Raw genomic sequence first — 461,373 nt, 5'->3', positions numbered from 1 at the left:
TGGAGTGCAGCCCCTCGATAGCTGACGATGTCAAGAGCATCTTCCAATGAGAGCACACCCGAAATGGCTGCAGCCGTATATTCACCGATGCTGTGTCCCGCCATTGCTTTCGGCTTAATTCCCCAGTGGATCAGCATTTTTGCAAGTGAATATTCGATACAGAACAGCAGAGGCTGCGTATATTCAGTTTGGTTAATCAGTTTTGCATCATGCTGATTATTGTCAGAGAAAAGCACCGTACGCGGATCTGTGTCCATATGATTTTTTAATATGTCAAAACAGGCATCGAGCTCTTCTTTAAAAATGGGTACAGTATCGTAAAGCCCTTTAGCCATATCAACATACTGCGCCCCCTGTCCCGGAAAAAGAAAAACAACGGGCCGGCTTGCAGATTGAGAGCTGCCGGTTTTAACAGACTCATAGTCATTTTCATGAATAGCCTGAAGAAGCTCAGGCACATCCGCTGCCACAATCGCTTTTTTATAAGGAAACGAATGACGCCCTACTTTGAGGGTATATGCCGCGGCTGCCAAATTGGCATGCGGATTTTTCACAAAATAGTTTGACAGCCGGTCTGTCATGTTGTTTAAAGCGGCCGGTGTTTTGGCTGACAGCAATAAGAGTTCAGCGTCATGTCTATCCGCTGCTTTTTGCTGTGCCGGCGCTTCCTCTAATATGACATGGGCATTTGTTCCCCCAATGCCAAATGAGCTAACACCCGCTCTGCGCGGGAACTCATTTTCTTCCCAAGGGGTGAGTTTCGTATTGACGACAAATGGTGATTGCTCAAAATCGATTTTGGCGTTTGGCTTTTCGAAATTCAGAGTCGGCGGAATCACTTTATGCTTTAAGCTTAGAACTGCTTTCATAAATCCAGCCACACCAGACGCATCATTTAAATGACCGATGTTGGATTTGACAGAACCAATTCTGCAGTAGCCGCGACGGTCCGTTTGGTAAGCTTGTTTTAATGCTTCAATTTCTATCGGATCACCAAGTGTCGTCCCTGTGCCGTGAGCCTCGACATAGGTAATGGTTTCAGGCTCCACCTCGGCCATGTGCAAGGCTGTTTTGATAGCTGTTACCTGGCCTTTGGTGCTCGGCGCTGTATATCCAACCTTTCTGCTGCCGTCATTATTGATCGCAGTACCTTTTATTACAGCATAAATATGATCTCCGTCTGCTTCAGCATCTTCAAGCGTTTTCAAAATGACCGCTCCTGCCCCGTCTCCAAATACTGTGCCTGCCGCCTCATCATCAAAGACGCGGCAATGCCCGTCTGGAGAATGGATCATACCTTCTTGGTAGAGATACCCGGATTTTTGCGGGAGGCGGATAGAGACTCCGCCTGCAACCGCCATATGGCAGTCCCCATTTAACAAAGCCTGAGCAGCAAGGTGAATAGAAACCATCGAGGTTGAGCAAGCAGTCTGCACCATCATGCTCGGCCCTTTCAGGTTAAGCTTATAAGAAATAAGTGTTGCCATGTAATCTCTCATATTCAAAACAGCTGTTTCCAGCGTCTTTGAGTCTTCTCCAGACTTTGCCCCCTGAAGAGCCCTCAGCACCCATTCTGCATTGAGGCCCGCTCCGGTATAAAGGCCGATCTGCCCTTTGTAAGTGAAAGGATCGTAGCCAGCATCTTCCAAGGCGGTCCACACGCATTCATGAAAGATACGGAACTGCGGATCCATCATGGCAGCTTCCTTCGGCGTATAATCAAAGAAGCCGGCATCAAACAGATCTACATCCTCCACAATTCCTTTTGCTTTGACAAATCGCGGATCATTCAGCAGCTCTTCATTAACGCCCTCTTCTCTCAGCTCCTCATCAGTGAAAAAAGAAATCGTCTCTTTCGCATTTTTTAAATTGCTCCAAAACTCCTGCATGTTTTTTGCTCCCGGAAATCGGCCTGCCATACCGATTACCGCAATTTCAGCTCCATGATTCGCATAATGAGAATTACTCATTCTATTCGCCGCCTCTCAATCTTTTATCTCGCTGATTGCGTATCCGCGTTTTTCTTCGTCCCTTGGATACAGCTGCCATTTCTTCTTTCTCCTCTTCACTTTCCTCTTGATCAGGACCGATAAATTGCGCTAAAGCAGCTACAGACGGGTATGTGAATAAAGTCACCACAGCCTCGTTGGTTCCCAATTCTTTATTTAAACGGTTTGTCACTTGTACAATGTCTAAAGAGCTGGCTCCCAAATCAAAAAAGTTATCATGTATGCCGACTTGCTCCAGACCCATGAAATCTTGCCAAATGCCGCATATGACCTGTTCTGTTTTGTTGCGGGGAGCGACATATGGATTATTCAATTCAGGTCGGGTGTGTAAGGCGCCCGTCTTTTTCTCCTCTTTCGCTATGCTATCGGCATTCATGGATATCCATTGCTTCATTCTGTATCCCAAATCACCTGTTGAAACTAATAAATGGCGATTGTTGATATCTGACAGCACATATTGAAAAAGAGCTGCTCCTTCTTCAGGCAAAATGGCAAGTTCAGCAATAGATTCTCCGATAGTAGATTCAAGCTGGCCCCAGAAGTTCCATGCATCCCAGTTCACGCAAACCCAAGGAGTCTTGCTGCGCTGATTCACCCTCGCCGCAAAAGCATCCATATAAATATTCGCTGCAGAGTAAGCTGAGAAACCGAGACCTCCAAGCAAAGCACTAATCGATGAAAATAAGAAACAAAAATCTATAGTTTCGTTTTCTAATAGAGATTCAAGCACTTTCAATCCTCTAACTTTAGACTGGAACTGGTCTTCTCCGCCTTCAATCGTTGCAGGTATATCTGTTATCGCCCTGAAAGACGAACTTCCCGGAAGCCCTGCAGCGTGAAAGACGCCGTTCAGCTGGCCAAACTCAGTATGAACCTTTCTCATAACAGCCTGCATATCCGACAGGCTTCCCGCATCTGCCTGAAGAGCTGTCACCTTTGCACCTAACCGTTCCAATTCTTTTATTTTCAGGATTTTCGCGGTAATCGGATCATCTTCCTCATGTTTCTCGCACCAGCTTTCCCACTGGCTGCGCTGCGGAAGTTCACTTCTTCCTGTCAGAATTAGACGGACGTTTCCTTCTTGTGCAAGCAGCTTTGATAACACAAATCCGATTCCGCCAAGCCCTCCCGTAATAAGATAAACACCTTTCGGGCGGATCATATTCGGCAAGCCGGTCGCTTTATTTAACTGAACAGGCTGATACATCTGCACCCATCGGCGGCGGTTTCGGTATGCAATAATTTGATCTTCACCCGCAGTATCAGTTTCCGTCAGAATTTGGTCAATCAACTCCTCTTCTTTCCATGTCAATGTATCCGGTAAAGGAGGAATGTCGATGTTCCAGCATTTCAAATGGTTATATTCCTGCGGGATGACTTTCAACGGCCCCAAAATCGTCGATTTTTCAGCATTGATTTGTTCTTCTCCAGTCACCTCATGAATCCCGCTTGTCAGCACAAACATGTTACATTCGTTCATTTGTTTTTGAATAGATGCCGCCTGTGCAGTAAAAATCAAACTGTAATAGCCGTTTTCACTGTATGTGCTGAAAGTTTTGAAGGATTCCCCTTGCTCCGAAACGCTCCACAGATGCATCATACAGTTTGGAAGTAGCCCGTCTGAAGCAAGTGAAGAAAATAAACGCTCATAATGTGTCCCATCAGCTGGATTGATGACATACAATCCGCTGTTTATTTTTTTGAATTGCCGGTCTCTCGTGACAATTACGGTCTCATATCCTTGGCGGCGTATCGATTGCACCAGCCGATCTCCAAAGGCTGTTCCTTCATGGAAAACCAGTGTTTTTCCGCTTTCAGCTGGCTGCTCTTTCTTTCGGCTGTCAGCGGACTTGATCTTTCTATCCCATGACGGCAAATAGAACCATTGATCCATCGGTTTCTTTTTATTCCATTCATCAACTGCGGTGAAAGCAGCCGCATTGTCAGCGGCTTCTATCCAATAGCGTTTTCTCTCAAAAGGATAAGGCGGAAGCGATATCAGACGCTTAGGCTTATCACCGCCATACTGCCTCCAGTCAATTTCACATCCGCAGACCCAAAGCTGGCCTAATTTCTTTAAGAAGTAGGAATGATCATGCGCTGGTTCTTGAACATGTCTGACGAGATTGACGATGTCATGCTGGCTAGATCTCTTCTTGTGCCTTCTGGCAAATGTGCTTAATGTGCTGCCCGGTCCGACTTCTATTAACAGAACGTTATCGTCACTCAAAATCTGTTCTAATCCTTCATGGAAGCGGACTGTGCCTCTTAAGTGCTGAGACCAATAAGCCGGGTCTGCTGCTTGTTCCGGAGTTATCCATGTTCCCGTTACATTCGAAACAAATGGAATCCGAGGGGTGTTCATATCCTGTTGCTTTACAATCGCGGCAAATTCCTCAAGAATGGGTTCCATCATATAAGAATGAAAAGCGTGAGAAGTATGCAGCTGGCGGCCGGCAACGCCCTTTTCTTCAAGGAGAACCGCAAACGTCTCAATGTCTTCGTTTTTTCCGGATACTACGCATAAGTCATGAGCATTGACAGCCGCAAGTGACAGACTGTTCGTAAGCAGAGGCTGCAGCTCTTCCTCTGATAGCTGAACACTCATCATTGCTCCAGATTCCAGCTGCTGCATCAGCCTTCCCCGCTCCATTACGAGCGTTAAAGCCGTGTCTAATGCGAACACGCCGGACAGGCATGCAGCAGTGTATTCACCAATGCTGTGTCCAATCATATAATCCGGTGAGATGCCTGCACTTTGCAGCAGCTTTGCGAGCGCGTATTCAAAGATGAATAGCAGCGGCTGCACAACAGCGGTCTCCGTCAGCTTCGCCCCATCATTTGAATCTGGGAAGACGATCGCCTTCAAATCAATTTGATGTGACTTCTGTGCGAAAGCAAAACAGCGGTCCGCTTCTTTCTGAAATACAGGTTCAGCTTCATATAAATCTTTCATCATATCAATATACTGAGAGCCTTGCCCGGAGAACATAAAGGCAGCCGGGCGCCTGCTGTGTCTTTGATAGGCTGTGAGCTCTGCACCGCTTTCCCATTCCGTTGATTTTGACAGCACGACCGCTTTTCGGTATGAAAATTGTTTTCTGCCAACTTGCAGGGTGTATGCCACATCCTCTAACGGAACGTTTGGATGCGTTCGAAGAAATTCCTTCAATCGATTTGTCATCTGCTCCAATGCTGTGTCTGTTTTTGCTGACAGAACTAGCAAATGCCGCTGGCTCTCGGAAGCTTCTCTGCCTGACTCCGGCTCTTCTTCCAGTACAATGTGCGCATTTGTGCCGCCAATTCCAAAGGAGCTGACACCCGCCCGCCTTGGATCAGCGGATTCCTTCCAGTATGCCGTCTCGGTATTTACATAAAATGGCGTCCGGTCAAAATGAATATGCGGATTAGGTGTCGTGTAGTTCAAGCTTGGCAAAATTGTTTTATGTTTTAGCGATAAAACGGCCTTAAAGAGTCCGGCAATCCCAGCAGCGCTGTTTAAATGTCCGACATTGCTTTTCACTGACCCGATTGGAATTGACATTGGCCTGTCACTTTTAAAAACCTGGCTCAGGGCTTCCATTTCGATTGGATCACCCATTTTTGTACCGGTTCCGTGAGCTTCGATATACCCTACTGTGTTCGGGTCAATCCCTGCATTCTCGTATGCATTCTTTAACACTTCGGCCTGGCCTTCTACGCTCGGGGCGGTAAAACCGACTTTTCGGCTTCCGTCATTATTCATTCCGATCCCTTTTATGACCGCATAAATGGTGTGCCCTTCTTTAACGGCGTCCTCATATCTTTTTAAAACGACAATCCCCGCGCCATCGCCAAAAACTGTACCGCCTGCATCCTCATCAAAAGGACGGCAATGCCCATCAGGTGATTGAATCATGCCATCCTGATAAACATAGCCTGACCGCAAAGGGGTGCTGACAGTTACGCCTCCCGCAAGCGCCGCGTCACATGCTCCGTTCTGCAGTGCTTGACATGCCGCTCCAATATTGACTAAAGAAGTGGAGCAGGCTGTTTGCATTGTGATGCTCGGCCCATGCAGGTTTAATTTATAAGCAAGCTGGGTACTAAAAAATTCTCTGTCATTTAGCAGCATGGAGCTAAACTGTTCAGTCCCATCCAGTTTCCCTGCGAAACGTGTAATCCATTCGAGGTTCGGACTTGTCCCAGTGTAGACGCCGATTTTCCCTGTTGTCCGCTCAGGGTTGCAGCCCGCATCTTCTAAGGCCTCCCAGGCACATTCATGTAAAAGCCTGAATTGCGGATCCATCAATTCTGCTTCTCTAGAGGAATATTGGAAAAAATCCGCATCAAACATATCAGAGTCCTCGATGATCCCCTTCGCTTTTACATAATCGGGGTGCTGCAAGAGCTGATCATCAATGCCTGACGCTTTTAATTCTTCATCCGTAAAGAAGCTGATAGATTCTTTGCCGTTTACGAGATTATTCCAAAACTCATCCAAATTGCCGGCTCCCGGAAAACGCCCTGCCATACCGATAATCGCGATATCAGATCCCTGACCGTTCGGACGGCTTTGCGACACCTTTTGATGCTGCGTCATTTCTGGCTGCCCGGCCTTCGTTTGAACCTGTTGATGAAGATGCTTCGCCAGGCTGCGAACTGCGGCAAATTGATAAAGCAGAACTGGTTCCACCTTCCATTTCAGATGATCTGTTAATTTTGCCGCTAATTGAGAGATATCAAGCGACGTAGCCCCCAGCTCAAAAAACGGCGCATCATCGTTAAGCTCTTTGAATCCAAAATGCTTTATGACAATTTCTCTGATTGTCTTTTCAATAGCAGATAACGGCATTGCACGGTACGGTTCTGCCGGCTTGCGAGGCTCATCTTCTTCAAGTTCAGCCAGTGCTAAGCCGTCAGGCAACGGGAAATGCTGCTTTGTAAAAGGGTAAGTCGGCAGAGCTAACCTTTTATTATGCTGAGGTTCATGCAGGACGCTGAAATCAACCCCAGACCCGAGACTCCACAACGCTCCGTATATATGTAACTTTAAAACGTCTGTGTGTCCTTGTGTGCCGAGATCACCTGTCATGCCAATTGATTGACGCTCTGTAAACACTGAGGCCCCCTGAGTCAAACGCAGGTCTATGCAAACAGCAGGTTCCTCCCGCAAACAAGACGAGATGTGTTCAAAAAACCGTATCGGCTTGCAGATTTGGCCGGCCCAATAACTGGCATCCGCTGCTTCGTCATCTGTTATCACTTTTCCAGTGACAGATGAAACGACTGGAATGTCTGGTGACTTCATGTCCAGCGTGCCAAGGAAGTGCATGAATTCTTCCGCAGCGTCGACCAGCAGATCCGATTGATACGCAATATCCCCATCAAGTAACTCAGCAGCTATCCCTTCTTGTTCAAGCCGCGCCTTCAGCCGATACACATCCTCTGGCAAACCGGAGACAGCACAATACCACTCATCAATCAGCGCAAGGGACAATGATTTTTCTAAGTATTGAACGATATCCGGTTCTGACAGGCTGACACCGAGCATTTTACCTGCCGGAGACATGTTGATTAACTCTCCGCGTTTATATGCGGCTGCGGCCCCTTCTTCAAAGGAAAACATCCCTGCCGCACATGCCGCCGTAAACTCCCCGAATCCCCGCCCGATAAAGCGGTCTGGTGTTATGCCGATGTGCTGTAAGAAACGGACTGCGGCGTATTCCATGATGAACGACAACGCATGGACCAATCCTAGATTTTCCTCTTCCTGGTACGTTTCTGGAGCAGAAATACATGCTTTAAAGAAGCTGAGTACATCCTGCTGAAAAGCATTTTGCACCTTTTCAAGGCAAGCATCGACTTCTTTTTTGAACAGGTTTTCCGTGCGGTACAGCTGCGCATATCGGCCAAAGCCCTCTTGAACGTCTCCCGCAAATACAAACATGGTGCTGCTTGGAACAACCGCCGATTCGGTGATTTGTTTTTTATGCCGATGTTCAGAAAGCTGATCAAGAAGATCCTTCCGATGTGAAGCAACAAAGGAGATTCTGTACTGGAATTGCTTTCTGCCAAGCTGTAACGTACGGGCTATGGCTGGCAGCGGCGCTTCCGGGTTCCGGCGAAGAAAATCAGCCAATTGATCCATTGAACGGGTAAGCTCCTGTCTTGTTCTCGCAGAAAGAACAACGAGCTCAGGACCGCCGGCTGGCATTTCGTCAGTAAGAGATGGAGGCTCTTCAAGGACAACGTGAGCATTAGCACCGCCGATTCCAAAGGCGCTCACGCCGGCTCTTCTCGGCCCTTGCAGAGATTCCCATTCAGTCAGCTCTGTATTGACAAAAAACGGCGTGTTCTCAAACTTAATGCGCGGGTTCGATTTTTGATAGTGAAAAGCGGGCGGCAGCATTTTATGATGGAGCATCATAACGGTTTTTATAAATCCCGCTACCCCGGAGGCGGCGTCCAGGTGCCCGATATTCGCTTTGACAGAACCAATTCGGCAATATGCTTTTTTATCTGTATTGAAAGCACGGGTCAGCGCCTCAATTTCAATCGGATCTCCGACAGGCGTTCCTGTCCCGTGGGCCTCAACATAACCAATGCTTTCCGGTTCCGTTTCCGCCATCTCCATAGCTGTGGCAATGACATTCGCCTGGCCTTCAGCACTTGGAGCCGTATACCCAGCCTTATTGTTTCCATCATTATTAATTGCAGAGCCCTTGATGACCGCATAAATCACATCACCCTCAGCTTGTGCGTCTTTCAATCGCTTTAACGCCACCACTCCGGCTCCTTCACCAAAAATGGTTCCGTTCGCCTTTTCGTCAAATGGGCGGCAATGACCATCTGCTGAATAGATCATTCCTTCCTGATAAAGGTACCCAGATATATGCGGCAGGCTCAGGGTAACACCTCCGGCTAATGCAAGGTCACATTCTCCTCCAATCAAGCCCTGACACGCCATATGTATCGCGACAAGAGAAGTCGAGCAAGCGGTTTGAACTGATACACTCGGCCCTTTCAAATTAAGTTTATAAGCGATTCGTGACGCAAACGACGAATCATTTAAATGCATGATTTGAAAAGCGTCTTCATTCTTATGAAGAGAAGACATATGACGGCCCATCCAGGACAAATTGCTGGAAGCACCAGCATACAGCCCGATCAGCCCGTTAAATCGTTCAGCGTCACAGCCCGCATGCTCAAGCGCTTCCCAGGTACATTCATGCATGAGTCTGATTTGCGGATCCATCAAGGCAGCTTCTCTCGGTGAATAGCCGAAAAACTCCGCGTCGAAGTCAGAAACCTCATCGATGATCGGTTTTGCTTTTACATATGCCTCTTGACGAAGCAGCGTCTCATCTACCCCGGCGTCTTTTAATTCTTCATCGGTAAATTGAGTGACAGATTCTATTCCTTTTGAAATGTTGCTCCAATACTCATCAATATTTGCCGCGCCTGGAAACTTGCCCGCCATACCGACTACCGCTATTTCCAGTCCTGTTTCTGTCCATTGTTTCTCGTCAGCCATGGAAATCAGCCTCCCATCTATTTTCGTCTCATTCGCTGTTTTCGCCGGTTTTTCCCTTCATTTATGGCTTTTTGGCGATCTGGCTCTATTCCTTTTATGTGTAAGTCATCACCGCTTTGCTGTGCTTTGACGGCTTGGGTTAATGCTGCAACCGTCGGGTGGGCATACATCATCACAACCGGGATATCCACGCCAAGCTCTTTTTTGATTCTCCCGCTCACCTGAAGCAGATCAAGTGAAGAGGCTCCTAATTCAAAGAAATTCATATTTACATCTGTCTCAGAATGAAAATAATCTTTGAAAATATTCATTAACCTTTCTTCAAGTGTGTCCAAGCGGTCTTTTGTCAGCACATGCGCTGCGATTTGTCTATCCTCTTTCACATAGCTGTCTTTCATTCGTTTGTTTACATCCTGCAGCGAAATCAGGACTTGCGGGTAGCGCAGCTGCAAAGCTCTCATAAACGCTTTCGCTCCTTGAGCCGGCAGGATTCCTTGGTGTTGCTCCTCTTTGTCCGCTATCTTCGAAAGAATGGCTGCCGTTTCTGATTCATATGCCATCCCTACTTGTTCCCAACGGTCCCAGTTAACCGTCACCATGTTTTCACCTTCTTTTCGGCATGCATGAGCATAACTGTCCAAGAATGCGTTTGATGCAGCGTAGCCGACTTGGCCCCCCGCTCCTAAAAAAGAAACTAGAGAGGAACAAATGAAGAAGAAGTCCGGCTGTTTGTTTCTAAGCGCTTTTCTTAACAGAGCGGTTCCTGTTATTTTGGCCTTAGCCATATGCCTCTCATCGTCTGGTGTCCTTGCGTGAATCACTTTGCCATCAGGAATGCCCGCTGCATGAATAACGCCATGAATGGCTTGTCCGAAACGAGATTCTGCCGTTTGCAAGGCTTTTTGAAGCTCTGTTTCGTCTGAAATATCCGCCTGTAATACCAGCACCTCAGCTCCAGCCTTCTCGAGTTCTTCCACAGCTTTGAGTTTTTTGGCAGTATCGTCATTTGCTCTCAGTTTATCGGGCAGTCCTGTCCGGCTTAGCAGCACAATCTTTGCTTGAACTGTTTCAGCTAAATGAGATGCAAGAGATAATCCGATCCCGCCAAGGCCGCCTGTAATGATATAAACTCCTTTATGCCTGAGATTGCCGGCCATATCAATCTCATCTTGCTTGCCCGGCTGCTTCGCCTGCCGAATCCATCTGCTGTTTCCCCGATAAGCCACAATAGGCTGATCATCCTCTTTTTTAAGTTCATAAGAAATCATTTCAGGCCAGCTTGATTGACCGTGGTCCAGACAAAGATCAACAGCTTTACAGCTGATCTGCTTATACTCTTGCGGAATGGTCAAACAGACTCCGGTCAGCGCAGCCTGATGAGGCTGAAGATCCTCCATTCCCGTCACATCGTGAGCTTGATTGGTCACTACGGTCATGCTGAATCTTTTGTTGCTCTCTGTTCCAAGTAAACGGACAAGATCAAGGAGAGGAAGATAACCGGCTATTGTGTGCTCTGCAATATCTCCATCACGACAATCACAGTCTTGCAGCCACATCCAGATGATTTCATCGGGGATAAACCCCCTTGCATTCAGTTCATCCAGCAGCTTCCGAAAGTGGGCCGTATCACGATGGTTTACCGTAAACGTGTTTCTGTCTTTTTCCGTAAAGTGATCACCCGGCTGGACAGACACGGCTTCCGCTTGCTGTTTTAGGAGATATTGGCTGACATCACTGTTTTCTTCAAAGACAAGTATCCTCTTTCCTTGATGAGTGAATGTCTCATTGACTGGTTCCATTCGTTCCCAGAACGGAACGGAAAACCACTTATCAAAAGGAAGCTGTTTTTCACTTGAAGCAACGTTTAATTTCAATTCGTTTTTGATCTTTTCTTCCATCCCGCCCTGAGATGTTTGCGGATCGGGAAATACTTGATGCTCAAAAGGATAAGTCGGAAGCGGGACCCTTTCGTATGAGCCCCCCTGGCGAAAGTGCTCCCAGTTCATGTTTACACCATGCGTCCAAAGCCTGCCGATGCGGTTTAACAGATAGACACGATCAGACGATACTTCCTTTGGATGCCTGATCATGTTTACCGCAGCATGTTGCTCCGTCATAAAACCCTCATGTTTTCTCACAAACTGCGTCAACGTATTCCCTGGTCCGATCTCAACAAATACAACATTGTCCATTTGTAAAAGTGTGTTCAGCCCTGAATGAAAATCAACCTTTTCCATGATTTGCGAAGCCCAGTATTTCGGATCTGTGGCCTGCTCTGCTTGTATCCAATCGCCTGTCACATTTGAAATAAACGGAAGGCCAGGTACTTGGAATTCCATATCTTGCAGAATATCAGCAAAACGAGATACCGCCGGCTTCATCATGCTTGAATGAAACGCATGGGACGTTTTTAAGTGCTGAATTGCCACTCCTTTTGACTGAAGGCTCGCGGCAAAAGCATTGATTGGCTCCATAAGGCCTGATACAACCGATAAATCAGAGCTGTTTGAAGCCGACAGCTCAACCCCCTCTGTCAATTCCATTTCTGTCTCTCTCCTAGACAGTCTGACGCTCAACATTTCTCCCTCCGGCATTTCCTGCATCAACTGGCCTCTCATCGCAACCATATGAAGCACGTCTTCCAATGAACAAATGCCTGACAGACATGCTGCCGTTAATTCCCCTATGCTGTGGCCAATCATGTATTGCGGTCTTAAACCTTTTTTGCTCAAGAAGGACGCCAGCGCATATTCAAAAGAAAATAAAATAGGCTGCGTATATGAAGTTTCATGGATAAGCTGTTCGGCTTCTTTGCTTTCTGCTTCATTAGCCGGAAACATGATGCTTCTAATATTGAGTCCTTCCTCAGCTTTCAGAATGGTAAAACAGCGCTCCAGCTCCTCCTGGAATACGGGCTCCATTTCATACAGTTGTTTCCCCATATTGACGTATTGAGAGCCTTGCCCGGAAAACATAAAGACAACTGCCGGCTTCTCCAGCGCTATTGAGGAATTTTCCATATCGCTTGTAATCCCTAAAGGACCCGCCGTAAATGCCTGACGATACTGAAAATGCCTGCGGCCCTCTTGCAGTGTATATGAAACGTCTTGGAGCGGTACCTCTTCATTCTCTTTTATAAATTGCTTGACCTGATCCGCGGCCTTCATTGCAGCTTTTTCAGATCGGGCAGAAATAAGCATAAGGCAGTCTTCATGATCCTCTTGATGACGTCTTTCCTTCATCGGAGGCTCCTCCATGACAACATGAACATTCGTGCCGCCGATCCCAAAGGAACTGACGCCCGCTCGAAACATCCGGTCAGATGCTGTCCATTGTTTTGCTGATGTGCTGACATAAAAAGGACTGTTTTCAAAATCAATTTTAGGATTGGGCTTTTTGTAATGAAGGCTTGGCGGCAGGGTTCTCGCTTTGAGACTCAGCGCCGTTTTAATAAACCCCGCAATTCCCGCGGCGGAATCCAAATGACCGATATTTGTTTTAACAGAGCCGATCGCGCAGAATTGCTTCTTTTCTGTTTGAAACGCTTGTTTAAGTGCCTCTATTTCAACTGGATCTCCTAACGAGGTGCCCGTGCCATGCGCTTCAACATAAGAAATACTTTCGGACTCTATACGGCTGATGTTCAGTGCTTTTCTAATGACATCTGCCTGCCCTTCGATACTTGGCGCGGTGTAACCGACTTTACGGCTGCCGTCATTGTTATATGCTGATCCTTTAATGACAGCGTAAATATGATCTTGATCCTTCAGCGCCTGCTTTAAAGTTTTCAGCACTACAATACCGCAGCCTTCTCCCCCGACTGTCCCTTTTGCTTCCGCATCAAATGCGCGGCAGCGGCCGTCCGGCGACATAATCATCCCTTCTTGATACATATAGCCCTTTTTATGGGGACAAGTCACCGTTACTCCTCCGGCGAGCGCCATTTTGCAGTCGCCGGTAAGCAAAGCTCTGGATGCGAGATGCACAGCGGTCAGAGAAGATGAACAGGCTGTATCCACTGCGATACTCGGCCCTTTCAAATTCAATTTGTAAGAAATTTGTGTATTCATAAAATCCTTGTCCGTCAACTGAACAGCAGCAAACTGCTCAGAAGAACTGCTGCTTCTCAGCAGCATTGAACTTGCCTGCCAGTACAAATTCGCAGACGCAGCGCCGAATAAGCCGATAGGCTGTGAATAGGTTTCGGGATTGTAGCCGGCGTTTTCAAGGGATTCCCACGCGACTTCATGAAACATGCGCACTTGCGGGTCCATTACCTCAGCTTCGCGCTGTGAGTAGCCGAAAAACGCTGCGTCAAAGTGGTCATGCCGGTCTACTTTTCCTTTGGCCCTGACATAATGCTTATGATCGAGCTGTTCTTTAGGCACACCGGCTTCCATAAGCTCTTCTTTTGAGAAAAATGTAATGGATTCCGTGCCCGTTTTGATATTCTCCCAAAACTCTTCAATATTTTTGGCACCGGGGAAACGGCAAGCCATTCCGATAACCGCTATTTCTAAGCCTGTTGTTTTACTCATCAGAAATCCCGCCTAACAGTTGTGCGACATTTTCTAAATCTTCCGCTGCCTCTTCAACACTCTCAGCATTTGCCTGAGAACCCTCAGACTCCGTCTGCCGGCTGAGCTGGGCTGCTATTGCCGATACGGATGTATATTGAAACAGCTGAACAACAGACAGCTCTTGTCCAAACTGCTCTTTCAATTTGTTCGATAATTCTACGATGTGAAATGAGTTTCCGCCGATATCAAAAAAGTTATCTTCCATGCTGATATCAGATCCAGGTATATTCAAAATGGCAGCAAAAATGGAAACCAGTTTTTTCTCAGTTTCATTGTGCGGTTTTATGACCTGCTCGTTAGATTCAGGCTCTTCCATAGGATCTGGGAGCGCCTTGAGATCAAGCTTTCCTGACAGGTTCATTGGAAATGAGTCCACGCGAATGAATCGTCTCGGAATCATATAACCCGGCAGCTTTTCTGCTAAAAGCCCTCTCATTTTTCGAGTTTTCAGTTTTTGATCGGAAATGAGATACGCCACAAGAAACTGATCATCTGATTCCTTTTGAACTGGAATAATCACCGCGTCATGAATGATTTGTCCCGACTCCCGGTAATCAAGCAAGGCTTTTCTAATCTCATCAAGCTCTACTCTGAATCCTCTTATTTTTACTTGATCATCATACCTGCCAAAAAATTCGATTAAGCCGTCAGAACGCCATCTCGCCAAGTCGCCGGTATGATAAAGCTTGCCGGCAGGAATATGCTGCGGTTCTGTAAATTTTTCTGCCGTCAGCTCTGGCTGACAGATATATCCTCTTGCCACCCCGTCTCCGGCAATGCACAGTTCTCCGTATACGCCAATGGGCACAGGCTGTCCGCAATGATCCAAAATATAAATCTGTTCATTCGGCATCGGCCTGCCGATCGGTACGACGGCTTCATTCCAAGACTCTGGTATGGTAAAAGCCGCTGACTGTACAGTACATTCCGTCGGACCGTAATTATTTGTCATTATCGGCTTATTAGCCCGAAACGTTTGTAAATATTGCTGAACCAATTGGGGCGGCAGAATTTCGCCGCCAGCCATTATTAACTTCAATTTGTCAACGTGATGCGGCTCTTTCTCAGCGGCTTTGATCATTAGGCGCAAATGAGAGGGTGTCGCATCTGAAATATGAATGCGGTTCTCCTCATAAAAAGACCACAGCTGCTTTCCATCCATCCTTGCATGATCCGGTGCAATATATAAGGTGTGTCCAAGAAGCACTGCCGGAAATATCGTTTGCACGGATGCGTCAAAAATATGTGAAGCAAGCATGCCGATGCGGAGATGCTCTTGTGAAAATGGCTGAAAATGAAGGCTGTCTATGCCATATACTAAATTGACGACTTGACGATGCTCCACCATCACGCCTTTCGGTTTTCCCGTTGTCCCTGATGTATACAGCACATAAGCGAGATTTTCAGGAAACGGCAGAAGCCCATGCTCCGCCGCCCCTTCAAATTTCATCATTTCCTCTATAAATAAGCTTTTTTGATTCTCAGCAGAAATGTCATGATCCTCGTTCGTGATCACAAACCGCGAACCGCTGTTTTTCAGCATATAATCCATCCGTTCGGACGGCATATTTACATCTATCGGCAAATAAGGACATCCTGCTTTCAATATGCCTAATATGCCAATAACCATTTCTGCCGAGCGATGAACCATCAGCCCCACAGGCTCCTCATGACGAACACCTTCTTTTATCAAAAAAGCAGCAACCCTGTTCGACAATTCATCAGCCTCACCGTATGTGAAGCTGACATCTTCATACACGATTGCAGGCTGATTAGGTTTGAGAACTGCCTGTTCTTTGAAGAGATCGACAATCGATTTTTCTTTCGGATAAGGCTGATTTGTGTGATTAAATGTCGTAATGATTCTTTCTCTCTCCTCATGAGAAAGTAACTGCAGCTCAGAGACCAGAGTCTCAGGCGCCGACAAAGCCCGGTCCGCCAGCATGCAAAAATGGCCGGCTATCCGTTCAGCAGTATCGAATGTGTAATGTTTCAAATTCCAGCTCAACTTTCCAGTCAATGTCCCTTCATCACGCTGAATGGAAATAAGCATATTCGTGTCCAGCGCTTTCAAAGACGACGGCTGCTGAAGATCATTCACAGCAAGGGAAATGCCGAAGCGGGGCTCCCCTTTTTTATGCAAAGGATGAAGCTCGTCCAATAGTATTTTCACAGGATAATTTTGATGGGCATACACTTCTTGAAAAGCTTGTTTCACATGCTCTAGACAGTCTCTGAAACTCATAGAAGAATTGATTTTCACCAGCAGCGGAAGAAGATCATTGATCACCGGCTGTGTTCCCCGCTGTCTTAACACAGGGGCCGACGCCATGATATTCGTCCTTCCGCTGTACCTGTGCAGCAATGTGACTGCCGCAGTCATAAAAATGATAAACATACGCAAATCTGAAGCTCCGGATGCCTTTAAGATGGCCTTTTCCAGCTGAGCCGGGAATGAAAAAGTTATTGAAGCTTCTTCATCGTTTTGATCAAGAAGCTGTGAATCATAAGGAAAACGGCAGTCCGACGGGATTTGAGATAATAGAGAAGTCCAATATTGCCGCTCCTTCACTTTTTCAAGAGCTGCGGTTTTCAATTGAAAGACATCGGTTTGGTTCATTGTTATTCACCTATTTCTGCTAGATTTTCAGATCGTCTAGTTCCAGCAACGATACCTTTTCTAAATCATTGATGCCTGAAGTCAGGTCAATATCCTTGAGAGCGGTTTGCTTACAATCAATCACGGCTAACAGCACCATTTTAATCCCTTTCGCAACGCTTTCAATCGTTTCTCTTGTAAACAGCTCAGTGCTGTATTCAATGACAGAAGATAAACCGTTTTCGTCTTCTGAAGCGATCCAAAGCAAATCAAACCGGGAAACCGCTGTTTCATATTCATAGTCGGTTAGTGTGATCCCGTCTACCTCTAAAGCAGGCTGGCTTAGATTCTGCAGAGCAAAAACGGTATCAAAAATATGATTTCTATTTAACGTCCTATCTAACTTCAAATCTTGAACCATATGTTCATACTGATAATCTTGATGATCAAAGTCATCAATCACCAGCTGCTTGACATGGTGCAGAAATTGAGTAAACGTCATCTCTTTTTTCGGATAAAACCGAAGCGGAAGCATATTAACGAATATACCGATGATCCGCTGCAGTTCCTCCTGTCTTCTCCCTGCGACCGGAACGCCGACTACAATGTCGGACTGTCCAGTGAGCTTGTGCAGCAGGATTTGATAGATTGATAAAAGTCCCATAAAAAGCGTGGCATCTTCATCGGCCATAATGGATTTAAACGCCTCAAGCTCTTTTTTGCTTATATAAAAACGATAGTGGGCGCCGGCAAAGCTTTTGACATCGGGTCTCTGGTAATCAGCCGGCAGCCGAAGCTCACGAAAGTCGTCAAGCCGTTTCAACCAATATGTTTTCACCTCATTCAGGTCATCAGACTGAAGCATCTGATTCTGCCATTCTGAGAAATCCTTATATTGCAGTTCAAGCGGTGCAAGCTCTTTGCCGTCATACAGATCCATAAACTCGCTGACCAAGATATCCTGAGATAAACCGTCAGAAATAATATGATGCATATCGAGCATCAGAATATACTCGTTTTCAGAGTTCTTAATAACACCAGCTCTCATCAAAGGAGCCTGATCAAGCTGGAACGGCTTTAAAAAGCTGCTGATGACTTCTTGTTCTTTTTGGTTTTGCCCTTCCTGGCCTGCTACATTTGATAGATCAAAAAAGTCGGCATGAAATTCCGCATGCTCAGCTATGCACTGCATAGGAACACCGTCTATTGCTTTAAAGGATGTTCTTAAACTCTCGTGACGATTAATCAATTGCCGGAACACATTCTCAAGCCTTTGCATATCAAGCTTTCCTGCAATCCGGCCGGCAGTGAACTCATTGTAGCCAGTGCTCGTTTGATCTAACAGCTGAACAAGATAAAGCCGTTTTTGCGCTGAGGACAACGGATAATAATCCCGTTTTTTAGCTTTTTCTATCTTTCTGTAAATCTTCTTGTCGGCTTGGCTGATAAATTCGGCCATCTGCCTGATCGTCGGAATGTTAAAGAAATCCGGCAGCGCAATTTCCACATTGAATGCTTGATGAATAATGGAAATGAAAGTAATCGCCTTTAACGAATCCCCGCCCATCTCAAAGAAATCATCGTCTATGCCAATTTGATCAATCTTGAAAAATGACTGCCAATGAACAAGGAGTTCTTTCTCCATATCAGTTACTGGTTCAACATATTCAGCGGTAAGTTCTGGCCGCCCGTACAGCGAAACGTCCTCTTGCTCTTCACCGTTAGGCTGCTGCAGACGATTCACATATTTTTGTATCCTCTCCTGCAGATCCGTGGCAGACACTACAATCTGATCCATATGATCAAATGTGAAAATTTTCTCGAAAACCTCTCTGCCCTCATGCGCACGAATCAGGGTATTTTCTAAATCCCCTCCGACTGGAATATCCGGTTTTTTGCCGTCCTCAAATTCCCAGCCGTCTAAATTTAGGGCTGTCCACTGAACAGGATGCTGCGCATTATGTTTATATACAAAGGCATCAACAAACTGGTTAACCGCAGTATAGGCGGTAAATCCAAGTCCTCCCAATATCGGAGACAAGGACGAAATCAAAAAGCAGAAATCAAGCGGTCGATCGGCCAACACTTTTTCTAATACCGCAACGCCCGTCATTTTTGCTAGAAAGTGAGCATTCGTAAAACTTTTATCCGTTTGTTCCATCATCCTGAATGATTGTTCGCCTGTTATTCCAGCTGCATAAATTACACCATGAATGGAGCCGTACTTACGTTCAGCCACATGAACCAGTTCAGACATATCCGCTTCACAGCTTGCATCCGCAGCAACAGCAGTGACTTCTGCGCCTGTTTTTTCTATCTCATATATTGATTTTATTTTTTTAACGGTTGGATCATCCTCAGCATGCGTGCTGATTAAGGACTCCCATTCACTCCGCGGCGGTAGGCCGGAACGGCTTGTCAGAATAAGTTTTCCTTTTGTTTTCTCAGCAATGGTTTTTGCAGCATGTAAACCGATGAAGCCCAGCCCGCCAATCAGAATATATACGCCTCCGGGACGAAGGTGCCCCTGCGATGATTCTGCAGGCACGGCTTTGTGAATAAAATTCCTGGTGTACCTTTTATTACTTCTGTAAACCGTTAAGAGATTGCCTGATTCGGTCATCAGCTCTGATCTGATGAGTCCCAGCAGCTTGTCTTCTTTCCAGGAATCTTCTTTCTGCCTGTCTATATCAATCACTCGATAGCGAAGAAACGGTGTTTCCTGAGATATGACCATACTCGGCCCCAGATGTACGGCTTTCTCTGGATACAGCATGTCTTCTCCGCCAAGCTGATACGTAAGGGACGATAACACAAAGATCGAGATTTCCTGCTTTGTTTCTTTCTTTTTCAATGCTTGCCCTAAGTAAAGCAAAGAGTAATAGGATTCGTTTTGCATCTGCTCAATCCACTCGGCAGCAGCGGTTTCATCTTTCTCTGCCAGCCCCCAGAGGTGCAAAATCCGGCTGTACTGAATCTTTTCCTTCTCCAACACTTCAAAAAGACGGCAGTAATCTTCCGCAGAGTCTGGGCGGAGTGTGTACACTCCTTTTTCAACCTGCTGAAAGTTATGCCCTTTTTTAACGATGACACAAGAAGCACAGGTGGATTGCAGCCCCTGAATAAGCTTATGGGAAAAATTGCTATCCTCCATGAAGACAAGCAAACGTTGTTCCGTCGCTTCAATCCCGCGGGAAATCGGCAGGATTTCTTTTTCCCATTGCGGCAAATAAAACCACTCCTGAAGCGGAAGCTTTCCTCCTGAATGTTTTTTGCCTTTTCCGCTGGCAGTATGTTTCCGTTTGTGCCAGAAGGATTCCTTTTCAAAAGGATATTGCGGCATAGTAATCTTTTCAGGATGTCTGCCCTCGTGCAGCCCGCGCCAATCAATGTCCGCGCCATACATCCACAGCGTGCCAATTCTGCTGAGTAAAAATTGGACATCTGACATACTCTGTCTGCTGTGTTTCAGCACATTGCAAGCATGCTGGCGCAGCTCATCGTTAATCGATCTCTTCACCAGCACACTTAAATCTTGTCCCGGGCCGATTTCGATAAAAATAGCATCTTCCTGCTTCGTTAACACGCCAATACCCTCGGCAAAGCGAACAGTCTCAGTCATGTGCCGCTTCCAATAGTCATAGTCCGCAGCCTCTTCATCCGCTATCCAGTCTCCCGTTAAATTCGAAAAGAAAGGAACATCCGGTTTTTGATAAGAAATGCGCTTAGCCGTATTTCCAAATCGTTCAGCGGCGGAAGCCATGACGTGCGAGTGAGCAGCAATTGAACCTTTTACTCTCATACAAAGCACTTTTTTGGCTTTTAACTGTTCTTCAAATGCGGAAATGTCAGACTCAAGCCCCGACACAATGCAAGAAGCGTCATTAACAACAGCCAACGAAATGCAATCAGGGAGAATCGCTTTCAGTTCTTCCTCTGGCATTGGCACGCTTAGCATGATGCCTGACGGCGCTTCGTGCATCGCTTGTCCACGTAAGCTGATTAGCTTGATGGCATCACTTAGCGTAAACACTCCCGATACCGCAGCAGCCGTTAATTCGCCGAAGCTGTAGCCGATCATAGCCCATGGCCGCAGCCCCCACTTCATCAGCAAAAGTGACAGCGCATATTCCAGCATAAAAATAGCCGGCTGGGCATATTTCGTCTCTTGAAGCTTTATCGCGGCAGCGTCTTCATCCTGCTGGTCAGGGTATAGAATATCCTCTAGCCTCTCACCGGTCGCTTCATAAAATTCTTGAAAACAGTGATCCATCGTCTCTTTGAAAAACGGCTCCTCCGTGTACAAATCCCTGCCCATGTTCACATATTGACTGCCTTGGCCCGAGAACATGAAGATCAATTTTTTCTCCTTTTTTTCCTGAATCCGGGACATTCGGCTGAGTCCTCTGTCCTTCTTCTCGGAAAGCAGGCGGATGACATCCTGTCTGTCCTTTGCCACAAACATTTGCCTATAATCAAAGTGCTGTCTTCCAGCCTGCAGCGTATAAGCGGCGTCTGCTGCATTAAGCTCTGAGTTCCTTTCCATATGTTCGAGCAAAAGGTCTTTCGTTTTTTCTAAAGCATTCATCGTTTTTGCTGAAAGAGGAAACAGCTGATACGAACGCGAATGTTTCTCACGGTCACTGACAGGCGCTTCCTCCAGAATCACATGGGCATTGGTGCCGCCCATACCGAATGAGCTCACGCCTGCTCGTCTTGGGGTATTTGTTCTCTTCCACACTCGGAGCTTGTCATTCACTAGGAAAGGACTGTTTTGAAAATCAATATTCGGATTCGCTTCTTTAAAATGAAGACTAGGCACAAGTTGTTGATGCTGCAGAGAGAGAACTGTTTTAATGAGACCCGCCGCTCCGGCAGCAGCATCAAGGTGTCCGATATTCGTTTTTACGGAGCCAATCCGGCAAAACGCGGTCTTATTTGTTTGAAACGCTTTAGTTAAGGCTTCAATTTCAATTGGATCTCCGAGAGCTGTGCCTGTCCCGTGGGTTTCCACATAGCTGATGGTTTCCGGTTCAATCCCCGCGTCGGCAATCGCATCTCTTATAACCTCTGTCTGGCCTTCCACACTCGGCGCATTGAAGCCTACCTTTTGGTCACCATCATTGTTAACCGCAGATCCTTTTACAACCGCATAGATCCTATCGCCGTCAGCCAAAGCGCGGCTCAACGATTTCACTGCGACAAATCCGACACCATCGCCTCCTACAGTGCCTTTCGCGTCTTTATCAAAGGCTCGGCAATGGCCGTCTGGCGATTTCACCATATTCTCTTGATAGATGTAGCCTGACTTAACCGGATGGAGAATGGACACACCGCCTGCGAGAGCCATATCAGATTCTCCATTCAGCACTGATTTGCAAGCCAAATGCAGCGCGACCAAGGAGGTTGAACAAGCTGTCTGCAGGGTAATGGCTGGACCTTTTAAATTAAGTTTATGAGCAACCCGCGTGCTGATCGTATAGGTATCATTTAAAGAGCCGATTTCAAACAGCTCTGACATCCTGCCGTCTAATGAGTCAGCGAAATGCTGGAGCCATTGAAAATTTGAGGTTGTTCCTGTAAACAAACCGATTTTCCCTTCATATTCAGCAGAAACACACCCTGCATCCTCCAGCGTTTTCCATACATATTCATGAAGAAGACGGATTTGCGGGTCCATGACCTCCGCCTGTCCAGGTGAATAGCCGAAGAAGGAGGCGTCAAATAAATCGGGACCGTCGATGATTCCTTTCGCCCTTACATAATCAGTTCTCGTAAATGTTTGTTCATCAATGCCTGCCGCAAACAGCTCTTCATCAGTGAAAAAAGAGATGGATTCCTTGCCATTTTGCAGGTTATGCCAAAATTCATCTATGTTTTTAGCTCCAGGGAAACGCCCGGCCATCCCGATGATGGCGATGCTGTCATCTAAAGGATCCTTCCGCTTTGATATGAATGGTGTTTTCTTTTTTGATTGCTTTTCCTCATGACCTGATAAGAATTCTGCAAGCATCTGAACTGTTGGACGGCGGAACATCTCAACCATCGGAATACTTTTTCCCGTTACCTTAGAAAGCTGCTGATTGACTTGGATCAAATGCAGGGAAGTGCCGCCGATTTCAAAAAATTTATCCTGAACATCGATGCTGTCTTGACCAAGTACACGTTTCCAAATCTCCAGCACCATCTTTTCTGTTTCAGAAGCGGGTGCTGCCGCAAGTGCCTTTCGTTTTGTCTCTGCAGCAAGCTCCGGCAGTGCTTTTTTATCCAGTTTTCCATTGGCCGTCAGCGGCATCTCATCCATCACAATAAATCGGGATGGAAGCATATATTCCGGCAAATGACGACGCAAGTATTCACGCAGCTGCTTTTCATCAATCGTCTCATCAGTGAAAAGATAAGCAGCCAGGCACGGTGTCTGGGACGCGTCCTTTTTCACGACAGCGGCCGCCCCTTTTATACGTCCGTACCGGCAGAGCCAGTGTTCAATCTCCCCGCTCTCAATCCGATAGCCCCTAAGTTTGATTTGGTCATCGTTTCTGCCTAAAAACTGAATGGTTCCATCCGGTAAAAAGCGGGCTGCGTCCCCTGTTTTATACATTTTTTCTCCGGGTTTAAAAGGATGCGCCACAAATCGCTCTGCCGTCAGTTCCCTCCGGCCTAAGTAGCCTTCTGCTACTCCTTTTCCGGCAATATATAGTTCTCCCGCTGCTCCTTGTGGCAGCAGATTCATATGTGAATCAAGAATGTATATATCAGTATGTGCTGCAGGCCGGCCGATCGGCACATACAGATCTTTATCCCTTTCAGATGAGTAGCGGTGAATCATGCAGCCGACTACCGTTTCCGTCGGGCCGTATTCGTTAAAAATTTCAATTTCCCCATCGAAGTTCTCTTCAATTTTCGCCGCAAGAGAGGTTTCTAATTGCTCTCCCCCCAGTATCAGGCACTTCATCACACTGTCACGAAACGGCGTCCCGGAAATGAAATGAAGATGGGACGGCGTTAACTTCATAACGTGGGCTCGATTATCTTTCAGAATTTGTTCCACAAGAAGCTGCTTGTTTTTATCCTGGTACACAATAATTGCGTTTCCGGTTATAAGCGGGGTAAAGATAGAAGTTACTGTTAAATCAAAAGATAGAGACGTATAAAGGGCAAAATCTCTTTTATCACCCCTTACATATTGCTCGGCGGCCCAGGAAATATAATTTTCAAGACCAAGATGCTTAACAAGCACCCCTTTTGGCCTGCCTGTTGTTCCAGAGGTATATATGCAATACGCAATATCCTGCGGACCGTAATGTTTCACCAGATTGCTGTCGTTTCCTTGATAAAGGCTCTGATCGGTAATATCTATTTTCACACCATCGTATGAGTAAACCAGCCCCTCAATATCCTCTGTCAGCAGCAGGTTTATCCCGCTGTCCTGAAGAAGATATTCAATTCTTTCCGCAGGATAATCGGGATCAACCGGAACATAAGCACCACCCGCTTTTAATACAGCGAGACAAGCGATCACCATTTCAATTGAATGTTCTGTTAAAATACCGACTCTTTGTGCAGGTTTGACTCCCTGACTTTCTAAAAAGCGGGCGAGCTGATTCACTTTTTTATTTAATTGATCATAGGTCAGGGATTCCGAGCGAAACTCCACAGCAAGAGCGTCCGGCGTCTTTTCTGTCTGCCGTTCAAACAAATCAATGACAGTTTGATGTTCGTTGCCGGTCAAACCTTTATAATTGCAAAACTCTTCAAGCTGATAATGCACCTCATCTTCGGAAAGCATATTCAAGGGGTGCACAGATCTGTCTGCCGGATTCTCAATCACTTCCGATAACAGGTTGAGAAAATGATCCCCCAGCTGCTTCACTTGAAGAGCAGACATGACACCAGGATTGTATATAAATGAAAAATGGATATGTTCATCAAAAGCTTGTACACTCAATGTCAAATCAAACTCAGTTTGCTCAAACATGTCATATTTTTCGATTGAAAGAGGAAGACTGTTTGACTTAAGCATCTGATCAAGCGGATAATTTTCAATCACGACAATCGTGTCAAATAATGACTGCTCAGCTGTCAGCCCCGCATATGTTTTTAAATCAGACAGCGGTGTATGTTCATATTCACTTCTTTTGGCAATCTGCTCATGTGCAAGCTGAATCACATCTAAAGGCGTGGATTGAGGCGCAAAGCGAAGACGAAGCGGAATGGTATTAATAAACAGCCCCGTCATTTGTTCTATTCCCGGTACATCGGCGCTTCTTCCTGACACGGTTGTCCCGAATACCACTTCTTCTTGATCAGAATATTTTTTTAGCAGCAGACCCCAGACACTATATAGAATTGAAGCAAGCGTAACTTGACGTTCAGAAGCGAGTGAGCGCAGAGCTTTCCCTTCTGAAACCGGAAGCTGTATTTCATGTTTAGAAAAAATAGCATTTCGCTTCCCTGGTCTTTCTGTATTCGGCAGCAATTGCACAGGCTCCCAGTCTTTCAATAACCCTTTCCAAAATGACGCCTGGCTGTCTTTTGTTTTACGCTGCTGTTCCTGCTGCCATTTCACAAATGCTTGATATGACGGTTTTTGAGAAATAACAGGTGTTTGACCCATGGATAACGCTTGATATGACTCCATCCACTCTTTGAGGACAATCCCCATGCTCCAGCCGTCCATCAGGATATGATGAAAGCTGATCATCATCCAGATCCCGTTTTCTTCTATTTGATAAAGTGTGACACGAAAAGGTACTTCTTGAAGCTGAAACGGCTCTTTCCGATCACGCGTTGCAAGCTCCTCCTTCAGCTTTTCCTGAGAAATGCCTTTCTCGAACGAGATGCTCTGATAACGGATATCTATTTTATGATGCTTTAATATAACTTGAATGGGCTTAGCTGTTTCCTTCCACCTAAACACCGTCCGCAGCATTTCATTTTGCCGAACCGTTTGCTGCCATGCTTTTTCAAAAAGATCGCGGGCTGGTTCGCTCTCCAGTTTTATCAGCATTTGTTCAAAATAAGCATTACCTTCCGGCTCCATTAAATGATGAAAAAGCAGACCTTCCTGAATGGTTGTCAGTCCGAGAATGTTGGCTATGTTATTTTTATCTATTTTATTCATTTGCTCACTCACAGAATCCTCTCCATCCTCTGCCTATATATGTTTGACAAAATATCGTCTCAATCCATAATTCGCTATAACTTGCTGCTGAATTTGAGATGTTCCTTCAATGATCTCCAATACTTTGGCTTCTCTGTACAGGCGGGCAGCTGAATGATCTCTGCTGAAGCCGCTTCCTCCATGGATCTGTACATTTGAATTGGTAATTTCAACAGCAACCTTTGAAGTGAAATATTTCGCGATAGACGTTTCCGTCACGGCCTCTGGATCTTGTTTCATCCGCATTTCGCCGGCTTTCATACATAAGGCGCGGGCTGCATGCAGCTGTGTTACAGCATCACCGATCATTCCTTTAATCATTTGATGTTTGTAGAGCTTCTCTCCGAATTGGCTTCTCTTCCGTGAGTATGTTACTAAAGAATCGACGGCTTCCTGTGCAATCGCCAATCCGGCCCACGCTACACTGTATCTGCCATGATCCAAAGCCAAATTAACGATGTAATTAAAACCGCCCCCGATTGGCCCTAGTATCTGGTCATCAGAAACCTCAACGCTGTCAAACTCTATTTCCGCAAGATAAGAAGCTCTATTGGCCATCATGCCTTCCATTTTTTTTACCGTTACGCCGCTCTGGCGGCTGTCTACAATAAAGGCTGTAACCACTTCTCCATCACGGGCTATAACCAGAAAAAAGTCAGCAATGGCGCCAAAGGAAATCCATTTTTTTCTGCCGTTGATGACATAGCAGCTTCCGTTTTTTGTATATGTTGTTTCAATGTGGTTTGCGTCTGAACCAATGTTTGGTTCAGACAATGCAAACGCTCCGATTTTCTCTCCTTTTCCGATGGGGACAAGCCATTCTTCTTTTTGGCGCTCTGTACCGTACCGCAGCAGAGATTCACCGACTAACGAATTCACAGTCAAAAGGGTTCGAATATTACAGCACGCTTTACCTGCTTGTTCAGTAAACAAACCGTACTCGACAGGGTTCAATCCCAATCCGTGATAGACCTCCGGAATACCCGCAGCAAAATAAGATTTGCTCCCTAACTCTTTTATTAATTCTGCCGGGATGCATTCCTTCTCATCAAACTCGCCTGCAAAAGGTCTGATTTTTTCGTCACAGTAACCCCGGAAATCTTGAATGATGTCGGCTTTCTTCTCAGCTGTTTTCATTAGCAAGCGCTCCGTTCTGTTTCTTTTCAATTAGGCTGACGATTCGGTTTACTGTGCTGAAGTTAGCAATATCTAAATCTTCGTTATCAAGCTGAAACCCAAAGTTTTGCTCAAGAAATGTTACAAGCTTCATCGCAAATAAAGAATTCACAAATCCCATTTCAAAAATGTGATCATCATTGGTTAATTCGATTTCATCGTCAAAGACCACCAAATTTTGTTCAATATATTCTCTAATTTGTTCATGAAGATTCATCTATTTGCTCTCCCCGCTATTTAGATTAATTGCTGCTTCCCGCAACAGGTGATTGGCTGAATTCCGTTTTGACCTCGACATACGCAGGATACGGCTGGATACGGCTCAAGTCATTTTCAAATAAGATGAAGCCGTCCGGGCCCTTCGTATGTACTTTGAAATTGGCAAATTTATATGTGATATACATGACTCTGTTCCGATCTGTTTGTTTAAAATCAGCGAACAGTTTTTTCCCTTTTTGTTTCGCTTCATTTAAAATGGCTGTCAGTAAAATCGTACCGACACCGCGGGACATAACCCGACATGACATTAAAAGAAGATTAATATGCCATTCATCTCCCTTTTCTTCTATTAAAGAGAGTCCGATCTTTCCATAAGAGCCGTACTTGTCCTCAAGCTCGCAGACCAGCAGCATATGAGAATCTGACTCTCGGAAATAATTTAATTCCTGATAATCATATGTTTTTCCGCTTGCATTCAGCTGGTTTGTACGCACCGTAAGCTCTTCTGCCCGCTGCAAATCGCTTTCTTGCGCATGGCTGATCGTAAACTTCATATTCAGAGTGGCAAGAAATTGTTCGGACGGTCCTTCAAACTGCTCTTCGTCCTCTTTTCTGCGGTCATCCTCCAGATACATCTGCCGGCGTCTTTTGGCATCCTCCGTTACGAATGCAGGCTTCAGTAAAGGATCGACGATTAGATCCTTATACCGAACGGCATCCCAGCACGAAATCTCCGGATGGGCATTTTTCACTTCTTCCCTTTCAAACGCTTGGTCGTCAATAAAGAGAAGCGTATCCTTATGGATATTGAGGTTTTTGCTAATTTTTTCTAAAGAAACCGATTTGGCATTCCAGCTGATTTCCGGATATAAAAAGAAATGGTCTATTCCAAATTCCTTTAATTTTTCCATAACAGCAGCTTCGTCATTTCTGCTTGCGACAGACAGCAATATGCCGCGTTCATCAAGCTCAGTCAAAATTTCTATGATATTGTCCTTCAGCTTTACATCATCAGATTCAAGCAGAATACCATCCCATAGCGTATGATCTAAATCCCAGACAACACACTTAACTCCCTTTTTCAATGGTCTGCTCCTCCTTTAACTGTATTGAAAGAATCCTTGTCCTGACTTTCTCCCTAACTTTCCTGCGTCTACCATTTTCACGAGCAGCGGACATGGCCTGAACTTTGAATCTTTGTAGCTTTCATATAGAACCAGCAAGGAGTTAAGGATCGTATCAAGACCAATTAAATCCGCAGTCGCGAGAGGACCCATTTTATGCCCGAACCCGCCGCGGAAGATTTTATCCACATTGGCTGGTGTCGCCACTTGATCTTGAACCGTCCAAATGCTTTCATTAATGGTCAGCATTAACACACGATTTGACACAAAGCCAGGCAAATCATGAACAACGACAGGATTTTTGTCGGAAGATTTCAAAAACTCGACGGTTGCATCGACAGTCTCGTCAGAAGTGGCATCGCCCCGAATCACCTCTACAAGTTCTTTCAGAGGAACAGGATTCATAAAATGTGCTCCAATTACCTTTTCCGGACGATGCATCAGTGAACCGACCTTCGTAATTGAGATACAGCTTGTATTTACAAGGTAGATGGTATGCTCTTGGCAGATATCCTTTAATTGTAAATATACTTGTCTTTTTATCTCCCAATCTTCTGTTACGTTTTCAATGATGATATCAGCCGGCTCCACATTGTGCGGCTCAGTCGTGAATTGAATGTTATCAAGCACATCTTCCAGTGACATGCTGAATTTTTCTTTACGCATCAGTTGAACAAGCCTGAATGTCTTTTTAATATTTTCCTCTGCGGCTTTCAGTTTTTCATCACTGATATCCAGCAAAATCACTTGATACCCATTCGCAGATAAATCAAGAGCCATATCGGCCCCCATGACGCCCCCTCCGATAACACCGGCAGTTCTGAAATCCATTTCACACCACTCCTGTCTGATTCAAAATATGATTGATTTTAGCTGTCACTTCTTCTGTCTTCTGATTAATGAAAAAATGATCTCCTTCAAATTCGTAAAATCTGCATGTCTGATCGGTGTACTGATTCCAATCGGATAAATCAAACAGCACTGACGGCAGATCACGTTTTCCATAAAAAACCGAAATATCGCAGGATAAAGGAGCAACAGCTGTATTCCTGTATGTTTCCAGCAACTCAAAGTCAGCTCTTAATATAGGAAGGAAAAAGTCAAGCACCTGCTCATTTTTGCTGAATTCTTCCGGTACACCCCCCATCTCAATAATCGCTTGTTTTAAAGCGGAATTTGAAAGCTGATGAAGCACTTTCTTTTCCGGGATATGAGGCGGGAAACGCCCGGAAAAGAACATATGGATCGGCTGTTTATTTTCCATGGTTAATTTCTTTTGCAATTCGTATGCAAGCAGCGATCCCATGCTGTGTCCAAAAATGGCATAATCCGAATCACTCAAATGGGATTTTGCTTGCGCAAAAAGATCTTCCGTCACGGATCCTGCATGATTCAGCAATGGCTCAGACATTCTCGTTCCATGTCCCGGAAGCTCTAAGGCCACCAGTTCAACTGACGCATCAAGAAACCTTTTCCACCCGCTGAAGATGGTGCTCGAACCCCCGGCATACGGCAGACAGAATAATTTGATCACTTGACCCTCTCCTCTTTACCAATATCCTTCAGGCATTCAATATAGGCTGCTTCAAGCTCCAGCACTTTTTTCAGTGAATCTTTGATCCGGTCTTCATAACCTGAAGAAGATCCTCCCGAAAAATAAAGCTTAGCCGCAAGATGCCGCGCTGCTTCTAACTCATCAATAATGTCAGACGTCACAGCGGCAAGCTGTTCAAACGCCGGGAGAAATGCGAGGCGGTATTGCTCTGTTTTTTTCACATTTAAAATTCCATTAAATGAATGAAGGAGCTTTTCGCTGTCTCTTATGCTGTGAAATTGCTCAGTAAACCGGCTGAAGGACGCCAAACCGGATAACATCCGATCTACATGCTCGGTGATGTTATGAACAAAGAAGGCAGCCGCATCCTTGAAAATGCTTTGCCCTGAGCGATCCCTGTCCGGATCATAAGAAAAGGAGGCATAAGAATGAAAAGCGGCAGGAGGCTGAAAATAACTGTGAAAGCCTTGATAGGCTTTGGCCAAATGATGATATGAAATATTTCTGGCTTCATATGACAAGTTATCGGGATAACGGTTTTCAATGGCAAGAACAGTCTGATCTACGTCATGAAAGCCATAAATCAGTATGCTGTTCCGGCTATGCTTAGACATATATTCCTGTCTATAAGGCTGCGCATATGTATCCAACCAAATGATGACAGGTTTATTTTTAAGAACATCCCGTTTCACATCATCTATGAGACTGCTGCTCACCGATTGCTTATCCGCGCTTATTCCCTGCTGATTCATGACATACTCAGGATCATAAACTTCAGTCCGATCAATCATTGGATAACCGTCTTCATCCAATTGATACGAATATATGTCATTTAAAAGATAAGGATAGATTTCTTGCTGAAACGAGCGAACCACTGAAAAATAACAGTTAAAAAAACAGCTGCGATAAAATAGGTCGTTAAACGGCTGAATACCAGGGATGGATGTTTCACATTTCATGTGTCTCACTCCTTCTTGCGGCACGGTGATTGAAAAAACAAGCGGTTAAACCGAATATACAGGAGGCAAGGAGCAGCATATAATAAACCGCCGCCAAATAAAGAAGAGAACCGGGTCCCCAAATAAATATCATGCTCCAAGGCAAGCCATTAAAGGCGAAGATTGAAATGAGCTTAGGCGCCACTATTCCGGCTGCCAGCAAAATCCCCCAAAGCAGCGCCTTTCTTCTTGTTCGCTGCTGAACGGGAACATTTTTCGCTTTAACGCTTTTTAGAAAAATAAAAATTCTCCACAGCAGAACAATAAGCAATAAACTGAATAAAACCAGCATGGCAGCCGCAGCTTTATCAATGACCTGGAACGGATCAGTGACAGAACCGTCCTGTTTTTGATTTGGATCGGCAATCACTTGTAAAACAGAACGAGCGATTTTCTCAGGGTAAGCGCTGTTCATATTGGCCAAAACCCCTACAGCCGCTTTATCGTCAGGACTGATGATAATAAACGAAGAAAAGTTAGGGTTGGAGCCGGCATGGAACATTTCTTTGACTCTTCCCTTTTTTTCAAAAATTGACCATCCCGCACCATAATACACACCCGGCTCTTCGGTTTTTACGCTTTTATCAGGCAGGTGGCTCTGCTCAATCAAGCGGCCTATATCACCGTCGCTGTGATTCAGCTGAAATCGAAGCCATTTGGATACATCCTCTGCGTTCGTGATAATATATCCGGCAGGCGTGTTCCCCCTATACTCAGGCGCTTTATAGGCTCTGGCCTTTAAAAATCCGATTTTAAAACCTGATGATACATCGCCGGCATGACCAGCGTGTCGCCCAGCATACGTGTTTGACATATCTAACTGCTTAAAAACGTGCTCAGCCATATATTGCTCGTAAGGCTGGCCTGATGCCTGTTCAATGATATATCCCAGCACATCATAATTGATTGTGGCATATTCAAATGTGCTTCCCGGCTTATGACTAAGTTCAACTCCCTTTAATCCTTTCGCCGTTTTCTCCAAGGCATCTTCCTTTGAATCAACTTTGATATCCGCTATCGATAAAAAAGGAATTCCGCTTGTATGATGCAGCAGCTGATGAATAGTGATATCTGTTTTCTTTCCGTTGTAAACTGTATAAAATCCGCTGATATACCGGCTGACAGGGTCATTTAGATTGATTGCCCCCGAACGTACAAGCTTAAGCACACCCAGTGCAGTAAACGCTTTAGAGGTTGAGCCCATCTCAAACAATGTCGAGGCGGTTACAGGGCGGCTATGCCTTTCGCCGGCATAACCAAACCCCCTTTCGTATACCACATCATTTCCTTTTACCACTGTCACTGAGATCCCCGGTATTCCGCTTTCTTTCATCTGCTTTTCGATCAGAGCGTCAATGCGCTTATCAACTGGCGTCTGAGCGCTTGCCTGTCCGCCACCCCAGATTTGAATTGACAGGATACAAAGACATAAAATCAGCCATACGTTTCTCATCATTTGAACAAGGAATCCAATTCTTCAATAGATAATGAGGCAGTTTCGAAATCTGATGGCGTATATTCAACAGACTCTTGTTTACAGCAATGTTCAGTCAGCTCCTTCAACTGTACAAAAAATTCATCTAAAAGCTGTTCCATATCCTCTGTCTGATAAAGATCACTGCAAATTACATCCAACGTTAGCTGTCCGTCATAGATTCCCGCTGTCAAATCAAGACTGACTGTCAGATCATTTTCAGGTGATGACTCGGCGCCTGAATTCAAATAAGTCATGCGGTATTCTGATTTGTCAGCTAAAAAACGGTCAACTTCTCCCAGATAATTAAAGCGTAGCTCAGGCTTCCTGTGATCCGGTATTCGTTTACTCAAATAGGTGAGAGAGCCGTAGCCAATACCCTTATTGGGGATATTCCGCAGGTTTTCTTTCACTGAACGGATTTGCGCCGGCAGATCAGCCTCTGCCTGAAACACGGCGGGATACATTGCTGTAAACCACCCAAACGTTCTTGAAAAATCTAAGTCTTCCTTTAATGGCTCTCTTCCGTGACCTTCCAATTCCAAAGAAATAACCTCTTTGCCTGTGCAATGATGGCAAGCCCGGATTAACGCAGTGATAAGCAAATCATTTGTTTGGGTTTGATACGCCTCATTTGCTTCACTGAGCAGTTTTTGAGTCATCTGGCTGCTCAAAGACCGTTTCAGTTTTATGCTATTTTCAACTTTGGAATTTTCCGGACAAATCCCATAGAGCGGCTCAATCTTTTTCACTTTTTCATTCCAATAGCTGCATTCTTCTTCCGCCTCACGCGAATAAGCGTATTCATGGATCGAATTTGAAAATTCCTGATAAGAATGTGTCTTTAAAGGCAGTCTCTTTTCTTCCTTCCTATCTATTGAATGTAAAAGAGCAAGAAAATCATCAATCAGGATTTGCCATGATACACCGTCCGCGATCAGGTGATGGGCTGTAAATAACAAATGCGTTTTTTCGTTTGCTTTGATTACACCGGTTTTAAAAAGCACTCCATTGTATAAGTCCGTGCTTTCTCTCATTTCCTGCCCGATCACCGCTATTTGTTTGGTTTGCTCTTCCTCGGAAACATTAGACAGATCCCAGTATTCGATATAAGGTTCGATATTTGTATTGTGATAGACCAAGGCATTCGTTTCTTTTTCTACATTCATTCGCAAGCTGTCGTGATGATTGATTAAAAGAGACAGAACCGCCTTTACATCTTCAAGGTGAACCTCTTTTTCAGCAGTTAGCATAACCGATTGATGCCAGAAATGAGCGCACTTTAAATCCAAAGACCAGAACCATTGGGTAATCGGTGTGCCCATCACTCTGCCTTCTGCTTGTTGTTGAGAAATTGCAGGCGATTGTTTGCTAGTCACAGCACTGACAAGTTCTCTAAATACGGGATAAGTCATAATATCCTGCGTCTTGATAAAAAGACCTTTTTCTTTCATTTTCGAAACGAATTGAATGGCTTTGATAGAATCTCCGCCAAGCTGATAAAAATGATCCCCTGGGCAAATGTCAGTGCCGAGAATCTCCTTCGCGGTTTCCAAAAGAACCGCCTCTGCAACCTTCTGCTCTTCATTTAACAATCCGTAATTTGTCTGTTCTTGATACAGTAAAGGATCAGGAAGCGCTTCCTTGTTTGTTTTTCCATTTTGCGTAAGCGGAATTCGATCCATCTTGATAAAGTAGGCCGGCACCATAAAAACGGGCACTTTGCCAGAAAGCTTTTTCCTAAGCTCCAGCACTGGCGTAGGTGCAGAGCTCACTACATATGCCGCCAATTGCTTTCTGCCCTGTGAATCACCAAAATCAATGACAACCGCTTCTTCTATTTCCTCGAGAGAAAGCAGGGCTAATTCAATTTCTCCCAGTTCTATACGGTAGCCTTTCAATTTGATTTGATGGTCTTTACGCCCTGCATATTCAAGCAATCCATTATTCGTTCTTTTCGCCAGATCGCCTGTCTTATACATTTTTCTGCCCTTCATGAAAGGGTTATCCAGAAAACGCTCGGTTTGCAAATCCGGACGCTTCCAATATCCTCTGGCGACATTATCGCCTGATATATACATTTCACCTTGAGTTCCCGGCAATACCGGCTGCAGCTGTTCATCTAATAAATAAATTTCTGTATTCTGCAGCGGAACCCCAATTGGAACCGAAGCTTGCTGATCCTGTTCTCGGTCATATTTGTGGATCATACACCCAACGGTCGCTTCTGTCGGCCCGTATTCATTAAAGATTTCGATGCGGTGATCTGATGCTTCTGTTATTTGACGTGCTAAAGAAACAGACAGCTGCTCTCCGCCAACGATCATTCTTTTTATAGAGGAATCTTTTAAGTTTACGTCTTTCAGCAACGCTAAATGCGCTGGTGTCAGCTTGATGACAGCTGTTTTCATTTCTTTTACGATTTGATGCAGTATAAATTCCGGGATATCTTCTTGTCTGTAAATGACAATCTTATTTCCTGTCACTAATGGGGTGTAAATGGATGTAACGGTTAAATCAAAAGCTATGGATGAGTACAGCGCAAAGCTGTCCTCTTGGGAAGAAGTATAATTCTGAGAGGCTGATGTAATGTAGTTCACAAGGCTTTGATGTTCGATCATCACGCCTTTCGGCTGCCCTGTTGATCCAGAAGTGTAAATCATATATGCGATGTCGGAAGGATCGTTCCTGATGTCTAACTGTCCCGTATCTAAATCATTAAACATGGTGCAGTCAATACTGATTTGTTTTACGTGCCTTGGCAAACGGCAGTCTATTTTAAAAAGAGGGTCTGTAATAAAAAACGCCGCTTCACTATTTTCTAAAATATACTTGATTCGTTCCGCGGGATACTCGGGGTCGATCGGCACATAAGCACCGCCTGCTTTTAAAATGCCCAGTAAAACAGCAATCAACTCCGGTGAGTGTTTCATGCTCACGGCAACAAAATCACCGCGGCTTATTCCTTTATGTATAAGGCAGCGAGCAATTTGGTTGGAGCGCTCATCCAGTTCTTGATAAGAAACATGTCTCTCGCCATCCTCTATCGCTGTGCGAAACGGATGCTGCAAGGCCGTTGCTTGAATTAATTGATTGATTGTCTGCTCTTTCGGATAGTCGGCCTGCGTCTGATTCCACTTAAATATCTCGTCCCTTTTTTCTTGTTCAGTTAATATAGACAAATGTCTGAATTGAATGTCTGGATCCTCGATAAGCAATAAAATCAGGCGGAGTAAACGGTCTTTCAATTGCTGAATTTCCGCTTCGCTGTAATCCGCAACCTTGTAGTCGAACTGTAATTCTATTGCTCCGCCTTCGTCCCATTCTTTAACTGCAATTTGAAGGGAATAAGGCTGTGATCCGTTATATAATTCATCATATTCGACATGGCATCCATCTATATCAGAAGCAAGATCGGTGTTGTATGAATTGATATACATTTGGAAGAGCTGATCGTATCCCTGTTTTGCCAGCTGTAATTCCTTTATCAGTTCGTCATAGGGGTACCGTTGGTGGAGAAAGTATTTCAGGTAGTCTGAATTGACTTCTTTTAAAAAGTCTGAGAAACGTTGGTCCAGGTCTGTTTTCTTTCTGAACGGCATCGTACTGACAGTCATCCCCGCCGTGCTTTTTTCCTTCTTTCCAGACCTGTTTAGTACCGGCGTGCCGATAATGAAATCATTCTCTCCCGTTGCTTTGCTTAAATACCAAAACAGCGATGCGGTAAACAATGCGTTTAACGAAGCGCCTTGCTTTTGAATAAATTCATAAACAGCAGCAGAATGTTCTTGGTCAAGTTTAAATCGTTTGCGTTTTCCAGCAATGTTCGCTGAACTTTTTGACAAGAAGCTGTCCGGCAAATGAGAAAATTCCTCTTTCCAAAATGCGGCATCTTTTTGATATCGTGGCGAAGAAAGGTATTTTTTCTCTTTTTCTATGAGAACCGAATAGTGGTCACCGCCTTCTTCAGGCAGTTTTCCATTTGCCAGAAGCATGTACAGATCCTTAATCTTATCAATGATGATTTTCATAGACCAGCCGTCAGCAACAATATGATGGCATTTGATTAAATACCCGCAGGTTGCTTCATCTGTTTGGAAAACATAAAATTGAACAAGCGCGCCATCATATAAAGAGAAAGGTATTTTAAATTCCCGTTCGGCCCAATCTAGCATTCTTTCATATGGATGGTCTGTTGAAGTAAAATCGGCTGATGGCACACGGGCCTGCGCTTTTTCGTCTATGTATTGAAGAACTGATCCTTCCTGCTTCATGAGCCGTATTCTGAGGGACTCTGTCTGTCTGATGCAATGCTGAATGGCTTTTTTTAACGTCTCAAGATGAAGCTTTCCATTGATTTGGATAAGGCCGCCAATATGATTAATAGCTGTTTCTGGGTATAAATTTTCGATATTTAATATCCTTTTTTGATGATGAGAAAGAGGAAATAAATTCAAGTTACCATTCAACATATCCACCTCTTTACAAGTAGTATTTTACATCACCAATTTAAACACACAACAAATATTTTGTAAATATTTATAAAACATTGTCTATATTTGTTCATTTTTTAGTTTTAAAGATAAAAGCGCTGAAACGGTAAAAATAATAAAATTCAAGAAAAATACATATTGAACACCCAGCCAATCTGTAAGGCTGCTCATAATTAAGATCGATGCGCCGTATACAAATGTACTTATTGTATGCTGAGCCGACAGTATTTTCGGAAGCAAAGTTTCGTTTATGCTCTCCTGTACATAAGTTCTGATCGCAATTCCCCGGAGCTGAAATGAAGGTCCTAAAATAAAGACAAAAAGCAGCGATGCCAACGCATACTTGTTAAGCGCAAGGCATAGTGTGCAAGCGCCGATGGCAAGTGATGTCCATAAAATCATCGAGAACAGTTTTCCATTCATTATTTTTGAAAGTTTCCAAACGATTAAACCGCCTGTAATGGTGCCGGCGAAATAGCTTGCGTTAATAAACCCCCACCATGTTTCGTTTTGATGCAGCACTTCATCGACATAAACAAGGATAATGGCTCCTGTCCAAATACTTCTGCCGAACATGGATAAAAGCTCAAGAACAGTCAGCATTCTGATAACAGGCATTTGATAAATTGCTTTCCATCCAGAGGAAATTTTATCCATAAAGGACTCATTTTCTTCCTTTTCGGCATCTCCTTTTCCCGCATCCTTGACAAAAAATAAAGATACTGTAGAGGTGCCATAAAGCGCAAAAGTCAACAATAGAAGCAGTTGCGGCCCGAGCCATTTGATCAAAATACCGCCGAGCAGCCATCCGAGCAGGAGCACGATTTGATCAGAGGTCAGCACCAGGCTGTTTGCTTTCAACAACATGGATTTTGGAACAAAACGGGGAATCATTGAATTTCTGACCGGAATAGTTCCACCATCTAACAGCGACATTAAAAATACAATAAAGAAAAAAATAAAAATAGATTTAAAATCTATCATAAATATGAGAAGCAACAAAGATAACAGAATGGTTTGCGTTAACTGTAAAAAAATCAAAATGTGCTTTAATCTGTATTTATGAATAAAAACCGGTATAAATACTGCGCTTAATGACTGACCCACGAACTGCATCATGGCTACCAGCGAAGCCAAAAAGGCCGAGTCTGTGACTTGATACGTAAACAGGGTCAGTACCAGCACGTATAAAGAATCTCCTAAATTAGCAATTGACTGGCCCGCCCATATGAAATAAAAGGATTTATTTTTCATAATTTCAACCCTTTTCTATTTTTAGAACATCATAACATAAATAAATACCCTCTCCAATGCTACTTAACCTTCAAAAAAACGCAAAAAAACCCCTGCGCCGCAGCGGCACAAGGGGTCATCCAATATCAGTCATAAATGTGAACAGTCGGCTCTTTATCTCCGGCATTGCGGATAATGACCGCTTCCTGTCCGTCTGAGGATGTGATATTGACTTCGACATCGACTGAGCTCTTGGAGTAGTAGTCCATCACTTCACCCGTTAAGAACTGGGTAAACGCGACAACTTCGCTTTTTCCGTAGAATTGCATTGGAATGTCGATCTTCATTTTCGTCATTTCATTATTTTCATACAGCGCTGTACCGACAACGCCTGTGTAGTTCGGGAAATATTCTTCAATTGAGTTTTTGAACCGCTTAAAGACCTCGGTGTCATCCGGGTATTTTTCTGCTGTCGTTGTATCTGCCGGATAAAATACATATTTTTCATTTATGTCATCCCAATTTGAGATATCAGTGGAGCCTGCTTTGACTTCCGTTTTGGCGATGAAGTTCCCCGGCACAATCGATGTTTTTGACGCCTGCTTGTAGAGCGCGACGGTGATCGGCACATTCTTCAGGTTATCTTTTTTACGGAGGCGGTTAATGACCTCTTGTGCGATTTTTTCTCCCTGCTCGCGAAGCGTGCTGTCCTTAATCTCCACTTCTTTCTGAGGGTCGCCTGTTTTTTCACGATAGTAATATACGGAGTTTAATGCCAGTCCGATCATCACGCCGCCAAGCTGAATGGAATTCTTGTCTTTTCTGACTAAATAATCGTGCTCCAGCATAGATGCTAAATAAACCGGGCTGCTTTCGTTCTTTTCTTCTGTTGAACCGGAGCTCGGAAGTGCTGGGTTCAAGCCTTCATTTTTGAAGTTTTTATCTTCTTTTTGGGCTTTTTTCAGATCAGAGCCTGTTTTTTTCCGTGCCAGCCAGCTTAATACTGTATCTTCATCTAAATATTGCCCTTCTTGGAACAGATAATCGTCAGTCGAGAAAGAATCTTGGGCAAGACGCATCAGCCCTGTTTCAAACTCATCGATGTCAAGTCTTGTATTCAGCTGTTCAGTTGTTAAGCCGCGCGCTTTTCCTGCCTTAAAGGGCAGCACCATTTTGTAATAGGAGTCAGAGATATTATATTTCGGGACAATCGCTTTTTCTGACGATTTCGCCGTCTTTTGCGTGATCTCTTCCTCCTTATCCCCCCCAAAACCTGACGAGCAGGCAGACAGCATTAACACTGCCGCCGTTGCCGCCATTGCCAACGTCTTTTTCAATAGAAAACACTCCTCTTATTTCTTTAGCTCTCCCATTAACTGTTCTTCATTCCACACTTCAATGTTCAGCTCTTGTGCTTTTGTCAGTTTGCTTCCCGCCGCTTCGCCGGCGATGACCAAGTCTGTGTTTTTGCTGACGCTTCCAGTCAGCTTTCCGCCGAGCGCTTCGATTTGCGCTTTGGCATCGTTTCTTGACAGTTCTTCCAGCTTTCCTGTCAGAACAATTGTTTTACCGGCAAAGTAAGAATCGCTGTCCTCTGCTTTTACTTTTTTCGGGCCTTTGTATAGTGTATTTACACCCAACTCCTGAAGTTCATTCAAGAGATCAAGCATTTCTTCTTTATGAAAATAAGTGATGACCGCGTCAGCCATTTTTTCACCGATTTCATCAATCGCGAGAAGCTCCTCTTCTGAAGCTTTTTTCAGGTTCTCCAAGCTTTCAAAATGCATGGCAAGCGTCTTTGCGGCCTTTGAACCGATAAAGCGGATGCCGAGTCCGAACAGCAGGCGCTCTAACGAATTTTCTTTTGATTTTTGGATGGAGCTGATCAGGTTTTCAGTAGATTTTTCTCCCATACGCTCGAGCTGGATGACCTGTTCCTTCGTCAGCTTATATAAATCCGCCACATTGCGGACAAGGTTCTCCTCAAACAGCTGTGTGATGACTCGTTCGCCAAGTCCGTCAATGTTCATGGCATTGCGGGAAACGAAATGGATCAGCCCTTCCCGGATTTGCGCCGGACATTCAGGGTTAATGCAGCGAAGCGCCACTTCTCCTTCGATGCGGACGAGTTCGCTCCCGCATTCAGGGCATTCCGTGGGCATGCTGAATTCCTTTTCTTCTCCTGTGCGCTGTTCAACGAGGACGTTCACGACTTCAGGAATGATATCGCCCGCTTTTTTGATGACGACCTTATCCAAGATCCGAATGTCCTTCTCTTTAATTAAATCTTCGTTATGAAGGGATGCTCTTGAGACCGTTGTGCCGGCAACTTTTACCGGCTCAAGAATCGCGGTCGGCGTAATCACACCCGTTCTGCCGACATTTAATTCGATATCGAGAAGCTTTGTCACGACCTCTTCTGCAGGAAATTTATACGCGATGGCCCAACGCGGGCTTTTCGCCGTAAAACCAAGCTCCTCCTGCTGATCAAGGGAATCAAGTTTAATCACGATACCGTCAATTTCATACGGGAGGTCAGCGCGTTTAGCCTGAAACTCATCGATCAGTGCAATAACTTCTTCTATGCTGTCGCATTTTTTTCGTTCCTGGTTTGTTTTAAATCCGATTTCGTCGAGAAAATCAAGCCCCTGGCTTTGCGTCTCCACACCCATCTCGTCAAGCTCCGCTATACTGTAGACGAAGATATCGAGGTTTCGTTTCGCTGCAATTTTCGGATCGAGCTGTCTGAGTGATCCCGCGGCGGCATTTCGCGGATTGGCGAACGGTTCTTCTTCGTTTTTGATCCGTTCCTCATTGAGCGCTTCAAACGAACGCTTCGGCATATACGCCTCGCCGCGCACTTCGATCGACAGATCACGTTTCATTTTGAGCGGAATATTGCGGATCGTCTTCAGATTCTCCGTAATATCCTCTCCCGTCGTTCCGTCACCTCTTGTGGCTCCTCTGACAAAATAGCCGTCTTCATAACGGAGAGAAACAGCAAGACCGTCTATTTTCAGCTCCACATTATACGCCACATCGTCGCCGACGGCCTGGCGCACCCGGCGGTCGAAATCACGAAGATCATCGGCATTAAAGGCGTTGCCCAGACTGAGCATCGGCGTGCCGTGTGTGACTTTCTGAAACGCTTCAAGCACGGCTCCGCCGACACGCTGCGTAGGAGAGTCAGGTGTTCTGAGGTCTGGATGCTCCTCCTCGATCGCAATCAGCTCCTGCATCAATCTGTCGTATTCAGCATCAGGGACGCTCGGTTCATCTAAGGTGTAATATTCATAGCTATACTTGTTGATGGTGCGGCGCAGTTCGTCTGCCCGCTGCTTCGCTGTTTCTTTGTCCATCTGCTTCTTCCTTTCCTCTTCAATTACTGCTTTTCAATAGGAGCAAATGCTGCTAACAGGCGTTTCACGCCGACTGGGCTTGGGAAGGCAATATCGAGCTCCGTCCCTTCTCCTTCGCCTTTCACGCTGACGACAGTTCCTGTTCCCCATTTTTTATGGCCGGCCTTATCTCCCACTGCCCAGTTTAAAGTGTCGCCGCCTGTTTTGCTGGCGTAGGATACCGGACGTGAAACAGGGCCGCGTCTCGGCTGCATTTTTCTCGCAGACGGCGCTCTCGTTTCTTTTTTCTCATTTAGGTTTTCCAATAAATCATCCGGTATTTCAGCAATAAAGCGAGATTCCGGGTTCATATTTGTTCGGCCAAACAAGGTGCGCATTTTGGCATTGGTCAGATAAAGCTCCTGCTCCGCCCTTGTAATCCCAACGTAAGCAAGGCGGCGTTCTTCTTCCATTTCCGCTTCCTCCATTAATGAACGGCTATGCGGGAAGACGCCTTCTTCAAGCCCCATCAAGAAAACAACCGGGAACTCCAGCCCTTTTGCGGCGTGCAGTGTCATCAGGGTAATTGCATCCTTGCCGCCTGACTCTTCCTCTTTCTGATCGAGCTGATCGATATCTGCAATCAGCGCCAAATCTGTCAGAAACGCAACAAGTGTCTTATCTTCACTTTTCTGTTCAAAGTTTTTCGTAACAGACAGGAACTCGTCGATGTTTTCTAAACGGCTTTGAGCTTCGATTGATTTTTCAGCCTTCAGCATTTCTCTGTATTCCGTCTTATCAAGAATTTCTTCTGTCAGCTCTGTGATGGATAAGTAGTCCTGCATATTGGTCAGGTTTTCAATCATCTGCCTGAAGCTGTCGAGCGCGTTGGCTGCCTTGGCGCTGACGCCGATAAAATCAACCTGCTGAATCGCTTGGAAAAATGACAAGCCGTTCATCGCCGCATATGAAGCGATTTTTTCAAGTGACGTCGCGCCGACTCCGCGTTTCGGCACATTGACAATGCGCGTGAAACTGATATCGTCATCCGGATTGGATACGAGGCGCAGGTACGCGAGAATGTCTTTAATTTCTTTTCTGTCATAGAACTTTGTGCCGCCGACAATGTTATAGTTCAAGCCTGCTTTGAGAAGCGTTTCCTCAATCACACGGGACTGTGCGTTTGTCCGGTACAAAATGGCGATATCCGAAAGCTTCCGCTTGCCTGAGCTGTGAAGCTGATGGATTTTACCGGCCACAAACTGCCCTTCGCCGAACTCATTATCTCCGCGGTAATAAGAAATTTTGATGCCTTCATCGTTTTCCGTCCACAAATTTTTCGGTTTGCGGTTTGAGTTGTTTTTGATGACCTCGTTAGCTGCGCGCAAAATCCGTTTCGTTGAACGGTAATTTTGTTCAAGCAAAATCACACTGGCGTTCGGATAATCTTTTTCAAAAGAAAGGATGTTGGCGATATCCGCGCCGCGCCATCTGTAGATCGACTGATCAGAGTCCCCGACCACGCAAAGGTTCTGGAAACGCTCTGCAAGCTGCTTAACGAGCATGTATTGTGCTCTGTTCGTATCTTGATACTCATCGACGTGGATATACTGGAATTTGCGCTGATAAAATTCAAGCACTTCCGGCACACGGTCAAACAGTTTAATCGTTATCATAATTAAATCATCGAAATCGAGCGACTGGTTTTTCAAAAGCTTCTTCTGATAATCAGCATATACATCGCTGACCACCTGATCGTAGTAGCCGCCGGCAACTTTAGAGAATTCTTCCGGTTCGGTCAATTCGTTTTTCGCACTGCTGATCGTGCCGAGGATGCTTCTTGGGTCAAACTTCTTCGGATCTAGATTGCGCTCCTTCAAAATCCCCTTGATGACTGAAAGCTGGTCTGCCGTATCAAGGATGGAGAAATTGCGGTTAATCCCGATCCGGTCTATATCTCTGCGCAAGATCCGCACGCACATGCTGTGGAATGTTGAAATCCAGATATCGTCCGCGCCCGGTCCGAGAATGCTTTCCACACGTTCTTTCATTTCGCGTGCTGCTTTATTTGTAAATGTGATCGCCAGAATGTTCCATGGCGCCACATGTTTTTCCGCCATTAAATAAGCGATTCTGTGTGTCAGGACACGCGTTTTTCCGCTTCCCGCACCCGCCATCAGCAAGAGTGGCCCGTCCGTTGTTTTGACAGCTTCCTGCTGAACGGGGTTTAATCCGCTTAGTAATTGATTGCTAATATAATTCAAAATTTGTTCACCCGCCTATACAAAACATATGTTCTATCATAAACCAAATCCGTACAATTTACTACTCGCCTTTCACAGCCGCTACTGTTTTCAAAGCCTGGTCAAAATCTTCGTACACCGCATTGCCAACAACAACCACGTCCGCATGCTCAGCATACTGCTTTGCCGTTTCCGCATCCTTGATGCCGCCGCCGTAAAACAAGGTGGACGTTTCCAATACAGCCTTCGTTTTCTTCACGGCTTCTATGTCTCCAAGCACGCCGCTATATTCCAAATAAAAAATGGGAAGATGCAGTAGCTCAGACACGCGCGCATAGGCAACAATATCGTCAATAGTCAGATCGGCATTCGCTTCAGTCAATGCTGCGGCTTTGCAATCCGGATTAGCGATGCAGTAGCCTTCCGCCACGATTTCTTCCATAGACATCAGTTCTCCGTATTCCTTCATGGCTTTCTGGTGCATTCCGACAATCCAGTCCGCGTTTTTGCTGTTTAATACACTCGGAATAAAATATAAATCAAAGCCGGGAACGATTGCTTCAATCGCTGACACCTCAAGGACGCACGGCACCAAAAACCGTCTCACCTTAGACATCATCCGCAGGACATTGTCCTCTGTCACACCATCGCTTCCCCCGATAATGACCGCATCCGTTCCTGATTCACAAAGAATCTCCAGCTGTTCGTCAGGCAAATCTTTATTTGGATCGAGTTTAAAGACATGCTTCCACTCTGTTACATCGTACACGTCATACGTTCCTCCATTCGTTTGTTACCATTTAAACATTATAACAAATTCACATAGCGCGGAAAAACGGAAAAAGCCGTTAATCTCGTTATTCACTGAAAAAGGTGTTTTGATTCTTTTTTCATAAAAAAGAGAGCTCCAGAAAGCCTTCAATAGTTCAAGCTCTAGGCAAAAGATTCCTTTCTGTTATTGTTTGGAAAGTGCTCAACTGTGGAAATGGATACATAAAAAGGGAGGCTGACACATGGAATCCATCATTATTGCACTCATCGCGTTTATTATTGGGATTATCGCCATCCCCATCGTTTTGTTTGTATGGATCTACATAAAGGATGAAAAACAGGAGGAGCATTCGATTCTCCGTAACTATCCCGTCATCGGAAGGTTTCGATATATCCTTGAAAAAATCGGGCCGGAGCTCAGGCAGTATTTATACAGCAATGACAATGAGGAGCAGCCCTTTTCCCGAAAGGAATATGAACAAACCGTCATCTCGGGCAAATATAAAAGCAGAATGATGGGCTTTGGATCTGTAAGAGATTTTGATAAACCTGGTTTTTATATTCGTAACGCCCTTTTCCCTAAACTAAAAGAGGAAATGCATGTAAACCAAACGCCTAAGATTGAAACCCAAATCTATCAACTCGATGCTGACAATCTGTTCAAACGGAAGGAACACGCCGAACACGTGAAGGCCGATCCGTATTTTCTCCACCCTGATGATGTGCAGGTGATCGGCGAGCATACATGCGGGAAGCCTTTTTATGTGAAGGGATTAGTCGGCCAGTCTGCCATGAGCTACGGTTCCCTTGGAGAACGGGCGATTACGTCGCTCTCAAAAGGGCTTCATCAGGCAGGCGGCACTTGGATGAATACCGGTGAAGGCGGTTTATCTGAGTATCACTTAAAAGGCGGTGCCGATATCATTTGCCAAATCGGGCCCGGTCTTTTTGGCGTACGCAAAAGAAACGGAGAATTTTCATGGGAGGAGTTTAAAAGAAAAAGCAGGCTTGACCAAATTAAAGCGTTTGAACTAAAGCTGGCGCAAGGAGCGAAAACCCGCGGCGGCCATGTGGATGGCGCCAAGGTATCAGAAGAAGTGGCAGACATCCGGAATGTAGAACCCGGGAAATCCATTGACAGCCCGAACCGCTTTCATGAATTTTCAAGCGCTCCCGAAATGCTCGACTTTATCGAGAAACTTAGAGATGTCGGACAGAAGCCAGTCGGAATCAAACTTGTCGCAGGCCATCCTGACGAGTTGCACGAGCTTTTCGCCTATATGCAGAAAAGCGGACAGCATCCGGATTTTATCACGATCGACGGGAGCGAAGGCGGTACCGGCGCTTCCTTTTATGAGCTCGCTGACACTGTCGGCCTTCCGATTATGACAGCACTGCCTATTGTTGATACGCTGCTTAGACAGTACGGCTTGCGCAACCATCTGAAAATCTTTGCTTCAGGAAAGCTCCTGACTCCTGACAAAATTGCAGTCGCTTTAGCTCTCGGCGCTGACTTTGTCAACATTGCACGGGGCATGATGTTTTCGGTCGGCTGCATCCGCGCTCTCGTGTGCCACACCAACACTTGTCCAGCAGGTGTAGCGACAACAGATCCAAAACTGCAAAAAGCACTGAGTGTTGAGGAAAAACAGCATCGTGTTTGCAACTATGTCATTTCACTGCGTGAGGGATTGTTTAACCTCGCAGCCGCAGCCGGGATCAATTCGCCGGTCTACTTTTCCAAGGAGCATGTTGTCTATCGAAAAGAGGACGGCAGCATCGTCGACATCGACAAACTGATCCACCAATTTGTTTCATAAAGAAACCGCCCTTGCCGAACGGCAGGGCGGTTTTTTGTTATTTTGAAGAAGACTCTGTTTCAGTTTCCTTCACACGGTCAAGCGCCATTTCATATGCGTCATTTCCGTAATTTAAGCAGCGTTTCACACGGGAAATCGTAGCTGTGGAAGCGCCTGTTTCTGTTTCAATCTTATGATACGTGTTACCTTCGCGAAGCATGCGCGCTACTTCAAGGCGCTGAGCCAGCGATTGAATTTCGTTAATTGTGCAAAGATCATCGAAGAACCGGTAACATTCCTCCAGGTCTTTCAGCGATAAGATCGAGTTAAATAACTGGTCCAGCTCTTTGCCGCGTAATTTATCGATTTGCATCGTTACACACCTTCTCCTTTACTAATGGAAGCCGCATCGAGATCAGGCACGATATTAATCCAAGTCTTTCCTGGAACAAACGGAAGCCATTTGCCGTCTTTTACCGGCACAATTCTACCGTCTACTTGTTTCCAGTCTGTTTCAATAACGTTTCCGTGCTGAAACAACAGACCTTTCCCCCCTGATTCCAGGTCGATGTCCCGCCTTCCATCTTGATCAATAGTATGATGGCTGGCTTCAACAATGAAAATATTTTGCATTGCAACCGACTTTCCGGTTTCCCGGTCTGTCGTTATGACACCATCAGAGCTTCTTGTATAAGATTCAGCTTTTTTATCATAGTTATATTCGACAAGATTTGTAACGTTCTTTGTTCCATAATCTACCCGAACATTGTAAGATTCATTTGCAGGTTTTGCTTCTGATGTTTGAAACAGCAGCGGATCTGTTTCCCGCTTCAGCTCATATCCCTTTTGTTCCGCCGCCTTTTTTATGTAATCATAAGACGTGTAGGAATTGTGGGGCGGTTTGCTGAAATCAGCTCTCCAAAATAAGCTTCCGTCAAAATCCAATCCGTTAATATAATCGGCAGCTCCAGATTCCAGCTGCTCTTTGGCGCCAGGACTCCAGCCGTGATGGACAAATATGCTGTCAAAGCCATTGCTGAGAGTGACGAAATATTCCCGCGCGCTCCGCACAGGTCCGACAGTTTCAGGCATCTGGCTTTGAAAAACGGCCAGAAATCTTGTAATTTGCCCTTCGGCTAGCGCTTCTATGACAATGTCGGCTTTAGACAGCCCTGACTGCGGCCTCGCCTTCGGGTGATTGTTCACCACAACAGCAACAGGCCGGCGTTCAGTCACCTTCTGTTCAGTCTCCAGTCCCGTCAAAGGAGCTTTCAGCTTCTTTTCAGCATCCGGGACAGCTTCCTTCTGCTGACAGGATACCAGCAGAAAAAATACGAAACACAGTATGCAAACTGACATCCATTTTTTCATGTGTCGGCTCCCCGCTCTTTTATATTTTAACGCATTATCGATGGAAAGAGTACAGTTTTTTTCATGACGTCGAAGATTCCTCTCGGCGTAATGCGTATATACGGAAGGTGCGTACTTTGCAAAAAGAGCAGCGTATAGACGGGATCACAAAACTCGTAGCCTCTTTCAGTCAAAAGATCTCTCAGCTTTTGTTCCTTCTCAAGCACATCTTCATACGCTTCCGAAGAGGCACAGCCGCACAGCGCAAGCGGAATTTCATGCAGAATGTTCCCGTTTTCCGCAAGGACGATTCCTCCCCCGATCTCTTTCATGCGGGCGAAAGCGAGCAGCATATCCGCTTTATTTTTTCCGATCGCGACAATATCGCCTGTCGTCGTAAAGGAGCTCACAAATCCCTGCACGCTTGAGGCAAAGCCTTTTATCATCGTATTGACACGCCATTTCCCATGTCTGTCAAGCATCGTCAAATAACTTTCATCATGGTCAAACGAGAGCTGTTCCATCGAATTGTCGATCTCAATCATATACGGCTCCATAATGACCGCATTCCGCATTTTCACGCCCATCGGCATGGAAAACTGCAAATCATCCATCGTCATATTATATGAAAGCTCAAGCGGGACAAGACCGCCTTTGCTCCAGCCCGTCTTTGTAAACGCCTTCAAATCATGGCCGTCTTCACGAAGGATGATTCCTTTTGACAGAACGGTCACGGGATTCGGGTTTAACGGATCTTCAAGTATATTCAGCGATGCCAATCTTCCCGGTCCGACCACTCCTAAATAATCATCCATTTGGTAATACTTTGCGATATTAAATGATGCCATATTGTAGGCATCGATTGCCGGAACTCCTTCTTCTAACGCGACCCGGATCAGCTCGTTTGTCATGCCGCCTTTATAGAAATTCGGCGTCGCGCCGTCTGTCGTGTAAAAGAAATGGTCATAATAGCGGAAACCCTTCTCATGCAACTCCTGCAAGATTTTTCTTACATCAGGACGAATGGAAGAATTTCGGAGGGAAACATAGTAGCCCAGTTCCAGCCTTCTCATCACTTCATCACCTGTCATCGCTTCATGATCACAATCCGCTCCGAACAGTTTCATCTTTGTAAGCGTTTTATCTGAAGCGCCGGGAAAATGCCCTTCAATGCGTTTCCGCTGCTTCTTTGTAGCTTGCATGCAGTGAAGCATTAAATCATCACCATCTACCAAACGAGGCCATCCGGTCATTTCTCCGCCTTGAATCACATCCGGATGTTCAATCCACTGTTTTCTGACGTCAAACGGAAGTACGTGATCCTCGTTCAGAACCTCGGTCTGAAGGTCATAGCGTGACCACCAAAAGTATTGAACAGGCTGCTTTTTGAGTTCATTTAAAATGGTAAGCGCTTTCTTTTTTCCGCTTTGTAAAAGCAAAAACAAGTTATCATTCACAAATGTCGTTGTTCCGTATTGAGACACATATTCCGCCAGCGTTTGGGGATTATATATTTGAAAAGGATGTGCGTGCGGTTCGATATACCCTGGCACAATGTATTTTCCTTCACAATCAATCGTATGAATTTCTTCGGCTCTATTCGGAAGTTCATGACCCACATAAACAATGCGGTCCTGATAAATCCAAATGTTTTTTTTCAGCCATTGTTTTACATATGGATTTAAGACGAGAGCATTCCGTAAAAGGAGCGTTGGAAGCAGCTTTGAGTCTACAACATCAACCTGTGCCCTGATGTCTTTGTTTTTCCAGTTAAAGGTGCGTTCGGACATTCACATACTCTCCTTTACATGTATTAGACTCATGTTATCACATCCTTCCTCATCACGCACGGTAAAAACGTTACAAATTTTTGAAGGTTCAATTAAAAAACTTTTTTAAGTAAGAAGGAGCGGATTTACATGAAGCCAAACATCAATCTCATCAATGCCGTCTTCAGAATCGCCTGCGGACTGACGATTATGTCAGCCGCCAGCGCAAAGTTTACGAAAAAGCCTTGGTGCAGAATGCACCTCTTTTACATCTTTATGGGGGCCTTGAAAGCAGGTTCGGGAATTTTGCGCTTCTGCCCTGTGACCTACATGTTTCAAAACGGCGCTTCCGGGAATAACGAACAGGAGCATCAAAACAGATAAACAAAAAAGCTTGATCACAAAACGTGATCAAGCTTTTTCTCATGACATTTCTTTGTCTTCATATAGAGATACCCTGCAGCTGCCAGTGCTGCCGGATAAAGAAGTGCCCAGCCGCTGAATGAGTAAATCACTGCGCACGCCGCAAACGACCCGAGCGCCATCCACCAGCCTGAATCTCTCCAGCTCAGCAGTTTCAGCGCTGCCGCCATTGTACATATGTAAGAGGCGATGAATGCCGCACTCGGTCCTTTTAACAGAGTTGTCAAATCGATTTGAAACAAGCCATATGCCCCAAGCACTAAGCCAAACACTGCAGCAAGCGCTGTTAATACACGGATAGGCGTATGTTTTGTCTCACTAAGTTTCCCGAAATATAAGGGGATGTGTCCCTCTCTCGCCAATGCGTATACCATTCTGGAAAAACCCGCAATATTGGCATGAATGGTGGCGAATGTAATAAACAGTGCTAAACATACCGTTACATATACTCCGCTTTCCCCGGCTCCTTTTGATATGAGCATGGCAAGCGATGCGATTTCTCCATTCTCTCCATATGAATGAGTCCCCACCGTCACAAATGACAGCATGATATACAGCCCTGCCACGCAAGCCGCTCCCAAGAACAAGCTGATTGGAACATCTTTTTCAGGACGATGAAATTCCTCAGCCAGTGGGGTAATCATTTCCCAGCCCACAAAAGAGAAAAAAATCATAACTGAAACAGATCCCGCGGCAGACCAGCCATGCGAAAGAAACGGTTTGAATTCTGCTGCTTTAACGTGAGGCAATGACACGGCAACAGAAGTGACAAGCAGAAATACGATGATACAAATGACGAGTGTACTAATGTTCGCAGATAATTGAATGCCTCTCATATGAAGCAAAATGGAGACAGCCAGCATACAGCATGCAATCAAAGTAATCTGCCAATCCGAAGCTTCTGTGACATAACTGACGTAATGCGCGCCAGTCAAAGCGATGACGGGAACGCCGATTGGAACGGATCCTAACATGATCCAGCCTAAAACCGCTCCAGCTTTTTTCTGAAAAGCCAGCTGCACGTAAGCCGTAATTCCTCCCGCGCTGGGCGCTATTTTCACAAGCCGGGCCAGTGTGCCGACTAGAAGAAAAGATAAGAAAGACATGAACACCCAAACAAATAAAGAAACGGGACCGGCTGCGTCAGCGGTGACAGACGGCAGTATTAATATCCCGCAGCCTAAAACGGCCCCAATCGTTAATGCCGTCCCTTGTATCCAAGTGATCGAACGCTGCAATTCAGGCAACATGATGCCTCCTCTCCGTTGATGGCTTTATTATAGGAAAAATAAGACGGCATCCATATGCTACAATTAAGTTAAATCAACAGCATCACCTTATGATAAAAGGAATTTTCACAAATTCGCTTAAACATGTAAAGGAGCCGGACAAATGGACGATACAGACCTTCAGATTCTCTCACATTTGCAGCGAAATGGCCGATTAACGATGGTTGAACTGGGAAAGCTTGTCGGACTCAGCTCGCCAAGCGCGGCGGAACGTGTCAGGAAGTTGGAAGACAAAGGAGTGATTACTGGCTACAGCGCGAATATCTGTTACGAAAAACTAAACAAGCATGTTACGGCTTTTATCCTGATGGAGCCAAAAAGCTGCAAACACTACGCCGCCTTTGCAGCAGCGCACCCGGATGTGGCAGAAAACCACCGCATTACAGGGATGTACAGCTATGTGACAAAAGTGGTGACAGAATCGGTACATACACTCGAAGATTTTATTGACGCTTCGATGGCCCACGGAAAACCGACCACGCTGGTTGTACTTTCTTCTTCTGCTCAGCACCCGGCTTTTGTATAACAAAAAACCGCAGCTCAATCTGCGGGTTTTCTTCACTTTATTTTTGTGCAGCCTTTAAAGCGCGTGCCCCAATGTCTTTTCTGAAAAAGAGTCCAGGCTTGATGATCTCATCAACAGCTTTGTACACTCGGTCTCTCGCCGCTTCAAACGTTTCATCAAAAGCTGTCACATTGGCGACGCGGCCGCCATTTGTGACGAACTCTCCGCGCTTTGCTTTCGTTCCGGCATGGAAGACCACAACCTGGTCAATTTCCGCTGCAAGGCTGCCGATCGGCGTGCCTTTTGCATAGCTTTCCGGGTATCCTTCTGAAGCAAGCACCACACTTACCGCCGCGGTATCCTTCCATCTTAAGTCGACTTCCTTATCATCCAAAAGATCAAGAAGCACCTGTACCAGATCAGATTCCATGCGCGGAAGCACGACCTGTGTTTCCGGATCGCCAAAGCGGGCATTAAATTCGATGACCTTCGAGCCGTTTTCAGTGAGCATTAATCCCGCGTACAAAACGCCAGTGAAGGAACGCCCTTCTTGTACCATTGCTTTTGCGGCGGGCTTGACGATTGTTTCTACAGCATGGCGGACGGTTTCTTCCGAAATTTGCGGAACTGGAGAGTAAGCGCCCATTCCGCCCGTATTTGGGCCTTTGTCTCCGTCAAACGCCCGCTTGTGATCCTGTGCAATTACCATTGGATACACCTTTTCTCCTTTGACGAATGCCATAAGAGAAAACTCTTCGCCGGAAAGGAATTCTTCAATGACAACAGACGCGCTCGCATCACCGAATTTTTCATCCTCTAGAAAATCATGCAGACATGCAATCGCTTCTTCCTCTGTCATAGCAACTGTAACGCCTTTTCCAGCCGCAAGTCCATCTGCTTTTATGACAATCGGAGCGCCTTTTTCCTGCACATATGCCTTTGCCTCTTCAAAGGATGTAAACGTGTTGTATTCTGCTGTCGGAATATCGTATTTCTTCATTAAATCCTTAGCGAACTGTTTGCTTCCTTCGATGATGGCAGCGGCTTTTGACGGACCGAACACACGCAGACCTGCTTTTTCGAATTCATCCACCAGACCTTCAATTAAAGGAACCTCAGGGCCGACGATGGTCAGGCCGATCTGATTTTCTTTTGCAAACGAGACAAGCCCGGCATGGTCGCTTTCCTCAATGTTTACAAGCTGTGCGGAAGCTGCCATGCCGTCATTTCCAGGAGCGGCAAATACCGTATCAACGAGGCTGCTTTGCTTCACCTTCCATGCCAGTGTATGTTCTCTTCCGCCTTTACCGATAATGAATACATTCACGTCGTTTTCATCCCCTTAATGTTTGAAGTGTCTAATGCCGGTGAATACCATGGCAATGCCGTACTCATCCGCTTTTTTGATGGAATCCTCATCACGTACAGATCCCCCCGGCTGAATAATAGCCGTAACGCCCGCTTTTGCCGCTTCTTCGACAGTATCCGGCATTGGGAAAAATGCATCAGATCCGAGCGCGCTGCCTTTCGCTTTTTCACCTGCTTGCTCGATGGCAATTTTCGCTGAGCCGACGCGGTTCATTTGGCCTGCTCCAACACCGACTGTCATGTTGTCCTTCGCGAGAACGATCGCATTTGATTTCACATGCTTTACGACTTTCCAAGCAAGCTTCAAATCTTCCCACTCTTGCTCGTTCGGCTCTCTTTTTGTCGGAATGCTGATCTCAGCATTATCGAAGCCGTGCATATCTAAATCTTGAATCAACAGTCCGCCTTGAACCGATGTCAGCTGTTTTTCTTTTTGAACGGCAGTTGTCACATCAAGCGTCAGCAGACGAAGATTTTTCTTCGCAGTCAAGATGTCAAGTGCTTCTTGGCTGAATGAAGGCGCGATGATGATTTCTAAGAAAATGTTGTGAAGCGCTTCGGCAGTTGCCTTGTCCACTTCACGATTCAGCGCGATAATGCCGCCGAAGATAGATGTTTTATCCGCTTCAAACGCTCTGTCAAACGCTTCTGCAATCGTTTTCCCTGTTCCTACGCCGCATGGATTCATATGCTTCACGGCAACCGCAGCCGGCTCAGTGAATTCACGAACGATTTGAACTGCTGCATCCGCGTCTTTAATGTTGTTGTAAGAAAGCTCTTTTCCGTGAAGCTGTTCTGCTTGCGCAATGGAGCCTTTGACAGGAAGTGCTGTTTGATAGAATGTTGCTTCCTGATGCGGGTTTTCCCCGTAGCGAAGCGATTGTTTTTTCTCAAATGTCACAGTGAATTGTTCCGGTTCTTTTTCACCGACAACGTTTGTCAAATAGTCAGCAATCAGTGCATCATATGCCGCAGTATGACGGAATACTTTTGCCGCCAGCTCGCGTTTTTTCTGAAGGGATACGCCGCCTTCTTCTTTGATTTGATTCAGCACTGGGCTGTAATCCGCCGGATCAACGATAACCGTCACATCCTGATGGTTTTTTGATGCCGCACGCAGCATGCCTGGTCCGCCGATGTCGATATTTTCAATCGCTTCTTCATATGTGACATCTTCTTTAGAAATCGTCTCTTTAAATGGATAGAGGTTGACGACAACGAGGTCAATCGGCTGAATCCCGTGTTCATTGATCTGCGCCATATGCTCTTCATTGCCGCGAACCGCCAGAAGGCCGCCGTGAATATTCGGATGAAGTGTTTTGAGCCGCCCGTCCATAATTTCAGGAAAACCTGTCACTTCAGAAATTCCGATGACATTCACACCGTTTTCTTGAAGAAGCTTTTTCGTTCCGCCTGTTGAAATCACGTCAACTCCAAGCTCTGTTAGTTCTTTTACAAAAGGAACGAGATTTGTTTTATCTGAAACACTGATTAATGCACGTTTAATGGTCATGCCTTTTCACCTCTGTTATTTAATCCTAATAGCTGTTTAATCACACTCGGATACCATTTATGCTCAAGCTTGTGAATCCGCTGTTCAATTGTTTCCAATGTATCATGTTCGTCAATTTCGATTGCCTTTTGAGCGATGATCGGGCCTGTATCCATTCCTTCATCGACATAATGCACGGTGATTCCGGCAACCTTCACACCCGCGCGGTACGCCTGTCCAACTGCGTCGATCCCAGGGAACGCAGGAAGAAGTGACGGGTGAATGTTAATGATTTTTCCTCCGTATGCCTGTAGCAGGGTATCACCGATCAGCCTCATATAACCGGCAAGAACAATCAATTCAACGTCATGAAGATGTAGTTGTTCGATAATGGCCCGTTCAAATGCGGCCTTGTTTTCGTAAGACTTCGGCTCAAATGCAAAGGATGGAATACGGAATGTTTCCGCCCGTTCGATGACTTTCGCCTCCGGTTTGTCGCAAACGAGGAGCGATACGGACGCATCCCACTTCTCTTCTTTCAAACGCGTGACGATGGCTTCGAAGTTTGAACCGTTTCCGGATGCAAATACCGCAAACTTTTTCATGAAAGTGCTGCACCGCCGAATGTGACGCCTTCGCCTTGTTTCACACGTCCGATCAAATAGGCTTTTTCGCCTTGGCTTTCAAGCGTTCCGATCACATCTGTCAGATGCTCTTCTTTGACTGCCAAAACAAATCCGATCCCCATATTAAAGACGTTGAACATGTCTTCTTCCTTCAGCTTGCCGTATTCTTGCAGGAAAGAGAATATCGGCGGGATTGGCCATGATCCGTGATCGATTTCCGCACTTAAGCCTTCCGGAAGCATGCGCGGGATATTTTCGATGAATCCTCCGCCTGTCACGTGTGCCATGCCGTCGACTTTTCCGCTTTTCACCGCGGCAAGCACCGGCTTCACATAAATTCTTGTCGGTTCAAGCAACTCCTCGCCAAGCGGGCGGTCAAACGGTTCGTATGTGGTATCAAGATCCAGCTCCGCATCATCCAGAAGCACTTTTCTCACAAGGGAAAATCCGTTGCTGTGAAGGCCGCTGGAGCTCAAGCCGATCAATAGATGACCTTCTTTGATGTTTTCTCCAGTCACGATTTCGTCCTTTTCCGCCACTCCGACAGAGAAACCGGCAATATCGTATTCATCAGCTGTATATAGTCCCGGCATCTCAGCCGTTTCGCCGCCGACTAAGGCTGAACCTGACTGCTCACATCCGTTCGCTACGCCTTGTACGATCTGCTCAATTTTCATAGGGTCCGCTTTGCCGACCGCTAAATAATCGAGGAAAAACAACGGCTCTGCGCCTTGTGCCAGCACATCATTGACACACATCGCAACAGCGTCAACGCCAATCGTGTCATGCTTATCCATGGAAAAAGCGAGCTTTAATTTTGTGCCGACACCGTCCGTTCCCGAAATTAAAACAGGTTTTTGATAAGAAAGCTCAGACAGGTCAAACATGCCGCCAAAACCGCCAAGGCTTCCCATAACGCCAAGCCGTTTTGTGCGCTCCACATGTTTTTTCATTCGTTTTACAGCTTCATATCCGGCTTCGATGTCAACTCCTGCGTTTTTATATGCTTCAGACATCCTATTCACTCCTTTAAGGCGCTTTTCAATATATCTCCCCGAACGAGGGCAGAAAGAGAAAGGCAGCTGAACTGCGCTGCCTTATGTCATTTTCAAGTTTTATTTGGTTAATACTGCTTCTTTTACATGAGGAAGCACTGTATCCTGGTAAATTTCAGTCGGATATTTTCCTGTAAAGCAAGCGAGACACTGTCCGCAATTAGAGTCATCGTATTTTCTGCCGATGCCTTTCAGCAGCCCTTCCACACTCAAAAATGAGAGGGTGTCGGCCCCGATTTCCTGACGGATTTCTTCAACAGAATGGGAAGACGCGATCAGTTCCTCATGTGTGGAAGTATCAATGCCGTAAAAGCAAGGATGAGCGATCGGCGGTGAACTGATTTTCACATGCACCTCTGTTGCTCCCGCTTCTCTGAGCATCGTGACAATCCGGCGGCTTGTTGTTCCGCGCACGATAGAGTCATCAACCATCACGACGCGTTTGCCTTCCACGACCCCGCGCACCGCTGATAGCTTCATTCTGACGCCTTGCTCGCGCAAAGCCTGGGACGGCTGAATAAACGTTCTGCCGACATAGCGGTTTTTGATTAAACCCAGCTCGTACGGGATGCCTGTTGCTTCTGCATACCCGATCGCCGCAGAAATACTGGAATCCGGAACCCCTGTTACGACATCAGCTTCAACTGTGGATTCCTGAGCCAGCATTTTCCCAAGGTTTTTTCGCGCACTGTGCACGTTAATGCCGTCAATGTTGCTGTCTGGTCTTGAGAAATAAATGTACTCCATGCTGCAAATGGAACGGTTGATATTCATGGAAAAACGCTCTGATTTCATGCCTTCATCATTGATGATCAGCATTTCGCCCGGTTCTACCTCACGAAGGTACGTTGCACCGACGACATCAAATGCGCATGTTTCTGATGCAACAACATAAGCGTCGCCCATCATGCCGATTGACAGCGGTCTGAGCCCGTTCGGGTCAAGCGCGACAATCATTTCTGTTTCGGTCATGATCAGGAATGCGTATGCACCTTTCAGCATGGAAAGCGAGTTTTTAATTTGATCCTTCAGCGTGAAGTGGCCGCTTCTTTTGATCAGGTGAGCCAATACCTCTGTATCCGAGGAGGTTTGAAAAATGCTTCCTTGATTTTCGAGCTGCTGCTTCAGCTGAGTGGCGTTGACAAGGTTTCCGTTATGAGCAAGCGCCAGACTGCCGTTGTTTTGGGAACGGAAGAGGAGCGGCTGAACATTTTCGTATCCGCCGCCTCCAGCCGTTGCGTACCGAACATGCCCGATTGCGCCTTTTCCCTTCACTTTGCTGAGCTCACCGTTTTGAAATACTTCAGTGATCAGCCCTTGGCCTTTGTGTGCCGTCAGTTTTTCACCGTCAGTTGCTACAATTCCCGCGCCCTCCTGACCTCTGTGCTGGAGGCTGTGAAGGCCGTAATACGTGATTTGCGGGGCTTCTTCATGTCCCCAAATCCCAAATACGCCGCACTCTTCATTTAAGCCTTTGATTTCAGCAAGCATGGGATAGCTCCTTTCCATGCGCGCTCAAGTTCTTTCGTTTGCGCATGAATCAATTGTTGTCCGTCTTGGTTTTGAATCGCCAGAAGACCATCAGCTGTTACCTCACCGATATGAACTGCATCTTTCACAGCAGCTTCAAACGCTGCTTGATGTTCTTTTTTCACTGAAACAACGAAGCGGGATTGAGATTCAGAGAATAATAACGCTGCTTCTCCTTCAACAGTCACGTTCGCGCCTAGGTTTTCCGTCGTCATGACACTTTCTGCGATCGCTACGCCTAAGCCGCCTTCAGACACATCATGCGCTGATTGAACAAAGCCTTTTTTAATCGCTTCCAGCAATGCTCTTTGGCGTGACAGTTCTACATCAAGATCGATTTGCGGGGCTTTTCCGTAAATGCTGCCTTCTGTCATTTTTTGCAGCTCGCTTCCGGCAAACTCAGGTTTTGTTTCGCCAATCACGTAGACGAGATCTCCCGCTTGTTTGAAATGCTGTGTTGTAATGTGTGCTGTATCTTCAATTAAGCCGACCATGCCAATAACAGGTGTCGGGTAGATCGCCGTGCCGTTTGATTCGTTATAAAGTGATACGTTTCCGCCAATAACCGGTGTGCTGAGAACATTGCACGCCTCGCTGATGCCATCAGCCGCTTTTTCGATCTGCCAGAAGATTTCCGGTTTCTCCGGGTTTCCAAAGTTAAGGTTATCTGTGACGGCAAGCGGTTCTGCACCTGAGCAAATGATGTTGCGCGCCGCTTCAGCGACAGCAATTTTTCCGCCGACTTCAGGATCAAGATAGAGATAACGCGCGTTACAGTCTGTCGTCATCGCCAGCGCCTTTTTCGTTCCGCGGATTCTGAGAACACCTGCGTCAGACCCAGGAGCGACAACTGTATTTGTCCGCACCATGTAGTCATACTGATCGTAAACCCACTCTTTGCTTGCGATCGTCGGCTGCTGGAGGAGGGCCTTCAGCGTTTCATTCGCATCTTTAATTTGAGGAGCCGGAACGTCTGTCTCTAAAAACTCGCGGTAGTATGCAGGTTCTTGAGATGGCTTGTGGTAAACCGGAGCTTCCTCTGCCAAAGCATCAACAGGCAGCTCACATACAACCTCGCCTTTGTGTGTCAGGCGAAGCATTTTATCATCTGTTACACGTCCGACAGAAACCGCTTCAAGTTCGTACTTGTCAAAAATATCGATGATTTCCTGCTCACGTCCGCGCTCGATGACCAAAAGCATCCGTTCCTGTGATTCAGAAAGCATCATTTCATATGCAGTCATGCCTGTTTCACGCTGAGGAATCAGGTCAAGATTCATCTCAATACCAGAGCCGGCTTTACTTGCCATTTCGGCACTTGAGCTTGTTAAACCAGCAGCTCCCATATCCTGAATGCCGACTAACGCATCACATTGGATGACTTCCAGACACGCTTCAAGCAAAAGCTTCTCCATAAACGGATCGCCGACTTGAACAGCAGAGCGCTTTTCTTCAGATGAATCAGACATTTCTTCAGAAGCAAACGTAGCGCCATGAATTCCGTCACGCCCTGTTTTTGCTCCTACGTACATTACTGTATTGCCGATACCTTTCGCCTGGCCTTTTTTGATGTCTTCATGGTTGATTAAACCGACGCACATTGCGTTGACGAGCGGATTTCCTTCATAGCTGCTGTCAAACTGCACTTCTCCGCCGACTGTCGGGATGCCGATACAGTTGCCGTATCCGGCGATACCCGCTACTACTTCTTCAAACAAGTACTTCACGCGCGGTGAAGTCAGTTCACCAAATCGAAGAGAGTTCAATACAGCGATTGGACGGGCACCCATTGAGAATACGTCACGGATAATGCCGCCGACGCCAGTCGCAGCGCCTTGGTAAGGTTCGAGAGCTGATGGGTGGTTATGTGATTCAATCTTGAACACAACCGCTTGGTTGTCACCGATATCAACGATTCCGGCGCCTTCCCCCGGACCTTGCAGCACACGCTCGCCGCTTGTCGGGAATTTACGCAGTATCGGCTTTGAGTTTTTGTAGCTGCAATGCTCTGACCACATGACAGAAAAAATTCCGATTTCTGTGTAGTTCGGCAATCTGCCAAGAATGGATTCAATCAATGCAAACTCATCATCACTGACACCCATTTGCTGATACATTTTCTCTTCTTTTATTTGTTCTTTACTTGGTTCAAGCAGTAGTGACATGAGTTTCCCTCCAATTTTTCACGATAGACTGAAACAATTTAAGACCGTCGGCGCTTCCAAGCAGTTCATCGACCGCGCGCTCAGGGTGAGGCATCATGCCTAATACGTTACCTTTCTCATTCACGACACCGGCAATGTCGCTGACACTTCCGTTAATATTGGAGCCGTATGTGAAAGCAATTTGATTGTTTTCTTTCAATGAAGCAAGCGTTTCGTCATCACAGTAGAAATTTCCTTCACCATGGGCAACAGGGATTGTAATCGATTGGCCCTTTTCGTAGGAAGATGTGAATAATGTTTCGTCGTTCTGTACAATTAATTCAACCGGACGGCAAATGAACTTCAAATCTTTGTTGCGTCTCATTGCACCTGGCAGAAGGCCAAGCTCCTGTAAAATCTGGAATCCATTGCAGACGCCGAGAACAGGTTTTCCTTCAGCCGCTGCTTGTTTGACAGCTGGCATAATATTCGCAAATCGGGCGATAGCGCCGCATCTCAAGTAATCGCCGTAAGAAAATCCTCCCGGAATTAACACGCCGTCGAAGCCGTCAAGGCTTGTTTCCTCATGCCAGACGTATTCTACTTCATGGCCGAGTTCATCCTTTACAGCATGATACATATCGATATCACAGTTGGAGCCGGGTAACACAATCACCGCAAATTTCACTGTGCGACTACCTCCTCAACCTCGTATCTGTAATCTTCAATCACTGTATTAGCAAGAAGTTTTTCGCACATTTCTTTCACTAGGACGTCTAGATCACGGTCAGATTTTTCAATGGTAAGCTCCATGTATTTTCCGATGCGCACATCTTGAACTTCATTGTAAGTCATACTGTGCAAGGCATGCTGGACAGCGCTCCCTTGTGGATCTAGTACACTTTCTTTTAAGCTGACATAAACTTTTACTTTATACATGATGAATGCCTCCCAGTCTTTTGAAAATCTCTTCGTATGCGTCGGTTAAGCTTCCAAGATTTCGTCTGAATAAATCTTTGTCCAGCTTTTCGTTCGTGTCTTTATCCCACAAGCGGCAGGTGTCAGGTGAAATTTCATCCGCCAACAGCACTTGCCCGTCTGCATCTAAACCAAATTCAAGCTTGAAATCTATTAATCTCACATGACAATCGTCAAAAATGGTTTGAAGCTCTTCATTCACTGTTTTTGTAATGGACTTAATGGTTTTTACTTGCTCAGGAGTTGCCGCTTTCAAGAGCCAAATATGATCTTCTGTGATGAGCGGATCACCCAGCGCGTCATCCTTGTAGTAAAATTCGATAATCGGCTGTTCAAGCTTTGTGCCTTCTGGAATGCCAAGACGTTTGGACATGCTTCCTGCCACAACATTTCTGACTACAACTTCAAGCGGTACAATCGTTACCTTTTTAATGAGCTGCTCTGTTTCCGAAATGCGCTCAATAAAGTGATTGTTAATCCCTTTACTATGAAGATGTTTGAAAATTAAGCTTGAAATCTCGTTATTTAAGCGCCCTTTTCCGCTGATTTCTGCTTTTTTCTCGCCGTTAAAGGCAGTGGCGGAGTCTTTATACACGACATACAGCGTGTTTTCGTCATCGGTTTTGTAGATCTTTTTTGCTTTTCCTTCGTATAAAAGTTCATTCTTCACAATATTCACGGAAGGCCTCCTAACCCGAATGTTGGGAATTTTCAAACTGCGGCGGCATAGAAGAAGCCGCCTAAAAGCTTCTTCTATGCCAAACCTAAACGTTCAAAGATCAGATCAACATTTTTAAGATGATAGTTGTAATCAAAGCAGTCAGCAATTTTTTCCGGAGAAAGACGGGACGTGATTTTCTCTTCCGCCTCCACAAGCTCACGGAAAGGCACTTGTTTTTCCCACGCTTCCATTGCTTTCGGCTGTACTGTATCATAGGCTTCTTCGCGAGTCAGACCTGTGTCAATCAGAGCAAGCAGCACGCGCTGAGAGTAAATAAGGCCGAGTGTGCGGTCCATGTTGCGCTTCATGTTTTCCGGGAAGACCGTTAAGTTTTTCACGATGTTAGAGAAGCGGTTCAGCATGTAGTTCAGCGCAATTGTCGCATCCGGAAGAATAATCCGTTCTGCTGATGAATGAGAAATATCGCGCTCATGCCATAATGGAACATTTTCGTAAGCCGTCATCATGTAGCCGCGGATGACGCGCGCCATGCCTGTCATGTTTTCAGAGCCGATTGGGTTGCGTTTGTGCGGCATCGCAGATGATCCCTTTTGCCCTTTCGCGAAAAATTCCTCAACTTCGCGTGTTTCACTCTTTTGCAGTCCGCGGATTTCCACTGCGAACTTTTCGATGCTTGTCGCGATTAAAGCAAGTGTCGCCATATAGTCAGCATGGCGGTCACGCTGAAGGGTTTGAGTTGAAATCGGTGCTGCTTTCAATCCGAGCTTCTCACATACATATTGCTCAACAAATGGGTCAATGTTCGCATATGTGCCGACAGCGCCGGAAATCTTCCCAACCTCGATGCCTTCTTTCGCTTGTTTGAAACGCTCAAGATTCCGTTTCATTTCCTCATGCCAAAGCGCAAGTTTTAAGCCGAATGTTGTAGGCTCAGCGTGTACGCCGTGTGTGCGCCCCATCATGACTGTGTATTTATGTTCTTTCGCTTTTTCTTTTATAATGTCAACAAATCTCTCAAGGTCCTTGAGCAGAATATCGTTTGCCTGTTTTAATAAGTAAGAAAGAGCAGTATCAACAACGTCCGTTGACGTTAAGCCGTAGTGCACCCATTTTCTTTCTTCACCGAGTGATTCGGAAACGGCGCGTGTAAACGCGACAACGTCATGGCGCGTGTCCTGTTCGATTTCTAAAATACGGTTGATGTCAAATGACGCGTTCGCGCGCATGACCTTTACGTCTTCTTTCGGAATGACGCCAAGCTCCGCCCACGCTTCACATGCAAGAATCTCAACCTCCAGCCATGCTTGAAATCTGTTTTCATCCGTCCAAATCGCGGACATTTCAGGTCTTGAATAACGTTCGATCATTCTGCTTGTCCTCCGTCTCTATTCATCCATTTATTTGTGATCTCCTGAATCCAATGGTCTTCAGGCTGCTTCATAAATGTAATATGCCCCATTTTGCGGCCTTTTTTGATTTCATGTTTTCCGTATATAAATAGCTTTGCTTCTTTTAAAAGCTCCGGCTCTTCCTCAACAAGCTTCACTTCATCGCCTAGAAGATTCACCATCATGCCCGGCTTCAGCAAATCTGTTTTCCCGAGAGGAAGACCGCATACGGCTCTGATATGCTGTTCAAACTGGCTCGTTTCGCAAAGGTCCAGTGTATAATGCCCTGAATTGTGCGGTCTTGGCGCCAGTTCATTGACCAAAAGCACTCCGTCTTCTGTCAGGAACATCTCAACAGCAAGCGGTCCGACAAGGTTAAGCTCGTCTGCAAGTTTAACGGCCAAATCAGCAGCCTTCTTCTGAATCCCTTCCTCCACCCGTGCAGGCACGATGCTTTGGAAGAGAATATTGTTGTGGTGAATGTTTTCAGCTGCCGGAAATGTTGCAATTTCGCCGTTTACCGATCTGACGACGATGACCGACAGTTCCATTTTAAAGGAAACCCAGCTTTCGAGAATGCAAGTTCCGTGCTCTAAAAGAGCGGAAGCCTGCTCAATTTGCGCCTCTTCTTTCATCACAAATTGGCCTTTGCCGTCGTACCCGCCTCGGCATGTTTTAAGAACTGCTGGAAGCCCAAGCTTCTGTACTGCCTGTTTCAGTTCATCCTTTGTGTTGACGATGCTGTACGGCGCGACTTCACAGCCTGCGGCTTGAATTGCTTTTTTCTCTGTTTCACGGTTTTGGGTAATGAGCAGCAGCTCACTTCCTTGCGGGAGATACGCATGACCTTTTAGCCAATGCAGCGCATCATAGTCGATGTTTTCAAACTCATACGTGATGATGTCGCTGACTTCAGCCAATTTTCGAATCGCTTCACGGTCATTGTAATGAGCGGTAATTTCAATATCCGCAACCTGCCCGCACGGCGAATCTTTCACCGGATCAACGACCGCGACTTTATACCCCATTTGTTTGGCGGACACAGCCATCATTTTCCCAAGCTGGCCGCCGCCAATAATGCCGATGACAGCTCCCGGATAGATGATTTGTTTAGACAAGCTGATCACTGCTTTCTAACACCGTCTGTTTTGTATTTTCTCTTCTCTCATCCAGTTTACGGGCAAGATCTTCGTCAAAAGCTGACAAAATTTGCGCCGCTAACAGGCCTGCGTTCACAGCGCCCGCTTTACCGATGGCTGTTGTCGCAACAGGCACGCCTCCAGGCATTTGGACGATAGAAAGAAGTGAATCCAGTCCGTTCAGCGCCTTAGACTGAACCGGAACTCCGATGACCGGCAGTGTTGTTTTCGCCGCCGTCATCCCCGGCAGATGCGCCGCTCCTCCGGCACCGGCGATAATCACCTTGATGCCTCTTTCTCTGGCAGTTTCAGCGTATTCAAACATCAAATCAGGCGTCCGGTGAGCGGAAACGACCTTTTTTTCGTACGGAACATTGAGTTCGTCAAGTATGTCGCATGCGTTTTTCATTGTCTCCCAATCGGAAGTGCTTCCCATGATGATTCCTACTAGCGGCTGCATTCTGTCCCCACCTTCTAATGCTTTTGTTTTCAGAAAATAAAAAATACCCGCTCTGCATTGCACTTATGAGGAAGCAATACAAACCGGGCATGGTACATGTATCGTCAGTCGTTCGCTTCTGCGATATATCCATGTCAGTTTTATCGATCACTTTCCTGCATAGTCCGGCAATTTACGGTTGCCGGGTAGAAACTTATGGGCCATATTCCCAAGATTATATGAGGTCGTGTTTTGATTTCATGTTTATCTTAACAACGGACATGGATAATGTCAACGATATTATCGAACGATACAAAAATTCATTCTACTAATGTTCGTGTTTTAGATCAATTTCCCTTCAAATACGATTTTTTTCCCGCACGGAACGATCTGAATTGACCCATTTTCCTTTTTCTCCATAAAAATAGGCTCCTCCATTCGCCGCACTGGCAGATATCCTTCTTCTTTCATTTGCTGAAGCACTGCATCAATCGTTTGCTGCTCTGTCACTTCAAACTTTTTCTTCTTCGGCTTTGCCATTATTCTTTAATTCTCCTCTTCTTCACCGCTTTGACCCAGAAGCCGCCATGGATTGTTTTTGGTTCATACGCAATAATAAAAGCTTTTGAATCAAGTGTTTTTATCGTATCATACAGCTGGAGTTCATATCTTCTCGGCGTCAGAATCTGAAGGGCTGTGCGGTCACCTTCAAGCCCGCCAACCACCCAGTTTGTTACGCCGTAGCCTTTTTCACGGAGCTGCCTCGGAAGATCAAGATCGAGCTCCTTTGTAATCACATTGACCATAATATAGCCAAGTGCCAATTTTTCTTCTATTTTCATGCCGACAATCACGCCAAGACCGTAACCGATCGCGTATGCAATTACATTTTGAATCTGGTCTAAGTTATCGAGCACCAGGCTCAGTCCTGTCACATAAACCAGTATTTCAATCGTGCTTATGCCGGCCGCTAAATAACGCTGCCCTTTCAGCGTTAAAATCATTCTTATCGTAAAAAATGACACATAGACAATATTAATAATAAGAATTATGAGAACCATGGCTAACCCATTTGATAAGATGGTTTGCATCATTTTATTTCATCCCCCCACTCTTCAGCTTGCATAAAGCATTCATATTCTACTAGAGAAATGAGTCGTTTACAATGAGCTGAGGCCGTAAGCCTAAGGAAAATATTTCGACACGCTTTATGAGTTTGAACAGTAGTAGTTTACCCTCTTTCTCACCATTTCAAAATCAAAACAAAAAAGCCTGCTTTTCAGCAGACTCACCTCTTCTCATATATTGTCAGATCTCTTTTTTCAATTTCAGAAGGGACTTGTATTCTTTTTCAAGCTCACTCAGCGTATAATCAGACAGCTGTTCCCCTCTTCCCTGATAAAATTCCGAGAGCAGTAATTTGGTTTTTAAAAATTGCTTCTTTTGATTAATCGCTCGGCGAAGTAAATCAGCCATGTCCATCATCCTCCTTAAACATAAAGGTTTGTGCGCTGGACTTTTACAGCATTTTCCCCATCATACATGGATTAATCCTACAAATCAACTATGTTTTTTAGATATATTTGTAAAAAATGTGACATAAAAAAACCGGCTATGAACAGCCGGTTTTTTCATTAAAGCGGAATCAGCGACGCCGTGAAATACTCAGAAATCAACGGCCAAGTCACCGCCGTAAACAGCAGTGCTACCGCAACCACAGCAAATACACAATAGATATAGTCAATCGGTGCATCCTGTGCCGCCTGATACAGACGCTGCACATACAGCGCCGTCATAAAAAAGATCGAAAACAAGATCAGCACTGTAAACAGAACTGTCAGGATCGGGATATTTACGATCGCAAAGATCAGCCAAAGAATTGAAACAGCAATCACCGGTACAAGCAATGATCCCAAACCGGCAGCTGCTTCCCTGAACGACACCTTCTGCTTCATCATATAGCGGGAGACGGCCCATACCGCTAAGACCATTACCGCGAAAAAGAGAAGCAAATACACAAGAACAACTAAAAATCCGTCATAAAAAGCGTGATGGCGTTCTCCAAACCCGAGCGGGCGATTCCAGCTCGCCTTTAACTGAAACCAGTTCCCGATTGAAAAAATCATACTGAATATAAGCATTGAAATCAAACCATACTTATAATGAGAAAAACCATCCGCCACGACGGTTTTCGCCGGTGATTTTAAAATCGAGAACGCAAAACCGCAATATCTGTTGATAGCTGCCCAAACAGACGCAAGCTTGTCTTTAGCAGTTGTTACACCGCGTTCCTTGTGCGGTTTCTGCTTTTGTTTTTGCTTCTGCTTGCTTTGCCGGCTCGCCTTTCTGGACATTCTCGATAGCGGTTCTTCATCTGCATCTATTCTTTCACTCTGGTTAACTTCTTCTTCAAACGTTTCTTTTCTATCTTCCGTCATGTCAGCAACTCCTATCAAAAAAATACGGCGGAATACCATTCAGCAAGAAAATAAAACACTTATATAAGGTACCGAAGCCTTCCTGAACAGTCAAGTCATTTCCATTTAAGTAAAGCATGGCGGCACATCTACATGACGGTATATCGTATGAAATGGTTTTACCTTTTGCAACAAAAAAACCAGCCACCTCAGCAGCTGGTTTTCATTCCTTATTTTAAAAAGATAAAGTACAGGATAAATACGACAAACAGTCCGTACATGATCGGATGAACCTCTTTGGCTTTTCCTTTGCACACCATTGTAATCGGATAGAAAATAAATCCAATGGCAATCCCGGTCGCAATGCTGTACGTTAACGGCATCATGATCATGGTAAGGAAAGCGGGAACGGCTACCTCGAACTTATCCCAAGCAATTTTGCCAAGCGGCGCCACCATCAGTGCACCAACAATGATCAGTGCCGGCGCTGTTACGTTTGATGTAACGACTGATAGGAGCGGTGAGAAAAACGTAGCCAGTAAAAAGAGAATACCTGTTACAATTGCCGCAAATCCTGAACGGGCACCCGCAGCGACACCTGAGCTTGATTCCACGTAAGAAGTTGTTGTAGACGTACCAAGCACAGCACCGATCACAATAGAAGATGAATCAGCTAAAAGCGCACGGCCCGCACGCGGCAATTTGTTTTCTTTCATTAAACCAGCTTGAGTTGCCACAGCAACAAGTGTACCCGCTGTATCAAAAAATCCGACAAACAAGAAAGTTAAAATGACAATCAGCATTTGTACGGAGAATATATCCGGCAGGTGAATCCATGCTTGTCCGAAAGTCGGCGCAAGGCTCGGCACACTGCCGATGATTTGAGATGGAACTGGAACCAACCCGAAAATCATGCCGGCAACCGCTGTTAACAGCATTCCGATAAACACGCCCGCGTTAACGCGAAGCACCATTAAAATAACCGTTACAATCACACCGAAAATCGTTAACAGCACAGGACCGCTGTGAATGTTCCCGATGGTGACGAGTGTAGAAGGGTTTGCAGTAATAATTCCTGAACCTTGTAATCCAACGAATGTAATAAACAGGCCGATACCCGCACCGACTGCCAATTTCAGCTCAGGTGGAATGGCGTTGATGATTTTTTCACGAAAACCTGTTAAAGAAAGAGCAACGAAAATAAGTCCTGAAATAAAGACACCAGACAAAGCTGCCTGCCATGAAATGCCCATCCCAAGGACGACAGAAAACGCAAAAAACGCGTTCAGCCCCATACCGGGCGCAATGGCGATCGGATACCTCGCGATCAACCCCATTAAAATACAGCCTGCTGCTGACGCCAAAGCTGTCGCCGTAAAGACCGCACCCTGATCAATTCTCAGCGCCTCCGGAAAATCTTTTACGCTCTCCAAAGCAAGTGTAATCGGATTGACGAACAGAATATATGCCATAGATAAAAAAGTCGTTAATCCGCCAATGATTTCATTGCGATAGCTGGTGCCCAGCTCATCAAACTGAAAAAACTTTTTCAAGCTATTTGACTCCCTTCACTCTTTGCTATTTATTCTGTCCTGAAAACGCCAAATAAAAAACGCCCCAATACAATTTGGGACGCTTGACTACAGACGGATTTCAATTCGAATAAATAAACGTGTTTTATTTATATCAAACGAAAGAAATGTTTACGTAGTCAAGCCATTTACGGTAGCTTGGTAGAGACTTGCGAGCCATATCCCCGCGATTATACGAATTCATCTTATTTGATTTCTGTGTCTATTGTACCAACTTCAATTTGAAATGACAATATAAAAAACGAACAATAGTCAGATGAAATTCGATTTTGTTCGTAATAAACAGAAAAAACCATCTTCTTGGCAAAATCGTCAAAAAGATGGTTTCCGTTAATTGATTATTATTCCCACTCAATCGTCGCAGGCGGCTTACTTGTAATATCGTACACCACGCGGTTAATGTGCTTCACTTCGTTGACGATACGTGTAGAAATGACTTCAAGCACATCCCACGGGATACGCGCCCAGTCAGATGTCATGCCGTCGATTGATGTAACGGCGCGAATTCCGATTGTGTAATCATATGTTCTTGCGTCACCCATAACACCAACGCTGCGGATGTCAGGAAGAACAGTGAAGTATTGCCAGATATCACGCTCTAACCCGTGATTTGCGACTTCTTCACGCAAAATCGCATCTGATTCACGAACGATTTCCAGTTTTTCTTCTGTTACTTCACCAAGAACGCGGATTCCGAGGCCCGGTCCTGGGAAAGGCTGGCGCCATACGATTTCATCCGGAATGCCGAGCTCTGTGCCAAGCGCGCGCACTTCGTCTTTGAAGAGCGTATTTAACGGCTCGATCAGTTCAAACTGCATGTCTTCAGGAAGCCCGCCGACATTGTGGTGAGATTTGATCGTTTGCGCCGTTGCAGTACCGCTCTCGATGATATCTGTGTAAAGCGTTCCTTGTGCAAGGTAGTCGATGCCTTTGAGCTTGTCCGCTTCATCATCGAACACGTAAATGAATTCATTACCAATGATTTTGCGTTTTTGCTCAGGATCAGAAACACCTTTTAGTTTATTTAAGAATCTGTCTTTAGCGTCTACTTTAATCACATTCATGTTAAAGCCTTCGCTGAATGTTTTCATAACACCCTCAGCCTCGCCTTTACGGAGAAGACCATGGTCTACAAAGATACAAGTCAGCTGGTCGCCGATCGCTTTATGAATCAAAACAGCAACAACAGAGGAATCAACGCCGCCGCTTAGCGCGCAAAGAACCTGTTTGTCCCCGACCGTTTCACGGATTTTTTGCATTTCGATTTCGATAAAGTTTTCCATTGACCATTTGCCTTCACAATCGCAAACGCCGAATACAAAGTTTTTCAGAAGATCATTGCCGTATTCAGAGTGGCGCACTTCCGGGTGGAACTGAACGCCGTACCATTTTTTGTCGGCTTTGCTCATCGCTGAATTCGGGCAGTGATGGCTTGTCGCGTCAACAGTGAAGCCTTCAGGAACTTCTACAACCAAATCGCCATGGCTCATCCAAACCACTTGTTCGTTCGGAAGATCTTTGAACAAATCAGGTGTGCCTTCGATGTGGATGTTTGCTTTTCCGTATTCACGCTGGCTTGCCGCTTCAACTTTACCTCCAAGGTAATGAGTCATCAGCTGCATGCCGTAGCAAATTCCCAAAACAGGAATATCGAGCTCAAAGATTTTCTCGTCACAGCGGAAAGAGTTTTCATCATACACACTGTTTGGACCGCCGGATAAAATAATTCCTTTTGGATTCATTTCTTTAATTTCTTCAGCCGTCAATGTATGGGGATGCAGCTCGCTGTATACACCGAATTCACGGATACGGCGTGTAATCAGCTGGTTATACTGACTGCCGAAATCAAGGACAAGAATCATTTCATTCACTAACTTTGTCATGGTTGTCACCTAATCTCCTCTAAGTTTTTTGACACAGAAAAAAACGAGGACAGATATGAAGCTCGCTCCGCCCTCTTTGGCAAGGCCGTTTTGCCGGAGTCAGGCAACTCGCTCCCAGACTCCGATAATATTCACTAATTCTAACAACACGTTGATAAGTGGTCAAGACCATCTTCTTTTAATTAAATTTTCCCATAACTCTCTGGATTCATTCCAAAGCGCGGCCGAATCTTCATTTCTGTAAAGGGCCCGTTCATAGCATAATGTCAGCTTTGACATGTCTTCTGAGTCGTATTTTCCATCGATTCGTTTTGCATAATCACGAAGCGTTTCACTGTCTCGTTTCGGCATTCCTCTTCTCTTCAGCTGTTTCAGCAGCGCGCCGTACGCCTCAAAAAACACGTACTGATCACTGCGCCGCTTCAATCTTCTCGCAATGAAAACAGGAATCCATAACGAACGGAAAACATACAGCAATACTGCTGCCAACAGGAGGACTACAAGAAGTGCGGGCGCTACATACCATCCTGCACCCGCGTTTGCATGTGAAGCGGACGGCTTTTCAGAACCAGCTGGCTCCCGTTTTTCCTTTTGTGTTTCCTCTTTTTTCGGCTGTTTTTTCTCTTCTTTCTGCTCCTCTTTTGTTTTCTCCGGCGAGCTGCTGCTCTCGCTGCCGGAACCCTTTGTGTCAGAAGAAGTAAACTCAGCCGGATTTGTAAACCCTTTAGTCGGCTCAAATGTGACCCAGCCCTGTTCCGGGAAATACACCTCTACCCAGGAATGGGCGTTGTTATTTGTCACTTCGTAGATGCTGCCGTTTTTGTTTCCTGCATCTTTATATTCGCCGGACGTATACCCCTTTACCCAGCGGGCCGGAATGCCGGCCGAACGCAGGAGCACCACCATAGCGGAAGAAAAGTTGTCACAGTAGCCCATCTTTGTTTCAAACAGAAATTGATCGACGTAATCCTCATCATTCTTAGGGATGGACACGTTTTCGGTTTCATATGTGAACTCATTTGATCCTAAGTATTCCTCAACCGCTTTCACCTTATCAAACATATTATCGTGATCCTGGGTCAGCTTGATCGCAAGGTTTCTCACCCGCTCAGGCAGTGAATCCGGCAGCTGCATATAGCGGTCGCTGAATGTGTATTCCTCACTGTTGTTTCTCACTTTTACCTTTCTCAGCTCATCCAGCTTGTAGACCGGGGAATTGTACGCTACTGTATAGCTCCCCATATTTCTGATCTCACCGGCTTGTTCACTGATCGGGGAAATTTGTTCCGTGTTCCCGTTCATTTCAAGTGAGACAGCCCGCTTTGGCTGAATGGTTTCTGCACCGATCGGATACATCACATGGTTATACCCGTAGTGTTCGTCGACTTTTACACGGACGGTGTTGCGCTCTGTCTTAACCTTATGGTCAAACCACAGATTTTCAACTTTTCCTCCGCTAAGCTGATATGACATGCCTGTGTCTGTTTCAATCCAGCCTTTTCCTGTATACGTATCCTTCGTTTCCACACGGAAATACGTACGCTCTTTTCCCTGCCATGTAAAAACAGGTGTATCATCCTGCTGGAACGGTCCGCCGAGTGATTCATCATGGTTCCCGTATCCGATTTTGCTTTCTCCAGCCGTCACATGATCTTGATTCGTGATTTTTTTGAGAAAAGGTACCGGATCAGGCCAAGCCGGCTCTGATTTCGGAGCTGCAAGTCCGAATCCCACAGCAGCCAAAATCAATACAGATAAAGGAAGAAACCATTTCAGGACAGATGTTTTTGGCAGTGTGATTCTTTCCATCAGCTTGATGCGATCTAAGTATAAAAGGCCCAGCATAAAGAAGCCGATCAGCACGATACGGATGACGGCAAAAGTGGCATCATATGGCGTAAAGGTATCAAGAATCGTAATGTACGCTACTGTCATCATAAAGAAAAACAAAATTCTTCTCTGATAAATCACCCAATAATGAAGGAGATAGACCAGCAGCCACAGCAACACAAAAAACAACAGGGTCCGAAATGAAGGGATCATGTCATTCCATTGCCCTGATTGAATCAACGTGATATTCAAATAGACATCCTGTAAAAAAGAGCTGATCCAGCTCAAATCAAATATAGAACCTTGATAAAACAGAATGTGTATCGAGATCAACGTAAATAAAACGCAAAAAGGAACGGTGACAAACCACCTCATCCGGAAAAAAGTCAGCAGAAACGTCAAGCCGATAAAGACGCTAAAAAAGCCCGTATGTTTCGTATCTGTAAAACTGTCAAGCGGTCTGAGCCACTCCCACAGCAATAAAAACGCCAGAAAATAAAATATCAGCAAGCTCAAACGGCTTCCCTTCTGATCATCGTGCGGCATGTGCACCCGTCACCTCTCTTTCTAAACAACACGCGAAACTCGTCCGTCCCTCATGACCTGAACTCTGATTTGACGTTTCTTCATCCGTTCAATCATGACATTTTCAGCTTGAGAAAGCTCAGCATCTTTCTCTTTTGCCAGTATCACTGTAACCCGTCCGCCCCCGGTTTCTGCGATGTTCAGCAAATCTTCCGTGAACTGCCCCGTGACGATCACTTTGTCAGCCTGGCGAACAGATGGCTTCCCCATCTCCTCCCGTACATATCGGCTTACCGGGTCTGCCGCATCACAATGAGCAACGGCTAAATGCCGTAGCATGTGCTTGAAATGATGCTCCCCCTCCTGAATAGGAAAAATCGTTTTTTCCTTTCCGACTGAGGCCAAGCCTGCCGCCGTGCCATTTTTTAAAACAGAATGAAGAATCGAAGCTGTTACAGAAACGACCTCTTCAAATGCTTCAGAGGAAGAACGATCCATCAGAAGAAACAGGTTTTTGCTTCGAGACGGTTCAAACTCCTTCGTCATCAGCTGGCTCCGCCGTGCAGAAGTCTTCCAGTCTAATGCAGCAAACCGGTCTCCCGGCTGATAATTTCGCACACTTGCTACGACAGCGGAATGGTGCTGATGAACCGGAGAAGAACCGCTTACACCGTCTTCCTGATGCCTCTCATTCACCTGATAAGAAAGACGCTGAAAGGATGGATAAACAAACAGGGTGTCTTCCAGCTCATAAAAAGCTGTTTTTTCAATCAAACCGAGGACATCCCCAGTTCGCACCCTGACAGCATGAAAATGATGCTCCCCACGCGGTACCCGAGCTAATTCATACGACATTGTCATACTCCGTTTAAACCAAGGAAAAACAAGCCGTTTAGCCACTGCTTCGTCTCGGTTCAATGACTCGACTCCTTCTGGAAGGCAATCTTCAATTACCATATACACCAGGGGAAACGGCAGCTTCCTTCTCAGCGTAACCGACACGCCCAGCCTGTCCCCGGCATGCAATTGTGTTTTGGCCATTTGCCGTGAAGCCTGAATAGAGCGGAGCGGATACAACGCCAGCAGCCCGGCATACACGACAAAAGGGAGAAACGCGTAAAACAAAAACCAGCTGACAAAGCCGCCCTGAAACATCGCGTAAGAAAAAACAGCAGCCGTCAATAACGTTAGTCCAATGAGCTTCCACCCATATACGAACCATTGCAATTTCTTCTTCATCAGCGGATCGACGACCTTTGAACCGGCACCTTCGCAGCTGACATGATCTCCCGTACGATCGTTTCTGCCTCGATCCCTTCAAACTTCGCCTCAGGCTGCAGCAGCATCCGGTGCGAAAGCGTAAAAGGAGCTAAATATTGAATATCATCCGGAATGACATAGTCGCGATGATGCAGCAGCGCGTATGCTTGGGCCGCTTTCATAAGAGCAATTGATCCGCGCGGACTCACGCCTAATTGAACAGAGGCATGCTGTCTCGTTTTCTGTACGATTTCAACAATATATTCCTTTATGCTGTCATCAGCACGAACATTTTGCACTTCCCGCTGCAAACGGATGAAGTCTTCTTTTGTAATGACCGGCTCAAGCGTCTCAATCGGATGGCTGTTTTCTTGAAGAGATAACACATCCAGCTCCTCACGAAAGGTCGGATAACCCATGCGAAGTTTGAATAAAAAACGGTCAAGCTGGGCTTCCGGCAAAGGGTAGGTCCCTTCATATTCGACCGGGTTTTGGGTTGCCATCACAAAAAACGGAGCGGCAAGCGTCATCGTATGGCCATCTACCGTTACGCTTCCCTCTTCCATCGCTTCAAGCAAAGCCGACTGTGTCTTCGGAGAGGTCCGGTTGATTTCATCGGCGAGTACGATATTTCCCATAATCGGGCCGGGACGGTATTCAAATTCCATTGTTTTCGCATTATAGATGGATACACCTGTTACATCAGATGGCAGCAAATCCGGAGTGAATTGGATTCTTTTGAAATCGGCGCCGATTGACTTTGCCAGTGCGCGGACCATCATCGTTTTTCCAACTCCGGGTACATCCTCAAGCAGCACATGCCCTTTGGCAAGAATGGCTGCTAAGCTGAGTATGGCGATGTCTCGTTTTCCAACCATTACTCTATTAATATGTTCAACTGCTTTCCCCAGCAAAGGATGCAGGTCTTCTTGGTATGCCATTCTTTTCCTCCTAGTCATCTACAAAATTCTTCATATTGTAACCTAACTTTACCACAAAAAGCGATCTGTATAAAAAAACGATTCTATCAAATTGTTTCCAATAAAACTGGACAAATCACATAAAAAAGCTTCCTGTCACAGGAAGCTCAATTACTTATGTTCTAAAGGCTCCATATGAACATGCGAATAATCAATCGCATGCTCCTCCTTCATTCTCCGCTCAATTTCATTGGCAATATCGTGGCTTTCCGTAATATTTAAATCAGCGGATACTTCAACCACCACATCAACGTAGACCGTACTGCCCAAGTATCTCGCTTTAATGTCTTTTAAACGGCTCACACCGGAAATCTTTTCGATCGTCTGTTTATAAGCTGACATGTCCTTTACGTCGAAGCCATCTGTCAAAGAGTGAGATGATTCTTTAAAAATATCCCATGCCGTTTTGCAAATGAGAAGACCGATCACAAACGCAGTGACCGTATCGATCCAAGCAAGGTGGAATTGCGCAGCCACAATGCCGATAAACGTGCCGATACTGACAAATGCATCTGATTTATTATCAGCAGCCGCGGCAAGGAGCGCTTGGCTCTTTACCTTTTTGGCCAGTCTTCTATTGTACTGATAGACTACAAGCATCAGGGCTGCCCCGCCCGCTGCCGTCCAAGCTGCAATCATATCCGGCGTCTCTTGTTTAGCAGAAAAAATAGATTCTCCGGCGCTGAACAGCACCTGCAGTCCGACAACCATCATAATAAAAGATGCGATAAGTGATGCAATCGTTTCTGCTCGAAAGTGGCCGTATGGATGATCTTCGTCAGGAGGCTTTTGAGAGATGCGCAGGCCGATCAGCACAGCAACAGAAGCAATAATGTCAGTTGTGTTATTTAACCCGTCTGCCGTAAGCGCTTCTGAGTGAAAGAAATAACCGATGATCAGCTTAATCGCGGACAGAACAAGATACGCCGCTATACTGACCAGCGCCCCGGCTTCTCCTTTTTTCAGTTCATCATATCTTTCCATACAAAACCTCCTCTCCGCTCGCGTTTTCCTATTATTATGATACAAAGCTGAACCGCAGTGGGTCTACAGAAACATGATTCACTCGCCACAGGAAAATAGTGATGATAGAACACTTTTTCTCTAATCCAATTTATTTTCTTCTTTGAAAACCACTTCAAATCCAATGACACCAACACATCTCGCGAACTGCCGTATATTAAAAATAATAACAACCTACAAAATGAATAATGACAGAAACATTTTTTCTTTTTTTCAAGTATATCTGCGGAAAACACCGTAAACAAAACCCTACAAATTTGAAATAAACTGTTATATTTTCTTACACGAATTTTCGACAAACTGTATATTTATGATAGAGTTTCAATTATCATAATATTCAGTAATGAATTCATTCTTAAAGGAGGCAACTTATGAACCAAGCTCAATCAGGATTAAAAAAAGAATTAAAGACCCGCCATATGACAATGATTTCAATCGCTGGCGTGATTGGAGCCGGCCTATTTGTAGGCAGCGGTTCAGTGATTCACTCGACCGGTCCCGGTGCCATTGTTTCCTACGCGTTAGCCGGATTATTGGTAATCTTTATCATGAGAATGCTCGGTGAGATGTCTGCCGTAAACCCGACGAGCGGATCGTTTTCTCAATACGCTCACGATGCCATCGGACCGTGGGCAGGATTTACAATCGGCTGGCTGTATTGGTTTTTCTGGGTGATTGTCATTGCAATCGAAGCCATTGCCGGTGCTGGCATTATTCAATACTGGTTCCATGATATTCCGCTATGGCTGACAAGTTTGATCTTGACGATCGTGCTCACCCTGACAAACGTCTACTCCGTTAAGTCTTTTGGTGAGTTCGAATATTGGTTCTCCCTCATTAAAGTTATTACCATCATCGCGTTTCTAATCGTTGGATTTGCCTTTATTTTTGGCTTTGCGCCAGGCAGTGAGCCAGTCGGTTTATCCAATATTACAGGCAAAGGCGGATTTTTCCCCGAAGGCATCAGCTCCGTATTGCTCGGCATTGTCGTTGTCATCTTCTCTTTTATGGGAACAGAAATCGTTGCCATTGCAGCGGGAGAAACATCCAACCCGATCGAATCCGTAACGAAAGCGACCCGATCCGTTGTATGGCGCATCATCGTCTTTTACGTTGGCTCCATCGCCGTTGTTGTGGCGCTTTTGCCTTGGAATTCAGCCAATATTTTAGAAAGCCCTTTCGTCGCTGTACTTGGGCATATTGGAGTGCCGGCAGCCGCGCAGATTATGAACTTTATCGTCCTCACAGCTGTACTCTCTTGCCTGAATTCAGGTTTGTACACCACATCCAGAATGCTGTATTCACTTGCAGAAAGAAACGAAGCGCCGCGCCGTTTTATGAAATTGAGCAAAAAAGGCGTTCCCGTACAAGCCATTGTCGCCGGAACATTTTTCTCTTATATTGCGGTCGTAATGAACTACTTTTCACCGGACAAGGTCTTTTTATTCTTAGTCAATTCATCAGGCGCAATTGCTTTACTCGTCTATCTTGTCATCGCTGTTTCCCAACTGAGAATGCGAAAAAAACTCGAAAAAACAAACCCAGAAGCATTGAAGATCAAGATGTGGCTCTTCCCTTTCCTAACCTACTTGACCATTATCGCCATCTGTGGAATTTTAGTATCTATGGCGTTTATTCATTCCATGAGAGACGAGCTGCTGCTGACAGGCGTTATCACGGGAATCGTTCTGATTTCTTATCTTGTGTTCAGAAAACGCAAGGTCAGCGAGAAAGCGGTAGCCGAGCCTGTCACACAGCAGCAGCCCGACATCCTGCCATAATGCTGATCAACTCCTAAACGGTCTGCCGTTTAGGAGTTTGTTATTTTCTTCTTCGAGCAGGCGGCGGCCCACAGATTTTTTTGTAACCATCACGTCCTTATTGTCATTAACTATAGTACCAATTTGGAAAAATTAGATAAGGACGATGAAAATGACACTTGAAAAATTTGCGGATGCCCTCCCAATCCCAGATACACTAAAGCCGGTGCAGCAAACAAAAGAAAAGACATACTACGAAGTCACCATGGAAGAATGTACTCATCAGCTTCACCGCGATCTCCCTCCAACCCGTTTGTGGGGTTACAACGGCTTATTTCCCGGACCTACCATTGAAGTCAATAGAAATGAAAACGTTTATGTGAAATGGATGAATAACCTTCCTTCCACACATTTTCTTCCGATTGATCACACCATTCATCACAGTGAAAGCCAGCATGAAGAACCAGAAGTAAAAACCGTTGTTCATTTGCACGGAGGCGTCACGCCAGATGATAGTGACGGGTATCCGGAGGCTTGGTTTTCCAAAGGCTTTGAACAAACAGGCCCTTATTTTAAACGAGAGGTTTATCATTATCCGAATCAGCAGCGCGGTGCTATTTTGTGGTATCACGATCACGCCATGGCGCTCACCAGGCTGAATGTCTATGCCGGACTCGTCGGCGCCTATATCATTCACGATCCAAAGGAAAAACGCTTAAAGCTGCCTTCAGGCGAATACGACGTGCCGCTTCTTATTACAGACCGCACGATCAACGAGGACGGTTCTTTGTTTTATCCAAGCGGACCGGAAAACCCTTCACCGTCACTGCCTAACCCCTCAATCGTTCCGGCTTTTTGCGGAGAAACCATACTCGTTAACGGGAAGGTATGGCCATACTTGGAGGTCGAACCTAGGAAATACCGTTTCCGCGTCATCAACGCCTCCAATACAAGAACCTATAACCTGTCTCTTGATAATGGCGGGGAAATTATTCAGATTGGTTCAGACGGAGGGCTCCTGCCGCGCTCTGTTAAACTGAACTCTTTCAGTCTTGCGCCCGCTGAACGTTACGATATCATTATTGACTTCACAACCTATGAAGGACAATCGATTATTTTGGCAAACAGCGCAGGCTGCGGCGGTGATGTCAATCCTGAAACAGATGCGAATATCATGCAATTCAGAGTCACAAAACCATTAGCACAAAAGGACGAAAGCAGAAAGCCGAAGTACCTTGCCTCATACCCTTCCGTGCAGAATGAAAGAATACAGAACATCAGAACACTGAAACTGGCAGGCACCCAGGACGAATACGGCAGACCCGTCCTTCTTCTCAATAACAAACGCTGGCACGATCCTGTCACAGAAGCACCAAAAGCCGGAACAACTGAAATATGGTCCATTATCAACCCGACGCGCGGAACACATCCGATCCACCTGCATCTGGTCTCCTTCCGTGTGTTAGACCGGCGTCCGTTTGATATCGCGCGTTATCAAGAAAGAGGGGAATTGGCCTACACCGGTCCGGCTGTTCCGCCGCCGCCAAGTGAAAAGGGCTGGAAAGACACCATTCAAGCGCATGCAGGTGAAGTCCTGAGAATCGCGGCGACATTCGGGCCGTACAGCGGACGATACGTATGGCACTGCCATATTCTTGAGCATGAAGACTATGACATGATGAGACCGATGGATATAACAGATCCCCATAAATAACCCGACAAACTTGCCTCCCGCAGGCAAGTTTTTTTATACGAAACTTTTGTCCCCATTTTTCGTATAACATAAAAACAGCAAAAAGGAGCTGCTTTTTATGCTGACAAACGACCTAAATGAAAAAACAAAACACTACATTTCCATTTATGCCGAATTAAAATCAAAATTAAAATGGAAAGTTGCACACGATCAGATATTAATGCTCATATCTTCTGCATATATTGTGAATAAAAGAGAGTTTGATTTTCAGCGCTTTTATGATTTGAGCAGCTATATCAAATCAAACATCGGCAGCTTCTCAACACTCAATTCACACCACCGCTTTACTGTTGCTTCCATTCTGGACATTCATTTTCAGCATGAGGCAAAACAAACGTTTCTGACTTTCATCGATGTCTACAATGAAATGGTGAGGCTTGGATATAAGCGGGATATGTTCACGTACCTTTCCGCTCTGATCTTGCTCACCAGCAAATCTGAAACGTCAAACCAAAGAGAACAGATGAACATGGGGCTATCTGTTTATCAGCAGATGAAGAAAAACCATTATTTCCTCACTTCAACTCAGAATGTTCCGCTTGCCGTATTGCTTGGCGAAAACGAAAACGGTTTGCAGGCGCTAAACAAGGCGGAAACATGCTATCAGCTGCTGGCAGCCAGCGGGTTTAAAAAAGGACATTACTTACACCAGGTCAGCCATATTCTGGCCTTGCAAAGTGAAAAAGACCCTGAAACGCTCGTTTCCCATTGCAAACATATATGTCAATCCATCACTGAATCTTCCAAAAGGCCAAAGGATTATCATTATCCGGATCTTGCCCTTCTCACATTTCTGGAAGAGCCAGATATCAAAACCGTTTTGGGCATCACTCACGAATTAAACCAAGAAAAAGCATTTAAATGGAAAAAGGAAATGAATTTCAAAATTGCTGTCAGCCTATATCTCAGTGAGCATATGGAGAAACATCTGCTGATGGAATCAGGACTATATACCGCAATCGAAACGGTCATTCAGGCCCAGCAGGCAGCCGCGACAGCTGCTATCATCAGCTCTACAGCAGCCAGTCATTCTCATGACGGAAACTAAAGAGGAGGGAAAACATGCCATACATCACATTAGGAGATCAGACACGCCTATACTATGAAACGCACGGAAGCGGTACACCGATCCTATTTATACACGGCGTGCTGATGAGCGGACAATTTTTCCACAAACAATTTTCAGCACTTTCTGCCAATTATCAGTGTATTCGTCTCGACCTTAGAGGGCACGGCGAATCCGACAAAGTGCTTCACGGACATACCATTTCCCAATATGCCCGTGACGTAAGGGAATTTCTAAAAGTAATGGAACTCGATCATGCCGTTCTTGCCGGCTGGTCAATGGGCGCTTTCGTCGTATGGGATTATCTCAATCAATTTGGGAATGATAATATACAAGCCGCTGTGATCATCGATCAATCCGCTTCCGACTATCAATGGGAGGGCTGGGAACACGGTCCGTTTGATTTTGACGGTTTAAAAACAGCGATGCACGCCATTCAGACTGAACCGCTGCCATTTTACGAAAGCTTCATCCACAATATGTTCGCAGAACCGCCTGCTAAGACAGAAACAGAATGGATGCTGGCAGAAATCCTCAAACAGCCGGCTGCGATTTCAAGTACGATTTTATTTAACCAAACGGCTGCTGATTACCGCGGCACCCTTCAAAACATCAATGTGCCGACATTGCTGTGCTTCGGGGAAGACCGCAAATTTTTCTCGACAGCTGCTGGGGAGCACTTACGCAGCAATATTCCAAACTCGACGCTCGTCACCTTTTCTAAAAGCAGCCATTGCCCGTTTTTAGAAGAGCCCGACGCTTTTAACAGTACACTCATCTCCTTTTTAGATGGTCTGATTGGAAAACCATAAAGAAAAAGGAATTAGGAGATTGAGGAAAAGTATGAGACAATAAGAAATGTGCAGTAAAATACATGAGGGAAGAAGTGACTTTATGTCTTACTATAACAAACGTAATCAAGAACCGCTGCCTAAAGAAGATGTGAGTACATGGGAATGCACAAAAGAAGACTGCAACGGCTGGACCAGAAAAAACTTTGCCAGCAGTGACTCGCCATCATGCCCTTTGTGCGGAAGCAAAATGATCGACGGCATCCGTTCATTAGTGAATCTCCAAAACAACAGTCAAACGAAAACAAGTTAGCTCCTCCCTATAACAAATGAAGTCTCTGCAAGCAAACAATCCCCGAACGAGACGCAAATTCTATATCCAGAATAAAAGCCTCTCATTGCAAGAGTCCGTATATTAGAAAGAAGCCCAAACTGTAAATGTTTAGGGCTTTTTGTCTATCCGCTTGGTATTATATGGATTTCAAAAAGGGAGTGATAACGTGATCACAAATCAGCAGCAAAAAGACCTGAAAAAAAGAGCTAGGTTCAAAAAGCTGAACCTTGCAATCAACTCCTATGTTGAACTTCTGTTTTTGTCGATGCCTCTGATCCATCTCTTTAAATGGCTCGGATCATTAGCCCTTCACCTCGTCCAGTAATAAAACCACTCAGCCCATGCCGAGTGGTTTTTATTAGTTGATGACAGAAAAGCTGTTGATAATGCCGTTCGGATTTTCCCATACTTTTTTAAACTTCTTATTTTCAAGGTTATAGGAATAAATCGTCCGCACCTTGGCTTCACGCCCTGTTTCATCCTTCAGTTTTTTAGCCCCTTCGGCTTCGGCGAGAAAATAAATGTTCTTCCCATCCTTAGAGAACTGCGGCTGTGCGTCAATTAACAGCTTGAATGATTTTTGATTTGAAATGATGGTTTCATATTTTTTCGTATCCGCATTCAGCATCTGAATAGAAGCGGTTTGCTCCGTGCCTTTTTGTGTATATGATGTGAACAAAATCCGTTTATCATCATCAGAAACAGCAATATCGCTGATAAACTGGTCAAGGCTCTTCAGCTCATCAAATTTGTTTTGACGGCCTGCCGCAAAATGAATCGTAGTCGGTTTAGGATCGATTCCCTTTTCGTTCGCTTCATCTGTTTTCTTGTAATCTTCTTCTACAGAATAATGCAGTAAGGCAAATGAATCTGTTTTTTTGTTATAAAAGAAGCTGCTGACGCTGTCATCCTGATTATTAGCGGCAGGATAAAGGTTTTTGTACTTCTTCGTTTTCAGATCAAAAGCTGCAATCCGGAAATTGCTTTCATCCGCTTTTCCTAAGCGGAAAAAGATGGTTGAACCGTCCTTTGACAAAAACAAACTGTCCGCACTCTCAGCACCTTTATAAAGGATCGTCTTTTTATTAGACTTTAGATCCAGCTTAAAAAGCCTCATTTCATTTTGTTCATTATTGCCCGTATAATAGAGCACCTGCTGCTTTTGATCCAAAGCAAATGCTGGATAGCTGGTCAGCTTCTCCTCATGGATCACCTTATCATTTTCATAATACTTCGTCTGCAGATCGGTATTCGTAATCGAAACAAGCAGCTTATCACCGCTTTCCGTATTTACCGAAACATCAGCAGCGCTCTCATGACCTTTATCCTTTGCAACATAAAACGCAACACCAGCCGCAGCGGCTGCAATCACGACAGTTAACAGTAACATCATTCTTTTTTTCATCTTTTATCTCCACCAATAGAAAAAGCAAGAATGTGACTTCTTGCTTTACAGATTATATATGTAAATTAATAGCTGTAATGTCCCGCTACTTTTCCTTTGCTTAATGGGTATCCAAGCGCTTTAAACGCTTTAGGGCTTACATCCAGAACTGCGTTAGGCATTCTGCCAACATCATTTTTGTAAACCGTAATTACCTTTTTAGGCTTCGCTTTTGCATAAGCTCTGATTTTTGTCCCGTTTTTAGGAACATCAAATCCGATCTTGGTCGCACAATCCCAATGTCCAAGTTTTTTACCTGAAGAGCCTTTTTTTCCGACTCCATTATACCAAGTAATATTTCCGTTCACATGTTTCGCACTGGCATCTGATGAAAAACTGAAAGCTCCCAAAGTACTTCCTACTAAGATAAAAGCGGCTAAAATGACTTTCTTCAACATTTCGTCCCCCTGTTTGTTAACTTCTAGGAAAAATTATACACGATGAACCAGGGATTTTTCATTTCAATAACCTTACAGTAATGTTACAAAGTCAGAAAAGTTACCTTTGCTAAAATAAACCATGGAAGATTATCCTATTATAATTACAGTGTTAGCGTTATAATTGTTGATAGAGTAGTTAACGCATTCAATATGAACGAACCATTACCGTATTGTTCAAACCAAATTCATAGTTGTGTATACAACTCATACTCTCTCATAATAAAGAAAAAAGAGTGTGCGAGACTCTTTTTTCTTCAAAGTTTCTTTTTTCAAAAAAACGTAGATTATATTATATAAAAATTTCATTTCTTTTTTGGTTTTAAAAATGGCGATTTTGTGAACAGTTCATATTGATCAGTGCGGAATTACTCATATCAAAAGATGTAGGAGTGGTAATCCATGAAGGCAGCAAGATGGCATAACCAAAAGGATATCCGTATTGAAAATATTGAAGAGCCAAAAACGGAGCCGGGAAAAGTAAAGATCAAAGTCAAATGGTGCGGCATCTGCGGCAGTGATTTACACGAGTATCTGGGCGGACCGATCTTTATTCCGGTTGACAAACCGCATCCATTAACGAATGAAACAGCACCTGTCACAATGGGCCATGAATTCTCCGGTGAAGTTGTTGAAGTCGGAGAAGGCGTTGAAAATTATAAAGTTGGAGACCGCGTCGTAGTCGAACCGATTTTTGCAACACACGGCCACCAGGGCGCCTACAACCTTGATGAGCAAATGGGATTCCTCGGCTTAGCCGGCGGAGGCGGCGGTTTCTCTGAATACGTCTCTGTCGATGAAGAGCTGTTGTTCAAACTTCCTGATGAATTATCATACGAACAAGGTGCGCTCGTTGAGCCTTCTGCGGTCGCTTTATACGCTGTCCGCTCAAGCAAACTCAAAGCCGGTGACAAAGCAGCTGTATTCGGCTGCGGACCGATCGGACTTCTTGTGATTGAAGCGCTGAAGGCTGCTGGCGCGACTGATATTTACGCTGTAGAGCTTTCGCCTGAACGCCAGCAAAAAGCTGAAGAGCTTGGAGCGATCATCGTTGATCCGTCCAAAACAGACGATGTAGTAGCCGAGATTGCAGAACGTACAGGAGGCGGTGTTGACGTAGCATTCGAAGTCACTGGCGTTCCAGTTGTGTTACGACAAGCCATCCAATCTACTGCAATTGCCGGTGAAACAGTCATCGTCAGCATTTGGGAAAAAGGCGCTGAAATCCACCCGAACGACATCGTAATCAAAGAACGTACAGTCAAAGGAATTATCGGGTACCGCGATATCTTCCCGGCTGTATTGTCATTAATGAAAGAAGGCTATTTCTCAGCTGACAAACTCGTAACGAAAAAAATCGTATTAGACGATTTGATCGAGGAAGGCTTTGGGGCACTTATTAAAGAGAAAAACCAAGTCAAAATCCTTGTCAGACCTAACTAATTTGAAACCGAAAAGAATCCGCGCGCGTATGCGGATTCTTTTTTTATCTTATCCAATCACTTCAGCGCTGGAATCTTTCTTCGCCCCGCCGCGATCATAAGCGCGGAAGTTTTCCTCCAGCTGTTCAAGCGAAAGTCCTTTCGTTTCCGGTAAAAACTTCTTCACAAACAGCACAGAGCAAATTCCTAATACAACGAAGATAAAGAACGTTGTGGACAGCCCAATGGCGGCCAGCAGTATCGGGAAAGTGAAACTGACTGCAAAATTCACCATCCACAGACAGAAAACCGTGACGCCCATTCCCAGACCGCGAAGGCGAAGCGGGAAAATCTCAGAAAGCATTAACCATGTCACTGGTGAAATCGCGCCCTGCTGAAAAGCAAGGAATGTAACCGTTAATGACAGGACCACATATGGAAGTGCCGGTGATCCTTCAAACACTAGTGAAAATATCCCGATCATCAATAATGCCGTTGTCGTACCGACCAAGCCTGTCATCAGCATCGGCCGGCGGCCTACTTTACCAAGAAGCCAGATTCCAACGAACGTTGCCAATACCGAGATCACGCCATTGGCGATATTTCCGATTAAAGCGGCTTCCGTTTGAAAACCAGAATCTCTTAAAATTTCAGTTCCATAATACATAATCGAGTTTACACCTGTAATTTGCTGTACTATTGCAATCCCTAACCCAATGAACACAATGCGGCGAACCCATGGGACCGACAGATCTTTAAACGTCGCTTTTTCAAGCTGATCTTCTTTTTTGAAAGCGAATTCAATTTCTTGCAGCTCAGATGCCGCCCGCTTTTCATCCCTGATTTTTTTCAATACACGCAAAGCATCTTCTTTTCTACCTTTAGAAACGAGCCAGCGAGGACTCTCAGGCATTCTGATCATGCCGAAAAACAGGAATACGGCTGGAAGCGACGCAATGACCAGCATATATCTCCACACATGGGAGTTGTCCCCCATTGTTGTACCAAGGATTGCATTAAAAACAAAGGCCAAAAGCTGTCCTGATACAATCATCAATTCATTCTGCGTCACCATCCGCCCCCTGCTTTCCACAGGGGACATCTCTGCTAAATAAGCAGGAACCGTGACTGATGCACCCCCGACCGCGATTCCGAGCACAAAACGGGAGAGAATCATGATCGTTACATTTGGAGCAAACGTACATCCAATTGTTGAAATAAAAAATATAACAGCGAGGAACAAAATATTTTTGCGGCGGCCATTAAAATCAGACATTCTACCGCCAAACACAGCACCGAGCGCGGCTCCAAAAAGAAGCGAACTGGTGACAAGCCCCTCTGTGAAGGCATTGAGGTTAAGCTGATCTGGCTCTCCCATATACGGCAAAGCTCCATTGAGCACTCCGGTATCATAACCGAAGAGAAGACCGCCGAAAGTCGAGACTAAAATAATAGTACGTAAAAATGACATTTGATTGCCTTGTTTATTCATACTGTTTCCCCCAGTCTTTTTCAAAATCGATTAATACGTATTTCAAAAACTTATTCTAGGGCTGCCTTCCTCACAATTCGTAAGCAGGCTTCAGAAAAAATTCATCATGTTTTTCTCCAATGGCCTCATAACCTTCCCTTCTTCTTAGCATGTCAGTTCACTTGGAAGCGATTTCATTTTTCACTGAAAGAACAGTGGGTATTTCTTTGTGCACACACTTGATGTTTTGTTACTTTATAGTCACTTCATAGTTCTATCATAGTAATATTATAGTGACATTTTAGTTATATCTGATATTATCATAATTATTAAAACGCTTTCAGTCAATATAAATTTCTGAAAATTTTTTACTCAATAAAAGGAAAATCACCAAATCAAGGGGAAAATGAACTTTTTTCTTTATAATATTGTGTAAAACAAGTCAAAATCTCTGTGAGTTTCTGTTCATCTGCTAATATAATTAAAATGAGTAAGTGTTGGGTAACTTCTCCTGATTTTCTTCTCTAGCAATGATCTCTTATCAAACATTCAATCAATTGTTTCAGACTCAAGATAAAAGGTAATAAAAGAAAATAAAATGGCTGGCTCAGGGGAGGCAACAAAGTTGAATGAGGTTTATGTCATTGCAGGTCTTATTTTGTTGACAGCGGGGATGATTGATTTTTTATGGACCACATTATGGTTAGAGAGCGGTGCAGGCCCCATCACAAGATGTCTGTCTGCATGGCTATGGAAAGGCTGCCGCAAAATCAGCGGAGACCACGCAAAGGTTCTAAGTATGGCAGGCCCTCTGCTGTTATGCCTGACGCTAGTGATATGGATCATTTTATTTTGGGGCGGGTGGTTTTTGATTTTCTCAAGTGACCCCCATTCACTCGTGGAAACTCAATCTAAAGAACCGGCATCCTGGTCAGATCGAATTTATTTTTCCGGTTATGTCATGTTTACATTAGGAAATGGCGACCTCGCACCGAACGGAGACCTATGGAAGCTTGTCACGGTTATTGAAACGGCTCAAGGCCTGCTTACCATCACATTCTCTGTCACATATTTGATTTCCGTCTTGAGTGCTGTTAATCAAAAGCGCTCATTTGCCCAAAGTGTATTGAATCTGGGGCGTGATGGAACAGAAATTGTCCAGAATGCATGGAACGGCAAAGATTTTCACGAGATTGATTTTCTTCTTATCGCTATCTCATCAGAGCTGGGAAAGCTGACCGCTCAGCATAACGCCTTCCCTATCCTTCATTTTTACCATAGCACGCAGCGCCATGAATCATCCATTATAGCTGTCACTGTATTGGATGAGGCATTAACCATTTTGAAATACGGCATTCCTGAACAATATCAGCCGAATCAGCTTCACATCAAAGAAACGCGCTCAAGTATCAAAAACTACTTGGATACCGTTCATACTGCCTATATCCATCCAGCTGAACAAGCGCCGCCGGAACCAGACATCTCAAAACTTCAACAATCAGGCATACCGGCTTTATCCAAGCAAACATTTCAAACTGCCGTCAATTCTTTAAAGGAACGACGTCAATTGCTGCTGGGAATTGTCCAAGCGGGTGCCAGAAAATGGCCTGTTCAGGAACAGACAATAGACAACGCGTAAAAAAGTCCCGAGTGTCTGATCACTCCGGACTTTTCACTGCATGATGTTTATACAAGCTTCTGGCCGCAATTCGGGCAAAAATTGGCTTCACCGGTTTTTGTTCCGCAGTTCGGACAGAAATTCGGTTTGCTTCCGTTGCCAGATGACTGTGAACCTGATGGCTGTACCTGCTGATTTTGATTCATTTGATTCATCATCTGATTGGCCATATTCATTCCCATCATCATTCCAGCCATATCAGAAGCCGCTCCGCCTCCGTTCATCTTTCCGGATGCCATTCCATCCGTCATTGATATTTGCTGGTATTTGTTTACATCCCCAACCATACCGTAGGAAGCGTTCTTCGTAATCATATCTTGAACTTCTTGAGGGTAGTTAAAGCTCATGATTTGAAAACCGGTAATCGTCATTCCGTCGCTGATTAATTGCATATCTAAGTCGTCTTGAATCCCCTTCGCAATGTCAAATGCGTTGGCTTGGAGATTAAACATATCTTTCCCTTCTCTTGTGATCCACTTCATAAGAAGCTGATCCAGAATAGAAGTGATCCGGATTTTAATATCCTCTACAAAGTATTGATCCTTCACGCCAGCGATTTTATCAATCAGGCTGATATAGTCCTGCACCTTGAAATGAAATGTGCCGTTTGCGCGAATTGGCATCCCGCCAGGCATTCCCGCTGCCGGAATATTGATCGCCTGCTTTGTTCCCCATCTTACGGTAAATTCCTTCGTATTGACAAACAGCACCTCGGCGCGCATGCCGCTGTTAAACCCAAACTTAAAGCCCTTCAACGTTGAAAGGAATGGAATAATTTCTGATTCAATATCATAATCGCCATCATCTTGAAAAATCCCTTCAACTCGCCCATTGTTCAAGAAGACAGCATCCTGTCCGGGACGAATGATTAAACGACTTCCTTTTTTGATTTCACGATTGTTCCATTTATAAAAAATCATATCATCTCTAAATTCTTCCCACTCTACTACATTTGCTAATTGGTTTCTGAAAAACGACATCATAACTCTTCCTTTCTCTACTTTTTTCCACTAGAAACTGCCGCGGCTTCCACTGTATGACGTGCCGCCTTTCGTAACACCGCCATCGCCGCCGCTGTCTTTATCATTTGATGGTTTTCTTTCTCTAGTTACAGTCGTTCTGATATAAGTGTCGTATTGATCAATCACATCAGACGTACGATGATCCATATATGTATTCCCATTAACCGTTACTTTGCCGCCCGCATGATAAAGCATGATTGAAACCGCGATTCCCCCGACTGCGATGGCAGCTACCAGCTGAAACCACCATTTAAAGAACACGCTGTCGGGATTGACTCCCGGTTTTATGCCCATATCTTTATAAGAAAGCTGAATATAGGTCTTAAAAGCTTTGAAATAATCTTCATTTGATAAATCAGATGAAATCGTATTTCTGATGCTGTTTAGCCTGCTGTTGTCCAAATACTGTTCAGCTTTTTTGAAGCCTGCGATAAACACTTCTCTGTTTGTCATATCAATGGTCAGAATGGCTGTACTGCCTTTTCCGTAACGATCATAAAAATCGCCGGTATAGTCTGCAATATCTTCACCGTTTGTGCTTTTTGTCGTAACTATAATGAAATCAGTCTCCCTCTTGGCACCCCGCTCTGCCGAGAGAGATTCAAGTTTTTCGATTTCTGCTTTTGATAATAGATGGGCATGGTCATATACATGCTGCTGTGATTCAGAAGCTCTTGCCGCTTCGACTCCCAGTACCGGCATTACCATGAAGACAGCCAGAATAACAAGCATCGCTTTCCCAAAAAATCCGCGCATCAAAATCCGCCTCCCATCATCAATGAGACGAGCTTCAATGCAAGAAATGTGCCGCCTGCTATACCGCTGAACCATGCCGCCACTTTTCCTGAACTGATCGGCGGCTTCCCGACAACCTTTCCTGTTTGCCCGTTCATCGCAAAGATATGCTCTGCTCTTTCATAATCGTAACTGACCATCCAAACGGGAAGCAAAACATAAAAGCTGTTCACGTTTTTCGTGTGAATATGTTTGTCCCTCACATTGACTGACGTATATCCGGAAAAAGTAGAATGTATGTATGAATCTATATAACTGCTGATTTTCTCTTTTGCCCTCGGAAAAAGCTCCTCATCGGTATAATTGTACTTTTCCGCAATATAACCGGCCAAATATGCCGTTTGAAAGTCTTTCAGCTCTTCGTATGAATAAGGCTCCAATTTGTCCATTAATTCGTCTTTCATTTTTTCAGAGGCATCGACAGGGATTTTCAAATAATCGAGATTGATATCACGAAATGCTTCAAAGTGCTCTGTTTCTGTACAAATATAATCCCCTTCTTCATACTGATGGACTCTGGTACAGTTCGCTCTCACCTGTACTTCACTATTTAAATCAAACATCCAAAACGGGATATACATTCCGGTGATGCTTTTAATACGATCAGCCGACATGAATCCTCTTGGTGTCAGAAGGCCTTTTTTGCACCACTTTCGAAATGCCTGTTCCGCTTCTTGTTTACTGATTGTAAATGGAATGACCTTCGCCGGTGCCAAATGTCCTGATAAACGATCGGCAAGTATAGCCGCACCTCCGCAAAAGCTGCAAGTCGTCGCTGTCGTTTCAGCTTCCGTGATCAAAACGGCGCCACAGTTTTCACATTGATATTCTTTTGCCTCATCTTCGGAAAACCGCGCCGCAATGTTTTCTTTCGGAAGGCTTTCAATATTGTCCTGTCTTCCGCAGCTGCCGCAGGATAACGAGCCGGATTCACTGTCAAATGCCATATCACTGCCGCAGTTCGGACACTTATAAGATATTATCATTACCGTTCCCTCTCACATCTTATGATAAAAATGGTGCCGCAGCCGAAAGCTGCGGCCTCCTATGTATTATTTATCCAGCATCATTTTCGCTTTTAACGCAGCAAGTTCATCATCAACCTGACTTGAACCCGCAGTATCATATTTAGCAGTCAGATCAGCAATATCATCCTGCGGAGCGCTGTTCAATTCAGCCATCGCATTTGCCTGATCAAGCGCCTTATTTACTTTGTCCTCCATTCGGCCGAATGCAGACATTGATTGGCTTGTACTCGATACAGAAGCGCCCAGCTTGTTCATTCTTTCTTGCGTTTTCGCTACTGCCCACTTCGCCTTGATCATATTTTTGCGTGCTTCCAGCTCTCCAATGTCAGAAACCAGTTTGTCATGCATCTTTCTCATTTGTGCGGCATTGGTTACAGCAATTTGATTCGCCGTCTGCAGTTCAGAAAGCTTTGATTCCAAAGAAGTTTTTCTTTCAAGGAATTGTCTCGCATCGCCCTCATTCCCCGCTTGCAGTGCTTTCATTGCATAGCTTTCCATCTTTTCCATATCTGCCTGACACTCGCGTAATGCTCTTTTGGCCCTCTGCTCCTCAGCCATAACAGCTGCTGTTTCTGCCTTAACCTTAGCCAAGTCGCTATTCATGTTTCTTAAATACTGATCTACCATTTTCTCTGGATTTTCAGCCTTATCCAATAAAGCATTAATATTCGCGGACATAATATCTTTGAATCTTCCAATTATACTCATCATATCGTTCCTCCTAGAAGCTATTTCGTTAACCCCCTTATTACATATACTATTTATTATCGTTAAAAGTTTCATTTTTTAATAAAAAATGACATTTAAACAGAAAAATACATAACTTTTTACCCGCAAAATAAAAAATAATATAAAAAGGATGCCTCCCAAAAGTCCAAAGACTTTCAAGAAACATCCTCGATGTTTACAAAGAAACTTCAATCTCTTTTATGCTGGGCAGTGCATCAATCGCTCCAATTTTAGTGCACACAAGAGCTCCCACCTTATTGGCAAATGACACAATCTCACGCAGCTTCGCAAAATCAGCATCTACAGATTGAATGTGACCCGTGTTTGCCAATTGATATAAAGCCGCGCCGACGAAAGCATCTCCAGCTCCTGTTGAGTCAATTGATGTAACCGGAATGCTTGGAATGATTTCACGGTCTTTTCCATTGGAAAGAAGCGTTCCGCTTTTCCCAAGTGTCACAGCGACAATTTTTGCTCCGGTCTCATGAAGGATCGCAACGCCCTTTTCATGATTCTTCACACCGCTGATAATCTCAAGCTCCTCGTCACTGACTTTCACAAAATCGCTTACAGCAATTGCTCTTTTTGCGACACTTACAAACTCTGAGACCCTTCCCTTCCATAAATCTTCACGATAGTTAGGGTCAAATGAAATAAACTGTCCATTGTCTTTTGCAATCGACATGAGCCGTAAATAGGCTGAGCAAAACGGATCTGATAACAGGGCCGTTGCAGAGCCGAAATGAAGGATTTTCGCTTCGTTAAGTTTTTCCTGATCAATATCCTCCAGCGTAAACAACGCATCCGCGCCTCTATTAAAAACAAAATCGCGCTCCCCATTTTGCTTTAATGAAACAAAAGCAAGCGTTGTAGGCGCTTTCTCATCCATGACCAGCATAGAAGTATCGACGTGTACAGCGTCTAGAGTTTGCTTCAGAAAATACCCAAACGGATCCTTGCCTACTTTTCCGCTGAAAGCAGCATGTCCGCCCAGCTTCGCAATGGCGGCTGATACATTCGCCGGTGCACCGCCGGCACTTTTTAAGAAATTGCGTCCTTCCATTAAATCAACATCCACATCGGTACAAAAGAAATCGATCAACAATTCTCCAATACAAACTACAGAATGACTACGCATATTATCACACTCATTTATAAAGTCTAGATTACAGTCTCAGTATATAACTTTCTGCTATAAATACAACCGTTTATATCGAATATTAAAAATTTTACATATATTTATCTCGCAGACCTCTGCTCCAGCTCAGAGTTGATGTACTTATATCTTTTTTCAGTTAAAGGATAGAAGGCGATGAGAATAATAGAAATCAAAATGAATAATCCTGGGATTAAGGCATTCATATTTCTAATCGCATTCAATGACGTAACTGTCTGATCTGCATTCGCGACATACCCGGCTATTCCTAGATAAATGGCTGAAAATGACCCGGCTAACGCAACACCCAGCTTATTAATAAAGCTCATACTGGAAATGACCACACCATCAGCGCGAACTCCTGTTTTCCATTCTGCAAAATCGACACAATCAGCAACCATTCCCCAAGCAAGCGTATTTAAAGGCGTTGTGAAAAATCCTGAAGCGAAAAGCCAAATGAATATGAGTGTAATCGAAGAATACGGTGTAAAATGCAGGCCGGCATAAGAAATAAGCGATAGAGCTGCCGTGATGATCATGACTTGTTTTCTGCCCCACTTCTCAGAAAAGAAAGGAATAAACAGATTGCTGATCAGAGCTGCCCCGAAAAATAAAACGGTTCCCATAAACACGAATTCTTTATGGTTTACGTTATACGTAAAATAGTACACCATCGTGCTGAGCTTAATATTAAATCCGATCGCAAAAGCCAAAAATGATGAAATTAACACAAGCAAGGGTTTGTTTCGAAACAAAACGGATAACGTCTTTTTGATCCCTTGTTTTTTTCTCTTTTTAGGCTGAATCCGCTCCCGCACAGTAAAGAAACTAAATAGATTCAAAGCAATGCTGACCGCCGCATAAATGAGCGCTGTCATCTGAAATCCAAACGCCTGATTCTCTCCTCCGATAGCAGTTGCAAGCGGTGTCGCACAGGAAATGGATAATAGAATTCCGATATACACCAAAATCATCCGGGTTGTGGTCAGAACCGTTCGTTCCTCCACAGAATTCGTCATCCGCCCCGTTAAGCTGTTCACCGGGATCGTTTGCATACTAAAGGACATCCCAAGCAGAATATAGGTGATGTACGCATATATCATATTCCCCGTCTCACCGAAATGAGGCGTCGTGAAACATAAGAACGTAAATAACGCAAAAGGAAATGCCACCCACAAGAGATATGGCCTTGCCTTTCCCCATCGTGTGTTCGTTTTGTCTAAAATCAATCCCATAATCGGGTCAAAAATTGCATCCAGCACCCGCACAACAAGAAACAAAGTTGCGATCACCGCAGGCTGAATGCCGCCGACATCTGTATAGAAGAATAATAGGTATGCGTTTACAAACTGAAAGATAATATTATACGACATATCACCGAAACCATATCCGATTCGTTCAAACCAGGACAGACCGTGATGCTTCGCCTGCATTGCCGTTACTTTTTCTGTTTCAATCATCATTTTCCACCCCAAGAATCCGTTTTCATTTCCAGTAAACAAGAGGGAGAATACAAAGATCCTCCCTGTTCCTCAGCGATTTGGATACACCATTACTTTTAAACATTCATTCTTAAATTGAAGCGCCCGCTCCATCGCTTCATGCGTCTGCTCCAGCGAATATTGGTCCGTTACAAGATGCTTCGTGTCTACAATGCCTGAAGCGAGAAATTCGATTCCCTTTGGATACGTATTGGCATAACGAAAGATCCCGTAAATATCAATCTCATTGTCTGCAATAAACGGCACATTGAGCGGAATCTCGTTCTGTGAAGGCAAACCGACAATCGCCAGTTTTCCGCCCCGGCGCACAGAAGCCAGTGCGGATTGCAATGCCTTTGGATTTCCCGCTGTTTCCCAAGCAACATCTACGCCTCTACCATTCGTGATCGTTTTAATCTCTTCAAGCGCGTCCTGTTCACGGATATTAATGACATGAGTCGCTCCCATTTTTTTCGCAGCCTCTAACCTCAGCGGCTCTAAATCGGTCACAATAATTGTGCCTGCCCCAAACGCTTTAGCTGCCGCAACAGCCATTAACCCCACAGGGCCCATTCCCATAATCGCAATCGTTGATCCAGGCTGAAGCTTCGTTCTCGCCGCTGCATGAATGCCAACAGAAAACGGTTCAATCAAAGCCGCATCTTCATAGGAAAGTGAGTCTGGGATCAAAAAAACGAAGTCCTGACGCATTTTAATATATTGGACAAACGCGCCGTCTACCGGCGGTGTAGCCAAAAACTGTACATCCGGGCAAAGATTATAGCGCCCTTCTTTGCACGCCTCACAGCGTCCGCACGTAACACCTGGCTCTACAGCAACGCGGTCTCCCACTTTAAATTGATCGACGGATGATCCGACAGCGGCAATTTCACCCGCACATTCATGGCCAAGGATAAATGGTTTTTCTACTACATAATTGCCGATTCTGCCATTTGTGTAGTAATGCAGATCCGATCCGCAAATTCCGACAGCCATCACCTTAATCAACACTTCATCATGATTGATGTCAGGCACAGGCAATGTTTCAATTTTGATCTCTCTTGTGTTGTGCATAACAGCCGCTTTCATGTTCTGAGGTACTGTGTGAGTCATTTGGCAAAATTCCTTTCTTTAGAAAATAAAATGTAAGTGCATACATTTTTGTTTTCTCTGTTACTGCCCCCATTTTATCTGCTTTTCAAGACGTTCAACAGCCTTTCCTGCTGTATAAAAGGACAGCGGCACTGTACTTTTATTTTTTCATATACAAAAAACGCTGGATTGATAAAATAGTACTAATAGGAGGTGCAGGCTTATGGCTGAACTTGAAAACCGAAAACAATTTGCACAACTGCTGGCACCTGCCGTCAAATCGCTAAAACTTCATCCTGATTACAAAGTCAGAAGGAAAAAGAATGAAAAAACAGGACATTCTTATATAGATAAAATCGCACTCCAGCTGGGGGTCTCCTCTAACACGATCAAAAGCTGGATCGGACAAATGGGTGCAAACTATATTCCCGGAAGAATTGATGATGGAAAACTGTTCGGGATGATCTGGATCATTCTCGAAAAAACCGACTTCGATATCGAGTGGTTGACCGATCTACTGGAAACCACCACCATCCCTGTTATCAAACCTGCATTGCCTGTCTGGGCGGCGTCTTGTTTGCAAAAAGCGAAGACGCTGAGAAAAGACGGGTCATTCGGGGCGCCGAGTGATAACGATATTAAAAAAGCGGTAAAGCGGCTGTTTCATGATATCCCCGGCCAAGAAACGAATGCGCTTTCAGAACATCCAATCATGCATAACTTACCATCACGCTGGTCCGGAAACTTTATCGGACGCAGCTTTGATATGGAAGCAATACGGCAATGGATGCTTTCTCCGTCACCAGTCTGTTTAATCACTGGCTGGGCTGGTATGGGTAAAACCACAATCGCTCTTGAAGGTGCCTATTCCTGTGTCGGCAATTCTTCAGATTGGCCGGCATTCAACAGCATCATCTGGGTCAGCGCCGATTGGAAAGGTTTAAGCTTTAGCGATTTTTTAAATACGATTGCCTACCAGCTCGGACGCGCTGAACAAATCGATAAATCAATCAATGAAAAACGATTCGTCGTCCGCAATGCGTTAGCCAATTACACAAGACAAAAACCGGTCCTGCTGATCGTTGACAGCATTGATACCGCAGAACGTGACATTCACGAATTTATCACCAGCCTTCCGCAAGGCGTAAAAGTTCTCCTTACAGCGCGGGAAAACGTAAAGCAAACCTATCGAGAAAGCTTCGGAGAAATGTCGGCCATCCAGCTGAGCGGCCTTGACCAAACAGATGCCCTTGAATTTTTTCAGCAAGAAGTGCACCGCTGCTTACAAACATGCAACCTTCCACATAAACGGGAAAAGCTGGAGCAGCTGTTCCAGCTATCGTCTGAACTGAAGAACGAATTCATTTCAGCAACGGCCGGAAACCCGAAAGCCATGGCACTCAGCATCGCCTATATGTCAGACGATGACATACCCGCTCAGCAGCTGATTCATGAGCTTGGAAAAGCAGGCTACACACTGCTGGAATTGTTTGAGTTCCTCTTTGGCCGCACATGGGACAGATGCAACGAAGATACGCGAAAGCTATGGCAAGCACTTTGCTTTTTCAGCAAGCCGCCGGATGAAAAAAGCCTGGCGGCAGCGGCCGGATTAGACGCCCGCCGTTTTCATTACGCTATCGAACAAATGCGGTCATATGCCCTGATTCAGCCGGAACGAAGCGAGGGAAGGACACAATACTTAGCGCATCAAACGGTTGTCACTTACGGAGAACAGCACTTATCTGAACATCACGAATATGAAAAAGAAGCCCGCAGCCGCTGGGCTCACTATTATATTGATTATGCCGAAACCCATTTAAAACGGGAACAGCCCAACTCTATCTATTGGAGCTACCTTCTGGGACGGAATTTAGATCAAATGAAAAAAGAATGGCCAAACATCTTAAAGGTCATCCAATGGACAAGTGAAACCGGACAAAAAGAAACCCTAATCGAACTCATCACCCGCATCAGCCATTTTCTAAGCAGAATCAACCTGCCCCTGCGAACCGAATACGGACGCAAAGCCGCCGATGCCGCCCACCAATTAGGCCAACACACACGAGAAGCATTCTTCCGAATCGACACAGCAGGCTGGGCACTGATGGAAGTCAATGATTTAGATGGGGCGCTTCAGCAAATTGAGGCCGGACTGAAGATTCTGGAACTATCAGACGCAGAAGATCTCGATGCCCACGATTTAAAAGTATGGGGACACGCACTGCAAGCAAGGCTGTTTTTAAAAGCCGGGCAACAGGAAAAAGCAGAAGTAATTTTAAACGAAATCGAAGATCAACCGATTTCTCCAACGATTCAACACAGGGTTCTACTGGTACGCGGAGACCTAAGCTTTGCGAGAGGCCTTGATGAAGAAGCCATTCAACTATACGAAGCGGCAAATGAGATCAGCTCCACGTACGGCGGCGAAAAAACGATAGAAGCCTATTTCAATTTGGGTGTTGCTTATGTGAAGTGTGATCAGTTTGAGAAAGCAGAAGAAGCCTTTGAGCAAATGCTCTATGACAAACACAACGCGAATCAGGTTGAGCTGATTTATTATTATTATGGGATGGCGCAGCTGTTGTATCGTAAAGGAGAGAAAACGAAAGCGATGGAATCTAATCAAAAGGCGATTCGTTTGATTGATTCTTGGGAGCCTGCAATTGGGATTCGGGGTGAGGTGGAAGAACTGACAATGGTGATTAAAGAAAAGTACTCAAAGTAGTTCTGTCAGCAATCTCACTCAGTTTCTTTACTATAAATAGGAAAGGCCAACTGAAGTTGCAGTTGGCCTTTCGTTTCTTATTAAGGTCTACAAATGTACTAAACCAGTTTTTCCCGTATGTATTCTTTCTCGTATAAAGGAAAGCGTATCATTTGCCAGTTTTTTGCGACAAAGAACAATACCAGAATGACCACAATTGTAAACATATCTTGTGGGTTTCCCCCAACTTTCCCATAAATAATCTGCATTTTTTAAGTCAATATATTGATCGTGTTTAGCAGAAATCAGCAGCATGTTATCTTTATTAACTTTAGGCAAGGCTTGACTGGGATCTGTGATATTCCAATATTTTATTAAATCTTCATAGGTCACACCATTTTGTTCTAATTCTTCTCTTATGTATTTACCTGGGATCGTGTTCCATATCGAATAAGAAAGGCGATTGGCATAAAAGATTGATACCATTACATCAATTTGAGATTCTAGGGTAGCAATTAGATTAGTAACCCATCCCCCTAAGCTTACTCCCACTATGATAACAGGTCCTTTTTTATTTGCTTTTATCCAGTGAATTAACGCACGTAAATCTACAATGGCCTGTCTTGTCGACTCAATTGTACGATCAATATTTGCACTAATCATCAATTCGCCACTATACAGGGAATTTTCCGGTTCTCTTTCAAAATGGTATGGAAGAGAATAATAATACATGTTCCAGCCTAAATCGTTCATTATACGATTATGAAATATTTTTTTGATCCTATTGTACGAATCCATGCGCCAACCGTGTACAAAGATGACATTGGGTTAATCTATATCATTTTTATTTAAAAAAACCTCCCCTTTTAAAGTATCATTAACAAGATTCCCAGTTTGAATTAAGGATTCATAACTAAATGTTCCAACCCTATAACTTTTTTTAGATTTATTCAAATAAATTGAAACATCAGCTATATTTGCACTGTAAAATTCCTCTCTATCATCTATATCGACTGTAAAAGCAGCAGAAAAATGTTTATCTTTGCTTCTTTTTCTGTGTAAATCATATAAAGCAAAGCGATCTATCATTTTTGAGAAATGCACTATTAAGTCCTCCTTGATAATCATAAAAAATAATATCAGAAGTTGATAATTGGGTTGTCTGTCTCCATAGAGTTGGGACGGATTTCATCAAGAATCTAACTCCATCAACAGTGAATTTTTGGGGATCGGAAATCATTATTCTGTTGCTTTAACATAAAAGACTAGTTTCTAATTGCAAGGAAAACATTATCTTTTAGTAGCTAAAAAAAAGCAGCACAAATAGACATTTTAACAGGATTTCTCTTTGACAGTACTTTCCTAGGGGAGACCGTCTAAGAGTGTTGGTGGCACTATTATTTAGATAACTAGGTCTTTTTTGTCGTATGAGAGTATACCAATATGGTCTCCTGTCTGCAATAGAGAGAGAAGTAACAAAGGTTTGGACGAATAATTTTTAAACCCTATTTACGGAGTTATTAGATAAGCTCTACAAAGAGTAATGAACGGATAAAGTAAACTAAGAATAAATAAAAAGGAAAGACTGATTTATCATGGGATATTCATTTAAATTTAAAAGAGACCCTTTAGGATACTTAAGAATAGTTCTTCCAACAGAACTAGAATACTTTTCCGATTTCATTGAAAATATTGTTTCAGTAGAGGAAGCTGATGAATATTTAAATATTGTTCAAGAAGTATTGGATCGTTCTTCTCAAGAATATGAGATTCAATTAAACACCATCATTGCATATATAAAAAAAGATAAAACTGTCGTAGAACACCTTTATACAGAAAGTGAAAACGATAAAAATTCCTTGGAAACAGTAAAATTTAAAGAACTTATGCTTATCTGGAGAGACAAGATCCTACAAAGGTATAAGAGTGATGATTGAAACCTTTGTAGGTCCCTTGATTTCAAGGGACCTTTTTATTACTTCAATATCGCTTCAATTTTTGCTTTTGTTTTCGGTCCATAAATGCCATGTAAGCCCGCACATACTACACAGGTTTATTTACACTTCACAAAAGACAGAAAAAAAGAAGCCTCTCACAAGTTCAGTGAACTCGTAAGAAGCCTCGAAAATTTATAAATGGCATCAAAAGGGCATCAAAAATGACGTCTGTTGCCGACAAACCCTTGTAAATCAAGGGTTTTTTGTAGGTTTTACATCATGCAGCCTGTAAGTTGAAAGAGTGTAATTTCGTTAACATGAGGTGCAAAAGTGCGGTAAACCAACGTTTTGGATGTTACTGGCTGTAACATCTTTAACGGCGATTTACCGGTTTTTCATTGAAGTTCGGTTCGTTGAGAAGACGTTAGCAAATTGTTAACATTCTTTAGATCAAATGTCGCCGGGTAAAAGAAGTTTTGTACTTTTAGAGTTATTCATTATCTATGGTGGTTACATACCCCTTCTACAATAAAAAGAACAGCAGGATTTGACTCGAATAAGATAAGTCTATCTACTGTTTTTTCCTAAAAATTGTCCAAAGTTAATTTAACTAGGTAGCTTCTCTAGTAGGTTTTGGGCGCTGTATCTTATGTCAGCACATCCTTCTAGAATGCTTCTTGCAATCTTCCTTACCTCCATGTCTTCCAAGTTCAAGCATAGGTTAAAGGAAATTTGCGCGAAGATATCATAATTTGTCCAGCCTCCGTACCCTGTTGCTTCCGAATAATTATATGAAATAGATTGTAGAATCTTGGTTTGGTAACCACTTTCAAAACTCAAAACAAGTTTCCAGAACGTTGACAACCTATGTTCAACTATAAACTTGCTGATTCTATCCATCTCTGTTAGACCAATAATAAAATCATGTACCTGAGCATCATAATAATTATTCAGAATTTTGCTAATCGTGTTCTGTTTGCTTTCTGCCTGATCTTGATTCTTCAGAATACTTTCTACTTCATTAAGAATATATTGAGCTGTGTCATATCGCAGGTCTTTATTTCGAGAAATGCAACGCTCAACAACAGTCTTAAAAATATGATTAGAATCAGAAGCATTATGTGTAAAAACATAATCAATTATCTTACCTATGGAATAGACATCACTTTTTTGATCTAATTTCGTAAAGTCGGACATAGAAAGAGGATCAACAAACAGATGATTATTTTTCTCTGTGGCCGAAGATTTCATACTCCGCTCAATAGACAGATCCTTACTTAATCCGAAATCTGCAATCACAAAATCATTACCTATCTTTAGAATATTCCCCAAGTGCAGGTCTCTGTGAATAATCGACTTTTCATGTGCAAATGCCATCCCCGTTAGGATATCCATAATAATTTTTAGTCTCTCTTCAAAAGTCAATTCCATTTCGTCTTCCAAATGCTTATAAAGATTCTTTTCGCATTGTTCCATAAGATAGGTGTGAGTTTCAGGATTAAAATCAGACACATTTAAAATTGCCGGACATCCCTGCAGCTTCTGCATATTTTCAAACTCATACTGCATACGTTTTTTTAGCTTCTCATCGTTTTGAAATATAGATATTAATTCTTTTCTTAGAACCCCTTCCCTAACGCGAACAATATTACAATATGATCCCGAATCAAGGATGTCATCTGGCATTACAGTTAAATACCCAATATCAGGATTATTAATCTTTACGTTCTCCCTCTTTAGAACTCTGGTGACCATTTCAATCATATGGTTACTTTGTTCCTTATTTACTGTGGAATGCTTTAGGATGTTTAGAATATTCTCTAGCACCTGCAGATGTTTACCAGATGGAATATTACCATACTGCTCCAAGAGGTACTTGTCATCTACAAATCCAAAACTGCCATTGTGATCAAAGAAGTCACCTATATCCAAATAATCAACACATAAGACTGAATTATCAAAATGCCAATCCAGAATTAAACCGTAATAGCTCCAATTTGTATCTGTCGTCTTACCGTCCCATAAATGCTTGTCAAAATAGTTTAGTATTTTTATATAATTTTGTTTGGATAGCATATCTTCAACTGCCCTTTCATTATTTTGAAACCCCATCGTTCATTTTCGAAAATCCTAGGATTATTACTTACCCATACAAATGTACCTGCTTATTTCTAAATCGAGTTGGTAGTCGAAACAATGTTTTTTGTAGTAATATTCTGACCTATCTATGTGATCCCAGTCTACTAATGAAATCCATGGATTTCGAGTCAGACACTTTTACCCCATCTTTGGAAATGACCGTTACTTTATGAACATTTTCAGCACGTCGAGTATTACCAATATTCGTTGTGCCACATTATGGTCTGGCAGTTGAACACAGAAGTAAATTAGTTCTCCCGAGTCATCATTAGTTACCTAGCTTCAACAACTGTATATCTTTATTGTTATTTTTTGGCTTTATGCTACTCAACACCTTTTGCTCGACCTCGGGTGTCCAGTAGATTTTGAGTTTATTTCTCGCACGGGTAATAGCTGTGTAGAAGATATTATGTGTTATAATTTCATCAATCTCATCTGTTATGACGATTTTAACAGAGTTGTACTCCAAGCCTTGTGCCTTGTGCATGGATACGGCATATGCAACTTGGAATGGAACAACTGATTTTGAAGAGCCGTCATCATCTTCATCAGTACTTTTAAGTTTGTTGACACAAAAACGTATAACAGAGTGACCGCATTCTAAATTATCCAATAACTCAAAATCTTGACCGAAGGCATCTACACCGTTTATAACCATTTCAAGTTCGATATCAAACTGTATGCGTTCTGTGGGCTTTTCAATATCAAGAATTTCTATCCCTACTATCTGTCCCTTCATGTTGTTATAAATTAGGGGCGCAAAACGGTCGGATTCATTGAATAAAATTGGATCGTTGACCTTATATTGTTGAATTCCCCACGACACCGGAGCGTTTGGATTGCTTTCTTGTAAAAAACGATTAATGTTATTTATTCCGTACAGCCCGTCATAATTAAGACAAAGAATTATTTCGTTTGCTTCAGCAGGGGCAAAAATTGAAACGTCTAACGTGTTGGAATAACCTTGCCGTGTAATAAGTTCAAGAATGGTATCATCCATCTTACGCACTCTATCCCATAATGAAAGCAATCCTTGGTTATTGCTCCGGTAAGGCTTTTTTAATTCAAACACTGAGGTTTCTGGAACAAACATACGAGCAACGTTAAACCAGTTGCCAAATCGGATAGATGCTATTTGATATGAGTCGCCTACCATAACCAAAAGCTTGTATGTAGCTTTGATAAGAATATCTCTCATATCACGATTGTTCACCGTACTACACTCATCTATTATTAGCACGTCATAATCAGTAATGATGCTCTTCCTTTTTAGAAATTTTGTAATCGTTGAAAATGTGCAATCTGAAGCTGTTACTCGTCGTTTCAAATTATCTACAGCGGGATTGGTCTGTGCTAAAAACAGTTTTTTCTTATCAGCAAAGAAATGTGCTAAGTGGTTTATGAGCGTAGACTTTCCCGTGCCGGCCGAGCCGTACATTAAAGCCACCCGTGAGCTTTCAAACATTTGGGTTAAAGCCTCTTTTTTCTCGTCGCAGTCAACACCATGATTAGGTTCGCTCAACCACGCCTTTACCGAGTTTGAATAGTTCTGAACTCCGCTTTTTGCCAGATCCTCAAGTTGGTTAATAATGAAACGGGTATCGTTTTTATAACCATTAATAAAGATGTGACCAGCTTCAATCACTAATTTGCTGTTTTCTAAATGCCCTTGCCATAAATTGGAGTTATAGATTTTTACGAGTGCTGCTATATCATCGAACCCAACGATATCCTTTACGGGTGTAAAAAGTTGTCCCTTAATTTCGGTGTTATTCCTAACCAGTCGTGCAAGTATTTCGTGTTGTCGTTCTGCAGTATCAATGCAAGCGAACAAATCACCCAGTCTGGGGTTATGTCCTATCGGCGAGGTATTAAAGGGCATACTGTCGAACGGGATACAGCCGTTTTTCACATAAAGCCCGGACAAATTATTGTTTGGAAGGCTTTGTTGCTGGTTTTTAATTACTTTGTTATTCATATGGTAAAGTAAATACCGCAGGAGATTGCTGCCCACGGCATTTTCTCTCATTATTGTTCGGCAAAGCTCTAAATCATTGAAGAACACAACCGTTTTGGCTCGTTGTGTCGCTTGCTGCTTAATCTCTTGAAATTCCGCATCGGGGAAATCAACGAGTTCTGTCAGATTAAATCCTGTTGACGTTAAAAATAGTGAGATGCCCAGTTGTTCGGCATATCCGGTCTTAACTGCCGCTCCTCTAATCAAACTTGTAAAATTCCTAAACTCACAATCTCGTATTGCGACTTCCCAACCTATAATAACGATAATAGGCATAGTCTTGCCGAGGATTTCAATACTGTCGCGAGCTAAAGTAAACTTGACAGCATAGTTTTCGGTTATTTCCAAACTAGTAAAGGCGATAACCCTGTTAAACTTACTCGCATAATCATTGGCAGGTGTAAAAGTTATCTCATAGTAAATCCTCTGACCCACAAAGAATGGCTTAATCTTTTGAATATAGTATTTTTCGGATTTTCCAACGCCCTGCAAATTATAGCTTTTTATCTTAGTAGCAATCTTCTCATAATACTCCTGCATGTTTGAATCCATGTTCAGCGGAAACTTGTCAAGGTTGTTAAGAACGTTAAGGGAAAAACTGTCATGCAAGAGGTTTTTGATCCTCAAAAGATATTCATAATATTTTAACATTAGACGCTCTGAGTTTTCCTCGTCAAGCGTATAGTGTGATGCTACGATTTGCAAATAATCATGAAACCGTCTCAGCACTTTTAAATTGCCCCGTGTTTTAACAAAGTCAATTGCCTTGCAGATATTATCATAGTTGTTTTCTATATCTTGACCGTTGGCGTAGAACTTCAGCATTATATGCTCAACAAAGTTACGTAATTGAGACAGGATATCCTGCGAAACTACTCCTCTTGTCGAAGTAGCAAGGCTGTCTATGTGACGGCAAACAACTTTGTTTATAGTTAGAATCTGTGTGTCTATTCGTAATTGTGTTACATTAGACATTTTGCACCTCCAATAAAGTCACTGCTATAAAAAGAATCTAGAGATAATTTTACAAATTTACTCTGTTATTTACTTTTTAATAAACATACTTCGACAAAAATTGTTAAAATCCTCCAAAAATAGAATGTGCTCTTTTTATGGACAGACTTGCACATTCACATGTTTAAAGCACGAAAAAGTTTATCTCCATGTTTCACAACAAATGAAAAAAAAAGCTTCCGAATAATTAAAACTAATAAGAAGCTTCTTTTATTTTTCATTATGCTAGCATTTTGTTAAAAAGTCACTTCAAACCCGTAGGCTTTGAGTGTGTAATACAAGAGGTGTAAAAAGTGCGATAAATCAACGTCTTGGATATTGTTGTCTGTAACATCTTTAATGGGGATCTACCGTTTTTTATGTGATTGCGTTAGCATAATGTTAACATTTTATTAACGGTCCTCTTTTATATAACTTATTGATCTTCTTCAAAAGTTTTAATTTTATCTCTAAGTTCATTTATATTAATAGATAACATTTTAGCTATCTCATCTGCCTCAAATCCTTTGAGATAAAGGGCTACAGCACTAGCTGTATTATTTAAAATATTTATAAGAACTTCCTCAAGGCCTGTTTTAGTCTTATTACTTTTATGCATAACACACCTACATTTATATGTTAAGATTAAATTTACCTGTTAATTTATTTATAGTTGTAACCCGATACCAATACACAAAACATATTTGTAAATTCCGGATATTTTTCATAGTATTCATCGTTTGTTAATAAGTTGAATATTCTAGTAACATCTTCTACATTTTTAGAAATATCAAACCGATGTAGATTTTTCTTCAGACTTTCTATTTTCCATACAAACTCTCCATAAGTCGTTTCACCTATATCATCCTTAATTGATTCTAAGAATTTCAATGCCTTTTAAAAGTTCCCACTTTTAAGATATGCCATAGAAAGCTTGTCTGCAATCCATAAATTCCCTTTATTATGAACCCACACCTTCTCCAAAATATACACACGCTTTATTGGAGGCAGAGAACTTAGCAGAGTTAATACTGGGGGTTGTGTACCTATTTTATTATCTTTAAAATAGATGACCAACAAATCTTCAAATATATTCAAAGCATGCTCAATAGCGCGCTTAATTTCATAGGAAGTAACACTTTGACCATAATGGGCCCCTTTATATCCAATGTTTTTTATTTTAAAAAATTTATGAGAAATACTTTTGTCTACATGCTTCTTAATCAAATTAACCTTTTCATCCAGTGTATTTTTTTCCATTCTCCTTCTGTAATGTTAGCCAACTTCAAAACCTTATTTTTAAGTGATTGATAACACCTTCTAAATATCGAAGTAGGCAATTTGCTTGCACTACTTCTCGTAATTCTGGGTTTAATAAAATCTCTATACTCATAATAATTCAGATGGAATTAGTGGTGGAATAGTAGTTTTTAAAACACTAGTATCTTGACTCAAAGCACACCAACTTTCTTTACTGAAATGACGACCATAGTTTATAAAAATAATAGTTTACTTTTTAAAACGTAGAGATATGTTACATGATATTTTTGTGATAGATTCACCTGTAATAGTGGAGCGCATAGCTCGCAGCGATGGGTAAGAGGTTTGTTACTTTATCACATTTAACTTCTTCAAGGCATTAAAGAACATCAACGGGTGGACCAATTTTCTTTTCTTGGTTGGCTATCTCACATTTTATTGAAATTTCGAGTTTTCTCCCTGTCTAGGTTCCCCAAATAACAGGGTTTGAGTTTTTACCCACTTTCTCGAAAATTTCTTATATTAGGGTAAAATTAACTGGTCTTACTTACTGGATTTAAATAAGTTTCTGTAATTTTTATAAATCTCTGTTATTGAAACCAACTGAAGCAAAAAAGCTCTTGTAAATCGTAAATACAGACATATTTTTTATTATATTAAAGCTTTGCCGTTTCTCCAATCTCCCCTTACATAAGAAGCAAATTCATCTTTAATTTCTAAATCTTGCCCATCAACGTGATCAACTATCAATATTTGCGGAATAATACCAGTATCTTCACCAATGGAATTAATTTCTTCAAATATAGTTTTGTACATTTGATTAACTGCTTTTAAATCAGAGTCCGATAATTCATTCCTATCATTCTTTTCAAATGCCCCTTGTGGAAAATATACTTGGCTAGGTTGATCAAAAAACATTGTTAACGGCATCGGCGATTGCTCTTGCGTAGCGAAATATCTTAAAAAGCTTAGAAAAAGGGCGATATGGCACGACACCCAGTTTGCTCCACTTCCCATTTCGTACAGATGAATTTTATCATTTTTTTGCAGCTGATAAACGTCGAAAGTTTCATCCATAAGTCCAAAGTTTAAATTTAACGGGCGATATTCTTCTTCAAAATCTAAAGTAAGTGATAAACGATTCATATTATACGAAAGGAATGTCTGCGCTTTTGCCTTCTTATTATCTAAATCAAACCCATTTATCTTAACTTCCAATTGAGAAATTTTTGTTTTTAAATCTGCTATATCCTCATCTACACTGTCCAACAAACCTGAATTGGCCATCTCTGAATATAATACAATTCTGGCTTTCGCGTAATTAACCTTTTCTCTTTTTGAAACAAGCTCTTTTGAATTGATAAATTTACGTTCAATATTTTTAATCTGCTGCCATACATCTTTTATTCTATTTTCTATTACTCCATGTGCATCTTTAAGCTTTCGAATATCCTCTGAAAAATCATTTGTAAACTTCCTAGTAATCTCTAACTCCTTATCAAGCCATACATAAGCTTCTATCAGTGTAGCGTCATCCTCAGAGATTTCTTCACATATACCTCCACATAAAGGACAAGAATATTCTTTTTCGAAGTTTCCAGAAATACTAGTCTGATCTTTCAATTCCTGTAACATACCAGTAAAGTTATTTCCATTTTGATTTACATCATCTAAATTATCAATTCTAAGCAACACATCTCTCTCTTGATCCCTTAATCCATCTAATTCATTATTAAGCTGACGATATCTTTCAGCGATTCCATTCTCATTGAAAAGCTGCGTTTCATCAAATTCAGGTAAATTCGAAGCAAGTTTAAGCATTTTTTGTATTGTAATATTTGAATTAAATGGAACATCTAGCAAAGCGTAATAATCTTTCAATAGAGGTTCTAAATTCTCTTTAATATATGTTGAACTTTTTTCATTTGCCTTTTGAGTCTTTTGTTTTTTCTTCAATTGAGCCTTCAAATTATTTAGCCGGATTAAATCACTGTAATATTGTTGTCCAATCATTCCTGCAAAAACAGGAAATTGCTCTATAATATCTTTTCTTTTATAATAATCAGAGAATCTGTAAAACAATGCGAATTTACTTGCCATCAAATTCTGATGTTGAAAAAGATATGATACCATATTTCTTAGAGAAGCTTTTTTTCCTTGCTTTTCACTATCAGTAACAATATTTGTTACATATAATCCCAATGCAGATTCAATCTCATATTGTGCATCCTTTACGGATAATATTGGCTTATCCTCAAAGTATTCTAGTGTTATATTATCTATTGGAAAATCTGGGGATTCTTTTAAAACATACATTTTCCCGCCACTTTCCCAATTATATCTAGCAACTACATATGTATTTTGGTTTATTAGCATGGGCATGACATAAAGATATGAAAAATCCGTTATTTTCCCTTTTGGTATGGTCGATCTTGAACTGCATAAACAATAATCTATTATTTCAACTAGAGCACTTTTACCAGTTTTAGATTCTCCCGTTACAATATTGACTCCCGGTTGCAACGGAACCCTACGCAATTCTCCTGATTTATTAAACATCATAATAGCCTTTAAATAGCTTTTCATTCTCTATCCACCCCCAAGAAATAATTCAAATGATCTTCATTAGTCTTAGCAAAAACAACGCCTAAATAATGTGCAGCCTTAATCCACTCTCTTGCAGAACTATCAAAATCCAAATATTTTATTGGCTCTATAAGTATTATTTTTTTTTCATTTATTACTATCTTCTTTTTTGAGTACAAAATCACTAACGCCTTTTTCGAAAAAGGTTTTAGCTCATTGAATCGACTTAAATATCCTGCAAGCTTCACTTTTCCTGAAACCTTAGTATCATTATTCAATTTTTCTGGTTTATTGAATAAAGTTTCCATTTTACTAGTACTTTTTGCTGAAGCTAACTTTTTTCTCGATTCAGAATGTAATAGAATAGGTAACGCCATAAATACCAATCTCATCTCACAAGGCTTATTGTATCCTGATAAAAAGCCTTGCAAGAGAACGCTATAAAAATGAGAATTCATTGATAATGCTTGTATACTTTCAATACTCATCCTTCTTCACCTACATCCCAGCTAAACTTTTTATCGTCAACAATAGTATGAATAATTCCTCTTTGAAAATAGCCCTGATTTCTAACTATTGATCCAAAATCCTTTACATCCCATCTCATAACCTCTGTATACATCAGTTTTGAAATCTTAATCTCTATATTCCTATTCATCCCTTCGGTTTCAATAACTTTACTTTCTTTTACATATTTTAATTGTCTTTTTAACTCATTTTTATATAGTGGCAAACTTTTGAGATATAAAAAATCATCTTTAAAATATTTCATAACTGTCATTTCAGCTTTCCAATAATCAGAAACCGCATCTGGAATTTGTTTATCATATTCAATTTTTCGAATGGCCTCTACAAATTCCTTATTTAGTAATGATTCTGCAGTTTGTTCAGGAATATTTACCTCTGCAAAGTCACTCGGTAACGGTTGTTCATTTGGACTTGAGTAAGCAGGCGATTCTTGCTGTAATATTTTATCAAATTCCTCTCTAGTGACCTCCCAACGGTGCGGTGGGTCTTTAACTATAGAAACAATTCGTCCAAGTAATGCCCCAATATAATTATCACGATTGTTTTCCGGAATATGTCCTATGTAGGAACTAAATTCTTTTGAAATACCTGAAATTTGATTTTGAGAGGATTCTATAGTGAATCTTGATAATATATCTAATAACTTAATCTCATCATAAATTTCTTCCGCAAAAATCTTATTGTAATACTTTCTAAAAGTTTCTTCTCTCTTTTTATTTAATTGTCCAATCGATTGCAGAACTGTGATTTTATCATTAGATTCTTTAGTGTTCCAATTATAAAAAAGAGAATCAGAAGATATTGTGGCGGTAGTGTGTAAAACCAGACTGGAAAATGTTGTAATTCTATTATGTTCTATATACCAATTAGATAAGGTTTTCCAAAAATCCACATCTCTATCAGAAAGGTTTCTTTCTCCAAAATGATGCTTTACCTCTCTCTGAAACGATTTCTTTGATATCGCCGCAACAAGACTAACATCACCATTTACCTCAATTTGCAGTTTATCCCCATTTTTCATTTTAAAGCAATCACGTAAAGCAATATAATATTGAAAAATGTCTCCAACCTTTACCAGAGTTGCATCATTTATAGATCTATTCATAATATCACCACACAATAATATATTTTGATAATTATAACATATTTATCTTTATAATGTCGTGAATTTTTCCTAGTGGACCCCTGAACTTAAGAGTATTTTCAAGTTTACCCCCTGTTTTTTTACAGGATAATTCACCTTTGATAATTGTATGTTTTCTACATTTGTCTTTCTACTCGTTTCGGTACTTCATCCTAATTCTCACCAATTATAAAGATATTCTCCGGAAGATTAAATCGTTCTATGTTTGCTTAAAATATAAATGTTAGTGCAGTCTGTATGTCAGAAAAAAAGAAGTGCCTTTTTACGCTTCTTTTTTTATAAGGTAATCAACTTTTTGATTTAAGATTTACTGTATAAAACTACTGAACCCCAAGGTTCTCATAATTCCGAAAAATAAAGGACGTCCTATATAGATTTTTGAATAGTATGAATAATAATGAGAGGTTATTCGTTTATTTAATTTTACTCTAAGTTAATTGCGCTCAAGTGGAAAGATCTTGATTTTGTGGATCACCCCATCAGCATCATGAAAACGTGTTACAATCCAAGCAACAATGCGCTGAAATATCAACCGGGTACTCCATAGACAAGAAAAACACGAAGGAAAAACATTGTAGAAGTAGATGTCATCTATGCTTTGAAGGAGCATAAAAAGGTTCAAGATGAGGTCATCGAGCTGTTAGGAGATGCTTACTATACCATAATTTTATTTTCGCTAAGATGCAACAGTAAGACGGATATCCCATAATGATTAAAAATGTGCGAGAGACCGAATGAAAAGGCTGCTAAAATAGCCGACCTAAATGAAGATTTGACTCAGCACAGTTTAAGACAAACCCATACATCACTTCTTGCCGAAACCCGTGTGTCACTTGAACAAATCATGGACCGTCTTGGTCATACCGATGACCAATCTACGAAAAATGTTTATCTACACGTTACCCAAGAAATGAAAAAAGAAGCCTCTCAAAAGTTTGGTGAACTCATGAGAAGCCTCCGTTAGTTTCTGCAATATTAGCAAACCATTCTCATCTTACTACAAAACCCAGTCATATCAAGGGGTTTTCGAGGGTGTTTACATCATGCCGCCCATACCGCCCATGCCGCCCATATCAGGCATTCCTGCGCCGCCAGCGTTTTCTTCTGGCTTGTCAGCGACAACGGCTTCTGTTGTTAAGAACATTGCAGCTACAGACGCAGCGTTTTGAAGAGCTGAGCGTGTAACTTTCGTTGGGTCAACGATACCTTTTTCGATCATGTTTACCCATTCGCCAGTTGCAGCGTTGAAGCCTACGCCGATTTCTTCGTTTTTGAGGCGTTCAACGATGACAGATCCTTCAAGACCAGCGTTGTGTGCGATTTGACGGATTGGCTCTTCAAGCGCGCGAAGCACGATGTTGATACCTGTTTGAGCATCGCCTTCAGCTTCAACTGCAGCGACTTTGTTATATACGTTGACAAGTGCTGTACCACCGCCGGATACGATGCCCTCTTCAACAGCTGCGCGAGTTGAGTTAAGGGCGTCTTCGATGCGAAGTTTACGCTCTTTCAGCTCAGTTTCAGTCGCAGCGCCGACTTTGATGACAGCTACGCCGCCAGCAAGTTTCGCAAGACGCTCTTGTAATTTTTCTCTGTCGAATTCAGAAGTTGTTTCTTCCACTTGAGCGCGGATTTGAGTCACGCGGGCAGAAATTTTGTCTGTTTCGCCAGCGCCTTCAACGATTGTTGTGTTTTCTTTTGTAACGACAACTTTAGAAGCGCGTCCCAATTGTGTGATTTGAGTAGATTTCAGGTCAAGGCCAAGATCCTCTGTGATGACTTCTCCGCCAGTAAGGACAGCGATGTCTTCAAGCATTGCTTTACGGCGGTCACCAAAGCCAGGAGCTTTAACAGCCACTGCGTTGAATGTGCCGCGAAGTTTGTTCACAACAAGTGTTGCAAGTGCTTCGCCTTCAACGTCTTCTGCGATCAGAAGCAATGGTTTGCCTTGCTGAACAACCTGCTCAAGCACAGGAAGGATTTCTTGAATGTTTGTGATTTTTTTGTCTGTGATTAAGATGTAAGGATTGTCAAGAACCGCTTCCATCTTATCTGAGTCAGTTACCATGTAAGGAGACGCATATCCGCGGTCGAATTGCATACCTTCCACAACTTCAAGCTCAGTTGTGAAGCCTTTAGACTCTTCGATTGTGATAACGCCGTCGTTTCCTACGCGCTCCATTGCTTCAGCGATAAGGCTTCCGACTTCCTCATCAGCAGCAGAGATCGCAGCAACCTGAGCGATAGACTCTTTGCCTTCGATCGGCTTAGAAATTTCTTTTAAGTTTTCGATCGCAACCGCTACAGCTTTTTCCATACCTTTACGCACGCCTACAGGGTTAGCGCCTGCTGTTACGTTTTTAAGGCCTTCACGGATCATTGCTTGCGCAAGAACTGTCGCAGTTGTTGTACCGTCACCGGCAACGTCGTTTGTTTTGCTGGCTACTTCAGCAACAAGCTTCGCACCCATGTTTTCAAACGCGTCTTCGAGTTCGATTTCTTTAGCGATTGTTACACCGTCATTTGTGATTAACGGAGAACCGAATTTTTTCTCTAGAACCACGTTGCGTCCTTTTGGTCCTAAAGTTACTTTTACAGCATCAGCAAGTGCATCGACACCGCGAAGCATTGCGCGGCGAGCTTCTTCACTAAACTTAATTTCTTTTGCCATGTTTACAAGACCTCCTCAAATGTTTTAAGTATTGTTTATTTAAGAATTAGCCGATAACAGCTAAAATGTCGCTTTCACGTAAGATTAAGTATTCAGTACCTTCGTATTTCACTTCAGTACCTGCGTATTTTGAGAAGATAATGCGGTCGCCCTCTTTTACTTCTAAAGCAACGCGCTCTCCGCTTTCTAACACGCGACCTGAACCAGCTGCCACGATTTTGCCTTCTTGCGGTTTTTCTTTTGCAGAATCCGGCAACACAATTCCGCTGGCAGTTTTTTCTTCAGATTCTACGAGTTCAATGACAACGCGATCACCTAATGGCTTTAACAATGTAATAACCTCCTCAATAGTATGAATATGTAATTTTAGCACTCGACACTAAAGAGTGCTAACACAATTCTTATAATAAAGAATCTCCCTTCCAATTTCAAGTGATAAGATAAAAATTTTTTCACGCTTACATGATTCTTTTCAGCTCCCTTTTCCCTTAGCTTTTTCACCCCCGTTCCGATTATGTTACAATAGCTGTAGATGAACGAAACCCATTTAACAAAGGAGTACATACCATTTGAGAAAACAGTATTGGTTTATTATTTTGACATATATCATCATGCAGTTTTCCGCATTAATCGGGATTCCCTTGTTATTTAAATTCGGTTATGCCGGAGGACAGCCTACAAATGAGAATATGCTGCACGCACAAGGATTATGGTCCGTTATCAGCTTTATCGCCTGTCTCGTTGTCGTTCTGCTCATTCTGAGAACTGTTCCGAAAACAACGCTGCGAAACGGCCGGAAAGACTCCGTCGGACTTTCTATCCTTTGGGCGATAGCCGGTTTTTTCATTGCCCTCTTCTCGCAAGGATTAGCAGGCTCTATTGAATATTATGTATTTGGCATCGGAAGAGAATCAGAAAATACACAAGCTATTCTGGATGTCATTCAGGCGGTCCCGCTCATGATTATGGTTTCTTCTGTCGTCGGGCCTATATTAGAAGAAATCATCTTCAGAAAAATCATTTTCGGCACACTGTACGAAAAAACGAATTTCTTCTTTGCCGGACTGATCAGCTCGGTTATTTTCGGTATTGTTCACGCTGATTTAAAGCATCTTCTTCTTTATACAGCAATGGGCTTTACCTTTGCCTTCTTGTATGCGAGAACAAAACGGATATGGGTGCCGATATTCGCCCATGTCATGATGAATACATTTGTCGTCATCATGCAGCTTGAGCCTGTTCAGAAGTACCTTGAACAGCAGAGCACACAAATGCAATTGATTATTGGAGGATTATTTTTATGAGAAACCCGGTAGTTTGGGGAATGATCTATTTTGCCGTAGGGTGCATCTTTACTTATCTTGCCGCAAGCTCGCCAGGCAGCATGTGGTCATTTTACTCCATCCTGCTGATGGTGTTCGCCGCTTACAACATCAGCATTTCTTTTAAGATGTTCGCCTTTTCATTTAAAATCAAAAAGAACCAGAAATAAAGAAAATCCATTTCTCTCATGAGAAATGGATTTTTTATGATTGCCCGGAAGACACGTCCTGATCGGCAGCACTGCTTTTCTGCGCTTTCCGATAGGCGGCCTTCGATATAAGTATACTGATTTCATATAAAATCAACAGCGGAACAGTGACCATCATATGAGACAAAAGCTCAGGCGGAGTAATCAGGGCAGCGATTACCAGCAGTGTAAAATACGCATACTTTCTGATTTTCGCTAAGAACATCGGTGTCACAATTCCAAGCCTGGTCAAAAACATGAGGATGACTGGCATTTGGAACAACAGTCCAAACGGAATCGTCAGCTGCAGAAGAAAATGAAAATACTCATTAATTCCAATTACCTGATTGACATTCAAGTCCTGAGAGATCCGCTTCATAAAATCAACAACAAAAGGAAATAAAATATAATATGAAAAAGATAAGCCCGCTAAAAAAAGCAATATAGAGATCGGAATGTAGCTGAGCGTTACTTTGCGCTCTTTCTCATAGAGACCTGGGCTCACAAAAGCCCAAATCTGATAAAGAATAATCGGTGAGGTCAGGACAATCCCGATGATAAACGCAAACTGCATAAACACGAAAAGCGGGTCTGTCAGATTAAACGCATTAAGCGTAAGCTCCTTCGCTTCATCCGTTTTTTGCAGATAAACAATCATAGGCTTCGCTAAAAAAAATCCTGCGATAAAGAAAACGACAAATGCCAGCGCCACAACCAGCAATCGTTTTCGAAGCTCAGCAATATGCTCCAGCAGCGACATTTGATTCACTTTCATTCGTGTCATCCTAACTTACTGATCTTCTTTCTTTTTTTCCTCGTCATCACTCGTTAATCCTTTAGTAGCATTTTTGAATTCACGAAGTGTGTCTCCCGCAGCTTTCCCCAACTCAGGCAGCTTTTTGGGACCGAAGATGATCAGAGCAACGATTGCGATAACAGCAAGGCTTCCAGGACCGATCGGCATATGTGGGCTCCTCCTTTCCCTCTATTCGATTTCCTCTAAAACTGAATAATGCTTCAAGAAATAAACCAGTGACTGAAGCTCTACAGCTAAATCTATATGATGAATTCGAATGTGTTCCGGCACATTCAAACGGGCCGGCGTAAAATTAAGAATTCCCTTGATTCCTAACGCGACCAATCTGTCTGTAATGGATTGAGCGGCAACTGCTGGCACTGTAAGAATGGCAACTGATTCATTTTTTACGTGTTGTTCTAGGTCATCAAGGTTATAGACAGGCACGCCGCCTACCTCAGTTCCTATTTTACTCTCATTTATATCAAAAGCCATAGAAATTTTTGTGTTATTATTTTTTGTGAAATTATAGTGAAGAAATGCCGTTCCCAAGTTCCCGACACCAATCAAGATAACGTCTGTCATCTCATCCTGATCAAGCGTTTTTCGGAAAAATGACAGTAAATAATCGACATTATATCCATATCCTTTTTTGCCAAGAGCTCCAAAATAGGAAAAATCCCTGCGAATCGTGGCAGAATCAACCTTTACGGCATCACTGAGTTCAGCGGATGAGACACGCTGTTTTCCTGACGCATGCAGATTCTTTAAAAAGCGATAGTAAAGCGGCAGCCGTTTTGCCGTCGCCTGCGGAATTTTTGATTGATCCTTATTCATTTTTGGTCCTCCAAATTATACTCGGATAGTTCTCTTTTAAAGTCACCGTTTTTCCCGCCTGTCTTCTCCAGCAAGAAAGTAGGGCCGATGACCATCCCCTTATCAAGGGCCTTGCACATATCGTAAACGGTAAGAGCACACACCGATGCAGAAGTGAGCGCTTCCATTTCCACACCTGTACTCCCTTTCGTTTTGACCTGTGCTTTTATATGAAGTATAACTTCTGCTTCTTTTATTTTCCAGTCAAACGATATATCTACCCCGCTCAGTGAAAGCGGATGGCACATCGGAATGATATTCGACGTTTGCTTTGCGGCCATAATGCCTGCAACCTGCGCAACAGCCAGTACATCTCCTTTGCCGATATCATGACTTTGTATTTTCTCGTACACTTCATTCTTCATGTGTACGCTTGAAACGGCCGCCGCAGTACGGACAGACGAAGATTTTTCGCTGATGTCTACCATCTGGGCTCTGCCCTGTTCATTAAAATGAGAAAATCCATTCATATTAAAACTCTCCTTAAACAGATCATACACTATTTTCTTCTCTATGTCTTATTCGGCCAATGTATTGTTTGCTGACTTCTGGTTCATAAGCTACACTTAACTTATTATAGCAGAGGTGAAATAATATGATGATCTTACAAGTTAATCAGCTGTCCAAATCATTTGGTGCTGATACTATTTTAAACAATATAAAGCTGGAAGTCAGAAATCGTGATCGCATCGCCATTGTTGGAAGAAATGGCGCGGGAAAATCCACGCTGCTTAAAATTATCGCAGGCCAGCTTTCGTATGAAAAGGGCGAAGTTATTAAACCGAAAGATATTACAATGGGATATCTTGCCCAGCATACGGGCTTGGATTCTAAGCTTACCATAAAAGAAGAGCTGCTGACTGTTTTTGACCACTTAAAAGAAATGGAAAAGGAAATGCGGGCTATCGAAGAAAAAATGGCGGCAGCTGATCCCGGTGAATTGGAAAGCATCATGAAAACCTATGACCGGCTTCAGCAGGAATTCAAAGATAAAGGCGGCTATCAATATGAAGCGGATGTCAGATCTGTGCTTCACGGACTCGGCTTCAGCCATTTTGACGATTCAACACAGGTGCAAAGCCTCAGCGGGGGGCAGAAAACAAGGCTTGCCCTTGGTAAGCTTCTGTTAACACAGCCTGATTTGCTCATTCTCGATGAGCCGACAAACCATCTCGATATTGATACGCTAACCTGGCTTGAACATTATTTGCAAGGCTATTCAGGCGCCATTCTCATCGTTTCGCATGACCGCTACTTTTTGGACAAAGTAGTAAACCAAGTATACGAGGTATCAAGAGCTGAAAGCAAAAAATATCACGGCAACTACAGCGCTTATCTCGACCAAAAAGCCGCGCAGTATGAAAAAGATCTTAAAGTGTATGAAAAGCAGCAGGATGAAATCGCAAAGCTTCAAGACTTCGTAGACCGAAATCTTGCGAGAGCTTCTACCACAAAAAGAGCGCAAAGCCGCCGAAAGCAGCTGGAGCGAATGGAAATCATGTCAAAACCGCTCGGCGATGAAAAATCCGCAAACTTTCATTTTGATATTACAAAACAGAGCGGAAATGAAGTCCTGCGCGTTCAGGATCTCACAATCAGCTATGAAAACCAGCCGCCGCTTTTAACAGAAGTGTCGTTCATGCTCACAAGAGGAGAAAGCGCCGCTCTTGTCGGCCCTAACGGAATCGGTAAATCGACTTTACTGAAAACATTAATGGACACCCTAAAGCCAGATCAAGGAACAATCTCATACGGCTCGAATGTCAGTGTCGGCTACTATGATCAGGAGCAGGCTGAACTGACTTCCTCTAAACGCGTCCTTGATGAGCTGTGGGATGAGTACCCTGGTCTTCCGGAGAAAGAAATCCGAACTTGTCTCGGCAATTTCTTATTCTCCGGAGATGATGTACTGAAACCCGTCCATTCACTGAGCGGGGGTGAGAAAGCAAGATTGGCCCTTGCTAAGCTGATGCTTCAAAAAGCTAATTTTCTCATCCTTGATGAACCGACGAACCATCTGGACTTAGACAGCAAAGAAGTTCTTGAAAACGCGCTGATTGATTATCCAGGCACACTGTTATTTGTCTCTCATGACAGATATTTTATTAACAGAATCGCCACAAGAGTATTGGAGCTTTCTTCAAATCATATAGAAGAGTATCTGGGAGATTACGATTATTATACGGAGAAAAAAACAGAGCAGCTTGAATTGGAGAAAATGAATCAGCAAGAGGAAATAGAAAAAACGCCTGCTGCGGTAAAGTCTGACTCCAAACGTTCTTACGAGGAAGAAAAAGAATGGAAAAAGAAAGAGCGCCAACGGCTCCGCCGGATTGAAGAAATTGAAACCACTGTTCAAACTATTGAAGAAAACATTAGTCATAACGATGAATTGCTATGTGATCCGGAAGTCTATCAAGACCATGAAAAGGTACAAGCCATCCATGCAGACAACGAGAAACTCAATCAGGAGCTGGAAACTCTTTTGTCTGAATGGGAAGAACTATCCACAGAAGAAGATTAAAAAAGTCAAGCACCTCTTTTTAGAGGTGCTTTTTTATCCACAGAAAATAACCTTATAAACAAACAAAGTAAACGCTTTATACACATTATCCACAAAATATTCTGAATTTATCCACTTTATTAACAGTGTCTTCAGCCCTTTATCCATCGATATCTTCATAATTACTAACAGATATGTGGATAAATTTAGAATTACCTGTTAATAACAGATAAAAAGCCTCACTCCGTTAGGTCGTGAGACTTTGATAAGAAGTCAATTCAAGGCCAGGCTGGCCATTCATATCATATGCACCGCGAATTCCCTTCTCAAAAGCAATTGTACCAGCTGCAGCGATCATCGCAGCATTATCTGTACATAATGCTAACGGAGGAATGACAAGCGTAATCCCCTCATGCTGGGCAAATTCCTTTTCTAATGCAGCTCTGAGGCCTCTATTTGCAGCTACTCCTCCAGCTAAAAGGACTTGTTTGACACCATATTCCTTTGCCGCACGCGCCGTTTTTGTTACCAAGACATCTATTACACTATTTTGGAAACTGGCAGACAAATCTTCCGGAGCAATCTCCTGTCCTTTTTGAGACGCATTATGAAGCGTATTAATCACCGCAGACTTCAACCCGCTGAAACTGAAATTGTAGGAGCCTTCTTCAAGCCAAGCGCGAGGAAGCGGAATATTGTCATTCCCTTTTTCAGCAAGCTTGTCAATTTGCGGCCCACCCGGATATGGCAGTCCCATCGTTCGAGCCACTTTGTCGTAAGCTTCTCCTGCTGCATCATCGAGAGTTTCCCCAATGACTTCAAATGATCCGTGTTCCTTCATATAAACCAATTCTGTATGGCCTCCTGAAACAACCAATGCCAGTGCTGGAAACACGATGTCTTCCACAAGGCGGTTCGCGTATATATGACCGGCTATATGATGGACGCCTACTAACGGAATGTTATGCGCAAAGCTCAATGCTTTAGCAGCGTTCACTCCGATAAGAAGCGCTCCCACCAGTCCTGGACCTTCAGTTACTGCAATCGCATCAATATCACTATACGTCATGCCAGCTTTACGAAAAGCCTCTTCTATGACCAAAGTGATTTGCTCAACATGATGTCTTGATGCAATTTCCGGAACAACGCCTCCGAAGCGCTTATGGCTTTCAATTTGAGAGGCCACTACGTTCGAAATGATTTCTTTCCCGTTTTTTACGATAGCTGCCGCTGTCTCATCACAGCTTGTTTCAATTCCTAATACGTAAATCTCTTTTTGCTCACTCATTTATCGTCACCCACATAATTAACGCATCTTCCCCGTTATCAGTATAATAGTTCTTTCTTATTCCGCCGGGCTGCATCCCGAACTTTCTATATAAGCCTTGAGCAGGATGATTAGAAACCCTCACTTCAAGCGAAAGCCGCCTTGCGTCTTTTTCTTTGCACAGTTCAACCGCTGAACGAAAAAGTGCTTCTCCTAAAGACTGGCCGCGATACTCCGGTTTTATTGCTATATTTGTAATTTGAGCGTCGTCCATCACAATCCAAATCCCGCAATACCCAGCAACATGGCCATCCTTTTCAATCACGAGATAATGAGCATACGGATTTTCCAGCAGCTCATGATAAAACGACTCCTTTGTCCAAGGAGACGTAAAGGAGGATGTTTCAATTTCGTATACGTGATCAATATCATCAAGCCGCATGTTTCTGACCGCTGCTTTTGTTTTCATCCTATCACCCTACTTTTGACTTTCAATCCATTTCGCTTCAGCTTCTGCCAGCCGTAAGTAATCAGGGACAAGTCCGTGAACATCAGCTGCTTCCTTTTCCGCCCCTAGATAAGCCAATTCTGAAGGGCGTGGGTTATGCTGAGCAGCAGCTCCAATGAACCCTTTTGTCCCAAGCACATCCCCTATCATCTGCTTGTGAATAGAAGTATCGTGACCTAAAAACAAAACAGGGCGATCCTTTTCTTTTAGCATCTTCAGCCATTCGGCCAGCATCACATTTTGATCAGGAACAACTTGCTCCAAAAGCCCGTTTTTATATTCATAAAGACCTGTATACACCTGTCCACGTCTTGCATCAAAGATAGGACTGATCAGACCGTCGAAATGCCGGCCATTTGCCGCAAGCGCCTCAAGGCTTGATACAGCAGAAATCGGAATGTGTAAAGACCAGGCAAGCGTTTTGGCGAGCGTCACACCTATTCTTACTCCTGTGTATGAACCAGGGCCTTTTGCAACAACAATTTTAGAAAGGTCCTGCGGTGTCATATCACATTCTTTCAGCAATGAATGAACAGCAGGCATCGCTCTAACAGAGTGGTTCTTTTTCAAATATGTAATGTATTCTGCTATGACGGTGTCTTCTCGAAGCAGCGCAATGCCTAACGTGTAATTTGAAGTATCAATTGCTAATATTGTCATGTCCACTTATCTCCTCACAAAGCATTTCATACCGATTTCCAACGGCAGTAAAGGTAATTTCACGCTCATCATCACCAGCTCTTTTGATGACAATTTGCAATCGCTCCTGCGGAAGCTGCTCTTCAATTAAATGTGCCCATTCCACGAGACAGACACCTTGTCCGTGAAAATATTCATCAAGTCCCAAATCTTCACTTTCGTCTTCCATTCTGTACACATCCATATGATAAAGAGGAAGTGTGCCATCGTGATATTCTTTTATAATTGTAAAAGTCGGACTGTTTACAACACGTGTAATGCCAAGTCCTTCTGCAAAGCCTTTTGTAAAAGTCGTTTTTCCGGCTCCTAAATCACCCTCTACTGTTAGGACGTCTCCCGGTTTAGCAAACGATGCCGTCAGCTTAGCAATTGCTTTTGTTTCTTCAGGATTTACAGTTCTCCACTTTAATTGCTTCACATGAGTCACCCGTCTTATTTAAAATGATTATATCCTTTTTTCTCTAAGGTCATTGTTGTTTTTTCTGTTTTTAGGATCACGTTGGATTTTGTTCTTTCCCTGACATGGCCAATCTTTGTAATGGGTAGTTGCCGTGTTTTGCACTCCTGCTTCAACACTTCCCATTCCTCCTTTGTAACCGTCCCTGTCAGCTCAAAATCCTCACCGCCAAACAAAGCCCATTCTTTCCAGTTAGGATGAAGCTTAGGCAAATCAGAATGGACTGGAAGCATGCTTTCATCAATTTCAATTGAAACACAGCTGGCTTCTGCAAGTTCATTCAGTTCACTAGCTAATCCGTCACTGATATCATTCAAAGCTGCCCGCTTCAACCCCGAGCATAATCTGCCGACGCTTACTCTTGGCTGAGGCCGTTTATGCTTGTTGATAAAGTAACCCGCTTCAACACTTGAGTTTTGAGGATTGGTTTCTTCAAGCAATAAAGACAATCCTGCTGCAGAAGAACCAACTTCCCCGGTTACAAACACAATATCATTCGGTCTTGCCAAGCTGCGCAAACAGGCCCGTCCCTTTTCCACTTCACCGATCACAGTGACCGTTACAACTAATTTGTCAGAGGTAGAGACTGTGTCGCCGCCAATCAGATCCATATGATATAGTTTCGCCAGTTCATTCATTCCTTCATACATTGCCTTGATTTCAGATTCCGTCCATTTTGAAGGGACCGCAAGTGATACCAAATAAAATTTAGGAATGCCTCCCATCGCGGCAATATCACTTATATTAACGGCTAACGCCTTATACCCGATATCTTCAGGTGAGGAATAGTGTAATTTAAAGTGCACATCTTCTACCATAGTATCAACACAAACAATTTCCTGAACGCCGTGTTTCGCAGTGTAGAGTGCTGCATCATCACCTATTCCTACATCAACGGAAGAATGGTGAATGGTCCGCGGAGTAATGCTATGTATCAAATCAAATTCATCCATGAACCAAAACCTCCTTTCAACCTGCTTATGCCTATATGGCTCTTCCTAGTGTATCGAATTTTGCTGGAATATCCAAGATATTGCCGATATAAAGAAAGCTTGGCTATGACACCAAGCAGAAGATACAGTAAAAGAAAACACAAAAAAAAACGAAAACATGATCGTTTCGTTTACAATAATGGCGGTCCGGACGGGACTCGAACCCGCGACCTCCTGCGTGACAGGCAGGCATTCTAACCAACTGAACTACCGGACCATATTTGTATAAAATGATTTTGGCTGCACCCTTGGGGCACTTCTTATATCATTTATATATTTGGTTGCGGGGGCAGGATTTGAACCTGCGACCTTCGGGTTATGAGCCCGACGAGCTACCGAACTGCTCCACCCCGCGATGATAATAATTTAAGATTAAAGCTTGGCGGCGTCCTACTCTCACAGGGGGAAACCCCCGACTACCATCGGCGCTGAAGAGCTTAACTTCCGTGTTCGGTATGGGAACGGGTGTGACCTCTTCGCTATCGCCACCAAACAAATTGAGAGTGTTCTCTCAAAACTAGATAACAGATGTGACATCATTCAAAATGTGGGTTAAGTCCTCGATCGATTAGTATCTGTCAGCTCCATGTGTCGCCACACTTCCACCTCAGACCTATCAACCTGATCATCTTTCAGGGATCTTACTTCCTTGCGGAATGGGAAATCTCATCTTGAGGGGGGCTTCATGCTTAGATGCTTTCAGCACTTATCCCGTCCGCACATAGCTACCCAGCGATGCCCTTGGCAGAACAACTGGTACACCAGCGGTGCGTCCATCCCGGTCCTCTCGTACTAAGGACAGCTCCTCTCAAATTTCCTGCGCCCGCGACGGATAGGGACCGAACTGTCTCACGACGTTCTGAACCCAGCTCGCGTACCGCTTTAATGGGCGAACAGCCCAACCCTTGGGACCGACTACAGCCCCAGGATGCGATGAGCCGACATCGAGGTGCCAAACCTCCCCGTCGATGTGGACTCTTGGGGGAGATAAGCCTGTTATCCCCGGGGTAGCTTTTATCCGTTGAGCGATGGCCCTTCCATGCGGAACCACCGGATCACTAAGCCCGACTTTCGTCCCTGCTCGACTTGTAGGTCTCGCAGTCAAGCTCCCTTGTGCCTTTACACTCTGCGAATGATTTCCAACCATTCTGAGGGAACCTTTGGGCGCCTCCGTTACCTTTTAGGAGGCGACCGCCCCAGTCAAACTGCCCACCTGACACTGTCTCCCCGCCCGATAAGGGCGGCGGGTTAGAAGGTCAATACAGCCAGGGTAGTATCCCACCGATGCCTCCACCGAAGCTAGCGCTCCGGTTTCCAAGGCTCCTACCTATCCTGTACAAGCTGTACCAACATTCAATATCAGGCTGCAGTAAAGCTCCACGGGGTCTTTCCGTCCTGTCGCGGGTAACCTGCATCTTCACAGGTACTATAATTTCACCGAGTCTCTCGTTGAGACAGTGCCCAGATCGTTGCGCCTTTCGTGCGGGTCGGAACTTACCCGACAAGGAATTTCGCTACCTTAGGACCGTTATAGTTACGGCCGCCGTTTACTGGGGCTTCAATTCGCACCTTCGCTTACGCTAAGCGCTCCTCTTAACCTTCCAGCACCGGGCAGGCGTCAGCCCCTATACTTCGCCTTACGGCTTCGCAGAGACCTGTGTTTTTGCTAAACAGTCGCCTGGGCCTATTCACTGCGGCTCTCTCGGGCTTGCACCCTAACAGAGCACCCCTTCTCCCGAAGTTACGGGGTCATTTTGCCGAGTTCCTTAACGAGAGTTCTCTCGATCACCTTAGGATTCTCTCCTCGCCTACCTGTGTCGGTTTGCGGTACGGGCACCTCTCACCTCGCTAGAGGCTTTTCTTGGCAGTGTGGAATCAGGAACTTCGCTACTACATTTCGCTCGCCATCACAGCTCAGCCTTATGGGAAACGGATTTGCCTATTTCCCAGCCTAACTGCTTGGACGCGGATATCCAATACCGCGCTTACCCTATCCTCCTGCGTCCCCCCATTGCTCAAATGGTGAGGAGGTGGTACAGGAATATCAACCTGTTGTCCATCGCCTACGCCTTTCGGCCTCGGCTTAGGTCCCGACTAACCCTGAGCGGACGAGCCTTCCTCAGGAAACCTTAGGCATTCGGTGGAGGGGATTCTCACCCCTCTTTCGCTACTCATACCGGCATTCTCACTTCTAAGCGCTCCACCAGTCCTTCCGGTCTGGCTTCACAGCCCTTAGAACGCTCTCCTACCACTGTTCGAAGAACAGTCCGCAGCTTCGGTGATACGTTTAGCCCCGGTACATTTTCGGCGCAGAGTCACTCGACCAGTGAGCTATTACGCACTCTTTAAATGGTGGCTGCTTCTAAGCCAACATCCTGGTTGTCTAAGCAACTCCACATCCTTTTCCACTTAACGTATACTTTGGGACCTTAGCTGGCGGTCTGGGCTGTTTCCCTTTCGACTACGGATCTTATCACTCGCAGTCTGACTCCCAAGGATAAGTCATTGGCATTCGGAGTTTGACTGAATTCGGTAACCCGGTAGGGGCCCCTAGTCCAATCAGTGCTCTACCTCCAAGACTCTTACCTTGAGGCTAGCCCTAAAGCTATTTCGGAGAGAACCAGCTATCTCCAGGTTCGATTGGCATTTCACCCCTACCCACACCTCATCCCCGCACTTTTCAACGTGCGTGGGTTCGGGCCTCCATTCAGTGTTACCTGAACTTCACCCTGGACATGGGTAGATCACCTGGTTTCGGGTCTACGACCACGTACTCATGCGCCCTATTCAGACTCGCTTTCGCTGCGGCTCCGCATCTTCTGCTTAACCTTGCACGGGATCGTAACTCGCCGGTTCATTCTACAAAAGGCACGCCATCACCCGTTAACGGGCTCTGACTACTTGTAGGCACACGGTTTCAGGATCTCTTTCACTCCCCTTCCGGGGTGCTTTTCACCTTTCCCTCACGGTACTGGTTCACTATCGGTCACTAGGGAGTATTTAGCCTTGGGAGATGGTCCTCCCGGATTCCGACGGAATTTCACGTGTTCCGCCGTACTCAGGATCCACTCAGGAGAGAACGAAGTTTTGACTACAGGGCTGTTACCTCCTATGGCGGGCCTTTCCAGACCTCTTCATCTACCTCGTTCTTTTGTAACTCCGTGCAGAGTGTCCTACAACCCCAAGAGGCAAGCCTCTTGGTTTGGGCTAATCCCGTTTCGCTCGCCGCTACTCAGGGAATCGCATTTGCTTTCTCTTCCTCCGGGTACTTAGATGTTTCAGTTCCCCGGGTCTGCCTTCTCATATCCTATGAATTCAGATATGGATACCACTCCATTACGAGTGGTGGGTTTCCCCATTCGGAAATCTCCGGATCAAAGCTTGCTTACAGCTCCCCGAAGCATATCGGTGTTCGTCCCGTCCTTCATCGGCTCCTAGTGCCAAGGCATCCACCGTGCGCCCTTTCTAACTTAACCGTTAAAAAGAATCACTATGTGATATCTTGTATTACTAATTGAATGTGATGTCTACTGTTATCTAGTTTTCAAAGAACACGTTTCGAAGGAATGATCCTTCAAAACTAAACAAGACAGGGAACGTTCTGTTTATAAGACCCAAGGTCTTATATTCCGTAAATATCCTTAGAAAGGAGGTGATCCAGCCGCACCTTCCGATACGGCTACCTTGTTACGACTTCACCCCAATCATCTGTCCCACCTTCGGCGGCTGGCTCCTAAAAGGTTACCTCACCGACTTCGGGTGTTACAAACTCTCGTGGTGTGACGGGCGGTGTGTACAAGGCCCGGGAACGTATTCACCGCGGCATGCTGATCCGCGATTACTAGCGATTCCAGCTTCACGCAGTCGAGTTGCAGACTGCGATCCGAACTGAGAACAGATTTGTGGGATTGGCTTAACCTCGCGGTTTCGCTGCCCTTTGTTCTGTCCATTGTAGCACGTGTGTAGCCCAGGTCATAAGGGGCATGATGATTTGACGTCATCCCCACCTTCCTCCGGTTTGTCACCGGCAGTCACCTTAGAGTGCCCAACTGAATGCTGGCAACTAAGATCAAGGGTTGCGCTCGTTGCGGGACTTAACCCAACATCTCACGACACGAGCTGACGACAACCATGCACCACCTGTCACTCTGCCCCCGAAGGGGACGTCCTATCTCTAGGATTGTCAGAGGATGTCAAGACCTGGTAAGGTTCTTCGCGTTGCTTCGAATTAAACCACATGCTCCACCGCTTGTGCGGGCCCCCGTCAATTCCTTTGAGTTTCAGTCTTGCGACCGTACTCCCCAGGCGGAGTGCTTAATGCGTTAGCTGCAGCACTAAGGGGCGGAAACCCCCTAACACTTAGCACTCATCGTTTACGGCGTGGACTACCAGGGTATCTAATCCTGTTCGCTCCCCACGCTTTCGCTCCTCAGCGTCAGTTACAGACCAGAGAGTCGCCTTCGCCACTGGTGTTCCTCCACATCTCTACGCATTTCACCGCTACACGTGGAATTCCACTCTCCTCTTCTGCACTCAAGTTCCCCAGTTTCCAATGACCCTCCCCGGTTGAGCCGGGGGCTTTCACATCAGACTTAAGAAACCGCCTGCGAGCCCTTTACGCCCAATAATTCCGGACAACGCTTGCCACCTACGTATTACCGCGGCTGCTGGCACGTAGTTAGCCGTGGCTTTCTGGTTAGGTACCGTCAAGGTACCGCCCTATTCGAACGGTACTTGTTCTTCCCTAACAACAGAGCTTTACGATCCGAAAACCTTCATCACTCACGCGGCGTTGCTCCGTCAGACTTTCGTCCATTGCGGAAGATTCCCTACTGCTGCCTCCCGTAGGAGTCTGGGCCGTGTCTCAGTCCCAGTGTGGCCGATCACCCTCTCAGGTCGGCTACGCATCGTTGCCTTGGTGAGCCATTACCTCACCAACTAGCTAATGCGCCGCGGGTCCATCTGTAAGTGGTAGCCGAAGCCACCTTTTATGTTTGAACCATGCGGTTCAAACAAGCATCCGGTATTAGCCCCGGTTTCCCGGAGTTATCCCAGTCTTACAGGCAGGTTACCCACGTGTTACTCACCCGTCCGCCGCTAACATCAGGGAGCAAGCTCCCGTCTGTCCGCTCGACTTGCATGTATTAGGCACGCCGCCAGCGTTCGTCCTGAGCCAGGATCAAACTCTCCGATAAAGTAGTTTGACTGACTACGCACATCGCTGTGCGATTTTATAAAAATGAATTAACAGGTACGTTTTGTCTTGTTTAGTTTTCAAAGATCATTCTAATAATGGAGCGGGTGATGAGAATCGAACTCACGACATCAGCTTGGAAGGCTGAGGTTTTACCACTAAACTACACCCGCGTGGTATCTTATAATGGCGCGCCCGAGAGGAGTCGAACCCCTAACCTTTTGATCCGTAGTCAAACGCTCTATCCAATTGAGCTACGGGCGCTTATCAAGCGACTTAACTATCATACTATCATTTGAAGTTAAAGTCAAGAAGTTTTTAAAATGTTTTTTGAAGAGCAAATCTTTTTTTCAATTCGACTTTTCTTATTATACACGTTTTTAAAAACTTGTAAACACCTTAGAAAAACTTTTTTGTTTTCCGTTTTGTTTCGTGCTGTTCATCAGCGACGTTTAATAATATACCATGTGTATTTCATTCGGTCAATACTTTTTCTATATTTTTTTATTTTATTCTTTCACGCTTTATCATGTATAGACTTTATCTCCTTTTACAAAGGATATAAGAAACCAATCACTAGAAAAGAAACGAGGCGTGTTATGTATTACTACAAAGAAGAGCTGATAAATATCATTAAGCCAGATAAGTCAGACCCGGCAGCAGCTAAGGTCCTTCAGGAAATATTGGGCGGTCATTACGGAGAAATGCGTACGATGATGCAGTTTTTTTTCCAAAGCTCCAATTTCAGAGGAAAACAAAAACAGTACCGCGATCTGCTCCGTGGCATTTTTTTAGAGGAGATTGCCCACGTTGAACTGGTTCAAAACACAATTAATGCTCTATTAGATGAATCAGGCGGAGAAGGAGTCGGCAGTCAAGGTGCAGATCAGGCACCACTTGATGAAGCGATTAAACATGCTAACCCTCATCATTATATAATTGGGGCGCAAAGTTCCTTACCTGTTGATGCAGGAGGCAATCCGTGGAATGGGTCATGGGTGTATAACCATGGAAACTTAATTACCGACCTATTGGATAACTTGCTTCTTGAATCAACAGGCGTGCTGCAAAAAACAAGAATTTATGAAATGAGCTCGAATCAGACGTTTCGGGAAACTCTTGCTTTTCTGATTGTACGCGACAATGCTCACCAGAATGCGTTTGCGAAAGCGCTCGAGACATTGGGCGTTGAGTGGGCGAAGCTCTTACCTGTGCCGAATTACGACATTAATAAATACCCTGAGTGCAGAAAGTATGTTGAATTAGGATACCACAATGCGCAGTTTAACTTCAGATTGGATGAGACAAGAATTGGCGAAATCTATCAAGGAACATCCCCGAGCAGAAATGGCGGAGAGTTACAAGTAATAGAGCCTCCGGCAGGGTTCCCTGTTCCAGTGCTTCCGGAAATGCCAAATGAACACAGTCCTGGATTAGGCGATATGAATGCCTGATCAGGTATGAAGGTGCTCAAGAAACTTCTTGAGCACCTTCTGCTTCGTATTCATTCAACGATAGGTGTTAAAGAATCACCATTCCATATCTCTCCCTTATTGAGTGTCCAGCTGTCGTTATATAAAGCTGATGCACCCTTGTTTGCAGCTGGGCTCCACTCGTCATTCCAAGCCAGAAAGTAAATGGTTTTAGGATATTTTTGTTTTATTGCATTGACCAACAGGCTGTAATCGAAGCTGCCGTTTGCATTTTGCGGGCCAACTTCTGTAAAGGCAAATGGTTTGTTAAGCGCTATTAGCTGATCGTATCCGTTAATCGAATAGGCATCTTGAAAATATGCATCTAATCCGACAATATCAACGTAAGACGCCCCGGGGTAAAAATCGGTTTTAAAATCTCGATTGGCGTCGGGAGAATAAACCCATAGCAAATGATCAAGTCCTCTTATGTCGGTCATATAATGATAGATTTTTTTGTAGAGCTGTTTATATAGAGAGATTCTTTCATTATCCTTTTGATTATATGATGTAAGTCCCCACCAAAACCATTCACCGTTCATTTCATGCAACGGCCTGAACAGTACAGGCACACCTTGGTTCTCCAGTTCTTGAAGTCCGTCAGCAATTTTGCTGAGCATGGCATTCAGCCGTTTCCCTTCCGCTGTTGATGCATCTAATATGTTTTCATATTGATCGTTTGTGATCTGTGTTTTAAAATGCCCTGACTGAAAAGCCGGATTCGCCAAATGCAAACTGATTTGCGGGATTCCTCCGCTTTTCCAATACGAGAGTAAATCGCTATTGCAGCTTACATCAATTGAATCTTCAATGTTTACTGTTTCAAGCCACCCTCTGGCATAATCACAGCCGTAAATAGCAGGTGATTGTCCCGCGGCACTTTGGATTCTTTCAGCTTCGGTCATAGAGAATGTGTCATGACTGTAGCCTCCAAACGCTCCGGAAAGGACCCTGTTTTCTGTTCGATTCGGCAGATGAGCAAGCCAATTCATCACTGCTTGTGTTGTCTGCTGTGCATTAGGATTTACAGGCGACACAGTATGGGCTTCCATTGGTTTTGCTAAAATACAAGACGCAAGTAAAAATAAAATGAGCAAAGAGATCGTAGGTTTCTTAAACAAATGCAATTCCCCCATTCATTAAGGATGAGATATTATCAACTCACATGTTCCTTCTATTGAAAACTCGCCAAATTGGGCAGGCAAAATAAAGTGTGAGCCTGCATTGCACTCATACTGAATACCATTATTTACGATTCGTCCTGATCCGCTCAGAACACTCCCCAGCAAATAAGTTTGATGAGAAGGAAAAACAGCTCGACCGCTAATTTTCCATTTGTACACTGAGAAATAATCCGATTGTACATAAGCAGTGATCACCACGTTATTATTTTCTTTCACTTCCGGTGTATGCACTTTATCGATATGCGGTATCGTTAAGACTTCGGTGGCCTTTTCTATATGAAGAGTTCTTTTTTTGCCCTGGTCATCACAGCGGTCATAATCGTATACGCGATACGTTGTATCAGAGTTTTGCTGGATTTCAAGGACAAAGGTTCCCTCACATATAGCATGAAGCGTACCGCTTGGGACATAAAAGAAATCTCCGGGCTTGATTTTGATGCGTCTCAGCAGCCCATTCCAATCCCCGCTTTCTATTTGTTGTTTGAACTCTTCCTTTGTGCTTGCGTGATGGCCCAAAATCAGTTCGGCGTCATCTTTGCAATCAATAATATACCAGCACTCCGTTTTTCCGAGATCACCGTTTTCATGCAGTATCGCATAATCATCATCAGGATGTACTTGCACGGAGAGATCCATAGTGGCGTCCAGCAGCTTTACCAGCAGCGGAAACACCTCTCCATCTGGAAAACCGAAAACCTCCGGATGATCCTGCCATACTTGATTTAGTGTCTTTCCTGCCATCGGCCCGTTTTTAACAACCGACGAGCCATGGGCATGTGCAGAAACGGCCCAGCATTCACCTGTTCTAACTGAGGGTATTGCGTAGCCGAAAACGTCACGAAGCTTTGTTCCTCCCCATATTCTTTCTTTAAAGACAGGCTCCAAAAATAAAGGGTGCCTCATGACCGCACCTCCCCCGATGCTGATTCTGCTTGAAAGGCCTGATTCGCTAAAACAAGCGTGCCGATAATTCCAGCGTTACCGCCTAAACGTGGAGATACAATATAATCGCATATACTTTCTGATAATTCAGAAAAATCAAAGTAGCTGTTCATGATTTTAGGAACATATTGATAAATATAAGGAAACACTTGTTTCTGCTTCATGACGCCGCCGCCAAGAATGATTTTTTTAGGTGCAAGGATCAAAATATACTGAGCCAGCGCTTGGGCAATATAGTACCCTTCCAGTTCCCAAACTTGATTGATATCAGATAAATCAGCAGCTTTTTTTCCCCAGCGCGCTTCTATGGCGGGACCGGAAGCCAAGCCTTCAAAGCAGTCCTTATGATATGGGCACTTCCCTTGGTATTCATCCTCCGGGTGCCTGCGAATATAAATATGGCCCATCTCTGGATGTGACAGCCCCTGAAGAAGCCGGCCCTCTACAATAGCACCTGCGCCAATGCCAGTTCCAATCGTCATATACAGGCAGCTGTCTATATCCTTCGCTTCACCGAAAAGGAATTCACCCAGCGCCGCAGCGTTGACATCTGTATTAAATCCGATTGGAATTTTCATTTCATTTTTAACGGTCTGCAAAAAGGGATAGTGTCTCCAGCCTGTTTTCGGCGTGGCTGTAATGGTTCCGTAGGTTTTACTGGTTTTATCGTTATCAACGGGACCAAAGGAGCCGATGCCGATGGCCTGTAATGAGAATTGGCGAAAATATTGAATGACTTTCTCTATCGTTTCATCCGGCATCGTTGTGGGGATCTCTAGTCGGTCAATGATCGTTCCATCCTCTTTACCGACGGCACAAACAAATTTTGTGCCGCCTGCTTCAATACCGCCAAGCATACAGATGGCCTCCTTATTATCTCTGCGATCAGCGCCGTATGTTTACCGAAGTGACGACAAACTTGTCATGCCGATGACGTGAAAAGGAATATTCAAATGGAATGCCATTATCTAAGAAGCCCACATGTTCGACTTCAAGAATTGGATCATCCTGTTTGCAGCCCAGATGCTCCTGGTCAATATGATCAGATTTACATGCCCTGATTTTTCGATGCGATCCGGCTATTTTCAGCTGCAGCTCGTTTGTGATGTGGTTGTAGACCGAATCATGAAGGACATCATCATTAATGCCCGGTATTAAATGAGTCGGCATATATGTTTTTTCCAATACATAGGGCTCTCCCTCTACAATCCGCAGCCGTACAACATAATAAACCGGTGTTTTCTGATCAATGGACAAATGAGCAGCTACGTCTTCTGTGGGAAATTGCACTTCAAACTGAATGATCTTGCTTTTGATTTCCTTATCTTTCAGCAAGTTGGTCAATCCGAGGATTTCATTACTCACGACATGGACATGGTCATCTTGTATCGCTGATTGAATAATAAACGTGCCGTGACCCCGTTTTCTGAACAGCAGCCCTTCGGCAACCAAATTATCCAAGGCTCTTTTCATCGTCATGCGGCTTGAGTTGAACTCTTTTGCAAGAGATACTTCATCGGGAATGGGCTGATCGATTGGATATACGTTATTTTTAATTCTATTTCTCATTTCATTTGCAATGATTTCGTATTTATTCATTGGTATCCTCCGGCAGCTGTTAGAGTTTAATATCACATAAGCTTTTACGGATATCATAAGTTCTTTTCCCTATTTCATCAATGTTGCGGCTGGTTGTAATCTCTATTCATCATGATGATTGCCGGAAGATCAGTATCCTTCGAAAATCTAAAAACCGTTTTGCTCAGCTACCTTTTTGAACCATTTTCCGCTCTTTTTGACGGTCCTTTCCCCGTCTTTCTCGAGATTGACTGATACAAACCCGTATCGGTTTTTATAGGCATTTGTCCAAGACCAGTTGTCCATAAACGTCCATAAGTGATAGCCTTTTACGTTCGATCCTTCCTGGATGGCACGGTGAATCCATTTGAGGTGCTCTTTTATAAACTCGATCCGGTACTCATCTTGAATAATGCCTTGTTCATCCCTGAAGCGTTCCTCGCCTTCGACTCCCATGCCGTTTTCCGAAATAAAGCACTCGATGTTCCCGTAGTTTTCTTTTAAATTGATCAAAATATCATAAACGCCTTTTTCGTAAATCTCCCAGCCGCGATGCGGATTCATTTTGCGGCCCGGCATGACGTAAGGATCAAAATACCTGTCCGGCAAAAAAGGAGCGTCAGGATTCGGAAGATGTTCTTTTGCTTTTACACGTCTCGGCTGATAATAATTCACACCCAACAGATCGACCGTATTGTGTTTGATGACTTTAAGATCTTCTTTCTTATAATCAGGCATAAAGCCTTCGCTCTTCAAAATCTCAACCAGCTCTTTTGGGAATTCCCCTTTAACAGAAGGGTCTAAAAAGGATCTGTTAAAAAATGCATCTGCTATTTCCCCGGCCTTCACATCCGCCGGATGACTGCTTCTCGGGTATGAAGGCGTCAAATTTAAGATGATGCCGATTTTTCCGTCCTGCTTCATCTCCCTATATGCCTGAATGGCACGGGCACTTGATAGCATTGTGTGAAACCCGACCTGGACAGCCTCTTTAAAGTCGACTTTGTTTGGATAATGAAAATCATATAAGTATCCGCCTTCTACGGGGACGATCGGTTCATTATGCGTAAACCATTTTTTCACCCGGCCGCCAAACAAACGGAAACACGTACTTGCATAGTTTTCATAAGCGTCAACCGTTTCTCTGTTGACCCAGCCGCCGGTTTTTTGAAGTTCCATCGGCATATCAAAATGAAACAAATTGACAAAAGGCTCAATTCCGTTAGCGATCAACTCATCAATGACGCTACTATAAAAATCTGCAGCTTTCGTATTGATCTCTCCTGTTCCGTCCGGTATTAAGCGCGACCAGGAAATCGACATCCTGAACGAGTTGTGGCCAAGCTCCTTCATCAGCCTGATATCTTCTTTATAGTTGTCGTAAAATTGAGATGTGGCAGCGGGCCCAACATGATCGAAAAAACGATGCGGTTCTTTTTCAAACCAGTAATCCCATATATTCTGCCCTTTTCCGTCTCTATCGGCGGCACCCTCCGTTTGTGTTGCTGAGGCAGATGATCCCCACCAAAAATCTTTCGGAAAACGATATTGTTCTGTTTGTGTCAAGGTCTCTCTCCCCTTATGTCACATTTTGATATTGTTATCATTTTGCTGAGCAGCTGTTTCCTTAACAGCCTGTTCTTTTTCCTTTGCCAGATTTAATTTATCCATCGCTTTCAGGAACGGAAACCATATCACGAAGACAATCAGCAAATTGACAAGCTGCATGACGCCACCCATGATCGAGTTCGTTGCCATGATGCCATTAATGAATAATGGAACCGTCCACGGTACCGTAACACCAGTCGGAGGCGGAACGAGCCCGGCTGACATGGCCAGATAGGTGACGAGCGTAACAACCATCGGCGCCAATACCCAAGGCACAATAATGATCGGGTTCATGACAATCGGAAGCCCGAAGATAATCGGTTCATTTACGTTAAAAATACCGGGAGCGAGGCCAAGTTTAGAAACTTGCTTCATCTGCCTGCTTTTCATGAATATGAGAATGGTAAACACAATCGCAAGCGTCATCCCGGTTCCGCCCATCCCTACTGTATAAATCTCCATAAACGGTTTTGAAATAATATGCGGGATTTCTTTTCCCGCCGTGTAAGCAGAAAGGTTTTCTACCTGCAGGGTATTCCAAATCGGGTCCATCACGGAGTTGATAATAATCTGTCCGTGCAGTCCGAAAAACCAAAGGATTTGAATGAAAAATACGGCAATCAGCGTCGGGATGATACCGCTTCCAAGTCCGACAAGCGGAGCCTGAATCGCATGGTAAATGACGTCATGCATATTTGTTTTAAAAAGCTGAGTCACCAGAACGTTAATCAGCAAAAACACGGTCAATGTTATAAAAGCCGGAATAAGTGCGGCAAATGATTTTGCTACAGCGGGCGGAACACCGGCGGGCATTTTGATCGTCAGGTTTTTTTGAACAATTCTTCTGTAGATTTCACCAGCAAGAAATGCCGTAATCATGCCAAGAAACATCCCTTTTGCACCGAGACGGTCGACCGGGATAACCCCTGTAATGGCATCTCCTGTTTCCGGCTGAACGATAAATGGCGTTAAGAGCAAAAAGGAAACTAAAGCGATTGCGCCGCCAAATACAGCTTCGACCTGATAGCTTTTTGACAGGTAATAGCCTATCCCGAAGACAACAAAGACAGACATAATGCCCATAGTCGCCGTGGAGGCAATGCCGAATTGAGACTGAAACGATGTCAGCATTGAGGCATTCATGATTTTGTTTAAAAATGGCAGGTTCGTTAACACCACAAAAATGGACCCGAATATCGTAAGCGGGAAAGCCAGCATAAATGCATCACGCAGCACTTGCAAATAGCGGTTGTTGTTTAACCTCCCTGCAATTGGAACAAGGAATTGGCTGATTTTTTCGAACACCCTATCCACCCCGATTGTTTATAGATTCTTTGTTTTAAAGAGATCAAGCAGTTCTTTCACTAATTCCTTCATGGTCAATGTTGACATCAGGTGATCCTCCGCATGCATAAGCAGCAAGGAGAAAGCCGCCTCTTGCCCGCCGGATTCTTTCTGTATCATTTGAAAGTGAATGTCATGGGCCGCGGATAAATCCTGCTCAGCTTTGGCAATGAGGGCATCCGCCTTCTCCATGTTCCCTTCTTTGTAGGTGCGCAGTGATTGTATGAGGCAGCTGCGGGCATTGCCGCTGTGAAGGATAAGCTGAAAACTGATTTGTTCGTCTGTTAAATCCGTGATTTTCATCTGTTCCATTATTGATTCTCCATTAATGACAATGCCTGCTCATACGCTTTTTTGCCATCTGCCATTCCGTAGGCCATCATGTCAATGACTTCAACCTGAATATTGTATTGATCCGCCTCTTTTTGCAGTTCGCTTTTCAGAAAGCTCATTTGTGGGCCGATCAAAACAGCATCCGCTTCTTTCATGTCTTCTTTCGCCTTATCTTGGCCGACTGCCCAAATCTCCGCTTCCTCTCCAATGGATTGTGCGTATTCCTTCATTTTTGTCACCAATAAGCTTGTGGACATTCCTGAACTGCACGCAAGTAATATTTTTTTCAACTGCTATCCCCCCTTATGGTTAAAACGCTTACAATTGTTATTATAGTCATTTATATTTAAATGTCTATACTTTTAAAAAATAAATATAATCATATACTCGTCCGGTTCACCGCTTTGTAAAATTTTCTATGGAAGATTCATTCATAATGTGGTACACTCATCACGGAAACGAATCAATTAAATAGCTATTATCACTTGTATAACCTCAATAATATGGTTTGAGGGTGTCTACCAGGAACCGTAAAATCCTGATTACAAAATTTGTTTATGACATTTTTTGTAATCAGGATTTTTTTATTTGTCAAAACATTTAAGTAAAGGAGTTTGTTATGAATTTTAAAGTTTTCCTGCTTGCAGCTTCTACGATTGCAGTCGGATTGGTTGAATTAATTGTGGGAGGGATTCTTCCTCAGATCGCAAATGATTTAGACATTTCCATTGTCTCAGCCGGGCAGCTGATCAGTGTGTTTGCGCTGGGATATGCAGTGTCAGGGCCGCTGCTTTTGGCATTGACTGCGAAGATTGAGCGGAAGCGTTTATATTTAATTGCCTTATTTGTTTTCTTCCTTAGCAATCTTGTGGCCTATTTCAGCCCTAATTTTGCAACGCTGATGGTATCAAGGGTATTGGCTGCGATGAGTACAGGGCTGATTGTTGTACTTTCTTTAACGATTGCCCCAAAAATTGTAGCGCCTGAATACAGAGCGCGCGCCATTGGAATTATTTTTATGGGATTCAGCTCCGCTATCGCATTAGGCGTGCCGCTCGGCATCTTAATCAGCGATTCCTTCGGATGGCGCATTTTGTTCCTTGGCATCGGCCTGTTGGCGCTGGTTTCCATGCTGATTATTTCAATCTTCTTTGAAAGAATACCCGCGGAGAAAATGATTCCTTTCCGGGATCAGCTCAAGACGATTGGCAATCTGAAAATCGCGAGTTCACACCTCGTCACGATGTTTACATTAGCGGGTCACTACACGCTATACGCTTACTTTGCACCGTTTTTAGAAGAGACTCTTCACCTGAGCTCTTTCTGGGTCAGCGTTTGTTATTTCCTTTTCGGGATATCTGCTGTGTGCGGAGGTCCTTTCGGCGGTGCGCTTTCTGACCGGCTTGGTTCCTTTAAGAGCATATTGCTGGTGACCGGTTCCTTTGCCATCATTATGTTCTTACTGCCGCTGTCAACATCGTCTATGATTTTCTTTTTGCCTGTCATGGTAATTTGGGGACTTCTGAGCTGGAGCCTCGCCCCCGCTCAGCAAAGCTATTTAATTGAAATCGCACCAGATTCGTCTGACATTCAGCAAAGCTTTAACACGTCTGCCCTCCAAGTCGGAATTGCTCTTGGCTCAGCCATTGGCGGTATTGTTCTGGATCAAACGGGAACTGTTGTCTCAACGGCATGGTGCGGCGGATCGATTGTCATTATCGCTGTCCTGTTTGCCTTAATTTCGTTAACAAGACCTGTTCAGACAGCAAAAAAATCCTCCTTGTAAAAGGAGGATTTTTTATTATTTCGCTGCAAGCTCGTCTTCGGTCACCCATTTGTGGTTTTTCACTTTTTCACCGCTTGTTGTCGATGTATAGTCAACCATGTATACGGTTGTTTTTTCTGCTGAGTCGATCTCGGCTGTTGCTCCCTTCATGCCTTTCATATGTGAAGCCTCTAAAATCACCTGATCTCCGGGATTTAACGTTTTATCTCCGGCATCTTTGATCTCTTCTTGGATCACCCATTTGTGATGATCCACGCGCTGTCCTCCATTTGTCGGAGTGTAAGAGACAACATACGCCGTTGTGTCATAGGCTCCTGTCACTGTAGCTTCGGCACCTTTCATGCCTTTCATATGAGATGCATTGATGACCACTTGGCTGCCTACTTTATATTTCGGATGTTTAGATTCCTGTAATCCCTCTGGTACATCAGCTGATCCGGAATGCTCCATTTCTTCATGTGATGATGAATCTGAATGATTTTCATGAGTGTTTTCTTTCGTGCTATTGTTATTGCCGCAAGCTGATAAAACAAAAATAAGAGATAACATCAGAATTCCCAGTGCTTTTTTAGAGACTTTCATGTTCATTCTCCTTTGCTTCATTTTTTTCTGTGATTTTTGCCCGCAGACCATGAAACCGCATATCCGCAAGCAAACATGCTCTCTCGATAATACTATACCCCCGAACGGTATGTAAATACGCTGATATTCTCATAAAACGTTCCCGCAGTTTGTCCTATTCCCTTTGATTTGCTTAGTCAAACTTGAAAAAAGCCGCTGTTACACGGCAATTAGTGATGCAACACTTTTATATACACACCTTTTTTTGCTTTTTGATAAGCGGCCTCTCCCATTTTTCTGACGTTTTCAGATACAGCAGAGGCTTTGACCCATTCGTCATGATGAAAAATGGATGGATCGATGAGCCGCATTTTCTTCTTTTGATGGAAATCGTACTGGAAGTTGTCTTCTTTTACTTGGATACGGGGATGAATATGTTTAAGCAAGCTCAGTACTTCTTCATTTTTTGATGCGTGCAGGATGTTCAGCACCTCTTGATCCGTTTTCAGCAGATCCCCTGGGGATATGACTTTATGCCGCAGCGCGGCCTTCAACGTTCGCGCTAAATATTCATATCCATATACATTCACGGGATTCAAAAAGAAATCTATCACTTCCTTGTAATACACCGCGACAAACCATTCGGCGGCTTCAATACTTTCCGGAAACATCCTTCCATTTCTCACAATAAGATGATCCAAAAAAGTTTGTGCTTCGTGCAAACTAATGTGCCCATATCGGTACATATCCCGCAGCGTATAGTCTGTCCGATCGGCACAGAGCTCCGGTGCGGGCTGTTCCAGCAATGTCCATCTCGTATCGTCTGATAAAAGTTCTTCGGCATCATAACCGTGTTTTCTGAGAATACCCGGGATCTCAGAGTGAACAATGACTTGTTGAAAGATGTTTTCATGGTAGTCTTCCGCCTCATTTTCAAAGACAACATCAATTACATGGGAAAAAGCCGTGTGTGACACATCGTGGAGCAGGCCTGCAATCTGCTCTTCTACGGTTCCTCCGAGCTTTTTAATAAGGAGCATCACGCCGATGGAGTGCTCATACCGGGTCACATTCCACTTTTGATTGACTAAAAAGCTTGCTCCGCCTTGGTAGATTCCTTTTAATCTTTGCACCGGCGCGCTCTTGATAAGCTCTTCCAGCAACCCGTCTACATGGTGCTGCCCATAAATGACATCGTTGATTTTCATGCCGTCACCTCAATATCTATTTTCTTATTGTTATTTATTGTATATATTGATATTACATATTTTCTAGTAAGGGGGGTTAAGATGAAGATCGTCTCAAGCAGTGAGTTGTCGAAACATTTGATGACCGATTTTTTTGCCAAGCATTGGGGTTCACCCGAGATGGTGATTTCCAGCGGCATTTTTCGATGTGATGAATTAGATGGCTATGCCGCTGTAGATGGGAGTGGCGAAATCATCGGTTATATTACTTACGTGATACATGGAAAAGATTGTGAAATCATTTCATTAGATAGTATCATTGAAAAGAAAGGAGTCGGCACAGCTTTACTGCATCAGGTTGAAGAGACGGCTAAACATGCACATTGTCATCAAATAAAGCTTATCACAACGAATGATAATGTACATGCGATGGCGTTTTATCAAAAGAGAGGCTATCAATTCGCCGCATTGTTTCCGAACGCAGTTGAAAAAGCGAGGCGCCTCAAGCCAGAGATTCCCGAGAAAGCTGATAATGGCATTTTGATTCGGGATGAAATTCTTTTTTCAAAAGTAATTGATTAAACAAATAGGAGTTTTTTATGTCCAGTTCTTTTAAATACCCTCTCATTTTCACAGCAACTTTATTATTGGCTTTCTGCTTGATCTTCTTTTCCTATCAGCTGATTCATCATGTGCGATTGGAGTATCCAAATTGGCAGGGAGAAAGCAAAGATCAGAATTGGGAAGCTGTTTTTACAAAAAATGAAGATGCTCTGAATGAATACAGCGGCAATCTATATTGGATCGGTGATACGGCTGAAGCAGACATCACTTATGTGGAATCACTGATTGTAAAAAAAGATGATGAGGTTTTGCTGAGTTCTGATACAGAAATCCCCATGCGTGATTATTCCGGCGGCACTTCTCGTGATGGGAGCGCAAAAGAAAAGTCCGTTTCTTTTTTAGAGCGGTTGGATGAACATGAGCTTAAAGGCCATGATATTACGATTGAGGTAAAATGGAAGCAAGGTGATCATTATGCTGCAAGTCATTTTACCCTTAATGAAAAGACCTTGTTTGATTAAAAGCAGGGATTCTCCCATAGAGATCCCTGCATGCCGCTTACAAATTGTCCGGTAAATGGTATAGATACTTCTTTAAGGCGTCTGTAAGACACTTTAGACTTGTATAGATCAGCGGCTTACCTTGTTCACCCATTCTCCCGTTGACTGAAATGCCAGTCTCTCTTTCTCAATTGTAAATGGTGTATTGCCCCCTCCTAATTCCCGCACGATTTTCGCTTTGTCTATTTCTGTTCGAGATGAATGAAAAGTTCAGCTGCCTTCTCTTTTATCACTGGATGAGATTAGCCCCCTCGCTTTTCTGCAATTATTCGTCATCCTCTTATTCTTGTAAATCCAATCTTTAAAATCGATTAATACTAGCTTAACACTTTAAAAATATAATGGGTTTGTCATTGAGATTCATCTATTTTTAGGAGGTTATCCAGTTGAAAAAATTCCCGAAGAAATTACTGCCTATCGCGGTTCTATCATCTATTGCGTTCAGCAGCTTAGCCAGCGGCAGTGTGCCTGAAGCCAGCGCCCAGGAAAAGAAAAAGGGGAATCAAAACGAAATTAAAAATGTTATCGTTCTGATTGGTGATGGTATGGGTGTGTCCTATACGTCTGCACATCGCTATTTAAAAGATAATAAAAAGACAAAGTTTGTAGAGCCTACCGCCTTTGATCAATACCTTGTCGGCCAGCAAACGACTTACCCTGAAGATCCAGAACAAAATGTAACAGATTCTGCATCTGCAGCAACGGCTATGTCAGCCGGGATCAAAACATATAACAATGCAATTGCCGTGGATAACGATGGTTCAGAAGCCAAAACGGTACTTGAAGCAGCGAAAGAGAAAGGAAAATCAACAGGGCTTGTGGCCACTTCAGAAATTACACACGCCACTCCGGCCTCTTTCGGTTCACACGATCACAGCCGAAAAAATATGAACTCGATTGCCGATGATTATTATGATGAAATGGTCAACGGCAAGCACAAAATTGATGTGCTGCTTGGCGGAGGAAAAAGCAATTTTGACCGGAAAGACCGCAATTTGATTAAAGAATTCAAAAAAGCGGGATACAGCTATGTGGATAACCGCAAGGACATGCTGAACAATAAAGACAGCCAAGTTCTCGGCCTATTCGCTGACGGCGGCCTGCCTAAAAAGATTGACCGTACGAAGGATATCCCTTCATTAAAAGATATGACAAACACAGCGATTAAAAAATTAAACAAGGATAAAGACGGGTTCTTTCTCATGGTGGAAGGCAGCCAGATTGACTGGGCGGGCCATGACAATGATATCGTCGGCGCCATGAGTGAAATGGAAGACTTCGAACAAGCTTATAAGGCGGCTATTGATTTCGCCAAAAAGGACAAGCATACATTGGTTGTCGCAACGGCTGACCACTCAACCGGCGGATACTCCATCGGTGCGGACGGCATCTACAACTGGTTCAGTGAACCAATTAAAGCCGCAAAGCGCACACCTGACTTTATGGCAGAAAAAATCGCTGACGGCGCGGATGTTGAAAAAACATTAAAAACGTATATTGACCAAAAGAAATTGGCTTTAACTGAATCAGAAATTCAATCTGTTGAAAAAGCCGCAAAATCGAAAGAAGTGCTTGAAATCGATAATGCGATCGAGGAGATTTTCAATAAACGCTCTCACACTGGATGGACGACAGGCGGACATACTGGTGAAGATGTTCCCGTCTATGCGTACGGACCGTCTAGTGAGACATTTGCCGGCCAAATCGATAACACAGAAATCGCCAAAAATGTCTTTAAGGCTTTACAATACAACATTAAGATTAACGATAAGTAAAAGAATACAAGGTGTCCCGTTGCTTGTATGAAGTAACGGGATCTCTTTTTAATGGAGGAATCATCATGAAAAGAATTCTTTCAATTTTTGTTTTTGCCATCGTGCTTGCGGGCTGCTCATCGAACGCCAATACAGAAAAACAAAGTGCGACCGGCGAGCAAGCGGTAAAAGCCACACCGCAAAGCACATCATCTCTAAAAGACAGTATTGATGAGTATCAGCCTAATTCCCAAGTAACCGATGACCGGTCATTGCTGAAGGTTGGCCAAACGTTTTCTGATGACAAGGGAAAAGCTGTTTTAAAGGATATCAAGCAAGTGAATCAAACCTATAAGATTGGCGATGTGGAGTTAACAGTAAAAGAAATGAAGCTGATCCATCTGCGTCCGGATTACAGCATGATTGATTATTTTCATGTGTTAACACATGATGAAGAGTTTGATTTCGTTAAGGTCTTCGTTGACATCAAGAACACCTCTTCAAAGAAAGTAAACGTTGCGCCGATTGCCTTGATGAAAACAAATACAGGGGAAACCTTTGATTGGAACAAAGACATTTATCTTGAAGAGTTAAATGGTGAGTTGGAAGGAGGAGCCGAAAAATCCGGAAATCTTGGCTTTATTGTGAATGCATCAAGCGGCCATGCACACGATGAAGATGCTGATGATAAGAAGAAAAAAACAGAGATCAAGTGGATCGAAATCACAACAAGTGACGTCTTTGACCACAACCATAAGAAAATCAGTGATGCTCAAAAGATCAAAATCAAGTTTTAAAATGAAGAACTCCCGTACCAGGTACGGGAGTTCTTTTGCTTACTTGGTTTTTTGTTGAATCAATTCGTCAATCCGCTCCATCACTTCATCCATGTTCATAGACTCTTGGAAGCTTTGATTGATTTTTTTAATGCCTTCCGTATATTGATCATGATGTAAAACCGCCTCTACGCCCTGTTTTAATTTTTGTACATCGAACTTCATCTTTCGAAATGACATAGCCTGCATGGAGTTCAGAAAGGCGCTGCGCCACCATCGGCTGATCCTTGTCATGAGGCATTACAACCAGAGGCACATTGAAATGAATGCCTTCATTTACGCTGTTCATTCCGCCATGTGTAATGAAAACATCAGCATGCTCCAGCACTTCCAGCTGAGGGACATATGGGGCGATGATAAAGTTTTCCGGCGCCCGCTTTAATTTGGCCAGGTCCGCTTTTTCTCCGGCTGCGATGACAACTTTTCCGTTAAAGCCAGAAAATGCATCAATACAAAGGTTGAAAAATTCCTCCGTATTGTCGAGAACAGTCCCCATTGAAATGTAAATGACCTTTTCATCTTTTAACTGTTCAATCGGGAAATCTGATTTTTCCGCTCTCTTTGGAAAGCTGGGACCGATAAACAGACATTCATCCCCGAAACGATCGCTTTCAGGCTGAAAATAACGGCTCGTATACACTACATTCAATTCCCCTTTATTGTTCATGAATTGAACCAGGTTTTTCGGGGCAACACCGTACATTTCTTTCATTTTTGCCAAAAGGTCTTCGCATTCTTGATCCAATTCAAGCGGCGCTCCAGACTCAGGGTGCAGGGGCAGGATTTTCAGATGCTCTTCGCCAAACAGGAAGGACGCTGATGAAGCGACCCCTGGAATATCTAAGTAATCCCTCACCAATTCCCCCGCGCCGAATTTATCATAATACACAAAATCAAATTGAATGCTCTTAGATAAGTCTTTGACTATATGTAAAATGTCCAGTGAGGTTTTGATATGGATCTTCAGGAAATCAAGAATGCCATTGGGCGAAGCGATATGGATAGGTGTTGTCCGCAGCAGATCCCGGTGAAGATGGACAGTCGCTCCCGCCGCTTCTAATCGTTTTTTATATTTTTCAGTGGAAATATAATGGACGTCATATCCCTTATCGGAAAACGCTTTTGTAATGCCTAAGGTAGGATTCACATGACCTTCCGCAGGAAAATTCAAAATCAATATTGACTTCATCTAGACAACTCCCTCTCACATCGTATTCTGAATCTTTGTTTGATCAGACTACTACTAATCGTAAAATGGGAACGTAACCCATGCAAGGGACTAATGAATGAACAATTCTGCTGCTTTGGACTAAAATCTAAAAAAAGACACCCAGCTTTGGTGTCTCTTTTTATACCTTTCTGATCGTAAAAAATTTCCGCAGAAGCCATGGGCCTGGCGTAAAACCCAAGGTTAACTGCCAAGCGCCTATGGCCTGCAATCCGTACTCGCGGACGATCAGCATCTTCTGGCTCATGCTCCTGACATCTTCGAACCATACCTCATGTGTCCGTCCCTGCTGATCTCTGTATCGGAAAAAAGGTGATTGATATTCGGCTGAATATTGTATCGGGGCTTGGTACCGCATCGCTGTTTCGATTGCGTTTTGATTTGAAATGGCTGAAGCAACTGTGCCTGGCTGGTACGGGATGATCCAGTCGTACCCGTAGAGCGGGACTCCGATGATCATTTTTCTGCTTGGCACCTGCGCAATCGCAAACTCAATGGTTCTCCTGATCTCAGTAATTGGCGCTACAGGACCCGGCTCACTTCCGGCATGATGCCAATCATAAGCCATGATAAACATATAATTGACAACTGCTCCTATCCCTCCATAATCGTAGCCTCTCAGCCATGGGATATTATCGCTTGTTTTTGCCGGAACAGCGATCGTCAGTACATACCCTCCCGCCTGAAGACGATCTCTCAGCTGACGTAAAAACCCAGTAAAAAGATCACGATCCGCGGCGCTCACCTGTTCAAAATCGATTGTCACACCTCCATATCCCCTTGTGGAGACTAAGTAATAAATATTGTTGACCAGATTGGTTCTTGCTGTCGGATTGTTCAGGACTTGGTGAACAAGTTCCGTACTGAAGCCTTCTGATGTAAGGTTTGTTATGGTGGCAAGCGGCGTCACTCGTCTTTGCCATGTTGTCTCAATAGCCGCCGCATCATTCAATTGGTTTGCAATGTCGCCGTTAGGTGCAATATGGTATTCGAAAATCGAAATCGAAGACGAGTATGGCGCATAATCGTTGATTAATTCCCGGTCGAGGTCAGGGTTTCGGAGCACGTAAAAACTTAACGTACCCGCAATGTAATTTGAGATAGAAGGAATCGTTATTTTTGCTCCCGCTTGTAAAGCATTTGGGTTGATGCCCGGGTTTGCGGCCTGCAATCGCTCTAGGGGAACAAACGCTTTTGCCGCAATGGCGGTCAGCGTGTCTCCCGGCTGAACTGTATATACATAAAGAGGGATTAGCAGAGCCTGCCCCGGCACTATATTCGTTTCGTCTAACCCATTCACACCCCGGATTTGATCAACAGAAGCACCGTAACTTCTGCCTATGGAAAACAAAGAATCACCAGGCCGGACGATATGAATAAACATGTTTAACCCCCATTATTCGTTAATAAATCCATCATAAAATGTTATTAACGGGAGCCCTTTTATATGTTTGTGAAAACAAAAAAACCAAGGAGCAGCTCCCCTTGGTACTGTATCACGCAAATCAATTCTCTTTTCCTTCTTCAAGCACTCTTTTCAAATGCTCACAGTCATGATTGAAATGAGCCATCACATACTGTTTGGCTGCTTCTTTGTTTTTCTTTTTCACTTCTTCAAATATTTTGCGGTGCTCACTCAGTATCGTTTCTGCACGGTGGTCGCCAGTATAATTAAGGATTCTGCAAAAGTGAATCAGATCATTTACATGCTCAAGCAAATTTTTCAAATGCCGGTTATGGCTAAAATCGACAAGCAGCTCATGAAATTTTTGGTTTAAACTGATAATTCTCGTATCTTCCGTTCCGTTGTGAATGGCTTTTTCTGTTTCTTCAAGCTGTTTTTCAAGTATGGCAAGCTCTTCCTCATTCGCTTCGTCTATGACTAACTCGACTGCCAGCTGCTCCAGCGGAATTCTGATTTTATAAATCTCATCTACATCTTTTGCCGTTAACGACGTGATCGAAAATCCATTTCGGTCATCTGCTTTTAACAACCCGTCTTTCTCAAGCAGCCGCATGGCTTCTCTTATCGGAGAGCGGCTGACGCCAAAGCTTTTCGCCAGCTGTGTTTCGTTTATCCGTTCCCCCGGCTTAAAAGTCCCGTTGAAGATCATTTTTTTCAGCTGGTTATAAAATTGCAGGTAGTAAGGAGTCGGTTTGTCTAATTTAAAATCGTCCATATATAATACCTCTTTTGAATATATTCAGGGGCTTTTCTTCATCAAAATCATATAACAGATGGTAATGGGAAGCAACAAACTGCCTTGTCAGATTTCAGAATATGAGGTACGATATGTTTGCTGAACGACGGTCGACGGACTACTGGCAACTATTTTACACCGCCAATAGGACACCATACCTCCGCCAGAATAGCGCACTTATTTTATTAGATCTTTTCAATGGAGGAAAAAATATGCTCATCATTTTTGTTATGTTTCTTCTCGGAATTATTTTAGGCTTTATTGGTGCCGGGGGAGCAGGCTTTGTCATTGCCCTTTTAACTCTTCTATTTCATGTTCCGATTCATACGGCTTTAGGTACTTCCCTCGCCGGGATGGCTTTCACCAGCTTATCAGGGGCGTACAGCCACTATCGTGAAGGGAACATTCAAATGAAAATCGGCTTAACAGTCGGATGCTTTGCTGCGGTCGGCTCATTTTTCGGCGCAAAGCTGACATCTTTCATTCCGGCTGATTTGCTTCATTACTTGACGGCTGGGATGTTATTTTTATCAGCGATTCTCATTTTAATCAGATTGTTTCTTTTAAAAGAGAAGGCACAAGTGAATCAAAGCACTCTTTCAACGTATACGAGAGCGGTCATCTTAGGAATTGTAGCAGGCGTTCTTTCCGGCACATTCGGCATCGGGTCGGCACCTTTTATTCAAATCGGTTTAATGATTATGCTGAACCTGTCCATCCGCCATTCTGTGGGAACGACGATGCTTGTGATCATCCCTCTCGCTGTAGGAGGAGGCATCGGATATATCACAGAAGGATTTGTCGATTATATATTGCTGGTCAAAGTTCTGGTCGGCACAATGTGCGGTGCCTATGCAGGCGCGAAATTCACCAACCTCATGCCAAAGGTGGTCTTAAAATCGGCCATCTTCTTGACTCCTGCGATTGCGGGCCTGCTGTTGTTATTCTAAATAAAACAAAAAACCTGACGTCATGTCAGGTTTTTTATGAGTTTTGCTCCGCTCGTTCTTTCGTTAATCCAAAAAACGCCAGTGAGCCGATGACTGCTGTCACAAACATGATCGCTCCCATCGGAATGGCTGTCGTCTCGTTAATGCCTACAAGCGGCGACACGATCGAACCGAGGAGCAGCGGAAGCATGCCGAGCAGCGCACTTGCACTTCCGGCACGGTGCCCCTGCTTCTCCATGGCCAACGTAAACGTGCTGGTCAAAACCATGCCGATCGTAATCATGTAAATGAAAATGGATATGACTAATGTGGCAAGAGGGCCGTGAATTAAGGTCATGGTCAACAGCACAGCAGTCGCAATCATAGCCGTAATGACTGCGATGCGAAGCAGGCTTTTTTCATGAATGATTCCGCCAAAGCGCCCAATAATAAAACTTCCCGATATAATTGCCAGGCCGTTAATGCCGAAAAGAATACTAAACACCTGCGGAGACACCCCGTAGATATCCTGGTATACAAATGGTGTACCGGATACATAAGCAAAGCTTCCACCATGAATAAATCCGACAGTTAACGCGTACCCCATAAAGGACCGATCCTTCAGCAGGCTGCCCATCGTTTTTACAGACGTTCCAATTGAGCTTGGAATCCGCTTTTCCGGCGGCAGCGTTTCTTTTAAACGAAAAGCAATCAAAAGAACAAGTAAAAATCCAATGATCATTAATACGTGAAAAATCGTATGCCACGTTGCAAATGGCAAAAGCAAAATGGCACCGCCTGTCATAGGTGCAACCATTGGCGCAACCGCGGTAATGACCATTAACAGCGAGAAAAATTTAGAAAGCTCTCTGCCGGTAAACACATCGCGGACGATGGCGCGAGACAGCACAAGCCCCGCGGAAGCGGTAAACCCCTGTAAAAAACGCGCAGCCACTAGTGTTGTAATATTGGGCGACAGCGCACAAAACAGAGAAGATAATGCAAATAAAAAAATACAGATTAATAGCGGTTTCCGTCTTCCCTGCGCGTCACTGACCGGCCCGACAATCAGCTGGCCGATCGTAAGCCCGACCAGACAGGCTGTTAAACTTAACTGTACAAGTGAAGCACTTGCTGATAAGTCACTCGCGATTTCAGGAAAACTCGGCAAATACATATCTATATTAAGCGGGCCCAATATAGCAAGCATACCGAGCAGAAACGCCAATGCCAAGCGTTCTTTTCCAGTTGGATTGTGCAGCATGTTATCAAACCTTCCCTTCAACCTAGTCCCTTATGTAAAATCGATATCAACTCCAACGATGGATTGAAGCTGTAAAACATTTGTATATTGTATCATAACTTTCAGCCTGTGAAAGCAGCTTGAGCACGGGCTCCAGCAAAGTGACATTTCGAACTACTATAAAGGGGATAATGCGGGGAATCATCACGTGACCAGCCGCTACATGATCTGAAGAAACGCCCAGCTTTTTTCTGCTGATGTATGATCCCGAGCCGCAAGGATGAAAACAACCTCCCAGCTAAATACGTTGGGAGGTTTTTCAAATGTGCAAATGACTTGCAAGTTGGAATCAATCGTTGTATATTAATTGACGTGTCAATCATTGATATATCAATTAATAGTTTTGACAAGAAGGAAGGGATGGGTTTTGGCGTCATTTTGTTCAGAGGAAGCCGAGATTTTATATCAGCTGCAAGGCGTGAACAAGGTGATTGGCGTGAAGTTCGAGGCATGCACGGGCATCAGCCAATCTCGTTTGGAATTGCTGACATTGCTTTATCATGCAGATGAGATCAGTCAAAGCGACCTTCAAAAGAAAGTAAATATTGATAGCGCCGCCGTCACTAGACACTTAAAACAACTGGAAGCCAAAGGCATGGTCTCAAGACGGCGCAAGCCTGAAGACAACCGCATCACCCTTGTTCGGTTAACAGACCAAGGTAGAGAGCGCATCGAGTCTTCAAAGAAAGAAAAGGAGCGTTTCATGAAGGAAATGCTCGCAAATGTAAATGCAGACGAGCGCCGCCTGCTCATTGATGTGCTGGCGCGCATGCGGAACAACATAGACAATATCAAAGCATAAGAGGAGTGTATCAACATGATCAAAACAAACGATTTTATGGAGATTATGAAAGGCCGCCGTTCTATTCGCAACTATGATCCGACAGTGAAAATCACCAAGGAAGAAATGTCAGAAATCTTAGAAGAAGCAACAACTGCTCCATCTTCTGTCAACGCACAGCCATGGCGTTTTCTTGTCATTGACAGCCCTGAAGGAAAAGAAAAACTCGCACCGCTTGCAAGCTTTAACCAAACTCAAGTCACAACATCATCTGCCGTCATCGCTGTATTTGCAGATATGAACAATGCAGACTACTTAGAAGAAATCTATTCAAAAGCCGTGGAACTCGGTTACATGCCGCAGGAAGTCAAAGACAGACAAATCGCCGCGCTAACCGCTCATTTTGAAAAGCTGCCGGCACAGGTAAACCGCGAAACGATCCTGATTGACGGAGGTCTTGTTTCAATGCAGCTGATGCTGACTGCACGTGCGCACGGTTATGATACAAATCCGATCGGCGGATACGATAAAGAAAACATCGCGGAGACGTTCGGATTAGATAAAGAACGTTATGTACCGGTCATGCTTCTTTCTATCGGAAAAGCAGCAGACGAAGGCTATGCTTCCTACCGTCTGCCGATTGATACAATTGCAGAATGGAAATAAAACAAAGAGCCCAGATCTATTTTCTGGGCTCTTTTTGAATCTTAAATAAATCCGCCGTTCACACGAATCGTCTGGCCTGTGATCCACTGTGATTTTTCACTTACCAAGAACTCAATGACATTTGCAATATCTTCGGGTTCGCCAATTCGGCCGAGTGCAATGGTCTTTTTCAAGCCTTCGATTTGCTGTTCGGTTTTGCCAACAGTAAACAGCTCAGTATTTACAGGCCCCGGCGCAACCGCGTTAATGGTGATTTGCTTCTCTGCGAATTCTTTTGCAAGCTGGCGGGTGAATTGCTCAACCGCTCCCTTTGTTCCTGCGTATACGCTGTACGTCGAAAACATTTGCCCGACGACGGATGTAGAGAAGTTGATGATTCTCCCCTTTTCCTCCATGTATTTCATTGCTTGCTGGCAGGCGAAAAATGTTCCTTTTACATTGAGATTAAACTGCTTGTCGAAATCTTCCTCTGTTACTTCTTCGATTGGCTGATAAATATTGATACCCGCATTGTTGATCAGAATATCTACTTTTCCAAATGCCTCGATGGTTTTTGTAAATAACGACTCTGCGCCGGCTACCTTGCTGAGATCGGCTTGGATATCTACAGCTTCTCCGCCCTTTTTCTTGATGCCTTCCACAACCTCTTCCGCTTTTTCCGGGCTGCTTGAAAAATTGACTGCCACTTTAATGCCGAGATCAGCCAGCTGTTCGGCAATCGCACGGCCGATTCCTCTTGAAGCTCCCGTTACAATCGCTGTTTTACCATTTACCTGTTCCATGTATGCCACCCTCCGATTGATTACGATTTTTCCGTAAAAGCCAAAAAACCATTTTCAAGTAATGACCAAACATTTTCAAATTCCTCTTCTATCGTATCTCGTTCCCACTCGTACGCATGAGCGGGATGATGAAAACGTTCTGTCGCGAAAAAAATGCCCCGCGCCAGCTCCTCATGATCCTTAGTTTTTGTGTCACAGTCATTCAAAAGGACACTCAACTGCTTGACCATATGAACAATGCTTTTGTTGACCATCTCCGAGCATTCACCCGTCACTTTCGTATACATGGCAAATAATTCTTCATCTTCTAAAGCATAATACCGCTTAAGATCAAACAATTTCTTGATATACGCTTTTACATGCGCAGCGCCTTTTAGAGAAGAATCTTCATATACAGCGGTAAGAGGCACGATGATCTTTTCATTCAGCCACATTTCAGTCGCCGCTTCCAAAATCTCTTTTTTGCTTTTGAAATGGCGATAGATCGTTCCATGGCTTACCTGTAATGCTTTCGCTACATCTGTAATCGAAGTTTTCGCGACACCAAAACGCCTTAATGTTTCTTCTGTCGCTGCCAGTATTTGTTTTTTGGTTAATACGTCACCTTCTGAAGATCTGTTCATAGTACTGTGGCTTTTCAGGGCCGCATACAACACCTCCCTGAAGACATCTTAGCAAAATCACAAACAAATGACAAATATCCATTCCTGTCATTCGTCACAAAAAAAAAGAGTGATGTACTATGCATCACTCTTCTCTCTATTATTCTTTGATTTTCTTTCTTCCAAACGGCCACCAGTTGCCTTCGCCAAAGGTCATGATGATTGCCGGAATGAAGAGCGGGAGAATGACAAGGCCGTAAAGCAACAGCCCGATAATGATGACACTTGCCACCTGCATCAGCGTATTGACGCCTGAAGGCATCATCGCCGCGAACGTTCCGGCCAAAATAATGGCCGCCGTAATAATGACGGATCCCATTTTGCTCATTGATCTGACAACACCTTGCGCAATGCCAAGGTGCACCTCTTCCTTAAATCGGTCCAACAAGAAGATCGAATAATCCACGCCTAACGCGATCAAAATAACAAAGCTGAAGAACGGTACCGCCCAGCTGACGCCGGCGTTTCCTAAGCCGTTTACAAAAATTAATTCCGTTATGGATATCGAGGTGTAATACGTCAGCAGCAGTGACGCGATCATATAAATCGGCATGATCATTGATCGGAACAAAATCGTTAACACAATAAACAGGCCAATAATCATGATCACCATTGTTCTGGAGAAGTCCGTTGTGGAAAGCTCTTTTAAGTCAGCATTCACACTCGTGACCCCGCCGTATACGATCTGTGCATCCTCGAGAGGAGTGCCGTCCACTTCGTTTGCTACAGCTTTTTTGATTTGGTTTATTGTTGTAATGGCTTGTTCTGAATAAGGATTAGAGTCCAAGACGACGCTTAATTGCACGCCTTTGCCGTCTTCAAAGGAATATTGGTCGATTGACTTCTTAAAGTCTTTATCCTTCATTACTTGATCAGGAATGAATATCCCTGTATCCCTTACGGTTGAGCTTTTGCTCATATCCTCTAACATATCACTGGAAGCTGTAATGCCGTCAGAGATTTTCGTCAGGCCATCATTTGCACTCTTCACACCCCCGGCAAGCTTCTTCAGGCTTTCGGTCAGTGTTCCAGCTTGTGCCTGCTGGCCTGAGAGCTGCTGGTTCGCTTGTTCAAGTCCGGTTTGAATCTGTCCAAGCTGTCCGCTGATTGCCGTAAGCTGCTGCACGGTCTGTGCAGTATTGCCGGATTGGGAAATCTGTTTGCTCACGAGCTGCAGTTGCTGATTGATTTTGCCCAATCCGTCTGCCGCATCGCCCAGTGAACCGCCGGCGCTGCTATTTGAGGCTGAGACGGTTTGACCCGTCATTTGATTCAACCCGTTTTCGATATCCGTTAAACCGCTTTGGACATCGGCGATTCCTTTTACCGTCTTATCCAGCCCGTCTGAAACTGAGCCTAGCTGTTTATCAATATATAAATCTTTGATTTTTTCACCAGTCGGCTGCGTGATGGTCATGACAGAGTCAACATGCTCGACTTTCTCAATCGCTTTGCTGATATTTCCGAGATAAGGGATTGTATCAGCTGTTGTGAGATCTTTGTCTCCTTTTACGACAACATTGATCGGGAACGCTTTCCCTTCACCGAATCCATCCTTGATGGCCTCGAGAGCTTTTACTGATTTATAATCGCTGCTGATTTCCGCAGTCGAATCGAATGAAATCTGGTCATCATAGGTCAAAATGAACGGAAGCGTGATAATCACCGTGATGACAATAAACAGAAACGGACGCACAACGGAATGTCTGCCGAGAAACGCCCATAATTTGTTGTCACTGTGCGACAGCACTTTCTTAGAAGGCCAAAATAATTTTTCGCCCAGCGTCACCATAAATAATGGCAGCAGTGTATAGAGAATGATCATTAATATCCCTACACCGACTGCTACCCCTACTGCGGATTGGAAAATCGCAAACTTCGCAAATCCTAAGGCGGAAAATCCGATCAATACCGCAAATCCACTAATAAATAAGGTTTTTCCCCCCGTACGGTAAGCGATAAGCGCCGCTTCTTTTTTGTCATGCCCGTTCGCTAACTCTTCACGGAATCGGGTAAGAAGCAGAATGCAGTAATCTGTTCCGATACCGAACAGGATGGCAACTAAGAAGGTTTGCGTAAACGTCGAGATAGGAAAATCAACATTGTACACAAGGATGCCCAATATGGATTGACTGATCAGATAAGAGAAACCGACAACTACAATCGGAATAAAAGGCGTCACAACAGATCGGAACACGATCAGCAGTAAACCGATGATCAAGCAGACTGTGATCACTTCCGTTTTCTTGAGCCCTTCTTCTGAGCTGTGAGCGAAATCCTGATTAATGAGAGAGGCTCCCGTAATATATGCAGTCAAATCATTAGGAACGATTTTATAAATATCATCCGCGATTTTTTCCGCTTTTTTATCAGAACCTGTAATCGTGACAGGAATGAGAACGGTTTTTTTGTCTTTTGAAATCAATTGGTCTTTGACTTCTTTGTCTGCTGTTAGAGGAGACGTTATTTCTTCTACACCGTCGATCTTTTTGACTTTATCAATCATTGTCCGGAGCTGATCCTCTGTTTCTTTCTTCAAAGCGTGATCTAATGTAAAGACTATACTGATCGAATTATTGTCTTCGCCCGCTTGTTTTAAAATGGCATTTGCTCTTTCTGAAACAGCATCTGCAGGAAGCTGGGCCTGCCCCTTTTGATTGGCCAGCTCCGTTAAGTTCGGAGAAAACAAACCCAAAACGACGGTAAGTGCTAATATAACCGCTGCAATTGCCCACTTGAATTTGATGATTGCCCTCATTCTGCAGAATCTCCTCCTTTAAATTTGCTTTTTAGAATGGTGAATATCTCTATGATGGAATTTAAGTGTTTCTCATCTATATCATCGATCAGCTCTTTGAGAGCATTAAAAATGGCTGAATCTAATTCTTCCAGTATGGTTTCACCGCTGGATGTGATGTTAATAAGCTTAGAGCGCTTATCACTTTTCGCCGGACAGGCATCCCATTCAACCAATCCCTTATCGAGCAGCTTTTTCAGCCTGTTTGAAATCGCGCTTTTATGTACATTTTGATACATGGCTAGGCTGCCGGGAGAGGTTGGGCCCTTGACTTTTAAAATCTTTAACAGGTCTGCCTGCTCCCTTGAGATATTCTTGAAGACATCCTGATTGATTTCATGATGCACAAACTCTGTCCCTTCAAGTAATACTTCCACGAACAGGTTTATCGCCTGACATAGCTTTTGTTCATTCAACAACTGCCCCTCCTCACTATAGTTTACCCCTCTAAACTTTATGATCAATGTCAATTAGTTTATTCCCCTAAACTATGTCTGTCAACAAATTTTATTCACGAACACCTTACCAGGAACGCTTGTTCGTGTATAATAGACGTTATAAACGCGAAAGGGGAAAATTAACATGTCAGATTTTTCATTAAAATTGTATGAATATAACGTCTGGGCCAATCAGCAAATCTTCAACCGATTAAAAGAGCTTCCACAAGAGGTGTACCGCCAAGAAATCCAAAGCGTGTTTCCGTCGATATCCCATGTGCTGTCTCATGTTTATCTTTCTGATCTCGGCTGGATTGAAGTGTTTTCCGGCCAAAGCATGACTGATGCTTTGGCATTAGCTGAACAACTTAAAGAACAGACAGAGGCAAAAGAAATGGAGGAAATGGAAGACCTGTTTCTGACATTATCCGAGCGCTATACATTATTTTTACAGCAAAAAGAGCAGCTCAATAAGCCCCTCCAGATTATAAATCCCTCAGGCGGAATCATGAAAACGACTGTTTCTGAGCTGGTTCCCCACGTTGTCAATCACGGGACATACCACCGCGGCAATATCACAGCAATGCTGCGGCAGACAGGATACGCATCCGCTCCGACAGATTATGGGCTATACCTGTACATGAAAAAAACTGAAATGGCATAAAAGAAAGCGGCTCCCTAAATTGAGCCGCTTTTTTTATGATGCATCGTTCAAAACCATAAAAATTTCTTTTCATATTTCCTGTATAGTAAAAAAGATAGAAATTTTAGTGTTATAATAATCATTAAAAATATATTGCTGACCCAATAAACAATTTTCAATGGAGGAACACACAAAGTGACAGACGATATGACGAAAGACAATATAAATCAGCAAAAATTGGAGAGAGGCTTGAAAAACAGGCACATCCAGCTCATCGCCATCGGCGGGGCCATTGGAACGGGCTTATTTCTCGGCTCAGGAAAATCCATTCATTTTGCCGGACCGTCGATTCTATTTGCTTACATGATCACAGGCATCATTTGCTTTTTGATTATGAGATCTCTGGGTGAACTGCTGTTATCGAATTTGAACTATCACTCTTTTGTTGATTTTGTACAAGACTATTTAGGCGATATGGCAGCCTTTATCACCGGCTGGACCTATTGGTTCTGCTGGATCTCGATTGCAATGGCTGATCTGACAGCCGTCGGACTTTACACTCAATATTGGCTTCCGGGTGTGCCGCAATGGGTGCCCGGCTTAATCGCTCTGATTATTTTACTGATTATGAACTTGGCAACCGTCAAGCTCTTTGGAGAATTAGAATTTTGGTTTGCTTTAATTAAAGTCATTGCCATTTTGGCGCTGATCGTCATTGGCCTTGTGATGATCTTTAAAGGTTTTTCCACAAGCTCAGGCGTCTCCAGTTTCACAAATCTCTGGAGCCACGGAGGTATGTTCCCGAATGGCATGCACGGGTTTATCCTCTCGTTCCAGATGGTTGTATTTGCCTTTGTCGGCATTGAGCTGGTCGGACTGACAGCCGGTGAAACAGAAAACCCTGAAAAAGTAATCCCTAAAGCGATCAACAATATCCCTGTCCGGGTCCTGCTTTTCTATATCGGTGCTCTTCTCGTGATTATGAGCATCTATCCTTGGGATGTCATTAATCCTAGCGAGAGCCCATTCGTACAGGTATTTGTCGCGGTCGGTATCGTCGGGGCAGCAAGCATTATCAACTTTGTGGTGCTGACATCCGCTGCCTCAGCATGCAACAGCGCTGTATTCAGTACAAGCCGTATGGTCTATTCCCTTGCGAAAGATAACAATGCGCCTGAATCAATGGCGAAACTGACTCCGCGTAAAGTACCTAGAAATGCGTTGTTCTTTTCAGCTATCGTGATTTTAATCGGTGTTACGTTAAACTACATCATGCCAGAAGGCGTATTCACCCTGATCACAAGCATTTCAACCGTCTGCTTTATTTATATTTGGGGGATTACGGTCATCTGCCATATGAAATACCGGAAAACAAGACCTGAATTAGCGAAAACAAACAAATTTAAGCTTCCGCTTTACCCGTTTACCAATTACCTGATTCTTGCGTTCCTGGCGTTTATCCTGGTTGTGCTGGCATTGGCTGAGGATACTCGTGTTTCCTTATTTGTCACGCCGGTTTGGTTTATTTTGCTGATTGTGATTTATAAAGTGAGAAAAGCGAAGCATCAATAAGATTCGCAGCTCCTGCCTCAGAAATGAGAGCAGGAGCTTTTTTGATGAAAATAAATGACAAATGACCTTTGCTTTTGAATTTGAAGTTATGCTATAGTGTGTGTAATCAAAACAAGAAGGGATGATGGGTGGACAATGATTAACTAATCTTATTTTTGCCGTTTGAAATCAATATTTCAAATCAGAAAAAATAGGATTAGTCTGCCCATTTTCTATATATACGACATTGCTATTTATAAATAAATAGCTTATTTGATCATGCAACGGTGCGGCTAATCCTTCCAATACATTTTGGGAGGATTTTTTTATTCTCCCTTTAAAGCGAGGGATATGGATGAAAGAGATCGTAACATTAACAAATGTCAGCTATGAAGTGAGGGATCTGACTGTTTTTAAAAACATAAATGCCAGTGTTCAGCAAGGAGATATCATTGGGATTATTGGAAAAAATGGTGCTGGGAAGTCTACGCTGCTGCACCTCATTCACAATGACTTAGCTCCTGCACAAGGACAAATCCTTCAGCAGGATGTAAAAATGACGTTGGTTAAGCAGGAAACCGCGTCGTATTCCTTTGCGGATCTGACGCCTGCCGAAAAGAAGTTACTGGAGAAATGGCGTGTGCCCGTCAGGGATTTCCAACAGTTAAGCGGCGGTGAAAAACTGAAAGCACGGCTGGCGAAAGGACTATCAGAGGATGCAGATCTTTTACTGTTAGATGAACCGACAAACCACCTTGATGAAGAAAGCTTGCAATTTCTCATTCAACAGCTGAAAAGTTATAGAGGCACTGTAATTCTTGTTTCTCACGATCGTTATTTTTTAGACGAAGCCGCAACAAAAATATGGTCGCTCGAAGCTCAAACCCTGATTGAATTCAAAGGAAATTACTCTGGGTATATGAAGTTCCGGGAAAAGAAAAGACTCGCCCAGCAGCGTGAATATGATAAGCAGCAAAAAATGGTTGAACGGATTGAAGCACAAATGAATGAGCTTGCTTCATGGTCGGAAAAAGCCCACGCCCAATCGACGAAAAAGGAAGGGTTTAAAGAATATCACCGGGTAAAAGCGAAGCGTACGGATGCCCAGATTAAATCCAAGCGGAAGCGGCTTGAACAAGAGCTGGAGAAAGCAAAGGCCGAACCCGTTGAGCCGGAATATACTGTCCGCTTTTCAATTGATACAACCAAAAAAACAGGAAAACGTTTTTTAGAAGTTAAGCATGTAACGAAGGTTTTTGGCGAAAGGATCCTCTTTAAAGACGCACATTTTACAATTCAGCACGGCGAAAAGGTAGCGATCATAGGACCCAATGGCAGCGGAAAAACAACATTATTGAAAATCATTCTGGGACAGGAAACGGCTGAGGGAAGCGTATGGGTATCGCCGTCTGCAAATATCGGCTATTTAACGCAAGAGGTGTTTGATTTGCCTTTAGAACAAACACCGGAAGAGTTATTTGATCATGAAACATACAAAGCAAGAGGACACGTTCAAAGTCTGATGAGGCACTTAGGTTTTACAGCTTCGCAATGGACTGAGCCGATCAAGCATATGAGTATGGGTGAACGTGTAAAGGTCAAGCTGATGGCATATATGCTAGAGGAAAAAGACGTGCTGATTTTAGATGAGCCGACAAACCATCTCGACCTGCCGTCACGCGAACAGCTGGAGGAAACACTGTCACACTACAGCGGCACATTGCTGGCGGTTTCACATGACCGATACTTTCTCGAAAAAACAACAAACAGTAAACTCGTCATCTCAGACAATGGCATCGAAAAGCAATTGAGTGGCGTTCCATCAGAAAGAAATGACCGGGAGGAGCTTCGTTTAAAGCTTGAGACAGAAAGACAAGAAGTGCTGGGCAAGCTCAGTTTTATGACGCCAAATGATAAAGGGTACAAGGAGCTTGATCACGCGTTCAATGAGCTTACGAAACGAATGAAAGAGCTGGATCAATAGCGTGTAGGGGATACCAAGGGCTGTTCGCCCTTGGTATTTTTCAAGCTTTCGCCTTCAGCCCTCGCCAAAAAATATCGAAGGAAATCTCTAAAGACCGCTCAAATGATTGTTTATTCTCGTAAACCAGCTGAATGTTCAGCCCGTCAAAAAGAGTGATGAAGGCTATCGCACACTTCTCGGGCGGACAGGTGATGCCCGATTCTTTAAAAACAAGTGCAACCCGGCTTTTCAAAGCATGCAGAAACATCAGGTACTGGGCTGAAATAAAATCACTTACTTCAGCAGGAGCCTTAAACGACATCGCCTGCAAAAAGGCTACATTGGGCATAGCATGAAAGCGCATCTGTGTTTCTTTTAAAAAATCATATATAAGATTCTTGGCTGGCATATGCTTTCGTGATTCAAAAAAATCATTGATAAACGCTACTTCTTCTTCAACAATCTCGGGGTACACTTCCATCAGCAGATCCTTTTTTGACGAGAAATGGTAGGACAGAGATTGTTTCCGAATTCCTAATTCTTTTGCAATATGCGCCATTTTGACTCCCTCGTAGCCAAGTTCATTAAATTGGCGAACGGCTGTGCGTTTTATATTCTCACGGGTCACTGTTCTGCCCTCCCCAAATTATTACATCCGTTTTCTCTTGGAACAGATAAATAAAATATATAATAAAAGAAACAGCAGGTACACCAAAATAGAAGCGATATAAAGCTCCCGATAAGAATAAAGCGTTGCCACCACACCTAATAACAACGATCCTCCTCCAATTCCCATATCAAAAAAATTAAAGAATGTCCCCATAGCATCCTCATGTTCATGCTCTTCTACAAGATTGATACACCATGTCTGGATAGCCGGAAATATTGAGCCGAACCCAAATCCGTAACATATTGCCGCTGTAAAAAACATTGCATTGGTTTGGGCAATATATAATATTGAAAGGCCTGCTATTGAGAATATTGATGCGGGGATAAGGATGGCTGCCGCTCCGAATCGGTCAAATATTTTCCCGGAGATAAGACGTATAAAAAAACTGGCTGCTGCAATCAGAAAGAAAAACATTCCGACACTTCGGAAACCCTTTTCGATCGCATAGAGCGCAAAGAAGGACATAATCCCTGATGCAGCAATGCCGACTAATAAAATTAAAAACGAAGGAAACAGCACACGTCTTTCTAACACCTTTATCTTTACCCTTCCCTTTTCACCCGTGTCTTTTGCTACAGGCCGCCTCCGCACAAGTGCAGCCATAAGCACTGCCAGTAAAAGAATGGACATCCCGCCTAGAAAAAGCCTCTCAAAATCATAAAGCTCCAGTGCTGAGATACCAATCATAGGCCCAACCGAAACAGCAATCGTTTCGCCTACCCCAAAATATCCAATCCCCTCGCCTCGGCGCTCCTTCGGAATAATCTCCGCGGCAATCGTCGCAAAATAAGTAGTTGCTAATCCAAAACCGGCACCATGTATTAAGCGAATGAGCAATAGGACGCTCACATCTGATGCGAGATAATATGCACCGGTTGAACAGGCACTGATAACAATTCCAAATATAAGTAAATATTTTTTATTAAATCGTTGAGCCAAAACCCCTGCAAAAGGACGTATGGCAATGGCAGATATCATAAAAATCCCTGTAACCAATCCGACTTGCTTTGCCCCGCCTCCGATAGCAGTTACAAACAAAGGCAATGTCGGCAATAACATTTCAAACACCATAAATAAAAATGCATTTGAAAGCGTGACAAAAATAAATGATATAGACCACATTTTTGCAGCATGTATTTTTTCCACCTGTAACTCCATGAGCTTCTTCTCCTTTTCTGTTGATCGATTTAATTGGATACACTCACTTTATCTGACTATAGTCAGATTGTAAACTGGAAATCCACGAAAAATTTATGTTAATGACTTATTTTTAAATGTTTTTCACTCAAAAAAACTGACAATAGTCAGACATCCATAAAGAAGAAAATAAGTTTGATTCGATCGTTACAGGCGAGGAGCTCCGTAAAATGTTGACGATTTCAATAATAATGTACATAAAAAAAGAACAACACACGTTGTCCTTGTTTATATCTTAAAGTACCCTGTCACCACTTCCAGATAGACATTTCCATACTGGAGGAAAGGATCAGAGCCTGGCTGCCGTCATAGGACACCATTTTGTTTTCAAACATCAAAACGAACTGAAAATGATAAAAAGTGTTCCCCTACATCAAATGCAAAAGAAGGAAAATAACGGAAGACAGTAGAAGGATAAACCCAACAAACAAAATGAGGATGGATCATATGACTGAAGACTTTTACTGTGATGAGGTATTTAGCGGCAAAACGAAAGTGACTAAGGTAATAGAGACGGATAACGTATTGGCTTACTATCATACAAAGCCTTTTTATCCGGTTCATATTGTAGCTGTTCCCAAGAGACATATCTCTTCGTTAATCACCTTGGAAGAGTCCGATCATGACTTACTTCTTGAATTAATGAGTGTCATTCAAGAGGTCGCTTCCATGGTGACGGAAGAAAAAGGCGCATGCCGTGTAATCACCAACTTAGGAGCTTACCAGGACTCTAAACATTTACATTGGCATATTGTGTTTGGAGAACCGCTTAAGTAAAAGCGTCTGGGTCAGCACAGCTGTTTCCGCATACGTATATTGGTCATGGCATAGCCCATCTTCTGATAGAGATGGACGGCTGTCTCGTTGTGCGCAAACACATGAAGCGCAATTCTTTCCGCTCCAATCTCTCTTGCTCTTTCATCCAGCGTTTGAAGCGCCAATTGCGCCAGCCCTTTTCCGCGATAGGCTTCATATAATCCAAAGGAATAAATAAACGCTTCCCTTTGTGGATGGAGCGGATCAGCATACAGCCAAAGCCAGCCTATCCTTTCTCCTTGTTCATTTGTAATGTTCCAAAAGTTATGATTGCTGCTGTTTCGACCATCCGGAATCATTTTCTCATATGCTTGCTTCGATTTCTCAATCGCCTCTTTTTCTGTCCAAGTTCCCGACGCTATGTTTTGTTTCGCATAATTTTGCACGGACATCCCGCGAAATGCTTTTAACTCTTCCACAGTCATATCTTCCAAAGTTAACGTCATCCTGTATTCCTCCTTATGAAAAAAGTCCAGCCAATGCCAGACAATTGAAAATCTCTTCAATAAGCCGTTTTCAGCCTTTGACTCTCTATCATTCGATAAGAGAAATAGATTTCCTGCAAACCAGTATAAAAGACTGTGAGAATATAAGAGAAAGCTTACGTGACCTCCCAAATGATTATCATGATCGAAACAATCAAACAGATCATTGCGGGTATCGTCATGAGAACCGATTGACGTGCTCGAACAATGTGCCCATGAACCGCTCCCGCCATGAGAACGACAAACAGTACGCCTGCTCCAAATGCTGCATACCGATTCCAAATTCCCGCTGTCATAGCAAGTGCCCCGGCTATTTCAAGAATGCCAGTAACAGTCAGAAACCACAATGGATATTGATAATGCCGCCAATGCTCCACTTGAAAGGGAACGCGGAGCACCTTTATGATCCCTCCCGCGAGCATAAAAGCTGCCAAACTGACTTTCATGATCATAGATATCATCTTACGCCACTCCCTTTTTGAAGCATCCCGTATATTAATAGATTCACAACCTGTGCTGCGAGGCTCGCCGGATCTTTGATTCCGGTTAACAAAAATGAATCGGTTAAATGTTCGATCATGCCGATCAAACACTCAGCGACCGTTTCCATGTCGAGTTCGGAGTGAAAATAGCCAAGCCGCTGTTCTGCTTCTAAGTTCTCTTTCAAAACCATCGCCAAGTCTTTTTTCATTTGTTTCGCTTCTGGGTTCAGAAAAAAGCCGATCTTCGTTACATCCTTGTCCTCAGCCAGACATTGAAAAACAGTTTCCACAGCAGACAGCACCCGTTTTGACACATCCTCCGTCTTTAATCCGTTTTCCAGAAGAAGAGACTCTGTCAGCTTTCTTACACGAGAGTGAAAAACGGTGATTAACTCCTCAAAGACGGCTTCTTTGCTTTGAAAGTACAGATAAAAGGAAGGCTGCGTCAGTCCAGCTTTTTTCACAATTTCACTTACTTTTGTCTCATGAAATCCCCGAATCGAAAATTCATTAGCAGCAGCTTTGAGTAATCGTTTCCGGCTTTCTTCTCCTTTACGTCCTTTTTTGCTTTTCAACTAGGATCATCCTCCACAAAAAGATACTCAAAAGTAATGTTACTCGCGAGTATTATTTTATAGCATTGGATTTTATGTCAATGAGTTTCATTTTTTCTCCAGACTTGTCCTGCCCATTTTACCCTCATCTCATTATATAGGCCGCCTCATTGCTTATTGAATCTCTAATACAAGGAACAATTGGATGGCGCGGCGCATACTGTACTGTACAGAAGGATGGGAAGGTGTGATGGGATGCCGACTACAGTAATCAATCTATATTACTTGAAGATCAACAGCATTTCAGGCAATGGTTCAATTACAATAGGCGAAGCCGCATATAACAGCCCTACCAACAATCAAAAATCTCAAGGAACCAATTCTTCTTTCGGTGATACATCACCTACAGAATCAGTAATGGAAAACTTCTTAAATGATCCTGATGTAAATGATCAGACATCTATCGGCAGCTCTGCTACATCCAACGTTAATACACCTCCGATTGTACCGCCGCCAATCTTAGATTAAAGAGGTTTCGTTTATGCCATATCAAATTAATATCGCGAATATAAAGGTTAATGGAGTTACGCAAAACGGGAATGTGGATATCGGTCCAACTTTGCATAACAGTCATACAGCGAACAGCAAATATTTTGGAGCAAACTTTTCTTTAGGGGATTTTTCGCCTTCTTCTTCACTTTTAAACACTGGAAATCTTGATACTGACGTCAGTGACCAAGACAAAATCGGAAATTTTTCTGCACCAATTGCAAATCAAATATAAGGAGTACGTCGTATGGATATCGAAAAAATACGAAAGTGGCTTGAGATTACCAATGAATATAAGCAAAGTGATTTTTGGACAAAAGTGCTCAAGCATAAAACCCCGGAACAATTTTTTGATTCCGATACTAATACGTTCGTTTATGACCTTTATCAAGATGAAGAGAATAATTTCATCATTGTGGAAATCCCCGGTGTGTATAAGGAGGAATTAACGATCAGCTTAATATCTAAAACCCAGCTGTTAATTAAAGGAACGATCACACCTGTTTTCCCCGCCGAAATGGAGGTGCTGCGTGAACGATATTACGGTGAAATTGAGCGAACGATTCATCTTCCTGAAGCCACCGAACCCCATTTATTACAGCTTCAGATGTTAAACGGGCTTCTTCACATTTCGTACCCAAGACAAGTCGAAACCATCGCGTTCGATAAAGGGCTTAAATAAGGTACATTTATACCATCTAATCAAGCAGTCATGGTTGAGAAACTGTGAATATGATCCTCAAAAGAAACCGCCCGGTATCCTTATACGAATGAATGACCAAATAACTGGTCAGGTGGTAGCATGAATTTATTCGGGATGCTTTTGTTCTCTTATATCTGGTGTCATCTTGCAGAGGATGTCGGGAAGAAAATCAATTGCGCAAATGACCTCTACCCAAACCGTTGTCATGATTTCTATCGGAACGATTATTGTTCAGCTATCATTGAACCTTTACGATTGCTCTTCTCTTTATGGAATGGCTTCAAGTGAAGTCTAACTTTATCGAAACGTTTTTAACTGGAAAAGCAAGAATCGTTATTGATCATGGACATGTACATACAGAAAACTTAAAGAGGATGAGGCTTGCTGATCAGCTTGAAATGCAGCTGAGACTTCAGGGTGTCAGCTATACAAGAGGCAAACGGCCAGTTAGGATTAAAATGAACAGACGCGGCCAAGCCCTTAACAGTCAGGGAATGAAACAGACTTTATAAATAAAGACTATCAGCCTTCACAAACAACAAACCATAATCCTTTTGATAAAATCAATGAGAATGTAAAGCCAAGTCCTATAAGACGCATTAAAAAGACGCCAACTTTGGGCGTCTATTCGTTTTTTTACGTCATTTTTTACCGTTTTGTTTAACCAGTTGATCCTCACGCTACGTAAACTAATAAGCAGTTCATACAGAGAAAGGAGAAATGGGATGGACAAATATCCAAATATTCATTCGATTTCTGAAAACGGCTTCTCGAATACTGGCGGCGCATTTTCAATCAGTCCGCTAACGGTGTCTAAATCAGAATCCGGTGATAGCGGATCGAATACGGGAATTGTTTTTCGATATAATCTTTTTAATCAAACAAGCTCCACCAATAGTCAACATGTGATAAACACACTGCAAGAGCTTTTCCAAAACCTTTTTGATCCTTGATATTTTCCACTTTTTAAATACAACTCTGCTGAGGTGGCGTATGGATTTTCCAATTATTCACACAAACTTTTAGGATGCTGTGATAGCCGTTCCAACAATTATCTTGTTAACTCAAATCCTCAAAATATTATTAAAGATCCCCAAAACATTTGTACTCTCAGTTGCCTTACTAACAGGTCTTATCATTTCTGTTTTCATAAGCCATCGACACAGCCTCTTTTCTGGCATATTTATGGGCTGGTTTTACGGCTACGCCGCTATCGGTTCCTACTCAAATAGGCGAATAGTCTGGATTATACATATTATTCAAGGTTCATCAGCATTGTTCAGAGGATTTGCTGATTCAGCGTGCTTTGGCGTACGGAGTAAAAGTCTATCCTACCGCGCTCTATTTCGTAAACAACACCCCTGATCAGCCACTGATTAAATTGGGGTTCGGCCATCTTGGCTTTGATGAGATAACACATGGTGTCCAGCTTTTAAAACAAGCATGGGGGATGGCATGACGTTGTTCCCTTTCTAATTCAAAAAGCCCCTTAAAGGGGGCTATTATTCATCTTCATATAACCGATAAACCCTTTTCAGCCTTTCTTCGAGCTGTTCAAAATGAACAAAACGGGCTTCTCTCAGAAACTCAGTCCCATCAATGAACAAAAGAAGCACAGGGACAGTGAAGACTGAAAATCTGCCGGCGACCTCTTCTACATCGTCAGCATTGATATGCCCCAATGTGATCTTTGGAAACTGATCCAATAATATTCTGAGCTGCGGCAGAACAGCGTGACATACTGTACAGCTGTGTCTTGATATATAGATAAAACTGAATTGATGCTGTTTAATAAAATTCTCTATAGCATCTAATGAATGTAATTCTGTCATCTCTTTCATCAATTTACTCCTTCAATTTGGTCTGTCTTTCATGACCAAGCTCATCGATACGTATCATTCACTATACACATTTATAGTTATTATATCCGCTTTTTTGCTTTGCAGGGCACCTGTAAGTTTGCACGAATATCGCAAAACAAAAGAACAGTTACTGCTTGCCAGTAACTGTTCTTAATCCCTTCGTATTAAAAATGCAAAGCGTAAGCTCCTGAACCGATGAGTGCAACCCCGATGGAGACTGCAATCAGCACCACGTTATATTCAAAACCGCCTGCGCCATTTGCAAATCCTTTCGCTCCATGGACTTTTACAATGGCACCTAACATAATGATCGTTATGATAGCGGCTCCAAGCGGGAGGAATACACCTAAAATAAATAAAATTCCGCTTACTAACTCCCCAAGACCTGATAAAGCGGCCGCGACGTTACCTGGTTTAACCCCAATTGACTCGAACCATTGTCCGGTTCCTTTAATTCCGTATCCGCCAAACCAGCCGAATAATTTTTGTGATCCATAAAACAGAAACACCACACCAATCATAATGCGAATAAGCAACAGTCCTGCATCTTCCATTTTTATCTCTCCTTATTTTTGATGTAACATGATGTGCTAAAAGTCAGTACGTCTCGTTATTTACCTTCAGTAACTTCCAGCAATCATCTGTTGAATATATGTCATTTTATGTTTCTTCATGCGTCAGGTTCACCCATTACAATTAGTCTAATTCTCTCACTTCAAAAGGCAGCAGCCCTTGTTCAATTTGTGTTCGATGCGGTTCATACTGCACAGGCAGCATCAATTTTCCGCCCATTGTTTCTTGTGATTCATCATGTGCAAAGCCTGGAGGATCCGTTGCGATTTCAAATAGGATTTCCCCATGTTCTCTGAAGTAAATCGCATTAAAATAGTTTCGATCCTGAACAGGAGTCACACCATAACCGTGAGAAGCAATATATCTTTGCCAATCTAATTGATCTTGGTCATCTCTAGCCCGCCAAGCAATGTGATGCACCGTGCCGACTCCCATTTGCCCGCGGCCAATAGGCGTTAATTTAAGGTCAATCATATTTCCGATATCTCCGGCAGAACGATAACGAACGAAGTCTCCTTCCTTGCCGACTCGGTCCAGCCCCATGATATTTTCTAGCAGTTCACCTGTTTTTTCAGGATGTGCTGATAACAGGGTTGCACCGCCAAAACCTTTAATGGCAACATCAGGTGTTATATCTCCGAACGTCCATGTATTGGCTTCTCCTTCTTCTCTTTCCACGATTTCTAAATGCAGGCCGTGCGGATCATCAAATTCTACATATTGTTCACCAAAACGCTCGATTTTCGTGTATGGAACGTTGAACTTCTCAAGTCTCTTTTCCCAAAAAGCCATAGCTCCCTTCGGCACGACATAAGACGTCACGCCTACTTGACCGTCTCCAATGATGCCTTTGCGGGCTCCCGCCCACGGAAAGAAGGTGATGATTGTTCCAGGCTTCCCGCCTTCATTCCCAAAATAAAGATGATACGTACCTGGATCATCAAAATTGACCGTTTGCTTGACCAATCGAAGCCCCAACACTCCTGCGTAGAAATCTGCGTTCTCTTGAGGGTGACCGACAATTGCTGTAATATGATGTATTCCCATCGTTTTTTTAGCCAATTTTATCCGCTCCTTTAAACGTTCATTTAGATATACTCAACAAACTCATTCACAGGCTTCCGGTAGCCGCGCGGCCTTCTGCTCTCTGTTTTTTCTTTCCCAATTGTAATCATCATGACAATCTCAAATTGATCATCTATATTCAAAATTTGTTTCACGGCTTCAGCATCAAAGCCGATCATAGGGCAGGTGTCCCAGCCTTTTTCCTTAGCACTGAGCATAAACATCATCGCAGAAAGTGAAGCATTCCTTATCGCCTCATCTCTCTTAAATTGTTCTCCCCTGTTTTCATAAAACGAAACGGTGTCTTGAACCATGTGATCATACTCTTGCTTATTTAAAACCCCCAACACCTTTAATCCTTCATAAATGTCAGCCGCTTGCTGATAGGCCTGCTTATCCCCTAATACCAAAAGAACCGCAGATGAGCTAAACACTTTATATTGTCCGTTTGCAGCCTGCTTCAGCTTTTCTTTTACATCCGGATCTAAAACCGTCACATATTTTGTATGCTGCAAATTAAAAGCCGATGGAGCCAATGTGACCAATTCAAACATCTCATTGAGTTCATCCTTGGTGATTGGATGGTCTGGAAGGAAATTGCTTGCAGATCTTCTTTCATTGACTAGCTGTGAAAATTCAGCCATTTACGATACACTCCCTTTATCTCGAATTCGAGATATTTCTTTATAAAAAAACACATTGCATAACATTCAAAAGAACTGACAATGATTGATATCCACTACATTATTCAGCAACCCGCAGGTTTACGCCTGATCGTTACCAAAATATCTCGAATTAAAATATCTTGAATATGAGATAATAATAAAATACGGATGTTCTAATGTCAACAGGTTTTTAAAAATTAAGTGGAAATTTTTCACTGAAGCACCATGTTGATTGGTAGATCATCACCGTTTGTGACATAAGAATCCATTTATATGTGTGATCTTTTAGCCCGTCCAACTTTTTTTCTTTCACCTTATTTATTAGTAAACAGGAAACAACGTTGCTATAGACTCACTCGAAATTGAATTGGTATGATAAGCAAAGTGATTACACAAGAAAGGATACGGAGAGCGAATAAAAAGCACTCCTATTTTTTTGTGCAGTTTTACAGGAGGAAAAAATGGCAAGTGAAAGAGAACTAATAAGCAAAAAGGTTGCTTTGATTGCATTGATAGCCAATCTGATCTTAATGGCAGGAAAGGTCTTTTTTGGGCTGATAGGCGATAGTGAAGCCGTTTTTGCAGACGGAATCCATTCCGCAGCGGATGTCGTTGCTTCGATTGCTGTCCTGGCAGTGATCGGCATTTCCAATAAACCGCCTGATCAAGACCATCCTTTTGGGCATGGAAAAGCTGAAGTCATTAGTGAAGCGATAGTAGGAATTATCTTAGTGATCGTATCCATTTATATCCTCATAGAAGCGATTCTGTCCTTTGTTGAAGGGCCTAGCGTTCCACAATACAACGCATTGTTTGCAGCTCTGATTTCGTACGTGGCTAAGGAGATCTTATATCGTTATTCCATAAAGCAGGGGGAAAAATGGAACAGCAAAGCGATTATAGCGATTGCATACGATCATAAAGGCGATATCGTTGCCTCTCTTGCCGCTTTTATCGGTGTCCTATTGGCGATTATCGGAAACACCCGTGGATGGTCTTATCTGTTGTACGCCGATGCAATTGCCAGTGCCATCGTGGCTTACCTTATTTTTAAGATTTCAATGGAATTAATCAGGCCGTCTGTTGATGTTCTTATGGAGAAAAGTGTTGATCCCGAGCTGATAGAGGAATATAAAGCTGTTATTTTTCAATGTGATCAAGTAAAACGAATCGATAGAATCCGCGCGCGAGAACATGGCCACTATAAATTGCTTGATGTCCGTTTATCTTTGGATCATGATTTGACGATTAAGCAGGGACACGATATTGCCCGTGAAATCCGAAATGAAATCAAAAGACAGTTTTCAGATGTGGAAGAAGTGCTCATCCATGTGAATCCATATTTTGAAGAGTGAAAAGCTCCTTTTTAAAAGGAGCTTTTGCTTTATGCCGTTTGTTCAAATACGCTTCCTATCCTCGAGAATATCAATTTGTTGAAGACATATTGGCCTCATATGTTACATGCGCAAACTTTCCCCTTAGAACTCGCCATACTATATAATGTGAATGTATAAATCATATCAACAGAAAGGTTGTTAGAATGAAGGAATTTTTTTCAATTGGAGAAGTTTCAAAGTTATTCAATGTGAAAGTCTCTGCTCTTAGGTATTATGATGAAATCGGTCTTTTGAAACCGGAATATAAAGACGAGCATACGAACTATAGATATTATTCTACCCAACAGTTTGAGCGGTTGGATACCATCAAGTATTTGAGGGCTTTAGGCCTGCCAATCAATAAACTTCTTGATTTTTATAATTCTCAAAATACAACCAATCTGATTCATTTACTGAAAAGCCAGCAAACTGAAATTGATCGCAAAAAGAGAGAATTGGAGCGCATTGAAAAAAAGATCTCCCGCCGCATCTTACAAATAGAAGATGCCGTTCACACGCCATTACATCACATTTCAACAATCAAACTTCCCGCATTACGTGTGGCTTATTTACAGCATGAGTATATTCTCGGCCATGATATCGAACATTCATTAGCAGAATTGAGAACTCATCTGAATGTGAACGAGGATATATTTATAGGAAAGATCGGTTTATCCATTTCAGCAGCAAATGTAAAAGCAAATCAGTTCGACAAATATTCCAGCATATTCATGATTCTTGAAGATGAAAATGAAGAAACTTCATCCGAAATTATATTTCCTTCTAGAGAATATCTGCAAATCAGGTTTAAAGGGTCACATCCAGAAGCCGAACCATATTACAAACAGTTACTGGCATACATGAAAGAACATCATTATGAGGTAGCGGGAGACTCAATCGAAATCACACTCATTGATTATGGGATTACAAATAATCTAGACAATTATGTGACTGAAATCCTGCTGCCCATTAAATAAATCTCATAATATGTTTTTATTCTCCCTTGACTCTCTACTAACTTGAGGGTTTATTTTTTATGCAGGAATCATTATTGGAGGAGAACGCGTATGTTTGGAACCATTTTTAACACAGTTATGATCATTGCGGGAAGCATAATTGGCGGGATATTCAAAAAAGGCATTAAAGATGAATACCAGAATATCCTGATGCAGGCAATGGGATTCGCTGCAGTCGCCCTGGGGATCAACGCGATTACACAGCATTTGCCTGATAGTAAATACCCCATTCTCTTTATCGTGAGTTTAGCCCTTGGAGGTTTGCTTGGGCAGAGCATCAATCTGGAATTACGGTTCAACAAGCTGGTGAACAAATTCTCTAAAAGCAATTTAGCGGAGGGTTTATCAACTGCGATCCTATTATTTTGTATAGGTTCGCTGTCAATCTTGGGCCCTGTTGAAGCCGCGCTGAATGAAAATTATACGTATCTCCTGACAAACGGTATGTTAGATGGGATTACCTCCATTGTGCTCGCTTCGACATTTGGATTTGGAATAGCAGCGGCTGCCATTGTCTTATTTGCCTGGCAGGGCTCCATCTTTTTATTTGCTAAAGTAATGGAGAGCGCAATCAATACAGACCTTATAAACGAAATCACAATTGTAGGAGGCATACTCATCCTCAGCTCAGGGTTAAGCATTCTGGGAATTAAAAAGTTTAAAACGCTGAATCTGCTGCCGTCCTTGTTGATTCCGCCTGTAGTCATTTACGTCATTCATGTATTTGGATTGCGGTTTTAATGGCAACCTTCAAACACATGCTTCAAGGAAGGGAGTTCGTTCCATATCGTTAAACTTGATTCACTAATATCGCAAAATAGGGGCTCTGTAATGGGGCTCTATTTTGCGACATGAACCAATCCTAATGACCGGGCGGCAGTTTTGAGACAGCAGCTCACTTCACAACACGCGCACAAAAAATACCAAGGTATTCACAACCCTTGGTATCATGATGAAAATTCCCTGCCACTACCTTAGCCTCTGTTCTACATTCGTAATAGCAAGGATGTCTTTTATGTCGATCCAAAATCAAACAATATGCAGCTCAGTTTTTCGAAATCAGAAGCCAACTACTGCGCAAGCATTAAATCATTTTATATTGTCCTCTGTAAGGTTTTTTCACCTCTGGGTGCATTTTCATTAAAGTATTCATAAATGATGTCATATTAGAGATGTGCACACCGGTTTCTTTCTCAATCTTTCTTTTCAGCTCAATACTGCTCATTGGCTTATCCTGCTGCTTTAATATGTTTAACGCTGCTTCACGAGAGGTTTTTGATTCAGCTCTGCCCTGTCTTCTTTTTTTCCGCTGGATTGGTTTTGATGTGATATGATATGTCTTTACATCATTTGCTGTTTGTTCAATGAGCGCGACTTGAGATGGGCGCTTCTTTTCTATATTAGACTGTTCTAATGCTCTTAAGCTTGAAAAGATTTTCTCCCGTTCTAACTGGAACTCACGAAGTATCGACATTTCATGTTTATCTATTTCTGCTAATCTCAAACACAAAGCTTCTCTTTGATCAGCCATCTTCTTCCCCCCAATTAAGCAGGCGGACAAGAGCTTTATTCCACCTGCAGATCTGAGTGATCGTCCAACTCTTTAGTACCCTGACCAGGGAAATCAAAATAGTGAAGATGAGTGCGCTGTTAATCCTTTATTCGTTTTATAGCAGCGCTTATCACGATTTTTTTGTTCGGAACATACTTAGTATATAGCCGCCTATTCCCCCTATAATAGCTGGAATGAGCCATCCGAGCCCTATGTTGTACATAGGAAGAACCTGAGTGAATACGCGATTCACGACTTCAACTTTTACCCCAGCTTCATTCAAACCGTCGAATAGGCTAATGATAAACGTGAACAGTAAACTGCCCTGATACACTTCAGCCTTCCCTTTAAATACAGAATGCAAAAACGTTAAAAAGATTAAGGAAATCGCGATTGGATACATCGTCATTAAGACAGGCATTGACACTTTGATGAGCTGTGTTAACCCTATATTTGCGACAAGCGCACTAAACACCGCTAGGATCACAGCAATTTTTTTATACGAAATGTTCGGAAATAATTCATGAAAAAAGGAAGAGCATGCTGTGATCAGTCCGACACTTGTTGTCAGACATGCGACTGTGATCATTAAGCCTAAAAAGACGGAACCATAGGATCCAAAATAATAGGATGAAACATTAGCCAAAACCTCGGCTCCATTTTCTAAAAGCCCCAGCTTTTCAACACTGGAGGCTCCCATATATGAAAGGGCAGTATAGATAAGAGCTAAGAGTGTCGCAGCAATCGCAGTTGCTTTTGCACAAATTATGACCAGCTGTTTTTTGGTGGCAGCACCTTGTTCTTTAATTGCCTTCACAATGATGATTCCAAAAACAAACGCTACGAGGGCATCCAGAGTCAGGTACCCTTCCTGAAAGCCTTTAAAAAACACATGTGATGTATACCCTTTTGATGGTGCTTGGATTGTTCCGATTGGATGAACAACAGCTACCACTACAAGCAATCCGATAAATGTCAATTTAATTGGCGTTAAAAATTTTCCGACTACATCAATGATTTTTGTAGGGTTGAGTGATAACAGACATGCAACCGTGAAAAATAAAATTGTAAATATGATCAATGAAACAGGGCCTGCATCGTCTGATAAAAAAGGTTTCACTCCAATTTCAAACGATACGTTCCCGGATCTTGGGATTGCGAAAAAAGGCCCGATTGCCAGATAGAGCATCGTCGTAAACACGATTCCAAACACTGGATGCACACGGCTGGCTAGCGATTGTAAGTTATGTTTACCCGAAAAAACAAATGCTGTCATTGCCAGCAATGGCAAGCCAACTCCTGTCACTAAGAAGCCAGCATTGGCGATCCATACATTTGTTCCAGCCATTTGACCTAGCATAGGCGGGAAAATGAGATTTCCTGCTCCAAAAAACAATGCAAATAGCATTAATCCTATAATGATGATATAGGAAGAAGAAACTTTCTTTGACATGATAAATCCTCCGATTACCGTAGATACTTTTTTAAATGACCAGCAAACATTGCAGCTGCTATTTGCATTGGCACGGCGTTGACTCTAAAATCATAAGCTTGTGTCAGTTTTACATATTTTTATCAAGTTCAATAAAATCATGATCATTTCGATAGGCTCCCATAGCTGGGTTCAGACTTTTGCCATGCAAGATTCTGGTTCGATAGAATCCTGTGCAATCAATGCATCTTCGCTCTGTCACAGGACCCCGGGTTTAGCCGGCTGAATAAATTGACGACTGCGCATGTTCATAGATTTGATACTCTTCCATTTTCTTATTCACCATTCCCCTTTGATTTTCACAAGCCTAAATCGTTCAAAAAACCAATTGTACCAGAACCATATAGACAACGGTTCCCCCCGCTATAGAAAGAAGCATATTCTTCTTCCAAAAGTGAAGAAGTGCAACGGCAGCTGCCCCAATCAATTCAGGGATGCCATGGCTTCCAGAAAGTAGGCTCACATCTTTAAAACAATAAATAACCAGAAGCCCGATTACGGCTGATGGCAGCACTCTCCCTAGAAATTGTACATATTTCGGTGTCGGTTTGCCAGACGGGAAAATCATGAATGGAAGGAACCGTGTCAGCATTGTGCCCAGCACGACCATTGCAACGGTAATAATTTGCTGCGTTATACTCATCGTCATACCGAAACCTCAGCTTTCTCTAATGGTTTTCTCAGAACAGTAAGTATCCCTAAAATGGCAAGCATAGCAGGAATAATAAAATGGTCTCCTCCAAAAATCATAAGACTGGCAGCAGAAAGCCCAAGTCCTGCGAGAGCACTGTGGTGTTTTTTCTCTTTCATCCACTGTTCTATGAAGATCACAATAAAGAGGGCGGTCATCACAAAATCAAGCCCTTCAGTATTAAACTTCACATACGATCCAAAAATACCTCCTATCGCTGCTCCTGCGACCCAATATAAATGATTAAGCAGCGTCACAAAAAACATAAACCAGCCCTTATCAACATTCGCTGGAACATTAGCGGTATAATTGATAGAAAATGATTCATCACACATTCCGAAAATCAGATAAAGTTTTTTCTTTCCAGTCCCCCTGTACTTATCCAACATGGAAATTCCATAAAACAAATGCCGGGCATTTACCATTAACGTCAAAAAAAGAGCATTCATCGGGTTGAACGCGCCCAGCAAAAAATGGGCGGCAACAAACTCCATCGATCCTGCAAATATAATAAAACTCATGATGATCGGATAAATTGCACTAAACCCTAAAGAATGCATAAAGATTCCATACGCAATTCCCAAAAATAAAAATCCGGCAAAAATCGGAATCGTATACGGGAAAGCCGAACGAAATGCAGCCCCTATTTGATTTCTTTTTGTCATAAAATTCACACCTTGCAACATTTTATCTTAAAGTACCATATAAAATCCATACAACAAACAAGATAATTGTATGGATTACAATTATCCTTTGTATAATGATAGAGAAACCTGCTGCACTCCTTTAGAAACCATTCGCGGGAATTTAGACAATAGAGGTGGATTATGCCAGTCAATTCATTCGACAATTACCCAATGTCTTGGAAGCCTGAAAGAAAAGCATTAAAGCGGCCTTTTTATGAATCAATCGCTGCACTGCTTGAACACGATATCAAAAACGGTTTTTTAGCACCGGGTACAAAGCTCCCCCCGCAGCGAGAATTGGCTGACTTTCTTGACTTAAACTTCACTACAATTACCCGAGCCTATAAAGTGTGTGAGGTGAAGGGGCTGATTTATGCGGTCACTGGAAAGGGAACCTTTGTTTCTCCTAGTGCCGCTCGTTCAATTACGATTTCTAAAGATAAAATCACCAACTGTATCGATCTTGGTTTAATCGCCTCTTTTGAAGAAACCAATCAAATTGTATCTGAGGTGATTCAACAGGTTGCGAGTAAACATTACGTAGAACAGTTACTCAATTACAATGATCCAACAGGCATTCCTCATCAAAAAACAGCGGGGCTAAACTGGATGAAATCGTTTGGCATTCAAACTGATCAAGACCATATCTCAATTGTTTCCGGTGCCCAAAATGCGCTGGCCATTTCATTGGCCGCGCTGTTTGAGCCAGGGAATCGAATTGCCACTGACTTATACACGTATTCAAACTTTATCGAACTTGCAAAAATGCACCACATTCAGCTAGTGCCAATCCCCGGAGATGAGTATGGAATGCTGCCGGACGAACTAGAAAAGCAATGTACTCAACTCAACATTCATGGCATTTTTCTGATGCCCTCTTGCTGTAACCCAACTACTGTCATGATGTCGAATGCTAGAAAGAAAGAAATCGCGGCAGTCATCGGCAAGCATCGTTTACTATTGATTGAAGACGATATTCATGCGTTTATGACCGCAGGTTTGATCTCTGATTACCAAGAGCCCATGTTCAATTTGCTTCCCGAACAAAGCGTATATATTTGCAGCACCTCTAAGTCAATCTGTTCAGGATTAAGAGTGGCCTATATGGTCTATTGGGATGCCTTACGCGAGAAAATCCATCAGGCGATGTTCAATATTAATGTAAAAACGTCTTCTTTTGATGCAGAGGTGATAACAGAGCTTATCTTATCAGGAAAAGCGCACAATATTGTTTCTCAAAAAAAACAGCTTGCCCAGTCAGCTAATAATATGTTTGCAGAATTTTTTCCTGAACAAGAGCTGAACGGACATCCTCTCAGCTTTTATCGGTGGCTTTCCATCAATGATTATGCCGATGCGTTACAGCTAGAAACAGATTTGAAGAAACATGGAATCCGTGCATTTCATTCCGATCGTTTTCTGAGCGGTTCTGCCACTCCTCATAAGTATTTGCGTGTTGCGCTTTCTTCAACAGATTCATTAGACGAGTTGAGAATGGGTTTAGAGAGATTGAAACATTATCTCGGCTAATTGAATCATCGAACATTGCTAGAATGAATGCTTTATCCAAAAAAACATACCATACGCTTGGTATGTTTTTTTGAAACTCATAGAAATGGCTTTAAATATTTAGTTTTCAGAATCCGCATAGTCAGTGGTGCCTGCATTCTTTCCCACTATTTTCATTTCGCGCAATAATGTTTTCAGCTCTATTAAATCATGTATGACAAAGTCAGCTTGAGCAAGTTCCTCTTCCTTTGCAAAATCAAAATGGCATCCAATTGCCAGCAAACCATTATCTTTAGCCGCATTTATGTCAGATAGACGGTCTCCGACAACTGCTGCATGTTGAATGCCGTACTTTTGCACAATAGAATTAAATAAATCACCTTTATTCAGTGTATGTATTTGTTGAATACTAACTGTTTCAGTGACCCACCTGTCCAATTGATAAAAACTCACAATTGCTTTTAGATATTCTATTAAGCCATTACTGGCTATAAAAATTGAATAATTGTTGTTTTTCAAATAACTGAACATCTCTTCAACATGAGGATATAATGCGCCTTTCCCATGATTGATATTAGCTATTAACCTTTCTAAAAAATAAGCATCCACCTTTTCTCTTATCTCATTTGAGTGATGCGGCAATAAAATCTTCCATACTTCAGGTAAAGGAACACCCATGATCTCCCTGTATTTCTCAATAGGGGTGACCGTATCCCATTTGCCCAGTGACCTTAAATAATCAAAAGCATCATCTAATGATAATTCTAAAATTTGATCAGTTTGAAACAAAGTTCCATCCATATCGAAAATGAGCGATTGCATCATAACATATTCTCCTTTTTAACTGCACTGGCTTCACCTTCTAAATACTACCACATTGAAAGCTATAGAATCGCCTACAGCCTGCAGGGAATAAACGTTAAGCAAAAAAGCAGATCATAAAAAGATCTGCTTTTTCTATTACATGATTTGTTTCTTTTGTTCATGATCTATTTCTGGCTGAATTTCCTTCGTGAGTTGATGTCCTTCTATGTCCACATTCGGAATGATCTTGTCTAGCCATTTTGGCAGATACCAAGCTGCATTCCCCATCAGCTTCATGACACTTGGAATCAGTGTCATCCGTACAATAAATGCATCAAAGAGCACACCAAAGGAAAGAGCCAATCCGTTTGCTTTAATAGAAGCTTCACCAGCAAAGATAAATCCTGCAAAAACGAATATCATGATAAGACCGGCTGCGGTGACAACAGGCCCGCTGTGTTTTAATCCAGCGTGAATCGCTTGTACTGGATTTTTTGTTTTTACATATTCCTCACGCATTCTGCTTACAAGGAACACTTGATAATCCATTGCTAATCCAAACAGAATCCCAATGGATAAAATCGGCAGGAACGCAAGTATCGGCCCTTTTTCAGGTATTTTGAAAAAGTCGATGAAATTCCCGTCTTGTAAGACAAATACACAGATTCCAAGAGTCGCTGTCATCGTCAATATGAAACCTGCAACCGCAACAAGCGGCACAAGCAGCGAACGGAATACGATTGTCAGCAATATAAACGCAAAGCCAACAATGAGTACAGCAAATACCGGTATCGCATCATTAAGGCGATCAGAAATATCAATATTCACTGCAGTCGATCCAGTAACGAGCAAATCAACCCCATTTTTGTCTGATAAGCTGCGTACATCCTTTACCAAATCCTTCGTTGCTGCATCATTTGGACCTGTTGTAGGAACTACCGTAATGATGGCAAAGTTCCCTTCTTTATTAGGCATTGCAGGAGTGACACTCGCTACATGTTCTAGTTCCTTTATTTCTTTCACTGCATCTGTGAATGCTTCCGCCTTATTTCCTGTCACACTTGTGGCATCCGCTACGATTGTTAATTGGCCATTAAATCCTTCTCCAAAACCATCGGCAAGCAAGTCATAAGCCCGGCGATCTGGATTATCCTTCGCTTTCATCCCTGCATCAGGCAAGCCCAGCTCCAAATGCATAGACGGGATACTAATGACGAGCAAAATAAGAATGCTGCATACACTTAGCATGATAGGATTTTTTGTGACAAAGCGTCCCCAGACATTTGTTTCAGCGCTTTGTTTTTCTTTTTTCTTATTTGACTTCGGAACCATCCGTTTCCCCGCTATCGACAAAACGGCAGGCACAAGCGTGATTGAAGCGAGAACAGCTAACAATACACTAAGCCCTGCTGTCAGCCCCATTGCAGACATAAACGGAATGTTAACGACAGTCAATCCGCAAAGTGCGACGATAACAGTAAGTCCGGCAAAAACGACTGCACTTCCTGCTGTTCCCGTGGCTCTCGCAATGGATTCATTTTTTTGAATACCTTCGCCTAAAAACTGTCGGTGCTTCATAAAAATAAATAAAGCATAATCAATCCCAACAGCAAGGCCAATCATTCCGGCTAATGAAAGACTGACGGAAGCAATATCAAATACTTGTGTCCCAATCAACACCAGTCCAATACTTACACCTAATCCAATCAGTGCAGTTAAAATCGGCAAACCAGCTATCAATAAAGACCCGAATGTAATGGCTAAAACGACAAAAGCCAAGATAATGCCGACAATTTCAGATACTCCGCCTATCTCCATTTCGGCTCCCGGTACATCTCCGCTTAACTCAGTCTGTAGTCCCTCATCATCAGCCACTTTCAAACTGTCTTTTAAGTGTTTGATAGAGTAATCTTTTATATCATCTGCTGAAGATTTATACTTGATATCGGCATAGGCAACTGTGCCACCTTTCGCGATTGTTCCTGTAACAAAAGGACTCGCAATCGAGTCAACGGAATCATCTTTATTGATTTCCTTGAACGTATTTTCTATTGTTTTTTTCGCTGATTTTGCAGTAAGTTTCTCTCCGTTTTCAGCTCCGAAAATGACCCGTATGCTCCCTTTATCAGGGCCGTGAGGAAATTCTTTATTAATGACATCCATCGCTTTTTCCGAAGGTGTGTCAGGTATGGACATATCCTCAGAAAAACTTGGTTTTAACGTGATTGCAAGCCCTATCGAAGCAACTAACACAACGATCCACGCACATATTACTTTTATGCGATTGCGAGCAACCCATCCTCCTAATTTATATAACATTCTAGACATGATAATCTCCTTTCAGCACATTGCTTGATAACATTGTTTGCTTTCTCATTGTAGTTGACAATGAAATAAAAAAAACGTACATTCGGGCATGTACGTTTGGGTAAATTTCAAATATATAATGTTATTCATCTAATGTCAGAATGCCTCTTTGCATGGCAATCGTCACTGCTTCAGTTCTCGAATTCGCGCCTAATTTATTGTAAATGGACGTTAATCTAGACTTTACGGTTCTCTCAGAGACGCCCAAATCAAAGGCGATCGCTTTGCTCTTAAGACCTTTAGCAATTGCTTTTAGAACAATGACTTCCTTTTCTGTCAGCTGCGTATCACTGCTCTGCTTCTTCATCCGCTCCAGTTTAATTTCTTGCAGACGTTTTAAAATATCAGGCTGCAGCAGCACGTTTCCTCTTAGCGCTGCATCCATTGTATGAAAAAGGGTTTCTGAACTCGTATCCTTCAGCAGATATCCTTTCGCTCCTAATTCAATTCCTTCGATCATTAAGTGATCTTCATTATACGTAGTCAAAATAATGATGGGGATGTCGTGTTTTTCTTTTATTTGTTTAATGGCTTCTAACCCACTCATCTCCGGCATATACAAATCCATGAGAATGATATCCGGTTTTAATTCATCCGCAAGGCGGACTGCTGCTTTGCCATTTTCCGCCTCTCCGATGATGGTGTAGTCATCATTCGTTTCAATTAAAAGCTTCAGACCTTCCCTCACGACAAGATGGTCATCAACGATTAAAACTTTATTCATCTTGCATCTCTCCCTGAATTGGTACAGTGATTTCAATTTGTGTTCCTTTAGATTTTGTACTCTTTATATTAAATTGGCCTTTCATTGCTCTGATGCGTTCTTCTATGCCTAGAAGCCCATAGTGTCCTCTCTTTTTCTTGCCCTTTTCAACATCAAATCCTTTGCCATTGTCCTTGACAGTTAAATGGAGCATCCCCTTCTGATCATCCCAAATGGATACCGAGATCGTTTCTGCTTCAGCATGCTTTGCTGCATTCGTTATGCATTCTCCAATGATGTAATAACAATTTTCAGCTGTACGAACGTTTAACACCTGATGTAATCGATAGTCTAAAAAACCACCCATGCCTGTCGATTCTTGAAAATGATCCATTAGTGAGGTAATTCTTTCTTTTAGAAAACCGATTTCTTCTGATTTGCTGCGCAGATCGTCAATCGCTGAACGTGCATCCGCTAATGTGCCTCTCACTCTTTTCATAGATTGTTGAATGATTTCTTTTGCTCTCTCTGTATTGCCTTTGGCGAGATGAACATGAATCGCATCCAGCTGCATATTTAAACTGACCAGCCCTTGAGCAAGCGTATCGTGTAAGTCCCGGGCCATACGCTGTCTCTCGTTTTGCAGTGTCAGCTGTTCGACCTGCTGATGGGCAAGCTCCAGTCTTTCAAGAGTCAGCTGCGCTTTTATCTTTTCATCGACTTGGGCAAATAAAGTAGCGGCATAAGTAATAATCACGATCATAATAGGTACGGCAATGACAAGAAAATGCAAATATTCACCTTTGTGAATCTGATATACTACATTGATTAACAGCAGTAACAATAAATAAAGAATGAGGAAAGTCTTTCTTCTGTCTGCCATTCCTGCAATCTGTCCAATCAAAAATGCATAAAGGCCAATGATGATCAGCACTAAGAAGCCAGTCATGACATTAGCCAGTGTAAAAGTGATCAAACCTTGCAGCACAAAATAGAGAATGACCCTTTTCTTAACCCAGCGATATGAATGCCAATGCAGCAAAGCAAAAATGGCGGTCAATACTGTAAACACATGAAGCAATAAAATGGACCAGCTCCCAATAATAAATTGCAGCACGATAGAGGCTATATAGATCATGAGAATAAAAGCCAGTCCCGGAACTCTGAGCGCAAGCATATTTAATGCCCGCCTATCATGTGAGTAGTATTTTTCTTTGAATGGATTCCTTCTAAACAAACCTCATCCACTTCCTTTAACAGTTTAACTGAACCGATTCTAATGAAAGCGGCACACCATTTATTTGAACGTGCAACTCATACTTTTATCCACTCATTTTATAGGAAGAGAAGGAACACAACAATACCAGGGTGCAGTGAACCATTAGAGGTTCGCAACATGTAATCATTGCCCAAACGTACATAATCGTTCTGCCTTTATGTACGTTTTATCTTTTCAAATTTACATTTAAAATAATGAGGAACTCACTATTCATTGAAGGAATGATCATCATGAAATCGATTGATCTCACCATTTTATCATTAAAAAGAAAAGGAATCCGAACTGAGAAAGTGTTAAAAAATCAATGCCCTGATCGATTAAGCAATGTGAAAGACAAAAATAATCAATCAAAGATTACGTGTAAAGAAAAAGAGGAATGAATATGTATTGGTTTTTAGCTACTTTATTATATTTTCTCATCGGTACTTGTATATTCATTGGAGTCATTAAAGACAGTCACTCAGGCTCATGGATACTCCTTGCCTTAGCAGCTCCACTCATCATTGTTGGCTATCCCTATTTTTATTCAAAGCAGCTTCTTGCCAAAAGATAGTGAAATAGATGCCATACAAATTGCATATTGGTAAAATGATCAATATCGGAATAAAATCTAATGGTTTCTTTAGAAAAGGAGTCTTGCCTTATGAGTCAAAGAGTGTCCTACTACGATGTTGCACCTGAAGGTATGAAGATGATGATGGATATGGAGAAATATACGAAACAATCTTCAATTAACCGAAATACGAGAGAACTAATCAAAATCAGAGTTTCTCAAATAAACGGCTGTGCATTCTGCATAGATATGCATACTTCTGATGCTCGCAAAATGGGCGAAACAGAACAGCGAATTTACTGTTTACATGCTTGGAATGAATGTGATTTTTATTCACCTGAAGAGAAAGTAGCGCTCGAACTATCTGAACACATCACGCTTATTCCATCTAAAAGGGTTCCTGATGAGCTATATCAGCGAGTGCGGGAACATTATGATGAAAAACAATATGTTGACCTTGTTCTCATCATCAATCAAATAAACAGTTGGAATCGCATTTCTATTGCAATGGGAAACCAAGCAACTTCAAAATAATAAGAAGGAGTAAGATTCTTAACGAATCTTACTCCTTCTTTCTCATTCCCTTAATAAAAAGTTCCCTAAATATTCATTTTAAAGTATTTCTCCAATGCAGCTCTCCCGCTTTGTGTCATCTTAATCGCTCTTGTTTTAGGCATACGAACAATCCATTTTTCCTCTAACATTCGCACCAACAGAGCGTTCCCTAACGCTCCTGCAATATGATGCTGCCGCTCACTCCAATCCAAACAGCAGCGGGCAAATGCTCTCCTCTTATTTCGCTGCTGCTCTTCGTTGATGCCTAAATTCGAAAAGAACAAAGAACCCTCTGACGTTACCTCAAAGTTTAGATCGACTTTTTTTAATATTCCCTGCTCAACTAGCGAATTTGTCATTTGCACGCCCACATAACCTGCCAGATGATCATAACAGGTGCGGGCGAAATGCAAGTCACTTTTCTCTTTTGAACCTTTTAAAGATGTGACTTTGGCTTTAGGCGCAATACGAAGCAATTGTTCAATCACGTTTGCAGTATCTGAGTTAGACAATCTATAATACCGATGCCTTCCATGCTTCTCTACGCTGATCAGTTTTTCATCAAGCAATTTTTTCAGGTGAAAACTTGCGGTTTGAGGTGTAATGTTAGCGAGATAGGCAAGCTCTCCCGCAGGGTGTATCCTTCCATCCATTAAGGTGAGAAGAATGGAAGAGCGCGAGGGATCAGATAGCAGCGAAGAGATTTTTGCGATATTAGGATTCATGATTTTCCTCCTTACATTCATATTTCGATGATAGTTGAAATGTTAAACCTTTACAATATGAATGTAATGATGACAAGGAGGAATAAGCGTTGGACATTGAAAAACAAGACACTCTTCATTTTAAAGAAATCAAACCAACAATCATGTATTATGGGACCTCAACATTTCTTCTTACCACATTGAATGAGGATGGAACCACTAATATTAGTCCTATGTCTTCTTCTTGGGCTCTTGGAAACTATATTGTCCTAGGAGTAGGACTAGGAGGAAAAGCCATTGAAAATTTGGAAAGACATAAAGAATGTGTCATAAACTTGCCTAGCCCGGAATTATGGGAAAATGTTGAAAGAATTTCGTCTTATAGCGGAAAAAAGAATATACCGCCTTTGAAGAAACAGCTCGGGTTTACATATAAAAAAGAAAAATACGAGTCAGCAGGGTTAACACCTTTACAATCAAAGACAGTTTTACCAACACGAATTAAAGAATGCCCTATCCAAATCGAAGCTGAAGTCAAACATATTCGGATTCCTGAATATGAACCATCATTTGCGATTGTAGAGACGCAGGCATTACATTTTCACGCCGAGGAAAGTATCATATTGAACGAAAATCACATAAACCCTTCAAAATGGAGTCCGCTTATCTATAATTTTAGACATTATTTTGGTTTAGGAAGAGAAATAGGAAAGACCTTTCGTTCAGGAACATGACCCTTTTTTACCTTTTAAAAACCAAGCTATGGCTTGGTCTATTCTAGTAACCTTAGGGATAAAGAGCACACGCAATCCTCATTCAGACATCATGATATAATTGAAAAAATTGTAATGACAGGAGAGTGTGCCCTCTATGGAATTGTCTTTTTTACCTAACAACGCATTCATAGACCCTAATGGACACAATGTAAATGACATAAGGGGGTTAGTAGATCAATTAGTCGGATTAGTTATTGAAAACTCAATTCATGCTGCAAAGCGAGAGACACTGCCTTCTATGGAGTCGTTTGATTATAGTTCTATACCCGAGACTGGTATAGAACTTGAAAGACTTTTGCTAAACCTGCAGGTTATCATCAAAAACTCAATGAATCCTCAAAACCCAAGATATATGGGGCATATGGATTCAATCCCCACTCTCATGTCATGCGTGGGGGAGTTCATTAGCAGTTCCATTAATAACAATATGCTAAGCCTTGAAATGTCCCCTGTTTTTTCAAAAATGGAAGCACAGTTACTCAAAACCATTGCCCGTATGTTCGGATATGATGATAAGTCAGGGGGAGTTATGACAAGCGGCGGAAGCCTTGCTAATCTTCATGCACTTACAGCAGCAAGAAATTTTAAATTGAATGTGAAAAAGACAGGTATATGTGGGCTTTCTGGGCAGCCTGTCATCTTTGTTTCAGATGTAAGCCATACTTCCTTGCACAAAGCAGCTATGATACTCGGTTTAGGAACCTCTAGTATTATTCCTGTAAAAAGCAACAATCTGGCACGCATGGATATCTATGATTTGGAAACAAAAATTCAACATGCAAAGAGTGAAGGCAACATTCCATTTGCTGTTGTCGCAACTGCCGGAACAACTGTGACAGGAAGTCTAGATCCAATTTTGCCTATTGCAAGAATTACAAAGAAAAACGGACTGTGGTTACATGTAGATGCAGCATATGGCGGCGCTCTCATTTTTTCTGACGAATATCGTGATAAACTGGCTGGTATAGAAATGGCTGATTCCGTTACTTTTAATCCGCAAAAGTGGATGTACATCACAAAGACCTGTGCAATGACTCTTTTTAAAAACCGTGAAATCCTTGAAACAGATTTTCGCATATCTGCCCCTTATATGAATGATACTGATTTTATTAATCTGGGAGAAATAGGTGTTCAAGGCACAAGACATGCGGATATTTTAAAATTATACTTAACACTTCAACACATTGGAACAAAAGGATACAATCAGTTGATAAGCGAAAGCTTCGCATTAAACGAAGAATTTATAAAACAAGTAAAACAGCGGCCTTTTCTTGAGCTTTATTGTGAGCCTGATACAAACATCTGCTGCTTTCGAGGTATACCGAATGATATTGATATTGATCAATGGGATAACTGGAACTTGGAACTGCAGCAGTTCTTATTGACAGAAGAAAATATCTTCTTGTCACTGCCAGATTTTAAGGGACATCGCTGGCTGCGGGCAGTGTTACTCAATCCATTTATAACAGGCACACTTATACAAGAACTGTTTAGGAAAATAGATCAATTTCATGATGAATATAAAAAAATGAAGGTATAAAACTCATCAGATCAAGCGGTTATTGGGCTTGGTCTTTTTTTAAGTAGTTACTTACTTACCAATTCTTTTATCATCAAACCTAACTCACAAATCCCCTTTTGAAGGTCTTCAAGGGATGCATAAGCATATGATAAGCGAACATAATTCCCTTTTTCCTGAGCATAGATACTGCCGAGATTGAGAAGAATCCCTTTTGATAAAGCTTTAGTATAAAGTAATTTCATTGATATTGAAGGCAATATTTTTATCCAGACAAAGAACCCTCCCTTTGGCATGTTCCATGTCGCAACATCCTTCAAATGGGTTTCTAATGCACTCAAGGCCAATTCTCTTCTCACTTTTAATTGCTGTCTAACCTTTTCTAAATGCTGCTGGTATTGGCCGGATGTAAACCACTCAGCCGCTACTCTCTGAGATAACGAACTGGACCCGTAATCTGTTTGCATTTTAATGTCAGCTAAACGTTCAATTACTGGTTCCGGTCCGACTATCCATCCAATCCTCAAGCCCGGACTTAATGTTTTTGATAAACTGCCTATGTATAGCACATGCCCACTTTTATCTATAGTTTTAATAGGATATGGCGGAATTCCATCTATCCATAACTCACGATAAATGTCATCTTCAATAATGGGAAGCTGTGTACTCTCACTAGCTTCAAGGATTTCTTCCCGCCGGTTTTGCGACATTAAAATACCGGTCGGATTATGAAAACAAGGATTTGTATATAATATAGCTCTTCCCCGTTCCCCTCTTGTCATTTGAAGATTTTCTAGCAAAAGCCCCTCATTATCCATAGGAAGCCCAGTCAATTTCATGCCAGCTGATTGAAATACGTGTAATGAATATAGGTAGGATGGCTGATCAAGATAAACGGTTGATCCCCTTTGCAAAAGCCCCATTGATATCAGCTGCAGAGCTTGCAATGCTCCCGACACAATTAGAATGGAAGAAGGTGAGGCATTGATTCCAAAGGTTCTTAAATAGTTGCTTAATGCCTCTCTCAACGGAAAATATCCTTTCGGTTCCTCATATCCGAATGCTTCCATGTTTTGAGATACCTTGCCCATCATCTCTTTCATAGCAGTTAAAGGAAAAATCTCAGTTGAAAGCTCGCCTTTACTAAGCTGTATCAGATCCGTATTTGATTCTGATTGGTTTATCTCTTGCACGATTTTATGGCTAGGCTGCTGAATCCCGGAGGTTACATATTGACCCCAATTAGGAGCAGAATTCTTAGCTAAAAGTGTCCATGTATTGTTGATAACAACTGTGCCTTTCCCCATTCTGCCTTCTATTAACCCATCTGCCATTAATTCCTCTAAGGCCGTAATCACTGTGCTTCGATTTACCTGAAAGTCTTTTGCAAGCGTACGCTGGCTTGGAATTTGGCTTCCAATCGGCCACTCTCCATTTCCTATTTTCTCCTTAATAAAATGAACGATTTGTCTGTACTTAGGAAGCTTTTTCATCTTTTTTCTTCTAGTAAGCTCATGAAAGCAGTCTCCTTGTAATTAAATTGGTTGGGTCAAAAACTGTTTAACTGGTTGAAGCCACACCACAAAATCTTTATTAGTATAGAAACACATTATATAACTGGTTGGATTTTGTAAAGAGGAGTGAGAAATATGAAACAGAAAACAGTTCAAATGATTATATCTAACAGTTTGATGATCGGTTTGTGGGCATCAGCTTTTCCGGGAATTCGCACAGGCTTAGAAGGTTACACACCAGAACACCTTGCTTTATTTCGTTTGTTAATCGGCTCTATAGCTTTATTGCTTTTTGCTTTTTTGACTAAGATGCGCGGGCCTGACATAAAAGACATACCTGGCATTTTTCTTTTAGGAGTTTTAGGTTTTGCACTCTATCACATTTTGCTGAATATCGGTGAAAAAACAGTTAGTGCTGGCGTTGCAAGCTTACTCGTCACCACAGCACCGATCTTTTCTGCCATGTTATCCCGCCTGTTTTTTAGAGAGCATTTTGGATTTACGAAATGGATTGGCTCTATGATCAGTTTATTGGGTGTGTCATTGATTGCATTTGGGTCTGGAGACTATACCTATTCAATGAAAGGTATTTTGTTCATCCTGCTGGCCGCTTTTTCGGAGAGTATTTATTTCGTTTTTCAACCCCGCTATATAAAAAAATATGGCTTTATCCGATTCGTTACATTTTCAATTTGGGGCGGAACTATACCTATGCTTATGTTTCTGCCAGGCTTAGGCGGAGAGATGATGAACGCTTCCATGAACTCAACATTGTCTATTGTTTATTTAGGTTTGCTGCCAACAATCGTGCCTTACTTTGCCCTTGCATATGTCACTTCACTCGTCGGCTCATCAGAAGCAACCCTTTCGCTTTATGCAACACCAACTTTAGCCTTGCTTATTTCTTGGTTGTGGATAGGTGAAATACCCGCATTCATTTCTCTGCTAGGCGGAGTGGTGACAGTCGGCGGGGTGTGTTTCACCTATTTAAAACCAAATAAAATGAATTGGTATGGAAACGCGCTTAGACAAAAATAAAAAAGATACCTACATCATTTGGTATCTTCTTTATAAGCTTAAGCATCAATGGAAGGTTTTAAAGACATTGTAGATGCTATTGGCGGAATCACAGTGAATAATGAGTTCCCTTTCACCCTTGAAGGAGTGCATATACCAAAAGGGGAGCAGCACCTTGATGGAAAGGTTGCTCTTACATATGCACGGATGAAACGAGAAAGGACATATCTAAAGAACTGCGCCAGCAACTGAATTTAGAATCTTAAAATATAGGTATAGAGAAGAGTTCTTATCTCTTCTCTTATTTTTATTTGACAAATGTTTTATGCCCTAACAAACTCGCTTTCTGCTATTTACAGTTGATTTTCATCGGTAATTGTTCGCCTTGCCTTACCGCTCATACGATATCATCAAAATGACAACATGCCATCTCACCATTGTCGGGGTTTAAGGCCAGTTTATGAAAGGTCTACTTAATGAAAATGAATATTTTTTTTCATCACGATTTTCCAGAATAGAAAATAGTGTATTTGGTTTTTGCTTTAAAGCCTAGTTTTGCTGCTAAAGTAAGGGACGAATTGTTGCGTGCATCACAATCCCAACTAGGAATAACCCCATTTTTCAAACAAAAGTTAATAAACTCACTTCCTGCACAATAAGCTAAACCCATGCCTCTATATTCTTCAAGTGTATAGATATCCATTTCTGCACGATTATGCCCTAAAAATATAGAGGTACATTCACTAACAACATGATTGCCATGTAATACGGCAAACCCAAAACCTTTAGAAGAAAACTGTGAAACAGAATCCCAATACTCTTCATAATAAGATCTGTTAAACTCTGTACTGTATGAAATGACGTCTTCATCTATTCTTTTCAATACAAGCCCCTTTGGAAGTTCCAAACCCGTTTTAGAAGGTTTTGGCTGAAAAGAAAATGCCACTCTATTCATTTGATTCAAATCGTTTTTCAGCATCGTTTTCATTACTCTATCCCATGTATCGTTAGAAGAAAACAGGGTAAATCGTTTTGTTGATTTCATTTGTTCTTCATAATATCCTGCAATGAAATCATTAAAAGCCCGATTCCCTTGTTCTCCTGCAATAAAATAAATTCCTGATTCAGTCCCTATAAAAAACGATCTAGGGAATGTTTGGTCATCTACATAAACAACCCCCGGAATGGTTTGTTCTAATATTGAATAAACAAATGTTGGGCAAAATGTTTCATCAAACAATGTTTTTAAGCCGTTATATTTTTCTGCTGTTAACTCCTGCAAACTGACAACTCCTTTAAAACAGCGGTTCCTTTATGATTCTGTTAACAAAACAATTTTCCTCTGTCGTAAGCTAATTAACTTCCCTTTTAAGCGGACAGTTCACAGATTACAGACAAGTTAAACCAAAAAACAGGTGTTTGCACTTAGCCTGCAGACACCTGTTGAACAATACATTGCTAGATCATCCACTTATATATAAAAAGGAAAAGCTGAGTATATCTCAGCTTTTCCTTTTGTTTTTTTATTCCCCAGTTTCAGCAAACTGTTTTAAGCGGTCTCCAATTTCATCACGGACTCTTTGGAAAAACGCCCATTTTCCTTCGTCCGTTCCTTGTGCTTTTGCCGGATCATCAAATCCCCAATGCTCGCGTTTTACATGCGGCGGTGTCATTGGGCATTTGTCAGCTGCATCCCCACAGAGAGTTACAACTAAATCAGCATTGTTTAAAATGTTCGGATCAATGATATCTGAAGTTTGATTGGAAATATCAATCCCTGCTTCTTTCATTGCTTTGACAGCATTAGGATTTAACCCATGAGCTTCGATTCCTGCGCTGTACACGTTCCACTTGTCTCCAAGATATTTTTTCCCCCATCCCTCAGCCATTTGACTGCGGCAAGAGTTTCCGGTGCATAAAAAGTAGATTGTTTTCTTTGACATGTTTATCTTCTCCTTTTAGACATTAATGGATGATCATCAGCCAAATATATAGGCCGACAAGTGTAATCAATAATGTTGGGATTGTCAGAATGATTCCTGTTTTAAAATACGTTCCCCAGGAAATCTTCACACCTTTTTGTGAAAGGACATGGAGCCACAATAGTGTCGCCAAGGAACCAATCGGCGTGATTTTAGGCCCTAAATCTGAACCGATGACATTTGCGTATATAAGCGCTTCTCTCATCATCCCATGTGTATCTGTGCCGGCAATTGCCAGTGCGTCAATCATGACAGTTGGCATGTTGTTCATAATGGAAGAAAGAATCGCTGCGATAAAGCCCATCCCAATCGTACCCGCAAACACTCCCTGATCAGCCACGGCTTGAATCACATCTGAAAGGACATCTGTCAATCCAGCATTACGGACACCGTACACGACAACGTACATGCCAATTGAAAAGAACACGATAGCCCATGGCGCTTCTTTCAGTACTTTTTTTGTATGAACGGCTGGGCTCTTTTGGGCGGCAATTAAGAAAAAGAGTGCAATAATACCCGCTACCACTGATACAGGGATAGATAAGAATTCACTTGCAAGATATCCAACTAACAACAGCCCCAGGATATACCATGATAGTTTGAACATGTTCTGATCTTTTATGGCTTCAACAGGTTTTTTCACCTCAGTGAGATCATAGCGTTTTGGTATGCTTTTTCTAAAGAAAAGGTAAAGTACAATGATGCTCGCCAGCAGTGAGAACAAGTTGGGAACAATCATTCTGGATGCATAATCAATAAACGTAATATGAAAATAATCCGCTGAAACAATGTTGACCAAATTGCTCACGACTAATGGAAGCGAGGTCGTATCTGCAATAAAACCGCTGGCAATGATAAAAGGAAAAACCAATTTTTCATTGAAGTTTAAAGCTCTAACCATCGCTAATACAATCGGTGTCAATATAAGGGCGGCACCGTCATTTGCAAATAATGCGGCGACGATAGCCCCTAATATAGATACATAAACGAACATCCGCACACCGTTTCCTTTTGCAGCCTTAGCCATATGAAGCGCTGCCCATTCAAAGAAACCGATGTTATCGAGGATTAGCGATATAATAATGATGGCCACAAATGCCAATGTCGCATTCCAAACAATCCCGGTCACAGTTAACACATCATGAAAACTGACAACTCCGGCTATGAGAGCTAAAACAGCTCCTCCACAGGCTGACCACCCTATAGACAAGTTTCTCGGCTGCCATATGACCAATACTAAAGTGAATAAAAAGATGACTAACGCCAAAATGACTGAAGTCAATCAAATACCTCCTTACTAGCAAGACGATTGAGTTTCCTTTTGTTTGATATTCTTTAACAAATCGTCCTCCTGATCAATTTGTTGTAAAAGGAATTGCAATATGTCAAACTCGGGACATGATTGATTGATTGAATAATAACGCCATTGCCCTCTTCTCTCCTCGTTCACAAACCCTGCGTTTTTTAATTTTCGCAAATGCTGGCTTATGGCAGGCTGACTCATCTCAAACATATCAACCAATTGACAGACACAATACTCTTTTTCAAGAAATAGTTTCATCATCATGAGCCTTGTTTGATCACTAAGTGTTTTTAAACAGCAGGTCATCGCAGCAACTCCTATTTTTGAATCAACAGTCAAATGGACCCCTCCTTCAAATTAATATATAACCAAATCATTATATATGGGCCAAAAACGTAAACCTGAGTCACTGTCCACGCAACCATAGCGCTGTGAATCATTAGATTTTGTTACACCGTGATTATATAAGTTTTTATTTATATAATCAATCATTTATATGATAAACATCAAATAAATAGAAGTGAACGGCTTGAGAAATCGAAAACTTGCTATTGATTATTCTTCGGATGAATTTGAAGGATGCCCCGTGGAGACAACATTAGATATCATCGGGGGTAAGTAGAAAGGCATTCTCCTTTATCATCTCAAGACGGTAAAAAGAGGTTTAATGAATCCCAAAGGCTATGTCCTAAAATTACCCAACATATGTTTTTTTACAATTAAGGGTATTTGAACGGGATGGCGTGATTCACCGCGAGGTTTATAAACAGGTCCCTCCAAAAGTGGAATACTCATTAACCGAGTTTGGAAGAACGTTAGAACCTATTACCTTTCACATGAAGGACTGGCGAGAAAAATACAGAGACAAAATCAATAAAATCGAAACAACACGTAAAGCTGGTTTTAAACATAAAATCAGCAAAATACAAAAATACCAAGGGCGTCAAAACCCTTGGTATTTCTAAGATTAGGCCTTCAGGTTATTCACCCGTGACCCTCAATAAAGCGTTTTTGATTATATCACTGGCGGCAAGGAGAGTTACCGTTAAAAGGTCATTCTTTTGTCTAATGATGATTGAGACTTCTAAAATTGCTGCCCTTCACTTCAGCTACGTCATATACGGTCACAAAGGCACTTTTATCAATATCATTAATAATTTCCTTTAGTTTGGTTTCTTCTAAGCGGTTGATGACACATGTGATTTCTTTAAATTTCTCGTGGGAAAAACCCCCGTAAGCTTCTTTATATGTGGCGCTTCTGCCTAGTTGATCACGTATGGTCTCTACCATCAATTCAGGTTGGGTTGTAATAATTTGAAACATTTTAGAACCGCTTAAGCCTTCCTCAACGACATGAATGACTTTCGATGCAATATAGTAAGCAATGACTGAAAGCAATGCCCCTTGCAAGCCAAATACAGTGGAAACAAAAATAAACACAAAAAGGTTTAGGAATAAAATGAGATCGCTCGTTCCGAATGGCAGTTTTCGGGATAGGAGCACAGCAAGCATATCAATTCCATCTAATGCGCCGCCATTTCGCAGCGCCAACCCCATTCCGAATCCAAGGATAATCCCGCCAACAACGGTGATTAACAAGGTATCTCCCTCTATAATAGCGGGTGTGTGGTGGAAAAAACTTGTCCCCGCGGCGAGTGATATAATTCCGATAATTGATAATAACGCAAAACTTTTCCCAATTTGCTTATATCCTAACCAGACAAATGGAATGTTAATAACAGCAATAAGAATCCCCAGCGGCAAATTGAATAGCTGTGAACCAACAATGCTGAGGCCTGTCACCCCTCCATCAGAGACACTGTTCGGAATCAAAACTGTTTCTAACCCATATGCCGCTATGATTCCTCCGATAATGACCATGATGACTTGCAGAATCTTTTTTGCTTTAAATTTCTTTTGTTTTTTGATTGTATTCATACCATTCCTCATTTCTTAAATATTTCGTTATATTTAACTATACCATAATAGATTTTTCCGGCTAAAAACATGCTTATTAAAAAGGACAATCAGGTATTTTTGTAAGTAGATCGCTTCCGATACCACTTTACCCCATATATAAACCGAGAGAATAACAAATCTAAAAGATAAGGTAACCCTTTATGACTTAGAACATTCAACATGCACCTGATACAGGTGTGATCTAGCAGTCCGTTTAAAGCACAAATACCAAGTAACTTAAATTCCTCGGTATCCTTCATAAAAACGAGAAGCCTTGAACCTCTTTGTGCACTAGATTATCAAGTACGCTCCCGGATCAGAACACCGAATATCCTGATTCATTTTGATATTATACTTTTTAAAAGGAGGTTTGATTACATTGAATAGCTTATGCCGCAGCAAACAAGCCCCATTTGAATACACCTTATCTCTTATAGGGGGCAAGTGGAAAATGAGAATTCTCTATGAGTTAGGGTGTGAAAAAACGATGAGATACGGCGAGCTGAAACGGGCTATGCCCGTAATCACCCATAAAATGTTAAGCGCACAGCTTAAGGAATTACAAACCGACGGCCTTATTCAGCGGACGGAAATTTCCCAAATCCCCCTCAAAGTAGAGTATTCGTTATCAGACAAAGGGCTGTCATTGTATCCCCTTATAGATGAAATGTGCAAGTGGGGAATAACACAAGGCGCACCTCATGAATAAAAACTACTTACAAAAAATTGCGTACTTGTCTACCAATGAGAGGAATTTTATACTAAATAAAAATATTTTGTTAGGAGGAAAAAATGACAAAACAAGTCTATATCATTCATGGCTACAAAGCCTCTTCGGCAAACCATTGGTTTCCATGGCTGAAAAAAAGCCTGCTCGCAGACGAGATTCAAACAGAAGTTTTAGACATGCCTAATCCACTTGAGCCAAGACTTGAAGATTGGCTGGATACACTCTCTTCTTATCAACACACTTTACATAAAAATACGTATGTCGTTGCTCACAGCTTAGGGTGCCCTGCCATTTTGAGATTTTTGGAACGTACTCAATTGCGCGAACAGCTTGGCGGAATCATTCTTGTTTCCGGCTTTTCCAAATCATTGCCTAATTTAAAGATGTTAGATGAATTTACAGAGGGGTCGATTGATGATCAAAAAATCATCAGGTCCGCAAAGCACCGTGCTGTCATTGCTTCTAGGGACGATCAAATTGTGCCATTTGCATGGAGCAAGGATCTAGCACAACAAATTGACACTGCGTTGTATGAAGTCCAACACGGAGGTCATTTTTTGGAAAATGAGGGGTTTACTTCCTTGCCCATCGTTTATGATGTTCTACACTCCTATTTTTCAAAAGAAACCCGCTAAAATCTTTCATCGTATTTGAATAAGCCCACTTTAGAAAAGCGGGCTTTCTAAGTTATTGTTTAATCAATACCGATAACTCACCTTCAAATACTTTTTCTTCTTTATGATTATAAGTAGACAACAAAACAGTGAGTATTCCCATTTCGTTTCTCTTTGGCTGTTTATCAAGAACCTCAACAATTGTATGGAGTTCATCATTTGGATACACGGGTTTTATGAATTTAATGTTATTCATTTCTGTTCCAGCAATCACATCGTCTCCATAGAAACCTTCTTCAATCCAAAGTTTAAAAGAAATGCCTAGCGTTTGTATGCCAGAAGCGATAATTCCATTAAATCTGCCTTTATTCGCTTTTTCCTCATCTAAATGCATATATTGAGGGTCAAATTCACCTGCAAACCGCATAATATCATCTTTTGTTACTTTTAATGATTTCGTTTTGAATACCTGTCCAATTGTAAACTCATCTAACTTCATTGTTACACCTCTATTTTTGTCAATTGTGTACTTTTTTATTTTAGCTGATAAACAGCAAATAAAAAAATCGTTTCGGAGGCTTCTTCAGCTCCCTATCCTCCAATGCGTTTCATGAAGAGTAAGAAAAAAGAGAAAGAAAAAGGTGGATCAATTGCATGAAACAATATTTCACCATTGAAGAAACCGCCATCCTTTGAATATCAAAAGTATTTTATAATCTAAACTAAAAGCTCCCTCATAATTTCCAGGCAGCTTTCAGTTTTTTTATCCCTTCTTGGATGTTAAATTCAGAAACTCCTGCAAATCCAAGTGAGACCGTTTTTGTAGGAGGATGGTTTTTATATGAAAGAGATACAGGATAAATTTTCACTCCATGTTCCTTTGCCTTCTCAATTAACTCGTTTTCACTAAATGGCAAATAAACGTCCAGTAAGATACGAAGTCCAGAGTTTTCTCCGCGAATCCTGACATGCTCCCCTAATTCTCTTTGTACAGTCTCAAGTAAAATGGCTCTTTTTTTACGGTAAAGCTTTCTCATTCTGTTGATGTGTTTTTGCCACTCTCCATTTTTTATAAAGTCAGCTAGCGTAAGCTGACTGTGGCAGGACACCGTTTGCTTATATAAGGATGTGATTTCATGGCCTTTTTTTAAAAGATCCGAAGGAAGAATCATGTAGCTGATACGCAGCGAGGGAAGAAGAGACTTAGAAAAAGTGCCCATATAAATGACACGATTATGCTTGTCAAGCCCTTGTAAGGAAGGAACCGGCTGTCCTGTGTATCTAAATTCCCCATCATAATCATCCTCTATGATAAAAGATTGATTTTCAGCCGCCCATTTGAGCAGTTCAATTCTTCTGTTAATCGTCATAATGGTTCCCAGCGTAAATTGGTGAGAAGGCGTGACATATACAAGGTTGGGCTGTTGTTCTTTGATCTTCTGTATGCAGATTCCTTCCTCATCAACCGGTATAGGAAGTATATTCATCCGATTGGCTTCAAAAATCTTGCGGGCTCTTGGATAACCGGGATCCTCATATCCTATGGAAATATTCGGTTCAAAAACTTGGCACAAGATTTGCAGAAGAATAGGGTTCCCGGCACCTATGATGACTTGTTCAGGGATACAATGAACACCGCGTGATTGATACAGGTACTCTGCAATGAGTGTTCTCAGCTCAAACTCTCCTAAAACATGTCCCGGCTGATAAAGCTCGTGGCCATATTGGTCTAAACTATTGACCATGCTTCTTCGCCATGCGGAAAAAGGGAAGTAAGAAGAATCTACGTTTCCATAGTGAAAATCAATCCATTGTTTATGTTCTTGTGCTTTCTCTTTACTTAGTGATGTAGTTGGCATTTTACGATAGGCAAAATCAGAATCATGATAATCAGCAAACCATCCGCTTCTTGGCTTGCTCATAATATAGCCCTCAGCGGCAAGCTGTTCATAGGCACGTTCTACAGTCGTTTGACTGATGGAAAGCTGACTCGCCAGGAGTCTTTTTGAAGGGAGCTTCATTCCTTTTTGAATATGCCCCTGATGCATGTTTTCTTTGAAATACCGATAAAGCTGCTGATAAAGCGGAATATCCAGATTTCTATTCAAAAAAGGCGTGATATCCATTTGCACGTTGTTCTCCTAACTGGTATGCATTTTTTTATGAAAACTGGCTGTTTATAAAAGGCCAATTCCAGTTTATAGTCATTGTAATCCTTAGATACTGGTTTTGTTAAGAAAATCCAGATCGTTAAAAAGAAACATATTTGGAGTGATTGTAATGAACAAAACAACAAATGGCTGGATAAATGGTTTTATAGGCGTACTCATTTTCAGCGGCTCGCTGCCTGCAACCCGCTTAGCTGTGACGGACTTCAACCCATTGTTCCTCACCGTATGCCGCGCTGCGATAGCTGGTGTATTGGCTGGGGGTCTCCTTCTCATTTTCCGGCAGCAGCATCCTGCCAAAAGAGACATCATTTCACTATTGGTGGTAGCGTTCGGCGTAGTGATCGGTTTCCCGTTACTGACAGCCTTAGCGCTTCAGTATGTCACATCCGCACATGCTATTGTCTTCATTGGGCTTCTTCCGCTTGCAACGGCGATCTTCGGCGTCCTGCGCGGAGGTGAACGCCCCCACCCAGTCTTCTGGGTTTTCTCAGCTGCTGGCAGCTTACTAGTAGCAGGATTCGCTCTGATCCAAGGCGGAGGATCATCCCCGCTCGGTGACGCGTACATGCTGGCTTCTATCGTCGTATGCGGTCTTGGTTATGCAGAAGGGGCTAGGCTTTCACGGCGTCTGGGGAACTGGCAGGTGATCTCTTGGGCACTCGTTCTGTCGCTTCCTCTGATGCTGCCTTTGTCGTTCTTTTTTACACCGGACTCATGGTCAGGCATCGGCGTTCCTGCGCTGCTCAGTCTTGCCTATGTGTCCTTATTCAGCATGCTGATCGGCTTCGTGTTCTGGTATCGAGGTCTCGCCCAAGGCGGAATTGCAGCGGTTGGGCAGCTGCAGCTTCTTCAGCCCTTCTTTGGACTGCTGCTTGCCTCAGTAATTCTACACGAGAAAGTGGGCTGGGCACTCGTAGCAGTGAATATCGCCGTTATCATGTGCGTGGCAGCTGCTCGGCGATTTGCAAAGTAGGCAGACTTACTTTAAAAAAGCCGGGTGACGATAATAAATGAAAGCATGAAAAATACCAAGGGATCGCAGCCCTTGGTATCATTGATGCGGCCGAGAGGACTTGAACCTGACCGGTTTTTATCCACCAGGCCCTCAATAAAGTAGTAGGTCTCTCTATTTGTTAATCACAATCGACAATTTATAATTGACATGCTTGTTTAATTCCACTAGAAATTGATCTAACATTTCATTAGACGGAAATCTGCATTCAAGCAGATAACAGCCATCCCCGCTGATTTTATAATTATTCATGACATATTTCTTTTGTGTTTTGATAAATGACAGGTATGGCTGATGATGGGTGCTTTTTGTATAGATATTAAGCAAAGCATGTATATAACACCCTAATTTCACTTGGTTCACTTTAATTGTATATCCCTCAATGACACCGTTGTCTTCTAATTTGGCCACCCTTGAGGCTGCTGCCTGCCCTGTTAAATGAACTTTCTCACCTAATTCTTTCATCGTAATACGGCTATTTTGAGATAACTCCTCTAATATTTGCATGTCTGTGTGATCCAACATGAAATCAAATCCCTTCAATATTCGCTAAAATAACATCATCATCTCTCTATCAAGGTGCAGTCCTGCACCCTTCTTTAAAATTGCTTCTTTTAAATTACCTGATTCTAGCTCAGTGACAATTTACACAAAATAAATTACATCCTTTCAAAAATCAAGTCAATCGACAGAAAGACTTGATTTGTTCCATGTATTTATTTAGCGGCTGCCTGTAAACTATACACATCTTAAAAAAAGGAGTGTTATACATGAACATTCAACAAATCCGTAATGCCACACTTGTTGTCGAATTTGCAGGCAAAACGTTTTTAATAGATCCAATGTTAGCCGAGAAAGGAGCTTATCCTCCATTCCCAAACGCGCCAAGACAGGACCAAAACAACCCTTTGGTTGAATTGCCAACTTCTGTCGATCATATTATTCATCATATTGATGCTGTCATTGTAACTCATTTACATGATGATCATTGGGATGAGGCAGCTAAAAAGGTATTGCCAAAAGATATCAAGCTGTTCTCCCAAAATAAAGAGGATGCAGCAGAAATACGAAATGCCGGGTTCAAAAACGTCGAAGTTTTAACAAATGATACCGTCTTTGAAGGCATTCAGCTAATCAAAACCAAAGGCGAACACGGAAGAGGAGACATTCTAAAACTTGCAGGTCTTGTTTGCGGCGTTGTGTTCAAGCACCAAAGTGAGAAAACGTTATATGTAGCCGGAGATACTGTCTGGTATGATGCGGTTCAAGAAGAGATTGATACACATCAGCCAGAAATTATTGTAGTGAACGGCGGAGATAATCAATTCTATGAAGGCGGTTCTCTCGTTATGGGTAAAGAAGATATCTATGAAACGTATAAGGCTGCTCCAAAAGCAAACATCATCGTGAGCCACATGGAAGCTGTAAACCATTGGGGATTATCAAGAGAAGAATTAAAATCCTTTATTCATGAAAAAAGAATCTCCTCTCGTGTCTTAGTGCCTGATGATGGCGAAGCATATTCATTTTAAATGTTTATTTAATGACAGAAGCAGTCATGATGTCCGTTGAAAACAATAAAGAATCAGCAAGTCTTTTTTTGAAACGATTAACCAGAAACGATGCTCTAAAAGGCTTCTGCCATAAAGACTGTGTATTCTACCCGCAATGAGATACACCGTTTCCGGGTGTAGAAGGTTTCATTGAATCTGAAAAGATACACATCTAAATACATGATACCCAATTGATAGAGAAAATTTTTATATCAAAAGTGAAATAAACATACCAAATTTGTTTGTATGTTTTTTACTGATAGAGCCAATAAAAAGAAACTCGTTTTTCTCTGTTTAAAATTGATCATATCAACATTCTTTATGTTGATATGATCATCTGCAAGAATTTATGTCCAAGGTGTACCTCGCTTGAAACGGGGTACTTTACCCTACTTTACATTCAAAACCTGAAGAATTAGGGACAAAAGTTCTTAAGAATTCTTAAGTTTCGGCGAAGCTAACAGCCGGTCTCCAGGATTGACCTAAAATCGTTTCCTCTTTTTAAACAAATTTCAAAACGATCATATCTATCACATGGTAATATTTAGATAAAGAACTTTTATATGAAGCTGAAACCGAGTTGATGGAGAGGAATGAAATAATGAAGAAACTGAGAAAGATATTTTATAGTAATGTTGCCCTGCTGCTGCTGCTTGCCTTATTGCTTGCCGGATGTACGGGCAGTAAGAACGAGGAATCAAAACAGTCTTCAAATCATGATACTGCTGCACCATCTGACGAAAATCGTAACGGGACTGAAGATAGCACCAAAATAGGCAAGGATGAATCAGAAGAATCCGTAACAAAGGCTTCAAATGAACATTCTTCTAAAGAAACCGCAGCGGATGAATCAAATGAAACTTCATCAAAAGAAGTAAAAAACGACGAGGAAGGTAAAGAGGGCAATGTATTGGCGGCATACTCTTCTGAAAAAATCGAATATGCCCGAGTTTGGCTGCAGCTTGGACCCAATCAAGAGATAGATGAATTGAATGTTCGGCACATTTCAGCTGGCGAACCGATTAATCCTAATGATGATACAAGTGCGAGCTATCCAGAAGATGTGATCCAGTTAGCTGGTTCTCGATTAGTGGATGGATCAGTCACTTATCATGGAAATGGAGATGGCACGATTCATGTATACAATGTCCCTTTACGCTGGGATTCCGCTGATGATCTAGATCAAGGCGTGATGCGGGATGTGACTGAGAATATCATTAATAATACAAAAAAGGTGTACGTTGATACAGGCGACAATGAAAAAATCAAGCGACTCATTGACATTATGGTTATTCATCGTTTGACTACAGCTGACACCGCACTTTTTCACGCATACAGTATTAATCAATAGACAACATCTCAGTAGTAAGTGAATGATGCCTTACGAAAAACAAGCATTTAACATGATGCTTGTTTTTCTTTTACATATAGTAGCTAATTCCTTCAGTCTCTAAGATGTTAAACATGGTTGAACTTTTGCACTCACGTTAGCTATAACCGCAAACTATGATTCTTTTGAGCAACATCACAGTAAAAAACGTGTTCCATTATTTGTTCAATCAATTCCTCAGCAATATCCAAACGGCCAGGAGAATCCAAATCACTCTCTACTCTGACCTTATTTAGCAGCAATGTACCTTGTAGGTTCATTTGGTATGTTTCTTGTTTAGATACCTCCCCAGCTTATCAAGTTCCCTTGTATGATCAATTTATATTCTCATCGAATATATTAATCCTTTAATCCCTTTCCATCGAGAATATTCTGCACACATTTTTCAACCCTCGCCTCTCGGGTTTTGGCTTGTTTGGCTTGAGAAAAATGAAGAATGTATGCTCTTTGCCGTCCCGGGGTCAGTGCTTCAAAAGCTGTTTTTAAAGCAGGGATTTCATCGAATTTATTTTGAAGTTCTTCAGGAATTTTATATTCTTTATTCTTTTTTAAATCCACTTCCAATCCGGCTTTTTCAACTTCAATGGCTTCACGAATATAAGCTTTCAAGATCGTTTCCATTTCATCAATTTCCTGAACATTGGTGAACCGGATCTGGCGTGCCGCCTGTACGTTCTCCGTTTGTTGGATGAGAATCCCATGGGCATCCTGTAACAAGGCGCCTTTGTGAAACAGAAGCGCACAATAGTCTTTAAATCCATGTATTAAAACGATGTTCTTATTATTAAGCGTGTAACAAGGATGCTTCCACTTAAATTCTTCGGTCAGCTCAAAGTCAAGAACGATAGCTCTCAACTTCTCAAATTCTTCCTTCCACTTTGTAGCTTTACTTAAAAATTCATCAACCTTAGGATTCGTTCTGTTATTTGTCATAGGAACTCCCTCTCAGAGTCATTTACGTTAATTTTTAGATTTTTCGCCCATTCCACATAAATATCACGCTCTTGATTTTTCTCGTTTAACATCCCATTTTCCTGCCCTCAATTTTATTTTTTCGCATTACGATATTTGTTTTTGTTTTATTCTCCTAACATCAAATATATTGATTCCTTCTATATTATTTATTCAATAGACTCCAGAAAATAATATTATAAAAGACCAACCATACGAAGACCATGATAAATCCCATCGTCATCAACTGCTTTGGTTACATATTTTGCGACCTTTTTTATTTCTTCTTCAGCATTTCCTATGGCGAGACTATGATAGCATTTCTTTATCATTCAGCCCGTCACCAAATGCATAAACACGTTCTGGAGGAAAATTTAATTTCTCAATAATCTTTACTAAACGCTTAGCTTACGACCTTTGGAATCACATCGACAGAGACAGGATGCCACCTCACAAAATCAAAATCTTTATAAGATTGTTGGTATGATTTCTCTTCCCTTTCCAGGCAACTTAGAAGAGAAGGTAGGTCTAATCCCTTCCTTTTCACGCACCAACTCGATCCGCGGCAATTTTAAAACCATCATTTGAACGCTGTCTCCATCTGCAAAGTGCATGTCACTAGGCCGTGTCTGTTATGCTATTTGATTTCATAAAAAAAGTTGCCAATTTAGAATATCAATTGACAACTAATGCTAATATAACTGCACTTTTACTCAGTGACACAACAAGAGGAGGAATCTTGTTTGTGACCATCACTATTCGATTTGGTATAGAAAAACTCCCATTCATTCCCGTCGGGATCTGATACCCAAAATTTATCTTGTACTGCATAACAACATGTTGTATCCATTTCTCCACGAGCAAAAAATCCTTCTTTTTCAAGCCGTTCCTTATGTTTCAAGACCTCATCTAAACGATCGACTTGAAACCCAAAGTGATTCACCTGATTCCCGTTTACCTCATCACGCACATTTAACGTAAAATTCAACCCCGGTGTTTCCAATAAGAATTTTGCATAGTCTGATTCTACTTTTAACGGTTTCTCTCCAAAAACCTTTTCATAAAATGTAATAGATTCCTCTAGATTACTTACATTAATCCCTACATGAACATACTTCACAGTAACATCCCCTTTGTTGTCAAATTAATCAAATAAATTTGATTTAGCAAACAAAAAATTTAACAGCTTCTTTCTCCATTCTTTCTAAATACACAACAAAGTTCTTCAGATAATAAGTGATTTAGCTCATCATCATTAAGATCATAGTAGCTCCATGTTCCCTTCGTTTCTTTCGTAATTAAGTTGGCGTCCAATAAAATTTTGAGATGATAAGAAAGTTTTGATTGGGTCATATTAAAAATTTCAGTCAAATCACACACACAGGTTTTTCCCTTTTGACAAAGTTCATACATGATCTCTAACCGTTTCTGATCAGCAAGAGCTTTAAATTTTTTTTCATAATTCTGAAGCAGTTCTGTTTTTGTTTCATTCATCCTATCACCTTATTTAATCAATTTTTTTTGATATATACATTATAACCATAAGTTTTCATTAAATTCAATCCATCAAATCAATTTTTTTTGATTATTTAATTCGTAATCTCAGGTTTCTATTTGGACTTCATGTCATGAGTGCTTTTAGAAGGGATTTATATTCTAAAAACAACAAAAAGATACCATATAGTACGGGATCTTCAAAGGTTATTTTTTCATCTAAATTGATTAAAAATTGAATTTTTTCTTATTATAAAAAGGCTGGCGAAAATGTTCATCAGCCTAATTCTTTATCAAGAATGAACTCCTTTTTGTTATGCTAATAATAGACGTATCTGTTTTGTCTATTTCATACGAAAATCATCCATATCTATTTTGTTATGATTTAACCTCTTTATTCTTACCAATTAATAACGTTACTACAACACTAGCTATACTGACTATAGTTCCTCCAATAGAAACAAGAATTGTCAAAAAACCGTTGGGAATAAGAAATCCAATTGGAATTAGCCCCATAAAAGTTAAAACAATAAAACATTGGTAGACTCCAGATATGATTCTAACAACCCAGTTACCAAAAAAGGACATGGCTAATGGAGGGATGAATAAAAATACAACGATTCCAATTGATATCATTAAGATAATTGGCTCATTAAATGAAATGACGTTATCTCCAGGGGAACCTTTAGCTGCCACTAGTACAACAACGATAGACATAATCAGTGTAAGAAAAACCAGAGAAAGCCTTTTTAACAACGTTATGACTCCTTTTTATAAACGTACTAAAAACGGGTATCCTGCCTTTTTCATTTTCACAACCATTTTATGTTATAAAATAAAAGATATGAATGTATTTTTCATTTATTTTTCTAGGGAGCCCTGCATTTTCTCTCACTATCCAGGCTAGCTGTTTCTTCATCCAATAAAAGGATGTCAGGATCTTTAATACAGCTTCTTGCAATATCGATCCGTTGATGTTGGCCTCTTGATAACTTTTCTCTTTTTTACCAATAATACATGTAACCTTTATATAACAAAATAACAAATTAATGGCAATTGAGCAATTCAAAATTTATAGTGCTGCTAGAATCAACTGAAGCAAAATGAATTTCCGATAGATTTGGAATTAAACAAACAGAGAAATCTTATCTATTTCAGTACTAAGAAGACCGACTACAATGCCATTTGGTGTACATCTCTTGCATTCAAATTTACTGTTTTCACAAAACAATCTGGCTTATCTTTTACCTCCACGAGACCATACCACCACCGGAATGAGGAATAAGGATAAAATCCCTCCAGCAAATGATAATGTCATGAAACTTGAACCTGCTACAATCATTCCAGACAATGCTCCTCCAGCAGCTCCTGACAACGCGATCAGAACATCCACTGTACCTTGAGTTTTAGCCCGTGTGGCCGTTTCAGTTGAATCAACAATAAGTGCAGTCCCGCTGATTAAACCAAAATTCCATCCTAATCCAAGTAAAGAAAGAGCAATGACGAGAAAAACCATAGAATCTGCTGGTGCAAATGCTGCCATTAAGCCTGCAAGAAGCAACGTTGTTCCAGAAGCAATCGCCATCACAGTACGCCCCAACTTATCAACAAGAACACCTGTAACCAGTGAAGGGAGATACATGGCACCGATATGAAAACCAATAACAAGACCGACTGCACCTAAACCATGTCCATGGTGTCTCATATGAACTGGTGTCATTGTCATAATAGCTACCATTACAATTTGGGTAAGAATCATAATTGCTGCACCGACGATTATGCCTGTTTTGTTTTCTGTATGCTCAGTTGTTGCCAAATGTCCTTTATCACTAGGCTCTTGGTTGGTCGCTTCTAATGTTCTTGCTATAACGAATGGATCTGGACGAAGCATGATGAAAAGAACCACACCTGCTAAGATATATGCTGCGGCTGCTAAAATGAAAGGACCAGCAAGTGATGGAACACCAATAGACACAGCAAAATTCCCCATGACATTTACTAAACTTGGACCTGCAACTGCACCAAATGTTGTAAAAACCATCGTAATACTAACAGCAGTCGCCCGCTGTTTACGATTGGCTAAGTCCGTACCTGCATAACGAGCTTGTAAATTTGTCGCTGTTCCAGCACCGTAAATAAGCAATGAAGTAAATAACAAGAAAATACTATTTATGATGGCTGCAATGATGACTCCTATTGCTCCAAGTCCGCCAATTACAAAACCAGCTGAAAGACCAGTACGGCGGCCATAGCGTTGAGAAAGTCTCCCAACAACTAATGCAGATCCTGCTGATCCTAAAGTAAATAAAGCAGAAGGCAGACCAGCAAACGCATCTGTACCAAGCATTTGCTGTGCGATAAGCGCTCCGACAGTAACTCCTGCCGCAAGCCCTGCACCGCCAAAAATTTGCGAAATACTTACAACGAATAATGTACGCTTGTATAATGCTTTTTGTTTTTCCGGAGAACTGATGTAGCTTTGTAATGAAGCTTGTTGAACGTCTGTTGTTTTTACCATACTCTTACCTGCCTTTCGTAAAGCCTAATGATATAAACCTCCCTCTAGATGTGGATCATCATAACACGCACAAAAAAGCCATACAATATTATAATTGTATGGCGAACAATATTAGCTAAGACCGTTTAGCAAACGTTTTAGGATCCTTAGTCCTTGCTCAAGCTCTTCGAGTGTTTTTGGTGCACATACTGAAACCCTGACAGCCCTTTTCGGACAACTATTTCCCACTACAAAGCGTTCAGCCGCATACACTTGCACGCCATGTTGTGCAGCTAGCTCTTCAAATTCAGCACCAGTCATTTCACCCGGCAACAACAGCCAACGAAAGATGCCTGTTTCAACACCTAAACATGTATAATCCGCCAAATATCGGTTTACGATTTGGTTTCTGCGAATCGTTTCTTCCCGATGGCCTTCAATTAAGGCTTCAAATTGATTTGATACAATCGTGCGTGCAGTAAGTTCTGCTAATAGCGGGGAAACCGTTATATTTAAATTATAAAGCGCCTTTGACATTGGCTCCTTAAATTGATTCGGCACCGCTACATAGGCCAGGCGCAGTCCTGGTGCTAACGATTTTGATAAACTTGCAATGTGGATAACCTGTTCCGGCGCGAACGATGCAAGTGCGGGAAGCGGATTTTTGTTGAGAAGATGGTACGATGCATCTTCAATAACAAACAGATGATATTTCTTTGCAATTTCTGCAATCATTCTTCGATTCTCAACAGACATAAAGGAAGCTGTCGGATTATGATAATCCGGGATCAAATAAATGCCTTTAATATTTTCATTTTTACACGCATATTCAAGTGACTCCGGACTCATTTCATCGTTCTTTGATTTTATCGGTACGATTTGCACACTAAGCATTGAAGCAACAGTTTTTAATCCAGGATACGTGTGATCGTCAACACCAATGCGGTCTCCAGGCTTACAAAGACTTGCCAATGCAGCAGCAATCGCATTTTGTCCCCCATTTGCAAATAAAATGTGATCAACGGTTGTTTCGAACCCGCCTCTTCGGATTAGCTTTACAGCTGCATCCTTTTGCCAAAGGCTCTCGCCTGCCCGGCCATAACCAAACCATTTTTCATAATCCTCATCTTGCAGCATGTTTTTTAGTTGAAGTAGCAGAGGCTCATAAGACGCATTATCTGGCAGTGTGGCTCCCATTTCAATTAAATGCTTTGGCTTTGTATCCTCAAGTAAATACGCATTCGATAACGCATCGTATGATACAAATGTGCCGCTTCCTACAGATGCACTTAGCAAGCCCTTTAACTCGCAAACTTTAAAGGCTTTTGAAATGGTACTTACATTTAAATCTAAATAATCAGCAAGTTCTCTCTGTGGAGGAAGTTTTGTTCCTGGTAGCAAAACTCCGTTTATTATATCCTGTTCCAATTGCCCCGCAAGTGCTCTATAAATAGGCTTTTCCGTTTTATCAATCGACGGCTTCCAGCTCATCGGATAGTTTTCAAAAGAATTAATCGGCATGATACGCATCCCTTTTTTCACTCAATTATAAGAATGTGATGTTTATAACACAATGATAACTTGCTTTTTTGTGGATACTCTAGCAGCAGTTCTTTACACTTAATTTTTTAGCAAATAGGTGTTTATTAAAAAAACTATACAAACAAAGGTGAATAACATACTTTATTACATATAAGGAATCCTGCAAAACGGTGCACAGAATGTCGGGTAGATACATTTCACTCCTGTTATTCTTTTGTTAAAGGAGGTCAAATAAATGGATTCGCTTAAAAGTATGAATAGTGCTTTAAAGTATATTGAAGAAAACCTCACAAATGATATTGATTTTAAAGAAGTAGCAAAGCTTGCTTTCTGCTCTGAATATCATTTTAAAAGAATGTTTTCCTTCCTTGCAGGCATTTCACTATCGGAATATATTCGTCACAGACGTCTTACTCTTGCAGCTTTTGAACTAAAAGACAGCAGTGTAAAAGTTATAGACATTGCAATAAAGTACGGTTATAAGTCACCAGATTCTTTTGCACGGGCATTTCAAAATTTGCATGGCATAAGACCATCAGAAGCTAGAAATAATGGCCATTCACTTAAAGCTTATCCACGAATGACCTTCCAGTTATCAATCCAAGGAGGAAATGAAATGAACTATCGTATTGAAGAAAAAGAGGCATTTCGTATCGTTGGCATTAAAAAAAGAGTTCCTATTATGTTCAAAGGGGTTAACCCGGAAATTGCATCTATGTGGGAAAGTTTAGATGAAGACACAATAAATAATCTTAAAAAGCTTTCTAATGTAGCGCCTTTGGGACTCATTAGTGCATCCACGAACTTTTCTGAAGGACGGACAGAGGAGAATGGCGAACTTGATCACTATATTGGCGCAGCCACAACGAAACAGTGTCCAGATAACCTCTCACAGCTTGGGGTTCCTGCCTCAACGTGGGCTGTATTTGAAGCAATCGGATCATTTCCGGATACACTGCAAGACGTATGGGGACGCATTTATTCCGAATGGTTTCCATCGTCCAATTATGAACAAATAGAAGGTCCAGAAATACTGTGGAACGAACATAAAGATGTAACATCGTCATCTTTTAAAAGTGAAATTTGGATACCGATTTCAAAAAAGTAATATATTTTACGATGAAGCAAGAGGAATTGAAGGGTCTTTAAGGAAGGGGGCTAATCCCTTCCTCTTTATGCTCCAAAATGACCTTTTAAGCGCTATCTGCAAACATTGATAAGCTGGGTGAATTATTCTAAACAAACACCAAAGGTCTACAACCCTTGGGTGGTGAATAAATTTGTGTCCATATAAATTAGCAAACATGTCATTGATGCCAAGTCGGGAATTCCTAAAGGAGATTTAAAAACTCATTTTTAATGAAAAACTGATATATGTTAATTAGTCGGGTTTCAGGATATACACCGACCAATTGACCTTTCCTTGATTGGAAATCCGGACACGTTCCTATTGTTTTGATGTTGTTTTTGTTCAATCTAATTTTTAAAAAAAGTTATTGACACCAAAAATTTGATTATGTTATTATTAAATATTTGATAAAAAAACGTATATATGGTAATCTTAAGAAGGTTACCATATATGGAGGTGTTGATATGTTTCAAATTGGCGATAACATTATTTATCCCATGCACGGAGCAGGTATAATTGAAGCTATAGAAGAAAAAGAAATCTTAGGGAAAAAACAACAGTATTATGTCATAAAAATGACGATTAGTAATATGCAAGTTATGATTCCAACGCGTAAAATACTGAGTTCAAGTATACGACCAGTTACTGATATACGTGCATTAAAACACATTATACACATTTTTCAGCATGGAGAATCAGATAAGTTACTGCCGTGGAAACAAAGGTATATAGTAAACACGAACAAAATAAAGACGGGTGAAATACAAGAAGGCGCTGAAGTTGTGCGTGATTTAATGCGTATGAAGAAAGAAAAAGCACTTAATGCAAGCGAAAAAAAAATGTTGGATAATGCATATGAATTTTTGATTAGTGAACTGGAAGTAATTAAAGGAATCACTGAAAAGCAAATAAAAAGTTTTTGTTAAGGTTATTAATTATAGATCGTATTGCACCCTAAAAATATCCCGAATTTTCAGATAATATTATGATTAAAAGTAAAGCATTTCAAAACGTTCAACTTCTTCAACTTACTTTTAGAATATTAACCTCTTTTGTTATTCCTACAATCTAAACCATTTTTATTATTTAAATTTCTTCTACGAACATTTGAAGTTTTATCAATACACTCGATGAAATAGTCACTTGATTTTTGTAATCCTGATTCACACTGGCACGGACTAGGAGCCGTAAAGATGGAAGAGAGGTAGGGCTTTCATTGTTTTAGGTATCTCTAAGTGATTATTTCTAAAAGAAAATCAATCCATTTCCCCTATACCTTTAAGAATTTCTTATATCCACTGCGACAGTGAATAGTAATTGTTTATCTTCTTTTCATAAAAGAGATACACGAGTGGGTAACATCTAAATATATGGTCAACGATAAAAAAATGACGAAATTACTAGAACTAGAAACTATTTTTACAATTCATTTAACATAATAAGATTAAATGAAACAATAAGAAGGAGTAGAGATATGAAACACATGCCAACGCAAGAATTAAGTAACGAGTTAAAAAAGCGAAAAGGGGTTACTTCTATTAAGGTTGAGTCTTATGAAAAAATTGAAGTTGGTGGAATTCTTGTAGATGGACCAGCTGTTATATTAATTAATCAAGAATACCTAAAAATAGTTGAATGAACGAAGAAAAGGATGATTCTTTACGAAAAGGGATGATCCTTTTTGTTTGCCACTGGTAGTAATAGGATATAAACAAATTTCATCTGGGGTGATGGATTAAAAGGAAGGAGAGTGTCGGAATTATCATGGATGAGTCCCGTTTAGCGTGGCGGTTGGTACACGACACATTTAGAGTTGGCTATTATTTTAGAATTTCGTAAAAGTTTGCTTCCTAATAAGATGTAGGTGTGTTTGAAAGGAAAAATAAATAACTTATATACATTACCGCATATTGTCAATCCAGTATGTTATACTTGTAAAGAAACCTTTGAAGCGTTAAGTCTTTTTCTATTACCTGTACCATCTCCCTACTCGTACGTTGAGTAGGGTTTTTTATTGAGTATTATACAGAGAACGTAAAAAAACAGGCCTTATATAAAGAGCCTGTTTCTACAAACGATTTAAGATTAAGAAGCTTTTTGAACGTTAGCAGCTTGTGCTCCACGAGCACCTTGCTCAACGTCAAACGTTACTTTTTGACCTTCGTCTAATGATTTGAATCCGTCACCTTGGATTGCAGAGAAGTGTACGAATACGTCGTCTCCATCTTCACGTTCGATAAAGCCAAAACCTTTTTCTGCATTAAACCATTTCACTGTACCTTGTTCCATTTTTGTTGCCTCCTAGTGTGTTACCACACATTTTAATTACTATCCCTGCCCAAAGTATCATCAAGACGAAAAATCAATATTCATTCTATCCTTTACACGAACAAAAATAATCTTTCTTTATCATAGCACGAAACGGAAATAATTGCAATTGAATATTATCGTTTTAGTCATGGCATTATTTAATAAAGGTGTGGATACTGTGCAGAAGCGGCAAGCAAAATTGATTATTAAAAAAATTTGTTTCTTGTTCAAGTGCAAGATATTCTCTTAAAAGCAGGGCTGTTCACTAGTAAAGCTTTGTTTCTGCAGACGTCTCCAAACTGTCACTCATTGTTTATCCCCGTTTGCCAAGAATACTTGACCACAAATCATCTTCCTTTTCTTCCTTACCACTTTCCACAGCCTTTTAATAATTTTGCACTCAACATTCAATCCGTATTTACGGTAGTATTTCCTTACTTGTAATGTTTTGTTCCTCAATCAATGTTCACAGTCTAAATAAACCGATTCCCACAGGTTAGTGAAAAAAGAAAGAATAGTTGTATTCGAAAAGAAAAATAAATATTTTATATACATTCCGCATATTGTCAATCCAGTATGTTATACTATAAACAAACCTTTGAAGCGTTAAGTCTTTTGCTATTACCTTGTAACATCTCCCTACTCGAACGTTGAGTAGGGTTTTTTATTGAGTTTGAGTATTATACAGAGAACGTAAAAAAACAGGCCCTATATTAAGAGCCTGTTTCTATAAACGTTTTAAGATTAAGCAGCTTTTTGAACGTTAGCAGCTTGTGCTCCACGAGCACCTTGCTCAACGTCAAACGTTACTTTTTGACCTTCGTCTAACGATTTGAATCCGTCACCTTGGATTGCAGAGAAGTGTACGAATACGTCGTCTCCATTTTCACGTTCGATAAATCCAAAACCTTTTTCTGCATTAAACCATTTAACTGTACCTTGTTCCATTTTTGTTGCCTCCTAGTGCGTGTTACCACACATTTTAATTACTATCCCTGCCCAAAGTATCATCAAGACGAAAAGTCAATATTCATACTATCCTTTACACGAACAAAAATAATTCTTCTTTATCATAACATGAAACGGAAATAAATGCAAATTAATATTATTGTTTTATTCGAGGCATAATTTGTTAAACATGCAGAATAAGAGGCCTTCAATAACTATGGTTTGAAAACACCGTGAAATTGAATCGAAAGTGTCTTCAAACCTTTTTTTTGGTTAATCATACTTCAATTATTGATTGTTAAAGATCTCTTTACAAAGCACAGCTGTTTCTTGTTCAAGTGCAAGATATTCTTTAAAAAACAGGGCTGTTCACTGGTAAAGCTTTATTTCCGCAGATGTTTGCAAACGTCACTCATGGTATATCCCCATTTGCCAGGATGCTCATAAAAATAAAACTTGATCTCAAATCACCTTCCTTTTATTCATCACCACTTTCCAAAGCCTTTTTAATTAAGCAAATAGGAAATTCAAGGTCTTCTAGCTCTTTATTTTGACACTCAAAAACCGATCCATATTTACCCTTGCTTGTAATGTTTGTTCCTCAAACAATCCGATTCCCATAGGGGAACAGCGAGAGAGTTTGGCTCGATAAAGAGCTGGGTATAATCTTCATACACCTTCTGTATCCCGGCTGGTTCTGCTAATAAAGATGCAATTGAGCTGGAAACCTGTTTCTCATTTCCAATAATTTCACAGACGGATGGGAAAGATACTTATCATATATGGTGTATGACGCTGTGACTTCAAAGACAAGCGTTTTCTATACTTAGAAGAACATCAGGGAAGGGGAAATTTTTAGAAAATGAATGAACAAAACCTAAGGACTTTGAGAAAACTGGTTACACCCTATGAAAAGTCCGATTTACAAAAAAGTATTTATCAAATCATTAACACATTGGTACCATTTTTCCTGTTATGGTACTTGGCATATAAGAGTTTGTCGATTTCTTATTTCCTTACATTAGCGATTTCTGTCGTTGCGGCAGGTTTTTTAGTAAGAACCTTCATCATCTTTCATGATTGCTGCCACTATTCCTTTTTTAAGAAAAGAAAGGCGAATCGAATCCTTGGAACAATTACAGGCATTCTGACTCTGCATCCTTTTGATCATTGGGCACACGACCACTCTGTCCATCATGCGACAAGCAGCAACCTGGACAAACGCGGTACAGGCGATATTTGGGTACTGACCGTTGAGGAATATAAGGAAGCCTCAACGAAGACAAAAATCATGTACCGTTTGTACAGAAATCCATTTGTTATGTTTATTATTGGGCCGATTTACGTCTTCGGGATTACCAACCGTTTTAATCGTAAAGGGGCAAAACGCAAAGAACGGATAAATACGTATGTAACGAACCTGGGGATCGTCGCTTTGGCAGCACTTTTATGTTGGGCTATTGGCTGGCAAAACTTCCTGCTGGTTCAGGTGCCAATTTTTATGGTATCGGGATCTCTCGGAATTTGGATGTTTTATATTCAGCATACGTTTGAGGATTCTTATTTTGAAGAAGATGAGCATTGGGAATATGTAAAAGCAGCAGTTGAAGGGAGCTCTTTTTACAAGCTTCCAAAAGTCATGCAATGGCTTACAGGCAATATCGGTTTCCATCATGTTCATCATTTAAGCCCAAGAGTCCCAAACTATAAGCTTGAAAAAGCGCATAACAACACTGAACCATTGCAAAACGTTCCGACCATTACACTGGCAACAAGTCTTAAGTCTTTAAAGTTCCGCCTATGGGATGAAGAAGGTAAAAAATTTGTTGGTTTTAGCCACTTAAAAAAAGCTTCTAAAAGCCAAGTATCAGCACGATTGGAAACGGATTAAACAAACTCCCCATCATCAATGATAACTAGCAACATATCTTACAGGATGAAAGTGCAGACTCGCACAACGATATTGTGCAGAGGTTAGCACTTTTTTAGTGCCAAATACACTTACAGATTCCACAATCGTATTCCGCCCAAAAAAAGAATACCAAAGGTGGTTAAACCCTTGATATTATTGGGATGCGGCCGAGAGGACTTGAACCTCCATGGGTTATTAACCCACTAGGATCTCAATAAAGTGAAAGCTAATTGTCAGTTACAAAAGCCCGTCATTTCAAGCATTTGAATTCATTTATTACATGTATTTTCATCGTTTTATATTCATTTTGGGCATAAAATGGGCACTGTTTTTAGGCTGTAAGCACACTGATTAATTTAAAGTTCGCATCCCAATATAATGAAAGAAAGAGCAATGAATAGAAGCTGCAAACATAACTGCTCCAATTCCATTCTTTAATTCTCGAATTTTTTTAATCTCCTTTCCATCTGTTCTGCCATTTGTTTTGAATTTGGATTTCCTTCATTTTGCAATTGGTCAATAATATTCATATAATCCATTTCACTTCGGTTCTGACTTAATTTATATGCAGCCTGAATGTCATCCACCTTAATCTTAAAACCGACAATCGCTTTCAGTTGTCTTTCTAAGAGTTCAGGAGAAAGTTCATCCCATAAAATTGGATTTTCTCGATGTTTTTCGTATTTTTCCATCATTGTTGTTAATTCTTCTATTAATTCATCTCTCTCTAAAATACGTGCTTGACCGTATATATGGACGGCTTGATAATTCCATGTCGGAACATCTTCATGCCCGTACCAAGAAGAAGAAATGTAAGCGTGTGTTCCCTGAAACATAACAAGCACATCTTCACAGGTTTCAAATGTTCTCCACTGACGATTTCCATAAGCGATATGCCCAGTGATATAGTAATCATCACCTTTTTTATTTAACCCCAAAGGCAAATGCGTGGCAATTGGTTTCCCTTGTTCTGTCGTGACGATCGTGCCAAAAGAGTTTTTTTGAACGAAATCCCTAATTTCATCAACATTTGAGACCTTAAAATATTTTGGAATATACATAATCATCCTCCTTCCAAAAATTATATAAGTGTTTTAGCCATTATAAAGTCCGTTTGTTTTTCATGCCCCATATAAAAAGAATGGGCTCCAGTTTGAACAAACCCCATTTTCTTATAAAAAGCAATAGCATTTTCGTTTTTTTCCCATACGCCCAGCCAGATTTTCTTTTTATTCAGTTCCTTCGCAATTTCCATAGCTTTTTTTAACAGATATTTACCAAGTCCATGTTTTTGAAATTTGTTCTTGATATAAATCCTCTCAATTTCAAGTGATCCAACACCCATTTCTTCAGTCTGAGCATCATTGATATTGACCTTTAAATATCCAGCGACTTCATGATGAAAATAAACAAAAAAGAAGTGCGAAGAAATATTGGATAATTCTTTTTCTAATTGTTTTAAGTTAAATGCCTTTTCCAGATAGGCATTCATATTTTCGGGCGAATTCTGATCCTTAAATGTCTCATTAAATGTTTCATAACTAATGTCTTGAAGTTTGCCCAAATCTTCAAGTGTGCACTTTTTTATATTGATAGTCATTTAAATATGTCACTCCTTTATAACATCACATCAATAATTTCTCTTGTTCCCTTTTTTTACAAAATCCCAATCTTTTTCTATATTTTTTCTTACTCTTTGAAGAAAATTGAAAATGGTCTCCGCTTCTCTTTCAGAAAATCCCTCTAAAGCGACACGATTCGAATGATCATTTTCTCTTTTTATAAAAGGAAATACCTCATTCCCCTTTTCCGTCGGAAAGAGTTTTTTTATTTTTTTGTTATGTTCATCATCTTTCTTTTCAATAAAGCCCTTCATTTCAAGTTTTTTTATTGCACGAGCTGCGGTTGTTCGGTCTACTTTAATCATCTCAGCTAACTTTTCTTGAATGATTCCCGGGTTTTCACATATTCGGACAAGGTACAAATACTGCCCTTTTGTCAGGTCATGTTCTTTAAATTCGATATTGCTTATAGAATCCAATGCTCGTGCAATCATTCCAATTTCACGAAGAATATCCTTCATCATTAAACTCCTTACGTATATGTTTTTGTTGTATTTGCAATAAAAATAACGTACATTAAATATAACTCATCTTTGTTGTATTTACAACAAAAAAATAAAGATAAAGAGGTCGAGTAAAGTGAAATATGTTTTTTATGTATTAGGAATTTTAATCTTAACCCTTGGTATTTCTTTCACGATTCAATCAGATCTTGGAGCTTCCCCTTTTGACGCACTTTTGGTGGGACTGTCCATAAATGTGGGGCTTACTGTGGGAAGTTGGGAAGTCATCATAGCTCTTATATTAATATGTTGCAATTCATTTTTAAAAAGACAAAAACCTGAAATTTTGGGGTTGTTAACGGCCTTTATAACGGGTATGGGGATTGATATATGGCTTTTTTTATTGCATTTTTCTGTAACACCTGAAACTTTGCACAGCAAAATTGTTTGTTTTGCAATTGGCTTAGTTGTTATAGGATTGGGAACCGCAACATATTTACACACAAAATTCGCCCCGATTCCTGTTGACCGACTAACATTAATCTTAAAAGAATTAACGAAAACCAATATATTTTTTTCGAGAACATTCATTTACCTCGTCTTCTTGATAATGGCGTTTATTTTGAATGGACCAATTGGCGTTGGAACTATACTAACCGTTTGTTTAGGTGGGTTAATTCTTAATTACTTCATGCCCTTTACTGAAAAAGTGTTGGATCGCATACTAACAAACTCCAGTACATCACCAAATGATGGTCAAGATAAAAAGCATTCCATATAGAAGGTAATTTAAGTAAGTGGGCACAAGAGGTAAAAAACAAATGAATATGAAAAATACCAAGGTCGTCAAAACCCTTGGTATCATTGATGCGGCCGAGAGGACTTGAACCTCCACGGGGTTTGTCCCCACTAGGCCCTCAATAAAGTGAATCTGTGTTTTCTGTTATAAAACCTTTATATTTCAGTGTTTATTTATTTTGATTATAAGGTTTTATAATGATTTATTCTTATTGAGGAGTAAAAATGGAGTAGTGGTCTTTTTTTAAAAAAGTTACCTTATTATTGATGTTTACTTAGTAACAGCCCTGTTCGAAGTAATCAGTTAAGGTGAAAAATTAAGATTAAACATGAAAAAAGCAGGCGCTTTTTACCTGCTTTTATGCCATGAGAGTATTATAGCTTTATCCTAAACTTAAAATTCTTTTTATTACATTAGGAATAACAAATGACCGTTTGATTTCTTTATTTATTTGAATAATGTCTTTTTGTGTTTTCCCATTCTCTTGCCAAGTAACTTCTACTGTATAATCATTATTCGTATTTGGTGGATCTGCCATTATCGCTACTGCTATTTTTTTAGCATTCTTAGGTTCATCTGTTGCATCACCTGATGCCTCAACAACACCATTTTCTTTAAACACAACCTCTTTTATTGAAAACTCAGGATCCCTTTTCCATGTAATATGAACCGCCCATAAGTCTTGCCTTGCAAGATCTATATCTTTTTCAGGAGAATAGATAACACTCCATTTTCCATCTTTTGAATTAAATAGGAGGTTGGTGGGTGCCAGCATAAATAAACCATGCTAAAAAAACTAGCAGTTGAACAGAAACAATACTCGCTAAAATAAACTTACTTTTTTTCATTATTAACTCCAATCTCTATATGTAATAAATGGGATGTAAGCTTATTTTACACCAATGAATTCTCATTACGTTCAATTCATTACCTGTCCTTAAATAACTTTTTCGAACTTCATAACTTATCCATGGTAATATTTAGATATAAAATCACTGAAAGGATTGGACAATGAAAGTATTTGAAGCTAAGTCTTTGTTATCTGAAGCTGAAAACCGAGCAAAAGATTATAAAGAATTGAAAAATCAAATGATTAAGCTAAGAAAAGCATTTAAGGCTGTTGCTGATCTGGATGACAGTGAGTTCTCTGGCAAGGGAGCAAACAATATCAAAGCATTTTATCACGATCATGTGGGTGTCACTGATCAATGGATTGATTTAATTGAAATGAAGATCGCATTCCTTGCTAGTATCTCCGATGTTTTAGAAGATGTCAGCTTATCTGATGCATATATCGAGAAATCCTTCTTAGAACATGAATTAGCAAACGCATATAAAAAATCAAAATCAATTATGTCTGAGCAGAAGAAAGCAATGAAAGATATTCTGAATGACTCGATGACATTCTTCCACTTGATTTATTTTCAACAGAGACTTTTAAGGATGAGCTCTCTTCTGCCGAAAACAAACGGAAAAAGACTGTTGATAAAATAGGCGATGTGGACGAAAACTTAAAAACTGAATATGCAATAACTGAACCTAACAAACAATTCATTAAAGCAGATTTTCAAAAGTTACATGAATCAACAGGTAAGGGCAAGAATGCTACACCCCTTCACTATAATGCCAAGGCATATCGTGAGAGCGATATACATAAGAAAAAAGGCGATATCGAAAAGCAATCTGAAGCATATTTAAAGATCAAAAAAGAGGAAGCTAACAAACGTGAAATAAAAGATTTGAAAAAGCAGCTTGTAAAGGTAACAGATCCGGACGAGTATTTAAAAATTGCGAAGAAAATAGGATACGAGAATTTGGAACCTGACCAGCAATTTTATTTCCGTCAGCTCGAAGAACTCCAAGAAAAAGCCGCAATTGGAAAAGGTATTGCAATGGGAATGTATGAAGCAGGCAAAGATACAGTGATGGGTCTGTATCAACTTGCAAGACACCGATTGAATCGCTTTCTGGAACTGTGAACGCAGCCTTACATCCAATCGATACTTATAAGATTATAGCTAAAGACATAGAAGACACTTTTCAACGTGATATGATTAATGGAGATACCTACAGCAGAGTAAAATGGGTGTCCTATGTCGGCAGTACTGTTGTTCTTGCAATAGTTGGTCCGAAGGGTATTAATAAAGTATCCAAAATTGCAAAAGCCGGTTCAAAAGTTGCTGCAATTAAGACACTTGAAGTTTCAAAAACAGGAATAAAAAAAGTATTGAATACGTTAAAATACCAAATGTTTTTGAACAACAGTATGCAATGGCTGGTGGTTCAGGGACTTTTCCTTTTAACGTGATTGATGGAGAGAATTATAAAAACTCTGCACTTGAAATATTCAAGACCTCGTCTACTGTACAAGGATTAAAGAAAGCTAAGCCGCATGAAGTTGTAAACGAATTAAAAACTTTTCAAAGCAGAAAATACATTTTTGGAGGACAATCATTCCTCATAGACAAACGAGGAATGAAGCACATTTTGGAGCGCCATCATCCTAATTTATGGGATGGTTCAATTAAGTCTCAACAATCTTTTCTTAATAAAGAGATGACTGTTAACGATGTTGCAGATGCGATAGAATCAATTATAAAACAAAACCGTGAAGAGTTAACGAAAAAAGGAACTAAATTTAGTTATCAAATTAGAGGAACATATGAGGGTCAACAATATGTTGTAGGCTTTCAAAAAGGAAGAGTAGGACAATTCTATCCTGAAAAATAGGAGAGGTAATATGTTTTATATTCAATCATTAATCCTTAGGCCAAATAAGAAGATAAACGATCTTTCAATCTTAAAAAATAATATTGACGATTACTTTGTTCCACTTAGCAATATAGAGGGACTAAAGAACATAAAATCACAGTTAGACTCTTACTATTTATCTGGGGCGATTATTTTAAAATATGGTGAACAAGATTTGCTTGATGTCACTATGTGGGACTTGGTTGACCAATTGTGGGCTTATTTTTTAAATCTAATTGAAGAAGCTATTGAAACAGGAGAAAGCGAAACTTATTTTCCAGATCAACCCCTTCTATTGAAAATGAAATCAATATCGAATGATATGTTGTTATTTGAAATTGGACAACAACAAAAAGTATTACTACCAAAACTTGATTTTTTTGAATCACTCTTAAAGAATGCGAAAAGTTTCTTTGAAACTATAAATTTTGTTTTAGAAGAAAACTGTGATTATGAGTACGAACTTAATAAGATCGGTGAATTACAAACCAAAATTAAATGTATGTGAGGCTAAATGTGAATTACTCTATCGTGAAAAAATTCTTTGATGAGAATAAAAAATATTCAATTCTTACTGGAGGCGTCACTGATAAACAAATCAAAGAGATAGAAGACGATCTCAGAGTAACCCTTCCAGACAGTTATAAGTGGTTTTTAACTGAGTATGGTTCAGGAGGCGCGTTCGGGACTATAGTACTCGGTTATGACTTTCATGGAGCTGAAGTTGTAGAGCAAACAAAAGGATACAGAACGTTTTACAATCTTATACCAGGTCTTGTTGTTATTGAGTATATAGATGAATTTTTTTTATGAATTATGGCACAAATTGGGCAGCTATTAGAGACCAAAGGAACTCTACATATCATCAAGTGATATATCAATCATTGCCCTGTCGTAATAAAATAATTCTAAATCTCTTTGATATTGCTCCCATTCTTGCTGTGTATACAGGTATCTCTCCGCATCAACTTCCTTCAATATCTGAACAATTATCTAGCTTGGTTTCAAGTGTTAGAATCCATTCAACATTAGATTTTGAAACTTATTCTTTAATTTTCCGTATATCAATATAAAATGTTATCTAATGCAGGGAGGGATATTAGTTGGCTGAAAAGCAAAAAAGTGTTCCATTTTTGAAAAAATATTGGGTTTTTCAAATTGGTATATTTTTATTGTCACAGATAATTTTTATTACATTTGAAACAACAGGATGGTTACCTAATTATAGAGAAATTGATGGAACACTATTTGGGAGAATTACGGAATCGTCAATTTTTATAAATTGGTTTACTTTTTATGAAACACCACAATTAAATTTACTTACTGTCTTTTTTGGTGTCTTCTTTCTAGTGCCTGGAATAATAAGTGCATTAAAAAACGTATTTTCGCCTAGACACTATAGTAATAGCTCTAAATAACCGTGATTAAAAATAAATATAGTTTATTAAAATGAATAAAGTTTGAGAAGAGTTGTACTTAAAGTAACGGGTGCGTTAGTTGAACAAAGTCAATGTTATAAGAATGGAACTTCCATATATTTGGATTTCCATTTTTTATGAGTAAACCAACATTAAACTTTAACAGAACCTTTTAAAAAAAGCTTAATCAAAAAGATTAAGCTTTTTCTAATTATTTTAGTAACCTATGCCCCTACCCTATCTGCTGCCACTTTGATCTCAGTATTATGATCACTTTGCATATAAGTTATTGAAAATACACTACTTAAAATCACTGCTGCCAATAGAATCCGGCTGATTTTCATTAATAATCTCCCCTTTTTTAATTTTTCGCCTTGCTTCAATACTCATACGATAATATTCATTAGAGAGCATTAAATTTCCTTGTTCATGGAAATAATCAGCGACTTCAATTGAGGAAATTCTCAACTTCAGCAAACATTTTTCTCGAAGCCAGATATGAAAATGCATTCTTTATTAATTGAGTCTCACCATCAAATAAATAATTCCTCTAATATTTTAAATTTCGCTGAGTATTCTTTGTCATTACTTTGATCGGCAATAAATCGCCCATTCCTAAAGTGTGTTAAAGCAACATCAAAATTTTGTTATTTTGCTTCAACATAGGTTAAAGTGAATAAAGTCTATGTTAGGAAACTACGTTTTGATTTTTCGGAAATTTCTATCTATTTGATAGACACTTATGGCCGTAGTTAATTCTTTACGCCTAAAATCGTACATACCCTTAAAAAAGTAAAAATAGTATTCCAACATGCCAGTTAATTGCCCTAGCTTCCCAATTTCTTTTATAGTTTCATAAGCATTATGGAGATCTTCTATTTCCTTAGATTTCATATAACTCAGCATTAGCTCTTGTCTAAATTCTAATAGCTGATAATATAACAGGGCATCTTGGTTTTCTTCCATGCTTAGCAATTCTTTCTCTACTTTTGCAACTTGGAGCTTGAGGCATTATCAACTACCAATAAATGGTTGAAACGTTTGTGCGGTGTCTACTGTAGGTGACTTACTCCAAATAAGTGGGCAGTTTGTGGACAGTGGCAAATTTGAAAATAAGCACAAAAAATACCAGGGGTCTACAACCCTTGGTATCATTGATGCGGCCGAGAGGACTTGAACCTCCACGGGTTATTCACCCACTAGGCCCTCAACCTAGCGCGTCTGCCATTCCGCCACGACCGCGTGATCATTAAATTGTGTTTGTGCTGGTTTAGTAGGCTCTTAACCTAGTAAAACCAATTTGCGTGCACTTTGTAAATAAAGTGCGGGTGAAGGGACTCGAACCCCCACGTCGTAAGACACTAGATCCTAAGTCTAGCGCGTCTGCCAATTCCGCCACACCCGCAAAAAGACAAATGGTGAGCCATGAAGGACTCGAACCTTCGACCCTCTGATTAAAAGTCAGATGCTCTACCAACTGAGCTAATGGCTCTTACTATTAGATTTCAAAAAATAAAAATGGCTGGGCTAGCTGGATTCGAACCAACGCATGACGGAGTCAAAGTCCGTTGCCTTACCGCTTGGCTATAGCCCAACGAAATGGAATGACCCGTACGGGATTCGAACCCGTGTTACCGCCGTGAAAGGGCGGTGTCTTAACCGCTTGACCAACGGGCCGATGGTTGAGAACTTATATCGAAATCTTATGGCGGAGAAGGAGGGATTTGAACCCTCGCGCCGCTTACGCGACCTACACCCTTAGCAGGGGCGCCTCTTCAGCCACTTGAGTACTTCTCCAATATGGCTCCACAGGCAGGATTCGAACCTGCGACCGATCGGTTAACAGCCGATAGCTCTACCACTGAGCTACTGTGGAATAATGAGACAAGACTTATTATATCAGTCTTGGTTTACAGTGTCAAGAGGTAAATGTTTTTATTTATCTCTCGTGACGACTTTTATAATGTACCATAGGCTTGCCATATCCGTCAACCTTTTTCACGAAAAAATTCTTTTTATTTTTCCGCGGCATTTTCCGCACCTGTATCTGTCAGGGTTCATGGCGCGCTTCTTTATATACTGTTGGCCGCATGCCGTGCAGATATACATATAAGTTTTTTTGTTTTCTGTTTTTTTCTTAAGAGGTGTACAGAACCTCGGCGCGTTGACCTGCTGCATCAGCACTCGAAAATCTCTGTCTCTGTGCTTGTACCCTTTTCCTTCAAGGTGAAGATGATAATGGCAGAGCTCGTGCTTGATGATGCCGATCAGTTCCTCCCTGCCGTGTTCAATCAGATATTTCCTGTTCAATTCAATGTTATGGGAGGTTAATAGGTACCTTCCGCCCGTCGTTTTAAGCCTGTCATTAAAAAGCGCCTGATGGCGGAACGGCTTTTTAAAATACGTTTCAGAAATATCCTCTGTCAGCTTTTGAAGCTCTTTGTTATCCATGGTGCACCTCACTTAAAAAACATTGAACGGGACAATTCACCGTTCGCATACAATATGGTAATCACCGTCCCTCTTATGATAAAAGCTGAGGAGGAATGAGCCTATGCCAAATTGGCTTAAAAAACAGATGCAAAAAGCATTCCTTGAAAAAGATAATTACCAAATTAAACTGCTGAATCAATGCTGGTATTTCTATAGGAAAAAACACTGCTCGTAAGCAGTGCTTTTATTTTACCATAGACAGCGATACTCTGCCTTTTTGTACATCTACGCCGTCAACCCAAACCGTCACAATATCGCCGACGGATACGACATCAAGAGGATGCTTGACGAATTGATTGCTGAGTTTTGAGATATGCACAAGCCCGTCTTGTTTGACTCCAATATCAACAAACGCTCCGAAGTCCACTACATTGCGCACGGTGCCCTGCAGTTCCATTCCCTCTTTCAAATCTTCAAGTTGAAGGACGTCTGTTTTCAGCAAAGGCTTAGGCACCTCATCGCGCGGATCGCGTTCTGGCCTTGTCAGCTGTTCACAAATATCTTTCAGGGTGATTTCACCGATTCCCAGCTCTTGTGCCGTTTCAGAAAGCGCCAGCTGATTGATTTTGTCCTTCAATTCCGCCGTGCCGATTTGTTCTGTTGAAAGGCCGAGCTTTTTCAATAGCGCTTTTGTTTCTTTGTAGCTTTCCGGGTGGATGCCTGTTCTGTCCAAAGGCTCTGTCCCTTCCTGCACTCTTAAGAAACCGATACACTGCTCATAGGTTTTCGCACCAAGTCTCGGGATGTCCTTCAATTCCTTTCGATTCGAAAACTTCCCGATTTCCTCACGTTTTTTGACAATGTTGCCTGCGACAGACTTTGATAATCCCGCTACATATTGAAGCAGCGCGGCGGATGCTGTGTTGACGTTTACTCCCACCTGGTTAACGACAGTTTCGACAACGAACCGCAGAGATTCATTTAATCGTTTTTGGCTGACATCATGCTGATACTGTCCGACACCAACAGATTTTGGATCGATTTTCACGAGTTCTGCCAGCGGGTCTTGAAGTCTTCGCGCAATAGATACGGCACTGCGCTCTTCAACCTGAAGCTCGGGAAATTCTTCCCTGGCAAGCTCAGAAGCCGAATATACGCTTGCTCCCGCTTCATTGACGATCACATAATAAATGTTGCGCGGCATGTCCTTCAGTACATTGACAATGAATTGCTCTGTTTCTCTGGATGCCGTGCCGTTTCCGATTGCCACCATCTCGACTTGATGCTGCTCTAGAATCGCTTTGACTTTCTCATGAGCTTCTCTCGTTTTGTTGACTGGCGCATGCGGATAGATCACATCAATTTTCAAGACTTTTCCGGTCTCATCTGACACAGCGAGCTTACAGCCAGTTCGGAAGGCTGGATCAACACCGAGAACAGTTTTGCCTTTCATCGGCGGCTGAAGCAGAAGCTTTCTCAAGTTCTCAGAGAAAATGTGAATGGCCTGCTCATCCGCTTTTTCTGACAGCTCTTTTCTGATTTCACGTTCTATTGCCGGCTGGATCAGCCGTTTATAGCTGTCTTCAATCGTTTCCTGCAAAATCTCTTTTACGGTTGTTGAGCGGTTTTTGATGATTTGTTTTTCTAAATACGCCTTAATGTGATCCGCTGGCGGTTCGATCGATACCTTTAAAATGTCTTCCTTTTCGCCGCGGTTCATCGCCAGTACTCTGTGCGGAACGACTTTTGCGATGGGCTCTTCATACTCGTAATACATTTCATACACATTTTTCTCGTCAGTGTCTGCCGACTTTCCTGCTGCAGATTTAATGATTCCTTTTTTAAAGGTTTCCTGGCGAATCCACTTTCTGAAACTTGGCTCATCTGAAATTTGTTCGGCAATAATGTGCTTGGCGCCTTCAATCGCTTCTTCCCGTGTAAACACTTCTTTTTCTTCGCTGATGTATTGGTCTGCGGTTTCTGCCAGACGGTTATCTTGCGGAAGTGTCAGGATATAGTCGGCAAGCGGCTCGAGGCCTTTGCTTTTCGCGACTGTCGCCTTTGTTTTGCGTTTTTGTTTATACGGCCGGTAAAGGTCTTCCACTTCCTGAAGCTTCACCGAGTGCTCGATTTTTCGCTTTAAGTCATCTGTCAGTTTATCCTGCTCTGCAATCAGCCTGATGACTTCTTCTTTTCGCTGATTCAGGTTTTGTATGTATTGCCAGCGTTCAGAAATTGTCTGAATCTGAACCTCATCCATTGAACCCGTCTGCTCTTTTCGGTACCGGGCGATAAACGGGACTGTGTTGCCGTCCTCAAGCAGGCGGATGACACTTTCAACGTGTTTTTGTGACAAACCTATTTCTTTCGCAATTTGCTGTTTTAAAAGGGCTGACGTTTCCATGTAACCAAAGCCTCCAATTTTGTCGTTCTTTCTCTAGTGTATCAAAAACCGAAAAAAACACATAAAAAAAGAAGCCGGTATTCCAGCTTCTCGTTTTCTGACTTCCTAGGACAACTGTCCAAGAATATAGGTCAGATCATCTTTTCTCGATGTCGTATACATTTTCAGCGAATTCGATATGTCTACTACCGATTGGCCTTTTTTTAAATGGGAGCGGATATCGGGCACGTTGAGTCCATCTGTATGTATAATGAACTTTGAACCCTTTTCATAGGTGGCGGTGTGCGTTTTGTATTTTTGCGGCTTGCCTGATAAATAGCCTGAAATCGGCAGAGGATAAAAGCTTTCACCAGACGGGGAATGCAGAATAAACCGTACGTTTCCGACAGAGCAGTACGTAAACTGTCTTTGGTCAAAATTGATTTTTAGGATAGATGCTGTTGCGCCTCTTTTGTTTTTCATCGCCTGATTACAGCGTTCGATAATGCTTTGTACGTCTTCATTCGCATAGTTTTCCACTAAGTCTTTGATGGCTGCAGAAGATTCGTTGGCAAGCGATCCGCTTCCAAGTCCGTCAGCTACCGCACAAATTAACTCCTTATCATCAGCTTTCATAAAAAAGCTGTCGCCGCAAATCGATTTTCCTTCTTTATTCAGTTGGTATACAAGAGTTTGAATATGCTCGTTTTCTTCAACCTGGATCATTACATTAACTCCATCGAGGGATCTTCAATCAAGGCCTCTCTGAGCTTCTTCACAGCTTTGCGCTGCAAACGCGATACGTGCATTTGAGATATACCGAGAATGTCCCCAGTTTCTTTTTGACTTTTGTTTTGAATATACGTAAGGTCTATGATTTGTTTTTCACGGTCTGAAAGTACATGAAGCACGCTTTGCAGCATCATTTGCTGGTTGACCCGCTCATATCCGTCCTCCTGTGATCCGACGATATCAAGAATCGTGACGGTGCTTCCGTCCGCATCCGCTTCAATGCTATGGTCAACGGATAAGGCTTGATAACTTTTGCCCATTTCCATCGTTTCAAGAACCTCTTCTTCTGAAACATCGAGAAATTCGGCAATCTCTTCTACTTTCGGTGACCTTTGTGTTTCAGTCGTCAGCTGATCAACCGCCATTTTGATTCTTGGGCCGAGTTCTTTAATCCGTCTCGGCACATGAACGCTCCACGTTTTATCTCTAAGGAAACGTTTAATTTCACCGATAATTGTCGGGATGGCAAAAGCTTCAAACGATTTACCGACGACGGGATCGTATCGCTTAATCGCGCCGAGAAGCCCGATCATACCTACCTGGCGGAGATCCTCGTGAAAGCTTTTGCCTTTTGAATATTTTTTCGCAAGCATATCAACCAGATTTGTATACACCCGCACAAGCGTTTCTTGCGCCTGTTCATCTTGATTCGTTTGGTAATCGCTTATGAGCCGATCGACTTCATCCTTAGTTAGTTTCGTAGTTTTTGATGGTTGTGTCATGATCAACTCGCTCCCCATTTAAATACTTTGTCATCGCTACGGTGACACCGGAGTGATTTTGCACTCTGACTTCATCCATGAGCGTTTCCATTAAATATAGACCGAGCCCTCCTTCTGATAATTGATCAACTGTGTGCGAAGGTGTGTACGGCCCCAGATCCTGCTGCTTTTGATCGAAATCAAAGCTGTCTCCCTCATCCGCCACAATGATTTCTAAACGGTCTTCGAACACACCGAATCGTATTGACACTTCCCCATTTTTATCTTCTTTGTAAGCGTGCTGAACTGCATTTGTACACGCTTCACTGACTGCGATTTTCAGATCTTCAATTTCATCGTACGTATAGCCCATTCTGCTCGCGACGCCTGACAGTGTCAGCCTTATAATCCCTACATATTCAGGTTGGGCCGGCACTTTCATTTCGATGTAATCTGCGTTATTCTTCATTGCACTCCACCTTCTGACTTTGCAGAAATATCAATGATGTCCTTCAAGCCTGTAATGTCAAACAGACGGATCAGCCGGTCAGAAAGATTTTCAAGTTTCAGCGAACCGCCTTGTTTTTTGACTGTTTTAAAGATACCTACAAAAACGCCGAGTCCAGTACTGTCCATGTAGCTGACATCTTTCAGGCAAATTCTTAAATCAGCGCCTTGTTCTGCAAGAGGAACGAGCTTCTCTCTGAGCACCGGAGCTGAATATACATCTATTTCTCCTGCAATGTTTACTTGTATATCATTTTCGTTTTGCTTCACATCAACATTTATATTCATTACGTATCACCTCAAATTTTCCTTCAAATCACTAATTGTCTTATACCCACGGCTGGCTGATGCTAAACCTTTCTTCGCAAAACAATTAACGTAAAATCATCATGAAGCTGAAAGTCCTGCAATTTGAGGAGGCTGTCATAAATGTTTTTGACCATTTCCTGCGCGGAGGAACACATATGTTCCTCAATAAGTTTTTGCAGATCAGGACGCTCCAAGAAACCGTTTTCCGTTCTGCATTCTGTGACGCCGTCAGAAAATAAAACAATCATATCGCCCTTTTCGAGATGCTGATCGAATTGTTTGTAGTCATAATCCTGCGAGATGCCGAGAACGAGTCCTTTGGCCTCTAAATCGTAAAACATGTTGTCTTTTTGAGAAAAATAGAATCCCGGTTCATGTCCCGCTGAAGCATATGTAAATTGATGCTTGTCCATGTTGTAATTTGCATATAACATCGTAATAAACATACTCGCATCAACATTTTGTTCAACAACCCGATTCAAATTTTTCAGCACCTGAGAAGGGTGTATGCCCGTTTCCGGCAAAGAGTCCATTGCGTATTTGATCATGGACATACAAAGAGCCGCTGGAATGCCTTTTCCGATCACGTCCGCGATTGCGATATTTATGGATTCCTTGTCTTTGACAAAGTGGTAATAATCACCGCTCATCTGTTTAGCGGGCACACTGATGGCACCGATATCCAGCGCTTCTTCCTGCGGAATCTTTGTTCCGAGCAGCGTCTGCTGGACATTTGCCGCGATTTCGATTTCTGATTTGATTTCCTGCTGTATCCCTCTGAGGGTTTGATGCTCCTGATAAGCCATTCCATATCCAATCATGACTTCTATTAAAAAATCCAGCGAATGAAAAACATCTTCCGGGAGACTCGGATACAGCTCCTTCAGCACTTTTCGGTGAATACTGATGATTTCTTCCGGAGGAATTTGGTGCTCGATTGTTTTTCGGCTGAATTTTTGGGCTTGATATAAAGATGTTTCTGTTAATTCGGCTATATATCGACTAAGCAGCTGATGATATCGCTGCTCAATAACCTCCCTAAAATCCACTTTCTTACCTCCTACCGAAGCCATTTAATGGCTTGTATCTCTGTTCCTTCCCCCGCTACGGAATTTAAACTGAATTCATCCATCAGCCTTTTCACGCCGGGAAGTCCCGCTCCAAGTCCGCCAGACGTTGAAAATCCGTCTTCCATGACTTTACGGATATCAGGAATTCCCGGCCCTTGGTCTTCCGCTATGATTTTCAGGCCCTTTTTTCCTCTGTCAGAGACCTGTTCAATTCCAATCTGGCCTTTACCGGCATATAAATAAATGTTCCTGGCTAATTCTGAAATAGCCGTTGTAATTCTAGCCTGGTCTACCGTGCCGAAACCCAGTTCTTTTGCAACGTTTCGTCCCAGTTGTCTGGCGGCCACAATATCCCATTCTGTCATGATCTTTACACAGGATTGGTCGTTCATTCGCTATTCCCCCAATTCCCGCTTCAATGTCTCAAGCCCCTGCTCTAAGTCGAGCGCAGTTTCGATTTCCTCTAGTGCGATTCCGAGCTCAATCAGCGTCACTGCCACAGCGGGCTGAATTCCCGTCAAAACCACTTTTGCGCCCATTAGTTTAGACATCGTGATCACGTCGCCCAGCACTTTAGCGATAAAGGAATCAATCATGTCCACAGATGTCAGATCAATGACAACTCCGTTAGCACCTGTTTCGTATATTTTATTTAATAAGTCTTCTTGAAAGGTTAATGCGGTTTGGTCATCAAGTTCCCATTGAATGGACACTAATAAGCAATTATACAGTTTCAAGATCGGGATTTTCGGATGTCTCAAAATGTTATTCCCCCAATGAAACAATTTTTCGATCTGTCATTTCCAAAGCCGTTTGAATTCCTTTTTGCAGGGTATTCTTAGTTATAACTTGGGATAAATCGATCCCCAGGTTAACAATGGTCTGAGCAATTTCCGGACGGATTCCGGCGAGCAGGCATTTCGCTCCGACAAGCCTTACCGCTTCAGACGCTTGAATAATATGATGGGCAACCATCGTATCAACCACTGGCACGCCCGTAATATCGATCAACACGACTTGTGACCGGTGTTTGACGACGCCGTTAAGAAGATTTTCCATAATTCGTTTAGCACGTTCGGTATCAATTGTTCCGACAAGCGGCATCACAGTGATATTTTCAAACACCGGGATGAGCGGCGCAGATAGTTCCTGCAGCGCGATTTTTTGCAGTGATACTGTTTTCTCCCAAGAGATTGAGTATTGGTTGAAGATTTCTGTATTAATCGGGCTGAAAAAGCGGTCGATCTGCCAGATTAATTCCGTACTCTCTTGATCTGGCAATCTCTTATCGTTCATCTTCGTGTAGAGACGCTTCCAGAATTCAGCGAGCGCCGTAGCCAAAAACTTCAAAGAAAGCCCTATTTGAACGGCTCTAAGCGCCAGTTCACTGATTTGGCTTTCAGCAGCGCTGTCATCCTTAACAGATGAGAGAAGAATGTCGATATACTCTTTAGATATATTTTCATACACTTGGTCAGTCAGCTGATATGACTCTTGTTCGCTTAATTCTCTTAGTGTGTCAGTCCACAGTTGGAGCAGTTCATTTTGATTCTCGGCAATGAACTGGTATACAGTCTGATTCGACATCAAATTCGCTTACCTCCCAATAAAAAACAACATATTTTTTTACGTTATTTCACTATTATATCGTTTATGTTTTTTGAAAACAAAAAAAGTTGCTCTTTTTGAGCAACCTGCACATATGTCTAAAAATCAATGAGTGCCAAACTGATTTGTAAGGCTTCATCAACCTTATCCATCATTTCATCATCCAGATGAGTAATCTTATCCGTTAACCTTTGCTTGTCAATCGTCCGAATTTGCTCCAGCAAAATAACGGAATCTCTTTCAAAACCGTAGCGTTTTGCATCGATTTCGACGTGGGTTGGTAATTTCGCTTTCTGTATTTGTGCTGTTATGGCTGCAACAATAGCAGTTGGGCTGAAGCGATTTCCGATGTCATTTTGGATCACTAAAACCGGGCGCACCCCGCCTTGCTCTGAGCCAACAACAGGAGATAAATCAGCAAAATAAACATCGCCGCGTTTCACAATCAAATGATTATCCTCCGCTGACTAAGCGCTCAACTGTCGTTTCAGCCTCGCACTCCGCAAAGTGAGCCTCAGAAGAAATATTCAGGTTGATTTTCGCCATTTCCATATAGCCGCGTCTCATCAAATCACGGTTGTGACGAGTTGTTCGTTCGCTGACATACGCTCTCACTGCTTGTGATATCAGTTCGTTTCTGCTTCGTTTCTCCCGCATCGCTACACCATCCAATTCAGCTACTAGGTTTTCGGGCAAGCTGATTTTCATTTCGGTTCTTGCGCTGGATTCAGACAAAAAACATACACCTCCACCAAACTTACGGATACGACTCTTTTATCCATCCAGTGATAATGATACCATTATTCACTCTTCAAGCAAAGCTGTTTTATGAATTCTCCATTATGTGATAGCTATTTGCTTGTATTTTCCTGCAATAAAGGATTTCTTACTTCCATTATACTCCCATTTTCCAAAAACATACGGGGAACACGGGAACTAATTGTACAAGACACCTCGTAGTTGATGGTTTCGAGCCTGCCTGCAATCTCATCCATGGAAATATATTCATCCCCCTGCCGGCCTATTAATGTGACTTTTGTGCCCGGCGGGTATTCCTGATCCAGCTCCACCATAAATTGGTCCATGCAGATTCGGCCGGCTATTTTCAGCCGCTTACCCTTCACAAGAATCTCGGTTCCTTTTAATTTACGAAGCCAGCCGTCCGCGTAGCCGACAGGCACCGTCCCGATCCATGTGTCTTTTTCAGCCGTGTATTCCGCTCCATAGCTGACGCTCTCGCCTTTTCTGACCAGTTTGACATGAGACAGCGTCGAATGCAGGGTGAATGCAGGATGCAGTTCAAACGGTATTTCATCCGTAATGTCCGCTGACGGACGGAGGCCGTACATGCCAATGCCGAATCTGACCGCGTTGAAAAAGCCTTTTTTCAGACGAAGGCCAGCGGCGCTGTTCGCGCAGTGCACCATCATTTTCTTTAGCGGCAGCGGAGCAATCAGTTCTTTAAAGCGCTCATACTGCTTTAAAAAATAGCCTCTTTCTTTTTCATCCGCTGTCGCAAAATGGGTAAATGCCCCTTTGCATTTTAAACGGGGGTTGCGGTCAAGAATCGCCATTACGTGATGAACTTCTTCTTCCGTTTTAACGCCAAGCCTGTTCATCCCCGTATCGACCTTCAAATGAAAATGAAGAGAACCTTTTTTCATGTGGCGGGCGGCTTCCTGAAGCCATTCAACAGAATAACCTGTTAAGGTCAGCTCATATTCAGCCGCGATTTCCGCATACTCCGGGGGAACCGCGCCAAGCACCAAGATAGGCGCCTTCAAGCCCTTCTTGCGCAGCGAAATCGCTTCATCCAGAATGGCCACGGCCAAGCATGAAGCACCTGCGTCAAGAGCCGCTTTCGCTGTTTCTGCGTCACCATGCCCGTAGGCGTTCGCTTTTACAACTGCCATCAGATGGACATGCTCGCCGATATGTTTTTTCATGTTGCTGACATTTTCTTTTATCGCGGACAAGTCGATTTCCGCCCACGTATCTCTGTAAAAAGGTTTTGTGCTCATTATGACACTTCCTAGCTTTTATTCAATATCATTTACATATCATACTAAAATTAAAGGACAAAGGGAAACGATGTCCGACGAAAAAAAGGCCAAATCATGTTTGGCCTTTGGCGGTTATTTAGATGATTGTCCCTGCATGCTTTTCGCGACTGTCACCATTTCCTCTTTTGAAAGATCTTTAGAGGAGAGAAGGTAGTCTACGCCGTCATATGTCCATGATAATGATGCATCCGACAAGGCGCCGATAGTGTAGCCGAGATTTACCGGTTCGCCATTCATCTTAACTGAGGAAGAGGCTTTGGCAATCTGGGCTTTTTCCTGGATTAAAGTAAATGATTTTTCTCCTCCGTAGGTCATGATGATCCGCTTCCCGTCTTCAGTAGAGATATCTTTTTCTTCAAGCAGCTTTACGCCCAGCGGCAGTTCAAGCGGTGTTTTGACCGCGAACGTATCGGATGGCTTCGCGCTTGTGGCGACATCCATTTGAGAAAGAGTCATATTTTTCTTTTCGTCAAATGATTCTTTGTCGAATTGTTTATTAAATTCAAAGCTGCTGAATTCTACTTTCACCATGACTTTCCGGTCTGTATCCATCACTTTCACAGATAACGGGCTCATATCTTTTTTGTTAAACGTAATTTCTTGCGTTGGCAGCATTTTGTTATGCTGATAGTTCGTTTTTGTTTCAAATACATATTTCTTTTCTTTCGCAGTGAAAACTGCATCCGAATCGTTTTGAACATCCTTTACGAGCGATTCAAACAGGTAAACTTGGCTGCTGTTGTTCGGCCAGTCGCTTTGAAACCTGAAGCTCTTATTTAAAGACGGCGTGAGAACAAATACTCCGTTTTCGTTTCGTAAAATGACTTGATTTTGGTCCTTTTTCGGATTTTCTAAATAAACCCTGTACAGAGACGGCTTTTTGTGCCAGATTTCCACATTGTATACTTGAGGCTCACTCCCTGTCTCGATGGTCATTTTTGCTTTTGCTTTGTACGAGGTGTATTCTTTCGCCTTTTCATCTAAACCGGTCACAATATCTTGCTGCGTTTTTTGCCCGCAGGCAGAAAGAATAAGGACAGCAAGCAGTCCCGTTAAAAGCAAAACAAAGCTTTTTCTCACCTTTTTCAACCCCTTTTTCTCAATTGATGTAAAAGGAAGAAATCGCTTGTTTGACTTTAACGGTACGCTCGGTACACGTTAGACAGAACGGATGCGTACCATAAAAGCCTCAAACAACTTGTCTCCCTTAATGCACTATCAAATATATGAGTGGGGTTTCCCTAATATGCAGACTAGCTTGACAACCTTTCAATCACAACTTGCGCGGCCGCGTATTCCTTTGTATGAGTGATTGATACGTGAACGGCGGCCTGGCTCAGCTTCGCGCAAATGATATAAGGCTTGCCATTTTGGTCTTTCTTAATTTCAATGTCCTGAAAGCTGAGCTGCTTCCCTATACCAGTGCCATATGCTTTCGAGAATGCCTCTTTTGCCGCAAATCTGCCCGCGAGAAATTCAATTTTTCTTTTCTCTGAAAGCTCTTGATATTGGTAAAGCTCGCTTTGTGTCAAAATCCGCTCAGCAAATCTTTTCTGGCGGCCGGCCATCGAAGCGATCCGTTTAAGCTCGGTGATGTCTAGTCCAATGCCGTAAATCATGTGTGATAACCTCCTTTGCATACGTACTATTTGAAAGGTTTGTCTCATAAACGTGTTACTATAGAAATACCAAAATGAAGAAAAGGGGCTCGGAATGTTTATACGCACCGAAAACTTTCAAACGTTTATCAGGCTTTATCCCGTTGTCACCTTTATATTGGCCTTGCAAGCCCTTCTCTGGCTGTTTTTTTCACTCCCTGTCCATTCAGTCGTGTTATGGAGAGATGCGGTCACAGGCTATAATTTAGGCGTCGCTAACGGTGAATGGTGGCGGCTGATCACACCCGTTTTGCTGCACGCCGGTTTTACCCATCTGCTGTTTAATTCCATGTCCATCTTTTTATTTGCCCCAGCTTTGGAGCGCATGCTGGGAAAAGCGCGATTCCTTCTTGTATATGCTGGCTCCGGCATCATCGGCAATATCGGCACATATGTTACAGAGCCGCTTGATTACGTGCATGTCGGGGCTTCGGGCGCGATTTTCGGGCTGTTCGGTGTGTATCTGTTTATGGTTCTTTTTCGCAAAGAGCTGATCGGGCATGAGCATTCCAAAATGATTCTCACACTGCTCGCATTTGCCGTTCTCATGTCGTTTATCAACTCCAATATTAACATGATGGCCCATCTGTTTGGACTTTGCGGCGGGTTTCTTCTCTCGTTTTTATGTGTGCAAAAAAAAGAGCGGCGGTATTAACCGTCGCTTCAGATTGTTGACAAAATCCTAAAATGGTTTTCGTTTTAGGATTTTGTCAGCTTTTCAGCGTGATTGAAAACCCTTGAAGTCTAGGAAGGACGAGCATTTGAGCGAAGCGAATGTTCTAATTCGTGAGCATCGAAGCGCAGTCCTGACAACGAATGCGAGGGTTTGTCGGCACGCTGGAGCGGCGGTATTAACCGTCCGCTTTTTCATATGAGTACCAATTTAAAATGAAGTCTGCATCCTCTTCCCCTACATCCCTCACCGTTAACTCTTCCATATGACTCGATGATTTTACCGAGGTAGAAATCGTATACAGGCGGCCTTTCTTTTGAAAATAGGATTGGCTGAACTTGCAAACCTGCATTCGTCTTTTCAACATAATCGCGGTTGTTCTGCTGATAAATCTTGATGTCAGCTGAAGACGGTCCCCGTTGATCGTCCATGCTGCATCCTTATATGCAAGATAGCCGAAGATCAATTCAATCGGCAGCAGGATGATCGACAGATACCCCCATGGCTGAAAGTAAATACATAATGGGATGATTAAAAAGAGTGAAAAAATGACGGAACGGAACAGATATCGTTTCAACGCACGCCGAGGCAGACGGCGGACGTTTTCTTCCAGCATATATTCCGGTGTAAATGTCCGGAGCATGTGCGGAAGCTTTTTTTTATGAATCATTGGAAAAAGAATGGTCAAAGCGCCCTCTTCTTTTTCCCGGTCGCCACCGCCCGCGCTGACGATGGACACCGTCACAAAGCCGAAAAGCTGGCGGATGATGTTTTCTTTTATTTTAATGGCTTGTATTTTCCTAAGCGGAATCGTGACTTGGTGTTTTTCAATAATTCCCCTTGAAATCACCAATTCCTGCTCTTTTTTTATGATTTGAAAGTTCGCGTATTTAAACATCATACCGGCGATGCTGAACACCCAAGCGATAAATAAACCAATAAAAATGAGTACCGCGTAAATGCCGATGCTTGCGTGCTGAAGGAAGGAAAATTTATCGAAAAACCAATCCATCGGCAGCACTTCGTCAAGCTGGGTAAAAAGCGCAAATACAGCCGAGATAATCACTCCGATTCCGCCGGAGGTAGAAGCGGCCATAAGCAATTCTTTCACGTTCATCCGATAGTGCTCCTGCGGTTCGACGGCCGGAGTGTACTCCTGCTCAGCTTCAAGCCAATCTTCATCTTGTTCGCTTTCGCGCCTTTGCGCTTTTTTCTTAAAGACGGCTTCCTTGATGCGTTCGGCTTCTTCAACAGAAATAGCAGAAAGAACAGCTTCCGCCTCCTTGCCTCCACCTGCCGTTTCAATTTGCAGCTTCACAAGCTTAAAAATTTGCTGGACCACGCCCGCGCTCGTATTCATCGTTTGAATCCGATCGATCGATATGTATCGCTTTTTCGTGACAAACAATCCTTCTTCGATTCTAAATTCATCATCTTCAATTCGATAGGTAAACTTTCTCCATTTGATGATGCTTGCGGCTATAAGCCAGATGAACAGCACCCCGAGCGCAATGGCTCCGTAAAAGCGGACAGTATTGTTCGAATTGACGATATACACAAAAAAGAATGGCAGAATGATATTTTTTATCGTTTGAATAATGGTATGGCATAAATTCAAAATGACTGCCGCCGGGTGCAAGCGTTTCGGTTCAGACATCATCGTCAGTCACCCTTGCCAGACGGGATATGGAGTCTCTCAGCCGATCCGCTTCCTCCATCGCCAAAGCGGGGATCGAGTGAACGGTCGCGGCCGTGGAAATTTTTACGGTTGCCAGGTTGTACTTTTTCAGTAACGGCCCTTGTGACGTATCGACGTGCTGAACTCTGACCATCGGGACAATCACACGTGTCACCACAAAAATACCTGACTGAATATCTATTTCATGTTCATGGACTTCATAGCGCCACACTTTATGACGGATCTTTGGAATGATAAAGACCGTCACCACCGAACCCAGCAGCCAAGCCGCGCCGAGCCCGCCGCTGATCCAGTACGGCCAATGAAAATAATAGCTTAACACTGCAACTGCTATGACGATAAGCAAGCAGACAGCGGATATGATGATTTCTTGAAGTCGCCAAACCTTTAATCCATCTGGACTGATTTGGTTTTTTGGCTGGTCTCTCAAAATACCTACCTCCCGTTTTTTCGTCATTACTTATACGTCTCTTAGACAGAAAGGTTTCATTCTTAAGCATACAGAGAAAAGCCGCATCCGTCAGCTGAAAGTTTGCTGAATATCCATTTGTGAACAAAAAAAGCCCAAAACGTCATGTTTTGGGCTTTTAATCGATAGAATTAGTAAGATTTTTTCTGGCGTCTGTCACCTGAAGAACGGCGATCGTTTGAACGCTTTTTGTCATAGGAAGAACGGTTGTTGCTTTTCCCTTTTCCGCCGCGGTAGCCGCCGCCTTGTCCGTCTCTGCGTTTAGAAGAGCGTTGGTTCTTGTAGCGTTTGCTGACCATCGGTGCTTCGTCTGTTAAGCGAACCGGTGTGTTGTCCGGCTCTTTTGTAGACATTTTGATAGCCGCCGCAACCACTGTTACTGCATCATGATCTTCAAGCAGCTCAGCTGCTGCTGTCATGTAGAAGTTCAGGTTGTTTTCACTGATTGCCGTGCGAAGACGTTCAACAGTAACCTGCTGCTGGCCTTCTAACGCTTCATCAAGTGTAGGCTCCTTCATGCGGTCCATTTTGCGTTTTGTCGTTTGTTCAATTGCGCGAAGCATACTTTTCTCACGCGGTGTAATAAACGTCATCGCCATACCTGTTTTTCCTGCACGGCCTGTTCTTCCGATACGGTGAACATAGCTTTCAGGATCTTGAGGCACGTCGAAGTTGTACACGTGTGTTACGCCTGAGATATCAAGTCCGCGAGCGGCAACATCAGTTGCGACAAGCACTTCGATTGCGCCTTCTTTAAATTTGCGAAGCGCAACCATACGTTTCGCCTGCGTTAAGTCACCATGAATTCCTTCAGCCGCATATCCGCGAAGGTTCAGAGCTTCAGCCAGCTCATCGACACGGCGCTTTGTGCGTCCGAATACAATCGCAAGCTCAGGAGACTGAATGTCAAGAAGACGAGTCAGTGTATCGAATTTTTTGCGCTCTTGCACTTCTAAATAGAACTGCTGAATGTTAGAAACCGTCATTTCTTTTGCTTTTACTTTTACGTGTTCCGGCTCAGTCATGAAGCGCTCTGCAATGCGTTTGATCGGCGCTGGCATTGTAGCAGAGAACAGAAGTGTCTGATGCTCGCTCGGCACGTTTGAAAGAATAGATTCAATGTCGTCAATGAATCCCATGTTCAGCATTTCATCGGCTTCATCCATTACAACAGTGTTAACAGTGTTTAAACGGAGAGTACGACGATTGATATGATCAAGCAGACGTCCAGGTGTTCCCACAATGATATGCGGATTTTTCTTTAACGCCCGAATTTGCCGTCCAATATCCTGTCCGCCGTAAATAGGAAGAACTTTAGCACGCTTATCCTGTCCGATTTTATATAATTCTTCAGATACTTGAATGGCTAATTCACGGGTTGGCGCGATTACGATTGCTTGAATATTAGGAGACTCGGGGTTGATTTTCTCAACAAGGGGTATACCAAACGCAGCTGTTTTACCTGTACCTGTTTGCGCTTGTCCAATGACATCTTTATTTGAAAGTCCGAGCGGAATCGTTTGTGCCTGAATAGGCGTTGCTTCTTCAAATCCCAAGCGATTTATAGCTTTCATGAGATCAGAACTTAAATTAAAATCTTGAAACGTTATAGTCAAATTATTCAAACTCCTTCTAATTGCTGTTTCAGTAATGTCGTGATTTACCACTAAAAACTGCCCCTTACACAAAAAGGACAGGTCCATACGTATACAAAGCCCGAATTACTTCTAAGTTTTATCTTACCATTACACTATTTGTTTTTCAATAAGATGAGAAGCAGATCGACTTCTCAATGTGCCGGATGCTGTTCCATCCGCTCCCATATGTCCGGCGGGAGAACGTGGGCCAGCGGAGGAACGTCCGGACAAATATTTTCCGTATCACGAAATAACCTGTATTTATTGTATCATAGCCTCAGCCGGCCAGATATACATAATTTCTGGCCGGCATACATTAGTGTTTGCACATTATGTTATTTTATGATGCAATATGCGTTTTTTCTGAAAGATTTTTTCTTATGAAAGCGGGCTCTCTATTAAATCTTTAACGATTTCTTCAAGCTTCATACCTCTGGACGCTTTGAATAAAATCAAATCGCCTTTTGATGCGTTTTCCTTCACAGCTTGGAGGAGATCTTTTTTCTCAGTAAAATGGCTGACGCGGTCTTTCTCAAAGTGTTTCAGTGCGCCTTCCGCGATAAATGCTCCCAATTTACCGTACGTAAAGACGCGGTCGATTTTTTCAGGACTGATCACAGCGCCGCACTCTTTATGGAACGTTTCTTCAAGATCGCCAAGTTCAAGCATATCGCCGAGCACGAGCATTTTTTTCCCGTAGCCTTCAAGGCTTTCTGTCAATTGAATGGCAGCCTTCATGGATGTCGGACTCGCATTATAAGCGTCATTGATAATTGAAATGCCGCTGTCTGTTTTGATGAGTTCAAGTCTCATGCCTGTTACCTTTAGTCCGCTCAGTCCTTTTGCTGCATCCTCAGGCGTGATGCCGAAATACACCCCCGCAGCAATAGCAGCCATGGCGTTCATGACATTGTGCTTGCCGAGTATCGGCATAAAAAACGGTTTTTCCATTCCCTTGATTGTAAAATGAGTTCCTTCCTCACTCTGGCTGACATCCTGAAGCTGATAATCATTTTGCGCTCCCGTTCCGTATGTTTTCGTTGGGCAGCTGTATGCTTTTTGAAGGAGCGGTTCGTCGCCGATATAAATCAGCACTCCGTCTTCTTTAAGCCCATTAATGATTTCAAGCTTCGCCTCCGCGATGCCTTCTCTTGAGCCAAGGTCTTGCATGTGGGATTCGCCGATATTCGTAATCACTGCCGCATCCGGGTTTGCCAGGCGGGACAGGAGATCAATTTCTCCTTTGGCGCTCATTCCCATCTCCAATACAGCGATCTCCGTATCTTCAGGCATAGCTAAAACCGTCAGCGGCAGACCGATGTGATTATTGAAGTTTCCTCCTGTTTTGTGGACACGGTACCGGGTTCCCAGAACGGCGTGAATCATATCTTTCGTTGTCGTTTTGCCATTGCTTCCGGTTACCCCGATGACACGGGTGCCAAGCTCCTGCAAATAGGCTTTTGCTAGTTGCTGAAGAGCGGAAAGGGTGTCGTCCACTAAGATGACGGCTTGATTCTCGGGCGGATTTGGTTCTGACCGATCCCAAAGAACGGCCGCTACACCAGCTTCAAAAGCCTGTGGCACAAAAGTGTGGCCGTTAAAGTGTTCCCCTTTCAGCGGGATGAAAAGCTGATGTTGTTCCAGTTTTCTTGTATCAGTTGCCACTCCATGAATGACTGTTTGTTCATATTGCGGATTTGTCAGTGTGCCTTTGACCATCTCGGCAATGTTCTTTACTGTTCGCTTAATCAAGTGAGGTCCCTCTCTTTCTTTTGTATATACGGGAAAAGACACTGCCCTCTTACGGCAGTGTCCATTTTCATTATTAGAATGTATGCTTAATCAATTGTTTTTCAGCGTGGCGTTCTTTTGCGAGCTCCACAAGCTGTTCAATCAAGTCAGCGTATTCCACTCCGGCTTCTTTCCAGAGCAGCGGGAACATGCTGAAAGGTGTAAAGCCAGGCATTGTGTTGACTTCATTGATCAGAACTTCGCCGTCAGCTGTCAGGAAAAAGTCCGCTCTGACGAGTCCTGACCCATCGATCGCTTTAAACGCCTTGATCGCCATATCACTGATTGTTGCGTATTCCTCATCGGTCACAATTGCCGGAATCATCAGATCAGTATCTCCATCCTCATATTTCGCTTTGTAATCGTAGAAATCTGTCTTCGGTGCGATTTCTCCCACAACAGAGCATTTAGGATCGTCATTTCCAAGAACGCCGATTTCGATCTCGCGGCCGTTAATTCCTTCTTCAACGACGACTTTGCGGTCATATTGGAATGCAAGCTCAAATGCTTTTTGCAGTTCTTCACGGTTTCGGCATTTGCTGATTCCGACACTTGAGCCAAGGTTTGCCGGTTTTACGAAGCAAGGATAGCCTAATTCCTGTTCGACCTGCTCACAGCTTTCTTCCGGAGAACGAGTCCAGTCTTTCTTAAGGAAAGCTGCGTATTTAGCCTGAGCAAGACCGGCCTGTGCGAATAAATGTTTCATGACAACTTTATCCATGCCAGCTGAGGAAGCAAGCACACCGTTACCGACATAAGGAATATTCAACAGCTCGAGCATTCCTTGGATCGTACCGTCTTCTCCGTTCGGTCCGTGGAGGAGCGGGAATACGACGTCGATGGCTTCATTTTGCTGTGACGCTTCCTGTGGAAACATCTCCTGGTTTAGGGCAGCTGGAGAAAAAGCACTGCCTCCTTGCTCAAATTGGAGCATTTTCACATTTGAAACAGGCTCAGTTAAACGGGCGCCTCTTACCCATTCGCCTTTTTCTGTTATATAAATCGGATGTATATCAAACTTCTCAGTATTTAGCGCTTTGATTACAGCCAGAGCTGTCTGCAGGGAAACATTATGTTCTGCCGACTTTCCTCCGTACACTAATCCTAGACTTGTTTTCAATGGATACTCCCCCCACTACAATTCATCTTTACTATCTTATCACTTTCACAAGAAAATGATCTAATTATTTTTGGGCATGCTGATGCTGAATGCATTTGTATGTAATTCCTTTTTATTTTATATTAAAATGGCATTGAAAAGGAGATGTGACATATGAAAAAAATCACAACAAACGAACAATTTAATGAACTGATTCAATCTGATAAAGAAATCATCGTAAAGTTTTATGCTGATTGGTGCCCAGACTGCACACGCATGAATATGTTCATCGGCGATATTTTGGAAGAGTACAACCAAAACGACTGGTATGAGCTGAATAAGGACGAGCTTCCTGAATTGGCTGAAAAATACCAAGTAATGGGTATTCCTAGCTTGCTTATCTTCAAAAACGGTGAAAAAACAGCTCACCTTCACAGCGCCAATGCCAAAACGCCTGAAGAAGTGACTGAATTTTTATCTGAACATATAAGCTAATTCGTTAAACAGCCTTATTTTATGTCGTCAGGCTCTACATGAACATGAACATGAGTGACATCGTGTTCATGTTTTATTTTGTCTTCTACTTCATCTGCCACGCCATGGCCTTCTTCTACTGTAAGCTTCGGATCAACCGTAATGACCATCTCGATATGAACTGTGCTTCCTAGATATCTCGCTTTCACATCTTTTAGACGATGTACATTCTCGATCCTGCCGACAGTCTGTTTGTAAGGCTCTAGATCTTTTAAATGAAATCCGTCTGTTAAAGAATGTGAAGCATCTTTAAAGATATCCCACGCCGTCTTGCAGATGATGATGCCGATGATAAAAGCCGTTACCGGATCGATCCACGGCAGCTGCAGCTGGGATGACATCACACCGATAAATGCTCCGGCACTTACAAAAGCGTCTGACCTACTGTCCTTTGCCGCTGCCATTAGAGCAGAGCTTTTAATGGATGCTGCCAGCCTTTTGTTATATAAATAGATGCCATACATAAACACGGCACTGCCTAACGCCGTCCATGCGGCGATAAGACTTGGCGTTTCCGTTGTTCCGCCCGCTATCGCTCTTACTCCGCCAATTAACACTTCAATGCCGACAACCATCATAATAAAAGACGCAACAAGAGACGAAATCGTTTCAGCCCGATAATGGCCATATGGATGATCGCTGTCAGCCGGCCTTTGGGAAATACGCAATCCAATCAGCACCGCTACTGACGCAACAATATCTGTTCCATTATTTAATCCGTCTGCTCTCAGCGCTTCGGAATGATATAGAATCCCGATTACAAGCTTCACAACAGCAAGGATGACATATGCCAAAATATTGAGGAGCGCCCCTTTTTCTCCTTTTTTCAGATTTTCTGTCCGCTCCATTGAATACCAGCCTCCATTCTATTACATAGTATGGTTCAAATCATGAAAAATAGAGCGGCAACATTCCGAGAAGGGACATTTCGACAGCAAATTATTGCCCGGGAAACTTTTTGTCGATTTGTTGAATGTTTGCAAATATGCGAAAGAATAGGACTGTTTTCACCTTTACAGGCAATTGTGGACATTGTATACTGAAGTTAATTGATAATGATTATCAATATCGTTTGATTGGAGGTTGGTGACTCAATGACACCTCAGTCTGCAGAAATCAGAAAAAAACAGCTCATTCATCTGTTAATACAGAATGGTATATACAAAAAGTCAAAGCGTCATTTGTATGAATTGTCGCTGACAGAGTTAGAAAGTGAGTACAAACATGTCAGGAGGGCGCCAGAGCATGCCGAAGCGTAAAGTCAAAACTTACCAACAGCTGATCCAGGAAAACAAAGAGGCGATAATGGGCAATCCAAAGCTGATGAACGTCATTTATGACAGGATCGACCGCAAGCATCAAAAAAATCTGCAAGAGCAAAACAATACATAAAAAGAGCCGGGAAGGCTCTTTTTTTATGATTCAAACGCTTCTCCGGCCAGCTTTTGAATCACCGCGTCATCCATAGGCGGGTTATGAAGGCCGGCACGCGCATCACGGTAATAGCGCTGAAGCGGGTTGGTTCGTTCAAGGCTTTTAGCTCCGACAATTCTCATCGCTTTATCGACAACAGACAGCGAAGCATTTGTGACGATATGTTTCGCCGCACCGAGCTCGCTTCTCAAGTGAGGGCGGCGCTCCGGATCATCATACAACTGAGCGATATGGAAAAGAAAATGTCTGGCGTTGAGCAGTTCAAGCTCCATTTCGCCTGTTCTTTGCTGTACGGCTGGAACATTCTTGATCGGTCCCTTCAAACTGTTTGGAGAATACTCAGACGCAAATTGCACCGCATAGTCTCGCGCTGCTTGAGCAATGCCAAGATAAATCGCCGGGATGTGAAGCAACCAGCCATTCGGCTTTGCTCCCCGAGGCCCTTGAAGAAATTCCACCAGTTTATCCTCATCAAGCGTTACCCCATTCAGTACAAGGTCATGGCTTCCAGTAGCCCGCATCGCCATCATATCCCACGTTTCTTCGATCGACAAACCGGGATCATCTTTATGAATGAGAAACACGCCTGTTGTTTGTTTTTCTTCAATCCATGCCGTCACTAAAAAATAATCCAGTGCTTGTGACATCGTCGTAAAGGTTTTTCTTCCGTTCACTGACCATTTGCCATTCGTATTGACGGCGTTTGTACCGGGGCGCCCTCCTCTTGTCGGGCTTCCGGTTTTCGCTTCTGTCGCCGCCCTGTTGATAACGGCTCCGTTTTGGACTTCCTTAGCAATAAACGCAAACACGTCTTTATTCCAGCTGTTTCCTTCTCCTAGCTCTCCGATTACGCTCAAATGCCAGCCAATGCTCAGCGCTGCTGGAGCATCTCCCCTTGCAAGCCGTTCTTGAAACAGGAGCATATCGTAAACAGAAATGCCCCCTCCTCCATGAGATGCCGGCAATGTTAATGCCGTATACCCAGCATCACGCAGTTTTTGTATTTTTTCTACAGGAAAACGTCCCTGTTCGTCATCTTCAGCTGCAGTTTGCTGAAATTCATCCGCAATCCGTCCGATTTTCTCCATCCATTGCCGCTGTTGATCGTTTTTTATAAATAATGACATCCGGCAGCCCCCCAAGGTTTTAATTCCGATAAATTTAATATGTATTATAGATTTCCTGCCATTATTCCGCAACTGTTAACCTTTTTGCCAAGTATAAAAAAACACGCCGTTCCCTCAAGGGAACAGCGCGATTACACAGGATTTGCATCCCGGTCTTGTTTCATGCCGAGATAAATCAGCATATATGTCAGGTAACCCATTGTCATCACCAGGCCGCCAAAGAAAAAGCTCGAGAAAATCGGCTCTTCAAAAGCAGTCACTGCCGCAAGCACAATCCAGCTTGCATAGAGATAGATGATAAAATAACGGATGCCCGTTTTCATTTTATATATCATGTACAGCCCCGCGAGAGAGAACAACCCAAGCGCGAGTCTGAAATAAACAAGATGTTCAAACTGAAACATGAATGACACAAATGAGAATCCAAGCAGTAATACAATCGGTAAAGCGGTAATAAAGTTCCTCAATCGAGACACCTCCGTCAGTACCTTTAGTATAAACCAAAATATCAAATGATATTGATTTACGTGAGCTTTTTCACAAAAATGTCATTCCTTGCCTTTACACACGGACATCCCGTTTACAGAAGCACCACCAGCCAACGGCTATGAAGAATATGGCATGGATGATGATAATCCCCGCTGAAAACAATGGCGTCATCCCGGAAAACAACGCTGTCCCTCCGCTTCTGTATTGCGTAAAGTCAGTATTGGCAAAAAGCAAAAAGCTGCCCCATTTGTTTTCAAAGAGCTTCATGAGCTGGACAAGTGTACTCGCTCCGTATAAAACGACAAAAGAAACGACAACTGCTACTGCGCTGTTACGGAACAGCGAAGAACAAAGCAGCCCGAATAATCCCATCATTACGGCTTCAAGCCAGTTTGACCCGATCAGCGCCAAAGTGTTAACCAGCAATGTCTTTGATTCCGCGGTCACCGATGTGCCAAAAAAGACGAGACCGAATAATAATGCCAAAATGTAGTATGCCAGATACAAATAAAAGCTGACCATCACGACTGTGATTAATTTTGACCAAAAGACCTTTTGGCGTTTAACCGGACGAATGAGCAGAAATTTGATTGTCTTTTTATCAAATTCCATTGAAACAATTGTCGCTGCAATCACGATCGTTAAAGCCTGCAGCAGGATGTTCAGGCTCGGTGTATACGATAAATAGCCGATGAAGTTTTCATCTGTTCCGGCACTGATGACAATCCGTTTAATGATTAAAGCCATGAAAAATTGAAAGACCGCCATCAGGATAAGAGACACCAATGTGACCTTCCGGTTAAAAAGTTTCATATGTTCATTCCAAATTAATTTAGACAAGCTCTTCTCCCTCCTCTTGATGAGCAGTTGTCGCTTTTATGAATTCATCTTCAAGTGATTGCGTATAAGGCGTAATGGAAAAGACATTCAGGTCTTGTCCGACAAGTGAACGGTTCAGCTCCGGAATGTTTTCTTTCGCTACCTCAACAACAATCGCCCCGTCTTGCCGTTCTGCTTGATATTGATTGCCTGCCAGCCAATTGAGCGCTTTTTCTTCCGGCTGCACTTCAATGATCGCTTTTTCTGTTTTTTGATCTGTCCCATGTAAGCTGACTTCCGCTTTGATCTCGCCTTTTTGAATGATGATGACACGGTCGCACAGATCCTCTACCTCACGCAATAAATGAGTAGCGAACAGGACTGCTGTTCCTTCCTTTTCTGCGAGCTCCTTAATATGATCGCGAAAATCCTTCATCCCCGCAGGATCGAGACCGTTTGTCGGTTCATCTAAAATGAGAAGCTTCGGGCGGTGAAGAATTGCTTGTGCAATGCCAAGACGCTGGCGCATGCCGAGGGAATAGGTTTTCACCTTATCATGAATCGCTGATGTCAGCCCGACACGTTCCACTACTTCATCAAGCCGTTCATCCGCTATTTTTTTGTGCATATTCGCAAAGTGCTTGAGGTTTTCCCAGCCTGTCAGGTACGGATAGAACTCCGGATTTTCGACGATCGCTCCAACCGCTTCCATCGCTTTTTCAAACTCTGTATCATGCTGAAATCCGCTGATTGTCACACTTCCGCTGTTTTGTTTTAACAGCCCGACGATGATACGGATGAGTGTTGTTTTTCCGGAACCATTCGGACCGAGCAGTCCGATGATTTCGCCCTCCATGACGTCCATGCTGATCTGTTTTAAAATTTGTTTAGACCCAATCTTTTTATCGAGGCCTTCAATATGTAAAATCGGCTCAGCCATAAAGCCTTCCTCCTTTTTCGACAAAAAATAAACAGTGCCCAAAAATTAGGCACTGTTTGTATTATAGCATTTGTTGCTTCCAAATGTTTGGTTAAACCGATAGAGTCGGAGCTTGCTCAGGCTGTTTATTCTTTTCTGTTTCTGTAATAATGACGGCGCAAGCCGCGTCTCCTGTTGTATTCACCACTGTACGGAGCATATCAAGCAGGCGGTCAATTCCGAGAATTAATCCGATTCCCTCGACAGGCAGGCCGACAGATTGAAGGACCATGGCGAGCATAATCAAACCGACACCCGGAACACCTGCGGTTCCGACACTTGCTAACACTGCCGTCAGTATCACCATCAGCAGCTGAGTGAATGTTAGATCGTGCCCAAATACCTGCGCAATGAAGACGGTGGCTACCCCTTGCATGATGGCTGTTCCGTCCATATTAATTGTAGCGCCGAGTGGCTGGACGAAGCTGCTGATCGGCTCAGGCACTTTTAATTTTTTCTGGGCCACATCCATTGAAACCGGCAAAGTTGCATTGCTGCTGGAAGTACTGAATGCGACGACCATAACTTCTGAGAAATTTTTAAAGAACGTAATCGGATTTCTTCTGGCTATAAGCGCAACCGTAGATCCGTAGGTAACGACTGCATGTATCAGTAATGCCATGGTTACCACAATCATGTACAAGCCCATTGCTTTCATTGCACTGAAGCCTTGGCTTCCAATAGCTGTCGCAATCAGACCAAATGTACCATACGGAGCGAACTTCATTACAAGATTCACCAGGTACATCATCAATTCATTTCCTTGTTCAACAACCTTGAGCAGCATATCCGCTTTTTTTCCGAGCATTGTAATCCCAAGCCCGACAAAAATGGCAAAAGCGATAATTTGCAGCATATTCCCTTCCGTCATCGCTTGAACAGGGTTGGTCGGAATAATGTTTAACAGGGTGTCCGCAATACTTGGCGCTTTTTCAGCAGTGAATTCGGCAGACGATGTGTCATACGTTCCGAACTCTCCCGGTTTGATGACAAGAGCTAAAATGATGGCAATGGTAATCGCCACTGCTGTCGTGACGAGAAAATAAGAAATCGCCTTTACACCGATTCTGCCAAGCTTCTTAGGATCGCCCAGCCCGGCTACTCCCAGTGTCAGTGAGAAAAAGACAATCGGAACGACAAGCATTTTAATGAGGTTTAAAAAGATTGTGCCAAGCGGCCCAAATACAAACTTATTTAAATTTTCAAATAATTCAGGTGATGTTACGTTCAAAATAATCCCCGTGACCGCACCTAGCACCAATGCAATGATTATCTTTGTAGCCAGTTTCATCCGCATTCCTCCCTTTTTTGAAAAAAAGCCCGCGAGAGACTTCCCGTGGGCTTTGGCTGTATCTTCAAACCACAGGACTCTCTCTTCACGCTGATGAGGTTAGCTGACGGGTTCGGACGAAGAGATGTCCGTTTTTCAGATGAAAAATTAACCCCAAAAGATTGGGTCCCCCACTCCTTCTAAAAGGATTAAGCGTGTGGCTTACTATTGTATGATTTAGTTTATTTATACAGAAAAGATCCAATTTTGTAAACTATTTTTTGTTACTTTTCTCTTGGAATCTTTTGGGTCCTTCTTCCTTGTTGGTGACATCAAGAATATCAAGGAGAAACACAAAGATCGGAATCCCGATTATTAAACCCCAAATGCCTAAAAAGTGCTCAGAGAAAATGAGTACTGTGAAGGTGAAAAAGATCGGCAGCTCCGTTTTCGCAGACATTAGCTTCGGATTTAAGAAATACGTTTCGATCGCATGTATGGCGAATATGACAAGCACAATGTAGAGCACATACATTCCGCCGCCAGTGCTGTAGGCAATAATACTGAGCGGGATCAGAGAAATGACGACGCCTGCTACAGGGATCAATCCGAGGAAGAATACCATAATAGAAAGCCCAAACAGCTGCGGGAAATGCATAATCCAAAGCGCGATAAACGTCAGAATACAGTTGACGAGCGCAATGATAAATTGAGCCTCAAGAACTTTGCCGAACGTTCTTGCAAATTTGCTTCCGAAAAAAGCAATTTCCTCATAAAAGACCCTTAGTTTGCTTGTTTTAAATTTCGCCATGAACTCAGTAAGCCGCTTTTTCTCAAATAAGAAAAACATGCTGAGAATGAGCGCCATTACAATCTGCAAGCCGAATGTGCTGATATCGGCCAGATACGTATACACCACATTGAAGCCCTCTTTGACATATGAACTGATGTTAATATCTCCGAAAACACTTGTGATCTCATCAAAGAAAGGGATGGTGTCCGGGTGATACGCAATATGTTTAATCTGCTTAACCAGCTGCTGAATCTGCGCCGCGACGACCGGATAAAACACAAAACCTCCGACTGTAAGCAGCACAGCCAGCAACATGTAAAGAAACGTAATGACAACCCGCTGGCTCACTCGGAAGAACCGGCTTAAAAACTGCCGTACGACAAGCTCCAAACGATCCATAAGAAATGTGAAAATGAAGGTCAGCAATATTAAGTTGATCATGCTCTTAAATAGATATAACACACCAGTTAACACGACAAAGATGGAAAAACGTCTTACTCCCGGGTGCTGAAAAAATTTAACTAAAGCGGCCATTTATACACTCCTGTTAGGACAAACGTCCTTCATTCAATATAGTATCCATTTGTAAATTATATAACAAAAAAATGCTGAGGTCTCTGTCCTCACCTTAATTATTCTTAAACAATTAAAAAAACGGCCCCCATGGATGGGCCGTTCTTTTTTTCAGACTGCTGTTTTCATTTTTTTCATGCCTTCAACAGCCTCTATGCTTTTTGCTTCATCGAATTCATTTTCGCTTTTTGCAACAATGATCGTGGCGATTCCGTTTCCGATCAGGTTCACAATCGCTCTTCCTTCACTCATGAAACGGTCGACTCCAAGCAGGAGTGCAAGGCCCTCCAGCGGAATGACCTGAAGCGCTGACAGTGTTGAGGCAAGGACGATAAATCCGCTTCCCGTCACACCGGCCGCTCCCTTCGATGTCAGCATCAGAACGAGGATAATTGTAATTTGCTGGCCGATGCTGAGGTCTACTCCAAACACCTGTGCCAGAAAAACCGTCGCCATTGATAAATAAATGGATGTGCCGTCAAGGTTAAACGAATAGCCCGTCGGAATGACAAGCCCGACAACGGATTTCGAACAGCCGTAACGCTCCATTTTATCCATCATTCGCGGAAGCACCGATTCTGAAGAGCTTGTGCCAAGCACGATCAGAAGCTCATCTTTAATGAAGCGCAGGTAGTTCAACAGGCTGAATCCGTAAAGCTTGCAGATGATATTTAAAGCAACAAATACGAACAGGAACATCGTAATATAAACAGACATCATTAAGCTTGCCAGAGGCTTGATGGAATCGAGACCGAAGTGCCCGATCGTATACGCCATCGCCCCGAATGCCCCGATTGGCGCGGCACGCATGATGTAGCCGATGATTTTGAAAAAGACGTGAGAAAGCTTGTCGAAGAAATCAATGACACTTTTGCCTTTTTCACCTAATGCTGCAAGACCGACTCCGAAAAGAATAGAAAAGAATAAGACCTGCAAAATGTCCCCTTTTGCGAAGGCATCAACCATGTTGGACGGAACAATGTGTGTGATAAAGTCAATCCAGTCGATTCCCTGACCGCCATTTTGCGTGTATTGTGATACATCTCCCTTTTCAAGCTTGCTGTAATCAAGACCCGCGCCCGGCTTCATGATATTGACGACAAATAAACCAATAATGAGTGCGAGGGTAGTGACAACCTCAAAATAAATAAACGCTTTTCCCCCTACTTTTCCAACCTTCTTCATATCGCCCATTTTTGCAATCCCGAGAACGATTGTGAAGAAAATGATTGGAGCGATCACCATTTTAACAGCATTGATAAATGTATCGCCAAGCGGTTTCATTTCTTTGCCGACATCTGGCCAGACCAGTCCGACAATGACCCCGATGATGACCGCAGTTATGACCTGAACTGTTAAATTTTTAAACAGTTTCATATCCTGCATCCCCCTGTCCTATTCACCTTTGTGTCTTTCTTACTAGAATGATAGCGTTTTCATATCGTCTGGGGAAGTTTATGATCATAACGGACATTTTGGTCTTTTTGGTCTCAGGTTTATCCTTTGAACACGTAGCGGTTGACGGGCCGGCCGACTCCGCCGTATTGAACGTCCAGCTTAATCGTTCCGGTTTTTTCTAGATAATCAAGATATCGTCTGGCTGTCACTCTGGCGATGCCGAGCGCCTTGGCGACCTCTTCTGCAGAAAGAGATGCGGTTTGCTGTTTCAAAAAAGCAGTGACTTCATTCATCGTGAAATGATTCAGCCCTTTCGGCAGATTCTGTACGGCCTGCTGCGGAATATTCAGGATCGCATCGAGCTGTTCCTGGGACAGTGTATCGCTCGCCTCTATTTTTTGTTTATATTGCTTGTACTTTTCAAGTGCCTGTCTCATTCGCTCAAGCTTAAACGGTTTTAAGATATAGTCAGCCGCTCCATTTTGCAGCATAAGAGAGATCGTTTCTTTGTCTTTTGCAGCGGAAACGACGATGACATCCACTTCAAGCTTTTGCTTTCTGATCTCCTGCAAGGTTTTGATTCCGTCTTTTTTCGGCATGTATACATCGAGAATGACGAGGTCGGGCTGTTTTTCTTTAATCAGTTTGATGCCTTCTTCTCCGTTTCCCGCTGTTGCACAGACCGTAAAGCCTTTGACAGTTGTGATGAAATCCTTGTTTACCTCTTGAACCATCGGATCGTCTTCAATGAGCAGAACCTTCCATTCCTTACGAGCCATGCTGTGCTTCCTCCCCCTTCATTGGAAAAACGATAGAAAAAGATGTTCCCTGTCCCGCGTGTGAATCAACTTCTATCGTGCCCGATCCTTTGTCTGTGATTTGTTTCACTAAATACAGGCCGTAGCCTGTGCCGCCTGTTTTATTGACCGTAAATCCTTTCTCGTAAAGGTGCGGCATATGTGCCGGTTCAATCCCGCAGCCGTTATCTTCTATTAAAATAGCAAGAATATCATCCGTTTGTTCGATGCTGATGTCAATTCGTTTATCATCAGATTGAACCGTTTCAAATGAACCGAAGGCATTTTCAATCAGGTTGCCGAGGAGCACGACGATATCATGTTGATCAACATGCTCGGGAAATTGCTGAAGACTGCTGTTTTCATCAATATGAACAGCAATGCCGAGCTCTCTTCCTCTTCTGATTTTACTTAATAGAAGGCCAGCCGCGGCGTCATTTTGAATCGAGCGGTGCAGAAATTCAGTCACATTTTCCTGCTCAGTTGATGCCTCGAATGCAAGCTGCAAGGCCTTTTCAGATTTCCCCAGCTGGATGAGTCCGGCGATTGTATGCAGCTTATTCATATGCTCATGGTTTTGGACGCGGAGCGCCTCCACGAAGTTTTTGACGCCCGTCAATTCCTCCGCCATCTTAGCCGCTTCCGTTCTGTCCTGAAAAATCGCGACGGCGCCGATGACTTTTTTCTTCATGACAATCGGAATTCTGCTGCTCATGATGACTTTTCCGCTAACGCGAATTTCTTCATTATAGACCGCTTTGTTCCGCTCCACGATTTCGGGCAGCCGCGAATCCTTGAGAACCTCCCAGATCACCTTTCCGACCAGATCCCCCTGCACTTCAAAAATCTGTTTCGCTTTTTCATTGAAAATTGTAATGGTAAGCCGATTGTCGATGGCAATTACGCCTTCATTCATTGAGTGAAACGTCGCTGTCCGTTCTTCATACATTCGGACAATCTCATGAGGCTCAAGCTGAAACATTTGTTTTTTGATATGGCGGGCCAGAAGAAAGGAACCTGCAAGGCCGAAACTGAGTGTCAGCACAACGATAAATGTGATATCACGCTTTAAATGAAGCAGGATGTCAGCGATTCCCGGCAGCGTTTTCCCGACTAGCACTACGCCGATCTGGTTTAGATCATGATCCTTTACCGGATAAAAAGCGCGGACCGCCGTGCCGATCTCGCCCTTTGCTTCCGAGAAATAAATGTGCTCCGCAAACGCTGCCTCTTCGTCAGCACCTTCAGATTTCTTGCCGATGCTTGTGCTGACAGGATGTGTGTAGCGGATGTGATTCATATCCATGACGACAATATAGTCTGCTTCATTAATCATCCTGATCTCTTCAACCGCATGGCGAACAGCTTCTGTTTGTTTTTTTCGCGCCAAGGCCTCTTTCACTTCTGTCATCTCCGACACCGTTCGGGCCGTATTCATTAAACGTTTTTTCAGCTCCCGCTCCTCTGTATGCTGGATATTGCCAATGAGCACAATGCCGCCGATCAAAAAGGAGAAAATGACGAGTATATAGGATAGGATTGTGATTTTCCAACGGATTGAGAGCTTCTTTTTGGTCATCAGCTTCTCCTTTCAGGTCTTTACGAATGGCATTGCCCCCATTATCCTTAACTAAGGGGAGGGCTTTTCATGAAGAGTTTGCTTGCATGTCTCGCACTGATGATCGCCGGAATTGCAACCGCTTTATTTATCGGATTCCATGATCATGCCGGCAGTGAAGAGATTGTTTACGATGACGACCAGGAAGGCTTACAGGATCAAATTGTGTTTAAATTCAGCCATGTGGTTGCGGAAAATACGCCGAAAGGGCTGGCCGCCAATAAGTTCGCGGAGCTGGTGAACGAAAAATCAGGCGGGAAAATGAAAATTGAAGTGTTCCCGAATGGAAGCCTGTATTCGGACATCGAAGAAATTGAAGCATTGCAAAACGGCGATGTTCAATTTATCGCCCCCTCCACATCGAAGCTCGGCATGCTCTCGCCTGAATGGGGCGTGCTGGATCTGCCGTATGCATTTACAAATTACGATGCCGTCAAAAAAGGGCTGAACGGCAGCATCGGTACACAGCTGTTTGATTCTCTAAAGAAAAATCAATTAAAAGGCCTTGCCTATTGGACAAACGGCTTTAAGCAAATCACGACAAATCAAGGACCGGTCAAAGGCCCGGATGACTTAAAAGGACAAGATCTCCGCATTATGCAAAGCGATGTGATAGAGGATCAGTTCAAGCTGCTTGGCGCTACACCTCACCAGGAATCCTTCAATTCTACCTTTCAGCTGTTAGAAAACAATATAGTCGATGGCGAAGAAAATACAATCTCAAACATCTATTCTAAAAAATTTTATAATGTTCAGGACTATTTGACAATAAGCAGCCACGGTTATCTCGGCTATGCTGTCATGACTGATGAGCATTTCTGGAACGCGCAAACGCCGGAAACAAGACGCATTTTGACTGAAGCGATGCAGGAAACGACGGAGTGGAATGAAACGTATGCTGAAGAAATGAACAAGGAGCAGCTGGAAGAAATCAAAAAAAATTCATCTATTAAAATTTACAAGCTGTCAGATAAAGAGAAAAAAGAATGGATGAAGCGCCTTGATCCTGTTTATCAGCAGTACGAGCCCATCTTCGGCCGAAAGCTGATCCAGGAGCTTTTAGAGCTGCGGGAGGATTCGTAATCCCCCATCTCGATACGCTTCTTTTCGTTTATCTTTCAATTGAGAGGAAATATAAAAAGAGATAAACGAAAAAAGGAGATGGGAACATGTTTAAGCACACGAAAATGCTGCAGCATCCTGCTAAACCAGATCGTCCAGATCCATTATTCGCTAAAAAAATGCAAGAAATTTTAGGCGGGCAATTCGGAGAAATTTCTGTTGCTATGCAATACTTATTTCAAGGCTGGAATACAAGAGGAAATGAAAAATACAAGGATTTACTGATGGATACAGCTACTGAGGAACTCGGGCATGTTGAAATGATCGCCACAATGATCGCCAGACTTCTTGAGGATGCCCCGCTTGATCAGCAGGAAAAAGCCGCTGAAGATCCGGTCATCGGCTCCATCCTCGGCGGCATGAACCCTCACCATGCGATTGTATCAGGACTTGGCGCCATGCCGGAAAGCAGTACAGGCGTACCTTGGAGCGGCGGTTATATCGTAGCAAGCGGAAACCTGCTGGCAGACTTCCGCGCCAATCTGAATGCAGAATCACAAGGCCGTCTGCAGGTTGCACGCCTGTTTGAAATGACGGATGACAAAGGCGTTAAAGACATGCTCAGCTTCCTGCTGGCGCGTGACACGATGCACCAAAATCAATGGCTCGCAGCCATTAAAGAACTAGAAGCACAGGAAGGCCCGATTGTGCCTGGGACATTCCCAAAAGCACTCGAAAAACAAGAGTTCTCGCATCAGCTGATCAATTTCTCTGAAGGCGAAGAAAGCGCCGAACAAACCTGGCTGAACGAAAAAGCGCCGGATGGAGAGGCCTTTGAATATGTGAAAGAAGCTAAAGCGTTTGGAGAAAAACCGGAGTTAAAACCAGCACCGCCTTTTGTTCATGATACGCTTCCGGGACGCGAGTAAAGACACAAGCCCAAAACATGATGTTTTGGGCTTTAATTATGCCTTCAGCACGGTCCAGTCTGGTTCGCATCGGATATCAGAGTTATGTAACAGATCGTAAATGAACGATTCATCCTCTTCATACAGCGTCACTTTTATCGAAAGAAGCACAGCCTTCTGTTCGTTTTCTTCGTATATGCTGTCATGTACGTTCTCCATAAAAGCCTCATACACTTCTCTGTTCTCCCAAACGCTGATGATTTCTGCGGAAAACAGCCCATCTGCTGTTTTCCGCCAGCCGCCGGCCTGTTTGATGAAGCCATTTACATGTGATAGTGCTCCCCACTGTGACTGCGCTTTTGAAAATGCTTCAGCGTTCGCAGCGTCTACTTCACATACAATCCTTTTGATCAGCATGGCAATTCCTCTATGATGACTGTTTTCGCTTGTGTATGCTCGACACAGAGGTTCACCGTTCTGACGTAAGAGCGTGTGCGGTGAACCGTTCCTTTGGGAATCAGCAGGCTGTCATTTGCTTTGAGTACCGCGGTTTCTTTGTCCTTAAAATCGATCAGCAGCTCACCTTCAAGAACAATGAACAATTCATCTGAGTCAGGATGATGGTGCCAGTCATATTCTCCTGTAAACACTGCGAGGCGCACACAGTGGTCGTTGACCTCTGAGATTGAAAAATTAGCGTGTTTTTCTTTGACTGCATTGGCGATGGCGAGCAAATTTTGCATCTCGGACATTAGCAAAAACCCCTTTTTGACTTATTGTATCGCAATACCAGTGTAGATTGAGAAATTTTCAAAATAAAAAGCGATCCAGCTGGTGTGCCGGATCGCTTTTTATCTACAGGTTGTCTGCCTTTATGCTTTTGATTAGTCGTTGTTGCGGGCATTTCCGCCTTTTGAGCCAATTTCTTGGTAGAATTCTTTATCATGATTTTTGCTTGTTGCCTCTCCGCCTTTACGGCCGATTTCTTGATAGAATTCTTTGTCATGATTTTCGCTAGTGGCTTCTCCGCCTTTTTCGCCGATTTCTTGATAGAACTCTTTGTCATGATTTTGGCTAGTGGCTTCTCCGCCTTTTTCACCGATTTCTTGATAGAATTCTTTGTCATGGTTTTCGCTAGTGGCTTCTCCGCCTTTTTTTCCAATCTCTTGATAGAATTCTTTATCATGGTTTTTGCTTGTTGTTTCTCCGCCTTTTCTACCTGCTTCTTCTCTGCTCATTTTGTTATCGTCTGCCATTTTGAATTCCTCCTTTAATTGGTGTTGGTTGTTGTATTCCCGCTATCAATTCTTTTAAACAAACTAAACACATTGGGTGTGTTTCCACTAAAAAAGCAGGCGGAACGCGGAGTCCGTCTGCTTTCTTCTATTCCATCTCTTGTTCTGTTTCTTTCAGCCGCTCAAGAATGCGCCGCTTTTTATACAGCATCATACCCGTTTCGGTAATATCGTTTATGGTTGAGCGATTGGCTGCCGCGCCAAAGACCATTCCCGCGACCGGCACCAGTTGAAAAAGCTTTTTCCAGCCAAACGTGTCGCGATAGCCTAAAACGACTTCACGCCAGCCTTGGATTTGAGAAGCGACATTCTTATATGTACGAACTTGATCATAGTCTTTTAATTCTTGCAAAATCGTTTTTTTGCCGACAACATCAGCCGATGTCAGCTGCAAACATTTTACGATGAAGACACGCTCTTTTTTCTCCTTTGGATCATAGCCATACGCAACCGCGATATCCTGTAACGTTTTTAACGACAGGCCAAGCACAGCCGGAATGTCAGCCGCCAGCGTGAACACACCGCCCACACCCGTTGTCGCGCCTTGTACGGTTGCCGTGTTGATTCTGTTTTTGCCCATTCCTTCCGCAATTTCATCCATGACAGGCAGAGGCGCTTTTTGAACGTCTTCCAGTGATTCGAAGGTATCTTCCGGCAGTTTCTTTTGAAACATCTTAATAATCTGTTTTTCCGATGTCAGATACTGTCCTCCTGTTTGAACAAAGCTGCCGATCTCATCCAAAAGCTTGCCGATCTTTTTCTGAATGAATTCCGGTGTCAGCTTGTCCAGCAGCTGAAACGGGAGACGGCTGAGCTTTTCCCAAAACCAGACTTTTTGCTGTTCTTTTTCCCATTTCTCTATTTCTTTTAATTGCTGATGTAAGTCTTCTTTTCGTCCTGCTGTCACCCAACTCGCACTTCCCTTCCGTCTTTTTCTCCTATATAGTATACCTTCATTTTCACGGAAACGTTTTTATTTTTCACCTGCGGGTACCTTTTTTATAAAAGGAAAAGGAGTGATGAACATGCCTTGGTCGATGAAGGATTATCCCGCTTCATTAAAAAATCTTGAGAAGCCGGTGAAGAAAAAAGCAATTGAGATTGCGAATGCGATGATTGATGAGGGCTATGAGGACGGACGCGCGATTCCGATTGCGACAAGCAAAGCAAAGGAATGGGCGGAAAACGCCTCTAAAAAGGAAATTGATGATTTCCTCAAGCATGATGATGAGACAGATCGCGATGAGGATTCAAGCAGCGGCAACGGCACTGAGCTCATGGATAAAGCAGAGCATGTCATCAAGCATAAAAACGGCTGGGCGGTCAAAGCCGAGGGTGCCAAACGTGTCTCTGAGATCAAAGATACAAAGAAGGATGCGATTGAACGTGCAAAGGAAATTGCAGCGCATAAAGGCACTGAGGTGATTGTTCACTTGGCCGACGGCAGCGTGCAGAGAAAAATGAAAGCAGGATCATAAAGCGATATGCTTTTCGGGGTTTCGGGTTTGGCATGAGCGGTTATTGATTTATAAATTATTTATGAGAGGTGAGTATGATGATTAGCTTTTTGGTTTCATTAGTTGTTGCTATCGTAATCGGATTAATCGGAAGCGCCATCGTAGGAAACCGGATGCCGGGAGGAATTTTCGGTTCTATGATTGCCGGGCTGATCGGCGCTTGGATTGGACACGGACTCCTTGGCACTTGGGGACCGAGCCTCGCTGGCTTTGCTATTTTCCCAGCCATCATCGGGGCCGCCATCTTCGTCTTCTTACTGAGCCTCGTATTCCGCGGGCTACGTAAGGAAGCCTAGTCTCATTTCATACAGGAGGCATCGTTTCGAACTGAAACGATGTCTTTTTATATGGGACCTTAACCGAATTCCTACATATCATGTTACATAACAGGGAAAAATTCAGGAATGTACTTTGAACATTTCCAGTTGACAAGAAACCGGGATGGTCATATGATGTAGATAAAATAATTTGCCTTAAGGAAACTCTTTGTTGTTCGGCAAAAACAAACAGAATTCAGGTGAGACATGATGAACAAGGACATCACAGCACAATCTCCCCGTTCCAAAGCAGTCCAAGATGCGCTTGACGGGAAAATTAGAGGATTCAGAGGGCTGCTCCCTTTTCTGGGCCCTGCATTTATAGCAGCCATCGCCTATATTGATCCCGGCAACTTCGCAACGAATATATCGGCGGGATCTAAATACGGATATATGTTGCTATGGGTGATTTTATTTTCTAATATCATGGCACTTTTAATCCAATCACTATCAGCCAAACTCGGTATTGCAACAGGCAAAAATCTGCCTGAGGTTGCCCGCGAAGAATTCCCAAAGCCTGTCTCCATCGGATTATGGATTCAGGGCGAGCTGGTCATTATCGCAACTGATCTGGCGGAATTTATCGGGGCGGCTCTGGGACTGTATTTGCTGTTTGGCATTCCGATGCTTGAAGCATCTATTATAGCGGCGATCGGTTCTTTCGCGATATTGGAGCTTCAGCGCCGCGGTTATCGCTCACTTGAAGCCGGCATTGCCGGTATGCTGTTTGTGGTGGTGATCGCCTTTGCGCTGCAGACCTTTTTCGCAAAGCCTGATGCCGCGTCAGTGATGAAGGGCCTTTTTGTCCCGGCGTTTCAAGGCACGGACAGTGTGCTTCTTGCAGCAGGTATTCTCGGCGCAACCGTTATGCCGCACGCCATTTATTTACACTCTGCCCTTACACAGCGGCGGGTGGTAGGCAAAACTGATGCTGAACGGAAAAAAATCTTCAGATTTGAATTTATTGATATTTTAATAGCGATGCTGATTGCAGGGGCTATTAATGCAAGTATGCTGATTGTGGCTGCTGCATTATTCTTCAAAAACGGCCTGTTTGTCGAGGATCTCGATGTCGCATTTCAGCAATTCGGACATCTTGTCAGCCCTGTGTCAGCGGCTTTATTCGGGATCGGCCTGCTTGTTGCCGGTCTATCCAGTTCGTCTGTCGGCACACTTTCAGGCGACGTGATCATGCAGGGATTTATCAACTACCGGATCCCGCTGTATGTACGGCGGTTTATTACGATCATTCCGCCGATCTTAATCATCGCGTCAGGCGTCAATCCGACTACCGCTCTCGTGCTGAGCCAGGTCGTGCTGTCCTTCGGCATCGCCTTTGCCTTAATCCCGCTTATTATGTTTACAAGCAATAAACGGATTATGGGGTCACTGATCAACGCCAAATGGGTCACAGTGGTTTCTTGGCTGATTGCTGTATTGATCGTTGCTTTGAATGTATTTTTAATTGTTGATACGTTTCGTTAAAAAACCGGCTTAGCAGCCGGTTTTTTATTTTTGCACAAAAGCTCATTAGATACCCTTTTTGACAGAAATTTGTTATGATAGAAGAAAAAATCGGAGTTTTGATGATGTCAATATTTATTCTGTTTTATTTGTGGATTGTTCCTATTGTAATCGGCATTTTATGTTCTGTTATTGCCTATAAATCCAAGGGGAAAATGAGAGTCGCGCCTGGGATTGCCATGATCGTGCTCAGTATCATTTCCTTGGTCACCGCTTTTACGACCGGACACACGAATTTCCACGTGTTTATCGGCGGAATGTTTTTATTCGGCACCTTCCTGGTCGGTTCTGCTTTTCCTTTCTTTTTCGGGCTTAAGAAAAAAGAGAAATAAATTTATAAAGACATGAACTCTGTAAGATTTGATAAGAATAAACATATGAAACATACAAGGACAAATGCGCTGATCTTTTTGCTTTGAAAGAAGATGCATTTGTCCTTTTGTGCGTTTTGAGCATGGCGAATCCTAATAAGTACACCACTAATTTAATCCAACACATAAAAAAACAGGGGCCTCAAAAGGCCCCTGTTTTTTTAAAATAACCGTTTTAAACTTTTCTTTAATGACGGCATTTCGATTTTTTGGTTTTCAAAGAAATTTTTCAGCATGTATTTGCTGAAGCCTTTTGCCTGTCCGTAGGTGATTTTGCCAGGCAGCGGCGGTTCGTTTCCGATCATGACGTCCACAACGACCGGCTGGTCAGCGTGTAACGCCTCATGGAAAGCAGGTGCAAGCTCTTCCGCTCTGGTCACCTTGATGCCCTTTGCTCCGCAGCTTTCTGCAAATGCGGCATAGTCGACATTTTGAAGGTGTGTGACATAGTCGATATTGCCTTTGACCTGCTGCTCGTACTCGATCATGCCGAGATTTTCGTTGTTTAAAATGACGACGGTTATCGGAAGCTTGTATTTGACGGCGGTCGGGAGATCCTGCATAACCATGGAAAAGCCCCCGTCACCGCAAACGGCGATCGCCTGGCGCTCCGGTTCGGCCAAGCTTGACGCGATCGCTCCCGGCAGACCGCAGCCCATTGTCGCAAGCCAGCTGGAAACGATGAAATCCTGGTTCGCGTTCATTTTGAAATGCCGCGCCATCCAGACTGTCACAGTGCCGACATCTACAGAGAGCACCGCATCATCGGCTGCCGCTTCCTGAAGACGTGCCACGACCTGCTGGGGCTTGAGCGGTGTTTCCGCCTCAGTCTCATCTTTTTCGATTTCGTTCCACCAATGCTGCATATGTTCCGTGCAGGCATCCAGGAATCTTCTATCTTCCTTCCGTTCAATATACTCCGTCAATTCGCGCAGGCCGAGAGCTGAATCGCAGACAAGGCCCGCTGTCACCGGATAGCGTTTTCCGATTTTTGCCGGATCTGAGTCGAGCTGGATGGCCGGTGTGTCATCAGGCAAATAATCGCGATATGGAAATGAGGTCCCGAGCATGATTAGTAAATCGCATTCCTCCATTGCCTCGTAGGCCGGCTTTGTGCCGATCTGCCCGAGGTTGCCGAGAAAATGCGGATGCTTATCGGGGACCACGCCTTTTGCCGGGAGTGTGACAACGATCGGGGCTGCAGCTTTGTCCGCAAACTCCAGGAGCTCCCGTTTCGCCTTTTTCATTCCCTGCCCCGCCAAGATAATCGGCTTCTTAGCGTTATTTATATATTGCGCGCAAGTGACAAGCTGTTCTTTTTTCGGTTCAAGATTCCCTTCAATATACACTGGTGAGGTGTGTACGGGCTCCCGTTTGATTTTCTCCGCAAACAAATCATCAGACACGCTCAATACCGCAACGCCTTTTTTGCTGTAGGCGGTGCGGATCGCCTGATTCAAGAGATCCGGCAGTGATTCCGCACTATGTACCTCTCTGTTGAACACAGCTACGTCTTCAAACATTTGCTCAAGCTTGATCTCCTGAAAATAATCCCGTCCGACTTCGCCTGATGAAACTTGTCCTGCAATTGCCAGCACAGGAGCGCCGTCCGCTTTTGCATCATATAAACCGTTTAATAAGTGCACCGCACCCGGTCCTGCGATTGACAGGCAGACGCCGATCTTGCCGGTGAGTTTTGCCTCAGCCGCGGCCGCCAGCGCCGCCACCTCTTCATGGCGGGTTTGAATGAATTTCAATTGATTTCTTTCGTGTCTTAATTCTTCGATAAACTCATTTATACTGTCTCCGGGGATGCCGTAAACATGATCAACTCCCCATTGTTCAAGCAGTTCTGTCATTGCTTGTCCTGCAGTTTTATGTGCCATGCCGTATCCTCCTTTTTCCTTTTTTCAATACCACCGGAGAATAGCTTTAAAACCCGGAGACCTTAATCACTTGCCCAGTCTTCGTTTCAACAGGTCGATCGCCGCAAGCATGCCTCTGTCCTTGAGGGTGATGGTTGCATCTAGAGCGCCATTCCTGAAATCTTTGATTTGTCTTTTTCGGTTCGGCACCATAAAAAGCGGCAGACGCTGCGGAGAAAACCACTTCAATTCCGCTGTCTCCCCCCCGTTCGCTATGGCTTGTCCGCCTGTTATGTGCCCGGCAAATACATGCTGTTCATCCTGAAACTTTGGCCTTTGGTAGACACCTATTTTTGCAGAAAGCGCTGCGCTGAATCCCGTTTCTTCCAATACCTCCCGAATTGCCGCTTCCTCAGCCGTTTCCCCGGGATCAACCCTGCCGCCCGGCAGATCCCATAAAGGGACATCGTTTCGTTTAACCAGCAAAATGTGCTGATTTTCGTTCAGTAGGATCACAAATGCACCTTGTGTATACATTGCTTTCTCCTATTCCCGCAAAAAAAGACCAAGGTGATTCCCTTGGTCCTAGATGCTTTACTTTTTAAAATGATACGGCAGCGTGGCAACCATTATGTCCTTTTTCCAGAACAGCCGGACTCTGAGGAGGAAGGCTGATTGGTTGTGAAGGATGGTGTGCCAGCGTTTTTTCGTTATAAATTGCGGAAACAGCACCATGACTGAAAACTGCTCCTTCTTCGCTTTTGCTTCTACAGTTTCCAAAAACTTATCAAACGGATGGACCAGGCTTCTATATGAAGAATGAAGCGTAACGAGACGCACCCCGTTATTGAGCTCTTCCCAGCGTTTTTCAACTTTGTTTTCCTGTTCTCTGTCAAATGACACGTGAACGGCGATGACCTGATCGGACAGTGATTTTGCATATTGAATCGATTTTTGCACGACTGTGGTGACACCGGCTACTGGCACAATCACGACCGTGCCTTTGATTTCTTCTGGCTCTTTGTCTACGATGCGAAGCTGTTCACCGACAGCTGTGTAGTGATTTTTAATCGCAAAAAACAATAAAACGACGATAGGCATAAAGATTAACACAGGCCATACGACAATAAACTTCGTCACAAACAGGATGGACAGAACCATAAACGATATCAAAGCGCCACAGGAGTTGATCAGCATTTTTCCGATCCACCCTTTTGGTTTTTGCTTGATCCATTTGATGCACATGCCGGTTTGCGAAAGCGTAAATGGAATAAATACGCCTACAGCATATAACGGGATCAAGTGCTCTGTCTGTCCTCCGAATAACAGGATGAGCATAATCGAAGCAACGCCTAAAAAGATAATCCCATTTGAGAAGCCTAAGCGGTCGCCTCTGACTGTAAACATACGCGGCATGTACTGGTCTCTCGCCAGGTTGAAGGCAAGCTGCGGGAAGGCTGAAAATCCCGTATTCGCCGCAAGGACCAAAATAAGTGATGTGACACCTTGAATGACATAGTAGAACACATTCCGCCCGAAGGTTTCAGACGCAATTTGTGAAACCACCGTTTCATCGGGCTTCGGCGCCGTTCCATAGCCGTAGGCGAGCACGGTGATACCGGAAAATAGAATCGCCAGCAAAATGCCCATCATTGCAAGAGTTCTTGCTGCGTTACGCGCAGGCGGGTTTTTGAAAGCAGGAATCGCGTTAGAAATAGCCTCAACTCCGGTCAAAGCCGAGCAGCCCGAAGAAAAAGCCTTGAGCAGCAAAAACAGCGTAATGCCCGCTACCGGTGTGCCGAGCGGAGTATGATGGACTGGCTGATCTATTTGTCCTGTCATGAGTTTAAACAACCCGACTGCTATCAAAACCAAAAGCGCCGCCACAAACAGATAAACCGGATAGGCAAGAATCGATGCCGATTCCGAAAGCCCGCGCAGGTTCAAAATCATAATGACTAAAACCAGTAAAACAGCAATCGGCACATGATAATCATGCAATACAGGAACGGCCGACGTGATGGCGTCCGTTCCTGCAGATATACTTACCGCTACTGTTAAAATATAATCGACAAGCAAGGAACCGCCTGCGATCAATCCCGGCTTTTCACCGAGGTTTTCTTTCGAAACAACATACGCCCCGCCGCCCTGCGGGTAAGCGTAAATAATTTGCCTGTATGAAAGAATCAGTGCCAGCAGCAATATGAGAACGCCAATCGCAATCGGAATGGAGTACCAAAATGCGGCAGCACTGATTGTCGCCAGAATGATTAAAATTTGCTCTGTGCCGTATGCGACAGATGACAGCGCATCTGAGGAAAGCATCGCCAAGGCTTTTAATTTTGTCAGTTTTTGCTCTCCAGCTGCTTGAGATTTTAGTGGTTTCCCAATCAAAAAACGTTTGATTGAATGATACATCGATGTCTTCCCCTTTTAATTTCTCATTTTTCAATTAAAACAATAAAACATCAGCATCTGCTCTCACATTCTGTAATAGTCCTTTCTGCTATGGTATCTCTGTACGAGATTTCCATTCTAAAAATGAACAGCAAAAAACACAGAGGCAAACGGATGCCCCTGTACCATTACATCGAACACAGGTTTCATTCATCTCCTCTCACGAACGCTTACGAGGTTAGCTGACGGATTCGGGCATATGAGAGTTAGCCCTACCTAAAAAGGATTCACCCCAACGGCAAAAAGCCGTTCTAGTGGGTCCCCCGCTCTGATTTCAGATTAAGCGATTTGTTTTCTAAAAGAGATCATACTCCCGTTCCTGCACGTTGTAAAGAGGCTTATTGGCCGGGCGAAAAAAATAAAATGACAGGTTCCACAAATGGAATTTATGTACCAAAAAAATAAAAAACAGAGGCGTGATTGCCTCTGTTTTATTCTGTATCTGTCTTTCTTTTTCTTCGTCTTACAGCAACCCAAATGAACACTGCCGCAATCACCATAATAAGTGCCAGCACACCAATATACAGCCATTTCTGGCTATTATCCTGTGATGGTTGTTCTGTACTGGAACTGTTTGTTTCAGATTTGAGCTGCTGGTGGTTTGTAAACACCTGCTGGCTGTTGGTTTCGTTAACAACGGTTGCCGAGTCATCGGTACTGTTCAGATAACTGATGATCTCTTTCGTGACAGCCGTGCCATTTCCTTTTAAAGGCGCAAAGACAGCCATTGTGTAGCGTGAATCCCAAAGAGATGGCTGAGTAAATGCCACTTGTTTTGTTGTCTCATTCAGCATCTCAAAACCTGATACATCAAACGAGCCGTTCTTCACTTGCGGCACAAGCAGATCTGATGATTTCTCCTTCAGAAGAGAAAATTGACTGATACTCCCTATGAAAATGAGGTTCCGACCTTTGGCATCATTTGCTGTTACGTTAGATGATTTCTTGACCTTGTATGAATGCTGCGCTTCGCTGCCAAAGGACTCCGTTACAAGAGAAAGCTCCTCAAGCTTCGATTGGCTTACGGTGTCAGGAAGCACGATTAACGTTGCTTTTTCCTGATTTCCGGCGTAAGGAAGCGGCCACTCTTGGAAATCCGCTGACGGAGACATGTCTTTGATGGCGTAAGACAATGTACTGCTTTTATCGATAAAGACCCACTTTTCTTCATCAGTCGTGTTGCAAGGATTGTTTTCCTTTAATCCAGTTGTGACAAACTGAATATCAATGTAGCGGTTTTTTTGCAGCAGCTTAGGGTCCACTTTTAGCATGACATGATAGAATCCGTTTTTATCTTCTTTTCCTAAATCATCAAGACGGACCGAGTGCGGCTGGCCGTTGATCATGACCTTCAGTTCTGCCGCCTGAGAAACCGATCCATTCTCAGCCGTTGAGGCTTGAATCGTTTCGGACTTCTTCAACTTTAGCGACAGCTTTGCAGATTGGTTTTGGTCTAAAACCGCCGAAGCTGGATAAAAGTAATGTGCGGAAGATGTTTTGTCAGCTCCAATTGTGATATCACCCGCTCCAAAATTCTCGAGGGTCAGCTTATTGCTTTCTTTTTTTTCAGCCTGCTTTAGCTTGCTGATTGAGAGTGTATCGCCGCTGAGCTGGCCTGTGTAAGTCTGATCCGTGATGACACTGATTTTTTCAGTGAGCACGTCATCAGATGCCGCTTGTGCAAACAGAACCGGCTGCTGCTTAGCCTCTGCTTTTAACACCCGCTCCGCTAGCAGAAGTTTTTCCCCTTTTGCTTGTAAGCCGGCTTGTTTCAGCAACTTTTTCACCTTGCCGTTCCAATGCTTGTCCACTCCGATGAAAATTGTCGGCTTGTCGATTTTCTTCAGTTCAGATTCCGTGACATACGAGATGCTGACACTGCTATCCACCGTTTTCAAATAGCCTTCTGTTTTCACTGCAGCTTCAATTTCCGCCGAACTTGGGTCATCGGGAATGACGATGGCTGTTTCTTCCGCTGTATTTCCCGACTGGGCGAAAGGATATGGATAATGGTCCAGCGAGGTACCCTTCGCTTCACTGCTGTCCGCCAGTGTCAGACGGCTGTCCGGATAAATTTTGATCCAGTTGCCGGACGTATCCTGCCTGACGCAGACGCCCTCTTTCATCACGCCGTAAAATTTCAGCGATACGTTGTGATAGCCTTGGGCAGACTGGCTTTTATTCAGGTTCAGCTTCACTGTTTTCCGTTTGGAATCACCATCAAGCTTTAACGTTTTGACCGGTTCATCGTCTATGACAGCCGTTAATGATGATGGAGAAATTAAAAGATTTGATGCCTCGTATTCAATCACCAATTGCTGATTGCCGGTAGAAGCACCTGCCGGGATTTGATACGTCAGCTCTGCGCTGTCTTTTGATCCGTACAGTGTAATCAGGTCGCTTGTCAGCACCTGCTGTTTGGATTGTTCTTGGCTGCTTTTTCCGAGAAGCGAACCGCTGACCTCCACCTCTTTGGCAAAAGCCGCTTGTCCAGTCATCACAAGCAGCATGAGGCTAGTGAGAAAAATCATTATTGGTTTCAAAAAGGTCACCCGCTTTTATGTTGATTGTATCGTTCTGTTTTGTACCATTTGACCTCCTGCTTGAATAAACGGTGCTTGATTTCTACGAATAAAGAATAGATGACCAGCACAATCCATGCCTGCGAGTATGTAAAGTACATGAGAAATACGATAAAAAAGTTTTGCCTGTTCATTTCTGTTTTTTCAATGCTCAACGTAATCATGACCTCTGTCATAAATAAAAAGAACGCCAAAATCCAGAGAATCATAGCCAAAAAGCCGACCGACAAATGCAAATCATAAAACAGATTGACTACAAATATCGTATTTGACATGATCACGCCAAAGAAAAACAAGAAGTACGTAAAGAAAAAATAAAACAAATCAAAGATAATCCGTTTTCGTTTGAGCTTGAAAAACTGCGCCAAAAATTTCAGCACAACATATTGATTGCCGCGCGCCCATCTGGTGCGCTGGCGCCACCACACCTTCCACGTTTCCGGCTCCTGCTCCCAAGTGATGGCGGCAGGGAAAAAGCGGATGTGATAGCCGAGGTTATACACCCGGATGGTCAGCTCAGTATCCTCGGCGAGCGCTTTGTCATCCCAGCCTCCGAGCTTTTCAATAATGCTTCTGCGGATCGCGAAGTTGGTGCCTGGGATGGTGGCGATTTTGAACCACTTCCATCTGCCTCCCTGGGCCATCCATTGGAAACAGATCGTTTCGATATTAATAAACTTAGTCAAGAGCGTTTTTGCCGCATTGATGACGCGGAATTTCCCAACCACGGCGCCTGCCTTTTCATCATTCATCAGGCCGAGCACAAGGTAATACACGGCCATTTTCTCAGGCGTGTTGTCGGCGTCATATACACAGATCACATCGCCGTTTGATTCAGCAAAACCAGAGTTAAGTGCAGAGGATTTGCCTTTTCCTGCGTTTGGCGGCTTGGTGATCACCATTTTGATGAAATCGTATTTCTCGGAAAATTCATTGACGATGTCACCCGTCCGGTCTGATGAATTGTCATTAACGACGATAATTTCCAGCCGGTCCTTCGGATAATAAAGGTTGACCATCGCCTTCAGCGTCTGCCGAATCACAACCTCTTCGTTATGCGCCGGGATGAGGACACTGACCTTTGGCAGCTCCTTCATGTTTTCTCTCCACTTCGGGATGTTCCGTTCGAAGGTCATATAGTGGCGGAACCCGCCCTGCATAAGAAACATGTGGTAGAGAAGCATGACCCATATTAAACTTAGCGAGATAAAGAACAGCGTATTACCCAAGGCTTCTTCTCTCCTTAAAAATTCGTTTTTTCAATGTGGCTCTCAAGTAAAACGTATAACTGACAAACATCACGACAAATAAGAGCACGATTGCGGAGAGAATCCATAACGCCTTTTCCAGAGGGGTTTGCCGATGATGATCGAAAAACTCGTCAATGGCGCTGACGCCGTTTTTCACCTGAATCGTTCCGTCACCGCTTGTATGGATTTCCACTTTGTCTGTTTTGACGGTTTGTTTCGTTTTCTTTAAATCAAGCCATTCACTGTCCGGAATGCGTTCCATCTGATCAACCAGCTCCGGCAGATATTTCATCCCGAGATATGGATGATAAAATCCTCCGGCTACTCCGCCTTCAAAATCAATCATCTGGGAGATGTGCTCCTCCATATCGCCGAGCGGATTTTGCTTTGATGTATCAACAAAGCCGATCGTTTCAGGATACAGCGTCATGCCGTGCAGCATCGAAGGAGCACTCACAAACGGAGATGCACCGGATGTTTTCCACGTTGTGCCGCTGAGCTGGATCTGGCCGAATATGCTTGTAAAATATTGCGAGGCAATTTGATAGCCGTATTCGGACATCGTGTAATGCGGCGCTTCAAACGCCAGCGGGTAGAGACCCAATGATGTCAAATCCTCGATGGCACGCGTCAGTTTTTGCTTTGTATATGTTTCTTCCTTTTCACGAAATGGTTTTAGATAGCTGTTATAGGCTTGTTCATTCGGAAAGTCTTGTTCTTTTTCCAAAATAGACGGGTTGTCTTCGGCATTTCCGGATGTAATCGGCTGATCAGCCTTTGCATCCCAAAATTCAAAGCCCTCGCCTGTTTCACTGTAGCGATAGGCGTGTGTATAGCCGTGAACAATGATACTGCCGCCCATGCTTTGCAGCTTTTTCAGCACTTTGACCATCTTCGGTTTATCAGACATATACACTTTGTCGCCTGTTTCCGGATTCAAATAAACCGGAATCACCGCCAGAATAAAAGGAACATGCCTCTTATGCAGATATGCACCGGCTTGAAGCAGCAATTTTTCATCAGACATCGGGCTGATATCCTCGAGACGCAAATACAATAACGACGTCCCCGCCTTCTCCCCGAAGGCTTCCCTGAGCTGTTTCGCCACGATCAAATTGTCATTTAACAAATTCGTTAATCCAATGTACACATTCGCTTTTTTTGTTTTCCATATAAAAGAATGCGTTTTGCCGTCATCAGCTTTGAAGGTATAAAGCGCCTTTCCTTTCAAGCCTGATACGCTCAGGACGTTAAGCCCGCTCTCCAGAGATACATCGGTCTTTTCCGACCTGCTGTGGACCTGATACACATTTTCTTTGCGGGCTAATGAAAGCCCGGAAAATTGGCTGATTTGTCCTGCGTTATAGCCTATAGCGACAACAGGTTTTTTTACGCTGCTGATAAGAGACACCAGTTTTTTGCTGAGCTTTCTTTTCGTTTGGCCGTAATAAATCACATGGTCTTTGCCTTTAAAATCCGACCCTTCGACGTCTGAATCTTTTTTGACAGTCACATGGGATGTAAAGTGGCCCGCAAGCAAATCGAGCATTTTGACTTGAGACGACTCTTTGCCGTCCAAGGTTGAATAGATGATGAGAATGCCGGCATCATACTCTTTCGCTTGTGCGGAAACGGGAAAAGACGCAATAGCTGAAAGCAGAAGCATCGTGACGCAGAGCAGCGTGATTCCTTTATAGTTCATTCATCATCATCTCGTTTTCCAGTTCTTCTAAAAATTGATCTGCTGTTTTGATATCTTTGCGGTAAGGCAAATAGCAGACGTGGAACGTGAGCGACACATACTTGCCATTTTCCAGCTGATATGTGTCCAATTGTTTTTTCAGCTTTGTCAGGACAGCCGGCATATGTTCAGCGGGCGTGTGCGTCAGCACAATCCCGATACGCTCGTCAGAGGGACGGAATTTCTTATCCGTTTCCCGGACGCTTGACCTGATTTGCTGACTGACATATTGGAAGAGACGGTCCGTTTCTTTTTCACCGTATAAAGACTTAAACTCTTTGAAGTAGTGCATATGCAGCAGCAAAAACACGAAAGAATTGCCGTAGCGTTCCGCCCGCTTGATTTCTTCTGAAAGTTCCAGCTTCATTCTCTGCTTGTTATCAAAGCCGGTCACTCTGTCAACAGCGACAAAGCTTTTGATTTCGGATTGAAGGCGTGTAACTGAACGCCGAAGCTCTGCTGCAATATCATGGATTCTTCCAGCTATAAAAGAAAACAGCAAAAGCGCAACTCCCCACACGACAAGCATTCTCAGCCCTTCCTCAGCCGAAAATAGCGCAGCCTGTCCAGTCTGGAAAAACATCATTAAGGTACCGAGAACAAAGAGTACGATTAAGGTTAATGCCAGCGCGTAAATCGGGCCGAACCAGATGCCTGCGGCGATGACGACAAACGTGATGCAAAGAATCAGAGCCCCTTCCGATTGCTGGGCTGACACATAATAAATAAACAGAGACAGGGCTGCGATGAGCCCTGAAAAATAAGAAAATAATTTTTGTGATTCATTGAATGATATTTTCATTAAAAAGCTTCCTTTCGGCTAACAGCGGCAGCAGATTGTCAAAAGAATGCGTCTGAGTGCCGCTCATATAGCCTCCATAATACGATTTCACCGGATCATGAGTTTCAAAGTCACTCATTCTGTCATATATGGCTTTGATGACAGAGCTGTCTTCATGCTGTTTCGTTAAAAATAATACGGCTAATGCGTATACGGATGGCGACTCATATTGGACGGCAGGCTCCTTCGTATCTGCCGAATATCGTCCGTACAGCTTTCCGTTTGTCTGAAATTCCTGCTTGATCCAGTCCGCTAAAACAGCGGCTTTTTCATCCCCTTCCGGCAAATGCCACGCAGCGTACAGCTGATCAATCAGGTTGATTTCGCTGTCATATGTGTATTCCTTTGTCTCAGAGCTGTATGTCTTCGGCAGAAAGCCATTTTTTAAAGGAGCTGAATAGAGAACATTGGCATTCCGCCGTTCCGTTTCTTCGTCTATGATTCCATTCTTCTTTAAGACAGCTAACGCATCAGGCATGACATATGAAATCGTCACATCCTTTGAAGCGGCCTGTGAGTCGTAAAAGTCTGTAAATAACCCGTTGTTCATATTGTGTGTCTTCAAAGCCGTGCCGATATCCCGGGCTGTTTGCGCATAGTCGCTTCGGCCCCATTTGGCGGCGGCTTGGTCAAGAGACAGCATAATTCTCATATCATCTATCAGCGCATTCGTCCCGCTCGCTTGGCCATTTTGAATCTTCCACGTCACCAAGTGATTGCTCATCAGAAATGAATCAGTCAGATGCTGATATTGCTCCTGAAAATGCGGAGCGTCATTTTTGCTGATCAGAAACTCCATCCACAGGCCGAGAGATTCTGATAAAAACGAAGGCTGGTCTGAAAAATCGGTTTTGATCAACCCTTGGCTATTCATTAGATTGTGATAGATGAAATACTCCGCCGGCTGGAGCGGGCTGGCATTCACTTCTGCCGCTGACTGATTTTGGGTTTTGTTTCCAGCTTCAGCGCACCCTGCGGAAAGTCCGATAGATAAGAAGAATAAGATGACAGCAATTAACACATGCCTCACAGGCAAATCCCCCTTTGTCGCCTGAAGCGAATCAGACGCTCACAAATATATGTAGACGAAAATATGACTGCCATGTTACAAATTACATTTACTATAAAAGAAAAAAATGCAGATTGCTAGCTTTTTTTTTCCTTTTTAAACATCCAAATAACGGGACCTAAGTCCAATAAAAAACCTGTGCGATATGCACAGGTTTTTCTATTATTTATCCAAACCGAGTTTCTTCAGCTGTTCTGCCAGCGCGTTGTTAATCGGCTCTTCTTTATTATTTTGTTTTTTCATATAAGAGGAAACGTCCCGTTTGGAAGCGCGCCCTTTATCTTTGTTTTTTCGTTTTTCAAATACGGAAAGCTTCTCACGGTGCCCGCATACACACGCAAAGGTCTGTCCCTCACCTTGGCCGCGAAGCTCCATTTTTTTATGGCAGTTCGGGCAGCGCGCGTTTGTTTTTCGGGCAATCGTTTTTCTGCTTCCGCATTCACGGTCTTGGCACACGAGCATCGTGCCGCGTTTGCCGTTTACCTTCAGCATCATTTTGCCGCATTCGGGGCATGCCGTTCCCGTGATGTTATCATGTCTGAAGGTTTGGCTGCTGTTTTTGATTTCTTTTACCGTTTGGTTAGCATAAGCCTTCATGTCTTTAATAAAGACAGCTGATTTTAATTTGCCGGCGGCGATCGCAGACAGCTTTTGCTCCCATTCTGCCGTTAAGGCCGGTGATTTCAAATCCTCCGGAACAAGCTGCAGGAGCTGTTTTCCTTTAGAAGTGATAAAAATATCTTTGTCTTTTTTCTCTATTAAAAAGCTGTTGAACAGTTTTTCAATAATGTCCGCACGCGTTGCCACCGTGCCGAGGCCGCCTGTTTCTCCAAGCGTTTTGACGAGGCCTTTTTCTTCTCCCTGCATAAAGGCGCTTGGATTTTCCATCGCTGACAGCAGGGTCCCTTCGTTAAAGCGGGCAGGCGGCTTCGTTTGGCCGCTTGTTTCAGTTAACGTGCGGACGGCAAGAGCATCGCCTTTTTGAAGTGCAGGGAGTGTCTGATCTCTGTCATCCTCCTGCTCATCATCCTCATCCGCCATGTCATAAACAGCTTTCCACCCTTGTGACTGCACAGTTTTTCCTTTCGCCGTAAAGGTTTCTCCGCCGATTTCTGCGATGACCTTTGTTTCCTCATATTCAAATGCCGGCATTAATACAGCAAGGAAACGTTTCGCAATCAGGTCATACAGTTTCCGTTCTTTATCACTCAGACTGCTGAGAACGAGCGGCTCTTCAGTCGGGATAATCGCGTGGTGGTCTGATACCTTCGCGTCATTGACGTAGCCTTTATGGGATTTGATGCCGCGTTTTTTAATTTGGCTGACATATTGGGCATACGGTTTTACTTCCATGCCTTCCAGACGGTCTTTTAGCGTCGGGACAATGTCACCGGATAAAAATCTTGAGTCCGTCCGCGGATATGTGACGAGTTTATGCTGCTCATACAGCTTCTGCAGCACAGAAAGCGTTTCTTTGGCTGAAAATCCGAAGCGCTTATGGGCGTCACGCTGAAGCTCCGTTAAATCATAAAGCGCAGGTGCAAAGCTTTTTTTCGCTGTTTTTTTCAGCTCAGCAATGACCGCTTGCTTTCCTTCGAGGTCTTTTAGCAAACGGCTTGTTACGTCTTGATTGAACGTTCTCGTCTGCTTTGATTTTTTATCCTGCCACGTCAGCGTCATGCCATCGACCGCCGCGCGGATGCCGTAATATGGAACCGGCGTAAACGCTTGAATGTCCGCCTCCCGCTTTGCAATCATGGCAAGCGTCGGTGTCTGCACACGGCCGCATGAGAGCTGGGCATTGAATTTTGTGGTGAGTGCACGGGTCGCGTTGATCCCCACAATCCAATCCGCTTCCGCTCTGGCGACGGCAGAATGATACAGGTTTTCATATTCTTTGCCGCTGCGCAGCTTTTGAAAGCCTTCTTTGATCGCTTTATCTGTCACAGAAGAAATCCACAGCCGCTTGATCGGCTTGCGGACATTCGCTTTTTCAATAATCCAGCGCGCTACAAGCTCCCCTTCCCGGCCTGCGTCAGTCGCGATGACGATCTGATTGACGTCTTTACGGGTAAGCTGGGATTTAACCGCATTGAACTGTTTTCCAGTTTTCTTAATCACAACAAGCTTTAAGGGTTCTGGGATAATCGGCAGATCCTCCAGCCGCCATGATTGAAATTCTTTTCCGTAGCCTTCCGGATCAGCAAGTGTCACCAAATGGCCCAAAGCCCATGTAACAATATATTGATCGCCTTCGAGATAACCGTTTCCTTTTTTATGGCACTTCAGCACCCGGGCCAAATCCCGGCCGACTGAAGGTTTTTCAGCTAATACAACTGTTTTTGACATGCTTGATCACTTCTCTTTCTTTCACGCTCATCCTTTTATTATAACAGACTTGAACAAGCACTCTCTAACTGCGCCCGTTTTTCGTGTCAATTTCTGAGAAAATAACGTGAGTGACGGTTTGCGCGTAGGGCGATGTTTTGTTGATGAATTCTTCTACCGCTTCGAGGCTTTCAGCGTTAATTTTCAGCATATAGCAGGCTGCACCCGCAATCCGATAGCAAAATTCGATATTCGGCAATGTTTGAATATAGCTTTTGAACCGCTCGTAATCCGCGTTTTTGACGGTTGCTTCCACAATGCAGGAAACGGGAAGCCCCAGCTTTTTCTGATCGACCTCCAGCGTGTATTGCTTAATGATCCCGAACGATTCAAGCTGCCTCACCCGTTCTGTCACAGATGGCGGCGACAGCTTAATTTTCCTGCCTAATTCCCTCATTGACAAACGGCTGTCCTTCTTCAGCTCCTCAATGATATTCAGATCAATCTGGTCAAGTTTCATTTCAACATCCTTCTTTTATGATTTTGTACACATTATCTCGGGTATTTTTGTAAATGACAAGTACAGTCCCCTAGAAATAGCATGTAAAAATGAATGTTTTCCGAACATTTTCTGAAAGCTGTCATATGTGCTCTCTGGATTGTTTATAGTATAGAATGAAAACGTGTCCACAAGGAGGGCGATTTATGCTGCAAACGCCGATCGGAAAACTTCGCACGATGGGTTTTATTGAAGGAATGTCACTCTTAATCCTGCTGTTCATCGCCATGCCGCTAAAATATTGGGCGGGCCTTCCGCTTGCGGTGACAATTATCGGTTCGGTTCACGGCGGGTTGTTCATTTTGTATTTGCTAGTCTTGGCGTATGCAACCTTATCTATCAAATGGTCGCTGAAATGGTCAGCCGCCGGCTTCATCGCCGCTTTTGTCCCATTCGGAAACTTTTTGTACGACCGCGGATTAAGGAAATATAAATAAGTAAGCGCAAAAAAGGCTGGATCTTTATGATCCAGCCTTTCTTATCAAAACCACTTTGTCAGCCACGCGATATAGTAAGCGCCCGGAATAAACATCAGCTGAGCGAGGAGAGTGCCCGCCACCCTTGATGTGACCATCGTTACAGAGGTCCATTTTAAATACGTATAGCTTCGTTTTCCTTTTGCCACATCATCGGCAAGAACGGATACCTTAGGATCAACAAAAATCGCCAGCAGCATCGTCGCAATTCCGTTGATCAAGCCCGATGCCATGACGGCTGTCGTGCTACGCTCTGGCGCCAGAAGGCCTGCATACAAAGCTGAAAGCACGCCAATCGTATAAATCGATGTGATCAGCATGTTGATGACAAACAAACGCTTCGGAATCAAGCGGATGTGAAATCCCTTTACATATGAAAGAGACGGCAGACGCAAATAGGAAAGGGCATTTTTGAATCCTTGTTTCGAGAATCCCTTTCGAAACACTTGAAAAACGGAGCCGCCGCCGCTCGCCAAGTGAATAATCGCCCGTGAAAAAAGCGCGACAAAAGACGGGAGCAGGATAATGCCCAGGATGGTGCCGACTGTCGATCCGAAAATCAAGAAGCGGAACTGCTCGCCTACAATCGCCAGGGCGTTTTTTCCCGCATCATCAATTAAATGTCCGGTAAAGGGCTGCTGCACCATGTTCGACATTCTGGACACGATGACCATGACATTAAACAGGGAAAGCGCGGACGCAATAAATCCCACGCGGGCTCCGGAAAGCCTTGTGGCATAAGCTAAAGTTTCTATCGAGTGAATGAGTAATAAAAAACAGAAAATAAAAAGTACTTGTGTTGTCATGACATGCACGTTATTCTTCCTCCAATTTCATCCTAGAGATAAGACTGGAAAGAAGACAAAGAGGTTTCAGTGCGATGTGTTTTTTACAATAAAAAAACCGCCGGCGTACGCCGAGCGGTTTGTCTTATTCTTTTCTATACGCAAATAAAGATTATATCATCCGCCAAGTCGGGCGGGTTAGATTCATAAAGCATTGTTCCGAAGAATCATTCTGGAAAGTAAACACCATGGAAATTTCTTGAACACAAGACAACGAAAGCCCTACCTCTCAATCGTCACTGCGGCTCCGAAGCCGCGCCGGTGTGAATTGTAAAACAAAAAAGTCTTTTTTCCATCTCATCGTTAGGGGCGATTTGTTATGAAGGAAAAGAATAAGGGCAGCTGGTTAAGCTGCTTGGGAAGCGGTAAGCTTCTCTCTCAAAACAGAAAAAAGAAGTTTACTTTCTTTTTTATTTGCTTATTTTTCTTACTAGCTATTCATGATAACATATCGCCCCTGAAAACACAAATTTCTTATAGCTCGAGTGAGACCGGTGTTTTCTCTCCGGCATTCATTAATCTGATATCCTCCGGCTCAATTTCAAGAATCACCAGGTTCGGATCATCCTTACCGTCAAACCAGCGCTCTAATTTGGAACTCCATATTTTATCCTTCAGTTCTGCCGAATTGTTGATTTTGGCTTTTCCTTCAACTTCAACATACGCGTCGCCAAAGCCTTCACAATCATAGCCTAATAAAATGTGAACATTGGGGTTGTTCTCAATTTCTTCTGCTTTATGAGTGTCCTTGCTTGTCGGTGTGTAAATCGTCAGCCCGTCATGGAAAAAAGTCATGTAGCGGGAATGCGGTTTGCCCTTTTGAACCGTTGCGAGCGAACCTACTTTATGGCGATCTAGAACATCAAGCACTTTTTGTTTAATGTCTTGCTGATTCATTTCGAATCACTCCTTTTTAACGTCTCCGCTGTTACTTTTCCACATCTGGGGAAGATTTAAACAAGAAAATGCGCGCTTTATTTTAAACCTTTCCATTCACGCTTCAATAAGCTGTAATAGACAAGATCATGATACCTGCCATTAACGAATAAGCCGTCCCGTGCCTTTCCTTCCTCTTGAAAGCCGAGCCGCTCCGGGACCGCCCTGCTTTTTTGGTTCCCGACAGCAGCACAGAGAGCAACGCGATTCAGCCCAAGCTCTTCAAAAGCATACATGATGAGTGTTCGGCAAGCGGCGGTAACGATGCCTTTGCCTTCAAATTCTTTGGCAATCCAGTATCCGATTTCCGCTTTTCGATTGATCTGGTCTAGATGATGCAGGCCGATCATGCCGCATAGGATGCCGTCGTATAGGAGCCCCGCTTCGATGCTGCTAAGGTCGGCATACTCCCGCCGCCAATCTGGAATGATCGTTTCTCTGTACGTTTCAGCACTGCTTGGATGTTCCGCCCAAAACAGCCACTGGCCGAGCCGCTGCTGATTTTCGATAATGAGTTCAGCAAGCCGCTCCGCATCCTTTGGCTCCAATAACCGAATGGTGATATGCTCATTTACCTTGCAGGTGAACATTCCCTCGCCCTCTTTCCTTTTTTACCCATTATAGCGATGATTCCGTTTTTTTCAATATAAAAAAAGGATGGGCTGTTAAGCCTCATCCTTATATTCTTGGATCGGTAAAGATATCATGTTTATCTGTGCTCGTCGAAGACATTTCCGTTACCACGGCACCTTCTTCCCCGGCCTGGAACCAATGCTTTGTGTTCGGGGGAATGGTATATTGCCCGCCCGGTTCTAGTTCAATTTCGTGCCAGACCGTATAGTGTTCTCTGTCCTCCTGCGGAGGGAGAACCTTTGGAAGCTGCGTTTTTTCTCCTTCTACGTAAAGATACACTTTTCCGTAGCGGCAGCGGAATGTCTCCTGCTTGCCTTCCTGGCCGTCGACCGGCGGATGGCGGTGTTCCGGGCAAGTCTGTCCCGGAAAAAGCACCAGTTCCTTTGAGCAATAACGGTCTGTATTGACATAGACAAAGAGCTGGAGCCCGACTTTTCGTTCTTTTCCTAAGCCGTAGTCCATGAGCTGAATTTGTTCTACTTCATCATCTGTTAAGACAATACCGGCTTTTTGATAATAGCTGTTTACTTCTTCTTTCGTGATGCTCATTTCCTCACTCCCTCTTACGTCGTCACAAAGTCTCCGCCGTTTACATGCAGCGTCTGACCTGTCATATAAGATGACTCATCTGATGCCAGCAGCACATAGCAGCCGACATGCTCAACAGGCTGACCCGGACGGCCCATTGGCGTATTTTGCCCAAATTGAGCGACTTTATCTTCAGAGAACGTAGACGGGATTAATGGTGTCCAAATTGGTCCTGGCGCGACTGCGTTTACACGGATGCCGTCTTTGACAAGCGCCTGCGCCATTGTTCTTGTAAAGGCATTGATCGCACCCTTTGTCGCTGTATAATCAATCAGCGTCGGGTTCCCGCGATACGGGTTGATAGAAGTTGTGTTGATGATGGCGCTGCCCGGTTTCAGATAATCAATTGCTTTTTTAGTCAAATAAAATTGAGAATAAAAGTTTGTTTTGAATGTGCGGTGAAGCTGTTCGCTGGTAATGTCTTTGATGCTTTCCTTCGGATGCTGTTCACCGGCATTGTTTACAAGGATGTCCAAGCCGCCTAGTTCCTTTACCGTTTTTTCAACCGCTTCATTGCAGAATTCCTCTTCACCTACGTCACCAGCGATCAGCAGGCATTTTACGCCTTCTTGTTCTACGCGCTTCTTCGTCTCTTCGGCGTCCTCATGCTCATCCTTATACACAATGGCGATGTCAGCGCCTTCCTTTGCGTAAGCAACGGATACCGCGCGTCCGATCCCGCTGTCGCCGCCTGTAATGAGCGCTACTTTTCCTTTTAATTTGTCCGCTCCTTTATAATCCTCATACTCATACACCGGACTTGGATTCATGTCGCTTTCAATTCCCGGCTGGCGATTTTGGGTTTGGGCCGGCAGTTCTTTTGGATAATTGGCCATGATGATTCTCCTCCTTTGTTTTCATGTCTATTTGTTGTGTACCTCACACGTTCGTTGGATAAACATGGATTGGCACCTTCACATTGCTTTATCAGAAAAATGTTTCACATGAAACGCAAGGAGGAAATAACTTGCAAAGGGGGTTGCTGAATGATTAACATGCTTTCTAAAAAATTCAGCAAGCCAAAGGGCGTATTCGGCATGATTGCCGGATACATCATGGCGGCTGAAAATCAGACACTGAATCAGTGGACAATAGACCAACTGGCGATCACACGGGGGGACAGCATTTTAGAAGTTGGATTTGGGCCGGGATACTGCATGCAGCAGATGATGAAACGTGAAAAGGACATTCATCTTCATGGGATAGATGTGTCAGAGACCATGCTGAAGCTGGCCGCTCGCAGAGTAAAATCGAAAGGTGTGCGACTGATACAAGGAAGCGTCGAGACATTTCCTCTTACCGCCTCGTTTTATGATAAAGTGATTTCCGTTAACAACTACACCATCTGGAAAGACCAGACAAAAGGCATGAAACAGATTTATCAGGCGCTAAAGCCCGGAGGCAAAGCAGCGATTACGATGCAGCCGCGGGAAGCGGATGCCAGTCCCGAGAAAACCAAATTATTTGGAAAACAGATGATTGCCGACTTCAAAGCAGCCGGCTTCGAAGACATTGAGTTGCAATTTAAAAACATTAAGCCTGAGCTTTCTGTCTGTGTTACTGCAAAAAAGCCCGCCACTTAAGTGGCGGGCTTCTCCTTTTATGAATGTACGGCCTGCTTGCGCAAAACGTCTTTTTTCACCTTGCCTAGGTTATTTTTGGGCAGTTCGTTAACGAATTCAACCTCAGGTATTTTGTAGGCGGAAAGGCGTTCCTGACAAAAAGCGATGACATCGTCTTCCATCAAGCGCTGGGCACCGTTTTTCACGATAAAAGCTCTCGGTTTTTCCCCGTATAGCGGGTCTGGTATACCAACCACCGCTGTTTCAAGGATTCCCGGGATCTGTTGGATGACTTCTTCAACCTGATCCGGATAGACGTTATCGCCTCCGTAAATAATGACATCCTTGTAGCGTCCAGTGATGAAAATAAAACCCTCTTCATCTACATAGCCTGAATCTCCGGTTTTGAACCAGCCGTTTTGCAGCACTTTTGCTGTCGCTTCAGGGTTGTCTTCATAGCCTTTAAATAAAAATGGGGTATGAACAACGATTTCGCCGATCTCCCCTTGAGGGAGTTCTTCTCCTGTCTCAGGATCTTCGACTTTGACTTTAACACCTTCCACAGGCTTTCCGGCAGAGGCTGCTTTATCCATTCCCATCTCAGGCAGCCATGTGCTGATTCCCCAAGCCTCAGTGCTTCCATAGCCGTGCGCGAGCGGAATGCCGATATCAAGATAGCGGCGGATCAGGCTGCTCGGCACTTTTGTTCCGCCTGTCATCAAAATCACAAGCGAAGATAAGTCGGTTTGATGCGCTTCCCACGCTTCAAGCAAATACGTGTAAAACACAGGAAGAGCCATGACGGTTTGAATTTTTTCTTCTTCAATGACCTTCAGCATATGAACAGGATCTTGATCCTTTGTAAAAATGAAGGTTGTTCCCGCAAAGGTTCCAAGCATGATGCAAATGAGCGCACTCGTATGGTAAATCGGGTGGCATGCGAGAAAACGAAGGCCCTTCATGCGTGTTGTTGAGCTGTTGGATCTTGTTACGTATCTGTAAATACCGCCATGTGTGATCATACATCTTTTCGGATTTCCTGTCGTTCCAGACGTAAACATCAGAAGCGCTGTATCATCAGGGGAAACCATTTCAGTTTCGGGCAAATGATCAGGACCGGTAAACAGAGCTTCAAACTCAGCAGATGTTTCATAAGCTGTACCTGTTTCCATTGTTATACGCAGCGTAGACAGTTCAGGAAGAACTTCGTCCAGTGTCTCTTTAAACTCCGCTCCATAAAACATCGCTTTTGGCTCACTTGCTTTTAAAATGCCCGTCATTTCATATGGTTTCAGCTGCCAGCTGACAGGTACGACAACAGCACCTATTTCCAGCGCAGCAAACATAACAGTTGATGCGGGATGACCGTTTTTGCATAGCAATGCAACACGGTCGCCTTTTTGAATTCCTTTTTGAAGCATGGCATTCGCCAGCTGATTAATCCGTTTACGGTAACCTTTATATGTCAGTGTATGGGCTCCGCTTTTTACAGCCTCTATTTCTTCGCTATCCGGCATGTCATGCAGAATCAGATGCTGTAATGTTTCCATATCGTCATCTCCTATATTCTCTTGAATCTTCAATTATTTGTTAGATTTCCTTCCTTACCTCACCCATTTTAACCCAAAAAAGATAACTTGTAAAACTATTTCATTTTGGAATTATTCCATTACTGAATGATAAAATAGTCCCACTTTTGCTTATTTTGTACCCTCTCCACATAAAAACACACGCCAATTTTTTGACGTGTGCCATGCCGGATTACAGTATGTTTTTTTCCTTCATCCATGTGAAAAATATGCGATTTAACCGCTGGTACAGTTCTTGCTCTCCCTCTTCCTGAAACCCCGCCATGCTTTCTCTGCTCTCGATAATGGCGGAGCTGATCGCGCTTAAAATCTCCGATCCTTCAGCAGATAATGAGCCAGGCGCCATCATGACGAGAATGCGTGTCATGCTGAGGGTATTTCCGTCCATGCCATTCACTTCATAAGAGGTGCTGAGATCATACATTTTGAAAAAAGGCAGGACGATTTCATCATTTTTGAGATGATAAAGCGCCATGTTTGTCCCCGGGATCCCCAATCCCCCTTGTTTCTCCCGCTCCGCCAGGCAAACTGCCGCTTTTTTCGGATCACGGATCAAGCCATCTTTCTTCAGCTGTTGAAAAAGCTCTAACAGAAGCATACTATGATCCGGGTTTGTTTTAAGGTGAGATAGTGTAAAGTGCCTCAAAACATCCTGAATGACGGACATGTACTGTCCTATGCTTTCCGCCGCTTCCAGCATGTCAGGTACGTCCGCTTGCTGCGCTTCTTCTATCGGGATTCTTTTTTTCTCAAGAATGAGCGGAATTTTCCGCTTGATATACTGCTTCACCTGGTTTGCGTCTTCCTCATTTAAAAGGGGGCTGACCATAATGTAATCAATGTTTTCGTAAGGAATCGGAACGGTGGAAACGATCATATCATAGGCTTGGACGTCTTTGCCCTTCAGCTCAATCAAGGATGACATATCAAACGATTGAATTTCCGGCAGTTCTTTCTTTAGTCTGGAAGCAAGCATTTTCGAAGAGCCGATCCCGCTTGAGCAAACGACAAGCGCTTTCACTTTTGCTCCTTCTTTTTTGATTTCAAGGGCAGACCCGAAGTGCAGGACGATAAAAGCGATCTCATCATCAGAAAAGGACATACCCGGAAAATACTTTTCCACGCCTTCTTCAATCGCCATATACAGCAGAAAGTAATCGCGCTTGATCTGTTCCTTCATCGGATTATATATCTCGATATTCTCTTTTATGCGGCTGACGGCCGGCTCCAAATGGGCGATCAAGCCTTCATATAAAGAGTAGTTTTTCGTAAGATCCATCCTGATTTTGTCTGAAATAAACGCAATAAGCCGCTTTGTTTGCAGGGCTGTTTCCAGTTCGATTTCCTGTGCTTTATATTCTGTTTTGTATTTGCGATTGGCGCTTCGAAGATGGATCGTAATATAGCCGACCTCCGCCTCCGGAATCGTCACGCCGAAGGCACGTTCAAGCTCGCCCGCGATTTCAAGAGCCGAGCTGTATTCTTTCGCATTCTTCAGTTCCTCAAGCTCGGTTGGCTCCATGGTAATGGTTTCCCCAAGCTTAATCCGTTCGATCGCATACGTCAGATGGACGACGAGCGCTATATAGGAGCTGTCTGACAATGAAAAAGCGATTTTTTCTTTCATCTGAAATAAGATACGCTCCATTTTTAACAGCTCGCCTTTGCTGACTACGCCGAACATTTTCTCTGTAGAATCAGTTTTTCCTTTGATGTTTAATTCAACCGCTTCCAAAAACATTTGGATGTCGAGGCGGTTCACAATCAGGTTGCCGACAATTTTACGTTTTGCATTCTCCGGCCCAATGAGCTGGATGCCAAAACCTCTTTTACGGATCAGTGTCAATCCAAAGGGAGAAATCCATTTCTCCAGCTCGTCTAAGTCGTAGCTGACCGTTGCATTCGTTACTTGCAGGTCATGAGCTAGCGTGTACAGCTTGACAGGTTCCTGAGACTCTAATAACGAACAGAGAATAAGCAGTTTCCGTTCGTCCGCGCTATATTCATGCTGTTCATATGATAAATCGGTGAGCAGCTTTTGTTTATCTTCGGGACTTCCCACTGCCTTCAACCCTTTGCCAGGCTGTTTATCGAGCGTAAGCCCGACGGTTTCCATTAGCGGCTTAATTGATTTGAGCTCCCTGTGAATGGTTCTCGTGCTGACTTCCATCAGCTCCGCAAGCTCAGTTACGGTTACATATCGATTTTGTAATAACAAGTGCTTTAAAAGCTTTTGTTCTCTGGCAGTCATGTACATAAAAAAAGGCCTCCTAGACAGTCGTGATGTGCGGATGAAGTCGCAAGGAGATACAGGAGAGGAAAAAGAGAGGTTTTCTTTATAATATAAAACGCTTTCAAACAAGTTTCAATCACTTATAAATGGTAATTTGGCACTAAGGGGTGTGACAATATTGAAAAAGCACCAGCTGCTATGCTGATGCTTTTTGTTAAGGAATATCATAACCCTGTACGGCTGTAAAAATGCGGAACCACTGATCCTGATCAAGCTTGTATGCCAACGCGTTTACGGCGGAGGAAATCCGCTCACGTTTTCCGCTTCCGACAATCGGCATGATGCCGGCCGGATGCGTAAACAGCCATGCATACATCACCTCGTCCAATGAAGCGGCTCCGATTTCCGCCTGAACAGATTCAAGCGCCGTGCGGACACGGCGGTCTTTATCTGTGTTACCAGTGAATACTTTGCCGCCTGCGAGCGGTGACCAAGCCATTGGCGGAATCCGTTTTTCTTGGCACAAGTTCAAAGTGCCGTCGAGTACATTTTCTAATTCATATGCCGAAAGCTCAATTTGGTTGGTCACGAGCTTCTCAGGCAAATACGATTCCAGCATGCGATACTGGTGATCTTTAAAATTGGAAACGCCGAAGTGTCTGACCTTGCCGGAGCATTTCAGCGCCTGAAACGCCTCTGCTACTCCCTCCGGATCCATGAGCGGGTCCGGTCTATGAATCAGCAGCACGTCGATATAATCCGTTCTAAGGTTTAGAAGGGATTGCTCAACAGATGCCAAAATATGTGACTTGCTTGTGTTGTAGTGATGCGATCTGTGAGCGGGACGTTCAGGTGATTCAAGAACGATGCCGCATTTTGTGACCAGCTCTATGTTTTCCCTTAATCCGGGCGAAAGGGCAAGGGCGTTTCCAAACAGCTTTTCGCACGTATAGCCTCCGTAAATATCCGCATGATCAAAGGTCGTGATGCCGTGATCGATACACCATTCAATGACGCTGAGCAGTTCAGTATCTGAATAATCCCATTCATTCAGCCGCCAAAGCCCGTGTATGACTCTTGAAAATTGAAGATCCTCCGCCAATTGAATACGCTGCATGCAAAATCCCTCTTTTCTTTGGATAAACCGGGTCTTGCCCCTTACTAGTTCATTCGGCCTCAGATCCCCTTTATCCTTTCGCTCCCGTCAAAAAGGCATTTTAATTCGATTGAAATAGCTTTTTCGCTTTCTCCACAACATAGTGGCTGCCGCCGCGGTCCTGCACATTTTGAATCATCATGGCGACAAGCAGGTCTTTGTTTTTGTAATCGTAGCCGACGAACCAGCCATTTTCTGCGCCGTCTTTATCATCCTTTGATGTTTTCAGCTCAGCTGTTCCTGTTTTTCCGGCAACAGTTATTCCTTTCACGACAGGCTGATACGCTGATCCGCGCTCGTCTTCCACAACGCCTTTCAGACCTTTTGTAATGTCTGCCGCTCCTTCCTTCGTGACCACTTGCTTGTGCCAGACATCTGCTGTTTGTGAGTCTTTTTTGATCAATGTCGGTTTGACAAGATCCCCGTTGTCAACAAATGGCGTGTAAGAAGCTGCCAAGTGAAGAGGAGACATTTGCATTTGCCCTTGTCCGTACCCTGTATCCGCAAGCAAAATGTCTGAATCGAGCTTGTCATTTGCGATAGACGACTTCTGGATCGGGAATTCATACGGAATGTCCTCTGAGAAGCCAAACGTATTCAACCCTTTTGTAAAGTTGTCTGCACCCATATCAAGCGCGTTCTGTGCAAAATAAATATTGTCTGATGTAATGAGGGCATTCTCCAAATCGACTTGCTGAAGGCTCTCAGACACACGTGTCACTGAATAACCGCCCCAGCTTGAATCCTTTTGCCACTCTTTTCCTTTGATTGTTTTCTTCTCATCTGCTTTAAGGGTGCCATTTTTGATTCCGATAGCCGCCGCGATCGGTTTAATCGTAGAACCCGGTGCGTATGTTTTGTTGAATTTCGCTGAAAACGGATTGTTTTTATCTTCGTTTAGTTTTTTCCATTCCTTATCACTCCAGCCGAAAATAAATCCGTTTGGATCGTAAGAAGGTGCGCTGACAAGAGCGAGTGTTTCACCTGTCTTCGGCTGCAGTGCAACTGCTGTGCCGCTGTCATCCTTCAATTCATCATACAGCTTCGTTTGCGTGTTGATATCAATTGTGAGGTGAAGATCCTCGCCGTCCTTCGCTTTCTTTTCGGCGATGACTTCTCCTGTTTGCGGCACGTAGATTTTCCATCCGGTTGTGCCTCTTAGTTTGTCTTCATACACATTTTCAAGTCCCGCGATGCCGATGTTAGATGTATCGCTGTACGTTCCGTCTTTCTTTTTCTTCAATTCTTCAGCAGTGATGGCGCGGACATAGCCTGTCAAATGGGCTGTCTTTTCGCCATACGGATAGTAGCGGGAGCCGACATTCGTTCTTGTTACACCTTGTAATGACGTCGCCTCAGACACTAATTTTTGCTGGTCCGGCTTGACCTTTTTGACTGGCACAAACGAATCGTCTTTCACCCAGCCTTGATCCAGCTTTTTCTTGATTTCATCTTCAGTAAAATCAAGTTTTTTCGCGAGATCTTTTATGACTTTTTCTTTTTTATCGCCAAGCTCTCCGGGAACAATTCCGATCTCTGGAACATCTGTATTGATGGCTAAGCCTTTCCCGTTTTTATCGTAAATTTGGCCGCGTTTCGGTTCAATGCTCATAATTTGTACCGTTTTGTCATCAGCCAGCTGCTTGAAAATAAACGATGGATCCCAATCTATATTCCATGACTCCTCGTCATCTGTTTTTTCTTTTTTCAGCACAGCGGTATTTTTGAAGCTGACTTTGCCCGCATTTGTATCCATGCTGACTTTATACGGGATGTGCTTCATCGTTTTGTTGTCTTTATCGTCCTCATCCACTTCTCCCGCAGTGACTTTCAAATGTTTTACGCCTGCCTGCTCATAGATGGTTTTATACCTGTTGACGAAATCTTTTTTGGAGATTTCTTTTTTGACATCTTTGGTCAGGCTTTGATACATGTCATCGAATTGCTGATCGTTCCACTGTTTCACGAATGCTTCCATACGATCCTCTGGTGAATCTGTTTTGGAGCATCCGATTAACCCAATCAATCCGACGCATAGAAATACTAGTAGAATACACTTTTTTAACATGACTTTCCCCTGCCTTCCACTTGTTATTTTCTCTTAAATGAATTGGTGCGTGCAAGATTTTTTTGAAAATGAAGGAAAAGGTTCACCGATTTTGCAGAAATCACCTGTCGTTTGCTGTAGACTATTTGAAAAGAAGGAAAGAAGGGATGACATGGTCAGAGAGGCAGCAATGCTTCACATTAAAGAAGGGCTTGAAGAAGAGTTTGAGGAGGCATTCCGGCAAGCGGTGCCGATCATTTCCGGCATGAAGGGCTATATCACTCACTCGTTATCAAAATGCATGGAAGAAACACATAAATATCTGCTGCTTGTGGAGTGGGAAACACTTGAGGACCATACGGAAGGCTTTCGCGGTTCTTCAGAGTATCAAGAGTGGAAAGCCTTGCTTCATCGGTTCTATACCCCGTTCCCGACGGTCGAGCATTTTCAGGATGTGAAATAGATTTATATAATATGAAGTGTAAAACCGATGAGAGAGACAGACCATACGAAAACGGCGGTATAAATATTAAAAGCGCCTGAGCCGTCGTTTTCTTTTTTGCGCTCTTCAAGCCCCTGCATAAACATGACGGCGCCAAGAAAGACGAGCATGACCGATTGGATAACAGAGGTGTGTTCCGTATATTTAAAAGCAATAAGCGCCAGTGCAATAATGATAACAGCAAAAGACATTTTAAAAATCCGAAACAAAAGGACCATCCTTCCTTATATACGAAATATTGAACGTTATGGCTATATTTGCCTACGTCCTCCATTATTCTAGCGCACTTTTTTTGTCTGTAGAACAGGAGACAGGGAATTTTAAGTTTCTTTTAATATTTCATTCACACATAAAAAACGCGCCCTGTCATAAGGCGCGTTTTCTATGAAACTGACAATTCTTTATAGCCTAACTTGTGAACTGCTTCAGCCATCGCTTGGTAGCCTTTGCTGTTCGGATGGACACCGTCAAAGGACAGATATTCCTGCTCTTTACCTTTGAAAATGCTGTAGGCATCCGCAATTTTGACATGAGATGCTGATGCAAGTGTTTCTAAATGTGAATTAAAAGACGTGATCCATTTGCCAGCGATTTCAATGCCGGGAAACGGATTGTATAAGTTGAACACACGGATGGCGTACGGGGACGGGTTTTCTCCTTTGATCTCAGCGATTTTGGCAATCATCTTTTCAAAATTCTCATGGCAATGGGCGGATACACGGCTGAAAATCGTTTCGTCCTTAGACGTTTGATAGGCTAAGACCGAATCGATGAGATCGTTTCCGCACCCTGTGATGGTCACCATGTCAGCATCTTGAATGCATTTTTGCACATAGGGATACGACAGGAGTCCCAGAATTTCTTCTGTATTTAAGCCTGATTTGGCAAAGATGGATATTGCCGTTTTTGTTTTCAAGTCAGCTTCCATCATGTCTCCGAAACGTCGGACGAAGCCGGGAGAAAACAGCCCGGAGCCTCTCCCTGTCGTCAAAGAATCCCCCAGTGCTGTATATCGAAGCACCATGTTCTTTCCTCCACTCCTGAATGTCGATACGTTAATGTACGCAGCGGAGAAAAGATCGGCTACTTAAGAATACCCTAATTTTCTGGAAATCTGTAAAGCGGCATCCTTCACCTTTTCTGTTAAATAAGGCAGCCTGTCTTCTGTAAATCTAGCTTCAAAGCCTGCAATGCTGATGCCGGCCGCCACTTGGCGCTTATGGTTAAAGATCGGGGCGCCGATAGCCGCTGTATAGTTTTCAAGCTCTGAATAGCTGACGGTATAGCCGTTTTGCACAGAGGCATCAATCTCCTGCAACAGTTTTTCGGGATCGGTAATCGTTCCGGAGCCAATTGAAATGAGCTCCGTTTGTTTGATGTATGTTTCGATTTCTTCCCGGGGGAGAAAGGACAAAATGCTTCTGGCGCACGCTCCTGCATACAGAGGAGAACGCCTGCCGATCGCCGTGTACAGCCGCACAGTCTGTGTCCCTTCTATTTTCTCAACGTATATCGCTTCATTGCCGTCCCTCATGATCAATTGCACGGCCTCATCCACTTCCCGGCAAAGCTCTTCCATTACCGGTTTCGCTATTTTTCTGATATCCAGCCTGTCGGCGACGAGCTGCCCGAATTCCAAAAACACCAGTCCCAGCGAATAAACGCCGGACGAATCCCGATTGAGGAACCCCATTTCCTCCAAAGAGCTGACCATCCGATGAACAGAGGTTTTCGGCATTCCTGACAGCGATACCAGTTCACTTAAGGTAAGGCACGGTTCATGCAAAAACAAATTGAGCAGAGCCATAGATTTGACTACGGTTTTGTTTTTATTCTGCATCATTCATCCCCTTTGTTATGTTAGCCATTCCATCTTCATTCTCGTTTTCAGTTCTTTTATATGCTGTTCCCGTTCAATCGCAAGCGCTTCCGCTTCCTGAAGAGATACAGGTTCAAACTGGACGTGCTCGCCCGGCATGATTTGGGAGACAATCGGAAGATCAGCGGATACGATATGCGCGATCCTCGGATAGCCGCCGGTCGTTTGCCGGTCAGCAAGCAGGATAATCGGGTTGCCGTCAGGCGGCACCTGCACTGTTCCAAACGAAACCGCTTCTGACACCATCTCAAGCGGTGCCTTCAGTTCGAGCGGTTCTCCTTTGAGCCTGTAGCCCATACGGTCGGACTGCGGCGTGACACGAAATGTTTCTTCATAAAAACGCGTTTTCGATTCTTCTGTAAAAAAGCCGAATTGTTTTCCTTCCAGCACCCGAATGACAGGATTCTTTTTTAATGGCAGAAACCTCCCGCGGCTGACCGACCATTTCGGCGCTGCAAACCCCTGCTTTCCAAGCTGCGGGCTTAATCGGGAAAGAATGGTTTGCGAAAGAGATGACGTCTCTCCAATGGATAGTTCATCTTCCTTTTGAAGCGCTCTGCCATGAAGTCCGCCGATCCCTGCTCTGACGTACGTGCTTTTGCTTTCCATGACGGCAGGCACTTCGAAGCCACCGGCTGCCGCTAAATAAGCACGGCTGCCAAGTTTGCAGGGACCAAAGCTGACCGTGCTGTTTTCCTTGACGAGCACAGGCTTCCATAAAGGCGCTTCCTCGTCATTAATACGCAAAGTGAAGTCCGCCCCTGTCACCGCAATCAGCGTCGTTTTTGAAAAATAAAACGACGGACCGGGCCCCATCAGCGTAATTTCCAGACCGGCTTCATTTTCGCTGTTTCCGATCAGCAAATTAGCAATGCGCAGCGAAACCGTGTCCATGGCTCCGCTTGCCAGAACGCCGTATTTTTGATAACCCGTTCTGCCTATATCCTGAACCGTCGTGAGCAGTCCGGGCTTTAACACTTTCATGCTCAATTGGACTCCTCCTTATAGGCGTGATAGTCTCCTTCTGAGATGCGTACGAATTTCACAGTGTCTCCCGCCCGCAGTAATGTTGGCGGGTTTTCCTGCGGCCGGAAAAGAGCCAGCGGCGTTTTCCCGATCAGCTGCCAGCCGCCCGGCGTCGAAATCGGATAAACTCCTGTCTGCAATCCCGCAATACCGACTGAACCTGCGGGGATCGACGGTCTTGGAGATGATTTTCTTGGAGCTGCAATGCGTTTTGACATCCCGCCTAAAAAGGGAAAACCAGGAGCAAAGCCAAGCATATACACCACATATTCACCGCTGGTATGAATGTCGATGACTTCCTCCGGTGACAGCTGATTAATCCTAGCAACCTCTTCTAAATCCGGCCCGAATTCACCGCCATAGCATACGGGAATTTCTACAATGCGGCGGTTGTTCTCATAGTCAGCGGCTATTTCCTTCAGCCGCTCTTCGACATCGCGCTTGGCCTTCTCAAAAGGTGAGCTTATCCCATGAGGCAAATGCTTGTACACTTCATACATATCATAAAATACTGTCAGACTTGTAAAAGCCGGGATGCATTCAATGAATCCCGGAAATGGCTGTTCTTCTATATAAGCGGCCGCGGCATGGACAAGGCCGTTAACCTGCTCGTTTATTTCTTCTCCGAATCGGATCATCATTGCAGAATCACCGAGCTGTTCGATTTGATATCGTACAGTCATCTTTCTCACCTCTTTTATTTCTCGTTCATCAGGAGGACGAGAGGTTACAGCACCGCAAGCGACTCGTCTCGAATATCTGTGATGAGCATATGCCCCGGCGCATGCGTGATGACCATTTCAGGTTTTACATTCATAGCCACAGCTTGAGGTGTTACCCCGCACGCCCAAAAAATAGGAACCTCGCATTCACGAATGGAAACGGCATCTCCGAAATCCGGTTTGTCGAGATCGTGAATGCCGATAGCTCCCGGGTTGCCGATATGGATCGGCCCTCCGTGCACAGCCGGAAAACGCGAGGTCACTTGTGCGGCGCGTACAGCCAGTCGTTCTGAAACGGGCCTCATGCTGACAACCATCTGCCCTTGAAACACTCCCGCCGGAACACAATCAATATTCGTTTTATACATCGGGACGTTTGTCCCCTCATCAATATGCCGTACAGCTATTCCATTATTGATCAGCGCCTGTTCAAAAGAGAAACTGCATCCGATCAGAAAGCCGACAAAGTCATCCTCCCAGTATGGTGTAATATCAGATACTTCCTCCGTTAGGACACCGTGCCTGTATATACGGTATTTCGGAAAGTCCGTTCTGATATCAGCATCCGGCGCAGCCAGAGACGGCACAGGTGAACCTGCTTCTGTCACATCCAGCACAGGGCAAGGCTTTTGATTCCGCTGGCAAAACAGCAGAAAGTCAAACGCAAGGTCTTTCTTCAAAATCACAAGATTCGCTTGGGCATAGCCGCCGGACATTCCTGCGGTCGGCCCGTTTATTTTTCCCTCTCGTACCAGGGCGCGCACATCCTTCGGCGCCATTTTGTTTAATTGCTCCACATTTATCAGCTCCACAATTTAGGAAGTTGTGTAAATAACGTGTAGACTCCCATAACAGCCATTACGATGACAACAAAAGCACCTGAAACAGTCAGCCAAAGCGGATGCTTATAATCACCAATAATCTTTTTCTTATATGCGGCAATAAGCAGCGTTCCGAGCGCAATCGGCAGAATTAAGCCATTCAGTGATCCGACAAGCACGAGGATTTTCGCAGGCTGGCCGATTGTGACAAAAGCTAACGTAGAAATCACGATAAATCCGATAATAATGCCGCGTGAGTTTTTTTCGATTTTCGGGGAAAAAGTTTTAAAGAACGAAACAGACGTATAAGCTGCCCCGATAACAGAGGTAATGGCAGCAGACCACATGATCAATCCGAAAATTTTATACCCGACATTTCCAGCAGCCAGCTTGAAGACAGAAGCCGCCGGGTTGCTTTCATCGATGTGCAGGCCTTTTGACACAACGCCGAGCACAGCTAAGAAAAGGGCAATTCGCATGACAGATGTAATTAAAATCCCGGCAACTGAGCTTTTTGTCACCTGCGGAATCGCTTCCTTTCCTTTAATGCCAGCATCAAGCAAGCGGTGTCCCCCGGCAAACGTGATGTATCCGCCGACTGTCCCGCCGACAAGTGTTACAATTGCAAATATACTGATTTGTTCAGGGGCAAAGGTGTTTGCCGCAGCCTGTGCGACTGGCGGTGCAGACGTGATTGCAACGTACAGTGTTAAGATGATCATGGCAAAGCCCGCAATTTGCGTAAAACGGTCCATCGCTTTTCCTGCTTCTTTAATTAAAAAGATTAAAATGGCAATGACAGCACTGATCAAAGCGCCAGTTTCTGGGGTAATGCCGAATAGAACTTGAAGACCGAGACCGGCGCCTCCGATATTCCCGATATTAAAAGCAAGTCCGCCAAGCACGACGAGAATGGCGATGAAATACCCCAGTCCCGGAAGCACCATATTCGCAATTTCCTGACCGCGTTTTCCAGACACTGCGATGATGCGCCATACATTGGTTTGAGCGAAAATATCTAAAATAATAGAGATTAAGATGACAAAACCGAAGCTTGCCGCGAGTGTGTTTGTGAATGTTGCGGTTTGTGTCAGGAAACCCGGCCCGATCGCCGATGTCGCCATTAAAAAGGCGGCACCCATCAGCAATGACCAGCTGCCTGCTTTTTTTCCCGCTGTTTTTTTCTGCTGCTCCATCTATTGTTCCTCCTTTATGTTGACTTCTGTGCTGAAATAGCGGTCACTTCAATTCCTGCTGTTTTGAGCTCTTTTCTGATTTTTTGCGCAAATGTCAGCGCGTGGGCTCCATCTCCATGGATGCAAACCGTATCTGCTTTTAATGACACATCATGGCCTTGCTGAGATTTGACCGCCCCTTCTTTCACCATCTTGATCACCTGGGAGACAGCGGCAGCATCGCTTTCAATGAGTGCGTCCGGCTGGGAGCGCGGCGTCAATGTGCCGTCCGCTTGGTATGTTCTATCGGCGAACACTTCACTCGCTGTTTGCAGTCCGATCCGTTCTCCCGCTTTTACGAGCTCGCTCTCAGCAAGTCCGAAGAGAACCAGGCCGGGATCAACCTTATAGACAGCTTCAGCGATGGCGTCCGACAGCTTTTGATCGACTGCCGCCATATTATATAAAGCCCCATGCGGCTTGACGTGCTGCATGTGAAGTCCCTCTGCTTTTAGAAAACCAGAGAGCGCGCCAATTTGATAGACGACGAGATCGTACGCTTCCTCAGGAGAAATCGCCATAGTGCGGCGCCCAAAGCCGAGTAAATCCGGCAAACCCGGATGCGCGCCGATTTTTACGCCTTTTTCTGCCGCAAGCGCGACGGTTTTCCGCATGACACCGGGATCTCCTGCATGAAATCCGCATGCGATGTTCGCTGATGTGACATACTCTAAAATATCTTGGTCAAGGCCTATCGTGTAGGCTCCGAAGCTCTCTCCTAAATCACAGTTCAAATCAACTTGAAACACAGAATCCCTCCTGCCAAAGCAAACGATATGCTTTATGTATTTTATTGTTCCGAAATTCGGAACAACTATTCCGAATTTTTGAACTTTGCTTCATTATAATTCAATCATATCAGTTTGTGAAATACTTTTGTCAGAAAACCTACCATGGTCCCAGAAGAAAACCTGCCAAACTAAAAAAGAGAGCCCATCTTAGGACTCCCTTTTTTTATAGTACCCAATGGCGAATCGCTTTTGCGACACCATCCTCAATATTTGTCTCCGTGATCCAATCAGCCGTTTCTTTCACGGTGTCTTGCGCATTGCCCATCGCGACGCCAAGACCCGCTTCTTTGATCATCGCAATGTCATTGAGGCTGTCTCCCATCGCCATCACATTCTCCATCGTAAAGCCGAGTTTTTCAGAAACCTTCGCAAGGGCTGCGGCTTTGTTGATGCCGAGCGCGTTGACTTCAATGTTTGTCGGGCTTGAATTTGTAATTTCGAGCTCTTTGTTTTTTCTCAGCTCCTCCAGCACTTCGTTTCGGATGTCGTCATCCTCAATGTCAAAGCCGAATTTGAGCCATTCATGATCCGTGATGTTTTCCGGAAACTCGCCTCTCCATACTTTATTCACGGTAGAAGCCCAGAAATTGGCGTTGTGCTTATTCCGCAAATCCCACATCATTTGAATATGATCTGTATGGAGCAGCTTGCGTTCCACCAAATTAAAATTCGAATCCCAAATTTCGCTGCCATTTGCCGTGATTAAAAAGGATGACAGCTTCAGCGATTCCGCCAGTTCCCGGCACGTCATCAGCGTCCGGCCTGTGCTGATCACCACGTATACGCCCTTATCCTCGGCTTCACGAATGGCTTTACGGTTTTCATCCGAGATCAGCTGCTCGTCATTCAGCAGCGTCCCATCCATATCAATTGCGATCAGCTTGATATCTACATCTTCTCTTCGAATAGACATATATGTACCTCTCTTTATCTTTTACTTGTGCTTCTTTCTATTCTAATACATTATACCCAGCGGAACAAAAAAGCGATTTCACATGTTTGAGGCGCACTGATAAGAGGAAAACAAACAGTGAGGTGATTCAACATGACAGAAAGAAAACAGCAAAACCGGCCAAATGAAAACCCCGAACATAATGACTTAACCGATCCGATTCCAAATGAAGAGCTGAAGGAAAACATGAAGGATGAAAAACAAAAACGGCAGCAAAGAGACCACTCACAAAGCGAACGGGATTACGATACGAAATAATAGAACCCCTCACAAATCGTCGTGAAGGGTTTTTTTCAATTTTCAATATAAATGCCGATTTCAGCTTCTGCAACAGGCTGGCCGCCTACTGACGCTTTGGCATGTCCAAACACAAACCCGCGCCGATTGCACGTGACTTCAAACGTAAGATCAAGCCGGTCACCGGGTATGGCTGCGCCCAGCTTTTCCGCTTTCTTCACGGAAGATAATAAGCCCAAGCTGTTCTCATCTGTAATCCCTGTAAAAGCCGCGGTTTGCGCAAGCGCTTCAATCACAAGCGAAAACGGCATTTCTGTTTGCATGTCAGTGATAAACCAGTCGTTCTCACTGATCAGCTTATACGCTGTTGCTCGGTTGCCGGGTTCGCTTTCCGTCACGCCATCAATAAACAAAAACGGATAGCGGTGAGGCAAAGATAATGAGTTCATTCTATTTTCTCCTTTTTGAACTATTATATATATCAGCCTTAAGCTGAACAATAGGATATAATGGAAAAAACGCAAAGGAGACCTTTATGCCCCAAAAACCGCTCGTCATTCTCGCTCACGAAATATACGGAGTAAACAGCCATATGAAAAAAATCGCCCGGCTGATCAAAATGGCTGGATATGATGTGGTAACACCCAACCTGCTCGGAGATGGTGAAGTCTACACACTTCAAGAGGCAAAAACAGCATACGAACAGTTTACTAGACACGAACGGCTGAAAATAGGAGAAATCATCATCCAGAACTTGATCAGGCAAAACGCAGGACGGCGCATCTTTGTGATTGGATTCAGCGCGGGCGCAACGATCGCATGGAAATGCAGCAGGATGCCTGAGGTGAGCGGAGCTGTTTGTTATTACGGTTCCCGGATACGCGATTCTCTTGACCACATACCTGCATGCCCGGTCCTATTGTTTTTCCCTTCTTATGAACCGTCTTTTGACGTTGCGATTCTCATCAAAAAACTGCGGGATAAACAGCATCCCCAATTGACGATATATCAATTTGATGCTCTTCATGGCTTCGCCAACCCTGATTCGGTTTATTTTGACAGATCACTCTTCTTCAAAACGCTTTCCATCATAAAAAACGAGGCAGAAAAACCGCCCCGCCCTGTTTTATCAAAGTTTTTTTAAACGCGCACAGATTTCGCCCGTGACCTCAGCCGTTGTGCTTTGTCCGCCAATGTCGCGTGTTTTGATGCCGTCAGCTGTTACTTGTTCCATCACGTCGAGAATCTTTGCTCCCAGCTCTTCCTCTCCGAAATGGTCAAGCATCAGCTTCGCTGTCCAAATCTGGCCAATTGGATTGGCAAGGCCCTGGCCGGCAATGTCAGGAGCTGAGCCGTGAACCGGTTCGAACATGGATGGATATTTGCCGGACGGGTTGATGTTCGCAGACGGCGCAATGCCGATGCTTCCCATCAGGCTTGAGCTGATGTCGGTTAAAATATCACCGAACAGGTTGCTTGCCACAATGACGTCAAACGTTTCAGGACGCGTCACAAAAAAAGCGGCCAGCGCATCAATATGCTTGGATGATGTTTCGATTCCGCTGTAATCAGCAGCAGTCTGCTGAAAGACTTCATCCCAAAACGGCATCGCGTGATAAATGCCATTAGACTTTGTCGCACTTGTCACATGGCCGCGCCGTTTTTCCGCCAATTCGAAGGCAAACCGCATGACACGTTCTGTCGCTTTTCTCGTAAATACGGCATTCTGAATGGCGATTTCATCATCGCCCCTGTGAATGCGTCCGCCGACTTCACTGTATTCGCCTTCACTGTTCTCGCGAATCACCATAAGATCAAAATCATTTGGATGAAGAAGCGGCGACGTTATGCCTGCCATTTGTTTGGCAGGTCTCATATTAATGGAAAGCTCAAGCTCCCTCCGGATTTTCAGCAGCAGCCCCCATAATGAAATATGATCGGGAACCAGCTTCGGATTTCCGACCGCCCCCAAGAAAACCGCTTCGAATTGAGTAAGCGTATGTATTCCGTCTTCAGGCATCATTTCGCCGTGTTCCATGTAATAATCACAGCTCCATGGAAAAGCCGTAAATGAGAATGACAAACCTCCGTGCATCTCAGCAGCTGTATGAAGCACTTTCTCAGCAGCCGCCACAACTTCTTTTCCTACTCCATCTCCCGGTATTGCCGCAATCTCGAATTGTTTCATTGTCATTCTCCTTCCCCTGTTATCGTAAGCGTTTTCTATTATACTAGATTGCGAGATGGTAAAAAAAGCCCGTGACATGCTGTCACGGGTCGGTTATTGATTAAGTTTCTTTAAAACGATGGCATGCAGCGGTTCATGAGACTGAATGCCGCACACCTCTTGGAGCACGCCTCTGTATCCTTTTTTTTCGATCAGCGCTTGCAGTTCAACCGCTTCAGGATCACCGGTGAAATCAAAGCGCAGTGCTGCGGCAATCCCTTCCGCCAGTGCATTCGGCTCTTTTATTTTCTTTGCCGGGCCTACGAGTCTATCATTCTCTCCCAGTTTTCTGAGAGGTGATCTTGCCACGCGGGTCACATCGTCCGTAATGAATGGATTTTCAAAGCGTCCGATGATTTTTTTGATATATTGTTCGTGTTCGGCTTGCTTAAAGCCATACGTTTTGATGAGATAGTCACCAGTTTCAAGCAGCGCCGAATGAACGACACGGCGGATTTCCGGATGATCGATTGCTTCTTTGACCGTTTTGAGTCCGCGCTGATAGCCGACATACGCTGTCACCGCGTGACCGGTGTTGACTGTAAACAGCTTTCTTTCGATGTACGGCGTCAGATCATTAACAAACAGCGCGCCGTTTATGGCTGGTGTTTTCCCTTTAAAGCCTGATTCATCAATGACCCATTCAAAAAACGGTTCAACCGATACTTTGAGCGGATCTTCATGATGCTGAATCGGCACGATTCGGTCAACGGCGGAATTCGGAAAACCGACCGTTTCACCGACGGACTCCTGCTCCGCTTCTGTTAAATGGCTGTATATCTCTTTCTTTAGAAAGCTGCTCCCGCCAATCATATTTTCGCAGGCAATGATATTCAGTGTGTTTGAAGCGTCTCTTCGTCTTAACCCTTCTGCGATAGACGGAGCAATCAGCTTTAGCACGTTCGGGCCGACCGCTGTTGTGATGAGCGCTGCTTCATTGATCAGCCGATACAGTTCCTCCGGCTGGCTGCCGCTATTGATGGCACTGACCGGACCGATTACCTCTGATGAATGCCCCTCTTCTGCCAGCTCTACTGTATATTCCTTTTTTTCATTGAGGAGGCTGACCATCGTATCGTTCACATCCGCAAACACCACATCATAGCCGGAATGGTGAAGCAGCGCGCTGATAAACCCCCTCCCGATATTTCCCGCACCGAAATGTAAGGCGATCATGTCAGTTCACCTCGTTGAAGATGGCGATCAAATCTTCTTCGCTTTTAGCAGAGATCAGGCGTTCAATGTTTTCTTCTTCTGAGCAAATGATGGCGATGTTAGACAAAATATCCAAATGCTCATTATTTTTGCCCGCAATGCCGAATACCACTTTTACCGTGTTGCCTTCTCCATACTTGACACCGTTTGGAATCTGTATGATTGAGATTCCAGAGTGGAGCACTTCATTTTTGGCTTCTTCTGTGCCGTGTGGAATGGCAATGAAATTCCCCATAAAAGTAGAAGACGTTTCCTCCCGCTCAAACATTTTGCCAATGTAGTCTTCTGTTACATAGCCGTTGTCAATCAGCGTCTGGCCCGCCATTTTGATGGCTTCTTCTTTTGATGATACCGTTTGATTGAGTTTAATATTTTCCTTTGCGAGTACTTGCATGAGTATCACTCTCTTTCTATGAGATTACTTTTTAAGCTTTTCAATAAGCTCGTCATATTTCGGGCTGTTTAAGAAGTTATCCACTGATATGTGCGTCGCGTTCGGCAGCTTTGCTATCGCGCGATCTGTTAAATCTTTGTGGGTGATGACAATGTCCGCATCGCTTGGCAGATTGTTAATAGCTGTGTTGGTCACACTGATGTCAAGCTCCGCTTTTTTCACTTTGTTTCTTAAGATCGATGCTCCCATGGCACTTGATCCCATTCCCGCATCACATGCGAAGATGATTTTATTTACGCTTTCAGGAGACAGCTCAGACGCTTCCTCAGCTTTCGTTTTTTCCGCTTCTAAAGCAGCGGCTGCCTGGCTTTTCTTCCCCTTCATGGACTGCATTTTTTCAGTTGCGGCAGCTAGGTCCTCTTCGCTTGCTTTTGAAGATTTCAGGATCACTGCTGATACGATGAACGAAACAGCCGCTGCGACCAATACACCCGCCAAAACGCCGAAGTAGCCGCCTCTTGGTGTCATCGCCATTAATGCGATGATGCTTCCCGGTGACGCTGCTGCAACAAGTCCTGCATTAAAGATGGTAAACGTTAAGAGTCCGCTTGCTCCGCCGGCAATGGCCGCCAGAATCAAAGCCGGTTTCATCAAAATGTACGGGAAGTAAATCTCGTGAATCCCGCCGAAGAAATGAATAATCGCCGCGCCGGGAGCCGTTGACTTTGAAGAACCTTTGCCAAAGAACATGTATGCCAGCAAAATGCCGAGCCCCGGTCCAGGGTTTGCTTCTACTAAAAACAGAATTGATTTTCCCGTTTGGGCTGCTTGCTCGATTCCGATTGGACTTAAGATTCCATGGTTAATGGCGTTGTTTAGGAACAACACTTTCGCCGGTTCTACAAAAACGCTGGCTACAGGCAGTAAATTAGCGTGTACAATGACTTCCACACCTGCTGCCAGCAATTTGTTTAACGTCAGGACAACCGGGCCGATAGCGTAAAACGCGAGAATCGTTAAAGCTGCGCCGACAATCCCTGCCGTAAAGTTGTTAATCAGCATTTCAAAGCCTTGTTTGACTTTATCCTTGAACAATTTATCAGTCTGTTTAATGAGGTATCCGCCAAGCGGACCCATAATCATTGCACCTAAAAACATTGGAATATCCGACCCGACAATCACCCCGATTGTCGCTGTCGCCCCGACGACTCCGCCGCGGTGGTCGTAAATCATTTTTCCGCCTGTATACGCTATCAAAAGCGGCAGTAAATATGTGATCATCGGGCTGACAAGTGTATTCAGCTGTTCATTCGGAAACCATCCCGCCGGAATAAACAGCGCGGTAATGATGCCCCACGCAATAAACGCGCCGATATTCGGCATGATCATTCCGCTCAAATAACTCCCGAAGCGCTGCACTTTCACTTTCATGCCGCCTTGCTGTTCTTGCTGCATATATAAACCCTCCTTGTTTGTCGCTGTAAGATACAAAGATATGTTCAGAGAATGATGCTTCTCTTTGACTCTATGTTAAAACGCTTACAGTCCCTATACAATCGAAAGTAAAGAGGACTTTGGCACATGGGTGTGACAATTTTTTAAAAAATAAAAAGGCTCCTGGTATTAGGAGCCTTCAGATTGATGACAAAATGCTAAAATGGTTTTCAATTTAGCATTTTGTCATCTTTTCAGCGTGATTGAAAACCCTTGAAGTCTAGGAAGGCCGAGCATTGGAGCACAGCGAATGTTCTAATTCGTGAGCACCGACGCGCAGGCCTGACAACGAATGGAGGGTTTGTCGACACGCTGAAGGCTCCTGGTATCAGGAGCCTTTTCTCTTTCCTCTATAGATAATGCTGCCGTTTTGAATCACGTACTTGGCGATCATCCGCTCACTCACAATAAAAACGGGATAGGCGCACACAAGCGCAAAAACAGCCATCGGCACGTGCTGTACGGCCGGTATCATTGAGCCTGCCGCATTGCGGAGGAGCAGCAAAAGATAAATGAGCAGCACGATGACTGCTAATGACACCAGCATGATCGGAGCTGATACTTTATATTCATGAAGCCGTTCACGGCAGTGTCCGCAGCGAAATTGACAAGGCACATTTGATGATCTGACCATGTCGCCTGTCAAAGGTTTGCCGCAGTTCGGGCATAGTGTATCTTTCATAGGGTATTCCTCACTTTCCATTCCATATGTCTATTATACCAGAGTCCCTTCTGTTTCGTTTTGTTGCTGTTCAACACATTTTCACATTTTTTATCACCAGCTTACTTGTCTCTGTCTTGAAAATCCTCTACGCTTAAATAGATCTTATTGGAGGGGATGTATGAATGCTTCCGATTAATAGACAGCAGCACATACTGAAGTGGCTGAAAGAAGAAGGCGCGCTCAGAGTCTCTGACATCAGCGCAAGGTTCGGCGTTTCGGAAATGACGGTATACAGAGATGTCAATCAGCTTGTTCAGTCAAATCAGGTCATTAAAACGGCCGGCGGCATCACGCTCCCAGCCCGTACACCTCAAGCGGATCATATGTGCAGCTATTGCCTGAAGCCGGTCAATCAAGCCCATTCGGTTCAGCTGATTACGGTAAACCAAGACATTGAACAGCTATGCTGCGCACATTGTGCGTTTTTGCGTTACGCAGATAAAACGGAAGAGGTTTCACACTTGATTTGCAGAGATTTTCTGTTACACACAACGGTCAGTGCCAGCTCGGCTTATTTCGTCGTCAACACTGAATTAAACCTGCACTGCTGCCAGCCTCAGGCGATTCCGTTTGCGACACTCGACCATGCTGAACGGTTTCAAAAAGGATTCGGCGGAGCCGTCCGCACCTTCGACCAGGCGCTGGAGGACATGCTTCAAGACAGAAAAAAACGCTGCACCTGCACCCAGAAATAACACAACATATACAGCGGAAGGTGGTGTCTGAGTATGAAGCGAAACAGATGGTGGATCATCCTACTGCTTTTTCTTGTTTTCCTGCCGAAAACAAGCTTTGCTCACGCCTATATTGTTACATCTTCACCTGGGGAAAACAGCGAATTAAAAAGCGCCCCTTCACAGGTGGAAATCGAATTTAATGAACCGGTTGAAGAAGGATTTCATTACATTAAAGTCTATAATTCAAACGGCGATCGGGTGGATACAGATAAGACTGAAATCAAAAAAGATAATAATCACATCATGACTGTGAAGCTGAAAAAGAATTTGCCGCATGATGTGTACAGAGCGGAATGGAATGCCGTATCCGCGGACGGGCATCCGGTTTCCGGCGTCATTCCGTTCAGCATCGGGAAAGCGGACGGCGGATTCAGCAGCCAAAAAGCCGCCGGCTCGGCGCTGAACCCCGCAACAGCCGCAGACCGCGCGATTTTGTACACAGCCTTATCTCTGTTTATCGGGACGGTTTTCTTCCATCTCTTCTGGTATAAAGGAGATTCACAGCAGCTTGCCAGACGGACGAGACGTATCCTGATTGTCTCGGTCGCTGCATTGGGGCTGGCGCTTTTGCTTCAGCTTCCCATTCAAACAAAAGCGAACGCGGGCGGCGGCTGGGGCAGCGCCTTTCAGCCGGGCTACATCAGGGAAACACTGCTTGAGACAGCAGGCGGCACCATTTGGATCATACAAACCGTGCTGTACGTGCTGCTTGCACTGTCTGTCATCCCTGCGATACGCAAAAACCGCTTTTCGTCCTTTGGCTATTGGACAGCGCCGCTCATTTTCTTTTTCGGTCTCCTGCTTGCCAAAGCGTTTACCGGTCATGCAGCTGTCGTTGAAGAAAAATCAGTCGGTATTTTAATGGATTTCCTTCATTTATCTTCCGCTTCCATTTGGGTCGGCGGAATAGCGGCACTCGTTTTGCTGCTCGCAAAGGAATGGAGGCAGCCTGACAAAACGCTCGCATGGGAAACGGTAAGCCGGTTCTCCCCGTGGGCGCTTACTGCAGTCGGCGTCATTTTGTTTTCGGGCTTGCTCAATGGGTTTTTTATCATTCGATCGATGGATTCACTGTTCCATACAGCGTACGGCCAAGCTCTTTTAGTGAAAAGCGGACTGTTTATTTTGATGCTGGCCTTGGGCGCGATTCATTTTCTGCTCACCAGAAAGCAGCGCCGTACAGGAATCAGCCGAACGCTGAAAGCGGAATGGGCAATCGGCATCGCTGTATTGATCACAGCGGCCGTGTTTACAAGCCTGCCAAGCCCGCCTGAGCCGGCACCGGAACCGTTCTTCCAAACGAAAGCGATTGAGAACGGACAAAGGGTTTCTCTCAGCATCAGCCCGAACCAGCCAGGCAAAAACGAATTTGAGCTGCGGGTCACTGACCATAACGGCGAACCGGTGAAAAACATCCAGCAAATCACGTTAACAATTTACAAAACAGGCCTGTCAGGCAGCGAAAACAAAAGCACGTTTCAATTAAAAGAGAAAACCAAAGGCGTCTTTCAGGATGAAAACCTATCCATTAATGAAAAGGGAAACTGGAAGATCAAAGTCCACGGGCTGACCGGAGACTTTAACGAAATCAATATCATGTTTACAAAGACCAATTAAAGGAGTGTTTGAGTTGTTAAAAAAAATCGCATTCACACTATGTCCGGCTATTATCGGCTCTCTCTTATTCTTTACGGCCCCTGCCAGCGCGCACGTTACTGTAAAGCCTGCTGAATCCGCTGCAGGCTCTTGGGAGACGTATACAATGAAAGTTCCTTCTGAGAAAAACCTGCCGACAACGAAGGTCGTCCTCAAAATGCCGAAGGATGTTGAATTCCAGCAATACGAGCCAATTCCAGGCTGGAAGGTATCCACTCAGAAACACGATGACAAATCAGTGTCAGTGACGTGGGAAGCAACTGACGGCGGCATTCAGGAAGGACAGTTCCAGCAGTTTACCTTTGTTGCCAAAAACCCTGATAAAGCGGAGGAAGCCGCTTGGGATGCATACCAATATTACAAAGACGGCAGTATTGTCGAATGGACAGGTGACGAGGATGCGGATACACCTCACTCCATTACAAACATCACCGCTGCAAAGCAAGTGACAGATGAGCACGGCGCTACGAAAACGGAAGACGATTCTGAGGACTCAGGCTCTTCAGCTCTCGACATCACAGCGATTGTGCTGTCTGCGGCAGCCATTATTTTATCTGTAGCAGCGCTTGTAAAGAAAAAGCGTGCGTAATAAAAAAGCGATCCAGATGAGTTCTGGGTCGCTTTTTAGATTTATCCGCGTCCTGCCTGGAAGGAAGGATATTGTGTCATACCGCCGTCCGCGAATAACGTGATGCCTGTGACGTAGCTGGCTTCCTTCGAAGCAAGCCAGACTGCTACTGCCGCAATTTCCTCCGGTTCACCGATATATCCCATCGGAATCATGCTTTCTACATCTGCTCTCTGCTTAGGATCAGCAAATTTTTCAGCATTGATTGGCGTGTTGATCGCACCTGGCCCGATATTGTTGACACGAATGCCCTTCGGCGCATATTCCAGCGCCAATGTTTCCGTCATCAGCTTAATTCCGCCTTTACTTGCCGCATAGTGAACAAATAACGGCCACGGAATCACTTCATGTACGCTCGACATATTAATGACATTTCCTTTTATATCGTTTTCAACAAAATATTTAATCGCTTCACGGCTTCCTAAAAAGGCACCTGTTAAGTTCGTGCTGATGACTTTATCCCAATCCTTCAGCGGCATTTCATGAGAAGGAACGGGATTTTCAAGACCAGCATTATTAATCATGATATCGAGAGTGCCGAACTCTTTAATCGCAGTTTGCACAATATTTTTTACATCTTCCTCTTTCGTGACATCTCCTTGGACGATTACGGCTTCACCGCCCGCCTTGATGACCTCTTCTTTTACCTCGTTTGGATCCTGCTTATCACTATAATAGTTGATGACCACTTTTGCCTGCTCCTTGCCGAAGCGAATGGCCATGGCTTTTCCAAGACCTGATGCAGCTCCTGTAATGGCAACGACTTTTCCTTTTAAATCTGGATACATATACATCCTCCTCAATTGTTATGAATTCGTTTTGGCGATTCCTAAAAATACAGCGGCTGCAATAATCAGTGCAATCCCGATGGCAATCGCAATAAGCTGGCGTTTTGTTTTCTTTTCACGCAGGATGAAAATGCCGCCCAGCGTTGAAATGACAATTCCCATTTGTGAGAGGGAAAAGCTTGTTGCGACGCCGACTCTCGGCTGAGAAATAAACAAAAACATATTTCCGCCTGCCCAGATTAAGCCTGGGAGAATATTTCTGATCGCATATTTGTTAAAGGGGTTGTGTCTATAGGTTAAAATTAACCCCCCAACCACCATGCCAATCGCCTGCGGAAGCAGCGCGGACCAGCCGGACACATTGAACAATCTAGCCACGACTACATAAACCAAATAACCAAGAGTCGAGACAAGCAGAATCAAAATGCCCTTTTTCAAGTTGCTTGGCTCGCCCTCTTTTTTATCCTTCTTATCTTCCAAAGATGTGAGAATGATTCCCACAATGATAAAGATCAGAGCGAGAATGCCAAGCGTAATCGCAATTGGTGTTGACCATTCACGGAACACGATCACACCGAACAGCGATGTGGAAACGAGCTGCATTCCTGTGGAAATCGGCATTGTTTTAGATACACCCATCAATTCAATGCTTTTCAGCTGGTTGGCCTGCCCAAGTGACCAAAATAAGCCGGATACGATGCCAACAATAAAAATGCGCAGTGACAGAACGGGCTGAACAAAAAAGTAAATAACGATAGAAACAATGAGCGCACCGATCGTCGTTCCCAGTGTCTGGCTGTACGGCCCGCCGCCTAATTTCACATTGAAGAGAACAATGCTCCCCCAAAACAAAGCCGGGAGAAGAGCCAATAATAAATCCATTGTTGGGGAACCTTCTTTCAAAATGTATTTGCTGTTATTTTGTCTGGAATCACTGGGTTTATTCACCGGAACAACAAAAAGAGCTGCCGGAAGATCCGGCAGCTCTCAGGAGCTTGCATTCTTTTACAAACCGATGGACATATATTTTGTTTCAAGGTACGGCTCGATGCCTTCCGAACCGCCTTCGCGGCCGATGCCGCTTTCTTTCATTCCGCCGAATGGCGCTTGAACCGCTGAAGGTCCGCCGTCATTCCAGCCGATAATCCCGTACTCAAGATTTTCGGATATATAGATGCCGCGGCGGTAGTTTTCTGTGAAAAAGTAAGCAGCTAGGCCGTACGGTGTATCGTTGGCAAGCTGAATCGCCTCGTCAATATCAGAAAACGTAACGATCGGTGCAACCGGGCCGAATGTTTCCTCGTGCATGATATTCATGGACGTATCGACATCGGCGAGTACTGTCGGGTTGACGAAGTAGCAGCCTTTGTCATCGTTTCGGTCATACGTGCCCCCAGCGAGAACTTTTGCACCTTTTTCAACCGCATCATCAATTTGGCTGACGATTTTTTCAAAGCCTCTTTTGTTAATAATCGGGCCGACATTGACGCCCTCTTCAAGTCCATTTCCGACTTTCAGCTTAGACACTTGCTCGCTCAGTTTCGCCGCAAAGTCATCTTTGATGGATTCATGAACGATCAGGCGGTTCGCACATACGCATGTTTGGCCCGCGTTTCGGTATTTAGACACCATCGCCTGTTCAACGGCAAGGTCAATGTTTGCATCTTCATCCACGATCAGCGGGGCATGACCGCCGAGCTCCATGGAAACATGTTTCACGGTGTCCGCACTATTCTTCATGAGGATTTTTCCTACCGGCGTTGATCCTGTGAACGTAATTTTGCGGATTTTTGGACTGCTTGTGAACACATTTCCAATTTCTTCTCCATCGCCGATGACAACTTGAAGAACGTCCTTCGGAATACCCGCTTCATATGCGAGGCGCGCAAGCTCATAGGCAGACAGCGGTGTGTCCGGTGCCGGCTTGATGATAAACGTACAGCCGGCAGCAAGAGCAGGCGCCGCTTTGCGTGTAATCATCGCATTTGGGAAATTCCAAGGCGTGATGGCAGCAACAGGACCGACAGGCTGGCGTGTAACGACAATTCGTTTACCAGTTGTCGGAGCAGGGACCGTTCTTCCGTACACTCGCTTCGCTTCCTCTGCGAACCATTCGATATAGCCTGCGCCGTATAGGACCTCGCCGACCGCTTCCTGATACGGTTTTCCATTTTCCTTTGTAATTAAATCTGCAAGTTCTTCTTTATGTTCAACAATCAGCTCATACCATTTTTTCAAAAGAGACGCTCTTTCGTTCGCTGATGTTTTAGACCACGTTTTAAACGCTTGATGTGAACGTTCAATGGCTTCTTCTACGTCTTTGGCTGATTGCTGAGGAATCGTTTTGATCTCCTCGCCCGTAGCCGGGTTGTAGACCGTTAATTGATCTGGCATATTGAACATTCCTTTCTAATTTATGATTACTTAAAATGATAGCAGACCCAACCGTTTTCTTTCCAATGATTAAGCTCGCAGACCTGCTTCCAAGATGCTCAGCCCTTCATTCAGAAGGCTGTCTGAGATGACGAGCGGCGTCAGAAAGCGGATGATATTGCCATTTATTCCCGCAGTCAGCAAAAGCAATCCATTTTGGTTCGCATACGCTGCAATTGCTGCTGCTTTTGCTTTATCAGGCTCACGCGTGTCAGGATCCTTGACGATTTCGATTGCCGCCATTGCTCCGAGTCTGCGGATGTCACCCATAAACGGGAATTCTTGTTTCCACTCATACGCCTTGTTTTCAATGGTTTTGCCAATTTCTTCAGATCGCTCATTTAGTCCTTCTTCTTCAATAACATCCAAGACTGCCAAAGCTGCCGCGCACCCGAGCGGGCTCCCAGCATACGTTCCGCCCAGCTCCCCTGGCGCTGCTGCATCAAGCATTTCCGCACGGCCGATCACACCGCTTAACGGCAATCCCGCTGCAAGTGATTTAGAAACCGTGATCAGATCAGGAACAACATCAAAATGTTCAATTGCGAAATAAGTGCCTGTTCTGGCAAAACCCGTTTGAATTTCATCAGCGACAAAAACAATATCGTGTTCTTTGCAGAAGGATGCGACATGCTGCACAAATCGTTTCGATGGAATAATAAAGCCGCCTTCTCCCTGTACAGGCTCCATCACGACACATGCTACTGTTTCCGGCGCGACTGAAGCGATGAAGAAATCATTAAACGCTTGGATGATCATGTCATCATAGCTATCATCACTCATGCCGGCCGGCTTCTGATAATAATATGGGAACGGCGCTTGATAAACCTCTGACGCAAAAGGGCCGAAGCCGAATTTATAAGGTTTTACCTTGCTCGTCATGCTCATGGTCATATTCGTGCGCCCATGAAACCCGCGTGTAAACGAGACTACCCCTTGGCGCTTTGTATACTTTCTGGCAATTTTTACAGCGTTTTCGACCGCTTCCGCCCCTGAGTTCAGAAAGATCGCTTTTTTCTCATGGCCGCCCGGCGCAATACCGCATAGTTTTTCCGCTAGTTCGATATAAGATGGATACATCATGACATTGAAGCCCGGGTGAATCAGCTCCTCCGCCTGACGCTTCACAGCCTCAACCACCTTCGGATGCGAGTGTCCGACGTTTAATGTTCCGATGGCGCCTGCAAAATCAATAAATCTCCGGCCGTCCAAATCGTACAGCTCAGCCCCTTCTCCTTTTACCGCCAAACTGCGGTTGCCGTTGCTTACACCTTTTGACACGAATTGATCCCGTTTTTGCTGCCACTGGGCAGTCGTAATGCTTGCTGTTGTTTGACTCATGTGAATGTCCCCCTGTCGCTATTTTCTTATCATTCTGACTTCTTTTTGGTATGATGAAAAGTACCAATTATAACTTTTTGATGGTACCAGAAGGAGAAAGCGCAAATGGACATCACAATCACACTCGATCGCTCAGAACAAGCCGATTATATCTATCAGCAAATTTATCAAAAGCTGAAAAAAGAAATCCTCAGCCGCAATCTGCTGCCACACTCGAAGGTTCCCTCCAAACGGGAGCTGGCTGAGAAGCTGAAGGTCAGCGTAAACTCAGTGAATTCAGCCTATCAGCAGCTGCTGGCTGAGGGATATTTGTACGCCATTGAGCGAAAGGGTTTTTTCGTGGAGAAGCTGGACATGTTTTCTGCCGAGGAGCACCCCCCATTTGCACTGCCTGATGACCTGAAAGAGGTTCACATCGATCAGAGCAATTGGATTTCGTTTTCACACATGAGTGCCGATACAGACCATTTTCCGATCAAAAGCTGGTTTCGCTGCGAGCAAAAAGCAACCTCCCGTTCATACCGCACGCTCGGCGATATGTCACATCCGCAAGGGATATATGAAGTGAGAGCGGCCATTACCAGGCTCATTTCCCTGACACGGGGCGTAAAATGCCGGCCGGAGCAAATCGTCATAGGGGCGGGCACACAGGTGCTTATGCAGCTATTGACTGAGCTTTTGCCTAAGGAAGCAGTGTATGCGATGGAGGAGCCCGGTTACAGGCGCATGTACCAGCTTTTAAAAAATGCCGGAAATCAGGTGAAGACCATCATGTTGGATGCAAAAGGCATGTCGATTGCTGAAATCAGCAGACAGCAGCCTGATGTGCTGGTGACGACTCCATCTCATCAATTTCCGGCCGGAACGATTATGCCTGTATCCAGAAGAATTCAGCTGCTTAACTGGGCAGCTGAGGAGCCGCATCGCTATATTATTGAAGACGATTATGATAGCGAATTTACATATGATGTAGACAGTATTCCGGCACTGCAAAGCCTTGACCGTTTTCAAAATGTCATCTATATGGGCACCTTTTCAAAGTCCCTTCTCCCCGGCTTGCGGATCAGCTATATGGTTTTGCCGCCGGAGCTATTGCGAAAATACAAACAGCGGGGCTATGATTTGCAGACATGCTCGTCGCTTACGCAGCTCACCCTGCAGGAATTTATCGAGTCCGGAGAATATCAGAAGCATATAAAAAAAATGAAGCAGCATTATAAAGAAAAGAGAGAACGTCTGATCACCGCTTTAAAAACAGAGTTCAACGGAGAGGTTACCGTAAAGGGGGCAAATGCGGGACTGCACTTTGTTACCGAATTTGATACCAGCCGCTCCGAACAAGATATCCTGGCACATGCCGCCGGCCAGCAGCTTGAAATCTTTGGAATGAGCCGGTTTGATTTGAAGGAAAAAAGAAGGCAAACAGGCAGGCCCGCTCTTATTATCGGATTCGCCCGGCTAAAGGAAGAAGACATTCAGGAGGGTGTTGAGAGGCTTTTCCGCGCTGTTTACGGACATAAAAAAATCCCCGGTACAGGGGATTGATTCACCAGCGGTCCTGGTCCACATTCAGCACGGCTTCAAGCAGGCCTGGAAATGCCTTTTCGAGATCTTCAGCGCGAAGTGAATAATACCGGCGCTTTCCTTCTATACGAACTTGAGCGATGCCTGATTCTCTCAATACTTTAAAATGATGTGACAAGGTCGATTTGGCAACCTGTACATCCGCACAGGTGCCGCACGTTTTTTCTTTCGCTTCAGCCAATTGCTTTACCAACTCTAAACGAAGCGGATCACTCAGTGCGTGAAGAACCTTTGTCAGCTGCAACGTTTCTGTTTCTGGATGGTTTGGAATGTTCATGACACAAATGTATCACACAACAATTAGAATGACAATTTTACTATTTAAGGGTTTTTCCTTTACCTCATTTTGATTACATGTTACAGTTAGTTCGATGAAATTCGAACAATAATTCAACATAACGATGGAGGAGATTGACATGATCGTATTACAAGCTTACATCAAAGTAAAACCAGAAAAACGCGAGGAATTTTTGAGCGAGGCGCAATCGCTTGTTCAGCATTCAAGAGCTGAGGAAGGCAACGCGCAATACGACCTATTCGAAAAAGTAGGCGAAGAAAATACATTTGTGATGCTTGAACAATGGAAAGATGAAGCAGCGATGAAATCCCACAATGAAACTGCTCATTTCCAAGGGTTTGTAGCAAAAGGGAAAGAACTGCTGAGTGCTCCTCTTGATGTTGTCCGCACAGAGCTTAGCGAGTAAGGAAAGGGTGTCCCATATGAATGAAGTCATTAAATCATTAACAGACCACCGCTCGATTCGCAGCTACACAGATGAGCCTGTAGCTCAGGAACAATTGGACCAAATCATCGAAGCGGTACAATCAGCCCCAACTTCTATTAACGGGCAGCAAGTGACTGTGATCACAGTGCAGGATAAAGAGCGCAAAAAGAAAATCTCCGAGCTGGCAGGCGGACAGCCTTGGATTGACCAGGCTCCTGTTTTCTTGCTGTTCTGCGCAGACTTTAACCGGGCCAAAATCGCGCTTGAGGTACTGAATGATATCAAAATGGAAATCACAAATGGCTTAGAATCTGTTCTTGTCGGTGCAGTAGACGCTGGTATCGCCCTCGGCACAGCGACAGCAGCTGCTGAATCACTCGGACTTGGCACAGTTCCGATCGGTGCGGTTCGCGGAAACCCTCAAGAGCTGATCGAACTGCTTGAGCTTCCGAAATACGTGTTCCCTTTATCCGGCCTTGTCATCGGGCATCCTGCCGACCGTTCAGCGAAAAAACCGCGCTTACCGCAGGAAGCAGTCAATCATCAGGAAACATATTTGAATCAAGATGAGCTGACGTCTCACATTCAGGCATACGACGAGCAGATGTCTGAATACATGAATAAACGGACAAACGGAAAAGAAACAAGAAACTGGTCACAGAGCATCGCTACCTATTATGAGCGCCTGTACTATCCGCATATCCGTGAAATGCTTGAGAAACAAGGATTTAAAGTTGAAAAATAAGCCTCACCCGGCCTGTCGGATTTTCCGGCAGGCCTTTCAATTGTCCGGTTAAAATCCATTGACTTCTATTTAGTTTATTTGGTAAAATTTTTTCATTGTTACTCATTGGTTTTCTGTGAACCAATGGGTTTTCTAATGTTCAAGAAAGAAGGAAGCCACGAGATGCTTGATAAAAAAACAGATATCTTGTTAGCTGCGCGAAAGCTTTTTTCGGAAAAGGATTTTACGTCGGTTTCCATGCAGGCGATCGCAGAAGAATGTAAGATGTCAAAAGCTTCGATATATAAGCTGTTTCAATCTAAGGAAGATCTGCTTTTGGAGCTGCTGTCTTTTAACCAGAAACAAATGGTGGCCGCGGCCTCAAGACTTCAGGAAAATACTTCACTGACACCGGAGGAGCGTTTGACACAAAAGGTCAAAATGGAGCTGGAAGGCTTCAGGCGGAATCAGCAGTTTTTCAATATGCTGACCTACGGTAACCCCAAGCTGCATAATGACCGGGTCAAACAGCATATCCATCAGACCAGATCGACGATTATTTGCTGGCACCGCGATTCGCTGATCCAGGCGTATGGGGAAACCATTCTGCCGTTTGTCTGGGACCTAGTCATCGTTCTTCACGGCATGATGCGTGAGTTTTTAATGCTGATCAAAATAGAGGAAAAACCGCTTGAGCTTGACCCGATCGCAGAGTTTATCATCAGCACCCTCAATCAGATTGTCAAAAACAAGGAAACCCGGCAGTCTCTTCTTCCGCCTGAAGCCATCGAGCTTTACATTCATTCAGCATCCTCCTACAAGCCAAAGGATAAATCAGCCCTATTGTCGGAAAGCCTGAAGGAATTACATAAAGGCATCTCTTCCCTGCCCGCCGCGGACTATGACGTAGATGAACTGACATCCGCAGCCGCCATGCTGGAGGAAGAAGCAAAGAAGGAAGAACCTCGCGCTTTTTTGCTCAAATCACTGATTGGCTATCTGGAACAAACCGGTGTTTTAACACAGCCCGTTTCGATGTTAAAAACACTGTTAATTACTTAAAGAAAAGAAGGGATATGTATTGGACAAAAGTATTGAACCAAAACCTTTTAACCGTTCGGTCATTGTCGGCATTTTATTAGCCGGGGCGTTTGTCGCGATTTTGAATCAGACGCTATTAATTACCGCACTTCCCCATATTATGAGGGATTTCAATGTAGATGCCAACCAAGCACAATGGCTGACAACTTCATTTATGTTGACGAATGGAATTTTAATTCCGATTACCGCGTTTTTAATTGAGAAATTCACAAGCCGGACGCTGCTCATCACAGCAATGAGCATTTTCACTGCCGGAACAGTCGTCGGGGCGTTTGCGCCGAACTTCCCGGTTCTGCTGACAGCACGTATCATTCAAGCGGCTGGAGCCGGCATTATGATGCCGCTCATGCAGACCGTATTCCTGACAATCTTTCCGATTGAAAAGCGTGGCCAAGCTATGGGCATGGTCGGATTGGTCATCTCGTTCGCACCTGCGATCGGGCCGACTCTTTCTGGATGGGCAGTCGAAGCTTTCTCTTGGAGATCATTGTTTTATATCATTCTGCCGTTTGCTGTAATAGATTTAATTCTTGCCAGCATCCTGATGAAGAATGTGACGACTTTAAGAAAAACAAAGATTGATATTTTATCAGTGATCCTTTCGACATTTGGATTCGGCGGCCTTCTGTACGGCTTCTCAAGCGTCGGCTCTTACGGCTGGACCAGTTCAACCGTCTTGATTTCATTGCTTGTGGGTGTCATCGCATTGCTCCTGTTCATCACAAGACAAATGAAGCTTGAAAAACCGATGCTGGAATTCCGCGTATTTACATTTGGTGTCTTTAGCTTAACAACCCTGCTGGGAACACTTGTCTTTGCGTTATTGATCGGTACGGAAACCATCCTGCCGCTTTATACACAAAACGTCAGAGACGTTACAGCCTTTGATACAGGGCTTATGCTTCTTCCAGGAGCCATTGTGATGGGCTTCATGTCACCGTTTATCGGCAGAATCTTTGACCGTGTCGGCGGAAGAGGCCTGGCGATTGCCGGTTTCTGTATCATCTTCCTGACATCACTGCCGTTTATGCAGCTGACTGACCATACGTCACTCGCTTGGATAGTCGTTTTATACACGGTTCGTCTCTTAGGTACGGCCATGATCATGATGCCGGTGACGACAGCCGGAATCAACGCGCTGCCGCGCCACTTGATTCCACACGGAACAGCGATGAACAATACGATTCGCCAAGTCGGCGGCTCAATCGGAACCGCACTATTGGTATCCGTCATGAGTAACCAGGCGGCTCACGCAGGCACAACAAATGTGAAGCACGCCGCCCTGCACGGCATGAACGCCGCTTTTATCGTGGCAGCCTGCATCGCGCTTGCCGGCTTACTTCTATCCTTCACATTAAAGAAACCTCAGCGCCCTGCCGAACAGCAGCCGGCACGCTGATCCATAAAAAAAAGAGCCCCGCTTTGAGAGCGGAGGCTCTTTTTCGTTTTACTTCGCTAAACCGTCTTTTACTTCTTTAATCATTTGCGTCATAGACTCAAGTCCGCCTCCTGATAAGTACCAAGTAGCAGAATCAAGGTAAACGACATGATCATTTTTCACTGCGTTTACGTTTTTCACATAATCGTTTTCAACGACTTGTTTAGTAGATGATGTTTCTCCGATCGCTGTACCGCGGTCAATAACAAACAGGTAATCAGGGTTTGTTTTTGAAATGTACTCATAAGAAACACTTTGTCCGTGAGTAGACGCTTTGATGTTTTTATCAGCCGGTGTTACGCCGAATACGTCATGGATTAAGCCATATCTTGATTTAGAACCAAAGGCGCTGATTTTGCCGTCGTTCGCCATAATCACAAGACCGTTTTTGTTCAGCTTTTCAGCTTTTTTCTTAAGATCAGCAATTGAATTATCAATTGTTGCGAGTTCATCTTTCACTTTGTCTTCTTTATCAAAGATCTTACCGATTGTTTCTGCGTCTGATTTAAATGATTCCATGTATTTCGCTGTGTCTACGCCAAGGTAAATCGTCGGCGCAATTTCAGAGAATTCTTTGTAAGACTCAGATTGTCTTCCTGAAATAATGATCAGATCAGGGTCAATATCCGCCACTTTTTCGAAGTCCGGCTCTTTTAAGCTTCCGACATCAGCATATTTGTCATCTTTGAATTTAGATAGATAGCTTGGAAGGGCTTGTTTCGGAAGGCCCGCTACTTTATCATCAAGACCGAGTTTATCTAACGTATCTAAGCTTCCAAAATCAAATACGACTACTTTTTTAGGGTTCTTTGGTACTTTTGTTCCATTTTTGTCCAGTTGGTGTTTCACTGTGATTTGTTCTTCCTTTGAATCAGAACCTTTGCTGCTGCTTGTGCTTTGATTTCCGCATGCAGAAATGACAACTGCCGTCACCAAAGCGATGAATAATAATGCAAACTTTTTCATGCTCTTCACCTCTTCTATATATTAAGAAAAATAAACACCAATTCTCTGATTATCAATCGTCTGAATCGGAATGGTCATATCATAGATTTCCTCAAGCACTGAGGTCTCTATCATTTCCTCAGGCGGTCCCTCTTTTACGATCCGGCCGTTTTTCAAAGCAACGATATGATCGGAGTAGACAGATGCGAAGTTGATATCGTGAATGACGATCACGATCGTTTTTCCAAGCTCCTCCACCAGCCGTTTCAGCAGTTTCATAATTTCAACCGAATGTTTCATATCCAGATTGTTCAGCGGCTCATCCAGAAAGATATAATCTGTGTCCTGGGCAATGACCATTGCGATAAATGCCCTTTGGCACTGTCCGCCGCTCAGCTGATCCAGGTATTTGTCCTGAATATCTTCCAGTTTCATATAGCCAAGCGCCTGGTTAATATGAATCCAGTCTTCCTCTGTCAGCCGGCCCTGTGAGTATGGAAATCTGCCGAAGCTGACGAGGTCTTTGATGGTGAGCCTGATATTAATTTGGTTCGCCTGCTTCAAAATGCTCACTTTTTTGGCAAGCTCTTTGCTGTCGCAGGCTCCAATCTCTTGTCCGTCTATGAAAATCTCGCCGGAATCCTTTTTGATCAGGCGGCTCATAATAGACAGCAGCGTGCTTTTGCCGGCGCCGTTAGGACCGATAAACGAGGTAATTTTGCCCTTTGGAATCGTGACTGACGTCTCTTCAAGGACCACTTTCCCGCCATATTGTTTGCTTACATTTTTGACCTCTACCATGATTTATTCTCCTTTAACAGCAAGTAGATAAAATAAATCCCGCCGGCAAAATTAATAATGACGCTCAGCGTCGTTGAGAAGGTAAACACTTTCTCAACCACAAACTGCCCTCCGACCAGCGCAATGATGCTGATGAAAACGGAGCCTGCGATTAAGTATGAATGCTTATACGTTTTCAGGAATTCTCTCGCCAGGTTGACGACGAGAAGGCCTAAGAACATAATCGGCCCGACTAGCGCTGTTGAAACAGAAACAAGGATCGCAACTACGATCAGCATCTGCTTCACCACTTTGTCGTAGTCGATGCCCAAATTCACGGCGTGCTCGCGCCCGAGCGACAGCACGTCAAAAAACTTTGTAAAACGCCAAACATAAGCGCCTGTCAGCAGGAAGATGATGAACGCAAGCCATAACAAATCCGTATTGATGTTGTTAAAGCTGGCAAACATCTTGTCCTGCACAACTTGGAACTCATTCGGATCAATCAGCATCTGCATAAAGGAAGACAGGCTGCTGAACAGCGTGCCAAACACGATTCCGATGAGCAGAAGGAAAAAGATATTTCTCCCCTCTCCCCTGAACATGATTTGATACAGAACAAGGGAAAACAGTATCATCAGCAGAACAGAGATGATAAAGTTGATGTTTTTATTCATGATGACAATATTCGCAGAACCGAACAAAAAGATAATGCCGGTCTGAATCAGCATGTAGAGAGAATCAAGGCCCAAGATGCCTGGCGTCAGGATACGGTTGTTCGTAATCGTTTGAAAGATCATGGTCGAAAACGCAATCGCTCCCCCAGTCAGCGCAATGGCAGCAACCTTTTTGATTCTTCTCGGCAGGGTGTAATCCCAATTGCCTAAGTCATAAAACAGAAACAAGCCAATACATATGATGGCTATAACAACGAGCAACGCAATTTTCATCTGGTTACGCATACGCTTTTCTCCTTAACAGCATAAACAGGAAAATGCCGCTGCCGATGATTCCGACCATCAGGCCAATCGAGATTTCGTAAGGGAAGATAATGATTCTGCCCAGTATATCGCAAAAGAGCACAAAAACCGCTCCCAATAGCGCCGTGTGCGGCAGACTGTTTTTCAGATTGTCTCCTCTGTAAATCGATACAATATTCGGGATGATTAAACCGAGAAACGGAAGCATACCGACAGTCAAAATGACAAGAGACGTGATCAGGGACACAATAATGAGCCCGATGTTCACAACCCGTTTGTACTTCAGGCCGAGGTTGACTGAAAAGCTTTCTCCCATACCGGCCAATGTGAATTTATCCGCAAACACATAGGCAATGATGACGAGCGGAATACTCAGATAAAGAAGCTCGTATCTTCCTTTCACAACTAAAGAGAAGTCTCCCTGAAGCCATGATGACACATTCTGGATCAAGTCATATTTATACGCGATAAATGTCGCGATTGAACTGACGATATTCCCGAGCATTAAACCGACAAGCGGAATAAAGATGGTGTCGTTAAACTTGATTCTTTCAAGGATTTTCATAAACAGAAAATTTCCTGCAAGGGCAAAGACAAACGCAACCAGCATTTTCATTAAAGGACTGGCGGATGTAAACAGCAGCAAGGATATTAAAATGCCGAGCCGAGCCCAATCCATCGTGCCAGCCGTAGTCGGTGACACGAATTTGTTTCTGCTGATCTGCTGCATAATCAAACCGCAGATACTCATGCTTAATCCCGCGATGACAATGCTGATCAATCGCGGCAAACGGCTTGCAAACAGCGTTGATGCCTCTTGTTTGCTTAAATCAAAGAGATCAAGCGGCGACAGATCTTCTACGCCGATAAACACAGATGTGACTGCTAATATGATAAGTAGAATAAATAAGTAACGTAACTTCATGCTGCCTCCTTACATCCTTACAGCAAAAAGAACGTATCTCCTACTCCGCAAGGACTCAAAACAATATGGCCATATAGTAATTGATTATCATTATCATTTACATATTACCATTTTTCTAGTGTTAGTCAATATTCTTTCAAAATATTAACCTAGTCATGTATTTAATTTTACTAATCATTCTAATCATTTTCCATCCCATTTCGTTAGGTTGTTTACCATATTTATCTTCAAAACGCATGTATACAGGTAGTTTACCTGACTTAATTCCTCATGGAAAATACAAATGTTCACTCCAGAAAGAAATTCCCCCTTGATTTACAGGTCTGAAAGAGAGATAATAAATACTAAATTTGTGTGAAAATTTTAAACATTAGGAGATGTAAACATGAAGGTCGTTAAATTCGGAGGCAGCTCACTCGCTTCAGGCGCCCAGCTTGAAAAGGTGTTTGACATCGTAACCTCAGACCCGGCACGGAAAGCTGTAGTCGTTTCAGCTCCGGGAAAACGCTATGCTGAGGATACGAAAGTGACTGATCTCTTAATCGCATGTGCAGAACAATATTTAGCATCAGGCAGCACCCCTGAACTGGCAGAAGCTGTTGTGGAACGGTATGCCCTCATCGCAAATGAGCTTCAGCTTGAGCAAACCATTATCGAAAAAATCCGCGATGATCTGTTTACGCTTTTAGAAGGAGATAAAAGCAATCCTGAGCAATATCTTGATGCAGTCAAAGCCAGCGGGGAGGATAACAACGCCAAGCTGATCGCCGCCTATTTCCGCCATAAAGGCGTCAAAGCGGAATATGTCAACCCGAAGGATGCCGGCCTATTTGTGACAAATGAACCCGGCAACGCGCAAGTTCTTCCTGAATCCTATCAAAACCTCTATCGTCTTCGGGAACGTGACGGTCTCATCATTTTTCCCGGTTTTTTCGGATTCAGCGAGGCTGGCGATGTGATCACATTCTCACGGAGCGGTTCTGATATTACCGGCTCGATTCTTGCCAACGGGCTTCAAGCTGATTTGTACGAAAACTTTACGGACGTGGACGCTGTGTACTCTGTCAATCCGTCCTTCGTTGAGAATCCAAAGGAAATCAGCGAACTGACATACAGAGAGATGAGAGAGCTGTCCTACGCGGGCTTTTCAGTGTTTCATGATGAAGCGCTTATTCCGGCATTCAGGGCGGGAATTCCTGTGCAAATCAAAAATACGAACAACCCGTCAGCACAAGGCACCCGGGTCGTCAGCAAGCGGGATAACACAAACGGGCCTGTCGTCGGCATTGCCAGCGATATCGGCTTTTGCAGCATTTATATCAGCAAGTATTTAATGAACAGAGAAATCGGATTTGGCCGCAAAGCACTTCAAATCCTAGAGGAGCACGGTTTAACGTATGAGCATGTTCCATCAGGGATTGATGACATGACCATCATCTTACGGGAGGGTCAAATGGATGCCGCCACTGAACGCAGCGTTATCAAACTGATTCAAGAAGATCTGCACGCTGACGAAGTGATTGTCGAGCATCATCTCGCACTGATTATGGTTGTAGGAGAAGCGATGCGCCACAATGTCGGCACAACGGCAAGAGCAGCAAAAGCATTGTCAGAGGCAAAGGTGAATATCGAAATGATCAACCAAGGATCATCTGAGGTAAGCATGATGTTCGGCGTGAAAGAAGCCGAAGAGAGAAAAGCCGTCCAAGCGTTATATCAGGAATTTTTCGCCGGCGTGCTGATCTCTTAATATACATAAATAGCGGGCGCAAGCGTCCGCTATTTTTTATATCACCTTATATAGCCGAATTGTTCATTTTTTCTCTTGTCCACTATTATCCCTGCCAAGCTCATCGTTTCTGCATACCTTATAGTATCCTTCATAGGGAGGTGAAACCTTATGTCAGGATACTCTAACGGTGGCGGTTACGGCAATTCTTTCGCTTTAATCGTTGTATTGTTTATTCTTTTAATTATCGTTGGGACTGCGTTTGTTGGCGGCTTCTAAGCTGCTGACCATCTCTGCGGAGCGCCGTAAGACTATGCCTTGCGGCGTTTTTTTAAAAGAAAAACCCCTTCTCTAATGAGAAGGGGCTGGTTTTTACGTCATTCCTCTTTCCGTCACATGAAAGTCGAGTGCTTCCGCATTAGCAGAAACGCCAGCCGCTGTAAAAATCGCAGCTGCGGCCAAACAAATAACAAACAACTTAGATTTCAATTTCATACAAACCTTCACTCCTTTGTATTTGTTTTCTTGCCTCTTCAACTTGTAGAAAGTAGGAAGCAGACAGTTTGAACCATTTCTGTTCATAGTAATATTTTGCTACTTCTAGGGCTAAATCCTCTATATCAGCGTACATATTTTTATTTTTCAAGTATTGGAAACATCGTTCGATTCCTTCTTCATTGGGCTGATCCTGATATAGGGATTGTAAAAACTCGAATTTTACCGCATAGTCTGCATCGTCTGTTTCTTTAGCATATTCATAGCCCCGCTTGTGATATTCCGAAGCTTTATCATGTTTTCCCCGTTTATAATAAATCAAGGTGATTAAAAAATAGGCTTGTGGCAGCGAATTGATGATCCTGCTGCTTTCAAACGTGGAGACCGCTTTTTCAAAGTAGTCAATAGCTGGGTCAAGATGGTCTTGATTGTAATAGCATAGTCCAAGATTATAATATGCTCTTCCGACCAGCTGCGCTTTTTGTTCTGCTTCGGCCATATCGAGCGCCAATTTGAAATGGCGTGCGGCTTGCTCAAAATTCCTTTCATCCATCAGGTTGACCCCGAACACAAAATGGCACTGAATGATTCTCACATTATAGGTTTCCTGCTCCACGTAAATCTCGTAGGCGTTTTTTATATTGATCAGTGAAAAGTACGTTTGCTTCATATAATAATAGGCTTCCGCGATTTTAAAATAGAATTCAGCCCGTTCAATATGATCTGCAACAAAGGAAAGCTTTTTCTCCGCCTGTTTATAGTATGTAATGGCAGAAATAAATTCCCGCTTATCAAACTCATACATTCCGCGGAAAAAATTCACATAATAGTCGAGCAGCCCTTTGAGATCTGCCTGGTTGCTGTCAATGTTTCTCGATAATTCAGACAGGCTCGGCTGGTCTTCGATATTTAATTTCTCTAACGGCTCTAGATAATCAAGCATAAGCTGGTGGCGGAATTCCATTAGTGAATAATAAAGCAGCAAGTTGGAATCGTGCTGCATGTGTTTCAGTTCCTGCTGGATTTCAGCTTTTAACACTTCGGCATCCGGTACGCTGAATGTCCGGATATATTTGTACCACTCGTTAATTTTTTGACCGACCGCTGAAGAAGGAATTACCCCGCTCTTCATTCCTTCACCCTCTCCCATCAAAAACTGTTTATGTCATATTTTATCATGTTTACAGACCGTCCCGACCCGAAAAACACGCAATCTTTGTTTCGGGAGCACGCAATAAACCGAAGCGGTGTGCAAAAAAGGCGGCTGCATTTGACGATGCCGCCGCCCTGTATGTTATTGCTGTTTTGCCATTAAAGGAAGGCGGATGATGAATGTCGTGCCTTTTCCTTCTTCACTCTTGATTTCTACTGTGCCCTGATGCATTTCAACAAGCTGCTTGACGATGGAGAGACCGAGTCCGTATTCCCCGTATGCGGTGTTCGTTCTTGAAATATCAGCTTTGTAGAACCGCTCCCAAATATGCTCAATATCCTCTTTTGAAATGCCGATACCCGTATCTTCAATTTCAATAATCGTCTCTTTGTATCCTTCTATTCCACGCAGCCAAATGTTGCCGTTTTGCGTAAATTGGATGCTGTTTTTCGTAATGTTGACGAGAATTTGAATGAACCGGTCATAATCGGCATGAACGATGACGTTATCCTCTACCTGAATCGCCAGCTTGTTTTGCTTTTCTTCTGCCTGCTGTTCCAAGTGCTCTTTTACGATTTCAAAAACCTCGATCAGCGGAACATCAAGCTTGTTTAAGGTAATTTGCTGGGATCTGATTTTTTCATAGTCCAGATTCTCTTTTACGAGCCGCAGCATTCGCTTCGTTTCCTCACTGATGAGCGAGAAGCATTTTTCCTTCTTTCCCTCAGGAATCGTATGGCTGTTCAGCCCTTCAACCAAACCGTTGATCGTCGTCAGCGGTGTTTTTAATTCATGTGACACGTCAGCGATAAACTGCCTTCTCCGCTTCTCAAGGCGATCGATTTCATCTCTTGATTGCTTTAATTTTTTCGCCATGATATTAAAGTCAGACGCCAGCACGCCGATTTCGTCCGCGTAGCTGTTTTCCAAGTGGATGTCATAATCGCCGGAAGCCACTTTATCCGTCGCTTCTCTCAGCTTTTCAATCCGTTTCACATGGAATTTCGATAGCAGCCAGCTGACCAGTATGGTAATGGCAAGCGTGCTGATCACAGCATAAAACATGTAGAGATTGACCTGATTGACCATCTGTTCAACACCGCTGATCGGAGAAATCAGCAGAACGGCGCCTTTAAATTGGTTCTGAACAAAAATAGGCTGTGCCACAAGGGACACTTCATCATCAAAACGGCCATCGGCTCTGATCATGACAGTCTGCCCTTTTTTCAGCTTATTCCATTCTGATTTCTTCAGCTTTTCCCTTGGCGGAAAGCCTTCGGGCATGAAATAAGGGCGCTGCTTTTCATCAAAGAGCATAAACTGTGTCTTTCTTGTGCTCAACAAATCTTGATAAGGGTACAGCCTATGCAGATCAACCTGGCCGCCTTGGAATTCGTTTGCGATCTGTACCGCATATGACGTCAATTCCTCTACTTTGTTTTGATAGGCAAACTCTTTCACAAAGTGGGAAAAGAGAGAAATGATAATGACAAACGCTAAAATCAAAAGGCTGATATGGCTCAGCAGCAGTTGATATAGATATTTAATCTTCATCAAATTTATACCCTACTCCCCACACCGTATACAGAAAAGGCTTGTCTTCACTGGCAAGCTTTTTCCGCAGCCGTTTGATATGAACGTCAACCGTTCGCTCATCTCCGTAGAACTGATAGCCCCATACCTGCTCAAGCAGCTGTTCTCTAGAGAACACCTGCCGCGGATTTTGGACAAGGTAATAAAGCAGATCGAATTCCTTCGGTGTGAGGTTTTCAACAGGCTCTCCGTTTAAAAATACTTCTCTTGTCTTCTTATTAATGGTAAAGCATTCCGATTCGATCATATCTTCATCAATGACCGCCTTGCCTGTTGCCTGATATCTTCTGATGACAGCTTTGATGCGGGCAACCAATGTCAGCGGACTGAACGGCTTTGTGACATAATCATCCGCTCCCATCTCAAAACCGATGACTTGATCTGATTCAGTGTCTTTGGCAGTCAGCATGATAATCGGCACCGTGCTTGTCTCTCTTATTTTTCTGCAGATGGTCACGCCATCCATGGACGGTAGCATAATATCCAAAATGATCAGATCCCAATTTTCCTCCGTAAAACGCTGGTATCCCTCTAACCCGTCATGAACGAATTCCGCTTCAAAACCTTCCTTAAAAAAAAACATCTCCGTCATCGTACATACACTAACATTATCTTCTATCATTAATATTTTCATTATATCCTCCGGTTGCTTTGTTGCTTTTTTATATAATAGCACCATTTTATACAGAAGGTTTTGTGTTTCACAATTGTTAGTTTTTATTTAATCAACTAGAAATAGATTGTTCATACTTTTTTCATACCTTTGGACTACTATTAATTTATCAACAAGCGGGACCGCCCCACAGGCGGCCTTACCAATAAAAATACCTATACGGAGGAACATAAATGAACTTTATCAAACGGGCCTTTTGGAATATGAAGGCTAAAAAGGGAAAAACGTTATTGCAATTATTTGTGTTTACAGTCATATGTGTCTTTGTCCTATCAGGCCTCACAATCCAGTCGGCAGCACAAAAATCAAGTGAACTGGCCAGACAGGAGCTCGGCGGAAGCGTAACGCTTCAAGTGGACCGCCAAAAGCAAATGGAAAAACAGCAGGACAGCGGAGAAAAACGCAGCTTCGAATCAACACCGATCAAAGTGTCTGATGCGAATAAGCTTGCAGCACTTGATCATGTGAAGAGCTACAACTACATCACATCAGCTTCAGCCAACGCAGGAAACTTTGATGCGATTGAAAGCTCAAGCACTAGTTCAAGTGATTCCAGCTCAAGCAGTTCAAGCCCGAATGATAAAAACAGCCAAGGCGGCGGACAAGGCAGACCGCAAATGGTTCAAGCCGATCTTTCGATTGAAGGTGTCATCAGCACAGCGTTAGTTGATGATTTCTCTGACGGAGAGGCAAAAATCACTGACGGACGCGCGATTACTAAATCAGATGTCGGCAAAAAAGTAACGGTGATCAACGAAACATTAGCGGAAGAAAATGATTTAAGCGTTGGAGATTCGATCACGATTGAATCAGCAACAGATGAAGATACAACAGTAAAGCTGAAGATCGTTGGTATCTATAAAACAACGTCTTCAGGCGATGACCAAGCCCAGAATTTCTCTTTCTTAAATCCTTACAACAAGCTTTACACGCCTTACACAGCAACAGCAGCGCTAAAAGGTGACGACTATAAAAATACAATTGACTCAGCTGTTTACTATATGGACGATGCAAAAAATATGGATGCTCTCGTAAAAGCAGCGAAGAAAACATCAATTGACTTCGACACGTACACACTGAATACAAACGATCAGCTTTACCAGCAAATGGTCGACCCGATTGAAAATGTAGCTTCTTTCTCTAAAAACGTCGTGTATCTTGTATCAGTGGCAGGTGCTGTCATTCTCGGCCTGATCGTCATGATGTCAATCAGAGAGCGCAAATATGAGATGGGCGTGTTAATGGCCATCGGTGAAAAACGCTTGAAATTGATTGGGCAGTTCTTAACTGAGATTCTGATCGTCGCGGTAATCGCAATCGGCCTTGCATCAGTAACGGGAAATCTAGTCGCGAACCAGCTCGGCAATCAGCTTTTATCCCAGCAGGTCAGTTCTTCAACTGATTCAACGCAAACCGCAAGCGGACAAATGCCTGGCAGCGGTGGCGGCATGGGCGGCGGAGTGTTCGGCCACAGCTCATCAAACGTGAACGTTATCGATTCTCTGAACATTGCAATTTCTATGAACGACATGCTTATTCTTGGAGGAATCGGCATCTTAATCGCCATCATCGCAACATTGATGCCGTCTATTTCAGTACTGCGGCTCCATCCGAAAACGATATTGACAAAACAGGAATAGAAAGAGGCGAAACCTATGAGCTTATTAGAATTTCAACAAGTCGGCTACTGGTATAAAGACAAAAGCCAGCCATTGTTTCAGGATATCAACATCAGCTTTCAAAAAGGAAAATTCTATACAATCGTCGGCACATCGGGGACAGGAAAAACCACTTTCCTGTCTCTGGCAGGCGGACTTGACGCACCAAAGGAAGGAACGATCCTTTACAACGGAAAAGCTGTTTCTAAAATCGGCTTAACAAATTTCAGAAATCAATATGTATCAATTGTCTTTCAGGCGTACAACCTGCTCCCATATATGACGGCTCTGCAGAACGTCACGACCGCCATGGAAATCACAGGTTCTAAAGAAAAGAACAAAGAAGCGTATGCGCTGGAAATGCTGCAGAAGGTTGGCATCAATGAAAAACAAGCACGGCAAAAAGTGCTGACACTGAGCGGCGGACAGCAGCAGCGGGTATCGATTACAAGAGCTTTCTGCTGTGACACGGACCTCATCGTAGCCGATGAACCGACCGGAAATCTTGATGAGGATACATCAAAAGAAATCGTGCGGCTCTTTCAAGATCTGGCGCACAAGGAAAATAAATGCGTCATCATGGTAACGCACGATGAGCAAATTGCAAAAGTATCGGACATCAACATCAGACTTTCAAAAGGAAGCTTTACTGTGAAGGAAAACGCCGCAGTCGTATAACAAAAACGCGCCTCTGCCAGTGCAGACAGGGGCGCACCCTAAATCCCCCTTTTATATAGAAGTGAACATAAAAAGAGCGGCGGCTGCATCCCCCCGCTCTTTTTATCGTTTTTTTGTTTTCTGCCCCTTTGATTTCTCTCTTCGCTTCTTTTTCCAAACAGCAACAATAAACAGAAAGAGCGGAAACAAAAACTGAAAGGGCAAATGAATATACAGCGGCACCACCTTCAGGCCTTCGTTCAAATGCTCCGAAAAATTAGTCGCGATCGTAATCGAAAGGATTAAGATGCCAAAGCCCATCGGATAAGCCAGTTGAGAAGGGTTCTTTTCTTTAAAGAGCGTGGAAGTGCCTATTACCACCGCGTACAAGTAAAGGCTGACTTTGAAGAAACCGCCAATGATCAGCGCCAGCATAAAAAAGACATCGAGACGGTCTAAAAATTCTTCAACCTTAATCGTCTGAATCGTGCTTAAAAGAGGAAACTGGGATCTAAGTGTAAGATCAACATCAAGCACGCTGATATTAATCGCAACGGTCAGCGCCACAACCAATCCGCTGATGGTCATCGCGATCATCCCCATTTTTTTCACATTTTTTCTGTCATTAAGGTAAGGGAAAATCATTACAAATAAAACGACTTCACCAAACGGAACGTACATGGTTTGAGTGAAAACAGATTGAATGACAGGATAAATGCCGTCTGCTAAAACTGGTTTTAAATAATGAGGGTCTACGGTACCTGAGACAATGATCAGCACGAGGCCGAGCGCGCCCAGTATATACATGGCTCCGAAAAGAAGCTCGGCCGCGCGGGCGAGCACTTCAATTCCTTTTCTGACGGCATATATGCTTACTAGCATTAATAAAGCATTGACGATTACGATAGGTGTATCATGATAAGCAAAGGTCAGCAACATTTCTCCAAAGTCACGCAGCACCCGTGCGGCAATATAGGCAAAGTACAGGATATACAGAAATGAAAACAACCAGCTCAGCTTGGTTCCCAGCATATCATCCATGTATTCTTTCGGAGAAGATTCCGGGTAACATTGATAAATGCCCTGATACAAATAGAAAAGGAACAAACCGGCCGCACAGCCCAATAGAACTGCTATCCAAGCATCCCGGCCCGCCATTGATCCCGGTGTAATCAATAAGGAGCTGCCCAGCTCAAAAATGATAATCATGACAAACAGCTGCCTTATACTAATTTTGGCTTTTTCCATCTGTCATTCCCCTTTCTCCAGACCTATTCATCTTCAAGCTGGTGTCTGATCGGATTGTTTCGCAATCCCGTTCTTCTGATATACGTCTCCGCCTTCACATCGACAGACAAATCAGGCAAATACTCTTTTTCCCATGTGTCTTTCATTTTTTCCCACTGCTTCGGATACTTTCTATATATCAAGTCACCAAAACCGATAAAGTCCACTTTATTCTTCTTGACCTTTTTCACAGTATGGTTGATTTCCTTTTCCAGCTCTTTGTTGAGAGCTTTTTCAATAGCGGCAAGCACCTTTGGATCAGACAAATTGAAAGGGTATTTGACAGCATCTATAATTCCTTCAACCGTCACATGCACATGGATGTGCGGATGTCCCTTTCGCATCTCGGGTACCAGCTTTGTGTCTTGATGAGTGACCTGCAAGCTGACCGCATCCTTCGTCTTTTCCCAGTCAGCATTAATAAACGTATGCTGAACCTTATTCATAAGCCAGACAGCCCCAACGCTTTCATCATCTTCAATCCAATACTTTAAATGCCCTGACTTATCAAAAATCGCTAAACCGTCTGCCTGAAGAATCGCTTTCGGATCAGTCGCCTGCGTGTTTTCCATGCTGATTCCTTTTTTATCGTCACCAATCATCATATATCCCGGGATAACCGGTGCTCTTGTGCTGTTGGCAAGTGTTTTCAGGACATCCTGAATATTAGTTTTGACCACCCGTCCGTATTGTGCCTCCGTGAAGTCGAGTGTTTTATTGACTTTATTTGACGGGATTTTATCAATCGGTGTCAGGATTTTTACGATATTTTCTGCTTTTGTTTTATGAGCCACGACGAATGTCGCCGTTGTCCTGAATTCCGTATCGCGGTCAAGATTATCTAACACAAAATCCAAGCCTTCCTCTTTCGCAAGCTTTTCGCTGATTACGACGAGATTGGTATGGGCAAAGTAAAGCCGCCGCGATACCTTCATGGAGGCTTTTCTTAGCGCTTCCGTCATATTGTCGCCTTCAATCGAATAGACAGATACAGGCGGCCTGTCTCCAGCACCGCCTCCCTGAAGCCCGCCGGCAACATTTCCGGGATTGATAATTTGAAGATGCAGCACGTAGTTGCCTTCGTTCGTCCGATCGATGCCAATCGCCGAGATAATCGCAAGGTCCGTCAGTTCCCGCTTATCCCAGCAGCCGGGCAGCACAATGACGCTCAAAAGCATGAGAACGGTTAATACACGTTTACGTACCATTATGATCCCCTTCTTCCAAATCTTTGTTCACCATTCCGCGTGAACCGTCAGGCTCTGGGCGCTGATCTTCCGCCTGCCGCACCTTATCTTGCTTGCTGATCGATTCCGGCCTTTTTTCATCAGCCCACCATGGAACCCTGAACAGTGTGTCCTTTACGCCTTGAGATGAAAAAGGAGCGAGCGGCGACATATAAGGAACACCGAAAGAGCGCAGGCTGCATAAATGGACAAACATCATAATGATCCCTAAAATCAACCCGTAAAACCCCATAATAGAAGACGCAATAATAAACATAAATCGAATAAGACGGGCTGAAATTGCCATGGCGAAAGCAGGTGTCGCGAAGCTGGCAATCGCGGTGATCGCAACAATAATAACCATGGCTGGAGAGACGATACCAGCTTGTACGGCAGCCTGTCCGATAACAAGCGCACCTACGATCGATACCGCCGAGCCGACAACTCGCGGCAGCCTGACGCCGGCTTCCCTTAGGATCTCAAAAGCAACCTCCATTGTGAGTGCTTCGACAACAGCCGGAAACGGCACGATTTCCCGCTGGGCTGCAATCACGACTAACAGCTGCGTCGGAATCATTTCCTGGTGAAACGTTGTGGCTGCCACATAAACAGCTGGCGAAACAAGTGAAATAAAAAAGATTAAAATCCGCAGAACGCGAATGCTTGTCGCAATATCAAAACGCGAATAATAGTCTTCAACTGACTGAAAAAATTGAATAAATAAGGCCGGTGCAATGAGCACAAACGGCGTTCCGTCCACAACGATTGCGAATCTTCCTTCTAACAGATTACCCGCTACAACATCAGGGCGTTCTGTGTGATACATGGTCGGAAACGTCGTAAAGGTTTCATCCTCAATCAGCTGCTCGATATATCCGGATTCTAAAATACTGTCAATGTCTATTTTTTTCAGGCGCTGTTTCACTTCCTTCAGCACCTTTTCATCACATATTCCTTCAATGTACATAAGAGCGATGTCCGTATTTGTGACAGAACCGATTTTCATTTTTTCAACCCACAGATTCGGATTTTTAATGTATCGCCGGATCATTGAAATATTTGTTTGCAAAGACTCTGTAAATCCTTGGCGCGGGCCGCGGAAGGACACCTGGGTACTCGGCTCTTGGATGGAACGCTGCTCCCCACCCTGTGTGCTGCAGATAAGCGCCTCATCGGAACCGTCGGCAAAAATCAGCGTATTTCCAAGCATCAATTCAGTAAACAACTTATCCCAGCTCTTTTCCGCTTTCACTCCGCCCAGAGGGAGGGTTTTTTCAAGAATCTGCTGGATGGCTTGAGAATTTTGGATGGACTGATCCTGAACTAAAGGCTCGATTAAGGATTCATGAATCGTGTTATTATCGACCAGACCCGCAATATAAATAACGGCAAGGTGGACAAGGTCCTGTTCCCCGATTTTGATCTCCCGAATGATGACATCAGAGCTGCTTCCGACTTCCTTCTTCGTTTCCGCTATGTTTTTTGCCAAACTTGGGGAAATGTGAATCGGCCTTTCTTTTTCATGCCGCTGTTCCTGATTCTTCTCTTCTGTTTTTTGTTTGTCTCTTGAATTGTTCTTTTGCTTAGAAAATAAAGGCATACACAAAATACCTTTCCTTGTCGTTTTCTCATATTCTTCCTTCTGGAGTTGAGATTATGCATGCGGCTGACTGCGGTATAACTTCGCTGATAAAGATAGACACTAAAAGCGGAGGGTGATGAAGCATGAAGATATTAGGCGTGACAGGGATCATACTGATTTGTTTATTAACCATTTCTGTTTTTATGGACATGCTTCAAGGTTTCAGTTTTACAAAAGCCATTTATAACAATATGTCCAGCTTTAAGATGACGACGTTCGCAGAATGGGTTGTGCTTTTCTTTTTTGTTTTGATATTGGCCAGAGAAATGTATGTGATCTATAAATCGAAAAAAAAGAACCCCTAAAAGGGGCGCTTTTTCAAGCGATAATATTGCCATCTGCTGTATCACTGCTATGTTTGTTGATGGTTCCTTTGAAAATGCGATTGCCGATGATTTTGGAATTGGTTGAGGTGTTTGTTTGAATAGCTGTCGCCGTGCCAGCGGAGAGGTTATTGATGGTGTTTCCAGATATGATAGAGCCTGCAGAACCGTTGATATAAATGACAATCGGATTTCCGGCTGTTCTGTTGACTGAAATGGTGTTATCAAAAATCTCATGCACACCGGCGTTGATATAGATGGTGACCAAAAGCGGAGATCTCTCAAAGTGGTTGCTGATAATTGAGGTTTTCGCACTTGTGGAACAGTAAATCGGGTAATTTTTAAACTCTTTACATGTGTTGTTTTTAATGATAGCGCTCGCATTGTTTGTAACAGAAACAGTATATGATTCTGGGGCTGCTTCAAACGCGTCAGGATTCAGTGTATTTCCTTCAATCACCGCGTTTCCTTGAGCGATCCAGATCCCCCGGCTGAATTTTCTCAGTACATTATCCTTAATGATCATATCACCGCCCGATATGTTCACGCCGTCAATGACTTGAATGAGGCAGTTATTCAGAAATGCGGTATCATCTGACAGCACTGCGCGAAGGCCGGTACTGCGCCTTGTTTCAGACAGTCCGTTTTGAATCTGGTTGCCGTCTACCTTTACGTCGGAAGACTGATAAACCAATATCCCTGTGTTTTCAAAGTTGCTGATTTTATTGTTCGTAACAAGAACGCTCTTTCCCCTGACATCAATCCCGGTCGAAAACCCGGTAATGAGATTGCCTGCGATGACCGCATCACTGCTCTCTTTTCCTTGTGACACACCGAGTCCGGTAATCCCGACTCTAGGTGCAGCCGCCGCGCCTTCCGCCCGTCTGAGGATATTTCCTTTAATTACCGTTTGCGTTCCATACCCATAACTGATCGTATTGTCTGAGTGGTTTCCTTCTATTGAAATGCCGTACCCGTTAAAATTGGTCACAGAACTTGAAACGTTTCCGATAAAATGGTTATTGCGAATGGATACATTGATCGGTTCCTCATAATCAATATCTCCTTCGCCATATCCTTCTATGTCAATTCCGAATCTCGGCGCTGTTCCATTTCCCGTCCCGGCGTCTGCGATCACACATTCCTCCACCGTAACCATATCACATCCGGTAATGGAAATATTATTTCTTCTTGATCGCCGAACCTCACAGCGGCGGATGATAATTTGCTCTGACGTTCGATAATCATTAATTGTCTTTAATCCCCTCGGGCTGACAATGATCCCATCTCCGGTAAAATCAGAAATTTTGACATCATCAATGACAACATTCGAGCATCCTTCAATACAAATGCCAAAGCCCCATTCATGGGTTGACCTTATCCCTGCTGACGCATACGTATGCTCATCACGTTCGCCGATAATTTGTCCTCCGGAAATGGTTATATTCTCTTGCTTGCCTACATAAAATGCGGAATAACCCCACGAACTGTTCGGGATCACTTTGATGATACACTCGGGGTCCATCACAATCTCAAGGTTGCCGGGAACAATGATCCCGGCGTTTCGAAACTTCTGATTGGAATCTCCTCCAAGCGTTCCGTCTATTAAATATGTTCCCTTTGGAAACCAGACAGTATGATATCCTTTCGAAACAGCCGTACTGAGGCAGTGATTAATCAGTACTGTTGAATCCGTTTTTCCATCTCCTAAGATACCGAAATCCGCCGCATTTAATATGAATTCAGCCAATTGCGAGCCTCCTTCTCTATGATTACTATTATGATACTCACAATGGCCCGATCCGCTTGTACATTTCTCTAAAATTTTATTAAAAAAATATAAAGGAATAGTTTTGTAAGAAAACCTTACAAAAAAGGACTTAATAATTAGGATGAAATCACTATTTTTATACATCTATAATTTTTCCATTATGGAACTATTTGAAATGAGTATAAATTATATTGACACAAGTATTATATAAGAATATGATTTTTATAATACACTTTTTTAAGAAAGGGTTTGGCTGACATGGCTTCAATTGATAACGAAAGTATCATTAAAAGCGTCCCGCAAAAAGGGTTCTTTGGTCACCCGCGAGGACTATTTACACTATTTTTCACCGAATTTTGGGAGCGTTTCTCTTACTATGGTATGAGAGCAATCTTGCTTTACTATTTGTATACAGAAACGGTTAACGGAGGGCTTGGCTTTGACAAAGGCACAGCGGTTGCCATCATGTCGATCTACGGGTCACTCGTATACATGTCCACTATTATTGGCGGATGGCTTGCTGACCGGGTATTCGGAACCGCAAACACTGTGTTTTACGGCGGCATATTCATTATGTTCGGCCACATTGCACTCGCCTATCCGGGCAGCGCGACAGCATTTTATATCAGCATGGCGCTTATCATTATCGGAACAGGCTTATTAAAACCAAACGTTTCAAGCGTGGTTGGAGATCTTTACACGAAAGAAGACCCGCGCCGCGACTCAGGTTTTAGTATTTTCTACATGGGGATTAACCTTGGCGGTTTACTTGCGCCGTTAATTGTCGGAACACTCGGACAGAAGTACAACTATCATCTCGGCTTCGGAGCTGCCGCAGTTGGAATGCTTCTCGGACTTATCGTATTTGCTCTGACAAGAAAGAATAATCTCGGGCTTGCAGGCTCAAATGTGCCGAATCCGCTGTCTAAAAAATCTGCGATTGGTACTGGAATCGGTGTTATCATTGTGACAATCGCAGTGATGATCTCTGTACAAACAGGCATGCTGACGATCAATGGTTTCATCGACCTTGTAAGTATTCTCGGTATTTTGATTCCTATTGTTTATTTCATCATCATGTTTACAAGCAAAAAAGCGGACAAAACAGAGAAATCTCGTCTTGCCGCTTACATCCCTTTGTTTATCGGTGCTGTCATGTTCTGGGCCATTCAGGAACAGGGAGCGACCATTCTTGCGGTTTACGCTGATGAACGCATACGGCTTTCATTGGGCGGATTAGAACTTCAGTCATCTTGGTTCCAATCATTAAATCCATTGTTTGTTGTCATTTTCGCGCCAATTTTCGCGTGGCTATGGATGAAGCTTGGCAAACGCCAGCCGTCCACACCAGTTAAATTCTCAATCGGAATTATTCTAGCTGGCTTGTCATTTATCATTATGGTATTCCCTGCAATGCAAGGAAAAGAAGCACTCGTAAGCCCGCTTTGGCTCGTTCTCAGCTTCCTGCTTGTCGTGCTTGGAGAGCTGTGCCTGTCTCCAGTCGGTTTATCCGTAACAACGAAACTGGCGCCAGCTGCATTCTCTGCACAGACAATGAGCATGTGGTTTCTGACTAACGCAGCAGCCCAAGCGATCAATGCCCAAGTAGCCGGATTGTTTGATAAAATTCCTGAAACAACCTACTTCGGCACCATCGGTTTGATATCTATCGTGCTTGGCGGCATTCTCCTGCTGCTTTCGCCGATTATCAAACGCGCGATGAAAGGGGTCTTATAATTAAAAACAGCCTGCCTATTTTGGCGGGCTGTTTTTATATTTGTCCATCCATTTGCTGAAGCTTTGATCAAAGGCTTGCGGTTCTTCCAGCATCGGCTGATGGCCGCTCCTCTCAAAAATAACCTTCTTCACATGGGGATATAAGCCGTCAACATCATCCCACAGCGTAACAGGCGCAACTAAATAATCATATCTCCCTAATCCGATGTAAACCGGCACTTGAACATCAGCTAACCGCTCAATAAGATCAAGTTGGGCAAATGTATGCCCCCATAATTCATCGATAATCGGCATATTCGTGAAAACACCGTCCCATAAAGCAGCATGCGGCCGCTCTTGATAAAAGCTTTTCGCCTCAGCGCGAATACACATGTGCACGAAGCGTCTTTCGGGATCTTTCTCGATGTCCAGCGGCAAATTCGCGATATCTTTTTCAAAGCGTTTTTTTCTCTCAAGACTGGCTGTCTCCACGAAAAACAATTCACTTTTTCGCCGTCTTGCTTCACTGTTATCAGGTGCAGTGTTGAGAAGCGCAACCTTCCGAACATGTTCAGGATATGTTCTGGCATATTCTAAAGCCATAAAAGCATGTCCAGAATGCCCGAAGATGACCACATCCTCAAGCTGAAGAGACGTTCTCATCCTTTCAATATCGGCCAAAACGGCATCAAGCCTCAGATCCTCTGTCCGCAGTTCCCGCTTTGGCTTGGCAAATCCTCTGTGATCGGCAAAAATCCATTGATACTTCTGTTTGATGTCTGAGGAAAAAAGACGAGGGTAGTAAACCGCACTTCCGATTACAAGGATGGGTGCGCCCTCTCCCTCGATTCGATAAGATAAATCAAAACCGTCTGAGTGACAGATCCCCGTACGTTCCATTTCTCACGCCCCCTTTGTTTTCATTATATAAAATAAAAGCCTGACGCATGGCGTCAGGCTTTCGATATTACCGTTTTAATTCCTCAAGCGTTCTTTCCCACCTGTTTAGCACCTCTTCTGGGCTGTGAAGCCGGATACGGACACCAGAAGTCAAATCAGCATATTTCGCGACGTCCTCCTTCACTGAAACGATGCGGCAGGCAAAACGGTCTCTGTCATATTCGGTTTTTTTGAGAGGCGGCAAGGGCTCACAGTGCAGCTTCACATAATGAGCGGCTCCCTTCCACCATGCCGTGAACTGCGCTTTTCCGGTGCGACGGACGTTGGCTGCAGTCGCTGTGTTTTTCCACAGAGCGATTCGGATATCTGTTCGGCTCAGAGCGATAATTTCTCCCGCGCTGATCATAGCGGCGTGCGGCCAGCCATCCTCCGATACCGTTTGTAAAACAAAAGCCTCCTGCTGCTTCTCTTTCAGGCGATTCCCGTCGAGCAGCTCAAAGAGACGGTCTGAAATGCCGCTCACGCTGATCAAGCCTTTCGTTCCGGCACAGCCGGAACTTCAATTGCTGTTTCTGTTTCCTTCGGATCAATTTTAAACGCCGGATTGTATTTCGCCGGATTTGTAATGCTTTCCGGCTCACAGGATCTCCATGTAAAAAAGCATGTTTGACACTGATAAACTTCCCATGCGCCTTCTACAGGCGATTTGCTCATGACTTCTCCCTTTTTTGAATCGCATCGAGGACATGTATGCATATCGGATCATCCTTTCCTTATTTATTCATTAGGTCCATTAATTTTTGTTCCCATTCTTTCGTTGTTAAAGGTGAATCAAGCGGCTGTGAGTAATGGCCTCTTGTTTCCGGTGCAACCGGTGTAGTGGCGTCAAGAATCATTTTGTGAGTGATCCCTGATGGGTTAGATCCCGGGTCAAGCGGCAGGACAGATAAGTCCGGAATGATGACCGCATCGTGTTTTGGATGCATTTTGGTCGAAAGCGCCCACATGACCTGCGGCAGGTTGAATGGATCTACATCTTCGTCAACGACAATGACCATTTTGCAGTAGCCGAGTCCGTGCGGCGTTGTAAGAGCACGCATGCCGACTGCTTTCGCAAATCCGCCATAGCGGTTTTTTGTGGAAATAATCGCGATTAAACCGTGAGTATACATGGCGTTCACAGCGACAATTTCATTCGGATACGCTTCTTTTAACTGCTGATAAAGCGGCACACAAGTATTAATGCCAATCATATAATCGCATTCTGTCCAAGGCATGCCTAAGTATAAATGTTCAAAAATCGGATTATTTCTGTGATATACGCGATTAATTTTGATAATCGGCATGCTGCGTCCTCCGGAATAATGGCCTGTGAACTCACCGAACGGGCCTTCATATTCACGCTCTCCGGCAATGATTTCACCTTCAAGCACAACTTCAGCACCCCATGGAACATCAAGGTCAGACAGCTTAGATTTGACGATACGATATGGTTCGCCTTGAATCGCACCTGCCATTTCGTATTCTGATTGATCATAGAGAAGCGGAGTCGATGCCGCCGTTGTTATGACCGGCTCACAGCCGAGCGCAATGGTAACCGGAAGATTGATGCCGCGTTCTTCAGCTTGACGCAGATGGATCGCAATATCGTGCTGCGGCACTGGCTGAATGCCAAGGCGGTCTTTTCCTTTGACCTGCATTCTGTAAATGCCGACGTTTTGTTTTCCGAAATTCTCAGGGTCTTCAAGATCGCGGGAAATGACACATGCTTTGTCTAAATAGTAACCGCCGTCTCCTTGGTTAATTCTGAAAAGGGGCAGTATATCGAACAAATTGATATCTTCTGTGATTTCATTTTCATGAAACGGCGCTGTTTCCTCACGTTTGACCGGCATTGGAAACTGGTCATAACGCTTCGCGAATTCAAAAAACTGTTCTTTTACCGGCGTGTCTTTCGGCATCCCCAGCATCATTGCGTGGTTCGGCCAGGAGCCAATCACATTCATCGCAATTTTCGCGTTGTGATAGCCGTAAATGTTGTTAAATAAGAGCGCTGGGCTTTTATCGCCAAGATTGCTGGCTGCGCGTGCTGCGGCCCCTAAATCTGGCTCGGGCTTAACCTCTTCATTCACTGTTAGCAGCTGCCCTTCTTTTTCAAGGGCAGCGAGAAATTCTCTGAAATCTTGATAAGCCATGATCAAGCTCCTCCTTTTTGTTTTTCAATCCCATTCCAGCGTTTCGCTTCAGGAAGACGAATGCTGAATTGGTCCAACGTTCTGAATACAATATGGTCGACCATTTCCTCTAAGCTGCTCGGCTGATTATAAAATGCCGGCATCGGAGGCAGAATGATAGTGCCCATTTTCGTAAGCGCTAGCATATTTTCGAGATGAATCTGGTTCAAAGGCGTCTCTCTCGTTAAGAGAACGAGTTTTTTTCTCTCCTTGAGCATGACATCCGCCGCACGTGTCAGCAGATTATCCGCCATCCCGGTGCGAATGCTTGCGAGAGATTTCATGCTGCATGGCGCAACAATCATTCCATCGGTATCAAACGACCCGCTTGAAATGGCTGCCGCCTGATCCTTATGCGAATAAGTATATGTGGCCAATTGTTCTACTTCTTTTAAGGTATAGCCTGTTTCGTGTTTGATCGTGACGTTAGCCCAAGGAGACACAACGAGATGGGTTTCCACTTCAGCGGCCTTCAGCCACTCCAGCAGCCTGACCCCGAAAATAGCCCCTGTTGCCCCTGTCATTCCGACAACGAGTTTCACTTTGCCCCCTCCTTTACGCTTGATTTCTGCTTTCATTTCCATCATACTCCTGATATATCCATATGAAAAATATCTGTTAAATCTATATTTAATACTTTAAAGGTATAATAGGGAGGCACTTTCTTTTGGACATTCGCCAGCTTCGATATTTCATCACTATAGCCCAAGAACAGAAAATCACGTCCGCCGCCAAAAAACTCCACATGGCGCAGCCGCCTTTAAGCAGGCAGCTGAAACAGCTGGAGGACGAGTTAGGTGTTGTTCTGTTTGACAGGAATAAGAAAAAACAAATGACACTTACATATGAAGGAACTGTTTTTCTGAAAAGAGCCAAGGAGATTCTTCACAGGTTTGAGGATGCCGCCATTGAGGTACAAGAGCTGAAGGAGAAGGTGGCCGGCACGCTGGCCGTGGGTTCAACGATTTATTGCGCCGCTTTGATGCTTGAAAAAGTAACACAGATCAAAGAGAGATATCCGCATCTCACCTTTAATATTTGGGAGAATGAGCCTGCGACGCTGTTAGAGCTGCTGGAAAGCCGTCAAATCGATGCGGCGGTCACGACGACACTGATGAAAAGCGACACGGTTCAATTCAAACAGCTTGAGGACATTCCATGTGTGCTCGTGCTTTCAGAAGAGGCAGGATATCCTTGCGGGGACACCATTAAAATGGAGGACATTCCTTCCTTTCCGCTGATTCTGCTCCGGCCTGTCAACGGAAAAGGCGTCTATAATCAGGTCATGAATGAATTTCATCGTCTGAATCTGGAGCCGCGCATTGTTTGCGAATGCCACGATTCTGCAACTTTGCTCAGTCTCGTCTCATCCGGATTCGGCGCATCCATTCTGCCCATCACAATGATTCCCGTTCATATGAGAAACCATGTTCACACCGTCCATATCGAAAACAATCCCTTCATTATGACACCGGCTGTCATGTGGAGAACGGATAGTTATTTGCCTAAACCGGTACAGCAATTTTTGGATTTGTTTTAAAAGATTTTGCCTTATGAAAACCAAATACTTGACTCATACTAAAAAAAAGTTATCCTTTAGATTTGTAAGCTAATTTTTTATTTCAATAAAATCAACCAGAAAAGTGGGGAATAAGATGAAAAAAGCATTATTGGCTTTATTCATGGTCGTAAGCATTGCAGTTCTCGCAGCTTGCGGAGCAGGAAATGACAATCAGTCAAAAGATAACGCCAAAGACGGCGATCTTTGGGCTTCTATTAAGAAAAAAGGTGTCCTGACAGTCGGTACGGAAGGAACATATGAACCGTTCACTTATCACGACAAAGAGACTGACAAGCTGACTGGCTATGATGTGGAAGTCATCACAGAAGTCGCAAAACGCCTAGGGCTGAAAGTCGACTTTAAGGAAACGCAATGGGACAGCATGTTTGCCGGCCTGAATTCCAAACGGTTTGACGTCATTGCCAACCAAGTCGGAAAAACAGATCGTGAAGACAAATATGATTTCTCAGATAAATACACAACATCAAGAGCCGTTGTCGTTACGAAGAAAGACAACAACGATATTAAGTCTGAAGCAGATGTAAAAGGAAAAACGTCAGCTCAATCACTGACAAGCAACTACAACAAATTAGCTACAGATGCGGGCGCGAAAGTTGAAGGAGTTGAAGGCTTGGCACAATCCCTTCAATTGATCCAGCAAGGACGCGTCGATATGACATACAACGATAAGCTTGCCGTATTGAACTACTTAAAAACATCAGGCAACAAAAACGTGAAAATCGCGTTTGAAACAGGCGATCCACAGTCAACGTATTTCACGTTCCGCAAAGGAAGCGGCGAGGTTGTTGATCAAGTCAACAAAGCATTAAAAGAAATGAAAGAGGACGGGACTCTTTCTAAAATTTCTAAAAAATGGTTCGGCGAAGATGTTTCTAAATAATCTGCCGGCATTGACGCTTGGCACGGCGATCCCGTGGGATCTGGTGCAGCAGTCATTCTGGCCGATACTTTCAGGGGGAATCTACTATACGATTCCCCTTACGATTCTTTCCTTTATATTCGGAATGATACTGGCGCTGATTACGGCGCTTGCCAGAATGTCGAAAGTGAGACCTTTGAGATGGGTGTTCAACATATACGTATCCGCCATACGCGGCACTCCTCTTCTCGTTCAATTGTTCATCATTTTCTATCTGTTCCCGGCCTTTAACATTACACTAGATCCTTTTCCAAGCGCAGTTATCGCCTTTTCATTAAACGTCGGCGCCTATGCATCTGAAATCATCCGGGCATCTATTTTATCCGTGCCGAAAGGGCAATGGGAAGCCGGTTACACAATTGGCATGACACATCAGAAAACGCTGTTCCGCGTCATTTTGCCGCAGGCGTTTCGTGTGTCGATCCCGCCATTATCCAATACCTTTATCAGCCTGATCAAAGATACATCCCTCGCCTCTCAGATTTTGGTCGCTGAGCTGTTCAGGAAAGCTCAGGAAATCGGCGCGCGGAATCTTGATCAGATTTTAGTTATCTATATTGAAGCAGCCTTTATTTATTGGATTATCTGCTTCCTGCTTTCACTCGTCCAGCATGTCATCGAACGGCGTCTTGACCGCTACGTGGCCAAATAAGGAGGTTCCGAGTATGCTTACCGTTAGAGGATTAAACAAATCATTCGGTGAAAATGAAATTTTAAAAAAGATAGATATGAAGATTGAAAAAGGGAAAGTCATTGCCATACTTGGGCCGTCTGGTTCAGGGAAAACGACGCTGCTCCGCTGCCTAAACGCGCTGGAGATTCCAAATCACGGAGAGCTTGCATTTGATGACTTCGCCATCGATTTCTCCAAAAAGGTGAAACAGGCAGATATCCTAAAGCTTCGCCGGAAATCCGGAATGGTGTTTCAGGCGTATCATCTGTTCCCGCACCGCACAGCCCTTGAAAACGTGATGGAGGGTCCTGTTCAGGTGCAAAAACGGAACAAAGAGGAAGTCAGAAAAGAAGCGATTCAACTTCTTGATAAAGTCGGATTGAAGGACAAAATGGATTTATATCCGTTCCAGCTTTCCGGCGGACAGCAACAGCGCGTCGGCATCGCCCGTGCATTGGCAATTCAGCCTGAGCTCATGCTGTTTGACGAACCAACATCAGCACTTGACCCCGAGCTTGTCGGAGAGGTGCTGAAGGTTATCAAAGATTTGGCCAATGAAGGCTGGACCATGGTCGTCGTGACCCACGAAATTAAATTCGCCCAGGATGTGGCGGACGAAGTCGTCTTCATCGACGGCGGCGTGATCGTGGAACAGGGACCACCGGAGCAAATTTTCTCCGCACCAAAAGAAGAACGGACGCAGCGGTTCTTGAACCGGATTTTAAACCCGCTGTAATCAGAAAAACAGGGCGCCTGCGGCGGCCCTGTTTTTTTTGTTGAGCACCTTCCGCCTATTCCGCCCTTCTGTCAGATGTGCTACAATGACAATCGACTGATTTTTACGAAAGAAGGGACTCACGTGAAGCAAGAACTTGTTCTGCGCTGGACATTTTATTTTGCCGGTTTGATCATTTTGGCTTTTGGTGTATCCCTGACGATAGAAGGAAAAGCACTCGGAATAAGTCCGTGGGATGCATTTCATTACAGCCTATTTCAGCACTTCGGGCTTACCGTCGGCCAGTGGTCTATTATTATTGGAGCGCTCATTGTCGGATTAACGTCATTGTTCACGAAGGCTTGGCCGAAAATTGGGGCGATCCTGAACATGGTGCTCATAGGTGTATTTATAGATTTTTTCAATTTCATTCTGCCTGCCCCCTCGACCTACATGGGCTCCGTCATCGTCTTCTCTCTCGGCGTGGTGCTGATCGGTTACGGCGTCGGTGTATATGTATCAGCAGGTCTTGGCGCGGGGCCGCGTGATTCACTGATGATGCTGATTACAGAAAAAACCGGCTGGAATGTGCAATGGGTGCGGAACGGTATGGAAATAACGATTTTGTTTGCGGCATGGGGCATGGGCGGTCCGATCGGTTATGGTACCATTTTGACCGCCATCCTCACCGGACTCATTTTGCGCTTTTCATTGCCCCAGTCAATCCAGCTGCTGAATTATGCTGTGGCAAGGCGGACAGCCGCTGTGAAAGCATCTCCGCCACTGCACTAATCATTTGTCAGACAAAAACGGACCAGTTCATTGGCCCGTTTTTTTGTTTTCATTCATGTTCTCCAGGCTTGTCTCATAAATTGGTACTATCTCTTATGATAGAGAAATACTAGAGACGGAAGGTAACATGATGGAATCTCTCCAACAATTTGCAAGACGCACCTTCAGCATATTGCTCTTTTTCTTTTTACTGTATTGTTTTATTCTGCTTGAACCTAATAAGCTGTCTTTTCATATTCCGGAGTCACTGCTAAATGTAAATACCATTTTCCTGAGTATTTTGCTTGAATCTATTCCATTTATCATGCTCGGCATCTTTTTTTCTTCTTGCATTGAGTTCTTTGTCTCTGATGAATGGATGACCAAATGGATCGTCAAGAATCCGTATGGCGCAATAGGGTCCGCCGTCGTCATCAGTATTCTTTCCCCTGTATGTGAGTGTGCTGTGATTCCGGTGGTGCGCCGACTCATTCAAAAAGGGCTTCCTCTGCATGTCGGCTCGGTGATCTTAGTGGGCGCCCCCATATTAAATCCGATTGTCATCCTCTCCACCTACTATGCCTTCAGCAGGCATTTGGAGCTTGTGTACGCGAGGATTGGACTAGCTGTTGTCATTTGTATCATAACAGGGCTTATGATGTATTGGATATTCGGAAATAAGAAAATGCTGAAACAACAAAAATCAGATCCCTTACCGGAGTACAGTCAACAGCTTCTCGGAAAACGCTTGAAACCTATCATCACCCATGCAGTTGAAGAGTTTTTCGATATGGGCCGCTATTTGATAATGGGTGCATGTATCGCCAGCCTGTTTCAAACGTTCTTAAATCGCGGGGCTCTCGCTGAGCTTGGGACAAGTGACCTGTCAGGTTCCGCTGTCATGATGGGATTGGCATTTGTCCTGTCACTTTGCTCACATGCGGATGCGTTTGTCGCATCTACTTTTTCAGGCACCTATTCTCACGCTTCCCTTCTCTCCTTCATGCTGTACGGCCCGATGTTAGATTTAAAAAATACGTTTGTTTATGCTTCCTTTTTTAAAAAACGTTTTGTGTTTGTATTTTTTGTTGTCATTTCAGCTTCAGTTCTTGCAATCGTTTGGCTGTATGGTTTGATTACCTCATAAAGGGTGAGTGAGTTGAAAGAAAATAAAACGTATTCTTTTGATGCTGTTGTTCAGGGTCTTTTATTAATTGGCTTTGCATTGATGACATTAAAACTTTATTTGACAGGGCACATTTTGCATTTCATTTCTCCGCGTATGCTTTTATTTACAAAGTTCTTTATTTTGGCTGCTTTTGCGCTTGGCATACTGTCATTTATATGGAGAAAACAAGACACTCCGCACGCCTGCTGCGCATGTGCAAGCAGTCATACACATTCTCCGTCTCACCCATGGCTGTACAGCTTTTTTCTGATCCCTATCGTTTCCGGTTTTCTTTTCCCTAACCACGTGCTGACAAAAGATGTGGCAAAGAACAGAATTTTCTCAGCAAACAGCACCAAGATCTCAGAAGAGAAGAAATGGGATACTCAAACGCAATCCCCTGATGAAACAGGTGCAGCAGCTGTACTGCCAAGCGGTTATGAAAAAGAACTGGCGCAGGAGCTGGAACGGAAGAATGTTATTCAGATTTCAGATCAATATTATGTTCCAATCATCAATCTCCTGCTGGACAATGCAGGAGATTATGCAGAGAAAGAGATCGACATGAAAGGATTTGTCTATTTTGATGAACAGCTGAATCACTATATCGTCGGACGTTTTGGCATATCCTGTTGCATTGCAGATGCTGCGGTTTACGGACTGCCGGCTGCATTCACAGAAAAAACGGGTGTAAAGGAAGGCGAATGGGTTCACATTACGGGGAGGCTTGCTGTTTTTCAGAAGAATGGCGAACACCTTCCAATCGTATCTGTCACACACACGAAAAAAATCAATACGCCAAAAAGCCCCTATGTATATGAGATCATCGAGGATCTTACTCCGAAGTAAAACAAAATATGATAGGATGGTTTTGACAATCTTTTGCAGACGGAGGATCTAGAATGAAGATTTACGGAATTTATATGGACCGCCCGCTTTCCCAGGAAGAGACTGAACGGTTCATGTCTTTCATATCGCCAGAAAAACGGGAGAAATGCCGGAGATTTTATCATAAAGAAGATGCTCACCGCACCCTGCTGGGAGATGTGCTCGTTCGCTCAGTCATCAGCGGACAGTATCAGCTGGACAAAGCCGATATCCGCTTCAGCGCTCAGGAATACGGGAAACCCTGCATCCCTGATCTTCCTGACGCCCATTTCAATATTTCTCACTCCGGCCGCTGGGTCATTTGTGCGTTTGATTCACAGCCGATTGGCATCGATATTGAAAAAATGAAACCGATCAGCCTTGAGATCGCCAAACGTTTCTTTTCAAAAACAGAGTACAGCGACCTTTTAGCAAAAAATAAGGACGAGCAGACAGACTATTTTTATCATCTATGGTCAATGAAAGAAAGCTTTATCAAACAGGAAGGCAAAGGCTTATCGCTTCCGCTTGATTCTTTTTCAGTGCGCCTGCACCAGGACGGGCAAGTATCCATTGAGCTTCCTGACAGCCATACACCATGCTATATCAAAACCTATGAGGTGGATCCCGGCTACAAAATGGCTGTGTGCGCCGCGCACCCTGATTTCCCCGAGGATATCACAATGGTCACGTACGAAGCGCTTTTATAAGCGGCTCATCAGCAGCTTGACGCCATGCTCAATATCTTCCGTTTTCACATTGGAAATATTGATTTTTAATAGATTTTCTTTCGGATAATCTGTTAAATAATGACGGTCTATTGCCTCAAGGAGAACCCCTTGTTTTTTCAGCCTTTGAATCACCCTTGAGGCAGGCAGATCCGGAGGAAGCACCAGATGGGTGTGCATACAGGGCGCCTGCCCGCTGGAAAACGTAAAGCGTCCGCTTCCCAGCTGCCTATGTGTGTGAATGGCTTGATGAAGCCTCAGTGACCGTTCCTTGTAGGAAGCGCGGATCTTCTCCTTATGCCTGCCATACATGCCGCTTTTCAGATAAATCTCCAACGCTGCTTGAGAAATCATAGAGCAGTCGATGTCGTTTAGCTTTTTGTAAGTGTGAAACGTGTCAGTCAGCGCATCCGGCAAAACAGCGGCCCCCACGCGAAGGCCGGGGAACATCATTTTTGAGAAGCTTTTCAAATAGATGACATGCGAGGACAGATCATATGCGTACAGCGGATCTGCCTTTTTATTTTCCTCCAAATCACCAAGATAATCATCCTCAACGAGATAAACATCATACATTTCTGCGAGTCTCACAAGCTCTCGTTTATCACGCTCTGATAAAGAGCAGCCAAGCGGGTTATGGAAGCGCGGCATCGTATAAAAAAATTTGATCGATTCTGTCTGAAACAACCGCTCGACCTCACCCATATCAAGCCCCTCTTCCGTTCTTTTCACACCGATGGCAGGAATCCCAAGCGTCTCAAGCTGTTCAATCATCAAATGGTAGCCTGGCTGTTCAATGGCGATCTTCTCTTTCCCATTTGGAAACGGCATTGCACAAAGCAGGGACAACGCCTGCTGGACACCTGATGTAATGAAAATGTGCCGTTCATCCGCAAATACCTGCTGATTGGCCAGCAGCTTTCGGAGTACACGGATGAGTGATGGAAGCCCCTTTGGCGTTCCATAAATAAACAAATCATTTTTGTATGTATCAATTGCTTTGTTGATGCAGTGCTTAAAATCAAGATACGGAAACACATCTGGGTCCGGAGCAGAAGTGGCAAAGTCGATGGAGCCCGGCTGGCCGCTTTTTGATTTTCCCGTCTTTTTCACAATAAAATAGCCGCTTTTCGGAACAGAGTAGATGAGGTGGCGCTTTTCCAGCTCCTGCAGCGCCCGGATCACTGTGCTTTTGCTGACTTGGTAGCGGGCGGACAGCTGACGGATGGACGGAAGCCTGTCTCCTTCTTGATAGGCGCTGCTTTGCATCATCTCCTCTATCCTCATTAAAAGACTCATATATTTCTCCATGCTTTCTCCTCTCTCCCTGTTGTGTACCGGTACAGTTCATTGTTTTTCTCATTGTACCGTTCTGGTCACGGCCATACAATAAAATAAAGCGACCGGCGCAATTTAGGTAAAGGAGCACCTTCCATTATGGTTAACAATCAGCAAGCCTCCGCTTATATGGCGGCTATCTTATATTCGTTCATTATCGGTTTATCTTTTCTATTCGTAAAAATCGCACTGCAAACAGCCGAACCGTTTGATATTCTGGCGCACCGGTTCACCATTGCGTTTGCTGCGGCCACTATACCCGTCTTATTCGGCTGGATAAAGCTATCAATCCGTGTAAAGGACGTCATTGCCATTTTGCCGCTTGCCCTGCTGTATCCGGCATTGTTTTTTAGCTTTCAGGCATTCGGCCTTGTGTACTCGTCCTCCTCTGAAGCGGGAATTATTCAGGCAGCGATTCCGATTTTCACGATGGTTCTTGCCGCCTATGTTTTAAAGGAACGCTCGACATGGACGCAGAAGGGTTTCACGGTTTTATCCGTGGCCGGCGTCATGTTTATTTTTGTGATGAAAGGCGTCGATGTGGAATCAGCCAGCTTAACAGGCTCTTTGCTGATCCTGCTGTCCGCTTTGTCCTCCGCGATGTACAATACCGCTGCCAGAAAAATGACCCAGCGGTTCAAACTGACCGAGCTTACCTACATCATGTCAGCCATCGGCTTTGTCGTCTTCAACGCCATCGCCCTTATTCGCCACGGCGCGGCTGGAACTGTCAGCACTTATTTTCAGCCATTCCGGGAGCCCGGCTTTGTTCTCGCCATTGTGTATTTGGGCGTACTGTCTTCACTCGTCACTTCGTTTCTGTCCAACTATACACTGTCACGGATTGAGGCGTTTAAAATGAGCGCTTTTAATCATGTAGCCACTATCGTGACGATGATTGCAGGCGTGGTGATTCTAAACGAAACCCTGGCCTGGTATCATCTTGCCGGAGCGATTTGTATTATGATTGGCGTGGTGGGGAGCAATACCAATCTGCAGAAAAAGACAAATCGCCATAGGTTCCCTGCAAAAAAATGAGAAATTATGCTAGACTGATAGGAAAAACATGGTTTGAGGTGTAAGTTTACCGTATGATTCAATATGCTAGTGAAAGTATTCATCTTCCAGGAAAAATTACTTTCAAAGACGTAAGAGAAATCTTTTTTTATCAACTCGGAAAAATCTCATTCTTTTACTTTATATTATTTTGCGCCATTTTTGCTGCAGTTTATTTCATTAACGGATGGCCCCGTATCGTTTATGGCAGCGACACGCTTAACATTTTTATCAATAGTATTCTAATTATCGTGATGTCTGTTCTGTTTACACTGCTGCTTCTCCTTCTTCTATATGTAAAGTTTTCTAGAGCATACAAGAAGAACGAACGGATTAAATCCAAAAGAACATATACCCTCAATCAAGAAGGAATCCGTATATGTTCTGAAAAGTATGACCTTATTTTTCATTGGAATGAAGTCACAGCTGTTTTCGAATATAAGAATAGCTTCCGGATCAATACATCCAGCAGCCAATATATTGCGATACCAAAACATTTTTTTCATTCCAAAGAAGAGATGAGCAGATTCAGGGGAATTATCATTAAAAATACTGAGACAAAAAAAGTGAAATTTAAAAAGGATCAGCGCTGACAGTGCTGGTCCTTTTATAGTGATTGATGCGTTTCTTTTGCCTTCTGTTTATCTAAAAACGGCACCAGTTCTATTACAGCCGATACACTTACAAACACGATGCACACAATAACAATCAGCAGATAATTATGGGTCATGTCAAAAAACAAACCGCCCGCATACACACTGAGAGCCCCAGCGATCTGATGGATAAAGAAATTGATGCCTAGCAGCGAGCCGATTAATCCTGTTTGATAGCTTTCTGAAATAGACGCTCAGCGGGATCACACCTGTGTAACTGAGCCCGAATAACAAAATAAAACCGAAGTACCAAAGTTCGCTGTAATGGATTCCAATAATGGGAATGAACAGACAAATCAGGCTGAACAGCCGAATGAAAAATAAGATGGATAGCATCACGCTTCTGCTGCCTAGGAGATCTGACAGCCAGCCCGCCAATAATCCGCCAATGATAATAAACGCACCGAACGCGGCCATCATTCCGTTGACATGAGAGACATGCGCATCCTTCAGCATCGGAACGAGATGAGCATCAATGATCCCCATTGTAAACCCGCATGTAAACACGCCGAAGTACAGGATATGTATGAGACGGGACTGCTTTACCACGTTCCAAAATCCCCGCCAGTCATAAGATTTTTTCACTGACGGCGCTTGCGCATGTGGCGGGTGCTTCATCCCGAAGGCAAGGAGCGGCAGCAGAACAGCCGCCATGACGATGCCCAATATGGTATAGGTGTTTTGCCAGCCGGCATGGTACGGAGCCGCGGCCCAAATGGGTGAGAGCAGCAGCAGGCCCGCTGAGTTGGCATTGGTCAAAATAGCGAGCGCAAGGCCTTTGTGTGTATCAAACCAGCGGCTGATGAAATACTGGGTCGTCACGCCGACCGCACAGGAATATCCGATTCCGCCGAGCACTCCGTAAATGGCAGAAAACGCATGAACATTCAGTGAATACGGAAGCACCAAAAAGCTTGCGCTGATACAAACAGCCCCGATCGCCATAATTTTTCTGACACTGAACCGGTCGATAAAAAAACCGACAAAAAACTGAACGATTCCCGTTGTGATCATAAAAATGCTGACAGAAACCGAGATCAGCGACCTGTCGGCATGGAAGGTATCCGCGATTGGAAGCATAAAAAATTGAAAGGAATTTCTGAATGAGTTCATTCCGATGGCAAAAACAAACGTAAACAGCAATACAAACCATTTCACCTGAGGAGACGCGCGCATGTTTCAACCTGCCTTTATTTGAGTATTGCGACTATTATGTCATGCAAAAATTGACATTTTACACAAAAAAGCGGAACAGCCAGCGCTGTCCGCTTTTGATTATGACTGAATGATCGGATGCTGATTCAATATCGCAAAAATCCGTTCTGCCACTTCTTCCGTATGTGACAGCAAAAACATGTGCCCGCCGTCAAATTCATGGAATGTGATATCTTTCGCCCACTTCTTCCAGCCTTCCGCATCCCTCATGCATTTTTCATCATCAAGCCCGTTAAAGACATGAACAGGCGATTGGATCGGGGCTACATCGTGAAGCTCAAATTGTTCAAGAGCCCGATAATCCGATCTGAAGGAAGGCAGGAAAAAGGACATGACTTCCTTGTTTTCAACAAGCTCTGCGGGCATCCCGCCTAATTTGATAATATGATCAAGAAACTGATCATCAGGCAGATGGGACACTTTCTTCCGCTGTATATGAGGCGGCTGTATCGCTGAAATGATAACTGCCTGCGGAAAGATGCCTTCACGCTCCAGCTTTTGCGCCAGCCTGAAGGTAATCATTCCACCCATACTGTGTCCAAACAGCACAAAAGGCCGATCAGGACGAAGATTCAATTCTTGTTTGTACAAATCGCTCAGCTTTTCGAGATCTTCAATGGCTGATGTTTGATTTGTGCCGTGTCCTGGCGGCTCGGCAGCGAGCATCTCACATTCCCCTTGCAAAAAAGCATGGAGAGGGCGAAACGATGCCGAGTAGCCGCCGGCAAATGGAAAACAGATGAGCTGCGTTTTTTCCGACGCATCAAAGGATTTGAAGAGTTGGCTCATGGCCGTCTCCTCCTTTCATCACTTCATTTAAGAAACCGTTACGGTTTGTGTATTAAGACATTCGAGCAAAATCCCTGCATTCCTATCCAGCGTTTCGCCCTGCAGCATTTCAGCGTGTGTTCCGAAGCCTCTTTTCACACGGTAAGCGCCTGTTGTTGCCTCTTCCCACGATGCAAGCCATTCCGGCATGTCAAAATCAACGCCAGAAGTCAGCAGATCAATATCCGCTTTCACCTGGCCTGTGCTGATCAGGTTGACGTAGTATGAGTAGAAGGCGTGTGTTTTTTGCTTGAGGCCTTGTTTAACGGCTTCGCTGTTGAGCGCTTCATTGTCCCGGTTGACATTCATCAACGCTTCGACATCGGCCTCAACCGTGCGTCCGTCCAGATCACTGACACCTTGTTTTTTATAGGAATCTACCATGATGATCTGCTGAACAATGCGTCCCTGTTCCTCAAGCTTTTTGGCAGCTTCAAACGCCAGGCTGCACCCTGCTGAATACCCGAACAATGTCAAAGCCCCTTCTGGCTGAAGCTTCTGAATCAAATCCGCATAGCGGTCAAGCCGGTTTTCCTCCTCAATGAAATCAAAGGCGCACAGCTTGTATGACGGCAGGCGGTTGGCAAGGTTTTGGTACATGAGGCCATAGCCCAAGACTGGCGGGAACGCGAAAATGATCTGATCCTGATCGGGATTCATTATCGTTACATCCTGCAATCCATCTGAGCCTCCATTTTTCAAATACGCTGAAATGCCGGCAATCGTCGGTGCTTCAAACAAAAGCTTCACCGGGAGATCAATCCCGAGCTCTTTCTTGATACGTGAAGCGGCGGTCATTGCCTTCAAGGAGTGCCCGCCGAGCTCAAAGAAATCGTCATGAATGCCGACTTGCTGTCTGCCGAGAACCTCAGACCAGATTTGTGCAATTGTTTCTTCCGTCTCGTCTCTTGGCCCGATCCATTCTTCCGTCAGCTGATCCTGATCCGGTTTTGGCAACAGACGTTTATTGACCTTCCCGTTTGTCGTTAAAGGAAGCTCGTCCAAGAAAGTAAAGGTTTGCGGCACCATGTAAGCAGGAAGCTGTTTTTTCAGGTGCGCCTTTACGTCCCTAACTGAAAGCTCCGCCCTGTTCACGAGGTAGGCGTTAATTGATGCATCGCCAGACTCATGGCGGTCTGCAACAACGACCGCATCTTTCACTCCTGGATATTCCTGCAGCTGCTTTTCGATTTCTTCAAGCTCAATCCGGTGTCCGCGTATTTTGACCTGGTCATCAATCCGGCCAGCGTATTCAATCGTTCCGTCCGGCAGCCAGCGTGCTAAGTCCCCTGTTCGGTAAAGCCTTTCTCCCGGTTTGAACGGGTTCGTGACAAACTTTTGCTTTGTCAGGTCATGACGGTTTACATACCCTTTTGATACGCCCATTCCGCTGATACATAGTTCACCGACCGCTCCGAATGGCTGGAGCTGGTGTTGCTCGTTGAGAATATAAACACTGGCATTACTGATCGGCTTTCCGATCGGCAAAGAGGAGATGGACTCCGGTATATCATGTACAACGTGAGCTGTCGCAAACACCGTTCCCTCAGTCGGACCGTAGCAGTTAATCAGCTTGCCCGGCCCCATGATCCGCAGCGCTTTTCTGACGTGAGGCACTGATGCTCGCTCTCCACCGAATAACACGCAGCGAAGCCCCTTCATCCAATCCTCTCCCGCATCTGTGAGAAGATTAAATAGTGCAGTCGTCGCAAACATAACATTGACATTCTCCTGCTGGATCAGATCTGTGAGCTGTTCTGTATCAAGCAGCGTATGTTCATCTGCGATAATGAGCCGTGCCGCATTTAGTATTGAAGCGTAGAAATCAAAGGTAAAAGCGTCAAAGGCGTAATTCGAAACAGATAAAAACGTATCTTTTTCAGAAAATGCCATGTAGTCTACATGTTTGACCAATCCTTGTATATTGGCATGAGTGGTGATATTGCCCTTCGGCTTTCCGGTTGTGCCGGACGTATACATGATATATGCCGGATCATCGGGTTCAATCGAGATTTCAAGGTCACATGCCTGTTCTTCAAACCGTGTTTGATCATCAATGAAGAGCGTTGTCCCTGTAAATGGAAGCTGAGCTGCTTTTTCTTTCATCTCCTGATGTGTGAGCAGGCAGGCTGCCGCACTGTCAGTCAGCATATACGAGATTCGGTCCTCCGGCAGCTTCGGATCAACCGGCAGATAAGCCGCTCCTGCTTTTAATATTCCGAGAATGCCGATCACCAGTTCAAGCGAGCGCTTCGTGTACAACGCTACGACGGAGCCTTTGCCTGCGCCTTGCTTTTGCAAACGGTGTGCAAGGCGGTTCGCTTCCTCATCTAATTCGCGATAGGAGCGAGTCTGGCCGGAATACGTAAGCGCCGGTGCATCCGGATTGACGTTCACCGCTTCCTTGAACCAATCCGTCAGAGGCTTAGCCTCATGAGTTTGAGCCGGCGGGTTTAAGCCAGTAAGGAGAAACTCTCTTTCCTTATCGTCGACGAGGTTGATCGTGCTGACAGGCTGATCCGCCTTCTCGATAAGCTGCTGAATCGCTGTGAGAAGCTGAGATTTCAAGCGCAGGATAAACGCCTCATCAAACACATTCTCGTTATAGGCAAGCTTAATCAGCATCTCATCTCCCGGGGAAGCCATTAGGTTGAGGTCATAATTCGACTTCTCAAAAACATGAACATCCTCCATATCAAAGCCGTTTTCACTGTTTTCTTCATTTTTTGCGTCCTGAAGCGGATAATTTTCAAAAACAATGATGTGGTCAATCAGTTTTGGCTGATCAGCCTGGCTTTGGATGTCGTAGAGCGGGACATATTGATGTGGCTCAGACTGAAGCGATTGCTCCTGCAGCTGCTTGAGCAAACCGTTAAATGTGATATCCTCAGACAGTTTCACCCGTCTTGGGACAACGTTGATAAATAGCCCGACCATATGTTCAACGCCTTTGATATCCGCGGGACGCCCGGAAACGACTGTGCCGAAAGTCAAATCGCCAGACTGCTGATAGCGGCTGATCAATACGCTCCAGACTGCCTGCAAGGCCGTACTTAAAGTGGTTTGCTGCGATTTTGCAAGCTCGGTGAAGGCCTTAGTTTCCGCCTTCGGAAGTGAGAAGAGCAGCTCTTTCGGCTCGTAGCCGTCCGTTTGTTTCTTTCTTTGCTCCGCAAACGTCGTCTGTCCCTCAAAATCCTCTAAGTACTCTCGCCAGTAACGCAGTGATGCTTGTTTATCCTGCTTTTCAAGCCACTTGATATAGTCTTTATACGGTTTGACAGGCGGCAGGCTGTACGGCTTTTGTTCGCGCAGGGCATTGTATACCTTGAACAGATCCTGCACGACGATACCGAAGCACCAACCGTCCAAAATAATGTGGTGGTAGCTCCACACCCATTCAAAGCTTTCTTCAGCTTTTTTGAAAATGGCTGCCCGCATGGGAATATCACGCGTCAAATCAAAGCCCTTGATCTTATCCTGTTCCTTGTATTCATTAATTTTCGCTGTTTGCTCTCTGTCCGTTAAGTGTGTCAGATCGATTTCTTCTATATGAAACTGGCGTTTTTTCAAAACGACTTGGACAGGCCTTTTTACTTTTTCGTGAATGAACACGGTACGAAATACATCGTACCGGTCCATGATCACATTCATGCCTTCTTCAAGACATTTGATATTCAAGCTGCCTTTTACTTTCATCGTGATTTGTTCAAGGTAAAAGCTCTGGCCGGGATTCAGGATGGTATGAAACAGCATCCCTTCCTGCATCGGCGATAGGTAATACATATCTTGAACCTGATCCTTGCTAAATTGACTCATATGCTTCGCTCCCGCCTTCTGTAATTCCCTTGCGTTTTATTTTAAATTCTCCTCAAGCATGTCAAAAATATCGCCCATTTCGTCCATTCCAAGGTCTTCAGCACTGAAGTCGCTAGGCGTGAATTCCTTATCTTCTTTTTCCGTACAATGGCGGATCAGCATCAGGAGATTTTCTTTAAACCGTTCTATTTGCCCCTCGACTGTAGCTCTTTCAAACTCCTTCTCATTGTAGGAGCAGGAAAGCACAAACCGGCCGTTTCTGATCATGCCGCTGAAGCTTAAAGCGTACTGCGCCTCTGATTCTTCGCTTACTTGGCCCCCCATGTCGAAAGCGGACGGCTCAAAGAAGTCGGTTTTTACTTCACTGTCGAACTGGCCTAAATAGTTGAAGCTGATCTCTGGCGTAAAGCGCTTTGTTTCCGCTGTTTCTGTGACATAACGGAGAATGCCGTAGCCAACTCCTTTGTCCGGAATACGGCGCAGGTTTTCTTTGACTGATTTGATCACGGCAGAGGCATCTGCTTCAGTCATGTCGAGCACAACAGGATATTGTGCCGTAAACCAGCCGACCGTTCTGGAGATATTCACATTCGGGATGATGTCCTCCCGTCCGTGCCCCTCCAGGTTAATGCCAATTTTGGCACCATCTGTCCATTCTTTCATCGTTAAACCGAGCGCGCTGAGAAGAATATCATTGATTTCGGTTCCATATGGCTGATGAACATCCGTTAAGAGATGTTTGGTGTCTTTTTCCGTTAATTCACATAGAACGGACGATGTATGCTTGACGATCCGCTGCTCTGTTTCGTAGTCCTTCGGCACAGGGGAAACCTGTTCAGCGTCGATTTGCGACCAGTATTCAGCCTGCTGTAAAAGATCCGCTGATTGGCTGAATGCCGCCAGTTCTTCCGCCCAATCCTTGAAGGAATTTGTTTTTTGCGGGAAGACAACGTTCTCTTCTTTCTCCGCCTGCACGTAGCCTGAAGCAAAATCTTCAAGCAAAATCCGCCATGATACGCCGTCGACCACGAGATGGTGTACAGCGATGAGCAGGTGATCGCCAGTTTCCGTACGGTATTGCTCCGCCTTCAGAAGCGGTCCGCTTTGCAGTTCGAGACTGCTTTGCAGCCTGTTCGCGAGAATTTTGATCTGGCTTTTCAGCATGTCTTCGTCAGTACCGTACAGATCCACGATTTCGAAGCTGACCTTGCTTTCGCTGATTGGTTTATAAGCTTGAATGATCTCTCCGTCTTCCTCACGGTAGACCATGCGAAGTGCGTCATGATGCTCGATCAGCGCCTGCAATGTTTTCTCCACCCGTTCAGGATCGAAGCCTTTCTTGGCGTGGAGCATCACGGATTGGTTCCAGTGGTGCTTGTTCGTGAAGTTCTTTTCAAAGAACCAGCGCTGGATCGGTGTCAGGATGACCTCTCCCTCCACAGGCCCTTGGTCTGCCTGTTTGCCTTCGGCACGCTCCACATATTGTGTGAGCTCCTCGATCGTCGGGTGCTGGAAGAGATCTTTCATCTCCAGCTTCCAGCCGTGCTGGTTCAAGCGGCTCGCCATCTGGATTCCTTTGATCGAATCTCCGCCAAGCGAGAAGAAATTGTCGCTGACACTGATCTCCGGAATGCCGAGCACGTCCTGCCAAATGCCGGCAAGCAGCTCTTCCATGTCTGTTGTCGGCGCTTTGTATTCTCCGCTTCCTGCTTCGATGTCCGGCTCAGGCAAGGCTTTGCGGTCTACTTTGCCGTTTGCCGTAACCGGAAGTTCGTTCAGCGTCATCCAGAACACCGGGATCATGTAGTCCGGCAGGGTTTCCTTCAGTGCTGATTTCAGTGCTTCTATGTCTGCTGTTTCCGGTGTGACATACGCCGCGATCGCTGTATTGCCGCCTTTATCTTTGACAGCTGTTACCGCCGCATCCTGCACCTCAGAAAGCTGGGCGAGCTGGACTTCGATTTCTGAGAGCTCAATCCGATAGCCGCGGACCTTGACCTGCTGGTCGATCCGGCCGATGTACTCGATGCCGCCGTTCACCCATTTCACCAAATCGCCGGTGCGGTACATGCGCTCACCCGGCACAAACGGATCAGCGACAAACCGCTTCGAGGTTTCGTCTTCTTTATTCAGATAGCCGCGCGCCAGTCCGCGTCCCGCCACACAAAGCTCTCCGGCTACGCCTTCCGGCTGCACCTGATTGCCATCGCCGAGAATGTACACTCTCGTATTGGCGATCGCCTGCCCGATGGAAAGCGAGCCTTCCTCCGGATTGATTTCTGTGCTCGTGGCAACGACCGTGTTTTCTGTCGGTCCGTAGTTGTTGACGAGCGTGTACGGCTTTTTGACCGCGCGTTTCAGCTTGTCTCCGCCTGTCAGCAATACGCGAAGCGATGTGTTCTCAAGCTCCATGAACTGTTCTGCCAGCTGTGTCGGCAGGAACGTGATCGTCACGCCGTGCGTTTCGAAATAGTCGTTCAAGTGGACGATATCGAGGCGGATCGCTTCATCAATGACGTGAAGCTCAGCACCGATCGTCCAGGTAGGAAACATCTCCCAAATGGAGGCGTCGAATCCAAAGCCCGCGTACTTCGCACTGCGGTCCTCCGCTGTCATGCTGAACGCATCGTGGTGCCAGAAGCACAGATTCACAAGCGCATGGTGTTCAACCATTACACCCTTCGGCTGTCCGGTCGTTCCAGACGTGTAAATCATGTACGCGAGGTTCTCCGCGTTTGCATCCGTCACTGGATTTTCCTCATCGTTTTCATCAAGCGGCAGGCTCAAAATCGTGCGGCTGCCATCAAGAAGAATGACCTCTCCCGTATAGCTGTCCGGCACTGAAATGCCTTCCTGTTTCAAGAGAATCTTAGCGCCGCTGTCTTGTAAAATATAGTCAATCCGCTGATCCGGATAGTCAGGATCAATCGGCACAAACGCCGCTCCCGCCTTTAAGACACCGAGCACCGCGGCGGACATTTCCAGCGACGGCTTCGTGAGAACGCCGACGCGCTCATCCGCGCTGATGCCGCAGTCGATCAGAATCCGGGCGAGACGGTTCGCCTTGGCATTCAGCTCGCCGTACGTCCATGATTGTCCGTTGAATGTGACAGCCGGGCGGTCTTTGTGGCGCTGAGCCGTTTCTTCGAATAGCTGATGAATGGTCTTGTCTGTCGGCACAGGCAGCGTTTTGCCTTTCCATGCGTCGAGAAGCGTTTGTTTTTCTGGTTCAGTGACGAGTGACAGGCTGGAAAGCGTCTGGTTCGGATTTTCCGCAACATCCTTTAGTAAACGCAGAACATATTGGCTCCATTTCTCTGCCGTCTCTTTTGAGAACAGATCAGTCGCATATTCCAGCTGCAGGCCGATGCCGTTTTCATCAGTGAATCCGCCTAATGTCAGATCAAACTTAGACGTTCCCTGATGGGCCTCATAAGGTGAAATGCTTAGATTCTGCAATGTAAGCTGTTCTTTATCAGGATTTTCCGTCGTCACCATCACGTTAAACAATGGATTTCGGCTCATATCCCGAGGAAGATCAAGCTGATTGACTAAGTCCTCAAACGGATATTCCTGATGCTCCAGCGCTGACAGGTTCGTCTGCTTTGCTTGCTCCAGAAGCTCTGCAAATGTTTGCTGTTCTTCCGCTTCCATTCTTAAGGCAAGCGTATTGACGAACATTCCCGGCATGTCCTGGACATCAGCATTCGTCCGGCCGGCAGTAACAGAGCCGATAACGATATCACGCTGTCCGGAAATTTTGCTTAAAAACACGTGGAAAACAGCGTGAAGCACCATGTGCAAGGTCGTTCCGGTTTCTGCGAGCAGTTTTTCTACCGCCTTTGCCGTTGCGCTTCCCGTACGGAAACGGACCGTATCCCCTTTAAAGCTCTGCACAGGCGGACGGGCATAATCGAGCGGAAGATCAAGCTCCGGCAGCTCGCCTGAAAGAACCGAGAGCCAGTATGCCTCATGCTCCTTCATTCGGTCCTTTTGCTCAGCTTCATTTTGCCAAACGGCGAAATCCTTATAATGAAGCGCAGGCTCTGGAAGCAGCTCGCCTTTGTAAAGCAGCGCCAATTCTTTCACAAAAATGCCTCTTGATACACCGTCTGCGATGATGTGATGCATATCTAAAAGCAGCAAATGTTTTTTCGCTTCTATTCGAAGCAAAGCCGCGCGAATGAGCGGTGCGTCGTTTAAGTCGAATGGCCGGATAAAGTCCTTGATCTTTTGTTTCGCTTCATCTTCTTTTGCTTCAAACACATGAAGATCAATCGCCGCCTCCTCAATAATGCGCTGAACCGGCTCACCGTTTGCTTCCATAAATGATGTCCGCAATGACTCGTGGCGGTTCACAAGCTGATTGAGTGAGTCGCGCAGACGAGAAATATCAAGTTCGCCTTCCATCAAAAGAACAGATGGCATGTTGTAGCTGATCGTCTGCCGGTCAAGCTGATTCAGTACATACATCCGTTTCTGCGCAGATGACAGTGGGTACATATCCTGTTTGTCAGCCGGTTTGAGCACGTGATGTCCGCCTGAAACTGCCGATGCCTCCATGTAAGCCGCAAGCTGGCGAACTGTCGGCTGCTCGAACAGCGCTTTAAGCGGTACGGTTTTCTCCAACTCGGCCTGAATATTAGCGATGAGCATCATCCCTTTTAATGAATGGCCGCCTAAATCAAAGAAATTGTCGTCGATGCCGATCGCTTCTATGCCAAGCGTTTTCTGCCATATGCGGCATAGGCTCTCTTCAAGCGCTGTTTCCGGTGCGGCTAAGGTCTTGCCTCCGGATTGTGCCGCGTTCGGCTTCGGTAATGCGTTTCTGTCGGTTTTCCCGTTTGCCGTCAGCGGAATGGCGTCAACCTGCACAAAGAAAGCAGGTATCATATGGGACGGAAGTATTTGTGAAAGCTGGTTTCGGAGCGCTGCTTTTTCGATGGCTTGATCTGCCGTATAATATGCGCACAGCTCTTGAAGCCCGCCCTCGGAAACCGCTAGCACAACCGCTTCTTGAATCCCGCTGAGGCTGAGCATGACCGTTTCAATTTCTTTTGGCTCAATGCGATAGCCGCGGATTTTCACCTGATCATCAGCCCGGCCGATAAATTCAAGCGCACCGTCAGAAAGCCTTCTTACGACATCTCCGGTTTTGTACATGAGGCTGCCCGGTGAATATGGATTTTCAATAAATCTCTCGGCTGTCAGCTGAGGCCTGTTGAGATATCCTCTCGCAAGCCCCTGTCCTGTGATATAAAGCTGACCGCTCGCTCCCGGGGGCACAAGCTTTAACGCCTCATTTAAGACAAGCGCACCGGCATTCGCAATCGGCTGTCCGATTGTCGGACGTTTTACGAATGCATCCGATTCAGACAGATCAATCCATCCGGCGATGGCGCCGATCGTTGCTTCAGTCGGACCGTAATGATTGATAAATTCGGTATATCCATACACATTGCGGAAGGCCAGAACATCAGCCGGGATGATTTTTTCTCCTCCCAAGACAATTAAGCGCAAGGATTCAAAGTTTGGCTCTTTTGTAAAGCTGGAAGTGTTCACCATCGTATGGAACAGAGACGGTGTCAGTTTGATATATGTGATCCCGTGTTTCTTGATATAACGCCCCATTTCATCCGGCGCCGTATAGGTTTCCTTCGGCACGATGTGGAGCTGGCCCCCTGCCAGAAGCACAGGGAACATGCTCGTATAGCCTAGGTCGAATGCGTAGGAAGATAGCAATACAGTCTTATCGGTTTCCGTCAGGCCCGCCTCTTCACTAAACCAAGAAACATAGTTTGTCAGATTGCGATGCTCGATCTGAACGCCCTTCGGCTTCCCGGTCGTACCGGACGTATAAATGACGTATGCAAGACTGCGAGATCCTGAGATCGGAGAAGGGCGCTCCTTACTCTCATTTCTCCATGTTGCGTCATCAAGGTTGACGATTGTCCCTTCATATTGCCCAATGGCCGTCATGTTCCTTTCGTTTACGACCGCAATTCTCGCTCCGCTGTCCTCTAATGAATAGCGGATTCGTTCTTCAGGCGTGTCCGGATCAATCGGCAGGAAAGCCGCCCCCGCTTTCATGACACCGAGAATCGATATCATAACCTCAGCCGACCGATCCATGACAATTGCAACGATGTCTTCACTTCCTGCCCCTTGTGCACGAAGATGATGCGCCAGCTGGTTCGCCTGTTCATCAAGCTCGCGGTAGGTTAACAGATTTCCGCCAGACATCACTGCAGGATGATCAGGTGTTTGCTGGGCCCGTTTTTCGAAAAGAGCTGCAAAGGTTGCTTCAGTAATTTGAGTCATATGTCTCTCTTCAAGCAAAGCGGCCGTTTCCGCTGGTGAAAGCAGGTCTACATCAGACAGCCGAACGTTCGGATTAGCCGCAGCCGCTTTGATAATATTGACAAAGTGGCTGCTCCAGCGGCGGATTGTCTCGTCCTTAAACAGAGCAGTCGCATAGTCAAAGCTTAGGCCGATATCTTCTTCTCGCTCGACCGCTTCCAAGGAGAGATCAAATTTCGCCACGTGATGAAGCATAGAGTATGAAGAAATCTTCAAATCTCCTAATCTCAATGATGGAATCTCCATGTTCTGCATGTTGAACATCACGCTGAACAGCGGACTTCGGCTCGTATCCCTTGTAAGCGGAAGCTTTTCAATCAGCTCCTCAAGCGGATAGCTCTGGTGCTCGAATGCTTGAAGGCTTGCTGTTTTGACTTCTTCAAGGAATTGCGCAAAGGTTTTATCTCCAGCAGGCGCCGTTCTTAGTGCGACCGTGTTGACAAACATCCCCGGTACAATTTGCAGATCAGGATGTGTTCTTCCCGCAGTCGGCGAGCCGACAATGATATCGTCCTGTGATGCGTACTTAGAAAGGAGTACATTGAACGCCGCCAGCAAAAACATGTACATTGTCGTATCCGTTTCTGCAAGGAGTGACTTGATTTGAGCCGTCATCTGTTTATCAAGCCCGAACATCACGCGCTCTCCCGCAAAGCTCCGTTCAGCAGGCCGCTCAAAATCCGCCGGAAGATCAAGAATCGGCAGCTCGCCTTTAAATGTATCGAGCCAGTATGCTTCATCCTTTTGATGATCAGCATGTTCTTGATGCCATACAGCGTAATCTTTATAGTGAATGTGCGGCTGCTCAAGATCAGCGCCTTGATACATTTTGGCAAGATCACCGATCAGAATGCCTGTTGAACTGCCGTCAGTAATGATATGGTGCATATCAATCAGCAGCAGATGACGTTCTTCTTCAAGCTGGACAAGCTTCGAACGGACGAGCGGCGCGCGGTTTAATTCAAACGGCTGAATGAACGATTTGATCATTTCCTCCGCGTCTTCTTCCCGTCCCTTGGCAGCCTCCAGCTGGAACGATATGTTTTTATGAACAATTTGCACAACTTCTCCGTCGATCATGTCAAACGATGTACGGAGGATTTCGTGCCGGTTGATTAATTGCTGAATCGCGTTTTCAAGCCGGTCTTTATCTACTTCTCCCTCCAGCAAAAGTACAGCGGGGACGTTGTAGCTTGTGTTTGCTTGTCCAAGCTGATTGAGGATATACATTCTCCGCTGGGCCGGGGATACAGGATAATGCTGCTGATAAGATGCTTGCCTGATCGGTTCAAACGTCTGCTCCTCCTTGCTTTCGTTCTCTTCCAAATAAAGTGCCAGTTCTCGAATAGTCGGCTTTTCAAAAAGCACTTTAATCGGCACTTCCTTATGAAAATGCTCTTGGATTTTCGCCGTCATCATCATCGCTTTCAAAGAATGACCGCCGATCATAAAGAAGTTATCGGTAACGCCTGCTTTGACGCCGAGTATCCCTTCCCAGATCTCCGCTAATTTCTTTTCGCTCTCTGTCCCTGGTGCTGCGTGCTCCGGCTGCACGGCTTCTGATTGCGGTGCAGGCAGTTCTTTTTTGTTGATTTTCCCGTTCGGCGTGAGCGGCAGGCTGTCCATCTGAATCAAATGGGCCGGAACCATATAGTCTGGCAAAGATTGAGATAGCGTTTTTCTCAGCCCGCTCACAGACACTTCACAGTCCGCCGTAAAGTACGCACAAATTTCATTTTCGTCTGCTTTATTCTTGCGGATGATCACCGCAGCCTCTGTCACATGCTCTGCCATGTTCAGTTTTGTTTCAATTTCACCAAGCTCAATTCGGAAGCCGCGCACCTTCACTTGATTGTCGATTCTTCCTAAAAATTCGATATTGCCATCCGGCAGCCATCTCGCCAAGTCGCCAGTGCGATAAATCCTTTCACCTGGTCTGAACGGATCTTCAAGAAATTGCTTCTCGGTCAGCTCAGGGAGATTGACATATCCTCGCGCTACACCGATTCCGCCGACGCACAGCTCGCCGGGCGCACCAATTGGCTGCAGACGCTGCTGTTCATCCATGATATAGGCAGTCGAATTTCCGATAGGCTTCCCGATTGGAATAGAGCCGCTATACTCATGGTCGATCATAAAACTTGTTGAAAACGTCGTGTTTTCTGTCGGACCGTATCCGTTCCACAATGACAGCGACGGTGATGCCTGTTTCACTTTGCTGATCATATGCGGCACGAGTGCATCTCCGCCGATGATTAAATGGCGCAGTGTGCCGAACATGCCGGCATCCTTTGCGGCAAGCTGGTTGAATAAAGGTGATGTCAGCCACATGGTGGTGATTCTCTGCTCTCGCAGGAATGCTGCAAATTGTTTCGCATCAAGCAGCGTCTCTTTTTTGACCGGATAAAGCGCTGCGCCATTCAGCAGTGCGCCAAACACCTCAAAAGTGCCGGCATCAAAGCTGACAGCCCCCGTTTGCGCCATGCGGTCCTCTTCATGAATAGGAACGTATCCGGCATTTTTGACGAGGCGCAAAATGCTTTTATGTTCAATCATGACGCCTTTCGGTTTGCCCGTCGAACCAGATGTATACATAATGTACGCCAAATCAGACGGAGCGGATGGCAGATTGAGATTGTCAGCCGCTTCGCTTTCTTCAAAGCCGCTGTCCAGTGTAAGAACCGGCACTTGCAGCTGATGCGCCTGCTCTGTATAAGACTTTCCGGCCAATACCAATCGAATCGAGCTGTCCTCAGCCATGAAACGAAGACGGTCTTCAGGAAGTGCCGGATCAAGAGGCACATAGGCGGCGCCTGCTTTTAACACAGCCAGCATACCGATAACGGTTTCTGCCGAGCGGCCGTTCATAATCGCGGCTGTTTCCCCTTGTTGAAGACCTTGTTCAACAAGCTTTCTCGCCAGACGGTTAGCCGCTGCATTCAGCTCTCGGTATGTCAGCTCGGCTCCTGCATATACGACGGCAGTGCTCGCCGGCGTCCGTTTCGCTTGCTCTTCAAACACTTGATGAACGGCCTTTCCCTCAGGAAGTTCGGCTTTCGTTTGGTTAAACACCTCGACAATCTGCCGCTGCTCTTCGTCTCCCACAAGCCCGAACTCACGCACAAAAGCGGCCGGCTGGTCGACAGCCGCTTCCATCATGCGGGTAAGGTGCTTCGCTGTTCGTTCGATAAAAGCAGAATCAAAGGCGGCTCCGTTATATTTGATTTTGACGGTCCACGTTTTGCCCGGATACACAATCAGGTTGAAATCGAAGCTTGTTTGCTCAAATGCGCTTTCTACCTTGATAGAAAATCCGAGGCGGTCTTCCATGCTGCCGTTTTCAAGCTCTTGATCAAGCGGATAATTTTCAAACGCGACCAGATGGTTCAAGAGATTGCCATCAAGGGCTGAGCGTTTTTGAATCTCGTAGAGCGGCACATAATCGTAGCGCTCCGCCTCTACCGCATGCTGCTGAACAGCTGAGAACACATTGGCAAAAACAGCATCACGATCAACTTTTACCCGCACCGGAATGGTGTTGATAAACAGCCCCGCCATCGTTTCAATCCCGTTAATTTCAGATGGCCGTCCCGATACGACCGTGCCGAAGACCACATCATTCGCAAAGTTGTATTTGCTGAGAACAATGCCCCAAACGGCTTGAAACAGGTTTGGTCCTGTTACTTGATAGCGGTTTGCGGTTTGCTGAATGCGGGCAACCAGTGTTTCGTCCCATGTAAATGAATATTCTTTATTAACGTATTCATCCTTTTTCACAGACAGGCGGCCCGGGAGCACGCTCGGCTGTTCAAAACCCGCCAAGCGTTCACTCCAGTAGCTCTCCGCTTCTTCATTGTCCTGTTTTCCAAGCCACTTGATGTAGTCGGAATAAGGCTTGCCCTGACTGTTTGCCGGTGTCCGGCCTGCTCTGAGCGCTTCATAGTTTTGGAACAGGCTTTTCATGAGGACGCCCATGCTCCAGCCGTCCATCATAATATGATGATTGCTCCAGACAAGATACAGCTGATCTGCATCAAGACGGAAAACCGCCACCTTAAACAACATGTCTTTTGCCAGGTTAAAGCCTTGGCGCTGCACGTCTTGTTTATAACGCTCAATATGCTCTTTCTGGCGGTCTCGGTCCGCATGACTGATATCTTCATAGTGCACCTTTGTTTTGCGTTCCGCTAACACGACCTGACGCGGTTTTTGCAGCTGCTGGTGCACAAATACTGTACGGAGAATATCGTATGACCGAATCAGTTCATTGACGCTTTTCTCAAAGATTTCAAGATCAAAAGCACCGTGAATCCCAAGCTCTAATTGTGTGAAATACGAGGAAGAATGCGGATCAAGCATCGCATGATACAGCATTCCCTCCTGCATCGGTGTCAGTGCGTACACCTTTTGAATCGATTTTTTGCTCATATGCCACCTCTATTAGAAAATTTCCATTAATTTATCAAGCTCATCCAGCGTCAAATCGTCGTCGCCAAGGTCACTCGGCGTCAGTTCCGTTCCATCTTGGGATAGGCAATGTTCAATGATTCTGAGCAGATGGGCTTTAAAGCTGTCGCTGAATGTCTGTATCGTTTTTTCATGAAATTCAAGAGAATGATAGGCCAGTGACATCCTCAGTTTTCCGTTTTCGATATATCCGACAACATCGAGCGCATTCGGTTTTTCTGTTTCCGGGCTTAACGATTGTCCTGATGGCAGCTCTGATCTCTTGAACAAGCCAGCATCCGACATGTCATCGAACTGTCCTAAGTAGTTAAAGCTGACATCCGGCTGAATCGAGAACGCCACGTCTTCTTTATGTTCCGGCGCTGACAGATAACGGAGAATGCCGTACCCGACTCCCTTATTCGGTACATGTCTGATATCTTCTTTCATTTGCTTCAGCTGGTAACCCAGATCATCCGCATGCTTCATATCGAGCACCATCGGGTACATACTCGTAAACCAGCCGACTGTCCGGGAAATGGTCAGGTCTTCTATGATTTCTTCACGTCCATGCCCCTCTAAATGAACACTTACTTGATCCTGGCCTGTCCACTCCTTCATTGCCAATCCGAATGCCGTCAGCAAAATATCATTCATTTCTGTGTGATATGCCTCATGCACCTTTGTGGTGAGCTGTTCTGTCTCTTCAGCAGTCAGCGAAAATTCGATTGTCCTTGTATGTTTCATTCGCTGATCACTAGATTCGCGATCCTTCGGAAGCTTTGCCGCGACAGTCTGTTCTTCAAGCTGTCTCCAATATTCTTTTTCTTTCAAAAAGGCTTTGGAGTTCGCGAAGTCTTGTAATCTCTCTGCATACTCCGCAAATGAATGTGTTTTCTGCGGGAGAACCGGATCATTGCCCTGCTCAAGCTGTGTATATACCGCGGCGAAATCCTCCAGTAAAATCCGCCACGACACGCCGTCAACCACTAAGTGGTGAATGGCAAGGAGCAAGTGGTCTCCGTCTTCCGCTTGGAACAAGCCTGCTTTTAACAAGCCGCCTTCCTGCAAGTCGATGCTGCTCTGCAGCCGTTCCGCTTCTCTCTCTATGCGGTCTTCATGATCTTTCGCTTGGCCCTCGATTTGGATGATCTCCAATTGGGCTGAAGCAGCTTCAATTCCCTGGTTGTATTGAACGACATCTTTCAGCTCCTCACGGTAGATCATACGGAGTGCATCATGATGTTCGATCAGCGCCTGCAATGTTTTCTCCACCCGTTCAGGATCGAAGCCCTTCTTGGCGTGAAGCATCACGGATTGGTTCCAGTGGTGCTTGTTCGTGAAGTTCTTTTCAAAGAACCAGCGCTGGATTGGCGTCAGAATGACTTTCCCCTCCACCGGGCCTTGGTCTGCCTGTTTGCCTTCAGCACGCTCCACATATTGTGTGAGCTCCTCGATCGTCGGATGCTGGAAGAGATCTTTCATCTCCAGCTTCCAGCCATGCTGGTTCAAGCGGCTCGCCATCTGGATTCCTTTGATCGAATCTCCGCCGAGCGAGAAGAAATTGTCGCTGACACCGACTTCAGAAATGCCGAGCACGTCCTGCCAGATGCCGGCAAGCAGCTCTTCCATATCCGTTGTCGGCGCTTTGTATTCTCCGCTTCCCGCTTCGATGTCCGGCTCAGGCAAGGCTTTGCGGTCAACCTTCCCGTTTGCGGTAACCGGAAGTTCGTTCAGCGTCACCCAGAATGCCGGGACCATGTAGTCCGGCAAGGTTTCCTTCAGTGCTGATTTCAGTGCTTCTATGTCAGCTGTTTCCGGTGTGACATACGCCGCGATCGCTGTATTGCCGCCTTTATCTTTGACAGCTGTGACCGCCGCATCCTGCACCTCAGAAAGCTGGGCGAGCTGGACTTCGATTTCTGACAGCTCGATCCGGTAGCCGCGAACCTTGACCTGCTGGTCGATCCGGCCGATGTATTCGATGCCGCCGTTCACCCATTTCACCAAATCGCCGGTGCGGTACATGCGTTCACCCGAGACAAACGGATCAGCGACAAACCGCTTCGCGGTTTCGTCTTCTTTATTCAGATAGCCGCGCGCCAGTCCGCGTCCCGCCACACAAAGCTCTCCGGCTACGCCTTCCGGCTGCACCTGATTGCCATCGCCGAGAATGTACACTCTCGTATTGGCGATCGCCTGCCCGATGGAAAGCGAGCCTTCCTCCGGATTGATTTCTGTGCTCGTGGCAACGACCGTGTTTTCTGTCGGCCCGTAGTTGTTGACGAGCGTGTACGGCTTCTTGACCGCGCGTTTCAGCTTGTCTCCGCCTGTCAGCAATACGCGAAGCGATGTGTTCTCAAGCTCCATGAACTGTTCTGCCAGCTGTGTCGGCAGGAACGTGATCGTCACGCCGTGCGTTTCGAAATAGTCGTTCAAGCGGACGATATCGAGGCGAATTGCTTCATCAATGACGTGAAGCTCAGCACCGATCGTCCAGGTCGGGAACATCTCCCAAATGGAGGCGTCGAATCCAAAGCCCGCGTACTTCGCACTGCGGTCCTCCGCTGTCATGCTGAACGCATCGTGGTGCCAGAAACAGAGGTTCACAAGCGCATGGTGCTCAACCATGACACCCTTCGGCTGTCCGGTCGTTCCAGACGTGTAAATCATGTACGCGAGGTTCTCCGCGTTTGCATCCGTCACTGGATTTTCCTCATCGTTTTCATCAAGCGGCAGGCTCAGAATCGTGCGATCCCCATCGAGAAGGATGACGTCTCCTGTATAGCTGGCCGGCACTGAAATGCCTTCCTGTTTCAAGAGAAGCTTCGCGCCGCTGTCTTGTAAAATATAGTCAATCCGCTGATCCGGATAGTCAGGATCAATCGGCACAAACGCCGCTCCCGCCTTTAAGACACCGAGCACCGCGGCGGACATTTCCAGCGACGGCTTCGTGAGAACGCCGACGCGCTCATCCGCGCTGATGCCGCAGTCGATCAGAATCCGGGCGAGACGGTTCGCCTTGGCATTCAGCTCGCCGTACGTCCATGATTGTCCGTTGAATGTGACAGCCGGGCGGTCTTTGTGGCGCTGGGCAGTCTCTTCGAATAGCTGATGAATGGTCTTGTCTGTCGGCACAGGCAGCGTTTTGCCTTTCCATGCATCTAGAAGCGTTTGTTTTTCTGGTTCAGTGACGAGTGACAGGCTGGAAAGCGGCTCGTTCGGATTGCCGGTGACTGCATCTAGAAGCTGCATCCAGTATTGCTTCCACCGTTCAATTGTTTCAGGTTTAAACAGCGCTGTATTGTATTCAAGTATGAACGTAAGCCCTCCGTCCGTTTCGTCAGCCGTCAGTGTGATGTCAAACTTGGCCGTTTTCCGTTCAAACGGATGCAGCTCCAGCTGAATCCCTTTCATCGTTAGATCCTTGATATTCGCATTTTGCATCGAAAATACTGCGTCGAATAACGGATTTCTGCTCGTGTCACGCTGAACCTGTACGTTTCCGATCAGGTCCTCAAGCGGATAATCCTGCGCTTCAAAAGCATTGAGCGCGGTTTCTTTCACTTCGCCAAGATAGTCAGCAAACGTCTTTTCACCTTTCGGATACGTTCGCAGCGCCAACGTATTGACGAACATTCCGATGACGCGGCTGACGTCTGCTTGAGATCGTCCGGCTACTGGTGAACCGACAATGATATCGTCTTGTCCGCTCAGTTTCGATAAAAACGCACTGTATGAAGCCAGAAGCACCATGTACAGTGTGGAATCCGTTTCTTTTCCAAGTCTGCGCAGAGCATCAGCTTTGCCTGCTTCTAATGAAAATGCAATACGGTCTCCCTCAAATGTTTGAACCACAGGCCGGCTATAGTCAGTCGGAAGCGTCAGCACCGGCAGCTCTCCTTCCAGCTCCTTCAGCCAATGCTCCTCTTGCTTCTTATAAAGCTCAGACTGAATGAACTGCTGCTGCCACACGGCATAATCCTTATACTGGATACGGAGCGGCTCAAGGGTTTCTCCGTCATACAGCTTCGAAAGCTCCTCAATCAGCACACCGACTGACGCACCGTCAGAAATAATATGATGCATATCGAAGAGCAGCACATGCTCAGTGTCTGAATGCTTGATCAGCCCCATTCTGAACAGCGGAAGCCGATCGATTCTGAAAGGCTTGATAAACTCAGAAACGATCCGCTCTGTCTCTCCTTCTGCGGCTTCGTAATATGCCATCTCACACTCAGCTTCTTCCCAAATCCGCTGCACCGTTTCTCCATCTTTTATTTCAAACGTGGTTCGAAAGGCTTCATGACGCTGCATTAACTGCTGCATGACGCTGTTAAGCCTTTCAACATCAAGCTCACCTGTAAGGCGCAGCACCGCCGGCATGTTATAGCTCGTTTGCGCTCCTTCAAGCTGCTGAAGTACATACATCCGTTTTTGTGGTGAAGAGACAGGATACGTATCTTGTTTCTTTGCCGGGCTGATGCTGATGGCTGTCCCTTTTTCAGCAGAGGCCATCACCTGCGCTAAGCCTTCAACCGTAGGTGACTGGAAGAGATCTTTAAGTGACAGCTCAACACCCAGTTCCTGATGAACTAAGGCAAGCATCTTCATGCCTGCTAATGAATGTCCGCCGATGTCAAAGAAGTGGTCATAAACGCCGACCTGTTGAACCTGAAGCACCTGTGCCCAAATGTTTGCGAGTTTTTGTTCCATTTCATTGCGAGGCGCAACATATGAAACACCTCTTGAGACGCTGGCATCAGGAAGCGGCAGCGCTCTCCGGTCGATTTTTCCGTTCCCGGTCAGCGGCAGCTCGTCCATTTGAATAAACACCGCAGGAACCATGTAAGCTGGCAGGTCCTTCGCTGCATATTCTCTCAGCTCTTGAGATGAGATTTCTCCCTCTCCGACAAAGTACGCACAGAGCAGCTTGTCTCCCGCTCCTTGATCAACAGCAAGCACGACAGTCTCCTGCACGCGGTCGTGGGTTTGCAGCTGATGTTCGATTTCTCCAAGCTCGATGCGCTGTCCGCGGATTTTCACTTGATGGTCGATCCGCCCGATAAATTCGATGTCGCCATTCGGCAGCCATCTGGCGAGGTCACCCGTTTTATACATGCGTTCGCCGGATATAAACGGATGCGGAACGAATTTCTCCACAGTCAGTTCCGGACGATTGTAATAGCCTTTCACGAGTCCTTCGCCGCTAACGCAAAGCTCCCCGGCGATCCCGGCAGGCTGCACGTGTCCCGCCCGGTCAAGAATGTATACTTCCGTATTGCTGACCGGTTTTCCAATCGGAACAGACAGCGTGTGCTCCTCCAATTCATCAACCGGATGATACGTTGCGAAAACCGTGCTTTCAGACGGCCCGTACATGTGAAGCAGCTTGCCTTTCCCAACCGTTTGCAAAGCTTTTCTTACATGCTCAACCGAAGCCCTCTCCCCGCCAAACATAATCTTGCGCAGTGTTGACAAGCACGCCGGATTCAAGTCCACAAGCAGGTGGAACAAAGCAGTTGTAATCATAAGAATGCTGATGTTCTCCCTCTCAATAACGCGAGACAGACGAGCCATATCCAATACTGTTTCTTTCGGTATCAATACAAGTTTGGCACCGTTTAACAAAGAGCCGAACATATCAAACATAAACGCGTCAAACACGTAATTGGAAAGTCCGAGAATCGTATCCTGTTCTGTAATGCTGAGATAATTCGTTTCCTTCACCGTGCGCAGAATATTGGCATGTGTCACGATATTTCCCTTTGGTGTTCCTGTCGTTCCGGACGTATACGTCAGATTGGCGACCGCCGCGGAGTCAAGAGGCAATGCGAGATTTTGCGTATCGGCATGATAGCTTTCTTCCTCATCCGCAAGCACGATAACACCGCTAAATGCTGCTTCTTCTGCTAAAGCCTTTAATTTTTTCTGAGTAAGAAGCACCTTCGCTCCGCTGTCACGGAAGAAATGCTGCATCCGCTGAATCGGATGTTCCGGATCAATCGGCACATAAGCCGAGCCAGCTTTTAAAACGGCGAGGATCGACACAATCATGTCCATTGACCGCTCGCATAAGACTGCCGCCGTTTTGCCTTCACCTGCCCCTAGAGAAAGAATGCCGCGCGCCAACCGATTGGCCCGTTCATTCAGCTCACGATAAGTAAGTGATTTGCCTTCATATTGAAGTGCCGGCTGGTCTGGCGTTTTCGCCGCTTGCTCTTCAAACAGCTGAACAATCGTTTTGCCTTTCGGATAAGGTGTTTTTCCCGGGTTAAACTGCTGAATTTGAGCAGCAGCCTCCTCTTTAGAAAGAAGTTTGTACTCAGAAATCTGTTTCTCAGGCTCAGCCGCAGCATCATCAAGCAAACGCGCAAAATGATTGAGCAGCCTGTCAGCCGTGCTTTGTTTAAACAGCTTCGTGCTGTAGTCCAAATCAAGCTCAATGCCTTCATCGGTTTCTCTCGCCTGCACCGTCAAATCAAATTTTGCAATCTTGAAATTGGTCTCATGAACAGACAAGGACAGATCGCCGACAGCCGGAATGCCCTCTGTCGCATTTTGAAGACTGAACATCGTGTCAAACAGCGGATGTCTGCTTACATCACGCGGGATGTTCAAATCTTCTACAAGCCACTCAAACGGATAGTCCTGATGAGAAAAGGCATCCAGCACCTGTTTGCGGACACGCGCGATCAACTGGGTAAACGTCTCATCCTGCTTCACTTCACTGCGAATCGCGAGCGTATTGACGAACATCCCGACAATGCCCTCTGTATCAGAGTGGTTTCGGCCCGCTGACGGCGTGCCGACAATGATGTCATCTTGTCCCGTATACTTTGATAAAAGCGTATAGTAAGCGGACAGCATCACCATATACAGCGTGGCGCCATTTTGTTCAGCCAAACGATGTAAGCGATCCTTTAATCCCGCATCCAGCTTGATTGACACCCGATCTCCTTCAAAACTTTGAACAGGCGGTCTCGGATAATCGGATAGAAGCTGAAGCACCGGAAGCTCGCCCGCAAAGACTTCCTTCCAATACGCTCGGTCCTTCTGGTACCCTTCAGCAGCCTGACCGCTTTGCCAAACCGCGTAATCCTTATACTGAAGACGAAGCTCAGGAAGCTGTTCACCTTTGTATATCCGAGCTAACTCCTCCAAAATAATGCCGATGGACACACCGTCAGAAATCAAATGATGCATGTCAAACAGAAGCATATGACGGTTCTCTTCAAGTTCCATCAAACCGATTCTGAACAGCGGCGCTTTCGCCAAATCAAACCTCCGGACAAATGAAGTCATGATTGCCTCATCGGATCGGCCGCCTCTTTCAATCATCTCGATGTTGAAATCGACGCTGCCATGAATTTTCTGTCTCGGCGTGCTGTTTTCAAGAACAAATGACGTTCTCAAAGACTCGTGGCGTTGGATTAACCCTTGGAATGCGTGCTCCAGCTTTTGTTTCTCTAAAGGCCCTTCCAAAATCGCTGCCGCCGGCATGTTGTATCCAACACCCGCATCCTCGAACTGGCTGACGATATATGTTCGCTGCTGTGCCAAGGATAGCGGGTAATGCTCCTGTTTTTCAGCAGGTTCAATCGCTGCAAATTCCCGGCTTTCTCTGTCTTTGGCTTCCTCCGCAAGAGCCGCAATCGTCGGATGCTCGAATAAATATTGAAGCGGAATGTCAGCGCCTGTTTCCTTATGAATCTTTGTTAAAAGCGTCATAGCCTTCAATGAATGTCCGCCCGTTTCAAAGAAATTGTCAAAGATCCCCGCCTTCTCAACATTCAGAACGTCCTGCCAAATGGCTGCGATTGTTTTTTCCGTATCATTGCGAGGCGCCGTATAGGCCGTTCCGCTGAATGCCTTCACCTCTAGTGCAAACAGCTTGCGGCGGTCCACTTTACCGCTTGGCGTAAGCGGAATTTCTGTCACTTCTGTAAAGTAAGCCGGCACCATATAGTCAGGAAGCTGTCTGGCCGCATGCTCCCGCAGACTGGCCGGAGCAAATTCGCTGCCAGTCTTCTGCACAATATATGCGCAAACCTCTAGATTTCCTTGTTCGTCAGGACGTGCCAAGACAACGGCTTTCGCAACGTCTGGCGCCTGCTGAATCACGGCTTCAATTTCCCCAAGCTCAATCCGGTAACCGCGGACTTTGACCTGGTCATCCTCTCTGCCTAAATATTCGATTGTTCCATCTGGCAGCCAGCGCACCACGTCTCCGGTCCGGTACATGCGATCGCCTGGCACGAATGGATCTTGCAAAAACTTCTCAGCCGTCAATTCAGGCAAATGCAAATAGCCTCGGCCAACACCGTCGCCCGCGATATAAAGCTCGCCAGCCACGCCTTCCGGCTGCAGCCTGCCTTTTTGATCCAAAATATATAAGCGGTTATTCCCCAGTGCTTTCCCGATTGGCACATAGGCTGATTGAACAGCACTCTCTGGGATAACCGGATGAACGGACGCGTCAACACACGTTTCAGTCGGCCCGTATACATTAGTCAAGCGCGGCGCTGTGCCTGCTTCTTTAAATAGCTTCAGCAGCTTGTCCGCAACAACAGACGATAGGCCCTCTCCTCCGATCAGCATATGCTTCAGCTTGAGGCCTTCAAAATCGCCCGCGGCGATCAGCATTTGCAGATGGGCAGGTGTTCCATCCGTCGCTTCAATGCTGTGCCTGCGATAATATGCCGCAAGGGCAGAGCCGTTTGTCACTGTTTTCTTAGGTACGATATAAAGGGTTTGTCCCAAAAGAAGCGACGCGAAAATCTGCTTCACTGACGCATCAAAGTGGAACGGCGCAAGCAATGCCATCCGCAGTGTTTGGCTGCCGCTTTGGTAAATCGTCTGCTGCAAAGATTCAACCAAGTGATGAACCTGGCGATGCTCGATCATTACACCTTTCGGACGTCCGGTTGTTCCCGATGTGTAAATAATGTAGGCAAGGTTCCGTGCGTTCACATCAGCATTCAGGCTATCATCTGCACCTTCCGCAATCGCCTGATCAAAATCAATCAGCTCAGCATCGGCTGCAGGAGACGCCACCTTCGATTCAGTCAGGATGAAGTCCGCGCCGCAGTCCTCCAAAATATATTGAATGCGCTCAGCTGGAAAAGCGGGATCAATCGGCACATAGGCTCCGCCGGCTTTTAAAATCCCCATGATAGATGTAATCATCCGTTCAGAGCGTTCAATCAGAACCGCGACAGGACTGTCCGGGCCAACCCCTTTCTTTTTCAGCACATTGGCGATGCGTGCAGATTGTTCATGCAGCGTTCGATAGGACAATGTATAATCTTCAAACACAACCGCTGGATGATCAGAAAGCAGCTCAGCCTGTTCTTGGAACAGCTCTGGAATCGTCATATCCTTACGATAGCTGACAGATTCACCGCCGGCCCTCGCAAGCAGCTTCTCTTTCTCTGCTTCAGAAATCAGCGTTAATTCATCAATTGCATCTTCTGGATGCGATAACGCGTTCTCCAGCATCGTAATCATGCGTTCACAAACAATTTTGATTTCTTCACGTGAAAATAAATCAGTTCGGTAATCAAAATCAATGGTGAGTTTCCCAGTATCCCATCGATCCTTTACATGAATTGAGACATCATTTAATCCGCTTCCGCTGAAAATCGGCTCAGTCAAAAGCGCAAGATCCTCTTCTTTCTGCCACTGCATCACCTGATATTCAAGAGAAACCGTAAACAGCTTGGTCAGAGAGCTCTTTGTTTCACGCAAATCGTTGATCAGTAGGTTATATGGATACTTTTGGTGACGAAGCGTCTTCATAAGATCCTTCATCCGGTCTTTGACAAAATCTAAAAACGACTGGCCGCCGTCTACGTTTGTCCGAAGCGGAACTGTCGAAACAAACATGCCAAACATCTGCTTCTCTTTCGCATTTGTCCGGTTGCCCATAAAGGTTCCCGTCACGACATCATTCTGGCCGCTGACTCTGTACAAATAGGCGGCAAGCACCGATTGAAACACCGCAAGAACACTGACCTTGTTTGCCTCACAAAACGATAGGATCTGCTGATGAAGCGCTTCAGGCACATCTTTAGAAAACCTCTCAGCCTCTAAACTTCCTCCTGCGGAAGTATTCCGTTTCAGGGAAACCAGTTCTGGCACCGATTCGAATTGCTTGTTCCAAAACGCCCTATCCTTTTCAAACCGCTTCGATTGAGCATAGTCCTGTTCAGATAAAACATGATCTATAAATGAATGCGAGATTCCTTCTTTTGTTTCTGAACCGCCGGATAATTCTAAATAAATGTGCATAATCGCATTTCCGAGAATATTCATAGAAATTCCATCAGAAATCACGTGATGAATATTTGCGTAAAACCACACTTCATTTTCCTTTATGGTGAACATGGTAAAACGAAACAAGTCACAATCGTACAGCGGTAAAGGCTTTTTCGTTTGCTCCCGGCTCCATTGTGAAATAGACTCCATCGCATTTGGATCACCAGTGGTGTCAGTATGTTTTATGTCAACAGGCCGATACTCGCTTATATATTGAGCAGGCTCCCCGTTTTCATCAAGCCGCAAACGAAGGCGCATGGCGTCATTTCTGCGGATAAACTCTTGAATTGCCTGCTCAACAAGCATCCAGTCAACCTTATCAGTTGAAACCAGCTTACCAATCCCCGCAAGATTCGAAATACTTGTATGAGGATAAAATTTTTCTGTATACCAAATTCGTTTTTGTGCATCCGTTAAAGGGTAAAAAGTTATTTCCATATTGTCATACCTCCCCTAATCTTCAATAAGCAGTGAACATGCGCAGCGTATTTCCCTTTCTTATCCATATAAGCTTTTAATCCTTATGAACTAAAAGCCGAAAAAGCCCAAAGTACTACACTTAAAAAGCAATGCATCCCAAACAAAAAACAGATTGACGCTATCAAAACGGGCTGCCATCATCATCATTGCGGCGTTTAACACAAGTGGATAAAGACCGCAAGATCCCACATCCCAACAGGAAACAATTTTGGCTATTTATTCATTGTTTTCAATATTTTTTTACATTACTACCGTTCACTTTAAATGAAAAAAATGTTTTTATCACCGAAAAATGGGTGAAAAGTTTCATGCGGGATGCCGAAAGATTCCAGTTTATTTACTGGGATATTTTTGCGGGATGCCGCAATAATTTCCACTAAACATTATTTACAGAAAAATAAAAATTTTCAAAGCAGACCTTTCTGTTTATTCTCCTTTATTGTTGAAAATCATTTACAATCTTTACATGACATCTATTTACCGCGCAAAAACCGAAAAACAAGCAAAAAAAAGACACTCTTGCGAAGAGCGCCTTACAACGATTCCTTTATGACATTTTTGTCGATATCAATCAATTCCATATAGCCCTTCCCCCACTCATACATGGCATCAAGAATAGGCATGAGGCTTTCTCCTTGCGGGGTCAAGGAATATTCAACCTTCGGCGGGACAACCGGATACACTTCTCTGTGAACAATCATGTCCTGCTCAAGCTCTCTCAGCTGATTCACGAGGATTTTCTGCGTAATATCAGGAATCAAAGTTTTTAATTCATTGAACCGTTTTGTGCCTTCTTTTCCTAAATGCCACAAAATGAGCATTTTCCATTTCCCGCCGATCACTGCAAGCGTTAACTCCTTCTCACAATTAAACCTTTTGTCGTCCATCCGGCTCAAAAGAAATCCCCCCTTAGTATACTTTTTATATGTTAGATACGTATCATCACTTACTTACTTTTTTGCAGACTCCTTTTTATTATACTCACTCATAAAACCAAGCGAAAGAAATCTGATTGCCTCTCCTCACAGTATCCTCCAAGTAACTAGTTGACTTCAAAGTGCCTACTTCTCATCAAAAGAGGGAACCTATAGAATGAAAAATAATTCGAAAAAGGGAGTGGATTAACTTTGGAATTACAGCTTGCATTAGACCTCGTAAACATCCCGGAAGCCATTGAACTCGTCAAAGAAGTGGAACAATACATCGACGTGGTTGAGATCGGAACACCGGTTGTCATTAATGAAGGCCTCAGAGCCGTTAAAGAAATAAAAGAAACATTTCCGCAATTGAAGGTTCTAGCAGACCTGAAAATTATGGATGCCGGCGGATACGAAATCATGAAAGCGTCGGAAGCAGGCGCTGACATCATCACCGTTTTAGGCGCTACAGACGATGCAACAATTAAAGGCGCAGTAGAAGAAGCCAAAAAACAGAAGAAGAAAATCTTAGTGGACATGATTAACGTGAAAGATATTGAATCCCGTACGAAAGAAATTGACGCACTCGGTGTTGATTACATCTGCGTCCACACTGGATATGATCTTCAGGCAGAGGGTAAAAACTCTTTCGAAGAATTAACGACAATCAAAAATGCCGTAAAAAACGCAAAAACCGCAATTGCGGGCGGCATCAAACTTGATACACTGCCAGAAGTGATCAAACAAAAGCCTGACCTTATTATTGTTGGGGGCGGCATTACAAGCGCAACAGATAAAGCGGAAACTGCTTCAAAAATGAAACAGCTTATTGCCCAAGGATAACGTTATGAAAACGACTGAATACGTAACGGAAATTCTCAATGAGTTACACCGTTCAGCGGCTTACATTTCTGATGAAGAAGCTGATCAGCTTGCCGATCACATTCTTTCATCCAATCAAATTTTCACTGCGGGTGCGGGGCGTTCTGGCCTGATGGCAAAATCCTTCGCGATGAGATTGATGCACATGGGCTTCAACGCTCATGTTGTCGGTGAGATTCTCACTCCGCCGCTCCGCGAAGGAGATCTCGTCATTATCGGTTCTGGATCAGGCGAGACAAAGAGCCTGATCCATACAGCAGCAAAAGCAAAAAGCTTAGACGGGGTTGTTGCCGCGTTAACCATCAATCCTGAATCAAGCATCGGAAAACAAGCCGATCTCATCGTCAAAATGCCGGGTTCTCCTAAGGACCAGTCAAACGGAAGCTATAAAACCATACAGCCAATGGGTTCTCTATTTGAGCAAACGTTGCTGCTGTTCTATGATGCAGTAATTTTAAAACTCATGGAGAAACAAGGGCTCGATTCTAAAACCATGTTCACCCACCACGCAAATCTTGAATAGTTTCACACAACCGGCCTGGAGATCAGGCCGGTTTTATTATTTCTAAAATAAAACTTTAAACTCAAAAACCCGATAAGTAATATGACCTACAAATTATAAAAAGGAGGAATTATTGTGATAAAACAACTAAAGCTTAAGCTAGGAACAAAAATTCTCTGCCTGGTTTTCGTGATTGTTCTTTTGTTTTCGATATCAGTAGGCACTGTGATGCTTAAGGAAATTACAGACAGCATGAAACAAATGGCGACTGAAAAAGCGAAAGGCGATCTGGCTTTAAGCAGTGCTTATATTGATGATGTCATTTCAGGGGACTGGCAGGTAAAAAACAATAAGCTTTATAAAGGCCAAACACAAATCAATGGAAATGAAGATATCGTTGATCTGCTTGGCGAAAAAACAGGTGATACCGTTACCATTTTCCAAGGAGATACTCGTGTAGCAACCAATGTCATGAAGAATGGCGAAAGAGCTGTTGGCACTCAGGCTTCTTCTGAAGTTACTAACACTGTTTTAAAAAACGGAAAACCATTCAACGGGCAAGCAGACGTGGCGGGCTCTTCTTATCAGACGGCATACATGCCTTTAAAAGATCAAAACGGGAACATCATCGGCATGCTGTATACCGGAGCCAATCAAAGCATTTTAGCATCACTTACGCAATCACTTTTCACTCAATTCGCTATCGTTCTTGTTATCGTCATTATTGCATCAGTCATCCTTGTCCTGCTTTTCACCAGAAGAATCAATAAGCGGCTGAACGCTTTAAAATACGCCTTTGAGAGTGCCGGAAACGGAGATATGACAATAGAGGTGTCAGATAAATCTGGTGACGAGCTATCAGAACTCAGCGTTTATTACAATAAGATGAGAATGAAACTGAACGATACCATCCAGACCGTACAGCAATCAGCCCTTCAGCTTGCGTCAGCCTCTCAGCAGCTCTCAGCCGGAGCGGAAGAAACAAATCAAGCTTCAGAAAAAATTACAGAAGCTGTACAGCAGATTGCAAATGGAGCCCAGCATCAGATCACCCGAATTGAAAACAGTGAAAGCTCATTAAAACAAGCTTCAGCAGACATCCGGGATATTTCTTCAAATACGGCTGCTATTGCTGACAAAGGACAGCTTGCGCAATCAAAAGCCGACATTGGACAAAAGGAAATTTCAAATGTACAGGCACAAATGAATGCGATTCACGATTCGATCCAGAAAAGCGGAGAAATCATACACCAGTTGGACGGCCGCTCTAAACAAATTGAGCAAATTTTATCCGTCATCACCCAAATTGCCGATCAAACAAACCTGCTCGCACTGAATGCAGCGATTGAAGCTGCCAGAGCCGGTGAACATGGCAAGGGCTTTGCTGTTGTTGCCGATGAAGTACGTAAATTAGCGGAAGAGTCCCAACAGTCTGCGGGGCAGATTTCAAAACTGATCACAGAAATCCAAAATGATATGAACCAATCTGCAAGATCTGTTGAGCATGTGAAGACAGAGGCTGCAGAAGGTGTGGCCATGATCCAGCGCACAAAAGATGCATTTAAGGAAATTGCAGCCGCAACAGGTGAAATCAGCACTGAGATCAGTGATCTATCAGCATCTGTATCAAATATTTCAGCCAGTGCACATAACATAAACGACTCCTTTGCAGCCAATACGGCTGATATTAAAGATTCTACAGAAAATACCCGGCAGGCTGCAGCTTTAACAGAAGAGCAATTTGCTGCAATGGAAGAGATTACTGCAGCTTCTGAAACGCTATCTCAACTAGCTGAGGAGCTTACCGGTATCATAAGCCAATTTAAAATGATTGATCAACCCGAAAACGGCCGATGACTTGCTATCATTATTGTAAATTGGCAAAGGTATTTTACTGAAAACAAATATTTCGACCTGCTAAAATTACGATTTCGGCAATAAACTGAGTGTAAAACTAAAAATTCCAACCTTTACACCAAACGCTTTCTGAATTACTCTTGGGTCAGTTTAAAGTTGCTAAAAGCGGGAGGTGAACATCACGATGGATATCATCAAAACGATACTTCTCGTCATCGTCGTCATAGCAGCTGCAGCTGTCGGCCTGATAAAGGGAGACTTTTTCTCAGCTGATCAAAAAACGTCTCAAACTGAAGAATATGACGAAACAATCGCCCTCCCTTCTGACCGTTATCCCGAAACGGCCAAACATATTAAGGATGCGATAAATGAGGGACACTCAGATGTGTGCACCATCGACAGAGACGGAGCTGAAGAACGCCGCGAGCAATCATTAAAAGACGTACCGCCAAAAACGGGGTATGACAGAGATGAATGGCCAATGGCCATGTGCAAAGAAGGCGGAGAGGGAGCTTCAGTAGAATATATTTCTCCCGCTGACAACCGCGGTGCAGGCTCTTGGGTCGGGCATCAGCTTACCGATTATCCAGACGGCACAAAGGTTTTATTCACGATTCAGTAAACAGTTAAAAGAGGAGGAACAGCACATTGATCAAGTCTTGGAAGCCGCAAGAACTGTCGATTTCATATCATCAATTTACTGTATTTCAAAAGGATTCTGCACCTCCTGTTATGGATTGGACTGACGAAGCAATCGAAAAAGGATTCGCTGCGGGTGACGGAGCGGTTTCGTTTGAAGCACAGAGAAATACAAAGGCCTTTATTCTTTTGCGCCTGAACAGTTCAGAAACTGTAAACTCCTACGAAAAGAAAGTGACTGTTCCTTTTCATGTCACAGATAACGGAATTGAAATTGAAAGCATTATGTCTAAAAGACTGTCCTTTGATCTCCCTAAAGGAGACTATCAATTGACATGCTGGACTGTGCCGGCTGAGATGTCAGATTTTCATGCCGACACTTATATTATTGATGCTGTATCTGTGTAATGAAAAAGCCCTGAGAGAATACTCTCAGGGGCTCTTTATAAACTTTCTCCGTTCGTCTTGATCACATCCTGATACCAATAAAAGCTTTTTTTCTTTAAACGTTTTAAATCATGTGTATTTTCTTCATCGCGATTAACATAAACGAATCCGTATCTTTTTTGGTAGCCATTCAGCCAGCTTAACAGATCAGTAAATGACCAGCTGCAATAGCCGATTAAATCGACACCGTCGCTGATGGCTTGTCTGCATTGCTCAAGATGCGAACGCAAATAATCAATTCGATAATCATCCTGTACAGTGCCGTCCTCAACTTTATCAAACTCACCCAAACCGTTCTCTGTGATAAACACTGGAAGCTGATAGCGGCTTGTAATTCGGCGAAGACCGATACGCAATCCGATTGGATCAATTGTCCAATCCCAGTTGCTCGTTGTCAGGTGCGGATTTTTTTTCGTTTTAAACACTCCGGGTATCCCTGTTTCCTGATTGGTCCCCTTTTGGCCTGTCGTATTCATTTTCCCTTCCGACACACCATCAAGCGGATTTCGTTCATAGGTGATCGTCTGATAATAATTGACACCTACAAAATCTGGCTTCCCTTTTGCAAGCAGCTCCATATCTCCTGCTTTAATTGTCGGCGCCCAGCCTTGTTTTTCTAAATAGCGGAAAGGAATTTGCGGGTAGGTTCCCCAGCAATACATGTCCAGCCACCAATTATTCATAAATTCTTCAGCGTTTTCAAATGCCAGTATATCCTCTGGATGGCTGGATAAAGGGTAGGCTGGAGAATAAGCAAAGCTTGGACCAATTTTGCCTTCAGGCACATATTCCCTAAAAGAATCAATGGCTTTCGCATTAGCAAGGAACGCAATATGGTTTGCTTCGTAAAATCGTTTTCTGTCTTTCACTCCAGGCGGGTGCATGGCTGTAATAAAACCGTGATTAAAATTGTAGTTCTGTTCGTTTAACGTAACCCAATATTTCACTCTGTCTCCAAAACGTTTATAAAGAGTAATACAGTAGTTATTAAAATCCTCTATGATGTTTCTTGATTCAAAACCGCCATATTCGTCCATAAGCGCCTGAGGCAAATCCCAGTGATATAAAGTCAGAACCGGCTCGATGTTATGAGCAAGCAACTCGTCAATCAAGTTATCGTAAAACGCTAAGCCTGCTTCATTGATCTCTCCTTTTCCATTTGGAAAAATCCGCGGCCAGCTGACGGAAAATCGATACGCTTTTAAGCCCATCTCAGCCATCAAAGCGACATCTTCTTTATAACGGTGATAATGGTCAACCGCAATATCGCCATTGGTTCCTTTAAACGTTTTGCCCGGTATTTTCGTAAATACGTCCCATACAGAAGGGCCTTTGTTATCTTCGTTCCAAGCGCCTTCAATCTGGTACGCTGCCGAAGCCGAGCCCCACAAAAAATGTTTCGGAAAAGGTTCTGGATGCTGGTGGATCATAGTGTTTATCACTCCTGAGATATTTGATAAACCTATCATAGGTTATGAAACGCGTTTCATATCAACTCGATATTAATCGCGGAACAGCTCAGCCAATATTTTTTCTCTTTGTCCAAGAAAATATCGTGTTAATTGAACATGTTCTGTATTCTCATATTCTGTATGATGTATTCTTCCACCATCAAAGCTTAAAATATTAGCATTGGGATAGCCCAGCAAGATCGGGGAGTGAGTCGCAATAATCATTTGTACATTTCCACCCTTCACCAAATCATGTATTACCCTCAAAAAAGCCAGCTGCATAGCTGGAGAAAGTGCAGCTTCTGGCTCATCTAAAAGATAAATCGCTTTTTCTTTAAAACGATGACGGAAAAGAGACATAAAGGACTCCCCATGTGATTGCTTATGCAACGGCCTCCCTCCATAAGAACGGTATGGCTGCGGAGCATCTAATTCCATCTCATCCAGATGAAGAGAAAGATGATAAAACGATTCAGCTCTTAAAAAGAAGCCATTTGTTACCTTTGGAAGCCAAGATAAACGTATGTAATCACCTAAATGAGAGTCTGACTCCTGTAATTCATAGACATTATTTCGGCTTCCACCCGCTGTATTCAATTCACACTTATCTGCTATTGCTTCAAGCAAAGTAGACTTGCCAGATCCGTTTTCTCCTACAAAAAAAGTCACTTGGCTAGTAAATAAAATTTCATTTAATTGATTGATAGCCGGGATAGAAAAAGGAAATCTATCAAAGTCCGCAATCTTATCTCGAAGAAGAGTAACCTTTTTTAAAAACATAGCATCTCCTTTCTATCACTCAGTTACAAAATATTTTGAGAAAAATCTTTTGCATCCATAAAAATACGCCCCATCCTAGTATTCCAACACATAATGCTAACCAAAACGGCACATGGATTTTCAACAAAAACGCCAAGATAGCGAGTAAACAAACTGTAGCAGGGATTCCTGTTAGCACACCTGATGCAAATTGACTTAATTGAGCTGTTTTTTCTCCCTGTACTTGCATCCAAAAAAGGCTTAATAGACTGACCAAAGGTAAAGCGGCAATAATCCCCCCATAGGTCGGATGCCTTTTTGATATTTCAGTAACAAAACCGATAATCAACGCTGAGATGATCACTTTGCTTAAAACTGCCATTGTTTAGCTTCCTTACTTAAGAGTTCAAAGGCTTGTCCAAGTAATTCCTTTTCTGATGTGCTCATTCGGTCAATTATTTCTTTTAACTTCGCTTTATCAAGCTGTGTATGCTGCTCAAGAACAGACCTTCCTTCATGTGTTAAGAAAACTAAAACCTTTCGTTCATCTTGGTGACTTCGCCGTTTAGCTACAAATCCCTTTTGAATTAACCGTTTAGTATGCTCTGACGCTGTATTGTGAGAGACAGACAAGTATTCAGCCAAAGCACCTATTGTTGCTTCGCCTTGCTTTTCAATATGCTGCATGAGCCGTATTGCCTGGTGAGAAATATTATCTTTATGTTTGTAATGTAATAAATAGTAAATATCTGTCCACTGCTGATTTAGTCTTGCTATGAAATCCATTTCCATCATACACACCCCTTTATGTCTTATTATACGATATAAATAATATGAACGATATTATTTTCCGAAATTTATTTATTACAGCGATTTTTTCACAATAAAAAGCACCCAATTCCCATTGGATGCTTACCGTCTTAATGTCTTTTTTCAAACTTATGCGGGTGAGGATGAGGCTTTGGAACAAAGCCGTTTTGTTTCATCATTTCAAAGTGTTTGTCCATGTGATTTTTGATGTGTTCTCCTCTTTCTTTAGACAGGACACCGTATTGCACATACTTTGAGATCACGTCTTTGCGCTTTTTTAGTATGTCTGCTTCGAGCTGTTCAATTTCTTTTTTCTGCTGATCTGTCAGTGTGACATTTGCGGGGGGCTGCTGCTGTTTTTCAGCGGCTTCAGCTGTGCCGGTCAGAGAAATGACAGCCGCGGCTATGAACATTGTGATGATATTGATTTTTATTCGTTTCATCCAATTTATTCCTCCAATCCTATTTTTCATATGTTTTGCCGCATTGTATTTTTTATGCATACAAAATAAAAAGAGCGAATCATTATTCGCTCTTTCTGATTTATTCATCAGTATAAAGTTCTTCTTTCCCCGGTGCCGCGTAAGTGACATACGTTCCCGCGATTAAATCATGCAGTGTCCGTTTGTCTTCTCGTACGCCGATCAGAATCAGGCTGGCGATTAAGCCGAGTCCGAAGGTTAAAGTGTAAACCAGGCCGGCAACAATAACCCGCAAAAACATCGTTAACAGGCTGACCTGTGATCCGTCTTTTTTTACGATTCTGATACCGCAGATTCTTTTTCCGATAAGGTAGCCGTTCCAAAACGCCGGCAGCAACATAGAGTACAGCAGAACAATCAGACTGATGAACATGCTGTCGTTCGGGTCTTTTCCTGTAATCAGCCAATAGATCAGCAAAAGAGGCACCGAGACAATAATGTAATCCAGCAATGAAGCTCCTAGTCTAATCCAGAATCCAGCTGGTTTGTAAATATTCATTTGACTCCCCCATATGTCTTTTCAATATGATTTTGATGTTTCCAACTTCTTTCTTATCGAATATATCATATGCCTTAGGGGCATCAGCAAGACTTAATTTATGCGGAAGATCGATTTCATGCTTCTTATTGGCATGAGATGAATGGCGGGTCCCGGCCCATTGATGCGGGTATGGATAATGGAAGCCTGAATCTGGGATGAGCTCAACATGCTCTTTTCCTTGTTATGTCACTGCTTTCATCCTTAGACAACTCCTTTATGATCACTCCTTCCCTTCATAGCTGCTTTTACACGCCCTCTCGCTTTTGTATACACAATTCGAACTTTTTGAAAACGTCATCAACATATTGCAACCCCTTATGTTCAATGCTATCTTTTTAGTTGATTAACAGATTGGGGGAAACAAAGGTGAAATCATTCATGCAATCCAAAGCCGTTATTTTCAGTTTCACAATGGCTTTCTTTCTTATATTGGCAGCCTGTTCCGGCAAAAATGAAGCCGGTTCCAAGGATACAGGCTGGGAGCAGATCAAAGACAAAGGGAAAATCGTTGTCGCTACATCCGGCACGCTTTATCCTACTTCTTACCACGATACCGATTCTGGTTCCGATAAGCTGACAGGCTATGAGGTTGAAGTCGTTCGTGAAGCGGCAAAACGCCTGGGGCTGAAGGTTGAGTTCAAGGAGATGGGCATTGACGGGATGCTGACAGCGGTGAACAGCGGACAGGTTGACGCAGCCGCAAATGACATCGATGTAACGAAGGACCGCGAGAAGAAGTTCGCGTTTTCCACTCCATATAAATATTCATACGGCACAGCAATTGTCCGAAAAGACGATTTATCAGGGATTAAAACGCTAAAGGATTTAAAAGGGAAGAAAGCGGCTGGCGCAGCTACGACAGTCTACATGGATGTAGCGAGAAAATACGGCGCCAAAGAAGTGATTTATGATAATGCGACCAACGAGCAGTATTTAAAAGATGTCGCCAACGGACGCACTGATGTCATTTTAAACGACTATTACCTGCAGACACTTGCGCTCGCAGCATTCCCGGATCTCAACATTACGATCCATCCTGACATCAAATACATGCCGAACAAACAGGCGCTTGTCATGAAAAAAAGCAATGCAGCACTTCAGAAAAAGATGAACGAAACATTGAAAGAAATGAGCAAGGATGGCACTTTGACTAAGCTGTCGAAACAATTCTTCAATAAAGCAGATGTATCAAAAAAACTGGATGTCGACGTTCAGGACGTTGACTTGTAATCGGACGCCATGATCAATAGCATTCAGTGGGAATATATTTTCAACACAAAGCTGGCCATTGAATCGTTTCCTTATGTCATAAGAGGCATTGGGTATACGCTGCTCATCTCTTTTGTGAGCATGTTTGCGGGAACGGTAATCGGCCTTTTCATATCACTCGCCAGAATGTCTCAGCTTGCCTTGTTAAGATGGCCGGCGAAGCTCTATATTTCATTTATGCGTGGCGTTCCGATTTTGGTGATCTTGTTTATCCTTTATTTCGGATTTCCTTATATCGGCATTGAATTTTCCGCTGTCACAGCCGCTTTAATCGGCTTTAGCCTTAACAGCGCCGCCTACATTGCGGAAATTAACCGTTCAGCCATTTCATCCGTTGAAAAAGGACAGTGGGAAGCCGCATCCTCGCTCGGCCTTTCCTATTGGCAGACGATGAGGGGCATCATTTTGCCGCAGTCGATCCGTATTGCGCTGCCTCCGCTTGCCAATGTATTGCTCGACTTAATCAAAGCCTCCTCTCTCGCTGCGATGATTACAGTGCCGGAATTGCTCCAGCATGCGAAAATCATCGGAGGCAGAGAGTTTGATTACATGACCATGTATATTCTGACCGCTCTCATTTATTGGGCCATTTGCTCAATTGCCGCGGCTTTTCAGAATATCCTTGAGAAAAAATACGCTCATTATGTTTAAACAAACGTTTCATTAAAAAAAGCCGCTCCGCAGGAGACGGCTTTTTTTCTATTGACTCAGCTTCCACTTAAACGGATCCTCAAACAGCGACCAGTCGGAATCAAATTCATACTCAGTCAGCAGGCATTGATCAAGCTCTTTCGTGATTGCTTCTTCATCCAAGTCTGTCCCGATAAACACCAGCTGTGTCAGGCGGTCGCCGAATTCTGGATCCCAGTCCTCCAAAATTTCGGGTTCCTGCTGTTTGACTTGCTCCTGCTCAAGCTTAGGCAGCGCCGCCACCCAATATGATACGGGCTCAATCGTAACCGACGGCCCTGCTTGTGACATTAGCAAAGCGAGGTTGTTATGCGAGGCGCACCAGACGATTCCTTTGGCGCGAACCACGTTCTTTGGCATTTGATCCATCCAGTGATAAAACCGTGTAGAATGAAACGGCAAACGTCTCTTATACACAAATGAAGAAATGCCGTATTCTTCTGTTTCCGGGGTATGTTCCGCATGGCCTGCTGTCAGTTCTTGAACCCAGCCGGCCGAACCGCTCGCTTCCTCAAAGTTAAATAACCCTGTATGCAAAATCTCCTGCGGTTTTACATTTCCTTTGACAGAACGAATGAATTTGGCTCTTGGCTGCAGTATACGAAGAACTTTCTCAAGCTGTTTGAGCTCTTGTTCGCTGACCAAATCACATTTATTTAAGATCAGAACATCGCAAAACTCGACTTGGTCGATCAAGAGGTCGGCAATTTCTCTTTCATCCCCTTCCCCCAACGCTTCTTTGCGATCCAGCAGGCTATCGCCTGACTGATAATCATGCCAAAAACGGTTGGCATCGACCACTGTCACCATCGTATCCAGCTGACAGAACTTTGTAAGGTCGATTCCCATTTCTTCATCAATATAAGAAAAAGTCTGGGCCACCGGAATCGGCTCGCTGATTCCCGTTGATTCAATCACGATATAGTCAAACCGTCCGTCTTTTGCCAGCTTCTCAACTTCAATTAATAAGTCTTCGCGAAGCGTGCAGCAAATGCAGCCGTTTGACATTTCCACAAGCTTTTCATCTGTTCTGGAAAGGCCTCCTTCCTGCTTAACTAAGCCCGCGTCAATGTTCACCTCACTCATATCGTTAACGATGACTGCTATTTTTAGGCCTTCACGATTTTGCAGAATGCTGTTCAGCAATGTTGTTTTACCCGCGCCAAGATAACCGCTCAATACGGTAACCGGAATTTTTTTCATATAAATGTCCTCCTTATAAAATAGAATCATTACGATTTAACTTGTGTGCTTCGCCGTATGCGCAATGGTGTAAGCAGCTTTTCGTGCTCCGGAAATATTTCTCGCTGTCGGCCCGATTTCTAATTCAGCAAAGGCTCCCATCACATATAAGCCTTTTCCCCATTGCAAATCCTTGCCGACAATCGGAAAACCGCAGTTTGCATAAGGCAATTGCTCCGCTTGTGCTGCTCTCTGTACCCACTCGAACCGGCTGATGTCCGAGGTAAAACCTGTTGCCAATGCGATACGCTCGTATTCGTATGGCGATTCGCTGGTTTTACCGAGTATCTGTAACTTGCCGTTATCTGTTTTTTGGCAAGAATCAATGTCATCCTGAATGACTTTTATTCTGCCCTCCTCCTTATAGACAGCAAGTGTTCTTGAAATGTCATTTGGAAAAGAGCCACGATGTCTGGCGCTTGTAATCCATTGCCTTCTCTTTTGATAGTCAGACGTTTTACTAAATGCTTTCATATATTTCGGACCTAGCCAGCCTGGATCACTATCGAAGTCATAGATCCGGAACTTATGCCTCACCAGCATCGTCACATCATGCCCATCATCTGCGAGTTTTATGGCGTAATGAGCCGCCGTTATCCCCCCGCCTACAACTGCCATTTGCACACTTTCATTCCCTACATCATGCACATCTCTATCAAACACATGATAAATGCCGTCATTCTGAAATGGTTTTGCCCACTCCGGCCAAGAAGGCTGATGAGAAAAACTCATGGCTAAAACCACTCGTTCACCTGTGAGTGTTCCAGCGGCATCTGTCTCCGCTTCCCACAACCCGTTTGTCCTTCTCAAATTTGTCACCGTGCCTGTATTCCATGCTTGCTCAATATGTATCTCATCCAGCACAGTCTCGCAGTGCTGATTGAAGAGCAACAGCGAGGGCCTCTTATATCTTCCGAAGAACACTTCAGGCCATTGGCTTTTATCCGCATACATTTGCAGGCTGAACGGCTCTGTGTCCACGTGATGAACCGATGGAGAGCGCAAGTATTTCATCCGAATGCGGCTTGTGTTTCGTTTCCAGCATTCAAGAGGCCGTTCATGGGGGTCAATGACAGCAAGATCCTCAATCGATGCCTTTCCGCTTTTCACCAGATGCACAGCCAAGGTTGTGCCTTGGATGCCGCCGCCAATGATCAGCCATTTATACATGGGAGAATCTCCTCTCTGTAAAACGTAATTGTTACGATTTAAATCGTATGTTCTTTTTTCCTATTTGTCAACCGCTTTTTCCATTCAGCTGATCACAATTTTTGTATGGTCAGGGATATGTTCATATATCCATTTCGCATCCGGGATGGTCAGCCTGATACATCCATGAGATGCTTTCGTTCCTAGTTTATCTGCTTCTTTTTCGATGACTTTTTTATCCTTTGTCATTGGCACACTGTGAAATAAAAACTCGCCATGATTTTTCCATGAGACCCAATATTCCGCGCCTTCCTGATATCCTTCAGAGAAAAACCATTCTCCCCGTTCAGGCTCTATATGAAAGGTGCCTTTTGGCGTAGCGTCGTCCTTTGTTTGATCAAGTCCTGACGAGACGATCATTGTATAGATGGTTTTGCTTCCTTCTTTGATGTAAGCCTTCTGTTCGTTCACGTCCACCTCAATCCAGACATGTTTCTGCTTGATATCCGGGTATTCACCGCCTGAAGGCATTGTCCAATCAATGCTTGTTTTTTCTGGTTTTCGGGCAGCCGTTATGGGCTCGTCCGTTTTCTTCGTATCAGAGCTTGCGTGTTCTTCGGCATGAAAAGAACATGCTGACAGCAGGCAGGCCGACAAAAGAACTGCAACAATGAATAATGAGAGTTTCATATTCTATCCACCTGTTTCGAAAAACTCAGCTTCGCATAGGCATCGTGGAGATGGATCGATTCTTCATTACGGCATTCAATCTCAAAGGCTTGTACCCATTCAAGCTCATATAAATCCGCGGCAATCAGCCGGGTGAGATCCTCAACAAATCTCGGGTTTTCATATGCCATTTCCGTCACGGCTTTTTCATCAGGGCGCTTCAGCACCGGATGCAGTTTCGCAGAGGCATTTGATTCTGCGGTGTGAAGCAAATCGGCTTTAAAATCGCTTGGCATCGATGCGGCCGGATGAATATCAGCCCAAATGCTGACCGTTCCCCTCTGATTATGGGCACTGTATTCACTGATTTCCTTGGAACAGGGGCACAAAGTCGTTACTTTCGCTGAGATGCCGGCACGCTGTTCAAACGGCTGATCTTCGTGATAGGTGACAGACATCAATATGTCAGCATGCATCAGACCCGCTTTCTCAAGCTTCGGACTTTTCCGTTCGAAAAACCATGGAAACCGCACTTCGACTGAAGCTGAGGACTGGTCCATGTTTTCCGCTAGCTCTTTCGTAAATTGCTGAAGTGAGGAAAATGAGAGAATCCAGCCGTTTTGATGATAGACTTGCAGAAGCTCTGTTAACCGGCTCATGTTAATCCCCTTCTGATTTCTCCGCAAATCACAAGTCATTGTAAATTTTGCAGCCGTTGTTTGCTCAGCAGGCGTCATAGCAGAAGTGATTGTGACCGGATGGGATACATTAGCGACACCTACATGCTGAATGTCAAAAAAATAATCCTTCCTGATATTTTGCAGATCCTTCATTTTCTCTTTTTCTACAGGTTTCTCGCCTTTTATCGGACTGACCGACCCAAAGTATTGAAGACGTTCCGGTTTTCCCAGAAGCAGCGTGTGTTGATTCAATCAGAAAACTCCTCTCGTTAACAAAACGTAATAATTACTATTTATTTTGATCGCTTCACCGAATAAAATCAAGAGAAAATAAAAAAGACACGCTCAAATGCGTGTCCGTCAAAGCCTAAACATCAGCGGGGCTGCTTTCCGCGCTCCAGCTTTTTCTCCAGTAATAGCCTGCGGCGAGCACGAGCGCAAACGCCAGCAGCGCGATACAGGAAAACGTGATAAATCCGATAGCATATGTGCCTGTCATCTGTTTTAGCGATCCTAAGATATTCGGCAGGAAAAAACCTCCTATGCCGCCGGCCGCGCCGACGATTCCCGTCACCATGCCGATTTCTTTGCGGAAGCGTTGCGGGACGAGCTGGAATACGGCTCCGTTGCCCATTCCAAGCCCCATCATCCCGACAAACAATAGAACGATGACCATCGAGAGAGACGGCAGGCTGCTGACCCCGGCCATACACAGGGCCACAATAACAAACAGTACAGAAAGAACTTTCGTGCCGCCGACACGGTCCGAAATCAAGCCCCCGACAGGCCTGAAAAAACTCCCCGCCGCCACACATAATGTAACGAAATCGCCCGCGTGAATTTTTGAAAGCTGGTATTGATCCACAAAGAAAATTGATAAAAAGCTTGATAGCCCGACAAACCCTCCGAATGTGACGCTGTACAGTAGGCAGAAAAACCATGTTTCCTTTTGCCTGAACACATGCAGATAGTTTTTGAGCGGCTGTGGCGCAGGCTGTGCAGGAGAATCCTTTGCCATGGATACAAAAAGAACAAAGACGATCAATAAAGGAATGAGCGCAATTCCCATGACAATATGCCAGCCGAACTGCTCTGCAAGACGCGGGCCAAACAGGGTTGCAAACAAAGTGCCGCTGTTCCCTGCGCCGGCGATCCCCATCGCAAGCCCCTGCAAATGAGGCGGATACCATCGGCTTGCCATAGGCAGCGCAACAGCAAAGCTTGCCCCCGCCACGCCAAGCAGAATCCCGATGGCATACAGCTCAGGCAGCGAACGGCCGCCAAATGTCCCCCACAATAGCGGAATCATTGTCACCAGCATCCCGATCACTGCCGTTTTTTTCGGTCCGATTCTGTCCGTTAAAATACCTAAAATGATACGAAACACAGATCCTGATAAAATCGGCACAGCCACCACAAGCCCTTTTTCAAAAGGAGACAGGCCAAAATCCTGAGAAATATAAACACCCAACGCCCCAAGCATAACCCATATCATAAAGCTCACATCAAAGTATAAAAAGGAACAGAGCAATGTGAGTGGATGACCGCTAGTTTTCAGTTCCGACAGCTTCATAAGATTCTCCCTTCTCGCCCTCGATTATTTTAAATTTTCTGAATCAAGGATATATGACCATTTTTTTCTGGAAAAGAGATGTGTAAGCTTTTGTGACACGTTTAATGCGTTAACAAAGCATTGTGACATAATTTTTAATAAGAGAAAACTTACATGCTGCATTAAAGGAGGTCTGGTACATGAAGAAACAAAGACTGGTGTTAGCAGGGAACGGAATGGCCGGAATCCGCTGTATTGAAGAAGTATTAAAGCTAAATCGCCAAAGGTTCGAGATTGTCATTTTCGGAAGCGAACCGCATCCCAACTATAATCGCATTCTCTTATCCTCTGTATTACAGGGTGAAGCGTCACTCGATGACATTACACTGAACAGCAAGGATTGGTACGACAAGCATGGGATCATCCTTTATACGGGTGAAACGGTTATTCAAATTGATACAGATCAGCAGCGGGTCATCACGGATCGGAAACGCACCCTGTCTTATGACAAATTGATTGTGGCAACAGGCTCCTCCCCTCATATTCTCCCCATCCCCGGGGCAGACAAAGAAGGCGTCTATGGATTTCGAACAATAGAAGACTGCCAGGCGTTGATGAGCATGGCCGAACACTATCAAAAGGCAGCGGTAATCGGAGCCGGATTATTAGGACTGGAAGCCGCAGTCGGTTTACAGCACCTCGGCATGGATGTCAGCGTCATTCATCACTCCGCCGGCATCATGCAAAAACAGCTCGATCAAATGGCGTCGCGGCTGCTGCAGACGGAGCTGGAGCGGAAAGGCTTAACCTTTCTTTTGGAGAAAGACACCGTATCCATTTCCGGCACCTCGCGGGCAGACGGCATTTGCTTTAAAGACGGCTCTTCATTGAAAGCAGACTTGATTGTGATGGCGGCTGGCGTAAGGCCGAATATTCAATTGGCTGTGTCAGCCGGAATCGCAGTAAACCGCGGATTCATCGTGAATGACTATATGCAGACAAGCGAACCAAATGTGTATGCCGTCGGCGAATGCGCCGAGCATAACGGAACGGTGTATGGTTTGGCGGCCCCGCTGTATGAACAGGGAAAAGCTCTCGCCAAACATATTTGCGGTGTTCCATGTGAGGGGTATCAAGGGGCAGCACCATCCGCAGCTTTAAAAATAGCTGGAATTGATGTGTGGTCAGCCGGAAAGGTTCACGAAGATGAATGCACGACGAGCATCAAAATCTACGATGAACAAACAGGCATTTATAAAAAAGCACTCTTTGAGGATGACAAATTGGCCGGCGTTATTTTATTCGGAGACACACGTGACAAGCAGCGATTTCTCGACAGCCTGCTCAAACAAAGAGACATCTCTATTGTCAAAAGGCAGATCATCGAACCGGAGAAAGCCAGCACTTTATTTGAATCCATGCCCTCCAGTGAAACAATTTGCCAATGCAACTCAGTGACTAAAGGTGCGATTGAAAACGCAATGCACACGAAAGGCTTAACAACTGTTGAGGAAATCAAGCACTGCACCAAAGCATCCGGCTCCTGCGGAGGATGCAAGCCGCTAGTTGAAGACCTTTTGAGGTACATGACCATCAGCGAATATACAGAGCCCGGTGGCACACCTTCGTTTTGCGGCTGCACTGATTTTACAGAAGACGACATCATTGCCGAGCTTCAGCGCAAGCCATTCTCTAGTCTGGAAGAAGCGATGAGCCAGCTTGGCTGGAAAACGAAAAATGGATGTCCCAAATGTGGTCCGGCGATTCAATACTACCTGGAAATGCTGCAGCCCGGTTTTGTTCAGCTTGAATTACCCACGGAAGATTCTTGTATCCTCATTCCGCAAATGTACGGTGGATGCACAAACGCGGAGCAGCTAAGAAACATTGCCAATATCATCGAGGCATACAACATCCCTGATGTATCCATCACTCACGGCCAAAGACTGAAGCTTTCCGGGATCAGACCCGAGGATCTCCCGAACATTAAAAAAGAACTGAAAATGCCCGTTTGTTCAAACGAACACCGCCGCACGCTGCAAAGTGTCAATGCATGTACATGCGGACAAAACCGATCGATTCAACAGCTGGCAGCCCAGATCGAGAGACATCTTGAGATGCTTTCCATGCCCGCTTATATTTCTATCAGCTTATCATGTGAAACAGACTGCACCGATGCCGCCATACAAGATTTCGGCGCGATTCAGACGCAAGCCGGCTGGGACATTTACATCGGCGGCGTCCGGGGAACTCATGCCCGTTCCGGAGCCCTGTTTTGCGTGACAGACAACGCAGACAGCACAGCCGACATGATCAAAGGACTAATCCAGTATTATCGTGAAACAGCTCATTACTTAGAATCCGTTCATCAGTGGATAGACCGTCTCGGGATCGTTCATATCAGAGAAGTGCTATTTGAAGAGGACCTTAGGACACATCTGCTGGAAAGCCTCCAAACAGACTTTTCACTGATTCAAAACCCGCCTATACAGGCTGGCGCACATAAGAAAGGATGAGGCATTTTGACTGAGCGACTGCTTAGATATTTCCGTGATAAACAACAAGACATCCAATCAGAAAAGACGTATGACACCCAATGCCCGTTTTGCAGCATGCAGTGCAAAATGCAGCTCGTGGAACAAACCATCGTTACACGGAAAAAGTACACAGCGATCGGGATTGATAATTCTACTACACAGGGCCGGTTATGCATGAAGGGCATGAACGCCCACCAGCATGCCCTGAACTCCTCTCGCATCACCCGGCCGCTGCTGAAGAAAAACGGAGAATTTATGCCTGTTTCCTGGGAAGAAGCATTGAATCATATCAAAGACCAAGTGACGATGATTCAAAACGAACACGGCCATGACGCCATGGCTGTATACGGAAGTGCCTCAATTACGAATGAAGAGGCGTATTTGTTAGGGAAGTTCGCACGGGTGGGCTTACAGACAAAATATATCGACTACAACGGAAGGCTTTGTATGTCCGCTGCAGCAACCGCAGCCAACCAAACATTCGGCGCGGACAGAGGTTTAACGAATCCTTTATCAGACATTCCCCACACCCGTGTAATCATTCTGGCCGGAACCAATATTGCGGAATGCCAGCCTACGATGATGCCGTATTTTGAAAAAGCGAAAGAAAACGGCGCTTACATCATTGCCATTGATCCGCGCGAGACAGCGACGACGAAAATCGCCGATCTTCATCTGAAAATCAAACCCGGCACAGACGCCGCCCTTGCCAACGCTCTCGTCAAAATCATTATCGACGAACAGCTCGCAAACGAAGATTTCATTCGATCACGGACAAATGGATTTGCTGAGCTGAAGCAGCATACTGATACGCTGAGTCTGGAGGATATCGCTGCACAGACGAGTGTCCCGCTGGCGCACATGCGAAAAGCCGCTGTGAAGTTTGCCAAGGAAACGTCCGGCATGCTGTTTACAGCCCGCGGGATTGAACAGCAAACCGATGGAACAGCGGCTGTAAAGGGCTTCTTAAACATGGTGCTGATCACAGGAAAAGTCGGCAAACCTTATTCGGGCTACGGGGCAATCACCGGACAAGGCAACGGGCAAGGCGCCAGAGAGCATGGCCAAAAAGCCGATCAGCTTCCAGGCTACCGTTCTATCGAAAACGAAGAACACCGGGCACATATTGCGAAAGTGTGGGGAATCCATCAGGATGATCTGCCGAGAAAAGGCGTCTCAGCCTATGAAATGATTGAAAAAATCAATGACGGCGACATCAAAGGGCTGTTCCTCATGTGCTCAAACCCTGCTGTCTCCAGCCCAAATGCAAATCTCGTGAAAAAAGCTCTGAGAAAACTGAGACTCTTTGTCGCGATCGATTTGTTTATTTCTGAGACTGCGAAATACGCAGATGTGATTTTGCCCGCCTCCTCTTATTTAGAAGATGAGGGCACCATGACAAATGTCGAAGGCCGCGTGACATTAAGAGAAGCAAGCCGGCCATGTCCCGGTGAGGCAAAGCATGATTGGCAGATCATTTGTGATATCGCAACCGCTCTCGGAAAAGGCCGTTATTTTTCTTACACATCAGCAGAGGATATTTTTAATGAATTGAGAGAAGCGAGCCGAGGCGGGATTGCTGATTATTCAGGCATCACATACGACAGGCTCAGACGTGAAGGCGGCATTCATTGGCCGTGTCCGGAACCTGATCATCCTGGAACAGGGCGCTTGTTTGCGGACTCATTTGCACATCCGGATCAAAAAGCGGCATTAAGTGTGATTCCAAACGAACCGGCTGTTCCGAAAGAGAAACCGACAGCCGATTATCCGCTTTATTTAACGACAGGCCGAGTTATGTCTCACTACTTAACAGGCGTCCAAACGAGAAAAAGCGCTGCCCTTGCTGCGAGACATTTTGAATCATTTATGGAAATCCATCCGCAAACAGCAGCCTCCTTCCATATTAAAGATCGTGTACTCGTAAAAATAGAGTCGCCACGGGGAAGCATCACCGTCCGCAGCAAATTATCGGAACAAATTAGAAAAGACACTGTTTTTGTCCCTATCCATTGGGCAGACGCTCAAAATGTGAATGATTTAATCGGAGAAGCCTTAGATCCTGCCTGTAAAATGCCCGGTTTTAAGGTGTGCGCCGTCCGAATCAGACCTATTTAATTTTTCATAAAATTTTTAGAACTTTTCGTATATTTTGTTACATTTTATAACATGTATCTTAAATATTTCTTTTTGCTGTGCTACGCTGGAAAAAACATTGATAAGGAGCGGATCATCTGATGGGAAAAAAACAGCTAGTTCTTGTTGGAAATGGAATGGCCGGGGTAAGGGCCATTGAAGAGATACTGAGTGTTGCAAAAGACGAGTTTCAGATCACAATTTTCGGTGCCGAACCGTATCCCAACTACAACCGAATCCTTTTGTCAAAAGTGCTTCAAGGCGATACCGACATCAAAGATATTACGTTAAACGATTGGGACTGGTACGAAGAAAACAATATTCAATTGTATACAAATGAAACAGTCATCAAAGTGGACACGGAGAACAAAACGGTCATCACAGATGCAGACAGAATCCAGCCTTACGACGAACTCATCCTGGCGACAGGCTCGGTCCCTTTTATCCTTCCGATTCCGGGCGCAGACAAACAAGGCGTCACAGCTTTCCGGGACATAAAAGATACAGACACGATGCTCGCCGCGTCAAAACAATATAAAAAAGCAGCTGTCATCGGCGGAGGCCTGCTTGGTTTGGAAGCCGCTCGCGGACTTCTGAATCTCGGCATGGACGTGTCCGTCATCCACCTCGCCCCATTCCTGATGGAACGCCAGCTTGATGCAACGGCAGGACGCCTGCTGCAAAACGAGTTAGAAAAACAAGGAATGACCTTTTTACTTGAAAAGCAAACTGAAGAAATTGTCGGTGATGGCCGTGTCGAAGGTGTCCGCTTCAAAGACGGCACCAGCATTGAAGCTGATTTGGTGGTCATGGCTGTCGGCATTCGCCCGAACACAGTGCTCGGAGCCGAAAGCGGCATTCCGGTTAACCGCGGAATCATTGTCAACGATTATATGCAAACTGAAATCCCGCACATTTATGCGGTCGGTGAATGCGCTGAGCACCGGGGAATCGCATATGGGCTTGTGGCGCCGCTTTATGAACAGGCAAAAGTGCTGGCGAAGCATATTTGCGGCATCGAAACAAAACCGTATGAAGGCTCCGTTCTCTCCACTCAGTTAAAGGTATCAGGCGTCGAGGTCTTCTCTGCCGGTGACTTTAATGAATCAGAGGAGAAAAAAGCGATTAAAGTCTTCGATGAGCAGGACGGCATCTATAAAAAAATCGTCCTGAGAGGCAATCAAATTGTCGGTGCTGTTTTATTCGGCGACAGCAGCGAGGGCAATCGCCTGTTTTCTATGATTCAAAAAGAAGCCGATATCACTGAAACCTCTAAAATATCAATCTTACAGCCTCTCAACCAAGAAGCAGGCACAAGCATTACCGCAGCGATGAGCGACGATGAAATCATCTGCGGCTGTAACGGCGTGTCAAAAGGTGCCATTATTCAAGCCATACAGGAAAAAGGCTGCTCGTCAACGGATGAGATCAAAGCATGCACCGGTGCATCCCGCTCATGCGGAGGCTGTAAGCCGCTCGTAGAAGAAATCCTCCAGCATACGCTCGGATCTGACTTTGATGCGTCAGCGCAGAAAGAAGCAATTTGCGGCTGCACCACATTGTCGAGAGATGAAGTCGTAGAAGAAATCAAAGCCAAAGGGCTGTCACATACAAGAGAAATCATGAACGTGCTCGGCTGGAAAACGCCAGAAGGCTGTTCAAAATGCCGGCCGGCCCTGAACTACTACCTAGGCATGATCAATCCAACCAAATACGAGGATGAACGGACATCCCGCTTTGTTAACGAACGAATGCACGCCAATATTCAAAAAGACGGAACATATTCAGTCGTGCCACGGATGTATGGCGGTGTGACCAACTCCACAGATTTGCGCAAGATCGCAGATGTCGTCGACAAATATGAGATTCCGCTCGTTAAAATGACTGGCGGCCAGCGAATTGATCTCATCGGCGTGAAAAAAGAAGACCTTCCGAAGGTATGGGAAGATCTAGATATGCCTTCAGGCTACGCATACGGAAAGACACTCCGTACAGTAAAAACGTGCGTAGGCGAACAATTCTGCCGCTTCGGCACGCAAGACTCCATGGCACTGGGCATTGCGCTTGAGAAAAAATTCGAAGGACTGAACACACCTCATAAAGTGAAAATGGCCGTGTCTGCCTGCCCGCGGAACTGTGCGGAATCCGGCATTAAGGACCTTGGCGTTGTCGGCATTGACGGAGGCTGGGAGCTTTATGTCGGCGGAAACGGCGGAACTCATTTACGTGCCGGTGATTTGCTGATGAAGGTGAAAACAAATGAAGAAGTCTTAGAATACGCAGGCGCTTACCTGCAATACTACCGGGAAACTGCAAACTATCTGGAGCGTACTTCCGCATGGCTTGAGCGCGTCGGTTTATCCCATGTCCAATCCGTGTTAAACGATCAGGAAAAGCGGCAGGAGCTGAACGACCGAATGAATGAAACACTCTCTGTCCACAAGGATCCGTGGAAGAACTTCTTGGAAAACAAACAAACCTCTAAAGAATTATTTGAAAATGTCGTGACGACATCATAATGACAAAAAACAATCATTAAGGAGGAATGGACATGGTAAACAAAGGCGCAACAAAAGTATGGATCGGAAAAATTGAAGAATTGCCTGAACAATTAGGCAAAACAGTGTATATTGAAGATAAGGAGCTCGCGGTTTTCAAGCTTTCAAACGGAAGCATCCGCGCCATCGAAAACCGCTGTCCGCATAAGGGCGGCGTCCTGGCAGAAGGCATCGTCAGCGGCGAATATGTTTTCTGCCCGATGCATGACTGGAAAATCTCCTTAGAAGACGGAATCGTCCAAGAACCAGATCACGGATGCGTCAAAACATACGAAACGCTGATCGAAGGAGAACATGTTTATCTCGTATATTGATCAAAAGACCGGATCACTTTTAAGTGATCCTTCACTTTTTACAGTGACGGAAGGATGACATGATCATGAAGAACGGAATCGTATATTTCGTGGGGGCCGGTCCCGGCGATCCTGGGCTGCTCACCATCAAAGGAAAACAGGCGCTCGAAGAAGCTGATGTTATTTTATATGACCGGCTCGCCAACCCGAAACTGCTCGAATTCGCATCACCGGACTGCCAGTTTATTTATTGCGGAAAACTGCCAGACCGCCATTTTATGAAACAAAGAGAAATTAACGCCCTGCTGGTTGAAAAAGCATCAATTGGGTTAACCGTCGTCCGTTTAAAAGGCGGAGATCCGAGTGTATTTGGCAGAGTCGGCGAGGAAGCAGATGCTCTCCATGAGAATGGCATCCGCTATGAAATGGTGCCTGGCATCACCTCTGGCATTGCAGCTCCGCTATATGCGGGCATCCCCGTTACGCATCGGGATTTCGCTTCGTCTTTTGCCATGATTACAGCGCATGATAAATCATTAAAAGGCACACCGAACCTCGACTGGGAAGGGCTTGCCCGGAGCGTTCAAACCCTTGTCTTTTACATGGGCGTCAAGAACTTATCTTATATTTGCCAGCAGCTCATCGCATACGGAAAATCTCCTTCTGTCCCTGTCATTGTGATCCAATGGGGGACGTGGGGACGCCAGCGGAGTGTGAAAGGATCGCTTGAGAACATTCAGCAAAAAGTACAGGAACACCAGATCACAAACCCTGCAATTATCGTCATCGGAGATATCGTCAATTTTCAAACACATAGCTGGTTCGAAAGCAAACCACTCATCGGCCAGCACATGATGGTTGTCACTCATGGCGAAGATGAAGACCCGCTTGCAGACAAGCTGCGTGCTTCCGGTGCCGATGTCATCGAATGGCCGAAATGGCGGACTGAAAACATGCCTGTCAATGAAGAGATTCTTCGGAAGATCGACACCTTTGAAGACATTGTTTTCACATCACGCCGTGCGGTTTGTGAATTTTTCCAAGCGCTGACATCCAAGAAAATCGACATCCGCCAGCTGACAGCCCGCCTGAGTGCGGCATCTCAATATGCAGTGACGGAGCTTGAAAAACGAGGTTTTCTCGTCTCCGCCATTCAGACTGATTCTGAAAAATGTCTTGTTGTCGGGAGCCGTCATTCAGTGGAAAACATGCAGATGCATGAGTCCTGTTCGTTTTATATCACCCACCAAAACGTCATAGATGACCGGTTTACCCACATGATTCAGCGAACCATCAGTGAATCTCCGCTGCACATGATCATATGCCCGAACAAACCGTCTGTTCAGCAATTGATCAGCGCAGGCGAACAAATTGGCATTTTGCCGGAACCATCAGCAAGCCGGCCTCCCATCGTCTGCATAGGCGATGACTCAGCTGCCGGCGCTTATGGATTTACAGCTGTCCAAGAACAGGATGAATTGTTTGCTTTGATTCAAAATCAACAGGCGGAAAAAAAGCTCATTCACAGCTGATTGCGGCAGCCCTTTTCTGAAGGGCTGCTTTATTTATGCACCAATTTTTTGTGATGGGTTGAATACATCGCCATATTCTCGGCCTTAGGGTCCAAATAAGCCTTCGCGCTGTTGACCGCTGTGGGGCCTTCCGTAAAGCCGCCGGCAATCAATCTCAGCTTGCTTTCATAAAAAGCTGCGTCACCCGCCACAAACACACCCGGAAGATTCGTCCGCATATGTCTGTCAGCTTTCACCCTGCCTTCTTCAATCTCCAGCCCCCACTCCTTCATCGGTCCGAGATCAATTTTGAACCCATGATTAATGATCAGCTCGTCAACCTCTATGTCTTCCCTCTGGCCAGACGCATTATGGCAAACAGTCACGCTTTGGATGCGCTCCTCATCGCCGCTCAGCTGCTCCAGCCGATAAGGAGTGAGTACCCGCACCGATGATTGCTTCATCTTCGTCACACTGCTTTCCATTCCGCCGAATTCCTCACGCCGGTGAACGACAGTCACAGAAGCCGCAATCGGTTCCAGCTCATTAGCCCAATCGACCGCCGTATCTCCGCCGCCTGAAATCACGACCTGCTTGCCTTTAAACGCATCAAGCTTCTCCACTCCATAATGAAGATTTTTGCCCGCGTACCGGGTTGCATCCTCACTGTCAAACTCATTGACCTCAAGCGTTCCCATGCCGACAGCTAAAATCACGGTGCGTGTATAATGCTTTTCTCCTTCAGAACCTGTCAGCACAATGGTGCCGTCTTCCAAGCGTTCAAATCCAGTCACACGCTGATTCAGCACGATGTCAGGTTCAAACGTCGCCGCCTGCTCCTTCAGCTGCTCGATCAGCTGCTTCCCCGCAATTCCCGGTATTCCGCCGATATCCCGAATGATTTTCTCAGGAAAGAATAAAGATACCTTCCCTCCGAGCCGCGGCAAAAATTCGATTACTTTCGTTTTCAGCTCCCGCATCCCGCAGTAAAAAGCCGTAAACAGCCCGATCGGCCCCCCGCCTATAATCGTAACGTCATATACCTCTTGATTCTCAGCCATCCGTCCTGCCTCCCGTTCACATCTATATCAAAACCGTTTTAATTGAGAATGAATATCAATACAAAGTATATCATATTTCATGAGCCTGTGTTTATTCATTTCTGCCCCTTGTGGTAAATTGTTGAAAACCCTATAATAGGCAGAAAAACAAATGGGAGAAACAGATGAAAAGACGAGTTGAAACGATCACTTTCGAAGGACATACACTAGAATATTCTGTGACAGGCAAGGGAGCCCCAATTCTTGTCTTGCATGGCGGGCATTCAAATTGTTACGAGGAATTCGGGTACACGGCGTTGATTGAGCATGGGTATTCCATCATCACGCCTTCAAGGCCCGGCTATGGACGGACGTCAAAAGAGATGGGAAAAAATCTTGCCAGCGCATGCCGTTTCTATGTAAAACTATTAGATCATTTACAAATCGACAGTGTCCATGTGATTGCCATCTCAGCAGGGGGGCCAAGCGGCATATGCTTTGCCTCACACTATCCGGAAAGAGTAAGCACTCTGACCCTGCAATCCGCCGTCACCAAAGAATGGCTCACCCCCAAAGACACAGAATACAAAGTGGGAAGAATCCTCTTCCGCCCGCCGGTGGAAAAGTGGATGTGGAAGCTGACTTCTTCTCTGGTAAATGCCTTCCCGCGTTTGATGTTTCGAGTCATGAGCCCACAATTCAGCACGCTTTCGTTTCAGCGAATCAAGTCCATGATGGTTGAAAAAGACATAGAAGCATTTCGGAAAATGAACAGCAGGCAGCGCTCAGGTAAAGGATTTCTGCTTGACTTGTCACAAACCGCCTCTTTTTCTTCGAAAGAGCTGCAGGCCATCACATGTCCCGTACTGATTATGCAAAGTGTTTATGATGGATTTGTCGACTTGTCACATGCACATCATGCAAAAAAACACATTCCTGACGCTACTCTCCATTTGCTTCACTCATGGGGGCACCTGATTTGGCTCGGGAAAGAAGCTGCTGAAACAGATAGAATCATACTCGAATTCTTAGAATCCTAAACAAAGTGAAACAATCCTTCCCCCACCTCCGTCAAACAAGCAGTGCCTTTTTTTCTGGTATCATAAGAGAGGCAGCTTAACATGAGCGGAGGTTTTATTGTGACAGCACAATCATCTTTTCTTCAGCTGAATTCTATTTTTATCAGCATTTTAATAGAAGCCATTCCGTTTATTCTGATTGGCGTTATACTTTCCGGAATCATTCAAATGTTTGTTTCTGAAGAAATGATTGCGAGGATCATGCCAAAAAACCGCTTTCTCGCCGTTCTATTCGGTGCGCTGGCCGGCGTTTTATTTCCCGCCTGTGAATGCGGCATTATCCCGATTACGAGGCGGCTTCTGTTAAAGGGGGTGCCTCTGCATGCGGGCGTTGCTTTCATGCTGACCGCGCCCATCATTAACCCTATCGTCTTATTTTCTACTTTTATTGCATTCGGGAATAGATGGAGCGTAGTCTTTTACAGGGGCGGACTGGCGCTCGCCGTCTCGGTGATCATTGGGATCATCTTATCCTATCAATTTAAGGATAACCAGCTTTTAAAGCCTGATGAACCCGGGCATCACCACCATCATCACCACACCCTGCTTCAAAAGCTGGGAGGGACCTTGCGTCATGCCATTGATGAATTTTTCTCGGTGGGGAAATATTTAATCATCGGCGCATTTATCGCAGCCGCTATGCAGACGTATGTCAAAACATCCACTCTGCTTGCGATCGGACAGAATGATGTATCCTCTTCACTCGTGATGATGGGACTGGCATTTGTCTTGTCGCTTTGTTCAGAGGTTGATGCGTTCATCGCGTCTTCCTTCAGCAGCACGTTTTCATTAGGATCGTTAATCGCCTTTCTCGTCTTTGGTGCGATGGTGGATATTAAAAACCTATTGATGATGCTTGCGGCCTTCAAAAAACGATTTGTTTTCCTGCTGATTACGTATATTGTCGTAATTGTCTTAGCGGGATCACTACTGGTAAAGGGGTGATTGGATGTTTCGTCTATTGGTGCTGATGGGATTTACGTTTTTCTTTTATCATCTGCATGCCTCAGGAAATCTAACAAAATATATCAATATGAAATATTCCTATCTTTCCTTTATTGCGATCTTCCTGCTGGCCATTCTGACAGCCGTTCAAGCATATGTATATATCAAGTCACCTGAAAAAGGCGGGCATCACCATGACCATGATTGCGGATGCGGATGCGGCCACGACCATGACCATGAACAAAACAAGCCATTTTATCAGCGTTATTTGATTTATGTTGTTTTTCTTTTTCCTTTGGTGTCAGGCATCTTCTTCCCGATTGCGACGCTTGACTCATCCATTGTCAAAACAAAAGGGTTCTCGTTTAAGGCAATGGAGAGCGGAGATCATTACTCCCAAACACAGTATTTGCGGCCTGATGCCAGCCTTTATTATGCACAAGACAGCTATGACAAACAGATGAAACAGCTGTTTAATAAGTATTCCAGCAAGAAAGAGATTACTCTGACCGATGATGATTTCCTAAAAGGAATGGAAACCATTTATAACTATCCGGGTGAATTTCTCGGACGGACGATAGAATTTCATGGATTTGCATACAAAGGAAACGCGATTAACAAAAATCAGCTGTTCTTGTTGAGGTTTGGCGTCATTCACTGTATCGCTGATTCCGGCGTGTACGGGATGCTTGTGGAGTTTCCGAAGGACATAAACATCAAGGATGATGAATGGATTCAAATTAAGGGCACTCTTGCCTCAGAATATTATCAGCCATTCAAGTCAACTCTCCCTGTCGTGAAAGTAACTGACTGGAATACCATTAAAAAACCTGATGATCCGTATGTTTACAGAGGGTTTTAAGTGAAGACGAAACCAGTACAAGTACTGGTTTCTTTTTTATTTCTTTTTCATCAGCATCAAATCAAGATAGAGCTGGCACCGTGTCCTGAAATCGCTTAAATCGATCGACGTCATCTCAGTAATCTGTTTGATGCGGTAATTCAATGTATTTTGGTGAATAAACAGCTGTTCTGCCGCTGGTTTTGTTTTGCAGTTGTTGAGGAGATAGATTTCCAAGGTTTTGAGCAGCTCAGTGCTGCTTTCTTCGTCTTTCGCTTTTAATAAAGCTAAATCTTTATTCTCGTATTCTAAAAATTCATTTTTCTGTTCGATGCTTTCTAAATAGCGGTAAATGCCTAGTTTGGCATATTCATATGGAATGTTTTCCTGATTGCCGGTGATTTCTGCGGCTTTGATGACTTCAAGTGCTTCTGTATAGCTCTTGCCGAGTTTTAAAAGGTGATCATATTCGTTTCCGATACCGATATAAATAGGGGTAGGTATTTTCTGAAAGTGAAAATGTGTTAACAGCTTGTTAATAAATTCTGAAGCTGCCGAGGAGACGGAGCTTTTTTGGGAAAAACTCGCTACGACGATAACAATATTTGATTCGATCGTTAAGACATGACTGACTTTATCCCGTAAATTCAGATACGACCTGATATTTTCCTTTAAATCCTCAACCGCTTCCCCATCCCCATTCGCGGCGTGCAGGATGACAACTGAAAACATGGAGGGCAGCACGGTGTTGATCCTTTCAGCTTCCCGTCTGAGTTCCTTCTCAGAGGTAAATTGCTGATAGATCGCCCGTTTGATGAGATCTTCTGCTTTTTCTTCCTTTTCTTGTTTCAGTTTGTTCGTTTTATAAATGATTTTCCCGACATGGAAAGAGGTCTCATACAAAAAGTCGAGTTCTTCTTCCGTCAGGTTTTGGTCCAGCTCCTGAACCCAGATGTAGCCCATAACTTCCCCTTTGTGCTTCGCACTCACGACCACCCTCTGGTTTAACCCAATGCTTTCAATTTTATTGACGCGAAAAGGCTCAGGTTCTGTTTTTAGTTTTTCAATGATTCCGTCCTTCAGAAACCTCTCAAAAATTTGAACCGGACATTTTTTTGAAAAAATAGTCTGCTGGTTGGCAGAATCAAAATGGTTAATATAGTAAGAATTATAGGCTAACAAAAAGAAATCCGCGCTTTCCAGTATGACTGGTTTTTGCAGTTCATAACTGATAAAATCAATCAGCTTATCAACATCTGAAAATGAAAAAACTCTCTCTAAAAGCTCTTCCATACCTTTTTCTCCTATACTTTTTTTACTTTAATCATATCCATACGGGGGCTTTTTGTATAGAAAAAAATACGTTTGTTTCCAAAAGAAAAAAACGTCCGCTTAAAAGGAGAAAAGAGGAAAAAGGGACAACCCCTTCCTCCTCCTTTCGATCTTTATTGTGACATTGTATCTTGGTAGTCTTTAAACTGGTCTTTGACCGTTTGTGACGGAGCCTGCGTCAATACACTGACGATATAGACAGATAATAGACTCGCAGCAAAACCAGGTATGATTTCATACAGAAAGTCCGAAAGACCGGCATTCGCCCAAATGATTACAGTTGCTGCTCCCACAATCATGCCGGCGAGTGCCCCCCATTTGGTCATTCGTTTCCAAAACAGACTGAGCAGTACAACCGGCCCGAATGATGCACCGAAGCCCGCCCACGCGTAGCTTACCAATCCAAGGATGGTATTATTTTTCTCCCAAGCAAGGAATAATGCGATGATAGAAATCACAAGCACAGCCATACGTCCCAAAAACACCAGCTCTTTATCAGAAGCCGAGCGTCTGAACATCGACTTATACAAATCTTCTACCAGAGAGCTTGATGTCACAAGCAGCTGGGAAGAAATTGTACTCATAATCGCGGCCAAAATAGCTGAAATCAGAAAACCTGTGATTATCGGGTGGAACAAAATATTCCCTAATTGAATAAAAATCGTCTCAGGGTCCTTCAGTATCATGCCATTCTGATGGTAATAAGCGATTCCGCCCAAACCGGTCAGCACAGCGCCGATTGCCGACAAAATCATCCAGCCCATCCCGATTCTGCGCGCTCTTTTAATCTCTTTGACTGACGTTATCGCCATAAAACGCACAATGATATGCGGCTGCCCAAAGTATCCCAAACCCCAGGCAAACAAAGAAATAATGCCAAGGATGCTTGTTCCTTTGAACATATTAAACATGTCTGGATCAACAGACCGGATTTCCGTAACTGTTTCACTTGCTCCTCCCGTGTGGAAAAATGTAACGATCGGAACAAGAATGAGTGCGGCAAACATAATGATCCCCTGAACAAAATCTGTCCAGCTGACTGCCAAAAAGCCGCCAAACAGGGTATATACCACAACAACACCAGTTACAACCCATAAGCCTGTATGATATTCCATCCCCAAAATACTGTTGAATAAAACGCCGCCGGATACCATTCCAGACGAAACATAAAATGTGAAGAAGACTAAAATCACAATCCCTGAAAACAGTCTCAGCAGCTTCGAATGGTCTCCGAAGCGATTCTCAAGGAACCCGGGAATTGTGATGGAATTCCCCGCTTGTTCAGTGTAGGTTCTCAGCCGAGGCGCAACATAGAGCCAGTTCGCCCATGCTCCAAGGCAAAGTCCGAACACTATCCAAATACCGCTCAGACCAGTTGAAAACATGGCACCAGGGAGACCCATCAGCAGCCAGCCGCTCATATCGGCAGCGCCGGCACTGAGAGCGGTTACGGCCGGACCCAAAGAGCGTCCTCCAAGCATGTAATCCGTCAGATTCGACGTACGCTTGTAAGCAAAGTAGCCGATCAGCATCATCCCCGCCATATAAATACAAATCGAAATAATCAGCTGTGTGTTTTCTATGGCACTTCCTCCTCTTTTTTATGGTATATGGATGAAATGGACATCCCCGCAGGGAGGATGCCCATTTAGTCCCGCTTTAGAACATTTCACTGATTGTTTTTGCTTGCATATGCAGTGCCAAGTAATCCGGTCCGCCTGCTTTTGAATCCGTTCCGGACATTTTGAAGCCGCCAAACGGATGGTAGCCGACGATAGCACCTGTACAGTTGCGGTTGAAGTATAGGTTTCCAACATGGAATTCCTGTTTCGCACGCTCGATGTGCTTGCGGTTGTTTGTGATAACCGCGCCTGTCAAACCATATTCAGTATTGTTTGCCACTTCTAAAGCTTCATCAAAGTTTGTCACTTTACAAAATGCAACGACAGGTCCGAAAATTTCTTCCTGCATGAGTCTTGCTTTCGGATCAAGGTCAGCGAAGATTGTCGGTTTGATGAAGTATCCTTTCGAATCATCACCAGTACCGCCGCTTACTAAACGCCCTTCCTGTTTTCCGATCTCAATATAGCTCATAATTTTATCATAAGAACCTTGGTCAATGACAGGTCCCATATAAACATCCGCACTGTCAGGTTTTGCTGTTACTTTAGATTCTGTAATTTCAATGACACGCTTCAATACTTGATCATACACTTTTTCATGGACAACTGCACGTGAACCTGCAGAACATTTTTGTCCCGCAAATCCGAACGCTGATGTAAAGATGGATTGAGCTGCCAATTCAATGTCCGCATCCTCATCGACAACAACCGTATCCTTACCGCCCATTTCAGCGATAACACGCTTTAAGTGCTGCTGGCCTGGCTGAACCTTCGCCGCGCGTTCGAAAATTCTCGTACCCACTTCTCTTGATCCCGTAAATGTGATAAGGCTTGTTTTCGGATGGTCAACAAGATAGTCGCCGACTTCCGCTCCGCTGCCTGGCACAAAGTTGACTACGCCTTTAGGCAATCCGGACTCTTCAAGGACCTCAACAAATTTTGCAGCAATGACAGGTGTAGCGCTTGCAGGTTTTAGAACTACTGTGTTTCCAGTAACGATCGGCGCCACTGTTGTTCCTGCCATGATCGCAAACAAGAAGTTCCAAGGCGGAATAACAACTGTTACACCAGTCGGCGTATATACATATTGGTTTTTCTCGCCTTCACGGCTGTTGACTGGTTTGCCTTTTGCCAGTTCGATCATTTGGCGTGCATAATACTCCATGAAGTCAATCGCCTCAGCTGTATCAGCATCCGCTTCGTTCCAAGGCTTTCCTGCTTCTTTTACAAGCAACGCGGAGAATTCATGTTTTCTTCTGCGGACTTTGGCAGCAGCGCGGAACAGGACAGCCGCTCTTTCTTCAGGAGACGTGTATCTCCACTCTTCGAATGCTTTCGCAGCTGCTTCAATCGCTTGCTCAGCATGCTCTTGAGAAGCTTTTGACACTCGGCCGACGACTTCTTCTTTATCAGCCGGGTTGATCGAAACGATTTTCGCTTCTGTTTCCACTCTCTCGCCGTTAATGACAAGCGGGTAGTCTTTTCCTAAATATTCGCTAACTGTCGCAAGCGCTTTTTTAAACGCTTCCACGTTGTTTTGATCTTGGAAATTTGTGAATGGCTCGTGTTTGTAAGGTGTTGTCATGATAATCTCTCCTTTTTTACTTCTTTGTCATTCCTTTGAAAGCAAATGCAATGTTTGACGGACGTTCTGCAAGGCGTCTCATAAAGTAGCCGTACCAATCTTCGCCGTATGGCAGGTAGACTCTCATGTTATAACCTTCTTTTACGAGGTTGAGCTGGGTTTGCGACCGCATGCCGTACAGCATCTGAAATTCAAACTGGTCATTGGCAATGCCATGTTCCTTGGCAAGCTGCTTTGTATAGTCGATCATTTTGTCGTCATGTGTCGCAATCGCTGTATAGTGACCGTTTAAGAGCTGCTTTCGGATGATTTTTTTGTAATTTTCATCGACATCGCTTTTCTCCGGGTAAGCTACTTTTTCCGATTCTTTATAAGCTCCTTTTACAAGGCGAAGGAACGGGTTTAAAGAATCCAAATCGTCAATGTCTTTTTCCGTCCGGTATAGATAGGCTTGCAGCACTGTGCTCACATACTCGTATTTCTTTCTGAAATCCTTGAAAATATCAAGCGTTTTCTGGCATCTGACTTCATCTTCCATGTCGATGGTGACCATGATTTTATGCTTCTCGGCCGTCTGAAGGATTTTCGTCATATTTTCATACACCAGATCCATATCTATATCGAGACCTAAAGACGTCATTTTTAAAGAAACGTGTGAGTTCAGCTGCTGATCCGCAATCGTCGCAATGGTTTGAATGCACTCTTCCGTACGCTCCCGTGCGACCTCGGCGCTGTTCACAAACTCTCCTAAATGATCGACAGTAACTGACAAGCCTTGGCTGTTAAGCTGTCGAATGGTCGGGATTGAACTGTTAAAATCATTCCCTCCGATAATTTTACCCGCTGCTACCCGGCTTCCCCAGTTCTTTGCCATTTTATTAAGAAAGCCGCTTTTGGATAAAAATAAGAAAAAATCTCTTGTGATCACTTCCAACCTCAACACCCCGCAATCTAAGAAGTATTTGTATGAGTTTATTGTAAATGGACAAAACCGACGTTCACAATATTCTCAAAATACAAAGATTCTGATTATTTTTGTGGTTTTACCACAATCAGATAGTTAGAAAGTCGGGGAATCCTGTCGAATAAAGGAGAAAAGGAAGCGACAAAAAACACATCAGCTTCCTCCATCCTTCCACACTTCTTCAACCGTATTTAAAAGTAACCGATTCAATTCAGGCGTCATATCCTTTTGTTCTGCTTTCAGCGTTTTTGCTACTTCCATGATTCTTTCGATTTCTGTTTCAATGAATTGGTGAATGACATGAATTCGCGCTTCGAGATCAAGCTCTTCGCCTCTTCTTTTCCGTACAAGTAAGGTTTCCATTTCTGCCTTCAGCTCAGGGTCATCAACAAGTTCATTCATCAAAACAGTAAAATCCATTGGCGGAATGGTCCCGTGTTTTTCAATCCATTTGCAAGCCAAAATAGGCCGAAGCACGTAGAAATACTTTTTGATTTTGACTTCTTGCCCTTGAAGGTAATCCTTGACGTTCCTTCTCGCCATATTGATATAGTGATACACGCTTGCTTCAGGCTTAAATGCCTCCGTCCGCAGTTTTCTTAACTGCTCTGCAGTCGTAAATGCTTCGTAATACACAATGTCTGAGGACAGCCATTCAAGGAGCGGCGGGTTTGATTTTTTGAAGAGGCGCAGCGTCTTTCTCAGCTCCCAGCCGCTGATATCCAGCAAATCGTGAATCGGCTCCTCAATGACATCACGCTCCTGCTCAATTGAAAAATACCACTCCTTTTTCGGCACATAAATAAAGCGGACATCATAATCACTGTCCCGCGACGGAAATCCCCATGCGCGGCTTCCTGACTCAACAGCATATACGATTTTGACTCCGTATGACTGCTCGATTCGTTTTAATTCATCAATGATCCTTTGTTTCATATCTATTCGTCTCCAGTCTGTTCTCATTCCGGCAGTTTGCAGAAAAAAACCGCCTGATGATGTGCGGCGGCCTTTCACGCTTAACAGCCTTTTAGATGCTGTTTAAAGAAAGCAAGTTTTTCTGTTTGAAAGGCAGGGATATACTCATGCCCGAAGTAGCGGTACACCTTGAGCTCTTTCTCTGTCTCCAAGTGGTTGTAGGCGGCAAACACGGTTGACGGCGGCGTGACCTTGTCAATCAGACCGATCGACATCAGGACAGGCACCTTCACTCGGTCAGCGAGATTCATAATATCGAAATATGTAAGTGTCTTCATCGCCTGCTCTTCCGTTTCCGAGCTGCCATTTCTTCTAAAGAAGGAATTGATTTCAAGGTACGGCTGTTCAAGCGCCACATCAATGGCCCGTTCAAAGTTGCTTAAATAAGGATAATCAGCAACCGCGGCTTTCGGAATGTCTGACAGAGCTGCTGCGGCAATGGTTAAGCCTCCGCCTTGGCTTCCGCCTGTCACACCGATTCTTGTTTCATCGACTTCGTCAAAGCTGCTGATGACTTCAAGCGCCCGGACAGCGTCTAAATAAACGCCCCGGTAATAGTATGTATCTTTATCAAGGATTCCTTTCGTCATCCAGCCCAAAACGTGGCCGTGCGGAGAAATACTCGTATCCTCGCTGCTCTGCTGGCCGCGGACAAGCATACCGAAAGCGGCATATCCGTGGAGCGCCCAGTTCACCATTTCATGAATCTCACCATCATAGCTTGCGTTGTAGCCATGATATTTGACGATGGCCGGATGCGGGCCTTCCTTGTCAGGCACTGCGTACCAACCGGCAATGCTGGCATTTCCGAAGCTTTTATATGTGAGGCGATACACCTTGACTCCATCTGCAGGATAATCAACCGGCTGTAAATCAGGTGCTGCTTGGACTTTCGCAAGTTCATCCAAAGATGATTTCCAAAACTCAGAAAAATCTTTCGGTGCTGTTTTTTCAGGTTTATACGTTTGCAATTGGTCAAGCGGCAGATCGAATAGTTGCATTTCCGATTATTCTCCTTTGTTTTATAAGATTTAGTTTGTATTCCTATACTACCACGTTTCCTCTCTGTTTTCTAAATATTTTCACTTTTGTTTTCCAGACAGTCTTCATCAAACGTTTGTTTAAGACTTTCCCGGCTCAGTTCCATAAAAGCCTGAGCTGTCAGACTGACATAGCGGTTCTTTAAAAATACGAAGACGAGGGTTCGGGATGGCGCGGATTGAATAGATAAATAGATCACACCCGGGTCTCTTTCCCTTCTGACCATATTCGGTGCCATTGTCACACCTAAGCCATTAGCCACAAGAGATTGGGCGGTTTCAATATGGCTCGTTTTAAAGGCAGTATTCGGCTTAAAACCGCTTTCCGCACAGAGATCGAGAACTGTCCTTCGAAATCCGAAGCCTTCTTTTAACAGGATAAACGGCACGTTCCTTACCATGTCAAGCGGCACGCACAGCTGGCAGCCCCCCTTTCCTTCCAGCGCTTTTTCAATCAGCGCGATCATTTCCGGCGGCATCCACCTTTGTTTTTCCTTCGGCACTGCGAGAACAATCGGTTCCGTGAGCAAGGGTGTAATGGAGAGCCGTTCATCCTCAATCGGCAAGGATAAGACAGAAAGGTCAACCTCTCCCTTTGCCGTCATCTCTTCTAAAGAAACAGGGTCTTTTTCAACAAGCTGAACCTCCACATGAGGATAGCGCGCCAAAAACTGCTTCAGCAGTGGCGGAAAAAGATATCTCCCCGTTACAGCAGGAACCCCAATGGAAAGCTTGCGCCCAAGCCCCTGAGACCGTTCCTGCATCTCCCGTAGCAAGTCATCTCTGGAACGAATGATGCCCTCGGCTTTTTCAATAAAACGCCGGCCGTGGGGTGTCAGCGTAACAGAGCCGTGGGATCTGTGAAAAAGCGTAAGCCCCAGCTCAGCCTCAAGCTTTTTGATTTGCTGGCTTAGAGAGGGCTGAGCGATATGAAGATGCTTTGCCGCCTTTGTAAAGCTTTGGCGCCGGGCGATTTCCGCTGCATATTCCATCACTTTAATATCCATTTCAGCCTCCATAGGTTGAGCCTATCGTTTTTATCATTTTTATATCTTGGACGAATCATAACAGAAATTGCTAACATAATCCATATCATCATTTACAAAAAAAGGGGCTGGTTCACATGAGAAACGAAACACCGTTTTCTAAAAATGCCGAGATGTACCGGGATGAGAAGGTATTTGCCGAGGGAGAAGATTTAGGGTTAATGATCAAAACGGCGGAATGCCGGGCAGAGCAGCGGCTGCTGGATATCGGAGCTGGTGCTGGCCATACAGCGCTGGCATTTTCCCCATTTGTACAGGAATGCATCGGCGTTGACGCGACGAAAGAGATGGTAGAGGTTGCGTCCTCCTTTGCACAAGAAAAAGGAGCGGGAAATGTACGCTTTCAGCAAGGAACGGCAGAGTCACTCCCCTTCCCAGACGATTCATTTGATATTATCACCTGCCGATACGCGGCCCACCATTTTTCAGATGTCCGCAAAGCCGTCAACGAAGTTGCGCGCGTGCTGAAAAAGGACGGACATTTTCTGTTGGTCGATCATTACGCGCCTGAAGATCCCATTCTTGATGAGTTTGTCAATCATTTGAACCGGCTCCGTGACCCTTCCCATGTCCGGGAAAGCTCATTATCAGAATGGCAGTCGATGTTCACCGCTAATCAACTGGGCTATCAAGACATCCAAAAGTGGAATTTGCCGATTCAATACGAAAGCTGGATCAAACGCGGCGGAACACCCGCCGACCGGGAAAAGCAAATCATCACTCACCTGAATGATGCATCAGACGAAACACGTGACACGTTCTGCATCAAATGGAATCAAAATGGACAGCCCGTCTCCTTTTGTTTAAAAGCGATTTTGATACAAGGGATAAAACGATAAAAAAGCCGTGCGCACCGCACGGCTTTTACATCGGCTGATAAAGATCCCAGCCGATTTTTAACGTCTCTACAATGTAATCAGCAACCTCTTCCGGAGAAAGGTTGTCTGTTGCGACTTTTGAATTGTGTTTGTCGTAAATGACTTTTCTTTCGTTAAACAGCTGTTCCATTTCATCCATTGAGCGATTATGGAGCACAGGGCGGCTCTCGATCAATAAGTCCGCTCGCTGCTTCCAGTTCTCCCATGACAGGTCCAGATGAAGCACGAGACAGTTTTCCAGACAGCAATTTCTGATTTCCTCTTGTTTAAAAGATCCCCCGCCCAGAGATACGATTTTGAATCGTTTATGACGGCAGATGTCTAAAATATATTCCTTCTCCGTTTTCCGGAAAAAGTCTTCTCCCTTTTTCTCAAACATCTCAGGAATTGTCATATTGAAATCCTTTTCGATCTCTTGGTCAATATCAATAAAATCTCTATATAATTTTTTAGCGACCAATTGGCCGATTGTTGTTTTTCCTACACCCATGAATCCGATCAGGACGATATTTCTTTCTCTTACTGGGATGGCTCGTTTAGCATTCATCTTCGGCGAAATCCTCCTAAGGAATGAAATTTTATATTCATTATATGCTTATTTAGCGAATATTCATATAGATACCGGCTTTACCGGTCAAGCTTATAGTGCGCTTTGTTGTTTAGCCATTTTTGCCTGAATGACATTCATTGTACAACATTTCCGCAGGTATTTTAATACTTCGACGCAAAAAAGCATTAAAACCTTCCGCCCTTATTGTTTTCCAGCTGACTCTTCGATGGAAGGGTCTTTTTCTGCATGATAAAATAAATAGGAAGGGAGAAATGGCGATGATCATTTGGATAAACGGGGCATTCGGTTCCGGAAAAACACAAACAGCCTTCGAACTGCACAGAAGGCTGAAACCATCTTACGTGTATGATCCCGAGAAAATGGGTTTTGCGCTGCGCTCCATGGTGCCGCAGGAGATCGCAAAGGACGATTTTCAAAGCTATCCCTTATGGCGGGCGTTCAATTACAGTTTGCTAGCTTCTCTGTCAGATACATACCGCGGCATCATTATTGTGCCTATGACGATTGTACATCCTGAATACTTCAATGAGATCATCGGCAGGCTCAGACATGAAGGCAGGATCGTTCACCACTTTACACTAATGGCTTCAAAGGAAATCTTGTTAAAAAGGCTGCGCACCAGAGCAGAAGGAAAAAACTCATGGGCCGCCAAACAAATTGACCGCTGTGTTGAAGGTTTATCATCACCCATTTTTGAGGACCACATTCAAACAGACAACCTGTCAATTCAGGATGTGGCAGAGAACATTGCCGCGAGAGCCGAACTCCCATTAGATCCTGATACGAGAGGCAGCCTCCGAAGGCTCACCGACAGATTAATGATAAAGCTGAATCATATCCGCATCAAATAAAGCTTCTGTACACGACAAAAGCCCGCTCCGAGAGCGGGCTTTCTTCAACTTATCTCCACCAGTCATCAAACATAGACGCCGGAACCTGGCGTTTATGTTCAGTCATGCTGTAGCGTTTTTCCAGCGCTTCTGATACTTTCGCTGATACTTCTTTTCCTTCGAGATAATCGTCAATCTCGTCGTAGGAAATGCCAAGCTCTGTTTCATCCGACTGCTGCGGTTTTTCGTCGAGCAGATCGGCAGTCGGTTCTTTTAAGTATAAGCGTTCCGGTGCACCCAGCTCTTTCAGCAGGGTTCTTCCCTGGCGCTTCGTCAAGCCTGTCAGCGGCAGGAGGTCTGCTCCGCCGTCACCGTACTTCGTAAAGAAACCAGTCACTGCTTCAGCAGCATGGTCTGTTCCTAACACAAGCAGGCCTTCCTGGCCGCCGATCGCGTATTGCGCGATCATTCTTGTTCTTGCTTTTACGTTTCCTTTATTAAAGTCAGTCAGCTGATCGCCTGTTTCCTGCTGATACTGATCAGAAAAAGCGCTGACTGTCGATTTAATATCAAACTTCCATGATTTATCCGGCTTAATAAACTTCAAAGCAAGCTGGGCATCGTCTTCATCCTGCTGTGTGCCATGCGGAAGACGGACAGCGATAAATTGAGCGTCTCCGCCCTCCTCGCGAATGCTCTCCACCGCAAGCTGAGCGAGTCTTCCCGCAAGTGTTGAATCCTGGCCGCCGCTGATTCCCAATACAAAGCCTTTAGCACCGGTTTTCTTTACATATTGTTTTAAAAAATTGACTCGGTCCTCAATTTCTTGCTTTGGATCAATTGAAGGCTTCACATGTAATTCACGCATAATCTTTTCCTGCATGCTCATCCCATTCATTCCTCCTGTACAATTCGCTGTTTCTTATTTGATCATTTCCCCAAATTGGTGAAAATGAATCATGACAATTATGTATCCTTATTAAATATAGCACAGGTCTTGATTCACAGTGAACAAGAGAGATCAGCTGACTTCCACCCGTATTGACGTTACACTATCGCCATTGCACTTGCCTTTTTCTATCGGGCAGGAAGAAAACGCGACAATTAAATCCATCTCCGCCCGCAGCCTTACATAGTCCCCGGCATTCGAAAGCGGCGTCTCCACAGACAGGTTCCCTTTCTCATCAAGAACAGTATTCATAAAAATTGCAAACGGGTAATGCATGTGAGGCTTCGGTACGCCAAACTGCTCAAGCGCACGGTTCATATTGTCATAGCATGTATCCTGAAACTCATCCTTTTGCTTGCCGTATAACAGCCTGTTCATATCAGGACGGCAGGCGGGAAGCAACAGATCATGCTTGCCCACCGTATCTTCAATCAGCGTCAGCATCGGTTTGTATAGATTCGAGTAGATATGATCGTTGACTTTCACATGAATGGAATGATTGGCATCAATCGTTGCTCCCTGATCAAGATGCTCATAAAAATCCTTGGCATGGTACGCAACAAAATCAGCAACCTGCTGCCCTTCCACATCAACCACCTTTAAAATCTGCCCCTTTTTCAGCTTCAGCCCAAGCCCTTTTTTCGGCTCCACGATATATTGCTTTGTCATTGCTTCGCTCCTTTTTTCATTAGTATGAGCGTTCTCCGCCTTCCCCATGTAAAAAGAGGCAAAAATCCGATGTATATAAGCTTCGGGCGGGTCGCAATCTAACCTTAGATAAAAGGGGTTGAAATGATTATGAGTCAAACAAAAAAAGACCAGCAAAAAGGAAATTTGGCCTGGTGGCAGCTGTCATTAATCGGTATAGGATGCACAATCGGAACAGGATTTTTTCTCGGTTCCAGCATTGCAATAGTAAAAAGCGGTTTTTCCGTTCTGCTTTCATTTCTGATCGGGGCAATCGGCACGTATTTTGTATTCGAGCAGCTTGCCAAGCTGTCGGCAAAACATCCTGAAAAAGGCTCGTTTTGTTCGTATGCGAGAAAAGCATTCGGCAGATGGGCCGGCTTCAGCAACGGCTGGGTGTACTGGTCATCAGAAATGCTGATTACCGGGAGCCAATTGACAGCCATTTCATTATTTACGAAGCACTGGTTTCCTCAAGTGCCGCTATGGGTATTTGCTTCAATCTACGCGGTTCTTGGGCTTCTGATTATTTTCACCGGGCTGTCTGTTTTTGAGAAGACTGAAAACGTACTGGCAGTCATCAAAACAGCCGCTATTTTTATGTTTATTGTGATTGCCATCTTGGCATTATGTGGCATCCTGTCAGGCGGAAAGCACGATGTACAGATTCCAAATAAGACGAGTGAGTTTTTCCCATATGGCGCCATGGGGCTGTGGACAGGTTTAATCTACGCGTTTTACGCCTTTGGCGGAATTGAGGTTATGGGGCTGATGGCGGTTCACTTGAAAAAACCAGAGGAAGCGTCTAAATCAGGGAAACTGATGCTGGCGACGCTGGCGATTATTTATATTATTTCGATTGGACTGGCCTTGCTGCTGGTTCCATTAGACACGTTTACAGAGCAGGACAGCCCGTTCATTACGTCGTTAAAAGGATATAACCTTAAGATTATCCTCGATATTTTTAACGGGATTTTCATTATCGCCGGGTTCTCGACCCTCGTCGCTTCGCTGTTTGCGGTTACGACATTGCTTTGTACGATGGCTGATGACGGCGACGCACCGAAGTGCTTTATCTTAAAGGAAGGCAAAAAAATATGCTGGCCGGCGTTGGGGCTGACGTTTGCAGGGCTTGTTTTATCCATTATTCTGTCGTTAGTGCTGCCCAAAAACATTTATGAGCACATGACGACAGCAGCGGGTCTCATGCTTTTATACACTTGGCTGTTTATCCTGTTCTCCAGCAAAAAGCTGACTGATCCTGAGGGCATGGGGAAAACACAGATTTACTTAGCGATGATTCTGATTGCTGCGGCTGTGTCCGGCACATTGTTTGAAAAATCAAGCCGGCCCGGTTTTTTTGTGAGTATAGGGTTTCTCGTGATCATTGCCATCGTTACCATGATCTATCAAAAAAAGCAGGGGCATAAAGACCGCCCTGCCAGCTCGTGAGTTATTTCATTTTGTTGAACATGTTCTTTAAATACGAAAACGGGCACTTCGATACCTGTTTTTCGTCATCACGGAGGAAATACTGTTTCCATTCGCGATTATCCTTTCCTCCATACCAGCCTAATTGCGGGTGAACCGGAGCTTGATCGTAGGCCTTTAAACGGGACCGGATCAGCCTGCTCATGTTGCGGCCAAATGCGGTTGAGCCGTTTAATTCTTCAAACACCCATCTCGGCTGAAACGTGATCATAAAAAAAGGAAAGCTCCGGCTTCTTCTCGCCTCGTGCCCCGGTGTAGCGCACAGGATAAAGTACGGCTCGCCGTCAAAACAAAACTCCCATTTATAATGCTCGGGATCGGCCGGAATATCTTCCGGCCATTCTTTTTTGTCTTGATGGCTCAGTCTATTTAAAAAGCTCCAAAACAGCTCTTCATACGCTTCAATCGAATAGTGCTCAGCCAAATCTTCCGGTGTATCAAACAACACAACCAGGGATGCATATTTACCAGTGTCCCGCGATATCTTGCCATACTCCGTAAGCAATGGTGCCAGCTCCTCCGCTGTACGGTTTTCCCGCGGATCTCCGGCAAAAGCAATGCGAAGCTGATCAGTCAGGAATGCCTGGCGTCCGGGAATACACGGAAACGTATCCGCGTCATCCGCCACAGTTTCTGCCAAAAGCTCAAAAGCAATTCTTTGCCATTCAGGAAGCTCAGCTTGATTACGTTCCAGAAAACTTTTGGTGTAAATCCCATTCACCATTGATCCACCTCCAGTATCATCTGGATACTATATTAAAACTGGAGGCTGCAGGTGACTGTCCTTCATGAATCAGCCCAATAACTGTTTGATGCCTTGATAACCGAAGTAAAAGCCAAATATAAGGAGGGATACACCAGCGATTCCGGTCAATCCTCTCAACAGCTTTTCATGAAGCAGATTTCTGAACATGCTGGCTGTGATCGCCATGCAAAAGTCCCAGATTAAAATGCCGATCATGATGCCGGAGCTATAGATCAGAAGCTGATTCATATTGTAGGCCTCTGCTGTTTTCGCAAGTATGCTCCCGTAAATTCCGAGCCAAAAAAGGATGCTCAATGGATTTGACAGTGAAATGAGAAAACCCGAAGCGTACGTTTTCCTATATGACGCTTTTCCCCGCGAACTTCGCACATCCATCGGTTCTCTGACATTTTTCAGCGTTTCAATTCCGGTATAGGTCAGAACAAAAAAGCCGAAGAGCCACAAAAACGTTTTCACAAATGGAGCGGTCAAAAACTGTGACAGCCCGAAATAAATAAAAAGCATGTACAGTCCGTCCGCTGTCATGGCGCCTAAACCAAAAATCCACGCATGCCAAAAACCGTTTTTAATTCCTTTGTCTATTTGCGCCGCGTTCACTGGTCCCACAGGCGCAGACAAGGACAGTCCCAGCACAATATAGCTCAAAAAAATGTTCACCGGCCCGTACTCCCTTCTCTTACGTAACTTGTACAATTTATTCGGGAACGGGCCAAGCTATGCACAAAATTCGCTTACTGTTTCAGACGTTTAAGTTCTTCCTCCACAATATCGGCGGCTTTGCCTACGAAACTGAAAATGAGTTCCAGTTCTTCTTCTGAGTACTCATGGCACAAATCCATCGTTGACTCTGACAGAGAACGGAACAAATCCTTTACATGTTTTTTTGAAGCAGTCAATGGGACGATTATGACTCTTCTGCGGTCGTTCGGATCCCTTTCACGAGCCACATACCCCGCTTTTTCAAGCCGGTCAACAAGCGCCGTGACCGAACCCGTGCTGAGGCCCGTCTTTTTCCCCAGCTCTCCGGCCGTCATCGGACCCGCTTCATTTAAGATGTCAGCTGATTTCAAATCGGTGGGAAACAGACCGAGAGCTTGAGCGGCTGCCTGATGAAACAGAACCGTTCTTGTGCCCAATTTCCGAAAAAGCTGAACGGCAGTCTTTTCCAACTCACTTCTGGAATTTCTTGTTGACAACTGACAGTCCTCCCTATAAAATCGAATTTATCTTGATAATCGAGATATTTAACAATCAAACTATTATCATGATATCAGAACTTACATAGAAAAGTAAGAGGAGGTAGAACAAATGGACACAACAGCAAAACAAGCTTCCACCAAATTTGTAGTCCTCGGTCTCCTGCTGGGCATCTTGATGTCTGCAATGGACAATACAATTGTTGCCACCGCGATGGGCAGCATTGTAGCCGATCTTGGAAACTTTGATAAGTTTGCTTGGGTGACGGCATCCTATATGGTGGCAGTTATGGCTGGAATGCCGATTTACGGCAAGCTATCCGATATGTACGGCCGAAAACGTTTTTTCCTGTTTGGACTTATTTTTTTCTTAATCGGGTCGGCTTTATGCGGTATTGCACAGACGATGAATCAGCTGATCATCTACCGGGCCATTCAAGGGATTGGTGGCGGCGCGCTACTGCCGATTGCTTTTACCATTATCTTTGATTTGTTTCCGCCGGAAAAACGCGGAAAAATGTCCGGCATGTTCGGTGCTGTATTTGGGTTATCCAGTGTTCTTGGGCCGCTGTTAGGCGCGATCATTACAGATTCGATCAGCTGGCACTGGGTGTTTTACATCAATGTGCCGATCGGGGCATTGTCATTGTTTTTCATTATTCGCTACTACAAAGAATCTTTGGAGCACAGAAAGCAGAAAATTGACTGGGGCGGCGCGATTACCTTAGTCGTATCAATTGTATGTCTGATGTTCGCCCTAGAGCTTGGCGGCAAAACATATGATTGGAATTCCATTCAGATCATTGGCCTGTTTATTGTGTTCGCCGTTTTCTTCATTACCTTTTTTATTGTGGAGAGAAAAGCCGAAGAGCCGATTATTTCTTTCTGGATGTTTAAAAACAGGTTGTTTGCCACAGCGCAGATTCTCGCTTTCCTGTATGGCGGAACATTCATTATTTTAGCGGTATTTATTCCGATTTTCGTTCAAGCGGTATACGGCAGCTCAGCGACAAGCGCAGGCTTCATTTTGACGCCGATGATGATTGGATCCGTCATTGGGAGCATGATCGGCGGGATTTTCCAAACGAAGGCAAGCTTCCGCAATTTGATGCTGATATCTGTTGTAGCTTTCTTTATCGGCATGCTGCTTCTTTCCAATATGACGCCTGACACAGCACGGGTATGGCTGACAGTCTTTATGATGATTTCAGGATTTGGTGTAGGTTTTAACTTCTCCCTGCTGCCGGCAGCATCGATGAACGATCTTGAACCTCGCTTTCGGGGGACGGCCAACTCTACAAATTCATTTTTGCGGTCTTTCGGCATGACCCTGGGTGTCACTATTTTCGGAACGGTGCAAACCAACGTGTTCTCAAACAAGCTGAGCGACGCCTTCAGCGGCATGAAAGGCTCTGCGGGCTCCGGTGCCGCGCAAAATATCGGCGACCCGCAGGAGATTTTCCAAGCAGGGACACGTTCCCAGATTCCTGAGGCGATCCTGAATCGCATTATTGATGCGATGTCAACAAGCATCACATATGTCTTTTTGCTCGCTTTGATTCCAATTGTCCTCGCCGCGGTTACCGTTTTGTTTATGGGAAAAGCCAGAGTGAAAACAACAGAGGAAATGGCGAAGAAAGCAAATTAACATAATAAAGCAGTACATGGCTGGCATGTACTGCTTTTTTCTATTACAATCCTAATCTTGCAAGAATAAACGTCCATATACAAATGATCAATAACAGAATCAGGCTGTACGCCACTGTCCGTTTAAACAGTTTAGATTCCTTCCCTGTTTGGCCGACCGCTGCGGCGGCGATGGCGATAGACTGAGGAGAAACGAGTTTCGCCATCACCCCGCCCGCTGTATTTGCAGCTAACAGCAAATCAGAACCCGCACCGATCTGCGCCCCTGTGACAACCTGTAAATGTCCGAATAAAGCGTTATTGCTGACAACTGAACCGGTAATGAACACGCCAATCCAGCCGAGAACAGGACTGACAAACGGGAACAAGTCCCCTGTTTTCGCCAGTGCCAATCCAATTGAAGAGCTGAGCCCTGCGAAGTTGGCCAGATTGGCAAATCCCATCACGAAGCAGATCGTCATAATCGGCACCCACAGCTCTTTTCCTGTCTCCTTCAAGGAAGCAAAGGCATCCCGGCAGGAGAATTTTTTACTGAACAGGCCTGTCACGATGACCGCCGCTAAAATCGCTGTACCAGTCGCTGACAGCAGGTCGACTTTAAAGACGGCATCTATCGGCATGGCAGATGGCGCAATCGGCGGCATTTTCATCATTTGCTGATGCAGAAAAGGCATTTTCAATAAAAGTGTTGTTTGATATAACAGCCCGCCTTCTTGGAAAAGCGCTTTGAAGGCAGGAAGGCTCCAGATTGTGATCGCCGCAGTTAAAATGTAGAAAGGAGACCACGCTTTCGCAATGTCAGCGGCACTGTATGCTTTTTTTGCACCAGTCTCGCCGGCTCCTTCCTCCCGGTAAATCTCTTTCGGCTGCCATTTGCGGAGGAAGAGCGCAAGCCCGCCCATGCTGAATAAGGCCGCCAAAATGTTTGCTAATTCCGGTCCGAGCACTGCCATTGTCAGTGTCTGAACCGCTGTATACGCACCGCTCACAACCAACAGGGCAGGCCATGTCTGTTTGATTCCTTTCATTCGGTCTAATAGGAATACAAGCAGAAACGGTATCAAAAATGAGATCATTGGCAGTGTCCACACCAATGTCCGTGACAGCTGAAGAGCAGACAAATCACCTATCTGCGCCCCTGTAATCACAGGAATCCCGATCGCCCCAAAGGCTCCAGAGGCTGCGTTCGCAATCAAGCAGAGCGCCGCCGCTTTTAACGGTTTAAAACCAAGTTCGACGAGCAGCGCCGCACTAATCGCAATCGGAACACCAAAACCGGCCGCGCCTTCCAAAAACGCGTTAAAACAAAAACCAATTAATAATAGCTGTAATCGTTGGTCAGGCGAAATGCCGGCAATGCTGGACCGAATAATGGTAAACTTCCCGGTTTTCACTGCGATTTTATACAGCCATACCGCCATCAGGACGATGTAGCCGATCGGCCACAGCCCGCTCCCGATTCCTAACAAAACAGAAGAAATTGCTTTTTCAACCGGCATATGAAATGCAAATACGGAGACGAAGAAACTGACGGCTAGCGTAAGAAATGCCGCAAGAATGCCTTTCATTTTAAAAACAGTTAAAGCCAAGAGAAAAAAGAGAATCGGAGTGAGCGCCACGAGTGCGCTCACATACTCGTTTCCAAACGGATCATACAACTGCTCCCACATTGACAATCAGCCCTTTACTCTATAGTTGCGATTAGTTGACTTGTTGTTCTGCAAAATGAGGTTTTAAAATGTTTTTAAGGACACCTGCGCTGTGAAGGAACTGTTCTTTTTCTTTCTCATTTAAATTCAGCTCAGTGATGCCTGCAATACCTTCGCGGTTTACGACAGCCGGAACGCCAATGTATACGTCATCTGCGCCGTAATGCCCGTCCAAATATGTGCTGACAGTTAAAATGCTGTTTTCATTATGAAGAATGGCTTTTGTAATACGGGCAAGGCTCATCGCAACACCATAATAAGTCGCACCTTTTTTCTCAATAATATGGTAAGCGGCGTTTTTCACGTCATCTACGATTTGGTCTAGCTCCTCTTGTTTATACGCATCGTTCTTCTCAACGAGTTCACTGACCGGCACACCGCCAACATTCGCGTGGCTCCAGACAGGAAGCTCTGTATCGCCGTGCTCTCCGATAATATGCGCGTGCACGTTTTGAGGCGCTGCGCCAAAGTATTCGCTCAGCATGTAACGGAATCTCGCAGAATCTAGTGTTGTGCCGCTTCCGATTACTCGCTCTTTTGGCAGTCCGCTGAATTTCCATGTCGCGTAAGTCAGAATATCAACCGGATTTGTCGCGATTAAGAAAATGCCGTCAAATCCGCTCGCCATGACCTCACTGACGATGCCTTTGAAAATCTTTAAGTTCTTTTCTACTAATTCAAGGCGTGTCTCACCAGGTTTTTGGTTTGCTCCGGCGCAGATGCAGACAATATCAGCATCCTTGCAGTCTTCATATGTTCCGTAAGATGTTTTGACCGGATGCGGCGCAAACGCCTTTCCGTGGTTTAAATCCATTACATCGCCCATTGCTTTTTCTTTATTTAAATCAATGACCACAAGCTCATCTGTGATCCCTTGGTTCATTAACGCAAATGCATAACTGCTTCCAACAAAACCCGCTCCGATTAAAGCTACTTTATTTACATGTTTGTTCATCATTAATCATCCTTCCAGGGTATGTTTTTCTTCGGTGTTTATTTGTGAAGTATTTCACATTTATATTGTGCAATATTTCACAAACTATTGCAAGAGAAAAGTTTTGTCTGATTTATGAACAAAAAAAGAAACCATCTAGGATGGTTTCTTGAGGATTTTTCCTCTGATCGCTTGCCCTCAATAAGGAAGAGAACCGCTTAAGCCAGAGTCGTTATATAAACCATTTTGCACATAATCAAACCCAGGCTGGTTCTGTCCGGGCACTTGGGAGCTGCCATTATTAAAAATCACTTTGGCGTTCGTTGTATCAGTATCCGCAGGCAGCGTCAGCGTGTAAATTCCATCAGCATTCTTAGTCATTGCTTTTCCCGGCCAAGATCCGGTCAATTCTATTGCCCGGCCCCCATCATGTTTATAGATATAAGCATTTACTTGGCCCCAATGATTTGGATTTTGATAGCCAATGGTTTTGGCCGCAGATGGGTCTCTTTTTACAAAGCTGTATTTCTGAGTTCTCGTTACACCGTCACTATTCGTTCCTGTTAACGTGATGGTGTATGTTGTGCCAAACGGATCTCCTTTTCCGATCGTTAATTGGTCTCCATCCTTAAACGCTGTCTCTTGCCCATTATTGATTTGATAAACGGCTTTTGCTGTATTCGCATCTGCACGCAGCGTGATCGTCAGTTGATCATTAAAAGAATGTGTTACACCTGTTTTGTAATTGTCAAGAAAGACATGAGGCGCATTTGCAATATCGTCAGGATAAATCACAGCCACAGACCTGGCATTGATCGTGCCCGTCAGTTTGCCGTCTGTTACTTGAAATGAACCGGTCCCAGCTTTATTATCATACCTGCCATCAGGTAACTTCGTTGACGTATTGATAGTGACAGAAGATGAACCTGCATTTGCCAACACAACGCCGTGTGAGCCGCGCTGATTCATGAATATCTGGTTGTTTCCATTCGGATTCGAGAGCTCCTCAGGCTGTCCAGCCATCACATTGTGAAATCTATTGACCGCAGTGATAGCCTGATCTTCAAATAAAGCACTCCCGCGATCGCCTATTTGGCTTTTCCCCGGAAATCTTATACCATTTCCGCCGCCCTCAGGTCTGGAAAAGAAAAGAGGCGTACTGCCTGAGCGAGAAGCAATCACTGCCCAGCCTAAGCGAATATCGTCATCACTCATCCAAGTAGACTCTTCATCATCATTGGCATACGTGTCATGCGATTCCACCCATGTCACTAACTTGTCGGAAGACACATCAGATGCATAATGGGAGATATTCGACACACTCAGATTGCGATTCTTTAAAGCGGACCTTATGGAATGTCCATAGTTAGATGCTGTCACATTCATATAATTCGCATATGCAGCATCTCTGGAGGCGCTATCCTGCAGAATTTCTCCGTATTGGAACTCGGCAGATGTATTTGTGATATTCGGCCAAAATTGACTGCCGTAATTCCCGTCATCCGGAAGCTCAATATGTTTGGCGGCATCAAAACGAAAGCCGTCTGCCCCGTCATTCAACGCTCTTTCTAAGAAACGTTTCAGATAGGACTGTACTTGTGTATTCTGTGTATTCCAATCATACAGCCCGAGCAATGAATTCTGCGTGACATCCCATCGATCGGACCAGTTTTTAATTTGTGTGTTTCCATGAGTCCAGTTTGGAATACTCTTAATCTCATTAGAAATTGCCGCATAGTCACTGGTGGTATGATTGATGACTGCATCAACAATGACCTTTACGCCATATTCTTCAGCTGCTGCACACATTTCTTTAAATTCTTGTTCAGTGCCTAAGTAGCGGTTGCCAATTTGGTATGATGTCGGCTGATACAGCCAGTACCAGTTCGACATGTTTTTATTTCCTTGGTTCCCTTCCTTTACTTGGTTAATCGGAGACGTCTGAATGGCTGTATATCCTGCATCATGAATATCCTTCATATTGTGTTTTAACGTATTGAACGACCAATTCCATGCATGAAGAATGGTTCCGCTTTTGATCGATGGCGCTGTCAGCTCATTCGATTTGTTCGCTGTTTCAGCATTCGCAGCCGTTGGTCCTGCCAGAACCAAATGAAACAGCATTAAAAATCCAGCGAATAACGGCAGTAAAGAGGTTTTGAATCGTTTTTCAAACATTCTTGACACTCCTTATTTGATTTTTGAAGACTTACTGCGGAGTCAAAAATCCCTCTTACTTTATTCTTCCGCTTCCTCCTTTCAAACTGATATGAAGACTGGAGAATTTTGTTAACGCTTACATTTTAAATTATCACATTCACTCTATCTAAACAACTTGATAGAGTGAATACAAATCAATGTTCCTATAGAAAAAGCTGCCCGGAACTGTGAGCGTTTCTCTCGCTTTACAAACAAAAAAAGAAACCATCTATCAAGATGATTTCTTCTCTGTCTCTTCTTTTACCGCTCTCCTGTAAGACAGCTTCACAATCACGTACCGAAGCAGAAACAGAACGCCGCCGCAGACGATAAAAAGAAGGATCATTTTCAACCAAGCGAAGAATGTGTGGGGAATCCCCCTGTCGTACATCGTAAGCACCACTACCGCAATGGCGACCGCAATTGATTCTATTCGCTGCTGCTTCACCCGTTTTTGCAGTTCTTCTTCGGTGTCTATTCTCGGCATGAGCATTCCAGATGCTGCTGCCCTGATGCAGTAATATAAGATAATGATGAACAAAAACACAAGGCTTGCAGCCCATTCTTTAAACGGAAATTCAAACATAATGCCGCGGATGATCACATCAAGCAACGCAAATGCTCCCGCTATCATCCCAATCTCCGACCAGATTTTTTGTTCTTTTTCTTTTACTCTCTTATTTTTCCCATTCACGCCTGAAAGTCTATTACGCAGATTATTCATGACCTTCCTCCCGCACTTTTACGAATGGCTTATGGCTTACATCTTACAATAACAGCCTGTGCTTCTGCAATGAATAATTCAAAAGCCCGCCGTACAAGCCGGCGGGCATCAGTATGGAATAAACAGCCTCGTAATCAATACACCGATACAGCTAAACACATAGACCGATTAAGGTACGATCTCAGAGCGAGCAGAAGCACATACCGAAACCATTTCACGTACCGAATCAAGCTTGCGCCAAGCACTATCATCAAGTCGCCGTAAACAGTAAGATAACGATCCCTGGACTTGGCTGCGGCCATCATCCACCCCCCCTCTTTTGTAAGAGCCGAATCATTATGAAGGATTTCCTTTCGGAATAAAATTTCGATAATCAATTTTTGAATAATAGGCAACAATAGGTTCGAACGGTTAGCTTAGATAGTTGTAATTGCTGCAAAAATGAGTCCATAAATCCCCAAGCCATTCTGGATAAGTGAACCAGATTATTACATAAGTTATGCAGCTAAAAGTGTGAAATGAGGGTAATGAATGAATGCAACAATACTAAAGTATAAAAACTTTTTTTCAATTCTTGTTCGATGGATTATTTTTGGAAGCATTATTGGTATCATTGTGAGCTCAACGACAACTTTTCTTTTAGAGACAAACGATTATTTAGGAGACGTGCGGGAAAAAAGAGATTGGCTTATTTTTCTTCTGCCTTTAGGAGGAGTGATCTTAGGATATATCTATATGAACTACGGAAAGGTATTTTCCAATAACACATTAAATGACACTGCTGAATTAAATAATCTAGTGATAGACGCGGTTCATGGAAAGAAAGTGGTTCCGCGGAGAATGGGACTTATCGTCTATTTGGGAACTTTCATAACTGTCTTTTTTGGCGGTTCTACGGGAAGAGAAGGTGCGGCTGTCCAAATGGGAGGAAGTATAGCTGCGGCAGTAAACAAGCTATTTCGTTTAAACATGTTCGACAGTAAAATGTTAATCATGAGCGGCATAAGCGCCGGGTTTGGCGCCGCCTTTGGTGCTCCCATAACAGGTGCTGTTTTCGGCATGGAAATGGCTGCTTTAGGAAAACTGAAATTCGAAGCACTTGTTCCTTGTCTGGCAGCCAGCTTTGCCGGTCACTTTATGACAACAGCAGTGTGGGGTCATAAACACGAAGAATTCTATATACAAATTGTGCCGCACCTATCTTTTATTACGTTTATAAAAGTTATTCTCGCAGCTGTTATCTTCAGTTTATTAAGTGTTTTATACAGCCAAATGAGACACGGTATACAAACATTTTCTGAGAAGCTCTTCAAAAAAAATCATATGAAAAGAGCCTTTGTTGGCGGATTGATCATTGTGGCCCTAACTCTAATAGCAGGTTCGCAAGATTACAATGGCCGGGGATTAGATATGCTACAACAATCCTTCAAAGAAGATGTTCCTCCTTTTGCCTTTCTCGCCAAACTGGTTTTTACAGCAGTTACTCTTGGAACCGGCTTTGTTGGCGGAGAGGCAATACCTTTATTTTTTATGGGGGCAACATTAGGGAACACCATACACACATTCATGGATTTACCCATGTCATTTCTCGCTGCATTAGGATTAATTGCTGTTTTTTGCGGCGGTGCCAATACCCCCTTAGCAGCCTTCCTATTGGCAATGGAGATGTTCCACGGAAAGGGGCTAGAGTACTTTTTCGCGGCTTGTATGGTTAGTTATTTATTTTCAGGACACCACGGACTATGGCCTTCTCAAAAAATATACGAGCCTAAGAGCAGGTTATATAATATCACTTACGGAGAAACCATTGAGAATGTCGAAAAGAAAAAAAAATCTTAGACAAAAAAGCAGTATGCTGCATTTAGTTCCGCTAAAGTGACTATCGCTGAAGAATAGAATACATAATATAACCCACAATAAAAACAGCGCAGGAAGATGATTGGTTGAAAAGAGGGGATATTTTTGGATTTAAATTTCATATGGAAATCTATAGTGGTCGTGGCAGGAGGAGTTCTTATTTTACGGTTAGCTGGCAGAAAATCAGTTTCTCAGCTTACGGTAGCTCAAACTGTCATGATGATAGCGGTTGGATCATTAATTATTCAACCTGTTGGCAACAGGAACATTTGGATTACTATGCTGATTACGTTTTTAATGGTACTCACGCTTCTTTTTATTGAATATATCGTGTTGAAATCAGATGCTCTTGAAACGTTTATTTATGGAAAATCACTTATTGTAGTCGAAAACGGCAAAGCAAATGAAAGAAATTTAAAAAAACTGCGGTTAACAGTTGATATGCTTGAAGTAAGGTTGAGACAACAAAATATACAGCACTTGACTGATTTACAATGGGCTACAATAGAATCCAACGGCCAATTAGGTTATATGTTAAAATCCGAAAAACAATACGCCACGAAAGAAGATATTCAAATGCTAAAATCGCTGATTGAATCGCAGCAATCTAAGCCCTCCAATGAATCCACAAAGACTTCAAATAACATTTTTACTGAAGTGAAAGATAGAAAGCATAAAGAAAAACCTAAAGACAATTTGGATTAAAAAAAATGATAAGTGGCCATGTCATCATAACCTTTTTACTTTAAGGTTTTCTTTGTTGGTTCTGCTTATATCTTTTTTTTGAAGGAAAAAATGAAGGCTGTCGAGATTTACTCGGCAGCCTTCATTTTCATTACTTCTTCAAATCTTCAATTGAGTTGACGTTTTTCATATATTGAGGCACAACAAGCCCCATCTTCACGCCAGTCATACTGGTGCCAACATCGTCATATTTGCCTTTATATTTGGAGGCGTATGCTTTATGGGTATTCGGCAGCCATGCGGAAAGGGATGCATCCGCGCTTCCCGTCGCAATCGCAGTCCACATCGGACCGGCCTCTACCTGAGTAAGCGTCACGTCATAGCCCAAGTCTTCAAAGACTTTGCCTACTACGTTTGTACTTGCAATCTCACTGTCCCACGCCACATAGGCCAGGTTGATTTTGTCTCCCTTCACCTTTTGAACGCCTTTCGTCCACTCCGCAATCTGATCTTTGTGTTTCTTCACATACTCAGCAGCGGCTTTGGCAGGTTTCTCGCCTTCTTCCACCTTGATCATGACTTCACCCATGTCGTCTTGCGTCCATTTAAACTGGCTCAGAAGCTTAACTGCATTCGGCTGTTCTTTGCTGAAGCCTTTGCGTGTGATCGTATGGATTTCCTCTGCGCTGCCATAAGATTGTTTCGGATCATCGAGATATTTCAGTTTATATCTGGAGAACATCCAGTGCGGTGTCCATCCTGTTATGATAATTGGTTTCTTTCGGTCGTATGACTTTTTAAGCGTTGCGGTCATCGCAGCACTTGAAGCTGAAATCAATGTCCAGTCATTCAAATCATAATCCTTCATCGATTTGTCGGTCAGGGCCATAATCCCTGAACCCGGGTCAATCCCGATGATGGTCTTATTCACCTGTTCTGACGCGGTTGCATTTTCATCACTTTCTGAACCGCAAGCCGCAAGTGAGAGGGCCAGCATGGCGGAAACACCGATACCGATGATTTTTTTAAACATCAGGCATTCCCCCTGCTTTTCTTCTTCACTTTAATATTTTGTGTAATACGGTCGAGCGTAATCGCAACGATAACGATAGCGATACCTGCTTCTACACCGACCCCTGTTTTCAGCTGTGTAACGGCGCTGTATACTTCTGAACCTAGTCCAGGCGCACCGACCATTGCTGCGATAACAACCATTGATAACGCAAGCATGATGCTTTGGTTGATTCCGGCCAGAATCGTTTTTGTTGCAAGCGGAAGCTGAACTTTAAACAAACGCTGAGCTGTCGTAGAACCGAACGCTTCAGTCGCTTCAATTAGATCAGCCGGCACTTGTTTAATACCGAGAACAGTCATACGGATTGTCGGCGGCATCGCGAAAATAACGGATGCAACAACACCCGGCACAACACCGATGTTAAAGAAGAAAATGGCCGGCAATAGATATACGAAAGCAGGCATTGTCTGCATTAAATCAAGAATAGGCGTTACAATACGGCGAACCGTTTCTTTCTGGGATGCCCAAATTCCGATCGGAACCCCGACCACAATCGAAATAATGACAGATGTCAAAACAAGCGCCAATGTTTGCAGCATTGGATCCCAATATCCTAAATAATCGATCAGGAGGAATCCGATCAATGTAAATAACGCGATTCCCCTTGTACTAATCCACCACGCAAGTGCTGCGAAAATAATCGTTAACAAAATAGATGGGATAAATCCGAGGCCGCTGACAATTCCATTTACAAAAAAGGCCAACCCGTTTGCGATTCCGTCGAAGAATCCGCCAAACGTCATCGTAATCCAGTCAACAAAACGGTCAATCATATCGGCTAAAGGTATTCTAGGCAGTCTATCCATCTTACTTCACCTCCTGTACAGAAGGATCTTGTGTTTGTTCATCAGTGCCTTCAACATTAATGTAATCGTTATTGCCGGCAAGTGCGCCAATCAACGCGCCTTTTACGACAATCCCTTTCATTCTCTGTTTCTCATCTACAACCGCAATTGGAATATTCGCATCAGAAACAACGTCAAAAATCTCTGTCAGATACGTATTCTCTGGTACAGTCGTAAATTCTGTATTTAAGATATCTTGAAGTGACAAATCAGACTCGGCCGCTTTTTTCGCATCAGCCGCATGGATGACACCTAACAATTGCTTTTGTTTATCGACTGCGTAAATAGATGAAATCCCTAAGTTTTTCATCAATGTTAACGCCACACGAGGACCTTTATCAATCCGCACTGTTTCAGCGCGTTTCATAATGTGGCCTGCTGTGAGGACTTTAGATAAATCAACATCCTCAACGAATTTCTCAACATATTCGTTAGATGGACTCATCAGGATTTCTTCAGGTGTGCCGATCTGAACGATGTTACCGTCCTTCATCAAAGCGATTCTGTCACCGATGCGCAATGCTTCGTCAAGGTCATGCGTAATGAAGATAATTGTTTTTCCAACATTTTCGTGAAGGTCAAGAAGCTCATCCTGCATATCTTTACGAATCAAAGGATCAAGCGCACTGAACGCTTCGTCCATGAGAAGGATGTCCGGGTTATTCGTCAACGCGCGGGCAAGGCCGACACGCTGCTGCATCCCGCCGGAAAGCTGGTCAGGATATTGCTGTTCAAATCCTTCAAGTCCGACAAGCTTAAGGGACTCAAGCGCCTTTTGCTGACGTTCTTGTTTGTCTACACCTTGAAGCTCCAGCCCGTATTCTGTGTTTTCAAGTATCGTTCTGTGCGGAAACAGAGCGAACTTTTGGAAGACCATGCTGATTTTCTTCCGGCGGACTTCCCGGAGCTGGTCTTTAGACATATTTGTTATCATGTCACCATCAATGTAAATGTTTCCGGCAGTCGGTTCAATAAGCCGGTTTAACAGCCGCACTAAAGTTGATTTACCGCTCCCTGATAGACCCATGATGACAAATATCTCACCATCATATACATCAAAATCTGCCTGATTGACCCCAACGGTTGATCCGGTCGCTTTCAGGATCTCTTTTTTTGTCTTTCCGTTGGCAAGCATTTGAACTGCTTTCTTTGTTTGTTTCCCAAAAATTTTAGATACTTTCTCGACTTTTATCTTAATTGGTTTCTCATCTACACTCATATTTTCCCTCCATATTAAACAATCCTTATTACCGTAACACTTATGTAACATTCCACACAAACAGCATATACTCTTTTATTCTTTACCATTTCTTTATAAACATCCATGTGACCACATGACCTTATTTATGCTTCTAAATGCTCTGCAATCCTCCTTTATGATTGTATTTTACAGGTGATATTTAGCCCACCCATGGTTGAAAGCGTTTCAAATGGAATGAAATTCCTTCTCCTATCACGGATTCCTGCTCCTTTTCTGGAAAAATAAGTTGCTTTTTCACCTCCCATTATATATTATAGTTTCATGACTATGAAACAATCAGATGATCAAATCAGAGCCCAAATTTTTAAAGCACTGTCTGACGAATCAAGGCTTGCCATTATTCGTACGCTTTATTACAGCGGAAAAGAACTCAGCTGCGGTGAAGTAGGTGAAAAATGCAGCATTGTCAAAACCACAGCATCTTATCATTTTAAAACGCTGCGTGAAGCGGGATTGACGGCAACTCGGAAAGATTCGCGGACAAAATATGTCAGTCTGCGTGAAGACACATTTCAAACATACCTGCCTGGCTTTTTGGAAACCCTCTGACAAAGGGTTTTCTCTATACATATCTGTTTCATAGTTTCAAAGTTATAAAACTATAGGAGTGATAAAATTTGATTCTTATTTGGCTTTTCTTCAGTGTGATGTTTGTCATTGGCACGGATACCTTTTTGCTTTCTCCGCTTCTCCCGCTTTTACAGGATCAGTTTCATGTCTCTACCGATATGTCAGGCTGGATGGTCAGTGCTTATGCACTCGGTTATGCGCTTTTCGCTTTGATCGCAGGTCCGATCTCAGACAGGCTTAACAGGAAAACAGTCATGCTGTGGGGATTTGCAGGCTTTATCTTGTCCACGTTTTTATGCGGCATCGCTCCCTCTTTTGCCGCCATGTGCCTGTTCCGTTTTGCCGCAGGCGTTAGCGCTGCGTTTGTGACGCCTCAAATTTGGGCGTCCATTCCTGTCATCGTCCAGCCTTCTCAGATCATAAAAAGCATGGGGATTGCGACAGCAGGATTGGCCGCTTCACAAATGCTCGGACTGCCTATCGGAGGGTTTTTCGCTTCCTTTACATGGCATACGCCCTTTTTCGTTTTGTCAGGGTGCTCGCTTATTCTTGTGTTAATCCTGGCGGCCGTTATGCCTGATATTCGCCCTGCTGAACAAATGGCGCGCCCGTCAATATTCAGTCCATATCGGGAGCTGTTTTTACTGCCAAAAACATCGATCATTTTACTTGCCTATTTTCTCTTTCAAACCGGAAATTTCGCGTCGTTCAGCTTTCTCGGCACTTGGCTTTCCGCGGATTATCATTTAACCGTTTCGCAAATCGGCGCCGCTATGCTTGTACTCGGACTGGGTAATATGCTTGGAAGCCTTATCGGCAGTCGGATTTCAGCAAAGCTGGGCATGTTTAAGACATTGACCGGCGGCATGCTGCTGATGGGCGCTCTCTATTTCGCTCTTCCTTTCTTTCCTAATTTATTTATAGTAGAAACGAGCTTTTTTCTCACATTCTTTACAGCTGGCATCATCTTTCCGTTAATGATGGGTGTCTTTCAATCCATTTCACCAGACGCGCGAGGAACCATCGCTTCCCTTTCCAATGCCGCTATGTACGCGGGAACCACTGTCGGCACATGTGTTGCAGGTTTTTTATATCAAAGCGCACATCATTTCGAAGCCGTCACAGGATTGACTGCCATTCTATTCATACTATCTATGGCGCTCTACCAGACAATCAGTAAAAACGGGAAACGCCAACCCGCAGTCCGGACACAAATGTAAAAAAGCACCTCAACCGAGAGGTGCTTTTCCTATTCTAGCTCAGTTTGTTTCGTTTCCTTTCCCATAATCAAAATACAAGCAACCGCGAGTAAGATTGCAATGCAAAAGATTGAAAAGATGACAGAAAAAGAAATATGACGGGCTGCAAGCGTTCCGACGAGCAAAGGCCCGAAGATGCCGCCGATTCTTCCAAACGCCGCTGTGGTTCCTGAGCCTGTCGCGCGAATCGCTGTTGGGTATTGCTCCGGTGTATAGGCATACAGGACGCCCCACGCGCCAAGATTAAAAAAGGATAACAGCATTCCAGCCGTAAGCAGAAGGCCTAAGGAATCTGCCGTTCCGAAGAAATACGCGCTTCCTGCCGTACCAATCAGGTAAATGACAAGTATCCACTTCCGGCCGGCTTTTTCGATCAGCCACGCGGCAGAAAAATAGCCCGGCAGCTGAGCAAGCGTCATCAGCAGGACATATTCAAAGCTTTGAATCATGCTGAAGCCTTTCAGCAGCATGACACTTGGGAGCCATAGGAACATGCCGTAATAAGAAAACACGACGCAGAACCAAACGATCGACAGCATCACGGTCGCCCGTATATACTGTCTTGCCCAGACGCTTTTTACATTCTCCCACACCGATTTCTTTTTGGCAGAGAGCGACTCATATTTCGGCGAATCAGGCAGACTCGTTCGCAAATACAGAGCGTAAAAAGCAGTCAGCGCGGTTAACAGCAGGGCAGCCTGCCAGCCGAAGCTCGGTATCACAAAGTAAGAAATCAGTGCCGCTACGAGCCAGCCTACAGCCCAAAAGCTTTCCAGAAGCACAATCACTCTGCCCCGTTTTTCAGGCACAACCGCTTCCGAAACGAGGGTTGAAGCGACTGGAAGCTCGCCGCCAAGCCCCATCCCGATGACGAAACGCAGAATGAGGAATGCCGATAAGCTCGTCACAAAAGCGGAAATGCCGCTTCCGATCGAAAAGCATAAAAGGGTAATGATAAATACTTTTTTACGGCCGATTCGATCAGCCAGCAATCCAAACAAAAACGCACCCACAGCCATGCCGATGGAATTCACGCTTCCGATCCATTTCATTTCCTCGGGCGAAAGATTCCACTCCACGTGAAGCGCGGCGATAATAAACGATAATATTCCGACATCCATTGCATCAAACAGCCACCCTAAACCGGCGACACCCAGCAGCTTACGCTGGGATATAGGCTGTTGTTTTCCCATAGCCAACACCTCTGATATGCAAAATGATTACCGTTTAAGTTTACACTTGTCTTTACACATTGTCATTACCTAATTGATGTAAATGAAAAACCCCCGCTTATGCTTCACAAGCGGGGGGTTTTTTATTGCTGCAATGCTGCTTTTTTAATATTATCCTGAAGCTCGGCAATTCGTCTTGCACCTTCTTCGCGAAGGCGTTTGTTTTCTTCTTCGATTTGTTTTGTTTCCTGCATTCCGCTGACGATCGTGTTCCAAGACGATTCGATCGTTTCAATATCAATGCTCGGTCTGCCGGCCATTCTGGCAATTTCAACACTCTGATTCGAGATGTTCTCCGCATTGCGTTTCAGCATCTCGTTTGTCCGGCGGTCAAGCTCGCTCATAGAGTCAGCCACAAGCTTTTGGCGTTTCACTGTAACGGCCTGAATAATGCCGTTTTTGAAAATCGGAATCGTAATGATAAAAGCGGAGTTAATTTTCCCGATCAGCTTAGCATTACCGCGCTGAAGGAGACGGATCTGCGGTGCGGTTTGAAGAGCCACCATCCGTGCCATATCCAGATCATACACCCGTTCCTCAAGCGCCTGAATGCCATTGCGCAGGGTATCGAGCTGCATTTGCGCCAGCTGATTTCCGCTTGCTGCTTTTTCTTCATATGAAGGAAGGATCGACTGCATCTCTTCCAGCTTCATTTGTCCGGCAACAACGTATTTTTCAAGCTCCATGTAGTAGTTGATATTGTTTTCATACATTTCATCAAGCGTGTAGTTTGTTTTTGTCATCTCATCTTTATACTTGGAAATCTCAACGTTGATTTTTTCAATTTCTCCACCAAGCGTCTGATACTTTTTAAAGATTTTCTCAATCATGCTGCCGCCGCGTTTGAATATTTTTGCCATTAATCCCTTCGGCTCATCAAAATCATTTTTGTCGAAGCGGTCCATGATTTTTCCAAGCTGAGTCAGCATTGTGCCGGAGTCTGTCACGCTTGTTGTTTTCATCATCCCCAAGATGCGGTCAGAGAACTTGGAAATTTCAACAGCCGGCTCCTTTCCGTACTCAAGCAGCTCCATTTGGTTTTTGACGTCAATTTGTTGTACAAGCCGCTTTACCTCTGGTTCCTGGCGAAGCTGAAGACGGATATCGTCAGCTTTTTGCTGGGAAATTTCATCGTTTTTATCGAGAACAAGCGGGTTTTGATTTTCTGTTGTCATGCTTTTCTTCTCTCCTTACTTTTGGGTAATCGTTCTGAACAGCCTTTTCACAAGTGAAGGCTCTTTATAGTCCTGCTGAAACACCATGTCGTCCAGCCAGTGGATATCATACTGATCCTCTTCAATAAACTGCTCAATATCTTGATGGCCGGGAGGGTTATAAATGATGATATCGATTCCGATTTCATTCAGGAACAGCAGGGCAGCAGCATCCGATCGCGTGAGCCCGCCGCTCATTTCTGTATGATATAAAACGAGTTTCCGAACGGTTTGCGCATAGTCGAACATTTGAATCAATTTCAGCAGATTAGCTGGCAAGTTTGTCGTTTGTTTAAACAAGTAGATTTGAACATCCTTGACTTGTTCCTGATGCAAAGCCTTAAGCCGCGGGTGCCTGCACATTCTCGAAATCGTTTTGGCAATGGCAGCCTGAACACCCGCCGGAAGCTGCTTGTACTGCCACACATTGCTTGCCATCAGCTTGTCCGGATCAATGTTCCCTTCGTGGTCAAGCGCATGGCTGTAATGAAATTGATAGTTCGATTTTATTTCTTCTGTAAACGGAAAGCTTCTTACCATTTCTGTTTCCTGATAATCTGCTAATGTATGAAGCCTGTTCCAATATTCTTTATTGTCTTTTGACACGCCCATAATTTTGGCGAATACATTTGGAATCTCGATGGAATGTTTATCAGCTTTGAAATTCGGGCGAATAAAGGCGCGCTCTTTCGTGATTAAAAACAGTTCATCATAGGTCGTTTTGAGCGTAACAGACACCGGGGTGTGATCTCTGAACTGCCATGGCTTATACAGCATGGATTCCTCGTGATTCAGCACATGTTCGAATTCCTTTGTTGAGCGGTAGGCGACTGTTGATTTCCGGTCCGGTTTTTCTTTCGGAAACGGCTGAAGCTCCGATACATCCGGAAGCTTTTCCGTAAAACTGAGCTCCTGCTTCGGATCAACAAGCGCCAGCTGATCGGTTCCCGCCGGATGGAACAGCAGAACATCACAGCCGACTAACATTAGATAATATAAGAAATAGAGCTGGCTTTTCGTCGCGTCTCCATACCAAGCTACCTTTGGCATCTCCCGCTCTATATCGGTTTTTTCAAGCCAAGGATTCAGGTGATTCAACGAAAACTTCGAGACATCAAGCAGCACTCTGCGAAAATCCGGATGATTCAGCCCCTGCTCATGATTTTCTGCAAAGGTATGTAAAAGCGTCATCAGCGCTTTTCTTAAATGGCGGTGCATCAAGGGATTCGAGTGCTTCGCAATCAGTTTTTCTCCGTCCAGAAAGGCAACAAAGCGGCTGACTGACAGCCCTTTTTCTTTCTGATTGATGGAATGAATGTGCTGGAGCTTTTGAAATGTTTCCGGCTCGATTGTTTTATCAAGCGTTTCACTCAGAATGGTAATGCGATCGTGAGTAGACAGCTCATACAGCTCGTTATAATAGTCCGTTTCATCAATAGGTGTGCCTAATATCTGCCCGGCAAGACGAGAAAAAGAAAGGCCTTGTTCTGTTTCATAGTGATCCCGCTCGGGCAATGGCTGAAACAGCAGGCTTTTCCAATTCCCATCAGCCGGAAATGCTTTATGAATGGTTAGTTCTTCTTGTCTCATCATATCCTCCTTTCCGGTTTGTTTGTGTAGATTACACGTGTTTTAATTTAGATATTTGCGATAAAACTGACGCTGTGATTTCTTCTCCCGCCAGCATGCCGCTTGCAACCGTTTTGCGAAGTTTCGGATCGTGACTCAATACCTCGCCGTGCGCGGGTGCGATGCCAAAATCGGCTTCACGGATCAGTTCAAGGTCAAGCAGAGAATCTCCAGCCGTATAAATTTCATCAAGAGAGAGCCTGGATTTCAGGTATTCGACCGCTTTCCACTTATTAAGCGGATTGGGAATAAAGTAAAGCTTTCGCCCTTGCAGGGATACTTGCCAGCCCTTATCCGCTCCCCACTTTTTCACAGCCGATATATCAATGTACGGTATTTTTTCCTCATGTAAAATGAGATACACAAAATAGTGATGGGCGATTCGGGTTCTTTTTACCGCATCTGATAACGAGAGACCTGCAATTTCCCTCAGCATGGCCTCGATCGCCAGACACGACGCCAGCTCCTCTTTCATCAGCTCGTCCCACTCTTTCAGAGGCTCGCCGTCCTTTAAGATGCACCCGCCATTTGTTGTCACCGCATATTCCGGCACAATGTCCTGCTGGAAACATACGATTCTCTTATACTGTTCGTTTGTACGCGTGGTCACAGGGATAAAATAGTGATCCTTCTGAATCTGATTTATATGCTCTTTTACGGCTGAGGAAATATAAGAAAGCTCCCGCCCATTTAATGTTTCTATCAGCTCAATCCCGGCTTCCTTATCGGGCGTGCCGATCATGCGCCTTGAATAAATTAATGTTCTGTCTAAATCGCTGGCAAACGCGTTCATAGGCTTTTCTCCGCCGGACGAATTAGCCCGCAGCAGCTGTAAGACATGTTCTCGTATTCTTCTACAGGCACTCCCCGATCCTTTGCCAGTAAAAGAATATGTTTCAGCGTTTCTTCTGCGCCAGGCTGAATTAGTATTTTCCAAGGCACTCTGCGAAGAAGCACACGGGTCGTTTCTCCGACTCCCGGTTTGATCAGGTTCGTATTGCTGATGCCAAATTGCTCTCGGATCGTCTCAATGGAAACCAAGCCGCTCCAATCCGGTTTCATATGTGCGCGCTGAAAGCTAATTGCCAGGCGTTCTGCTTCTTTAAAAATAGACGGAAATTGCTCCGCTATCGTTTCAATATAGAATACAGAAACATCCTCTTCGCTCAGCTCACGGTAATATTTCGCCCCGTGAAAATCATTCGGCCCCATCCATTTTTCATTTAAGACCGTTCGGCTGACAAGACCCGAGACCGTAGAGTTCAAGCAGGCACTCGGAATCAGAAAATCCTCCTTCGTTCCGTAGATGTCCGCGCAATCACCCGGATCGGCAAGCACCGCAATTTCTGAGGAAAGTCTCGTATTCCAGCGCTGGTTAAACTGTTGGATGGATCGGTTCAGTTCTTTTGTAATAGCGCCTTTGCCTGTCCAGCCGTCGATAAAGGCGATCTTTCCGTCTGGATGATGCTTCAGCATATACTGCAAGGCGTTTTCATCAATTCCTCTGTCCCGAATAATCGATATGCTGTAGTGCGGAACTGAGATGTGATACTTCATTTTGATGTACCGTTTGATCAATACACCGATCGGCGTGCCTGCCCTTGCCAGGCTGCACAAAACCATATGCTTACCGTGTTTGGCGAAAAGCTGCTCCGCCACAGCTCCGGCCGCCAACGCAACCTTCTGTTTACTGTCTTCAAGCGAGGCATAAAACAGTTTCATATACTCATCTGTCGGCTTATATTCGATCGGCAGCATTTCAGAGTAATGGGTGCCGCTTTGAATCGACCGTTCCCGTTCTTCCGTGCTTTTTTCAATCGAAACGGCGGACAAATCTTTTAATAGAAAGGTGACATCCTCCTTCGAATAGCTTCCAATCCGGTCAATTATCTCTGTCAATTCAGATCACGCCTTTCCTGAAAGGGTTACAATATGGATATGCGGCACTTCTTTTTCTTTGAATAGATGAAAAATTGGCTGTAACGCCTCATCCGAAACGGTCTTTTCAAGACAGAAAAAGACTTCGTCATACGCTCCGGAGGGGAGGTTATAGATAAAATGGCGAACCCCCTCATCTTCGGGATTCATAAATGAATATCCGTTTTGCACAGCATAGCCCTTTTTGGCAACAGGGTGAATCGGACTGCGGGTAGTAGATTGATAGGAAATAGAGCCGTGAAGATGCGCTGCGATTTTCATAGGGATGTACATCAGCTCTCCCGTTCCGAGCACAAGCGTTCTTCTCCCCTTCCGATATTGTTCCACATGCTGTGCAGCTAGGCGGCAGGCCTCGTGGACGGCCTGCCTGTCACTCGCCTTTAAGCCAAATCGCCCTGTTTCCTTCACATAAAAATGCTCGTCTGCGAATGTGGCCGGCTGATAGGGTAAGGATGCAAAGAAGCCGGACAAGTCGATGTCTGTTCTGTTTATTGCTGATTCCTGCGGCTTCGGTTTGTAATCATAGGTGGACTCTGACAAAAGCTCTCCCTTAAAGGAAATGCGCCCAGACAGTAAAGCTGTTGTTGATATGGTAACCCCTAATTCCCGTTCCGCTTCAGCATAAGCTTGTTTGTGTTCCTCAGTCCGCCAATCCAATAAAGACAAAACAGCGTACTCTTTGCGGGGAAATTTCGATTGTATATCCCGAATGATATGCAATGCCGTTTTTCCTGTTGTGATTTCATCATCCACGAGAATCACCGGGCAATTGTTGTTGATCATATGAGGTTCCGCATAGCACAGCTGATCGGTCGCATGGGAGTGCTCCTCGACAAATGTAATGGAAGGCTCGTTGTTTCGTATTTGTTCACGTGTTGTATGGACATACGACGCATTCTCAATGCAGTCATAAACCGCGTGTCCAAGTGCTGTCGCCGTTTCCGCAAACCCGATCACAAGCGGCGCCTCCTCTAGTGCCATGCGCTGCTTTTGCAATGTTCGATAAGCATCCCGAAGCCCGCTGTCCGTTCCTGAAAGAAACCCGTTCAGAATGTCAGCCTTCTCCTTCAGCTCACGGCCCGTTTTTCGTTCAGCGTACTCCAAAGCAAGCAGCCCTGACGCTAAAAGCGGCTTCAGCGGATGAACTGGAATATGCTTTCCCAGCACTTTGCTGACAAATAAAAAACCTCTTTTTTTGTTCACTCGCGCCGCCATTTCAAATAAGACTTGCTCCGGAATAGAAAGCGGATTGTCAGTGACCGACAGATCAACCGCCATATTGTCCAATATTTGAAGTGGTTTGCTGTTCGTTGAGCAAATCGGAGAAAGATCGGTTTTCATGATACACCCCATAAATTTCTGATTTTATTATGATGTTCTCAGCCCATTTCATATGGGGCTTCATTTCATTCATTTTGTTGGAAAAATGGCTTTTCATCACTCCGATTGAACCGTTTCCGTGATGAATAATGCTTAACGCATCCATATAGTCTTCCTTTGATACAACATACAGGCTGTTTACCGCTTTAAGCTGAGACGGGTGAATGACTGTTTTTCCGTGAATCCCGTTAGCAATATCAAGCTCTGTTTCCTTCACCAAACCTTTGACATGCTCATTCAGCTCAGCAGGCTGGTGTCCTGATAGAAGGTGAGGCTTTTGCGCTGCCTGGAAATATTCCCAGACCGGTCCAGAAACGACAAATGTCCGGCCGAAATAATTGATGACATCCGCCATAAAATCGGAAATCAGGCGAATATCATAGATGGTTTGCCCCGGCTTTCTCCGGATGCCGTATAACCCGCACAAATCAGTCGCACCGATTCGCACGTTTAGAATCAAGTCCTGATATTGATGCAGAACCGCACTCAGCTCTCCGAAAGCCTCCGTCCGTGTCTCTTTAGAAAGCAAATCAGGCGTTTCTAAAATCGGCATTCCATAAATCGGCGCTCTCCTATCGCGAGAGATGTTTTTCAGCGTTTCGGCATAGTCACGGGCGTTCACTTCTGAACATTTCGGAAACACAAAACCGGTTAACAAATGGAGAAGGTGCTTCAAGCGGCCGGCCAGCTCCTGCATCTGCTTTGGAGAACGCACCCTTATAAACATGATCGGAAGATTTTCCGGTTCTATTTTGTTTTGCTGAATTGCCTGTTCTATGAGCTCAAGCTGAATGTTGAGATTATGTTCAGCCTGCTTGACTTCATGATCCCCGATCGCATCCTCTAAGCAGAACACAACGGACGTTAGATCCTCGTATTTTTGTTCAGTAATCATAGCGCCGATGTCGTGGCGGGTTGCAGGCATATATAATAGGGCTCCCAGCGCTTGTTCAAGCCACTTTTTCGGCGCCTCTTTCGTGACCTGTTTCGGCACTTGATAAAATACATGCTCTTCTTGACGCGCTGATAAATAGTGGAAATACCGCAAACCAGTCACCCTCTTTTCTGTAACAAAAAAGGAAGGACATGAAACTCCCTCCTTGTTTTGTTTTATTCTTCTTTTGACGCAGCTGTTTGTTCGCGCACCTGCTTTTGTTTGTTGATATAGTGAATGATAAATGTCACCGCAAATGCAGCGATAATGATCATGAAGAATACAGAGTGCGGCATTTCATAATGGAAAGCGCTCCCTGCCATTTTCAGCGCGATAATTCCGATTAACACGAATGCTGTGTTTTCAAGCTCAGGAATTTTATCAATCAGAACAAGGAATACTTTTGCCACTGTACGCATCATTAGAATACCAAGCATACCGCCGATCAGAAGCACCCATACTTTTTCAGATACCGCAAATGCGGCAAGGATGCTGTCCACAGAAAAGGCAAGGTCCATTAATTCAACTGAAATAACAGTCGCCCAGAAGATACCGAACGTGCGGACCATCCAAGAATTTTTCTTAATGCCGTCTGTTTCCTCTTCTTTTTCGCCAATCCAGAAGTGCTTAATGACGAGCCAAGCGAGATAAAGCGCGCCAAGCACCTTGATCCACCAGAATTTAATGAGGAGCATACCGAGCCCGATGAAAATAAACCTGAAAATATAAGCTCCAAACAAACCATACGTTAACGCTTTTTTCCGCTGTTTTTCCGGCAGATGTTTGACCATCACCGCAAGAACAAGCGCGTTATCGGCCGATAAAAGGCCTTCCAGAACAACAAGGGACCCGATCAGACCCCAGGAAACAGGATCAGAAAGCACTTCCCCCCACATTTTCCAATCGAAAAATGAAGCATACGTAGACATGATATGATGTAAAAAGTCCAAATTTTTTCCTCCTATTAATTTGAAACGGTGACTTCTCTATTTGTCACTCGCTTACACTTGCAAACCGTAGTTCCGGCACAATGCTGCCAGCCCGCCGGAAAAACCGCTGCCGATCGCATTGAATTTCCACTCGCCGCCGTGTCTGTAAAGCTCACAAACGACAACAGCTGTTTCAATTGAGAAATCTTCTCCCAAGTCGAAGCGAAGAAGCTCATTCTGCGTTTCTTCGTCAACAACACGCACAAACGCATTGGAAACTTGTCCAAAGTTTTGGCTGCGTGCTTCAGCGTCGTGAATGGTCACTGTAATGCCGATTTTCTCAATGTGAGCAGGGATCTTCGAGAAATCAACGATAATCTGCTCATCATCTCCGTCACCCTCACCCGTGCGGTTGTCACCCGTATGGGTGACACCGCCGCTCGGATGTTCAAGGTTATTATAGAAGACGAAATCGAGATCATTCACGCAGTTATCATGCGCATCAACTAAAAAGGCGGAAGCATCCAGGTCAAAATCGTGTCCGCCGGAGTACTTATTTGTATCCCAGCCTAAGCCGATCACCGCTTTTGTGAGTCCCGGATTTGTTTTTGTTAAATCAATGCGCTGTCCTTTTGATAATTGAATGGCCATACTGCCTCTCTCCTTTCTGCTCTTCGTATTTGTCTTAACCGACTTGCAAACCGTAGTCCGTTGCAATGCGGGCAAGGCCGCCTTGGTAGCCTGAGCCGATAGCGGAGAATTTCCACTCGCCGTTATGTCTGTAAAGCTCCCCTGCAATGATTGCCGTTTCAATAGAGAAGTCTTCGGCAAGATCGTAGCGAATGAGCTCTTCATTTGTTTCTTCATTTACGATGCGAACGAACGCGTTTGATACTTGTCCAAAGTTTTGGCTGCGCGCTTCCGCTTCGTGAATGGTGATCACAAATGAGATTTTATCAATGTTAGCAGGCACAGCGCTGAGATTTACTTTTACATTCTCATCGTCGCCTTCGCCAGCACCAGTCAGGTTATCGCCTGAATGAACGACTGAACCGTTGCCGCCTTCAAGCTGATTATAGAAAATAAAATCATTTTGAGATGCGCATTTTCCAGACGCATCTAAAAGAAACACACTTGAGTCAAGATCAAAGTCATGTCCGCCGTCATACTTATTCGTATCCCAGCCCAAACCGACAACAACCTTTGAAAGACCCGGATTCGTTTTTGTTAAATCTACTTTTTGTCCTTTTGCCAATGAAATTGCCATGTTTCATCCACTCCTTTTTCTTTTATACGTATCGGTTGACAATATCTTCTAATCTTGTATCGTTTGTGCCTTCGCCGACCGCCGCGAATTTCCACTCGCCGTCCTGGCGGTAGATTTCAGCCGTAATCAGGCTTGTTCTGCCAGCATAATTGTCTTTCAAATTGTATTTGAGCATTTCTTCATGATTTGATTGATCAACAACACGGATAAAAGCATTTTGAATCATGCCGAAATCCTGTTTTCTTCTTATGCAATCATAAATATTCACAACAAATACAAGCTTATTAATGTTGGCAGGCACTTTCGCCAAATCAATTAAAATCTGCTCATCATCGCCCGCTCCGTCGCCTGTCAGGTTGTCACCTGTGTGCTTGACACTGCCGCAGCGGCTTTTCAGGTTTCCAAAATAAATGACATTTTTTTTATCAGTGAACTTGCCGTTTTCCAGCATCAGCACTGATGCGTCACAGTCAATATTTGGTCCGCCTCCGCCGAGCAGCTTTCCAAAAAAGCCGCCGCCTGATGAAACAGGGTCCCAGCCGAGACCCACCATCAATTTTGACAGACCCGCTTTTCCTTTTGTTAAATCAATTCGCTGACCTTTTTCTAAAGAAATTGCCACACGATTCACTCCTAATCATCAAAATGTGAATATAGTCACATTTATTTTTACGTACAAACGTAACTTGAATGCCCGTAAATTATTAATATATACGTTTTTTATTATATCAAAGTTTCGTAAAAGTTTAGAATAATTGACGAAAATCCTCGAAAAAAATCTCCCATATTTGATATGTCTTTAGCAAATCATATGAATGACGGATCTTAAACAAACCATTTGACGTGAGCGAGTCATTTTGCCTATTCTTGTATCACATTCTAAAAAGCAACGGAAAGGAAGCGGCCTTTTGATTCATTTAAGCATACTTGATCAGGCACCTGTTTCTAAAGGAGAAAGCCCCATGACAGCCCTTCAGCATTCGGTTGAGCTGGCCGGACGAAGTGAAGAGTGGGGCTATAAGCGTTATTGGTTTGCCGAGCACCACAGCACGAAAGGACTGGCAAGCACGGCACCGGAAATTATGATCGCACGCATCGCGGCTCACACCAACAAGATTCGTGTCGGGTCTGGCGGTGTGCTTCTGCCTCAGTACAGCCCGTTTAAGGTGGCCGAAACCTTTCGCCAGCTTGAGGCCTTGTATCCGAACCGGATTGACCTCGGCCTCGGGCGTTCGCCGGGCGGAACGACGAAAACCCGGCTCGCATTAACCGACGGCATCAAAAAAAGCTTAACCGATTTTAACAGACAGCTTCAGGATGTCTCTTATTTTCTGACCGATTCGCTTCCCGCCGGGCATCCGTATGCCGGGATCAAAGCAGCGCCTCTTATTGATACAGTGCCGGAGCTTTGGGTGCTTGGATTGGGGGAAAACAGCGCAAGGCGAGCGGCCCATCAGGGAATCGGATATGTATTTGGACATTTTATTAACCCCGAACGAGGGGAAAGCGCGTTTCGCGTCTACCGGGAAAGTTTTCGGCCATCAGCTCATTTCTCTTCTCCAGCGGCACTGTTTACGATTTTTGTTATTTGCGCAAAAACAGATGAAGAAGCAGAAGAGCTCGCGTTAAGCCAAGATTTGTGGCTTCTTCGCGTCGGGAAAGGCTTGGACAGCAGGGTGCCAAGTATTGAGGAAGCGAAAGCATACCACTATACCGAATCAGATAAAAACCAAATACGAGAAAACAGAAAGCGCATGGTCATCGGTTCTCCAAGCACTGTAAAACAGCAGCTTCTAGAGCTAGTTGACCGCTATGAAACAAATGAAATGATGGTTCTTTGCAATGTGTTTGACTTTGAGGCGAAAAAAGAATCCTATGAGCGTCTTGCAGAGTTATTTCTATAAAAAAAGCAGTTTTTCCTGAAGGAAAAACTGCTTTTTATTTTTACCTGCGTCCTTTTTTACGCTGGGTTTCTTTTTTGATAAACGTCCATATCCCTTGAACTGCAAATCCGATCAAGAGCAGAACAATTAACAGCAGGGTAATGGAAGGCCCTGGCGGTGTGCCGAGCTGATAAGATGATGTCAGTCCCATAAATACACTGAATAAGGAAATGAGAATGGCTGACATAAATACCATGTTAAAGCCTTTTGCGATTCTAATGGCGAAAGCTGCCGGCAATACGAGCAGTGCCGATACGAGCAGTACGCCGATAATTGGAATAATAACTGAGATCGCAAGACCAGTGACAATACTGAATGACATCGACAGAATGTTTGTATTGATTCCGGACGTTTTGGCTGTTGCTTCATCAAATGTCAGCAGGTAGAGCGGCCTTTTTAATACGATAAAATAGAGCAGGATCAACAATGTAATGATGCCGATAATATAGACCTGCTGCTGGTTAACCGTCACGAGCGACCCGAATAAGTACTGGTCAATGCTCATATTGGCGGCGCCTTTCGAAAGGCTGATTAAAAACATCGCGAAGGACAGACCCGCCGCCATTAAAATGGCAATCGATACTTCCGAGTATGTCCGGTATGCCCGCCGCATGTATTCAATCCCGATTGCGCCGACGGTCACGACGACTATGCTCGCCGCGGTAATATTGGTGCTGAGGAAAAAGCCGATGGCAACACCTGACAATGAAATATGTGAAAGTGTGTCAGCCATTAAGGCCTGTCTTCTGAGAACGAGATACACCCCTAGTATCGGGGCCATGATGGCAATCATGCCGCCTGCTAGAAAAGCTCGTCGCATGAATTCCAAGTCAAACATTTCCATCCGCCTTTTTCTCCTCTCTCTAATCGAATCACTTTATCTAAAAATTGCTGTACTTCATTTTGTTCATGAGTGACCATCACAACTGTTCGGTTGTGATTTTTCACAAGATGGTGCATAAATTCGTAAAATCCTTTTCTGCTGTCGTGGTCAACGGCTGTTGTCGGTTCGTCCAGCATTAAGAGATCCGGGTTGCTGGCAAGCATTCTGGCGATACAGATTTTCTGCTTCTGTCCGCCTGATAAATCGCCGATTTTCCGGTGGCGGAGCTCCCACATTTCCACCATTTTCAGTGCTTTTTCCACTTCGAGATGATCTTCTTCATTTAAACGTTTAAACCATTTTCCTTTTGTGTAGCGGCCTGACTGAACAAGCTCCAGTACTGTGCTCGGAAAGCCGGCATTAAATGAAGAAATTTGCTGCGGAACGTACCCTATCGTCAGGCGTTTTCCTTCTGTATTCCTTTTACTGATCGTCACCGTGCCTTCCCACGGTTTCAGCATGCCGAGCATCACCTTCATGAGCGTCGATTTAGAGGCCCCGTTTGGTCCTGTGATGCCGACAAACTCTCCGCTTTCAATATCAAGTGAAACCTTATCCAACACAGGCTTGTGGGAATAGCCGAAAACGATATCTTTCAATGAGACGAGATTCATGTCAATCTTCCTTTCTCACAAAGAAATAGTGTGCACCCTCCGGCGCACACTATCTTATGATTTATCCAATAGTGAATCTTTCAGGGCATCGAGGTTTTGTTTCATAATGTCGATATACCCTAAACCTTTATCCTGTTCTTCTTTGCTTAAGCCTTCCAGTGTATCGAGCACTTCTGTCTTCGCGCCGATTTCATTGGCAAGCGTTTCTGCGACCTTTGAGGATGCAATTTCTTCAAAGTAAATCACTTTTACGTTATGTTCTTTGGCATATGTTTTCAGCTTTGCCAAGTCAGCTGCGCTTGGCTCTTGGTTAGGAGAAATCCCTGCAATCGGAACCTGGGTCAAGCCGTATTCTTTTGCCAAATAGCCGAAAGCTGTATGCTGCGTGATGAATTCTTTCTTCGCCGCTTTTTTTACGGTTGTACGATATAGTTTATCAAGATCCTGTAGTTTTGCAATATATTCTGCACTATTTTTCTCGTAGTATTCTTTATTATCCGGGTCCTGTTTTATGATTTGCGCCGTTATATTTTTAACTTCCTTTTGCGCCAGAACAGGGCTGAGCCATACGTGAGGGTCCATTTCATGGCTGTGCTCATGCTCCCCATGCTCATGCTTCTCGTGTTCTCCGTGCTCTTCATGTTCTTCTTCAGAGCCTTCCATTAAATCAATGCCTTTGCTCGCATTGACGAAAACGGCATGACCTTGACCCATGCTTTTTTCAGTTGATGGAACCCATGTCTCCATGTATTCACTATTATAAACGAACAAATCAGCATCCTGAATGTTGGCAATGTCTTTCGGCGTCGGTTCCCAATCATGCGGTTCGACGGAAGATGGAATTAACAAATCCACATCGCCTTTGTCTTTTACAATTTGTTTCGTAAATTCATACATCGGGTAGAACGTTGTGACAATATGCAATTTATCACTCTTAGAATCCGCCGACCCTTTTGTTGATGAGTTGCCGCATGCTGCAACCATTAAAAAGCACGCTGCAATCACAAACAAACCGCTCCATTTTTTAAACATATCGTATATCCCCTCTTTTTCATATTCACTTAAATCAAAATGATAACGATTTTGTAATCCTATATCATAATAAACCGAAGTCATTACGTTTTGCAAGGTTAATTTTCATTTTGATTTTATTTTTCCCGTCTATGGCGCGAATATATGCACTTAAAAAACCCGGCTGAAAATGCCGGGCTGAATCATTTGATTGTATTGTCCAGAAGATACACTCTGCTCTCATAAGGCTGTAACACCATTTCGTCAGCAAGGTCGCCGTTGTTTTTATAATTGCTGAGAAGCAGGGATGACTGATCCTTGCCGCATTGCTTAGGCCAGCGGAAAACAGCCTGCTCTTTTGAAAAGTTATTGACCGACAAAAGCCGCTGTTTGCCGTTTTCTCTCATGTATACAAACAGCTGCGGATCATCCGGAAACAAAAGTTCATAGCTTCCTTTGATGAGATCAGCGTATCGCTTTCTCAGGCTGATCAGCTTTTTGTAATAGGTTAAGATTGAATCAGCGTCTGTCTGCGCCTCTTCCACATTGATGGACGTGAAGTTCGGGTTGATCTTCAGCCAAGGCGTACCGTCAGTAAATCCGGCATTTTTGCCGCTGCTCCACTGCATCGGCGTCCGGGCGTGATCCCGGCTTTTGGCTAAGATCGATTTCATCACATCTTCCGGATCATAGCCTTTTTCAAACACCCGTTTATGATACATATTGATCGTTTGGATATCTTTGTAGTCCTCAATCCGGGTAAACGGAGCGTTTGTCATCCCGATTTCTTCTCCCTGATAAATATAAGGCGTTCCCTTCATGAGATAAAGAACGGTGGCGAGCATTTTCGCAGATGCTTTGCGGTATTCCCCATCGTCTCCGAACCTGGACACAATCCGGGGCTGGTCGTGGTTGCACCAATACAACGTATTCCAGCCTTCATGTTCAAGCTTTTTTTGCCATGTTGTCAAAACCGATTTTAAATCAGAAAGCTCAAGGGGCTTTACATCCCAATGTTCTTTTCCTGGCTGCTGGTCAAGCTCCATATGCTGAAAGTGAAAAATCATATTCAGCTCATGCTTATCGGTTCCCGTATACTTCAGCCCTTCCTCCGGTGTGACACTGCCAACCTCTCCGACAGACATCACATCGTACCGGGAAAATACTTCATCTGTCATTTCTTTTAAATAGTCATGAATTCGTTCGCCATTTGGCTGGAAAGGCTTTGGCTCTGCCTGCTGATTGATATAGTCCTCATACGAAGGAAGATATTCTTTCTTAGAAATGAGATGGAGCTGATCAATGCGCAAGCCGTCCACCCCTTTATCGAGCCAAAACCTCATCATGTCAAACACCGCTTGGCGCACCTCAGGATGTTCCCAATTTAAATCAGCTTGTTTGACGGCATTCATGTGGAGATAATATTCTCCCGTGTGCTCCTCGTATTGCCAGACCGGGCATCCGTAGTCAGACACCCAGTCCGTCGGAGGACCATTCTTTGTACCGGGGCGCCAAAAGTAATAGCTGCGGTATTTGCTGTTTTTGTCCAGCTCCGCTTCTTTAAACCACGGATGCTCGACCGAGGTGTGATTTAACACAAAATCCATCACCAGCTTTAAACCGCGCTGGTGCACCTGGTCAAGCAGTTCGTGAAAATCGTCCATCGTTCCGTATGAATCCATAATCGTCCTATGGTCCGTCACATCATAGCCGTAATCAACATTCGGAGAAGGATAGATCGGGCAAATCCAAATCACATCTGCCCCGAGCTCCTTTATGTAATCAAGGCGGGAAATGATCCCCCGCAGGTCTCCAATTCCATCTCCATTGCTGTCCTGAAAGCTTCTCGGATAAATTTGATACACCACCGCATCCTTCCACCAGTCTGTTTTCATCCCGCAATCCCCCTGTTTTGTGTTCTATTCAAGCTGAGATGGATAAAGTGTCATTCCGCCGTCGACGAATAGTGTTGTGCCGGTCACATAGCTCGCTTCCTCAGATACGAGCCAAGCCGCTGCTGCCGCCACTTCTTCCGGCTTTCCGAAGGTTTTCATCGGAATCTTTTTCAATTGTTTTTGTCTGTTCTCTTCCTTTTTTGTATCAACATTTGATTCTGTGGCAATGGTGCCGGGCGCTATCGCGTTGACGCGGATTCCCTTATCCGCATAGTTGAGTGCCAGCGTTTCTGTCATCATCTTGATGCCGCCTTTGGACGTGGAATACTGAACGTTGACGGGGCGCGGGATCTGCTGGTGAACGCTCGAGATATTCAGCACATTGCCTTTGATGTTGTTTTTCATCATGTGGTTAAGCGCTGCTTTTGCTCCCATAAAGGTTCCTGTGACGTTGACATCAATGACTCTCTGCCAATCTTCTAGACTCATCTCATGCGGCATGGCCTCCGCGCCGTTAAAGCCGGAGTTGTTCACCATGATATCGAGCGTGCCGAAATGCTCTAAAGCGGCGTCCAAGAGCGCCTGAATCCCTGCTTCTTTTGACACGTCTGCCTCAACTGCGACAGCTTTCCCTCCGTTATGCTTAATGATGTCCATCGTTTCATCGGCTCCAGATGGGTCGCTGTGGTAGTTCACAACAACATTCATGTTCTCCTGTCCAAACCGTTCCGCAATGGCTTTCCCGATTCCTTTTGAAGAACCTGTCACAATCGCTGTTTTTCCGGTTAAATCTTTATACATAAACGATATCCTCCTCTGATTTTCCATTATGCAGTGGAAAATACCCTATTTTTCCGGGTTAAAAACAGCACAAAAAAACAGAGAACCGATTATGTTCTCTGCCATTTCCTATTGAAAACGCTGCTCAGCAAGCTTCTTTTTAATATTCATCAGCCTTTGGTAAAAGAAAGCGGCGGACTCGTAGCGTTCCAGCTGATTGAAACGTTCCGCTGTATCATGCAGCAGATCTTCAGCATCGGCAAGAAGCTGGCGGGATTCCAGCAGGTCAAAGCATTCTTTAAGTACATTCCGGTCGCCGCTTCCAAGATACAGCTCATGAATGAGGCGGAATTTCGTCAAATATATGTCATCTTTCCATTCAGAGGCGCTCTTTACCCCACGGTCATACGTCTCTACCGCTTTATCGTATTTTCCCTCTTTACAGTAGATATGGGTCAGTGAAAAAACGGCTTGAACGGCCTGCTGAAAGTTGTGCTCCTCAAAAATGGCGGCGGCTGTTTTGAAATAGCCCTCCGCTTCACTGTAATCGCCCAGACTGTACTTACAGTGCCCGACATTATAATGGGCAGCGGCGATCATATACGCTTCTTCCAGCTGCCTGGCATGATCTAAGGCGCTGCACAAGTGTGTCAGCGCTTTTTCATGATGATAAACATCGGTCAAATTTCCGGCGATGATAAATTCACACTGCACGCGGCGGCGCCCGTACAGTTCATATTTCGTATAGATATCAAGCGCCTGGCTCGCATAATTCATTGAAAAATACGTTTGTTTGATGTGATAATACACTTCTGCAACCTTAAAAAGAAACTCAGCTTTTTCGATCTCATCCTCGACATATTCGAGTTTTTCCTCGGCATGCTTATAATGGTCAATCGCTAGTATGAAATTTTTCTGCTTAAATTCGTACATCCCTCTGAAATAATAAAAGTAGTATTCCAATAAGCCTGTGAGTTTTTGCTGATTGCTTTCAATTTCGTTCAGCATATCAGAGAACGGAGGCTTGGTGTCGCTGTCTTTCACCGGCATCAGCTTATCAAGCATGATTCGATGCCGGAATTCCATCAAAGAAAAATATAAAAGCAAGTCCTGATTTTCTTCCATGTCTTCTAAATCGTATTCGATCTCCTGCTTTAACGCTTCTGCTTGATCTGCTTCAAATGCGCGAATGAGCTTGTACCATTCGTTTAGCTTTACTGCCACTTCCTCAGATGGAATCTTTGCTCTCATCGGTCTGCCTCCTTCCTCCTGCTACTATTTATGTTATATTTTATCATAGCTGTTCGCTTTTAGAGAGAGTCAATCGTATAAGCGTCAACATTTAGCACATCATGAGAAAGTGAGACCGATATGAAATTACCCGTAAAAACATCTGTTATCTTATGTATTCTGTTTCTTCTTGATCTGTGTTTTAGTTATATACGGCACGAATGGCATTCTCAAAATGCCCTGCAGGATATGCCTGTCCCTTCGGATCTTCATCCGATTGTAAAGCAGAATGCCGATGCCCTCAAGGCCGCAGCAGCGAATAAAGGCATCACCGTCGTCATTACAGAAGGATTCAGGTCCTTTAAGGAACAAGACGAATTATATAAACAGGGACGTACAAAAAAAGGGAATATTGTCACCTATGCAAGAGGAGGGGAATCGTATCATAACTATGGTTTAGCTATTGATTTCGCCCTTCAAAAAAAGGATGGCAGCATCTTATGGGATTTGGAATATGACGGCAATCAAAACGGAAAATCAGATTGGCTGGAGGTTGTCGAGATCGCTAAGAAACTCGGTTTTGAGTGGGGCGGGGACTGGACACGATTCAAGGACTATCCCCACTTGGAGATGATTCCTGACTAGACACCCTCACAGCCTTTTCTTTTTCCTTATGTGCGCATCAATATAGGAAGGATAAACCGGCTTATATACGAGTTTGTAATACTGATCGCTGCCTGGTGTAAAATCAGGCTGCCACTCCAGCTTCACATCAAATACGGCCAAAAACGTTTCTTTCGCTTCTTCAGCAGAAACATCCGGCCTGTGATTTATTGTTTCCAATTGTTCTGGATCAATATCCGGTGCCATAAAAGCGTCAACCATTCCCGTATCCGGATTGACAATGATGCGAGCAGCGCCAAACCGCAGCGGCACTCCTTTATACCAGACAGAAAAATGATTGCGGACCCTCCCTCTTTCATCAATTCGGACGGGATTCGCTCTGAAAAATTCAGCTGCTCTCGGATAGAGGGCATACAAAAATTGAAGCGCTGTCCTTTGGCATTCTTCCGTTGAGCATTGGCGGTTGTTCTGCTGGTCCATAAAAGAAAGCGCTGCTTTTAATTTTCCGGTTTTTTTATCCGTCTTCATTTTGATTGTGTTTTTATTTCTCGTTTCAAAATAACTCCCAATGCTTAAATCCTTACGCTCCGGCGCAGTGCCTTTTCGCCACGTGCTTCCTATTTCTTCTCCAAAGTCTCTTTCACTGACTTTCTGCATATCAGGGGTAAAACCCAGCAAGGCAAATATATCGACTTCTTCCTTGTTCTGAAGCGGCGGCAGGGGCGCTCCGTTTTCTATTCTTTCGTCTGCGATATGCTGGTCAGGCACGATTTCGTCTACATCCGCTGGGTAGCTGTATCCCGGCAGAATCGGTTCATACACAAGCCTGGGTGTTTGTTCGCCGTCAATGACATCGTACATCAGCTGCAAAGTCATTGTATTTAAGTAATGGGACATAACCTTCTCTTTTGCTACAAATTCCTTTGGAACTTCGGCTTTATGCTCTTCTCCGTAATATAAAAAATGGACAATCTGTCCGCTGCGTATCATATCAACTAAAAAGCCTGAATTGGGAATCGGAAGCCCCAGCTCCATTTTGGTATAGACAAACCGGATGTGCTGCCCCCGTTCTTCCTTGCCTTGAAAATGAAAATTCATAAATGTGCCTGGATGGTTGGCAGCAGCAAATTGAAGAGCAGTCAGCTTCAGCTCGGCATCTGGAAGTTTTTTGTCTGTCTCGGAGCAGACGGTTGTTGAAAAAGTGAGCAAAGCGCCGTCATGTCCAAGTTCAACTGTAATGTGTTTTTCCGGATCTTCAGGGTCCTTCCAGATAAAGTATGCCTGCCCCTTCTTCTTTTGCTTTTGGCCGTAATCTTCTATTTCAAGCTCATAATGCGGAGGTACATTCCCGATCTCTTGCGCCTTCTTTTTCAGCTGTTTATTAACCAATGAAGTCATCCTTTCAAAGAGTCTACGACAAAGAGAATCCTGTTTATTATATAAAAAGACCTTTCTTCATTTAAAGTGAAGAAAGGTCCTTTTCTATTATTGTCGTTGTTTTCTGATATTCTTTCTGTTACTTTCATCACATCTCACCTTATACATCTGCAGCAATTGCGTGACTTTTGGCTGTTTTACCATAAACTGAAAACCGGCTCTCCTGTATGGGCTTCGATAAAACGCGGATACACCGGCTTATAGACGAGCCTGTAGCTGTGTTCTTCATCATCGCGGTATTCTCTCTCCCAGCTTAGCTCAACGTTAAAATGCTGCCACAAGATAGACTTCGCTTGTTCTGCTGAAATAGCCGGAACCGGATGAATGGCTTCCAGCTCCTTTGGGTCAATATCCGGCGCCATATAAACGGTAATGTGCCCTGTCTGGCGGCTGACGCAAATTCTAATCTGACCAAACCGAAGCGGAACCCCGTGACAGTGTGCTTCGAATGTAAAACCAGCGACTGCGTTTTCTTCTTCATCCGGTTCATCGTACCTGATCTTAAAATATTGATCGGCATTCGGAAATAAAGCAAACAAGAAACGAAGCGCAATTTTTTCGCACTCTGCCTCAGTTACTGTTAACGGCCCTTTTTTCTCCATAAATGACATAACGCCTTCGAGTTTTCCGGTTTCTTTGTTATGGATGGTTTTCAACGCTTGATGGACCCGCCCTTTGAACCAGCTGTCCATGCTCTTATCAGCCGGCTGATACACGGGATCATCCGGATTCCGCCAAACGGTCCCAATTCTCCCGTCTCCCAAGTCCGCTTCCCGCTCTTTGACAAACCCTTTTTCGAGTCCAATCATACTGCCAAGATCAGCCTTTTCGTGAATGCCTTCGAATAAAGGGAGAGGAAAGCTTTCCGGCTCCCTGTCATCGTCATCAACAAATTCTTTTTCTTCTTGGACCAAATCTGCAGGTACAGTAATGGCCCTACATTCAGGCTCATACACCAAATGCGGCTGACCGTCCCCGTTTTTGTAAACAGAACGATTGAGAACTTCAAACAATAGGTTGAACTCCACATCCTTCTTGATAAAGGCAAGTGCCTCCTCATCATTCGCGATCCGCTTTGGTTTGATGATGCTGCCCGCTTTCCCGTAATAGCGGAAGTAAATGATCTCGCCTGATAAGGTGATATCCGCCATAAATCCGCTCATGGGAAGAGGAAGACCGTCCTCTATTTGAACATATGAAAATCTCACTTTATCGCCGGAGGTACAGTCATTTTCATCACGGACAAAGGCAGAGAGCGCTCCGGGATAATGAGTCTCGACAAATTGGCGCATGCTATTCTCTAATTGCTCTTCAGACAGCCTTTTTTTGCTCTCAGGCTCAATATCACGGGAAAGGGACGTAAGCTGCCCGTCCGGATCAAGTTCCACGATAATGCCGATGTGTTCATCCTGAGGATCTATCCAACAAAAATAGGTTCTTTTCTCATTATCGCCATAATCTTCAATTTCCAGTTTTAAGTGTTCCGGAACCCGGCCGATTTCCAGTGCTTTTTGTTTTCGTTCCTCTTTCTTCACCAAGACAACCCCTTTCATCGTTCTTATGTCCTCTTCACCTAATCAAAAAGTAATAGTCTAAAATACACAAATTTCTGAGTTTACCAGTTTTTCCAGAACATTTTTCACCAAAAATAGGATGATGAACCTATTCAATATGAAAGCTAATAATCTTAAAATTAATTCCGTTGTAACTTTTTATAGGTCCATTCATGACAAAGAAGGGCGGAGTTTCCAGAAAATCCGGTGAAAACCGTGAGAAAAGAACTGGTTTTTTTGGTTATATGATGCTAATCCATTCAAAAAGATCCATTTCTTAAAGACAAAAGACTCCCCTTTCCTAAACCATTTGAGGAGGAAAAATGAATGTTTCAGAAAAAAACGTACGCTGTTTTCCTTATTCTTCTGCTGATGATGTTTACAGCTGCTTGTTCAGGAAGCAAAACAAACGCGGAGAAGAAAAATTCAGAAACAGAAAAAAGCTCAGATATAGCTCAAGTCAAAATCAAGGATGTCTCTTATACACTACCGTCCAAATATGATAAGTCCACTTCAGATGACCAGCTTGTGTTAAAAGTCAATGTCGCTGTGAAAAACACAGGAAAAGAACCACTGAATGTAGACAGTATGGATTTCACTTTGTATCAAGAGGATACTAAGATGTCTGACACAGATCCTGAAGACTATAACGAAAAGCTGCGCAGCAGCACGATTAACGCTGACAAATCAGTTGAAGGAAGCCTCTTCTTTGTTGTAGATAAAGGCGAGAAATACGAGCTTAACTATACGCCGGAATCTTACGGTGATAAAAAGCCAAAATCAGTTACTTTCAAAATTGACGGAAAAGACAAAAAAATCCTTGCGACAGCAGATAAGCTCCAAGATTCTGCAAAAGCGTTATCAGCTTATGTTGATGTCCTTCTTTTCGGCAAAGATAACGCCGATTTCGAAAAAATCACCGGTGCTAACAAAAATGAAATTGTAAATGATTTTAATGAATCAGCCAAAGACGGTTATCTCTCAGCTTCCGGCCTTTCCAGCACATATGCGGACAGCAAAGCGCTTGATAATATCGTGAACGGCATTAAAGAGGGATTAAGCAAAAACTCTTCCATTCAGGCAAAAACGACTTCAATCTCTAAAGACGAAGCAATTGTTGAAGCCACAGTTAAACCTGTAGATGCATCTTCTCTTTCAGACCGTATCGAAGACAAAGTGAAAGACTACTACAGTAAAAACTCTAGTGCCAGCTATGAAGAGGCAGTGAAATACGCGCTTCAAGTCTATCCTGAGGAATTCAAAAAGCTTGGACCTGCTTCATCTGAAAAAACAGTTGAAGTGAAAATGAAGAAAAATGACATCGACCAATGGCAGCTTGATATGGCTGATTACAGAGCAGCAGAATTAGTCGAAGCATTCATCAAAGAATAAAACACCAAAAGGAAATAGCCATGACGGCTATTTCCTTTTTATTTAAAAATGTCGCTGATGAAATTCACTTCGTCTTCGGTGAGTTCAATGTTCAAGGTTTTCAGGTTATCCTGTAATTGCTCAGGTCGTTTAGCTCCTGGAATAATGGCATCAATCGCCGGTCTCGTTAACAGCCACGCCAAGGCGACATGTGCCGTCTCCGCTTGTTTTTCCTCCGCTACCGCTTTCAGCTTATCTACTTTTTTGAGATTGTGGATAAACGTTTCACCCTGAAATTGAGGTTTATCCTTTCTGAAATCATCAAAGACTGTTTCTCGCGTGAATTTTCCTGTCAGCAGTCCGGACGCAAGCGGAAAGTAAGGAATAAAGGAGATGCCTTGTTTTTCACAGTATGGAAGAAGCTCCTTCTCGGCATCACGCTGTATGAGAGAATATTCGGCCTGGAAGACCTCCAAATAGCCGTCAGCATTAAAATCCTGCAATTGCTGATAATCGAGGTTCGAAGCGCCGATTGCTTTGATTTTCCCCTCATCCTTCAGCTCTTTCAAAGTGCCCGCCACTTCAGCGAGAGGTGTTTTTCCATCCGGAAAGTGAACATAATACAAATCAATGTAATCTGTTTTCAGCCGCTTCAGGCTCTTCTCGACCTCGCTGCGAAGAAACTCCCGGCTATTGTCTAATTCAATGCTGCCGTCCACTTCTTTATGAGCTC

General features: G+C 44.1%; 400 protein-coding genes, 11 tRNA genes, 3 rRNA genes, 15 pseudogenes and 5 riboswitches (2 of these 434 only partly in view). Of the genes and pseudogenes, 131 read left to right on the top strand and 298 right to left on the bottom strand.

Annotated elements, in window-relative coordinates; genetic code table 11:
• The 18 genes from M0696_RS03780 to pcrB all read right to left on the bottom strand — a co-directional run.
• Positions 1–1,970, bottom strand: partial view of a type I polyketide synthase gene (locus M0696_RS03780; RefSeq protein WP_248602515.1) — the start only. Its footprint begins 4,459 nt before the window's first position; 1,970 of the gene's 6,429 nt are visible here — the first part of the coding sequence; its start codon is at positions 1,968–1,970; its stop codon lies beyond the left edge, outside the window.
• A 1-nt stretch (position 1,971) separates the two neighbouring features.
• Positions 1,972–9,525, bottom strand: a complete 7,554-nt coding sequence (locus M0696_RS03775; protein ID WP_248602514.1) for a type I polyketide synthase — start codon at positions 9,523–9,525, stop codon at positions 1,972–1,974.
• A gap of 17 nt (positions 9,526–9,542) precedes the next feature.
• Complete coding sequence (locus M0696_RS03770; protein WP_248602513.1) at positions 9,543–14,063, bottom strand: type I polyketide synthase; 4,521 nt, start codon at positions 14,061–14,063, stop codon at positions 9,543–9,545.
• Positions 14,056–16,725: a non-ribosomal peptide synthetase gene (locus tag M0696_RS03765; RefSeq protein WP_248602512.1), complete on the bottom strand. Its 2,670-nt coding sequence runs from the start codon at positions 16,723–16,725 to the stop codon at positions 14,056–14,058. Before M0696_RS03765 ends, M0696_RS03770 begins: the two co-directional genes overlap by 8 nt.
• Before the next feature lie 19 nt (positions 16,726–16,744).
• Complete coding sequence (locus M0696_RS03760; protein WP_248602511.1) at positions 16,745–25,840, bottom strand: non-ribosomal peptide synthetase/type I polyketide synthase; 9,096 nt, start codon at positions 25,838–25,840, stop codon at positions 16,745–16,747.
• Between the two features lie 21 nt (positions 25,841–25,861).
• A complete protein-coding gene (locus M0696_RS03755) occupies positions 25,862–27,004 on the bottom strand; it encodes an acyl-CoA dehydrogenase family protein (RefSeq protein ID WP_166854011.1) in 1,143 nt (380 codons plus the stop codon).
• Positions 26,991–27,260: an acyl carrier protein gene (locus tag M0696_RS03750; protein ID WP_003240117.1), complete on the bottom strand. Its 270-nt coding sequence runs from the start codon at positions 27,258–27,260 to the stop codon at positions 26,991–26,993. The genes M0696_RS03755 and M0696_RS03750 overlap by 14 nt, the downstream gene beginning before the upstream one ends.
• 25 nt (positions 27,261–27,285) lie before the next feature.
• A complete protein-coding gene (locus M0696_RS03745) occupies positions 27,286–28,347 on the bottom strand; it encodes an HAD-IIIC family phosphatase (protein WP_248602510.1) in 1,062 nt (353 codons plus the stop codon).
• A gap of 15 nt (positions 28,348–28,362) precedes the next feature.
• Positions 28,363–29,217 carry a 3-hydroxyacyl-CoA dehydrogenase family protein gene (locus tag M0696_RS03740; protein WP_248602509.1) on the bottom strand — a complete coding sequence of 285 codons (855 nt, stop codon included), beginning with the start codon at positions 29,215–29,217 and terminating at the stop codon, positions 28,363–28,365.
• 1 nt (position 29,218) lies between these two features.
• Positions 29,219–29,920 carry a thioesterase II family protein gene (locus M0696_RS03735; protein ID WP_222143728.1) on the bottom strand — a complete coding sequence of 234 codons (702 nt, stop codon included), beginning with the start codon at positions 29,918–29,920 and terminating at the stop codon, positions 29,219–29,221.
• A complete protein-coding gene (locus M0696_RS03730) occupies positions 29,917–30,900 on the bottom strand; it encodes a cysteine peptidase family C39 domain-containing protein (protein WP_222143727.1) in 984 nt (327 codons plus the stop codon). Before M0696_RS03730 ends, M0696_RS03735 begins: the two co-directional genes overlap by 4 nt.
• Complete coding sequence (locus M0696_RS03725) at positions 30,890–32,395, bottom strand: serine hydrolase domain-containing protein (RefSeq protein WP_248602508.1); 1,506 nt, start codon at positions 32,393–32,395, stop codon at positions 30,890–30,892. The genes M0696_RS03730 and M0696_RS03725 overlap by 11 nt, the downstream gene beginning before the upstream one ends.
• Positions 32,392–36,885: a non-ribosomal peptide synthetase gene (locus tag M0696_RS03720; protein WP_222143725.1), complete on the bottom strand. Its 4,494-nt coding sequence runs from the start codon at positions 36,883–36,885 to the stop codon at positions 32,392–32,394. The genes M0696_RS03725 and M0696_RS03720 overlap by 4 nt, the downstream gene beginning before the upstream one ends.
• Positions 36,886–36,966: 81 nt before the next feature.
• Complete coding sequence (locus tag M0696_RS03715) at positions 36,967–38,160, bottom strand: MFS transporter (protein WP_003240131.1); 1,194 nt, start codon at positions 38,158–38,160, stop codon at positions 36,967–36,969.
• Between the two features lie 125 nt (positions 38,161–38,285).
• Positions 38,286–39,476, bottom strand: a complete 1,191-nt coding sequence (locus M0696_RS03710) for a CamS family sex pheromone protein (protein ID WP_222143724.1) — start codon at positions 39,474–39,476, stop codon at positions 38,286–38,288.
• Positions 39,477–39,491: 15 nt separating this feature from the next.
• Positions 39,492–41,498, bottom strand: a complete 2,007-nt coding sequence (ligA, locus tag M0696_RS03705) for an NAD-dependent DNA ligase LigA (RefSeq protein WP_222143723.1) — start codon at positions 41,496–41,498, stop codon at positions 39,492–39,494.
• A 23-nt stretch (positions 41,499–41,521) separates the two neighbouring features.
• The gene (pcrA, locus tag M0696_RS03700) at positions 41,522–43,741 is read right to left on the bottom strand and encodes a DNA helicase PcrA (protein ID WP_166854021.1); all 2,220 of its coding nucleotides are present in this window, start codon (positions 43,739–43,741) and stop codon (positions 41,522–41,524) included.
• A gap of 61 nt (positions 43,742–43,802) precedes the next feature.
• Positions 43,803–44,489 carry a heptaprenylglyceryl phosphate synthase gene (pcrB, locus tag M0696_RS03695; protein ID WP_166854022.1) on the bottom strand — a complete coding sequence of 229 codons (687 nt, stop codon included), beginning with the start codon at positions 44,487–44,489 and terminating at the stop codon, positions 43,803–43,805.
• 244 nt (positions 44,490–44,733) lie between these two features.
• Here pcrB and M0696_RS03690 point away from each other — a divergent pair, with 244 nt between their 5' ends.
• Positions 44,734–46,311 carry an FMN-binding glutamate synthase family protein gene (locus M0696_RS03690; protein WP_222143721.1) on the top strand — a complete coding sequence of 526 codons (1,578 nt, stop codon included), beginning with the start codon at positions 44,734–44,736 and terminating at the stop codon, positions 46,309–46,311.
• Between the two features lie 37 nt (positions 46,312–46,348).
• On the opposite strand, the gene M0696_RS03685 is transcribed toward M0696_RS03690, so the two are convergent.
• Genes M0696_RS03685 through M0696_RS03675 form a run of 3 tightly spaced genes read right to left on the bottom strand, consistent with a single transcriptional unit; the run spans position 46,349 to position 49,430 of the window.
• Positions 46,349–46,663 (bottom strand): YerC/YecD family TrpR-related protein, encoded by a 315-nt coding sequence (locus M0696_RS03685; RefSeq protein WP_003219429.1) that lies wholly within the window; start codon positions 46,661–46,663, stop codon positions 46,349–46,351.
• 2 nt (positions 46,664–46,665) lie between these two features.
• Positions 46,666–47,661, bottom strand: coding sequence for a DUF3048 domain-containing protein (locus M0696_RS03680; protein ID WP_222143720.1), 996 nt, complete (start codon positions 47,659–47,661; stop codon positions 46,666–46,668).
• Between the two features lie 26 nt (positions 47,662–47,687).
• Positions 47,688–49,430, bottom strand: coding sequence for an adenine deaminase (locus M0696_RS03675; protein ID WP_166854025.1), 1,743 nt, complete (start codon positions 49,428–49,430; stop codon positions 47,688–47,690).
• Positions 49,431–49,559: 129 nt separating this feature from the next.
• Here M0696_RS03675 and M0696_RS03670 point away from each other — a divergent pair, with 129 nt between their 5' ends.
• Complete coding sequence (locus M0696_RS03670) at positions 49,560–49,793, top strand: YgaP family membrane protein (RefSeq protein WP_166854026.1); 234 nt, start codon at positions 49,560–49,562, stop codon at positions 49,791–49,793.
• A 14-nt stretch (positions 49,794–49,807) separates the two neighbouring features.
• Here M0696_RS03670 and M0696_RS03665 read toward each other — a convergent pair whose 3' ends face one another.
• Entirely contained in the window at positions 49,808–51,082 is a 1,275-nt protein-coding gene (locus M0696_RS03665; RefSeq protein ID WP_222143719.1) for an APC family permease, read from the bottom strand.
• A gap of 142 nt (positions 51,083–51,224) precedes the next feature.
• Between M0696_RS03665 and M0696_RS03660 the strand changes: the two genes are divergently transcribed.
• The gene (locus M0696_RS03660) at positions 51,225–51,647 is read left to right on the top strand and encodes an Lrp/AsnC family transcriptional regulator (protein WP_222143718.1); all 423 of its coding nucleotides are present in this window, start codon (positions 51,225–51,227) and stop codon (positions 51,645–51,647) included.
• A gap of 37 nt (positions 51,648–51,684) precedes the next feature.
• Here the strand turns inward: M0696_RS03660 and purD are convergent, their stop codons facing one another.
• From purD to mneS, 22 genes are all read right to left on the bottom strand, one after another.
• Entirely contained in the window at positions 51,685–52,953 is a 1,269-nt protein-coding gene (gene purD / locus M0696_RS03655; protein WP_248602507.1) for a phosphoribosylamine--glycine ligase, read from the bottom strand.
• A gap of 15 nt (positions 52,954–52,968) precedes the next feature.
• Positions 52,969–54,507 (bottom strand): bifunctional phosphoribosylaminoimidazolecarboxamide formyltransferase/IMP cyclohydrolase, encoded by a 1,539-nt coding sequence (gene purH, locus M0696_RS03650; protein WP_166854030.1) that lies wholly within the window; start codon positions 54,505–54,507, stop codon positions 52,969–52,971.
• Positions 54,504–55,091 carry a phosphoribosylglycinamide formyltransferase gene (gene purN / locus M0696_RS03645; protein WP_222143715.1) on the bottom strand — a complete coding sequence of 196 codons (588 nt, stop codon included), beginning with the start codon at positions 55,089–55,091 and terminating at the stop codon, positions 54,504–54,506. Before purN ends, purH begins: the two co-directional genes overlap by 4 nt.
• Positions 55,088–56,128 carry a phosphoribosylformylglycinamidine cyclo-ligase gene (gene purM, locus M0696_RS03640; RefSeq protein ID WP_072181553.1) on the bottom strand — a complete coding sequence of 347 codons (1,041 nt, stop codon included), beginning with the start codon at positions 56,126–56,128 and terminating at the stop codon, positions 55,088–55,090. The genes purN and purM overlap by 4 nt, the downstream gene beginning before the upstream one ends.
• A 99-nt stretch (positions 56,129–56,227) precedes the next feature.
• Positions 56,228–57,658 carry an amidophosphoribosyltransferase gene (purF, locus tag M0696_RS03635; protein ID WP_222143714.1) on the bottom strand — a complete coding sequence of 477 codons (1,431 nt, stop codon included), beginning with the start codon at positions 57,656–57,658 and terminating at the stop codon, positions 56,228–56,230.
• Positions 57,634–59,862 (bottom strand): phosphoribosylformylglycinamidine synthase subunit PurL, encoded by a 2,229-nt coding sequence (purL, locus tag M0696_RS03630; protein WP_222143713.1) that lies wholly within the window; start codon positions 59,860–59,862, stop codon positions 57,634–57,636. The genes purF and purL overlap by 25 nt, the downstream gene beginning before the upstream one ends.
• Entirely contained in the window at positions 59,846–60,529 is a 684-nt protein-coding gene (gene purQ / locus M0696_RS03625) for a phosphoribosylformylglycinamidine synthase subunit PurQ (RefSeq protein WP_014112917.1), read from the bottom strand. Before purQ ends, purL begins: the two co-directional genes overlap by 17 nt.
• Positions 60,526–60,780 carry a phosphoribosylformylglycinamidine synthase subunit PurS gene (purS, locus tag M0696_RS03620; RefSeq protein ID WP_003219409.1) on the bottom strand — a complete coding sequence of 85 codons (255 nt, stop codon included), beginning with the start codon at positions 60,778–60,780 and terminating at the stop codon, positions 60,526–60,528. The genes purQ and purS overlap by 4 nt, the downstream gene beginning before the upstream one ends.
• Positions 60,773–61,498 carry a phosphoribosylaminoimidazolesuccinocarboxamide synthase gene (gene purC / locus M0696_RS03615; protein WP_166854033.1) on the bottom strand — a complete coding sequence of 242 codons (726 nt, stop codon included), beginning with the start codon at positions 61,496–61,498 and terminating at the stop codon, positions 60,773–60,775. The genes purS and purC overlap by 8 nt, the downstream gene beginning before the upstream one ends.
• A 74-nt stretch (positions 61,499–61,572) precedes the next feature.
• On the bottom strand, positions 61,573–62,868 hold the full coding sequence (gene purB / locus M0696_RS03610) for an adenylosuccinate lyase (RefSeq protein ID WP_166854034.1): 1,296 nt from the start codon (positions 62,866–62,868) through the stop codon (positions 61,573–61,575).
• Positions 62,865–64,007 carry a 5-(carboxyamino)imidazole ribonucleotide synthase gene (purK, locus tag M0696_RS03605; RefSeq protein ID WP_222143712.1) on the bottom strand — a complete coding sequence of 381 codons (1,143 nt, stop codon included), beginning with the start codon at positions 64,005–64,007 and terminating at the stop codon, positions 62,865–62,867. The genes purB and purK overlap by 4 nt, the downstream gene beginning before the upstream one ends.
• Positions 64,000–64,488 (bottom strand): 5-(carboxyamino)imidazole ribonucleotide mutase, encoded by a 489-nt coding sequence (purE, locus tag M0696_RS03600; protein WP_019713502.1) that lies wholly within the window; start codon positions 64,486–64,488, stop codon positions 64,000–64,002. Before purE ends, purK begins: the two co-directional genes overlap by 8 nt.
• 140 nt (positions 64,489–64,628) lie before the next feature.
• Positions 64,629–64,730: riboswitch (purine riboswitch) on the bottom strand.
• 79 nt (positions 64,731–64,809) lie between these two features.
• Positions 64,810–65,007 carry an NETI motif-containing protein gene (locus tag M0696_RS03595; protein ID WP_003219403.1) on the bottom strand — a complete coding sequence of 66 codons (198 nt, stop codon included), beginning with the start codon at positions 65,005–65,007 and terminating at the stop codon, positions 64,810–64,812.
• Positions 65,007–65,561 (bottom strand): DUF2179 domain-containing protein, encoded by a 555-nt coding sequence (locus tag M0696_RS03590; RefSeq protein ID WP_166854037.1) that lies wholly within the window; start codon positions 65,559–65,561, stop codon positions 65,007–65,009. Before M0696_RS03590 ends, M0696_RS03595 begins: the two co-directional genes overlap by 1 nt.
• A gap of 214 nt (positions 65,562–65,775) precedes the next feature.
• Entirely contained in the window at positions 65,776–65,943 is a 168-nt protein-coding gene (locus M0696_RS03585) for a Fur-regulated basic protein FbpA (protein ID WP_166854038.1), read from the bottom strand.
• Between the two features lie 158 nt (positions 65,944–66,101).
• Complete coding sequence (locus tag M0696_RS03580) at positions 66,102–66,905, bottom strand: hypothetical protein (protein WP_222143711.1); 804 nt, start codon at positions 66,903–66,905, stop codon at positions 66,102–66,104.
• Between the two features lie 209 nt (positions 66,906–67,114).
• Entirely contained in the window at positions 67,115–68,437 is a 1,323-nt protein-coding gene (gene pbuG, locus M0696_RS03575) for a hypoxanthine/guanine permease PbuG (RefSeq protein WP_166854040.1), read from the bottom strand.
• Positions 68,438–68,572: 135 nt separating this feature from the next.
• Positions 68,573–68,674: riboswitch (purine riboswitch) on the bottom strand.
• Positions 68,675–68,817: 143 nt separating this feature from the next.
• Complete coding sequence (gene guaA / locus M0696_RS03570) at positions 68,818–70,359, bottom strand: glutamine-hydrolyzing GMP synthase (protein WP_003219388.1); 1,542 nt, start codon at positions 70,357–70,359, stop codon at positions 68,818–68,820.
• A gap of 162 nt (positions 70,360–70,521) precedes the next feature.
• Entirely contained in the window at positions 70,522–72,735 is a 2,214-nt protein-coding gene (locus tag M0696_RS03565) for a DUF4129 domain-containing transglutaminase family protein (protein ID WP_248602506.1), read from the bottom strand.
• 21 nt (positions 72,736–72,756) lie between these two features.
• A complete protein-coding gene (locus tag M0696_RS03560; RefSeq protein WP_222143709.1) occupies positions 72,757–73,953 on the bottom strand; it encodes a DUF58 domain-containing protein in 1,197 nt (398 codons plus the stop codon).
• A complete protein-coding gene (locus M0696_RS03555) occupies positions 73,953–74,915 on the bottom strand; it encodes an AAA family ATPase (RefSeq protein ID WP_166854043.1) in 963 nt (320 codons plus the stop codon). Before M0696_RS03555 ends, M0696_RS03560 begins: the two co-directional genes overlap by 1 nt.
• A gap of 150 nt (positions 74,916–75,065) precedes the next feature.
• The gene (mneS, locus tag M0696_RS03550) at positions 75,066–75,938 is read right to left on the bottom strand and encodes a manganese transporter MneS (protein WP_222143708.1); all 873 of its coding nucleotides are present in this window, start codon (positions 75,936–75,938) and stop codon (positions 75,066–75,068) included.
• A 410-nt stretch (positions 75,939–76,348) separates the two neighbouring features.
• On the opposite strand from mneS, the gene gabP reads away from it, so the two are divergent.
• From gabP to M0696_RS03520, 6 genes are all read left to right on the top strand, one after another.
• The gene (gabP, locus tag M0696_RS03545) at positions 76,349–77,758 is read left to right on the top strand and encodes a GABA permease (RefSeq protein ID WP_222143707.1); all 1,410 of its coding nucleotides are present in this window, start codon (positions 76,349–76,351) and stop codon (positions 77,756–77,758) included.
• Positions 77,759–77,909: 151 nt separating this feature from the next.
• Positions 77,910–79,451: an outer spore coat copper-dependent laccase CotA gene (cotA, locus tag M0696_RS03540; RefSeq protein WP_222143706.1), complete on the top strand. Its 1,542-nt coding sequence runs from the start codon at positions 77,910–77,912 to the stop codon at positions 79,449–79,451.
• A 97-nt stretch (positions 79,452–79,548) separates the two neighbouring features.
• On the top strand, positions 79,549–80,538 hold the full coding sequence (locus tag M0696_RS03535; protein ID WP_248602505.1) for a DUF4003 family protein: 990 nt from the start codon (positions 79,549–79,551) through the stop codon (positions 80,536–80,538).
• Between the two features lie 14 nt (positions 80,539–80,552).
• The gene (locus M0696_RS03530) at positions 80,553–81,368 is read left to right on the top strand and encodes an alpha/beta fold hydrolase (protein ID WP_222143704.1); all 816 of its coding nucleotides are present in this window, start codon (positions 80,553–80,555) and stop codon (positions 81,366–81,368) included.
• An 82-nt stretch (positions 81,369–81,450) separates the two neighbouring features.
• Positions 81,451–81,660: a cold-shock protein gene (locus M0696_RS03525; protein WP_003219370.1), complete on the top strand. Its 210-nt coding sequence runs from the start codon at positions 81,451–81,453 to the stop codon at positions 81,658–81,660.
• Positions 81,661–81,847: 187 nt separating this feature from the next.
• The gene (locus M0696_RS03520; protein ID WP_222143703.1) at positions 81,848–82,006 is read left to right on the top strand and encodes a hypothetical protein; all 159 of its coding nucleotides are present in this window, start codon (positions 81,848–81,850) and stop codon (positions 82,004–82,006) included.
• Between the two features lie 33 nt (positions 82,007–82,039).
• On the opposite strand, the gene M0696_RS03515 is transcribed toward M0696_RS03520, so the two are convergent.
• Positions 82,040–83,086: a PD40 domain-containing protein gene (locus tag M0696_RS03515; RefSeq protein WP_166854050.1), complete on the bottom strand. Its 1,047-nt coding sequence runs from the start codon at positions 83,084–83,086 to the stop codon at positions 82,040–82,042.
• Positions 83,087–83,151: 65 nt separating this feature from the next.
• A complete protein-coding gene (gene walM / locus M0696_RS03510) occupies positions 83,152–83,523 on the bottom strand; it encodes a cell wall metabolism protein WalM (RefSeq protein WP_014112896.1) in 372 nt (123 codons plus the stop codon).
• A gap of 441 nt (positions 83,524–83,964) precedes the next feature.
• On the opposite strand from walM, the gene bdhA reads away from it, so the two are divergent.
• Positions 83,965–85,005, top strand: a complete 1,041-nt coding sequence (gene bdhA / locus M0696_RS03505; RefSeq protein ID WP_166854051.1) for a (R,R)-butanediol dehydrogenase — start codon at positions 83,965–83,967, stop codon at positions 85,003–85,005.
• 48 nt (positions 85,006–85,053) lie between these two features.
• Here bdhA and iolT read toward each other — a convergent pair whose 3' ends face one another.
• Positions 85,054–86,475: a myo-inositol transporter IolT gene (gene iolT, locus M0696_RS03500; protein WP_222143700.1), complete on the bottom strand. Its 1,422-nt coding sequence runs from the start codon at positions 86,473–86,475 to the stop codon at positions 85,054–85,056.
• Between the two features lie 604 nt (positions 86,476–87,079).
• On the opposite strand from iolT, the gene M0696_RS03495 reads away from it, so the two are divergent.
• Positions 87,080–88,093 carry a potassium channel family protein gene (locus M0696_RS03495; protein ID WP_248602504.1) on the top strand — a complete coding sequence of 338 codons (1,014 nt, stop codon included), beginning with the start codon at positions 87,080–87,082 and terminating at the stop codon, positions 88,091–88,093.
• A gap of 47 nt (positions 88,094–88,140) precedes the next feature.
• On the opposite strand, the gene M0696_RS03490 is transcribed toward M0696_RS03495, so the two are convergent.
• From M0696_RS03490 to gutB, 7 genes are all read right to left on the bottom strand, one after another.
• Complete coding sequence (locus tag M0696_RS03490; protein ID WP_072565859.1) at positions 88,141–89,112, bottom strand: SPFH domain-containing protein; 972 nt, start codon at positions 89,110–89,112, stop codon at positions 88,141–88,143.
• Positions 89,113–89,142: 30 nt separating this feature from the next.
• On the bottom strand, positions 89,143–89,910 hold the full coding sequence (locus tag M0696_RS03485) for a TPM domain-containing protein (RefSeq protein ID WP_248602503.1): 768 nt from the start codon (positions 89,908–89,910) through the stop codon (positions 89,143–89,145).
• A complete protein-coding gene (locus tag M0696_RS03480) occupies positions 89,910–90,935 on the bottom strand; it encodes a TFIIB-type zinc ribbon-containing protein (protein WP_166854055.1) in 1,026 nt (341 codons plus the stop codon). The genes M0696_RS03485 and M0696_RS03480 overlap by 1 nt, the downstream gene beginning before the upstream one ends.
• 66 nt (positions 90,936–91,001) lie before the next feature.
• Positions 91,002–91,685, bottom strand: a complete 684-nt coding sequence (locus M0696_RS03475) for a PspA/IM30 family protein (RefSeq protein ID WP_166854720.1) — start codon at positions 91,683–91,685, stop codon at positions 91,002–91,004.
• 196 nt (positions 91,686–91,881) lie between these two features.
• Positions 91,882–92,844: a carbohydrate kinase family protein gene (locus M0696_RS03470; protein WP_248602502.1), complete on the bottom strand. Its 963-nt coding sequence runs from the start codon at positions 92,842–92,844 to the stop codon at positions 91,882–91,884.
• A gap of 101 nt (positions 92,845–92,945) precedes the next feature.
• Positions 92,946–94,322 carry an MFS transporter gene (locus M0696_RS03465; protein ID WP_248602752.1) on the bottom strand — a complete coding sequence of 459 codons (1,377 nt, stop codon included), beginning with the start codon at positions 94,320–94,322 and terminating at the stop codon, positions 92,946–92,948.
• Between the two features lie 72 nt (positions 94,323–94,394).
• Positions 94,395–95,456, bottom strand: coding sequence for a sorbitol dehydrogenase (gene gutB, locus M0696_RS03460; RefSeq protein WP_222143696.1), 1,062 nt, complete (start codon positions 95,454–95,456; stop codon positions 94,395–94,397).
• A 202-nt stretch (positions 95,457–95,658) separates the two neighbouring features.
• Between gutB and M0696_RS03455 the strand changes: the two genes are divergently transcribed.
• Positions 95,659–98,160: a tetratricopeptide repeat protein gene (locus M0696_RS03455; protein WP_248602501.1), complete on the top strand. Its 2,502-nt coding sequence runs from the start codon at positions 95,659–95,661 to the stop codon at positions 98,158–98,160.
• A gap of 87 nt (positions 98,161–98,247) precedes the next feature.
• Here M0696_RS03455 and M0696_RS21100 read toward each other — a convergent pair.
• Positions 98,248–99,243, bottom strand: a pseudogene (locus M0696_RS21100) (alpha/beta hydrolase family protein).
• 491 nt (positions 99,244–99,734) lie between these two features.
• On the opposite strand from M0696_RS21100, the gene M0696_RS03440 reads away from it, so the two are divergent.
• Entirely contained in the window at positions 99,735–100,076 is a 342-nt protein-coding gene (locus M0696_RS03440; RefSeq protein ID WP_225516251.1) for a tRNA-Val4, read from the top strand.
• Positions 100,077–100,682: 606 nt separating this feature from the next.
• Here M0696_RS03440 and M0696_RS03435 read toward each other — a convergent pair.
• The 7 genes from M0696_RS03435 to M0696_RS03405 form a co-directional block, all read right to left on the bottom strand.
• Complete coding sequence (locus M0696_RS03435; protein WP_248602500.1) at positions 100,683–102,188, bottom strand: protein kinase family protein; 1,506 nt, start codon at positions 102,186–102,188, stop codon at positions 100,683–100,685.
• A 295-nt stretch (positions 102,189–102,483) separates the two neighbouring features.
• A complete protein-coding gene (locus M0696_RS03430; RefSeq protein WP_248602499.1) occupies positions 102,484–105,207 on the bottom strand; it encodes an ATP-dependent DNA helicase in 2,724 nt (907 codons plus the stop codon).
• A gap of 454 nt (positions 105,208–105,661) precedes the next feature.
• The gene (locus M0696_RS03425) at positions 105,662–105,844 is read right to left on the bottom strand and encodes a hypothetical protein (RefSeq protein ID WP_248602498.1); all 183 of its coding nucleotides are present in this window, start codon (positions 105,842–105,844) and stop codon (positions 105,662–105,664) included.
• 278 nt (positions 105,845–106,122) lie between these two features.
• Positions 106,123–106,485, bottom strand: coding sequence for a hypothetical protein (locus M0696_RS03420; RefSeq protein ID WP_248602497.1), 363 nt, complete (start codon positions 106,483–106,485; stop codon positions 106,123–106,125).
• 651 nt (positions 106,486–107,136) lie between these two features.
• On the bottom strand, positions 107,137–109,071 hold the full coding sequence (locus M0696_RS03415) for a DUF3732 domain-containing protein (RefSeq protein ID WP_248602496.1): 1,935 nt from the start codon (positions 109,069–109,071) through the stop codon (positions 107,137–107,139).
• On the bottom strand, positions 109,068–109,559 hold the full coding sequence (locus M0696_RS03410) for a three component ABC system middle component (RefSeq protein ID WP_035175002.1): 492 nt from the start codon (positions 109,557–109,559) through the stop codon (positions 109,068–109,070). Before M0696_RS03410 ends, M0696_RS03415 begins: the two co-directional genes overlap by 4 nt.
• Complete coding sequence (locus M0696_RS03405; protein WP_248602495.1) at positions 109,556–110,704, bottom strand: hypothetical protein; 1,149 nt, start codon at positions 110,702–110,704, stop codon at positions 109,556–109,558. The genes M0696_RS03410 and M0696_RS03405 overlap by 4 nt, the downstream gene beginning before the upstream one ends.
• 757 nt (positions 110,705–111,461) lie before the next feature.
• On the opposite strand from M0696_RS03405, the gene M0696_RS03400 reads away from it, so the two are divergent.
• On the top strand, positions 111,462–111,707 hold the full coding sequence (locus tag M0696_RS03400; protein ID WP_248602494.1) for a tyrosine-type recombinase/integrase: 246 nt from the start codon (positions 111,462–111,464) through the stop codon (positions 111,705–111,707).
• Between the two features lie 72 nt (positions 111,708–111,779).
• On the opposite strand, the gene groL is transcribed toward M0696_RS03400, so the two are convergent.
• Positions 111,780–113,414, bottom strand: coding sequence for a chaperonin GroEL (gene groL, locus M0696_RS03395; RefSeq protein ID WP_014112882.1), 1,635 nt, complete (start codon positions 113,412–113,414; stop codon positions 111,780–111,782).
• A 46-nt stretch (positions 113,415–113,460) separates the two neighbouring features.
• Complete coding sequence (gene groES / locus M0696_RS03390) at positions 113,461–113,745, bottom strand: co-chaperone GroES (RefSeq protein WP_003155970.1); 285 nt, start codon at positions 113,743–113,745, stop codon at positions 113,461–113,463.
• 238 nt (positions 113,746–113,983) lie between these two features.
• Here groES and M0696_RS03385 point away from each other — a divergent pair, with 238 nt between their 5' ends.
• Complete coding sequence (locus tag M0696_RS03385) at positions 113,984–114,718, top strand: CPBP family intramembrane glutamic endopeptidase (protein ID WP_004397818.1); 735 nt, start codon at positions 113,984–113,986, stop codon at positions 114,716–114,718.
• Positions 114,715–114,906 carry a YdiK family protein gene (locus M0696_RS03380; protein ID WP_003225680.1) on the top strand — a complete coding sequence of 64 codons (192 nt, stop codon included), beginning with the start codon at positions 114,715–114,717 and terminating at the stop codon, positions 114,904–114,906. The genes M0696_RS03385 and M0696_RS03380 overlap by 4 nt, the downstream gene beginning before the upstream one ends.
• A 34-nt stretch (positions 114,907–114,940) precedes the next feature.
• Here the strand turns inward: M0696_RS03380 and tatC are convergent, their stop codons facing one another.
• From tatC to moaC, 4 genes are read right to left on the bottom strand one after another with little or no spacing between them, the layout of a single operon-like run.
• On the bottom strand, positions 114,941–115,708 hold the full coding sequence (tatC, locus tag M0696_RS03375; protein ID WP_166854104.1) for a twin-arginine translocase subunit TatC: 768 nt from the start codon (positions 115,706–115,708) through the stop codon (positions 114,941–114,943).
• Between the two features lie 6 nt (positions 115,709–115,714).
• Positions 115,715–115,888, bottom strand: coding sequence for a sec-independent protein translocase protein TatAY (tatAY, locus tag M0696_RS03370; protein ID WP_003225684.1), 174 nt, complete (start codon positions 115,886–115,888; stop codon positions 115,715–115,717).
• A gap of 21 nt (positions 115,889–115,909) precedes the next feature.
• A complete protein-coding gene (locus tag M0696_RS03365; RefSeq protein WP_003225686.1) occupies positions 115,910–116,557 on the bottom strand; it encodes a redox-sensing transcriptional repressor Rex in 648 nt (215 codons plus the stop codon).
• Positions 116,554–117,066 (bottom strand): cyclic pyranopterin monophosphate synthase MoaC, encoded by a 513-nt coding sequence (gene moaC / locus M0696_RS03360; protein ID WP_166854105.1) that lies wholly within the window; start codon positions 117,064–117,066, stop codon positions 116,554–116,556. The genes M0696_RS03365 and moaC overlap by 4 nt, the downstream gene beginning before the upstream one ends.
• A 125-nt stretch (positions 117,067–117,191) precedes the next feature.
• On the opposite strand from moaC, the gene M0696_RS03355 reads away from it, so the two are divergent.
• Positions 117,192–119,120 carry an ABC-F family ATP-binding cassette domain-containing protein gene (locus M0696_RS03355; RefSeq protein ID WP_248602493.1) on the top strand — a complete coding sequence of 643 codons (1,929 nt, stop codon included), beginning with the start codon at positions 117,192–117,194 and terminating at the stop codon, positions 119,118–119,120.
• A gap of 226 nt (positions 119,121–119,346) precedes the next feature.
• Here M0696_RS03355 and tsaD read toward each other — a convergent pair whose 3' ends face one another.
• From tsaD to M0696_RS03295, 12 genes are all read right to left on the bottom strand, one after another.
• Positions 119,347–120,387 (bottom strand): tRNA (adenosine(37)-N6)-threonylcarbamoyltransferase complex transferase subunit TsaD, encoded by a 1,041-nt coding sequence (gene tsaD, locus M0696_RS03350; RefSeq protein WP_166854107.1) that lies wholly within the window; start codon positions 120,385–120,387, stop codon positions 119,347–119,349.
• Complete coding sequence (rimI, locus tag M0696_RS03345; protein WP_166854108.1) at positions 120,380–120,835, bottom strand: ribosomal protein S18-alanine N-acetyltransferase; 456 nt, start codon at positions 120,833–120,835, stop codon at positions 120,380–120,382. The genes tsaD and rimI overlap by 8 nt, the downstream gene beginning before the upstream one ends.
• A gap of 9 nt (positions 120,836–120,844) precedes the next feature.
• Entirely contained in the window at positions 120,845–121,534 is a 690-nt protein-coding gene (gene tsaB, locus M0696_RS03340) for a tRNA (adenosine(37)-N6)-threonylcarbamoyltransferase complex dimerization subunit type 1 TsaB (RefSeq protein ID WP_222143661.1), read from the bottom strand.
• Positions 121,515–121,991 carry a tRNA (adenosine(37)-N6)-threonylcarbamoyltransferase complex ATPase subunit type 1 TsaE gene (tsaE, locus tag M0696_RS03335; protein ID WP_222143660.1) on the bottom strand — a complete coding sequence of 159 codons (477 nt, stop codon included), beginning with the start codon at positions 121,989–121,991 and terminating at the stop codon, positions 121,515–121,517. Before tsaE ends, tsaB begins: the two co-directional genes overlap by 20 nt.
• A 14-nt stretch (positions 121,992–122,005) precedes the next feature.
• Complete coding sequence (gene thiL / locus M0696_RS03330; RefSeq protein WP_248602492.1) at positions 122,006–122,983, bottom strand: thiamine-phosphate kinase; 978 nt, start codon at positions 122,981–122,983, stop codon at positions 122,006–122,008.
• Between the two features lie 179 nt (positions 122,984–123,162).
• Positions 123,163–123,239 (bottom strand) — tRNA-Asp (locus M0696_RS03325).
• A 61-nt stretch (positions 123,240–123,300) separates the two neighbouring features.
• A tRNA-Met gene (locus M0696_RS03320) sits at positions 123,301–123,377 on the bottom strand.
• Positions 123,378–123,399: 22 nt separating this feature from the next.
• A 5S ribosomal RNA gene (gene rrf / locus M0696_RS03315) occupies positions 123,400–123,515 on the bottom strand.
• A 55-nt stretch (positions 123,516–123,570) separates the two neighbouring features.
• Positions 123,571–126,498 (bottom strand): 23S ribosomal RNA (locus M0696_RS03310).
• 169 nt (positions 126,499–126,667) lie between these two features.
• Positions 126,668–128,217: ribosomal RNA gene (locus tag M0696_RS03305) — 16S ribosomal RNA — on the bottom strand.
• The 16S, 23S and 5S rRNA genes sit together here with 4 tRNA genes alongside, the layout of an rRNA operon.
• Before the next feature lie 98 nt (positions 128,218–128,315).
• Positions 128,316–128,389: transfer RNA gene (locus M0696_RS03300), tRNA-Gly, on the bottom strand.
• A gap of 14 nt (positions 128,390–128,403) precedes the next feature.
• Positions 128,404–128,480: transfer RNA gene (locus M0696_RS03295), tRNA-Arg, on the bottom strand.
• Positions 128,481–128,815: 335 nt separating this feature from the next.
• On the opposite strand from M0696_RS03295, the gene M0696_RS03290 reads away from it, so the two are divergent.
• Positions 128,816–129,670, top strand: coding sequence for a manganese catalase family protein (locus M0696_RS03290; RefSeq protein ID WP_248602491.1), 855 nt, complete (start codon positions 128,816–128,818; stop codon positions 129,668–129,670).
• 50 nt (positions 129,671–129,720) lie between these two features.
• Here the strand turns inward: M0696_RS03290 and M0696_RS03285 are convergent, their stop codons facing one another.
• The 8 genes from M0696_RS03285 to M0696_RS03250 all read right to left on the bottom strand — a co-directional run bounded on the left by M0696_RS03285 (position 129,721) and on the right by M0696_RS03250 (position 136,967).
• Positions 129,721–130,809: a glycoside hydrolase family 26 protein gene (locus tag M0696_RS03285; RefSeq protein ID WP_248602490.1), complete on the bottom strand. Its 1,089-nt coding sequence runs from the start codon at positions 130,807–130,809 to the stop codon at positions 129,721–129,723.
• A gap of 18 nt (positions 130,810–130,827) precedes the next feature.
• Positions 130,828–131,775, bottom strand: a complete 948-nt coding sequence (manA, locus tag M0696_RS03280) for a mannose-6-phosphate isomerase, class I (protein ID WP_248602489.1) — start codon at positions 131,773–131,775, stop codon at positions 130,828–130,830.
• The gene (locus M0696_RS03275) at positions 131,772–132,671 is read right to left on the bottom strand and encodes an ROK family protein (protein WP_248602488.1); all 900 of its coding nucleotides are present in this window, start codon (positions 132,669–132,671) and stop codon (positions 131,772–131,774) included. The genes manA and M0696_RS03275 overlap by 4 nt, the downstream gene beginning before the upstream one ends.
• A gap of 28 nt (positions 132,672–132,699) precedes the next feature.
• Positions 132,700–133,413, bottom strand: coding sequence for a transcriptional regulator GmuR (gmuR, locus tag M0696_RS03270; RefSeq protein ID WP_166854116.1), 714 nt, complete (start codon positions 133,411–133,413; stop codon positions 132,700–132,702).
• Between the two features lie 147 nt (positions 133,414–133,560).
• The gene (gene gmuD, locus M0696_RS03265; RefSeq protein WP_248602487.1) at positions 133,561–134,958 is read right to left on the bottom strand and encodes a 6-phospho-beta-glucosidase GmuD; all 1,398 of its coding nucleotides are present in this window, start codon (positions 134,956–134,958) and stop codon (positions 133,561–133,563) included.
• A gap of 18 nt (positions 134,959–134,976) precedes the next feature.
• A complete protein-coding gene (gene celB / locus M0696_RS03260; protein ID WP_166854118.1) occupies positions 134,977–136,305 on the bottom strand; it encodes a PTS cellobiose transporter subunit IIC in 1,329 nt (442 codons plus the stop codon).
• A gap of 18 nt (positions 136,306–136,323) precedes the next feature.
• Entirely contained in the window at positions 136,324–136,656 is a 333-nt protein-coding gene (locus M0696_RS03255) for a PTS sugar transporter subunit IIA (RefSeq protein ID WP_166854119.1), read from the bottom strand.
• Complete coding sequence (locus tag M0696_RS03250; protein WP_166854120.1) at positions 136,656–136,967, bottom strand: PTS sugar transporter subunit IIB; 312 nt, start codon at positions 136,965–136,967, stop codon at positions 136,656–136,658. Before M0696_RS03250 ends, M0696_RS03255 begins: the two co-directional genes overlap by 1 nt.
• A 175-nt stretch (positions 136,968–137,142) precedes the next feature.
• Positions 137,143–137,242: riboswitch (purine riboswitch) on the top strand.
• A 54-nt stretch (positions 137,243–137,296) separates the two neighbouring features.
• Here M0696_RS03250 and pbuE point away from each other — a divergent pair.
• Positions 137,297–138,463, top strand: coding sequence for a purine transporter PbuE (gene pbuE, locus M0696_RS03245; protein WP_248602486.1), 1,167 nt, complete (start codon positions 137,297–137,299; stop codon positions 138,461–138,463).
• A 15-nt stretch (positions 138,464–138,478) separates the two neighbouring features.
• Here pbuE and M0696_RS03240 read toward each other — a convergent pair whose 3' ends face one another.
• On the bottom strand, positions 138,479–139,096 hold the full coding sequence (locus M0696_RS03240; RefSeq protein ID WP_166854122.1) for a YdhK family protein: 618 nt from the start codon (positions 139,094–139,096) through the stop codon (positions 138,479–138,481).
• A 158-nt stretch (positions 139,097–139,254) separates the two neighbouring features.
• Positions 139,255–140,232 (bottom strand): HD domain-containing protein, encoded by a 978-nt coding sequence (locus M0696_RS03235; RefSeq protein WP_248602485.1) that lies wholly within the window; start codon positions 140,230–140,232, stop codon positions 139,255–139,257.
• A gap of 81 nt (positions 140,233–140,313) precedes the next feature.
• Between M0696_RS03235 and M0696_RS03230 the strand changes: the two genes are divergently transcribed.
• From M0696_RS03230 to M0696_RS03215, 4 genes are all read left to right on the top strand, one after another.
• Positions 140,314–140,793, top strand: a complete 480-nt coding sequence (locus M0696_RS03230; RefSeq protein WP_248602484.1) for a GNAT family N-acetyltransferase — start codon at positions 140,314–140,316, stop codon at positions 140,791–140,793.
• A 17-nt stretch (positions 140,794–140,810) separates the two neighbouring features.
• Positions 140,811–141,296: a DUF4944 domain-containing protein gene (locus M0696_RS03225; RefSeq protein WP_248602483.1), complete on the top strand. Its 486-nt coding sequence runs from the start codon at positions 140,811–140,813 to the stop codon at positions 141,294–141,296.
• A 425-nt stretch (positions 141,297–141,721) separates the two neighbouring features.
• Positions 141,722–143,110, top strand: coding sequence for an alkaline phosphatase family protein (locus tag M0696_RS03220; RefSeq protein WP_166854126.1), 1,389 nt, complete (start codon positions 141,722–141,724; stop codon positions 143,108–143,110).
• Between the two features lie 65 nt (positions 143,111–143,175).
• Positions 143,176–143,886 carry a membrane lipoprotein lipid attachment site-containing protein gene (locus M0696_RS03215; RefSeq protein ID WP_166854127.1) on the top strand — a complete coding sequence of 237 codons (711 nt, stop codon included), beginning with the start codon at positions 143,176–143,178 and terminating at the stop codon, positions 143,884–143,886.
• Between the two features lie 39 nt (positions 143,887–143,925).
• On the opposite strand, the pseudogene M0696_RS03210 reads toward M0696_RS03215, so the two are convergent.
• The 3 genes and pseudogenes from M0696_RS03210 to M0696_RS03200 form a co-directional block, all read right to left on the bottom strand.
• Positions 143,926–145,114, bottom strand: a pseudogene (locus tag M0696_RS03210) (macrolide family glycosyltransferase).
• A gap of 160 nt (positions 145,115–145,274) precedes the next feature.
• Positions 145,275–146,537 (bottom strand): glycoside hydrolase family 18 protein, encoded by a 1,263-nt coding sequence (locus tag M0696_RS03205; protein WP_166854129.1) that lies wholly within the window; start codon positions 146,535–146,537, stop codon positions 145,275–145,277.
• 121 nt (positions 146,538–146,658) lie between these two features.
• Positions 146,659–147,333 (bottom strand): GntR family transcriptional regulator, encoded by a 675-nt coding sequence (locus tag M0696_RS03200; RefSeq protein ID WP_166854130.1) that lies wholly within the window; start codon positions 147,331–147,333, stop codon positions 146,659–146,661.
• A 233-nt stretch (positions 147,334–147,566) separates the two neighbouring features.
• On the opposite strand from M0696_RS03200, the gene M0696_RS03195 reads away from it, so the two are divergent.
• Positions 147,567–148,304 carry a sulfite exporter TauE/SafE family protein gene (locus tag M0696_RS03195; RefSeq protein ID WP_222143637.1) on the top strand — a complete coding sequence of 246 codons (738 nt, stop codon included), beginning with the start codon at positions 147,567–147,569 and terminating at the stop codon, positions 148,302–148,304.
• Positions 148,305–148,338: 34 nt separating this feature from the next.
• Here M0696_RS03195 and M0696_RS03190 read toward each other — a convergent pair whose 3' ends face one another.
• Entirely contained in the window at positions 148,339–149,547 is a 1,209-nt protein-coding gene (locus M0696_RS03190; RefSeq protein ID WP_222143636.1) for an MFS transporter, read from the bottom strand.
• A 346-nt stretch (positions 149,548–149,893) separates the two neighbouring features.
• Between M0696_RS03190 and M0696_RS03185 the strand changes: the two genes are divergently transcribed.
• Both M0696_RS03185 and M0696_RS03180 read left to right on the top strand, forming a co-directional pair.
• Positions 149,894–150,388, top strand: a complete 495-nt coding sequence (locus M0696_RS03185) for a MarR family transcriptional regulator (RefSeq protein WP_222143635.1) — start codon at positions 149,894–149,896, stop codon at positions 150,386–150,388.
• A 15-nt stretch (positions 150,389–150,403) separates the two neighbouring features.
• The gene (locus M0696_RS03180) at positions 150,404–151,033 is read left to right on the top strand and encodes a nitroreductase family protein (protein ID WP_222143634.1); all 630 of its coding nucleotides are present in this window, start codon (positions 150,404–150,406) and stop codon (positions 151,031–151,033) included.
• 41 nt (positions 151,034–151,074) lie between these two features.
• On the opposite strand, the gene M0696_RS03175 is transcribed toward M0696_RS03180, so the two are convergent.
• The 4 genes from M0696_RS03175 to M0696_RS03160 all read right to left on the bottom strand — a co-directional run bounded on the left by M0696_RS03175 (position 151,075) and on the right by M0696_RS03160 (position 155,690).
• The gene (locus tag M0696_RS03175) at positions 151,075–151,815 is read right to left on the bottom strand and encodes an SDR family oxidoreductase (RefSeq protein WP_222143633.1); all 741 of its coding nucleotides are present in this window, start codon (positions 151,813–151,815) and stop codon (positions 151,075–151,077) included.
• 20 nt (positions 151,816–151,835) lie between these two features.
• Positions 151,836–152,438 carry a TetR/AcrR family transcriptional regulator gene (locus tag M0696_RS03170; RefSeq protein ID WP_222143632.1) on the bottom strand — a complete coding sequence of 201 codons (603 nt, stop codon included), beginning with the start codon at positions 152,436–152,438 and terminating at the stop codon, positions 151,836–151,838.
• Between the two features lie 139 nt (positions 152,439–152,577).
• Positions 152,578–155,235, bottom strand: coding sequence for an MMPL family transporter (locus M0696_RS03165; protein WP_166854137.1), 2,658 nt, complete (start codon positions 155,233–155,235; stop codon positions 152,578–152,580).
• On the bottom strand, positions 155,232–155,690 hold the full coding sequence (locus tag M0696_RS03160; protein WP_248602482.1) for a MarR family transcriptional regulator: 459 nt from the start codon (positions 155,688–155,690) through the stop codon (positions 155,232–155,234). The genes M0696_RS03165 and M0696_RS03160 overlap by 4 nt, the downstream gene beginning before the upstream one ends.
• 166 nt (positions 155,691–155,856) lie before the next feature.
• On the opposite strand from M0696_RS03160, the gene dinB reads away from it, so the two are divergent.
• The 3 genes from dinB to vmlR all read left to right on the top strand — a co-directional run bounded on the left by dinB (position 155,857) and on the right by vmlR (position 159,889).
• Positions 155,857–156,375 carry a damage-inducible protein DinB gene (gene dinB, locus M0696_RS03155; RefSeq protein WP_248602481.1) on the top strand — a complete coding sequence of 173 codons (519 nt, stop codon included), beginning with the start codon at positions 155,857–155,859 and terminating at the stop codon, positions 156,373–156,375.
• A gap of 174 nt (positions 156,376–156,549) precedes the next feature.
• Positions 156,550–157,926 (top strand): amino acid permease, encoded by a 1,377-nt coding sequence (locus tag M0696_RS03150; protein ID WP_222143630.1) that lies wholly within the window; start codon positions 156,550–156,552, stop codon positions 157,924–157,926.
• A gap of 334 nt (positions 157,927–158,260) precedes the next feature.
• A complete protein-coding gene (gene vmlR, locus M0696_RS03145) occupies positions 158,261–159,889 on the top strand; it encodes an ABC-F type ribosomal protection protein VmlR (protein ID WP_248602480.1) in 1,629 nt (542 codons plus the stop codon).
• A gap of 40 nt (positions 159,890–159,929) precedes the next feature.
• Here vmlR and M0696_RS03140 read toward each other — a convergent pair whose 3' ends face one another.
• Together M0696_RS03140 and M0696_RS03135 are read right to left on the bottom strand one after the other, a co-directional pair.
• The gene (locus M0696_RS03140; protein ID WP_222143628.1) at positions 159,930–160,496 is read right to left on the bottom strand and encodes a TetR/AcrR family transcriptional regulator; all 567 of its coding nucleotides are present in this window, start codon (positions 160,494–160,496) and stop codon (positions 159,930–159,932) included.
• A gap of 21 nt (positions 160,497–160,517) precedes the next feature.
• Complete coding sequence (locus M0696_RS03135; protein WP_222143627.1) at positions 160,518–161,696, bottom strand: MFS transporter; 1,179 nt, start codon at positions 161,694–161,696, stop codon at positions 160,518–160,520.
• 486 nt (positions 161,697–162,182) lie between these two features.
• Between M0696_RS03135 and M0696_RS03130 the strand changes: the two genes are divergently transcribed.
• Entirely contained in the window at positions 162,183–162,512 is a 330-nt protein-coding gene (locus M0696_RS03130; RefSeq protein ID WP_166854144.1) for an HIT domain-containing protein, read from the top strand.
• A gap of 11 nt (positions 162,513–162,523) precedes the next feature.
• Here M0696_RS03130 and M0696_RS03125 read toward each other — a convergent pair whose 3' ends face one another.
• From M0696_RS03125 to M0696_RS03115, 3 genes are all read right to left on the bottom strand, one after another.
• Positions 162,524–162,997, bottom strand: coding sequence for a GNAT family N-acetyltransferase (locus M0696_RS03125; RefSeq protein WP_248602479.1), 474 nt, complete (start codon positions 162,995–162,997; stop codon positions 162,524–162,526).
• A 155-nt stretch (positions 162,998–163,152) separates the two neighbouring features.
• Entirely contained in the window at positions 163,153–163,497 is a 345-nt protein-coding gene (locus M0696_RS03120) for a DoxX family protein (RefSeq protein WP_222143625.1), read from the bottom strand.
• On the bottom strand, positions 163,494–164,093 hold the full coding sequence (locus M0696_RS03115; protein ID WP_222143624.1) for a TetR/AcrR family transcriptional regulator: 600 nt from the start codon (positions 164,091–164,093) through the stop codon (positions 163,494–163,496). Before M0696_RS03115 ends, M0696_RS03120 begins: the two co-directional genes overlap by 4 nt.
• A gap of 234 nt (positions 164,094–164,327) precedes the next feature.
• Here M0696_RS03115 and M0696_RS03110 point away from each other — a divergent pair, with 234 nt between their 5' ends.
• From M0696_RS03110 to M0696_RS03075, 7 genes and pseudogenes are all read left to right on the top strand, one after another.
• Entirely contained in the window at positions 164,328–164,600 is a 273-nt protein-coding gene (locus tag M0696_RS03110) for a spore germination protein (protein WP_148964515.1), read from the top strand.
• Positions 164,601–164,613: 13 nt separating this feature from the next.
• On the top strand, positions 164,614–164,856 hold the full coding sequence (locus M0696_RS03105; RefSeq protein WP_014112826.1) for a spore germination protein: 243 nt from the start codon (positions 164,614–164,616) through the stop codon (positions 164,854–164,856).
• Between the two features lie 12 nt (positions 164,857–164,868).
• A complete protein-coding gene (locus M0696_RS03100) occupies positions 164,869–165,303 on the top strand; it encodes an Hsp20/alpha crystallin family protein (RefSeq protein WP_222143623.1) in 435 nt (144 codons plus the stop codon).
• A 175-nt stretch (positions 165,304–165,478) separates the two neighbouring features.
• Positions 165,479–165,988 (top strand): annotated as a pseudogene (locus M0696_RS21095) (DUF421 domain-containing protein).
• 61 nt (positions 165,989–166,049) lie between these two features.
• Positions 166,050–166,277 (top strand): spore germination protein, encoded by a 228-nt coding sequence (locus M0696_RS03085; RefSeq protein WP_248602476.1) that lies wholly within the window; start codon positions 166,050–166,052, stop codon positions 166,275–166,277.
• A gap of 79 nt (positions 166,278–166,356) precedes the next feature.
• A pseudogene (locus M0696_RS03080) lies at positions 166,357–166,554 on the top strand (hypothetical protein); the annotation flags it as partial.
• A 10-nt stretch (positions 166,555–166,564) separates the two neighbouring features.
• Positions 166,565–166,783 (top strand): annotated as a pseudogene (locus tag M0696_RS03075) (MocR-like pyridoxine biosynthesis transcription factor PdxR); the annotation flags it as partial.
• A gap of 43 nt (positions 166,784–166,826) precedes the next feature.
• On the opposite strand, the gene M0696_RS03070 reads toward M0696_RS03075, so the two are convergent.
• The 4 genes from M0696_RS03070 to M0696_RS03055 all read right to left on the bottom strand — a co-directional run bounded on the left by M0696_RS03070 (position 166,827) and on the right by M0696_RS03055 (position 169,468).
• Complete coding sequence (locus M0696_RS03070) at positions 166,827–167,165, bottom strand: thioredoxin family protein (RefSeq protein WP_166854149.1); 339 nt, start codon at positions 167,163–167,165, stop codon at positions 166,827–166,829.
• Positions 167,166–167,350: 185 nt separating this feature from the next.
• Positions 167,351–167,740 (bottom strand): DoxX family protein, encoded by a 390-nt coding sequence (locus tag M0696_RS03065; RefSeq protein WP_010333166.1) that lies wholly within the window; start codon positions 167,738–167,740, stop codon positions 167,351–167,353.
• A 142-nt stretch (positions 167,741–167,882) separates the two neighbouring features.
• Complete coding sequence (locus M0696_RS03060; RefSeq protein WP_222143621.1) at positions 167,883–168,821, bottom strand: ring-cleaving dioxygenase; 939 nt, start codon at positions 168,819–168,821, stop codon at positions 167,883–167,885.
• A gap of 26 nt (positions 168,822–168,847) precedes the next feature.
• Positions 168,848–169,468 carry a nitroreductase family protein gene (locus tag M0696_RS03055; protein WP_222143620.1) on the bottom strand — a complete coding sequence of 207 codons (621 nt, stop codon included), beginning with the start codon at positions 169,466–169,468 and terminating at the stop codon, positions 168,848–168,850.
• Between the two features lie 482 nt (positions 169,469–169,950).
• Between M0696_RS03055 and mneP the strand changes: the two genes are divergently transcribed.
• The 3 genes from mneP to M0696_RS03040 all read left to right on the top strand — a co-directional run bounded on the left by mneP (position 169,951) and on the right by M0696_RS03040 (position 172,622).
• Positions 169,951–170,844 carry a manganese transporter MneP gene (mneP, locus tag M0696_RS03050; protein ID WP_222143619.1) on the top strand — a complete coding sequence of 298 codons (894 nt, stop codon included), beginning with the start codon at positions 169,951–169,953 and terminating at the stop codon, positions 170,842–170,844.
• A 185-nt stretch (positions 170,845–171,029) separates the two neighbouring features.
• Positions 171,030–171,842, top strand: a complete 813-nt coding sequence (locus M0696_RS03045) for a MerR family transcriptional regulator (protein WP_166854153.1) — start codon at positions 171,030–171,032, stop codon at positions 171,840–171,842.
• Between the two features lie 90 nt (positions 171,843–171,932).
• Positions 171,933–172,622, top strand: coding sequence for a DUF554 domain-containing protein (locus M0696_RS03040; protein WP_248602475.1), 690 nt, complete (start codon positions 171,933–171,935; stop codon positions 172,620–172,622).
• Positions 172,623–172,965: 343 nt separating this feature from the next.
• Here M0696_RS03040 and M0696_RS03035 read toward each other — a convergent pair whose 3' ends face one another.
• The 4 genes from M0696_RS03035 to azlC form a co-directional block, all read right to left on the bottom strand.
• Complete coding sequence (locus M0696_RS03035; RefSeq protein WP_248602474.1) at positions 172,966–173,412, bottom strand: Rok-like winged helix domain-containing protein; 447 nt, start codon at positions 173,410–173,412, stop codon at positions 172,966–172,968.
• A gap of 151 nt (positions 173,413–173,563) precedes the next feature.
• The gene (brnQ, locus tag M0696_RS03030; RefSeq protein ID WP_166854156.1) at positions 173,564–174,886 is read right to left on the bottom strand and encodes a branched-chain amino acid transport system II carrier protein; all 1,323 of its coding nucleotides are present in this window, start codon (positions 174,884–174,886) and stop codon (positions 173,564–173,566) included.
• A gap of 355 nt (positions 174,887–175,241) precedes the next feature.
• Positions 175,242–175,574 (bottom strand): branched-chain amino acid transporter permease, encoded by a 333-nt coding sequence (locus M0696_RS03025; RefSeq protein WP_072565804.1) that lies wholly within the window; start codon positions 175,572–175,574, stop codon positions 175,242–175,244.
• On the bottom strand, positions 175,571–176,302 hold the full coding sequence (gene azlC, locus M0696_RS03020) for an azaleucine resistance protein AzlC (protein ID WP_166854157.1): 732 nt from the start codon (positions 176,300–176,302) through the stop codon (positions 175,571–175,573). Before azlC ends, M0696_RS03025 begins: the two co-directional genes overlap by 4 nt.
• A 141-nt stretch (positions 176,303–176,443) precedes the next feature.
• Between azlC and M0696_RS03015 the strand changes: the two genes are divergently transcribed.
• The gene (locus M0696_RS03015) at positions 176,444–177,832 is read left to right on the top strand and encodes an aminotransferase-like domain-containing protein (protein ID WP_248602473.1); all 1,389 of its coding nucleotides are present in this window, start codon (positions 176,444–176,446) and stop codon (positions 177,830–177,832) included.
• 99 nt (positions 177,833–177,931) lie between these two features.
• Here the strand turns inward: M0696_RS03015 and M0696_RS03010 are convergent, their stop codons facing one another.
• From M0696_RS03010 to ydfH, 4 genes are all read right to left on the bottom strand, one after another.
• On the bottom strand, positions 177,932–178,636 hold the full coding sequence (locus M0696_RS03010; protein ID WP_222143615.1) for an HAD-IA family hydrolase: 705 nt from the start codon (positions 178,634–178,636) through the stop codon (positions 177,932–177,934).
• 135 nt (positions 178,637–178,771) lie between these two features.
• Complete coding sequence (locus tag M0696_RS03005; RefSeq protein WP_248602472.1) at positions 178,772–180,943, bottom strand: MMPL family transporter; 2,172 nt, start codon at positions 180,941–180,943, stop codon at positions 178,772–178,774.
• Positions 180,944–181,064: 121 nt separating this feature from the next.
• Entirely contained in the window at positions 181,065–181,706 is a 642-nt protein-coding gene (gene ydfI / locus M0696_RS03000; RefSeq protein WP_248602471.1) for a two-component system response regulator YdfI, read from the bottom strand.
• Positions 181,699–182,922, bottom strand: a complete 1,224-nt coding sequence (ydfH, locus tag M0696_RS02995; RefSeq protein ID WP_248602470.1) for a two-component system sensor histidine kinase YdfH — start codon at positions 182,920–182,922, stop codon at positions 181,699–181,701. Before ydfH ends, ydfI begins: the two co-directional genes overlap by 8 nt.
• Positions 182,923–183,194: 272 nt before the next feature.
• On the opposite strand from ydfH, the gene M0696_RS02990 reads away from it, so the two are divergent.
• The 3 genes from M0696_RS02990 to M0696_RS02980 all read left to right on the top strand — a co-directional run bounded on the left by M0696_RS02990 (position 183,195) and on the right by M0696_RS02980 (position 184,051).
• A complete protein-coding gene (locus M0696_RS02990; RefSeq protein WP_248602469.1) occupies positions 183,195–183,344 on the top strand; it encodes a hypothetical protein in 150 nt (49 codons plus the stop codon).
• Complete coding sequence (locus M0696_RS02985) at positions 183,341–183,517, top strand: hypothetical protein (protein WP_166854163.1); 177 nt, start codon at positions 183,341–183,343, stop codon at positions 183,515–183,517. Before M0696_RS02990 ends, M0696_RS02985 begins: the two co-directional genes overlap by 4 nt.
• A gap of 90 nt (positions 183,518–183,607) precedes the next feature.
• On the top strand, positions 183,608–184,051 hold the full coding sequence (locus tag M0696_RS02980; RefSeq protein WP_222143610.1) for a carboxymuconolactone decarboxylase family protein: 444 nt from the start codon (positions 183,608–183,610) through the stop codon (positions 184,049–184,051).
• 65 nt (positions 184,052–184,116) lie between these two features.
• Here M0696_RS02980 and M0696_RS02975 read toward each other — a convergent pair whose 3' ends face one another.
• Complete coding sequence (locus M0696_RS02975; RefSeq protein ID WP_166854165.1) at positions 184,117–184,797, bottom strand: ArsR/SmtB family transcription factor; 681 nt, start codon at positions 184,795–184,797, stop codon at positions 184,117–184,119.
• Between the two features lie 89 nt (positions 184,798–184,886).
• Between M0696_RS02975 and M0696_RS02970 the strand changes: the two genes are divergently transcribed.
• The gene (locus M0696_RS02970; protein ID WP_222143609.1) at positions 184,887–185,510 is read left to right on the top strand and encodes a flavin reductase family protein; all 624 of its coding nucleotides are present in this window, start codon (positions 184,887–184,889) and stop codon (positions 185,508–185,510) included.
• Between the two features lie 136 nt (positions 185,511–185,646).
• Positions 185,647–187,092, top strand: a complete 1,446-nt coding sequence (locus M0696_RS02965; RefSeq protein ID WP_248602468.1) for a pyridoxal phosphate-dependent decarboxylase family protein — start codon at positions 185,647–185,649, stop codon at positions 187,090–187,092.
• 47 nt (positions 187,093–187,139) lie between these two features.
• Here the strand turns inward: M0696_RS02965 and pdxR (M0696_RS02960) are convergent, their stop codons facing one another.
• Positions 187,140–188,564, bottom strand: a complete 1,425-nt coding sequence (gene pdxR / locus M0696_RS02960) for a MocR-like pyridoxine biosynthesis transcription factor PdxR (protein WP_248602467.1) — start codon at positions 188,562–188,564, stop codon at positions 187,140–187,142.
• Positions 188,565–188,720: 156 nt separating this feature from the next.
• On the opposite strand from pdxR (M0696_RS02960), the gene M0696_RS02955 reads away from it, so the two are divergent.
• Positions 188,721–189,623, top strand: coding sequence for a DMT family transporter (locus tag M0696_RS02955; protein ID WP_166854169.1), 903 nt, complete (start codon positions 188,721–188,723; stop codon positions 189,621–189,623).
• Positions 189,624–189,668: 45 nt separating this feature from the next.
• Positions 189,669–189,821 (top strand): annotated as a pseudogene (locus tag M0696_RS02950) (LCP family glycopolymer transferase); the annotation flags it as partial.
• A gap of 280 nt (positions 189,822–190,101) precedes the next feature.
• Here M0696_RS02950 and M0696_RS02945 read toward each other — a convergent pair.
• The 4 genes from M0696_RS02945 to aseR all read right to left on the bottom strand — a co-directional run bounded on the left by M0696_RS02945 (position 190,102) and on the right by aseR (position 193,193).
• Positions 190,102–190,884: a GNAT family N-acetyltransferase gene (locus tag M0696_RS02945; protein WP_166854170.1), complete on the bottom strand. Its 783-nt coding sequence runs from the start codon at positions 190,882–190,884 to the stop codon at positions 190,102–190,104.
• A gap of 241 nt (positions 190,885–191,125) precedes the next feature.
• Positions 191,126–191,545: an arsenate reductase (thioredoxin) gene (arsC, locus tag M0696_RS02940; RefSeq protein ID WP_222143607.1), complete on the bottom strand. Its 420-nt coding sequence runs from the start codon at positions 191,543–191,545 to the stop codon at positions 191,126–191,128.
• A gap of 22 nt (positions 191,546–191,567) precedes the next feature.
• Positions 191,568–192,866, bottom strand: a complete 1,299-nt coding sequence (locus M0696_RS02935; RefSeq protein WP_222143606.1) for an arsenic transporter — start codon at positions 192,864–192,866, stop codon at positions 191,568–191,570.
• A 15-nt stretch (positions 192,867–192,881) separates the two neighbouring features.
• On the bottom strand, positions 192,882–193,193 hold the full coding sequence (gene aseR / locus M0696_RS02930; RefSeq protein ID WP_376768339.1) for a metal-responsive transcriptional regulator AseR: 312 nt from the start codon (positions 193,191–193,193) through the stop codon (positions 192,882–192,884).
• 223 nt (positions 193,194–193,416) lie between these two features.
• Here aseR and M0696_RS02925 point away from each other — a divergent pair.
• A pseudogene (locus M0696_RS02925) lies at positions 193,417–193,852 on the top strand (winged helix-turn-helix transcriptional regulator).
• Positions 193,853–193,952: 100 nt separating this feature from the next.
• On the opposite strand, the gene M0696_RS02920 reads toward M0696_RS02925, so the two are convergent.
• Complete coding sequence (locus tag M0696_RS02920) at positions 193,953–194,825, bottom strand: YitT family protein (protein WP_166854174.1); 873 nt, start codon at positions 194,823–194,825, stop codon at positions 193,953–193,955.
• 400 nt (positions 194,826–195,225) lie between these two features.
• On the opposite strand from M0696_RS02920, the gene M0696_RS02915 reads away from it, so the two are divergent.
• Positions 195,226–195,555 (top strand): winged helix-turn-helix transcriptional regulator, encoded by a 330-nt coding sequence (locus M0696_RS02915; RefSeq protein WP_166854175.1) that lies wholly within the window; start codon positions 195,226–195,228, stop codon positions 195,553–195,555.
• An 83-nt stretch (positions 195,556–195,638) separates the two neighbouring features.
• Positions 195,639–196,211 carry an alpha/beta hydrolase gene (locus M0696_RS02910; RefSeq protein ID WP_248602466.1) on the top strand — a complete coding sequence of 191 codons (573 nt, stop codon included), beginning with the start codon at positions 195,639–195,641 and terminating at the stop codon, positions 196,209–196,211.
• Positions 196,212–196,263: 52 nt separating this feature from the next.
• Here M0696_RS02910 and M0696_RS02905 read toward each other — a convergent pair whose 3' ends face one another.
• Entirely contained in the window at positions 196,264–196,689 is a 426-nt protein-coding gene (locus tag M0696_RS02905) for a MaoC family dehydratase (protein ID WP_222143604.1), read from the bottom strand.
• Positions 196,690–196,924: 235 nt separating this feature from the next.
• A complete protein-coding gene (pdxR, locus tag M0696_RS02900; protein ID WP_248602465.1) occupies positions 196,925–198,316 on the bottom strand; it encodes a MocR-like pyridoxine biosynthesis transcription factor PdxR in 1,392 nt (463 codons plus the stop codon).
• A 154-nt stretch (positions 198,317–198,470) separates the two neighbouring features.
• On the opposite strand from pdxR (M0696_RS02900), the gene M0696_RS02895 reads away from it, so the two are divergent.
• Complete coding sequence (locus M0696_RS02895; RefSeq protein WP_248602464.1) at positions 198,471–199,334, top strand: DMT family transporter; 864 nt, start codon at positions 198,471–198,473, stop codon at positions 199,332–199,334.
• A gap of 153 nt (positions 199,335–199,487) precedes the next feature.
• Here M0696_RS02895 and M0696_RS02890 read toward each other — a convergent pair whose 3' ends face one another.
• On the bottom strand, positions 199,488–199,898 hold the full coding sequence (locus M0696_RS02890) for an Lrp/AsnC family transcriptional regulator (RefSeq protein WP_222143601.1): 411 nt from the start codon (positions 199,896–199,898) through the stop codon (positions 199,488–199,490).
• 245 nt (positions 199,899–200,143) lie between these two features.
• On the opposite strand from M0696_RS02890, the gene M0696_RS02885 reads away from it, so the two are divergent.
• Together M0696_RS02885 and M0696_RS02880 are read left to right on the top strand one after the other, a co-directional pair.
• Positions 200,144–200,905: an MBL fold metallo-hydrolase gene (locus M0696_RS02885; protein WP_222143600.1), complete on the top strand. Its 762-nt coding sequence runs from the start codon at positions 200,144–200,146 to the stop codon at positions 200,903–200,905.
• Between the two features lie 622 nt (positions 200,906–201,527).
• Positions 201,528–202,277: a hypothetical protein gene (locus M0696_RS02880; RefSeq protein ID WP_248602463.1), complete on the top strand. Its 750-nt coding sequence runs from the start codon at positions 201,528–201,530 to the stop codon at positions 202,275–202,277.
• Between the two features lie 378 nt (positions 202,278–202,655).
• Here M0696_RS02880 and M0696_RS02870 read toward each other — a convergent pair whose 3' ends face one another.
• The 8 genes and pseudogenes from M0696_RS02870 to M0696_RS02835 form a co-directional block, all read right to left on the bottom strand.
• Positions 202,656–203,249: a YdeI/OmpD-associated family protein gene (locus tag M0696_RS02870; RefSeq protein ID WP_222143598.1), complete on the bottom strand. Its 594-nt coding sequence runs from the start codon at positions 203,247–203,249 to the stop codon at positions 202,656–202,658.
• A 215-nt stretch (positions 203,250–203,464) separates the two neighbouring features.
• Positions 203,465–203,805 (bottom strand): annotated as a pseudogene (locus M0696_RS02865) (HAD hydrolase family protein); the annotation flags it as partial.
• A gap of 171 nt (positions 203,806–203,976) precedes the next feature.
• Positions 203,977–204,387 (bottom strand): ArsI/CadI family heavy metal resistance metalloenzyme, encoded by a 411-nt coding sequence (locus M0696_RS02860; protein WP_166854183.1) that lies wholly within the window; start codon positions 204,385–204,387, stop codon positions 203,977–203,979.
• Positions 204,388–204,446: 59 nt separating this feature from the next.
• Entirely contained in the window at positions 204,447–204,761 is a 315-nt protein-coding gene (gene arsR / locus M0696_RS02855) for an arsenical resistance operon transcriptional regulator ArsR (protein WP_166854184.1), read from the bottom strand.
• Between the two features lie 378 nt (positions 204,762–205,139).
• Positions 205,140–205,517 carry a hypothetical protein gene (locus M0696_RS02850; protein WP_222143597.1) on the bottom strand — a complete coding sequence of 126 codons (378 nt, stop codon included), beginning with the start codon at positions 205,515–205,517 and terminating at the stop codon, positions 205,140–205,142.
• Positions 205,518–205,639: 122 nt separating this feature from the next.
• Positions 205,640–205,756: pseudogene (locus M0696_RS02845) on the bottom strand (ATP-binding cassette domain-containing protein); the annotation flags it as partial.
• 242 nt (positions 205,757–205,998) lie between these two features.
• The gene (locus M0696_RS02840) at positions 205,999–207,279 is read right to left on the bottom strand and encodes an MFS transporter (protein WP_166854186.1); all 1,281 of its coding nucleotides are present in this window, start codon (positions 207,277–207,279) and stop codon (positions 205,999–206,001) included.
• Positions 207,280–207,390: 111 nt separating this feature from the next.
• Positions 207,391–208,779 carry an aminotransferase-like domain-containing protein gene (locus M0696_RS02835; protein WP_248602462.1) on the bottom strand — a complete coding sequence of 463 codons (1,389 nt, stop codon included), beginning with the start codon at positions 208,777–208,779 and terminating at the stop codon, positions 207,391–207,393.
• A gap of 256 nt (positions 208,780–209,035) precedes the next feature.
• Here M0696_RS02835 and M0696_RS02830 point away from each other — a divergent pair, with 256 nt between their 5' ends.
• The 3 genes from M0696_RS02830 to M0696_RS02820 all read left to right on the top strand — a co-directional run bounded on the left by M0696_RS02830 (position 209,036) and on the right by M0696_RS02820 (position 211,568).
• Positions 209,036–209,908: an AraC family transcriptional regulator gene (locus tag M0696_RS02830; RefSeq protein WP_166854188.1), complete on the top strand. Its 873-nt coding sequence runs from the start codon at positions 209,036–209,038 to the stop codon at positions 209,906–209,908.
• 485 nt (positions 209,909–210,393) lie between these two features.
• Positions 210,394–210,855, top strand: a complete 462-nt coding sequence (locus tag M0696_RS02825) for a CarD family transcriptional regulator (RefSeq protein ID WP_166854191.1) — start codon at positions 210,394–210,396, stop codon at positions 210,853–210,855.
• A gap of 548 nt (positions 210,856–211,403) precedes the next feature.
• Complete coding sequence (locus M0696_RS02820; protein ID WP_222143594.1) at positions 211,404–211,568, top strand: BC1881 family protein; 165 nt, start codon at positions 211,404–211,406, stop codon at positions 211,566–211,568.
• Positions 211,569–212,014: 446 nt separating this feature from the next.
• Here the strand turns inward: M0696_RS02820 and cspC (M0696_RS02815) are convergent, their stop codons facing one another.
• A complete protein-coding gene (cspC, locus tag M0696_RS02815; protein ID WP_166854193.1) occupies positions 212,015–212,218 on the bottom strand; it encodes a cold shock protein CspC in 204 nt (67 codons plus the stop codon).
• Positions 212,219–212,983: 765 nt separating this feature from the next.
• A complete protein-coding gene (cspC, locus tag M0696_RS02810; protein ID WP_010333136.1) occupies positions 212,984–213,187 on the bottom strand; it encodes a cold shock protein CspC in 204 nt (67 codons plus the stop codon).
• Positions 213,188–214,049: 862 nt separating this feature from the next.
• Between cspC (M0696_RS02810) and desA the strand changes: the two genes are divergently transcribed.
• Positions 214,050–215,078 (top strand): Delta(5) desaturase DesA, encoded by a 1,029-nt coding sequence (desA, locus tag M0696_RS02805; protein ID WP_248602461.1) that lies wholly within the window; start codon positions 214,050–214,052, stop codon positions 215,076–215,078.
• Between the two features lie 455 nt (positions 215,079–215,533).
• Here desA and M0696_RS02800 read toward each other — a convergent pair whose 3' ends face one another.
• The 3 genes from M0696_RS02800 to M0696_RS02790 are packed head-to-tail and all read right to left on the bottom strand — an operon-like array spanning position 215,534 to position 217,182.
• On the bottom strand, positions 215,534–216,160 hold the full coding sequence (locus M0696_RS02800) for an FMN-binding negative transcriptional regulator (protein ID WP_222143592.1): 627 nt from the start codon (positions 216,158–216,160) through the stop codon (positions 215,534–215,536).
• A 20-nt stretch (positions 216,161–216,180) separates the two neighbouring features.
• On the bottom strand, positions 216,181–216,699 hold the full coding sequence (gene paiA / locus M0696_RS02795) for a spermidine/spermine N(1)-acetyltransferase (protein WP_222143591.1): 519 nt from the start codon (positions 216,697–216,699) through the stop codon (positions 216,181–216,183).
• Positions 216,700–216,729: 30 nt separating this feature from the next.
• Positions 216,730–217,182 carry a MarR family winged helix-turn-helix transcriptional regulator gene (locus M0696_RS02790; RefSeq protein ID WP_087993909.1) on the bottom strand — a complete coding sequence of 151 codons (453 nt, stop codon included), beginning with the start codon at positions 217,180–217,182 and terminating at the stop codon, positions 216,730–216,732.
• Positions 217,183–217,300: 118 nt separating this feature from the next.
• Here M0696_RS02790 and M0696_RS02785 point away from each other — a divergent pair, with 118 nt between their 5' ends.
• Positions 217,301–217,945: a YczE/YyaS/YitT family protein gene (locus M0696_RS02785; protein WP_222143590.1), complete on the top strand. Its 645-nt coding sequence runs from the start codon at positions 217,301–217,303 to the stop codon at positions 217,943–217,945.
• Between the two features lie 400 nt (positions 217,946–218,345).
• On the opposite strand, the gene M0696_RS02780 is transcribed toward M0696_RS02785, so the two are convergent.
• Positions 218,346–218,738 (bottom strand): hypothetical protein, encoded by a 393-nt coding sequence (locus M0696_RS02780; protein ID WP_248602460.1) that lies wholly within the window; start codon positions 218,736–218,738, stop codon positions 218,346–218,348.
• A gap of 236 nt (positions 218,739–218,974) precedes the next feature.
• Between M0696_RS02780 and M0696_RS21090 the strand changes: the two are divergent.
• From M0696_RS21090 to M0696_RS02750, 4 genes and pseudogenes are all read left to right on the top strand, one after another.
• A pseudogene (locus M0696_RS21090) lies at positions 218,975–220,693 on the top strand (ribonuclease YeeF family protein).
• A gap of 10 nt (positions 220,694–220,703) precedes the next feature.
• On the top strand, positions 220,704–221,222 hold the full coding sequence (locus tag M0696_RS02760; protein WP_248602457.1) for a hypothetical protein: 519 nt from the start codon (positions 220,704–220,706) through the stop codon (positions 221,220–221,222).
• An 8-nt stretch (positions 221,223–221,230) separates the two neighbouring features.
• Positions 221,231–221,518, top strand: a pseudogene (locus M0696_RS02755) (SMI1/KNR4 family protein); the annotation flags it as partial.
• 299 nt (positions 221,519–221,817) lie between these two features.
• On the top strand, positions 221,818–222,132 hold the full coding sequence (locus M0696_RS02750; protein WP_248602456.1) for a YfzA family protein: 315 nt from the start codon (positions 221,818–221,820) through the stop codon (positions 222,130–222,132).
• 224 nt (positions 222,133–222,356) lie between these two features.
• Here the strand turns inward: M0696_RS02750 and phrI are convergent, their stop codons facing one another.
• The 10 genes and pseudogenes from phrI to M0696_RS02700 form a co-directional block, all read right to left on the bottom strand.
• On the bottom strand, positions 222,357–222,476 hold the full coding sequence (gene phrI, locus M0696_RS02745; protein ID WP_148983019.1) for a phosphatase RapI inhibitor PhrI: 120 nt from the start codon (positions 222,474–222,476) through the stop codon (positions 222,357–222,359).
• Positions 222,433–223,122, bottom strand: a pseudogene (locus M0696_RS02740) (response regulator aspartate phosphatase); the annotation flags it as partial. The gene phrI and the pseudogene M0696_RS02740, both read right to left, overlap by 44 nt.
• A gap of 168 nt (positions 223,123–223,290) precedes the next feature.
• Positions 223,291–223,374, bottom strand: a tRNA-Leu gene (locus tag M0696_RS02735).
• 81 nt (positions 223,375–223,455) lie between these two features.
• Positions 223,456–223,537 (bottom strand) — tRNA-Leu (locus M0696_RS02730).
• 11 nt (positions 223,538–223,548) lie between these two features.
• Positions 223,549–223,624 (bottom strand) — tRNA-Lys (locus tag M0696_RS02725).
• Positions 223,625–223,651: 27 nt separating this feature from the next.
• Positions 223,652–223,726, bottom strand: a tRNA-Gln gene (locus M0696_RS02720).
• An 11-nt stretch (positions 223,727–223,737) separates the two neighbouring features.
• Positions 223,738–223,809 (bottom strand) — tRNA-Glu (locus tag M0696_RS02715).
• Positions 223,810–223,838: 29 nt separating this feature from the next.
• Positions 223,839–223,929, bottom strand: a tRNA-Ser gene (locus M0696_RS02710).
• A 4-nt stretch (positions 223,930–223,933) separates the two neighbouring features.
• Positions 223,934–224,008 (bottom strand) — tRNA-Asn (locus M0696_RS02705).
• A gap of 122 nt (positions 224,009–224,130) precedes the next feature.
• Entirely contained in the window at positions 224,131–224,583 is a 453-nt protein-coding gene (locus tag M0696_RS02700) for a SprT family protein (protein ID WP_166854218.1), read from the bottom strand.
• Positions 224,584–224,686: 103 nt separating this feature from the next.
• Between M0696_RS02700 and cmpA the strand changes: the two genes are divergently transcribed.
• Positions 224,687–224,800, top strand: a complete 114-nt coding sequence (gene cmpA / locus M0696_RS02695) for a cortex morphogenetic protein CmpA (protein ID WP_003225207.1) — start codon at positions 224,687–224,689, stop codon at positions 224,798–224,800.
• Between the two features lie 9 nt (positions 224,801–224,809).
• On the opposite strand, the gene M0696_RS02690 is transcribed toward cmpA, so the two are convergent.
• From M0696_RS02690 to acpS, 14 genes are all read right to left on the bottom strand, one after another.
• Positions 224,810–226,969, bottom strand: a complete 2,160-nt coding sequence (locus tag M0696_RS02690; protein ID WP_166854219.1) for a Tex family protein — start codon at positions 226,967–226,969, stop codon at positions 224,810–224,812.
• 105 nt (positions 226,970–227,074) lie between these two features.
• Complete coding sequence (gene rsbX / locus M0696_RS02685; RefSeq protein WP_166854220.1) at positions 227,075–227,674, bottom strand: phosphoserine phosphatase RsbX; 600 nt, start codon at positions 227,672–227,674, stop codon at positions 227,075–227,077.
• Positions 227,674–228,462 (bottom strand): RNA polymerase sigma factor SigB, encoded by a 789-nt coding sequence (sigB, locus tag M0696_RS02680; RefSeq protein WP_003225200.1) that lies wholly within the window; start codon positions 228,460–228,462, stop codon positions 227,674–227,676. The genes rsbX and sigB overlap by 1 nt, the downstream gene beginning before the upstream one ends.
• Positions 228,428–228,910 (bottom strand): anti-sigma B factor RsbW, encoded by a 483-nt coding sequence (gene rsbW, locus M0696_RS02675; protein WP_003225198.1) that lies wholly within the window; start codon positions 228,908–228,910, stop codon positions 228,428–228,430. Before rsbW ends, sigB begins: the two co-directional genes overlap by 35 nt.
• A complete protein-coding gene (rsbV, locus tag M0696_RS02670) occupies positions 228,907–229,236 on the bottom strand; it encodes an anti-sigma factor antagonist RsbV (protein ID WP_014662855.1) in 330 nt (109 codons plus the stop codon). Before rsbV ends, rsbW begins: the two co-directional genes overlap by 4 nt.
• A gap of 62 nt (positions 229,237–229,298) precedes the next feature.
• On the bottom strand, positions 229,299–230,306 hold the full coding sequence (gene rsbU / locus M0696_RS02665) for a phosphoserine phosphatase RsbU (RefSeq protein WP_248602455.1): 1,008 nt from the start codon (positions 230,304–230,306) through the stop codon (positions 229,299–229,301).
• Positions 230,307–230,317: 11 nt separating this feature from the next.
• Complete coding sequence (gene rsbT, locus M0696_RS02660) at positions 230,318–230,719, bottom strand: serine/threonine-protein kinase RsbT (protein WP_014112733.1); 402 nt, start codon at positions 230,717–230,719, stop codon at positions 230,318–230,320.
• 3 nt (positions 230,720–230,722) lie between these two features.
• Complete coding sequence (gene rsbS / locus M0696_RS02655; protein WP_003225190.1) at positions 230,723–231,088, bottom strand: RsbT antagonist protein RsbS; 366 nt, start codon at positions 231,086–231,088, stop codon at positions 230,723–230,725.
• 4 nt (positions 231,089–231,092) lie between these two features.
• The gene (gene rsbRA / locus M0696_RS02650; protein WP_166854223.1) at positions 231,093–231,917 is read right to left on the bottom strand and encodes an RsbT co-antagonist protein RsbRA; all 825 of its coding nucleotides are present in this window, start codon (positions 231,915–231,917) and stop codon (positions 231,093–231,095) included.
• Positions 231,918–232,033: 116 nt separating this feature from the next.
• The gene (ndoA, locus tag M0696_RS02645; protein ID WP_003156187.1) at positions 232,034–232,384 is read right to left on the bottom strand and encodes a type II toxin-antitoxin system endoribonuclease NdoA; all 351 of its coding nucleotides are present in this window, start codon (positions 232,382–232,384) and stop codon (positions 232,034–232,036) included.
• A gap of 4 nt (positions 232,385–232,388) precedes the next feature.
• Positions 232,389–232,670: a type II toxin-antitoxin system antitoxin EndoAI gene (endB, locus tag M0696_RS02640; RefSeq protein WP_003225183.1), complete on the bottom strand. Its 282-nt coding sequence runs from the start codon at positions 232,668–232,670 to the stop codon at positions 232,389–232,391.
• A gap of 116 nt (positions 232,671–232,786) precedes the next feature.
• On the bottom strand, positions 232,787–233,956 hold the full coding sequence (gene alr, locus M0696_RS02635) for an alanine racemase (protein ID WP_222143581.1): 1,170 nt from the start codon (positions 233,954–233,956) through the stop codon (positions 232,787–232,789).
• 114 nt (positions 233,957–234,070) lie between these two features.
• Positions 234,071–235,087, bottom strand: coding sequence for a LolA family protein (locus M0696_RS02630; protein ID WP_166854225.1), 1,017 nt, complete (start codon positions 235,085–235,087; stop codon positions 234,071–234,073).
• A 164-nt stretch (positions 235,088–235,251) separates the two neighbouring features.
• A complete protein-coding gene (gene acpS / locus M0696_RS02625) occupies positions 235,252–235,617 on the bottom strand; it encodes a holo-ACP synthase (RefSeq protein ID WP_166854226.1) in 366 nt (121 codons plus the stop codon).
• Between the two features lie 94 nt (positions 235,618–235,711).
• Here acpS and M0696_RS02620 point away from each other — a divergent pair, with 94 nt between their 5' ends.
• A complete protein-coding gene (locus M0696_RS02620; protein ID WP_166854227.1) occupies positions 235,712–236,311 on the top strand; it encodes a rhomboid family intramembrane serine protease in 600 nt (199 codons plus the stop codon).
• A 196-nt stretch (positions 236,312–236,507) separates the two neighbouring features.
• Here the strand turns inward: M0696_RS02620 and M0696_RS02615 are convergent, their stop codons facing one another.
• The 5 genes from M0696_RS02615 to M0696_RS02595 form a co-directional block, all read right to left on the bottom strand.
• Entirely contained in the window at positions 236,508–237,989 is a 1,482-nt protein-coding gene (locus tag M0696_RS02615) for a PH domain-containing protein (RefSeq protein WP_222143580.1), read from the bottom strand.
• On the bottom strand, positions 237,979–238,458 hold the full coding sequence (locus tag M0696_RS02610) for a PH domain-containing protein (RefSeq protein WP_014112728.1): 480 nt from the start codon (positions 238,456–238,458) through the stop codon (positions 237,979–237,981). The genes M0696_RS02615 and M0696_RS02610 overlap by 11 nt, the downstream gene beginning before the upstream one ends.
• Before the next feature lie 170 nt (positions 238,459–238,628).
• The gene (gene cshA / locus M0696_RS02605; protein WP_166854230.1) at positions 238,629–240,113 is read right to left on the bottom strand and encodes a degradosome RNA helicase CshA; all 1,485 of its coding nucleotides are present in this window, start codon (positions 240,111–240,113) and stop codon (positions 238,629–238,631) included.
• A 399-nt stretch (positions 240,114–240,512) separates the two neighbouring features.
• Positions 240,513–241,886, bottom strand: coding sequence for a UDP-N-acetylmuramoyl-tripeptide--D-alanyl-D-alanine ligase (locus M0696_RS02600; protein WP_166854231.1), 1,374 nt, complete (start codon positions 241,884–241,886; stop codon positions 240,513–240,515).
• A gap of 73 nt (positions 241,887–241,959) precedes the next feature.
• The gene (locus M0696_RS02595; protein ID WP_166854232.1) at positions 241,960–243,045 is read right to left on the bottom strand and encodes a D-alanine--D-alanine ligase; all 1,086 of its coding nucleotides are present in this window, start codon (positions 243,043–243,045) and stop codon (positions 241,960–241,962) included.
• A gap of 153 nt (positions 243,046–243,198) precedes the next feature.
• Here M0696_RS02595 and M0696_RS02590 point away from each other — a divergent pair, with 153 nt between their 5' ends.
• Positions 243,199–243,519: a thioredoxin family protein gene (locus M0696_RS02590; protein WP_003225161.1), complete on the top strand. Its 321-nt coding sequence runs from the start codon at positions 243,199–243,201 to the stop codon at positions 243,517–243,519.
• 14 nt (positions 243,520–243,533) lie between these two features.
• Here the strand turns inward: M0696_RS02590 and M0696_RS02585 are convergent, their stop codons facing one another.
• Positions 243,534–244,406, bottom strand: a complete 873-nt coding sequence (locus tag M0696_RS02585; protein WP_166854233.1) for a cation diffusion facilitator family transporter — start codon at positions 244,404–244,406, stop codon at positions 243,534–243,536.
• A gap of 246 nt (positions 244,407–244,652) precedes the next feature.
• Between M0696_RS02585 and M0696_RS02580 the strand changes: the two genes are divergently transcribed.
• Entirely contained in the window at positions 244,653–244,817 is a 165-nt protein-coding gene (locus M0696_RS02580) for a Fur-regulated basic protein FbpA (protein WP_003225157.1), read from the top strand.
• Positions 244,771–244,950, top strand: a complete 180-nt coding sequence (fbpB, locus tag M0696_RS02575) for a Fur-regulated basic protein FbpB (RefSeq protein ID WP_166854234.1) — start codon at positions 244,771–244,773, stop codon at positions 244,948–244,950. The genes M0696_RS02580 and fbpB overlap by 47 nt, the downstream gene beginning before the upstream one ends.
• Positions 244,951–244,973: 23 nt before the next feature.
• Here fbpB and M0696_RS02570 read toward each other — a convergent pair whose 3' ends face one another.
• The 9 genes from M0696_RS02570 to dctS form a co-directional block, all read right to left on the bottom strand.
• Positions 244,974–246,119 carry an acyl-CoA dehydrogenase family protein gene (locus tag M0696_RS02570; protein ID WP_222143579.1) on the bottom strand — a complete coding sequence of 382 codons (1,146 nt, stop codon included), beginning with the start codon at positions 246,117–246,119 and terminating at the stop codon, positions 244,974–244,976.
• Between the two features lie 131 nt (positions 246,120–246,250).
• The gene (locus tag M0696_RS02565) at positions 246,251–246,586 is read right to left on the bottom strand and encodes a hypothetical protein (RefSeq protein WP_019257527.1); all 336 of its coding nucleotides are present in this window, start codon (positions 246,584–246,586) and stop codon (positions 246,251–246,253) included.
• Between the two features lie 94 nt (positions 246,587–246,680).
• Positions 246,681–247,448 carry an ABC transporter permease gene (locus M0696_RS02560; protein WP_166854236.1) on the bottom strand — a complete coding sequence of 256 codons (768 nt, stop codon included), beginning with the start codon at positions 247,446–247,448 and terminating at the stop codon, positions 246,681–246,683.
• Positions 247,441–248,367: an ABC transporter ATP-binding protein gene (locus M0696_RS02555; RefSeq protein ID WP_222143577.1), complete on the bottom strand. Its 927-nt coding sequence runs from the start codon at positions 248,365–248,367 to the stop codon at positions 247,441–247,443. Before M0696_RS02555 ends, M0696_RS02560 begins: the two co-directional genes overlap by 8 nt.
• Before the next feature lie 91 nt (positions 248,368–248,458).
• Positions 248,459–249,697 (bottom strand): dicarboxylate/amino acid:cation symporter, encoded by a 1,239-nt coding sequence (locus M0696_RS02550; protein ID WP_166854238.1) that lies wholly within the window; start codon positions 249,695–249,697, stop codon positions 248,459–248,461.
• A 74-nt stretch (positions 249,698–249,771) separates the two neighbouring features.
• Positions 249,772–249,902, bottom strand: a riboswitch (cyclic di-AMP (ydaO/yuaA leader).
• A 48-nt stretch (positions 249,903–249,950) separates the two neighbouring features.
• Entirely contained in the window at positions 249,951–251,003 is a 1,053-nt protein-coding gene (locus M0696_RS02545) for an AI-2E family transporter (RefSeq protein ID WP_166854239.1), read from the bottom strand.
• A 150-nt stretch (positions 251,004–251,153) separates the two neighbouring features.
• Positions 251,154–252,419: a C4-dicarboxylate transporter DctP gene (gene dctP, locus M0696_RS02540; RefSeq protein ID WP_222143576.1), complete on the bottom strand. Its 1,266-nt coding sequence runs from the start codon at positions 252,417–252,419 to the stop codon at positions 251,154–251,156.
• Positions 252,420–252,538: 119 nt separating this feature from the next.
• Entirely contained in the window at positions 252,539–253,219 is a 681-nt protein-coding gene (dctR, locus tag M0696_RS02535; protein WP_166854241.1) for a two-component system response regulator DctR, read from the bottom strand.
• Positions 253,209–254,816: a two-component system sensor histidine kinase DctS gene (gene dctS, locus M0696_RS02530; RefSeq protein ID WP_166854242.1), complete on the bottom strand. Its 1,608-nt coding sequence runs from the start codon at positions 254,814–254,816 to the stop codon at positions 253,209–253,211. Before dctS ends, dctR begins: the two co-directional genes overlap by 11 nt.
• 69 nt (positions 254,817–254,885) lie before the next feature.
• Here dctS and dctB point away from each other — a divergent pair, with 69 nt between their 5' ends.
• Positions 254,886–255,938: a C4-dicarboxylate TRAP transporter substrate-binding protein DctB gene (dctB, locus tag M0696_RS02525; protein WP_166854243.1), complete on the top strand. Its 1,053-nt coding sequence runs from the start codon at positions 254,886–254,888 to the stop codon at positions 255,936–255,938.
• Between the two features lie 86 nt (positions 255,939–256,024).
• Complete coding sequence (locus M0696_RS02520) at positions 256,025–256,846, top strand: manganese catalase (RefSeq protein ID WP_166854244.1); 822 nt, start codon at positions 256,025–256,027, stop codon at positions 256,844–256,846.
• Positions 256,847–256,882: 36 nt separating this feature from the next.
• Here the strand turns inward: M0696_RS02520 and M0696_RS02515 are convergent, their stop codons facing one another.
• The 4 genes from M0696_RS02515 to M0696_RS02500 form a co-directional block, all read right to left on the bottom strand.
• Positions 256,883–257,242: a YdbC family protein gene (locus M0696_RS02515; protein ID WP_166854245.1), complete on the bottom strand. Its 360-nt coding sequence runs from the start codon at positions 257,240–257,242 to the stop codon at positions 256,883–256,885.
• On the bottom strand, positions 257,236–257,577 hold the full coding sequence (locus M0696_RS02510) for a cupin domain-containing protein (RefSeq protein WP_166854246.1): 342 nt from the start codon (positions 257,575–257,577) through the stop codon (positions 257,236–257,238). The genes M0696_RS02515 and M0696_RS02510 overlap by 7 nt, the downstream gene beginning before the upstream one ends.
• 132 nt (positions 257,578–257,709) lie before the next feature.
• Complete coding sequence (gene gsiB / locus M0696_RS02505) at positions 257,710–258,081, bottom strand: glucose starvation-inducible protein GsiB (RefSeq protein WP_014112711.1); 372 nt, start codon at positions 258,079–258,081, stop codon at positions 257,710–257,712.
• 127 nt (positions 258,082–258,208) lie between these two features.
• Positions 258,209–259,027 carry an EcsC family protein gene (locus tag M0696_RS02500; protein WP_222143575.1) on the bottom strand — a complete coding sequence of 273 codons (819 nt, stop codon included), beginning with the start codon at positions 259,025–259,027 and terminating at the stop codon, positions 258,209–258,211.
• Positions 259,028–259,145: 118 nt separating this feature from the next.
• Here M0696_RS02500 and M0696_RS02495 point away from each other — a divergent pair, with 118 nt between their 5' ends.
• From M0696_RS02495 to M0696_RS02480, 4 genes are all read left to right on the top strand, one after another.
• Complete coding sequence (locus tag M0696_RS02495; RefSeq protein WP_222143574.1) at positions 259,146–259,598, top strand: DUF2188 domain-containing protein; 453 nt, start codon at positions 259,146–259,148, stop codon at positions 259,596–259,598.
• Positions 259,599–259,675: 77 nt separating this feature from the next.
• Positions 259,676–259,933 (top strand): GlsB/YeaQ/YmgE family stress response membrane protein, encoded by a 258-nt coding sequence (locus tag M0696_RS02490; protein ID WP_003225121.1) that lies wholly within the window; start codon positions 259,676–259,678, stop codon positions 259,931–259,933.
• A 228-nt stretch (positions 259,934–260,161) separates the two neighbouring features.
• A complete protein-coding gene (locus tag M0696_RS02485; protein ID WP_166854249.1) occupies positions 260,162–261,439 on the top strand; it encodes an Nramp family divalent metal transporter in 1,278 nt (425 codons plus the stop codon).
• A 104-nt stretch (positions 261,440–261,543) separates the two neighbouring features.
• Positions 261,544–261,810 carry a hypothetical protein gene (locus M0696_RS02480; RefSeq protein ID WP_248602749.1) on the top strand — a complete coding sequence of 89 codons (267 nt, stop codon included), beginning with the start codon at positions 261,544–261,546 and terminating at the stop codon, positions 261,808–261,810.
• A 200-nt stretch (positions 261,811–262,010) separates the two neighbouring features.
• On the opposite strand, the gene M0696_RS02475 is transcribed toward M0696_RS02480, so the two are convergent.
• The 10 genes from M0696_RS02475 to lrpC form a co-directional block, all read right to left on the bottom strand.
• Positions 262,011–263,735 (bottom strand): pyruvate oxidase, encoded by a 1,725-nt coding sequence (locus tag M0696_RS02475; RefSeq protein WP_248602454.1) that lies wholly within the window; start codon positions 263,733–263,735, stop codon positions 262,011–262,013.
• A 66-nt stretch (positions 263,736–263,801) separates the two neighbouring features.
• Entirely contained in the window at positions 263,802–264,251 is a 450-nt protein-coding gene (locus M0696_RS02470) for an NUDIX hydrolase (protein ID WP_166854251.1), read from the bottom strand.
• A 57-nt stretch (positions 264,252–264,308) separates the two neighbouring features.
• Positions 264,309–266,132, bottom strand: a complete 1,824-nt coding sequence (kimA, locus tag M0696_RS02465) for a potassium transporter KimA (RefSeq protein ID WP_248602453.1) — start codon at positions 266,130–266,132, stop codon at positions 264,309–264,311.
• 191 nt (positions 266,133–266,323) lie between these two features.
• Positions 266,324–266,467: riboswitch (cyclic di-AMP (ydaO/yuaA leader) on the bottom strand.
• Positions 266,468–266,602: 135 nt separating this feature from the next.
• Entirely contained in the window at positions 266,603–268,714 is a 2,112-nt protein-coding gene (locus tag M0696_RS02460; protein ID WP_222143570.1) for a cellulose biosynthesis cyclic di-GMP-binding regulatory protein BcsB, read from the bottom strand.
• 5 nt (positions 268,715–268,719) lie between these two features.
• Entirely contained in the window at positions 268,720–269,982 is a 1,263-nt protein-coding gene (locus M0696_RS02455) for a glycosyltransferase family 2 protein (RefSeq protein ID WP_003240289.1), read from the bottom strand.
• A complete protein-coding gene (locus M0696_RS02450) occupies positions 269,975–271,684 on the bottom strand; it encodes a DUF2334 domain-containing protein (RefSeq protein ID WP_248602748.1) in 1,710 nt (569 codons plus the stop codon). Before M0696_RS02450 ends, M0696_RS02455 begins: the two co-directional genes overlap by 8 nt.
• Before the next feature lie 10 nt (positions 271,685–271,694).
• On the bottom strand, positions 271,695–272,546 hold the full coding sequence (epsK, locus tag M0696_RS02445; RefSeq protein ID WP_166854254.1) for a cyclic-di-GMP receptor EpsK: 852 nt from the start codon (positions 272,544–272,546) through the stop codon (positions 271,695–271,697).
• Positions 272,527–273,615, bottom strand: a complete 1,089-nt coding sequence (locus M0696_RS02440; protein WP_248602452.1) for a lipoprotein YdaJ — start codon at positions 273,613–273,615, stop codon at positions 272,527–272,529. The genes epsK and M0696_RS02440 overlap by 20 nt, the downstream gene beginning before the upstream one ends.
• 201 nt (positions 273,616–273,816) lie before the next feature.
• The gene (locus M0696_RS02435) at positions 273,817–276,003 is read right to left on the bottom strand and encodes a DNA topoisomerase III (RefSeq protein ID WP_248602451.1); all 2,187 of its coding nucleotides are present in this window, start codon (positions 276,001–276,003) and stop codon (positions 273,817–273,819) included.
• A 64-nt stretch (positions 276,004–276,067) separates the two neighbouring features.
• Positions 276,068–276,502, bottom strand: coding sequence for a transcriptional regulator LrpC (gene lrpC, locus M0696_RS02430; protein ID WP_003225096.1), 435 nt, complete (start codon positions 276,500–276,502; stop codon positions 276,068–276,070).
• Positions 276,503–276,687: 185 nt separating this feature from the next.
• Here lrpC and M0696_RS02425 point away from each other — a divergent pair, with 185 nt between their 5' ends.
• Positions 276,688–276,978, top strand: coding sequence for a DUF3817 domain-containing protein (locus M0696_RS02425; protein WP_248602450.1), 291 nt, complete (start codon positions 276,688–276,690; stop codon positions 276,976–276,978).
• 44 nt (positions 276,979–277,022) lie between these two features.
• On the opposite strand, the gene amj is transcribed toward M0696_RS02425, so the two are convergent.
• From amj to M0696_RS02400, 5 genes are all read right to left on the bottom strand, one after another.
• Positions 277,023–277,832, bottom strand: a complete 810-nt coding sequence (gene amj, locus M0696_RS02420) for a lipid II flippase Amj (protein ID WP_003225092.1) — start codon at positions 277,830–277,832, stop codon at positions 277,023–277,025.
• Positions 277,833–278,336: 504 nt separating this feature from the next.
• Entirely contained in the window at positions 278,337–278,759 is a 423-nt protein-coding gene (locus M0696_RS02415) for a pyridoxamine 5'-phosphate oxidase family protein (protein WP_003225090.1), read from the bottom strand.
• A gap of 77 nt (positions 278,760–278,836) precedes the next feature.
• A complete protein-coding gene (locus tag M0696_RS02410; RefSeq protein ID WP_003225088.1) occupies positions 278,837–279,388 on the bottom strand; it encodes a GNAT family N-acetyltransferase in 552 nt (183 codons plus the stop codon).
• Between the two features lie 88 nt (positions 279,389–279,476).
• Complete coding sequence (lyxE, locus tag M0696_RS02405; RefSeq protein WP_003225085.1) at positions 279,477–279,980, bottom strand: D-lyxose ketol-isomerase; 504 nt, start codon at positions 279,978–279,980, stop codon at positions 279,477–279,479.
• A gap of 14 nt (positions 279,981–279,994) precedes the next feature.
• A complete protein-coding gene (locus M0696_RS02400) occupies positions 279,995–280,855 on the bottom strand; it encodes an SDR family oxidoreductase (protein ID WP_166854262.1) in 861 nt (286 codons plus the stop codon).
• 150 nt (positions 280,856–281,005) lie between these two features.
• On the opposite strand from M0696_RS02400, the gene M0696_RS02395 reads away from it, so the two are divergent.
• Positions 281,006–281,602 (top strand): class I SAM-dependent methyltransferase, encoded by a 597-nt coding sequence (locus M0696_RS02395; RefSeq protein ID WP_175271335.1) that lies wholly within the window; start codon positions 281,006–281,008, stop codon positions 281,600–281,602.
• A 17-nt stretch (positions 281,603–281,619) separates the two neighbouring features.
• Here M0696_RS02395 and M0696_RS02390 read toward each other — a convergent pair whose 3' ends face one another.
• The 4 genes from M0696_RS02390 to pbpC form a co-directional block, all read right to left on the bottom strand.
• The gene (locus M0696_RS02390; protein ID WP_222143567.1) at positions 281,620–283,131 is read right to left on the bottom strand and encodes a class I adenylate-forming enzyme family protein; all 1,512 of its coding nucleotides are present in this window, start codon (positions 283,129–283,131) and stop codon (positions 281,620–281,622) included.
• A 211-nt stretch (positions 283,132–283,342) separates the two neighbouring features.
• A complete protein-coding gene (mtlR, locus tag M0696_RS02385; protein WP_166854264.1) occupies positions 283,343–285,427 on the bottom strand; it encodes a mannitol operon transcriptional activator MtlR in 2,085 nt (694 codons plus the stop codon).
• A gap of 190 nt (positions 285,428–285,617) precedes the next feature.
• A complete protein-coding gene (locus M0696_RS02380; protein WP_222143566.1) occupies positions 285,618–286,520 on the bottom strand; it encodes an aldo/keto reductase in 903 nt (300 codons plus the stop codon).
• 100 nt (positions 286,521–286,620) lie between these two features.
• On the bottom strand, positions 286,621–288,627 hold the full coding sequence (gene pbpC, locus M0696_RS02375; RefSeq protein ID WP_222143565.1) for a penicillin-binding protein 3: 2,007 nt from the start codon (positions 288,625–288,627) through the stop codon (positions 286,621–286,623).
• Positions 288,628–288,778: 151 nt separating this feature from the next.
• On the opposite strand from pbpC, the gene M0696_RS02370 reads away from it, so the two are divergent.
• Positions 288,779–289,069, top strand: coding sequence for an antibiotic biosynthesis monooxygenase family protein (locus tag M0696_RS02370; protein ID WP_222143564.1), 291 nt, complete (start codon positions 288,779–288,781; stop codon positions 289,067–289,069).
• 2 nt (positions 289,070–289,071) lie between these two features.
• On the opposite strand, the gene M0696_RS02365 is transcribed toward M0696_RS02370, so the two are convergent.
• The 9 genes from M0696_RS02365 to M0696_RS02325 all read right to left on the bottom strand — a co-directional run bounded on the left by M0696_RS02365 (position 289,072) and on the right by M0696_RS02325 (position 296,495).
• Positions 289,072–289,317, bottom strand: coding sequence for a YczI family protein (locus M0696_RS02365; RefSeq protein WP_003225068.1), 246 nt, complete (start codon positions 289,315–289,317; stop codon positions 289,072–289,074).
• Positions 289,318–289,490: 173 nt separating this feature from the next.
• Positions 289,491–290,132: a spore germination lipase LipC gene (gene lipC, locus M0696_RS02360; protein WP_248602449.1), complete on the bottom strand. Its 642-nt coding sequence runs from the start codon at positions 290,130–290,132 to the stop codon at positions 289,491–289,493.
• A 63-nt stretch (positions 290,133–290,195) separates the two neighbouring features.
• On the bottom strand, positions 290,196–290,948 hold the full coding sequence (locus tag M0696_RS02355; RefSeq protein WP_166854730.1) for an IclR family transcriptional regulator: 753 nt from the start codon (positions 290,946–290,948) through the stop codon (positions 290,196–290,198).
• Positions 290,949–290,963: 15 nt separating this feature from the next.
• Positions 290,964–291,971, bottom strand: coding sequence for a 5-oxoprolinase subunit PxpC (pxpC, locus tag M0696_RS02350; protein ID WP_222143658.1), 1,008 nt, complete (start codon positions 291,969–291,971; stop codon positions 290,964–290,966).
• Positions 291,972–291,973: 2 nt separating this feature from the next.
• Positions 291,974–292,696: a 5-oxoprolinase subunit PxpB gene (gene pxpB / locus M0696_RS02345; protein ID WP_222143562.1), complete on the bottom strand. Its 723-nt coding sequence runs from the start codon at positions 292,694–292,696 to the stop codon at positions 291,974–291,976.
• 44 nt (positions 292,697–292,740) lie between these two features.
• Positions 292,741–293,532, bottom strand: a complete 792-nt coding sequence (locus tag M0696_RS02340; protein ID WP_282707825.1) for a putative hydro-lyase — start codon at positions 293,530–293,532, stop codon at positions 292,741–292,743.
• A gap of 5 nt (positions 293,533–293,537) precedes the next feature.
• The gene (locus tag M0696_RS02335; RefSeq protein ID WP_222143561.1) at positions 293,538–294,752 is read right to left on the bottom strand and encodes an NRAMP family divalent metal transporter; all 1,215 of its coding nucleotides are present in this window, start codon (positions 294,750–294,752) and stop codon (positions 293,538–293,540) included.
• Between the two features lie 14 nt (positions 294,753–294,766).
• Complete coding sequence (locus M0696_RS02330; RefSeq protein ID WP_222143560.1) at positions 294,767–295,540, bottom strand: 5-oxoprolinase subunit PxpA; 774 nt, start codon at positions 295,538–295,540, stop codon at positions 294,767–294,769.
• Positions 295,541–295,745: 205 nt separating this feature from the next.
• On the bottom strand, positions 295,746–296,495 hold the full coding sequence (locus M0696_RS02325; protein WP_166854272.1) for a phosphoglycolate phosphatase: 750 nt from the start codon (positions 296,493–296,495) through the stop codon (positions 295,746–295,748).
• A gap of 132 nt (positions 296,496–296,627) precedes the next feature.
• Between M0696_RS02325 and M0696_RS02320 the strand changes: the two genes are divergently transcribed.
• Positions 296,628–296,792: a hypothetical protein gene (locus tag M0696_RS02320; RefSeq protein ID WP_166854273.1), complete on the top strand. Its 165-nt coding sequence runs from the start codon at positions 296,628–296,630 to the stop codon at positions 296,790–296,792.
• A gap of 35 nt (positions 296,793–296,827) precedes the next feature.
• Here M0696_RS02320 and M0696_RS02315 read toward each other — a convergent pair whose 3' ends face one another.
• On the bottom strand, positions 296,828–297,220 hold the full coding sequence (locus tag M0696_RS02315) for a 3-hydroxyacyl-ACP dehydratase FabZ family protein (protein WP_248602448.1): 393 nt from the start codon (positions 297,218–297,220) through the stop codon (positions 296,828–296,830).
• Between the two features lie 86 nt (positions 297,221–297,306).
• On the opposite strand from M0696_RS02315, the gene M0696_RS02310 reads away from it, so the two are divergent.
• Positions 297,307–297,915 carry a dienelactone hydrolase family protein gene (locus M0696_RS02310; protein ID WP_248602447.1) on the top strand — a complete coding sequence of 203 codons (609 nt, stop codon included), beginning with the start codon at positions 297,307–297,309 and terminating at the stop codon, positions 297,913–297,915.
• Here M0696_RS02310 and M0696_RS02305 read toward each other — a convergent pair.
• The 5 genes from M0696_RS02305 to M0696_RS02285 all read right to left on the bottom strand — a co-directional run bounded on the left by M0696_RS02305 (position 297,901) and on the right by M0696_RS02285 (position 302,783).
• The gene (locus M0696_RS02305; protein ID WP_248602446.1) at positions 297,901–298,965 is read right to left on the bottom strand and encodes a tartrate dehydrogenase; all 1,065 of its coding nucleotides are present in this window, start codon (positions 298,963–298,965) and stop codon (positions 297,901–297,903) included. The two genes, M0696_RS02310 and M0696_RS02305, sit on opposite strands and share 15 nt — an antisense overlap.
• Before the next feature lie 87 nt (positions 298,966–299,052).
• A complete protein-coding gene (locus M0696_RS02300) occupies positions 299,053–300,174 on the bottom strand; it encodes a mannitol-1-phosphate 5-dehydrogenase (RefSeq protein WP_248602445.1) in 1,122 nt (373 codons plus the stop codon).
• A 1-nt stretch (position 300,175) separates the two neighbouring features.
• Positions 300,176–300,607 (bottom strand): PTS mannitol transporter subunit IIA, encoded by a 432-nt coding sequence (locus tag M0696_RS02295; protein WP_248602444.1) that lies wholly within the window; start codon positions 300,605–300,607, stop codon positions 300,176–300,178.
• Positions 300,608–300,631: 24 nt separating this feature from the next.
• Positions 300,632–302,062, bottom strand: a complete 1,431-nt coding sequence (locus tag M0696_RS02290) for a PTS mannitol transporter subunit IIBC (RefSeq protein ID WP_248602443.1) — start codon at positions 302,060–302,062, stop codon at positions 300,632–300,634.
• Between the two features lie 367 nt (positions 302,063–302,429).
• Positions 302,430–302,783: a hypothetical protein gene (locus M0696_RS02285; protein ID WP_166854280.1), complete on the bottom strand. Its 354-nt coding sequence runs from the start codon at positions 302,781–302,783 to the stop codon at positions 302,430–302,432.
• 164 nt (positions 302,784–302,947) lie between these two features.
• On the opposite strand from M0696_RS02285, the gene cutR reads away from it, so the two are divergent.
• The 3 genes from cutR to M0696_RS02270 are packed head-to-tail and all read left to right on the top strand — an operon-like array spanning position 302,948 to position 305,807.
• On the top strand, positions 302,948–303,520 hold the full coding sequence (gene cutR, locus M0696_RS02280; protein WP_166854281.1) for a copper uptake transcriptional regulator CutR: 573 nt from the start codon (positions 302,948–302,950) through the stop codon (positions 303,518–303,520).
• Between the two features lie 33 nt (positions 303,521–303,553).
• Complete coding sequence (gene ycnJ, locus M0696_RS02275; protein ID WP_248602442.1) at positions 303,554–305,179, top strand: copper transporter YcnJ; 1,626 nt, start codon at positions 303,554–303,556, stop codon at positions 305,177–305,179.
• Between the two features lie 13 nt (positions 305,180–305,192).
• On the top strand, positions 305,193–305,807 hold the full coding sequence (locus M0696_RS02270; RefSeq protein WP_248602441.1) for a YcnI family copper-binding membrane protein: 615 nt from the start codon (positions 305,193–305,195) through the stop codon (positions 305,805–305,807).
• A gap of 41 nt (positions 305,808–305,848) precedes the next feature.
• Here the strand turns inward: M0696_RS02270 and gdh are convergent, their stop codons facing one another.
• The 4 genes from gdh to gabT all read right to left on the bottom strand — a co-directional run bounded on the left by gdh (position 305,849) and on the right by gabT (position 310,408).
• Positions 305,849–306,634, bottom strand: coding sequence for a glucose 1-dehydrogenase (gene gdh / locus M0696_RS02265; protein WP_222143552.1), 786 nt, complete (start codon positions 306,632–306,634; stop codon positions 305,849–305,851).
• 18 nt (positions 306,635–306,652) lie between these two features.
• Positions 306,653–307,516, bottom strand: a complete 864-nt coding sequence (glcU, locus tag M0696_RS02260; RefSeq protein ID WP_166854285.1) for a glucose uptake protein GlcU — start codon at positions 307,514–307,516, stop codon at positions 306,653–306,655.
• Between the two features lie 123 nt (positions 307,517–307,639).
• The gene (gene gabD / locus M0696_RS02255) at positions 307,640–309,028 is read right to left on the bottom strand and encodes a succinate-semialdehyde dehydrogenase (protein ID WP_166854286.1); all 1,389 of its coding nucleotides are present in this window, start codon (positions 309,026–309,028) and stop codon (positions 307,640–307,642) included.
• A 69-nt stretch (positions 309,029–309,097) separates the two neighbouring features.
• Positions 309,098–310,408: a 4-aminobutyrate--2-oxoglutarate transaminase gene (gabT, locus tag M0696_RS02250; protein ID WP_166854287.1), complete on the bottom strand. Its 1,311-nt coding sequence runs from the start codon at positions 310,406–310,408 to the stop codon at positions 309,098–309,100.
• 105 nt (positions 310,409–310,513) lie between these two features.
• Here gabT and gabR point away from each other — a divergent pair, with 105 nt between their 5' ends.
• Complete coding sequence (gabR, locus tag M0696_RS02245; RefSeq protein WP_222143550.1) at positions 310,514–311,953, top strand: MocR-like transcriptional regulator GabR; 1,440 nt, start codon at positions 310,514–310,516, stop codon at positions 311,951–311,953.
• Position 311,954: 1 nt separating this feature from the next.
• Here the strand turns inward: gabR and M0696_RS02240 are convergent, their stop codons facing one another.
• On the bottom strand, positions 311,955–312,269 hold the full coding sequence (locus tag M0696_RS02240) for an ArsR/SmtB family transcription factor (protein WP_010330808.1): 315 nt from the start codon (positions 312,267–312,269) through the stop codon (positions 311,955–311,957).
• A gap of 139 nt (positions 312,270–312,408) precedes the next feature.
• Between M0696_RS02240 and M0696_RS02235 the strand changes: the two genes are divergently transcribed.
• The 4 genes from M0696_RS02235 (at position 312,409) to M0696_RS02220 (ending at position 315,941) form a co-directional block, all read left to right on the top strand.
• A complete protein-coding gene (locus M0696_RS02235; RefSeq protein ID WP_003225015.1) occupies positions 312,409–312,696 on the top strand; it encodes a putative quinol monooxygenase in 288 nt (95 codons plus the stop codon).
• A 16-nt stretch (positions 312,697–312,712) separates the two neighbouring features.
• The gene (gene nfsA / locus M0696_RS02230; protein ID WP_248602440.1) at positions 312,713–313,462 is read left to right on the top strand and encodes an oxygen-insensitive NADPH nitroreductase; all 750 of its coding nucleotides are present in this window, start codon (positions 312,713–312,715) and stop codon (positions 313,460–313,462) included.
• A gap of 162 nt (positions 313,463–313,624) precedes the next feature.
• Positions 313,625–314,503, top strand: a complete 879-nt coding sequence (locus tag M0696_RS02225; RefSeq protein WP_166854290.1) for a TetR/AcrR family transcriptional regulator — start codon at positions 313,625–313,627, stop codon at positions 314,501–314,503.
• 19 nt (positions 314,504–314,522) lie between these two features.
• Positions 314,523–315,941 carry an MDR family MFS transporter gene (locus M0696_RS02220; RefSeq protein ID WP_222143548.1) on the top strand — a complete coding sequence of 473 codons (1,419 nt, stop codon included), beginning with the start codon at positions 314,523–314,525 and terminating at the stop codon, positions 315,939–315,941.
• A gap of 48 nt (positions 315,942–315,989) precedes the next feature.
• On the opposite strand, the gene M0696_RS02215 is transcribed toward M0696_RS02220, so the two are convergent.
• From M0696_RS02215 to yclN, 4 genes are read right to left on the bottom strand one after another with little or no spacing between them, the layout of a single operon-like run.
• Positions 315,990–316,946 carry a siderophore ABC transporter substrate-binding protein gene (locus tag M0696_RS02215; RefSeq protein WP_222143547.1) on the bottom strand — a complete coding sequence of 319 codons (957 nt, stop codon included), beginning with the start codon at positions 316,944–316,946 and terminating at the stop codon, positions 315,990–315,992.
• Positions 316,947–316,967: 21 nt separating this feature from the next.
• Positions 316,968–317,726, bottom strand: a complete 759-nt coding sequence (yclP, locus tag M0696_RS02210; protein WP_248602439.1) for a petrobactin ABC transporter ATP-binding protein YclP — start codon at positions 317,724–317,726, stop codon at positions 316,968–316,970.
• Positions 317,720–318,667 (bottom strand): petrobactin ABC transporter permease YclO, encoded by a 948-nt coding sequence (gene yclO, locus M0696_RS02205; RefSeq protein WP_248602438.1) that lies wholly within the window; start codon positions 318,665–318,667, stop codon positions 317,720–317,722. Before yclO ends, yclP begins: the two co-directional genes overlap by 7 nt.
• Positions 318,660–319,610: a petrobactin ABC transporter permease YclN gene (gene yclN, locus M0696_RS02200; RefSeq protein ID WP_248602437.1), complete on the bottom strand. Its 951-nt coding sequence runs from the start codon at positions 319,608–319,610 to the stop codon at positions 318,660–318,662. Before yclN ends, yclO begins: the two co-directional genes overlap by 8 nt.
• Positions 319,611–319,995: 385 nt before the next feature.
• Between yclN and M0696_RS02195 the strand changes: the two genes are divergently transcribed.
• Together M0696_RS02195 and M0696_RS02190 are read left to right on the top strand one after the other, a co-directional pair.
• Positions 319,996–321,360, top strand: coding sequence for an aspartate kinase (locus M0696_RS02195; RefSeq protein ID WP_248602436.1), 1,365 nt, complete (start codon positions 319,996–319,998; stop codon positions 321,358–321,360).
• Between the two features lie 150 nt (positions 321,361–321,510).
• Entirely contained in the window at positions 321,511–321,618 is a 108-nt protein-coding gene (locus M0696_RS02190; RefSeq protein WP_071578333.1) for a YjcZ family sporulation protein, read from the top strand.
• 93 nt (positions 321,619–321,711) lie between these two features.
• Here M0696_RS02190 and phrC read toward each other — a convergent pair whose 3' ends face one another.
• The 4 genes from phrC to yclJ form a co-directional block, all read right to left on the bottom strand.
• Positions 321,712–321,834 (bottom strand): phosphatase RapC inhibitor PhrC, encoded by a 123-nt coding sequence (gene phrC / locus M0696_RS02185; RefSeq protein ID WP_003224994.1) that lies wholly within the window; start codon positions 321,832–321,834, stop codon positions 321,712–321,714.
• Entirely contained in the window at positions 321,818–322,966 is a 1,149-nt protein-coding gene (rapC, locus tag M0696_RS02180; protein WP_222143543.1) for a response regulator aspartate phosphatase RapC, read from the bottom strand. Before rapC ends, phrC begins: the two co-directional genes overlap by 17 nt.
• Before the next feature lie 162 nt (positions 322,967–323,128).
• On the bottom strand, positions 323,129–324,544 hold the full coding sequence (gene yclK / locus M0696_RS02175) for a two-component system sensor histidine kinase YclK (protein WP_248602435.1): 1,416 nt from the start codon (positions 324,542–324,544) through the stop codon (positions 323,129–323,131).
• Complete coding sequence (gene yclJ / locus M0696_RS02170; protein WP_003224983.1) at positions 324,531–325,214, bottom strand: two-component system response regulator YclJ; 684 nt, start codon at positions 325,212–325,214, stop codon at positions 324,531–324,533. Before yclJ ends, yclK begins: the two co-directional genes overlap by 14 nt.
• Positions 325,215–325,426: 212 nt before the next feature.
• Between yclJ and M0696_RS02165 the strand changes: the two genes are divergently transcribed.
• Both M0696_RS02165 and M0696_RS02160 read left to right on the top strand, forming a co-directional pair.
• Positions 325,427–326,893, top strand: a complete 1,467-nt coding sequence (locus M0696_RS02165) for an ABC transporter permease (RefSeq protein WP_248602434.1) — start codon at positions 325,427–325,429, stop codon at positions 326,891–326,893.
• Between the two features lie 15 nt (positions 326,894–326,908).
• Positions 326,909–327,589: an ABC transporter ATP-binding protein gene (locus M0696_RS02160; protein ID WP_166854300.1), complete on the top strand. Its 681-nt coding sequence runs from the start codon at positions 326,909–326,911 to the stop codon at positions 327,587–327,589.
• A 102-nt stretch (positions 327,590–327,691) separates the two neighbouring features.
• Here M0696_RS02160 and gerKB read toward each other — a convergent pair whose 3' ends face one another.
• Genes gerKB through gerKA form a run of 3 tightly spaced genes read right to left on the bottom strand, consistent with a single transcriptional unit; the run spans position 327,692 to position 331,681 of the window.
• Positions 327,692–328,816 (bottom strand): endospore germination permease GerKB, encoded by a 1,125-nt coding sequence (gerKB, locus tag M0696_RS02155; RefSeq protein WP_166854301.1) that lies wholly within the window; start codon positions 328,814–328,816, stop codon positions 327,692–327,694.
• Positions 328,817–328,839: 23 nt separating this feature from the next.
• Positions 328,840–330,063: a Ger(x)C family spore germination protein gene (locus M0696_RS02150; RefSeq protein ID WP_166854302.1), complete on the bottom strand. Its 1,224-nt coding sequence runs from the start codon at positions 330,061–330,063 to the stop codon at positions 328,840–328,842.
• Positions 330,053–331,681: a spore germination protein GerKA gene (gene gerKA / locus M0696_RS02145; protein WP_222143539.1), complete on the bottom strand. Its 1,629-nt coding sequence runs from the start codon at positions 331,679–331,681 to the stop codon at positions 330,053–330,055. The genes M0696_RS02150 and gerKA overlap by 11 nt, the downstream gene beginning before the upstream one ends.
• Positions 331,682–331,806: 125 nt before the next feature.
• Here gerKA and M0696_RS02140 point away from each other — a divergent pair, with 125 nt between their 5' ends.
• On the top strand, positions 331,807–332,028 hold the full coding sequence (locus tag M0696_RS02140) for a YczF family membrane protein (protein WP_222143538.1): 222 nt from the start codon (positions 331,807–331,809) through the stop codon (positions 332,026–332,028).
• Positions 332,029–332,041: 13 nt separating this feature from the next.
• Here M0696_RS02140 and M0696_RS02135 read toward each other — a convergent pair whose 3' ends face one another.
• A complete protein-coding gene (locus tag M0696_RS02135; RefSeq protein WP_222143537.1) occupies positions 332,042–333,796 on the bottom strand; it encodes a right-handed parallel beta-helix repeat-containing protein in 1,755 nt (584 codons plus the stop codon).
• Between the two features lie 279 nt (positions 333,797–334,075).
• Here M0696_RS02135 and M0696_RS02130 point away from each other — a divergent pair, with 279 nt between their 5' ends.
• Complete coding sequence (locus M0696_RS02130) at positions 334,076–335,554, top strand: peptide MFS transporter (protein WP_222143536.1); 1,479 nt, start codon at positions 334,076–334,078, stop codon at positions 335,552–335,554.
• Between the two features lie 15 nt (positions 335,555–335,569).
• On the opposite strand, the gene M0696_RS02125 is transcribed toward M0696_RS02130, so the two are convergent.
• The 5 genes from M0696_RS02125 to M0696_RS02105 all read right to left on the bottom strand — a co-directional run bounded on the left by M0696_RS02125 (position 335,570) and on the right by M0696_RS02105 (position 339,245).
• On the bottom strand, positions 335,570–336,433 hold the full coding sequence (locus M0696_RS02125; protein ID WP_222143535.1) for an alpha/beta fold hydrolase: 864 nt from the start codon (positions 336,431–336,433) through the stop codon (positions 335,570–335,572).
• Between the two features lie 67 nt (positions 336,434–336,500).
• Positions 336,501–336,965, bottom strand: a complete 465-nt coding sequence (locus tag M0696_RS02120) for a pyridoxamine 5'-phosphate oxidase family protein (RefSeq protein WP_222143534.1) — start codon at positions 336,963–336,965, stop codon at positions 336,501–336,503.
• Positions 336,962–337,189, bottom strand: a complete 228-nt coding sequence (bsdD, locus tag M0696_RS02115) for a phenolic acid decarboxylase subunit BsdD (protein WP_019257455.1) — start codon at positions 337,187–337,189, stop codon at positions 336,962–336,964. The genes M0696_RS02120 and bsdD overlap by 4 nt, the downstream gene beginning before the upstream one ends.
• Positions 337,190–337,206: 17 nt before the next feature.
• Positions 337,207–338,628, bottom strand: coding sequence for a phenolic acid decarboxylase BsdC (gene bsdC, locus M0696_RS02110; RefSeq protein ID WP_248602433.1), 1,422 nt, complete (start codon positions 338,626–338,628; stop codon positions 337,207–337,209).
• A 2-nt stretch (positions 338,629–338,630) separates the two neighbouring features.
• On the bottom strand, positions 338,631–339,245 hold the full coding sequence (locus M0696_RS02105; RefSeq protein ID WP_248602432.1) for a non-oxidative hydroxyarylic acid decarboxylases subunit B: 615 nt from the start codon (positions 339,243–339,245) through the stop codon (positions 338,631–338,633).
• Between the two features lie 89 nt (positions 339,246–339,334).
• On the opposite strand from M0696_RS02105, the gene bsdA reads away from it, so the two are divergent.
• The 8 genes from bsdA to M0696_RS02065 all read left to right on the top strand — a co-directional run bounded on the left by bsdA (position 339,335) and on the right by M0696_RS02065 (position 346,072).
• Positions 339,335–340,207 (top strand): transcriptional regulator BsdA, encoded by an 873-nt coding sequence (gene bsdA, locus M0696_RS02100; RefSeq protein ID WP_166854311.1) that lies wholly within the window; start codon positions 339,335–339,337, stop codon positions 340,205–340,207.
• 115 nt (positions 340,208–340,322) lie between these two features.
• Positions 340,323–341,129: a cystine ABC transporter substrate-binding lipoprotein TcyA gene (gene tcyA / locus M0696_RS02095; RefSeq protein WP_166854312.1), complete on the top strand. Its 807-nt coding sequence runs from the start codon at positions 340,323–340,325 to the stop codon at positions 341,127–341,129.
• Positions 341,116–341,820, top strand: a complete 705-nt coding sequence (gene tcyB / locus M0696_RS02090; protein ID WP_222143531.1) for a cystine ABC transporter permease TcyB — start codon at positions 341,116–341,118, stop codon at positions 341,818–341,820. Before tcyA ends, tcyB begins: the two co-directional genes overlap by 14 nt.
• A gap of 13 nt (positions 341,821–341,833) precedes the next feature.
• Entirely contained in the window at positions 341,834–342,577 is a 744-nt protein-coding gene (gene tcyC / locus M0696_RS02085; RefSeq protein WP_248602431.1) for a cystine ABC transporter ATP-binding protein TcyC, read from the top strand.
• Positions 342,578–342,700: 123 nt separating this feature from the next.
• Complete coding sequence (locus M0696_RS02080) at positions 342,701–343,348, top strand: YczE/YyaS/YitT family protein (RefSeq protein WP_166854314.1); 648 nt, start codon at positions 342,701–342,703, stop codon at positions 343,346–343,348.
• A 130-nt stretch (positions 343,349–343,478) separates the two neighbouring features.
• Positions 343,479–344,474 (top strand): permease, encoded by a 996-nt coding sequence (locus M0696_RS02075; protein WP_428830222.1) that lies wholly within the window; start codon positions 343,479–343,481, stop codon positions 344,472–344,474.
• A gap of 12 nt (positions 344,475–344,486) precedes the next feature.
• A complete protein-coding gene (locus tag M0696_RS02070) occupies positions 344,487–345,344 on the top strand; it encodes a TIGR03943 family putative permease subunit (RefSeq protein WP_166854315.1) in 858 nt (285 codons plus the stop codon).
• 53 nt (positions 345,345–345,397) lie between these two features.
• Positions 345,398–346,072, top strand: coding sequence for a 4'-phosphopantetheinyl transferase (locus M0696_RS02065; protein WP_166854316.1), 675 nt, complete (start codon positions 345,398–345,400; stop codon positions 346,070–346,072).
• Here M0696_RS02065 and M0696_RS02060 read toward each other — a convergent pair.
• Positions 346,067–347,401, bottom strand: coding sequence for an aminotransferase-like domain-containing protein (locus tag M0696_RS02060; RefSeq protein WP_222143530.1), 1,335 nt, complete (start codon positions 347,399–347,401; stop codon positions 346,067–346,069). The two genes, M0696_RS02065 and M0696_RS02060, sit on opposite strands and share 6 nt — an antisense overlap.
• A 126-nt stretch (positions 347,402–347,527) precedes the next feature.
• On the opposite strand from M0696_RS02060, the gene M0696_RS02055 reads away from it, so the two are divergent.
• Both M0696_RS02055 and M0696_RS02050 read left to right on the top strand, forming a co-directional pair.
• Entirely contained in the window at positions 347,528–348,466 is a 939-nt protein-coding gene (locus M0696_RS02055) for a DMT family transporter (protein ID WP_222143529.1), read from the top strand.
• Positions 348,467–348,519: 53 nt separating this feature from the next.
• Positions 348,520–349,077, top strand: a complete 558-nt coding sequence (locus M0696_RS02050) for a YcxB family protein (protein ID WP_248602429.1) — start codon at positions 348,520–348,522, stop codon at positions 349,075–349,077.
• Between the two features lie 14 nt (positions 349,078–349,091).
• On the opposite strand, the pseudogene M0696_RS02045 reads toward M0696_RS02050, so the two are convergent.
• The 6 genes and pseudogenes from M0696_RS02045 to hxlR all read right to left on the bottom strand — a co-directional run bounded on the left by M0696_RS02045 (position 349,092) and on the right by hxlR (position 377,498).
• Positions 349,092–350,313: pseudogene (locus M0696_RS02045) on the bottom strand (MFS transporter).
• Between the two features lie 99 nt (positions 350,314–350,412).
• Positions 350,413–351,141, bottom strand: a complete 729-nt coding sequence (srfAD, locus tag M0696_RS02040) for a surfactin biosynthesis thioesterase SrfAD (RefSeq protein WP_166854321.1) — start codon at positions 351,139–351,141, stop codon at positions 350,413–350,415.
• A 27-nt stretch (positions 351,142–351,168) separates the two neighbouring features.
• Entirely contained in the window at positions 351,169–354,996 is a 3,828-nt protein-coding gene (gene srfAC, locus M0696_RS02035) for a surfactin non-ribosomal peptide synthetase SrfAC (protein WP_248602428.1), read from the bottom strand.
• A 36-nt stretch (positions 354,997–355,032) separates the two neighbouring features.
• Positions 355,033–365,784 (bottom strand): surfactin non-ribosomal peptide synthetase SrfAB, encoded by a 10,752-nt coding sequence (gene srfAB, locus M0696_RS02025; RefSeq protein ID WP_428830220.1) that lies wholly within the window; start codon positions 365,782–365,784, stop codon positions 355,033–355,035.
• 12 nt (positions 365,785–365,796) lie between these two features.
• Positions 365,797–376,560: a surfactin non-ribosomal peptide synthetase SrfAA gene (srfAA, locus tag M0696_RS02010; RefSeq protein WP_248602427.1), complete on the bottom strand. Its 10,764-nt coding sequence runs from the start codon at positions 376,558–376,560 to the stop codon at positions 365,797–365,799.
• Positions 376,561–377,135: 575 nt separating this feature from the next.
• A complete protein-coding gene (gene hxlR / locus M0696_RS02005; protein WP_019713283.1) occupies positions 377,136–377,498 on the bottom strand; it encodes a transcriptional activator HxlR in 363 nt (120 codons plus the stop codon).
• Between the two features lie 231 nt (positions 377,499–377,729).
• On the opposite strand from hxlR, the gene hxlA reads away from it, so the two are divergent.
• From hxlA to M0696_RS01980, 5 genes are all read left to right on the top strand, one after another.
• Positions 377,730–378,362, top strand: a complete 633-nt coding sequence (gene hxlA / locus M0696_RS02000; protein WP_222143523.1) for a 3-hexulose-6-phosphate synthase — start codon at positions 377,730–377,732, stop codon at positions 378,360–378,362.
• A gap of 4 nt (positions 378,363–378,366) precedes the next feature.
• Positions 378,367–378,924 carry a 6-phospho-3-hexuloisomerase gene (gene hxlB, locus M0696_RS01995; protein ID WP_166854324.1) on the top strand — a complete coding sequence of 186 codons (558 nt, stop codon included), beginning with the start codon at positions 378,367–378,369 and terminating at the stop codon, positions 378,922–378,924.
• A 111-nt stretch (positions 378,925–379,035) separates the two neighbouring features.
• Positions 379,036–380,760: a methyl-accepting chemotaxis protein TlpC gene (tlpC, locus tag M0696_RS01990; RefSeq protein ID WP_222143655.1), complete on the top strand. Its 1,725-nt coding sequence runs from the start codon at positions 379,036–379,038 to the stop codon at positions 380,758–380,760.
• 172 nt (positions 380,761–380,932) lie between these two features.
• Positions 380,933–381,382, top strand: coding sequence for a DNA-entry nuclease (gene nucA / locus M0696_RS01985; protein WP_136975843.1), 450 nt, complete (start codon positions 380,933–380,935; stop codon positions 381,380–381,382).
• Positions 381,383–381,408: 26 nt separating this feature from the next.
• Positions 381,409–381,807 carry a competence protein ComJ gene (locus M0696_RS01980; protein ID WP_222143522.1) on the top strand — a complete coding sequence of 133 codons (399 nt, stop codon included), beginning with the start codon at positions 381,409–381,411 and terminating at the stop codon, positions 381,805–381,807.
• A 35-nt stretch (positions 381,808–381,842) separates the two neighbouring features.
• On the opposite strand, the gene bglC is transcribed toward M0696_RS01980, so the two are convergent.
• From bglC to M0696_RS01945, 7 genes and pseudogenes are all read right to left on the bottom strand, one after another.
• A complete protein-coding gene (gene bglC, locus M0696_RS01975; protein WP_166854326.1) occupies positions 381,843–383,276 on the bottom strand; it encodes a 6-phospho-beta-glucosidase in 1,434 nt (477 codons plus the stop codon).
• 72 nt (positions 383,277–383,348) lie between these two features.
• The gene (locus M0696_RS01970; RefSeq protein WP_248602426.1) at positions 383,349–384,077 is read right to left on the bottom strand and encodes an AAA family ATPase; all 729 of its coding nucleotides are present in this window, start codon (positions 384,075–384,077) and stop codon (positions 383,349–383,351) included.
• 19 nt (positions 384,078–384,096) lie between these two features.
• Complete coding sequence (locus tag M0696_RS01965) at positions 384,097–384,438, bottom strand: DUF3147 family protein (RefSeq protein WP_166854328.1); 342 nt, start codon at positions 384,436–384,438, stop codon at positions 384,097–384,099.
• A complete protein-coding gene (locus tag M0696_RS01960; protein WP_166854737.1) occupies positions 384,426–384,848 on the bottom strand; it encodes a MarR family winged helix-turn-helix transcriptional regulator in 423 nt (140 codons plus the stop codon). Before M0696_RS01960 ends, M0696_RS01965 begins: the two co-directional genes overlap by 13 nt.
• 128 nt (positions 384,849–384,976) lie before the next feature.
• On the bottom strand, positions 384,977–385,309 hold the full coding sequence (locus M0696_RS01955; protein ID WP_248602425.1) for a YckD family protein: 333 nt from the start codon (positions 385,307–385,309) through the stop codon (positions 384,977–384,979).
• Between the two features lie 100 nt (positions 385,310–385,409).
• Positions 385,410–385,847 (bottom strand): RDD family protein, encoded by a 438-nt coding sequence (locus M0696_RS01950; protein WP_166854330.1) that lies wholly within the window; start codon positions 385,845–385,847, stop codon positions 385,410–385,412.
• A gap of 34 nt (positions 385,848–385,881) precedes the next feature.
• A pseudogene (locus M0696_RS01945) lies at positions 385,882–385,973 on the bottom strand (hypothetical protein); the annotation flags it as partial.
• A gap of 282 nt (positions 385,974–386,255) precedes the next feature.
• Between M0696_RS01945 and M0696_RS01940 the strand changes: the two are divergent.
• Together M0696_RS01940 and M0696_RS01935 are read left to right on the top strand one after the other, a co-directional pair.
• Complete coding sequence (locus M0696_RS01940) at positions 386,256–387,119, top strand: transporter substrate-binding domain-containing protein (RefSeq protein WP_166854331.1); 864 nt, start codon at positions 386,256–386,258, stop codon at positions 387,117–387,119.
• A gap of 9 nt (positions 387,120–387,128) precedes the next feature.
• Positions 387,129–387,809: an amino acid ABC transporter permease gene (locus M0696_RS01935; RefSeq protein ID WP_019257432.1), complete on the top strand. Its 681-nt coding sequence runs from the start codon at positions 387,129–387,131 to the stop codon at positions 387,807–387,809.
• Positions 387,810–387,857: 48 nt separating this feature from the next.
• Here M0696_RS01935 and zinU read toward each other — a convergent pair whose 3' ends face one another.
• The 5 genes from zinU to M0696_RS01910 all read right to left on the bottom strand — a co-directional run bounded on the left by zinU (position 387,858) and on the right by M0696_RS01910 (position 393,161).
• Positions 387,858–389,051 (bottom strand): zinc metallochaperone ZinU, encoded by a 1,194-nt coding sequence (zinU, locus tag M0696_RS01930; RefSeq protein ID WP_222143521.1) that lies wholly within the window; start codon positions 389,049–389,051, stop codon positions 387,858–387,860.
• 36 nt (positions 389,052–389,087) lie between these two features.
• Positions 389,088–390,260, bottom strand: coding sequence for an NAD(P)-binding domain-containing protein (locus tag M0696_RS01925; RefSeq protein ID WP_222143520.1), 1,173 nt, complete (start codon positions 390,258–390,260; stop codon positions 389,088–389,090).
• Positions 390,261–390,344: 84 nt separating this feature from the next.
• On the bottom strand, positions 390,345–390,929 hold the full coding sequence (locus tag M0696_RS01920) for a L,D-transpeptidase (protein WP_222143519.1): 585 nt from the start codon (positions 390,927–390,929) through the stop codon (positions 390,345–390,347).
• Positions 390,926–391,840, bottom strand: a complete 915-nt coding sequence (folE2, locus tag M0696_RS01915; protein ID WP_222143518.1) for a GTP cyclohydrolase FolE2 — start codon at positions 391,838–391,840, stop codon at positions 390,926–390,928. The genes M0696_RS01920 and folE2 overlap by 4 nt, the downstream gene beginning before the upstream one ends.
• A 115-nt stretch (positions 391,841–391,955) precedes the next feature.
• Positions 391,956–393,161 carry an MFS transporter gene (locus tag M0696_RS01910; protein ID WP_222143517.1) on the bottom strand — a complete coding sequence of 402 codons (1,206 nt, stop codon included), beginning with the start codon at positions 393,159–393,161 and terminating at the stop codon, positions 391,956–391,958.
• A gap of 179 nt (positions 393,162–393,340) precedes the next feature.
• On the opposite strand from M0696_RS01910, the gene nirB reads away from it, so the two are divergent.
• From nirB to cobA, 5 genes are all read left to right on the top strand, one after another.
• Complete coding sequence (gene nirB / locus M0696_RS01905) at positions 393,341–395,656, top strand: nitrite reductase large subunit NirB (RefSeq protein WP_248602424.1); 2,316 nt, start codon at positions 393,341–393,343, stop codon at positions 395,654–395,656.
• Positions 395,657–395,662: 6 nt separating this feature from the next.
• Positions 395,663–397,795, top strand: coding sequence for an assimilatory nitrate reductase catalytic subunit NasC (nasC, locus tag M0696_RS01900; protein WP_222143515.1), 2,133 nt, complete (start codon positions 395,663–395,665; stop codon positions 397,793–397,795).
• A gap of 119 nt (positions 397,796–397,914) precedes the next feature.
• Complete coding sequence (gene nasD / locus M0696_RS01895) at positions 397,915–400,332, top strand: NADPH-nitrite reductase (protein ID WP_222143514.1); 2,418 nt, start codon at positions 397,915–397,917, stop codon at positions 400,330–400,332.
• A gap of 32 nt (positions 400,333–400,364) precedes the next feature.
• Complete coding sequence (gene nirD, locus M0696_RS01890) at positions 400,365–400,685, top strand: nitrite reductase small subunit NirD (protein WP_166854341.1); 321 nt, start codon at positions 400,365–400,367, stop codon at positions 400,683–400,685.
• Positions 400,686–400,744: 59 nt separating this feature from the next.
• Positions 400,745–402,196, top strand: a complete 1,452-nt coding sequence (gene cobA, locus M0696_RS01885; protein WP_222143513.1) for a uroporphyrinogen-III C-methyltransferase — start codon at positions 400,745–400,747, stop codon at positions 402,194–402,196.
• A 29-nt stretch (positions 402,197–402,225) separates the two neighbouring features.
• Here cobA and ffoR read toward each other — a convergent pair whose 3' ends face one another.
• Positions 402,226–403,236 carry a ferredoxin--NADP(+) reductase gene (gene ffoR, locus M0696_RS01880; protein WP_166854343.1) on the bottom strand — a complete coding sequence of 337 codons (1,011 nt, stop codon included), beginning with the start codon at positions 403,234–403,236 and terminating at the stop codon, positions 402,226–402,228.
• 164 nt (positions 403,237–403,400) lie between these two features.
• Here ffoR and M0696_RS01875 point away from each other — a divergent pair, with 164 nt between their 5' ends.
• The 3 genes from M0696_RS01875 (at position 403,401) to M0696_RS01865 (ending at position 406,101) form a co-directional block, all read left to right on the top strand.
• Positions 403,401–404,255, top strand: a complete 855-nt coding sequence (locus tag M0696_RS01875; RefSeq protein WP_222143512.1) for an alpha/beta fold hydrolase — start codon at positions 403,401–403,403, stop codon at positions 404,253–404,255.
• A gap of 99 nt (positions 404,256–404,354) precedes the next feature.
• Positions 404,355–405,239: a permease gene (locus M0696_RS01870; RefSeq protein ID WP_079996503.1), complete on the top strand. Its 885-nt coding sequence runs from the start codon at positions 404,355–404,357 to the stop codon at positions 405,237–405,239.
• A gap of 4 nt (positions 405,240–405,243) precedes the next feature.
• Positions 405,244–406,101 carry a TIGR03943 family putative permease subunit gene (locus tag M0696_RS01865; protein ID WP_222143511.1) on the top strand — a complete coding sequence of 286 codons (858 nt, stop codon included), beginning with the start codon at positions 405,244–405,246 and terminating at the stop codon, positions 406,099–406,101.
• A 36-nt stretch (positions 406,102–406,137) separates the two neighbouring features.
• Here the strand turns inward: M0696_RS01865 and putR are convergent, their stop codons facing one another.
• From putR to M0696_RS01830, 7 genes are all read right to left on the bottom strand, one after another.
• Positions 406,138–407,373, bottom strand: coding sequence for a proline utilization transcriptional regulator PutR (gene putR, locus M0696_RS01860; protein WP_166854346.1), 1,236 nt, complete (start codon positions 407,371–407,373; stop codon positions 406,138–406,140).
• A gap of 152 nt (positions 407,374–407,525) precedes the next feature.
• Positions 407,526–408,980 (bottom strand): sodium/proline symporter PutP, encoded by a 1,455-nt coding sequence (putP, locus tag M0696_RS01855; protein WP_166854738.1) that lies wholly within the window; start codon positions 408,978–408,980, stop codon positions 407,526–407,528.
• A 91-nt stretch (positions 408,981–409,071) separates the two neighbouring features.
• Complete coding sequence (gene pruA, locus M0696_RS01850; protein ID WP_222143510.1) at positions 409,072–410,619, bottom strand: L-glutamate gamma-semialdehyde dehydrogenase; 1,548 nt, start codon at positions 410,617–410,619, stop codon at positions 409,072–409,074.
• Positions 410,620–410,635: 16 nt separating this feature from the next.
• Positions 410,636–411,547: a proline dehydrogenase PutB gene (gene putB, locus M0696_RS01845; protein ID WP_166854739.1), complete on the bottom strand. Its 912-nt coding sequence runs from the start codon at positions 411,545–411,547 to the stop codon at positions 410,636–410,638.
• 189 nt (positions 411,548–411,736) lie between these two features.
• Positions 411,737–412,519 carry a nucleotidyltransferase domain-containing protein gene (locus M0696_RS01840; protein WP_166854348.1) on the bottom strand — a complete coding sequence of 261 codons (783 nt, stop codon included), beginning with the start codon at positions 412,517–412,519 and terminating at the stop codon, positions 411,737–411,739.
• Between the two features lie 80 nt (positions 412,520–412,599).
• Positions 412,600–413,559: a cephalosporin C deacetylase gene (gene cah, locus M0696_RS01835; protein WP_248602423.1), complete on the bottom strand. Its 960-nt coding sequence runs from the start codon at positions 413,557–413,559 to the stop codon at positions 412,600–412,602.
• Between the two features lie 71 nt (positions 413,560–413,630).
• A complete protein-coding gene (locus tag M0696_RS01830) occupies positions 413,631–414,605 on the bottom strand; it encodes a LysR family transcriptional regulator (RefSeq protein ID WP_222143508.1) in 975 nt (324 codons plus the stop codon).
• A 116-nt stretch (positions 414,606–414,721) separates the two neighbouring features.
• On the opposite strand from M0696_RS01830, the gene M0696_RS01825 reads away from it, so the two are divergent.
• On the top strand, positions 414,722–415,483 hold the full coding sequence (locus tag M0696_RS01825) for a class I SAM-dependent methyltransferase (protein WP_166854351.1): 762 nt from the start codon (positions 414,722–414,724) through the stop codon (positions 415,481–415,483).
• Positions 415,484–415,508: 25 nt separating this feature from the next.
• Here M0696_RS01825 and M0696_RS01820 read toward each other — a convergent pair whose 3' ends face one another.
• Positions 415,509–416,069: a shikimate kinase gene (locus M0696_RS01820; RefSeq protein ID WP_166854352.1), complete on the bottom strand. Its 561-nt coding sequence runs from the start codon at positions 416,067–416,069 to the stop codon at positions 415,509–415,511.
• Between the two features lie 281 nt (positions 416,070–416,350).
• Here M0696_RS01820 and tmrB point away from each other — a divergent pair, with 281 nt between their 5' ends.
• A complete protein-coding gene (gene tmrB / locus M0696_RS01815) occupies positions 416,351–416,944 on the top strand; it encodes a tunicamycin resistance ATP-binding TmrB (RefSeq protein ID WP_166854740.1) in 594 nt (197 codons plus the stop codon).
• A 49-nt stretch (positions 416,945–416,993) separates the two neighbouring features.
• On the opposite strand, the gene nadE is transcribed toward tmrB, so the two are convergent.
• Together nadE and M0696_RS01805 are read right to left on the bottom strand one after the other, a co-directional pair.
• On the bottom strand, positions 416,994–417,812 hold the full coding sequence (nadE, locus tag M0696_RS01810) for an ammonia-dependent NAD(+) synthetase (RefSeq protein ID WP_222143507.1): 819 nt from the start codon (positions 417,810–417,812) through the stop codon (positions 416,994–416,996).
• Positions 417,813–417,944: 132 nt separating this feature from the next.
• Entirely contained in the window at positions 417,945–418,541 is a 597-nt protein-coding gene (locus M0696_RS01805; protein ID WP_222143506.1) for a DUF1989 domain-containing protein, read from the bottom strand.
• Positions 418,542–418,670: 129 nt separating this feature from the next.
• On the opposite strand from M0696_RS01805, the gene M0696_RS01800 reads away from it, so the two are divergent.
• The gene (locus tag M0696_RS01800; RefSeq protein WP_222143505.1) at positions 418,671–420,011 is read left to right on the top strand and encodes an amino acid permease; all 1,341 of its coding nucleotides are present in this window, start codon (positions 418,671–418,673) and stop codon (positions 420,009–420,011) included.
• A gap of 1 nt (position 420,012) precedes the next feature.
• Here the strand turns inward: M0696_RS01800 and M0696_RS01795 are convergent, their stop codons facing one another.
• The 3 genes from M0696_RS01795 to M0696_RS01785 all read right to left on the bottom strand — a co-directional run bounded on the left by M0696_RS01795 (position 420,013) and on the right by M0696_RS01785 (position 422,012).
• Positions 420,013–420,774 (bottom strand): YqcI/YcgG family protein, encoded by a 762-nt coding sequence (locus M0696_RS01795; protein ID WP_222143504.1) that lies wholly within the window; start codon positions 420,772–420,774, stop codon positions 420,013–420,015.
• A gap of 69 nt (positions 420,775–420,843) precedes the next feature.
• On the bottom strand, positions 420,844–421,473 hold the full coding sequence (locus M0696_RS01790; protein ID WP_166854356.1) for a LysE family translocator: 630 nt from the start codon (positions 421,471–421,473) through the stop codon (positions 420,844–420,846).
• A 74-nt stretch (positions 421,474–421,547) separates the two neighbouring features.
• On the bottom strand, positions 421,548–422,012 hold the full coding sequence (locus tag M0696_RS01785; protein ID WP_166854357.1) for a MarR family transcriptional regulator: 465 nt from the start codon (positions 422,010–422,012) through the stop codon (positions 421,548–421,550).
• Between the two features lie 112 nt (positions 422,013–422,124).
• Between M0696_RS01785 and bmr3 the strand changes: the two genes are divergently transcribed.
• A complete protein-coding gene (gene bmr3 / locus M0696_RS01780) occupies positions 422,125–423,660 on the top strand; it encodes a multidrug efflux MFS transporter Bmr3 (RefSeq protein ID WP_166854358.1) in 1,536 nt (511 codons plus the stop codon).
• Positions 423,661–423,703: 43 nt separating this feature from the next.
• Here the strand turns inward: bmr3 and M0696_RS01775 are convergent, their stop codons facing one another.
• The 4 genes and pseudogenes from M0696_RS01775 to M0696_RS01760 form a co-directional block, all read right to left on the bottom strand.
• The gene (locus M0696_RS01775; protein ID WP_248602422.1) at positions 423,704–425,329 is read right to left on the bottom strand and encodes an L-lactate permease; all 1,626 of its coding nucleotides are present in this window, start codon (positions 425,327–425,329) and stop codon (positions 423,704–423,706) included.
• Positions 425,330–425,360: 31 nt separating this feature from the next.
• Positions 425,361–426,326: an L-lactate dehydrogenase gene (locus M0696_RS01770; protein ID WP_248602421.1), complete on the bottom strand. Its 966-nt coding sequence runs from the start codon at positions 426,324–426,326 to the stop codon at positions 425,361–425,363.
• A gap of 174 nt (positions 426,327–426,500) precedes the next feature.
• On the bottom strand, positions 426,501–428,480 hold the full coding sequence (amyE, locus tag M0696_RS01765; RefSeq protein WP_248602420.1) for an alpha-amylase: 1,980 nt from the start codon (positions 428,478–428,480) through the stop codon (positions 426,501–426,503).
• A gap of 144 nt (positions 428,481–428,624) precedes the next feature.
• Positions 428,625–429,225, bottom strand: a pseudogene (locus M0696_RS01760) (DUF6773 family protein).
• A gap of 69 nt (positions 429,226–429,294) precedes the next feature.
• Between M0696_RS01760 and M0696_RS01755 the strand changes: the two are divergent.
• From M0696_RS01755 to M0696_RS01745, 3 genes are all read left to right on the top strand, one after another.
• Positions 429,295–429,489, top strand: a complete 195-nt coding sequence (locus M0696_RS01755) for a hypothetical protein (RefSeq protein ID WP_248602419.1) — start codon at positions 429,295–429,297, stop codon at positions 429,487–429,489.
• Positions 429,490–429,756: 267 nt separating this feature from the next.
• A complete protein-coding gene (locus M0696_RS01750) occupies positions 429,757–431,064 on the top strand; it encodes a chloride channel protein (protein ID WP_248602418.1) in 1,308 nt (435 codons plus the stop codon).
• Between the two features lie 123 nt (positions 431,065–431,187).
• Positions 431,188–431,787 carry a DUF421 domain-containing protein gene (locus M0696_RS01745; protein ID WP_248602417.1) on the top strand — a complete coding sequence of 200 codons (600 nt, stop codon included), beginning with the start codon at positions 431,188–431,190 and terminating at the stop codon, positions 431,785–431,787.
• A gap of 130 nt (positions 431,788–431,917) precedes the next feature.
• On the opposite strand, the gene opuAC is transcribed toward M0696_RS01745, so the two are convergent.
• From opuAC to opuAA, 3 genes are read right to left on the bottom strand one after another with little or no spacing between them, the layout of a single operon-like run.
• Complete coding sequence (opuAC, locus tag M0696_RS01740) at positions 431,918–432,799, bottom strand: glycine/proline betaine ABC transporter substrate-binding protein OpuAC (protein WP_248602416.1); 882 nt, start codon at positions 432,797–432,799, stop codon at positions 431,918–431,920.
• On the bottom strand, positions 432,799–433,647 hold the full coding sequence (gene opuAB / locus M0696_RS01735) for a glycine/proline betaine ABC transporter permease subunit OpuAB (protein ID WP_166854367.1): 849 nt from the start codon (positions 433,645–433,647) through the stop codon (positions 432,799–432,801). Before opuAB ends, opuAC begins: the two co-directional genes overlap by 1 nt.
• Position 433,648: 1 nt before the next feature.
• The gene (gene opuAA / locus M0696_RS01730; protein ID WP_222143498.1) at positions 433,649–434,905 is read right to left on the bottom strand and encodes a glycine/proline betaine ABC transporter ATP-binding protein OpuAA; all 1,257 of its coding nucleotides are present in this window, start codon (positions 434,903–434,905) and stop codon (positions 433,649–433,651) included.
• Positions 434,906–435,193: 288 nt separating this feature from the next.
• Here opuAA and M0696_RS01725 point away from each other — a divergent pair, with 288 nt between their 5' ends.
• Positions 435,194–435,496, top strand: a complete 303-nt coding sequence (locus M0696_RS01725; protein WP_222143654.1) for an ArsR/SmtB family transcription factor — start codon at positions 435,194–435,196, stop codon at positions 435,494–435,496.
• Between the two features lie 98 nt (positions 435,497–435,594).
• Positions 435,595–436,737, top strand: coding sequence for an MFS transporter (locus M0696_RS01720; RefSeq protein ID WP_396021425.1), 1,143 nt, complete (start codon positions 435,595–435,597; stop codon positions 436,735–436,737).
• Positions 436,738–436,766: 29 nt separating this feature from the next.
• Here M0696_RS01720 and niaP read toward each other — a convergent pair whose 3' ends face one another.
• The 11 genes from niaP to M0696_RS01665 form a co-directional block, all read right to left on the bottom strand.
• Positions 436,767–437,969: a niacin permease NiaP gene (gene niaP / locus M0696_RS01715; RefSeq protein WP_248602415.1), complete on the bottom strand. Its 1,203-nt coding sequence runs from the start codon at positions 437,967–437,969 to the stop codon at positions 436,767–436,769.
• Between the two features lie 122 nt (positions 437,970–438,091).
• The gene (locus tag M0696_RS01710) at positions 438,092–439,183 is read right to left on the bottom strand and encodes a toxic anion resistance protein (protein WP_248602414.1); all 1,092 of its coding nucleotides are present in this window, start codon (positions 439,181–439,183) and stop codon (positions 438,092–438,094) included.
• Between the two features lie 15 nt (positions 439,184–439,198).
• The gene (locus tag M0696_RS01705; protein WP_248602746.1) at positions 439,199–440,812 is read right to left on the bottom strand and encodes a YceG family protein; all 1,614 of its coding nucleotides are present in this window, start codon (positions 440,810–440,812) and stop codon (positions 439,199–439,201) included.
• 31 nt (positions 440,813–440,843) lie between these two features.
• On the bottom strand, positions 440,844–441,644 hold the full coding sequence (locus M0696_RS01700; protein ID WP_248602413.1) for an HAD family hydrolase: 801 nt from the start codon (positions 441,642–441,644) through the stop codon (positions 440,844–440,846).
• On the bottom strand, positions 441,641–442,750 hold the full coding sequence (locus tag M0696_RS01695; RefSeq protein ID WP_248602412.1) for a cysteine protease StiP family protein: 1,110 nt from the start codon (positions 442,748–442,750) through the stop codon (positions 441,641–441,643). The genes M0696_RS01700 and M0696_RS01695 overlap by 4 nt, the downstream gene beginning before the upstream one ends.
• 6 nt (positions 442,751–442,756) lie before the next feature.
• Positions 442,757–444,067, bottom strand: coding sequence for a phosphoribosyltransferase family protein (locus M0696_RS01690; protein WP_248602745.1), 1,311 nt, complete (start codon positions 444,065–444,067; stop codon positions 442,757–442,759).
• Positions 444,057–445,217: an HpcH/HpaI aldolase/citrate lyase family protein gene (locus tag M0696_RS01685; protein WP_222143652.1), complete on the bottom strand. Its 1,161-nt coding sequence runs from the start codon at positions 445,215–445,217 to the stop codon at positions 444,057–444,059. Before M0696_RS01685 ends, M0696_RS01690 begins: the two co-directional genes overlap by 11 nt.
• 62 nt (positions 445,218–445,279) lie before the next feature.
• Positions 445,280–446,053, bottom strand: a complete 774-nt coding sequence (locus M0696_RS01680; RefSeq protein WP_166854371.1) for a TerC family protein — start codon at positions 446,051–446,053, stop codon at positions 445,280–445,282.
• A 51-nt stretch (positions 446,054–446,104) separates the two neighbouring features.
• The gene (locus M0696_RS01675) at positions 446,105–446,683 is read right to left on the bottom strand and encodes a TerD family protein (RefSeq protein ID WP_166854372.1); all 579 of its coding nucleotides are present in this window, start codon (positions 446,681–446,683) and stop codon (positions 446,105–446,107) included.
• A gap of 34 nt (positions 446,684–446,717) precedes the next feature.
• A complete protein-coding gene (locus tag M0696_RS01670) occupies positions 446,718–447,299 on the bottom strand; it encodes a TerD family protein (RefSeq protein ID WP_248602411.1) in 582 nt (193 codons plus the stop codon).
• Between the two features lie 22 nt (positions 447,300–447,321).
• Positions 447,322–447,921: a TerD family protein gene (locus M0696_RS01665; RefSeq protein ID WP_248602410.1), complete on the bottom strand. Its 600-nt coding sequence runs from the start codon at positions 447,919–447,921 to the stop codon at positions 447,322–447,324.
• A 286-nt stretch (positions 447,922–448,207) separates the two neighbouring features.
• On the opposite strand from M0696_RS01665, the gene M0696_RS01660 reads away from it, so the two are divergent.
• A complete protein-coding gene (locus M0696_RS01660) occupies positions 448,208–449,203 on the top strand; it encodes an LLM class flavin-dependent oxidoreductase (protein ID WP_248602409.1) in 996 nt (331 codons plus the stop codon).
• A gap of 40 nt (positions 449,204–449,243) precedes the next feature.
• Here M0696_RS01660 and znuB read toward each other — a convergent pair whose 3' ends face one another.
• From znuB to rapJ, 6 genes are all read right to left on the bottom strand, one after another.
• A complete protein-coding gene (gene znuB / locus M0696_RS01655) occupies positions 449,244–450,086 on the bottom strand; it encodes a zinc ABC transporter permease ZnuB (RefSeq protein WP_222143489.1) in 843 nt (280 codons plus the stop codon).
• Complete coding sequence (znuC, locus tag M0696_RS01650; protein WP_248602408.1) at positions 450,044–450,739, bottom strand: zinc ABC transporter ATP-binding protein ZnuC; 696 nt, start codon at positions 450,737–450,739, stop codon at positions 450,044–450,046. The genes znuB and znuC overlap by 43 nt, the downstream gene beginning before the upstream one ends.
• A 54-nt stretch (positions 450,740–450,793) precedes the next feature.
• Positions 450,794–451,771 (bottom strand): metal ABC transporter substrate-binding protein, encoded by a 978-nt coding sequence (locus M0696_RS01645; RefSeq protein WP_222143488.1) that lies wholly within the window; start codon positions 451,769–451,771, stop codon positions 450,794–450,796.
• A gap of 182 nt (positions 451,772–451,953) precedes the next feature.
• Positions 451,954–453,645: a glycoside hydrolase family 13 protein gene (locus M0696_RS01640; RefSeq protein ID WP_222143487.1), complete on the bottom strand. Its 1,692-nt coding sequence runs from the start codon at positions 453,643–453,645 to the stop codon at positions 451,954–451,956.
• A gap of 24 nt (positions 453,646–453,669) precedes the next feature.
• On the bottom strand, positions 453,670–454,446 hold the full coding sequence (locus M0696_RS01635) for an SDR family oxidoreductase (protein WP_166854379.1): 777 nt from the start codon (positions 454,444–454,446) through the stop codon (positions 453,670–453,672).
• A gap of 108 nt (positions 454,447–454,554) precedes the next feature.
• Positions 454,555–455,676 (bottom strand): response regulator aspartate phosphatase RapJ, encoded by a 1,122-nt coding sequence (gene rapJ, locus M0696_RS01630; RefSeq protein WP_248602407.1) that lies wholly within the window; start codon positions 455,674–455,676, stop codon positions 454,555–454,557.
• A 120-nt stretch (positions 455,677–455,796) separates the two neighbouring features.
• Here rapJ and cwlK point away from each other — a divergent pair, with 120 nt between their 5' ends.
• On the top strand, positions 455,797–456,300 hold the full coding sequence (gene cwlK, locus M0696_RS01625; protein ID WP_222143485.1) for a peptidoglycan L-alanyl-D-glutamate endopeptidase CwlK: 504 nt from the start codon (positions 455,797–455,799) through the stop codon (positions 456,298–456,300).
• A 6-nt stretch (positions 456,301–456,306) separates the two neighbouring features.
• On the opposite strand, the gene M0696_RS01620 is transcribed toward cwlK, so the two are convergent.
• Complete coding sequence (locus M0696_RS01620) at positions 456,307–457,668, bottom strand: YcdB/YcdC domain-containing protein (RefSeq protein WP_248602406.1); 1,362 nt, start codon at positions 457,666–457,668, stop codon at positions 456,307–456,309.
• A gap of 185 nt (positions 457,669–457,853) precedes the next feature.
• On the bottom strand, positions 457,854–459,269 hold the full coding sequence (locus tag M0696_RS01615) for a YcdB/YcdC domain-containing protein (RefSeq protein ID WP_222143483.1): 1,416 nt from the start codon (positions 459,267–459,269) through the stop codon (positions 457,854–457,856).
• 173 nt (positions 459,270–459,442) lie between these two features.
• On the opposite strand from M0696_RS01615, the gene M0696_RS01610 reads away from it, so the two are divergent.
• The gene (locus tag M0696_RS01610; protein ID WP_222143482.1) at positions 459,443–459,550 is read left to right on the top strand and encodes a hypothetical protein; all 108 of its coding nucleotides are present in this window, start codon (positions 459,443–459,445) and stop codon (positions 459,548–459,550) included.
• Positions 459,551–459,596: 46 nt separating this feature from the next.
• The gene (locus tag M0696_RS01605; protein WP_166854384.1) at positions 459,597–460,661 is read left to right on the top strand and encodes a DUF4352 domain-containing protein; all 1,065 of its coding nucleotides are present in this window, start codon (positions 459,597–459,599) and stop codon (positions 460,659–460,661) included.
• 38 nt (positions 460,662–460,699) lie between these two features.
• Here the strand turns inward: M0696_RS01605 and M0696_RS01600 are convergent, their stop codons facing one another.
• A protein-coding gene (locus M0696_RS01600) for an aldo/keto reductase (RefSeq protein ID WP_166854385.1) crosses the window boundary here: on the bottom strand, positions 460,700–461,373 show its 3' portion. Its footprint extends 259 nt past the window's final position; the window shows 674 of its 933 coding nt (coding positions 260–933); the start codon falls outside the window, past its right edge — the gene reads right to left on this strand; the stop codon is at positions 460,700–460,702.

It is taken from the genome of Bacillus rugosus (assembly GCF_023238245.1).
GTDB lineage: Bacteria > Bacillota > Bacilli > Bacillales > Bacillaceae > Bacillus > Bacillus rugosus.
The sequence above is the reverse complement of the archived record's forward strand: the minus strand, read 5'-3'. Positions and strand labels throughout refer to the sequence as shown.

What these genes read in the sequence shown, in the direction of transcription:
- M0696_RS03165 (WP_166854137.1), bottom strand. Translation starts at nt 155,235, where the DNA reads ATGAGGGCAATCATCAAATTCAAGTGGGCAATTGCAGCGGTTATATTA.
- M0696_RS03775 (WP_248602514.1), bottom strand. Translation starts at nt 9,525, where the DNA reads ATGGCTGACGAGAAACAATGGACAGAAACAGGACTGGAAATAGCGGTA.
- M0696_RS03565 (WP_248602506.1), bottom strand. Translation starts at nt 72,735, where the DNA reads ATGCCGCACGATGATCAGAAGGGAAGCCGTTTGAGCTTGCTGATATTT.
- M0696_RS03380 (WP_003225680.1), top strand. Translation starts at nt 114,715, where the DNA reads ATGAGAAACCCGGTAGTTTGGGGAATGATCTATTTTGCCGTAGGGTGC.
- mneS (WP_222143708.1), bottom strand. Translation starts at nt 75,938, where the DNA reads ATGGAAAGATATGATGAACTGAAAAAAGGAGAAGCCGGGGCGCTGGTC.
- phrI (WP_148983019.1), bottom strand. Translation starts at nt 222,476, where the DNA reads ATGAAAATCAGCCGGATTCTATTGGCAGCAGTGATTTTAAGTAGTGTA.
- M0696_RS01965 (WP_166854328.1), bottom strand. Translation starts at nt 384,438, where the DNA reads ATGGCAGTTTTAAGCAAAGTGATCATCTCAGCGTTGATTATCGGTTTT.
- tatC (WP_166854104.1), bottom strand. Translation starts at nt 115,708, where the DNA reads ATGACACGAATGAAAGTGAATCAAATGTCGCTGCTGGAGCATATTGCT.
- M0696_RS03660 (WP_222143718.1), top strand. Translation starts at nt 51,225, where the DNA reads ATGGACGATACAGACCTTCAGATTCTCTCACATTTGCAGCGAAATGGC.
- M0696_RS03100 (WP_222143623.1), top strand. Translation starts at nt 164,869, where the DNA reads ATGGATATCGAAAAAATACGAAAGTGGCTTGAGATTACCAATGAATAT.
- azlC (WP_166854157.1), bottom strand. Translation starts at nt 176,302, where the DNA reads ATGTTGCAAGGTGTGAATTTTATGACAAAAAGAAATCAAATAGGGGCT.
- acpS (WP_166854226.1), bottom strand. Translation starts at nt 235,617, where the DNA reads ATGATTTACGGCATTGGACTAGACATCACCGAGCTTAAACGGATCGCT.
- M0696_RS02520 (WP_166854244.1), top strand. Translation starts at nt 256,025, where the DNA reads ATGTTTAAGCACACGAAAATGCTGCAGCATCCTGCTAAACCAGATCGT.
- srfAA (WP_248602427.1), bottom strand. Translation starts at nt 376,560, where the DNA reads ATGGAAATAACTTTTTACCCTTTAACGGATGCACAAAAACGAATTTGG.
- M0696_RS03440 (WP_225516251.1), top strand. Translation starts at nt 99,735, where the DNA reads ATGGGATATTCATTTAAATTTAAAAGAGACCCTTTAGGATACTTAAGA.
- M0696_RS03190 (WP_222143636.1), bottom strand. Translation starts at nt 149,547, where the DNA reads ATGCTGCACAATCCAACTGGAAAAGAACGCTTGGCATTGGCGTTTCTG.
- M0696_RS02315 (WP_248602448.1), bottom strand. Translation starts at nt 297,220, where the DNA reads ATGAACTCATTATCTTTGCCTCACCGCTATCCGTTTTTGTTTATTGAT.
- M0696_RS02300 (WP_248602445.1), bottom strand. Translation starts at nt 300,174, where the DNA reads ATGATCGCCTTACATTTCGGTGCGGGAAATATCGGGAGGGGGTTTATC.
- M0696_RS02615 (WP_222143580.1), bottom strand. Translation starts at nt 237,989, where the DNA reads ATGATGTCTGAACCGAAACGCTTGCACCCGGCGGCAGTCATTTTGAAT.
- M0696_RS03255 (WP_166854119.1), bottom strand. Translation starts at nt 136,656, where the DNA reads ATGGAACAGATGAAAATCACGGATTTAACAGACGAACAAATCAGTTTT.
- nirD (WP_166854341.1), top strand. Translation starts at nt 400,365, where the DNA reads ATGGTAAACAAAGGCGCAACAAAAGTATGGATCGGAAAAATTGAAGAA.
- M0696_RS03120 (WP_222143625.1), bottom strand. Translation starts at nt 163,497, where the DNA reads ATGATATCTATGATCATGAAAGTCAGTTTGGCAGCTTTTATGCTCGCG.
- M0696_RS02125 (WP_222143535.1), bottom strand. Translation starts at nt 336,433, where the DNA reads ATGGAACGTACGGGGATCTGTCACTCAGACGGTTTTGATTTATCTTAT.
- znuB (WP_222143489.1), bottom strand. Translation starts at nt 450,086, where the DNA reads ATGGAAATGTTTGACTTGGAATTCATGCGACGAGCTTTTCTAGCAGGC.
- M0696_RS02920 (WP_166854174.1), bottom strand. Translation starts at nt 194,825, where the DNA reads ATGAATACAATCAAAAAACAAAAGAAATTTAAAGCAAAAAAGATTCTG.
- M0696_RS02310 (WP_248602447.1), top strand. Translation starts at nt 297,307, where the DNA reads ATGCCCCAAAAACCGCTCGTCATTCTCGCTCACGAAATATACGGAGTA.
- M0696_RS03015 (WP_248602473.1), top strand. Translation starts at nt 176,444, where the DNA reads ATGCCAGTCAATTCATTCGACAATTACCCAATGTCTTGGAAGCCTGAA.
- thiL (WP_248602492.1), bottom strand. Translation starts at nt 122,983, where the DNA reads ATGGATGAATTTGATTTGATACATAGCATTACTCCGCGGACCATTCAC.
- ffoR (WP_166854343.1), bottom strand. Translation starts at nt 403,236, where the DNA reads ATGGCTGAGAATCAAGAGGTATATGACGTTACGATTATAGGCGGGGGG.
- cutR (WP_166854281.1), top strand. Translation starts at nt 302,948, where the DNA reads ATGCTTCCGATTAATAGACAGCAGCACATACTGAAGTGGCTGAAAGAA.
- M0696_RS01690 (WP_248602745.1), bottom strand. Translation starts at nt 444,067, where the DNA reads ATGGCGGTTGATCTGTCGGTCACTGACAATCCGCTTTCTATTCCGGAG.
- gutB (WP_222143696.1), bottom strand. Translation starts at nt 95,456, where the DNA reads ATGACTCACACAGTACCTCAGAACATGAAAGCGGCTGTTATGCACAAC.
- M0696_RS03560 (WP_222143709.1), bottom strand. Translation starts at nt 73,953, where the DNA reads ATGAAGAAGAAATTGCAATGGTTCGTATATGGGTGGAAGCTCATTGGA.
- M0696_RS02820 (WP_222143594.1), top strand. Translation starts at nt 211,404, where the DNA reads ATGAAACACATGCCAACGCAAGAATTAAGTAACGAGTTAAAAAAGCGA.
- M0696_RS02825 (WP_166854191.1), top strand. Translation starts at nt 210,394, where the DNA reads ATGTTTCAAATTGGCGATAACATTATTTATCCCATGCACGGAGCAGGT.
- M0696_RS02380 (WP_222143566.1), bottom strand. Translation starts at nt 286,520, where the DNA reads ATGCAGCGTATTCAATTGGCGGAGGATCTTCAATTTTCAAGAGTCATA.
- M0696_RS03455 (WP_248602501.1), top strand. Translation starts at nt 95,659, where the DNA reads ATGGCTGAACTTGAAAACCGAAAACAATTTGCACAACTGCTGGCACCT.
- M0696_RS02955 (WP_166854169.1), top strand. Translation starts at nt 188,721, where the DNA reads ATGAAACAGAAAACAGTTCAAATGATTATATCTAACAGTTTGATGATC.
- M0696_RS02800 (WP_222143592.1), bottom strand. Translation starts at nt 216,160, where the DNA reads ATGTATATTCCAAAATATTTTAAGGTCTCAAATGTTGATGAAATTAGG.
- lyxE (WP_003225085.1), bottom strand. Translation starts at nt 279,980, where the DNA reads ATGAGCATCACGAAAGAAGAAGTAAACAGCTATTATCAAAAAGCCGGT.
- yclN (WP_248602437.1), bottom strand. Translation starts at nt 319,610, where the DNA reads ATGAAGTTACGTTACTTATTTATTCTACTTATCATATTAGCAGTCACA.
- rapJ (WP_248602407.1), bottom strand. Translation starts at nt 455,676, where the DNA reads ATGAGAGCAAAGATTCCATCTGAGGAAGTGGCAGTAAAGCTAAACGAA.
- M0696_RS01795 (WP_222143504.1), bottom strand. Translation starts at nt 420,774, where the DNA reads ATGGTGAATGGGATTTACACCAAAAGTTTTCTGGAACGTAATCAAGCT.
- rsbX (WP_166854220.1), bottom strand. Translation starts at nt 227,674, where the DNA reads ATGATCCAGGTTGAAGAAAACGAGCATATTCAAACTCTTGTATACCAA.
- M0696_RS01610 (WP_222143482.1), top strand. Translation starts at nt 459,443, where the DNA reads ATGACAAAGAAGGGCGGAGTTTCCAGAAAATCCGGTGAAAACCGTGAG.
- M0696_RS03675 (WP_166854025.1), bottom strand. Translation starts at nt 49,430, where the DNA reads ATGTCCGAACGCACCTTTAACTGGAAAAACAAAGACATCAGGGCACAG.
- M0696_RS03750 (WP_003240117.1), bottom strand. Translation starts at nt 27,260, where the DNA reads ATGAATCTTCATGAACAAATTAGAGAATATATTGAACAAAATTTGGTG.
- gerKB (WP_166854301.1), bottom strand. Translation starts at nt 328,816, where the DNA reads ATGGAAAAAGCCAAAATTAGTATAAGGCAGCTGTTTGTCATGATTATC.
- M0696_RS01705 (WP_248602746.1), bottom strand. Translation starts at nt 440,812, where the DNA reads ATGAGACAAGAAGAACTAACCATTCATAAAGCATTTCCGGCTGATGGG.
- M0696_RS02235 (WP_003225015.1), top strand. Translation starts at nt 312,409, where the DNA reads ATGATCGTATTACAAGCTTACATCAAAGTAAAACCAGAAAAACGCGAG.
- M0696_RS03480 (WP_166854055.1), bottom strand. Translation starts at nt 90,935, where the DNA reads ATGATAATATCTTATAAGTGTCCGAACTGCGGCAGTGATATGGCATTT.
- lipC (WP_248602449.1), bottom strand. Translation starts at nt 290,132, where the DNA reads ATGGTGCTTCGATATACAGCACTGGGGGATTCTTTGACGACAGGGAGA.
- M0696_RS01970 (WP_248602426.1), bottom strand. Translation starts at nt 384,077, where the DNA reads ATGTTTTTAAAAAAGGTTACTCTTCTTCGAGATAAGATTGCGGACTTT.
- niaP (WP_248602415.1), bottom strand. Translation starts at nt 437,969, where the DNA reads ATGGGAAAACAACAGCCTATATCCCAGCGTAAGCTGCTGGGTGTCGCC.
- M0696_RS02225 (WP_166854290.1), top strand. Translation starts at nt 313,625, where the DNA reads ATGCTTGATAAAAAAACAGATATCTTGTTAGCTGCGCGAAAGCTTTTT.
- M0696_RS01645 (WP_222143488.1), bottom strand. Translation starts at nt 451,771, where the DNA reads ATGTTTAAAAAATGGAGCGGTTTGTTTGTGATTGCAGCGTGCTTTTTA.
- gabT (WP_166854287.1), bottom strand. Translation starts at nt 310,408, where the DNA reads ATGAGTCAAACAACAGCAAGCATTACGACTGCCCAGTGGCAGCAAAAA.
- pbuE (WP_248602486.1), top strand. Translation starts at nt 137,297, where the DNA reads ATGAATTTTAAAGTTTTCCTGCTTGCAGCTTCTACGATTGCAGTCGGA.
- dctR (WP_166854241.1), bottom strand. Translation starts at nt 253,219, where the DNA reads ATGGCTCGTAAGGAATGGAAGGTTCTGCTCATTGAAGACGATCCGATG.
- cspC (WP_166854193.1), bottom strand. Translation starts at nt 212,218, where the DNA reads ATGGAACAAGGTACAGTGAAATGGTTTAATGCAGAAAAAGGTTTTGGC.
- M0696_RS03725 (WP_248602508.1), bottom strand. Translation starts at nt 32,395, where the DNA reads ATGATGAGAAACGTATGGCTGATTTTATGTCTTTGTATCCTGTCAATT.
- amyE (WP_248602420.1), bottom strand. Translation starts at nt 428,480, where the DNA reads ATGTTTGAAAAACGATTCAAAACCTCTTTACTGCCGTTATTCGCTGGA.
- M0696_RS02485 (WP_166854249.1), top strand. Translation starts at nt 260,162, where the DNA reads ATGATGAACAAGGACATCACAGCACAATCTCCCCGTTCCAAAGCAGTC.
- yclJ (WP_003224983.1), bottom strand. Translation starts at nt 325,214, where the DNA reads ATGAAAATATTAATGATAGAAGATAATGTTAGTGTATGTACGATGACG.
- M0696_RS03105 (WP_014112826.1), top strand. Translation starts at nt 164,614, where the DNA reads ATGCCATATCAAATTAATATCGCGAATATAAAGGTTAATGGAGTTACG.
- M0696_RS02490 (WP_003225121.1), top strand. Translation starts at nt 259,676, where the DNA reads ATGATTAGCTTTTTGGTTTCATTAGTTGTTGCTATCGTAATCGGATTA.
- purN (WP_222143715.1), bottom strand. Translation starts at nt 55,091, where the DNA reads ATGAAAAAGTTTGCGGTATTTGCATCCGGAAACGGTTCAAACTTCGAA.
- purM (WP_072181553.1), bottom strand. Translation starts at nt 56,128, where the DNA reads ATGTCTGAAGCATATAAAAACGCAGGAGTTGACATCGAAGCCGGATAT.
- yclP (WP_248602439.1), bottom strand. Translation starts at nt 317,726, where the DNA reads ATGGTAGAGGTCAAAAATGTAAGCAAACAATATGGCGGGAAAGTGGTC.
- tmrB (WP_166854740.1), top strand. Translation starts at nt 416,351, where the DNA reads ATGATCATTTGGATAAACGGGGCATTCGGTTCCGGAAAAACACAAACA.
- gmuR (WP_166854116.1), bottom strand. Translation starts at nt 133,413, where the DNA reads ATGAATAAATACGAAATCATTGCAAATGAAATGAGAAATAGAATTAAA.
- M0696_RS03085 (WP_248602476.1), top strand. Translation starts at nt 166,050, where the DNA reads ATGGACAAATATCCAAATATTCATTCGATTTCTGAAAACGGCTTCTCG.
- M0696_RS01950 (WP_166854330.1), bottom strand. Translation starts at nt 385,847, where the DNA reads ATGAATATTTACAAACCAGCTGGATTCTGGATTAGACTAGGAGCTTCA.
- M0696_RS02780 (WP_248602460.1), bottom strand. Translation starts at nt 218,738, where the DNA reads ATGCTGGCACCCACCAACCTCCTATTTAATTCAAAAGATGGAAAATGG.
- gabD (WP_166854286.1), bottom strand. Translation starts at nt 309,028, where the DNA reads ATGCCAGATCAATTAACGGTCTACAACCCGGCTACGGGCGAGGAGATC.
- pdxR (WP_248602467.1), bottom strand. Translation starts at nt 188,564, where the DNA reads ATGAAAAAGCTTCCTAAGTACAGACAAATCGTTCATTTTATTAAGGAG.
- M0696_RS03590 (WP_166854037.1), bottom strand. Translation starts at nt 65,561, where the DNA reads ATGATGCAAACCATCTTATCAAATGGGTTAGCCATGGTTCTCATAATT.
- M0696_RS02325 (WP_166854272.1), bottom strand. Translation starts at nt 296,495, where the DNA reads ATGTCTATTCGAAGAGAAGATGTAGATATCAAGCTGATCGCAATTGAT.
- M0696_RS02425 (WP_248602450.1), top strand. Translation starts at nt 276,688, where the DNA reads ATGCTGCAAACGCCGATCGGAAAACTTCGCACGATGGGTTTTATTGAA.
- M0696_RS01875 (WP_222143512.1), top strand. Translation starts at nt 403,401, where the DNA reads ATGAAAAGACGAGTTGAAACGATCACTTTCGAAGGACATACACTAGAA.
- M0696_RS01800 (WP_222143505.1), top strand. Translation starts at nt 418,671, where the DNA reads ATGAGTCAAACAAAAAAAGACCAGCAAAAAGGAAATTTGGCCTGGTGG.
- M0696_RS03130 (WP_166854144.1), top strand. Translation starts at nt 162,183, where the DNA reads ATGACTGAAGACTTTTACTGTGATGAGGTATTTAGCGGCAAAACGAAA.
- M0696_RS02905 (WP_222143604.1), bottom strand. Translation starts at nt 196,689, where the DNA reads ATGAAGTTAGATGAGTTTACAATTGGACAGGTATTCAAAACGAAATCA.
- M0696_RS02395 (WP_175271335.1), top strand. Translation starts at nt 281,006, where the DNA reads ATGATTAACATGCTTTCTAAAAAATTCAGCAAGCCAAAGGGCGTATTC.
- lrpC (WP_003225096.1), bottom strand. Translation starts at nt 276,502, where the DNA reads ATGAAACTTGACCAGATTGATCTGAATATCATTGAGGAGCTGAAGAAG.
- opuAB (WP_166854367.1), bottom strand. Translation starts at nt 433,647, where the DNA reads ATGGATAGACTGCCTAGAATACCTTTAGCCGATATGATTGACCGTTTT.
- M0696_RS03195 (WP_222143637.1), top strand. Translation starts at nt 147,567, where the DNA reads ATGCTCATCATTTTTGTTATGTTTCTTCTCGGAATTATTTTAGGCTTT.
- purH (WP_166854030.1), bottom strand. Translation starts at nt 54,507, where the DNA reads ATGACCATTAAACGTGCATTAATCAGTGTTTCAGATAAAACAAATCTC.
- znuC (WP_248602408.1), bottom strand. Translation starts at nt 450,739, where the DNA reads ATGAATCTCGTCTCATTGAAAGATATCGTTTTCGGCTATTCCCACAAG.
- desA (WP_248602461.1), top strand. Translation starts at nt 214,050, where the DNA reads ATGAATGAACAAAACCTAAGGACTTTGAGAAAACTGGTTACACCCTAT.
- pruA (WP_222143510.1), bottom strand. Translation starts at nt 410,619, where the DNA reads ATGACAACACCTTACAAACACGAGCCATTCACAAATTTCCAAGATCAA.
- purL (WP_222143713.1), bottom strand. Translation starts at nt 59,862, where the DNA reads ATGTCACTACTGCTTGAACCAAGTAAAGAACAAATAAAAGAAGAGAAA.
- walM (WP_014112896.1), bottom strand. Translation starts at nt 83,523, where the DNA reads ATGTTGAAGAAAGTCATTTTAGCCGCTTTTATCTTAGTAGGAAGTACT.
- ycnJ (WP_248602442.1), top strand. Translation starts at nt 303,554, where the DNA reads ATGAAGCGAAACAGATGGTGGATCATCCTACTGCTTTTTCTTGTTTTC.
- M0696_RS02870 (WP_222143598.1), bottom strand. Translation starts at nt 203,249, where the DNA reads ATGACAAATAACAGAACGAATCCTAAGGTTGATGAATTTTTAAGTAAA.
- M0696_RS03240 (WP_166854122.1), bottom strand. Translation starts at nt 139,096, where the DNA reads ATGGTCTGCGGGCAAAAATCACAGAAAAAAATGAAGCAAAGGAGAATG.
- M0696_RS03430 (WP_248602499.1), bottom strand. Translation starts at nt 105,207, where the DNA reads ATGTCTAATGTAACACAATTACGAATAGACACACAGATTCTAACTATA.
- M0696_RS03400 (WP_248602494.1), top strand. Translation starts at nt 111,462, where the DNA reads ATGTGCGAGAGACCGAATGAAAAGGCTGCTAAAATAGCCGACCTAAAT.
- M0696_RS03070 (WP_166854149.1), bottom strand. Translation starts at nt 167,165, where the DNA reads ATGAAAGAGATGACAGAATTACATTCATTAGATGCTATAGAGAATTTT.
- M0696_RS03365 (WP_003225686.1), bottom strand. Translation starts at nt 116,557, where the DNA reads ATGAATAAGGATCAATCAAAAATTCCGCAGGCGACGGCAAAACGGCTG.
- M0696_RS01865 (WP_222143511.1), top strand. Translation starts at nt 405,244, where the DNA reads ATGTTTCGTCTATTGGTGCTGATGGGATTTACGTTTTTCTTTTATCAT.
- bdhA (WP_166854051.1), top strand. Translation starts at nt 83,965, where the DNA reads ATGAAGGCAGCAAGATGGCATAACCAAAAGGATATCCGTATTGAAAAT.
- srfAD (WP_166854321.1), bottom strand. Translation starts at nt 351,141, where the DNA reads ATGAGCCAACTCTTCAAATCCTTTGATGCGTCGGAAAAAACGCAGCTC.
- M0696_RS03475 (WP_166854720.1), bottom strand. Translation starts at nt 91,685, where the DNA reads ATGAGTATAATTGGAAGATTCAAAGATATTATGTCCGCGAATATTAAT.
- M0696_RS02335 (WP_222143561.1), bottom strand. Translation starts at nt 294,752, where the DNA reads ATGGAGCAGCAGAAAAAAACAGCGGGAAAAAAAGCAGGCAGCTGGTCA.
- arsC (WP_222143607.1), bottom strand. Translation starts at nt 191,545, where the DNA reads ATGTCAAAGAAAACAATCTACTTTTTATGCACCGGAAACTCTTGCCGC.
- M0696_RS02980 (WP_222143610.1), top strand. Translation starts at nt 183,608, where the DNA reads ATGAGTCAAAGAGTGTCCTACTACGATGTTGCACCTGAAGGTATGAAG.
- M0696_RS03770 (WP_248602513.1), bottom strand. Translation starts at nt 14,063, where the DNA reads ATGAGTAAAACAACAGGCTTAGAAATAGCGGTTATCGGAATGGCTTGC.
- M0696_RS03535 (WP_248602505.1), top strand. Translation starts at nt 79,549, where the DNA reads ATGCTGACAAACGACCTAAATGAAAAAACAAAACACTACATTTCCATT.
- M0696_RS01960 (WP_166854737.1), bottom strand. Translation starts at nt 384,848, where the DNA reads ATGGAAATGGATTTCATAGCAAGACTAAATCAGCAGTGGACAGATATT.
- cotA (WP_222143706.1), top strand. Translation starts at nt 77,910, where the DNA reads ATGACACTTGAAAAATTTGCGGATGCCCTCCCAATCCCAGATACACTA.
- M0696_RS02470 (WP_166854251.1), bottom strand. Translation starts at nt 264,251, where the DNA reads ATGTATACACAAGGTGCATTTGTGATCCTACTGAACGAAAATCAGCAC.
- M0696_RS03740 (WP_248602509.1), bottom strand. Translation starts at nt 29,217, where the DNA reads ATGGATTTCAGAACTGCCGGTGTTATCGGAGGGGGCGTCATGGGGGCC.
- M0696_RS03235 (WP_248602485.1), bottom strand. Translation starts at nt 140,232, where the DNA reads ATGAAAATCAACGATGTCATTTATGGGCAGCACCATGTAGACGGGTTG.
- M0696_RS02400 (WP_166854262.1), bottom strand. Translation starts at nt 280,855, where the DNA reads ATGGCCAATTATCCAAAAGAACTGCCGGCCCAAACCCAAAATCGCCAG.
- M0696_RS01675 (WP_166854372.1), bottom strand. Translation starts at nt 446,683, where the DNA reads ATGGCCATTCAATTATCAAAAGGACAGCGCATTGATTTAACAAAAACA.
- M0696_RS02985 (WP_166854163.1), top strand. Translation starts at nt 183,341, where the DNA reads ATGAATATGTATTGGTTTTTAGCTACTTTATTATATTTTCTCATCGGT.
- M0696_RS03425 (WP_248602498.1), bottom strand. Translation starts at nt 105,844, where the DNA reads ATGCATAAAAGTAATAAGACTAAAACAGGCCTTGAGGAAGTTCTTATA.
- gsiB (WP_014112711.1), bottom strand. Translation starts at nt 258,081, where the DNA reads ATGGCAGACGATAACAAAATGAGCAGAGAAGAAGCAGGTAGAAAAGGC.
- rsbV (WP_014662855.1), bottom strand. Translation starts at nt 229,236, where the DNA reads ATGAATATAAATGTTGATGTGAAGCAAAACGAAAATGATATACAAGTA.
- ydfI (WP_248602471.1), bottom strand. Translation starts at nt 181,706, where the DNA reads ATGAATAAAGTTTTAATCGTTGATGACCATCTTGTCGTGAGGGAAGGT.
- M0696_RS02305 (WP_248602446.1), bottom strand. Translation starts at nt 298,965, where the DNA reads ATGACAATGAAACAATTCGAGATTGCGGCAATACCGGGAGATGGAGTA.
- M0696_RS01910 (WP_222143517.1), bottom strand. Translation starts at nt 393,161, where the DNA reads ATGAAGCTGTCGGAACTGAAAACTAGCGGTCATCCACTCACATTGCTC.
- M0696_RS02480 (WP_248602749.1), top strand. Translation starts at nt 261,544, where the DNA reads ATGTCAATATTTATTCTGTTTTATTTGTGGATTGTTCCTATTGTAATC.
- M0696_RS03010 (WP_222143615.1), bottom strand. Translation starts at nt 178,636, where the DNA reads ATGATGCAATCGCTCATTTTCGATATGGATGGAACTTTGTTTCAAACT.
- dctS (WP_166854242.1), bottom strand. Translation starts at nt 254,816, where the DNA reads ATGACCAAAAAGAAGCTCTCAATCCGTTGGAAAATCACAATCCTATCC.
- sigB (WP_003225200.1), bottom strand. Translation starts at nt 228,462, where the DNA reads ATGACACAACCATCAAAAACTACGAAACTAACTAAGGATGAAGTCGAT.
- M0696_RS02370 (WP_222143564.1), top strand. Translation starts at nt 288,779, where the DNA reads ATGGTCAGAGAGGCAGCAATGCTTCACATTAAAGAAGGGCTTGAAGAA.
- M0696_RS02495 (WP_222143574.1), top strand. Translation starts at nt 259,146, where the DNA reads ATGCCTTGGTCGATGAAGGATTATCCCGCTTCATTAAAAAATCTTGAG.
- M0696_RS02240 (WP_010330808.1), bottom strand. Translation starts at nt 312,269, where the DNA reads ATGAACATTCCAAACCATCCAGAAACAGAAACGTTGCAGCTGACAAAG.
- M0696_RS02390 (WP_222143567.1), bottom strand. Translation starts at nt 283,131, where the DNA reads ATGGAAACATTACAGCATCTGATTCTGCATGACATGCCGGATAGCGAA.
- M0696_RS03420 (WP_248602497.1), bottom strand. Translation starts at nt 106,485, where the DNA reads ATGGAAAAAAATACACTGGATGAAAAGGTTAATTTGATTAAGAAGCAT.
- pxpC (WP_222143658.1), bottom strand. Translation starts at nt 291,971, where the DNA reads ATGAAAGTGTTAAAGCCCGGACTGCTCACGACGGTTCAGGATATAGGC.
- M0696_RS01720 (WP_396021425.1), top strand. Translation starts at nt 435,595, where the DNA reads ATGTTTGTCATTGGCACGGATACCTTTTTGCTTTCTCCGCTTCTCCCG.
- nadE (WP_222143507.1), bottom strand. Translation starts at nt 417,812, where the DNA reads ATGAGCATGCAGGAAAAGATTATGCGTGAATTACATGTGAAGCCTTCA.
- alr (WP_222143581.1), bottom strand. Translation starts at nt 233,956, where the DNA reads ATGAGCACAAAACCTTTTTACAGAGATACGTGGGCGGAAATCGACTTG.
- tsaD (WP_166854107.1), bottom strand. Translation starts at nt 120,387, where the DNA reads ATGAGTGAGCAAAAAGAGATTTACGTATTAGGAATTGAAACAAGCTGT.
- iolT (WP_222143700.1), bottom strand. Translation starts at nt 86,475, where the DNA reads ATGAATAAACAAGGCAATCAAATGTCATTTTTACGTACTATTATTTTA.
- paiA (WP_222143591.1), bottom strand. Translation starts at nt 216,699, where the DNA reads ATGACTATCAATATAAAAAAGTGCACACTTGAAGATTTGGGCAAACTT.
- zinU (WP_222143521.1), bottom strand. Translation starts at nt 389,051, where the DNA reads ATGAAAAAAATTCCGGTTACCGTATTGAGCGGTTATCTTGGCGCGGGT.
- M0696_RS03135 (WP_222143627.1), bottom strand. Translation starts at nt 161,696, where the DNA reads ATGGAGTTACAGGTGGAAAAAATACATGCTGCAAAAATGTGGTCTATA.
- bmr3 (WP_166854358.1), top strand. Translation starts at nt 422,125, where the DNA reads ATGGACACAACAGCAAAACAAGCTTCCACCAAATTTGTAGTCCTCGGT.
- M0696_RS03765 (WP_248602512.1), bottom strand. Translation starts at nt 16,725, where the DNA reads ATGAACCAAACCGATGTCTTTCAATTGAAAACCGCAGCTCTTGAAAAA.
- dctB (WP_166854243.1), top strand. Translation starts at nt 254,886, where the DNA reads ATGAAGAGTTTGCTTGCATGTCTCGCACTGATGATCGCCGGAATTGCA.
- M0696_RS03715 (WP_003240131.1), bottom strand. Translation starts at nt 38,160, where the DNA reads ATGAAAAATAAATCCTTTTATTTCATATGGGCGGGCCAGTCAATTGCT.
- gabR (WP_222143550.1), top strand. Translation starts at nt 310,514, where the DNA reads ATGGACATCACAATCACACTCGATCGCTCAGAACAAGCCGATTATATC.
- M0696_RS03530 (WP_222143704.1), top strand. Translation starts at nt 80,553, where the DNA reads ATGCCATACATCACATTAGGAGATCAGACACGCCTATACTATGAAACG.
- M0696_RS02050 (WP_248602429.1), top strand. Translation starts at nt 348,520, where the DNA reads ATGATTCAATATGCTAGTGAAAGTATTCATCTTCCAGGAAAAATTACT.
- dctP (WP_222143576.1), bottom strand. Translation starts at nt 252,419, where the DNA reads ATGAAACTGTTTAAAAATTTAACAGTTCAGGTCATAACTGCGGTCATC.
- M0696_RS02190 (WP_071578333.1), top strand. Translation starts at nt 321,511, where the DNA reads ATGTCAGGATACTCTAACGGTGGCGGTTACGGCAATTCTTTCGCTTTA.
- M0696_RS01640 (WP_222143487.1), bottom strand. Translation starts at nt 453,645, where the DNA reads ATGAAAACAGACTGGTGGAAGGATGCGGTGGTGTATCAAATTTATCCG.
- M0696_RS01775 (WP_248602422.1), bottom strand. Translation starts at nt 425,329, where the DNA reads ATGTGGGAGCAGTTGTATGATCCGTTTGGAAACGAGTATGTGAGCGCA.
- M0696_RS02140 (WP_222143538.1), top strand. Translation starts at nt 331,807, where the DNA reads ATGAAGATATTAGGCGTGACAGGGATCATACTGATTTGTTTATTAACC.
- M0696_RS03215 (WP_166854127.1), top strand. Translation starts at nt 143,176, where the DNA reads ATGAAAAGAATTCTTTCAATTTTTGTTTTTGCCATCGTGCTTGCGGGC.
- M0696_RS02585 (WP_166854233.1), bottom strand. Translation starts at nt 244,406, where the DNA reads ATGGAGCGGACAGAAAATCTGAAAAAAGGAGAAAAAGGGGCGCTCCTC.
- M0696_RS02835 (WP_248602462.1), bottom strand. Translation starts at nt 208,779, where the DNA reads ATGCCGATTAATTCTTTTGAAAACTATCCGATGAGCTGGAAGCCGTCG.
- M0696_RS02510 (WP_166854246.1), bottom strand. Translation starts at nt 257,577, where the DNA reads ATGTCCGAGATGCAAAATTTGCTCGCCATCGCCAATGCAGTCAAAGAA.
- M0696_RS01955 (WP_248602425.1), bottom strand. Translation starts at nt 385,309, where the DNA reads ATGAAACGAATAAAAATCAATATCATCACAATGTTCATAGCCGCGGCT.
- M0696_RS02580 (WP_003225157.1), top strand. Translation starts at nt 244,653, where the DNA reads ATGACACCTCAGTCTGCAGAAATCAGAAAAAAACAGCTCATTCATCTG.
- M0696_RS02515 (WP_166854245.1), bottom strand. Translation starts at nt 257,242, where the DNA reads ATGCTGATCAAAAGGATTGTATGTGAAGTAGACGCTGCGAACGCTGAA.
- M0696_RS03200 (WP_166854130.1), bottom strand. Translation starts at nt 147,333, where the DNA reads ATGGACGATTTTAAATTAGACAAACCGACTCCTTACTACCTGCAATTT.
- rapC (WP_222143543.1), bottom strand. Translation starts at nt 322,966, where the DNA reads ATGAAGAGCGGGGTAATTCCTTCTTCAGCGGTCGGTCAAAAAATTAAC.
- M0696_RS01935 (WP_019257432.1), top strand. Translation starts at nt 387,129, where the DNA reads ATGATCAATAGCATTCAGTGGGAATATATTTTCAACACAAAGCTGGCC.
- guaA (WP_003219388.1), bottom strand. Translation starts at nt 70,359, where the DNA reads ATGACAAAGTTAGTGAATGAAATGATTCTTGTCCTTGATTTCGGCAGT.
- bsdD (WP_019257455.1), bottom strand. Translation starts at nt 337,189, where the DNA reads ATGCATACATGTCCTCGATGCGATTCAAAAAAGGGAGAAGTCATGAGC.
- M0696_RS02195 (WP_248602436.1), top strand. Translation starts at nt 319,996, where the DNA reads ATGAAGGTCGTTAAATTCGGAGGCAGCTCACTCGCTTCAGGCGCCCAG.
- M0696_RS03465 (WP_248602752.1), bottom strand. Translation starts at nt 94,322, where the DNA reads ATGATTGAAACAGAAAAAGTAACGGCAATGCAGGCGAAGCATCACGGT.
- bsdC (WP_248602433.1), bottom strand. Translation starts at nt 338,628, where the DNA reads ATGGCTTATCAAGATTTCAGAGAATTTCTCGCTGCCCTTGAAAAAGAA.
- putR (WP_166854346.1), bottom strand. Translation starts at nt 407,373, where the DNA reads ATGGAAGAGCTTTTAGAGAGAGTTTTTTCATTTTCAGATGTTGATAAG.
- pbpC (WP_222143565.1), bottom strand. Translation starts at nt 288,627, where the DNA reads ATGTTAAAAAAGTGTATTCTACTAGTATTTCTATGCGTCGGATTGATT.
- M0696_RS03175 (WP_222143633.1), bottom strand. Translation starts at nt 151,815, where the DNA reads ATGGAACAGGTAAATGGTAAAACAGCGATTGTAACGGGAGCTTCAAGA.
- M0696_RS02620 (WP_166854227.1), top strand. Translation starts at nt 235,712, where the DNA reads ATGTTTATACGCACCGAAAACTTTCAAACGTTTATCAGGCTTTATCCC.
- M0696_RS02320 (WP_166854273.1), top strand. Translation starts at nt 296,628, where the DNA reads ATGACAGAAAGAAAACAGCAAAACCGGCCAAATGAAAACCCCGAACAT.
- M0696_RS03585 (WP_166854038.1), bottom strand. Translation starts at nt 65,943, where the DNA reads ATGGCTGATTTACTTCGCCGAGCGATTAATCAAAAGAAGCAATTTTTA.
- M0696_RS01825 (WP_166854351.1), top strand. Translation starts at nt 414,722, where the DNA reads ATGAGAAACGAAACACCGTTTTCTAAAAATGCCGAGATGTACCGGGAT.
- M0696_RS02880 (WP_248602463.1), top strand. Translation starts at nt 201,528, where the DNA reads ATGAAGAAACTGAGAAAGATATTTTATAGTAATGTTGCCCTGCTGCTG.
- M0696_RS01920 (WP_222143519.1), bottom strand. Translation starts at nt 390,929, where the DNA reads ATGAAACTCTCATTATTCATTGTTGCAGTTCTTTTGTCGGCCTGCCTG.
- M0696_RS03405 (WP_248602495.1), bottom strand. Translation starts at nt 110,704, where the DNA reads ATGAATAGATCTATAAATGATGCAACTCTGGTAAAGGTTGGAGACATT.
- M0696_RS02075 (WP_428830222.1), top strand. Translation starts at nt 343,479, where the DNA reads ATGGAATCTCTCCAACAATTTGCAAGACGCACCTTCAGCATATTGCTC.
- tcyB (WP_222143531.1), top strand. Translation starts at nt 341,116, where the DNA reads ATGTTTCTAAATAATCTGCCGGCATTGACGCTTGGCACGGCGATCCCG.
- opuAA (WP_222143498.1), bottom strand. Translation starts at nt 434,905, where the DNA reads ATGAGTGTAGATGAGAAACCAATTAAGATAAAAGTCGAGAAAGTATCT.
- M0696_RS02355 (WP_166854730.1), bottom strand. Translation starts at nt 290,948, where the DNA reads ATGCAGAATAAAAACAAAACCGTAGTCAAATCTATGGCTCTGCTCAAT.
- M0696_RS03515 (WP_166854050.1), bottom strand. Translation starts at nt 83,086, where the DNA reads ATGAAAAAAAGAATGATGTTACTGTTAACTGTCGTGATTGCAGCCGCT.
- nfsA (WP_248602440.1), top strand. Translation starts at nt 312,713, where the DNA reads ATGAATGAAGTCATTAAATCATTAACAGACCACCGCTCGATTCGCAGC.
- manA (WP_248602489.1), bottom strand. Translation starts at nt 131,775, where the DNA reads ATGAGGCACCCTTTATTTTTGGAGCCTGTCTTTAAAGAAAGAATATGG.
- M0696_RS02160 (WP_166854300.1), top strand. Translation starts at nt 326,909, where the DNA reads ATGAGCTTATTAGAATTTCAACAAGTCGGCTACTGGTATAAAGACAAA.
- M0696_RS03435 (WP_248602500.1), bottom strand. Translation starts at nt 102,188, where the DNA reads ATGGGGTTTCAAAATAATGAAAGGGCAGTTGAAGATATGCTATCCAAA.
- M0696_RS03680 (WP_222143720.1), bottom strand. Translation starts at nt 47,661, where the DNA reads ATGAAAAAATGGATGTCAGTTTGCATACTGTGTTTCGTATTTTTTCTG.
- M0696_RS02910 (WP_248602466.1), top strand. Translation starts at nt 195,639, where the DNA reads ATGACAAAACAAGTCTATATCATTCATGGCTACAAAGCCTCTTCGGCA.
- M0696_RS03415 (WP_248602496.1), bottom strand. Translation starts at nt 109,071, where the DNA reads ATGAAAAGCTATTTAAAGGCTATTATGATGTTTAATAAATCAGGAGAA.
- M0696_RS03490 (WP_072565859.1), bottom strand. Translation starts at nt 89,112, where the DNA reads ATGTCGTTTTTCAGAAACCAATTAGCAAATGTAGTAGAGTGGGAAGAA.
- gerKA (WP_222143539.1), bottom strand. Translation starts at nt 331,681, where the DNA reads ATGCCTTTATTTTCTAAGCAAAAGAACAATTCAAGAGACAAACAAAAA.
- phrC (WP_003224994.1), bottom strand. Translation starts at nt 321,834, where the DNA reads ATGAAATTGAAATCTAAGTTGTTTGTTATTTGTTTGGCCGCAGCTGCG.
- M0696_RS02890 (WP_222143601.1), bottom strand. Translation starts at nt 199,898, where the DNA reads ATGTTGGATCACACAGACATGCAAATATTAGAGGAGTTATCTCAAAAT.
- brnQ (WP_166854156.1), bottom strand. Translation starts at nt 174,886, where the DNA reads ATGTCAAAGAAAGTTTCTTCTTCCTATATCATCATTATAGGATTAATG.
- M0696_RS03720 (WP_222143725.1), bottom strand. Translation starts at nt 36,885, where the DNA reads ATGTTGAATGGTAACTTGAATTTATTTCCTCTTTCTCATCATCAAAAA.
- M0696_RS02060 (WP_222143530.1), bottom strand. Translation starts at nt 347,401, where the DNA reads ATGGAGAAATATATGAGTCTTTTAATGAGGATAGAGGAGATGATGCAA.
- M0696_RS01635 (WP_166854379.1), bottom strand. Translation starts at nt 454,446, where the DNA reads ATGTATAAAGATTTAACCGGAAAAACAGCGATTGTGACAGGTTCTTCA.
- M0696_RS02895 (WP_248602464.1), top strand. Translation starts at nt 198,471, where the DNA reads ATGAACAAAACAACAAATGGCTGGATAAATGGTTTTATAGGCGTACTC.
- M0696_RS02700 (WP_166854218.1), bottom strand. Translation starts at nt 224,583, where the DNA reads ATGGATAACAAAGAGCTTCAAAAGCTGACAGAGGATATTTCTGAAACG.
- M0696_RS02975 (WP_166854165.1), bottom strand. Translation starts at nt 184,797, where the DNA reads ATGAATCCTAATATCGCAAAAATCTCTTCGCTGCTATCTGATCCCTCG.
- groL (WP_014112882.1), bottom strand. Translation starts at nt 113,414, where the DNA reads ATGGCAAAAGAAATTAAGTTTAGTGAAGAAGCTCGCCGCGCAATGCTT.
- M0696_RS02550 (WP_166854238.1), bottom strand. Translation starts at nt 249,697, where the DNA reads ATGAAACTGGCTACAAAGATAATCATTGCATTGGTGCTAGGTGCGGTC.
- M0696_RS03025 (WP_072565804.1), bottom strand. Translation starts at nt 175,574, where the DNA reads ATGACGATGAGTATAACGCAGCAAATTATTACCGTTGCAATGGTCGTG.
- gdh (WP_222143552.1), bottom strand. Translation starts at nt 306,634, where the DNA reads ATGTATCCAGATTTAAAAGGAAAAGTCGTTGCCATTACAGGAGCTGCA.
- M0696_RS02215 (WP_222143547.1), bottom strand. Translation starts at nt 316,946, where the DNA reads ATGAAAAAGTTTGCATTATTATTCATCGCTTTGGTGACGGCAGTTGTC.
- srfAC (WP_248602428.1), bottom strand. Translation starts at nt 354,996, where the DNA reads ATGAGTCAATTTAGCAAGGATCAGGTTCAAGATATGTATTACCTATCG.
- cwlK (WP_222143485.1), top strand. Translation starts at nt 455,797, where the DNA reads ATGAAATTACCCGTAAAAACATCTGTTATCTTATGTATTCTGTTTCTT.
- M0696_RS01840 (WP_166854348.1), bottom strand. Translation starts at nt 412,519, where the DNA reads ATGAAACAAAGGATCATTGATGAATTAAAACGAATCGAGCAGTCATAC.
- M0696_RS02885 (WP_222143600.1), top strand. Translation starts at nt 200,144, where the DNA reads ATGAACATTCAACAAATCCGTAATGCCACACTTGTTGTCGAATTTGCA.
- purS (WP_003219409.1), bottom strand. Translation starts at nt 60,780, where the DNA reads ATGTATAAAGTAAAAGTTTATGTCAGCTTAAAAGAAAGTGTACTAGAT.
- mtlR (WP_166854264.1), bottom strand. Translation starts at nt 285,427, where the DNA reads ATGTACATGACTGCCAGAGAACAAAAGCTTTTAAAGCACTTGTTATTA.
- M0696_RS03690 (WP_222143721.1), top strand. Translation starts at nt 44,734, where the DNA reads ATGGAATCCATCATTATTGCACTCATCGCGTTTATTATTGGGATTATC.
- M0696_RS01710 (WP_248602414.1), bottom strand. Translation starts at nt 439,183, where the DNA reads ATGACAACAGAAAATCAAAACCCGCTTGTTCTCGATAAAAACGATGAA.
- M0696_RS03180 (WP_222143634.1), top strand. Translation starts at nt 150,404, where the DNA reads ATGATCAAAACAAACGATTTTATGGAGATTATGAAAGGCCGCCGTTCT.
- ligA (WP_222143723.1), bottom strand. Translation starts at nt 41,498, where the DNA reads ATGGACAAAGAAACAGCGAAGCAGCGGGCAGACGAACTGCGCCGCACC.
- M0696_RS02555 (WP_222143577.1), bottom strand. Translation starts at nt 248,367, where the DNA reads ATGGCTGAGCCGATTTTACATATTGAAGGCCTCGATAAAAAGATTGGG.
- M0696_RS03055 (WP_222143620.1), bottom strand. Translation starts at nt 169,468, where the DNA reads ATGGCTGAATTTTCACAGCTAGTCAATGAAAGAAGATCTGCAAGCAAT.
- M0696_RS03685 (WP_003219429.1), bottom strand. Translation starts at nt 46,663, where the DNA reads ATGCAAATCGATAAATTACGCGGCAAAGAGCTGGACCAGTTATTTAAC.
- M0696_RS03580 (WP_222143711.1), bottom strand. Translation starts at nt 66,905, where the DNA reads ATGACGGAAGATAGAAAAGAAACGTTTGAAGAAGAAGTTAACCAGAGT.
- M0696_RS01820 (WP_166854352.1), bottom strand. Translation starts at nt 416,069, where the DNA reads ATGAATGCTAAACGAGCCATCCCAGTAAGAGAAAGAAATATCGTCCTG.
- M0696_RS02965 (WP_248602468.1), top strand. Translation starts at nt 185,647, where the DNA reads ATGGAATTGTCTTTTTTACCTAACAACGCATTCATAGACCCTAATGGA.
- M0696_RS01770 (WP_248602421.1), bottom strand. Translation starts at nt 426,326, where the DNA reads ATGATGAACAAACATGTAAATAAAGTAGCTTTAATCGGAGCGGGTTTT.
- M0696_RS03485 (WP_248602503.1), bottom strand. Translation starts at nt 89,910, where the DNA reads ATGCGCGGATTTTTTGGGAAAGCGATGCTTGTTATTCTGGCTGTCTTC.
- M0696_RS03410 (WP_035175002.1), bottom strand. Translation starts at nt 109,559, where the DNA reads ATGAGTATTGAAAGTATACAAGCATTATCAATGAATTCTCATTTTTAT.
- mneP (WP_222143619.1), top strand. Translation starts at nt 169,951, where the DNA reads ATGGCAAGTGAAAGAGAACTAATAAGCAAAAAGGTTGCTTTGATTGCA.
- aseR (WP_376768339.1), bottom strand. Translation starts at nt 193,193, where the DNA reads ATGACCTGCTGTTTAAAAACACTTAGTGATCAAACAAGGCTCATGATG.
- M0696_RS03065 (WP_010333166.1), bottom strand. Translation starts at nt 167,740, where the DNA reads ATGGAAGATGCAGGACTGTTGCTTATTCGCATTATGATTGGTGTGGTG.
- M0696_RS02590 (WP_003225161.1), top strand. Translation starts at nt 243,199, where the DNA reads ATGAAAAAAATCACAACAAACGAACAATTTAATGAACTGATTCAATCT.
- M0696_RS02410 (WP_003225088.1), bottom strand. Translation starts at nt 279,388, where the DNA reads ATGTTCACCTGCAAGGTAAATGAGCATATCACCATTCGGTTATTGGAG.
- nirB (WP_248602424.1), top strand. Translation starts at nt 393,341, where the DNA reads ATGAAGAAACAAAGACTGGTGTTAGCAGGGAACGGAATGGCCGGAATC.
- M0696_RS02840 (WP_166854186.1), bottom strand. Translation starts at nt 207,279, where the DNA reads ATGGTAAAAACAACAGACGTTCAACAAGCTTCATTACAAAGCTACATC.
- M0696_RS03555 (WP_166854043.1), bottom strand. Translation starts at nt 74,915, where the DNA reads ATGGCATACCAAGAAGACCTGCATCCTTTGCTGGGGAAAGCAGTTGAA.
- opuAC (WP_248602416.1), bottom strand. Translation starts at nt 432,799, where the DNA reads ATGTTTAAAAAAATCATCGGTATCGGTGTTTCCGCCATGCTGGCCCTC.
- tcyC (WP_248602431.1), top strand. Translation starts at nt 341,834, where the DNA reads ATGCTTACCGTTAGAGGATTAAACAAATCATTCGGTGAAAATGAAATT.
- M0696_RS02415 (WP_003225090.1), bottom strand. Translation starts at nt 278,759, where the DNA reads ATGAATCAGCAAGACATTAAACAAAAAGTGCTTGATGTTCTAGATCGC.
- M0696_RS02285 (WP_166854280.1), bottom strand. Translation starts at nt 302,783, where the DNA reads ATGAAAGATACACTATGCCCGAACTGCGGCAAACCTTTGACAGGCGAC.
- cspC (WP_010333136.1), bottom strand. Translation starts at nt 213,187, where the DNA reads ATGGAACAAGGTACAGTTAAATGGTTTAATGCAGAAAAAGGTTTTGGA.
- M0696_RS01605 (WP_166854384.1), top strand. Translation starts at nt 459,597, where the DNA reads ATGTTTCAGAAAAAAACGTACGCTGTTTTCCTTATTCTTCTGCTGATG.
- M0696_RS03275 (WP_248602488.1), bottom strand. Translation starts at nt 132,671, where the DNA reads ATGCTTGGCGGTATTGAAGCAGGCGGCACAAAATTTGTTTGTGCCGTC.
- tsaB (WP_222143661.1), bottom strand. Translation starts at nt 121,534, where the DNA reads ATGACAATATTAGCAATTGATACTTCAAATTACACGTTAGGCATTGCG.
- M0696_RS03730 (WP_222143727.1), bottom strand. Translation starts at nt 30,900, where the DNA reads ATGAAATGTGAAACATCCATCCCTGGTATTCAGCCGTTTAACGACCTA.
- gabP (WP_222143707.1), top strand. Translation starts at nt 76,349, where the DNA reads ATGAACCAAGCTCAATCAGGATTAAAAAAAGAATTAAAGACCCGCCAT.
- hxlB (WP_166854324.1), top strand. Translation starts at nt 378,367, where the DNA reads ATGAAAACGACTGAATACGTAACGGAAATTCTCAATGAGTTACACCGT.
- M0696_RS03595 (WP_003219403.1), bottom strand. Translation starts at nt 65,007, where the DNA reads ATGGCAAAGCCGAAGAAGAAAAAGTTTGAAGTGACAGAGCAGCAAACG.
- M0696_RS03045 (WP_166854153.1), top strand. Translation starts at nt 171,030, where the DNA reads ATGAAGGAATTTTTTTCAATTGGAGAAGTTTCAAAGTTATTCAATGTG.
- M0696_RS02690 (WP_166854219.1), bottom strand. Translation starts at nt 226,969, where the DNA reads ATGGAAACGTCAGCCCTTTTAAAACAGCAAATTGCGAAAGAAATAGGT.
- M0696_RS02165 (WP_248602434.1), top strand. Translation starts at nt 325,427, where the DNA reads ATGAACTTTATCAAACGGGCCTTTTGGAATATGAAGGCTAAAAAGGGA.
- epsK (WP_166854254.1), bottom strand. Translation starts at nt 272,546, where the DNA reads ATGAAAATATCATTCAATGAATCACAAAAATTATTTTCTTATTTTTCA.
- srfAB (WP_428830220.1), bottom strand. Translation starts at nt 365,784, where the DNA reads ATGAGCAAAAAATCGATTCAAAAGGTGTACGCACTGACACCGATGCAG.
- cah (WP_248602423.1), bottom strand. Translation starts at nt 413,559, where the DNA reads ATGCAACTATTCGATCTGCCGCTTGACCAATTGCAAACGTATAAACCT.
- M0696_RS02295 (WP_248602444.1), bottom strand. Translation starts at nt 300,607, where the DNA reads ATGCAAGTACTCGCAAAGGAAAATATTAAACTCAATCAAACGGTATCA.
- purE (WP_019713502.1), bottom strand. Translation starts at nt 64,488, where the DNA reads ATGCAGCCGCTAGTAGGAATCATCATGGGAAGCACTTCCGATTGGGAG.
- yclO (WP_248602438.1), bottom strand. Translation starts at nt 318,667, where the DNA reads ATGCGTAACCAGATGAAAATTGCGTTGCTCGTTGTTATAGCCATCATA.
- purF (WP_222143714.1), bottom strand. Translation starts at nt 57,658, where the DNA reads ATGCTTGCTGAAATCAAAGGCTTAAATGAAGAGTGCGGCGTATTTGGG.
- purB (WP_166854034.1), bottom strand. Translation starts at nt 62,868, where the DNA reads ATGATCGAACGTTATTCAAGACCTGAAATGTCCGCGATTTGGACGGAT.
- M0696_RS03470 (WP_248602502.1), bottom strand. Translation starts at nt 92,844, where the DNA reads ATGCGTAGTCATTCTGTAGTTTGTATTGGAGAATTGTTGATCGATTTC.
- pxpB (WP_222143562.1), bottom strand. Translation starts at nt 292,696, where the DNA reads ATGACTGTACGATATCAAATCGAACAGCTCGGTGATTCTGCAATGATG.
- rimI (WP_166854108.1), bottom strand. Translation starts at nt 120,835, where the DNA reads ATGAAAACAAAAGCAGCGGTCAGAAACATGCGGCTTGATGATATTGAT.
- M0696_RS03170 (WP_222143632.1), bottom strand. Translation starts at nt 152,438, where the DNA reads ATGAACAGATCTTCAGAAGGTGACGTATTAACCAAAAAACAAATACTG.
- M0696_RS03230 (WP_248602484.1), top strand. Translation starts at nt 140,314, where the DNA reads ATGAAGATCGTCTCAAGCAGTGAGTTGTCGAAACATTTGATGACCGAT.
- rsbT (WP_014112733.1), bottom strand. Translation starts at nt 230,719, where the DNA reads ATGAACGACCAATCCTGTGTAAAGATCATGACAGAATGGGATATTGTG.
- M0696_RS03205 (WP_166854129.1), bottom strand. Translation starts at nt 146,537, where the DNA reads ATGTTTATTCATATCGTCCGGCCTGGTGATTCTTTGTTTTCCATAGGC.
- M0696_RS03040 (WP_248602475.1), top strand. Translation starts at nt 171,933, where the DNA reads ATGTTTGGAACCATTTTTAACACAGTTATGATCATTGCGGGAAGCATA.
- tcyA (WP_166854312.1), top strand. Translation starts at nt 340,323, where the DNA reads ATGAAAAAAGCATTATTGGCTTTATTCATGGTCGTAAGCATTGCAGTT.
- cobA (WP_222143513.1), top strand. Translation starts at nt 400,745, where the DNA reads ATGATCATGAAGAACGGAATCGTATATTTCGTGGGGGCCGGTCCCGGC.
- M0696_RS03665 (WP_222143719.1), bottom strand. Translation starts at nt 51,082, where the DNA reads ATGTTGCCTGAATTGCAGCGTTCGATCACTTGGATACAAGGGACGGCA.
- M0696_RS02130 (WP_222143536.1), top strand. Translation starts at nt 334,076, where the DNA reads ATGGCTTCAATTGATAACGAAAGTATCATTAAAAGCGTCCCGCAAAAA.
- M0696_RS02105 (WP_248602432.1), bottom strand. Translation starts at nt 339,245, where the DNA reads ATGAAAGCAGAAATCAAGCGTAAAGGAGGGGGCAAAGTGAAACTCGTT.
- M0696_RS03110 (WP_148964515.1), top strand. Translation starts at nt 164,328, where the DNA reads ATGCCGACTACAGTAATCAATCTATATTACTTGAAGATCAACAGCATT.
- M0696_RS03290 (WP_248602491.1), top strand. Translation starts at nt 128,816, where the DNA reads ATGTATTACTACAAAGAAGAGCTGATAAATATCATTAAGCCAGATAAG.
- M0696_RS03005 (WP_248602472.1), bottom strand. Translation starts at nt 180,943, where the DNA reads ATGTCTAGAATGTTATATAAATTAGGAGGATGGGTTGCTCGCAATCGC.
- M0696_RS01615 (WP_222143483.1), bottom strand. Translation starts at nt 459,269, where the DNA reads ATGAAAGGGGTTGTCTTGGTGAAGAAAGAGGAACGAAAACAAAAAGCA.
- pdxR (WP_248602465.1), bottom strand. Translation starts at nt 198,316, where the DNA reads ATGGATATCACGCCTTTTTTGAATAGAAATCTGGATATTCCGCTTTAT.
- M0696_RS03670 (WP_166854026.1), top strand. Translation starts at nt 49,560, where the DNA reads ATGAAGCCAAACATCAATCTCATCAATGCCGTCTTCAGAATCGCCTGC.
- M0696_RS02290 (WP_248602443.1), bottom strand. Translation starts at nt 302,062, where the DNA reads ATGCAGCAAGAACAGCAAGGCGGCATGAAAGTGAAAGTGCAGCGCTTC.
- vmlR (WP_248602480.1), top strand. Translation starts at nt 158,261, where the DNA reads ATGAAAGAGATCGTAACATTAACAAATGTCAGCTATGAAGTGAGGGAT.
- kimA (WP_248602453.1), bottom strand. Translation starts at nt 266,132, where the DNA reads ATGTATCATTCAATCAAACGTTTTTTGATTGGGAAACCACTAAAATCT.
- arsR (WP_166854184.1), bottom strand. Translation starts at nt 204,761, where the DNA reads ATGAATGAAACAAAAACAGAACTGCTTCAGAATTATGAAAAAAAATTT.
- M0696_RS02570 (WP_222143579.1), bottom strand. Translation starts at nt 246,119, where the DNA reads ATGTCATTATTTATAAAAAACGATCAACAGCGGCAATGGATGGAGAAA.
- M0696_RS01830 (WP_222143508.1), bottom strand. Translation starts at nt 414,605, where the DNA reads ATGGATATTAAAGTGATGGAATATGCAGCGGAAATCGCCCGGCGCCAA.
- M0696_RS03035 (WP_248602474.1), bottom strand. Translation starts at nt 173,412, where the DNA reads ATGGCTGATCAAAGAGAAGCTTTGTGTTTGAGATTAGCAGAAATAGAT.
- M0696_RS02475 (WP_248602454.1), bottom strand. Translation starts at nt 263,735, where the DNA reads ATGGCACATAAAACTGCAGGACAAGCAATGACAGAACTGCTTGAACAA.
- M0696_RS03755 (WP_166854011.1), bottom strand. Translation starts at nt 27,004, where the DNA reads ATGAAAACAGCTGAGAAGAAAGCCGACATCATTCAAGATTTCCGGGGT.
- M0696_RS02990 (WP_248602469.1), top strand. Translation starts at nt 183,195, where the DNA reads ATGAAATCGATTGATCTCACCATTTTATCATTAAAAAGAAAAGGAATC.
- tatAY (WP_003225684.1), bottom strand. Translation starts at nt 115,888, where the DNA reads ATGCCGATCGGTCCTGGAAGCCTTGCTGTTATCGCAATCGTTGCTCTG.
- M0696_RS02790 (WP_087993909.1), bottom strand. Translation starts at nt 217,182, where the DNA reads ATGAAGGATATTCTTCGTGAAATTGGAATGATTGCACGAGCATTGGAT.
- moaC (WP_166854105.1), bottom strand. Translation starts at nt 117,066, where the DNA reads ATGAATGGATTTTCTCATTTTAATGAACAGGGCAGAGCCCAGATGGTA.
- M0696_RS02055 (WP_222143529.1), top strand. Translation starts at nt 347,528, where the DNA reads ATGGTTAACAATCAGCAAGCCTCCGCTTATATGGCGGCTATCTTATAT.
- nasD (WP_222143514.1), top strand. Translation starts at nt 397,915, where the DNA reads ATGGGAAAAAAACAGCTAGTTCTTGTTGGAAATGGAATGGCCGGGGTA.
- M0696_RS01750 (WP_248602418.1), top strand. Translation starts at nt 429,757, where the DNA reads ATGAATGCAACAATACTAAAGTATAAAAACTTTTTTTCAATTCTTGTT.
- M0696_RS01805 (WP_222143506.1), bottom strand. Translation starts at nt 418,541, where the DNA reads ATGACAAAGCAATATATCGTGGAGCCGAAAAAAGGGCTTGGGCTGAAG.
- M0696_RS02435 (WP_248602451.1), bottom strand. Translation starts at nt 276,003, where the DNA reads ATGTCAAAAACAGTTGTATTAGCTGAAAAACCTTCAGTCGGCCGGGAT.
- M0696_RS02760 (WP_248602457.1), top strand. Translation starts at nt 220,704, where the DNA reads ATGTTTTATATTCAATCATTAATCCTTAGGCCAAATAAGAAGATAAAC.
- M0696_RS02065 (WP_166854316.1), top strand. Translation starts at nt 345,398, where the DNA reads ATGAAGATTTACGGAATTTATATGGACCGCCCGCTTTCCCAGGAAGAG.
- M0696_RS01670 (WP_248602411.1), bottom strand. Translation starts at nt 447,299, where the DNA reads ATGGCAATTTCATTGGCAAAAGGACAAAAAGTAGATTTAACAAAAACG.
- M0696_RS03525 (WP_003219370.1), top strand. Translation starts at nt 81,451, where the DNA reads ATGTCTTACTATAACAAACGTAATCAAGAACCGCTGCCTAAAGAAGAT.
- M0696_RS01700 (WP_248602413.1), bottom strand. Translation starts at nt 441,644, where the DNA reads ATGAACGCGTTTGCCAGCGATTTAGACAGAACATTAATTTATTCAAGG.
- dinB (WP_248602481.1), top strand. Translation starts at nt 155,857, where the DNA reads ATGTCAGATTTTTCATTAAAATTGTATGAATATAACGTCTGGGCCAAT.
- glcU (WP_166854285.1), bottom strand. Translation starts at nt 307,516, where the DNA reads ATGGATTTATTATTGGCTCTTCTCCCGGCTTTGTTTTGGGGGAGCATT.
- M0696_RS03125 (WP_248602479.1), bottom strand. Translation starts at nt 162,997, where the DNA reads ATGACGTTAACTTTGGAAGATATGACTGTGGAAGAGTTAAAAGCATTT.
- rsbW (WP_003225198.1), bottom strand. Translation starts at nt 228,910, where the DNA reads ATGAAGAATAACGCAGATTACATCGAAATGAAAGTGCCGGCCCAACCT.
- M0696_RS01925 (WP_222143520.1), bottom strand. Translation starts at nt 390,260, where the DNA reads ATGTATAAATGGCTGATCATTGGCGGCGGCATCCAAGGCACAACCTTG.
- M0696_RS02150 (WP_166854302.1), bottom strand. Translation starts at nt 330,063, where the DNA reads ATGGTACGTAAACGTGTATTAACCGTTCTCATGCTTTTGAGCGTCATT.
- M0696_RS02830 (WP_166854188.1), top strand. Translation starts at nt 209,036, where the DNA reads ATGGATTCGCTTAAAAGTATGAATAGTGCTTTAAAGTATATTGAAGAA.
- bglC (WP_166854326.1), bottom strand. Translation starts at nt 383,276, where the DNA reads ATGATCCACCAGCATCCAGAACCTTTTCCGAAACATTTTTTGTGGGGC.
- M0696_RS01755 (WP_248602419.1), top strand. Translation starts at nt 429,295, where the DNA reads ATGAATAATTCAAAAGCCCGCCGTACAAGCCGGCGGGCATCAGTATGG.
- cmpA (WP_003225207.1), top strand. Translation starts at nt 224,687, where the DNA reads ATGCCAAATTGGCTTAAAAAACAGATGCAAAAAGCATTCCTTGAAAAA.
- M0696_RS02545 (WP_166854239.1), bottom strand. Translation starts at nt 251,003, where the DNA reads ATGGCCGCTTTAGTTAAATTTTTTCAGCACCCGGGAGTAAGACGTTTT.
- M0696_RS03355 (WP_248602493.1), top strand. Translation starts at nt 117,192, where the DNA reads ATGATGATCTTACAAGTTAATCAGCTGTCCAAATCATTTGGTGCTGAT.
- M0696_RS03225 (WP_248602483.1), top strand. Translation starts at nt 140,811, where the DNA reads ATGTCCAGTTCTTTTAAATACCCTCTCATTTTCACAGCAACTTTATTA.